The following is a 461,373-nucleotide window of genomic DNA, read 5'->3' as shown; positions in this document are numbered from 1 at the left end:
ATACCGCCCGCAGCATTGCCGAGAACCTCTTCGCTCCACACAACCGCAAGGCCGACGAGAACGAGCCGATCTACAAGAACGGTGAAGCGGTATTGATCCCGGAAGTGAAGCCCGCTGTCGATGCGTTCATCGAGGCTGGCTTTCACAACGCTTCGCGCAGCTTTGACGATGGCGGCATGCAATTGCCCAATCTGCTGTCACGGGCCTGCTTTGCTCACTTCCAGTCTGCCAACATCGGTACCTCCTCATATCCGATGCTGACGATGGGCGCCTCGCACCTGATCGAGGTGTTCGGCAGTGACGAGCAGAAACAGCGCTTCCTTCAGCCCATGCTCGAAGGCCGTTTCTTTGGCACCATGGCGCTGACCGAGCCGCACGCTGGCTCGTCGCTGTCAGACTTGCGCACCCGTGCCGAGCCGGCCGGTGACGGCACCTACCGCCTGAAGGGCAACAAGATTTTCATTTCCGGTGGGGACCATCCACTGTCGGAAAACATCGTGCACATGGTGCTGGCCAAGCTGCCTGATGCTCCGCCCGGCGTAAAAGGCATCAGCCTGTTCATCGTGCCCAAATTCCTGGTCAACGATGACGGCAGTGTCGGCAAGCGCAACGACGTGATCCTGGCCGGCCTGTTCCACAAGATGGGCTGGCGTGGCACCACATCCACGGCCCTGAACTTCGGCGACAACGGCGATTGTGTCGGCTATCTGGTAGGCGAGCCGCACAAGGGCCTGTCGTACATGTTCCAGATGATGAACGACGCGCGCATTGGTGTCGGCATGGGCGCGATCATGCTTGGCTACGCTGGCTACCTGTACTCGCTCAACTATGCGCGGGAACGGCCACAGGGGCGCCTGCCAGATGGCAAGAACCCGGCATCGGCTCAGGTGCCAATCATCCAGCACACCGACATCAAGCGCATGCTGCTGATGCAGAAAGCCTACGTCGAAGGCGCCTTCGATCTCGGCCTCTACGCCGCGCGCATCGTCGACGAAGAGCAAACCGCGGCAACAGAGGAAGAGCGCAAGAACGCCCACGAGCTGTTGGACCTGCTGACACCAATCGTCAAATCCTGGCCATCGGAGTTCTGCCTCAAGGCCAACGAGATGGCGATACAAATCCTTGGTGGCCACGGTTACACCCGCGAATATCCGGTCGAGCAGTACTACCGGGACAACCGGCTCAACCCGATCCACGAAGGCACACACGGAATTCAGTCCCTCGATCTGCTGGCACGCAAGCTGACACAAAACGGCGGCGCCGGGCTGCGTCAGTTGCTCGGCCTGATTCAGGGCACCTGCAAGCGCGCTGGCGAGCACAGCTCGCTTGATGCACTGCGCCAGCCGCTGGAGCGGCTGCTGGCACGCCTGAGCGAGGTGACTCAAGCCCTGCTTGGCGACCTGATGGCCGGCAAGATCAACCAGGCGCTGGCCAATTCGGCGCTGTATCTCAAGGTATTCGGTCACGCCGTGATCGGCTGGCGCTGGCTGGAACAGGCTATTCACGCTGAACAGGGCCTGGCGAAGGGCAACGAGGCAGACGTCGATTTCTATCGCGGCAAGCTACAAGCCGCCCGTTACTTCCTGACGTGGGAAGTGCCGAGCTGCCATCACGAACTGGATCTTCTGGCCAGCCGTGACGACACCTGCCTGACCATGCAGGAAGGCTGGTTCTGACCAGACGCCTGGCGCGTGCTGCATCAGCGCGTGCCGGGCGACTCCCCCTGTCCAGCCGCCTGGCTGTGACGCCCGCCCTCCCCCGAAGCGTCCGACGTACCGCCCGGCTTTTTTGACAGCACGTCAAAACAGCGGGTTAGAATCACTGGCATGCAGCCTGCATGTTTGTCAGCAGCACTGACCTTCGGAGATCGCGTTTGGATATCGGCAACATCAACCAGCTGTTCTTGGTCGGTGCCCTGTTGGTTGCGGCGAGCATCCTCATGAGCTCTTTGTCGACCCGACTCGGTGTGCCGATCCTGGTTATCTTTCTTGGCGTAGGCATGCTGGCCGGCGTCGACGGCATCGGCGGGATCGCTTTCGACGACTACTCGCTGGCCTTTCTGATCAGTAACCTGGCCCTTGCGATCATCTTGCTCGACGGTGGCATGCGCACCCGCGCCGCCACCTTTCGCGTCGCACTCTGGCCAGCTTTTTCGCTGGCGACTGCCGGGGTGGTTGTCACTTCAGGCCTGACGGGGCTGGCGGCGGCCTGGCTATTCGACCTGCCGCTGATGCAAGGGCTTTTGATCGGCGCCATCGTTGGCTCCACCGATGCGGCAGTGGTGTTCAACCTGCTCAATGGCAAGGGCCTGAACGAACGGGTCGGCTCGACGCTGGAAATCGAATCGGGCAGCAACGACCCCATGGCGATGTTTCTGACCGTCGCGCTGATCGACATGATCGCCTCTGGTCAAACCGGGTTTGGCTGGGGCTTCTTTGCCAGCCTCTTGCAACAATTCGGCATCGGCACCCTTCTCGGCCTGTCCGGCGGCTGGCTGCTGCTGCACCTGGTCAACCGCCTCTCGGTCGCGGACGGTCTCTATCCGCTGCTGGCTGTGGCTGGCGGCATCATGATTTATGCACTGTCCGGCGCGATCGGCGGCAGCGGCATCCTCGCCGTATATGTCTGCGGGTTGTTGCTGGGCAACCGTCCGATCCGCAACCGCCACGGCATCCTGCACATGTTCGACGGCCTCGCCTGGCTTAGCCAGATCGGCATGTTCCTCGTGCTCGGTTTGCTGCTCACACCCAGCCAGCTGCTGCCTATCGCGCTGCCGGCATTGGCTCTTTCTCTGTGGATGATCCTCTTCGCCCGCCCGCTGGCCGTGTTCATCGGGCTGGCACCGTTTCGAAGCTTTCACCTGCGCGAACGACTCTTCATCTCATGGATCGGCCTACGCGGTGCAGTACCTGTGATTCTTGCTGTATTCCCGTTGATGGCTGGCCTGGAAAACGCCCAGCTGTTCTTCAACGTGGCGTTTTTCATCGTGCTGGTTTCGCTGCTGTTCCAAGGCACGACGCTGACCTGGGCCGCGAAGAAAGCCAAGGTGGAGGTGCCGCCCTCGCCGCTGCCGATCTCCCGCGCCGGGCTGCAGATACACACCACCAGCCAATGGGAGATGTTTATCTATCGACTCACTGCCAAGAAATGGTGTGTCGGGGCCGCCCTTCGCGAATTGAAGATGCCTACCGGTACGCGCATCGCCGCGCTATTTCGCGGCAAGGCGCTGCTGCACCCCTCCGGCAGCACACGTTTGCAAGTGGACGACATTCTCTGCGTCATCGGCCACGAAGAGGATCTGCCGGCCCTGGGCAAGCTCTTCAGCGAGGCACCGCAGCGCGGCCGCGACATGCGCTTCTTTGGCGATTTCATCCTTGAAGCCGAAGCCCAAATGAGCGCCCTCGCTGCGCTGTACGGTCTCAAACTGGGCGAAGTCGATGGTGACCAGCAGATCGGCGACTTCATGGCCGAGCGCGTCGGCGGCAAGCCGGTCACTGGCGACCAGATCGAGTGGAATGGCCTGACCTGGACCATTGCGGCCATGGAGCATGGCGAAGTCCGCAAGGTCGGCCTGAAGTTTCCCGAGGGCGACAAGCCCGGTCCTTCGCTTCATTTCTGAGGCGCTGGCCAGCCGGTAACGCGGCAAGGTAAGCGTTCCGATCTATGGGCTCGCCTAGGCCTTGCCAAGCCCTTAGACTCCGCACTCTTTTGTTCACTCGATAACATCCATGGCATCTTTGCGCACCCTTTTGCTGGCGACCTTGCTCGCCTTCGTTCCCGCTTCTGGCTTCGCCCAATCCATCCCCGGGCTGACCGGCCCCAAGCCGGCCGCAGAGGAGGCGAAGGCCGCACAGCCGAGCGCCGATGAACGCGCTCAACGCCTTGCGGAACAGGCCGCCACCGCGCAGCAGCGGCTGACGGAACTAAAGGCCGAGCTTGCCGGCGCGCCCAAGGAAATCGCCGAGGCCCAGCGAGAACTGAGCAAACTCAAGGGCAGCGACAGCAGTGACCTGGTCGACAAACTGGCCAAACTGAAGATGCCCGCCCTCGAGCAACGCCTGGCAGCCCGCGTAGAAGAGTTGTCCACTTGGCAGACAGCGCTGACCGCAGCCAACAGCATGATCATCAGCGCGCAGACTCGACCTGAGCGCGCCCAGGCCGACATCAGCAAGTCGCAGATACGGATCGACGAGATCAATGCGCTGCTCAAGACCGGCCGCGAGAATGGCAAGCCGCTGAGCGAGGAACGCCGCGAACTGCTTGCTGCAGAAAAATCCGCGCTTAACGCCCAGATCGAACTACGCCGCAATGAGTTGGCGGGAAACAGCCTGCTGCAGGATCTGGGCATTGCCCGCCGCGACCTGCTTTCCGAGCGCATCGCCCGCGCCGAGCGCGAAACCATGGCGCTGCAGACGGCAATCAACAACAAGCGACGGGAAGAATCCGAACAGACAGTTGCCGAGTTCTCGCTAAAGGCCGAAAAGACTGGCTCCGACAAGCTGCTGCCGGTCGAAAGCGCCGAGAACAAGCGTTTGTCCGGCTACCTCTTGCGAGCCACCGAACGGCTCAACGACCTCACGCAGCAGAACCTGCAGACCCGTCAGCAACTCGACACGCTCAACCAGGCCGACCAGGCACTAGAGGAACAGATCGCTGTACTTGAGGGCAGCCCGCTGCTGTCAAAGATACTGTCTCAGCAGAAGCAGGCCCTGCCGCAACTTTCTCTGGACAGCAATCTGGCAGATGAGATTGCTGACATCCGGCTCTACCAGTTCGAGCTGAACCAACGCCGCGAAGCCGCCGGCAACGTTGAGGACTATGTCGAGCAGCAGCTGGCCAGCCAGCCTCCGAGTGAGGTGACGCCTGAGCTACGCAGCGCGCTGCTGGAGTTGGTTCGCACCCGCGGCGAGCTGCTTGATCGGCTCAACCACTCGCTGAACGCTCTGCTCAGCGAGTCGATCACGCTGCAATTGAACCAGCGTCAACTTCAGAGCAAGGCCGAGGTCCTGCGCAATACGCTGGACGAACAGATGTTCTGGATTCCCAGCAACCGGCCGCTGGATCTGGACTGGTTCAAGAACGTGCCCACGCTGCTCGACCGTCAGCTGCGGGCCATGCCCTGGGGCTCGGTGTTCGAGGCCTTAGGCGCGGGCCTACTGGAACGGCCGCTGTTCTTCGTTCCGCTGTTGCTGATGATCGGCTTACTGCTCTGGCGCCGTCAGGCGATCAACGCCAAGCTGGATTCGTTGAGCAGCGATATCGGGCACTTCCGCAACGACAGTCAACTGCACACCCCCCTGGCGCTGTTGCTGAACCTGCTGCTGGCGTTGCCGGGCGCATTGTTTCTTGCCTTGTGCGGCTATCTGCTGCAAATGGACGGCCGCGGGCAGAACGAAGCCCTCGGCGCCGCGTTCTATCAGATGGCACAGGCCTGGCTCGTGTTCTACAGCGCGTACCGAATGCTCTCACCCAATCGGGTCGCCGAAACGCACTTCGGCTGGTTCCGCCCGCAAGTCATCTTCCTACGCAACGAGATTCGGCGACTGGGGCTGGTGGTCATGGCCCTGGTAGCCGTGGTGGCGATTGCCGAACATCAGCCGGCTAACCTGGTAGACGATGTGATCGGCATCGTCGTCGTGCTGATCTGCTTCGCCCTGATGAGCTGGCGCCTGACCCGACTGTTGCTCAAAGGCCCGGCCAGCCAGAATGCCACGCCACTTCAGCGCTTCATTGGCTTGTTGTTCAGCATCTTGCCGCTGGCGCTGATCCTGGTGGTGGGTTTCGGCTATTACTACACGGCGCTGAAGCTGACGGGGCGCCTGATCGATACGCTTTACCTCCTGCTGGCCTGGATCGTCATCGAGGCGACGCTGATTCGCGGGTTGACCGTCGCCGCTCGCCGGCTTGCTTACCAGCGCGCCCTGACCAAGCGTGAGACCCAGCCCGACGAGCCCATGGACAGCAGCGAGGCGACGGGTGAAGACGGCCTCGACATCGAGCAGGTCAACCAGCAGTCTCTGCGCTTGACCCGTCTGGCGATGTTCGGCCTGTTCTTCGCTGTGCTTTATTGGGTCTGGGCGGACCTGATCAGCGTGGTTTCTTACCTCGATAACGTCGTGCTTTACGAGTTTGTCAGTGGCTCTGGCGACGCAGCCACGACAAATGCGATCACCCTCAATAACCTGCTTGGGGCGCTGCTGATCGTTGCCATAACGGTGGCCTTGGCGCGCAACCTGCCGGGCCTGCTGGAAGTGGTGGTGCTGTCGAAACTGCACCTGGCGCAGGGCAGCGCTTATGCCACCACGACGCTCCTGTCCTATGTGTTAGCCGGGATCGGCATCGTATCGACGCTATCGACCCTCGGCGTCAGCTGGGACAAGCTGCAGTGGCTGGTGGCCGCGCTCTCGGTGGGGCTTGGCTTCGGCATGCAGGAGATATTTGCGAACTTCATTTCGGGCCTGATCATCCTCTTCGAGCGCCCGGTGCGGATCGGCGACGTGGTGACCATCGGCAATCTTTCGGGCACCGTCAGCCGAATCCGGATTCGCGCAACGACCATCACCGACTTCGACCGCAAGGACATCATCGTCCCGAACAAGACCTTCATCACCAGTCAGCTGGTGAACTGGTCCCTGAGTGACACCATCACCCGGGTGACGATCAAAGTGGGCGTCGCCTATGGATCTGATCTGGACCTGGTGAAAAAGCTGCTCCACAAGGCCGCCAACGATAATCCGCGGGTACTGAAGGACCCGGAACCGCTCGTGTTTTTCCTGACCTTTGGCGAGAGCACCCTGGACCACGAGCTTCGGATCCACGTACGCGACCTCGCCGACCGCAATCCAGCCACCGATGAGATCAATCGGGCCATCGATCGTGAGTTCGCCAAGGCTGGTATCTCTATCGCCTTCCGCCAGGTCGATGTATTCCTGAAAAACTTTGACGGCAAACAACTGCACCTGGGCACCGCGCCACGGCTTGCTCAACCCGATAACCAGGGCACTACGCCGCCCGCCGACAGTCAGGCCTGAGGAACGTCGCCGCCTTCCCGAGCCTCCAAACATAAAGCGCGCCCGCACAGGGCGCCGAACCGCAAGGTGCCGGAGCCCACGTGAAGACGCTTACCGAGCTGCATTTCGACAACCGCTTCGCCCAGCTGGGCGACGTTTTTTCAACCCAAGTTACGCCTCAGCCGCTCGAACACCCGCGCCTGGTAGTGGCTAGCGAAGCCGCCATGGCCTTGCTCGACCTTGCTCCGGAAACTAAAGACGATCCGCTGTTCACTGAACTGTTCTCCGGTCACAAGCTCTGGAGCACGGCGGAACCACGGGCGATGGTCTATTCCGGCCATCAGTTCGGCAGCTACAACCCGCAGTTGGGCGATGGGCGTGGTTTGCTGCTGGGTGAAGTGGTCAACGAAGCCGGCCAACATTGGGATCTGCACCTCAAGGGCGCTGGCATGACGCCCTATTCCCGCATGGGTGACGGCCGTGCCGTGCTGCGCTCGTCGATCCGCGAGTTTCTAGCCAGCGAGCACCTGCATGCGCTGGGTATTCCCAGCTCCCGCGCCCTTTGCGTGACTGGCTCGGATACGCCGGTCTACCGTGAACGCCAGGAGCGCGGCGCGATGTTGATGCGCCTCGCGCCCAGTCACGTGCGCTTCGGCCATTTCGAGTTTTTCTACTACACCAAGCAGCACGATGAACTAAAGAAGCTGCTCGATCACGTCGTGGAGAACCACTTCATCGAATGCCTGGAACATCCGGAGCCTTACCACGCCTTCTTCCACGCGGTGCTGGAGCGCACCGCCGAGATGGTTGCGCGGTGGCAGGCATATGGCTTCTGCCACGGGGTGATGAACACTGACAACATGTCCATCCTCGGCATTACCTTCGACTTTGGACCTTACGCATTCCTCGACGACTTTGATGCACGCTTCATCTGCAACCACTCCGACCATGCCGGCCGGTACTCCTATGAAAATCAGGTGCCAATTGCACACTGGAACCTCGCCGCCCTGGCGCAGGCCCTGACGCCCTTCATAGGCATCGAGCAATTGCGCGCGACCATGGACCTGTTCCTGCCGATCTACGAAGCGGCGTGGCTCGATCTGATGCGCAAACGATTGGGCCTGCAGACTGCAGAGGAGAATGACAAGGAGCTGATCCAGCGCTTGTTGCAATTAATGCAGAGCAGCGCCATCGACTACACGCGCTTCTTCCGCGAACTCGGCGACAGCCCGGCGGAGCATGCCCTGGCTCGCCTGCGCGAGGATTTTGTGGACATCACAGCTTTCGATGACTGGGCCGCGACCTACCGTCAACGGACCGAGCGCGAAGGCACAGATCAGGAGGCGCGCCGGGTGGGCATGCACGCGGCCAACCCGAAATACATCCTGCGCAATTACCTGGCGCAGCAGGCGATCGAAGCCGCCGAAGCGGGCGACTACGGTCCGGTGCGTGAGCTGCATCAGGTGCTCAGCCGGCCTTTCGACGAGCAACCGGGCATGGAGCGCTATGCCGAGCGCCCGCCGGAGTGGGGCAAACACCTGGAAATCAGCTGCTCATCCTGAGCCCTTGCTCTGCGCAATATGCTGCGCAGCGTTGTGCTATGAGACCCGGCTAGCCCAGCTGCACGTCGCGTGAACGCTGGGCTCCAGCACAATTGTGCCAAAGCTTGCGCAGGGCTCGGCAGAAAGTTGCCCAGCTTATTGTGAGCCGCCCCCCACTCAAGCTGGAACAGCGGACAGCTAACTCGCTAACTTATTGATATGCGAGGAGTTTCTGTTACATGGCACGCGCCTTGAAGTCATTTCCGGGCCATTCCGGCATTCACAAGGCAAGGAGAGCGTTCATGCCAACACCCGCGTATCTGTCCCTCGAAGGCACCAAGCAAGGCCTGATCACTGCAGGCACTTTCACCGAGGACTCGGTCGGCAATATCTTCCAGGAAGGACATGAAGACCAGATCCTGGTGCAGGCTTTCCAGCACCAAGTCATCATTCCGCGCGACCCACAATCGGGTCAGCCTACCGGCCAGCGCGTCCACAAGCCGCTGATGATCACCAAGGTGTTCGACAAATCGTCGCCGCTGATCTTCAACGCCCTGACCTCCGGTGAGCGTCTGAACAAATGCCGTCTGGAGTGGTACCGCACGTCCTCCACCGGTACTCAGGAGCACTACTTCACCATCGAACTGGAAGACGCGGTAATCGTCGACGTGCAGTCGCGCATGCCCAACTGCCAGGACCCGAACATGTCTCACTTCACCCATCTGGAAGACGTGTACTTCACTTACCGGAAGATCGTCTGGACCCACGAAGTCTCCGGTACTTCCGGCTCCGACGACTGGCGCACTCCGATCTCGGCCTAAGCCGCGGGCGGGCCTTGCGGCCATAGGTAGCAAACATCGGCCAGGTTTACCTGGCCGATGCGTTTTCAACAGACGGATTCGGTAAACGACGTAATGCTTCACACGGCCATCTAGCGAAAAGCGCGAAAATAGCCACAGACATATGCGGAACTGGACGCTTCACCAGTCCGCACTACGGCCCGCATGAATCCATGTGATGCCGACTTGCGAACCGATAGCGGCTCGCTGCCATGGACTGGTTACAAAGGAACAGGGAATGTTCAATCCGGCCAACGACACGCACTTCAACCTCATTATTGACGGCGTCCAACAAGACCTGCAGGTACTCGAATTCACGGGCCGCGAGTCGATTTCGCAGCCCTATTCATTCGACATCGAACTGGTCAGCGAGCGCCCTGATCTGAACATTGAAAGCCTGTTGCATCAGCAGGCCTTTCTGGCGCTGTCGCCCAGCGGCAATGGCATTCACGGGTTGATCTATAGTGCAGCCCAGGGTAGCTCCGGCAAACGGCTGACGCGCTATCGCGTTACCTTGCGCCCACAGCTCGCCTACCTGGCTCACCGCACCAACCAACGCATTTTCCAGAAGCGCTCGGTACCGCAGATCATTGCCAAGGTGCTTGATGAGCACGGCATCCTCGCTGGTGATCGCCACCGTTTCGATCTTGGCCCGGTGATCTACCCCGAACGGGACTACTGCGTTCAATATGATGAAACGGATCTTCAGTTCATCCAGCGCCTATGTGAAGAAGAAGGCATTCACTACCACTTCCAGCACAGCGATGCCGGCCACATGCTGGTCTTCGGTGATGACCAGACCGTGTTTCCGGCGCTCGCCTCGGTTGCCTATCAGCAAGACAGCGGTCTGGTCGCCGATGAGCCGGTCATCAAGCGCTTTGGCGTGCGCGTCGAGACCCGCGCTGCGCGCGTCACCCGCCGCGATTACGATTTCGAAAAGCCCCGTCTGACCCTGGAGGCGGCGGTTGGAAGCAACAACCAGCCCGACCTCGAGGACTACGACTATCCCGGCCGCTTTGTCGACCGCGAGCGAGGCAAGCACCTGTCCCGGCGGGCACTGGAGCGCCATCGCCACGACTTCGAACTGGCCGAGGGCGAGAGCGACCAGCCGCTATTGGTCAGCGGTCATTTCCTACCGCTCGAAGCGCATCCCCGCAGCGACTGGAACCAGCTGTGGCTGCTCACCGAAGTCTTCCACGAAGGTAAGCAACCACAAGTATTGGAAGAATCGGTCACAGATTCTTCAGGTGCCCTGGAACTGACATCCCCTCCCCGTCATGGAGAGCGCTGGGGCGCATTGTTTAGCGGCGAGGCGCAGGGTTCACATGATTTCACCCAAGGCTACCGAAACCACTTCACCGCCACGCCTTGGACCGCCCCCTTCCGACCCACACTCAGCCACCCCAAACCACGCATCCTCGGCAGCCAGAGCGCGGTTGTCACCGGCCCGACCGGCGAGGAAATTCACTGCGACGAATATGGCCGGGTGAAGGTGCAGTTTTTCTGGGACCGCGAAGGCCAAGCCGATGAGCACACCAGCTGCTGGCTGCGTGTGAGCTCAAGCTGGGCCGGCGACCGCTACGGCGGCATCGCCATCCCACGCGTCGGCATGGAAGTGCTGGTCACCTTTCTCGAGGGCGACCCCGACCAGCCCCTCGTGACAGGCTGCTTGTATCACAAGGAAAACGCCGTCCCCTACGAGCTGCCCGCGAACAAGACCCGCAGCGTGTTTAAAACCCTGAGCAGCCCAGGCGGTGAAGGCTACAACGAACTGCGCATCGAAGACCGCAAAGGCGCCGAGCAGATATACGTTCACGCCCAGCGCGACTGGGACGAGAACATCGAGCACGACCAGATGATCCGCGTCGGCCACGAACGCCACGACACCGTCGAGGCCAACAGCTACAGCGAATTCAAGGCCGAAGAGCACCGCACCACCCACGCCGACCGTCGCAGCGAAATCAAAGCAGACGACCATCTGACCGTCGGCGGCAACCAGCATTTGAAAATCGGGACCGGCCAATTCATCGAAGCCGGTAACGAGATCCACCTCTCCAGCGGCTTGAAGGTAGTCCTTGAAGCCGGCAGCGAACTCACCTTCAAAGCCGCCGGCAGCTTCATCAAACTCGACGCCAGCGGCATCACCATGGTCGGGCCTTTGATAAAGATGAATTCGGGGGGAAGCCCGGGTAAAGGCTCAGGCGCGGCGCCTGTGCTGCCGGGGCAGCTTAAGCCGGCGGCTACGGACACGGCTGGCGGGCTGTTAATACAGGCACAGAAGCAGGCCTTGCAGCGCAAGCAACCTCTGTGCGCCATCTGCGAAGCAGCAAAGCAGGAGGCCGCTCATGTCGACTCATGATTTGCACCATTTGCCTTCGGAGTTACCCTGGGACACGCCAGCTTACTTACTGCTCGACGGCGTCAGCGTCGAAACGCTACCCAAACGGCTATACGAATGGGCCGAGTCGCCGGTTTTCGACGTGCTGTATCTGGAAACGCCTTGGGCTGAGTTGAGTGATGTGTCGCCCTGCCTGGTGCGCATTGACGGTCAGCACGACTCAGCATTGGCTGCTTTTGTGCAAAACAGTCAAGAAGAATGGGGCTACCTGTTATTCAGTAATGCCACCCGGGAGGCCCTGCTCAACCACCTACGCTGGCTGGTATGCGTCAGTCACCCATTGGGAGAAAAGATGCTGCTGCGCTTGGCCGACCCTGCGGTCATGCATGCGCTACTGAACCAAGCCAAACAAGATAACGATGCGACATTGTTTGGCCCAATCGAACAGATCGTAGCTGCGGACCGCATCGATAACGCCTGGCATGAGCATCAACGCCCCGGTCCGACAACCCCTAATCGACAGGATCGTCCCTATCGACTGTCCGACAAGCAAATGGACTGCCTTGGTGGCGTGGCCTTTCGCAGCACCCTCATCCGCCTGGACGCGCACATGCGCGACTATTTCCCCACTTACCAACCCACACTGAGCCCGTCCCAGCGTTGGCAACATTTGCAGGCGCTGGCAGAGCGTGCCTATGGCCTGGGCTTCAACAGCGAATATGACATCACGCTCTACGCCAACCTCTTCGGCCTGCTAGGCGCCGACGTGCTGGATATGCACTCGGACATCGCCGATCTAGTAAACCAACCTTCATCGCTTACACCCACCCAACGTATCGAACAGGCAGCGGATCTGGCATACGCTCGCGCCTCGTCAGCGAAAAGGACTTCCTGATGACTGCAAAGAACCCCAACCAAGCCGACAAGGCCAAGAGCGACGCCAAAAGCCCCGTCGGCGCTTGCCCGCTCATGAAGAACAAGGTGCAGCTACTGCCCCTGCGTTATGGTTTGGTCGAGCGGCTCGATCCGTCGGCAGAATTGCGTCTGCCCTATCGACTCAAATCGCGACCGCTGGGCATTCGGCTTATTCGCGATGGCTGGCTGTACGTGATCGATAACGAAACCGGCTACCTTCACGAATACCGCGTCGAAAAAGGTGTCGTGAGCAAATTTGTCTGGAAGGGCAAGGAAGCGGCTCAGGATCAACGGCAGGGAAAATTGGCGGAACACAGCTTGGTTTTCGCCCGAGGCAGTACGCTGCACGTGAGTTTTTCCGAAGTGCAATGGACGGCGTTTAAATGCTCACAGATGCTCAAGAGCCGCAAGGAACGCGAACATTTCATGCAGAGAGTGGATCTTTCCAAGGCAACCTGTGCTGAGGGCGGAGAACATCTGCTCACCAGCCAGCAAGCCGAAAGTTGGCTGGCCGAAGTTGCAGAGTCGCCGTCTGGCAGCACACCGCCTTCGGGGGCCGATCCGCAGGAAGGTCAAGACTACGCCTGGGAAAGCACTCCGCTGTATAACAAAACCACCATCGGCTTGGTCAAGAAACAACTGCTCCCCATCTACGAACATGACCAGCTCTACCTGGTGTTCAAAGACAGCCTGGGCGTCATGCAGGATCTTGCACAAGAACAGGACACCGTGGTCGGCTGGATCGAGAAATGGATCGAGCAGGGCCGCAACGATCTCAAGTACAGCATCGGCAGTTACATCGAAACCCTGATGGTGCTGAACGACGATACGGCCAAGCGTGCCGGCACCCGAGATGCCCTGTTCGAAAAAACCACGCCCGCGCAGCGGCAGACGATCTACGACTACCTCAATGCCCGCAATGACCTGAAAGGCATTCAGAGCAGCAGCCCGGCGACAGCTCATTACCCAGGGCGAGGGTTCGATCTCAAGACGCGCGCCGCCAGGGCGAGTGTCGCAGCGAAGAAGCACACCATGCAGAAGGCCTTGGGCGACGATCTGTATGACGAGCTGGGAGACGATATCGAAGCCCTAAAAGACCATTCAGACGCCGCGTTGGATGGCAAGGGCCTGGGTGCGCGAGGCATTCATGATCTGGTGCGCCACAAGGAGATGCGCCAATACCTCGAGCAGGAACGTGCTCACCTGAAACGTTGGAATGCACGCCTCGACCGCATCACCGAGGATCGCGTCACGCTGTTCACTGCGACCGAGTACCATCGAAGCGCCTGGTATTTCGACACCAAAGTGCCCGACCAGCAGATGGCCGCTCTGGTCATGGAGCAAAATTGCGTGCGCGACCTGTGCCGTACCGAAGAGAGCCTCAAGGCGGTCGGCGAATACTTTCACAAATACCCCTATTACATACTGCCTGCCTTCGCCAGCCGGCTGGATCTGAATTTCCTGACGGGCAAATCAGGGGACCTGATCAAATGGCTCGACGATGCACGTAACCTCAAAAGCGGACTCGGCGATGCCCAGGTTCGCCTGCAGGAGGTGGGTGCGCTGCTAGGCAACCACTGGACCAACAGCCTTAGCCTCAGTGCTTCTGCCCAAACGGTCAGCCAAGCCGTCAACGCTGCCTATTCCCCGGCTATCGCCTTGCGCCTGCAGGATTGGCTGGCAGGAGTGCAAAGCGAACTGAACAGCCCCGACCTGAAAGCCCACTTGGATAAGCTCGACACCTACAGCAACCGAGCACACCGTCTGGGTAGCCTGGCGGAGTTGAAGGCGCACGGAGCCAACCTAGTGGTAGCGACCGAACAGGATGTCAGTCTGTTCAAATCTCGCCTAACGACCCTGATTGAACTACTGGACAAAGAGAATCTGCTCAACACCCTGCGCGACCGTGCCAAGACCGACAGCAAGCGGCGCACGATCAGCGAGGCAGAACGACAAAATGTAAAAGCACAAAAGCAGCAGCTCAACCAGCAGCTGGCCGCAGTCCGCCAACAGCGTACCGCCATAATTAATCAATTGCAGAATAGCGTGACCGCCACTGGTGCCGTCCAGGCAGGCTTCGTTGGCGTCAAGCTGAAGATGGATGCGGCACAGCAAAACCTGCTCAACGAAGAAATCCGTCGCCTACGCCTTGGCCCGCGGGGCGGCTATGGTGAGAGGGGTGCCCATGCGGCGGCCGTGAAAAGCAGTGCGCTGCCGTTAGTGGCACTGTTTCTTCAAGTACGGAACTTCGGAGAAGCGTTGAATACATGGCAGAGTGCCGCTAATGATCCATCGTTGAAAGATTATATAGTCTTTGCTGGCGCATTATTTGCCCCAGTTTCTTCAGCTCTTTCAGTCTATCAAAACGCTCACATTGTCCTGGTGGATCAAGCTTTTAAATCCATCGTGGCCAGCTCAGCTGGAAAAGGAGGCATGCAATTCGCAGTGAAGCTGGGCAAGTTGGGGTTAGGTCTGGGGGTAGTGATTTCTCCATTGGCCCTGCTGGGCTCTGCGGGTACGTCCTGGAGCAACTGGAATAAATGGCTGGACGCCACCCGCACGGGCACGACTGGTGAGCGGGCTGGTGCCCTGATGGCCCTAGCTGGTGATACGAGCAGTACTGCGGTCAACGCGGCAATCACAGCCAAGGCGTTTGCCGAATTCGGCGGGCTGATGATGGAAGCCTCCCGCGCCGCGCCCGGCCAACGTGTTGCGGTCATGGGTGCCGCTTGGGCGACTCGAGGAGTGCGGTTCCTAAGCTTTTCAGCACGACTGACGCCTTGGGGCCTGGCAGCGACCGCCCTGCAATTCGGGGGCGAGGCGTTATACAACTACGGCAATCTGGATGATGAGCAACGCTGGATGCTGAACAGTTGCTGGGGGCTGGAAGATCAAGACTGGGACTGGCCAACCCATTCCCAACATCTTGCCGAAGCCACCTTACGCCCGGAGATCAGTGATAAAGGCACCATCGAGCGCGCGCTCGATGGTGCCTCGGTTCGGCGCTTGGTCATTAGCCTGCCCGGGGTCAGCCTAGCCAGTTTGCGCCACCAACCGCTGCGCCTAACCGCAGAGTGGGAGTACCAGCGGGGCTGGCCTGCCCAAGATGTCGGTGAGCAGGTGCGTAAAGCGTTGTGCAAGCTCGACGATACCCAACTGGCCCTGACATTAGACATCTCGCCAGACTGGGTCGGCCCACAATCGCAACTGCGGCTGCGTCTGGCAGTACAACCGCAGCTGGCCGACAAACCGCTCAAACACAAAGACGCCTATCTGTACTATGCCGTACCGCTGCGCCCTACCGCCTCACGCAAGCCGATCAAAGGCATGTCCGCGGCAGGCCCGACCCGTATAGCCCCCCAATGGCTCGATATTACCCCGGAGTACCTGAATGCCACAGGATAAATATGACCGCCTGCCCCATACGGGAGATTTCGAGCAGGAAGGTGGTACCGAAGTTTTCTATCTGTCGCCAAAGCCCGTCCCAACAGGTATGCCTGCCTTCAGTGGGCAGCAGTTGCATCAGGATGCCAATGAGGTTTTTCTGGATGTCGGAGCGGGACTGCCAAGTGTTGAGTTTGCCGCGCGATCATATATTGCGTCGATAATGGTTCTCATAATGCTTCACACCTTTGTGGCTGGCTTAGGCGCATGGCTTAGGAGAGATAAAGAACCATTCTGGCCGAGTTGGTTGCAGTATGAGCTTAATCCATTTATGTGGGGCTTTATTGGCCTAATCGCAGGGCTAGCCGCATTCAACATGTTCCGCATCATTCGGAATATCGGCGCCCGATCCCCCATTCGCTTCAACCGTCAACGCCGCGAAGTCGCCTTGGTTTACCGAGGTGAAGCGCCGGTCTATGTGCCATGGGAAGAAGTAATCGCCTGCGTGTCCGCCAGCCGCGTCATCACCCAGTACGCAGTAATGCCCAGCTTTGCTCTGATGCTCGGTCTGCGTAACGCCGAAACGGGCGACGTCTACTGGGTCACCATCCATGGAGGTAACCTTGGCTTGGTTGTTAGCGAGTGGGAGGCCATCCGGGTCTATATGGAACAAGGCCTTGCCGCCCTGCCAGCGCCGCCTTTGCTGTCCAGTGAGGAATTTCAGGAAGGCACCGTGGCCTACTTCCACATGTGTCGCCAGGTATACCGCAAGGAGCACTGGTGGATACGCTACGCTTTCGGTTTTTTGCTGATCCAGTTCTGCAGTGGCTGGACCTTACCCTGCCATATCGCCCAGTGGGTCAAGCGCCGCCCCAAGGCCCTCTTTCCCCAAGAGGTGCTGGATTGGTCGAAACCCCTACCACCCGAGCAACACGCCAAGCCCAGCCAGGCGTTGCTCGAAGAAAGCGCAGCAGTGCGCAAGGCCTACGCCAACGGCCGATCCATGCTCGATTACTACCAGGCCAAATTCAGCGAAGAGCCAGAGGCCCCCGCGATGCCAAGTAATCTCCCCCCAGAGCATCTACATGGCTGAGGATAGAATGGTTCGAGCACCTGCCCAAGGCGGGCTTTCCCAAAGCCGTGCGTGAATGGTCCATATTCCTGCCGCCCGACCAATGGGCCAAGCCCAGTGCCGAACTGCTAAGCCAAAGCGCTGCGATCGAAGCGGCGTTCGCCGCAGGCTTGAGCTTCCCCGAATATTTCAAGAGCGCTCTGGCTGCTTTCGAGAGCCCGGCAGATGCCGCGCCGGTAAAACCAGGGGCAAGGGCAAAAGGGCCCGCAGCGTACTGCTGCCGAGGCGAGGACAAAGCGTGAACAACCCACCTCGAACAAGCGCGACCTGAACAGCAACGCTGAGCCCCCTACCGACCCGCTGATATCACTGTCGGATTCAAGTTTTCCAAATGACTAAAACGCGGTGCAACCCGAGTTGGCCAACAAGCCACTCAAACATAAAGACGGCTATCTGTACTATGCCGTACCGCTGCACCCGACCGCCTCACGCAAGCCGATCAAAGGCACGCCCGGGGCGGGCCCAACCCGTATAGCCCCCCAGTGGCTCGATATCACCCCGGAGTACCTGTATGCCTCAGGATAAATATGACCGCCTGCCCCATACCGGGGATTTCGAGCGGGAAAGTGGCACTGAAGTTTTCTACCTGTCGCCCAAGCCCGTCCCAACAGGTATGCCAGCCTTCAGTGGGCAGCAGTTGCATCAGGATGCCAATGAGGTTTTTCTGGATATCGGAGCGGGACATGCCAGCGTTGAGTTTGCAGCGCGGGCCTACATCGGTTCAGTGATGTCACTTGTGATATTTTTTTTCGTAGTAGGTATCGGCTTAGGCGTTGATGATCATCTACGTACTGGCGCTCCTGTATTTGAGGTCTTCACGACGTTGGTGCTCCCCAATTGGTACATGTGGGGATTCATCGGGCTTATTGCCTCTTTAGCCGCGTTCAACATGTTACGCATCATCCGCAATATCGGCGCCCGGTCACCCATTCGCTTCAACCGTCAACGCCGCGAAGTCGCCCTGGTATACCGAGGTGAAGCGCCGGTCTATGTGCCATGGGAAGAAGTAATCGCCTGCGTGTCCGCCAGCCGCGTCATCACCCAGTACGCAGTAATGCCCAGCTTTGCTCTGATGCTCGGTCTGCGTAACGCCGAAACGGGCGACGTCTACTGGGTCACCATCCCTGGAGGTAACCTTGGCTTGGTTGTTAGCGAGTGGGAGGCCATCCGGGTCTATATGGAACAAGGCCTTGCCGCCCTGCCAGCGCCGCCTTTGCTGTCCAGTGAGGAATTTCAGGAAGGCACCGTGGCCTACTTCCACATGTGTCGCCAGGTATACCGCAAGGAGCACTGGTGGATACGCTACGCTTTCGGTTTTTTGCTGATCCAGTTCTGCAGTGGCTGGACCTTGCCCTGCCATATTGCCCAGTGGGTCAAACGCAGGCCCAAAGCCGTCTTCCCTCAAGAGGTACTGGACTGGTCGAAACCCCTACCACCCCAGCAACACGCCAAGCCTAGCCAGGCCTTGCTCGATGAAAGCGCAGCAGTGCGCAAGGCCTACGCCAACGGCCGATCCATGCTCGATTACTACCAGGCCAAATTCAGCGAAGAGCCAGAGGCCCCCGCGATGCCAAGTAATCTCCCCCCAGAGCATCTACATGGCTGAGGATAGAATGGTTCGAGCACCTGCCCAAGGCGGGCTTTCCCAAAGCCGTGCGTGAATGGTCCAAATTCCTGCCGCCCGACCAATGGGCCAAGCCCAGTGCCGAACTGCTAAGCCAAAGCGCTGCGATCGAAGCGGCGTTCGCCGCAGGCTTGAGCTTCCCCGAATATTTCAAGAGCGCTCTGGCTGCTTTCGAGAGCCCGGCAGATGCCGCGCCGGTAAAACCAGGGGCAAGGGCAAAAGGGCCCGCAGCGTACTGCTGCCGAGGCGAGGACAAAGCGTGAACAACCCACCTCGAACAAGCGCGACCTGAACAGCAACGCTGAGCCCCCTACCGACCCGCTGATATCACTGTCGGATTCAAGTTTTCCAAATGACTAAAACGCGGTGCAACCCGAGTTGGCAACGAGCCACTCAAACATAAAGACGGCTATCTGTACTATGCCGTACCGCTGCACCCGACCGCCTCACGCAAGCCGATCAAAGGCGCGCCCGGGGCGGGCCCAACCGTATAGCCCCTCAGTGGCTCGATATCACCCCGGAGTACCTGCATGCCTCAGGATAAGTATGACCGCCTGCCCCATACGGGGGATTTCGAGCGGGAAAGTGGCATCGAAGTTTTCTACCTGTCGCCCAAGCCCGTACCCACCGGCATGCCCGCCTTCAGTGGTCAGCAAATGCATCAGGATGCCAATGAGGTGTTTTTGGATGTTGGCGCGGGACAAGCCAATGTCGAGTTCGCTGTGCGCTCTTACATTGGTTCGATTATGGCATTGGCTGTTTTTTTTACCTCGTTCAATATTTTTTCTGCAATGACGTCTTTTTATTTTGGATGGCCCTTTTGGATATCTTTCCTAGAGAATAGTTTAAATCCGTATATGTGGGGCTTTATTGGCCTAATCGCCTCTCTAGCCGCATTCAACATGTTCCGAATTATCCGTAATATAAGCGCCCGCTCCCCCATTCGCTTCAACCGTCAACGCCGCGAAGTCGCCCTGGTATACCGAGGTGAAGCGCCGGTCTATGTGCCATGGGAAGAAGTAATCGCCTGCGTGTCCGCCAGCCGCGTCATCACCCAGTACGCAGTAATGCCCAGCTTTGCTCTGATGCTCGGTCTGCGTAACGCCGAAACGGGCGACGTCTACTGGGTCACCATCCCTGGAGGTAACCTTGGCTTGGTTGTTAGCGAGTGGGAGGCCATCCGGGTCTATATGGAACAAGGCCTTGCCGCCCTGCCAGCGCCGCCTTTGCTGTCCAGTGAGGAATTTCAGGAAGGCACCGTGGCCTACTTCCACATGTGTTGCCAGGTATACCGCAAGGAGCACTGGTGGATACGCTACGCTTTCGGTTTTTTGCTGATCCAGTTCTGCAGTGGCTGGACCTTGCCCTGCCATATTGCCCAGTGGGTCAAACGCAGGCCCAAAGCCGTCTTTCCTCAAGAAGTACTGGACTGGTCGAAACCCCTACCACCCGAGCAACACGCCAAGCCTAGCCAGGCCTTGCTCGATGAAAGCGCAGCCGTGCGCAAGGCCTACGCCAACGGCCGATCCATGCTCGATTACTACCAGGCCAAATTCAGCGAAGAGCCAGAGGCCCCAGCGACGACTACCGGGTAAGCGTCGGGGCTACGCGTATGGCCCCGATTCGCCAGTTCTTCCCGCAGGGATTGAGAAATTCTTGCCTCTCACTCCGGCACCTCCACACACACATGAATCGCATCATGCCGCCAATACTCCACGTCGCAATCGATCAACCGGTCATGCTGGTCGCGGTTGAGGCGCGTGATGCGCAGCGCCGGGCTGCCGGGGGCGGTGCGCAGGGTTGAGGCGGCTTCGGGGTGCAAAGCGGTGGGGACCATGTCGAAGCGGACGCGGCCGTAGTGAATGCCGTATTCGCTCGCGTATAACTCGGTCAGCGACTGGGTCAGGTCGTAGCTGAGGATTCCGGGAAAAAAGCTGGGGTTCAGATAGTGTTCGACGTAGAGCACCAGTCGGCCGTCGATGCGTCGCGCGCGGCGAATCTGGATGACGCCGGATAACGCGGGCAGCGCCAAGCGCGCGCAGATGTCCGCGGCAGCCGGCATCAGCCGGGCTGACAGGACCTCCGTCGCCGGGACCCGACCCTGCTCCTCGACCATGGCATGGAAGTGGCTACGCACGAGTGGGTTGTAGGCGATCCGAGGCGGTGAGACGAACCAGCCGCGGCGATCCTCGCGGTAGATCAGCCCCTGTGACTCCAGCTGGCCCAGCGCCTCTCGCAGCGTGATCCGAGTGGTATCGAAGAGTTCGCTGAGTTTTCGTTCAGACGGCAGTTGCCCGCTGGGCTGCAACAACCCATGGGCAATCTGCTCCTGCAAAGACCGTGAGATTGCCGTAACCGCTCGCGGTGCCTCGTCACGCATCACTTGTCCCCCAGACTGGACTAGTCCAGCACCCGAAAGGAGCCCTTGCTCCCATCAGTTGAGCCGCAAAACAGGCTTTTAAGGCTAAGCAATCTAAATGAACGGCACGTGACATCGTTGCGTAGGGCAATGTGCGCACAGGTTGTTTCGGTCCGTCAAAGCCTATCGGCGAAACCAATCGAAGCGGCGCCAGGCAAGGCGCCCAGCCTGAACGGGCCTTGCCATGCCTCTCTTGTAGCAGTGTCGCTCTTGGATAGCGACGGCGGAGCCAACGACATCAAAATGTCATTTGCCTGCCCTAGATTGGTTTCAGTCTTGCTGAACTAGACCAACTGACCTGCGTAAGGAGCTTCTGATGAGACGACTGCTGCTGGCTTCACTGCTGGGATCGGCAATCGCCGTGGCGACATCGGCGAACGCTGCTCAAACGGACCTGAAAAGCCTTGAAGAGGCGGCTCGCGCAGAAGGTGAGGTCAACAGTGTCGGGATGCCGGACAGCTGGGCCAACTGGAAGGACACCTGGCAGGATCTGGAGAAGAAATACGGCGTCAAACACATGGATACCGACATGAGTTCGGCCCAGGAAATTGCCAAGTTTGCCGCCGAGAAAGACAACGCAACGGCCGATATCGGTGACGTCGGCGCGGCATTTGGGCCGATCGCTGTACAGCAGGGCGTGACGCAACCCTATAAGCCGACCACCTGGGAGCAGATCCCGGTGTGGGCCAAGGACAAGGATGGTCATTGGATGCTGGCATACACCGGCTCGATTGCCTTCATCGTCAACAAGCAGCTGGTGGACAAGGCGCCGACCTCCTGGACCGAGCTCAAGGAGGGAAAGTACAAGGTCGCTATCGGTGACGTCAGCGCAGCCGCGCAGGCTGTAAACGGCGTGCTGGCAGCCGCCATCGCCAACGGGGGCGACGAAACGAACATCCAGCCGGGCCTGGATTATTTCGCCGAGATCGCCAAGCAGGGCCGCCTGTCCTTGTTGAACCCGACGATCCAGACGCTGGAGCGTGGCGAAGTGGAAGTCGGTGTTGTCTGGGACTTTAACGGCCTGTCCTACCGGGACCAGATCGACCCTAGCCGCTTCGAAGTGCTGATTCCTTCCGATGGTTCGGTAATTTCTGGGTATACGACCATCATCAACAAGTGGGCCAAACACCCCAACGCCGCCAAACTGGCGCGCGAGTACATCCTTTCCGACGCCGGCCAGATCAACCTCGCCAAGGGCAACGCAAGGCCGATTCGCGCCGAGCACCTGACTTTGCCGGCAGAGGTTCAGGCCAAGCTGCTGCCCAACGAGCAGTACGTCAAGGTCAAGCCCATCAAGAACGCCGAAGCCTGGGAAGCGACCTCCAAGGCACTGCCGCAGCAATGGCAGGAAAACGTGATCATCGAGATGGAGTGACGGCTGCGGTCTTGGATGACATATGCCTGAAGGAGCGAACTTGCCGTCGGAAACGCTGCAGGGCTATACGCGAGCAAGCTCGCTCCTACAAAAGCGATAGGTAGGGAAGGCAAGCATGGGCAAGGTCATTCTCGTGGTGCTCGACGGCCTGAGCTATGGAGTAGCCGAGCATGCGATGGGGCATCTTCAAGCGTACTGCATGGCCGGGCGCGCCGCGCTGTACCGGCTGCAATGTGAGCTGCCCGCGCTATCCCGCCCGCTCTACGAGTGCATCCTCACCGGCGTGCCACCCATTGACAGTGGCATCGTACATAACGATGTGGTGAGACTGTCCAACGAGCGCAGCGTTTTCCATTACGCCCGCGAGGCGGGACTCAGCACGGCAGCCGCGGCCTATCACTGGGTCAGCGAGCTTTACAACCGCGCACCCTTTCATGCCGCGCGCGACCGTCACAGCGAGACCCCCGAGCTGCCGATTCAGCACGGACACTTCTACTACGAAGATCATTACCCGGATTCGCATTTGTTCGCCGACGCGGAAAGCCTTCGACTGCGGCATAACCCGGACTTCCTGCTCGTCCATCCGATGAACATCGACGACGCCGGCCACAAGCACGGCCTGGATTCGTCCCAGTACCGCAACGCTGCACGCCGCGCCGACATCCTCCTCGCCGACTCCTTGCAACGCTGGCTGGACGAGGACTATCAGGTGCTGGTGACCGCAGACCACGGCATGAACAACGATCGCTCGCACAACGGCCTGCTCCCGGAGGAGCGTGAGGTGCCGCTGTTCGTGCTGGGCTCGGCATTCAGCTTTGACCCAGCCGCAAGGCCAAAACAGACCGAGCTGTGCGGCACGCTGTGCGGACTGCTCGGCGCGGCTCACGATAAACCGCTGTGCCGGGAGCTGTTGAAATGACCGCACCACTTGAGAACAACCTCAAGACCGGGGCCATCGGCGACCATGCCGCTCCGATCGCGGAGGGCCGCAGGCCAGCTCGCGGCAAACACCTGGCGCTGCTCTGCCTGTTGCCGTTCACGGTATTTTTCGTCGCCTTTCAGATTGCTCCGCTGTTGTGGGTTGCGCTCAACAGCCTGAACACGGCGGATGGGTGGGGTCTGGCCAACTTCCAGAAAATTTTCGGCTCGAAGTTTTATCTGCAAGCCATCAAGCACAGCCTGCAGATCGCCTTCTGGTCGAGCCTGTTCGGTATCGTCATTGCGATACTCGGCAGTTACTCGCTGCGTCAGGTCGATTCCAAGCTACGCGACTTCGTCATGGCGTTCTCCAACATGACCAGCAATTTCGCCGGCGTGCCGCTGGCTTTTGCCTTTGTCATCCTGCTTGGCTTCAACGGGGCACTGACCCTCCTGCTCAAGCAGGCCGGGTTGATCGATGACTTCAACCTGTACTCCAAAACCGGACTGATAGTCCTCTACACCTACTTCCAGATCCCGCTGGGCGTGCTGCTGCTCTACCCCGCCTTCGATGCGCTGCGCGAGGACTGGCGCGAGTCGGCTTCCCTGCTCGGCGCGGGAACCTGGAGCTATTGGCGCCATATCGGCCTGCCGGTACTGACCCCGGCACTGTTGGGCACCTTCGTCATCCTATTGGCCAATGCGCTGGGCGCCTACGCCACGGTTTACTACCTCACCACCGGTAACTTCAACGTGTTGCCGATCCGCATCGCGGCCATGATTTCCGGTGATATTTCTCTGGACGCAAACATGGCCAGCGCCCTTGCGATGGTTCTTGTGGGCCTGATGGCAGTGATTACCGTGGCGCATCAGCTGCTGCTCAAGAGGAGCTACCATGCGGACCGCTGAGTCCAGTCGCGATGCGCTGTACCATCGGATGGTGGTCTGGCTGCTGTTCCTCATCCTGCTGCTACCCCTGGCAGCGACCTTTCTTTATTCAATCTCAAGCAGCTGGTCGGCGACCATCCTGCCGGACGGCCTGACCTTCGACTGGTACCTTCAATTATGGAGTGAAGAACGCTTCCTGCGGGCTTTCGCCCAGTCCTTGCTGGTTTGCCTGGGTGCATTGGCCCTGGCTGCTGCGCTGATCCTGCCGATGCTGTTCGTGGTGCATTACCACTTCCCGAAACTCGACGGACTGATGAATATCCTGATTTTGCTGCCCTTCGCGGTGCCGCCGGTGGTGTCCTCGGTCGGGCTGCTGCAACTTTATGGCTCGGGGCCGCTGCCGATGGTTGGCACGCCGTGGATCCTCATCGGGGCCTACTTCACCATCGCCCTGCCGTTCATGTATCGCGCCATCAGCAACAACCTGCAGGCAATCAACCTGCGAGACCTGATGGACGCTGCTCATTTGCTCGGCGCCAGCACCTGGAAGGCCGCGTTTCTGGTGGTGCTGCCGAATCTGCGCAAGGGCCTGATGGTATCGCTGTTTCTGTCGTTTTCTTTCCTATTCGGCGAGTTCGTCTTTGCGAACCTGCTGGTCGGTACGCGCTACGAAACCCTGCAGGTGTATTTGAACAACATGAAAAACAGCAGTGGTCATTTCAATAGTGCGCTGGTGATTTCCTACTTCTTCTTTGTGCTGGTTTGTACCTGGGCGGCGACAAGGATGAACCGGAACAAAGGAAGCCATACGAGGTGAGGGTTCGCGAGCAAGCACGCTCCTACAAGGGCGCGCAGCCAGTCCCTGATCTGCAGGAGCGCGCTTGCTTGCGAATGTCCCCGCCTAACTCCGCTCACCGCAACCGCCAAGCCACAACACGTGTTTACCACCGAGGGCAACCATGAGCTTTCTCAGCATTCATAACTTACATAAAGCCTTTGGTGACACGCGTGTCTTCAGCGATATCGATTGCGAAATTGCCAAAGGCGAGCTGATTACCCTGCTCGGCCCGTCCGGCTGCGGCAAGTCGACGCTGCTGCGCTGCATCGCCGGGCTGACCGAGGTGGATGGCGGCCAGATTCTGCTCGACGGCGAGGACTTGGTGCCGCTGTCCCCGCAGAAGCGACAGATTGGCATGGTCTTCCAGAGCTACGCGCTGTTCCCCAACATGACCGTGGAACAGAACGTCGCCTTTGGCCTGCGGATGCAAAAGGTTGCACGGGACGAAAGCACCCGGCGCGTGACCGAGGCGCTGGAGATGGTCGAGCTTAACGACTTCTCCCGTCGCTACCCCAGCCAGCTATCCGGTGGCCAATGTCAGCGCGTGGCTCTGGCGCGTTCGCTGGTAACGCGGCCTCGCCTGCTGTTGCTCGACGAACCGCTGTCAGCATTGGACGCACGCATCCGCAAGCACCTGCGCGAACAAATCCGCACGATTCAGCAGGAGCTGGGGCTGACCACCATCTTCGTCACCCATGATCAGGAGGAAGCGCTGACGCTTTCTGATCGCATCATGCTGATGAACGCGGGTCGGATCGTCCAGAGTGCGGATGCCGAAACGCTGTACACCTCGCCCCTGAATGCATTCGCGGCAGGTTTCATTGGCAACTACAACCTGCTCGCTGCGGATGTCGCCGCTCGCCTGTTGCAGAGGCCGGTCAATGCGCAGGTCGCGATCCGGCCAGAAGCCATCGCACTGTTAAGCACAGCCGAAGGCAACGCCGGAACGACCCCAGGAATCAGCGCCGTGATCAAGAGCCACAGCCTGCTTGGCAACGTGATCCGCTACCGCGTCCAAGCGCGCGACGTTGAGCTATTGGTAGACGTGCTCAACCGTTCCCCCGCTGACCTCTATCCCCATGGCCGCGAAGTAAGCCTTACTATCGACGCTTCGGCAATTCACGAGGTGGCTTGATGGCATTGGCAATTTTCGACCTGGACGAAACCCTGATCGACGGCGACTGCGCCAGTCTATGGGCCCGTGAGATGGCCAAGATAGGCTGGGTGGATGGGGAATCCTTTTTGATTAAGGATGCGAAACTGATGGCCGAGTACGCCTTCGGCAAGCTGGCGATGGAAGACTATATGGCGTTCAGCCTCGCACCGCTGGTGGGTCGGACAGCCGAAGAGGTCGAGCACGTCGTTGGCCCCTTTGTCGAGGATGTGATCGAGCCATTGATCTACAGCGACGCCATGCGCTGCATCGCCGAACATCGCAAGGCCGGGGACCGCATCCTGGTGATTTCCGCTTCGGCTGAGTTTCTCGTCAAGGCCGTCGCCGAACGGCTCGGGATCGACGAGGTTCTGGCCATACAGCTGGAGGAGCAGCACGGCTTCTACAGCGGCAATACCCTCGGTGTACTGACCTACCGTGAAGGCAAGGTAGCGCGGCTACGCGACTGGGCCGGAGCGGTCGGCGAATCGTTGGAAGGCGCTTATTTCTACTCGGACTCGATCAATGATCTGCCGCTGCTCGAACACGTGGCGCACCCATACGTGGTGAATCCTGACCCGCTGCTGCGCGAGCAGGCCGATGCCAGGGGTTGGCCCCAGCTGAGCTGGACCTGAGTCTCGGCCGGGGCCGACTCAGGCCTCGGCATTCAGAGGCAGCAGCACGCGGAACAGCGCGCCCTTGCCCTCTTCGCTTTCCACATGAATCCGGCCGTTGTGCGCCTTGACGATCTGCTCGGCAATGAACAACCCAAGCCCGAGCCCGGCGCTGCTTTCGCTGCCTTCGGCCCGCTCGAACTGACAGAAGATTCGCTCCAGGCTCTTCTGGCTAATGCCGATACCGTGGTCGCGCACCTCGATGCAGGCAACCGCTGCGGCGACACTGACGTTTACCTGCACCGGCTTGCCGGCGCCGTAACGCATGGCGTTGGTCAATAGATTAGCCAGCACCTGCTCGATACGAAACTCGTCCCAAAGGCCGATCACCGGTTCGGGGTGCTCAAACAGCAATGCGCACCCACTCGCTTCCATCTGAGGCGCGAAATTCTCTACCACGTTGGCTACAAGCTTTCCCAGATCCACCTGCGTCGGCCGGATCGACAGTTTGCCTGTGCGGATACGCGAGACGTCGAGCATGTCATCAATCAAGCGAATCAGGCTTTGAACCTGCCGTTCATCTTTGTCGACCATCTGTCGCAGCTTGTCCTCACTGAACGCAGCGACGTTCTTTCGGCCAAGCTGCAGCTTGCGCAATTGCACCTCAAGGATGAGGGTGTTGAGTGGCGTTTTCAGCTCATGAGATACGATCGACATGAAGTCGTCGCGCATCCGCACCGCATTCTCCAGCTCGGCCTTGGTGCTGCGCAGCTCGTCTAGGAGCACTTCCTGTTCGCGGCGGCTGCGCTCGAGTTGTTCAAGCTGACGTGCCAGGCGCTTGCGATTGCGGTACAGGTCGACGAACACGCTGACCTTGCTGCGCACTGCGTGGGTATCCAGGGGCTTCTGCATGAAATCGACGGCGCCGCTTTCGTAGCCCTTGAACGCGTAGTTGAGCTCGCGCCCGGCGGCGCTGACAAAAACAATCGGGATCTGCTTGGTGCGTTCGGTACCACGCATAAGCTCGGCCAGCTGAAAACCGTCCATGCCAGGCATCTGAACGTCGAGTATGGCCAGCGCGAACTCATGGCGAAGCAGCAACTCGAGTGCCTGCTCAGCCGACTCAGCCTGGTATACCCGGATGCCTGGGCCTTTCAGCAGCGCATCCAGGGCCAGCAGGTTCTCCGGCAAGTCATCGACTATCAGCAGGTTTGCTTCATCGGTGTGGTCGAGCATGGGTCACTCCAGTTCACGCAACAGTCGATGGATATCGCGCAAGGGCAAAATATAATCCGGCGCGAAGCGCTGGAGTGCTGCAAGTGGCATGGTCGGGACCTCGGCTTCGCCCGGGTCCTGGACTATGGTGAGGCCGCCGGCCTGCTGGATCGCCTCAAGGCCGGCGGCACCGTCCTCGTTGGCACCGGTCAGCAGAATGCCGGCGACACGCTCGCCCCAAACGTCTGCCGCCGACTCGAAAAGCACGTCGATTGAGGGTCTGGAGAAATGCATCGCATCGTCCTGGCTAAGCGACAAGCTCAGGTCTGCCTCGACCAGAAGGTGGTAACCCGGCGCTGCGAAGTAGAGCGTGCCACCAAGAACGGGCTCCTTGTCGCCCGCCTCCTTCACCGCCAGCTCGGTCTTGCGCTGGAAAATCTCCACCAGCTGCGTCGGCCCGGTTGGCGGTACGTGCTGAACCATCAGCAGGGGCAAACGATACGCTTGGGGCAACCCGCTAACCAACGCGCTGAGCGCAGCCAACCCGCCAGCGGACGCACCGATTACCACGGCATCGACGGGGCGTTCAGGCGGTTTGGAAAAGGCATCAGCGGCAGAGAGTGTCATAGTTTGCGGAACACCCTTTCCGGCTTGTCGAACGCCTCGAACTGTTCGGCATAGCCGGAAAATTCAACGGTTTCCTTGCTGCCGAGACCGAGAAATCCCCGGTGGCAGAGCGAGTCGTAGAACAGGCCGAAAGCACGGTTCTGCAGCGGCTTGTTGAAGTAGATCAGCACGTTGCGGCACGAAATCAACTGCGTTTCGGCGAAGACGCTATCGGTCGCCAGACTGTGATCGGCAAAGGTTACGTTCTCCTTCAGGGACTTATCCATGATTGCCGACTCATAGCCCGCCGTATAGTAGTCGCTCAGGCTGTGCTTGCCGCCGGCACGTTGATAATTGCCGGTGTACTGGCGCATGTTGTCGATGTTGAAAATGCCCTGGCGAGCCCGCTCCAGCGACCTTGGATTGATGTCGGTGGCATACAGGATGGTGCGATCGAGCAAGCCTTCCTCTTTGAGCAGGATGGCCATTGAGTAGACCTCTTCGCCGGTGCTGCAACCGGCAACCCAGATCTTTAGCGACGGATAAGTGCGCAGCACCGGGATCACTTGCTCACGCAACGCCAGATAGTAGCTTGGGTCGCGGAACATCTCGCTCACCGGAATGGTGAGGAATTGCAGCAGCTCCATGAACGCCTGCGGATCGTACAGAATCCGGCGCTGCAGCTCCGAGATACTGTCACAGTCCATCTGCTTGAGCGCCAGCAACACGCGGCGCTTGAGTGAGGCACTGGAGTAGTCACGGAAATCATAGCTGTAGCGCAAGTAGATCGCCTCGATCAGCAGCTTCAGCTCGATGGCCTGATTGCGGTCCGGCATGTCACAGCAGCTCCACTTTTGGCAGCCAGACGCGGATCAAGGAGAACAGGCGGTCCAGATCGATGGGCTTGGCCAGGTAATCGTTGGCACCCGACCGCAGGCAGCGATCCTGATCGTCCTTCATCGCCTTGGCGGTCACCGCAATGATCGGCAGTTTGGCGAAGCGGGGGTCCTTGCGGATCTCCTGCATGGCGGTGAATCCGTCCATCTCCGGCATCATGATGTCCATCAGCACGAGATCGATGTCGCCAACGTTCTGCAACTGAGCGATGGCCTCGTGACCGTTACGGGCGATCTCGATCAATGCGCCCTTCTGCTCCAGTGCGCTGGTCAGGGCGAAAACATTACGCACGTCGTCGTCGACTACCAGAATCTTGCGGCCTTCGAACGCCTTCTCACGGCTGCGGACACTTTTGAGCATCTTCTGCCGCTCCGGCGGCATATCGGATTCAACCTTATGCAGGAACAGCGTGACCTCGTCGAGCAGACGCTCCGGCGATCGTGCGCCCTTGATGATGATTGAACGCGAATACTTCAGCAGCGCGCCCTCTTCGTCGCGGGTCAGGTTGCGCCCGGTATAGACAATGACGGGCGGGAAGGAGCAGATGTCTTCACGCGCCATGCGTTCGAGCAACTCGTGGCCGTCCATGTCCGGCAGCTTGAGATCGATGATCATGCAGTCGAACACGGTGGAACGCAGCAGCTCTAGGGCCTGTTCGCCGAACTCCACGGCGGTGATCTCAATGTCAACATCCTCGATCAACCGCGATACGCTTTCACGCTGACGGGCATCGTCTTCGACCAGCAGGATACGTTTGACCTTCTGCTCCAGCTTCGCCTCGAAGCGGCTGAATACGGCTTTGAGGTCTTCGCGGGTGGTAGGTTTGGTTGCGTAGCCGATTGCGCCCATTTGCAGCGCGGCTTCCTTGCGGTCTTCTACCGACACGATGTGTACGGGTATGTGTCGGGTGATGGGGTTTTCCTTGAGCCGTTCGAGTACGGTCAGACCGGAATGATCCGGCAGCCGCATATCCAGCAGGATCGCATCGGGACGGTACTGCACAGCTGTGTCGAATCCGTGATCTGCGTTTTGTGCAATTAGGCAGCTGTACCTCAGTTCGTGTGCCAGATCGCGCAGAATGCCTGCAAATTGCGGTTCGTCTTCGATCACTAGCACCGAACGATCGAACGGAAAACCATCCCGGTCGTCCGCCAGGCTCTGCTCGCTGTCTTCCAGCGTCCGCACCGGCATCGAGGCGATTGGTGTCAGCGATGCGGGCAACGACGGGATTTCGATTGGCTCCAGTTCAGGCAAGACCCCAGTTTCCTGAACGTCTACCGGGGCCCTGTAATTCTCCGGAACGATCAGCGTAAACAGACTGCCGGCCCCCGGTTCGCTGGTTACTTCAATGGTGCCGCCCAACAACTGAGCCAGCTCTCGGGAAATCGACAGGCCCAGCCCAGTCCCGCCATAGCGGCGGTTGGTGGTGCCGTCGGCCTGGCGGAAGGCCTCGAAGATGACTTCCTGCTGATCGGCTGGGATGCCGATGCCTGAATCCCGCACGGCGAAAGCGAGCTGCTCGCCATGACGGGTTACCCGAAGCTCCACCGAGCCCTTCTCGGTGAACTTGAATGCATTCGACAGCAGGTTCTTGAGAATCTGCTCCAGTCGCTGGCGGTCGGTATAAAGGCTCGGCGGCAGGTCGGCGGCAAGCTCGACGTTGAACTGCAGCGCTTTTTCCAACGCCTGCGCCAGAAACAGGCTTTTAAGCCCATCGACCATCCGTGTCAGGACGACCAGCTCGGGATGAACGTCGAGTTTGCCCGCCTCGACTTTCGAAATATCCAGAATGTCGTTGATCAGGTTGAGCAGGTCGTTGCCGGCGGAATAGATCGAGCGGGCGAACTGCACTTGGCCCTCATGCAAATTCCCGTCAGGGTTGTCCGCGAGCAGTTTGGCAAGAATCAGCGAGCTGTTCAGCGGCGTGCGCAGCTCGTGGGACATGTTGGCCAGAAACTCGGATTTGTAACGGCTGGCGCGTTGCAGTTCCTCGGCGCGCTCTTCCAGCATCAACTGCACTTCATGCAGGCGATTGTTCTTGCGGTCCATCTCGTCGCGCTGACGCGCGAGTTCTTCGGAGTGCTCTGCAAGCTGCTCGTTGGTCTGTTCGAGCTCGGCCTGCTGCTCTTCCATGTGCGCCTGCGACTCGCGCAGCGCGTTGGACTGTTCCTCGAGTTCCTCGTTGGCCGCGCGCAGCTCTTCCTGCTGCACCTGCAGTTCCTCGTTGAGCTGCTGAGTCTCCGCCAGCATGCGCTGCAGTCTCTGACGGTAGCGCGCGGCCTCGATGGCTGAGCCAATAGTCTCGCTGACCCGCCGCAGCAACTCGCTGTCCTCGTCCTGCAAGGCTCGCAGGAAGCCAACTTCCAATACGGCGTTGAGCATGCCGCTGTCTTCCACCGGGAAGATCAGTACGGAGCTAGCATCGGCGCTACCCAACGCAGAGCTGACAGTCAGATAACCCTGCGGCAGGTGGTCGAGCTGCATCACCCGGCGCTCCAACGCGACCTGGCCCACCAACCCCTCGCCAAACTCAAGCGTGCGGCCGGCATTCAACCGGTCCCGATCCCAGCCGAACTCAGCGACTCGCTGCAGCTTGCCGTCCTGCGTGACATAGAGTGCACCGACTACCACGCCGATGTATCGCGCGAGGAAGCCAAGCACGTTCTGGCCCAGCGTCGGCAACGCCTGCTCGCCGATCATCGATTCGCTGAGCTGGGTCTGGCCGGTCCGATACCAGGCCTGCTTTTCCAGTGCGGCGGCATGCGTCTGTTGCTGTTGGAGCGACTCGGAATAGCTATCGGACAAACTGATCAGATCGCGCCGCCCGAAATAGACCAGCAGCCCGCTGAAAATCAGGCTGAACAGCAGGAAACCGCCGATCAACGCGGTGGTGATCACTTCCGTTTTATCGGTACGTTCGGCTCTGATTTGCCTTTCGTAAGCGATGAATTCGTTGAGCAGCCGACGCTGCTCCTCCTTGAGTTCCAAGCCGTTCTTGCTGCGCACGTACTCCACGATCGGCTCGTTTCGGGCCCGGCGTTCGATCGCTTCTTCGGCAAAGGCGACCCAATTGTCATGCAGCCGAGCGATGCGTTCGACCCGATTCAGCTGTACCGGATCATGACCTGCATACTCTGCCATCTGCTCCAGCTGGCGGTCATAAACGGGGAGCGCACTGCGGTAAGGTTCAAGAAAGACATCCTCTCCGGCGATCAGGTAGCCACGCATCGAGGCTTCAAGATCACCCATCACTTTCAGCATGTCGTGAGCGTAAGCAACGCCTACGACGGAGCGCTCGACCCAGTGACTGACGTTGAGCAGAAAGTAGACGATGGCACTGAAGAAGAACGCACTGAGAAAACCAAAACCAAGGGGCACCGCCACGTTGCGGTTGAGGATGCGCTTGAAGTGGTTCTGATCGATGAATGTATCGCCCATCTGGTTTCCTTCCCGGGTGCGCCAATGGCAGGCACCCACAGCAGTACGCGGACCAATGCAGGGTATTAAGCCATGCACTGATCCCGACACGTTCAAGGTGAATCGCGTGAAATAGCCGCTCACGCAAGCAAGTCAGCCGGGGACTTTACACCGCCTCGCTTGCAAGCACAAAAAAGCCCGGCCGAATGGCCAGGCTTCTGGTTCGATATAACGCTGGTCAGCGGCGAGCGATCACCCAGACGGCGTGAATGATGCCTGGGATATAGCCCAGCAAGGTCAACAGTATGTTCAGCCAAAAGGCGCCACCCAGGCCGACTTGCAGGAAGACCCCCAGCGGCGGCAGCAATATCGCGATGATGATGCGGATCAAGTCCATCGTGGTTCCCCTTAGGTCTGGTTTTTGGCCAGTAGGCCTACTGTAAATCGACCGAATAGCCGGAAAGGGGTTCCTTTTGGCGGGAATCCGGACACTGGCCGGGCCATGTTGCCCGGCTGTATCAATGGCGCAACCGCAACCGAGACGGGCGCCATTGCAAGGATCCGTTAGCGACCGTTTGAGTCGCCAGGGGCACCTGAGAGGTGCGAACGAGAGAGAACGCGGCTGGCCTTGTAATGGGGGCCAGCTGGATGCGTCGATGCCGCCTGCCTTGTGAGCCGTGCGCAACGCCAAGCAATATCGCTTCGGCGGGCGGACTATCGCAAATGCACTCGGCCGCGGCCATACGCGGAAGGTCGAAGATGAGGTTCGACTCGCCGGAGCGCGAAGCTAAGAACGACCCGGTGTTTCGGGCCTGTTGCGCTTGCGCCTGATGTTGACCCATGACAGCACGGCCAGCGCCAGCATCAACCCTGTCATGTTGTAGTTGCCGATGGCCGCGTATCCCAAAGCCGCCAACGAACAAGCGATAAAACCGACCCACCGCACATAACCCATCATTGTTCGCACTGCGCCGCTTAAACGGTCCTCGTCCTGCCGCCCCATCAAACCGCCCCCGCCCGCATGCGCTCCAATTCCTTGGCATCATGGCTGCAGAACAACGTCACGTCATCCTTGTGCTCCAACGACAGGGTCCACAAGCGATGCTGATTGGACAGGCGGGCCGGTCGATCCACCTCCATCATTCGCTGGTACAAACGCAGCCCCGGCGTGCAGTGACGCTCGGTCTGACCAACCTCGTCTCGGTAGAAATAGGCGTCACCGGCGTGCAGCAACCAGCCGCTGTCGGTCTGCAACGCAACGCCAGCATGACCGTGTGTATGTCCCGTCAATGGAATGAGCAGGATTTCGGGCGGCAGGCCACGCAGCTCACGCACCGCCTGGAAGCCGAACCAGGTATCTCCGCCTGGCTCGTAGAACTGCCAGTTACGCACCTCGTCCCACTGTTGATGACGATAGCGACGGTGGCCGAGAAAACTGTGGGTGGAGCGCGCCGCGTCCATCTCACGCTGCAGAACATGAACCTGGGCGTTCGGAAAGTCTTCCAGCCCACCGGCATGGTCGAAATCCAGGTGCGTCAATACGATGTGTTGCACGTCGTCAGGGCTGAAGCCGAGGTGGCGCACCTGTTCCAGCGCGGTGAAGCGACGCTCGAACTTGATGTTGTTAAAGGCGATGAAAAAGCCGCTGAGGCGCTTGCGCGGTTCCAGTACGTCACAACTGCCAAAGCCGGTATCCACCAGCACCAGCCCGTGCGTGTCGGTCTCTATCAAAAGACAATGGCAGACCAGGCTCGCGGTAAGCCCGGCGCTGAAGCCGTCGAACAGCTTGCCACCTACTGGGCACATGCAGCCGCAGTTGAGATGATGGACGCGCATACAAACCTCCTCGGGACCGGGAATATCGCCAACGATCAGGCTACGTTGTCGCCCCGGAAATTCTGCCTCGTACCAGTGTGAGGCCCAGCAGCGTTGCAGAGTTCAGGCGCGCCGCCCCTTCACCGATGACATGAGCCATTATCGGCTCCGCAGGGAACCTCCGACAGGCTGAACTATCCTCCTAGAACTGTAGCAATCCCTCCCGGCCGAAAACGCGAGGTCACGTTCAATGTGCCGTTACGCCGTCCCACGCCTCCTCTGGCTGATGCTGTTGCTGGCCTTCGCAGGCGCCAGCCATGGAGCCGGCCCGATCATGGTGCTGCGTGTCGATGGGGTCATCGGTCCAGCCAGCGCCGACTATGTTATTCGGGGAATCCAGCGAGCCCAGGATGCCGAGGCCCAGCTGGTCGTGCTGGAACTCGACACACCCGGCGGGCTGGACATTTCGATGCGCGGCATCATTAAGGAGATGCTCGCAAGCCCGGTGCCGATTGCCGCCTATGTCACCCCTAGCGGTTCGCGGGCAGCCAGCGCTGGCACTTACATGCTCTACGCCAGTCACATCGCCGCCATGACGCCTGGCACTAACCTGGGCGCTGCCACACCGGTGCAGCTCGGCGGAACGGGAGGCGAACCGCTACCCGACGCCGAGAACGACGCCAAACAGAGCGGTGACCCGATGACACGCAAACAGGTCAACGACGCGGCAGCCTATATCCGCGGCTTGGCACAGCTACGCGAGCGCAATGCCGCATGGGCAGAGCAAGCCGTGCGCGAAGCGGTCAGCCTGTCGGCCAGTGAGGCGCTGGCAAGGAATGTGGTGGATTATCTAGCCACCGATCTGGATGACCTGTTGACCAAACTGGACGGCAAGACCATCCAGACCACTGCAGGCGCTCGAACCTTGCAGACTGCTGGCGTGGCCGCCGAACGCCACGATCCGGACTGGCGGGTGCGCTTGCTGGCAGTGATCACCAACCCCAGCGTGGCGCTGATCCTGATGATGATCGGTGTCTACGGCCTGATCTTCGAATTCTCCAACCCTGGCACAGGCGGCGGTGGCGTAATCGGGGGCATCTGCCTGGTACTGGCGTTGTTTTCGTTGCAGCTGTTACCGGTCAACTACGCCGGCATCGCACTGATCCTGCTGGGTCTCGGGTTCATGATCGCCGAGGCCTTCATTCCCAGCTTCGGTGTGCTCGGCCTGGGCGGCGTGGCGGCATTTGTCACCGGCTCGGTGATTCTGATCGATACGGACGTACCGGGTTTCGGCATTCCGCTGGCTCTGATCGGCACGCTCGCCGTCATCAGCGCATTGCTGATCTTCGTTATCGTCAGCATGGCGCTCAAAGCGCGGCGCCAACCGGTGGTCAGCGGCGATGCCGAGCTGATCGGTACGCTGGCCCGCGTCACTGGGATCAAGGCCAGCGAGCCTGCAACTGGCTGGGTGCAGCTGCACGGCGAGCACTGGCAAGTGGGGGCATCGGCGCCGCTGCGAGTAGGTCAACAGGTTCGCGTGGTGGCGAGACGCGGCTTGAAACTGGACGTGACGGCCATCGATGAGCAGTCAACCGAGAAGAGGTGAAGCATGGGTTTTGAAATGGGTTTTATCGTCGTAGCGGTGCTGGTGATTGCGCTACTGGCCTCTACGTTCCGCATCTTGCGCGAATACGAGCGCGGCGTCGTGTTCCAGCTAGGACGCTTCTGGAAGGTCAAGGGGCCAGGACTGATCATGATCATCCCCGGTATTCAACAGATGGTTCGGGTCGACCTGCGTACCTTGGTATTGGACGTACCGACCCAGGACGTGATCTCGCGCGACAACGTCTCGGTCAAGGTCAACGCGGTGGTGTATTACCGAGTACTGGACGCAGAAAAGGCGATTATCCAGGTCGAGGATTACCACTCGGCGACCAGCCAGCTGGCCCAGACCACCCTGCGCGCCGTGCTTGGCAAGCATGATCTGGACGACATGCTGGCCGAGCGTGAGCAGCTCAACAACGACATTCAGCAGGTACTGGACGCCCAGACCGATGCCTGGGGCATCAAGGTCGCCAATGTGGAAATCAAGCACGTGGACCTGGACGAATCGATGATCCGCGCCATTGCCCGTCAGGCCGAGGCGGAACGCGAGCGTCGGGCCAAGGTCATTCATGCTGAAGGCGAACTGCAGGCATCGGAAAAACTGATGCAGGCGGCCGAGATGCTCGGTCGCCAACCCGGCGCGATGCAACTGCGTTACATGCAGACGCTGAGCAACATCGCCGGCGACAAGAACTCGACCATCGTCTTCCCGCTGCCCATGGAGCTGCTACAAGGCCTGGGCAACCTCACCAAGAAACCTGAGTAGAGACCTCTATGCCCTTGCGCTCAGCCGTACCCCTTGTTCGCCTGCTGTCGGTCTGCCTGCTGATGCTGACCCTCGCAGCCTGCGCTGCTTTCTTCAAGCGCGACCCGCTGAACGTCCAGGTGGCCGGAATCCAGCCCCTGCCCGGCGAAGGGTTGGAGCTGCGCATGGCGGTGAAGCTGCGGGTGCAGAATCCCAACGACATGGCGCTGAACTACGACGGCGTGGCCCTCGAACTGGAGATCAACGGACGAAGCCTGGCAAGCGGTGTCAGCGACGCAAGCGGCACCATCCCGCGGTTTGGCGAAACCGTATTGAGTGTGCCAATGACCATCTCGGCATTCTCTGCCGCACGGCAAGCGCTGGGCCTGGCCGAGCATATCGGCATGGATGAAGTGCCGTACGTGCTGCGCGGGAAACTGGCGGCCGGCAGGGCGTTCGGCACGCAACGCTTCGTCGAGAAAGGCACCCTGGACATGTCCGGTGCGTTGCCCAGCCCTTATCGACGGCCGTGAAATTAGATAACGGGGCGCAGCCTGTCTCGCTCAGGAAGGACGGTTGACGGCCTGGCAATCATCAAAAGAATGAGCGTTCGGTAATCCTAGCCGGACGGGCAGTCGGGGGGACGGCGACTGGGCTCAAGCGACTGGCGGACAGTGATCGCCAGCAAGCTGGCTCCTACGAACAGCACGGTCTTGTTCAGCACCATTGGCAGTTCACTGGCCTTTCCGTAAGAGGGGAGCTGGCTCGCCAATGGCCCGGCCGGCTTCGCCGGCTCGGTTAGGTGTCTCGCCGCCCGCCCCGCAGCTAATACACATCAATCCGCCACAGCATCATGCAGTAGGAGCCAGCTTGCTGGCGATCTTCGAAACAACCGCTGCCATGAACGGTACCGTTACCGGCAACGTCCAGCCCGACAACGGTGTGCCTCATGCGTCGGGTCCTGCTGCATGAGCTTGCGCGTCACGCCATTGGTCCAGCCGAAACCATCCTGCAACGGGTACTCACCGCCGCCAGCGTGTTCAACGCATGGCCTGAGCACATATTTCTCCACCAGTTTGCTTTCGTTTTCGAACAGGTGCGACACGATGTTCAGCCAGCGTTGCTCGATTTGCAGGGCCAGCGCGTCGTGACCGTAGCGCTGCAGACCGCGAATGCCGATCCACTGCAGCGGCGCCCAGCCGTTCGGGCGATCCCACTGTTCGCCGCTGCCGCTGATCTCGGTGGTCGAGAGCCCGCCGGGCGCCAGCAGCCGTTCACGCACGATATCGGCCACGCGTGCCGCCTGCTCTTCACTCGCGACCTGCACGAACAGCGGCGTCAGCGTCGCCGCAGTCAGGTTGTCGCGCAGTGTCTGCTGCGTCCAGTCGTAGTCGAAGTACGCGCCGCGCTCATCGTTCCAGAGGTAGCGGTCAATCGCTGCACGGCGCGTCTCGGCACGCTGGCGGAAGTCCGCTGCACAGCCGTGGCGGCCTTTTATCTCGCTGAGCCGGGCGATCTGACGCTCTAGATAAAGAAGAAAGCAGTTCAGGTCCACCGGCACGATATGGGTGGTGCGAATGCTGGACAACCGACTGGGATCGCCCAACCAGCGCGAGCTGAAGTCCCAGCCCGATTCGGCACCCGCACGCAGATCGCGGTAGACCTCATGCGCCGGTCGGCTAGAGGACCGTGCCGTCTCGACATCCTCCAGATAGGACTCCTCGCGCGGTGTGTCGCGCTCATCCCAGTAGCGATTGAGCACACTTCCATCCGCCAGGCAAACGCAGCGGCGGTGTGCCTCGCCCGGCCGCAGCAGCGAGCCTCCCTCGGTCCAGAATGCATGCTCCTTGAGCAGCTGAGGCAGATAATCACTGGCGCGATGGACGCCGGTTTCCTCGAACAGGTCGGTCATCAGCGCGAACACCGGCGGCTGCGAACGGCTCAGGTAGTAGGAGCGGTTTCCGTTGGGCACATGACCATAGGTATCGATCAGATAGGCGAAATTATCCGCCATCGCCCGCAACAGCTCGCAGTGCCCGCTCTCGTCGAGACCAAGCATGGTGAAGTAGGAGTCCCAGTAATACATTTCAGTGAAGCGGCCGCCGGGCACCACGTACTGATGGGGGACGGGCAACAGCGAAGAGAACTCGGGGTGCTTTCGAGGTTGGCGGGTCAGCACCGGCCAGAGCCGGTCGATGTGCTCGGCCAGGCTGTCGTCGGGGTTGGCGACGAATTCCTTCGGTTGCATCTGGTACAGCTCGAAATGCTCCGAGACGAAGGCCTTGAGGTCGAAGCCGGGCTGGTCGCTTTCCGCCCTGTAGGCTTCAAGAATGCGTTCCGGATGCTGGCGAGGGGCGCAGTCGACGAAGGTCTTGCTGTCGGCAAACACTCGCTGAGTCTGTACGGCGACAAACAGTTCCTGATAACGATCAGCCGGGGTCAGGGTATCGGCGGCTGAAACCGCATGGGTGTCGTAGTCGAAAGGGCTAAGGTCGGTGTCGGTCATTGCTCGCTGTAATTCCATAGCAGTCCGCCGTCGATAGTCAGTGTAGTTCCGGTGATGTAGTCGGCATCGTCCGAGGCGAGAAACGCCACGGCACCCGCCACGTCACGCGGCTGGCCGAGACGCTTGGCGGGGATGTTTTGCAGCAGCCCGGCCAGCTTTTCCGGCTGATTCATCAACGACTGATTGATCGGTGTCTCAATCGCCCCGGGTGCAACGTTATTGACGGTGATTCCCAGCGGGGCCAGCTCGATGGCCAAATTGCGCATGAGCATTTTCATGCCACCCTTGCTGAGGCAGTAGCCGGTGAAGTTCGGGAAGGGCAAGTCTTCGTGGACCGAACTGTTGTTGATGATGCGACCGCCCCTGCCGGTGTCGCGCACATGGCGGGCAAAGGCCTGTGACAGGAAAAACGGCCCCTGCAGATTGACCTTGAGCACCAGGTTGTAATCCGCTTCGCTGGCCTCCAGAAACGGACTGTGCCGCTGCACGCCGGCGTTGTTGACCAGGATGTCGAGCCGCCCCATTTTGTCGATGGACTCTTCTACGAGACGCTGACACTCGGCAACCTGGCCGACATCTGCCGCGATAAAACAGGCACGACGGCCCTCGGCACGCACCTGGTCAAGCGTTGTACGGGCTTCGTCATCATCGTGCCGGCCGTTGATGATCAAGTCAGCGCCCTCCTGAGCCAGGCGCACGGCAATGCCGCGGCCGATGCCCTGAGAACTCCCGGTAACCAGCGCGACCTTGTTCTGCAGTTTCATCGAACACCTCGTGTGGCTGTCGGGCCGCAGTGGCGAACCCTGAATCGTCTGAATGTGAGACGGACGGCGACTGAGCGCGTTCAACCCGGGCTGTTTGCGGAATGCTTCAGGCGCAGTCCGACGGGGCCGCTACAAGGCAGACAAATCGGATCGTCCAGGCGCAGAATGTTCGGCTCTCCGCCGCCCCTTCAGGACACACATGGCTACCGCCGATCTGCGCAAAGGTTATTTACTGGGCCTTACGACCTTCTCCATTTGGGGCCTTTTTCCGCTCTACTTCAAAGCCATCGAACAGTACGCAGCGCTGGAGATCGTGACTCAGCGAGCCATCTGGTCGGCGCTGTTCGGCACGTTGGTGCTGATGCTGTGGCGGCATCCGGGCTGGTGGCAGGAGCTGCTCGCCCATCCACGGCGGATCGGCGTGTTGATGATTTCCAGCATCTTGATCGCCAGCAACTGGCTGATCTACGTCTGGGCCGTGAACAACAACCACATGCTCGAAGCGAGCCTGGGCTACTACATCAATCCGCTGGTCAATGTGCTGCTGGGGCTGATCGTGCTGCGTGAGCGCATGCGCCCGCTGCAGTGGCTAGCTGTCGCAATGGCGGCTATCGGCGTCACCCTGCAGCTGATCACCCTTGGCGATTTCCCATGGGTTTCGATCGCGCTGGCGCTTAGCTTTGGCAGCTACGGCCTGCTGCGCAAGCAGGCGCCTGTCGCAGCGCTGCCCGGCCTCGTGGTCGAGACATGGCTTCTGTTGCCGATCGCGCTGGGCTGGCTGTTGTTCTTCGGCACCGGGCCAAGCACCGAATGGTCATTCTGGACCGAACCGCAAGCCCTCTGGCTGGTGGCCGCCGGGCCGGTGACATTGCTGCCGCTGCTGTGTTTCAACGCCGCAGCGCGGCACCTGCCCTATTCGACCCTGGGTTTCCTGCAATACATCACGCCGACGCTGCTGCTGATCCTGGCCGTATGGGTGTTCAACGAACCCTTTCCGGCTGATCGCAAGCTGGCCTTCGTCTGCATCTGGGCCGGTCTTGCGGTGTACAGCTATGACGCCTGGCGGGTGATGCGCAAGGGCGCGGTGCGCTGAAGCCCGTCAGTCCGCAGGTTTGAGCTTCAGCTCGACCATCAGATCGTCGGCAAGCGTTTCCAGGTGCTGCTGCAACTCATCGAGTGACAGCTCGGTTGGCACCGCCAGTCGAGCCTCTGCATGAAAGAGCAACTCGTTGGTCATTGGCGCGGGCAGCACGTCCGTGTCGAGGCTTTCCAGATTCACCCCGCGTCGCGCCAGCAACTGGGTGATATCGCGAACGATGCCCGCGCGGTCATTGCCTACCAGCTGTAGCTGAACCATCTGCCAGCGACGTTCCGGCTCGGCACCGCTATGGGCAAAGAGCACACGGATACCCTCCTGCTCCAGCTGCTGCAGCGCCTCGATCAGCCCGGCATGCGCTTGAGCGGGAACCGCTACACGGAGAATCCCGGCAAACTGCCCGGCCATCCGCGACATGCGACTTTCCAGCCAGTTGCCACCGTGCTCAGCGATGCACTTGGCCACGCGCTCCACCAGCCCGGGCTGGTCTTCGGCAATGACGGTCAGGACGAGATGATCCATTGGTGACTCCTTGGTAGGGGATACGGCGACCAACGCGGGCCGGGATGTTGAAGCAATGGACCGCTGCCACAGCGTCCGGCTCCATAGGTATAGAACAAACTCATGCGCGCGCAGCTCAGAAGACCCTTTTTATAGCCCGCTGCCGACCGCTGCGACAGGCCCGCCAAGGCTCTCGTACAGGCGTCGAGAGGCGGACTGATTTTCCGAACGGCTTCATGTAGTATCCGTCGACCCGGACTACAAGAAGAACCTGTCCGACGGATTTCAAGAAGAACCAAGTGAGGCGAGTGATGACTGAGCGCGTTCAAGTCGGTGGCCTGCAGGTCGCCAAAGTCCTGTACGACTTCGTGAACAACGAAGCGATTCCTGGTACCGGCATCGATGCCGACGCCTTCTGGGCCGGCGCTTCCAGCGTCATTCATGACCTGGCGCCGAAGAACCGCGCGCTGCTGGCCAAGCGTGATGATCTCCAAGCACAGATTGATGCCTGGCATCAGGCCCGTGCCGGCCAAGCGCACGACGCAGCAGCCTACAAGGCCTTCCTGCAGGACATCGGTTACCTGCTGCCGGAAGCCGAAGATTTCCAGGCCACTACACAGAACGTCGATGTAGAAATCGCCAGCATGGCCGGCCCGCAGCTCGTTGTTCCGATCATGAATGCTCGCTTCGCCCTGAACGCAGCCAATGCCCGTTGGGGCTCGCTGTACGATGCGCTCTACGGCACCGACGCAATCTCCGAAGAAGACGGCGCCAGCAAAGGCCCGGGCTATAACGAGATTCGCGGCAACAAGGTCATCGCTTACGCGCGCGCTTTCCTGGATCAGGCCGCTCCCCTGGGAACCGGCTCCCACGCTGACGCCACAGGCTACCGTATCGAAGGCGGCAAGCTGGTCGTCTCGCTGAAAGACGGCGGCACCGCCGGCCTGCAGAACCCCGCTCAGCTGCGCGGTTTCCAAGGCGACGCCAGCACACCGATTGCCGTGCTGCTCAAGCACAACGGCATTCATTTCGAAATCCAGATCGACCCGTCGCACCCGATTGGCCAAACCGATGCCGCCGGCGTCAAAGACGTGCTGATGGAGTCGGCGCTGACCACCATCATGGACTGCGAAGACTCCATCGCCGCGGTCGATGCCGATGACAAGACAGTCGTTTATCGCAACTGGCTGGGCCTGATGAAGGGCGACCTGGTCGAAGAGTTGGATAAGGGCGGCAAGCGCATCACCCGCGCCATGAACCCGGACCGCGTCTACACCCAGGCCGATGGCAACGGTGACCTGACACTGCATGGCCGTTCGCTGCTGTTCATCCGTAACGTCGGCCACCTGATGACCAACGACGCCATCCTCGACCAGGACGGCAATGAAGTGCCCGAAGGCATCATGGACGGCCTGTTCACCAGCCTGGCCGCAATGCACAACCTCAAGGGCAACACCACCCGCGCCAACAGTCGAACCGGCTCGGTGTACATCGTCAAGCCGAAGATGCACGGCCCGGAAGAAGTGGCGTTCGCCACCGAGCTGTTCGGTCGCGTCGAGGACGTTCTCGGTCTGCCGCGCAACACCCTGAAGGTCGGGATCATGGACGAGGAGCGCCGCACCACGGTCAACCTCAAGGCCTGCATCAAGGAAGCGCGCGAGCGCGTGGTGTTCATCAACACCGGCTTCCTCGACCGCACCGGCGACGAAATCCACACGTCCATGGAAGCCGGCCCCGTAGTACGCAAGGCAGCCATGAAGTCCGAGAAATGGATCGGCGCTTACGAGAACAACAACGTCGACGTCGGCCTGGCCTGCGGCCTGCAGGGCAAGGCGCAGATCGGCAAGGGCATGTGGGCCATGCCTGACCTGATGGCCGCGATGCTCGAACAGAAGATCGGTCATCCCATGGCCGGTGCCAACACCGCCTGGGTTCCGTCGCCGACCGCGGCCACCCTTCACGCCATGCACTACCACAAGGTCGACGTGCAGGCGCGCCAGGCCGAGCTTGCCAAGCGTGAGAAGGCGTCCATCGACGACATCCTCACTATTCCGCTGGCGCAAGACACCAACTGGACCGAAGAAGAGAAGCGCAACGAGCTCGACAACAACTCGCAGGGCATCCTCGGTTACATGGTTCGCTGGGTTGAACAGGGCGTCGGCTGCTCCAAGGTCCCTGACATCAACGACATCGCGCTGATGGAAGACCGCGCCACCCTGCGCATCTCCAGCCAGCACGTGGCCAACTGGATGCGCCACGGCGTGGTAACCAAGGATCAAGTGATCGAGAGTCTCAAGCGCATGGCCCCGGTGGTCGACCGTCAGAATGAAGGCGATCCGCTGTACCGTCCGATGGCACCTGGCTTCGACAACAGCGTGGCATTCCAGGCCGCTCTGGAGCTGGTGCTCGAAGGTACGAAGCAGCCCAACGGCTACACCGAGCCGGTCCTGCATCGCCGCCGCCGCGAGTTCAAGGCCAAGAACGGCGTGTAACCCGTACGTCAGCTGCAATAAACCGCCCTAACCGGGCGGTTTTTTTTGCCTCGCTCCGTAGTGAAGGGGTCAAGTCAGGCTTGTTACAGCCGATAACGTGACCTGATAGCCATCTCTGGTCACAATATTTCAGACAGATGGCATTTCGCTATTATCCGCTCTCTCGTAGTATCCGCCGCCCTGCCGTGGAGTTGATGCATGTTCAACAATTTCTCGTTAACCGCGAAGCTGTCGCTGGTTCCTGCCGTCGCTCTGCTCGGGCTGATTCTTTATGTCGGCTATACCTCACTCCAGCTTTCTGCGACGGATTCGCGACTGGTCAGCATCGAAACTCAGAGCTATCCGACCCTGGAGAAGACTGACGCGGTGATATTCCAGTTTTCCCGTATACCTGGCCTATTGAACAACGCTGTGGCGGCCGGTGAATCGGGCATTCTTGACGAAGCGCGCGAAGTGCTCAGCGAAATCGATGCGCAGCAGCAGGCGCTCACTACACTTCTGGATGCCCAGCCACAGCGGCTTCAGGCACTCAACGACTGGCGCAAAGCAGTCAAGGCCTATGCCGACAATGCGCTCGATGCTTCAGCGAAGCTGATCGACGGCAGCGCCTCGTTCGATGACTTGCGGCCGAACCTGGACCGCATGGCCAGCGATCTCACCCAGGCTCAGAAACAGGCAACCGACTTCCGCACAGGTGCCTACCAGGATTTCCAGCAAACCCTGGCCGAAACCCGCGAAGCCAACGCGCACACCACTCGGCTAGGCATCATCCTTTCTCTCGTGCTGATCGTCGTGGTAGGCCTTGGCGCTTGGCTGGTGATTCGCAGCGTGATGGCAAACGTACGCGGCGTGATCGCCTCATTGCAGTCCATCGCTCGCGGCGATGGCGACCTCACCCAGCGAGTCAACGTGAAGTCGAACGATGAAATCGGCGCGATGATCGAGCTGTTCAACGGATTTTTGGATAAGTTGCAGCACACCATCCGCCAGATCATCGAGGCCGCCAGCCCGCTCGGCCAGGTATCCAAGGAGCTGTACAACCTGACTCAGGGTTCCGAAGAGAACGCCAAGTCTCAGCAGCACCATACCGACTCCATCACCCGCGACATCCTCACCATGACCGGCAGCATTCAGGAAGTGGCGCAGCGCTCGCAGCAGGCGTCAGACGAAGCCAACTCGGCCGCACGCCAGGCCACCACAGCGCGCGAGCACGTCGCCAGCCTGTCGAGCGGAATCAACGATCTGGGCAACAGCGTCATGAGTGCCGTGCAAGCGATGGAGCAGCTCGAGGAAGAAACACAGGAAGTCGGCTCGGTGCTCACCGTGATTCGGAGCATCGCCGAACAGACCAACCTGCTTGCACTCAACGCAGCCATCGAAGCCGCCCGCGCCGGCGAACAGGGCCGCGGCTTCGCCGTCGTGGCTGATGAGGTGCGCAACCTGGCCCAGAAAACAGCAGCCTCCACCGCAGAGATCCAACAGATCATCCAGCGCCTGCAAAGCAGCGCCAACACCGTGCTCAATGTCATGAACAGCAATGGCGAAAAGTCGCGCGCCAGCATCGAACGCTCGGTCGAGGCGACCCAGTTGCTCGAGACCATTGCCAGCACGGTCAACCAAATCGACGAACTCAATGCCGGCATTGCCCAGTTCACCCAGGAGCAGATCGGCTTGTCGAGTTCCATCCAACAAGAAACCCAAGTGTTGCAGCAGGACGCACAAGCAACCGCAAACGGCGCCGAAGCCACCGCCCGACTGGGCGAGCAACTGGTCAGCACGGGCGATCACCTGCGTGCGGCCACGGCCCAATTCCGCGTTTAAACAGCTTTAGGAGCATCTGATGACCGCAGTACGTGTTATCGGCCTGGCAGCCGTCTGCCTGGCAACCACTCAAGCCTTCGCCCTGGAACAGGGTGAGCACCGGTTCAACGGTTTCGGCACCGTCGGCTTCACCCATCTGGGTGGCGAAGACGAAGGCCGCAGCTATGGCGTGCAGGGCCAAACCAACGATTCCTGGCGCGGCGACCAGCTGTCCAAGTTCGGCGCACAGCTGAGCTACGGCGTTACCGACACCGTCGGCGTGACCGTGCAAGCCACCGCCAAGGCGCAGCAGGATGAGTGGAAAGCCAACCTGGAGTGGGCCTACCTGTCATGGCAGACCAACGACCAGCTGATGCTCCGTGCCGGCCGCCTGCGCAGCCCGGTCTACATGTACTCCGAAAGCCTTGACGTCGGCTACAGCTACCCTTGGCTGCGCTTGCCCGACGAGGTCTATAGCCAAGTTCAGGTAACCAACTACGAAGGCGTCGATGCGGTCTATACCGTTCCGCTCTCCTACGGTTCGGTCTCCGTCCAGGTCGCTGGCGGCCAGGCAAAGAATCGTGACTACTTCGCCTATGATCAGCAGTTCGATATCGACTACGGCAACCTGTTCGGCGCTAGCGTGAGCTTGGCGACCAACGATTTCGGTACGCTGCGCATCGGCTATGTCGAAGCGAACATCAAGACCGACATCAACGGCACAGTCACTGTCATGCCTGGCGTAACGGCCCCTTTGAGCCTGCTGACGCTTGATAAAGAGAAAGGCAAGTTCACCTCGATCGGCTACCAGTACGACAACGGCACCTGGGTCAGCAGCAACGAGTGGACATCGCGCATGATCGAGAACGATGGTATGGAATCCATCGATTCGTTCTACCTGATGGGTGGCCGTCGCTTTGGCGACTTCCTGCCGCACGTCACCTACGCACAGCTGGACGACAACGGTGGCCGTCAGAGCTCCTGGACGCTGGGTCTGAACTACCAAGCCGCCCCGACCGTCGTGGTCAAAGGCGAGTACAAGCGCGTCGACACCAAGAACGGCTACGACGGCGTGTTCACCCGGAACGCGCAAGAAGTGTTCAACAATGCCGTGTACGACCTCAGCGCCGGCACTCGTGGCACCCCCGCCCGCAACTACGACGGTGACATCGTTTCCGTCGGCGTCGATTTCGTATTTTGAGGAGCGTCAAGATGAAAGCACCCCTTCGCATCCTCGGCGGCGCTGCGCTGCTTGGCCTGGCTACTCTGGCTCAGGCCGAGGTCGCTGTGATCGTCAATCCTGCTGCTGCCAAAGCGCCGTCACAGTCTGAAGTGGCGAACATCTTCCTGGGCAAAGACAAGTCCATGAAGGGCGTCGACCAGGCCGGCTGGACGCCAGCCAAGGAGGCCTTCTATGCAGGCGTGACCAGCAAGAACGAGTCGCAACTCAAGTCTTACTGGTCAGGTTTGATCTTCACCGGCAAAGGCCAGCCCCTGGCGAGCGTCGCCGATGACGCCGCGATGGTCGCCAAGGTTGCAGCTGAGGCCGACGCCATTGGCTACGTCGACAGCGCGGCCGTCAACAGCTCGGTCAAGGTGCTGTTCACCCTGCCGTGACTTGTAGCCGCGACGAGAAAAACCGCCCATCCGGGCGGTTTTTTTATAGCTTCCGTTATCGGGCGCGAGCACACCGACACAGCCGACGCTTTGTCAGCCCGGCCGCGCCTGCCTGCGACTAGACTTACGTCCAATGTGCCCGACCGGACCCACAGCCCACCATTAGGCGCAAAAACTGGAAGCGAACCATGAGCAAAGCCGATGCTTTCGCCGAGGCAGGCAAGACCGCCGTGCTGCAGAACATCCACGGGACCATGGAGTTTCTGCGCAAATATCCGCCGTTCAACCAAATGGAGCCGGGACATCTGGCCTATCTGGTCGAGAACTGCCAGCTGCGCTTTTACAGCGAAGGCGATTGCATCATTTCACCCGATGACGGCGTGGTTGAGCACTTCTATATCATCAAGCAGGGCCGGGTACATGGTCAGCGTCCACACACCAGCAAGCGCGGTACCGACACCACATTCGAAGTGATCGTCGGCGAGTGTTTCCCGATGGCTGCACTGATGGGCGAGCGCGCCACACGCACCGGACATTTTGCCGCCGAAGACACCTTCTGCTACCTGTTGAACAAGCCGGCCTTCGTCAAACTGGTTTCCAAGTCCGCTTCGTTTCGAGACTTCGCCATGCGTGGCGTCAGTAGCTTGCTTGACCTGGTCAACCAGCAGGCACAGATGCGCGCGGTGGAAAGCCTCGGTGAGCAGTACTCGCTGGAAACGCGCATAGGTGATCTGGCACTGCATCACCCGGTATCCTGCCTGCCGTCGATGCCGCTGGCCGATGCCGTGGCGCTGATGCATGAAAACAACATTGGCAGCGTCGTGATTACCGACCTCGAATCGCATCCTCAAGGCATCTTCACATTGCGCGACCTTCGCCGCGTGATCGGCACGGGCACCACCGACCTGTCCGCCCCGATCGCCGAATTCATGACTCAGGACCCGTTTCATCTACCGCCGGATGCCACCGCGTTCGATGCTGCGATTGCCATGACCGAACGACATATCGCCCACGTCTGCGTCGTCGAGAAAGGGCTGCTACGAGGGGTGATTTCCGAGCGCGACCTGTTCTCGCTGCAGCGCGTAGATCTGGTCCATCTGGCGCAGGCGATCTCCCACGCCGACAGCGTCGCAACGCTGGTGATCATCCGCAGCCGCATTCAGCAGCTCGTCGACAATATGCTGGCCCACGGTGCGTCATCCACGCAGATCACCCACATCATCACGCTGCTCAACGACCACACGGTGAGTCGCGTGATCGAACTGACCATCGAAACGCTCGGAGATCCCGGTATCCCCTTCACCTGGCTGTGTTTTGGCAGCGAAGGACGCCGGGAGCAGACGCTGTATACCGATCAGGACAACGGCATCCTGTTCGACGCCGCCGACGCGGCCGAAGCGGCGCACATCCGTGGGCGCCTGCTTCCGCTGGCAGAACGCATCAATCAGGATCTCGACGCCTGTGGCTTCGCACTCTGCAAGGGCAGCATCATGGCCAGCAATCCGCAGCTGTGCCTGTCCCGGCAGGAATGGAGGCGACGCTTCAGCGCCTTCGTTCGGGAATCGACACCGGAAAACCTGCTCAGCAGCACCATCTACTTTGATCTACGCGCGATCTGGGGGCCAAGCGAAGGCTGTGAGCAGCTGCGCAACGCCCTACTCGAAGAGATCGGCGAGAGCCGACTGTTCCAGCGCATGATGGCCGAAAACGCACTGCGCCATCGCCCGCCAGTAGGGCGTTTCCGTGATTTTGTGGTGACCCGTAAGGGCGACGGCAAGGCGACACTGGATCTCAAGGTGCAAGGCCTGACGCCCTTTGTAGACGGGGCGCGCTTGCTTGCCCTGGGTCACGGCATCACTGCGTGCAACACGCTGGATCGGCTGCGCCTGCTAGTCGAGAAAGGCGTAATTGATGAAAAGGATGGCGCGGCCTACGAGGAGGCCTACCATTTCATTCAGCAGACTCGCATGGAACAGCACCAACAGCAGGCACGGGAAGGAAAGCCATACTCGAACCGGCTCGACCCCGACACCCTCAATCACTTGGACAGACGTATCCTGCGTGAATCTTTTCGCCAGGCACAGCGGCTACAAAGCAGTCTGGCGGTTCGCTATCAGCTATGAATATGCCTTGGTTCAAACATCGCGGCCCACCCCTGGAGCTGGAACAGCTGCAACGTCGCGATCAGCTTAGTGCACCGGCCGCGCTGGGCCTCTGCCCGTTGCAAACCCAGCGTATGGTGGTGCTCGATCTCGAAACGAGCGGCCTGGACATGCGTCGCGACATCGTCTTGTCCATAGGTGCAGTGGTGATCGATAAAGGCGGTATCCAGTTGGGTGATCAGTTCGAGTCGACCCTGTTACGCCCAGCTCAGAAGGTCAGCGAAAGTGTGTTGATCCATGGGATTGCACCAAGCGAACTCGAAGCTGGTGAAGACCCGGCCGAAGCGCTTCTGTGCCTGATGGAGTTCATCGGCGACAGCCCGATCCTGGCGTTCCATGCCGGTTTCGATCAGCGCATGCTGACCCGCGCATTGAAACAGACGCTCGGCTACAAGCTGCGCCATCCTTTCATCGATGTCGCAGAGCTTGCGCCCATGCTCTGCCCCGATAACCGTCCGAGGCAAAATGGCCTGGACGAGTGGTGCAGCCATTTTGGCCTGCAGGTCTTGCAGCGCCATCACGCCAGCGCGGATGCCCTGGCTACGGCCGAGCTGGCCCTGATCCTCTGCAGCAAGGCGCGTCGACAGGGCCTGGACAGCCTGGAAGCTGTAAGCCAGAGGCTGGCGAACTGGCGCAAGCGGCAACAGGCTCAGTTCATGTAGTCGCGCTTGCTTCGGGCAATCCAAACTTGGACTGACAGGCCATAACCAGGCCGCCCGGCCTCTCCTGGCCGGGCGTCGCGTCGAACGCAGCGCTGCGTGCCTGTCGTAGGGCGCAGCGGCGACAATGTCGAACTGATTCGCCCAGGCTCAGCGCGACTGGTCGAAGCAAATACGCTGAACTATCGGCGAATCGGCATCCAGTTCGGTCAAGGTCTCAACTTTGGCCTGCCCTTCATCGTTCAACCTGAACATGGCCTTCTCGGGACAGATCAGCTGATAACCTTGCCTGACGACTGTCGACGTCAGATGCTGTTTATCGAAGCGATACAGCACGAAGCGGGCGATGCGGCCCTGGTCCGTATCCTGAATCTGCGCGTTTGCCTGATCGAGCACCGTGTAGCTCAACGGCATGGGATACAGCATGGTCCAGGGGCGCCATAGCATTTCCCCCTCTTCGCTCGAAACGACAACAGTGCCTTCCGGCAGGCGTGCCTCTTTGGTTTCGAACCAGGTGTATTCGTAATGGATGGTGTAACTCAGCATTCCCACGCCAGCACAAACAGGAATGATCCATTTCGGCACTCTCTTACGCGTCAGTGAACGCAGCAGCAGCCCAATACCCGCACCTGCCACACCAGCGATGATTGCCGCGATTAGATGCCAGAACATATACAACTCCCCTAAAAAAATCGGGCTTCCATATGGAAGCCCGACTTCTATCTCAACCTTGTGTCAGAGCAAGTCTGACATGCGGCTGCATTATCAGTTAGTGATCAAGCGCAACGCCAGCACCCTTCGGGGTACGAACGCTCTCGACCAGATCCTGAATTTCCTGCGGCGGGGCCTCGGTAGCCATCGAAACGGCGTAGGCCACAGCGAAGTTGAGAATCGCACCTACGGCACCGAAGGCCTGCGGGGAGATACCCATCCACCACTGATCAGGCGTGTTCGGGATGCTTGCAGTGCCAGGGATGAAGAACCAGCCCAGGTACAGGAAGATGTACACGGCGGTGGAGATCACACCAACCAGCATCCCCGCTACAGCACCCTTGCTGTTCACACGCTTGGAGAAAATACCCATCATCAGCGCTGGGAACAGACTCGCGGCTGCTAGACCGAATGCCAGGGCTACAACCTGAGCCGCGAAGCCTGGAGGATTCAGGCCCAGCCATGTCGCCAGCAGAATAGCTGCGGTCATGGACAGACGTGCGGCCAGCATCTCGTTCTTCTCGCTGATCTTCGGATTGATCAACGTCTTGATCAGGTCATGACTGATAGCAGACGAGATCGCCAGCAGAAGACCCGCAGCAGTCGAAAGTGCAGCAGCGATAGCACCGGCAGCGATCAGACCGATGACCCAGCTCGGCAGGTTAGCAATTTCCGGATTGGCCAGAACAATGATGTCGTTGTTGACGGTCAGTTCGTTGCCATTCCAGCCACGCTCAGTAGCCGTCGGGGTGAAGGCCGCATTGGCGTCGTTGTACATCTGTACACGACCATCCGCGTTCTTGTCTTCCCACGCGATCAGGCCGGTCTGCTCCCAGGTCTGTACCCACTCCGGACGGTCTTCGTAGCGGATCGCTTCGGCAGCCGGGCCTTCCGGATAGATGGTTTGCACCAGGTTCAGACGCGCCATGGAGGCAACAGCCGGCGCGGTGAGGTACAGCAGGGCGATGAAGATCAGCGTCCAGCCAGCGGACCAACGGGCGTCAGCCACTTTCGGCACGGTGAAGAAGCGAATGATAACGTGCGGAAGGCCAGCGGTACCGATCATTAGCGACATGGTGAACAAGAACATGTTCAGCTTGTTGTCGACGTCAGCGGTATACGCAGCGAAGCCGAGATCGGTGACCACCTGGTTCAGCTTGTCGAGCAGCGGCATACCGGATTCGGTATGAGTGCTGAACATGCCGAACATCGGGATCGGATTGCCGGTCAGCTGCATGGAAATGAACACGGCCGGAATGGTGTAGGCGATGATCAGAACCACGTACTGCGCCACCTGGGTATAGGTGATGCCCTTCATGCCGCCGAATACTGCATAGGCAAACACGATGGCGGCAGCGATCCAGATACCGGCCGAGTTACTCACTTCCAGGAAGCGAGAGAACGCCACACCAGCACCGGCCATCTGACCGATTACGTAGGTCACGGAGATGAGGATGAGGCAGACGACAGCGACCAGACGAGCACCACGGCTGTAGAAGCGGTCACCGATGAAGTCCGGTACGGTGAACTTGCCGAACTTGCGCAGGTAGGGCGCTAGCAGCATTGCCAGCAGCACGTAGCCACCGGTCCAACCCATCAGGTAAACCGAAGTGGCATAACCGCCGGAGGCGATCAGACCTGCCATCGAAATGAAGGACGCTGCAGACATCCAGTCCGCTGCTGTTGCCATGCCGTTGGTTACGGGGTGGACACCGCCGCCGGCGACATAGAACTCTTTAGTTGATCCAGCGCGAGCCCAGACCGCGATCCCGATGTAGAGCAGGAACGAGGCGCCCACGAACAGCATGTTTATCCAATACTGGCTCATTATGGTTACTCCTCAACCCCGAATTCCTTATCCAATTTGTTCAGCCGCCACGCGTAGTGGAAGATGATCAAAATGAACGTGATGATGGAACCCTGTTGAGCGAACCAGAACCCAAGGTCTGTGCCCCCAACCGGGATACCGGAGAGCAAAGGGCGCAGCAGGATAGCGAAACCATATGAGACAAGAGCCCAAACCACCAGGCTCCAAGTTATGAGGCGAACATTCGCCTTCCAGTACGCAGCAGCATTTGTTTTGTCGCTGTCGGCCATGACGTTCTCCGTCTTATTTTTATTACGAGTAAAGGGAACCACATCGTGAATCTATCAAGGTTGAGTGCTGGAAAGAAAGCCCCGACTTTAGTCTGAGTAGGCCCCAGGACCCAGCCTGAACCCCATTGAAACAAGCGTTGGCCGAGCGCTCTCGCTGCGCTTCGTCCTATGCAATCGTGCACCACATACCTTGACCTGTCGGTCACGCCGCGCCGCACCACCCTTGCCCTTCATGGCAACCGAGATTAAATGGGTGGCAATAATGAAACCCGCCATCTTTTTATTGTTGTCGCTTTATTAAGGCTGCACTTCGGGCCATACGATACTTCATATTAGTTGAAGCAATATGACAGTTTTCAATGCGCTGCTATTTATATGGATGAGTAAAGATTTAAGTAGCAGGTGGCTCTATAAGTCGCTTTATTGATTGGGAGCGAGCGCCCACATTGATTGGGAGCGAGCGCCCACGAAACGCCGTTACATCCAGCCACCAAGCATCGGCCACCGTGCCGCCCCGCCCAGGAAGGGCTGCCGGGACGGCTGTGGTCGCGGAAACTTAACGGCGGGAGACGCCCGTTTAGCAGGCTGGACGTCCAGCCGTGTATTTCTGAGCGGGGTCGATGGCCGCGTCCAAATCCCGGATTGCTGTGGCGCCAATCAGCAAGGGATAGCGGAAGTGGCTACGGTCAGTGAGGTTGACCTCGGCTTCACGCAGCTGGTCGCCGATGCACAACTGCATCTCCACCACTGGCCGCTCGGCTACATCGGGGCCACGCTCGATATCCGTATCGTCGTCTGGGTCGACCGCTTCTTCTTTTCGAGTCTTGATCTCGGCGATGCGGGCCAGGCGGTGTTCGTAGAGCGTGTCGTCAGCGCCTTCAACAGCCAGACGGAATCTTACCCAGTCCTCACCGTCTCGTTCGAAGCGCTCGATATCACGTGCCGACAGCGAGGCGGTCATTGCACCGGTATCCATCTTGGCCTTGAGCGTCTTGCCGAGGTCTTCGATCTTGATGTGCTCATAGCGGCCGTACAAGGACGGTTCAGCGGCGATGGCGGGAAGGGTCAATGCACTCAATAGCAACAACAAACGGGACAAAACGGCCTCCGGACTCAGTATTGACATCAGTGGGACCGGTTGCAGTCGCGATCCGTTCCGCCTGTTGTGCGGGCCAAGGCCGACACGCGTTGATGCCGGCCGCCTGTTAAACTGCCCGTCACCTTCAACGCAGACCACTACCGTGCCCAGCTCAGCCTTCGCCACCCTGCCCCTCAGCCCCGCAACCCTGGCCAACCTTGATGCCCTTGGCTATGCCGAGATGACGCCGATCCAGGCACAAAGCCTGCCGGTCATGCTCAAGGGCATGGACCTCATCGCTCAGGCCAAGACCGGCAGCGGCAAAACTGCCGCTTTCGGTATTGCTCTGCTGGAGCCGATCAACCCGCGCTACTTTGGTTGTCAGGCGCTGGTGCTATGCCCGACCCGTGAACTGGCCGATCAGGTGGCCAAGGAGTTGCGCCGACTGGCACGCTCGGCAGACAACATCAAGATCCTGACGCTTTGCGGCGGCGTGTCCATAGGCCCGCAGATCGGGTCGTTGGAGCACGGCGCACACGTGATTGTAGGAACGCCCGGGCGCGTTCAGGAGCACCTGAAGAAGGGTTCACTGAAACTCGACGGACTCAACAAGCTCGTACTCGACGAAGCCGACCGGATGCTCGACATGGGCTTCTATGATGCGATTGCCGAAATCATCGAACAGACCCCGAGCAAGCGGCAAACCTTGCTGTTCTCGGCGACCTACCCGGCGGGTATCAAGCAGCTCGCATCGACGTTCATGCGCGACCCGCAGCAGATCAAGGTCGAAGCCCTGCATGACGACGCGCAGATCGAGCAGCGCTTCTACGAAATCGATCCCGAAGGCCGCATGCAGGCAGTCATCCGGGTGCTGGCAAGCTTCCGTCCGGAAACCTGCGTGGCCTTCTGCTTCACTAAACAGCAGTGCCAGGAACTGGTCGACACCCTCACCGCAAAAGGTATTTCTGCCATGGCGCTCAACGGCGACCTGGAGCAGCGCGACCGGGATCAGGTGTTGGCGATGTTCGCCAACCGCAGCTTGTCGGTACTGGTTGCGACTGACGTCGCCGCGCGCGGACTGGATATCGACGCGCTGGACATGGTGATCAACGTCGAACTGGCGCGCGATTCGGAAATACACATCCACCGTGTTGGACGTACCGGGCGAGCGGGCAAGAAAGGCATCGCCGTCAGCCTCGTCGCCCCCGCCGAAGGCCACCGTGCCCAAGCCATTGAAGATCGGCAGAAGGCGCCGCTCAACTGGCAGCCCCTCAGCGATCTGAAAATTCAGCCGGGCGGACCGCTGCAGCCGCCTATGGTGACGCTGTGCATTGGCGCTGGCCGGAAAGACAAGCTGCGGCCCGGCGACATCCTCGGCGCGTTGACCGGCGATGCGGGAATTCCCGGCAAGCAGGTTGGCAAGATCGCGATCTTTGACTTCCAGGCGTTCGTCGCCGTTGAGCGCGAAATAGCCAAACAGGCACTTAATCGCCTCAACTCCGGCAAGATCAAAGGTCGCTCGCTGAAAGTCCGCACCCTCTAATTGAGATAGCCGGACCGAAAGAAAAACGAGCCTGTCGCATCCTCGCGCACAGGCTCGTTGCAAGACGGATTGCCCGTCCCGTAGCTCATTGCCGGCTCGCTCGGCATATGGAGCGAGCACCGCGTGAGACGAGCCGAGCGAATCCTTCGCCCGACTCGCCTAGGAGCGATTACAGCGAACCGCGAGCCCAGGGACCCCAGATGGCAAACGTGATGCCGGGTGTCTGGATGTTGACGAAGAGGAAGTGGCCAGTCGGGTCGAAGCAGGCACCGCAGAATTCACGGCTGCGGTAATCACCGCCGGAGACATTCTTGCCAGCAGCAGCCGCCTGAACGTCATCGAACACCACATTGTTCTTAGCGAAGATGTACGCCTCGCCAGCGGTGGTCAGGCCGAGCAGGCGCTCGCCAAAGCCGTAGGTGTCCTGCACGCCACCGCCGTCTTCGCAAAGCAGCAAGCCGCCGCGCGGGCTGACGGTGATGTTGTCCGGGTTGTTGGCGATTTCGGCATCGGTGGACGCGAAGATGCAGGTCAGGCGGTCATTGGCCAGGTCGTGCATCCATACCGCACCATTGCCATAACCGGCACGCCCCTGGCTGTCGGTGCCAGCGCTGGTGTCAACGATGTAGAGCTTGCCTTCGCTGTACCAGATGCCTTCGCCGCGGCTCATGCTCAAGCCACCCGCTCGGCGAGCCTGGGCATACGGCCCGCTGCCCTCCGGCTGCGGATCGAGATCCGGATTTGCCACCTCTACCCATTCCAGCTCATAGCTGTCGCCCTGCTTCGGCGCATGCAGATCGACCAGCGCACGGTTACGCACCCGGGCTGCCTGCAAAATCCCGCCTACAGCCAATGAGCCGGGCTGCTGGCTGGCATCGGTGGGGATGTAACGATAGTAGCCAGCACGGTTGCGCGCGTCCTCCGTCAGGTAGACATAGCTGTTGGCGGGGTTCACCGCGACGGCTTCGTGGGAGAAGCGACCCATCTGCACGATAGGCTGGCCGGTAGTAAGCGCCGGATCGGCATTCACTTCAAAGACATAGCCATGAGCACGACCGCCGACGCTGCGGTAATCAGCGGTAGTTTCCTCACAGGTCAACCAGGTTCCCCAAGGCGTGACACCGCCGGCACAGTTGGTACGGGTGCCGCCGAGGCTCGGCACCGTGCGTACAGGCTGCGTGATGTCACGGGATACGTAGAGGTTGGTAGTTCCGCCGGCCGGACGCTGGCCGTTGGAGAGGATCACGTCATCGTAGATGCCGGTGGCGTCGATCAGCGGGCCGGTGCTGGCCTCATGGTTACGCACCAGGACAATTTCAGGGCCACGCTGGCCACGACGTACATCGATGACACCCATGCCGTCATGCGAGGTGGGCACAGGTTGGCCGTTTTCCATCAGATCGCCGGCCCAGGAAAAGCTCTTGTACTGGAAGCCGTCGGGCAATTGCAGCAACTCCAGACCGGTGCTCAGGTCCTTGGTCGGACGCAACGGGCCATAGCTGCTGCGAACCAGGCCGGCGCCGCGGCCTTGGGCATTGCGCGCAGCGAAGGCTTCCAGCGTACCCAGGAAAGGCGTGCTGGCGACGACGGCGGCGGTGATAGCGCCACCCTTGAGCAGGCTGCGGCGGCTGGCATCATGTTCACGGTTCATGCGGTGTCCTCTTTTATAGGAATGGGAGGTGCGCGATGAATAAGGCCTGACGAATACGGCTAAACGATGACCATGCGGTTTCGTTCCGGTTATGGGGGACGGATGGACGGTATAAGCTTTGCTTCGCTTGCCGTGACGTCTGGGCAGGCTTGACGTCCAACCCTTTCTTTCAGCCAGGTCCGACTCGTTTTATGCGCTCACCTTCGCTCAGCCATTCCCTGCGCCAGCTCTGGGCGCAGGACAAGTTCGGCTATAGCCTACGCGTGTTGATCGCACTGGCTGGCAGCATGGGGTTGAGCTGGTACCTCTCCCAGCCAGCAATGGCGATTCCATTGTTCCTTGGCGTGATTGCCAGCGCCCTGGCGGAAACCGATGACAGTTGGTTGGGGCGACTATCGGCGCTGCTGGTCACACTGCTGTGCTTCAGCATCGCTGCGGTTTCGGTTCAGCTGCTGTTTCCCTTTCCCCTGTTGTTCGCGCTCGGTATGGCTGCCGCGGCGTTCAGCCTGGTGATGCTCGGCGCGCTGGGTGAGCGCTACGCAACCATTGCCCAGGCAACGCTGATTCTTTCGATTTACAGCATGATCGCAGCCGACCAACGTGGTGGTGAAGCGCTACACCCCTGGCGCGACCCGATGCTGCTGTTGGCTGGCGCCACTTGGTACGGGCTGCTCTCGGTCGTTTGGAATGCGCTGTTCGCGCACCAGCCAGTACAGCAGGGTCTGGCCCGCCTGTATCGCGAGCTTGGGCAGTACTACAAGCTCAAAGCGGCCCTGTTCGAGCCGGTGCGCCAGCTGGATGTGGAGGAACGTCGGCTGCAACTGGCGCAGCAGAATGGGCGGGTGGTGAGCGCGCTGAACGCGGCCAAGGAAACCCTTTTGCATCGCCTGGGCAACGGTCGGCCCGGCGTCAAGATCAGCCACTACCTCAAGCTCTACTTCCTCGCTCAGGATCTGCACGAGCGCGTCAGTTCCTCACACTATCCTTACCAGGAGCTGGCTGAGGCGTTCTTTCACAGCGACGTGCTGTTTCGTTGCGGCAGGCTGCTGCGCCTGCAAGGCGTGGCATGTGCGGACCTGGCGGACGCCGTTCAGCTGCGGCAGCCGTTTCACTACAGCGAAGCCAATGCCCAGGCGCTGGCGGATCTGGAGGCGTCCCTCGAGCACCTGCGAATGCAAAGCAACCCGGCATGGCGCGGCCTGTTGCGCTCACTGCGTGCCCTGTCCGGCAACCTCTCGACCATGCAGCGCCAGCTGTCCACAGCAACCAATCCAGATGCGCTGGAAGGCGAGCAGGACAGCACCTTGCTGGACCGACAGCCGCAATCGCTGCGCGATGCCTTCAACCGTATCCGCTTGCAGCTGACGCCCACCTCGCTGCTGTTCCGTCACGCGCTACGCATGAGCCTGGCGCTGGTGTGTGGCTACGTCGTGCTCCACACCATTCATCCCGAACAGGGCTATTGGGTACTGCTGACCACCGTCTTTGTCTGTCAGCCCAACTACGGGGCAACGAGGATCAAGCTGGTCCAGCGGGTGACCGGCACCGCGATTGGGCTGGCCGTTGGCTGGGCGCTGTTCGACCTGTTCCCGAGCCAGCAGATACAGGCACTGTTCGCCGTGATCGCTGGCGTCGTGTTTTTCGCCAACCGAAGCAGCCGCTATACCCTGGCGACTGCGGCAATCACTCTGCTGGTACTGTTCTGCTTCAACCAGGTCGGTGACGGTTACGGGCTGTTCTGGCCGCGCTTGGTCGATACGCTACTGGGCAGCTTGATTGCGGCGGCGGCCGTTTTCTTCGTGTTGCCGGACTGGCAGGGCCGGCGCCTCAATCAGGTGGTCGCCAATACGCTCGCGCGCAGTGCCGATTACCTGCGGCAAATCATGGCGCAGTACGAAAGCGGCAAGCGCGATGACCTGGCGTATCGACTGGCGCGGCGCAATGCGCACAACGCCGACGCGGCGCTATCGACCACCCTGTCGAATATGCTGCTGGAGCCCGGGCATTTTCGTAAGGACGCCGAAACCGGTTTTCGCTTCCTGATCCTCTCGCACACGCTGCTCAATTATTTGTCAGGTCTGGGCGCCCACCGTGAAAGCCTGCCCGACGATGCGCGTGACGAGATGCTGGAAAGCGCCGCCCAGCAACTGGCGAGCAGCCTCGACGAGCTCGCCAGCGCGCTGCAGCAGAACCAACCGGTTGCCGTCTACAGCGAAGCTGAAGAGGTTCTGGCTCAACAATTGGAATACGCCTCGGAAGACACCGATGACAGCCATCGCCTGTTGCAGACCCAGCTTGGACTGATCTGCCGCCAGTTGGCACCACTGCGGAGTATGGCCGCGCACCTGATCAAACAGCATTCGCCGGCTCAGGGCTGAGGCAAGGCTGCCGGCGCCGCCAGCCCGTGCCGTAGGAATATCGCGGCATAGCTGCCGTCGTTCACCATCGCCGCGATTTCCCGGTTGAACGCAGCGATGATTGTCGCCTGCTGCGGGTAACCATTACGCACCAGCAGCGACAGGTCGAGCAGGTTGAACTCACCGGGAAGGAACGACAGCTTATCGCGCACATCCTCTAGCTCGCGCTTGAAGTGGAAGAGCGCGGTACGCTCGTCTTCCAGCGTCAGGTCGGCACGCCCTGCGGCGACCATCCTCGCCGCTTGCACGAAATTCATGGCGTACCCCTTGATCAAACGGGCATCACTTTCCAACCCCTTGCCGTAGAAGTAGCCGCGGCTCAATGCGATGCGCAATCCCACCAGGCTGTCGAGCCCGTCATACGGGGTGTAAGTGTCGCTACGATGAAGCCATCGCAAGCGATTGGTCAGAAACGGTCGGGAGGCGCGGGCGTAGCGGGTTCGGTTTGCAGCCGGCCATCCGTTGACCATGTCGTAGCTACCGGTTTTCAGGCCGAGCAATGCACGTTCCCAGGGCACTTCGATGTAGTGAACCACGTAACCGGCACGGCCCAGCGCGGTGCGTATGAGATCGACTGACAAACCATCTTCGAGCAGACGTTGATCCGTATAAGGCGGCCAGACATTGCCTGCCAGGCGCAACGCTTCAGCGGACAGCGATGTGCTCGTCAGCAGCAATGCAAGCCATATGAAACGCGTTAGTCCGATCACAGCCCCTCCCTGCCTGCCTCGCCGCTTCATGGCGAAGCGCTACTAGTCCTAGCAAAGCACAAACCAGCCCGAATAGCGCCAGCGTCTCGTCGGATGTCACAAACCCGTGCTGCAGCTGATTGGCCGCAGGAGTACCATCCCGCGTTTTGGCCTGAGGTGAGCGGTGGTGCAGACGGACGTTGTGGTGATTGGCGCAGGTGCCGCCGGGCTGATGTGCGCTTTCTCGGCCGCAGCGAGGGGCCGTCGAGTGCTTCTACTGGACCATGCCAACAAGGCCGGCAAGAAAATCCTCATGTCAGGCGGTGGCCGCTGTAACTTCACCAACCTCTACACAGAGCCGGCCAACTTCTTATCTGGCAACGCACATTTCTGCAAATCTGCGCTTGCCCGCTACACCCAGTGGGACTTCATTGAAATGGTCAGCCGGCACGGCGTGCCCTACCACGAAAAAAAGCTGGGCCAGTTGTTTTGCGATAACAAGGCGAGCGACATCCTGAGCATGTTGCTGGACGAGTGCGAGCAGGCCGGCGTGGAGCTGCGGCTCGAAACGGCCGTCCAGAGCATTGATAAAGCGGCGGACGGCTACCAGTTGCAGACCAATGCCGGACCGGTGACCTGCCACTCGCTGGTCATCGCAACGGGCGGCTTGTCGATTCCAACACTTGGGGCGAGCGGGTTCGGGTATCAGGTGGCGCGGCAATTCGGGCACACCGTGCTGCCAACCCGTGCAGGCCTGGTGCCCTTCACCATCACAGAGCCGCAACTGAAATCGATGTGTGAGGCCTTGTCGGGGACCTCAGTCGAGGATTGCCTGGTCAGCTGCAACGGTCAGAGCTTTCGTGAAAACATCCTGTTCACTCACCGTGGCCTGTCTGGCCCGGCGATCCTGCAGGTCTCCTCCTACTGGGAGCCGGGCGACGCGATCGAGATCAATCTGTTACCACATCTAGAGCTGAGCGAGTGGCTGGACGATCAGCGCCGCGAGCGCCCCAACACCGAACTGAAAACGCTCCTCGGCGAGCTCTTCACACGCAAGATGGCGGGGCTCCTGGCAGAACACTGGTTTGCCTCTAAACCGTTGAAGCAGTATTCGGCCAACGAGCTGGTCGAGATCGCCGAGCGACTGGCCTGTTGGCGACTGGTGCCGGCGGGCACCGAGGGCTATCGCACTGCCGAGGTCACCCTCGGCGGCGTGGATACCAACGAAGTCTCATCCAAAACAATGGAGTCGCAGAAGTCGCCGGGCCTGTATTTCGTCGGTGAAGTGCTGGATGTCACCGGCCACCTCGGCGGCTTCAATTTCCAATGGGCCTGGGCTTCGGGATATGCAGCTGCCCAGTACGTCTAGCTATTCGTTGGCCAGGTTGGATGGCGGCGAGAGCTCCCTAGGGCCGGCCGGGTCGGTTGCCGTGTTCTGAAACTCCTGCTGATTCCGCTCGTTGTTGCGCAGCGCAGAGGGCTCTTCGTCCGGCGAACAACCGATCAGGGTCAGTGCGAGTGGAAGTGCAGCAGTCATGACAATCAATCTGGATGTCATATCGATTCTCCTGCGTGCAGGTTACTGCGCCAAGTGGCGGACGCCTGCACGCGCTTCAGCTGATTCATTGAGTTTACTGAGCGGCACCTGACGCGCCACGTGTGGTGTTGGGTGCTGTACCCGCGCCAGACGCAGTTCCCAGGCCGCTGCCGTTGTCCGCTGGCGCTGTGTCCATGTTGCCTTCCGCACCGGTTGCCAGGGGTGCACCGGCTTCGGGTCCCGCACCCTCTCCATCGTTGGAAGGTGGCGCTCCCGTGAAGGGCGGTTCAGGCTTTTCGATTGCGGGTTCAGGCGTCGCCACTTCCCGATCCACATCATCCTGGCCGCAACCCACCAGGAGCAGGCCAAGGACAGGGGCACACAGATAGGCCAATCGCATCAATACCTCCAAGCGTCTATCCCGCGAGCAGCCTGCGGGAATGAGTCAATCCTTATGAAGTTGACCCTGCAGACAGCGTGGAGTGCCCCACCCATTGCCGCGGCTGCCCGACGGTTCCGAGTGGTTGCGTGCGGATTCGTTTGTGGGCTAGCCCGGAACGGCCAACTGCCAGAGGCCGTCGACAATATGGTCATGACGGAAGCGCTGTTGCAGCGCGAAGCCCGGCAGGGGGCGACTGAACAGATAACCCTGGGCGTACTATCAGCACTCGGCCTCGAGAAAGGCCAGATGCCGCTCGATAAACCTGGCGTGAGCGTCGTCCAGATCGGCTGCGGCACTGTTCAGCCTTGCGCCATCGCTGGAGTGCCATTGCAGAAACCGCATACGCGTACGGATAGCCTCAGGTCCAAGACCGATCCGCTTCAGCAATTCGTTGAGCTCGTCTTCCATCCGCCACCTATCTGGAGCCACGAAGCGTGGCTTCTTTCACTTACGGCCTGTGCATCGGGCGCGCAGTAGCACTAAGCCATCAAGCCTGACAGTAGCGTGGTGAGGGAATGTTGATGCAGATCAGCGGCGCACCGGGCGGTATCTAATGCTTTGGTCGACCCGGACAAACCGGGGCATTGCGCCCCGGCGTTTTTCGATCAGGCTGCCTGCTTGGCAGTGAATTCCTTTTTCAGACGGCTCTTGAGCTCTTCCATCTGCTGTCCCATCTCGTTCAGCTGATCGTCGCTAAACAGCTCGCGCGCAGCTGGGAACATGTCGGACTCTTCTTCCTCGATGTGGTGCTCAAGCAGTTCCTTGCAGACCTTCACGCGCCCGGAGAATTCGAGCGTCGATGGATCGGTCGCCTTGAGGTCGGGCAGGACCAGCGAATCGACCGCGCGATGCTCTTCCTTGGCCTCGTGGTACATGGTCTTTTCTTCTTTACCGCCGGCTTGCTTGAAAGCCGGATAGAGAATCTGTTCTTCCAGCTGGGTATGGATCGACACTTCCATTTCCAGCTTCTGCAGCAATTCAGTACGCGTCTTGACAGCACGCTCGGTGGTATCGGTGAGGCGCGTCAGGATGTCTTTGACTTTCTCGTGATCGTCGATCAAAAGGTCGATGGCGTTCATGAATGATTCCTCTATCAGGTTTGTGCTGCATTCGGGCTCTTCGGCCTGATCGTCAGCACGAAAGAGATACGTCTGGGAGCGGCAGGTCTGCGGGCAGTGCAGACCTGCCGTACGACTCAGGCGTACTCGTAGGTGGGCAGCCCGGTGCGGCTCTGGCTTTGCAGCCGCGCGATGGCGGGCGACATGCCTGCTTCCAGGGCCAGGTCGCGACGGATCGAGCTGATGACCCATTCCAACTGAATGTTCGTCTGGGTCTGCCCTTTCGACAGGGCCCGCTTGATGATGTCCCGATCATCGTTACGTAGCGTTAGCAGCAATCCGCCATCCGGACGGGGTGCAGTGATGACTTCAAACTCGGGAAACGCGGCAGTGAGAACTTTTTCAGCGGCGATCATTATTGTGTACTCCAGTTATGTTTCCAGCACGCATAGCTAGAGCAGCGTTCATGCCAACCGGGAGAACAGACAAAAGCCGCTAAAAACAGAGACTTGCGTCACATAATAGCGTTTTGACCGCGTGCAAAACGCATGACGGAGCCGACTGCGGCATGCATTCTGCTGTGATTAAGCTGCTGATTTCCTGCAGATGTGGCCGATTCAAGCCTTGCGCCAGACGCTTGCAAGCCAGGGCTGCTGCTCCCGAGGCAACCCGGCTGGACGGTAATAATGCTCCAGTTCGACAAAACCGACCGATTGCATCACCTGCCGCCAGGTCGGCCAGTCGTACCAGGTACCGTAGCGTGCTCCGCTCCAGCCCTCTTGGTTGTCCCCGCGCGGATTCGAACAAAACAGCACGCCACCCGGTCGGAGCGCAGCATGCAACCGGGACAGCACTTCTGCAATTTCACGGCTGGGCAGATGAAACAACACGGCATTGGCAAAGATGCCGTCGAACGACTCGCTCGGTAGATTCAACTCAAGAAAGTTCTGGTGCAGCACTTCACAGCCCGTTTCGGCACGTGCCATTTCCACGAACGGCTCTGCGCCGTCGAGGCCAACGGCAATGTGCCCGCGTGCGGTGAAAGCCTTCAGATCCCTGCCAGGGCCACAGCCGACATCGAGAATACGCAACGGCGCGTCGCCCCGGATGTGCCTCAGCAGCGCATCAATGTTCTGGCTGACGTCGTGGTCACGAGTGCCTTCGCGAAATGCTTCGGCGTTGCTCCGGTAGTCATCCAGGGTCAGTTCAGTAATGGCACGTTGGCTTTCGTCCGGCATGACGGGCTCCAATAATCAAGTGAGCCTGGCGGCCCGAATAGCGGTTGCTAATGAACAGCGTACGGTACAAAAGCGTACGAAAGCTCAACAACCAGTTGACGGGCACCCAGACATCGTCGAACTTGCAGAACGGTCCCATGCTCCAATGCTCGCTCACGTGATACCTGCCGCTGCGTCGCACTATTTTCATGAAACACATCGAGAATCGCTCAGATGAGCCAAGCACCTCTTAAAATCGTTCTACTCGTTGAGGACGAGCCGCACATTCTGACACTGCTGTCCGACTACCTCGCAGGCGAAGGCTATAAGGTGCTAGAGGCAGCGGATGCTGCACGGGCATTTGAGATCCTGGCAACCAAGCCGCAGCTCGATCTGCTGGTAACAGACTTTCGCCTACCGGGCGGGGTGTCGGGCGTAATGATCGCCGAGCCAGCGCTGAAACTGCGGCCAGACCTGAAAATCATCTTCATCAGCGGTTACCCGATCGAGATTTACGAATCCGGCAGCGAAATCGCCCGCTCAGCGCCCATCATCGCCAAACCCTTCTCGCTCGACACCTTGCGCAGTCAAATTCAGCAGCTATTGACCTGAGCATCGACTTGCTGGTGCCCACCACTGCCGTAGCATCTCCTACCGCAAGGTACTCGCAACGGAGTCGGCTTCGTATCCGCCGGCCGGTGCGATCCCGTTTGTTTCGGTAGTCGCCTGCACCACCGCTCACGCCGGCTCAGCACGAATAAAAAAGCCCGCAGAAGCGGGCTTTTCCAGTAGCGGGCGTGTCAGTTGACCTTTGGGTCGAGCTCGCCACGGGCATAACGCTCGAACATCGCTTCCAGGGAGATCGGCTTGATCTTGGATGCGTTGCCCGCGGTACCAAAGGCTTCATAGCGTGCGATGCAGATGTCACGCATCGCAGTCACGGTCTTCGCCAGATACTTGCGCGGGTCGAACTCTGCTGGGTTTTTCGCCATGAATTCGCGAATTGCACCAGTGGATGCCAGACGCAAATCGGTGTCAATGTTGACCTTACGTACACCGTACTTGATGCCCTCAACGATTTCCTCGACCGGCACGCCGTAGGTTTCCTTGATGTCACCACCGTACTCGTTGATGATTTTGAGCCATTCTTGCGGAACCGAGGAGGAACCGTGCATCACCAGATGAGTATCCGGAATGCGCTGGTGGATTTCCTTGATGCGCTGAATTGACAAGGTGTCGCCGGTTGGCGGCTTGGTGAACTTATAGGCACCGTGGCTGGTGCCGATGGCAATGGCCAGGGCGTCGACCTTGGTCTTGGCGACGAAGTCGGCGGCTTCTTCCGGATCGGTCAGCAGCTGACTGTGATCCAGGGTCCCTTCGGCGCCGACGCCATCTTCTTCTCCGGCCATGCCGGTTTCCAGCGAACCCAGGCAACCCAGCTCGCCTTCCACCGACACGCCACAGGCGTGGGCGAACGCGACCGTCTGCTGGGTGACGCGGACGTTGTACTCGTAATCGGAGGGCGTCTTGCCGTCTTCACGCAGCGAGCCATCCATCATGACCGAGCTGAAGCCCAGCTGGATCGAGCGCTGGCAGATGTCAGGGCTGGTGCCGTGGTCCTGGTGCATCACCACCGGGATGTGCGGAAACTCTTCCACCGCGGCGAGAATCAGGTGGCGCAGAAACGGCGCGCCAGCGTATTTGCGAGCACCGGCCGAAGCCTGGACAATCACCGGGGAGTCGGTCTTGTCGGCCGCTTCCATGATGGCTCGCATCTGCTCAAGGTTGTTTACGTTGAAAGCCGGCACGCCGTAGCCGAATTCGGCAGCGTGGTCGAGCATCTGGCGCATGCTGATGAGTGCCATGTTTTCCTTTCTCCCGGTTAGGGTCGATTAATCGTGTAAAGCCTGCCGCAAGGGCTGACGGTGTTCAAGCACCGCGCGGTATGGCGCGGCATTGTAGTGTCGGTCGGGGTAAAAGCCACCCGACCAGGTGAAATGGCTGCCTTTTTGCGATCTACAAGCCAGGCAGCCGCCACACCTCAAATCGAAATCAATGACGCGCTGCATCCATGTGCCAGTACCTGGTCATCGGCTAGACGATAAACCAGCGCACCGGTTCCCTTGTCATGGAAGGCCAAAACGCCATCGCTATAGAAAGCTCCACGGGTGGCGGGTTCCTTGCGCAGGGTATGTACCTGCTCGCTGTTGCCCACTTTCAAATCGACCGCTTGATGGCTCTCATCGGCATAGCGCCAAGCGATGTTCTGCGCACTCTGGCATTTCCAACGCACAAAGGGTGCGTCCGGGCCAGATTGCCAGTGACCGCAACCGCTCAGCAGTATCGCGGCAATCGGGATGAACAGACCTTTCATTGCGACTCCTAGCTTGGCTTGATGGGCTCAGGGACAGTCCCGAACGTCAGCCGCCGTGCCTGCAGTCGGGTCACCAGTGCTCTGCATCTCGATGCGTTGATCGTTCTGAGCGGTCGGGCTTTGTACAGGCGGCGGATCGAACACTTCGCAGACCGAATCCGGCGCGCCACCTGCACAACCGGCCAGGCCAAGACAGCAAACAGCTATTGCGGCGTAACGCATGGTGTGTCTCCATTCCTCGTCTGGACAGAACAGAGACAGCAACCGGTCGCAGGGGTTGCCTTGCGCCGTTACGCCTGTAACGACAAAACGCCATCAACCGCCTTAGTTCGCGCGCTGCTCCAGCACTTCTACGGCAGGCAGAACCTTGCCTTCAACAAATTCAAGGAAGGCACCGCCACCGGTGGAGATGTAGGAGATCTGCTCGCTGACGCCGTACTTGTCGATCGCTGCCAGCGTGTCACCACCGCCGGCGATGGAGAAAGCCGGGCTTTCAGCGATGGCCTGGGCCAGCACCTTGGTGCCGTTACCGAATTGATCGAATTCGAACACGCCAACCGGGCCGTTCCAGAGGATGGTTTTGGACGATTTCAGCAGCTCGGCAAACTGGGCCGCCGTCTGCGGGCCGATATCCAGAATCATGTCGTCTTCGGCAACCTCAGTAACCGCCTTGACCGTCGCTTCGGCGTCTTCGGCGAATGCCTTGGCGACCACCACATCAACTGGCAGCGGCACGTTGACCTTGGCGGCGATGGCTTTCGCGGTGTCGACCAGATCCGCTTCATACAGCGACTTGCCCACCGGATACCCGGCCGCAGCCAGGAAGGTATTGGCGATGCCGCCGCCGACGATCAGCTGGTCGCAGACCTGGCTCAGGCTGTTCAGCACGTCCAGCTTGGTCGAGACCTTTGAACCGGCGACGATGGCCGCCATTGGCTGAGCCGGACGCTTCAGTGCCTTGCCCAGCGCATCCAGCTCGGCCGCGAGTAGCGGACCGGCACAGGCGACCTTGGCAAACTTGGCAGCTCCGTGGGTGGAGCCCTGGGCGCGGTGCGCGGTGCCGAAGGCGTCCATGACGAACACGTCGCACAACGCCGCGTATTTTTGCGCCAGCTCATCGGTGTTCTTCTTTTCGCCCTTGTTGAAGCGCACATTCTCCAGCAGCACCAGCTCGCCGGGCTTCACCTCGACGCCGTCAAGGTAATCGTTGACCAGCGGCACATCGCGACCGAGCGCCTTGCTCAGGTAGTCGGCAACCGGCTTGAGGCTGTCTTCTTCGCTGTATACGCCTTCTTCCGGGCGACCCAGGTGAGAGCAGACCAGCACCGCAGCGCCCTTCTCCAGCGCCAGCTTGATGGTTGGCAGCGAGGCCAGGATGCGAGCGTCGCTTTTCACTGCGCCATCCTTGACCGGCACGTTGAGGTCCTCACGGATCAGCACACGCTTACCCTGGAGGTCGAGGTCGGTCATCTTCATAACGGTCATGTGATCTTCCTTAAGTTCAAGAACGGCGATGTGTTCAAGCGGTGCAGGATCAGCGGTGAGCGACCTGCAGGTAGTGATCAGCCACGTCGAGCATGCGGTTGGCGAACCCCCATTCGTTGTCGAACCACGCCAGCAGATTCACCAAGCGCGGCCCGGAGACACGCGTCAGGCTGCCATCGACGATCGCGGAATGCGGGTCGTGGTTGAAATCACAGCTGGCGTGGGGCAGCTCGGTGTATGCGAGCAGGCCTTTCAACGGTCCGGATTGCGCGGCTTCCCGCAAGATCCGGTTGATCGTCGACGCATCGGTATCGCGGGACGTCTGCAAGGTTATGTCCAGGCATGAAACGTTCACCGTCGGTACTCGCACGGCTTTGGCCTGAATCCGACCCGAGAGTTCCGGCAACAGGCGTTCGATGCCGCGCGCCAGGCCAGTGGATACCGGAATCACTGACTGGAAAGCCGAGCGAGTGCGGCGCAGATCATCGTGGTGATAAGCATCGATGACCGGCTGATCATTCATCGCCGAGTGAATCGTGGTGATCGAGACGTAGTCCAGGCCGATGGAGTCGTTGAGCAACTTGAGTAGCGGCACGCCGCAATTGGTTGTGCAGGAGGCGTTGGAAACCAGCTGTTCAGTGCCGGTCAGCTGCTCATGGTTGATGCCCATCACCACGGTCGCATCGACATCCGCAGCACCACTCATGGGCTGGGAAAACAGCACCCGCGGCACACCGGCGTCCAGAAAGCGCTGCCCACCGGTACGCGTGTTGTAGGCACCGGAACACTCCAGCACGAGATCCACGCCCAACCCGCGCCAGTCCACCGCTTCCGGCGTCGACTCACGCAACACCTTCACGCAATCACCATTCAGATGCAGGCAGTCGCCATCAACCGCCACCTCACCGGGGAAACGGCCGTGGGTAGAATCGAAGCGAGTGAGGTATTCGAGACTCGCCATATCGGCGAGGTCATTGAGGGCAACGATCTGGAAATCGAACGCTGCGTTGCGCTCGTAGAACGCACGCAACACGCAACGACCGATACGGCCATAGCCGTTTAGAACGACGCGATAGGGTCGATTGGACATAGAGCTTCCGCTGTTTCGTAATAGCGAGGAGGGACGCTTCGTCCCCGCTCGCGAAGCGCTTAAGGCGCATTCGCGAGCAAGCTCGCTGCTACTAATGGAGGACCAACCGCAGCAGCTGGAGTCAGTCTTCCAGCAGCTCTTCGGCGACCGCAAGCACGTTGTCGACGGTAAAGCCGAACGCCTCGAACAGCTGAGCAGCCGGAGCCGATTCGCCGTAGGTGGTCATGCCGATGATGCGGCCGTCGAGCCCGACGTACTTGTACCAGTAGTCCGCATGTGCCGCCTCGATGGCGATGCGCGCGCCGACCTCGACCGGCAACACGTGTTGCTTCCAGGCTGCGTCCTGAGCGTCAAAGACGCTGGTGCAGGGCATCGACACGACGCGCACCTTGCGGCCCTGCTCGGTCAGCTTGTCGTAGGCCTGAACGGCCAGGCCGACTTCAGAACCGGTGGCGATCAGGATCAGCTCCGGCTCACCCGCGCAACTCTTGAGGATATAACCACCTTTGGAAATGGCAGCCTCGGTTTCATTGTCACGGATGTGATACGGCAGGTTCTGGCGCGAGAAAATCAGCGCGCTCGGACCATCCTTGCGCTCGACGGCGTGCTTCCAGGCCACGGCGGATTCAACCGTGTCGGCAGGACGCCAGGTGTCCAGATTCGGTGTGGTGCGCAGGCTGGTCAGCTGTTCGATCGGCTGGTGGGTCGGGCCGTCTTCGCCAAGACCAATGGAGTCGTGCGTGAACACGTAGAGTACGCGCTGCTTCATAAGCGCCGACATGCGTACCGCGTTACGGGCGTATTCCATGAACATCAGGAAGGTTGCGCCGTAAGGAATCAAGCCGCCGTGCAGTGCAACACCGTTCATGATTGCACTCATGCCGAACTCGCGCACGCCGTAGTACATGTAGTTGCCTGAGGCATCTTCGGCTACCACCGGCTTGCAACCCTTCCACAGGGTCAGGTTGGAGCCGGCCAGGTCCGCCGAGCCACCTAGCAGCTCAGGCAGCAGCGGGCCGAAGGCGTTCAGGCAGTTCTGGCTGGCCTTGCGGCTGGCGATGGTTTCGCCCTTGGTGGCGACTTCGCGGATGAACTCGCTGGCCTTCTCGGCAAAGTCGGCCGGCAGCTCGCCCGCCATACGCCGCTTGAACTCGGAGGCCAGTGCCGGGAACTCGGCTTCATACGCAGCGAAACGCTTGTTCCACTCGTTTTCCGCGTCGGCGCCCTTCTGCTTGGCATCCCACTCGGCATAGATCTCGGCTGGAATCTCGAACGGGCCGTGCTTCCAGCCCAGCGCTTCGCGGGTCAGGGCGATTTCGGCGTCGCCCAGCGCAGCACCGTGCGACTCTTCCTTGCCCTGCTTGTTCGGCGAACCGAAGCCGATGACGGTCTTGCAGCAGATCAGGGTCGGGCGGTCACTTTTACGAGCAGTTTCAAGGGCGATCTGGATCTCGTCAGCGTCGTGACCGTTGACGTTGCGAATCACCTGCCAGCCATAGGACTCGAATCGACGCGGCGTGTCATCGGTAAACCAGCCGTGTACCTCGCCATCGATGGAAATGCCGTTGTCGTCGTAGAAACCGATCAGCTTGTTGAGCCCAAGCGTGCCGGCCAGCGAGCAGACTTCATGGGAGATGCCTTCCATCAGGCAGCCGTCACCCATGAACACATAGGTGTTGTGATCGACGATTTCATGACCAGGGCGGTTGAACTGCGCAGCCATGACCTTTTCCGCGATGGCAAAGCCCACAGCGTTGGCCAGCCCCTGGCCCAGCGGACCCGTGGTGGTTTCGACGCCTGCGGTGTAGCCGAACTCCGGATGCCCCGGGGTTTTGCTGTGCAGCTGGCGGAAGTTTTTCAGGTCGTCGATGGACAGGTCGTAGCCGGTCAGGTGCAGCAGTGAATAGATCAGCATCGAGCCGTGACCGTTAGACAGCACGAAACGGTCGCGGTCGGCCCATAGCGGGTTGGTTGGGCTGTGCTTCAGGTGGTCACGCCAGAGCACCTCAGCGATGTCCGCCATGCCCATTGGGGCACCCGGGTGGCCGCTGTTGGCTTTCTGCACAGCATCCATGCTGAGGGCGCGGATGGCATTGGCTCGCTCACGACGGCTGGGCATCGCTGAATCTCCTGCGGGGGTGTACTGAGAAAAAGGCCGACATTTTCCCCTACCATGGGTGGCGGGGCAATGACTGAATAGGGTGTCATCACTGTCAATTCGGCGCGTTGCGGGAACTCAGTCGAGCAGCGTGACGTCTGGGCTGCCGATATCTGGCAAATGCTGCAGGAGATAGTCCTTCATTCGCGTCAGCGTACCTGGTGTTTCACCGGTGTTTGGCCAGACCAGATAATAGCTGTCACCGGAGCGCACCGCCTGGTCGAACGGCAGGATCAATGACCCTTTCTGCAACTCCGAACCGACCAATGCCAGGTCACCGATCGAGATGCCGTGCCCCTGCGCTGCCGCTGAAATACCAAGTTCAAGGGTGTCGAACAGCTTGCCCTGCTGCCAGGCAACGTCGTCAACCAGACCGACCCGCTGCAACCAGCGACGCCAGTCCCGGCAGTCACGAGACGGGTGGATCAATTCGACGCTGGCGAGCCGCTCGGCCGTCCATGGCGAACCACCCTGAAAACCCGGCGCGCAAACCGGCACCAACCACTCGTCGAACAGCTTGACCCGGTTCCAGTCCGCAGGAAAACCACCGTGGCCGAGCAGAATTGCACAGTCGAAGGGCTCGTTGTGAAAGTCCACCACATCCAGATCCATCCAGGCGCTGGTCAACTGCACGCGATTTTGCGGGTCTTCCAGCTGGAAGCTTTCCAGCGCGCCTAGCAACCAGCGCATGGTCAAGGTCGAGGGCGCTTTCAGCCTGAGCGCGTTCTGCTGGCGATTGACGGCGACACAGGCGTTCTCAATGGTCCGAAACCCCACCTTCAGTTCTTGGGCCAACAGGCGCCCGGTATCGGTCAATGCCAGTCGCGAACCACGCCGCTCGAAAAGCTGGCAGCCCAGGTTTTCTTCAAGGGTCTTCACATGCCGGCTGACGGCACTCTGGGTAATGCACAGGCTCTCCGCCGCCTGGGTGAACGAGCCAAAGCGTGCGGCTACCTCAAAGGCACGCAGCGCGTAAAGCGGGGGCATGCGCAACGTCATGCCGGCAGCCCGCGGCATGAGTAAAACTCATTCGAGACGGTCTTTTTTTCCATTTTGCAACCCTCTAAGCCCCACCAATACTTCGCCGCAGCCGGCTGCCAGCATTTCGACGCACCGACTCAAGACAAGAGGCATCTGCCTTGTATGACGCTAGGGAAGGATGACATGCCCACTCGCGAGTTCGACCAACTTTTATCTGCCAGCATCCGCCATGGTGGGCTCAGCGCAACCCAGGTTGCGCAAATTCTAGACTTCAAGCTGTTCGGCAACTCCAAGGGCTTCCTCTTGCTGGAGGATACAAGCATTGGAGACATCCCACCGACGCCCTCGTCCCGCGCGGAGCTGCACAAACCCGACGACAGCAGCGAGCGCCTGATTCTGCAGGCCACGGCGCTACTGGGCGAGCCGATTGGCTATGTGCAGGAGTCGGGTGGCTGCATCGTCAACAACTTTTTCCCACAGCCGGCCCAATCGCGTGCCGCCACCTCGGACAGCTTCGACACCGAACTGGACCTGCATACCGAGAACGCATTCCATGCGATCCAGCCCGATTACCTGCTGCTGCTCTGCCTGCGCCAGGATCCTGCAGCCGAGGCCATTACCTACATCGCTTCAGCCGAGCGCATCCTCGAGCGGCTGCCCTACGAAGACCAGGGTTTTTTGCTGAACGAGCCGTACAACTTCCTCTCGGACTATGGCCACATCGAGAAGAACCAGCGCATCGACATCAACAAGCACCAGACCGTGTTCTACGGCGACCCAGACGCTCCCTTCATGCGCTTTGACCCGCAGTTCATGGTGGCCTATAGCGACCGGGCGCAGCGCACCCTGGACAAGCTGCGCGCCATTGCCTGGGAAGTGGTCGAGCCAGTAAGGCTGACCCGCGGCGATCTGCTGATCATCGATAACCGCCGCACCGCCCATGCCCGCAGCCCTTTCACCGCCCGTTTCGACGGCAGCGATCGCTGGATGCAGCGCACCTTTGCCAGCTGCAACCTGCGTTTCTTCACGGAAAAGCTGGGCAAGCAATCTCGCATATTCGAACTGGTCACCGAGCTATGAACGCCACCTACCTCGCATTCGCAGCGGCGGTCGCGCTATTGATCGCGTCTCCCGGACCGGTCGTTGCTCTGGTGATCGCCGACGCCCGGCGCAGCTGGCCGGCCTGGACCATCCTCGGCGGTGTGTTGTCTGCGCAACTGCTGATGATCGCCGCGCTGCTGCTGATCTATCTCGCCTTCGATCTGAAACCAGTCATTCTGGAATGGGGACAGGTCATCGGTGGGCTCTATCTCATCTGGCTCGGCGCTGATGGGCTCTGTGGAGGCGGCAATGACGGCACGCCCGATCTGCCGCGCTCACAATCACATTATTTCTGGCGAGCCATGGCAGTCGGGCTTTCCAATCCCAAGGACATCCTGTTCTTTCTCGCCTTTCTACCGGGCTTCATCCTGCCGGCCCAGCCCTTCGCGCCTCAGGCACTGGCATTGATCCTGATCTGGGCCCTTGTCGACGTTTCGATCCTGATCATTTACAGCTTGGTATCCCGACAACTGTCGAGTCAGGGACGCTTGCAAGGGGTGCTCGATCTGCTTCCTAACTTTTTCCTGCTCGCGCTGGGCCTGATCTCATGCGGGATGGGCATCACCAACCTGATGAAGTGAACCGCCCATCCAATATCAAAACTTTTTGATATAGCCATTGCTGGACGAAAAGCCTGCGACTAGACTGCTCGGCTTATGAGCCTTCGCATCGCCCCCATTGCGCTGAATCACAGCGACCAGCTCGCCGCCCTGTGTAAGGCCGGTGGCGATGCGTTGCGCCTCAACATTGTACGGGCGTTGGCCAGCGACTCCTTTGGCGTGCTCGAACTGGCGCAGATCTTCGCCACGGGACAATCCGGCATCAGCCACCACCTCAAGGTGCTGACCCAGGCAGGTCTGCTCGCAACCCGCCGCGAAGGCAATGCAATCTTCTACCGCCGCGCCCTGCCCCAGGGCGAGAGTCTGGGAGGAAGGCTGCATGCCGCATTGTTGGACGAAGTCGATCAGTTGACGTTGCCGGATGAGGTTCAAACGCGAATCGCCGCCGTGCATGGGCAGCGCAGCGCCGCCAGCGAGGATTTCTTCGCACGTATGGCCGGCAGCTTTCAGGCACGGCAGGACATGATTGCCAGCTTGCCACAGTACCGCGACAGCGTCGTCGCGCTGCTCGATGCGCAGAATTTCCCGGCCGCTGCGACGGCGCTCGAGGTTGGACCGGGTGATGGCAGCTTCCTGCCTGAACTGGCGCAACGCTTCGAGCGTGTCGTGGCAGTCGACAATAGCCCGGCGATGCTCGAATTAACGCGCGCTCGTTGCGAACAGCTCGCGCTGGATAACGTCGAAGTCAGGCTAGCCGATGCGCTGCAGGATGACTGCCCGACAGCAGACTGCGTCGTGCTGAACATGGTTTTGCATCATCTGGCGGCGCCAGGTGAAGCCCTCAAGCAACTGGCACGGCTGGTGAACGTGGGCGGCAGCCTGCTGGTCACTGAGCTGTGCAGCCACAACCAGAGCTGGGCCAGGGAGGCCTGTGGCGACCTCTGGCTGGGTTTCGAACAGGACGATCTGGCCCGTTGGGCCGATGCTGCGGGGCTCACGCCCGGCGAGAGCCTCTACATTGGCTTGAAGAACGGTTTTCAGATCCAGACCCGGTATTTTTCCCGTCTCGACGCTGACAGCCGACGCAACCACCGGTATTTAGGAACCGATTGATGAGCGAATATTCGATTTTCACCTCCGAGTCCGTGTCCGAAGGGCACCCGGACAAGATTGCCGACCAGATTTCCGATGCGGTGCTGGACGCCATCATCGCCGAGGACAAGCACGCTCGCGTAGCCTGTGAAACGCTGGTCAAAACCGGGGTCGCCATCGTCGCCGGGGAAGTGACCACCAGCGCCTGGGTCGACCTCGAGCAGCTGGTACGCGACGTCATCATCGACATCGGCTACAACAGTTCGGACGTCGGCTTCGATGGCGCGACCTGCGGTATCATCAACATCATCGGCAAGCAGTCTGTGGACATCGCTCAAGGCGTCGATCGCTCCAAGCCGGAGGATCAGGGCGCGGGCGATCAGGGCCTGATGTTCGGCTACGCCAGCAACGAAACCGATGTACTGATGCCCGCCCCGATCCGCTTCTCCCACGCACTGGTTGAACGCCAGGCCGAAGCGCGCAAGAACGGCCTGCTGCCATGGCTCCGCCCGGACGCCAAGAGCCAGGTCACCTGCCGTTACGAAGGCGGCAAGGTGGTCGGCATCGACGCCATCGTGCTCTCCACCCAGCACAACCCTGAGGTCAAGCATTCTGATCTCAAGGAAGCGGTGATGGAGCTAATCGTCAAGCACGTGATCCCCGCCGAGCTGCTGCACAAGGACACCCAGTTCCACATCAACCCGACCGGCCAGTTCATCATTGGCGGCCCGGTGGGCGACTGCGGCCTGACCGGGCGCAAGATCATCGTCGACACCTACGGCGGCATGGCCCGTCACGGCGGCGGCGCTTTCTCCGGCAAGGACCCGTCCAAGGTCGACCGTTCGGCCGCCTACGCCGGACGCTACGTGGCGAAGAACATCGTGGCCGCCGGGCTGGCCGAGCGTTGCGAAATCCAGGTCTCCTACGCCATCGGCGTCGCACAGCCGACCTCGATCTCGATCAACACCTTTGGCACCGGCAAGCTCAGCGACGACAAAATTGTCGCGCTGGTCCGCGAGCATTTCGATCTGCGTCCTTACGCGATCACCACCATGCTCGACCTGCTGCACCCGATGTACAAGGCCACCGCGGCGTATGGCCACTTTGGTCGCGACCCCTATGAGATGACGGTCGGTGACGACACCTTCACCGCCTTCACCTGGGAGAAGACCGACAAAGCCGACGCCTTGCGCGCCGCTGCCGGGTTGTCGTAAATACAGGCGCAAGCCGCATAAGCCCCGCCAGCCTGAGCTGTGCGGGGCTTTTTTCATGCCATTTGCCACATCATTCACCTGACCGACGAACGGCTTGTAGGGTTGCGCTTGAAAAGCCCTATGGCGTCCCTATTCCATACCTCGAATTTACGACTTGGAGTTTGCGAATCAGCACTCGCTTTATTCATCCCTGATCAAGGAGACCATTGATGAAGATTGCGCAGATAGCCCCTCTCTACGAAGCCGTCCCTCCCCAGCTATATGGCGGTACTGAGCGGGTAGTGGCACACCTTACCGATGCGCTGGTGGACCTCGGCCACGAGGTCACGTTATTTGCCGCGGCGGACGCGTCCACCTCCGCCAACCTGATACCTGCACGCAACCGGGCTCTACGCTTGGACCCGGCCCCCTTGAAGTCGGACCTTGCAAGCCACCTGCGCCTGATGGACGAGGTAAGAGCCTGCGCCCATGAGTTTGACGTCCTCCATTTTCATGTCGACCTGCTGCACTTCCCTTTCTTCGAAGACATCGCCGAGCGGACCCTGACCACACTGCACGGCCGCCTCGACCTTATTGACCTGCCGGACGTTTACCGGCGCTGGCATCGTTTCCCGTTGGTCTCGATCTCGCATCACCAACGCAGCCCTCTCGCATTTGCCAATTGGTACGGCACTATTCATCACGGCCTGAATGCTTCGAACTACCGCTTCAGCCCACAAGCCGATGGCGGCTATCTGGCATTCCTCGGCCGCATATCGCCTGAAAAGCGACCTGATCGTGCCATAGCCATAGCGCGCCGCGCTGGAGTGCCACTGAAGATCGCCGCAAAAGTCGATCAGGCCGACCGCAAATATTTTGAGCAGGAAATACGCCCACTGCTTGATCACCCGTTGGTTGAATTTATTGGGGAGATCGGTGACGCGGATAAATCCGAATTTCTAGGGCAGGCGCGCGCGCTGCTATTTCCAATCGACTGGCCTGAGCCCTTCGGCCTAGTCATGATCGAGGCTATGGGCTGCGGCACGCCTGTCGTTGCCTGGCGCTGCGGCTCCGTTCCGGAAGTGATAGAGCACGGCGTCAGCGGTTTCATCGTGGAAAGCGAGCTGGCTGCGGTGGATGCGATTGACCAATTGGATTCGATTGACCGCGCCAAAGTACGCGAAGTCTTCGAACAGCGCTTTTCTTCGCATTCCATGGCGCGTCGATATCAGGAGCTGTACTGGCAGCTACTAGGCGACACCGGCCCCGATCAACCCTTGATGAAATTGGCATGACGACCATGAATACCCCCCATGAGACCCAACAGCCGAGCAACACGCGCGCGCTTTACGTGCTCAAGGATGGCGACTGCTTTCTCGTAGCCGACGCGTCCGGCGACGTGTCAGGCAACGGTGATGGTCTGTTTCGCAATGACACCCGAATTATTTCCAAGTTATGTTTGCGGATGCGCGATGAGCCACTTGCGTTGCTTTCAGCCGCGGTCAGCCAGGACAATGTCTATTTCACGGCTCACCTGAGCAATCGACCGTTGCCAACCATGGATGAAGGCGGCACCCCCGAGGGGGTGATTCACGTCGAACGTAAACGTTTTATACATTCGGATCGCCTTTATGAGCGATTGAACCTGATCAACTACAGCGACCAGCCGGCGCGGCTGCCCTTGTCGCTGGGGTTTGCGGCAGATTTCTATGACATGTTCGAAGTTCGTGGGCAGACGCGGGCTCAACGAGGCGAGCGGTACGAGTCACAGCTGGACGAGCGCCATGTAGTGCTGCGCTATGCGGGCCTGGACAACCAGCTGCGCTGTAGCGCACTGAGCTTTTCAGCTGCCCCGGCGCGCCTCGATGACGGCTGTGCCGAATTCATCGTTGACCTCGCAGCCGGTGAGCAGTGGTCGCTGTATCTCGAAGTAGGCGCCGAAACCGCCGAGCCTGGCCAGGCTCGTTTCCGGACGGCCGCTGCTCAAGCTCGCAGGAGCATGCGCCAGCGTCGGCAGCGCGGGGCTCGAGTGCGCAGTTCCGGCCGCCTGTTTCAAAGTTGGCTAGACAAATCGCGGGCCGATCTGGCTCTGCTCATCACGGACCTGCCCACAGGCCCTTATCCTTATGCGGGCATTCCCTGGTTTTCTACGCCGTTCGGGCGCGATGCAATATTCACGGCGCTGCAAACGCTCTGGCTGGACCCTTCGCTTGCCCGCGGCGTACTGGCCTACCTAGCCACTCACCAAGCCAAGGCAACCTCAAGCTTCCGCGACTCGGAACCCGGGAAGATCATGCATGAAACCCGCAAGGGAGAAATGTCCGCGCTGAATGAATTGCCGTTCAGTCGCTATTACGGCGGAGTCGATACCACGCCCTTGTTCATTCTTCTCGCGGGAGCTTATGCCCGGCGCAGCGGCGATCGGAGCTTTATCGAGTCGATCTGGCCGTCGCTAGAATCAGCCACTGGCTGGATTGAACAGAACATCAGTACGCATTCTCAAGGCCTTCTCGGCTATGCCAGAGGCGAGGCCAGTGGATTGCTGAATCAAGGCTGGAAGGACAGCCACGACTCGGTATTTCATGCCGACGGACGCACCCCCGACGGGCCCATTGCCCTTGTTGAAGTACAGGGATATGCCTATCGCGCATTTATGAGCATGTCGGAAATGGCCGCCTGGCGCGGCAACGTCGAACAAGCCGCCCATTGGCGTGCCTGTGCAGAGCGTGTGCGCGCGGCCGTGGAGACTCACTTCTGGCAAGACGATATGCAGTTCTATGCGCTGGCGCTTGATGGCGCAGGCGAGTCTTGTCGTGTACGAACCTCCAACGCAGCGCACTTACTCTATTGTGGTCTGGCAGAACGCTCGCGCGGGCGTGCCCTGGGCAAGCAACTGCTAAGCCGAGCGTTTAACTCCGGGTGGGGTGTGCGGACATTGGCGTCCGAGGCGGCACGCTTCAACCCCATGTCGTATCACAATGGCTCGGTCTGGCCACACGATGTCGCTTTGTGCGCAGCGGGCTTGGCGCGTTACGGAGAACGTGAGGGGGTTGTACGTGTGCTCGAAGCTATGTTCGAGGCCACCGTCCACTTCGGCATGCGCCTGCCAGAACTCTTCTGTGGCTTCGAGCGCAGCCCAGGCGAGCCTCCCATTTCCTACCCCGTCGCATGCCTACCACAGGCCTGGGCCGCAGGGTCGGTGTTCATGCTGCTGCAGGCTTGCCTTGGTTTGGAAATCGATGCGCATCGACAGCGAATCATCATCAAAGAGCCGCGCCTGCCAGCCGGTATCGACAGCTTGCAGGTGCAACAGCTGGCTATAGGCGAGCAGCGAGTCGATCTGGCTTTCAAACGCCTAGACCGACGGGTAGTGGCACTCGTCGAAGCGCAGCATGGGCCAAAACCTGTCACCGTCGAAATCCACCTCTGAAGCAAGCCCCGTCACATGGCGGGGCTTAATGTAGCTCAGTTCTTCAACCGATACCCCGTCTTGAAGATCCACCCGACAAGCACCAGACACAGCGCCAGGAAGCCCAGCGTCATGGCCAGACTGATGCCGACGTTGACGTCGGAAACGCCGTAAAAGCTCCAGCGAAACCCGCTGATCAGGTAGACCACCGGGTTGAACAACGTGACGTTCTGCCAGAACGACGGCAGCATCTCGATGGAATAGAAGCTGCCGCCGAGAAAGGCTAAAGGCATGACGATCAGCGACGGGACGATCTGCAGTTTTTCCCAACCGTCAGCCCATATCCCGATGATGAAACCGAACAGACAGAAGGTCACAGCGGTAAGCACGAGGAACAGCGTCATCATCAGGGGATGTTGAATCTCGTAGTCGACGAACAATCGAGCCGTCAGCAGTATCACGACGCCGAGCACCAGTGATTTGGTTGCAGCGGCACCGACGTAACCGATGACGATCTCGAAATACGACACGGGTGCCGACAGCACCTCATAGATCGTCCCGGAATAGCGCGGCATGTAGATGCCGAACGATGCATTCGAAATGCTCTCGGTGAGCAGCGCCATCATGATCAGACCGGGAATGATGAACGCGCCATAGGGAATGCCGTGCATCGCCTCCATCCGCGAGCCGATGGCCGAGCCGAAGACGACGAAATACAACGAAGTGGAGATGACCGGCGTCGCGATGCTTTGCAGCAGGGTGCGCCAGGTGCGGGCCAGTTCGAACAGGTAGATGGCGCGGATTGCATAGAAGTTCATGTACGGCTGCCTTTTACCAAACTGACGAAAATTTCTTCCAGCGAACTCTGGCTCGACTGCAGGTCCTTGAAGTCGATGCCGTGTGCGGCAAGTCGTTTGAGCAGATCGGCGATCCCCGTGTCGTCGTGCTGGGCATCGAAGGTAAACACCAGCTGATTGCCCCCGTCGCCGAGCTCCAATGGATAATCTGCGAGTTCTGTCGGAATGGCCTGCAACGGGCGCTGCAGATGCAGTGTCAGTTGCTTCTTGCCGAGTTTGCGCATGAGCGCAGCCTTGTCTTCGACCAGGATGATTTCGCCCTTACTGATCACGCCGATGCGATCAGCCATCTCCTCGGCTTCCTCGATGTAGTGCGTGGTGAGGATGATGGTGACGCCACGCTCACGCAGGCGGCGAACCATCTCCCACATATCGCGGCGCAGCTCGACATCGACGCCTGCGGTGGGTTCGTCAAGGAAGAGGATGGTCGGCTCGTGAGACAGCGCTTTAGCGATCATCACACGGCGCTTCATGCCGCCGGACAGTTCAATGATTCGCGCGCTTTTCTTGTCCCAGAGCGAGAGGTCGCGCAACAGCTGCTCGAGGTAGGCGTCGTTGGGCGCCTTGCCGAACAGGCCGCGAGAAAAACGCACCGTTGCCCAGACGCTCTCGAAGCCTTCGTTGAACAGCTCCTGCGGCACCAGCCCGATCTTCGAGCGCGCAGCGCGGTAGTCACCGATGATGTCGTGACCATCGACCAGCACGCGACCACCGCCCGGATTGACGATGCCGCAAATAATACTGATCAATGTGGTCTTGCCCGCCCCGTTGGGCCCGAGCAGCGCGAAAATCTCACCTTTATTGATCTGCAGATCAATCTGCTTGAGCGCCGGATGTCCCGAAGCGTAGGTCTTGGTGAGGTGTTCAATGGAGATCACAGGTTGCACAGACGGGTCACTCCGCATGGGATGGCAGCCAATTGTAAAGAAAAAGCATGACGCTTAGCTTCCTCATGATTAGCGCTCGCCCGAGTTTCCCCTGGTCGCGTGGGCCTGAAGCAATCGGCACATGGCGCGCTGACCGGCGAGATCGCCAAGCAAAACAGGGCCGTGCCAGTTGGGTTTGTGGCCGTTTCCAGTGGCGTTGGTTCACTGCAACTGCCAGTGACCGATAGCAAGGGGCACATGGATCCTGGCGATTCGTAGCTGCCCACATGCGCTGAAGCACGGTCGCGCCTGTTGTCGACAGGCACAATGAATAACCCGATTGAGCAAGGAAGCTCCGATGAAAGCGCTATCTGCGTTAACGCTTTGTGTCCTATCTACGTTGACCTTTGCCGGCTGCCCCGACTGGCCTGACGGCCGCGCTGCCACGGAAATCGAAACGCTTGCCGCTCAGGTAGCGCGTTGGGATGACGCTTACCACCGAAGCGGTCAGTCGCTGGTCGATGACGAGGTCTACGACCAGACGCGGCAGCGTTTGGAACAATGGCAAGCCTGTTTTAGCGCCGCCACTCGCACGACATCCGATCCACTTGCCAGCAGTGGCGGCCCCGTGGCCCATCCCATCGTCCAGACCGGGCTCGCCAAACTCGGTTCTCTGGAGGACGTCAGAAGTTGGCTTGAGCCTAGGACGGACGTGTGGGTGCAGCCCAAGGTTGACGGCGTCGCGGTTACCCTGCTCTACCGTCACGGCGCATTGGTTCAGGCAGTCAGCCGCGGCAATGGCAGCCACGGTCAGGACTGGACCGCTACAGCACGGGAGCTGCCTGGCATCCCGTCTCGCCTGCCCGCAACAGATGAGATCATCCTGCAGGGCGAATTATTTTGGCGACTGGACAATCATATTCAGGCCGACGCTGGCAGCGTCGGCGCGCGCGCAAACGTGGCTGGTGCGATGGCACGGCAGACACTGGACGACGCCACCGCGAAACGAATCGGCCTGTTCATCTGGGATTGGCCAAACGGCCCGGCTGAGATGCAGGCTCGCCTCGACGGTCTCGGCGCGATGGGCTTTGAGCTGAGCGTCAAGCTGACCCAACGGTTACAGACCGCCGAACAGGCCCAGGACTGGCGCGACCACTGGTATCGTAATCCGCTGCCGTTCGCCAGTGACGGTGTAGTGCTGCGCCAGGGCAGGCGACCAGACGCCTCTCGCTGGCAAGCCCAGCCGCCACACTGGGCAATTGCCTGGAAATACCCGCTACGTACGGCTGTCGCTCATGTCCGCGATGTGCAGTTCAGCATCGGCCGCAGCGGCAAGATCACACCGGTGCTGGTTCTCGAGCCGGTTCAGCTCGATGACCGTCGCATCAGCCGCGTCAGTTTAGGATCACTGGAGCGCTGGGAAGCGGAAGACATTCGGCCCGGTGACCAGGTCGCGCTCGCGCTCGCCGGCCTGACCATTCCCCGCTTCGATGGAGTGATATGGCGCTCGCCGCTTCGCCAGCAAGTCGACGCACCTGATCCTCGGCGCTATCACACCTTAAGCTGTTGGCAGGCCAGCCCCGGCTGCGAGCAGCAATTCGTGGCACGCCTCGCCTGGCTCAGCGGGAAGAAGGGACTGGATCTGCCCCAGCTCGGCCCAGGAACATGGCGGGCATTGGTCGAGTCCGGCCGGATCGTCAGCCTGCTCGATTGGCTGCAATTCGACCAGCGTCGCTTGCAAGAGCTGCCAGGTATCGGCGAAGCCAGCGCCACGACATTGGCTGCAAGTTTCCAGCTAGCCCGCGAGCGCCCGTTCGCGCTGTGGCTGCAAGCGCTCGGTATGCCGCCAAGCAGTGGGGCTGCCCTCGCCGTTGATTGGGACGATCTCGCAGAGACCACCCTGGGGCAATGGCAAGCCAAGCCCGGAATCGGTGCAAAACGCGCCCGACAACTTCGAGCGTTCTTCGCCTCCCCAGAGGTAGCTCGGCTTGGTCAGCAATTGCGCGAAGCGGGGATAGCGGGGTTCTGACGGCACTTCGTCGTAAGGGTCCAGTCATACGACATCAAGAACAAGAAAGGAACACAGCGATGGCCGGCCGGCGAAACATTCTCGCTCTGACGTTGATGAGCCTTAGCGTTGCTCCGTTCGCAATTGGCGCTCCCGAGTCCGAGGCCGCATGCAGCAAAGCACGCGAACACATCAGCCAGCTGATCAAAGAGGCCCGCCTGAAGGGCGACAGCAGCCAACGCGCCGCGTTGGAGGCTCAGCTACAGAGTCTCACTGAGCGCTGCAGCGGTGTAGTTCCGCTGCAGGCCAATCATGATGAGATCGAGCAAGCTACTCGCTTGGCTACCGTGCGTGAAGCGCAGCTGCGCGAAGCACTGGGAACCGGTGACCCACAGGTGATAGAAATAAGCAAACGACGCCTGGATCAAGCGCGAAAGCAGCTGGACGCGGCCAAGCGCTAGGGTCAACACCGTCAGGCATCAATACGCACGAAATTCCTTGTGGCAGGCTTCGCACGCGTCCTCGACTTGCTGGAAAGCCGGCATGACGCTGTCAGTCGTTACGGGTTTTTGCGTGGTCGCGGCAACCAGCGCGGCCGTTCTGGCTTCAAGGTCGCGGGCCATCTTGTTGAACCGTTCCTGCTGCTGCCAGACATCATCGCGCGCATCGCTTTGCGCTTCCTTGACCTCCGGATAGTGCTGCCAAGGCTGGCGGGACAACTGATCCAGCTTCGACGCGCCCTCAGTGAAGCGTTCGGCGTCGAACTCCAGCCGACCACGTAGCATGCCGCCCAGATCTTCTTTGACGTCGAGCATCTCTTGGTAGATGGCCTTGCGCTTGCCGAGCGGAGAGTTCGGATCGATTCGATCACAGCCAACCAACAACGTCAGCAAGGCAATCAACGACACACTCAACGGCAACAGCTTCATGATTCGACCACTCGAAAATACAATGGTCGTCGATTATGGCGGCTGCCAACCGATTCACCAAACCTCACCCCACTACTGCGACCATTCACCGCCCCCGCTTTCGCAGTCGATTTTCGCCTGGGCGTGATCGGTGGCCTTGTAGTAGAAGGTAACGATGCGAGCCTGCTCGGGCACCGTCGTGGGTACCGGCGTGCTGGCCGCCTGGCTTCCGGTGGCACGCTCGTTGGCCAGCGTTTCGGGCGTCAGGGCTGCTACGCAGGTGCCGAAATGGCCGGCCGGACAGCTCTCCACTATTTTTCGACGGGAGTTCTTTACGGCTTCGTTATCCCGGCACACCCAGTCGATCTCGTTATCTTCCATGCCCTCGTAGCGGAAACACTTCTCCGTCACCACCGGTGGGGGCACCGAGCCGGACGTTTCAGCACTCACATAGCAGGAATTGGCGGTCGCCGGCAGACTGAGCAACGCGGCAGCGGCAAGTAGAACGGAACGAAGCAAGAGGCTCATAGTGGCGGCTCCTGAGGGACATACGCCCGGCGAAGTTCACCGAACATTAACGTTCGACCGCCCGGTCGCGGATGGAGTTCGCAATGGGTGGCGGCTCCTCGGAATCGCGCCTTAGTGCACGAATCGCCTGGCACCAATCACGTCATCACCGAGTCCACTCTGCACCCGCCCCGAAACGCTGACCTGAGGACCTCATGCTCGAACTATCGGCCATTTTCATCAGCCTCACAGCGCTGCTCGCCTATCTGAACTACCGCTTCATCGGCTTGCCGCCCACCATTGGCGTGATGGCCACTGCACTGGTTTTTTCCGTGATGCTGCACGGTCTGACGATGTTGGGCCTGCCGGTGTTGGAGGAGCAGATCGAGGCGTTAGTCGGGCAAATCGATTTCAATCACCTGTTAATGGACGGCATGCTCTCCTTTCTGCTGTTTGCAGGTGCGCTGCATATCAATTTGGCAGACCTGCGTGCTCGACGCTGGGCCATCGGCCTGCTGGCCACCGTCGGGGTGCTGTTCTCGACCGCCGTGATCGGATTCGGCAGTTGGTGGATTCTGGATCTTTTCGGGCTGCAGCCGCCGTTGATCTACTGCCTGTTGTTTGGCGCGTTGATCTCACCGACGGATCCGATCGCAGTGCTCGGTATCATGCGCTCAGCGGGCGCCCCACAGGCGCTGGAAACCACCATCGTCGGCGAATCGCTGTTCAACGACGGCGTCGCGGTCGTCGTGTTCACGGTGCTTCTGGGTGTGCTGGCGCGCGGGGAAGCACCCGGCGCCGGCGAGGCTATCTGGTTGTTTTTCGAAGAAGCCGGAGGCGGAATTCTGCTCGGTGCTCTCCTGGGAGCACTGACCTTTGCCCTGCTCAAGAGCATCGACCAATATCAGGTTGAAGTCTTGTTGACCCTGGCCCTGGTTCTCGGCGGCTATACCCTGGCCACGCACCTGCACGTGTCCGGCCCGATAGCCATGGTAGTGGCTGGACTGATCATTGGTAACCAGGGTCGCCGGCATGCCATGTCGGACCACACCCGAAAAAACCTCGATAATTTCTGGGAATTGCTCGACGAGATACTCAACGCGGTGCTCTTCGTGCTGATCGGCATGGAGCTGGTGCTGTTGCCATTCAACGCGCAATACCTGCTGATTGCGCTGTGCGTGACGCTGCTCATTCTCGGCACGCGCCTGGTGGCGGTCGGTCCGGCAGCCTTCCTGCTGCGTAAGTTGGGACGAGCGCTGCCCAACGGCACGGTGCGCATCCTGACCTGGGGCGGACTGCGCGGCGGAATCTCCGTCGCGCTGGTATTGGCGCTGCCTGCCAGTGAGGAGCGCAACCTCCTGCTGAACATCACCTATCTCATCGTGCTGTTCTCGATTCTGGTCCAGGGTTTGACAATAGGACGACTTGTCCGCCAGATCTGTACCCGCGCTAGTGCCAGCAGTCAATGACGAAGAGCGCACCGCCGAGCTTGGGATTGCGCGCGGTCGAAGCTATAATCGCCAGGCTTTACACCGCCGACACTGTTCGGCCGTGCCCGCCACCTGTCCGAGGGGCGCTGCAGCAGGGGAAAGCCTGTGTTCGATCTCGCAAGCCACGCGGCTCAATCTGTCGCGCCGTAGCAGATCTGAATCAGGTTGGACCTGTCAGGCTCGGGTAGGGCGTTAACCATACGCATCAACGGCGCCCATTCGCATAAAACGAATGGAGAACTCTTCAATGAGCGCTGTCATGACGCCTGCAGGTTTTAACGATTTCAAGGTCGCCGACATTTCCCTGGCCGACTGGGGTCGTCGCGAAATCATCATCGCTGAATCGGAAATGCCTGCTCTGATGGGTCTGCGCCACAAGTATGCTGGCGAGCAGCCGCTTAAAGGCGCGAAGATCCTTGGCTGCATCCACATGACTATCCAGACAGCCGTACTGATCGAGACGCTGACCGCGCTCGGCGCTGAAGTACGCTGGTCCAGTTGCAACATCTTCTCCACGCAGGATCAGGCCGCTGCAGCCATCGCGGCTGCCGGCATCCCAGTGTTCGCCTGGAAAGGCGAAACCGAGCAGGAGTACGAGTGGTGCATCGAGCAGACCATCCTCAAGGATGGCCAGCCGTGGGACGCCAATATGATCCTCGACGATGGTGGCGACCTGACCCAGATCCTGCATGACAAGTATCCGCAAGTGCTCGAGCGCGTGCACGGCGTGACCGAAGAGACCACCACTGGCGTGCATCGCCTGCAGGACATGCTGAAGAAAGGCACCCTGAAGATCCCGGCGATCAACGTCAACGACTCGGTCACCAAGAGCAAGAACGACAACAAGTACGGCTGCCGTCACAGCCTCAACGATGCCATCAAACGCGCCACCGACCACCTGCTGTCCGGCAAGCAGGCACTGGTTATCGGCTACGGCGACGTGGGCAAGGGTTCGGCGCAATCGCTGCGCCAGGAAGGCATGATCGTCAAGGTATCGGAAGTCGACCCCATCTGCGCCATGCAGGCCTGCATGGACGGCTTCGAACTGGTCTCTCCCTACAAAGACGGCCTCAACGACGGCACCGACGCGTGCATCGACACTGCGCTGCTGGGCAAGATCGACCTGATCGTCACCACCACCGGCAATGCCAACGTCTGCGACGCCGGCATGCTGAAGGGCCTCAAGAAGCGGGCTGTGGTGTGTAACATCGGGCACTTCGACAACGAGATCGACACCGCCTTCATGCGCAAGAACTGGGCATGGGAAGAGGTCAAACCACAGGTGCACAAGATCCACCGTACCGGGCCGGGCAGCTTCGATGCGCAGAACGATGACTATCTGATTCTGCTGGCCGAAGGCCGCCTGGTGAACCTGGGCAATGCCACCGGTCACCCGAGCCGGATCATGGACGGCTCGTTCGCCAACCAGGTGCTGGCGCAGATCCACCTGTTCAACGAGAAGTTCGCTGACCTGCCGGTCGCAGAAAAGACCAAGAACGTCACCGTGATGGTGCTGCCGAAGAAGCTCGACGAGGAAGTCGCTGCCGAAATGGTCAAGGGCTTCGGCGGTGTCATTACCCGCCTGACCCAGAGCCAGGCCGAGTACATCGGCGTGGAAGTCGAAGGGCCGTTCAAGCCGGATAGCTACCGCTACTAATCGAGGCCAGAACACATCAGCACTTCGGGCGAGTTATTCGTCCGGAGCGCGGTGTGGCTGATTGCCGAAAGGAATTGTCATGTCACAAACACGTAGCCATAGCTTCAGCTTCGAGTTTTTTCCAACCAAAACCGAGGCCGGGCATGAAAAGCTTCTGGCCACCGCCAGGCGCCTGGCCGAATACAAACCGGATTTCTTCTCCTGCACCTACGGTGCCGGCGGCTCGACGCGTGATCGCACGCTCAATACCGTGCTGCAGCTCGACGGCGAAGTGAAGGTGCCGACCGCACCGCACCTGTCCTGTGTGGGGGACAGCAAGCAGGAACTGCGCGAGCTGCTCAATCTTTACAAGGACGCCGGCATCAAGCGCATCGTCGCCCTGCGCGGTGACCTGCCGTCAGGCATGGGGATGGCCAGCGGTGAGCTGCGCTATGCCAATGAGCTGGTTGAATTCATTCGCACCGAAACCGGCGACCATTTCCACATCGAAATTGCTGCCTATCCGGAAATGCATCCGCAGGCGCGCAGCTTCGAGGATGACCTGGCCAACTTCGTGCGCAAGGCCAAGGCCGGCGCAGACAGCGCCATCACCCAGTACTTCTTCAACGCCGACTGCTACTTCTACTTCGTCGAGCGCGTGCGCAAGCTGGGTGTCCAGACGCCAATCGTGCCGGGCATCATGCCAATCACCAACTACAGCAAGCTGGCGCGCTTCTCCGACGCCTGCGGGGCGGAGATTCCTCGCTGGGTGCGTAAACAGCTGGAGGCCTACAGCGATGACATGGACAGCATCCAGGCGTTCGGCACGCAGGTAATCACCGAGATGTGCGAGAAGCTGCTCGCCGGCGGCGCGCCAGGCCTGCACTTCTATACCCTCAACCAGGCCGAACCCAGCCTGGCAATCTGGGACAACCTCAAACTAGCCCGCTGAACCTTATCCGGCTCCCTGAGAAAACAGGGAGCTGGCTAATGAACCTGCGAACTGCCACACTGTCCTACCAATGCGGTGTCAACAGGCTCTGTTATACTCCGCGCTTCCGCCAGGCTTACGCCCGGATGTCGTCATCGTCGAGATGCGGCAGGACCGGACGGGATCGCACGCCAGTCGCGATTCGAGCCAGGCATGACCATCCCAGGGCATCGCCCTATACACGACAGGATTACTCATGTCCTTTGCTTCCCTCGGTCTCTCCGAGGCTTTGGCCGGTGCCGTCGAGGCTGCCGGTTACACCCAGCCCACACCGGTGCAACAGCGGGCCATTCCCGCCGTGTTGCAAGGACGCGACCTGATGGTCGCTGCACAGACGGGAACCGGAAAGACCGGTGGCTTTGCCCTCCCCGTACTGGAAATTCTGTTCCCGGGCGGCCACCCCGACCGCGAAAACCGTCACGGTGCTCGCCAACCGCGCGTCCTGGTGCTGACGCCGACGCGCGAGCTAGCCGCCCAGGTTCACGATAGCTTCAAGCTGTACGCCCGCGACCTGCCACTGAAAAGTGCAGTGATTTTCGGCGGCGTCGGTATGAACCCACAGGTCCAGGCGATAGCCAAGGGCCTCGATGTACTGGTCGCCTGCCCTGGCCGTCTGCTGGATCTGGCCAACCAGAAAGCCGTCGATCTCTCCCACGTGGAAATCCTGGTTCTCGACGAAGCCGACCGCATGCTCGACATGGGTTTCATCCATGACGTCAAAAAGGTCCTGGCCAAGCTGCCGACCAAGCGCCAGAACCTACTGTTCTCGGCGACCTTTTCCAAAGACATTACCGATCTTGCGGGCAAGCTCCTGCATGAGCCGGAGCGCATCGAGGTCACGCCGCCAAACACTACGGTCGAGCGCATTGAGCAGCGCGTCTTCCGTCTTCCAGCCTCGCACAAGCGTGCCTTGTTGGCCCACCTGATTACACAGGGCGCATGGGAACAGGTGCTGGTCTTTACCCGCACCAAGCACGGCGCTAACCGCCTGGCCGAATACCTCGACAAGCATGGCTTGCCCGCTGTGGCGATTCACGGCAACAAGAGCCAGAACGCACGCACCAAAGCACTCGCAGACTTCAAGGCGAATGCCGTACGTATTCTTGTCGCGACCGACATCGCAGCGCGCGGCCTGGACATCGATCAGCTGCCACACGTGGTCAACTTCGAGCTGCCCAATGTCGAGGAAGACTACGTTCACCGTATCGGTCGTACAGGTCGGGCCGGTCGAAGTGGCGAAGCGATTTCGCTGGTAGCGCCGGACGAGGAGAAGCTGCTCAAGGGCATCGAACGCATGACCAAGCAGAAGATTCCAGACGGAGACTTGCTGGGCTTCGACGCCAGCACCATCGAAGCAGAAAAGCCGGAAGTTCGTGAGCCACGCCAACCGCGCCCGGCACGAAATGGTGAGCGTAAACCTCGTGGACAACGCGCCGCCAAGACCACCGAAGCGGCAGGCGGCGAGCCGAAGGCAGGTGATCGCAACCGTCGCGGTCGTAACAAGCCGCGCAATGGGCGTCCTGCACAGGGGGCGGCAGAGCAGACGGCCGCTGCACCGGTCAGTCGGCCTCCTCGCCTGCCAAGCGATCGCGATCCGGAAGTGTTCCTCGACGATGACTTAGACAACTTCGGTAACCGGGTCGATTACGTCAGCCCCTATCAGAACAAGCAGGGACGTGGTCGTCGTCCCGGCGCGCCGACGCAACCAGGCGGCCAACCAAGGGCCGCGGCTGGTCCACGCAATAGCGGCGGCGCGGCGGCAAATCAGGGCAAAGGCAAACGCCAGGGCCAGCCAGCTCGTGGTGGGCAGCCTCGCCGCAAGAACGAAGGTCGGCGGATCGACGGAGACCACGGCGGTGCTCGTCGGGATGTTGCTGAGAAGCCGAAGGAAAGGCAGCCAGTGATCATCCACAAGGAATCGAAGATCGACCGCTTGCCGACCATCGAACAGCTCGAACAGCTTCCCAGCCGACCGAAGGGTGAGAAACCGGCGTTGCTGACCCGAAATCGCTAATAGGCAATGTCTAGTCCTGAAATAGGTTTACACCTGTTTCGCCTAGATTTGCGTTATCTAGAACGCTCGATGCACTGCATCGGGCGTTTTGTATTTCAGGGCCATATGCGGTCGCTCTGTGTTGTAGATCCTGATGGCCTCGCTGACCATCGATCGGGCCTGTATCAGGTCATCGGGACTCGCTAACAGTAATTCGTTCTTCAGAACTCCGTTCACCCGCTCCGCAAGCGCGTTCTGATAGCAGTCGTATCCATCTGTCATCGAACACTGGACACCATGGCGCTTGTGCAGCGCCTGGTAGAGAGCCGAGCAATACTGTATTCCTCGGTCGGAGTGATGGACGAGTGCATGATTACCCTGCCGCTCTTTCAATGCCTGCCGGAACGCGACCGCGACTGATTCTGCTTGCAAGCCCTCATGGACGTGATAGCCGACGATTTTTCGTGAGTAGGCATCAGTGACCAAGCTCAGATACAGAGGGCCGTTTCGACCTGGCAGGTATGTGATATCCGCTACCCACACGTGGTTGGGCGCTTTCGCCTTGACCTGATCAGGCCCTGATTTGAGCAGGTTTGGGTGCCGATAAAAGCGATGAAAACTCTGGGTGGTCTTGTGATAGGCACGCTTGGGCTGGATCAATAACCGGCGCTCTGCCAGGATCTTGAACAGCCGATCACGCCCCACTTTCAAGCGATCATTGGCCTGGCTGCGCAGAAGATAATGCAGCTTGCGCGTACCGATCCGCGCTTGGCGCAGCCTTATGCGCTGAACATATTGCGCGACCTGTTCATCCTGTCTATGACGCTCATCAGCAACACGGTTGCGCTTGTAGAAGCCTGACGACTGATGGGTAGAAACTGGCAAGCCCTGACGATGGTCAGCCCTTGGATTTGTTCTTGCGAGAGGACTTGCCGGGTCGCTTTTTTACGATCGAGACGCCGTAATCCTTCTCCAGCACATCGACCACGGCTTCGAAAAACTGGGCCTTCTGACTCGTGAACTGAAGTTGTTGCTCCAGCTCCTTGATACGTTGCTCAGGCGTAAGGTCTTTGGGATCGGTCACGGCTTGGCTCCTGTCGGCTCGAATGGATGCCCCCTGGCTCCAATCCTGCCGACCATGCTTACGCAACCATACCAAAAAGGTGGATCGGCCCTGAATGCCGTAGCGCTGCTGAGCCTGTTTGTAGGTCAGCTCGCCTTTTTCGACCTGATCAACCACCGCCAATTTAAAGGTCAGCGAATAATCACGCTGTGTACGCTTAACACCTTGCTCCATCGAACTCTCCAAATTCGCAGGCAGAAGGTGCAAACCTTATTTAGGACGGGACACAACACAATAAAAAGCCGCCCGAGGGCGGCTTTTTATTGGCTCGGAGCCTAACCGAGCATGGAGCGGAGTATTAGCCCTCACTCGGCAACGGCTGAGCCTGCTCGTCCCACCCGCCGCCAAGCGCCTTGAACAGTTCCACCTCGCTGATCATCTGCGACAGTCGATCATTGATGAATTGCTGTTGCACTTCGAATAGCTGCCGCTGTGCATCCAGTAACGTCAGGTAGCTGTCGACGCCGGTGCGGTAACGCCGCTCGGCGAGGCGATAGTAGTTCTCGCTGGTCTCCAGCAGATCCCGCTGAGCCTGTACTTGCCTAACGTAGGTGGCCTGGGCAGCCAGCCCATCGGCTACTTCCCGGAAAGCGGTTTGTATGGCCGCTTCATATTGGGCCACCTGGATGTTACGGCTGATCTCGGCATAGTCGAGGTTCGCCCGCAGCTGCCCAGCATTGAAGATCGGCACGCTGATGCTTGGCGCGAAGCTCCAATAGCCGGAGCCACTGCCGAACAAACCGGAGAGTTCGCTGCTTGCCGTACCCACAGCGCCGGTGAGGCTGATACGCGGGAAAAACGCCGCCCTAGCCGCGCCAATGTTGGCATTGGCCGCAAGAAGCTGATACTCGGCCTGAATGATGTCGGGGCGCTTGTAGAGTAGATCGGACGGTAACCCCACCGGCACTGCTGCCAGCAAGTCACGCTCCAGCCGACCTTCGACCGGCAAGTCGATCGGAATATTCTGTCCGAGCAGCAGCGTCAGCGCGTTCCGGTCCTGAGCGACCTGTCGTGTGTAGCGCTCGATACCAACGCGGGCGGTGTCCACGGCGCTGCGCGCCTGGCTCAATTCCAAGGCGGTCGCGACGCCCACATCGAAGCTGAGCTGGGTCAGTGAAAGGCTTTCCTCATAAGCCTTGAGTGTCTCGCGACTGACCTGCAACAGGGCCTGGTCGGCCTGCAACGTCAGCCAGGCATTGGCCACACTGGCGATCAGACTGATCCGCGTGCTGCGCTGCGCCGCCTCCGTGGCGAAATACTGTTGCAGGGCCTGCTCACGAAGACTGCCCAATCGCCCAAAGAGGTCCAGTTCCCAAGAGACGCCGAGCGTAGCACTGTACTGACTGCTGATGGCGCCTTCCCCGGTCTGGTTCAGATCGCCAGGGGTCCGCGTACGATTGCCGCCGGCGTCAGCGCTTACCAACGGCAGCACATCAGCCCGCTGCACGCGATAGAGCGCCCGATAAGCATCGACATTCAGCGCCGCCACCCGCAGATCGCGGTTGTTTTCCAGGGCCACGCGTATCAACTCACGCAGCGCGGGGTCCCTGAAGAAGGTCTGCCAGTCCATTTCCATCGGCTGCCCTTTCGCCGCGCTGATCGAGCCTGTGTAAGCCTCACCCTGAGGCCAGCTGGAGGGCGTCGGCGCTTCCGGGCGCTGATAATCAGGCATTAACGAGCAACCGCTCAGCACCGCCAATAGTGCCAGGCTCAGTATTGACTTGTTCATTGCGCCTCTCCGTTTTGCTCGTAGCCGGTCTTCTTGCGCTTACCCAGCGAAGACACCACGACATAGAACAGCGGTACCCAGAAAATCGCCAATACCATGGCGCTGAGCATGCCGCCGATCACACCGGTACCGATTGCATGCTTACTGCCGGCGCCCGCCCCGCTGGAAATTGCCAGCGGAAGCACGCCAAGCATGAACGCCAAGGACGTCATGATGATAGGACGCAAACGAATACGACAGGCCTCGATCGCGGCTGCGGTCAGCGTCATGCCCTGTTCATGCAAGGTCTTGGCGAACTCGACGATCAAGATTGCGTTACGCGCCGACAAGCCTACGGTCGTCAGCAGCCCGACCTGAAAGAAGACGTCGTTCGACAAACCGCGGCCCATGGTGAATGCCAGCGCACCGACAATGCCCAGCGGCACGACGAGCATGACCGAGAGCGGAACCGACCAGCTCTCATACAGCGCCGCAAGTGCGAGAAATACCACCAGAAGCGATAGCGCATAAAGTGCTGGCGCCTGCGATCCGGACAACCGCTCCTCATAGGACTGGCCGGTCCATGAATAACCGATGCCCGCTGGCAACTGCTCGGCGATTCGCTCGACTGCGGCCATCGCCTCGCCGGAGCTATAACCCGGTGCGGCCGCACCCAGAATCTCCATCGCAGGTACACCATTGAAGCGAGTCAGCTTTGGCGGCCCATACGTCCATTCACCGGTGGCGAAGGCGGTAAACGGCACCATCTCCCCAGCCGCGTTGCGCACATACCACTTGCCAAGGTCTTCCGGGTTCATCCGCGAGGTGGGTTCGCCCTGCATGTAGACCCGCTTGACCCGACCCCGATCAATGAAGTCATTGACGTAGCTCGAGCCCCAGGCAATGGACAGTGAGTCGTTGATTGCCGCCAGGGACACCTGATGCGCCCGCGCTTTCTCGTCGTCGATGATCAAGCGATACTGCGGTTCGTCGCGCATCCCGTTGAAGCGAACACCGGTGAGCGTCGGGTCCTCGGACGCAAGCTGCATGAATTGATCTCGCGCCTTGGTCAGCGCCTCATGACCAAGCCCGGCCTGGTCCTGCAGGTACACGTCGAAACCGGTGGCGTTGCCCAACTCCATCACCGCTGGCGGCGCGAAGGCGAACACCATGGCGTCGCGAAGGCTGAAGAAATAGCCCTGGGCGCGCTCAGCCAGGTCAAAAACGCCCTGCCCAGGCTCAGTGCGCTCTTCCCATGGTTTGAGCATGATGAAGGCCATACCTGAACTCTGGCCGCGGCCTGCGAAGTTAAAACCGGTGATGGTGAATACCGAATTGACCGTCTCGCTTTCCTCGGTCAGCAGATAATCCCGCATCTGTTCAACAACCTCCTGGGTGCGACTCGCGGTCGAACCGGCAGGCGTCTGCACCTGGGCGAACAGCACACCCTGATCTTCCTCGGGAAGGAACGCGGTTGGGATACGGGTGAACATCCAGATCATGATCCCGACGATGAGCAAGTACATCAGCAGGTAGGGCGCCTTGTGCCGCAGCACGGCAGCAACGCCACGCTCGTAGCGCAGGGTGCCGCGTTCGAAGGTGCGGTTGAACCAGCCGAAGAAGCCACGCTTACCCTCGTGATCACCGCTATGCGGCTTGAGGATGGTCGCGCACAGCGCCGGCGTGAAAATCAGCGCGACCAGCACCGAAAGCACCATGGCCGAGACGATGGTGATGGAGAACTGACGGTAAATCACTCCGGTAGAGCCGCCAAAGAACGCCATCGGCAACAGTACGGCGGAAAGCACCACGCCGATTCCCACCAGTGCACTCTGGATCTGCCCCATCGACTTGCGAGTGGCCTCCCGCGCTGAGAGGCCCTCCTCGCGCATCACCCGCTCGACGTTTTCCACCACTACGATGGCATCGTCTACGAGCAGACCGATCGCCAGAATCATGGCGAACATGGTGAGCGTGTTGATGCTGTACCCGAACGTCAGCAGGACCGCGAAGGTGCCAAGGATGACCACCGGCACAGCCAGCGTCGGGATCAACGTGGCCCGCAGATTCTGCAGGAACAGGAACATCACCAGGAACACCAGCACGAAGGCTTCGATCAGCGTGTGGACTACACCTTCGATAGAGGCCGAGATGACCGGAGTCGTGTCGTAGGGATATACCACCTCGACGCCTGGCGGGAAAAACGGCTCCAGCTCAGAAATGGTTGCGCGCACCGCTTTTGCCGTATCGAGTGCGTTGCCGCCTGCGGCAAGACGTATCCCCAGGCCCGCGGCCGGCCGGCCGTTGTACTCGGCGCGAATCGCATAGCTTTCAGCCCCGAGCTCAACCCTGGCCACGTCGCGCAGGCGCACCTGTGACCCATCAGCATTGACCTTCAGTAAGATCTTTTCAAACTGCTCGGGCGTTTCCAGCCGGGTCTTGCCAATGATCGTGGCGTTGAGCTGCTGGGTTTCAACCGCCGGTAGGCCGCCGAGCTGTCCGGACGAGACCTGAACGTTTTGCTCCTGTATCGCTGACCGCACGTCTACAGCAGTGAGCTGGTACTGCTGCAACTTCGCCGGGTCGAGCCAGATACGCATCGCGTACTGAGCACCGAATACCTGGAAGTCTCCGACGCCCGGCGTACGCGAGATCGGATCCTGAACGTTGGCCACAATGTAGTTGGCCAGGTCATAGTTGGTCTGCTGACCATCCTTGGACACCAGTGCCACGACCATCAGGAAGTTACGTGCCGATTTCGACACGCGTATACCTTGCTGCTGGACCGCCTGCGGCAGCAGGGGCGTGGCCAACTGTAGCTTGTTCTGTACCTGTACCTGCGCGATGTCAGGGTTGGTGCCCTGTTCGAAGGTCACGTTGATCGTCATGCTGCCATCGGAGTTGCTTTCCGATGAGATGTAGCGCAGCCCATCGAGGCCATTGAGCTGCTGCTCGATGACCTGGACGACGGTGTCCTGGACAGTTCGCGCCGAAGCGCCCGGATAATTGACCGAGATCGATACGTTCGGTGGTGCAATGCTCGGATATTGATTGACCGGCAGGTTGAGGACTGCCAGCGCTCCGGCAAGCATCAGCACCAGGGCGATCACCCAGGCGAAGATCGGCCGGTCGATGAAAAACTTGGACATGTCTGTTTATTCCCCTTGGCCAGCTGCGGCTCCAGCCTGACCACCGTCCTGCCCGGGCTGCTTGACGTTACCGGCCGGCTGCGGATTGACCTCGACACCCGGGCGAATGAACTGCAGCCCTTCGGTGATTACGCGATCACCTGGCTGCAAGCCTTCACTGACCAGCCAGCGATTACCGACTGCGCGCTCGGTCTTGATCTGACGCAGCTCCACCTTGTTGTCGGCGCCCACCACCATCGCCGTCGGCTCGCCACGAGCGTCACGGGTAACGCCCTGTTGTGGCACTAGCAATGCTTGTTCTCGCACACCAGCCGGCAGCCGCGCGTGAACGAACATGCCGGGCAGCAATTCCTTCTCAGGATTTGGAAACTTGGCGCGTATGGTGACCGAGCCGGTGCCTTCGTCCACAGATACCTCGGACACCTCCAGCGTACCGTCATGCGCATACTCGGAGCCGTCCGGCAGGATCAGCCGGGCCTTGGCCGCGCTGTCCCCGGCCTGCTGCAGCCGGCCGCTTTCAAGATCGCGCCGCAGGGCAATCAGATCCTGCACCGGTTGTGTGACATCGACATAGATCGGATCAAGCTGCTGGATGGTGGCCAATTCTTGCGCCTGGCCATTACTGACCAGCGCCCCTTCGGTCACCGCAGAGCGGCCAATGCGGCCGGAAATGGGTGCGAGCACCTTGGTGTAGCGAAGATCAATCTTCGCCCGCTCGAGCTCGGCCTGGGCCTGTAGAGATGCAGCCCTGGCCTCGTCATGGGCTTGCTGGCTTACCGCCTGCTCCTTCACCAGCAGCCCATAGCGATCCGACAGTGACTTGGCCGAGGCAAGCCGCGCCTGCGCACTTTTCAACGTGGCCTCGTATACGGCCGAGTCGATCTGATAGAGCTGTTGACCCTTCTCAACTTCGCTGCCTTCGGTAAACAGGCGCTTCTGAATGATTCCGCTAACCTGCGGCCGGACCTCGGCAACACGGAAGGCCGTGGTTCGGCCCGGCAGTTCCGTAGTCAGTTCGAACGGCTCGGCCCCAAGCGTGACGATGCCGACCTGAGGAGCCGGCTGCCCCGCTGGCGCAGCCGCTTGCTCCTCCTGACAGCCGCTTATCAAACCGACGGCAACGAAGAGGGGAATCAGAACAGCACTGGCTGGCTTGATTGGCATCAGGAATAACCTCATTGAACAGACAGCCCCGGGGCAGAACAGCCGGGCAGACTCGAATGGCAGAATGCGGGGAATATACTTACATGCAGGAGTGTTTGTAAACAGCTGATCGCGTCTCGGACGGGCTATCGCGCCGATAGTAATTTCATGAAGAATGCTGCCCTTCCGATGTGCAAGATCGTCACTTGCTCCTAAAGCAGAACGCCGGCTTTGCGCCGGCGTCCTAGTGACTGCTTCCGGTTACTGGCGGATGCCTTCAACCGAGATGATCAAATCTACAGTCTGAGACGCTGGGCCAAGATCCATCTTGATATCGAAGTCCTTCAACTTAAGCGTTGTTGTACCCTCGAAGCCCGCACGGTAGCCGCCCCATGGGTCCTTACCCTCGCCGAGGAACTTGGCAGCGATGACGACCGGCTTGGTCACGCCGTTGAGTGTCAGGTCGCCCGTAATGTCCGCAGTACCGTCTCCGGTCGGCTTGACCGAAGTGGACTGGAATGTTGCAGTCGGATGCTTAGAGACGTTCAGGAAGTCTTCGCTGCGAAGATGCTTATCGCGCTCGGCATGGTTGGAGAAGACGCTGTCAGTCTGCAGCGTGACTTTTACGCTGCTCTCTTCGGGTTTCGCTGCATCGAAACTGAAGTTGCCGTCGAATTCCTTGAACGAACCCCACAGCCAGCTATAGCCGAGGTGGCTGATCTTGAAGTTAACGAAGGCGTGTTGGCCTTTTGTGTCGATGGCGTAGTCGGCAGCAAATGCCTGGCCAGCAAGCATCATCGAGCCCAAGGCGAGTGCAGCGAAGCTTTTTTTCAACATGGGATACTCCTTTTTAGGTTTGTCAGGCATCGGCGCGTCCGAACATCCGCTTGAGCGTCGGATCGCGATCGATGAAATGGTGTTTGAGAGCCGCCAGGGCATGCAGGCCGGAGAAAATCACCAGTCCCCAGGCGAAGTATTCGTGGATCAGGCCGGCTAGATCTTCCTGATTCGGAATCGATGTAATCAGCGCAGGCACTTCGAACCAGCCGAACACGCTGATGCTGCGGCCGTCTGCAGTCGAAATCAGGTAACCCGAAATCATCACTGCGAACAGGCCAAGATAGAGCGTACCGTGACCCGCCTTGGTCGCCAGTCGGGTTAACCGGCCGTGGGTGGCGAGTGGCGCTGGACCGCTGTTAAGGAAGCGCCATGTGACTCGTAGAATCATCAAGGCCAACAACAGCAGACCAATGCTTTTGTGGATGTCCGGCGCCGTGCGATACCAGCTGCTGTAATAGGTCAGCCCGACCATCCAATACCCCAGCGCGAACAGCCCGACCACAGCGACAGCCACCAGCCAATGCATCGTGATGCTGACGAGACCGTAGTTGCTGGAAGAATTGCGCCATTGCATTGCTGAAATCCCGAGCTGATGAACGCGCTTAGCCTAACGGCTAACAGATCGAAATGAATCGCATTTTTTCGTTTCAAAATATCGGCCAAGCAGATAGATCGGCGGCGCCTGAACGGGCCGCTAAGCAGTTTCTGCTAGGCTGCGCCAATGCCTAGCCCGAGGAGCAATGATGAGCCTGAACGACAGCTGGATGCAGCGTGACCTATCCGTACTCTGGCACCCATGCACCCAGATGAAAGACCACGAGCAACTTCCGCTGATCCCGATCCGGCGGGGCGAAGGTGTTTGGCTCGAGGATTTCGACGGGAAGCGCTATCTGGATGCCGTCAGCTCTTGGTGGGTCAATGTGTTCGGACATGCCAACCCGCGCATCAATCAACGTATCAAGGATCAGCTCGATCAGCTTGAACACGTCATGCTTGCTGGCTTCAGCCACCAGCCGGTTGTCGAGCTGTCGGAGCGACTGGTGAACATCACGCCTCCCGGACTGGACCGGGTGTTCTACACGGATAATGGATCGACCGGTATTGAAGTCGCGCTGAAGATGAGCTTCCACTACTGGCGCAATACCGGGCACCCACGCAAGCAACGCTTTGTCACCCTGACAAACAGCTACCACGGTGAAACAGTCGCAGCCATGTCGGTGGGCGATGTCGCATTGTTCACGGACACCTACAAGCCACTGTTGCTGGACACTTTCAAAGTACCCAGCCCAGATTGCTACCTGCGCCCGGACGGTGTGAGCTGGGAAGAACATTCGCGCACCATGTTCTCCCATATGGAGCAAACGCTTGCTGAGCATCATGAAGCCATTGCCGCTGTGATCGTTGAACCCCTGATTCAGGGCGCAGGTGGCATGCGCATGTACCACCCCATCTACCTGAAGCTGCTGCGTGAAGCCTGCGACCGGTACGATGTGCATCTGATTCACGACGAAATTGCCGTCGGCTTTGGCCGCACCGGCACCATGTTTGCCTGCGAGCAAGCCGGTATTACGCCGGACTTCCTCTGCCTGTCCAAAGCCCTTACCGGGGGCTACCTGCCGATGGCGGCTGTGTTGACCACGGAAAAGCTGTACCAGGCGTTCTATGACGACTACGCGACATTGCGCGCCTTCCTTCATTCGCATACCTATACCGGCAACCCTCTCGCCTGCGCAGCGGCGTTGGCCACGCTGGATATCTTTGAACAAGACAATGTCATCGAAGCCAACAAGCCGCTGTCTGAACGAATGAAAACAGCCACGGCTCATCTGAGCGACCATTCGAAGGTGGCCGAGGTGCGCCAGACCGGTATGGCGCTCGCTATTGAAATGGTCCAGGACCGAGCCAGCAAGACGCCCTATCCGTGGCAGGAGCGTCGAGGCTTGAAGGTCTATCAGCACGCCTTGCAGCGGGGTGCTCTGCTGCGCCCGCTAGGAAGCGTTGTGTACTTTCTGCCGCCGTACACCATCACCGAGGAACAAATCGATTTTCTCGCTGAGGTGGCAACCGAAGGCATCGACATTGCGACACGTGCAGACATCAGCGTTGCGGTCCCAGTAGGCGCGCCGGATGAGTTCCGTGATCCGGGCTAGCCGGACGCGGGCTACAGGCGCGCCCGGTAAACCATTAAACTGCCGCTTCTTTTATCGCTTGTAGCCCGCCCATGCGCCTATCCCGTTTTTTTGTCGATGCACCCTTGTCGCTGGGCCTCCAGCAGCTGCCGGAGGCGTCCGCTCATTACATCAGCCGAGTGCTGCGGTTGAATGTGGGTGCAGCGGTGCAGCTCTTCGATGGCAGCGGTACAGAATTTCGCGGCGAGCTGACCGAGGTGGGTAAGAAGCAGGTCGCAGTCACGTTGCGGGAGCAGATGGCGGGGCTACCCGAGTCAAACCTGCACATCCATCTCGGACAAGGTCTGTCACGAGGCGAACGAATGGACTGGGCTATACAGAAGGCGACCGAACTAGGCGTTGCAGAGATCACACCAGTTGTTAGCGAACGCTGTGAAGTACGCCTGAACGAGGAGCGAGCCGATAAGCGCCTGGCTCACTGGCGACAGATCGCCATTAGCGCTTGTGAGCAATGCGGTCGTTCGGTCATACCCACTATTCACCCTCCGACGCCCCTGAAGGACTGGGTGCAGCTGGAAGCGGAACTTAAATTGGTTTTGCATCCGGTAGCAGGGCCGCTATCAGCACATCAGCCACCCGCCACCGTAGCGTTTTTGATCGGCCCTGAAGGCGGCCTGACTGACAGCGAAGTCGAGCAGGCACGTGGCTCCGGTTTTCAGCCGGCTCGCCTTGGACCACGGGTGTTACGCACTGAGACCGCGCCTGTGGTAGCCCTTAGCATCGTCCAGCAGCTCTGGGGCGACTTCCCAGCTTGAAGTCGGGCGGCCTGGAACTTCAGACCCTAGGGTCTTGGGTCAACCCGTTAGATCAACCCGGCATCCGCCAGCTTCTGCTCCAGCGCGACGAGGTCGGGTATCCGTGCCTGCACGTCGCCAAGATTGACCGCATCCAGTTCAAGCGGCGCCAGCGATACATCCGAGCGAGCCAAGCTTGGATCAAGTTTGACCGAGCGCGGGATTCCCTGAACCAGCAACGCGATAAACTTCACATGGTCGCGCCCACCTAATGCGTTGAGTACCGCCACGCGCGCGCTCGACCCTGTTTCCGTCTGGCCATTGGATGCCGCCTCGAAAGACAACAGCGGCAATGTCAGATCTCTCCACGAGACCTGCCCAAGGAACCAGGGCGGAGTCCCTTGCGCAGCGTGAGGGGCCCGATACGGGATAAGTTCGGCTACCGCCACGTTCGGCAGAAGAAGCGTTCGGTCGGCCAGCGGAACCAGTAGACCGGTAAGACTGGCAGCGTCCTGAGAAATGGCTGGTTGGCTCATGGGGTATCCAGTTGCAAGGCCGCAGCGGGCGTGCTGGCCTGCTGCGCAAAATGACTGACTAGGGCTTGGGCTAGTTCTCGCGGATCTCCGCTCAGAGAACTGTATCCGCCGTCACGGAGACTGTCGGGCATACTCGAGCAGACACAGGAGTCGGCACGCTGAGTCCATAGCTTGCCCCCCTTACGAAGAACGTAAGCGGCTGCGGCACTACCATCGCTACCCATGCCGCTGAAAGCGATCACGCCACAACGACTGCCGAACTGCTGGGACAGATTGAGCATCATCTGGTCGATGGACGGGCTGTACGGCTCGGGCCAGCTACGTCCGGTCAGAAGCATTTCACCGTCGCTGCTGAAAGCCATTTCCTCACCGATAGGCGCCACCACTACTTCGCCACAGCGAATCGAGTCGTTCGCCCGGCTCGGATTGACATTCCATTGACTGTGTCGCCCCACTGCTTGTGAGAGCGCCGCCTCGAAGCTTGCTTCGATATGCTGGGCGTAGACGAAGCCGACCGGCAACCCAAGCGGCAGCGCATCGAGAAAGGCCTTCACCGCTTCCGGACCACCCAGCGATGCCGCAAGCAGCCAAACCTCTCGAGCAGGCTCGCCGGCAACCGAGTCCGCATCGGCTAACAGCGTGCGAGGCAGTTCCAGGCGAGTAGGGCGCTCTACCTCTTCTCGCAGCACTTCAAGACGTGGCCCAACGACTCGGGAAGGATCACCGACCAGCCGCTTCAGCTTGCCAAACATCCTCCGCTCCCAGCGCGGGTAGTGTTCGGAGTGCCGCTCCGGAGCATGGCCCTCGCCAAACAGCACCGGGCAGCTGTCACGCTCCAGCAAGGCATTGACGAGAGGCGAATCTTCCGTCTGCGCCAGATCCACAAGCCATAGATCGGCCTCCGCTGCCAGCAGATCCGACTCCTGGAGTCGAGTAGGATCGCTGTTGAGCACGACGTTGTAGCCGTTGGCAGTCAGTGCCTGCTGTAGCACATGGCGCTGCAGCGAGGTGTCCGCGATTACACCGATGCGGGCAGCGCCGACCTCACTCATGACGTTTAACCAACTGCTGAATCGTCTCGAGTAGCAGCGACTCCTGATACGGCTTGCCTAGATACTCGTTAACACCGATGGCCATAGCCCGATCCCTGTGCTTTTCGCCAGTTCGAGAAGTAATCATCACGATTGGCAGATCCTTCAGGTGCTCATCGTGACGCACAAGTGTCGCCACCTCGAAGCCGTCCATCCGCGGCATTTCGATGTCAAGCAGGATGATGTCCGGCTTACGTTCCTGCAACTGGGTAATCGCGTCGACGCCATCCTTGGCCGTCAGTACGTTCATGCCGTTTCGCTCCAGAAGGCGGCTGGTAACCTTACGCACGGTCACCGAGTCGTCCACCACCATGACTAATGTAGGTCGATCGACTTCGACCTCCGCCGGCTCGTCGCCGCCCAGCAAACGCAGTGGCTGCTGCTGGGTCAGCAGGTGCGCATGCAACACACGGATGGTTGCCAGAAGATCGAGAATGACCACCACTCGACCATCACCAAGGATAGTCGCACCGGAAATACCCGGAACGGTCGCAAATTGCGGACCAAGCCCCTTCACCACGATCTCGCGCGAGCCTGCAAGGCTATCGACTTGTACCGCCACACTGTGGTCATTCGAGCGGACCAGAATTACCGGCAGCGGCAAGCTCTGGCCGACGAGCTTGGGCCGTTGGCCGTTTTTAAGCAGCTCACCGAGATAGCGCAACTCGTAGGTCTGGCCTGCATACTCGAAACGTGACGCTCCCGGCTGGTAATAAGCTTCCAGCTCGTACGGCGACACACGCACGATGCCTTCGATCGTGTTCAGCGGAATCGCGTAGAGGTCCTCACCGGAGTACACCATCAGCGCCCGGTTGACCGACACGGTAAATGGCAGGCGGATCAGGAAGCAGGTTCCGCTGCCGTGAGTAGACTCGATGGACATTGTGCCACCGAGCTGCTTAACCTCGGAGTGCACCACGTCCATACCGACGCCTCGCCCAGATATCTGGGTTACCTTCTCAGCAGTCGAGAAGCCTGCCTCAAGGATGAACTGCAGGACTTCATAGTCCGACAGGTCGCTGCCGGGCTGCATGAGGCCTCGCTCGATGGCTTTACGTCGAACGGCTTCGAGATTGATTCCCGCGCCGTCATCGCTCAGAGTCAGAACGATGTCGCCACCCTCGCGACCCAAATCCAGGCGGATATTGCCCTGCTCAGGCTTGCCCGCGGCAACGCGTTTGGCACCCGTTTCGATCCCGTGATCCACGGCATTGCGCAACATGTGTTCCAGCGGGGCGACAATGCGTTCGAGTACGCTACGGTCCATTTCACCCGTTGCATTGCCAACATGGAACTCGACCTGCTTGCCGAGCTCACCAGCGACCTGGCGAACAATCCGACGCAAACGAGGCACCAGCCGATCAAAGGGAACCATGCGCGTACGCATGAGCCCTTCCTGAAGCTCAGTGTTGACGCGCGCCTGCTGTAGCAGCAGCGTTTCGGCGTCGCGATTACGCGCAGCCAGCGTTTCTTTCAGATCCAGCAAGTCGGAAGCTGACTCGAACAGCGCCCGTGACAGCTGCTGGAGTTGCGAGTGCCGGTCCATCTCCAGCGGGTCGAAATCGTCATATCCTGCACGCTCCGCCTCGGCCTGATAGCGGCTCAGAATCTGCGCCTGCGTCTCGGTATCCAGGCGGCGCAACTGATCGCGAACCCGCTCGATAGTGGCTTCCATTTCACCCAGTGTGAATCCGACGTCGCTGACCTGCTGTTCCACCCGGCCTCGAAAGATCGAGGTTTCGCCAGCAAGATTCACCAGCCCTTCCAATAGCTCAGCGGGCACCTTGACCAATTCCTGCGGCGCACGGCGTGATGCAGCATCCAGCGCAGCCTGCTCGGCGCGACGGATGAAGGGCAACACCTTGGCCGGAGTGGTATTGTTAGGCGCCTGGGTGCTGGCAGCCACGATGGGCGTTTCGAGCACAATCACGGATGAACCAGGACGCTCCTCCTCCGCCTGAAGGCCGGTAGCGGCGTCGGATTCACTCGTCAGCCGCGAGCGCATCGACTCTACTTCTTTGAGCAGGGCGTCGTATCCACTCTGCATATCCAGAAACAGGCTATCGGACGGAATACCGCCCGACAGTTGCGCCTCACTCAGGCGCTGCTCGAGATCATGCGCCATATCGCCCAGGCGGCTCTGACCCGCCAGCCGCGCGCCGCCCTTCAAGGTGTGCAGCACACGCATGATGTCGGTTATAGCCGCCGCGCTATCCCGCGAGGCTTCCCAGCGTTCAAGGCTGGCCTCCATCTCCTCCAGCAACTCGTCCGCTTCTTCGACAAAGATGTCGAGAATCTCGGCTTCCGCGGCGTCATGAACGGCGGAATCCTGCGCGGCCTTGAGGGCTACACTGCTGGGCATACTCAGCTGCTCTTCGGGATTCGCCCGAAAGCGCTGGATGGTTTCGATCAGATCTTGTCCACGCGGCACCGCACGGAGTGCCCGGACCGCATCAAGCATTTCCGCGAGCCGGTCGTGACAGGTTTGCAACAGTGCGAACAACGTCGGGCTTGCGCGATAATTACCGGCACAAAGCCCTTCGTATAGAAACTCGAGCTCATGGGCCAGATCGCCGATCTCACGGATATCAGCCATCCGCGCGCCACCTTTGAGCGTGTGCAGATCCCTTTGCAGCGCTTCGATTTCAAGACTGTTATCGACATCCTCAGCCCAACGTTGAAGCGATGCGGCAGCGCGCTCGATGATGTCGAAGCCTTCTTCCAAAAAGATCTCGACCAGCTCGGGATCGCGGCTATCCCAGCCACCCGCCTCCGCCTCTTCGGATAGAGGAGGCAGGGACGACCCCTGTGCTTCGGGGGGCTCGATCTCCGTTGTGATTCCATCGTCGCCATCGTCTGCCGGCTCAGCCAACGCTTCAGGCCCAACGGACAATTTATCAACCTGATCATTTTCGGACGGTGCCTGTGCCTCGGCATCCACCTCTACATCTAGCCCAGCCTCACGCGGGTCAAGTTCGGCATCAAGCTCAGGTTTCGACTCAGGAATCAGCTCCGTTGGAACTAGAATTTCAGAATCAGTAGGGGCAGGTTCTTGCTTCGGAGCGCTGTTGTCAGCCAGGAACTGCCCATCAGGAAAAAAATCCGTATTGTCGAAGCTTGGTGCAACACCTTGCCGATAGGCACGAATTCGCTCGATCAGCGGTACAGCGGCGTCCATTGGCTGGTGTGCCTGAAGCTGCTCCAGCTGAGTAGCAAGCTGATCATGACTACGCAAAAGGAGCGTGGCGAGGTCGGCGCTGTGCACGTAACGACCGTCAGAAAGCCCTTCATACAGCGTTTCGAGCTCATGCGCCAAATCACCGATCGGCCGTATTTCAGCCATGCGCGCACCGCCTTTGAGGGTGTGCAGATCGCGCAATAGAGCCGATAAGGCCAGTTGGTTAGCCGGATCGCTCAGCCAGCGTTCAAGTGCCCCGCCGGCGCTCTCCAACAGATCGACTGCCTCGTCGAGAAAAATCTCGACCATCTCCTCGTCCAGATCACCCATTTCCAATCGGGTATCGGCGGGCCACGCCTGGGCTTCCGCTTCGGCTTCGGCTTCGGCTGTATGCTGACCGGCATCAACAATCTCGGCCACCGGAGCGGCCACCAGCTGTTCCTCAGCTGAATCATCAGCCGGAAGCTCGACGGTGAGTGGATCTATCGCCTCAGCGAGCAAATGCTCAAGCCGAGCCACTAATTCTGGCTGACCGGTAACCTGTAAACCAGCTGCGACCTGATCCATCATGCCGACCAGCGCTTCGTGAGCCTGTTCAGCATCATCGAAGAAACGGCCGCTCACCGCCAGACGTCCATCCTGCACAACCGCGTAAAGATCGAGCAGCACCCGACACAGCGCGTCGATTTGTGGAAGGTCCGCCATTTGCGCGCCAAGACCGAGCGTAGTCAGTTCTTCAAGCAGCGCCGTAAGCTCCTGCCTTTCGGCAGGGTGTTCACGCCAACTCTGCAGAAGCTCTTCGGCATCCAGCAGAATGTTCATACCCTCAGAGAGGAACAACGCAATCATTCCGGGGTCGCGTGGCTCGCCCTGTTCGTTGTCCCCACGCTCACCGAGTGCCGCTAGCCGAGCCTGATGGATCGCGTGCACTTGGGAGATGAAGGCGTCAGCTCCGTCGATGGGCGCCAACGGCTCCCGCTCGAGATTCTCGAGTCCGCGCCGTAGCAGCTGTTCGGCCGAGTGAAGGAGCTCTGCTTCAGCCAGATCCATCTGGATAAGGTTGGCTTTGAATTCCTTGACCATTCTTTCAAGCGGTGTCGCGATTTCGGCCATCGGAATTATTCCGGCCATGTGCGCGCTACCCTTTAGGGTATGAAGCGCTCGCTGCAACGCATCGGTTACCGGCTGAGGCAGGCGCTGCGCGCAATCGGCAAGAAAGTCGACCAGTGACGCGAGATGCGCTTCGGCCTCGTTGCTGAATATCTCCAACAACTGGGGGTCCAGTGCATCCTCGACCACCGCTTCCGGTATTGGCTCTTTGGGAGTACCGCCGCCCTGTGGATCGGGTTGGGTTGGCTGACCCTTAGCCAACGCGTGCGCATCGGCGGCCAACCGGTCCACATCGTCGCGTTGACGTTGTGCCTTGGCAGCAAACTCCTCGACTAGAACAGGCATCAGACTTACTACATCCGACACCAGCTTCTTGACGGGCTCACCGACTTCAATGCTGCGGTCAAGCACGCGATTCAGCAGATTCTCGACAGACCAGGCAAGTTCGCCAATGATCAATGCACGAACCATCCGACCGCTGCCCTTTAGTGTGTGGAAGGCTCGCCGAACCTCCCCAAGAGCTTCTTTATCGGAGGCATCGGCGCACCAACGCGGCAAATATTCACCGATGGTTTCGAGCACCTCAGCAGCTTCCTCGATGAATACCTCAAGCAGGTCATCATCGACGGGCTCCTCGCCTTCAGGCGGAGGCAGCAGGCTGGGTGGAACATCCCGAGCCGGCGGGTTGATCGAGGCGACAGGTGCAGCCATGACCTCTTCCATGGTCATCGCCGGCTGATCGGGAACCTCCTGCGCAATCGGCTCCGGCAACAAGACTTCAGGCATATCGAGCTCAGCCATTTCGGCCTCACTCCATTCAACCTCGTAGTCCAGCGAATCGGTCTCAGCCTGCGCTTCAGCCTCGATCTGGAGATCCGTTACGTCCAGAGAATATTCTTGCGGCTCCGGCGCGCTTTTCTCGATTGCCTCTTCTGACCATCCAAGGCTCTCGACCTCGAATCCATATTCGTCGCTGTCTCCAACGGCAACGGCTTCCAATTCTTCTGTATTGGATAGCTGTTCGACCGAAACGACATCCGACTGGGTGAAATTGCTCTCGGTCGACTGTGCGGAAAGTGCATCGTCCGATGGATCGAGAGGCAGCACTTCGATCTCATCCATCGGATCAGATAGATCTTCGGTACCCTCAGGGCCAGTATTGGCTACATCAGCCGAAGGCTCCGTGCTGAGTGGATAGCCCAGCGCTTGCAGACTTTCTTCCGCGACATCAAGTATCAGATCACCCTGCGAGCTGCAGTCCTCACTCAGACGTTCGAGATAGTATTCAACACTGGTTATTGCATCGGCGAGCGTATCCAGACTCTGCCAGTCCGGGATCGCCTGTTTCGCGAGCAGTTGCTCCTGAATATACCGGTTGCAGGCATCCAGCAGAGCTGCAGCTCGAGCAAGCGGAACCATCACGAGACCGCCGCGCGACTGGGTCAGAAGTTCCGGTACACGCGCAAGGTGCTGATGATTCCATTGCGAAGCGATGAACTCGATGATCGCGTCCTTGGCCTGTTCAAGCCCTGTACGTGCTTCGCGGATCACCAGACGATGGATCTGAGCGACGTCGGTTGTGGGGAGGTGGCTTTCCTCACCTCGCTCTTCAGCAGTGGTGCCGCCAACCATACCGGCAAGTGTCGCTTCGACATAAAGCAGCGCACCCGCCACATCCATCAAGGCCGCGTCGTCAGGCTGTTGATGGCCGTTGGCCAAGGCTTCGACCTGGCTGATCTGATCAAGGATGATCCGCCGTGGCTGGCCGAACCCTAGCACTGCGAGCGTATCGGCAATCTGCTTGAGCGGAGTTTGCAGGGTACCAAGCTCCGCAAGGCCCATACGATCGCTACGCACGAAGAGATCCAGGCTGTCTTTGACTCTGACCAGCTCCTCGCACAGCGCAGCCACAACGGATCGCATGGCGCCGCGGTCCGGACCCGCCAGCTGAGCGCGCTCCTCGTCGACGAGTGCGCTGTCGGGCAAGGCGTCGTCCAGGCTGTACGCTGCTTTCAGGGCTTGGATACGCGGAGACTGGGTCGGCGCCTTGGCGATGTAAAAAAGAAGATTTTTGGTCAGCTCGTCAGGGGCGGCCTGGTTGATACCCTCCGCACCTTGGGCAACGAGTCGCTTCAGCTCCTTGTCGACCTGGCGTAACAGATTCCGAACCGTTGTGCCGTTGGCTACAGCACCACTGGCAAGTCCTTCTACCACGCCAGACGCAACCTGCCACAGCGCACCCAGAGGCGCATCTTTGCAGAGCATTTCCAGGCGCGCAAAGACTCGCGCCATGTAGTTCAGATTGGCGGAAAGATCCTGGTTGCGGATAACCCCGACCAGTGCGACCTGGAGCATCTGCCTCAGCTTTCGTAGCAGATTCGGCAAATCCTGGGTCTGTCGCTGCGCAAGAAACTCTTGCGAAAGCGCAGGTGCTCGGGCGGACATGTCTGGCGAAAACAAGCTGGTTTCCGACAGCAGCTTTTCGCCACGAGCCGCACGCAGATCGTTGAGCAGCGGAAGTACGACCATGGGAAGGTCGCGGCGTGCACTCTGGATACGATCCAGGTAAACCGGCATCTGCAGAATGGCTTGCATCAGCACTTCGAGCGCTTCGGTCTGGCTAGCGACACGCTCTTCAAGAAGGGAGCGTGCAAGCTGCTCCATTTCTTCGGCGAGCAGCGCAGCACCGTAAAATTCGACCATCTGCAAGGTACCGTGCACCTGATGCACGTACGTCAAACAGAAGCGCATCCGCGTCGAGTCTTGTGGGTTCTCGACGAAGGCTTCCAAAGCCTGTCGTGCCTGCTTCAGCGTTTCGGCAATCTCGCCTTTCACCCACTCCAGGGCGACATAATCGTGCCGATCACCCATAGCGACTCCGCTCATAAACATTTCCGGGTAAAGGCCAGAACCTGACTGTCAGCAACCGGAACGAGGTCCGGATGCTGCCAATCGACCACCTCGCCCACGCCAATCACTAACAATCCCCCCGGCGCTAAACGCTCGGCCAGACGATTAAGGATTTCGCGGCGTCGCCAGCGACGGAAGTAGATCAACAGGTTCTGACAAAAAATGACGTCCACATTGGACATTGGCGCGTTGGCCAGCTCCAGCACGTTAAGCCTGGCGAAGCAAACCCGCACTGCCAGGCTGGGTAACACTTGGAAACGTCCACCTCCCAGTGCTTGGAAGTACCGGTCCCGCAAGTTCGGGTCCAGCTGCTCGAGGCGACGATGGGCATACACCCCTTCTTGTGAACGGCTCAACGCGCTAAGGCTGATATCCGTTCCAATCACGCCGAATTGCGCCTCGCCACCGGCCTGACTCAGCGCCTCGGCTGCACAGATCGCCATCGAGTAGGTCTCTTCCCCGCTTGCACATCCAACACTCCAGAGCGACCAGGGCTGAGCTGCAGGCCGCGAAGCCGCACGGTGCTGCATGTATCTAGAAAGCGCGGCAAACGAGGGCAAGTGACGGAAGAACCGCGTCTCCTGTACGGTCAAACGGTCCATAAGCGTCGACCATTCAACCGCTCCACGAGGTCCGTCGGTGACCTGACGATAATAACTGGCGTAATCCAGGGCCCCGACTTCGCGCATCCGGCTGCTGAGATTTGCCTGAAGAAAGGTCCGCCGCTGCTCGGTTACCACCATGCCGGAACGCTCTTCGAGCAAGGCCTGCCAATCGCTGAATTCGGTCGGCGACATTTCAGCCAAGGGTCTCAATGACCAATCAATTCTTGGCTGCATGCCCTGCCCCTTGCTCGTGAACTTCCACTGCGGACGTTTCAGAACGCAGTTTTATTAACTCAGGCCTGATCCTGCGTTTCTGGCAGGGTAAAACCGGACACCGAATGACGCATCTCATTGGCCATCTTGGCCAAGTTACCAATGCTCTTCGCGGTAGCGGTGGTTCCCGACGAGGTCTGAGAGGTGATTTCCTGGATCACATTCATCGTGTTAGAGATATGGCCAGCAGACGAGGCTTGCTGACGGGCCGCGTTAGAAATGTTCTGAATGAGCGCTGCCAGGCTTTTGGATACCTTCTCAATCTCTTCCAGTGCGACCCCGGCGTCTTGGGCCAGGCGAGCACCTCGAACAACCTCCGAAGTGGTCTGTTCCATCGAGATAACCGCCTCGTTCGTATCGGTCTGAATCGTCTTTACGAGCGCTTCAATCTGCTTGGTTGCAGCCGAAGACCGTTCGGCAAGCCGCTGTACTTCGTCCGCAACCACCGCGAAACCTCGGCCCGCATCACCAGCCATGGAGGCCTGGATCGCCGCGTTCAAAGCAAGAATGTTGGTCTGGTCGGCGATGTCGTTGATCAGGCTTACGATATCACCAATTTCCTGTGACGATTCACCAAGACGCTTGATTCGCTTGGAAGTGTCCTGGATCTGCTCACGGATGTTATCCATGCCGGTGATGGTGTTATGCACCACCTCGTTACCCTTGTTCGCAATCGCTACAGAGCGTTCCGCTACCGCTGAGGACTCGGCAGCGTTTGCCGATACCTGGTCAATCGAGACCGCCATCTCATTGATTGCCGCAGAAGCACCGGCGATTTCTTGAGCTTGGTGCTCGGAAGCTTCGGCAAGGTGCATGGCGGTCGCCTGCGTTTCCTGTGCCGCGCCAGACACCTGAACGGCAGTCTGGTTGATCGTTTCAACCAGATCGCGTAGCTGGTCGATAGAGTAGTTGATCGAGTCAGCGATGGCGCCCGTGAAGTCTTCCGTCACCGTAGCCGCAACGGTGAGGTCACCATCAGCCAGGTCACCGATTTCATCGAGCAGGCGCAAAATTGCTGTCTGGTTGCGCTCGTTCTTCTCTGCAGTCTCGCTCAGGCGGCGGCGGGTTTCCTGGACCATCACGAGACCGATCAGAAGGATGGACGCCAGTGCGAGCGCACCAAGAACATAGCCAGCCAGCGCGTTTATGTAACGCGCATCGGCACGGTCCTGGAGCCCTTGTGTCAGCACCGATGTCTTGTCGAGCAGCGTTTGCGAAACGTCGAAAATGCTGTTTGACGATTCCCGAACCTGGAACAGCTCCGGCGAGGTTTCCAAGATCTCATCTACAGATCCTGAAACGAACTGGAACAGCTCGGAAATTGCCGCGAGACGATCAAGCGCTTCGACGTCGCTGACCTTGGTAATGCCCATGGCTTCGTTGCCTTCGAGCATAGCGTTGAGTACCCGGCCAAAGAGGCTAGCGTCACGACCGAACATGTCGGCTGCCTGCACCGAGTCCTGATCACCGGAAAGCACTTTGTTCACCGAACCCAGAATACGCTCGGCAAGCAGAGACTGGCGCTGGGCCACTGCGACCTGCGCAGCTGGGGCGCCGCTTTCAAGCAGAATGTCGACAACCTCCTCATACTCTACCTGGAGCTGAGGAATGGTTTCGGCGAGGGTGGCAGCAACCTGGTGCAACGACAGAACGGTCTGTTCGCTTGCAAGGATCGCGTCGGTGTTTTGCCGAAGCGTGTTCCAGTCCTGTTCCACTGCTGCAACCTCAGCCTGCAGCGACTTCGGGACTGCTGGCAGTCCGATACGTTCATCGCCAAGGGACAGGTAGGCCCAGCGCTGACTGAAATCGTTTCGTGCATCTTTGAGCGAGTCAAACGCCTGCGGAGTGCCGGCCGCAGCTTCAACGGCGTTCTTTGCGATCCGCTGAGACAGAACTCGCAGCTCACCCGCGTGTCCAATGTACTCACTGTCATAGTCGGCTTGGGTATTGATGTACGCAAAGTTGGCGAACAACGCCACCATCGAGACGATCAGAAGGATAAACAGGCCGGCGATCAACGTATTGCTACGAACCCCTGCCAGCAAAGCATTCACATTCATTTTTTTCATGTTACCGGCCCCCGCCTGGACCACCTGTACTTTTCCTTCCAAGAACCAAAAGGCCGGCATCAGCCGACCCCACCTAAATCAATACGCCACGTCCAGAAATGTCTGATGGGCGGCAAGCGCATGTGGACTGAAAACCAGCCAGGGCTGCTCGCGCTGAAAAACACCGTGAATGAACGGTTGAATCGAAGCCTCAACAGGAGGCAACTGTTCAGAAAACGCATCTACTGGGAAATGCTGCATGCCGAAAACTTCGTCGACGGTCAATCCGGCGAACACTTCATGGTGATCTACCACCAATACGCGCCTTTGTTTTCGGAGCGGCGACATCTCCAACCCCAGGTAACCGCAAAGGTCCATGACCGGCAACAGCCTGCCTCGAACGTTCGCAACGCCTTTAACCCAAGCCTTCACCCCAGGGAGCAAGGTATAACGTGGCTCATGGAGTATTTCGCCAACTTCGCCCATCGGAGCGACAAACAACCGCCCTCCCATACGAAAACCGATACCAGCCCATGTCTGAACGGCTTCCTGCTGCGAGGGCAGCCCGGCCGCCAACGCCCGACAACGGTGATCGATATCTAACAGTCGCTGAAAAGGCGTAGGCGTATCCGACATACTGCAGCTTCCTCTGTCCTAAAACCGATAGGGTCGATCAACCGGCTAGTACCGCGTTCAGAGTCTTCAGCAATGTCGCTTCGTCCACCGGCTTGGTCAGGTAATCCTTAGCCCCTTGACGCTTACCCCAGACCTTATCGGTTTCCTGATCCTTGGTCGTCACAATGATCACCGGAATGTGACTGGTTTCAGCATCTTTAGTCAGTTGACGGGTAGCCTGAAATCCATTCAAACCGGGCATGACGATATCCATCAATACGGCGTCGGGCTTCTCCTGGCGCGCAAGCGCTACGCCATCGGCACCATTTTCGGCCTTGAATACGACATGACCATGCTTCTCCAGCATGGCAGTCAGCTTGTACATCTCGGTAGGCGAGTCATCAACAATCAGAACGCGAGCCATGATTTCTCCGTAGGAAAGGCTTCAGCGGCACACAGGGCCGAACTTCAGGATACTTGCTCTACCGGCGCAAAATCAGGCACGTGAGCCTTGATAGCACCGAGCAACTCTTCTTTACTGAACGGCTTGGTGAGGTACTGATCCGACCCCACGATCCGCCCCTTGGCTTTGTCGAACAGGCCGTCCTTGGAGGACAGCATGATCACTGGGGTGGACTTGAACGAACTGTTGTTCTTTATCAGCGCGCAAGTCTGATACCCATCAAGCCTAGGCATCATGATATCGACGAAGATGATGCGCGGGTGACTATCTGCAATCTTGGCGAGCGCGTCGAAGCCATCCACCGCCGTGATCACGTCACAACCTACTTTTTTCAGCAGCGTTTCGGCGGTGCGACGAATCGTTTTCGAATCGTCGATCACCATGACCTTCAAGCCCTCGGAGTGCTGTTCCATTTCGCCCTACCATCGCCTCGGTGAGTCGTAGTTTATCGTTATGTCAGTGCGCCGGAGGCCCTGTCATCGATGGGCTGCACCCAATCGCCGGACCTTTTTAGCACACTCCTCAAATGCAAGCTATCTGCCGCCGGAGCAGCAGGATTTTCCTTGACCCAGCGCACAACCGCGGCCAATCTGCGTCGATATTTCAAGCCCCTTGGCAGGCCCTATTCTGCCTCCTGCAGGAGATCATCACATGACTGTTCGCGTCGGGATCATCATGGACCCAATCGCGCAGATTGCATTCAAGAAGGATAGCTCTCTGGCCATGCTACTTGCGGCCCAAGCCCGTGGCTGGACGATCTACTACATGGAGCAACGCGACCTTTATCAGCTAGGCGGTCAAGCTCGAGGACGCATGTGCCCGATCAGTGTCTTCAACGACCCCCAGCACTGGTATGAGATGGGGGAAGAGATCGACAGCCCACTCGCCGAACTTGATGTCATCCTGATGCGCAAGGACCCGCCCTTCGACAGCGAATATGTCTACGCCACCTATCTATTGGAGCTTGCCGAGCAGACCGGTACGCTGGTCGTAAATCGGCCGCAAAGCCTCCGCGATTGCAACGAGAAGTTTTTCGCCACCCAATTTCCGCAGTGCACGCCGCCAACGGTTGTCAGTCGACGGTCCGACATTTTGCGTGAGTTCGCCCGCGAGCAGCGTGACATCATTCTCAAACCGCTGGACGAGATGGGCGGCGCATCAATTTTCCGCCATCGCGAAGGCGACCCGAACCTTTCTGTGATTCTGGAAGTACTGACCGAGCATGGCAGCCGTCAAATCATGGCGCAGCGTTACATTCCGGCCATTACGGCAGGGGATAAACGAATCCTGATGATTGATGGAGAGCCAGTACCTTATTGCCTGGCACGAATCCCTGCAGCAGGTGAGACACGGGGCAACCTCGCCGCAGGGGGCCGCGGCGTCGCGCAACCGCTGTCCGAACGCGACAAAGAGATCGCTGCAATTGTCGGACCTGAGCTGCGCAAACGTGGACTGCTTTTCGTAGGGCTCGATGTGATTGGCGACTTCCTCACCGAAATCAACGTCACCAGCCCGACCTGTATCCGTGAGATCGATAATGCCTTCGACACTCGTATCGCTGAACGCCTGATGGACGTTATCGCTGCAAGATTGCAGAGCAGAGCCAACAATTGATGCACTGCGGTTGGCCCTGAGCCAACCGCCGTTATGCCCACTAGCTGCTGCCCCAGGAGCGACGCATCGCTGCGCCGACTCATCAAAGCTGCCGCCTGGTTCATAGACTTTTACAGCCGCGCTGGGCAGACTGCCCGCTCTTCGAGCCGACTGAAATGTGATGAACGCCGCTACACGCCAACCCTCTCCTGCCCGTCCCGACGTTCGCCCGGCGGATCGTCTCGGCTTCATGGTGCTTATAGCGGCCGCACTGCATGCGGCGCTGATCCTTGGCCTGGGGTTCTCTATCTCAGAGCCGAAACAGATCAGCAAGACGCTGGAAATCACCCTGTCTACGTTCAAAAGTGAAGAAAAGCCCAAGGAAGCCGACTTCCTGGCACAGGATAATCAACAGGGCAGCGGCACGCTGGAACACAAGGCGTCTCCAAAGACCACTGAACAGGCGCCGTTTCAGGACACACAGGTGCGCAAGGTCTCACCCGCAGCTTCGCCGCCCCCGAGCAACCAAAGCGAAGCGCCGAACACAGCCGTAGCAACCCGCGCACCGCAGCCAGACAAGACCCCCGCGAAGCCCCAGAAGAGCAAGCCCCAGCCGCAAAGCCAGCCAGCACCGGTTTATGACAGCTCCCAGCTAAGCGACGAAATCGCCAGCCTTGAGGCTGAGCTCGCCCAGCAAGTCGAGCAGTATGCCAAGCGACCTCGTGTCAGTCGGCAAAACAGCGCTGCGACCATGCGAGACATCAGCGCCTGGTATCGCGACGAGTGGCGCAAGAAAGTGGAGCGCATCGGCAATCTGAATTACCCAGACGAGGCGCGCCGGCAGCGAATTTATGGCAGCTTGCGCATGCTCGTGGTCATTGACCGAAACGGCACGGTACAGGAGCTCCGCGTACTCGAATCCTCGGGGCAACCCTTGCTCGACGAAGCAGCAATGCGGATCGTCAGGCTAGCAGCCCCTTTCGCACCTTTTTCAGGTGAACTGGCCCAGAAGTTCGATCAGGTCGAGATCATCAGAACCTGGCGCTTCGAGCGTGGCGACCGGCTGTCGAGCCGATAACGTATTGATCGGGCGTGCCAGACGCCCTATCCGGCGTGACGGCTTCCCGACCCCGGCCCTAACGCTTAAGCTAGCCACCATGAACGCCACCTCCCCTAGCTACCTTAAGCATCACTTTCTGATCGCCATGCCCCACATGGCGGATCCGAACTTCGCGCAATCGCTAATTTATCTGGTTGAACACAACCAGGACGGCGCCATGGGCCTTATCGTCAACCGCCCCAGCGGCTTGAACCTGGCCGACGTGCTCGAGCAGTTAAGACCAGATCAACCGACGGGCCCTGATACCCATCATCAGACAATTTTCTCAGGGGGCCCAGTACAGACCGACAGAGGTTTCGTGCTGCACCCAGCCGATGCCCAGTTTCAGGCCACGCTGAACCTGGGTCCGTTAGGTGTGACGACCTCACAGGATGTGCTCTTTGCGATTGCCGATGGCTACGGGCCAAGGCAGCACCTGATTGCGCTTGGCTATGCCGGCTGGGAGCCCGGCCAGCTAGAAAGCGAGCTGGCAGAGAACGCCTGGCTGAGCTGCCAGGCGCAGCTACACATCCTTTTTGATGTTCCGCACGATAAACGTCTGTCCGCAGCCGCCGCATCGCTGGGAGTCGACCTTCGGCTGCTCAGTAGCCAGGTCGGCCACGCATGAGCCTTCCGCGTCTGCTGCTGGGCTTCGACTACGGTACCAAACAGATCGGAGTCGCAGTTGGCCAGGCAATTACCGGGCAGGCTCGCGAACTCTGCGTGCTCAAGGCTCAGAATGGCGTACCCGACTGGTTGCGCATCGAGGCGCTGCTACGCGAGTGGCAGCCGGATGCGCTGGTCGTCGGCCTGCCCCTGAACATGGACGGCAGTCCCAGCGAGATGAGCGCTCGTGCGGAGAAGTTCGCCCGCCGCCTCAACGGTCGCTTCAACTTGCCAGTGCATACCCATGACGAACGCCTCACGACCTACGAAGCCAAAGGCGAACGGCTGCGTGGCGGTCAGAGCGGCGGTTACCGTGAACGCCCCGTTGATGCCCTGGCCGCAGCTCTTTTACTCGAAGGCTGGCTGAGTGCCCAGCAAACCGCATAAAGCGGACTCAGGAGAAATCATGACCCTGCCCAATCCCAATCAGCTGCTTCCCGAGATGGCTGCAGCGCTGAATGAGCATCTGAAGAGCCGGGGCATAAGCGAACCTCGCTTCATCGGCATTCGCACTGGCGGCGTCTGGGTCGCTCAGGCTTTGCTTGATCAACGGGACAGGAACGAAACCCTTGGAATTCTGGACGTCTCGTTCTACCGCGACGATTTCAGCCAGAACGGACTACATCCTCAAGTTCGCCCGTCGGAGCTACCATTCGAAATCGAAGGGCAGCATCTCGTACTGGTCGATGACGTGTTAATGAGTGGCCGCACCGTTCGTGCTGCATTGAACGAATTGTTCGACTATGGCCGGCCGGCAAGTGTCAGTCTGGTCTGCCTGCTTGACCTCAACGCCCGCGAGCTGCCAATCCGCCCAGACGTGGTCGGCGCGACACTCTCACTGGCGCCCGACCAACGCGTAAAGCTGCTAGGCCCTGCACCGCTAGCGCTTGAGTACCAGACCCTCGCTTCTGCCAATTGAGACCCTCGCGATGACGCCTACCGACGCCAAGCGCCCCCTCCAGCTGAACGATAACGGTCAGCTGCGCCATTTCCTCTCGCTGGATGGCTTGCCCCGCGCTCTGCTTACCGAGATTCTGGACACCGCCGACTCATTTCTGGAGGTCGGCGCAAGGGCAGTGAAGAAAGTGCCGTTACTGCGAGGCAAGACCGTTTGCAACGTGTTCTTCGAGAACTCCACACGCACCCGGACCACTTTCGAACTGGCAGCCAAGCGGCTTTCCGCGGACGTGATCACGTTGAACGTTTCGACATCGTCCACCAGCAAGGGCGAGACCCTGACCGATACCCTACGCAACCTCGAGGCCATGGCCGCAGACATGTTCGTGGTGCGCCACGCCGATTCAGGTGCGGCACACTTCATTGCTGAGCACGTCTGCCCCGACGTGGCCATCATTAACGGCGGCGACGGGCGCCACGCGCATCCAACGCAGGGTATGCTCGACATGCTAACCATCCGCCGTCACAAGGGCGACTTCGAGAAGCTCTCGGTGGCCATCGTTGGCGACATCCTGCACTCACGTGTTGCCCGCTCCAACATGCTCGCGCTGAAAGCACTCGGCTGCCCCGACATCCGCGTGATCGGGCCGAAGACGCTATTACCGGTCGGCCTCGATCAGTACGGCGTCACGGTCTACAACGACATGAACGAGGGCCTGCGCGACGTCGACGTCGTGATCATGCTGCGCCTGCAACGCGAACGTATGCAGGGCGGCTTGCTGCCCAGCGAGGGCGAATTCTATCGCCTGTACGGCCTGACAACGCAGCGGATGGCGCTGGCCAAACCTGACGCAATCGTCATGCACCCAGGCCCGATAAACCGCGGCGTCGAGATCGAATCAGCGGTAGCCGATGGTCACCAGTCGGTGATCCTCAACCAGGTCACGTACGGAATCGCCATTCGTATGGCGGTGCTTTCCATGGCCATGAGTGGACAGACCGCACAAAGGCAACTCGAACAGGAAAACGCAGCCGAGGAGCAGAACTGATGCCCACCCATATCCTTGGTGCGCGCTTGATTGACCCGGCCAGCGGGCGTGACGAAGTCACCGACATTTATTGCCAAGACGGCAGAATCATCGCGTTCGGCCAGGCTCCGGCGGGCTTTAGCGCTGCACGAACCATTGATGCACGTGGACTGGTCGCAGCACCCGGCCTTGTCGACCTGTCGGTGGCGCTCCGCGAACCCGGCTACAGCCGCAAAGGCAACATCGCCAGTGAAACGCTCGCGGCAACCGCTGGTGGCATCACCAGCCTTTGCTGTCCGCCTCAGACCAGGCCGGTGCTGGATACCGCCGCGGTTGCTGAACTGATCCTCGATCGTGCCCGCGAATCAGGCCATGCCAAAGTCTTCCCGATTGGCGCACTTACACGCGATCTGGCAGGCGAACAGTTATCGGAGCTGGTCGCACTACGTGACGCGGGCTGCGTCGCCTTCGGCAATGGCTTGGCCAACTTCACCAGCAACCGCAACCTCGGTCGAGCACTGGAGTATGCGGCGACCTTTGACCTCACCGTCGTCATCCACTCCCAGGACAGCGACCTGGCCGAAGGGGGGCTGGCCCACGAAGGCCCAGCAGCGGCGTTCCTCGGACTTGCCGGGATACCAGAAACGGCGGAAACCATCGCCCTTGCGCGCAACCTGTTGCTTGTGGAGCAAGCCGGCGTGCGGGCCCATTTCAGCCAGATCACCACGGCCCGCGGCGCGCAGATGATTGCTGAAGCACAAGGGCGCGGCCTGCCAGTCTCGGCGGACGTGGCGATGTATCAGCTCATTCTGACTGACGAAGCGCTCCATGGCTTTTCCAGCCTCTACCACGTGCAGCCTCCCTTACGTAGCGCAGCTGATCGCGAGGGCCTCCGCCAGGCGGTCCGGAGCGGGGTCATTTCGGCCATCTCCAGTCATCATCAACCGCATGAGGCCGATGCCAAGCAGGCGCCTTTCGGCGAGACCGAACCCGGCATCAGCAGCGCGGAAATCCTTCTACCGCTCGCTCTGACACTGGTAGAAGACGGGCTATTGGATTTACCAACCCTGCTCTGTCGCCTCACTACTGGACCGGCAGCCGCGTTACGGCTTTCGGTCGGCCATTTGACTGTCGGAGGTGCCGCCGATCTGGTGCTGTTCGATCCGAGCAGCACTACCTTGGTTGGCGAACAATGGCACTCGAAAGGTCGCAATTGCCCCTTTGTCGGTCATTGCCTGCCCGGAGCAGTTCGCTACACGCTGGTTGACGGAAGGGTCGCGTTTTCAGGCTAGACGTGCCCACGGCCGCTGCGCTGGGAGCCGAACGCCCCCACGGCGGCCTGACGCAACTCAGCCGATCAGCGTCGTTCCATATTCTGCATCGATACCTGACTGTTCAGCGTCCAGAAGTCATAGAGGACGCCAACGAAGAACAGCCCACCGGTGCAAAGATAGATCAAGCCAGTGATCCACTTGCCCTGATACATCCGATGCACGCCGAATATGCCCAGGAAGGTCAGCAGAATCCAGGCGACGGTGTAGTCGATCGGGCCTGGCTGGAAACGCAGGTCGGCTTCTCTATCCATGGAAGGAATCAGAAACAGGTCAATGATCCAGCCGACAAAGAACAAACCGAGCGTGAAAAACCAGATGGTGCCGGTGATAGGTTTGCCGTAGTAGAAACGGTGCGATCCAAGGAAACCGAAGATCCACAAAAGGTAGCCGATCACGGTGCTGTGGGTGTTTTGCCGCATCTGAGCCTCGCCTGAAGTTCGAACGTAGCGCCCAGCTTAACTGATAAAGGCAGCAGTCGATTCACCCGCCCAACGGGCACCGACGGCCCCGCCGCTCATGATACTGTATGCTTAAACAGTATTTCGGCGACCGACATGCAGCTCATCGAGAAACTCAGCGTCTTGGCCGACGCCGCAAAATATGACGTGTCCTGCGCCAGTAGCGGCGCCCCCAAACGCAGCTCGAAGGGAAAGAGCGGGCTTGGCGCCACCAATGGAATGGGTATCTGTCACAGCTTCACGCCGGACGGTCGCTGTGTGGCATTGCTGAAAATCCTCCTTACCAACTTTTGCCTCTACGACTGTCAGTACTGTGTCAATCGGCGCTCCAGCGATGTACCGCGCGCACGCTTCACTCCGGAAGAAGTGGTCAAGCTGACGCTGGATTTCTACCGGCGCAACTGCATCAGCGGCTTGTTCCTCAGCTCCGGGATCATCCGCTCGGCGGACTACACCATGGAGCAGCTCAATCGAGTGGCCAGGCTGTTACGCGAAGAACACGAGTTTCGCGGTTACATTCACCTGAAAACCATTCCGGACGCTGATCCGCAACTCATCGCGGAGGCCGGCCGCTATGCCGACAGGCTGAGCGTGAACATTGAGCTGCCGACCGAGTCCAGCCTGATCCGCCTTGCACCTGAAAAGCAGGTGGGAACCATCAAGCAGGCGATGCATGCTATCCATGCGGGCGAGACCGAGGCAAAAGCGGAAAAACGCGCACCACGCTTTGCACCGGCAGGCCAGAGTACTCAGATGATTGTCGGTGCCGACGCTACCGATGACAGCACCATTTTGCACACCGCCCAGACGTTGTATGGCGACTACAAATTGCGTCGCGTGTACTACTCAGCATTCAGCCCTATCCCGCACAGTCCCAAGACGGTGCCTTTCGAAGCACCGCCATTGCTGCGCGAACACCGCCTGTATCAAGCCGACTTCTTGATGCGTGGTTACGGCTTTCAAGCCAGCGAGCTGCTCTCGGAGCCGGGAAATCTAGCGCTGGACATCGACCCCAAACTGGCTTGGGCGCTCGCCAATCGTGAGCACTTTCCCGTCGATCTGAATCGAGCTGAGCCTACGCTGATCGCACGGATTCCTGGGATCGGCATCCTCAGCGCCAAACGCCTGGTCGCGCTACGCCGACAGAAACGCATCCGTTTCGAAGACCTGACTCGCCTTCGCTGCTCGCTTGAAAAAGCCAAACCCTTCGTCATCACTCACGACTATCGACCAAGCCTTGCCTATCGGGAATCGACAACCTTGCGCCAGCGCCTCAGCGAGGGCCCGGTACAGATGGGGCTGTGGTGATGCGTAAGGTGCGGTTTGATGGCAGCTTCGATAGCTGGCGCGATGCGGCGCGTGACCTGCTTCAACACGGCGTCGCGCCACATCAAGTCGAATGGCTCGGCAACGACGATGTAGGTGGCCTGTTCGATGAGCCGCATACAAGCGGACCAATCGATCCAGCACCGCCAGTACGCATCCCACGACAGCTGATCGACGAACTGCAGAACGCGGCCCGCTTTCGCACGGCTGATCGGTGGAGCTTGCTGTATCGCGTTCTTTGGCGGGTCGCAAAAGGTGACCAAACGGCCCGCCTGGTGGGCGATGTTGACGGAACTGACCTACACGCGCGCATCAAGGCCGTACGCCGTGAAACGCACCATATGCATGCCTTCCTACGTTTTAGCCCTACAGGCGGCAGCGAGGCGCCGGACTATGCCGCCTGGTTCGAGCCTGCGCATGACGTGCTATCCAGTGCAGCGCCTCACTTCGCCGAGCGGATGGGCTTGAATTCCTGGCTGATCGCGACGCCAAGCGACGCGGTGCTATGGGATGGAGCGGTCATGCACTACGCCAGGCCATGCCCGCCCGCCTGGCGGCAGCTGGCCAGAAACGCGCGGGACCCAGGGGCGGAACTTTGGAAAACCTATTACGAGAGCACCTTCAATCCGGCGAGACTCAACCGCAACGTAATGGAAAGCAACCTGCCGGTTCGATTCTGGAAGAACTTGCCTGAGGGCGCCCTGATTCCTCAACTAATGAGCCAGGCGCGGGCCGGAGCGCAACGTGACGGGCAGGCCGAACGCGTAGCCGAGCGGCCAGGCAAGCGTATATGCCGACCTGAGCAGCGCTGATCAGCGGAAGCTGCGTCCAGGGTCGTCGTCACTGACTTCCAGTGTCAGACCCTGCGACACGCTTTTGAGATGTTCACCATCGGTCTCCGAGCCCAGCTTGATCATCAACCGCAGGTCGTTGGATGAGTCAGCGTGTAGCAAGGCGTCTTCGTAGGTGATCTCGCCCTGTACGTAGAGGTTGTACAGCGCCTGATCGAACGTCTGCATGCCCAGATCGGTTGAACGTTTCATGAGGGACTTGAGCTCGTGGACCTCGCCCTTGCGAATCAGGTCGGCTGCCAGCGGCGTGTTGATCAGCACCTCGATGACCGCGCGCCGCCCCTTTCCGTCCGGCGTAGGAATCAACTGCTGGGCGACGATGGCCTTGAGGTTCAGCGACAGATCCATCCATACCTGTTGCTGCCGATCCGCCGGGAAGAAGTTGATGATCCGGTCCAAGGCCTGGTTGGCGTTGTTGGCGTGCAGCGTCGCCAGACAGAGATGGCCGGTTTCAGCGAACGCCACGGCATAGTCCATGGTTTCACGGGTCCGCACTTCGCCGATAAGAATCACGTCCGGCGCCTGGCGCAGCGTGTTTTTCAACGCCACGTCGAAGGAATCCGTATCGATCCCGACTTCGCGCTGGGTGACGATGCAACTCTGATGTTGATGGATGAACTCGATCGGATCCTCGATGGAAATGATATGACCGCTGGAGTTCTTGTTGCGGTAGCCGATCATCGCCGCCAGCGATGTGGACTTACCGGTACCGGTCGCACCCACAAACAACACCAGGCCCCGCTTGGTCATGGCCAGCTTTTTCAGCACGTCCGGCAGCTTGAGCTCTTCAATCGTCGGGATGTTCGTCTCGATACGGCGCAGCACCATGCCCGCAAGGTTGCGCTGGTAGAAAGCACTGACGCGGAAACGACCGATACCCCGGGCGCTGATGGCGAAGTTGCATTCATGATTCTCAGCGAACTCGCGGCGCTGCTGCTCGTTCATTACCGCATGCACCGTTTCGCGAGTCATCTCGGGCGACATCGGCGTTTTGTTGACGGGCAGGATCTTGCCGTTGACCTTCATTGAAGGCGGTACGCCGGCGGTAATGAACAGATCGGAGCCGCCCTTTTCGACCATCAGGCGCAACAGTTTTTCAAATTCCATCGTCGTTCTCGTAGGCTGGCGTAGCCGCGCTGTGTCAAAGCGAATGGACCCGGCATCGCGCCAGGTCCGGATAGGTTTAGAAGTTTTCCGGCTGCTTGGCTTTTTCCTTGGCGCTATCGCGTGTGATGAGCCCCTTGGCCAGCAAGCCTTTCAAGCAGGCATCGAGCGTCTGCATACCCAGCGACCCGCCGGTCTGGATGGACGAGTACATCTGCGCCACCTTGTCCTCACGGATCAAGTTTCGGATGGCGGGCGTGCCAATCATGATTTCATGCGCCGCCACTCGACCACCCCCGACCTTCTTCAGCAAGGTCTGAGAGATGACCGCCTGCAACGATTCGGACAACATCGAGCGTACCATCGACTTTTCTTCAGCCGGGAATACGTCCACTACCCGGTCGATCGTCTTGGCTGCCGATGTGGTGTGCAGGGTGCCGAACACCAGATGGCCAGTTTCCGCAGCGGTCAGAGCCAGACGGATGGTCTCCAGGTCCCGCATTTCGCCGACGAGAATGATGTCCGGGTCTTCACGCAGTGCCGAGCGCAGCGCTTCGGAGAAGCCGAGCGTGTCACGGTGCACTTCACGCTGGTTGACCAGGCACTTTTTCGACTCGTGAACGAATTCGATCGGATCTTCGATGGTGAGGATGTGGTGGTACTTGTTGTTGTTCAGGTAGTCGAGCATCGCCGCCAGGGTTGTCGACTTGCCCGAACCCGTCGGTCCGGTGACCAGCACCAGCCCGCGCGGCACATCGGTGATCTTGCGGAAGACTTCACCCATCCCGAGGTCTTCCATGGTCAGCACCTTGGACGGAATGGTCCGGAATACCGCACCGGCGCCGCGGTTCTGGTTGAACGCGTTGACCCGGAAGCGTGCCACGCCGGGCACTTCAAACGAGAAGTCGGTCTCGAGGAATTCTTCGAAATCCTTGCGCTGCTTGTCATTCATGATGTCGTAAATAAGCGCGTGCACCTGCTTGTGGTCCATCGCGGGCAGATTGATCCGGCGCACATCGCCATCAACGCGGATCATCGGCGGCAAGCCGGAAGACAGGTGCAAATCCGACGCACCCTGCTTGGCGCTAAAGGCCAGCAGCTCAGTGATATCCATGGGACTCCCCAATTACAAGCAAGCAGGTAGAATGCCGCGCAGACCCAACGGTGGCAGGCGCAGGTAATGTCCACGATAGCGACGAATATTGCAAAGGTCGGAACGCGCATCCGTGAGGCGGCGCAAGCTGTGGCCCGTGATCCCGACGAGGTGCAGCTGCTGGCGGTGAGCAAGACTCAACCAGCCGAGGCCATTCGGGAGGCCAGCGAAGCGGGCCTTCGTGATTTCGGCGAGAATTACCTGCAGGAAGCGCTGGAAAAACAGGCGGACCTTACCGACCTGCCGTTAACCTGGCATTTCATCGGCCCCATCCAGTCGAACAAGACCAAGCTGATCGCCGAGTCCTTCGACTGGGTGCACTCGGTGGATCGCCTGAAGATTGCCCAGCGTCTATCGGCTCAACGTCCAGAACAGCTCGGCCCGCTGAATGTCTGTCTGCAGGTCAACGTTAGCGGCGAAGCCAGTAAGTCGGGCTGTGAGCCGCACGATGTACGCGAACTGGCCCACGCGATCGCCGGGTTGCCCCGCCTTCGCCTGCGGGGCCTCATGGCGATTCCCGAACCATCGGATGATCCAGCCGAGCAGCGTGCCGCGTTCGCCCGCCTGCGCCAACTCCAAACAGAACTTCAGTTGAACCTGGACACTCTTTCCATGGGCATGAGCCAGGACCTGGAGGCGGCCATTGCCGAAGGGGCCACCTGGGTCCGCATAGGCACTGCAGTGTTCGGAGCCCGTAACTACCCACCGCAGGCAGCTACAGACGCCCAGCATGAATAAAAGGAATTCCAGATGAGCATTCCCCGTATCGCCTTCATCGGCGGCGGCAACATGGCCGCAAGCCTGATTGGCGGCTTACGCGCCCAGGGCATCCCAGCCGCCGCGATTTGTGCCAGTGATCCCGGCGCCGATAGACGCTCCGAGCTCGAAGCCACCCATGGCATCACCGCTTTTGCCGACAATGCCCAGGCCATTGCAGGCTCCGACGTGGTGGTGCTGGCAGTCAAGCCGCAGGTGATGCAGGCGGTCTGCCGTGATCTGGCTGCGCATCTGCAGGCAGATCAGTTGATCGTTTCGATCGCGGCTGGCATCAATTGCGACAGCTTGCAGGCCTGGCTCGGTGAACAAACGCCACGGTCGATTGTACGTTGCATGCCGAACACACCTTCCTTATTGCGTCAGGGTGTCAGCGGGCTGTTTGCCAACGACCAGGTGACCGACACACAAAAGCAACAGGCCGAGCAACTGCTGTCGGCGGTTGGGCTGGCGCTCTGGCTGGATCAGGAATCGTTGATCGATGCGGTGACGGCCGTTTCAGGCAGCGGCCCGGCGTACTTCTTCCTGATGATCGAAGCGATGACCGCAGCAGGTGAGAAGATGGGCTTGCCGCGTGATACGGCGGCACGGCTGACCATGCAAACCGCTTTGGGCGCGGCGCGGATGGCCTGCGAAAGCGATGTGGAAGCCGCGGAACTGCGGCGTCGCGTCACCTCGCCGAACGGAACCACCGAAGCGGCGATCAAAGCCTTTCACGCGGGTGGTTTCGAAAGCCTGGTTGAGCAAGCGATGGCTGCAGCCGCACAACGCTCGGCCGAACTCGCTGAACAATTGGGCAACTAAGGAGCCTTCATGTCGCAACTCTCGCAAGCCCTGATCCTGATCGTTCAAACGCTCGGCAGCCTGTACCTGCTGATCGTCTTGCTGCGTTTCATCCTGCAATTGGTTCGTGCGGACTTCTACAACCCGCTGAGCCAGTTCATCGTCCGCGCCACGCACCCTTTGCTCAAGCCATTGCGCCGCGTGATACCCAGTATCGGCGGGCTCGACCTGTCGTCGCTGGTACTGGCGATCATCGTTCAGTTGCTGTTGATGGCGGCAATTCTGATGATCGCTTTCGGCACCATCGGTAATCCGCTGCAGCTTTTGGTCTGGGCCATCATTGGCGTGACCGGGCTGTTCATCAATATCTTTTTCTACGCGCTCATCATCAGCGTGATCCTGTCGTGGGTCGCACCCGGCAGTCACAACCCAGGCGCCCAGTTGGTGAGCCAGATTTGCGAACCGGCGCTGGCACCCTTTCGCCGCCTGCTGCCAAGCATGGGGGGGCTGGATATTTCGCCAATCTTCGCCTTTCTCGCGATCAAACTGATCGACATGCTCGTGATCAACAACCTGGCAATGATGACGCACATGCCCAACATTCTGCGCTCGCTTATTTGAACCGAAACCGCCCATGGCCTCGTGCAGGCTTTGGGCGCTGGTTCACAAAGGTTCGATTGACCCGCACCGGGCGACTGGGATAATCGCCCCCTACGCCTTTCAGGAAGCACCATGATCATGGAACGACTCGACCGTCAGGTGGATGCCTACGTCTCCTGGAAACGCGACCTTATCCGCGAAATAACACGGTATCGCAGTTGGCTGGCGCATAACCGCCTCAATTCGGATGCGGTGGAAGCCAGGCTGAACCGCGCACTGAAACTGCTGCGCACCGATCACATCACGCTCGCATTTGTAGGCGAGTATTCTCGCGGCAAGACAGAGCTGATCAACAGCCTGTTCTTCTCCGAGTACGGCCAGCGCATCCTGCCGTCGCGTGCGGGCCGAACCACCATGTGCCCAACCGAACTGTACTTTGATCCGCGTGCGGAGCGTTCGTACATTCGCCTGCTGCCGATCGAGTCCCGCCTGGAAGACACCAGCATCGCCCAGCTCAAGCGCACACCAAGCGTCTGGACGAATATCGCGCTGGATCCTGATAACCCAGACGCCATGGTCAGCGCCTTTTGCCAAGTCGCTTCCACCAAGTCGATGCCGGTGGAACAGGCCATCCAGCTGGGCTTCCACCCCGACGCGCTGGAAGCGTCCGATGCTGACGGGGAGGTGATGGTGCCGGCCTGGCGACACGCCATGGTCAACTTCGACCATCCGCTGCTGCGCCAGGGTCTGCGCATTCTGGACACGCCAGGTCTCAATGCGCTCGGTAGCGAGCCAGAACTCACCCTGTCGATGTTGCCGAATGCGCAGGCTGTGATTTTCCTGCTGTCCGCCGATGCCGGTGTAACGGCTAGCGACATGGGCATCTGGCAACAGCACATTCGCCAACTCGATGACGGTGGTCATAACCGACTGTTCGCCGTGCTGAACAAGATCGACGTCTTGTGGGACGACGTGTCCGGTGAAGCTTTCGTCAATGAGGCGATCCAGCGAATGCAGACTGCCACGGCGCAACAGCTGGGCATCGCTGTCGAGGATGTGCTTCCACTCTCAGCCAAGCAGGCCTTACTGGCCAAAATCCGCGGCGATCAAGACCTGCTCCAGCGCAGCCAACTGGTTACGCTGGAGCACCTGCTCTGCGAGCGCATCCTCGCTCAGAAGGAGCGCTTGCTGGAGCAGCAGGTCGTGCGGCAGGTACTTGCGCTACTGCAAAACAGTCAGCAAATCCTGACCCAGCGACTGGGCAAGGTTCGCGAGCAAAGTGAGCTGCTCGACAGCCATCGCCAGGACAGCGGCCAGATGCTCATGGAACTGACCGCGCGCACACGCCACGACCATAACCAGCATCACAAGCGTTTGCTGCAATTGAAAACCAACCAGCGCCTGCTGCAACGCCAAGGCGAACTTCTGAGTTCCACAGTGCGGCCGGAACGCCTGGAGGAACACCTTGCTCGCCTGCGTCGCAGCCTGACCGGGAGCCTGACCACACTGGGCATCAACCTCAGCATCGTGCATTTCTTCCGCTCCGTGGAGCAGGATCTGGGTGCACTCGAACACGAAGCGGCACTGGCAAACAAAATGGTGTCGGCCATCTACCGGCGACACAATGACGAAAACCCGCTGCACGGCGTGGACGCTCCCCTGTTCCGGCTGGCGCGCTACCAGCAAGAACTCAGACGCCTGCAAAACAAGGCCGACCAGTTCCGCCTTCAGCTCAAGACCTTGCTCACCGAACAGCGCACCTTGACGCGACGTTTCTTCGCCACCCTTGTACAGGAGGTGGTCGCCCTGCATCAGCGATTGCGCCAGGAAGCCGAGCATTGGGCCAACGAAGCGCTGATGCCGCTGATGCAGCATTCGCTGGAACACAAGCAGCAGCTCGAAGCGCATATGCTGCGACTGAAGAGCTTGGCGCAGGACAGTCAGCAAAGCAGTCAGCGCGGCCGCCTACTGGCGCGTTACAGCCTGGAACTGGAACAACAGCTGGCCGAGGCCGGTGAAATGCTGCGACTACTGCGAAAACCCGCGCCGATTCGCCGCCAAGGCAAAGTTGTCAGCCTCAACAGTGCCAGCCTCTGCTGACATCAGCGTTGCGATTGAGGATGAATTGAACCGCGCTAACCTTTAGACTTTGCCGCCTCTTCCAGTACGAGCCAGGGTCGATGCCCACAGCTATTCCAGCCGATTCCGTTGGTCTGGTGAGTCCGAAGGTCGCGCATTTCGCCGAGCCGCTGGCACTCGCCTGCGGCCGCACGCTTAACGATTACCAGCTGATCTATGAAACCTACGGCGAACTGAATGCCTCGCGCAGCAATGCCGTACTCATCTGCCACGCGCTGTCAGGTCATCATCATGCGGCGGGCTTCCACGACAATGAGGACCGCAAGCCCGGCTGGTGGGACAGCTGCATCGGTCCGGGTAAGGCGATCGATACCAGACGCTTCTTCGTGGTCAGTCTGAACAACCTTGGTGGCTGCAATGGCTCGACCGGCCCCGGCAGCATCAATGCTATAACGGGCAAGCCTTACGGCGCGGACTTCCCTGTCGTCACCGTGGAGGACTGGGTCAACAGCCAGGCCCGCCTGGCCGACATGCTGGGTATTGAGCAGTGGGCGGCGGTTGTGGGCGGCAGCCTCGGCGGCATGCAGGCGATGCAGTGGACCATGAGCTACCCGGAGCGCGTTCGCCATTGTGTGGCGATTGCCTCGGCGCCCAAGCTCTCCGCCCAGAACATTGCGTTCAATGAGGTGGCACGCCAGGCAATACTCTCCGATCCAGAGTTTCACGGCGGGCATTTCCAGGAAAAAGGCGTGATTCCCAAGCGGGGTCTGATGCTGGCGCGCATGGTCGGGCACATCACCTACCTGTCCGACGACGCCATGGGCACCAAATTCGGCCGTGGGCTCAAGAGCGAAAAGCTGAACTACGATTTCAACAGCGTCGAATTTCAGGTCGAAAGTTATCTTCGCTATCAGGGCGAAGAGTTTTCCGGCCGCTTCGATGCCAATACCTATCTTCTGATGACCAAGGCACTGGATTATTTCGACCCGGCGGCGGCACATGGCGACGATCTCGCCAAGGCACTGTCGACGGCAAAGGCGGACTTCTGCGTCATTTCGTTCACCACCGACTGGCGCTTCTCCCCCGAGCGCTCGCATGAAATCGTCGACGCGCTGATGGCCGCGCGCAAGAACGTCTGTTACCTGGAAATCGACGCCCCTCAAGGCCATGACGCCTTCCTGATCCCGATCCCCCGATATCTACAGGCCTTTCGCGGTTACATGAACCGCATCGCCGTATAAGGAACTCCTATGCGCGCCGATCTGGAAATCATCCAAGACTGGATACCGGCAGGAAGCCGCGTGCTCGACCTGGGCTGCGGCGACGGCGACTTGCTGGCCTGGCTGCGAGACAACAAGCAGGTCAGCGGCTATGGCCTGGAGATCGATCCCGACAACATTGCCGCTTGCATCGAGAAAGGAGTCAACGTAATCGAGCAGGATCTCGACAAGGGCCTCGGTAATTTTGCCAGCAACAGCTTCGACATGGTGGTGATGACCCAGGCGCTACAGGCCGTCCACTACCCGGATGTGCTGCTTAAAGAAATGCTCCGGGTCGGCCGCGAATGCATCATCACCTTCCCCAACTTCGGCCACTGGCGATGCCGCTGGTATCTGGCCAGCAAGGGACGCATGCCGGTGTCGGAGTTCCTTCCCTACACGTGGTACAACACGCCGAACATCCACTTCTGCACGTTCGAAGACTTCGAGCGCCTCAGCCGCGAGCTGGGTGCCCGTGTGCTAGAACGACTGGCCGTGGATCGTCATCACAAGCACGGCGTAGCCAGCCGTTTGTGGCCCAACCTGATCGGCGAAATCGGCATCTACCGTGTCACCGGGCCAGCCCGCTGACTTCGACGCTAGAGGAAACATCATGAGATCGACATTGATATGCCTGCTTGCCCTGCTGTTTGCCCTGCCTGCCATGGCCGAGCGCAAACAGAGCGTGGGCGAATACGACGTTCATTACATTGCATTCAACTCAGGCTACCTACAGCCGGATATCGCAGCGGCAACCGGGCTCGTGCGCAGCAAGACACAAGGCGTGGTCAACATCTCGGTGCTCAAGTCTGGCAAGCCCACTGCGGCACAGGTGAGCGGCACCGTCAGGAACCTGCTCGGCCAGGACTATCCGCTTTCCTTCAAGCAACTCAGGGAAGGCGATGCGGCTATCTACTACCTTGCCCAGTTTCCCTTCGGATCTCGCGAAACGCTGCGCTTCAACGTTAACGTGCAGCCGGTCGGTGCTGCGGCGATTAACTTCGATTTCACTCAAGAATTCTTTCCGGACGAATGATGCCATTCAAAGAACTGGTGCTGGCCAGCCACAACGCCGGCAAGCTCAAGGAACTGCAAGCCATGCTGGGCGACGCCGTGCGGGTACGCTCGATCGGTGAGTTCAGCAACATCGAGCCCGAAGAAACCGGACTGTCCTTCGTCGAGAATGCCATTCTCAAGGCACGCAATGCAGCACGCATATCTGGCTTGCCTGCGCTGGCTGACGACTCAGGCCTAGCGGTCGACCACCTTGGCGGTGCGCCGGGCATCTACTCGGCGCGCTACGCGGACGGCCAGGGTGACGCGGCAAACAATGCCAAACTGCTCGACGCCCTGAAGGACGTGCCGGACGCCGAGCGTGGCGCTCAGTTCGTCTGCGCGCTGGCACTCCTGAGGCATGCCGACGATCCGCTGCCCATTCTCTGCGAAGGCCTCTGGCAAGGTCGCATTCTGCACAGCGCTCAAGGCGAGCATGGCTTCGGTTACGACCCGCTATTCTGGGTGCCGGAGCGTAACTGCTCCAGCGCCGAGCTGGCACCGCAGGAGAAAAACCAGCTCAGCCACCGTGCTCGCGCCATGGCCCTGCTAAAACAGCGGCTGGGGATCGCATGACCACAGCCTCCGACGGTGGCGCTTCGGAGTCGCCTGCGGTTTCGCGTCTGGAGCTGCCGCCCCTGGCGGCCTATGTACATATTCCCTGGTGCGTTCGCAAATGCCCGTACTGCGATTTCAACTCCCATGCTGCCGGCCCTACGCTGCCCGAAGATGCCTATGTCGAGGCGTTGCTGGCGGACCTGGATGCCGACCTTGAGCAGATCCAGAGCCGCAAACTAACGTCGATTTTTTTCGGCGGCGGCACGCCGAGCCTGTTCTCCGCTAAGGCGCTATCGCGAATCCTCGAAGGCATGCAACAGCGGGTCGGATTCGCTGACGGCATCGAGATCACCCTGGAAGCCAACCCGGGGACTTTCGAGCAAGCGAAATTCCGCGATTATCGCAGCCTGGGCATCAACCGCTTATCCATCGGCGTGCAGAGCTTCCAGGCCAAAAAACTTAAAGCGCTCGGTCGAATCCATGACGGCAACGAGGCGATCCGTGCCGCTGGCATGGCGCGCGCAGCGGGCTTCGATAACTTCAATCTGGACCTGATGCATGGTTTACCAGGGCAGAGCCTCGAGGATGCCTTGAGCGACCTACGAACGGCGATCGCTCAACAGCCAACGCATCTGTCGTGGTATCAGCTTACTGTCGAGCCTAACACCGAGTTCTGGAGCAAGCCGCCCCTTCTTCCTGAAGACGAAACCCTATGGGACATTCAGGAAGCCGGCCAGGCATTGCTGGCATCGCACGGCTACGCCCAATACGAAACGTCGGCCTACGCACAACCTGGCCGTCAGGCGCGTCACAACCTCAATTACTGGACGTTCGGCGACTTCCTCGGGCTGGGTGCCGGCGCACACGGCAAATGGACAAGCCCGAGCGGAGAGATTCGGCGGCACTGGAAAACTCGCCTGCCGAAGGACTACCTGGACCCCGCGAAGCGCTTCCGCGCCGGCGAGAAGCAACTCGAGCAGAGCGAGCTGCCCTTTGAATTCATGATGAACGTGCTGCGCCTCACCGACGGCGTGCCTTCGATGTTGTTCACTCAGCGCACCGGTCTCACAACAGACCTACTCGCAAGCGGTAGACGTGAGGCCGAAGCGCGAGGCTTGTTGGAGCCAGACCCGCAGCGGCTGGCCGCTACCCCTAAGGGGCAGCTGTTTCTCAACGACCTGCTACAACTTTTCCTGCCCTAAGGACCCCGCATGGATTTAGCACTGGAGCTCATCGCCACACTGTCGCGCTGGAGCCGTCACCATCTCTTCGACATCTCGCTGGCGATCATGGCGACCTTGTTTGTGCTCTTTGGCCCGACACTCAACAGCTGGGTGCAGAAAAATATTGGCGGGCTCAATTTCATCTTCCGTACGCTGGCGTTCGTGGTGTTCTGCGCTCTGGTCTACGGCCTCGGCATCATTTACCTCACGCCGTGGCTGGCCAAAGGACTGGCACAGTTCAACAACTACACCCTTGCGCCGGTGTTGCTGCTCGTGCTTTTCATCATCGGCGTAGTAGCCGACCGCAACTGAAGCGCCTCAATCGCCGAGGGTAGATCGATCGCCCGGGGCTCTGCCGGAACCCGTGACTGCCTGAAGACAAGCGCGCCGCTCGAGCTCGTTTCGTTCTGACACGAGGCCTGACAAAACTGAAGGGGACAGAACGAAAAAAGCCGCCATAATGGCGGCTTTTTTTCGTTAACAGTCAGTTAACGCCGCGACGAAGCGCCGCAGGGGAGAAGTCCCGAGGGCTGAGCCGGGCATCAAAGTCGTACATTGGCTCGTTGTTATCCAGCCCATCTACGAAGTAGTTGCCGTCTTTGAGGTGATACAGGGTTTCGACGGTGCTGTTGAACATCGGAACCTCGTAATAGCTGATTGGGTGGCTCTCCTGTAGGCCAATCAGCTCGCCTTTGCTGTTGAACAGGTCTACAGCCAGAATCGACCAGCTGTCTTCATCGATATAGAAGCGGCGCTTGGCATACGGATGGCTAAACCCTTTTCGCAATTCAGCGTCCACCACCCACACACGATGCAGCTCATAGCGCAGCAGGTCCGGATTCAGTGTGCGTGGGCCGACGATATCGTTGTAAGGAATCCCCTTCTGGTGTACCGCGTAACTGTTGTACGGCACCAGCATTTCGCGCTTCTCGATCAGGGTCCAATCATAGCGGTCCGGAGCGCCATTGAAGGAATCCACAACGTCCGCCGTTGCCAGACCGCTGGTATCGGGCTGCAGCGAATCGTAAGCGAGCGAAGGCAGACGTCGTACCCGCCGATCCGCCGGACTGTAGCGCCAGGCCTTGCGCACGGCCAGGACCTGATCAAGCGGATCCTGAACAGCCAAGGCGGTGCCTGAAAGCTTTGCCGGTGCAGTTACACGGTACTTGTAATACAGCGACGTATTGTCCAGATCAGCCTGGGTCACGCCCTCACGGTTGTAAACGTAATACACCTGGCGATCACGCTTGATATAGCTGGGCGAGCCGTTGATGACCACGGCCTGATTGGTCACAAACTGGGTTTGCTCGCCCTTGTAATGCAGCATGTGATTCCAGATGACTTCAATCCCGGTTTGCGGAATCGGAAACGGAATACCTGCTGATGCACCCTTGAGTCCGTTGCCGTTAGCAATCAGCTCAGCATTGACCGCGTTCAGACGCGTCTCATCATAGATGCGCTGAGGGTTGGCAGCGCTGCGGCGCGTTGGAAACACACGCAGGTGAAACCCCGGCTCTCGCTCGATCAGCGCTCGCATTCCCTCTGGCAACAACGCGGCGTATTGTCCGACATTGTTCTTGTCGACCCTGTACAAGACGGAGTCGCCCGCGTAAGGATCCGGATGGTGCATGCCCTTCTGGTAGCTGGCGGGCGGTTGCACCCCGCCGGTCCAGGCCGGAATGGTCCCGGCTGCATTGCCGGCACGCTCGGCGCCTAGCGGCGTGAGGTCCTGACCAAGGCGCATGGCCTGTGTCTCATCCACCCGGGCCTGAGCCTGACTGGCGCAGGCCGCCAGCAGGAGAATTCCGATTTTTCTGTACATCATTTTGCTCCTTGCCGCGACGTGGGCGCGGCAGATGACAGCCTGAACCTTAAAGGCAAGGCGCTCGTTGAGGCGTTGGAGATCGTGCCTTCCTGGCAATGTTCGTTATTGGATCGTCCCTGGGCCGCTTGGTCGCGGCTCTGGCGGGTATAGCGGTAACGCGTATTTCAAAGGGTCAGTCGACGCGCTCGAACTTGAGATCCCAAACCCCGTGGCCGAGGCGCTCACCGCGCCGCTCGAACTTGGTGATTGGTCGCTCTTCTGGACGATCCACGTACTGCCCGGTTACGGCCTGGTTGCGAAACCCAGGCGCGACGCTCATGACGTCGAGCATGTGCTCCGCGTAAGCCTCCCAGTCGGTTGCCATGTGCAACACTCCACCGACCTTGAGTTTTGTCCGGACCAGCTCGGCAAATGCGGGCTGGACGATGCGCCGCTTGTGGTGGCGACTTTTGTGCCAAGGATCGGGGAAAAACAGCAAGACCCGATCGAGGCTGGAATCGGCGACACATTCACGCAGCACTTCCAGCGCATCGCAACTGTAGACGCGCACGTTATTCAGATTTTGTGACACAAGTCCGTTTAGTAGCGCTCCCACTCCAGGCGAGTGCACTTCCACCCCGATGAAATCCTGGTCGGGCGCCGCAGCAGCCATTTCCAGGGTGGAATGGCCCATTCCGAACCCGATCTCGAAGGTTCTAGGCGCCTGCCGTCCAAATACCTGGTCGAAATCAAGCGGCCCGGCGTCCAGCTCCAGACCGAAGCGCGGCCACCCATGATCCAGGCCGCGCTGCTGTCCTTCGGTCATGCGGCCAGCACGCATCACAAAGCTTTTGATGGTGCGCATACGACGCTGGCCGTCGGCTGGAGAGGATGAGTCACTCATGAACAAACCTGCAATAAAGCGGCCGCGCCCACTGCGGCGCAGCCTTAGGGAAGAGAATTAGCGGATCAGGCCTTCAAGCGGCGACGAGGCACTGGCGTAGAGCTTTTTTGGCATACGTCCTGCCAGATAGGCCAAGCGGCCGGCATCAATGGCGTATTTCATTGCTTCGGCCATGAGCACCGGGTTCTGCGCATGGGCAATGGCGCTGTTCATCAGCACCGCCTCGCAACCAAGCTCCATGGCGATGGTTGCGTCCGATGCCGTGCCGACCCCGGCGTCAACCAACACCGGAACCTTGGCCTCTTCAAGAATGATGCGAAGGTTATAGGGGTTACAGATACCGAGCCCCGTTCCGATCAGACCTGCAAGCGGCATGACCGCGATGCATCCCGTCTCGGCCAGCTGACGAGCGATGATCGGATCGTCACTGGTGTAAACCATGACATCGAAGCCATCCTTGACCAGCACTTCTGCCGCCTTGAGGGTTTCGATCACGTTGGGGAACAGGGTTTTCTGGTCAGCCAGTACTTCCAGCTTGACCAGCTTGTGGCCATCGAGAAGCTCACGTGCCAGGCGGCAGGTGCGTACGGCCTCGCTCGCATCGTAACAACCGGCGGTATTGGGCAGAATCGTATAGCGATCCGGCGAGATAACGTCGAGCAAGTTGGGCTCGCCCGGGTTCTGGCCGATGTTGGTGCGGCGCACCGCAACGGTAACGATCTCCGCGCCGGAAGCCTCGATGGCGGCACGGGTCTCGTCGAGATCCTTGTACTTGCCGGTGCCTACCAGCAAGCGCGACTGATAGGTGCGGCCGGCAAGCGTAAATGGTTTGTCGTGCGGAACTGGGCTCATGCGACCATCCTGTACAGATGAAGTGAAGCGAGAAATACGCCGCTGCACGGGCGACGTCCGGAAAATAAACGTGGCGGGTTCTTCAGCCGCCGCCAATGGCATGTACGACTTCGACCTGATCGCCTTCAACCAGCGTCGTCGCGGCATGCTCGCTACGCGGAACGATATCGCGGTTGAGCTCGACCGCCAGCCGGCGCCCAGTCAGCTCCAAGCGCTGCAACAGATCGGCCACTGACTGACCGTCAGGGAGTTCGTAGCGCTCGCCGTTCAACTGAATGTGCATAGTGATCGCCACCATTGCAAAAGGGCCAGCATTCTAGCCCGATCGACTCGGTCCACCAAGGCAACCGCCGCCACCATTCATCTCGGCGGCAAACATACGTTCCGATCAGACGCGCATGTTCCAGGCGGCTGCCATGACGCAGATCCAGCCAGCCAGAAACGCCGTTCCACCGATGGGTGTGATGATTCCAAGCTTGCCGACACCGGCCAGGGTCAGGAGGTAGAGGCTGCCTGAGAACAGCAAGATGCCAAGCGTAAACAGACCTCCGGCGGCAGCCAACAGGCGACTTGGCGCGTGTAGCGCGAGCAGGGCGACGCCGAACAGAGCCAGCGTATGGATCAGCTGATACTGCACACCCGTCTGAAACACAGCCAGATAATCAGCACCTAGGCGGCTCTTCAAACCATGAGCGGCGAACGCGCCAAGCGCGACACCTGTAAGGCCGAAGAATCCGGCGAGTAAAAGAAATGAACGAATCATTCAGGAGGCTTCCGGTCAGGGAGTACATGCATCGTTATAATGCCCATTCCTCTTGAGTGCGACCACGCCCCCATGCTTCGAGCCCTGCTACGCCGTCTTACCAAACTGCTGCTATGGCTGACGGTGCTCTCCGTGCTGCTGGTTCTGGTACTGCGCTGGGTGCCGCCGCCCTTCACTGCGCTAATGGTCGAACGCAAGATCGAATCATGGACGAATGGCGAAAGCATCGATCTGCAACGCAGCTGGAGGCAATGGGACGAACTGCCTGACGACCTGAAGATGTCGGTCATAGCTGCCGAAGATCAGAAGTTTGCCGACCATTGGGGCTTCGATATCGCAGCGATTCGCGCCGCGTTCGAGCACAACGAACGCGGCGGCTCGTTAAGGGGCGCCAGTACCTTGAGCCAACAGGTGGCAAAGAATCTCTTTCTCTGGTCCGGTCGCAGCTGGCTACGCAAGGGGCTGGAGGTCTGGTTCACAGCCTGGATAGAACTGCTGTGGCCCAAGCAAAGAATTCTGGAGGTCTATCTCAACAGCGTCGAATGGGGAGAGGGGATATTCGGCGCCGAAGCGGCCGCACAACACCATTTCAATATCGATGCACCTTACCTGTCGGCCAGCCAGGCCAGCCAGCTCGCTGCAGTGCTACCAAACCCTCGCGAGTGGAACGCCGGACGACCCGGTCCGCATGTACGGAGTCGCTCCGCCTGGATTCGGCAGCAGGTACGACAGCTCGGCGGCAGCCACTACTTAAACAAACTGCGTGACAGCGGCCAATGAAGCATTCCTAGCGCTGGCGTTTCGTAAAGCTTGCCCCGCTTTGTGACGCAGACACTGACGACTTCTTCCAAACCCAGGAGGCGGATGCATTTTTCTGCGCCACCGAAGCGGGAAACATGTGCGCAATATTCGCTCGTATTGACCTGACGGACCGTTATGGCAGTACGCCATAACGGCGGGTAAGCTGCAAAGCGTAACGTTGCGAGACGCCTTAGCCTGCCCAGGCTAACTCACCGGTCCTGGTCACATAACGTGCAGCACCCTTACAAACCCCTGGCCACAAGAGCGCACGGCAGCGACAGCATGAGCGAACCTGCGATCGAAACGCGTGCCCCCGTCGGCACTGTGCGGCAACTATTGAGTTGGCGTAACAACATGGCCTGGCTCGTGCTGGGATTCACTTTGATTGTGCTGTTGATGGTTCTGCAACATCAAAGGGCTCAACAAGACCGCGTCGCCAGTCAGCAATTCGAGTTCCTCGTCGAGAAAGCCACGGAGGCCATCGGTAGGCGACTGATCAGCCACGAACAGATCCTGCTCGGTGCCGCAGGTCTGTTCGACGCCAATGACGAAGTCTCACGCCAACAATGGCACATCTACCATGAGCGCCTCGCGCTGGCGGAACGCTTCACTGGCATCCAGGGAATTGGGTTTGCCAAGGCCGTCAGGCCTGAGCAACGCGAAGCTCATATCCAGGCTGTCCGTGATGAAGGCTTCGATGCATACACCATCACCCCGCCTGGCGAGCGTCCACTGTATACACCCGTCGTCTACCTAGAGCCGTTTCGCGACCGCAATCTGGCGGCGTTCGGCTACGACATGTTTTCCGAACCAGTACGCCGCCAAGCATTGCTGGCGGCAGCCGAAAGCGGCCAGACACGCATCACCGGCAAAGTGGAGTTGCGCCAGGAGACCCACGGCCAGAAGCAGGCAGGCCTGTTGATGTACGTACCGCTGTACCGCGCCGGTGAGCCTACCGGCACGCCAGAGCAACGCCTTCAAGCACTCGAAGGCTTCGTTTACAGCCCGTTCCGAATGGACAACCTGATGCGCGGCATTCTTGGCGCATCAGACCCCGACCTGAAACTGAAAATCTACGCTGGCGCGGGCGAGAAAGCCGAACAACTGCTCTTTGCCAGCCGTGAAATCGAGCGCGATAAACCCGCTCGCTACAGCGAGGTCACTCAGCTAGACCTCTACGGACAAAGCTGGACCCTTCGCCTCGAAAGCCTGCCAGAGTTCGACGGTTTCTACCGCGCCAACGATCTCTTGGTGATCTCGCTCGGCGCCGGCTTGAGCCTTATGCTCTTTTTCCTCATCTCTTCGCTATCGCTCAGACGCTCTCGCGCCGAAGCGCTGGCGCAACAGATGACCGAGGATATCCGGGAAAACAAGCGCGCCCTGCAGCTTAGCGAGGAACGCCTCAGTCTGGCTTTGAAAGGAAGCAACGACGGCTTATGGGATCTCAACCTGGAAGCGGGGACCTTCTATGGCTCTCCACGCGCCTGGCACATGCTCGGTTACCGTCCGGGTGAGCTGTCGTCGGATTTGACGTTGTGGGAGAGGGCCCTGGTAAAAGAGGACCTTCCTCAGGCCAAGGCTCAACTGGCTCAGACCATGCTTTCGGCGGTCGATCAGTTCACCACTGAGCTTCGCTTCAGGCACAAGACGGGCAAGATAGTGCCCGTCCTGGTGCGCGGCTATATCCAACGCGACCGCAATGGCCAACCGCTGCGCATAAGCGGGACCAGCATGGACTTGACCGAGCACAAGCGCATCGAGCAGATGAAAGACGAGTTCGTCTCGACCGTCAGTCATGAGTTGCGCACCCCGCTTACGTCCATCAGCGGGGCGCTTGGTCTGATCACAGGGGGTGCCCTAGGCGAGGCCCCAGCAGCCATTCAGCAGATGCTCGAAATTGCCCATCGCAACAGTTTACGCCTGGGCTATCTGATCAATGACTTGCTGGACATGGAAAAGATTTCGGCCGGCAAAATGAGCTTCGACATGCGCGAGCACTCGCTCCGCCAGCTGTTGGATGAAGCCCTGGCCAGTAATCAGGCGTTCGCTGCTCATTTCGGCGTGAATTGCGTATTGCGCGACCCGGTCGACGTGAACGTTTGGGTTGATGGGCTGCGCTTGCAACAGGTACTGACCAATTTCCTATCGAACGCTATCAAATACACGCCCGATGGCGGCCAGGTCACGCTCCACTGCAGCCTATCGGACGCCAGCCACGTGCGCATCAGCGTGACTGATCAGGGGCCAGGCATTCCCGAGGGTTTCCGAGCCCGGGTTTTCGAAAAATTCGCCCAGGCGGACGCATCCGACAGCCGCCAGAAAGGTGGCACCGGTTTGGGGCTCGCCATTACCAAGGAGTTTATCGAGCGCATGGGAGGCCGAGTCGGCTTCGATACGGCAGAGGCCCAGGGCACAACGTTCTGGTTTGAGTTGCCGATACTCGAATCGACAACTTTTGTAGCGGATCAGGCTCAACCCCGGCTGCTGGTTGTCGAAGACGAACCGGACACAGGCCGACTGCTGCTGCTGATGCTACGCGACGCCGGTTATGCCGTAGACCGCGTACAGAGCCTGCATGCTGCACGCTCCAAGCTGTCCACAACCCGTTACGAGGCGATGACGCTTGATATGCATTTACCCGACGGTAACGGACGCGACCTTATCGACGAAGTGCGCCGCACCCCTGAGACCCGAGACATGCCGATAATCGTGATCTCCGCAGCCAGCCATTTCGAGCAAAGCACCGACGACACGGGTGTGACCTGGCTACACAAACCGGTTAGCGCGGCGCAACTGTTGATCGCTCTCGCTGATTCGCTCGAAGGTTCGGAGGATCGGCCCTGAGCGCAAACGCTGTTCCACGTTATCAAGGCCAATAAAAAAGGCGCTGCATTTGCAGCGCCTCGCGATTTGAGCTTCGAGGGTCAGGATCTATGCCTGAATGGATCCCTTGAGTTTGTTCATCGCATTCTTTTCTAGCTGACGAATCCGCTCAGCAGAAACACCGTACTTAGCGGCGAGATCATGCAGCGTAGCCTTGTTGTCATTGAGCCAGCGCTGCTGAAGGATGTCCCGGCTACGCTCATCCAGCGTATCCAGCGCCTCATGCAGGTTGGAATTTGAGTTATCGCTCCAGTCGGCATCTTCGAGCTGCCGCGCCGGGTCGTAGCGATGGTCCTCAAGATAATGCGCTGGAGACTGGTAGGCGCTGTCGTCATCGGCGTCCGCAGAAGGATCGAAAGCCATATCGTGTCCAGTCAGACGGCTTTCCATCTCACGCACCTCACGGGCCTCAACCCCGAGGCTGTCGGCAACACGCTCGACCTCATCGTTGTTCAGCCACGCCAGGCGCTTTTTCTGACCGCGCAGATTGAAGAACAGCTTGCGCTGTGCTTTGGTCGTGGCGACTTTGACGATGCGCCAATTGCGCAGGATGAACTCGTGAATCTCGGCCTTGATCCAGTGAACGGCAAAGGAGACCAGGCGCACACCCATTTCCGGGTTGAACCGCTTGACGGCCTTCATCAGGCCAACGTTTCCTTCCTGGATCAGGTCGGCCTGAGCCAGACCATAGCCGGAATAGCTGCGTGCGATGTGTACGACGAAACGTAGGTGGGCCAGCACCATCTGACGTGCGGCCTCGAGATCCTGCTGGTAGAACAGCCGGCCAGCCAACTCACGCTCCTGCTCGACCGTGAGCAGCGGAATGCTGTTAACCGTCTGCACATAAGCCTCGAGATTGCCTCCCGGGACCAGGGCTTGAACAGGTTGGAGATTAGATGTCATGCAGGTCCTCCAATAATGAAGCTGCAGCAGTTTAGCACTGCCGCATGAGACTGCAAGCGTATGGAAAAGTTTCCTTACAGCCAATAAAATCGTTATAAATCACCGGGTTATCTCGGGGCAAGTTCGCTAAGATGCCTCGCAACGGCAAGCCAGGCCCCGATGTATCCCAGCAACACCGCACCGACGACCAATGACAGCCCATCGTCAATCGGCACGCCTGCCAGACCGAAATCACTGCCATACAAGCCAGCCAACCCGATGACCGCCTCGTTAAGCCAGCCCAGGCCGTAGGCCAGCAATAGCCAGGCGATCAGTCCTGCACCCAGCCCGTACAGTGCACCCATGTAGAGAAAAGGACGCCGCACGTAGCCGTCGGTTCCGCCGACCAGCTTTACAACTTCGATTTCGGTACGGCGGTTCTCAATATGCAGCCGGATGGTATTACCGATCACCAACAACAGCGTCGCGATAAGCAACAGGCTGAGGCCGAAGACGAATCGATCGCCCAGCTTCAAGATCGCGGTCAGCCGCTCGACCCAGAGCAGGTCAAGCTGTGCCTGCTCGACCCCGGGCAGCTCCGCCAGGCGCTGACGCAGCGCTTCCAGATTGTCACGATCAATCTCACTGGGCGTTACCAGAATCACGCCGGGAAGTGGATTTTCTGGCAGCTCGCGCAAGGCTTCGCCAAGCCCTGACAACTGCTGAAACTCCTCCAGGGCCTGCTCACGGCTGATCCAGTTGGCTTCCGATACGTCCGGCATCGCCAGGATCTGCTCGCGAAGCCCCTGCCCTTGCGCCGCATCCACGTCCAATTGCATGAAAAGCGAAATCTGTGCCGCCCGCTGCCAGGAACCCCCAAGACGTTCAACGTTGTCGAGCAGCAGCGCGAGGCCCATGGGCAGGCTCAACGCAACCGCCATCACCAAACAGGTAAAAAAGCTGCCGATCGGCTGCTTGATCAGCCGGCCGACGCTGTCAGCGACGCTGGCTCGGTGGCTTTCCAACCAGGCATGAAACAGCGTCTTGAAGTCCGGCTCGTCGCTCTTGGGTGGCTCGGGCTTGTTGCGTACGCCGCCGGCGCGCTCGGCCGGGTTCGGGCTTTGTTCAGGCGTACTCATCGGGAGGCCTCCCCATCACCGATCAATCGACCTCGCTGCAGCGTGAGCATCCGATGACGCATGCGAGCGATCAGCGCGAGATCATGGCTGGCAATCAGAACGGTAGTGCCGAGGCGATTGATGTCTTCGAACACACCCATGATCTCGGCCGCCAGCCGCGGGTCGAGGTTGCCGGTCGGTTCGTCGGCAAGCAGGAGAGCCGGACGATGAACCACGGCGCGGGCGATTCCGACGCGCTGCTGCTGACCGGTGGACAGGTCGGAGGGGTACTGCAGCGCCTTGTCCTTGAGGCTAACCCGCTCCAGGGCGGTCATCACTCGCTGTCCGATCTCACGCTTGTTCAGACCGAGGATCTGCAGTGGCAAGGCAGCGTTGTCGAATACGGTGCGATCGAACAGTAGCTGATGGTTTTGAAATACGACACCGATCTGCCGACGGAGAAAGGGGATCTGGGCGTTGCTGATTCGGGACAGGTCCTGACCGGCCAGAAGCAGCTGGCCGCTGGTTGGACGCTCCATCGCCAGTAACAAGCGCAACAACGTACTCTTACCTGCGCCGGAGTGCCCGGTGACGAAGAGAAACTCACCGCGTTTGACCTGGAAGGAAAGTTCGTGCAGTCCGACGTGACCGTTGGAATAGCGCTTGCCCACCTGTTCGAAACGAATCATGAGGAGGCTCCGCCCGCCTCTTTCTCGGCAAACAACGCATTGACGAAGGCATCCGCCTCGAAGGTTCGCAGATCGTCAATGCCTTCGCCGACACCGATATAGCGGATCGGCGTACCGAATTGCTTGGCCAGGGCAAAAATCACACCGCCCTTGGCAGTACCGTCGAGCTTGGTCAGCGCAAGCCCCGTCAGCTCAACCGACTGATTAAACTGCTTGGTCTGGTTGATGGCGTTCTGACCGGTGCCAGCATCGAGCACCAGCAGCACCTCGTGCGGTGCTGTGTCGTCGAGCTTGCCCATCACCCGGCGGACCTTTTTCAGCTCTTCCATGAGGTTGTCTTTGGTATGAAGGCGCCCCGCCGTATCTGCGATGAGCACATCGATGCCCCGAGCCTTGGCCGCTTGCACCGCATCGAAGATCACCGAAGCGGAATCCGCGCCAGTGTGCTGAGCGATCACTGCGATATTGTTGCGTTCGCCCCACACCTGCAGCTGCTCGACCGCAGCCGCACGGAACGTATCGCCTGCGGCCAGCATGACCTTCTTGCCTTCGAGCTGCAGCTTCTTGGCCAACTTTCCGATCGTCGTAGTCTTACCGACACCGTTGACCCCAACCACCAAGATCACGAACGGCTGTTTGCTCGCGTCTATCAGCAGCGGCTGCTCGACAGGCTTGAGCAGGCTGGCCAGCTCTTCCTGCAGTGCCTTGTACAACGCACCGCTATCGGCCAGTTCCTTGCGCGAGACTCGGCGGGTCAGGTTCTGCATGATCGCAGTAGTGGCCTCGACGCCGACATCCGCGGTCAGCAAGCGGGTTTCCAGCTCATCGAGCAGGTCGTCATCGATGGCCTTTTTGCCCAGAAACAGACTGGCCATGCCTTCGCCGATGCTGGCGCTGGTCTTCGACAAGCCTTGTTTGAGTCGGGCGAAGAAGCCCAGCTTGACTGGAGGTTCCGTTATGGCGGGAGCAGGCGCAGGCTCGACGGCAATCTCGGCCAGTACAGGCGATTCGGGCACGTCCTCAGGATGAACGAGCTCAGGCGTAGGTTCAGGCTGTGCCTCGGGCTCGACCTGCAGCTCAGCGCCCGGCCTGACCTGCGGCGCGGCTTCGGGCTCCGCCTGGCCTGCCTCAGGCTCGGCGCGAGGGGAAGCTTCGGCCGTCTCTGCCTCACTGAGCGATGCACTATCAGTCTCGTCGGCGAACGGCTGGCTGTCTTCCAACGGTTCGGCTGGAGGCGGCTCGGCCGCTGGTGCTTGTGGCTTTTTGCGAAGCCATCCAAACAGGCCTTTTTTCTCGCCAGCCTCAGCCGGCACCTTCTTATCGTCGTTGGAACCAAACATGGAGAAGATTTTCTCAAGAGGGCGATACGCCAGCGGCCACGCCGCCAGCCAGACGGTCGCTATCCTAGCATTGAGCATCAGCCTTCGCTAAGCGTCGCCATCGCCCCGGCGTTGCCGCCGTCGACCTTGACCCGCTTATGCCTTTGCTCTGACACAGAGCCATCAGTACCATGCCCTGCGTGTGCCCACCAGCCTACGCCGTCGCGGGCGGGATTGATCACTGAACGAGCCTTTCTACTATGACTTCGATGTTACGCCGCGCCGCAGCCCTGCTCCTCGGCAGTCTATACCTACCGATGGTCATGGCTGCCGACCCCCAACCCACCCATGAGTTCTTTCTAGATAACGGTCTCAAGGTCATCGTGCGTGAAGACCATCGTGCACCGATCGTGGTCTCTCAGCTCTGGTACAAGGTCGGCTCCAGCTATGAGTCGCCAGAACAAACAGGACTGTCCCACGCGCTCGAACATATGATGTTCAAAGGCAGCCGCAAGCTCGGCCCGGGCGAGGCCTCTCGCATCCTGCGCGAGTTGGGCGCCGAGGAGAATGCGTTCACCAGCGATGACTACACGGCGTATTACCAGGTGCTGGCCCGTGACCGCCTGCCCGTAGCCTTCGAGCTGGAAGCCGATCGACTGGCGAGCCTGAAGCTGCCTCCTGAAGAGTTCGAGCGCGAAATCGAAGTGATCATGGAAGAGCGACGCCTGCGCACCGATGACAAGCCTAGCGCGCTCGCCTTCGAGCGTTTCAAGGCCATGGCCTACCCTGCCAGCGGCTACAGCATCCCGACCATTGGCTGGATGGCCGACCTCAAACGGATGACCGTCGAAGAGCTGCGTACGTGGTACGAGCGCTGGTATGCCCCCAACAACGCCACCCTGGTGGTGGTGGGTGACGTCACGGTAGACGAAGTACGCACCTTGGCCGAACGCTATTTTGGGCCAATCGAGAAGCGCGAGATACCGATCGCCAAGCGGCCTCTGGAACTGGACGAACCGGGCGAGCGCCGGCTGCGCCTGCATGTGCAAACCCAAGTACCCAGCCTGATCATGGCCTTCAACACACCGAGCCTGGCCACCAGCGAGAATCCAAGGGAGATTCATGCACTGCGGCTCATCAGCGCACTGCTCGATGGCGGCTACAGCGCGCGCCTGCCCAAGCAGCTCGAGCGCGGCGAGGAAGTGGTGACGAGCGCCTCGGCCTGGTACAACGCCTACGCCCGCGGCGACACGCTGTTCGTGATGAGTGCTGCGCCAAACATGCAGAAAGGCCGAACGCTTGAAGAAGTCGAGGCCGGACTCTGGGAGCAGCTGGAACAGCTCAAGCAAAGCGCGCCGTCGGCCGAGGAGCTGGAGCGGGTCCGCGCTCAGGTCATTGCCGGCCTGGTTTACGAGCGTGATTCCATCACCCAACAGGCCACCACAATCGGTCAACTGGAAACCGTTGGGCTCTCTTGGCGCCTGATGGACGAGGAGCTCAGCGCGCTGGAGGCGGTTACTCCAGAGGACATCCAGCAGGCCGCACGCACCTACTTCACTCGCTCGCGCCTGAGCGTCGCCCATGTTCTACCCGAGGAGTCCAGCAATGAGTGATCGCCACCTGTTGCGTCGCGGTCTGCTCGGCCTGGCACTGGCTTGCTGCCTCGGCCTGGCCGCCTGCAGCGAACAAGCGAGCGAGGCGGTCGCCTCGCTTCCGGTGCCTACCGAGGAAACCGTGGCCACACCGTCCGAGTCCGGGCAAGCCATCGCCAAAGAAGCCGAAGCGGCCAGCACGGAGCTGGAGTCCTTGGCCGAGCTCGGCGACAAACCACTGGCGCGCCGTGAACTGGACATCCAGAGCTGGCAGACCGAAGGCGGTGCCAAGGTGCTGTTCGTCGAGGCGCATCAGCTGCCCATGTTCGACCTGCGCCTGACTTTTGCGGCAGGAAGCAGCCATGACGACGGCGTGCCCGGCCTGGCAATGCTGACGAACGCCATGCTCAACGAGGGCGTCGAAGGCAAGGACGTGACCGCCATCGCGGAAGGTTTCGAAGACCTTGGCGCAAATTTCGGGAACGGCTCCTACCGTGACATGGCTGTCGCCAGCCTGCGCAGCCTGACCGCGCCGGACAAGCGTGAACAGGCATTGCAGCTGTTCAGCGAGGTCGTGGGCCAGCCGACTTTCCCGGAGGATTCGCTACAGCGAATCAAGAATCAGGTCCTGGCCGGCTTCGAATTCCAGAAGCAGAACCCGGGCAAGCTGGCCAGCCTCGAACTCTTTGACCAGTTGTATGGTGACCATCCTTATGCGCACCCGAGCGAAGGCACGCCTGAATCGATCCCCGGCATCAGCGCCGCGGAGCTACGCGCGTTCCACCAGAAGGGTTATACGGCTGGAAACGCGGTCATTGCCCTGGTTGGCGACCTAAGCCGCGAAGAAGCCGAAGCAATCGCCGCACAGGTCTCCGCTGCGCTGCCGCAGGGACCGGCGCTGCCGCCCCCACCGTCCCCCAGCGAGCCTACCGCAGGCGCCCACCATATCGAGTTCCCCTCGAACCAGACTCACCTGATGCTGGCGCAGCTGGGCATACCGCGTGGGCACCCGGATTACGCGGCGCTGTACCTGGGTAACCAGATCCTCGGCGGTGGTGGCTTCGGTACCCGCTTGATGGAGGAAATCCGTGAAAAACGCGGCCTGACCTACGGCGTCTATTCAGGATTCAGCCCGATGCAGGTCGCTGGCCCTTTCATGATCAACCTGCAAACGCGCGCCGAACTGGCTGACGGTACGCTGGAGCTGGTTCAGCGTCTGGTTGCCGACTTCCTGCAGACAGGGCCGACGTTCGCCGAACTTGAACGCAGCAAGCGAGAGGTTGCCGGCAGCTTTCCGCTGTCGACGGCCAGCAACAGCGACATTGTCGGCCAGCTGGGCAGCATCGGATTTTACAACCTGCCACTGACCTACCTCGAAGACTTCATGCAACAGGTGCAGGCGTTGTCGGTCGAAGACGTCAAGGCAGCGATGAACAAGCATCTCAGCCCGGACGACTTTGTGATCGTCACTGCGGGTCCGCAGGTCGAGCAGAAGCCGCTACCACCGCCCAGCGATAAGCCCCTCGAACAACCCAGCAGCGTTCCGGAGCATTGATGGCCAACCCACCCGTCCGCCCTTCCGCCCATGGGGGCCAAGGCCAGCTGCGTATCATCGGGGGTGAATGGCGAAGCCGACGCTTCGCTTTCCCTGACGCCGAGGGCCTGCGACCGACTCCTGATCGCGTGAGGGAAACGCTGTTCAACTGGCTCGCCCCCTACCTGTCCGGCGCACGGGTGCTCGACCCCTTCACCGGAAGCGGCGCGCTCTACCTGGAAGCCCTGTCGCGCGGCGCCAGCATGGCCCTAGCCCTGGACGTTAACGCCAACGCAATCGCCAGCCTGCGCAAGCATCTGGATACGCTCAAGTGCGGCCAGGGCCAGCTGCTGCAAAGCGACGCCCTGCGTTATCTGGAAACCCAGAGCCCGACGCCATTCGACCTCGTGTTTCTGGACCCGCCGTTCAACAAGAACCTGCTGCAACCAACCTGTGAGCTGCTCGAAAAACGGGGCTGGCTAGCCAAGCACGCCTGGGTTTATACCGAGAGCGAAGCCATACCCTCCAGCCTTGGCCTGCCTGGCAACTGGCGCCTGCACCGCGAAAAACAGGCGGGCAAAGTGAACTACGCGCTGTGGGAGCGCAGCAGCGAAGACTAACGCTCAGCTGCACTGAGGCGGGTTGCACCACGGCAATCGAACGGCCAGGCCTGCATTGCAAACGAACCAGGTTGACCATGTCCGCCAGCATTCCTGATATCAGCGCCGCACTTGAGATTGACCAACCCTTCGCTCCGGCGTGGTGGCTGCCCGGCGGCCACCTGCAGACACTATGGAACCCATTCTGCCGCCGTGCGCCGCTGCTCAAGCGCCGCCGTGAGCGGCTATGGCTTGCCGATGGCGATTTCATCGATCTGGACTGGCATGGCCCACATGAAGCGGATGCACCGCTTGTGCTGGTATTGCATGGCCTGACCGGCTCCTCGAGTTCGCTTTATGTACTCGGTCTGCAACGGCGGCTTGCGAGTCAGAACTGGGCAAGTGTCGCAATCAACTGGCGAGGATGCTCCGGCGAGCCGAACCTGCTCCCTCGCGCCTATCATTCCGGCGCCAGCGACGACCTGAGCGAAGTCATCAAGCACCTACAGGCCGCACGGCCCCTGGCCCCGCTTTTCGCCGTGGGTTACTCGCTGGGGGGCAACGTGCTGCTCAAATACCTAGGCGAAACCGGCCAGGCCGCGCCGTTGCAGAAAGCCGTGGCGGTTTCCGTGCCCTTTCGCCTGGACCAGTGCGCCGACCGTATCGGGTTGGGCTTTTCGCGGGTATACCAGGCGCACTTCATGCGCGAGATGGTGACCTACGTCAGGGATAAGCAGCGCCTCTTCGCGAGCAAAGGTGACGAGGAACATCTCTCGGCATTGCATCGCCTGGGCTCACTGAAGGGCATGCGCACCTTCTGGGACTTCGACGGCCGCTTCACCGCCCCGCTGCATGGCTACGCCAATGCGACCGACTACTACCGACGCGCATCGAGCCGCTACTTCCTGCCCGACATCCGCATCCCTACGCTGCTGATCCAGGCCGAGGATGACCCCTTCGTTTTCCGCCACAGCATTCCCGAGCCCGATGAACTATCGGCCACTACCATCTTGGAATTGCATGCCACCGGCGGACATGTCGGTTTCGTCGAAGGCACGCCGCTCAGGCCAAACTACTACCTGGAGCGGCGTGTGCCCGAGTGGTTGGGGCTTCGCAGCTGACGAGGGGCGTTCTAGCGGCCCAGCATGAAGGTTTCGTATTCCAGATCTTCAAGCGAACTGGACAGCCGGACCAGCCCTAGCAGCACGCAGGCGAGTACCGACAAGGTAAAGCCGTAACCGAAGAAGCTTGGCCCCATCAGCTGGCTGACAACGGTAAGGACGGCGTTAAGCAGTACAAAGATCAGGCACAACTCGAGCACGATGCTGCGCTTGTCCAGGTAGAAAAAGACGTTCAGCAACGCCATGAATACGACCTGAAGGCTGACCCCGATCAGATCGACATAAAACAGCGGCAGGTAGTACGCCGAGATCCCGAGCCATGCAAGCAGCTTAGGTGCGATCAGGAACAGCAGTACCACCGTGAGGCCCTGAACCTTGCAGATCTCCAACAGCCCCTGACGCACCGACAGAATCATCTGCTGCTTGAGCTGGCCAATATGCTGCAGTGTTTCGCCACCGCGAATGGCTGAATAGACACGGTCATACCACTCCGCGAAGTCGGTTTCGATGCGCACCAGAAACACCGCCATGCCTGGAATGATCGCGAGGTAGGCAAGGAAGATCGGCAGGTCATAGAGCATCGAGGCACGCAGCGGACCGATTACATGGTTGGACGTGCTGGGGTTGAACCAGAATACGATCTTGTCGATCCAGATCCCCAGGTTGTAACAGAGCCCGGTAAAAAGCAGGCTGACGAACACCTGCTTTCGCTTGAAGAAATCGAACGCGACCAGCTGCCGGGCCGGGTATTCGCGAAGGATGTCGAAAAGAAACATGAAGAACAGGCTGGCGTGCCCGATCAGCAAGCCCAGCAACAGCCCTTCAAGCTTCAGGAAACGCAACAGGTACGAGCACAGCACCATCAGCGCATAGCCCACCACCATGACCATCAGGATTCGGTTATAGGCCTTCATGCCGGACAGAAAGATGATGGTCAGCCACAGGTTACAAAGCACCACGAAGTTGGCGAGCATCAGCAGGCGATAAATAAACGGCTGATCGAACAGCAAGCTGAGCAGGAGGAAGCCCAGTACACCGGACGAGACGGTCGTGACCAGAAGGATTCCGACCAGGTTGGGCAAGATCACGTCTTGCTTGTTTTCGAACAATCGATCAGAAATGAAGCGAGTGAAAAATAGCTGCGCGCCACCCGTGAGGATCAGCGACGAAGCCATCAAGTAGGTCACGCTGACCAGGAACTGCCGAATCAGCGACTCCGGCATGACAACCCCCAGACTCATAATGCCGATGAGCATCACGCTGATGATCGACAGGACCCACGGCCCTGAGCTTATGAGCCCGGCATAAACGTATGCGCGAAGCGTAGCCGTATAGGAATCACGCGACAGGATCTTGCGCAGCTCGAAGCCAATCCCTGCCATGTCAAGTGTCTCCCATAGCATTGCGATAGAGCGTGCGGTAACGACCGAGCATGATCGCCTCGGTGTAATACAGATTGACCCGCTGTAGGCCGACTACCTGCGCTGCACGCCACCGCTCAGGATCTTTAAGCAGTTCGACGATGGCTCGGGATGTGGCCTGGGGATCGGCAATGGCCACCACCTCACCTGCGCCACCCAGCGGAGGGTCCTCGTCGGGCGCACCTTCGATCAGTTCACGGCACGAGCCGACATCGCTGGTCACAACTGGCGTACCTGCAGCCCAGGCTTCCAGAATCACCAGCGGCTGCGCCTCGCTGATCGAGGTAAGCACCATCAACCCAAGGTTGGGCAGCAGCTCGTGTATCTGACGGAAGCCGAGAAATTTCACCTTGCCTTCCAGCCCGAGGCTGATCACCAGGCTTCGGCACTCGGCTGCATAGGCGCGATCTTCCTCTTCAGGGCCGACGATCCAACCTTCAGCCTCCGGAATGGCGCTGACCACGCCGCGCATCGCCCTGATGAAGGTCTTTACATCCTTGATAGGCACCACTCGTCCAACCAACCCGACGACAGGCGCTATTCCAGAAGCTCGGCGCTGCAAAGCGCCGTCCCAGGCAGCCATGGCTATTCCGTTGGGGATCACCCGGGTGCGCGCCGGGTCGGCGCCATCCGCTATCTGACGCTGTCGGTTGCCGTCATACAGGGAAATGATCGGATTGGCGGCGCGATATGTCAGCAACCCGATGCGTTCGAAAAACCGGATCCAGAGCTTCCGGATGTAACTGAATTCGGCATCCAGTCCCGTGCGCAGCGCCTCGTCTGGACTTTCCGAAATCCAACTGGCCTGCGCCAGATCAATCTTGCGCTCTTTGGTGTAGATCCCATGTTCGCTGAGCACATACGCGCACTGCCAGCGCCGCTGCAGAATCGCGCCCAGCAACCCTGCGTAACCGGTCGAAACCGAGTGCAGGGCTCTTGCGCGCGGCAACCGCGCCGCTGCTTGAGCGAGCATGACAAGCGGCGCCTGCATCGTGCGTAGCGTCCAGAAATAATTGATGAACGATGGATCGCTGCAGTGCCGAGTGTAGCCGTCGGTGATGGCTTCCCAACTGGACCGGCTGTGCAAGACATCATCGAGACTCAACGTTCCCGAGGCCAGGGTTTCAAGGACGGCTTGACCCTGCTCGATACTGGGCTCTTCAGGATGGTGGAGAAACTGATGCAGTAATCGCATCGTGTCCACGCCCCCCTCTCGCTTGGCGGCCACCACCGCATCGCCTGGGCGCCAGGCACTCTCGAGAAAATGCTCCTCGATGTGCACCACATTCGCAGGGATCTTGTATTGCCGCTCCCCATAGGCTTCCCGCTGACCGCCGATGAAGAACACCGAGAATGTAAATTCTGGCAGACCCAAAATAAGTTGATTGACCCAGCTGGATACGCCACCGCGCACATAGGGCCAGGTCCCCTCGAGCAGTAGGCAAACATCAGCGATGGGCGTTTCTGGTAGCGTTTCGGTCACAGCCAGTACTTCGCAAGGGCAGCAAAAGGTGGGCGTTGTAGAACATCCTCTGACAGCCTGTTCAACTGTTGAGGTACCTCTTCGTAGCGACCCTCGAGGAAGGCGATCTCGGCGCGAAAGGGTGCCAGCATTTGCGCGCCGACTCCCACGGACTCCGCCTGATCAAAATAGGTCTTGGCCGCCTCCAGTCGCGACTGCTCAAGCGCAATCCGTCCGGCAAGGACATGTGCATAGGGATTACCCGCCAGGCTCAGCGTCTGTTCCGCATGTTCGCGGGCTTGCTCCAGCACGTGCTCGAGCACGCTGCCCTGCGCCAGCCCCAGATAGGCGAGTTCCCAGTACCAGCGTGCCAGCGAGTCGTGCAGAGCCCCTCGGTGGGCACCTTCAGCTGCGGATAGCTGTTGCAATGTGGTTTCTATGCGATGGTTGATCTCGCTTTCCTGTTTATCGAGCATCGAATACGCCAATAGCCTGACGTCATCCGCCGGGTCTCGTAATGCCAGTTTGAGGATGGGTATCGCTTCGCGAGCTGGCATCCGCCGTGTGGCGAACAGTGCTGTCAACCGTTTCTCGGCATCGGGGGCGTGCCGCAACACGTCCTGCAGCCCCCCATCGTTGAACATCAGCGCCTTGCCGCGCTCCTGCGGACGGAACGGCAAATCGGGAACACCCATCGAGTCCCAGCTCTGCTCCTGCTGCCGACGCGGCAGATACAACGCCGGAAACACAGCCAGGACCACGCCTAGCGCACCCAGGCCAGGTACAAAGAACGCCAGGCTGAATATGAAAACCGGGCTCCAGGGCAATGGATACTTGTATCGTCGCGGCAAGAGCAGCCAGATACCGGCACTGAGCATAGCGCTGCTCAGTGCGTGGGCGCCGATGTAGAGCACAGCTGCCTGAACGACAGTCAATTGCTCGTGGAAAGCTGCCCAGCTGCCAACCTCGAACAGCAGCGCACCGCTAAATAACCACTTGCTGATCATTCAGAGCACACTCGTTATAAAGGAAATGACGCAACGCCTCGCCGCCTTTGGCCGTAGCCAAATCGTAGGCAAATACCCGTACCTGAAGAGCTTCAAGCGTCTTGCCCTGGCCGAAACGCTCACTGAGCAGCGTATTGAGGCGTAACAGATAGCCCTGCGCGCCCTCACCAGACGTCAGAGGCAGTAATACCAGCACGCACGTATGACCCCGCTGATTGATCACCTTGTGCTGCAGATCCAACCCGCGCCGGCTGCCTTCGATCAGCTGTAGCATTTCCTGGCTATGCGAAGACTCCATTACCTCCAGGGCAAAGAGGCTGGCATCAAGGCCGTGATTCTGTGCATCGCTCAACGAACGCTTCAGGTTCTGGCTGAACGCCTGGCTGTCCGAATCCTCAAGTTGAAGGGTTTGCGGATCACTCAAGATAAGGTCGGCGATGTGGCCGGCAAGGATCGCCAGCAGCCCGAAAATACGGTCATTGAAGGAGAAGAAGGGCATCTGCTCAACGGCCAGTATGGCCAGAATGCGATCCTCGGTATCGATGAGCGGGACGCAGAGCTGATAAAGGGAGTGCTGACGATGCTCGCCACGCTCAAGCAGTTGCTCTCGGATGCTGACCAGTTCACCACGCTGTAGGCACATACGCACCAGCAGATCGCGCTCGTCCAATGGGCCGATCTCCCCGACCGCACTCAATGGCTCCGGTACAACTGAGCCGTCACTCACGCGATAAAGCCCTGCGGCTCGAAACGAGCCATACTGGGCGAGCAGGTTCAACACCGGCTCAGCCAACGCAGCGAGCGGATCATCGCCACGCGGCAAGCTGCGCAGCTGGTTACGCAAACCAACGAGTGAACTGCGCAGGCTCTGGTCGCTGCCTGCGACTCGCTGTTCGAGCCGATCATGCGAGATGCGCAGGATGTAATGAGCGCGGGTGAACTCGTCGAGCCGTAGCTGACGGTAATCGTTCGCCATATCCAGGCGTTCGAGCCGACGCTCCCATATGTCGCGAAATTCGCCAACCAGCATTCCGCTGATCAACACGCCAACGATGAACGACGCGGGCATTTCCGGGTACAGCCCATTGCCGTAACGGTGATAAGCAATCAGTGCGAGAATCAACAGAACCGCACTCACCAGACCACGCATGAAGCCGTAGCGCATACCCAGCAGCAGCGGCGCCATGACAGTCCATGGGAACGTTCCGTTGACCATCAGCGGGTCGTCAGGCGTCAGCCAATAGCCCAGCGCAATCGCCAAGCCGCTGAGAAACCAGGTCTCCAGCCAGGAAACAGGGCCACTTGCGCGTGGCGCCAGGGTGAAGTCCTTGTGTGCCGAGCTGAGCGCCATTATTCGAGACGCAACGCGCCGGCCAGCTCACGCAGCACTTTCTGCGCCGTGCCCGCGAGGCTCTCACGAGACCAGCCGGCGCGCGCGCCGCTCTTGCTCCAGATGATCCGCCCAGTAGCCGGCTCAATCACCTGCAGGCTGATGCCTACGGCTGGCTCGCCGTCCAGACCGCTTTTGTATTGCCACTCTTCCACGCTACCGCTGACGACATAGTCGAGTCGCTCGGACTGCGCCCAGCTAAGCGCTTGTGCAAGGCGTTCACGATCATCCAGCATGGGCAGGTCTGCTTGCGCCACGAGCGGATAGTGGCGCAGTGGCAATCCGCGTTCAGCCAGGACACTCACCAGAATCTGTTCAGCGCGTTCACCCGCCTGTGGCGCCTGCGAGTAGTTCACGATCGGCACGATACCCCAGGCGGCATCACGTGGTAGCGCCGAGGCACGCTGGTCGGTGAAGGTGGTGCAGCCACCGATGAAAAACGCCACGGCCAGCACAGCCAGCAAGCGAATGGATGACATGGTTGGGTCTCCCTGTAAGTCCAGCATCAACGCCCGAATCGGGCGCTATAAGTCAATCCAAGCGTTCCACCCGGCTCGCCCTCACCGTTGCGCGGTGCAGATTGATAACCAAGGGTGAAAGCCAGCTCATCGTCGCCGAACACTCGCATGCCGACGCCCGTATTAATCGCGTAATTGGTTTGCTGCTCGGTCCATTGCCAGCCCGCCTGCACATCAAGCAGCCAGCTGAATTGCGCCGTGCCGCGATTCAACGCACCCGGGAAACCACGACGCCAGGTGCTGCCGACATACAGTTGACCGAAACGCTCCTGCAGGAGATCGGCCGGATCGGCAGCGACTGAACGCAACTCGTCGTGTTCCGTCCGGTATGTCGCGTAGCTGAGTCCGCTGCGTAGCGTCCAGGTGGGTCCTTCGAAGAACACCGCATGGCTGAGCTCCAGATTCGCCTGCTGCCCGCTGCCTACCGCTTCGCCGTCCAGCAGGCTGAAGCGTTGATGAGCCAGCGACCAACTGAGCTGATCGCGCGCGCTGATCGCGTGACTTCCGTTGACGCCCAACCCGTCGCGTTGTCCGAGCGCTCGCAGCAGACCACTTTCTTCGGCCTGGCGCTGCCAGTCAGCACGAAGCTCCAGTGCATCCTTGCTGGTCAGTTGAAAACGCCTGGAAACACCGAAACCAAAGCGGTCACCTTCCTCGTTTTTACTGCTATCCACCGCAACACCGAACGAGCCAGTATCCAGTCTTCGGGTCAATTCCAGTTCGGCGGCTTGCTCTATGCCCGGCCGAGCGTCCAGCAGCCCGCTTCCTGAATAGTCCAGGCGTGAGAGCGAAAGACTCGCATGCCAGTCGTCATCCAGCTGCCGGGCAACGTGCACCGTCGGGCCCTGAAGCGTCAGTGAGCCGAAGTCCTGTCGACGTACACCCACCTGAATGCCCTGCGGGTGGCGCTCCTGCAGGGCCAAGGTCTGGCGACGCAGCTGCTGGCGAACCGAAAGCGGTTGCTCAGCCGACAGAGCGGCCAGACTCTCTGCCATCGCCTGGCTGGTCGAACCCAGACGTTGCAACGCCTCGACACGTTGCGCCGGGTCCAGCCCGCCCTTGGCAAGCAAACGTTCCAGGGTCTGTCGGTTGTTTAACCGCAGCGCTTCTTGCAGCTCGGCGTAGCGGCTGATCTTCAGCCCGTTGCGCCGGGCCCATGCCAGCCACTCACCCTTGAGCGAACTCTGGTTGAGTGCATCCAGCTGCTCGCTGAAGTGATCGAACCAGAGCTGCAACATGGGTCGAGAGCCGTCGCGCCACCGCTGGGCCAGCTCACTCCCCGCAGCGCTCGCGCCTGCAGCAGTCATCAACCTGAGATAGGTCTGGTACTGAGCCGGATCTGCGCCACGCATCGGCATCCCGATATTGCGTAACACGTGACGCCGCAACCGCAGCGCACGGTCCGAATACCCTGCGCTCTCGAGCGCGTCGGCATAGGCTGCCTGCACCAGGTGATCGTCCGGGTTGAGCTGCAAGTAAAGATCGAACCAGTGCAGCGCCTGCGCGCTGCGGTTGAGCAGCAAGTTGGCATTGGCGAAGGGCAACCACAGAGCACTTCTCTTGACCGCCAGGCTCTGCCATTGCCGGAGCAGCGGCCCCAGCGCTGCCTGCTGCCCCTGATCAATGTAATGCCAGAGCAATTGCGGGCGGAATTCGCCCGACTCCGGAAAACGCGCCAGCGCTTCTATATAGATTCGCTCAGCCTCTTTGCTGTCTCCAGCCTCTGAGGCTTGGAACGCTCGGGCGCTCCAAAGCGCGCTGATATCGTTGCTATCAGGCAGCTGACGACCCGCGCGAACCAACGCATCGAGACGAGCCATGTCACGGAGCTGCATGGCCATCTGCAATGCCCGGCTAAGGTTCGCCGGCGTTGGGGTACGCTCCCAGCTGGCAATCATCACATCCAACGCCCGGTTGGGCGCGCTGCGCTCGTATAGCGCTATCAGCCGTTCCTCGATCGTGCTGTCCGGTTTGACGCCCAACGCCTCAAGCCTGAGATAGCTTTCAAGCGCGTCCGCGTCCTGCTCCAACTCCCACGCAAGCTCGCCTCGCAGACGCCAATATTCCTCGTCGGTCACCGAGCCAGTATCAATGGAGTTGAGCCCTTGCCAGGCCACCTGAGGCTTGAACAACTGCCAGTTCAGTTCCGCCCACTCGACTCGCTGGGCAATGGTCAGCCCGAAACCCTGCTCGATGTCGGCCCATATTTCGGCCTGGGCGGCTGGCTGCTGGGTTTGCTCGAGGATCTGCTCCAGACGCATCCAGGCCAGCCGATGTGAAGGATGAATCTGGAGATAATCACGCAGCCACCGCTCGGCCTGCTCGGGCGTGCCTCGCTCGCTATGGCTATAGATAAGCGTGTCCAGCTCCACGTCCAACAATTGCCGACGCGCACCCGTCCCGGCAAGCAACAAGATCGTATTGTCGAAGTCATATAGCTGAGCGGCCAGGCGCCAGGCATGCTCGCGAACCGTCGGGGTATCCTTTACCTGAATCAGCTGCAACCACAAGTCCAGCGCTGCGGTAGTGTGGCCGGTCCATTCACCGAGCTGGGCCACTTGTGCGAGTTGTTCAGTATCCGTTGGGCTGATCGCCGCCAGACGCTGCCCGACGCTCCACGCCTGCTCGAGCTCACCCGCAGCGAGACGCAGTCGAAACTCGGCGTTCAGGGCTGATGGATCATCCGGTTGTAACCTGTGCCACTGCGTGATCGTATCGCTCGCCAAGTCATAGCGGCGGCTGCCGATTCCTGCCTTCACCGCTGCGCCGAAAAGCTCGCCATCGCCCGCGCTCATCAACGAAAGGTTTTGATGAACCAACTCTGCCGCCTTCTCGCTCTGGTCAGCCGACAGCAATGCCGAGAATGCCTGCTGCAGATATCGACGCCGGTCAGCAGTGGTTTGCGCATCCATGAGCTGTTCCGTAAAGATTTCAGCAGCCGCCAATGGCTCGCCAGCGCCCAGATGAGCCTGGGCCGCCTCGCTTAGCCAGCCCTCGCGCTTCGCAACATCCCGCTTTGCCAGGTCACGATAGGCTTGTGCCGCCAAAGCAGGGTCCGTGATGGACAGGGCATAGCGGGCATACCGAATGAGTTGTTCGGTCGAGATGCTGTCTCGGTCTACCGCACTCAATTGATCTTGCAGCGCTTGGCGTGCTTGCTGCGTCAGGCTTTCCTGCTCTGTTTGCGCTTCAAGCACAGCCAACTCGGCTAGGAAAAACCTGACGCTGCCCGATTCGTTTCCTGTCAGTTGATGGACATGCGAGCGGGCCCGCATTAGATCACCCAGCCCGACAAGCTGCTCGATCAGCTTGAGCCGCAGGCTCGTGTCGTCCGGATGCGCCTTGAGTAACAGCTCGGCATAGCTGATCGACACAGCATCAGGCTGCTTCTCGCTCGGCATGAACACGTCTTCGCCGTTATAGGTGAGCACCAGCAATGCACCCAACAGGACTACGATCAGAAGCAGCGCCCAGGGACTCAGCAATCGGGTCTTGTCAGTGGCAGTAGAGTTGCGCATCAACCACTCGAGTCACGGGAAGATCGAACTGCCAGAGGTCATTCTGACCGGTAGCCTGATAACGTTTGCCAGCTACATCGAGTGAGCAACTGCTCGCCGCCCGCACAGAGAAACGCAGCGGCATCTCACCGGCGAATGACACCCTGACCTTGTTCTCGCCGAGATAGTCCCAGCGGAGCAGCGGCAGATTCGCCTGTTCCAGCGCGGGGCGCGGGTCACGCGTATCACGCAGGGCTAACACCGCATTGGGATCGCTCAGGTGTACGTAACGCCCCTGGGGCAGATCGCGAACGCCCGCGACGCCTTGCGAACGAGCCAGGTCCGGCCAGCCCAAATTCGGGTCCAGCCGCAAGGTGCGCAACCCGTCCATTCCACGCAGCTGCCATCGACCATCAGCCGTACGCGCCAGACTCGCCTGATGCAACCCGTGCATGCGATTGATGTACTGGCTCATCCACAGCGAGATCGGCTGCTCGGCCTCCATCGACCGGTAGATGTCCTGCATGACGCGGATCGAAGCCTGCTTGGTGCCCGAATAGAAGTGGTAATAAAGATGCAGCCCTCGCAAGCGGCGCGGCGAATCCGTCAGAGCGAAAGTCTCCATCACGCCGCGGAAGCCGTAATACGGGCCGCGCCACAGGTTGGTGAAGACGTTTTCATTCATGATCGGCGCGTAATACTGGACACCGCCCGCCGTGGGCCTGATCAAAGGCGAAAGGCCCGTCAGCGACGGATAGGCCTTGGTGATCGCTGTGTTGCCACCATTGACGTTCGCCAACCCAGCGTCGTAAGCCAACTTGATCGTCGCCGCGTCCGGCAGCGCATCGCCCGACCAGAAGATCATCTTCACCGGCTTCTTGGCGCTGGTCAGCCGCTCGTTGATATAGGCCGTGGACCCCACCACTTCGCGGTTGAAGTCGATCTTTTCGTAGCCGGGAATGGCCATCATCATCCCGTATTCAGCCTTGAAACCCTCACGCTTCTGTACCCGCTCCGGCTGCCAGAAGAACGGATGGCTGAAACTGTGAGTGGCCACTTCAACCTTTGGATCGGCGAATATCTCGCGGGCGATTGGTTCAAGCTCCCTGGCCAGATGCGGATAGCGACCCTTGGGACCGATCTCACCTTCGATAACCGACACGGAGGTCAAGAACGCGTGAGGCTTGATGAACGCGTCGAGCACCTCACGGCCCGCATAGGGGGAGCCGGTGACCTCGGCACGTGAAAGGAAGCCGTCGCCGTCGATATGTACAGTCGCGATACGACGGCCATTCTCGGTAGTGGCATCCGGGCGTGGCAATGCAGGCAGCCGTAAGGCGCGCTGCACAAATGCGAAAGGATCGAGAATCCAGCGCTGGCTGTCCGGCCCCTCTTCGATGACGTAAGGGGTCAGCGCAATGCCGCCAGCCGGCCCGGTAGCGACCGGAACGTATTGTCTCTGCTCACTGTCGGTCAAGGTCAGTGCCGAAACCGCGCCGCCGCCTTGTACCAAGGTGAGCGGGACGAGCTCTCGCTTACGCACGACCAGAGGCGCCTCGAAGCGACCCAGCATTGCCTCGTCGTGGCTGGTGACGACTACTTCACCCTTGGCAGGAAGCTGAACCCGGCGCAGCCCCATCCGTTTCAAGAGCCTGTCGCTGCTGACCGGCAGCACTGCCATGATTGCCAGCGGAACGGATTCATCGATGCGCGCACCCAACCATTCGTTGAATGCTGCCGCGTCATCAGGCGGTCCACTGGTCATCCAGGTGACAACCCCAGCGTACAGCCCGGCCATCGGGCCATCAGGTAACTGGTCGGCTGCAAAATAGTCCACGCGATAGCCGAGATATTCCATCAAGCCACCCATGAACGTATGGCCTCGATTGGACGTCAGCCCGTTTTCGCGCGGGTCATACAGCACCGCCATCCGCCGGGGCTGCACTTCGACACCACTGATGCCGAGGTAATTGAGGGCAGGCATCGTTACGAACGGCACGAATCCTTCCTGCTGTAGCCGCAGCGCAAGCGCCCGCGCCTCGTCACGCCGAGTCGAAGGGAGGTAGTCGATGGCTATGAGGGGTACGCCTTGTAAGCGCAACGGGTCTAGATGAATGTCGAGCCAGTCCCGGTCGTCCTGGGGAACCGCTCGATAACGCCGAGCGTTGGCGTCCCACCCGGAGTGAATCGATTCGACTGCCACAGCTGCCGCAACACCTGGCAGCTCGGGAAGCACTTCGAATCCACGATTGAAAATAAGCTTGAGGTCTGGCTGCTGACGTTTGAGTTCAGCCAGAAAGTCCCGCAGGGCGACGCGCTGAGCCTCACGCTGGCCTTCAGGCAGTAACTGAAAGCTGTCCAGCGTATCGAGGAAAAGCCCAGCGTACCCCTGGCCCGCCAGCTCCTTGGCGCGCCGCAGCAGATGGCCTCGCCAGGCCTCGGAAGTGAGCAGCATGACCTGGCTGTTCCACGCCTGATTACGAACGCTACTCGCGCCTTGCTCCAGCCCAGCAAGCTTCGCGACGTCCCCGTCATATTCGCCGACCGAAAGATAGGCGAAGGGCTTACTGCCTTGCTGGCGAAGAAATTCGACATCCGCGGGTTTCAGATGCGCGGATTCAAGAACCACCCATTCGAACTGAGCGAGTTCTGCAAGCGGCGGATTAGCGGCGTACCAGATCGCCACACTGCTTGGAGACACCGTGGCATTCGCGGCGACATGCGAGCCCGGAAAGAAAACACTCAAGCAAAGCACGACTGCAGCCGATATACCGAAAAGGCGAGACGTAACTGCACGCGAAAAGCGTTGGCAGGCAAGCGTTTGAAGTATTCGCATCGTCTAATCGGAGGAGGACTGAGCAGACGACAATTTACACGCAGGCAAAATGCCATTACAAGCAATATGCCATCATCGCCGACAGAAGGTTGCCGCCAAGAGGTCGCAGTGTCATCAAACTGTCGCAGACAGGCTGCAGACCGTCATGGCGTCAAGCCGAACCCTGCAAGACCTATTGCGGGCAGGTCAATAGCGAAACCAACGGTACATCCAAACGACCGCACAGCTCGTCGTATTCCTGCCGCGCTTGTTCAGCAACGAAGCCATCCTCGAGCATCAGGATCTGATAGATGCCGCGCCGCAGCATCAATTCGCTAAGTCGATCAGGGCTGCTGCCAGCAGTGCAGAGAAACCGAACCCAGGACGTCGTCACAATCCAGGCGTTAAGCGCGACGGCCTCCACCTGAGACTGGGTCATATGCAGTAGCCCTGCGTCGACGAATCCCTGATAGATACCACGCGCCACCATGAGGTGACTTTCGACGAAGCCGCAATAGCGCTCAGCCAGGACCTCGTCCTCGCCTAGTAGCCGCTCGAGGTCACGATGCAGGAAGCGGTACTGCCACATGGCAGAGAGCAGCGACTCCAGATAGAAGGTCTTGTCTTCCATGGTCACCGTTCGCCCTTTCGGCAGCCGGAGGAAGCCATCTACCTGCGCCTCGTAGCGGTCAAACAGCTCAGCGATGATCATCTGCTTGTTGCGGAAGTGGTAGTAAAGATTCCCCGGTGAAATCGCCAGGTGGGCTGCAATGTGGTTAGTGGTCACACTGCGCTCACCCTGCGAATTGAACAGCTCCAGACTGGCTTGCAGGATGCGATCACGGGTTTTCGGTCTGGGCGGCATGCAAGCATTCATGATCGGCTGGGGTCAGGGGGCTAGGGTAACCCTTCATCATTCGTTAGGCACTTCGATTGACATAATAGAGTAATGACTCTAAATAGCTTCTACGCCCTTTCGGAGCATTGCCGTGCTTGCCGACATCGCCTACCTGAACCAGACGCACATCGTCGTCGAGCGCCTACCAGCAATCTTTGAACGCCAGCGCGTTGCGTTTTCCGCCAATCCTCGGCCCAGCGCAGAGGACCGACTGCAATGCCTCGAGGCCCTGCGCGACCTGCTGCATAATCAACAGCAGGCGCTGATCGACGCCATCTGCCAGGACTTCGGTCATCGCTCGACGGACGAAACCCGGTTGGCGGAAATCATGCCGAGCCTGCACGGCATCCGGCATGCTCAGCGCCATTTGCGGCGGTGGATGAAGCCTTCCCGGCGCTCAGTGGGGCTGGCCTTTCAGCCAGCCAGTGCGCGGGTGGTCTATCAGCCACTCGGGGTGGTCGGCATCATCGTGCCGTGGAATTATCCGCTCCACCTGGCCATCGGGCCGTTAATCGGAGCGCTCGCTGCGGGCAACCGGGTGATGCTGAAAATGAGCGAATCCACCCCCGCCACCGGTCAGTTGCTCAAATCGTTGTTGGCGCAAATATTTGCAGAGGATCAGGTTGCGGTAGTGCTTGGCGAGGCAGATGTGGGCATCGCCTTTTCCAGGCTGCCTTTCGATCACCTGCTGTTCACCGGCAGTACCAGCGTCGGTCGCCACGTCATGCGTGCCGCAGCGGAAAACCTCACCCCGGTGACCCTCGAGCTCGGCGGCAAGTCGCCTGCCATCGTCTCGAACGACGTACCGCTCGCCGACGCAGCCGAACGCATCGCCTTCGGCAAGACGCTGAATGCCGGCCAGACCTGCGTAGCTCCGGACTATGTGCTGGTACCGCGGCAGCGTCTCGATCAGTTCGTCGACGCGTATCGGATGGCGGTGCGGCGCTTTTATCCCCAACTTGCGGACAATCCGGATTACACCTCGATCATCAACCAGCGCCAGCACAGTCGGTTGTCGGGCTACGTGGAGGATGCCCAGGCCAAGGGCGCCCGGTTGCTGCCGCTGTTCGAGCAAGGTCAGGGGCGTCGCATGCCACACTGCGTGCTGCTCGATGTGAACGACAGCATGCAGGTCATGCAGGACGAAATCTTCGGCCCTCTTCTGCCAGTGGTGCCCTACGAAGGCCTCGACGAGGCAATCGCCTACGTCAACGCTCGCCCTCGCCCCTTGGCGCTTTACTACTTTGGTTACGACAAAGCCGAGCAGCGCAGAATCCTCCAGCAGACCCATTCCGGTGGCGTCTGCCTCAACGACACCTTGCTGCACGTGGCCCAGGATGACCTGCCGTTTGGCGGTGTCGGCCCGTCCGGCATGGGCCACTATCACGGCCACGAGGGCTTTCTCACGTTCAGCAAGGCCAAGGGCGTATTTGCCAAACAAAGGTTCAATGCGGCCCGGCTGATCTATCCGCCATACGGCAAGGCCCTGCAAAAGCTGGTCTACAAAATGTTCGTGCGCTGATGCCGGCTCTCTCGATGCCAACGACCAACCCTCATGCCTTATCCCGTCGAGGCCTGCTCAGGATCGGTGTGCTCGGTAGCGTGGCGCTAACGGGTGCCGGGCTGCTCGGAAGCATCGCGGGCTGCAGCGCCGAGCGCGCTGCACCCGGTCTGGCGTTCTTACGCGACAGCGACCTGCCCATGCTGCAACGCCTCACTGGGGTTCTGCTCGATGGCGCAGTCGCCCCGCACGATATGCCAAGCGCCGTGCAAGGCACACTCGCCAGCCTCGACCAGGGCCTCGCCCATCTTTCGCCCGCCGTGTCGAAACAGGTCCTGCAACTGTTCGACCTGCTTTCCCTTCCGGTCACCCGCGGCCCGTTGACCGGCATATGGAGCAGCTGGGAACAGGCGCAAGACAGCGAGATACACGCGTTTCTGCAGCGCTGGGAAAACAGTCCATTTGCCCTGCTGCGCCAGGGCCATGCCTCGCTACTGCAAATGGTTCTGATGGCGTGGTACGGCCGCGAAGAATCCTGGGAACACTGCGGTTATCCGGGACCTCCCGTTATCTAGCGTTTGGATAGCCGTCCTATTCAAGCTTCAGGAGCCGATATGCCGGTTACCGACCCTTTTGCCGAAGGCCTCGCCCGAGGCTGGACTGTTCACGATGGCTCGCGTCTCGAACAGGACGTCACCCTTGAAGCCGATATCGCCATCGTAGGCAGCGGCGCAGGGGGCGGCACCAGTGCGGAAATCCTCAGCGCTGCAGGGTTCAAGGTGTTGCTGATCGAAGAAGGCCCGCTGCGCAGCAGTCGCGACTTCACGATGCAGGAGCCGCCCGCATACGCCTCGCTGTATCAGGAGGCGATCGGCCGCACCAGCCAGGATGGTGCCATCACGATCCTCCAAGGCCGCGCTGTTGGCGGCTCGACGCTGGTGAACTGGACATCGAGCTTCCGCACGCCGACCGCCACGCTGGAGCATTGGGCTCGCGAGCACTCGGTCAAGGGCCTTTCCGAAGAATCCATGGCGCCCTGGTTCGAACGCATGGAGCAACGCCTGGGGATCGAGCCCTGGCCGCTTGCGCCCAACGCCAACAACCAGGTCATCCGCAACGGATGCGAGGCGCTCGGTTACAGCTGGGCTGTGATCCCACGCAACGTACGAGGCTGTTGGAACCTGGGCTATTGCGGCATGGGCTGCCCGAGCAATGCCAAGCAATCCATGCTGGTGACGACCATACCGACCACCCTGGAGGCCGGCGGCGAATTAGTCTACCTAGCCCGCGCCGAGCGCCTTTTGATAGACAAGGACCAGGTCACCTCGCTGGAGTGCAGCGCCATGGATGCCCGGTGCGTCGCGCCAACCGGTCGAAAAATAAGGGTGCGAGCACGCCACTACATCCTGGCCGGAGGTGGCATCAACACACCGGCGATTCTGCTTCGATCGGATACTCACGACCCATACCAGCGGCTCGGCAAGCGCACCTTTCTGCATCTGGTGAATTTTTCGGCAGCGCAGTTCGAGGCCGTCATCAACCCGTTTTACGGCGCACCGCAGTCGATCTATTCCGATCAGTTCCAGTGGGATGACGGCCCGAGCGGTCGTATGTCCTACAAGCTGGAGGTTCCGCCTATCCATCCAGCGCTGGCCGCCACCCTGCTTGGCCGCTTCGGGATGGATAACGCCATGCGCATGGAGCAGCTGCCGCATACCAACGCCATGATTGCGCTGATGCGCGACGGTTTTCACCCCGAAAGTGCCGAAGGTCAGGTGCGCCTGCGCGGCGACGGCACCCCCATGCTCGATTACCAGATGACGCCCTATACCTGGAACGGTATTCGTCGCGCCTATCACAGCATGGCTGAAATTCAGTTTGCTGCGGGGGCCAAAGCGGTCCTGCCGCTGCACAGCGATGCCACCTACACGACCCATCTGTCGCAGGCGCGCCAGCTCATCGACGCGCTGAATCTGACCCTATATCGCACCCGCCTCGGCAGTGCCCATGTCATGGGCGGTTGCGCCATGGGGGAAGATCCGCGACAGGCGGTCACCGATAGCCTTGGTCGCCATCATCATCTGGAGAACCTGTCGATCCACGACGGCTCGCTGTTTCCCACGAGCATAGGTGCCAATCCGCAACTGTCGATTTACGGGCTGGCTGCAAAGCTCTCGAGTCAACTGGCCGAACGGTTGAAAAAGGCGTGAACGGCTACGTTGTGTTGGCATCCGGTCGGCATCCGCATTGATGCTTTACGCTGCCAATACCGAGCCGCTACCATCCACCTCCCACGCAAGCGTCAGGACGCCGCGATGAATCGAGTGCTGTATCCGGGTACATTCGACCCGATCACCATGGGCCATACCGACCTGGTCGAGCGCGCTTCGCGCCTGTTCGACGAAGTCATCATTGCCGTCGCCGCCAGCCCGAACAAGAACCCCCTGTTTCCGCTGGAGCAACGCGTGGCATTGGCTCAGGAAGTGACAGCCCACCTGCCGAACGTGAAGGTCATGGGTTTCTCCAAGCTACTGGCCCACTTCGTCATTGAGCAGCAAGCCAACGTATTGCTGCGTGGTTTGCGTGCAGTCTCTGACTTCGAGTACGAGTTTCAGTTGGCGAACATGAACCGCCAACTGGTACCTGACGTGGAAAGCCTCTTTCTGACCCCCTCGGAGAAGTTCTCTTATATTTCTTCGACGCTGGTGCGCGAGATCGCCCGCTTGGGTGGCGACGTGACCAAGTTCGTACACCCTTCGGTCATGAAGGCCCTGACCGAGCGCTACGCCTCTCGCTAGTTGCCAGGCAACCGGGGGCGTATCCGCCGACCAAAGGTTGAGCGCTGCTGCGTGCACCGAACGAGCCGATGCGGCAGAATTGCCGCGTCGTTTTTACCTGTGCTGTGGCATTGCTGCAGCTGGAGCAAGCTGGATGTCCCTGATAATCACCGATGACTGCATCAACTGCGACGTTTGCGAGCCCGAGTGCCCGAACAACGCGATTTCTCAGGGTGAGGAAATCTACGTCATTGACCCCAACCTCTGCACCGAGTGCGTCGGTCATTACGACGAGCCGCAGTGCCAGCAAGTCTGCCCGGTGGATTGCATCCCGCTCGACGAGAACAACGTCGAAAGCAAGGATGAGCTGATGCAGAAGTACATGATCATCACCGGCAAGGCCTGATTCGTCTGTTGCGACCCCACCCGTGCGGTGGGGTCGGCAGCCCCTCTCGCTCGACATCTAAAACAATTTCGTTGCTGGCAGGCACTTTTCTGTCCGATTGCCGCTGCCTGCCATTTAAACGATCAAAAAACGAACCCCAGAAACAGCACGGCTCCGCACGCAGTGAAGCGGCGGAGCCGTATTCAGCAGGCCAGTGGCAGTTCCCACCGGCTAGTGCTGGGCCGCAGGATCAGTCCTGGCGGTTATAGCCAACGCGGGTGCAGCCCAGGCAACGGGCAAAGGCTGCAGCGCCAGGCTCGACCACCAGTGCATGCCCCGTCTCCTTGATGCCACCGCCCATCGCGCTGAACGGCAGGCTGACGACGAACAGGCCGGCACCGATGGCCGTGGCCGCGATCAGCAGCGGACGGGCGATCAGCAGATCGCCAACGATGGAAAAGGCTTTAGGGGCTTCTACGGTGTACATCGGATCGCCGCTGGCGTTCTGCTGTACCGATTGCGCCTGCGCAGGCATCGTCAGCAGACCTGTGGTCAGGGCCAAGACAACAGCAGTGGAGCGAAACAGATTCATGGTGTGGTCCTTCAGCTGGGCGAAACGAGGCAGATGATTAGGGTGAAGGTCACTATAGCAGTGGCCGTCGGTTATTGATCGTGAACACCGTCATGCCTGCGCAGTGCATCGCACATCGATTCGTCATCGTTGGCACCGTCCACAATAGACGCTGGCTCGCTGGCCGAGACGGATCTCCCGCAAGGTCGAGCCACAGGTTTTGCAAAAATCCCCGCCCCGACCGTAGACAAATAACTCTTGTTGAAAGTAACCCGGCTTGCCGTCACCACCGACGAAATCGCGCAGCGTGGTGCCACCGCGCTCGATGGCGTAGGCGAGGATGCGTTTGATCTCTAAAGCCAGCTTCATATAGCGCGCCCGAGACACAGCACCGGCGGCCCGCCGCGGATCGATCCCGGCGGCGAACAGCGCTTCGCTCGCATAGATATTGCCGACACCGACCACCACCGCGTTGTCCATGATGAAGGGCTTGATCGCCATGCTGCGTCCGCGCGACATCTGGTACAGCCGCTCGCCGTCGAAAGCATCACTCAGCGGCTCCGGGCCGAGGCTCGCAAGCAGCACGTGACTCAACGGGTCGTCGCTCCAGAGCAATGCGCCGAATCGACGCGGGTCGGTGTAGCGCAGCGCCATGCCGGAATCCAGCACGATGTCGACATGCTCGTGCTTACCAACTGCCAGATCCGCCGGAACCAGGCGCAGGCTGCCGGACATGCCCAGGTGCGCGATGAGGGTGCCGACTTCGGCTTTGATCAGGAGGTATTTGGCACGCCGCTCGACGCCCTCGATTCGCTGGCCGGACAGACGTACATCCAGATCGTCCGGGATCGGCCAGCGCAACCGTCGTTCACGCACGATGACCTGAATGACCCGTTGGCCGACAAGGTGCGGCGCGATACCGCGGCGGGTGGTTTCAACTTCTGGGAGTTCAGGCATCAGCGCAAATATCTAGTGGACCGGGAGACGACCTTAGCAGCTAACGTGCAGTCGGGTCAGCCAACACCCAGCTCGCGGATGATGTCGCGCTGGCATTCGAAATCGTATTCCGACAGGCCCACATACTCGAGCACCAGCTGCGCTACCGCATCCCACTCCTGGTCGTCAGGCTGGTCTCCCAACACGCGATGACAGGCGCAGATGTGCTCGGCCATCTTGAGAATCGCCAGAAGTGTTTTGATCTGCGGATCGCTCCACTCGTCGCTGAACAGCGCCACAGCGTTGTGGTGATTGGCGATGGCTTCGCATAGGTGCTGTGGCAGCTTCCATGAGCGCGCAACAAAATAGCCGACCACCGAATGGTTGGTGTTGAGCACCCTGTTCTCGACGTCAGTGATGCGCACATCAGGGCCTACGCTGGCGTAGGCCTCTTCCAGCACGGCCATGTAGCCGGGAAAACGAGTCAGCATCAGCGGGATGCCACAATTATGAAACAGCCCGAGGGTATAGGCCTCGTCTGGCGCTGGGTGACCGATGCGCTTGGCCAGCGTCAGGCAGGTGCTGGCCACGTCCTGCGCTGAATCCCAGAAGCGATTGAGCGTGACGATCGCCGCATCGGTGAGCTCGCCGCGGATCGACTGCGCATTGATCAGGTTGATCACCGAACGGCAGCCCAGCAGGTTGACCGCCTGTTGAATCGAGGCGATGCGGTTGGCGAGGCCGAAGAACGGCGAGTTGACCGTTTTCAACAGCGCGCCGGAAAGACCCGGATCCTGGCTGATCAGCCGCGCGATGGCGCGCAGGTCTGGGTCAGGCATGACCTGCTCCATCTGCAGATCCACCATGATCTGCGGCTGCGGGGGAACGCTGATCCCCTGCAGCACGCTGCGGATCTGCTCGTCGGTGAGTTCGATGGACATGTAAGCGGCCCGCCTCGTGACTAGCACAAGGCCACTAGATAGAAAGAGTGCGAACTTTGGCTGAGTTCATGGTCGGATTTCAAGTAGACCAACATGTAAACCGACGAGGAGGAAACGAAATGGCCGATTCCCTGAAAGGCAAACGCGTAGCGATCCTGGTAACCGACGGTTTCGAGCAGGTCGAGCTGACGGGCCCGAAAGAGGCGCTGGAAAAAGCCGGCGCGACCGCCGAGATCATTTCGTCATCAAACGGTGAGGTCACCGGCTGGAACCACACCACGCCGGCCACCAAGTTTCATGTCGACAAGACGTTCACAGCATTCACATGGAAGACTACGACGCCGTGTTGCTGCCAGGCGGCGTGGTGAATTCCGACACCATCCGCACCGACGAGATGGCCCAGGAGCTGGTGCGTGACGCGGCACGGTCAAACAAGACCATCGCCGTCATTTGCCATGGCGCCTGGCTGCTGGCCTCGGCTGATCTGGTCAAGGGCAAGAAGATGACAAGCTGGCCCTCGCTGACGGACGACCTGAAAAACGCCGGCGCTCAGTGGGTCGACGAGCAGGTCGTGGTCGACGGCCATCTGATCAGCAGCCGCAAGCCGGACGACATCCCTGCTTTCAGCGAAGCGCTGGTCAAAGCCCTCGCGGCCTGACGCCAGCTAGCAAGCCGAGGCATCGCGATACGCGGTCGACGTGACATGGCCGATGCCTCTTTTAAGCCGTCTGCTGGGACAACCGCTCCCAGCAGCGACGGCTGCCCTCCTATCCTGCCTACATCCAGCCAGCGCTTTTGTCAGCCCTCTGGCCTATAATCGCGCCCTTTTCCCGGAGCCCTCACGATGAGCCTGCCCAGCCTGCGACTCAAAGCCAACGCCGACCGCCGCCTGCGCGCCGGCCATCTGTGGGTCTATAGCAATGAGGTGGACACCGCAGCCACCCCGCTGAGCGGTTTCGCCGCTGGCGATCAGGCAATTCTCGAAGCAGCTGGCGGCAAGCCGCTGGGCATCGTCGGCGTCTCGCCGAACAACCTGATCTGCGCCCGCCTGCTGTCACGCGACCTCAAGCACAGCCTGGACAAGTCGCTTCTGGTTCATCGCATCCAAGTCGCCCTGTCGCTGCGCGATCGTCTGTTCGATCAGCCTTGCTATCGCCTGATCTACGGTGACTCGGATTTGCTGCCCGGGCTGGTAGTGGACCGCTTCCACGATCACCTCGTGGTTCAGCTGGCCTCGGCCACCATGGAGCGCAACAAGGACGCCGTTCTCGAAGCGCTGGTTCAAGTGCTCAAGCCGCGCGGCGTACTGTGGAAAAATGACTCCAGCGCTCGCGATGCCGAAGGGCTGGAGCGCTACGTCGACACCGCCTTTGGCGTGGTTCCGGAATGGGTCGGGCTGGAAGAGAACGGCGTGACGTTCGAAGCACCCGTGCTGCAAGGCCAGAAGACCGGCTGGTTCTACGATCACCGCATGAACCGCGCGCGGCTGGCGCCCTATGTCAAAGGCAAGCGCGTGCTCGATCTGTTCAGCTACATCGGTGGCTGGGGCGTACAGGCCGCGGCCTTCGGCGCCAGCGAAGTGTTCTGCGTCGATGCCTCAGCGTTCGCGCTGGATGGTGTCGAGCGCAACGCTGCGCTCAACGGCGTTGCCGAGAAGATGACCTGCGTCGAGGGTGATGCCTTCGAAGCGATGCGGGAGTTGAAAAACGCCGAGGAGCGCTTCGATGTGGTCATCACCGACCCGCCCGCCTTCATCAAGCGCAAGAAGGACATCAAGAACGGCGAAGCCGCGTACCGTCGTCTGAACGAAGCCGCCATGCGTTTGCTGACCAAGGACGGCATCCTGGTCAGCGCCAGCTGCTCCATGCACCTGGAGGAAGACAACCTGCAGAACATCCTGCTCGGCAGCGCCCGTCATCTGGATCGCAACATTCAGCTGCTGGAACGCGGTAGCCAGGGACCTGATCATCCGGTTCATCCCGCAATCCCGGAAACGCGCTATATCAAGAGCATCACGTGCCGCATCCTGCCTAACAGCTGACTACTACCACCGCGCGGACCAGGCTAATGCTCAGTCGCGCGGTGCCGCTATGCTGAGGCAATAGAACCGGGAACTGCCTCGCTCGGTTTCTAGCAGCAGATCGAAGCGGCCGCTACCCCAGCTTTGGCCTCCCATATCCTGTCAATGGCCAGAAGTCTGCGTTTTCTCCGAAACGATTCGATACGCCTGACGCTTCACCTATATACCGCTCGTCTAATCGCCCAAAAAAATGGCGCCAGACACCCGTCCATCCTTAAAGTTCCCGCCCTTAGCGCCGCTATTTGAACTATCTCCCCCTCTGTGGAAATAGCAGCGTGGCACACACACACCCTACCTCTTCAGCTGTGAGCTTTTTGCCGCCGGCATTGTCTGTTGCGACCGGGATTGGCTGCGTGCTTGTCGCTGGCAAAGCGGCACCGGCCGCTTGGCTCTTGTCCGGGCTTCTGGCCGTTACTGGCGTAGGACTATGCCTCTGGAGTCGCCGGATATCAGGGCGCAGTCTTTTGGCAGGTCGATCCGAGGGCGCAGGCACAATCCAGGCTGCTGAGCCCCCCATCGATCCGCTTTGCGCAAGCGTAACCCCGGTGTGGGCGAACCAGATTCAGGCGGCACGCAGCCACAGCGAGGACGCCATCAACGCCCTTTCAGAGCGCTTTTCCCTGCTGGCTGGACGTATACATGCCAGCGTAGGCGGTAGCAATGGTGACGGCGCGGCCGCTTCGCTGGTCGGCTTGCTCGAAAACAGCGAGCGCGACCTTGAAACGATCGTTGATGCCCTGCGCCAAGCTGTTGCCAGCAAAGAGTCGCTCCTGGCAGAAGTCACTCAACTGTCCGAGTTCACGGTACAGCTGCAGGCCATGGCCCAAGACGTCGCAAACATTGCCAAACAGACCAACCTGCTTGCACTAAACGCGGCTATCGAAGCAGCACGTGCAGGAGACGCAGGCCGCGGCTTCGCCGTCGTGGCGGACGAAGTCCGGAAACTGTCGACGCTCTCCGGTGAGACCGGTCACAAGATCGGCGAGACCGTCGAGACGGTGAACTCAGCCATCCAGAAAACACTGGGCGTATCACGCGAATACACCGAGAAGGATGCGGCCACGCTCGGGCATTCCAGTCAAGTCATTCGCCACGTAATCGATCAGTTCCAGCGCAGCGCTGCTGACATGGTTTTGCATAACGACCGTATGCGCCAGGAGAGCGAGGCGGTTGGAACAGAAATCGCCGACGTGCTCGTGTCGCTGCAATTCCAGGACCGCGTCAGCCAGATGCTTGGCCATGTTCACGCCGATATCGAAAAACTAGAAGGCGTCTTGGTTGCCAGGGCCGCTCAACGCGAACAGGGCCGGCCGGTTGCGACCGTCGACAGCCAGCGTTGGCTTAATGACCTGGCGAAGACCTACACCATGCCCGAACAGCACGATTACCACAGTGGCAAGCGCCCGACCGCTGCCCCTTCCTCCGACTCCGAAATCACATTCTTCTGAGGTTATTCATGAGCAAGACCGTCCTCATCGTCGACGACTCAGCGTCCATCCGCCAGGTCGTTGGCATCACCCTTAAAGGCGCTGGCTACACCGTGATAGAGGCCTGCGATGGCAAAGACGCGCTGAGCAAGCTTACGGGCCAGAAGGTTCATCTGATGATCAGCGACGTCAACATGCCGAACATGGATGGCATTGCCTTCGTAAAGGCCGTCAAGCAGATGCCCGCCTACAAATTCACCCCGGTCATCATGCTAACCACCGAGGCCGGCGAAGCGAAAAAGCAAGAAGGTCAAGCAGCCGGTGCCAAGGCGTGGGTTGTAAAACCATTCCAGCCGGCGCAAATGCTTAATGCTGTTTCCAAACTGATCCTGCCGTAAGGCGTCGAGGCGAATGATGAGCGAAGTAAACAAGCGGACCTGCGTGCCGCTGGAAGGCCCGCTGACCATCTATACCGCTGCAGATAGCAAAGCGGCGCTGCTTCCGCTCATCCAACCGGAACTTGAGCTGGAGTTCGATTTGACGCTGGTCGACGAAGTCGACTGCGCCGGGCTTCAGCTTTTGATCCTAGCCGGACGCGAGGCCAAGCGCCTCGGCGGCCAACTCATATTGACCCACCACAGCCCCGCCGTCATCGCTGCACTCGAACTGAGCGGGCTAGGCAGCGTACTGGGTAACCCTTCCGCTAACGGCCAGCTTGCCGGAGAAGCGTCATGATCAACCTGGACGAAATCCTTACGGTATTCATTGCCGAAAGCCGGGAACTGCTCCAGCAGATGGAGGAGGGCTTGCTGCTCATCGAGCAGGCACCGGATGATCAGGACACGATCAACGCGATTTTCCGCGCTGCCCATACCATCAAGGGATCGGCCGGTCTGTTTGGTCTGGATGTCATCGTTGACTTCACCCACGTCGCCGAAAGCGTGCTCGACAACGTACGGGCTGGAGACCTCACCTTTACGGGTCAGCTGTCTGCCCTGTTCCTTGAGGTTGGCGACCATCTGGGCCGATTGATCGAGCATCTGGAAGAGCACAAGAGCGTCAATGATCTCCCTCCGTCCGTACTCGAGGCGGGGCAGGCGCTCATCGCCCAGCTAAGCGTTTACCTCACACAGGGACCGGCCACCTCGGACGCCGTGTCGAGTGCTGCCGCTGGTCACCCGATTGCGTCGGAAGGCGTAGAGGCCAGCGCACCCCATTGGCACCTGTCCCTGCGTTTTGGTCCCGATACGCTGCGCAACGGCATGGACCCGCTGTCGATCTTTCGTTACTTGCAGACATTTGGCCGGATCGTTTCGGTGGTACCTGTGCTCGACCAGCTTCCAGCCGCTGACGAGATGGACCCGGAAACCTGCTACTTGGGTTTTGAGCTTGGATTCGCCACCGATGCTGACAAGGCCGCTATCGAAGGCGCATTCGAATTCGTCCGTGACGACAGCCAGATCCGCATGCTCGCTCCGTACAGCACGACAGACGAGTACCGAGCACTGATCAAGGAGCTACCGGAAGACGACAGCCTGCTGGGCGAAATGTTGGTCCAGTGCGGCACGCTCAAGACTGCCGAAGTCAATGCGATGCTGCGGACGCAGCAACCGCTCCCTGAGGAGGCCAATCCCGCTCCGATAGCTGCCGCCTCGACCGACGTCAGTTTTGAGCACGCCCCCACAGTTGCTGCGAAAGAGCAGCAGAAACAGATCAAGGATGCACGTCCGCAAGACGGCAACCTGATACGCGTCGACGCAGGAAAGCTCGATCAGCTGATCAATCTCATCGGTGAGTTGATCATTGCCGGTGCGGGCGCGCGTATGTCTGCCCAGCAGACCGGCAGCACCGAGATGGTCGAGGCGACCGAAGTGCTGTCGCGACTGGTCGAAGAGGTGCGTGATTCAGCCCTGACTTTGCGCATGGTGCAAATCGGCGCGACGTTCAATCGCTTCCAACGTGTCGTCAGAGACGTATCGAAGGAGCTGGGCAAAGACATTCAGCTGCACATCAGCGGCGGTGATACTGAACTCGACAAGACCGTTGTCGAGCGGATCGGTGACCCACTGACGCACCTGGTGCGTAACGCCATGGACCACGGCATCGAGTCTGCGGAAGTACGTCGTGCTAACGGCAAACCAGAGCAAGGCCGGGTGACGCTCAATGCCTACCACGAGGCGAGCAGCATCGTTATCGAAGTTTCCGACGATGGCGGTGGCCTGAACCCTGAAAAGATTCTGGCCAAGGCCAAACAGCGAGGTCTTGTCGCTGAAGGGCAGACGCTGCCGGAAATGGACATCCTGAATCTCATCTTCGAACCCGGGTTCTCCACCGCCGAGCAGGTCAGCAACCTCTCCGGGCGCGGCGTCGGCATGGATGTGGTCAAGCGAAACATCACGGCGCTGCGTGGAACGATCGAGCTTGAAAGCACTCTGGGCGCCGGCACCTGTATTCGCATCCGGTTACCGCTGACGCTTGCCATCATTGACGGCTTCCTCATTGGTGTAGACCAGGCAGGTTATGTCGTCCCGCTCGAAATGGTTGAGGAATGCATCGAGCTTGATAGCTGCGCCGCGGCGGACCGGGGATACCTCGACCTTCGCGGTGAAATGCTGCCTTTCATACGCTTGCGAGATCTTTTCGAGCACGAGGGCGCCCCGCCGCTACGCGAAAACGTCGTGGTAGTCAGGTACGCCGGAACTCGTGCGGGACTGGTCGTCGACCAGCTAATGGGGGAGTTCCAGACCGTCATCAAGCCCCTCGGCAAATTGTTCGAAGGCGCTCGAGGCATGGGCGGCTTCACCATTCTCGGCAGTGGTGCAGTTGCGCTAATCCTCGATATACCGGGCCTGCTCAATCAGTTGGCACAGCGTCGCCCCAACAACCTAGCACGCGAAGCAATGCCCGCCTGCTCACCGGAGCTTTGAGATGACCTATTCTTCAGCCGACAGCGGGCAGGCAAGCAATCTGCTATCCGAGCAGTACTTGACGTTCCAAATCAGCGGCGAAACCTACGCGGTCAACAGTCTGTGCGTTCGCGAAATCATTGAGTTTCCGCTGCTGACCCGCGTGCCAATGGTCGGTACTACCATTAAAGGCGTAATCAACCTGCGCGGATCGGTCGTGCCGGTAGTCGACCTCGCCGCACGCTTCGGCATCGGGCGCACGTCCGTCAGCAGGCGCACCTGCATCGTCATTCTTGATGTCCTGGACGAAGACGGTAGCCACGTATTAGGTGTTAGCGTCGATGCGGTCAGCGAGGTGCTCGAAATAGATCCTAGTGATATTTGCCAGGCTCCGGCCTTTGGTAGCCGTATCCGTACCGAATTCATACGCGGCATGACCAAGGTGGGCGAGCGTTTCGTCACTCTGCTCGCTATACCGCAGGTTCTTGCCACTGGCGAACTCGCCGCAAGCGGCTAATGCCGTTCTCTTTCTACTTCACACAGCCGGACGTTTGCCCGGTATCACTCACCTACCCGTGCTTTCCGGAGCAACCCGATATGACAGTCAGTAAGAAAATGGCGCTGCTGGTGATTTCCGCATTGATCGGAATCATCGTCCTTGCCGGCAGCGGCTACCAGCAAATGACCAGTGTTTTCGCTGCAGCCAACTATGGCAACGTCAACACTATTCCCAGCCTTAGCGCTATCAATGTGATCCGTAACCAGATCAACGAACGCATCATTCTTTCCTATAGCCATGTGCTGACGAGCGATGCTGCCGAAATGGCAGAAATTGAAAAAGGTCTCGCCATCCGAGAAAAGCTCATCAACGAAACTCTAGTGCACTACGCGACACTCGTATCGAACGAGCAAGACGCAAAGCTGCTGGATGCTGTAAAAGCCGCCCTAGCCAAAGTTGACCGAGGCGCAAACGAAGCGGTGGGTCTTTCACGAGAAAACCGCAACGAAGAAGCAAACCAGAAGATGGATGCTCTCGATGCAGACATAATCCAATTGACCGAGGCGTTGGACAAACACAGCGACTACAACGTCAAGATGGGTGAGGAAGCCGCCGATACCGCGCAGCATACTATGGGGCGGGCCAGCTTGATTGCTGTTCTTATCGCCATCGCAACCGTGGTCGTAGTCGCTCTGCTGGGGCTGTTCATCACACGCAGTCTGCTCCGCCAGCTCGGTGGCGAGCCTGCATACGCAGCAGAGGTAGTGACGCGCATTGCCTCTGGTGACTTAACGGTCGCCGTAGCAACCAAGGCTGGCGATGACACCAGCATGCTTGCGGCCATCAAGAGCATGAGCGAGAAACTGTCGCAGATCATCACCGAGGTCCGGAGCAACGCCGATGCGCTTTCCAGCGCTTCCGAAGAGATTTCCGCAACCGCTCAGAGCATGAGCCAGGCTGCATCCGAGCAGGCTGCTTCGGTTGAAGAAACCTCTGCCTCCATGGAGCAGATGTCCGCGTCGATCGCTCAAAACACCGAAAACGCAAAAGTCACCGACGGTATGGCCGGTAAAGCCTCCCGAGAGGCTAACGAAGGTGGCCAGGCGGTCAAGGAAACCGTGCGTGCCATGAAAACGATCGCCGAAAAAATCGGCATCGTCGACGACATCGCTTACCAGACCAATTTGCTTGCTCTTAACGCAGCAATCGAAGCGGCCCGCGCTGGCGAACACGGGAAAGGTTTCGCTGTAGTAGCCGCCGAAGTCCGCAAGCTGGCCGAGCGAAGCCAGGTGGCGGCACAGGAAATCGGTGAAGTCGCCAAGACCAGTGTTTCACTGGCCGAGCGTGCCGGCGGCCTGCTGGACGAGATTGTCCCTTCGATCGCCAAGACGTCCGATCTCGTCCAGGAAATCGCAGCAGCATCGGAAGAGCAAACGTCTGGCGTGGGTCAGATCAGCACAGCCATGAACCAGCTGAGCGAAATCACTCAGCAGTCTGCTTCTTCTTCTGAAGAGCTGGCGGCCACTGCTGAAGAGATGAGCAGCCAGGCCGAACAACTGCAGCAGCTGATGGATTATTTCAGTGTCGCGGGCGTTTCGAGCGCCGCACGCCATTCAGTTAAACCATCCAAGCGCGCAGACGTTCGTCATCAGGCCCTGGCCCGAGTTGAAAAGGATCTCACCGACGCCATGGGCAACGACGGCCTGCCTGCCGGCTTCGTACGCTTCGGGAGCTAAGCCATGCACAACCCCATCGACAGAGCCGGCCATGCGGCTATGGAATTACCGGGGCAGTACCTCACGTTCACGTTGGGAAGCGAGCTGTTTGCGGTGGGGACGCTGAGCGTCCGGGAGATCATCGAGTACGGGCAGTTGACGCCCGTACCCATGATGCCCCCGAGCATCCTTGGCGTTATCAACCTGCGCGGCTCGGTTGTTCCGGTCATCGATCTGCGCCTTCGCTTCGGCGAAAGCGCAACGCTGATCAACAGGCGCACCTGCATCGTCATTCTTGAAGTGGCACAGGGTGAGCTGACTCAAGTGGTAGGCATCGTGGTGGATGCGGTTAACGCCGTTCTTGAAATAGGTGTGCATGAGATCGAGCCTGCGCCCCGCTTCGGCATCCGTATACGCAGCGATTTCATCCTTGGGATGGGAAAAGTCGATGGTCGACTGGTGATTCTCCTGGACATAGGCCGCGTGCTTTCGGCCGAAGAAATTGAGCTGCTAGCGAGCGCCGAGCGCCCTGGCAACCTTGCAATTGCCTGACGCGAGTAGCCATGCAGTCCATCACCTTATCCGACAACGAGTTCCGGCAGTTTCAGGAGATGATCTTCCGAACGGCCGGAATTTCCATGTCCGATGGAAAGAAGCCTCTGGTTGCTGGCCGACTCAACAAGCGACTACGGCACTATCAATTGCCTACCTACTCGGCTTACCTCGCCCTGGTGGCGCAGGATCGCCAAGAGCAGCAGACGGCGATCGATCTGCTGACCACCAACGAAACGTACTTCTTCCGCGAACCCAAGCATTTCGACTTCTTGCGTGAGCAGCTGCAAGGAGAACTGGGCTCGGTCAGGTCACCAGCGCCTTTGCGCATCTGGTGTGGGGCCTGCTCCAGCGGTGCGGAGCCCTACACCATCGCCATGATTCTGGCCGAAACCATGGGCACCCGCCCCTGGGAGATCCTCGCCTCGGATATCAGCACACGGATCCTGGATCAGGCGCGTACGGCGGTTTACCCAATGGATGAGGCCGAAACCATCCCCAGGCACCTGCTTCACCAATACTGTTTGAAGGGTACCGGCATCCACGAAGGCACTTTCATGGTCGACCCAGCGTTGCGCAAACGCATGACGTTCAAACAGATAAACCTGAACAGCGCATTGCCTGATGTCGGGATGTTTGACGTGATCTTCCTGCGTAACGTGATGATCTATTTCAACGAGGGTACCAAGCGTCAGGTGGTGCAGCGCCTGCTTGCCAATCTTCATCCTGGCGGCTACTTCGTGATCAGCCACTCGGAAAGCCTGAACGGCATTAGCGAAGCGGTAAAGCCGATCCGCCCATCGGTATACCGTAAGCCGCATGCCTAAACCATCGGGCGTGATCGAGGTGTTTCTGCAACCCGGCGAGCTGTATTTTGGAGACCGCCATACGCGCATCCGGACCCTGCTCGGCTCCTGCGTGTCACTGGTGCTCTGGCACCCGGAGAAACAATTGGGCGGCATGTCGCATTTCATGTTGCCAACCCGGCAACGTGGTAGTGGACAGGAGCTTGATGGGCGCTACGGCGACGAGGCGATCGCCATGCTCCTGGACGAAATTCGGCTTGCCAAGACCCGCCCGCAGGACTACAGCGTGCGGTTATTCGGCGGCGGCAACATGTTCCCCGGTCTGGCCCGTGACAGCGACAGGCACATTGGTGAGCGGAACATACAAGCGGCCCGGCGCCTCATTCAGGACCACGGGATGCAACTCAAGGGCGAAGATGTCGGCGGCAATAGCCACCGAAACTTGATATACGACGTCTGGAGCGGTCGAGTCGCCATCAAGCGCTCCTTGCCCGGTCCAGCCTGTTCCAGAGTGTGAACGCATGAATCGCATTAAAGTCTTGGTCGTCGATGACTCTGCGGTGGTTAGGCAGGTGCTGAGCAGCACGCTTGAAATGGACCCCGCCATCGAGGTCATCGGTACCGCCGCAGACCCCGTTTTTGCCTCGGAAAAGATGAGCAAGCAGTGGCCTGACGTCATCGTTCTGGATGTGGAGATGCCGCGTATGGACGGCATCACCTTCCTGAAAATGCTGATGAGCGAGCGCCCTACTCCCGTCGTGATCTGCTCCACGCTGACCGAGCGCGGCGCGGCGACCACGATGCAAGCCCTTGCGGCAGGCGCGGTCAGCATCGTGACCAAGCCGCAGTCGAACCTGCGCCAATTTCTGTTGGAAAGTGCTGAAGATCTGATTGCAGCCATCAAGGGCGCAGCCCGAGCGAATCTCAAGCGTGTCGTTGTCCAAAAGCCAGAACCCAGACTGACGGCCGATGCCATCTTGCCCGCCGGCAACGCCATGACCCGCACCACCGACAACGTGGTGGCCATCGGCACCTCAACCGGTGGTACACAAGCGCTGGAGCAGGTATTGACGGCTCTGCCTAGGGTCTGCCCAGGCATGGTTATCGTCCAGCACATGCCCGAGCGCTTCACAGCCGCTTTCGCGGACCGCTTGAACAGCCTGTGTCAGATAGAAGTGAAAGAGGCCGCCAACGGTGATCGCGTTATTCCCGGACGCGCATTGATCGCTCCTGGCGGACGACACATGTTGGTCAAGCGCAACGGTGCGCAGTACGTGGTGGAAATCGTCGATGGCCCACCCGTCAGCCGGCATCGCCCTTCGGTAGACGTATTGTTTCGCTCGGTGGCCCGGGCAGCAGGTAGTAACGCGCTCGGTATCGTCATGACCGGCATGGGAGACGATGGCGCTCGGGGCCTGAAGGAAATGCGCGAAAACGGCGCACGCACCATCGGACAGAACGAGGCAAGCTGCGTCGTATACGGGATGCCCAAGGAAGCGATGAAGCTGGGCGCGGTTGAAAAGGAGATAGCGCTCCAGCTTATTCCGCACGCGATCATGGAGGTCGGTGGGCGCCGCTGACTAAAGCGCCTCCAGTCGTTAGTAAGCGATTACTGCCAGCGCTATCAGTGCGAAGGCCAAGGTGACTTCGACCAAAGCGCCAACGACGCCTCTCTGAACAAGGTGCCACAGCGCTACACGATCGCACCGTTCATTCAGAAGTGCTTGGAAGACAAGTACCTCACCGCGGTGCCTGCGAGAACATGGAAAATGCGAACGAAGCCCTCGCACCAAGACGCGTGCGGGGCTTCGTTGAACGCCTTACTCGATACCTTTGCGCTGCTCGGTCCACAGGACGCTGGTGCACAACTCGCAGAAGCGGCCGTAGAAGGTGCTGCGGGCGGTTTCATCCTCCATCAGCTGATAGCGGAACCAGGCTGTCGACGGTCCACGGTAGGCGCCACCGTCCCCGACAGGCTCGAAGTGGCTGACATAGCGTCGCTCGCCCCAGAACACCGGCACGTTCGCCCGAACGTAGACCGGCTGCGCATTCAGATAGGGAAAGGCGATGGTGTCGCCGCCGCCAGACATCAGGAACATCGGCCCCTTCTGATTCCGCTGCGAGGCCGGATCATGGCCTAGACCAATGGTGTACGGCTGAATGGGCGCTGTAGCACTGACGCGATCATCCTGCCCGGCCATGATCGAACCGCCGCCGCCCTGGGAGTGACCGGATGTACCGACCCGGCCAGTATTGAGCACCCCCACATAGGTGCCGAAGCTGCGGTTGCTCTCCTGCACCAGATAGTCGAGGCAGGCCAGCATGTCACGCCCGGTGCCGGCGTTGGAGGTCTCCGCCGCCGCCACGACGAAGCCATGGCTAGCCCAGTGCGACAACAGGCCCGAATAGGCGGTTGGCCCCGTCCCGGTCCCATTACCCCACAGCAATACTGGGTGTCGCACGCCGTTCTGCCCCAACGTAGCGGGCCGATAGATCCGGCAGTTCGGGCCTTCGCTACGGCTTGTCGTTGCGTACGGACCGGATCGTTCGAAGCTGGTCACGCCAGGGAACGGCGCGCCGGGGGTGTCGGGCAGTGGAGCAGCGATTGAAGACCCGCAAATCGCCAGGCCCAGCGCAGCGGCAACACCGCTGAGTTTGATGTCCAGCATGTGTATTTCCTCTTGTTGTTCTGATCATCTGTATGGACGTCGCGCCAGCTCGCGATGCGAGTCGAACGCACTGCACCTCCGATTTCCCGCCCGACCATCAGCAGTGCGGGTGGCCAGTCGGCCCGAATCAACCCTAGCCAGCCAAAATCATCGCGCCACTCGCCGCGCCCGCGTAGCGGACGAACGGCCGCACTTTGCCCCGACTGAATAATTCATTATTAACTTCGGTGTTGATGCGCCAGGCTCAACCTAGGATGAGCACCGGTAATCGCGCCGTTTGGCTCCCCGACTGGAACGCGCGTAGAATCGGCACATTCCTCGCCACTATCCCCCGGCGGGCCATGAGCCCAGGCCGTCCGAGCGATACCCCGCCTCGATCCGGCCCCACCGCACGCACGGTCACCTGCCGTTGCACGCGGTACAGGTGACGCTCACCATAAGCACTATTCGATCAGCTGATTAGCCGCAGGAACCGTCATGCCCGATTACCGCTCGAAAACCTCCACGCACGGCCGCAACATGGCCGGTGCCCGCGCGCTGTGGCGTGCCACCGGCATGAAGGACGAAGACTTCAAGAAGCCGATCATCGCCATCGCCAACTCCTTTACCCAGTTCGTGCCTGGTCATGTGCATCTGAAGGATCTGGGCCAGCTGGTCGCCCGTGAGATCGAAAAGCACGGTGGCGTCGCCAAGGAATTCAACACCATCGCGGTCGATGACGGCATCGCCATGGGCCACGACGGCATGCTCTATTCGCTGCCGTCACGCGAGATCATCGCCGACTCGGTCGAATACATGGTCAACGCGCATTGCGCCGACGCCATCGTCTGCATCTCCAACTGCGACAAGATCACCCCCGGCATGCTGATGGCTGCGCTGCGCCTGAACATCCCGGTGGTGTTCGTCTCTGGCGGCCCGATGGAAGCCGGCAAAACCAAACTCGCCAGCCACGGCCTGGACCTGGTCGACGCCATGGTCATCGCCGCCGATGAAAGCGCCAGCGATGAGAAGGTTGCCGAGTACGAGCGCAGCGCTTGCCCGACCTGCGGCAGCTGCTCCGGTATGTTCACCGCCAACTCCATGAACTGCCTGGCCGAAGCCTTAGGGCTAGCCCTGCCCGGAAACGGTTCGACCCTGGCTACCCACAGCGACCGCGAACAGCTGTTCCTGCGCGCCGGCCGTACGGTCGTCGAGCTGTGCCAGCGGTACTACGGCGAAGGCGACGAATCGGTTCTGCCGCGCAACATCGCCAGCCGCCGCGCGTTCGAGAACGCGATGACACTCGATATCGCCATGGGCGGCTCGACCAACACCATCCTCCATCTGCTGGCCGCGGCTCAGGAAGCCGAGGTCGACTTCGACCTGCGCGCCATCGACGCCTTGTCGCGCAAGGTGCCGCAGCTGTGCAAGGTCGCGCCGAACATCCAGAAGTACCACATGGAAGACGTGCACCGCGCCGGCGGCATCTTCTCCATCCTTGGCGAACTGGCCCGTGGCGGCCTGCTGCACACCGATGTGCCGACGGTGCACAGCCGGACCATGGCTGAAGCCATCGCCCAGTGGGACATCACCCAGACCCAGGACGAAGCGGTACACACCTTCTTCAAGGCGGGACCTGCCGGTATCCCGACGCAGACGGCATTCAGCCAGTCGACCCGTTGGGACACCCTGGACCTGGACCGCGCCGAAGGCTGCATCCGTAGTGTCGAGCACGCCTATTCCCAGGAAGGCGGCCTCGCCGTGCTGTACGGCAACATCGCCTTGGACGGCTGTGTGGTGAAAACTGCAGGCGTGGATGAATCCATTCATGTCTTCGAAGGCACGGCGAAAATCTTCGAAAGCCAGGACAGCGCCGTTAAGGGCATCCTCAACGACGAAGTGAAGGCCGGCGACATTGTCATCATTCGCTACGAAGGCCCGAAAGGCGGCCCGGGCATGCAGGAAATGCTCTACCCGACGTCGTACCTGAAGTCTAAAGGGCTGGGCAAGGCTTGCGCGCTGCTCACCGATGGTCGCTTCTCCGGCGGCACCTCGGGTCTGTCCATTGGCCATGCCTCCCCGGAAGCCGCAGCAGGCGGCGCCATTGGTCTGGTGCAGGACGGCGACAAGGTACTGATCGACATCCCCAACCGCAGCATCCAGCTGCAGGTCAGCGATGAAGAGCTGTCCCACCGCCGCATCGAGCAGGACAAGAAAGGCTGGAAACCCGCCGCACCCCGCGCGCGTAAAGTGACCACCGCACTCAAGGCCTACGCCCTGCTCGCCACCAGCGCAGACAAGGGCGCAGTGCGCAACAAGGCGATGCTGGACGGCTGATCGTTATCCACGCGCTAGCTGCTATTCACGACGAGCCCGGCCAAGTGCCGGGCTCGTCGTTTCGATCAGTGATGATCGAATCGACGTCAAGGAATGGCTGCGCGCATCAGGTGCGGCGGAGCGGGCTGCTGCGTTAACACGGCCATATGCAGCTCGAGGCCTGCAGTGGAGCGATGCATGGTCTTTGCCCTGGAGGTAGTTAGTCCGCCAGCGCTTCACGCAATTCGTCTTGCGCCTCCGCTAGCTTGCTTTGGCGTTTTTCGATTTTTTCGGCCGAGCCTTCGCGTAGCGCATCTCGTAAATCGGCTTCACGTTCGGCCACCTCATCGCGCGCGTCATCAATTGCCTTCTGCCTTTCAGCCTGCAACCCCGCATCGGTGCAGTGCGCCCGAACGTTCCTCAATGCAGTTTCCAGCCCGCGGATACGCCCATCGTTGCCCTGTTTGCGTGCCTGCTCCAGCTGACTGCCGATTGCGGCCTCCTTATCCGCGCAATGCTCGCGGGCTTGAGCGAGCCCTACCACGATCATCAAACAGGGGATGGCGATTGCGTATTTCATTTACGGAACTCCTCGTGGCTGTACGAACGCTAGCACCGGCGTAGGCCCTTGATATGCAGCGCCCAGAACATAGGCTGACTGTCCTGGATCAGAACGGCATGACACCTCGAAGATCCGTCGTAACGGTTCGATCGAGCTGCAACGCTATTGTCCGATCACTGGCTCAAGGATGATTCCGTCGACCTCCAGCGCCTGATAGCGCGGCGCTATAACCTTGAATGCACCGCTTCCCAGTTTTCCGGCAAGCGTTTCATCATCAAGCGCCTGCCCGCCCGTGGGCTGTAAACGGCCGATCCACCGCCAGCCGCTTTCGTCGTCACGACCTAGAACCGGGATAGATTTCGGCTGATGATCGCCCAACACCAGCACTTCCGGATGGCCGTCCCCGTCTAGATCGACAGCGACCAGACCACACCCGACGGTTCTGCAACGCTGAGCGCCGATCGCCCGGAATAGCGACCCGTCGGTATCCGCCAGCGGCTCGCCAATCCAGGGCATTGGCGGCACCGTCGCGATTTCCTGCTCGTTTTTCCAGGCCCAATAGTTATCCGATTGATCGAGCCGCTGAAGATCGGCGTGCAGACGTATACGCCGCGTCTCGTCCGCCCCCGGCTCGGTGAGTTGCGCACGCAGCGCCTGCAGATAGCGCCGCCCCGGCTCGCCCAGCTGAAAGCGCAGCGCGCCCATATCGGTTCGTTCGACTGACACCTCGTCATTCAGCAGACGCTGATACTGATTGGCTGCGCTCAGTTGCAGAGGGCTCAGCATCGGCACATGCATCAGCACCAACAGGCAGGCCGCGAACAACGCCAAAAGCGGGTTGCTCTGACGCAGACCACTCAGCCAGGCGGCATCACGCCGGAGCACCGCCCGCACCAGTGCCAGGCCATGCACCATCGCTATGAGCGCCAGGAGCGCAGCCAATACACGGTCCGGCGTCAGCCCGTACTGGTCGATTCGAAGCCACAGCGCATGCATTGCGAGGCCAGCCAGTAACGGCAGGCACAGCGAGCTGGCATCCGCCAACAGCCGCAAAAAACGAGGGTAATGGGACGTCTGCTGCCCGTCCTGCACAACCCCGTTGAGCAATGCGATATGCGCGAATACCAACGCCAGAAGAATCGGCGTCGCGTGGCGTGTCGCCCAGAGCGGAGCCAGGCCGGTAAACGGCAGGAAGACCACGAACAGGAGCAGGATCACCACGGTCAGCGGAAGCAGAAAACGACACATGGCTTGCAGCACATTGCGCAGCGCATCGATGACCTGGCCACGCTCCTGTCCAATGTGCAGTCCGGCGGCGATAACAGCAGCGCTGGCAATCCAGACAAAGCCGGACGAGTCGAAGAGCCGCTTGAACTCATCAACCCCAAGCATGTTGAACAGGCCCGCCCAGAGCCAGATCAGCAACCAGAAGACACCGAGCATCACGAACGCCATGAACAGCAGCAAGCCGTTGTTCCCAGCGTGTCGATACAACGCGCTGTAGTCGAAGCGCCAGTGATGCGCAGACTCCCGCGCCTGAATAAACGGGGTGAGAATGTAGGCCAGCGCCAGCTGACTCCATAGCAACAGCGTGCCGGTCATTTCGTCGAAGTGATACCAACGCGGCTGGTCGAACTGAACCGCAGGGAGCAGCAGCTTCCATCGCTCCGCCTCGCGTAACTGGCCCCAAAGCATCTGTAACTGCCAGCCTCCCACAACGATCAGCATGATCAGGGCCGAGCAGAACGCCCGCCAGACTGGCCCGTGCGGCCAGTGTTCGCCCGCCATCCACAGCGTTACACCCTGCAACAGGCCCAGTGCCAGATACGCCACGAGGGGTCTTCTTTCACTATCGGGATGCATGTCCATTCCTTCAGTTGGTGACCGCATAGGGTCAACAGGGCCGTTGATAAGTGATCCGCTTCGTGTGGCGCTGTATCTGGGCACCACTGCGAGCTGCGCAGCAAATTATGGGGCCGCGCAGTCCGCCGCAACGTGATGCCTGCTCGAGTGTGACCGAGTCGGATCAGCCAATCGAAAAGGCCAACAAAGGGACGTGCCGGCGGCGGTGGCCTTCATGCCCCGGTCTTGCGTGTCCGTTCGCTGATTACAGGCTGCCCCTAGGCGACAGGTTCGGCTGTGCGTCTTCGACGCGGACACGTAGAATCGCGCTCTTTTTTGCTGGAGCATGCGATGAGCGCGGTGAAGTCCTCCCCTGACGAGCTTCGTAACGATCTGGTCTACGGTCTCGACGACCAGCCCCGCCCATGGATCGCTTTTCTCGCAGCCCTGCAGCATCTGCTGGCGATCATCGTGCCGATCGTCACGCCGGGGTTGCTGATCTGCCAAGCCATCGGCGTATCGCCACGTGACACCAATATCATCGTGTCGATGTCGCTGGTGATCTCCGGCATCGCCACCTTCGTTCAATGCAAACGCTTCGGCCCGCTCGGTGCCGGGTTGTTGATCGTGCAGGGCACCAGTTTCAATTTCGTTGGGCCGCTGATTGCGGGCGGCGTGCTGATGGTGGGGCAAGGCACGCCGGTCGAAGGCGTCATGGCGGCGATCTTCGGCGTGGTGATTGCTGGTTCCTTTATCGAAATGGGCGTCTCGCGCGTACTGCCGTTCATCAAGCGGCTGATCACACCTTTGGTGACCGGCATCGTCGTACTGATGATCGGCCTGACGTTGATCAAGGTCGGGCTGATCAGCATGGGCGGTGGCTACGCGGCCATGGGTGACGGTACCTTCGCCAGCCGCGAGAACCTGATGCTGTCCGGCGTGGTGCTGGCCGCCATCGTGGTGCTTAACCGCCTGCCGGTACAGTGGATGCGCAGCTGCGCCATCATCATTGCGCTCGCCATCGGCTATGCGCTGTCCGCCTACCTGGGCCGCCTGGACTTCACGGGCATGCGCGAAGCCGAGCTGTTCGAGGTGCCGATGCCGCTGCACTTCGGCCTCGGCTTTTCCTGGAGCCTGTTCATTCCCATGGTGGTGATCTACCTGGTCACGTCACTCGAAGCCATCGGCGACATTACCGCCACCAGCAAGCTTTCGCGCCAGCCGGTGGAGGGCCCGCTGTGGATGCAGCGCATCAAGGGCGGCGTGCTGGTCAATGGCGCCAACTCGCTGCTGGCGGGCTTTTTCAATACCTTCCCCAGCTCCGTGTTCGCACAGAACAACGGCATCATCCAGCTCACCGGAATCGCCAGCCGCTACGTGGGCATGTGGATCGCGGTGATGCTGGTGATTCTCGGGCTGTTCCCGGCAGTTGCCGGCGTACTGCAGGCCGTGCCCGAGCCGGTGCTCGGCGGCGCTGCGCTGGTAATGTTCGGTGCGGTAGCAGCAGCCGGCATCAATATTCTTGCCGGCATTCAACTGGATCGCCGCGCGCTGCTGATCATCTCGGTCTCGCTGGCGCTGGGTCTGGGCTTTTCCCAGGTCCCGGAGTTCCTTGCCAACCTGCCGGTAGCGCTGCGCAACGTACTGGAATCCGGCGTGGCCACCGGGGGCATCTGTGCCTTGCTGATGAACTGGTTCCTGCCCGAGTCGCCGGCAAACGCAGAGCAGGATCCGCTCTGATCAGCCGCCACGTGCCTCCTCGGCGAGGCGCTGGCAGACCTCGTCGGCAATCGCCAGGGCGGCAGTCAGCCCTGGTGACTCGATGCCAAACAGATTCACCAGCCCCGCGATACCATGCTCGGCAGGCCCGTCGATGCGAAAGTCCGCAGCCGGCTCGCCGGGCCCGCTGATTTTCGGGCGAATGCCGGTATAGGCCGGTTGCAGCGCGCCATCGGGCAATGCCGGCCAGTACCGCCGGATCGCAGCATAGAAACGGTCAGCTCGACTTTCATCCAACGAATAATCGAGGCTGTCGACCCACTCGACATCAGGGCCGAAACGCGCCTGTCCGCCGAGGTCCAGCGTCAGGTGCACGCCCAGCCCGCCGGGCTCGGGAAGCGGATAGACCAGATGGTGAAATGGCGTAGCAGTGGCCAGGCTGAAATAACTGCCTTTGGCGAAATAGCGCGGCGGCACCCTTTCGGCAGGCAACCCCTTGGTGCGCGCCGCAATCGCCGGAGCAGCGTGGCCTGCGCAATTTATTAACGTTTTGGCAAGCAGGATCATCGGCTCAGCCCCACCGACGTCCAGCTTCAGGCCGTCAGCCTTCACCTCGACCGCCCCCACCGGCGCCAGCAACGCCAGCAGCGCACCCGCCGCTTCGGCATCGCCCTGCAACGCCAGCATCAACGCGTGACTGTCGACGATGCCGGTGCTGGGCGACAGCAGGCCGGCCAAGGCATTGAGCTGCGGCTCCAACGCCTTCAGCTCGGTGCCGTTGAGCCGCTGCAGGTCGTTTACGCCGTTGGCCAGGGCATGTACCTGTAACGCGTCGAGTCCCGTCACCTGCGATTCATCGGTGGCGACGATCAGCTTGCCGCAGCGCCGGTACGGGACGCCGTGGCTGTCACAGAACGCATAAAGCGCATCCCGCCCAGCGACACACAGCCGTGCCTTCAACGAACCTTGCGGATAGTAAATCCCGGCATGAATGACTTCGCTATTGCGCGAGCTGGTTCCCGTGCCGATGGCCGCCTCGGCTTCCAGTATCAGAACTTCGCGTCCAGCCTGGGCCAAGGTGCGCGCTACCGCGAGCCCCACCACGCCAGCACCGATCACGACGCAATCAACCTGCTCCATTCCCGTTCCCCTTCGATTAGGCGAGCGTCAGACTGCCGCAAGATCGAACCACGGCCAAGCTTCGCTTGCCCAACCTTCAGACACGGATTGAAAAAGGGAGCCAGCATGCGCATCGGCGTCATTTCCGACACTCACGGCTTGCTGCGCCCTGAAGCGCTCGCCGCGCTGCAGGGTTGCGAGCGCATTATCCACGCCGGTGACATTGGCAAACCCGAGGTGCTCGACAAGTTGCGCGAGCTGGCGCCGCTCGACGCGATCCGAGGCAACGTGGACAGCGCTGACTGGGCCTCGACCATTCCCGACCGGCTCGATCTGGAAATCGGCGGGCTGCGCATGCATATCACCCATGACGTCAAGACGATGAGCATCGACCCGATTGCCGAGAAGGTCGACGTGGTGATCACCGGGCATTCGCACCAGCCCAAGATCGAGCAGGCCAACGGCGTGCTCTACCTAAACCCGGGGAGCGCAGGCCGCCGCCGCTTCAAATTGCCCATCAGCCTGGCGCTGCTGGATATCGAGGACGGCCAGCCGCGCGCGCAGCTGGTGACGCTGGGTTGACCGCTCAGCTCACGCCCATGTAGCGATCACTGCGGTGGTTGATGGCCAGCACCAGATTCAGCGCCACGGCGCCTAGCACTGACAGCGCAAGCTTTTCTGGCGGCACGATGAATACGGCCGCCAGCACGATCAGCGCATCGACGCCCATCTGAAAGGTTCCGGCGCGCAAGCCGACGCGTTCCTGCAGAAACAGGGCAAGGATGTTCACCCCACCGAGGCTGGCCCGATGACGGAACAGCATCAGCAACCCGACCCCCATGGCGAAGCCGCCGAACAGCGCGGCGTAATAGATGTTCAGCTCGGCAAAGCGGATCCAGTTAGGGGTCAGCTCGGCGAGCAGCGACACCAGACCCACCGCTATGACGGTGCGCAGCGTGAAGTTCCAGCCCATGCGCCAGATAGCCAACAGGTAAAACGGGATGTTCAGGGTGAAGAAGACCAATCCGAATGGCCAACCGGCAACGTATTTGAGCAAAAAGGCCAAACCGACCGTGCCGCCGGTCAACAGCCCGGCGTGGCCGTAAAAGGCGATGCCCAGCGCCACCATGGCGGTGCCCAGTAGCAGCGCAAGTGCGTCCTCCCAGAGCGGATGACGGACGAATATGGCGGCAACGGTTTCCGCCTGCTCGGCGTCCGGCGTGTTGTGCTGCATGGAAAATTCTCGTAGCGAAGCGGAGCGATTGTGGAGCCGGGCGCCAGGTCAGGCGTTGGCGCCGGTCAAGATGACTGGAAAAGACCTCCGGTCAGCGTCGCTGCCAGGTCTCGAAACGATACGCCGGCGCTTCACCCTCGGCTGGGTGCGCCTCGCTGTCGACGCGAGCCCATTGGGCTTCGTCATAGGCCGGGAAAAATGCATCACCCTCGGGGCTCGCCTCGATGCGCGTGAGATAGAGCCGCTGCGCCTGGCCCAGCGCCTGGGCGTAGAGTTGCGCGCCGCCAATGAGCATCAACTCGTCGACGCCCTGCTCGCGTGCCCACTCCTCGGCACGAGTCATAGCCGATTCGAGATCGGTGAAGGTTTCGGCACCGTCGAGTTGCAGGCCTTGCTGACGACTGACCACTAGATTCAGGCGGCCCGGCAACGGGCGGCCCAGCGAATCCCAGGTCTTGCGACCCATGATGATCGGCTTGCCAAGAGTCTTGGCCTTGAAGTGCTTGAGGTCGGCCGGCAGATGCCAAGGCATCTTGTTGTCCAGCCCGATCACGCGGTTGTCCGCCAGGGCCGCAATCATTGCGAGGGGAAGGGAGGTCTGATTCATGGCGGCGAGGATAGCAGAGCGCCCGCCAGGCAGTCAGCGCCGTCAGATACATGTCAACATCATCAAACGGTCATGTTTGCTTTACCGAAGCGTCAAGCCGTCGTCACTGATAGGCTTCAGGCTAACCGCTCCCCTTCCATGGAGACGCCCGCAATGGCCCGCCACAGCCGCCTCACCCTTAGCCATTTGTTTGCCGCCTGCAGCCTGCTGCTGCCGATCGCTGCGTTTGCTGCCACACCCGATGCTTCGGTTGCTGCCAAGAACGGTCGCGACGAGCCCTACCCACTGGTTATCGCCCACCGCGGCGCGAGCGGCTACGTGCCGGAGCACACCCTTGCCTCCTACGCGCTGGCGATTCTGCAGGGTGCCGATTACGTCGAACCCGATCTGGTCATGACCCGAGACGGCCAGCTGGTAGCCCGTCACGACAACGAGTTGGGGCTGACCACGGATGTGTCGCAGCGCCCTGAGTTTGCCGACCGCAAGCGCACGCAGATGGTCGACGGTGTGAAGCTCACCGGCTGGTTCAGTGAAGACTTTACCCTGGCCGAGCTGAAGACGCTGCGCGCCATCGAACGCATCCCGACGATTCGTCCAGGCAACGCTCGGCTCGACGGCAGTCTGGAGATCCCGACGCTTCAGGAAATCATCGATCTGGTGAAAACCATGCAGCTGAGCGAGCGCCGCCGCATCGGGCTCTACCCGGAAACGAAGCACCCGACGCACTTCCAGAAGCTTGGCCTGGCGATGGAAAAGCCATTGGTGAGCATTCTTCATCGCAACGGTTACGCCGGTCGTAATGCGCCGGTCTACATCCAGTCGTTCGAGGTAGACAACCTGAAGACGCTTAGCGGCCTGACACAGCTGCGCCTGGTCCAGCTGTTTGGCGGCGGTCAGCCCTACGACCAGCAGGTACGTGGCACCGACTTGACCTACGCCCAGATGGCCACCGCCGACGGGCTCAAGGCGATCTCACGTTATGCGGCCGGCGTCGGCCCGGAGAAGAGCTACATCATCCCGCGTGACGCCAACGGCAATCTGGGCCAGCCCACCGACTTCGTGCCGAACGCACACGCGGCGGGCCTGAAGGTGCACCCGTACACCTTCCGCGCCGAGAACGTGTTCCTGCCGACCAACCTGCGCAAGGGTGACTCGCCAGCCCAGCGCGGCAATGTCGAGGCCGACATCCAGGCCTTCCTCGACGCAGGCATCGACGGGCTGTTCATCGATCAGCCGGACATCGCGGTTAAAGTCCGCGGACAGTAACGCCCAGCGGCATCTGCCTGGTCAGGATGGCCGGGCAGATGCCGCACCCGCGTTGCTATTCGACGTGATGGGCATTGACCGAGCCAGTCAGCCGATCACGCCCGCCTGGCGCAGCTGCGCCAGTTCCGCTTCGCTTTTGCCGAGCACACGGCCAAGCACGCTGTCGGTGTGCTGACCGTGCAGCGGCGGCGCTTTCGGCGCCACCGTCGGAGTGCGCGACAGCCGCAACGGGCTGCGCACCATCCGCACGTCTCCCGCCACGGGATGTTCCGCGCTGATCACCAAATCTCGGTAGCGGGCCGGTTCGGAGTCGAACGCCTGAGCCACATTCTTCAACTCGCCGACCGGAATGCCGCGGTCACGAAGCGCGGCGATCAGAGTCTCGCTGGTCCACTCATCGAACGCCCCCTGCAACAGCGCCAGCAATTCGCTGCGGTGTTCGGTGCGTCCCTTGTTCTGGGTGAAACGCGGGTCGCTGTAGAGCTCCGGTCGATCGAGCACGTCCTGACACAACCGGCGGTATTGCTCGTCATTACCAACCGCCAGCGCAATCCGGCCGTCGGCAGTGTTGAACAGCTGATAGGGGACGATGCTGGCGTGAGCATTGCCGAAGCGCTGCGGTACGTTGCCCGTGTTCAGGTAGCCGGAAGCGACATTGGCCAGGAAATGCAGCGCACTGTCAGACAATGCAATGTCCACCGCCTGGCCCAGGCCGGATTTCTCGCGCTCGTACAGGGCAGCGAGAATCCCCTGTACCGCGTTCATGCCCGTCACCAGATCGACGAATGCCACACCCAGGCGCATCGGCTCGCCTTCCTGCTCGCCAGTGATGGACATGAAGCCGCTCTCGGCCTGAATGATGAAGTCGTAGCCCGGCCGGTTTTCCAACGGGTTGTTGTGGCCATAACCGGTGATCGAGCAATGAATCAGTCGCGGATTGATGGCCGAGAGCACGCCATAATCCAGTCCCAGCCGCTTGAGGCTCGCCGGAAGAAAGTTCTCCACGATCACATCAGCCTGCGCTGCGAGCTCCAGTATCAGCTGGCGGCCCTGGGGAGAGCGCATGTCCACCGCCAGGCTCTGCTTGTTCCGATTGGCGCTGAGGTAATAGGTGGATATACCGGCGACAGCCGGAGGCATCCAGCTTCGAGTGTCGTCGCCACCCTCCAGGCTTTCGATTTTCCAGATCTCGGCACCGAGGTCCGCCAGAGCCATGGTCGACCATGGGCCGGCGAGGATGCGTGTCAGGTCCAGCACCTTGATGCCCTGCAAAACGCCCATCGGCGCCTCCTGTATTGCTGATGACATGAGACGAAGGTGACCCAAGCAGGTCCAAACCACAACGGGTGGTAGCCGAACGACTGTGCGATTACCGAACAGGATTTACATCCGCTAGGGATTCGTTCGCGGTCCGATCCTTTAAGGTGGTCATGCCTGAACTACCAGCCATGACCACCCACCTGCACTGGGTTTGCGTTGCTGGCGCAGCGTTCGCCAGTGAACGTGCACAATAACTACAAGACAGGAATGACACTGATGATCTCGACCTTCAAGCGCGCCCTGAGCGTGCTCGCCCTGGGCGTCACGCTTCCATTCGCATCGATCGCTCAGGCGGCCGAATGGCCCACCGACACCGTCCGCATGGTGGTGCCTTACGCCCCCGGCGGGACCACCGACATCCTGTCACGCAAGGTCGCCGACCTGCTGCAACAGCAGATCGGCACCGTAGTGGTCGAGAACCGACCCGGCGCCGGCTCGACCATGGCTACCGGGCAACTCGCACGCGGCGGACGCGGCGCGGATCACACGATCCTGATGGCCTCGCCCGGCCATACCATCGGCCCGGTCATCTACAAGAATCTGCCCTACGAGCCGGTGAAGGACTTCAAATTCATCCGTAACGTTATCGAAATTCCCAACGTCATGGTGGTGCCCGCCGACAGCCCCTACAACACGGTCGAGGAATTCATCGAAGCCGCCAAAACCAAAGAGATGACCTTCAGCTCTGCAGGTGTCGGCAGCTCGATTCACATGTCCGGCGAATTGTTCAAGACCATGACCGACACGCAGATGACGCACGTCCCCTTCCGAGGCAGCGGCGAGGCACTGCCGGCGCTACTCAGCGGTGACGTCGACGTATCGTTCGAGAACATGCCGACCGTGCTGCCCCACATCAAGTCGGGCAAGCTCAAGGCACTGGCCGTTACGTCTGCCGAACCCTCTCCCTACCTGCCGGACGTCAAGCCGCTGTCCAAGATCGGCGCCGACCTTGGTCTCGGCGACTTCGTCACGACTGCCTGGTTCGGCCTGATCGCCGACGACAAGATGTCCGACCAGGCCGTCGAGACGCTACAGACCGCGCTGGACAAGGTCACGCAGGACCAGAGCTTCAAGGATTTCGTTGCGCAGATAGGCGGTGAGCCAGCAACCGAAGAAGGCGATGCGTTCCGTGACTATGTCGAGCAGGACGTCCAGCGCTGGCAGCGCGTCGCTGGGCAAGCCGAGCTGCAATAAGCGGAGGACCGCCATGACCGCTGCCGCGTCCAATGGTCGCCCGCGCTGGGCCAATATCAACACCCTGCTCGGCGCGTTCTGGCTGGTGGCCGCGCTGGTGTTTCTGTTCTATCTGGTGCCGAATCACATCGACGAGGCGCCCATGGTGGACAACCCCATGCAGTCGCCACGCTGGCTACCCAGCGTGGCCGGTTGGTTGGTCGCTGTACTGTCGCTAGGCCTGATCATTGAGGGCTGCTTGCGCCCGCCGCCACCCGTGCAGAGCGAGGCAGGTAGGGAATCAGCGCAGCCTCGGCGCTGGCTGCTGATGCTCGCCGGGCTGGCCGCCTACTGGCTGCTGTTCGAACCCATCGGCGCCATTGCCGCCGGCATTCTCGGCACCCTGCTGCTGTTCGCCGCGCACCCGGTGCGCAAACCCTGGCTCTATCTGCTGGCGATCATTCTGCCGGGGCTGGTGAGCCTGCTATTCATTCACGTACTGAACGTCCCGCTGCCATCCGGCACGCTTTGGGAATGACCTGCCCCTTTAGCGAGTGACCGCATGGAACATCTTTCCGAAGTCCTGAGCCTGTTCCTGAGCGTCGATAACTTCATCGCGATCGGCGTTGGCGTGCTGATCGGCGTCGTGGTGGGCGCTATCCCCGGCCTGACCGCAACCATGGCCGTTGCTCTCGCTCTGCCCTTCACCTTTACCCTCGAACCGGTGACGGCCATCCTTCTGCTGGTGGGCATCTACAAGGGCGGCATGTACGGTGGTTCGATCACGGCCATCCTCATCCATACGCCCGGTTCACCCGCCGCAGCTTGCACACTGCTCGACGGATATCCGCTGACTCAACAGGGCAAGGCGAAGAAGGCGCTGCAAATGGCGCTCTACTCGTCATGCATCGCCGACGTGCTGTCCAATCTGGCGCTGATCCTGTTCGCCTCCTACCTGGCGAACATCGCACTGAACTTCGGCCCGCCGGAGTTCTTCTGGCTCATCTGCTTTTCGCTCACCATCATCGTCTCGATTGCCGGTGAGTCTGCGATCAAAGGTCTGATCGCAGCGGCCCTTGGAATCATCGTCGCCTCGATCGGCATGGATGTCGTCTACGGCAGCCAGCGCCTGACCTTCGACAACTACAACCTGATGGATCGGATCTCCTTCGTACCGCTGCTGATCGGCCTGTTCGCCGTCCCGGAGGTCATCGACTTCTACCTGAAGAAGGCAGCCCCGCACGTTCGAGCGACCTCCAGCGGCGTCGGACTCACGCTCAGGGAATTGAAAGCGAGCCTGAAAACCATCGTTCGCGGCTCCTTTATCGGCGTGATCATCGGCGCAGTGCCCGGCACCGGTGCAACCGCCGCCGCGTTCATTTCCTACAGCGAAGCCAAGCGCCGCTCGCCCAACCGCGAGAATTTCGGCAAGGGCGAACTGGAAGGCGTGGCCGCTTCGGAATCCGGCAACAACGGGGTCGCCGGCGCGACGCTGATTCCGCTGCTCTCGCTCGGTATTCCGGGTGACGTCATTACGGCGATCATTCTTGGCGCCTTCATGATCCACGGCCTGACGCCCGGCCCGGTGCTGTTCCAGGAGAACCTGACGCTGGTCTACGCACTGTTCTGCGGGATTATGCTGAGTTCGGCGGTGCTGCTGTTCGTCGGTCACGGGGTGATCAAGTACTTCTCGCTCGTCGCCGAGATCCCCAAGTCGATCCTGCTACCCATCGTGCTGATGTTCTGCGTCTACGGTTCGTTCGCCGTGAACAACAGCGTGTTCGATATCGGTCTGATGCTGCTGTTCGGGGTGGTCGGCTACATCTTCAACCGCACCGGCTTCGCCACCGCGCCCTTCCTGCTCGGCTTCATCCTCGGACCGATGTTCGAGGACAATCTGCGGCGCACGCTGTTGATCGGACGGGGCGATCCAATGATCTTCTTCCGCGGGCCCATCACCTGGATCTTCATCGCGCTCACCGCGCTGTCGCTGATATTTGCGATTCGCCGCTACTGGCAGGACCGGATAAAGGCGGGCTAGGCATAGCGCTTCGATTGCAGGGCGAGAAGGCGCCGTGAGGGTGTGTCGGGCTGAATAGCCTTGGAGGGAACAGGGGCGGCTAGGACGCCGCCCCTGTCAAGTCACTGCCGAGCGGCGACCGTCTTGAGATTCTCGTTGATCTTGAACATGACGATCAGCAGCTCGCACCAGAGACGGATACCGATCAAGCCGCCAATCAGAATAGCGAGCCCAGACCAGAGGTTCATGCCGAATACACCGAACATGGCAGCGACTCCACAGACGATCACACCGATCAGACCAACCCAGTAGAGCAGAGTGATGATCTTGGGTGTCAGCATGGAGTCGAAGAAAAAGATGTCTTTCATAACTAAGTCCTTTTTATGCAAGCAGGCTTTGCAAGCTGTGCTTTGCGAACCTGCCTATCCGTGGCAGTTGATGCGGCGAAGCCGCAGGTCGATCAGAGATCGGCGGCGGATCGTACATGACGCCTCGATCGCACGGCATGACTGATTTCACTCTTTCAACCAGCAACGGTTATCCTCGAGACCGAGCCCCCTTACGAGAAACCGCGTGCTCCAACCTTCCCTATCGCCGCCGACTCCCCTCGACCGTCTCTGGCTGACCGAAGCCGTGCGCCTACGCGAAGAACACGCAGGGCCACTGGACGATTCTGAAGCCAACCGCCAGGCACGCGCACAGGGTGGAGAACTGTCAGAGCTGATCGAGTCACGGGCGCTGTGGCTCGCACGCCGTGACGGTCTGGTTGAAGCCCTGCGGCACTGGCGCCAGGCTGCACGAATTGCCGGCTTTGCAATGGGTTTTCTGGCGCTGTTCATGGGCGCCGGACTGGCGCTTGCAGCGCTGGGTGACGGCGTACGACCGGTCAATGTGTTCTGGGCGCTGGGCAGCCTGCTCGGGTTGAATCTGCTGACGTTGCTCGGCTGGCTGGCGGGTTTCGTGCTGGCCGGCGACAGCGGCGGCGCCCTGGGTCGGCTGTGGCTCTGGCTCAGCGAAAAGCTCGCCCGCGATGCCCGAGCCGTGCAGTTGGCCCCCGCGCTACTGGCAGTACTGGAACAGCGGCGCCTTGGGCGCTGGTTGCTGGGGCTGGGCGTACATGGGGTCTGGTTGCTGGCGATGACCAGCGCCCTGCTGACCTTACTCGCGCTGCTCGCCACACGGCGCTACGGCTTCGCCTGGGAAACCACCATTCTCGGCGAGGCGACATTCATCAACCTGACCCAGGCGCTCGGCATGTTGCCATCGCTGCTGGGCTTCAACGTACCGGACATTGACCAGATCCGAGCAAGCGGCGCGCTCGACAGCAGCGCCGAGACCGCCCGCCAAAACTGGGCCGGCTGGCTGGTCGGCGTGGTGCTGATCTATGGCCTGTTGCCGCGCTTGCTGCTGGCACTGTTCTGCCTGTGGCGCTGGCGGCGCGGGCGTGCTCTGCTGCGTCTGGATTTGCAGTTGCCAGCCTACCGCCTGCTGCGCGAACGCCTGCAACCGCCCAGCGAACGCCTCGGTATCAGCGATTCGGCACCGCACCAGTTGCACGCACCGAGCGCCGGCGCACAACTGGACGGCAGCGAGGGCTCGGTCCTTGTCGGCATCGAGTTGGACCAGAGCCACCCTTGGCCGCCGAAGCTGCCCAGCAGCGTAGCCGACGCCGGCGTACTGGATGATCGTGAGCAACGCCGCCGGATACTCGAGCAGCTGACCCGTTTCCCGCCGCAACGCCTGGCCATCGCCTGCGATCCGCGTCGATCACCAGATAGAGGTACGCTGTCGCTGATTGGGGAGCTGAGCCGTTGCGCTGCCGCGAGCCGTGTCTGGCTGCTGCAGCCGCCCGTCGGCGAAGCGCTGGACAGTGACCGACTGCAGGATTGGCACCAGGCGCTTGATGGCCTTGGGTTGCCTCACTCTACCAGCGCACCCCTGCGCTGGTTGGAGACCGGCCATGAATGATGGTTTGGTCATCCATCTCGTAGGTACCAGCTTGCTGGCGATTAAAACCACCGCTTCGCAACGGGGATCATCAGCAAGACCTGCTCGTTCCTCTGGCTACCACAAACGCAGGTGCTGCTGGCAGGAACCCCTCCGCTGCGCCCTGCACTACACACGTGCCCAGACGGAGTCTCGGCCATGAGCGTACCCCTGAAGCTCGCACTGGTCGGCCACACCAATGTTGGCAAGACCTCCCTGCTACGCACCTTGACCCGTGACGTCAGTTTTGGCGAGGTCTCGCATCGGGCGAGCACAACCCGCCACGTCGAAGGCGCACGGCTGTCCGTGGACGGCGAACCGCTGCTGGAGCTCTACGACACGCCCGGCCTGGAAGACGCCATTGCCCTGCTCGACCATCTCGAACGGATCGAACGCCCCGGTGAGCGCCTCGACGGCCCGGCCCGCACCAAACGATTTCTCGACGGCAGCGAGGCGCGCCAGCGCTTCGAGCAGGAAGCCAAGGTGCTGCGTCAGTTGCTTGCCAGTGATGCCGGTCTTTACGTGATCGATGCGCGCGAACCGGTCCTGGCGAAGTATAAGGATGAGCTGGCGGTGCTGGCCGGATGCGGCAAACCGCTCTTGCCGGTGCTCAACTTCGTCGCGCAGCCTGGGCACCGAGACGAGCAGTGGCGCGAAGCGCTGGCGCGGCTGGGCCTGCATGCGCTGGTGCGTTTCGACAGCGTGGCACCGCCGATCGATGGCGAGCGCCGGCTCTATGAAAGCTTGGCACTGCTGCTGGAACAGTCGCGACCCAAGCTGCAGCGCCTGATCGATGATCACGAAGCCCAGGCCGCAGCGAGGCTGGCCGAAGGCAACCGGTTGATCGCCGAACTGTTGATCGATGTCGTCGCCTGTCGTCGTAGCGTTGCTGCACAGCCCGACCTGGAGCGCGGCGCCATCCGAGCGCTGCACGAGGCCGTGCGGTCCCGCGAACAACGCTGCGTGGACGCCATGCTGCGGCTCTATGGCTTCCGCCCGCAGGATGCTGCCGCGGCCGACCTGCCCCTGCTCGACGGCCGCTGGGGTGATGACCTGTTCAATCCCGAAACGCTTAAGCAGATGGGGGTGAAGATCGGGGGCGGGATGGCAGCTGGTGCAGCCGCTGGTGCAGGGGTCGACCTCATGGTTGGCGGCATCACGATGGGCGCGGCCGCTCTGCTCGGAGCGCTTGCTGGTGGAGGTGCGCAGACCGCCAGGCACTACGGCAACCGCCTGCTGGGCAAGCTCAAGGGCCAGCGTGAACTCACTGTCGACGATGCCGTGCTGCGTCTGCTTGCGCTGCGTCAGCGGCAGTTACTGATAGCCCTAGCCGCCCGTGGGCACGCCGCTATGGAGGCGATCCGGCTCGAGGCGCCGGACGATAAAGCCTGGCGCGGAGGCAAGCTGCCCGAAGCGCTGCATCGTTGCCGTGCCCATCCGCAATGGTCCTCGCTGAATCCTGGGGCACGGCTGGAGCAGGCCGAACGGCAGCAGCAACTCGCTGAGCTGGTCCAGAGTCTGCAGCGCAGCTGAGCCGGAGCGAAAATCGGTGTGCCAGCGCAACGAGCAGCCCTGGCGCGTCCGGTGGGCTGAAGGCCAACCTGGTTGAGCCACGTATGCTCGGTCGCTTCGCGCCGTAACGTCTGCCCGTAGGCGTGCCACCTCTGCTAATGCGCGGTCGCTTCTGGGCGGGCGGTCGGCACCCTGCTCGCGTCTGGCGCCACCGCACGACCGAAACACAACGTACCCATCGTCGCCACCAGGATCAGCAAACCGCCGGACCATTCCGTCAGCGTCAACCTTTCCCCGAGCCAGAACCCGGCGATAAGGGCGCCGAACAGCGGCTCGGACCCCATCAACAGAGAAACCCGTGTGGCGCTGGTGCGACCGAGCGCGAGGTTTTGCACATAGAGCGCGAACAAGGTAGCGAAGCCCACCAGGTAGAGGGCCGCAGCCCAGAATGCCGGACTTTGTGGCAACGCGGGCATGCCGCCGGGCAACGCCAAGCCCAGGATCAGGCAACCTGACGCCACCACACCACTCTGCACGGCCGTCAGCGACAATGCTGGAACCTGCAGATCGGCGGTCAGCCGTCGCGTAAGGCATACCAGCACTGCACGCAGTAGCGCCGCCCCTAGCATCAGCCCGTCGCCCAGATTGAGCGCGATGGCCATCCCTCCCGTCAGCAACCAGACGCCAACCAGCGACAAGGCACAGGCAGCGATAAGGGGAGCGCTCGGACGCTGGCGCAGCATGGCCCACTCCACGAAAGGCGTGAACACCACGCAGAGGCTGATGAGAAATGCGGCGTTGCTGGCCGTCGTGAGCATCACGCCCCAGGTCTCGCACAGAAAAACGCACAGCATCACCAGGCCCAGCGGCAAACCGGGTCGTATTGCCCGCCGACCGTCGCCCCGAAGCTGCGGCATAAGCAGGATGAAGGTCAGACCGAAGCGAATGGCCAGGAACCCCAGCACCGGATAGAACCAGAGGGCCTGCTTGGCAACCGTATAGCTGCTGCCCCAGATGATCGCCACCATCAGCAACATGGCGTCAGCCAGCCAAAGGTTGCGTCGCACCACGCCTTGCCAATTTCTCATGCTGAAGGACCCCGATCCGAATCCCCAGATTGTCCATTGATGTATCGCGGTCGATAATCCATCGATAAGACAAAGGACTTGTTCAGCATGGGAACAAATGAAAAGACCTCGCTGCTAGCCGGCATGGCAGTTTTTGCGCGGGTGGTCGAGGCCGGCAGCTTTTCTGCCGCGGCCCGTCAGCAGGGCACTACCGCTTCTGCGGTCAGCCGCCAGGTGGCGCGCCTGGAGAAAGAGCTGTCGCTAAGACTGATGGAGCGCACCACGCGCCAATTGCGGCTTAACGAAGCGGGTAGCGAGTTCTACCTCCACTGCCGCACGATGCTGGACGCCGCCGACCAGGCACTGGCCATTGGCGAACGGTTGATGAGCAGCCCGCGCGGGCTGGTCCGTCTGAGCGTGCCCAAGGCATACGGAAAGTTTGTAATCGGCCCGCTGATGCCCGGCTTCTTGAGTCGATACGCCGACGTAGACGTGCAGCTCCATATCAGCGACCAGAGTCCGGACCTGATCGAAGACGGCTTCGACCTGCTGGTGAAAGTAACCGATCAACCGCCCGAAGGCCTCGTCGGCAAACCACTCGGGCCGGTGCGTCAGCTATTGTGCGCCAGCCCGGCCTACCTGAACCAACAAGGCACACCGCAGCGTCCGCAGGATCTGCTTCGGCACAGTTGCGTCTATCTGGGTGAGCATAGCGGGGATAACCGCTGGCATTTCAGCGATGGTGAGCGGCAAGAGGTGGTGACGGTGCGTGGTCGCTATATCTGCAACCACAGCGAAGCGAGGCTGGAAGCGGCGTTGGCTAATGTTGGCATCACGGTGCTGCCGCATTTCACTGCAGCGCAGGCGTTGGCGGAAGGGCGATTATGCGAGGTGCTGCCACAATGGCGTTACACCGGTTCGTATCAAGGCGCGGCCTGGCTGTTGTGGCGGCAGAATCAGCACCTGCCACCTAAGCAGCGGGTGCTGATCGATTACCTCAGTGAAGTGCTGGCACAACGCTGAACAGGATCGCCAAGCCTCGTGTCGACGGATCAGTCGCGCTTGGCAACTTCCTCGGCCATACGCGTCAATCCCAAATGGCGGACATCAGTGCCGCGCACCAGGTAGATCACCATCTCGGCGATGTTGCGCGCGTGGTCGCCGATTCGCTCCAGCGAACGCAGCACCCAGATCACGCTCAGTACACGGGATATCGAGCGAGGGTCTTCCATCATGAAGGTGACCAGTTCGCGCAGCGCAGTCTTGTATTCACGGTCGACCGTCTTGTCGTACTGCGCCACCGACAGCGCCAGATCAGCGTCGAAGCGAGCGAAAGCGTCCAGCGCCTCCTGCACCATACGGCGGACCTGATCGCCAATATGGCGGACTTCGACGTAACCCCGCGGCGACTCGCCGTCTTCACACAGCTCGATGGCGCGGCGGGCGATCTTGGTCGCTTCGTCACCGATGCGCTCCAGATCGATCACCGATTTGGAAATGCTGATGAGCAGACGCAGGTCGGAGGCCGCAGGCTGGCGACGCGCGAGAATACGCACGCATTCTTCGTCGATGTCGCGCTCCATGTGGTTGATCTGGTCGTCGACGTCACGCACCTGCTGTGCCAGTCCGGAGTCGGCCTCGATCAGCGCGGTGACTGCATCGTTGACCTGCTTCTCCACCAGGCCGCCCATGGCCAGAAGATGGCTGCGCACCTCTTCCAGCTCGGCGTTGAACTGCTGGGAGATGTGTTGGGTATGGCTGTCTTTAGTGATCATGTCTTTCGCTCCGAGGAGGCTGCCGCTGGGCGGCTCTGGTGCGCAGCGCACCTGGAAAATTGTCGAGATAACGCTGAGGCCCTTGGGAAATCTTCACTGGTGCGGAGGGCGCGCGCTGACAGTACGAGTCGTACGGCAAGCGCGCCCGACAAAGCCAGGAGATTTCCCATGGCATCAACCGTAGCGGCCAGTGATGTAGTCCTCTGTCTGCTTTTTGTCGGGATTGGTGAACAGGGTGTCGGTATCGCCGTACTCGATCAGCTTACCCATGTACATGAAGGCGGTGTAATCGGACACCCGCGCGGCCTGCTGCATGTTGTGGGTCACGATAACGATGGTGTACTTGGCCTTCAGTTCGTAGATCAGCTCTTCGACTTTCAGCGAGGAAATGGGGTCGAGTGCCGAGCTGGGCTCGTCGAGTAGCAGTACTTCCGGCTGCACGGCAATGGTCCGGGCAATCACCAGACGCTGCTGCTGACCACCGGAGAGTCCAAGTGCGGACTCGTGCAGACGGTCCTTCACTTCGTCCCACAATGCCGCGCCCTTGAGCGCCCACTCGACGGTTTCGTCGAGTACGCGCTTCTGCTTGATGCCCTGGATGCGCAGGCCGTAGACCACGTTCTCATAGATGCTCTTGGGGAACGGGTTTGGCTTCTGAAACACCATGCCGACGCGACGGCGCAGGTCGGCAACGTCTTCGCCCTTGCGGTAGATGTTATTGCCGTCGAGGTTGATGGCGCCTTCAATGCGGCAGCCATCGACCAAATCGTTCATGCGGTTGAAGCAGCGCAGCAGCGTCGATTTACCGCAACCGGATGGCCCGATGAAGGCGGTTACGCGCTGACGCGGGATGTTCATGCTGACGTTGAAGAGCGCCTGCTTTTCGCCGTAGTAGAGGCTCAGGTCGGGCACTTCGATGGCCACGGCTTCGCTGGCCAGATTCAGCGCGCGCTTGTCGCGACCCAGCGCCGATATGTCGATGGAATGCGTCTTTGCTTGTGACATGAGATGTCTCCGTATCGCTGGAGGCTAGAAGCTCGGGCTGCGAATCGTGCAGCACGGGCCTCCAGCGTGTCTGTCGGCTGTTAGTGGTCGAGCGCTTTGTACTTTTCGCGCAGATGGTTACGAATCACGACTGCACTGAGGTTGAGAATCGCGATCACCAATACCAGCAGCAGCGCCGTTGCGTAAACCAACGGCCGCGCCGCTTCGACGTTGGGGCTCTGGAAGCCGACGTCATAGATATGGAAGCCCAGGTGCATGATCTTCTGATCGAGGTGCAGGTAAGGATAGTTGCCGTTGAGCGGCAGGCTCGGTGCCAGCTTGACCACCCCTACCAACATCAGAGGGGCGACCTCACCAGCGGCACGCGCGACCGCGAGGATCAGGCCGGTCATCATCGCCGGGCTGGCCATCGGCAGCACCACTTTCCACAAGGTCTCGGACTTGGTCGCACCCAACGCCAGCGAACCCTCCCGGAGAATCCGCGGAATCCGGGCCAGCCCTTCCTCGGTGGCAACGATCACCACGGGCAGCGTCAGAATCGCCAGCGTCAGCGACGCCCACATCAGTCCAGGCGTGCCGAACACCGGCGCCGGTGCCGCTTCGGGATAGAAGATCCGATCCAGCGAGCCTCCCAGCACATAAACGAAGAAACCCAGGCCGAACACGCCGTACACGATCGACGGGACGCCGGCAAGGTTGTTTACGGCGATGCGGATGACGCGGGTCAGAACGCCCTGCTTGGCATACTCTCGCAGGTAGACCGCAGCGATCACGCCGAACGGGGTAACGATCACGGCCATGATGATGGTCATCAGCACGGTACCGAAAATCGCCGGGAAGATCCCTCCTTCGGTATTCGCTTCACGTGGCTCGTCACTGACGAACTCCCAGACCTTGGCGAAGTAGAAACCGAGCTTTTCGAACGTCGACATGGCGTTAGGCTGGTAAGCACGCACGACTTTGCCGAGGCTAATCTCCTTTTCCTGGCCGTCCATGGTGCGCATGGTGATGCTGTCGCGATTGAAGCCTGTGTAAAGCGTGACCAGATCGCTTTCCAAGGCCTTGTATTCGCTGTCCCACTGCGCGCGCTCGGCATCCAGGTCGGCCTGGGCTGCCGCGTCGAGCTTACCTTCGAGTTCAAGCTTGCGGGTCTTCAACCGCAGACGCTCAAGGCCATAGTTGATACGGCCAATATCGACCTGCTCCAGCTTTGCAATCTGCTCGTGCAGCTGATTGATGCGGTCAATCCGCCGCTGCAGCTCATCCCAGGCAGCATCCCCTTCGGCAACCAACTGGCCTGCTTCCTTGACGTTCAGCAGCTCGCCATAAAAGTTGCCCCACTCACGGCGCTCCAGCGCGACCAGATCGACTGGCTTGCGCGGGTTGCTCAGCCACTCGCCGACGACCCAGGAGAAGTCCGCGCCATACACTTCGCGGTTGCCGACTTTGAGCAGCTCACGGGTCATGAACTCGCCGCCCTCGACATCCACTGGCAGGCCACTGGCTGCCAGACGTGCACGAGGTACTTCTTCGGCCTGCACCACCTCGCCAGCCATCACCCGCGGCTCCGCTCCGGGTATCTGATAGTCGGCAACGATCACATCGCTCGGCCAGAAGTGTTCCAGACCGCGCACGGCGATAACCGCCAACAGGCCAAGAGTCATGATCACGGCGATGGACACGGCGCCAGCGTTCATCCAGACCCAGGGGCTGCCGCTCTTGATCCAGGTTTTAAGCGAATCCTTTTTCACGGATCGATACCTTTGTCGAAATCCTGTCGCAGCCGTCACCGGCTGCGTCTCTGCGCGCCCTTGGGCGCACCTTGTATTACAGACTGGCGTACTTGCGTCGCAGGCGCTGGCGGATGAGCTCAGCCAGAGTATTCATCACGAAGGTGAACATCAGCAGCACCATCGCGGCGAGGAACAGCACGCGATAATGGGTACTGCCTACTTCTGATTCAGGCATTTCCACCGCTACGTTGGCTGCGAGGGTGCGCATGCCTTCGAAGATGTTGGCCTCCATGATCGGGGTGTTACCAGTGGCCATTAGCACGATCATGGTTTCGCCCACGGCGCGGCCCATGCCGATCATCAGCGCCGAGAAAATCCCCGGGCTGGCGGTCAGCAGCACCACGCGAGTCAGCGTCTGCCAGGGTGTCGCGCCCAATGCCAGCGAACCCAGGGTGAGGCTTTTCGGCACGCTGAATACGGCATCTTCGGCAATCGAATAAATCGTCGGGATCACTGCGAAGCCCATCGCTATACCAATCACCAGTGCGTTGCGCTGGTCGAAGGGAATGCCCAGGTCATTGGATAGCCACAGACGCATGTCGCCGCCGAAGAACCAGTTCTCCAAATGACCGCTGACCTCCAGCGACCCCCAGCCCACGAACAGGAGTACGGGGATCAGCAGCACGGCTTCCCAACCGTCCGGCACGCTCAGGCGGATTCTTTCGGGCAGCCGACTCCAGAACCAGCCGGCAAGCAGAATGCTGAAAGGCATCAACAGCAGCAGGCTGAAGATTCCCGGCAGGTGGTTCTCCAGATAGGGGGCAAGAAACAGTCCGGCGAAGAAACCGAGAATCACCGTTGGCAGGGCCTCCATGAGCTCGATAACCGGCTTGACCTTTCGACGCAGCGCCGGCGCCATGAAGTAGGCGGTATAAAAAGCCGCGCAGATCGCCAACGGAGCAGCCAGCAACATCGCATAGAACGCCGCCTTGAGGGTACCGAACGCCAGCGGAGACAGGCTCAGCTTGGGCTCGAAATCACCGGTTGCTGACGTGGACTGCCAGACATAATCGGGCTCGGGATAGCTTTCGTACCAGACCTTACCCCACAGGGCATCCCAGGAAATTTCCGGGTGTGGGTTATCGATCACGAAACGTTGCAACTGATCACCGGACTCCACCAATAGCCGCGTAGCCCGCGGTGACATCGCAGCAACTGCAGCGCCGTCAGCGATCTTCTCAGTCAGTAGTTCGCGATGAGCCGTGCTGTGGTAGATACCCAGGGTGCCGTCGTTATCGAGGGCGAGGAAGCCCTTGCGACGCTCTTCGGGAAGAATCTGGGTGATCGGTTGCCCTGCCAACTGAAAGTTGCGCACATTCTTCAGTTCGGACTGACCATCGCTGTCGCGCACCATGAACCATTGACCGATGCCGCCAGTCGAATCGCCCACCATCAGCGAAATGCCGCCAAGCAGCGGAGCCACGGTGGTGATTTCCCCTTTGCCTGGGAGCAACTTGTAGCGACCATTGAGTTGTTTGCGGCGCAGATCGAAGACATCGACACTGGCACGACCGCTAATAGCGAACATCCACATGTGCCGCGGATCGATTCGCAGCGCCTTGATCGGCTCGGAGAGTTGCGGCAGCTCCATCCGTTCCTGGTCCAGAGTCGTTTCGCCGGTCAGCATGTTCTCGGTAGCGGAAATCTGCAGCGCGTGCAAAACGCCCTCAGTGGAGCCAGCAACCATCAGCGTCTTGCCGTTCAAGCTGACCGCCGCCTGGGCAATGGGACGGCCCTGCGGGTCGAGCTGCAGCGGCTCCTGGCCGAACGGGTAATCCAGCTGCGGGGTGATGGTTTTTTTACCGTTCGGGTAGCTGACCTTGTAGTTGTGCTCGACTACAAGCGCCTGACCGTTATCCAAGCCGAGCACGATCCGGCGGTTGCCAGGAACGTCCTGACCAATCGAGACGATGCGGCTACCGGTCGGCAGTGGCAGCTCAAGGGTTTTCAGGGATTCGCCGGTGCGCACACTGAAGAAACGCACCACGCCATCGGCACCTAAGCGCATGGCGACTTGGTTCTGTTCTTCAATCGCCAGTAGCAACGGTTCGCCGGCATCGGCCAACCAAGCCGGCTGTTGTGCGTCGCGAGCTTCAAGCTCTGCACCCTGAAACATGGGCGCAACGACCTGGGCAAGATAGAAAAAGATCAGGCAGATCGCACCAAGCACTGCGAGGCCACCTATGGAGACATACCAACGCGCCAGGTTGTCTTTGAGCGCGCGGATACGGCGCTTGCGTTGCAGGGCTGGGGTGTTGAAATCCAACCGTTGCACATCGGAGTTCGCGGTCATGGTCTCAATATCGTTCATGCGAAGGTTCCTGGCCGCTCAGGCCGCTAGAACTGCTGCGCCATAGGCGCGAGTCGTTTCCACTGGCTACTGGAGGCCGGTCGGGCGCCTAATCTAATCAAGCTGTGTGACAGAAACATTACAGCGAGGTGACACGACGACGCCCGCCAGCGCGAGACGCGTGGCGGGCGTTGTACTCGGACCTGCGACGGTTGTCGCAGGCCCAGCCTCAGGACTTAGTCGTTCTGCAGACCCAGGTCGCTCAGGGTCTTGTCGACTACTTTCTTCGGCAGCGGGATGTAGCCATCCTTGACTACAACTTCCTGGCCTTGCTTGGACAGGACTAGCTTCAGGAACTCGGCATCGATCGGGCTCAGCGGCTTGTTCGGCGCTTTGTTCACGTAGATGTAGAAGAAACGAGCCAGCGGGAACTTGCCAGCCAGGGCGTTTTCTTCGTTAGCTTCGAAGGCTTCGCCACCCTTGGACAGAGGTACAGCGCGGACGCTGGAAGTCTTGTAACCGATGCCCGAGTAGCCGATCGAGTTCAGGGTGCTGGAGATGGACTGCACTACCGAAGCGGAGCCTGGCTGCTCGTTTACGTTAGGCTTGAAGTCACCCTTACACAGTGCTTCTTCCTTGAAGTAACCGTAAGTACCAGAAACCGAGTTACGACCGAACAGCTGAATCGGCTTGTTAGCCCACTCGCCAGTCAGACCAACATCGCCCCAGGTCTTGATGTCCTTGTCGCCGCCGCACAGGCGAGTGCTGGAGAAAATGGCGTCGACCTGTTCGATGTCCAGGCTCTTGATCGGGTTGTCCTTGTGGACGAACACGGCCAGGGCGTCGATAGCGACCGGTACTGCAGTCGGCTTGTAGCCGTACTTCTCTTCGAAGGCCTGAATTTCGTTGTCCTTCATCGGACGGCTCATCGGGCCGAGGTTGGCGGTGCCTTCGGTCAGCGCTGGCGGTGCAGTGGAGGAGCCGGCGGCCTGAATCTGGATATTGACGTTCGGGTAGGCGCGCTTGAAGTCTTCAGCCCACAGGGTCATCAGGTTGGCCAGGGAGTCGGAACCGACGCTGGACAGATTGCCGGATACGCCGGATGTCTTCTCATAGGTCGGCAGTGCTGGGTCAACCGCAGCAACTGCACTGGCAGTAGCGACACCAGCGGCAACGAATGTCAGGGCCGCCATCAAACGATTCAGTTTCATTCCATGCTCCTAGCAAGGGTGTTCAGTGTTTGGAACGGGGGCCATTGTCTGCAGGCCGTGTGAACACTCTATGAAGCCAATGTGACAATCCTGTTACGGCATTGAACTTTAGCCATGCTGGTCGCTGACAATACGTTCAGCCGCTATACTCGCCCCCGCCCGCACCGCTGCGGGCTTTTCGCGCCAAAACAACAAACGCGCCGCGAGCCCAACCGATGAAAGAATACGAACAGGAAGATCCCATACCGCAAGGCGACCTGGCCCTGCAGCTGACCGCACTGCCGCGTGAAACGAATGGTTTCGGTGATATCTATGGTGGCTGGCTGGTGTCGCAGATGGATCTGGCCGGCACCGCCATGGCCAGCCGTGTCGCCGCGGGCCGTGTCGCCACGGTGTCCATCGACCGCATGGCGTTCATGGTCCCAGTAGCCGTGGGCGCACAGCTGTCGTTCTACACCCAGACGCTGGACGTCGGCCGTAGCTCGATTCGCATGCTGGTCGAAGTATGGAGCGACGACCCGTTGTCCAGTGAATGGCGCAAGGTCACCGAAGCAGTGTTTGTCTTTGTCGCCATCGATGGTAGCGGCCGCACCCGTCCGCTTACGCCGCGCCGCTAAGCGGCGGCCGCTGGCTAGCGCGCTATGTAGCGATTCTTTCCGGTCTGCTTGGCTTGGTATAACGCCGCGTCTGCGGCCTGATACAACTGTTCGGCAGTCTGGCCTGGCAGCATTATCGCGATGCCGATACTGGTTGTGGCGAACGCCCCCTGAGCGGATGCGGGATGAGGTATGGCGCGGTCGGCAAGGTCAGATAGCAGTTGCGTAGCAATGGCTTGTGCCGAACTCGCATCGCAGTCGAGCAGCAGCAAGGCAAACTCTTCCCCTCCAACCCGTGCCGCCAAATCCATCGGCCTGCGCGAAAAGCGCCGTAGCAATTCGCCGAACTCCCGGATCAGCGCATCGCCGGCGGGGTGGCCTAGGTTGTCGTTGTACGCTTTGAAGTCATCCAGATCGAGCAGAAGCAGCGCCAATGGCTGCCTGTCCCGGCGTGCCTGAAGCAGTGTCCGCCTCAAAGCCGTATCGAAGCTGCGGCGATTGGCCAAGCCAGTGAGCGAGTCATGCTCCGCGACCCAGCCCAGTAGCTGACGCACCAGAAACTGTTCACGCTGGGAGTATTCGTGGATGTATCTGCTGATCGCCCCGATTGCCAGAAGCAGCAGGTAATAGCTCACCGATATCCAGTGCACCTGCATTTCGCTGGATGAAAGTAAGAGCGAGGCCATGAGGACATCGAACAGTACTATCGAGACCCCGCTAAGCAGGGCGCGCCAGAACGTGATGCCTAGAAAAAAGAACGAGCAGACGATCAGCAGCCCCGCGCCGTAACGGAACGCAAGTTCGGGCTGCGAAATCTCATAATGGATGTCGATACGCGACGCAACGATGCCGACCAGCACCAGCAGCAACGGGAACAGCCGGTTGGCCACCAGTCGGACTCGCCGGTGAAAAATCGTCATGATCAGTATCGCAACGCCTGGGGCCGTCTCCACCAGACGTAACACCGTAAGCACACGTAGCCACTGTGGGTCGGAATGGGCGTACAGCTGGCGTTCGGCATAGTGATAGCCGGCAATTGCAAACAATAGAAGACAGGCACCTACGACCTGCGCGAAGCGTGCCTGACGCCCCAGATGGCGTCGAAACTCACGCTCCAGGTCCGGTGCGAACAGCAAGCCGCGAAAGCCTGCCAGCAACTGTCGGCCATGCGGCGTATCGCGAAAATCTTCGGCTGATTGCAGTTCTAGGCGTTGCATGGGCGGTGCTCGTGTACAGGCGCGCCCAATGATATCACTTGGACATCATACGGATTTTATTCCCGATGAACGCGCTACGTTCTAATCGAAAGCAATCAGACGAGCACATCTCTTGCCGATGGCCCCAAGAGGCTCCACTATCAACTCACCTACACCATTGGATGTATCCGCGTGACTGCCCTTCTGCTCGCCCTCTGGCCTCTGTTTGCCCTGATCGTTGCCGGCTACTTCCTGCGCTTGCGCGACTTTCCAAACGAAGCCTTCTGGCCCGGCGCTGAGCGAATCAACTATTTCGTTCTGTTCCCCGCCCTGCTTTTCAGCAGCCTCGCGACCGCGCCGCTGAATAACCCGGCCCTGCCTCGCCTCGCTGCCGCAGTACTATTGGCGCTTGGGCTGGCATGGATCGCGCTGCTGATCACCAAGCGCATGCGCGGCTGGTCTGCCGGGCGCTTCGGCGCTTTTGCCCAGGGGGCCCTGCGCTTCAACACCTACCTCGGTTTGGCGGCGGTTGGAAGCCTGTTCGGCAAGGAGGGCCTGGCCATGGCTGCCCTGATGTTGGCGTTGATGGTGCCGACCGTTAACGTGATGTCGGTATGGGCGCTGACCGCAGAGCGTGGGGTCAGCGCGCGTGGCCTGCTGCTGCCTATCGCAAAAAACCCTTTGATCGTCGCCTGCGTTACCGGCGCGTTGTTGAACCTTTCCGGGCTGGACCTCCCTGGCGGTACGGACCGCTTGCTCGGGCTGTTGGCTGCCGCCAGCCTGCCACTGGGTCTGCTGTGTGTCGGAGCGGCGCTAAAGCCCAAAGAACTCGGTGGCGAAATTCCCGCGCTGGGCTGGAACAGCGCCGTACGGCTGCTGGCGGTACCGCTGCTCGCCTATGCCGTGGCCCGCCTGCTGCATTTGCCTGCCATGGAAACGACCATCATCGTGCTGTTCTTTGCGCTGCCCACCGCACCCACAGCCTATGTCCTGACTCGCCAACTTGGCGGAGACAGCCATCTCATGGCGGGTATCATCACGCTGCAGACATTGCTCGCCGCGGCCAGCCTGCCGTTGATACTGACGTTACTTAACGGCTAACCGCGTCCTGGCTGCCGTGAGGGTGCGTCTTCTATGGGACCTGCGTCCGACAGCAACGCGCCCTTCTGCCTGCAATCCGCAGATCAGCGGGCCGGCCATCGCATCAATGCGTGGCGGCGGGTGCGCTGCCGGCCCATGCGCCGTCTACCAATCGCTGGTAGTCACCACTGGCACGCAACGCCGCGAGCCCCGAATCGAACTGTCGAATCAACACTTCTGCACCCGGACGAGCGCGCGGCACAATGAGATGCATGGACTCAGGACCCAGAAACGAGTCCGATATATGAAAGCTCATCGGCGGCGCATCGGTCGCGTCTAGGACGAAGCGCCCCAGCTTTAGATCTGCCAGAAAGAAATCATCGCGTCCAAGCAACAACAGTTGCGCACATTCGTTGAGCCCTGGTGGAGAATGCCGAGACAGTACGCCCTGCTCAACCAGCGCCTGAACGCCGTCCGGTAGCCGCCAGCCCAGCGGATAGCAAAGCCGACGCCCATGGCTACTCGACAACTCCTCGAGCTCGACGGCATCACCTGCACGACTGAACAGGTGTTGTTCCGAGAGATACACCGGAGCGGAATACAGAAAATCGCGTTCGCGTTCGTCCGCTCGGACATAGGGAAAGGTGGCGTCGTACTCGCCGCGCAAGGTCATCAGATAGCCACGATTCCATGGTTGCCAGTCAAGCGAGGACGCCAGTTCGCTGTGGCTGAATGCTGCCTGCACAACCCGGGACAACATGCCACCACCTTCCAGTGACTGGCCCGTGAGCGGCTCATGATCATCGCCAGTTACCAGGCGCACCTCGGCGGCATGGGCAGCAAGACTGAGCGCCAGGCTCAGCAGCAAGCAGCCACTCCACTGTCTCTTCATCGTCAGGCTCCGTTGTCGTACAACCGCACCGGCGAAAACTACCCGATACACCACCCTGAGTCAGCCAGGTACTAAGCGCAACGTGACGGCTATAACAGGCTCAACTGCTCGGGCGGCTGAGCTGACGCCGGGGCGACGGTCTGTCCAACGTCGGCCTGTGCCAATCGCTCGGCCAGCCCTGCGGCACGCTCGGCACGGGTATTGACCGCCTCGGCGAGCCGCGCCGGCAGGGCCCAGATTTCAACCTTGCGCTTGGCCCGGGTGATGCCGGTATAGAGCAGCGAACGCGTCAGCAGCGGACTGGGCTGTTCCGGTAGTGCCAGCAGCACTTCGGCGAATTCCGAGCCCTGGCTCTTGTGCACCGTCATGGCAAAGGCGCTGTCATGGCTCGGTAGTCGCGCCGGTGCGAAGCCGCGATACCCCTCGTCCGCCTCGAAGAACACGCGCAGCCCATGCTCGGTTTTCAAGCACAGGCCAATGTCACCATTGAACAGGCCCAGCGCATAGTCGTTCTGCCGGACCATCACCGCGCGGCCGGGATACCAGCGCTCGCGCGCCGGGACGCCGAGGCGGCGCTTGAAGCGGGCCTCCAGCGCCTCGTTGATGCCAGCTACGCCGAAGGCGCCATCGCGTTGAGCAGTCAGTGCGCGAAAGCCGTTGAACGCCTCAAATGCGGCGGTCGGGTCGCCGTCCCGTGAGGCCTGCCAGTATGGCGCGTAGCCTTGTTCGAGACGTTCAATCAGTGCCGTTGAGCTGGGTGTAGCGTTCCAGGCGAGATCCGTGCGGTTTTCTGCCAGCAGCGCCGAAGTGCCCTTGGCATCTCCACCGTTGATCCGGCGAGCCAGCTCGCCGATACCGCTGTCTCCGGCGAAACGGTGGCTGTAGGTCAACAACACGACCGCATCGCCCAGTCGTGAGCGCGGCGATTCGGCGGGTACCGGCTGGCCGGTGATCCTCTCGAGATCGGCGGCCGCCTCGGAATCGAAGCCTCGGCCTTCGCAGAGTTCGGCGAACACCGCGCCGGCTTCAACCGCCGCCAGCTGATCCTTGTCGCCAAGCAGGATCAAGCGCGCCTTGGGCGGCAGTGCGGCAACGAGCTTGGCCATCAGCGCCAGATCGACCATTGACGCTTCGTCGACGACCAGTGCATCCAGCGCCAGCGGATTCGCCGCGTTGTGACGCACCTTAGGGCTGTCACCACGACTACCAAGCAAGCGATGCAGGGTACGGGCCTCGTCGGGAAGGGCTGCCTTCACCTCATCACTGACCGGGAGCTCGGCCTTGGCGTTGCGGATCGCCTCGGCCATGCGCGCCGCTGCCTTGCCGGTGGGTGCGGCAAGACCGATTGCCAAACGCTCTCCGCCCGGCTGCTCCAGCAACGCCGCCAACAGCCGCACCACCGTTGTGGTCTTGCCGGTGCCCGGACCGCCAGAGATCACCGCCAGGCGCCGCCGTACCGCCTGCGCGGCGGCCAGGCGCTGCCAGTCGGGGCTCTGCTCGTTGAAAGCGAACAGCCGCCCGAGGCTGTCCGCTAGCCGATGTTCATCCACCTCCGGCGCATCCGCAGCCCGCGCCAGCAGCTGCTCGGCCAGTTGTTGCTCATAGGCCTGGTAACGAGCGAGATAAAGCCGGTTGCCTGCCAGGATCAATGGTGCGTAATCGCCCGGCGCGCCGATCAAGCGCGAGGCGTCCAGCTGTGCGCGCCAGGTTGCGAGCGGCGGCAGGCTAAGCTCGACCTCGGGCCAGGGGCGCCTGCCCGCCAGGCGCTCGAGCGGCAGGCAGACGTCGCCGGACGCCAGGGCCTCGCAGCAGAGCGCGGCGGCGAGCAGGACTGTGTCAGGCGTGTCCGGTTCCAGGCGCTGCAGGCTGGCAACGAAGGCCCGCTCCAGTGCGCCGAACGGCAGGTCTGAACGCAATACCATCACAGGTGCCTCCGCACACGCGGGGCCATGCAACAGCTCAGCACGAACCGGGCAATGATCCGTCTCAACCAATCAAGGCCATCGCTGGAGCGGTGGGCTGAAGCCCGCCCGATAACGCCCCAGATCGCCAGCAAGCTGGCTTCTACCAAAGCGAGCAAACGCCCTTCGCGTGGGTGGGCTGCTGCGAATAAAAGAAGGCGCGTCATTTTCCGTCCTCGAACAACCGATCCAGTGCATCGAGCAGCGCGTCGTCGGGGCGAGCGAAATACACGCCGGCCTCAGGCATGCCGCGCAGGAACAGGTAGAAAGCGCCGCCCAGCCGATCGTCAGTGAAATCCACCAGGCGCTGGCGCAGGAAGCGGCGCAGCGCCACGAGATAGATCAGGTATTGCAGGTAGTAATGTTCGCCGGCCAACGCCTGTAGCAGCCGCTCCCCCCCGTAGTAGCTGGCATCCGGCCCGAGCCAGTTGGACTTGTAGTCGGCGATATACCAGCGGCCGTCGTGCTCGAACGTCAGGTCGATGAATCCCTTGAGAAAACCCTTGAGGCTGTCGAACTCCAATCGCGCCGCCGCCTCGCGCAAGGGCGCAGCCAAACCGTTGGCCGGGTTGGCCAGTAGTGCACGCAGCCGGGTCACGTCCAGCTCTCGGACGGGGAAGGTAAAGCCCAGTTCGGGCAGGCGTCTTGCCGGCTGCAGCGCAGAAAGCCTGAGCCCTTCGCCATCCATATCCGTTTCCAGCACTTGTTGCAGATGCGCCGTGGCGATGTCCTTCCATTCCAACGGTAACCCGTAGGCCTGGAGCGCCGGCTCGACCAGCTCGGATAACTCACCTTTGCCGCGCGCCCAGTCTTCAAGGATTGCATGCAGGCAAGTGCCGGCCCGCGCGCCCCTAGGGAAGGCAAAGAACCCGCTGCCCGGCTCGCCAGCGCTTGGAATCACCAGGGCGTCTCGATCGGGTGCCTCCATGTGCAGGCCGGATGCCAGACCAGTAAAGCTGCCGATACGCCATGCGCTATGCAGACTGCGATTGAGTTGTGACAAATGAGTGGGCGGTGCGGCGCGGCCGGCTCCCTGAGTACTGGCTTCACGCTGCTCCAGCGGCAAGCAGGCCATGCGGCCCCCGCTTTCCTCAACCAGACGCTCGATGGCCTGGCGCAGGCTGCCGCCGTTGAGGTCAGCCAGATGATTGCCCAGCTCGGCCAGCGGGTAAGCGCCCGCGAGTTCACGCCCATGCAGCAGCCAGGCCAGGGCGCTAGTGTGCAGGCCCTCATCGGCCAGGCTGCCGTCTTTCTTGGGTTTGCACAGGTTGACCGGGCCCCAATGCAACCAGAGCCGGTCGCGGGCGCGGGTCAGAGCAACATAGGCCAGACGCAGCTGCTCGGCGAACACTTCCCAGCGGGCGCGTTCGAGGTTGTCTTCCAGCGCGTCACTGCCCAAATCCAGCAGCGACTGGCCGCTGGCATCGTGGCAACGGGCACTGTCGCGATTCTTGCCGAGCAGCTTGCCGTCCCATAGAAAGGGGCAGAACACCAACGGGTATTCGAGCCCCTTGCTGGTGTGGATGGTGACGATTTGCACCCGCTCGGCATCGCTTTCCAGGCGCAGCAGGGCTTCCTCGCCTGCGCCTTCGCTGCCGCGCTGGGCATTGAACCAAGCGAGCAGTGGCTCCAACCCTGGACGCAGCAGGCTCTCGGCCTGTAGCAGTTCGCCAAGGTGCAGCAGGTTGGTCAGCCTGCGCTCACCGTCGACCCGCGCCAGCAGCCGCTCGGCCACGGCCTGCTCATCGAGCCAGGCACGAAACACACGCATGAAGCCCTGTTGCTGCCAGAGCTGATGGTAGCGCTCAGCGGCTTCGCGCTCGGCATCCCACTGCTGCTGATCGTCCTGACAGCGCGCAAGATCGGCGGCGCTACGGCCTAGTAAACGTGTGGCCAACGCGTAGCGCAGCAGCCCTTCGCGGCCGGGTTCGGCGTAGGCCGCCAGCACCGCAGCGAGCTCGCCAGCCTCTTCGCTACGCCAGACGCTGTCGCGCCCGCGCCGCACGCTCGGAACGCCACGCGCAGACAACTCATCGGCAATCATCCCCGCCTGGCGGTGGTTCGCCACGAGTACAGCGATGTCGCCGCCCTTGAGCGGCGTGAAGGCGCCGTCCTTTTCGAAACCAGCACGCCCTTCATCTGCAGCCGACAAGTGCAAAGCGATGCGCCGTGCGGTGTCGCTGGCGGCCAGTTGCGCGGCCTCGCCCTTGCCCAGCGGATCGTCGCCCAGCCAGACCAACGACAGCGGCGCCGCTCCCTCCTCTTCGGCCAGACGCAGCTTGGCGCGCTTCTTATCAGCCGCGCCTACCGGTGGGTATTGCAAATCGTCTTGCGCAAAGGGCTGCGGATGATCGAACAGCTGGTTAAGCGCAGCGATCAGCTCGGGGGTGGACCGGTAGTTGATCGGCAGGTTGTACGGCCGGTCGGCCTGATTACGCGCGGTGATGTAAGTGGCCAGATCAGCGCCGCGGAACGCATAGATCGCCTGCTTGGGATCGCCGACGAAACACAGCGAGGCCTCGCCTCCCTTGGCGTAGATTCGGTCGAAGATGGCGTACTGGATTGGGTCCGTGTCTTGAAATTCATCGATCAGCGCCAATGGATAGGCCGCACGCAGCGAAGCGGCCAGACCGTCACCGGCCGGCCCTTGCAGCGCCTGATCCAGACGGTTGAGCAGGTCATCAAAAGCCAAGAGGCGCTGCGCCGCCTTGCGTTCAGGCAGTTCGCGATTGAGCCGCTCAAGCAGCGCAACCTGCAACGCGATCAGCCGCTGCTTGCCCGCCGGCAGCGCGTCGGCGACCCGGTCGGACAGTTCGTCCAACGCATGGGCCAGCTCGCACACCGGCGCTTCATGGCCCTTCTTGCACGCCTTGGTCAGGGCGCGGACACCAAACTTGGCAGCGCCGTCGGGCAGATCGAACATCACCGCCGGGTCGGCGAAATAGGCATCCAGTTCCGCCTGCCATGGCGCAAACTTGATGATCTTGTGCGTGCTTTGGCTGAGCCCGCCATGGGCCAGCAGCTCGGCGACCCAGGCGGGACCTGCTTGCGTCCATAGATCGGCGGCGCGTTGCCAGGCGGCCTCGACCGGCCGTAGATCAGCCGCGACAGGAGCGCCTTGTGGCTCCACCCGCAGGTAGGGTTTGCCCAGATGACTGCGAAGCCGCTGGCGCAACCACAGCGGGGTGATCCGGCTCTTGGCCAGGAAGCGCGCCCAGGCCGGGTCGGCCTCGGCCAGCTCGCTGCGCCAGGCGTCGGCCAGCAACGCGTCGATAATCTCACGGTCATCAGCCGTCAGTTCGCTGTCGAAATCCCCGCCGGCTTCAAAGGCAGCATCCTGCAACGCACGCTGACAAAAGCCGTGGATGGTGAAGATGGCCGCCTCGTCGAAGCCGTGTACGGCCAGCAGCAGACGCCGACGCGAGGTTTCGTCCGGGAAGCGTGCGTGCAGACGGTTGAGGAAGTCGTCATCGCTCGGCGTGCCGTCATAGACCGCCAATAGATCTGCCAGGCGCGCACGGATGCGCTCGCGCAGCTCGGCGGTGGCGGCGGTGGTGTAGGTCACGACAAGGATCTGCCCCACCGACAGTTGTCGTTCCAGCAGCAGGCGAGCGTAGAGCGCAGTCAGCGTCCAGGTCTTGCCGGTCCCGGCACTGGCCTCAATCAGCGAGCGGCCATCGAAGGGCGAGTCAAGCAGCTCGAGTTTCATGCTTCCTCCTCGTCTTGCGCCAAGGCATCGAGCGCTGGGCCGATCAATTCCTCCGCCAGCGTTTCGAAACGTTCGTCCAGCGGGTCGCGGTCTCGAAAGGCCAGCGCGTTCCAGGGATCCTCGGCTTCGGCGGCAATGGGGCTGAACTCCCCACCGAGCCAGGCTTCACGGGCGCGCTTGCGGCCGCAGTCGAGTGGTTCGCTGCCGCGGGCCGGCTTGCGATACCCCTTGGCGAAGGCGTGACTGCTACGAGGCAACAACGGCAGCGGTTCGCGGATCGCACAGCGATAGGCCGCAAGCCAAGGCTCCAGCAGCTCGGCTGCGTTCGCCAAAGGTCCCAGCTGCCAGTCACCAGCGGGTGAGAGCATCAGGCTGTTACGTTCGATACCCGGCGTGGCGGATAGATTGAGCAGCAGATGGCGCAGCCAGAACGGTGGCAGGTCCCACTCGCCCAGCCGACCGAGTTTCCAGCCGAACAGGCCGGCTGGGGTCACGCCATCGATCCAGCCATGCACGCGCACGCCGGCCAGGGTGATGTCCACCGGCAGCGGCTCGGGCACCGCCTCCGGGCGCAGCTCGAACAGGCGCGGCGCAAAGGCACGCACTGGCCCGCGCAGCTTGCCCCACAGCGCCTGGCCCAGTTCGCCCGTGGGCAGCCAGCCGGCAGCACACGCCATGCGGCGCTCATCCTCATCGCTCCAGCCGTGCTCCATGGCCTGCAGAGAAAGGCGCCGCAGGCCGTTCCAGGCCGGCATCTCCAGGTCGAACGGCTCATCGCTGGCGAGCGCCTCCTGGTCGTCGGCCAGGCGCAAACCGAGGCGCTGCTCCAACAGGAAACGCGCCGGATGGCGAAAGCACTGCAGTAGCTGTGAAGGCTCGATAGTCAACCAGGCTTCGTCCGGCTCGGCGAGCAGGCTGGCGAAGGGTTGCGGCTGGATTTGTGGCGGTTCAGCCAAGCGCTGAGCCGCACGAAACCAGGGCAGCGAATAACCGGCGCAAACCGCATCACCAAAGTTGCGTGGCGAGAAAGGTTGCAACGGATGGGCGACGAGGATCTTCTCGCTGGCCTTGACTGGTTTAAGCTGCTTGGCATCGGCGCTGGCGGGTTCGCGAGCATGCTCGGTTTTACGGACGGCTGTCATGTCGACCGCTTCGAGCACTTCACTGAGCAGCACCGACGGCGGCAGCACAGCGTTATCCCGAGGGTCGCGGCCGACATAGGACAGGTACAGCGCTTCGCGGGCCGAGAGTAGGGTTTCCAGTAGCAGGTAGCGGTCATCCAGCCGCCGCGCGCGGTCCCCCCGCCGCGGGTGACGGCCGATCAGGTCGAAGCCCGACGGCGGAGTGCGCCTCGGAAAGGCACCATCATCCAGGCCGAGCAAACAGACCACGCGAAACGGCAGGCTGCGCATCGGAACCATGGTGCAGAAGGTTACCGCCCCGGTGAGAAAGCCCGAGGCACCACCGCCCTGCTGCAGCGCAGCGCTGAGCTGCTGGTGCACCAGTTCGAGGTCGATGGGTCGAGCGAGATCGGCGGCCTGTGCCTGGTCGCGCAGGGAGGCGCAGGCCTGGGACAGGAGCAGCAAGGTGTCGCCGGCTTCGCGCTCGTCGAACAGGGTGTCGATCAGGATTTGCAGGTCATCTGCCCACTCAGCCAGCGGACGCGGACGCGCCAGTTGATCAGCCTGCACACCAAGCCGCTCGACGAACTCGACCAGTCGTCCCAGAAGCTGTCCGCGCGCGCCCTCAAGCGCATCCAACGGCCAATGGTCGCCCAGCAGCGGCGCGTCATCTCCTGCCAGTTGCGGCGGCGCGGCAAAGCCCAGCATCAGCCGATCCAGCCCCTGCCGCCAGGTGAAGGCCGATTCGTCAGGCAGACCCAGGCGAACGCGCTGGCTACCATCACGCCCCCAGCGAACGCCGGCCTCGCGCAGCCAGTCGCGTAGCAGCGGCAGGTCTTCGCTTTCGATACCGGCGCGACGCGCGATGGCCGGCTGCTCCAGCCAGGCGAGGATTTCCTCAGCGGCGAAGCGGCTCTGGGCCAGCATGAGCAGCTCGAGAAAGGCTTCGATCAGCGGGACTTCGGCACGCAGGCTGCGGTCGGCAAGGCTGTAGGGAATGCGCGGGCTGCCCTCACGCGGCGCGAAGACTGCTTCGATAAACGGCGCATAACGCTCGATGTCCGGCGTCAGCACCACCACCTGATCCGGGCTGAGCGCAGGGTCGGCGGCGAAGCGGGCCAGCAGCTGGTCATGCAGGATCTCGACCTCACGCAGCGGCGAATGGGCGATGTGGACTTCCAGCGAGCGGTCGTCCTCGGCGAGGATGATGCGCTCCTCGGGCAGCCGGGTGCGCAGCCGCAGGATGTCGTTCTGCAGCGCGTGCAGCAGGCTGTCATCGCGCAGGTCTTCATCTTCGGAATACAGACCGATTTCCTGGCTTCCCTCGCTGGCGGCCAGGCTGAACAGCGAGTCGAAGAAATCGCGACCCTGTTTGCCCAGACTGGCGAGCAGCGGATGGCCGACGTCCAGATACCAATCGTCTGCGCCGCTCTCGGGCTGGCGCGCCAGTTCGCGGATATCCCGAATCTCGCCCCAGGCCTCGCGGCTCGGGTTGAGTGCACAGACAACCACGTCGATATGCCGCGCCAGGCCATCGAGCACGCGCAGGTGGTGCGGCGGCAGACTACTGATGCCGAACACCAGCAGCCGCTCGGGCAGGCCGGGCAACGGATCGTCGCTGTAGAGCCGTTGCAGCAGGTCTCCGAGCAGCCTTGCTCGGTGAGGATGTCCATCTTTGGTCAGCTCGCGCCAGAGCAGCGCTTGCCAGCCTTCGTCGGGACCGAGGTCGAGGGTTTCGCCACGCTCCCAGGCCGCCAGCCAGTCGTCGCGATAGAGCAGGTACTGGTCGAAGACATCGGCGATCTTCGCCGCCAGCGACAGCCGCCGCCGCTCGTCACCGCCGTCCAGGTACTGCAACAGGCGCGGCGCCAGATCCAGATTGGCTGGCTCGCACAGCCAGCCATAGAGGCGCCAGGTCAGTGTCGTCGGGGAGAACGCCGATTGCTCTGGCAGGCTGCCTAGTACCGTGCGGCTCAGGTCCCAGACGAATTTGGCCGGCAGCTGAATCTCGAGCTGCATGGCAATGCCCTGCTTGCGCGCCAGCTCCAGCGTCAGCCAGCGGCCCATGCCCTGGCTCGGCACAACCACCAACGCAGGGGCGAATGGATCGGCGAGCGGCTGGGCGAGCAGGCGCGTGGCCAGCTCGCCAAGGGTTTCGAGATCAGGAGCATGATAGAGGCTGAGCATAGCGGCAACTTTGACTGAATCAGCGCCCAAGGGTAGCAAGAACCTGGGGCGCAGCGGCGCTGCAAAAGGTCCAGACGACGCGCTGCGGCGTTTTTGTTCGCACACATGACCTGAGGCGCACGGAGGCACAGCCGTTCGATGACAATTGCGTGAACGGCAAGCGACCAGCAGTGGTCAACTTTTCATAACCCCCTAGCTTCTCTCTGCCGCCTTGGCGCAGACAGCTGGCCGTCGATTATCCAAGAAGCCGGAGGCTGCCAATGCTGACGCTGTTGCATCTGCTGTCCTCCATCGCGTTGCTGGTCTGGGGCACGCACATCGTGCGAACCGGAATCATGCGGGTGTATGGCTCGCACCTGCGCAGACTGCTCGGCCACAGCATGGCCAACGCGCCCGTGGCGTTCACGGCCGGAATTGGCGTCACCGCACTGGTGCAGAGCAGCAATGCCACGGCCCTGCTGGCCATTTCGTTCGTGGCCCAGGGATTGATGGCGCTCCCTACCGCACTGGCAATCATGCTGGGTGCGGACGTCGGCACCGCACTCATGGCCCGCGTGCTGACGCTGGACCTGTCGTGGCTATCTCCGCTGTTCACCCTAGTCGGGGTATGCCTGTTCCTTTCGCGCAAACAGACCCGCGCCGGCCAGCTTGGCCGCGTGCTGATTGGCCTGGGCCTGATCATCCTGGCGCTGCAGTTGATCGTTGCCGCCGCCGAGCCCATCACCGAAGCGCGCGGTATGCGGGTACTGTTTTCCTCGCTGGCTGGCGACACCTTGCTGGCTGTGGTTGTGGGTGCGCTGTTTGCGTTGCTGTCCTACTCCAGCCTGGCCGCTGTGCTGCTCACCGCAACGCTGGCAAGCGCCGGGTTGATCGGCTTGCCCGTGGCCCTCGGCGTGGTTATCGGCGCAAACGTTGGCAGCGGTGTACTGGCCTGGCTAAACGCGAGGCCACAACCGGTATCGGCCCGCCGAGTAGCGCTGGGCAACCTGCTCTACAAGCTTGCCGGGTTACTGACCCTGCCCTTTCTGCCGATGCTTGTGGCGTGGATGAGCACGCTTGGCTACACCGCCCAAACCCAAGTCATCGCCTTCCACCTCGCCTACAACTCGCTGCGCTGTCTGCTATTGCTGCCGACCGTGGGCTGGATGGCCCGTCTGTGCGAACGCCTGCTGCCGGATCGCGTAACTGACACCGGCGTCGCGCAGCCGCGCCATCTCGACCCCGCCGCGCTGGATACGCCAACCCTCGCCCTGGCCAATGCCACACGCGAGACGCTGCGCATCGGCGACCTGGTAGAAATCATGCTGGCTCGGCTGCTCGAGGTGCTCCGCGAGGACAATTCGGAACCGGGCGAGGCGATACGCCGTCTGGATGACGATGTCGACGCGCTCTACAGCGGGGTCAAACTCTACCTGGCACGCATGCCGCGAGACGATCTCGCAGAGCAGGAAAGCCGACGCTGGGCCGAGATTATCGAACTGGCAATCAACCTGGAGCAGGCCGGGGACATCATCGAACACATGCTTGGCAAGGTTCAGAACCTCAAGACCTCGAAACGCCGCTCTTTTTCGGATAGTGGCCTGGACGAGCTGAGCGAGCTGCATGCGCTGCTCAGCGCCAATCTGAGCCTGGGCCTGTCAGTGTTCCTCTCCGGAGACTCTCAGAGTGCTCGCCAGCTGCTGCAGCAGAAACGCCAGTTCCGCAAGCGTGAACGCGAGTTGGCGCACGCCCATGTGCACCGCCTGCATCAACAAGTAGTGGAAAGCATCGAAACCAGTGCTGCCCACCTGGAACTGATCGCTGACATGAAACGCCTGAACTCGTTGTTCTGCAGCGCGGCCTATGCCGCACTGGAGGGCACCAACAGCAGTGGAAAGGCGCGCTCGACAGGTGAAAGCCAAGCGGTACATGGCACCCGAATCAAGCAGGAGCTGACACAGGGCAAACCAGCCTGACCCTCGAGGACCTTCGCCCATCCATAAAAAAACCCGGCCGATGCGAGGCATGGCCGGGTTTTGACGTTAGCGTCGCGACAGGTCAGCGCCGCTGGCGACGCCGCTGCATCCACACCACCAGCCCGAACAGCAGCAGGGCGGGCAGCCACATCCATTCCTTGGACCAGCGGTCTGTCGGCGCACGCACCGCCAGGATTTCCTGATCGAACTGCAGGCCCAGCTCGGCGGCGGGGCTGCCGAAGGTCACGCTGTCGATCAGCACTTTGCCGTCCTCCTCATAGGTCATCAGGCCCAGCTTCTCCAGCTTCTCCTCAGCGGTTTCGCCGTTCGGGATCGCTATCAGCAGGCTGAACTCGCGCACGTCACCCACGGCATCCTCACCGCGAATGCGCAGGCGCAGCTGGCTATCTTCCTCCACCGCTCCCAACGCCTGGACCAACTGCGTCGGTGGGATGTCACGGTAGGGGTCATGCAGCATGTCCATCCAGAAGCCTGGACGGAACAGCGTGAAGGCGATCAACAACAGCAGGACGTTTTCATACCACCGGCTGCGCACCAGGAAGTAGCCCTGCGTGCCGGCTGCGAATATCAGCATGGCCAGCGTCGCAATGACGAAAATCACCATTCCGTGCCAGAACGACACGTCGATCAGCAACAGATCGGTGTTGAAGATGAACAGGAACGGCAGCGCCGCGGTCCGCAGACTGTAGTAGAACGCCACGACGCCCGTCTTGATCGGGTCGCCCTTGGACACGGCGGCAGCCGCGAACGAGGCAAGTCCCACTGGCGGCGTGACGTCAGCCATGATGCCGAAGTAGAAGACGAACAGGTGCACTGCGATCAGCGGCACGATCAGCCCGTTCTGTGCGCCCAGCGCCACGATCACCGGCGCCAGCAGGCTGGAGACCACGATGTAATTGGCCGTGGTAGGCAGGCCCATGCCAAGAATCAGGCTGAGCAGCGCCGTAAGCAGCAGCATCAGCATCAGGTTGCCCATGGACAGCAGTTCGACCAGGTCCGCCAGCACCAGGCCGACACCCGTTTGCGAGACCGCACCAACGATGATCCCGGCGGCCGCTGTTGCGATGCCAATGCCGATCATGTTGCGCGCGCCGGTAATGAGGCCTTCGCGAAGATCGATCACACCATCCATGAAGGTGCCGTGCTGATGGCTGCCGTCCTTGCGCAGCATTGAGAGCAGCGGCCGCTGGGTCAGTAGAATTACAACGAGAATCACCGAACCCCAGAAGGCGGACAGCCCCGGAGACAGGCGCTCGACCATCAGACACCAGACCAGCACCACCACCGGCAGCAGGAAATGCAGGCCGGAGAGCAGTACCGGGCGCGTTTCAGGAAGCTGCTCCAGCGGAGCGTCAGGGTCTTCGGCGGGCAGCGGAGGCGTGCTTGCGGCGACCTTGAGCAGGGCCACGTAGACCACCGCAAGCAGCGCACCGACGACCCAGATCGCGGCTTCGCCAAGCGCCGGCTTGAGCCAGCCGAGCCCGTAATAAACCGCCAGCGACAAACCGGAAATCAGCGCTGCACCAAAGGCGAAGCCAATCAGCCGTTGCATCCAGGGCTTGGCCACGTTCGCCCTTGGCAATGCCGTCAGGCCAAGTTTGAGCGACTCCAGATGGACGATGTAAACCAGCGCGATATAAGAAATCAGCGCCGGCAGAAAGGCATGCTTGATCACCTCGACATAGGGGATTCCGACGTACTCCACCATCAGAAACGCGGCGGCGCCCATTACGGGCGGCATGATCTGGCCGTTTACCGATGAGGCGACTTCAACCGCACCAGCCTTCTCGGCAGAAAACCCTGTGCGCTTCATCATTGGGATGGTGAAGGTACCGGTGGTCACCACGTTGGCGATGGACGAACCGGAAATCAAACCGGTCATGCCCGACGCCACGACCGCAGCCTTGGCCGGGCCACCACGGAAATGCCCGAGCATGCTGAAAGCCAGCTGAATGAAATAGTGACCCGCGCCGGCGCGCTCGAGCAGCGCGCCAAATAGGACGAAGAGGAAAACGAAACTGGTGGAGACTCCCAGCGCGATACCGAACACACCCTCGGTGGTGATCCACTGGTGGTTCGCCAGCGCGGTAAAGCTCACCCCGCGATGTGCCAACAGGCCAGGCATGTAGGGGCCGGCGAGGCTGTAACCTAGAAATATAACGGCGATCACGGCGAGAGCCGGGCCGAGCGCGCGGCGGGTGGCTTCCAGCAGCAGCGGGATACCGATGCAGGCCGTGACCAGGTCCATAGTGGTGAGGTTGCCGGGTCGTTGGGCAAGCTGTTCATAGGCGATGAACAGGTAACCTGCACTAGCGGCCGCAATCAATCCGAGCGCGATATCGATCAGCGGAACCCGATCGCGAGGCGAGCGCTTGAAGGCGGGGTAGACCAGAAAAGCCAACATCAAGGCAAACGCCAGGTGAATCGAGCGCGCCTCGGTATTGTTGAACACGCCGAAGCGAAGCATGAAGGGCAACGGTGAAGCAATCCACAGCTGAAACAGCGACCAAGCCAACGCCAGGCCTGCGATCAGCTTGGCCATCGAGCCGGCAGGCGTACGCGCTCCGACATCCTTGGCAATCAGCTCTTCAGTGGAAAGATGGTTGTCTTGCATGAAATGTGGCCTGTTTTTTCAGGGAGCGGAAACTGCGAAAACCCGCGGCACGAAGCACGCGGGTTTTCAGGCGGACGTCATGGACGGGTGACCGTCACAACGATGCAGCGAGCCGTATAGGCTGTTACATCCAGCCTCGTTCCTTGTAGTAACGCACAGCACCTTCATGCAGCGGCGCAGACAGACCCACCTTGATCATGTCCTCCGGCTTCAAGTCCTTGAACGCTGGGTGCAGACGCTGGAAGCGCTCGATGTTCTCGAACACCGACTTGACCAGCTTGTAGACCACTTCATCATCAACCTTGGACGTAGTGGACAGTACGGCCTTACCGCCGATGGACTGAGTAGCGCTGTCGTTGCCCTTGTACATGCCACCCGGGATTTCAGCCTTGGTGTAGTAGCTCTTCTCGGACAGCAGCTTGTCGATTTCCGGGCCGGTGATCGGAACCAGGACGGCATCGACCGTGGTGGTGGCTTCCTGGATCGCACCGTTCGGGTGACCAACGAAATAGGTCATGGCATCGATGTTGTTGTCGCCCAGGGCACTGGCCTGCTCGGCCGGCTTGAGTTCAGCGGCAAGGGCGAAGGCCGACTTGTCCCAGCCCTTCTGGCTCATGATCTCTTCGAGGGTGTCACGCTGACCGGAACCGGGGTTGCCGATGTTGACGCGCTTGCCTTTCAGATCGTCCAGGCTCTTGATGTTGGCGTCGCGGCGCGCCAGCACTGTGAAGACTTCGCTCTGCAGCGAGAACACGGCACGGATGTCTTCCATCGCGCCTTCGTTCTTGAACGGTTCGAGGCCTTTCATCGCCTTGTACTGGTGATCCGACTGCATGATGCCGAAATTGAATTCACCGGTGCGCAGACCGTTAACGTTTGCTACACCACCCCCGCTGGCCGGCGCGTTGCACTTGAGGTCCTCGGCATTACGGTTAACGAAGCGGCAGATCGACTGACCCGCAACGTAGTAAACACCTGTCTGGCCGCCGGTACCGATGGTCACGAATTGCTCCTGTGCCTGAGCCATACCGCTCAAACCAGTTCCCGCCAAGGCGGCGGAAAATATCCATGCCAAGGATTTGCCTTTCATGGATTCACTCCTTATTGGTTGTTTTGGAATTGTCCTGCAGGCCTCGTGAGCCAAGCGGGAAGTCTTGAGTCTAGCAGGCGACTGCGTTGAGAACAGCCGCAGCTTGCACGAACGCAATCACCGAGCCGGTTATTTGCACGAATGTGTTTGACCGAACCCCGCCTCAAGGGTTGCGGAAAACAGGCCGATACCGAGTATCCGAACGCCGTCTTGCAGGGCCCACCTGAACGGATTTCTCAGCAGGCTCAGCCGCAAACCCAGGCATGACGGCGCAGCTGACCCCGGAACGCCAGCGGTCTGATAGTCCGCTGAAGCACTGCGATGCAAGCTATGATGCCATATAGCCATAATCGTTATTTACGCCTAACTTCACCGCCCAGCTGCTCGACTCGCTGCATGGGCAACCAGAGACCCGACCCTGATGCATGCTTGCCGGTTCCTGTTGTGCCTCACCACGGTCCTTGCCTGGCTCATGTCGAGCCAGGCGTTTGCCGTTACGCCAAGCGTGGTCAGCAAAAACGGTGCAGAGCTTCAGGTCGGTGCGCTCGAGTGGGTAGCAGGCAATCGAGACGCAGATTTCCCGACCGCTCATGCCACACCCTGGTCGTGGCAACCTTTGGCAAAGCCCAACCTTGAAAAACAGCGGAACGGTGTGTGGCTGCGCTTTAGCATCGACAGCAAGTCGACTGGCTCAGGCCCCTGGTACTTGAGTGTGAAATGGCCCGTTCTAGACGAGGTGCGGGTGCGCCTGTTCTACCCCGACGCGGGCGAGTGGGGGCCGCTGATGCGGGCCGGAGACAACATACCCAAGCACGATCAACCTCTGGCAGACCATAACCTGGTGTTTCCGTTGGAGCTGCGCGGCCATGTACACGCCGTGGTGTACATGCAAGTGCGAGCCCAGGAACCGATGGCGCTGCCAATGAGCATCTACGATGAAGCAGCGTTCGCAGCCGAGAAGATCACCGACGTCGCGATGATCAGCCTGTTCTTTGGCGGCATGTTGGTGATCCTGCTCTATAACAGCAGTCTGTTCGTGTTCACTCGGGACACGGCTTATCTGTTTTATGTCGCCTATTTGCTCAGTGCGCTGTTTTACGTCCTTACGATGACCGGCTTCGGCCAGCTATTCCTGTGGCCGGACACGCCTCCTTTCGCGCGCCGCTTCTACGGATTGTCAGCAGCGCTGTGTTTCTTTACGCCACTGTTGTTTGCCAGTCGTTTTCTCAGGGTCCGCAGCTACGGAGGATGGCCCTGGCTCGTCACCTGGGTGCTGATGGGCTACTGGGGCGTGGTGATTCTGGTCACCTTGTTCGCCCCCTCGCTTGGCCGTTACCTGATGGCCGAGCCGATCGCCCTGGTTCATTGCATTCTGACCATGGCTGCCGTTATCAATCTGTGGATTCGTGGCAACGGCTCGGCACGGTTGTTCACCATTGCCTGGTCGACCCTGCTCTTGGCGACCATTGTTCACCTGCTCGCGCTGGAAGGCGTGCTGCCATTGAACCCGCTGACGCTGCATGGCCAGCTGATCGGCATGTTTGCTGAATTCGTGCTGCTTTCGATGGCGCTGGCCCAGCGCATCAATCAAGAGCGTGACCGTCGTGTCCTGGCCCAGCAGAGTGCGCTGCAGGCGTCTGAGGCGCTTGCGCATGAGCGCGAGCAGCGCCTGCAGGCCCAACAACAGGCCCTGGACGCGCAAATGCGCACAAACGAGGCATTGGAAGCGCGTGTATACGAGCGCACCCGTGCGCTGGAAGAGGCCAAGCGCGGCCTGGAGCGGGTCAACGAGCAGCTGACCCGCATGAGTGTCACCGATGCGCTGACCCAGCTGTCGAACCGGGGACATTTCGACGTGATGATCGAGGAGGAGGTCCGCCGCTCACTCCGCACCGAGACGCCGCTATCCGTACTGCTCCTGGACATCGACCATTTCAAGCGGGTCAACGATACCTACGGCCATCAGTTCGGCGACGACTGCCTGCGGCTGGCCGCTGACACGCTCAAGCGATACGGCCAGCGTGCCGGCGATGTGGTTGCACGTTATGGCGGCGAAGAATTCGTCATGGCGTTGCCAGGTATGAACAGTAGCGAAGCCAGCAAGCAGGCCGAACGAATCCGGGCAGCAGTGGCGGCGCTGAGGCCTGCTCATGGCGGGGGACACCTGGAAATGACCATCAGCATCGGCGTAGCGACACTGCAGCCGCCCGCGAACTGCACCCCGACGCAACTGCTGGCGTCCGCTGACGCGGCGCTTTATCGGGCTAAACACAACGGTCGTAATCAGGTCGCAGTTGCCGAGCCGGACGAGGCCGCCGAGCTTTCAGTCAGTTGAATCGGGAGCCGGTGGCGGGAAGCGCACCTTGACCAGCAGCCCGCCCAGCGCACCCTGATCAAGCTCGATAGTGGCCCGGTGGGCACGAATGATCTCGCCGACGATGGCAAGGCCAAGCCCCGCTCCCTGGCCTTGCTGATGGACACGATAGAAGCGGGAGAAAACCCTGTCGCGCTCCGACGCAGGTATCCCCGGCCCGTCGTCTTCGACCTCCAGCACACCTTCTTCCGTCACCCGCAGCACCACGTTGCCGTCGTTCGGCGTATGCGCCAGGGCGTTGTCCAGCAGGTTGCTGAGCAGCTCTGTCAGCAGCGTCGGCTCGCCGTCGATCCAAACTGGCTGTTCGGCTTCCAGTGCCAGCGCAACGCCTCGCTTATGCGCCAGCGCAGCCATGGCCAGCCCCAGCTCCCGCGCCAGTTGACTGAGGTCGAGGCGCTGGGCTCCGCCTTCAGCAATCGATTGCGCGCCGGTCTCGATACGCGCCAATGAAAGCAGCTGATTGGCCAGATGAATCACCCGGTCGGCATGTGCGCCGGCTTCTTCCAACGTTTCCCGCCAGCGCTGCGGTTGCTGTTCACGCTGGCCAAGTTCGATACGCGCCTTGAGCGCCGCCAGGGGGGTACGCAACTCATGCGCGGCGTCGGCAATGAATTGCGCTTGTCGCTCGAACTGCCCTCGCAGCCGCTCGGTGAAATGGTTGAGCGATACCACCAGAGGCTTCAGTTCACGCTGAACGGCCACCAGCGGCAGCGGCCGAAGATCGTCCGGCTGGCGCTGTTCGACGGCCTCGCTGAGTTTGCCCAAAGGACGCAGCGCCGCACTGACTGCCAGCCACACCAGCACCAGTGCAGCGATACCGAGCGAGCCGACGCGCCACAGCGTGTCCATCAACAGACTGCGGGCCATGCGCTCACGGGCGCCCAGCGTTTCGGCGACACGAATTTCTGCGATGCCGTTGAGCTCCGGCTCGCTCACCGGTTGCAGCAAGCTCACCAGCCGCACACCTTCGCCTCGGAACATGCCGTCATAGAAGCGAGCCAGCGCGGGGTAGTCGTCGGTGCGACTGATCTCGGCGCCCGGTGCCGGCAGGTGCTCGTAGCCACTGACCAGCCGGCCTTCGGTATCCAGCACCTGATAGTAGATCCGCCCGGCACTGTCGTAGGCAAAGGTATCGAGCGCCACGTAGGGCACATTGGCCCTCAGCTGCCCGTCGTTGGCGACCAGACCATCGGCGATCGCACGGGCGGAGGCCAGCAAGGTTCGGTCGTAAGCAGCGTCTGCGGCAGCGCGCCCATTCCAGTACGCGCTCCATCCACTGAACAGCATCAGCAGCGTCAACAGCATCGCCAGCCTGAGCAACAAACCACCACGCAAGCTGCCGGCGCGCGGTTGTATCGCGTCAGGCATCCGTTGCCTCCAGCAAATAGCCCAAACCTCGGAACGTCACGATGCGCACCGTGCTGCCTTCGAGTTTCTTGCGCAGCCGGTGGATATAGATTTCGATCGCATCGGCGCTCGCATCTTCGTCAAGGCCGAACACCTGCGCCGCCAGCTGATCCTTGCTCATGACCCGGCCAAGCCGAGTGATCAGCGCCTCCAGAACAGCCTGCTCGCGTGAGGTCAGGCTGAGCGGCTGCGCCTGCAGGGTGAAGCGCCTCGCGTCCAGGTCATAAACCAATGGACCACAGCTCTGCTGACGCTCACCGGCGGCGACGCTGCGCCGCAACAGCGCCTTGACCCGCGCCTCGAGCTCGGAAAGCTCAAAGGGTTTGGCCAGGTAATCATCGGCGCCCAGATTGAGTCCGTGTACCCGATCAGCGACCTCGCTGCGAGCGGTCAGCATCAACACCGGCAGGGTCTTGCCGCGCTCGCGCAGGCGCGACATGACTTGAAAGCCATCGAGCCTGGGCAGCCCGACATCGAGGATCGCCAGGGCATAGTCCTCGGTCGACAGGGCCAGATCGGCAGCCACGCCATCGTTGAGCAGGTCGACCGTCCATCCAGCTGTGCGCAGCGCCTGCGCCACGCTTTCAGCGAGCTGGGGATGGTCCTCGACCAGAAGTATCCGCATTGCCTGTCCTCTGCCACACACGGAGCGGTCCGCCAGTGTAGCGATAAGGCACGCCGGACGCTGCTTTCACCCTTGAAAGCGTGATGAAAGCTTCGCCGCCTAGGATCGGGATCAAGTGGCTCGATCCACTTGGCGCGGCACTACGCCGCCACAACAAAAACAATAGTGGAGATTCAGGATGCTGACTGCCGTCAGAGTTAACCCCGCACCCGCTCGTCTTGCCCTTGCCGTCGCGGCTGCCTCCCTGGCACCCCTGGCCCAGGCGGCTTTTATCGAAGACAGCAGCGCGACCCTGCAAACCCAGAATATCTACCTCAATCGCGATTTTCGCGAAGGCACCGGCCAGTCCAAGCGCGAAGAATGGACACAGGGCTTTCTGCTCGACATTGAATCAGGCTTCACCGAAGGCACCGTCGGATTTGGCCTCGATGCGCTGGGCATGCTTGGCGTCAAGCTAGATTCCGGCGGTGGCCGCACCAACACCGATCTACTCCCGGTGCGCGACGACGGCAGCACGCCGGACGAGTTCAGCCGCCTCGGCCTGACAGCCAAGGCCAAATTTTCTGAAACCGAACTGCGCTACGGCAGCCACATCCCAGAGATGCCGGTGGTCACGGCCAGCGATAGCAGAACACTGCCCCAAGTGTTCGAAGGCACAATGCTGGTTTCCCAGGATGTCACCGGCCTGACCCTGACCGGTGGCCGCCTGGACAAGGTCATCGACCGAGCTTCGACCAATTCTCAGGAGTTGCAGATCAACAACAAGAATGGTCGTTTCGACAGCGCTGCCGAAGCCGATCACCTGACGTTTGCCGGCGCTCGCTATGATTTCACCGAACAGCTCATCGGGACCTACTACGCCGCCGAACTTGACGACATCTACCGCCAGCACTTTTTCAATCTCCAGGCCGTACAGCCGCTGGGCGAGAACTCCGCACTGACTGCTGACGTGCGACTGATGATCAGTGACGACACCGGCGCGGCCAATGCCGGCAAGATCGACAACCAGGCCTGGAACGGCATGGTGGGTTACAGCCTCGGCGGCCACAAGATCAGCCTCGCCTATCAGCAGATGAATGGCGACACCGGTTACGCGTACGTCGATGGCAGCAACCCTTACCTCGTCAACTTCGTCCAGATCAACGACTTTGCGAACGCCGACGAGCGCTCCTGGCAGGCCCGTTATGACTATAACTTCGCCTCCATCGGCATCCCTGGCCTGACGTTCCTGACTCGCTATGTCTCCGGCGACAACGCCGAGTACAACGGTGGCAGTAACGGCAGCGAATGGGAGCGCGACATCGAGCTCAAGTACGTCGTGCAAACCGGCCCGCTGAAGAACGTTGCCGTGCGCATACGCAACGCCATGTTCCGTTCCGACTTCGCTCGTGACGCCGACGAAAACCGCCTGATCGTCAGCTACAGCCTGCCGATCTGGTAAAGCCGTCCACAATAAGAATCAAAGGAGACACCCATGAAGACTGCAATCCGTCGTATCGCCCTGCTCTCGTCCTGCCTGGTCTTGTCCAGCCAGTTGTTCGCCGAACCCAAGCGACCTGAGTGCATCGCCCCGGCCAAGCCCGGCGGCGGCTTCGACCTGACCTGCAAACTGGCCCAGAGCGGGCTGAAAGACCAGGGCCTGCTCGAATCACCCATGCGCGTCACCTACATGCCGGGCGGCGTTGGGGCGGTGGCGTACAACGCCGTGATCGCCCAGCGTGCCGACGATCCGTCGACCATTACGGCGTTTTCCAGCGGCTCGTTGCTGAACCTGGCGCAGGGCAAGTTTGGCCGCTATGACGAGAACGACGTGCGCTGGCTCGCCGGCATCGGCACTGACTACGGTGCGATTTCGGTACGCGCCGATGCGCCTTACGAAGACCTTGACGACCTGATCGCGGCGGTCAAGAAGGACCCCAGCAGTGTTGTGTTCGGCGCCGGCGCCACTATTGGTGGTCAGGACTGGATGCAGACCGCATTGATTGCCCGTGCCGCTGGCGTGGATCCGAAGAAGCTGCGCTACGTCGCGTTCGAAGGCGGTGGTGAAACCCTCACGGCCATGCTCGGTGGCCATGTCCAGGTGACCAGCAGCGGTCTGGGCGAGGTCGCTCCGCAGCTCGAAGCCGGCAAGATTCGCGTGCTCGCAGTGCTGTCCGATGAGCGCCTACCCGGCAAGCTGTCAGACATTCCGACCGCAAAGGAACAGGGCTACGACATTAGCTGGCCGGTGATCCGCGGCTTCTATATGGGCCCGAAAGTGAGCGATGAAGACTTCAATTGGTGGAAGACCCAGTTCGACACGCTGCTCGCCGACGAAGATTTCGCCAAGCTGCGCGAACAACGTGATCTGTTCCCGCTGTCGATGACCGGCGATGAGCTCGAGACCTTCGTCGACAAGCAGGTCGCCGATTACAAGGAACTCGCTGCCGAGTTCGGTCTGGTCAAGTAACACCCTGCTGCCCACGGCTACCGGTCTCGACGGACCGGTAGCTGGGTTCGCTCCTCCCGAGGTATTCCACCATGTACGTTCGTGTCTTTGCCGCGGCCTGGCTGCTCGCCTGCGCCGGCCTCGCGTTGCTCGCCTGGGGTTTCGAGGCGCCCTTTGCCTACGACCCGGTCGGCCCGCGCGCCTACCCGTTATTGCTGCTGTTCCTGATGGCTTGCGGCGCGCTCTGGCTGCTCTGCAAACCTCACGGCGACCCGACGCCACCATTCGATTGGGCGATGGCACGGCGAGCCCTGTATTGCGTCGTTGTATTGCTGGCGTACGCATTGCTGTTCGAGAAGCTCGGTTTCGTCATCACCACAGCGCTGGCTACTTTCGCCCTGGGCCTCTTGTTCAACGGACGCTTGGTGCCGTGCGTAATCAGCGGTGTGCTCATGGGCGTGCTGCTCTTTGGTCTGTTCGACCTGTTGCTTGATGTGCCGTTGCCGCGCGGTGTGCTGCGCTTGCTGGAGAGCTGAAAATGGAAACTTTGAATTTCTTGATGCAAGGCTTCGATGTCGCCACGCGACCGACGAACCTGCTCGTGGCGCTGTTCGGTGCCTTTGTTGGCACTGTCGTCGGTCTGCTGCCTGGGCTGGGCCCGATCAACGGTGTAGCCCTGCTTCTGCCTCTCGCCTTTGCGCTTGGCCTGCCGCCGGAAACCGCTCTGATCCTGTTGGCCGCGGTGTATCTGGGCTGTGAGTACGGCGGACGCATTTCAGCGATCCTGCTCAACGTTCCGGGTGACGCTGCTGCCGTAATGACTACGTTGGACGGCTATCCGCTGGCACGCCAGGGCAAGGCGGGCATCGCCCTGTCGCTGTCGGCAGTCAGTTCGTTCATCGGCAGCATCATCGCCACCTGTGGCGTGGTCCTGTTCGCCCCGCTGCTGGCCAAATGGGCCGTGGCGTTCGGCCCGGCCGAATACTTCGTACTGATGATCTTCGCCATCGCCTGCCTGGGCGGCATGGTCGGCGACAAGCCGGTCAAGACCCTGATGGCAGCATTGATCGGCCTGGGTCTGGCGACGGTTGGCGTGGACTCGACCACCGGCGTGTACCGTTTCACCTTTGGCAGCGTGAGCCTGTCGGACGGTATCCAGTTCGTCATCGTGGTGATCGGCTTCTTCAGCGTCAGCGAAGTCCTGCTGATGCTGGAAAAGACCCACAGCGGGCAGAAGGCGGTCAAGGCCAGCGGACGTCTGTTGTTCAACTTCAAAGAGTTTTGCCTGACCTTCTGGACCATGATCCGCAGCGCCTGCGCAGGCTTCGTCATCGGCACCCTGCCCGGCGCCGGAGCGACCATCGCCAGCGCCATGACCTACATGAGCGAAAAGCGCATGGCGGGTGACAGTGGCAAGTTCGGTGACGGCGACCTGCGCGGCCTGGCCGCACCGGAAGCCGCCAATAACGCCTCCGCTTGCGGTTCGCTGATCCCGATGCTGACACTCGGTGTGCCCGGGTCAGGCACCACGGCGGTGATGATCGGCGCGCTGACGCTGTACAACATCACCCCCGGCCCGCTGCTGTTCGAGCAGCAGCCTGACGTGGTATGGGGTCTGATCGCCTCGCTGTTCATCGGTAACGTCATCCTGCTGGTAATGAACATTCCGCTGGTCGGTCTGTTCTCCAAGATGCTCAGCGTGCCTAACTGGATCCTGGTGCCGGCGATCACTGCGATCAGCGTGGTCGGTGTGTACTCGGTACACAGCACCACCTTCGATCTGGTGCTGATGGTGGGCCTCGGTGTGTTCGGCTACCTGCTGCGCAAGCTGGAATTCCCATTGTCGGCGCTGATCCTGGGCTTCGTGCTTGGCGAGATGATGGAAGACAACCTGCGCCGTGCGCTGTCAATCTCGGCGGGCGACCTGGGGATTCTCTGGGGCAGCCCGATTACGCTGGTGCTCTGGGCAATGGCTGTGCTGATGCTGGCAATGCCGGGCCTGCGCTGGTGGCTTCAGCGTCGCCGCGCCGCGCTGAACGAGGCGCAAGCCTGATATGCCGCGCCAGCTGCCGGGATGGTGGGCGACGCCTCTGGTCGGCGCCCTCGGCGGCTGGCTGGCAAGCCTGGCGAACTGGCCACTACCCTGGATGGTCGGTTCGCTGCTGGCGGTCATTGCGGTTCGCTGCAGTGGCTGGCTGGTAAAGGAAGTCCCTCATGGTCGACAGGCTGGGCAATGGTTGATCGCCAGCGCCATTGGCCTGCATTTCACCAGCGAGGTCATGCAGCAGGTGCTTGAGCACTTCAGCGTGATCCTCGCTGGGGCATTGTGCACCCTGCTGCTGAGTCTGATCGGCATCGTCATTCTCCTGCGCAGTGGCACGGACCGCGCCACCGCGTTCTTTTCCAGCATGCCAGGCGGCGCCAGCGAAATGGTTAATCTGGCCGGACGTCACAACGCGCAGCCCGCCATGGTCGCGGCAGCGCACAGCATGCGTCTGCTGCTAGTGGTGCTGATTATCCCCGCCCTGTTCACCTGGAGCCTGCCACCGGTCGACGCCCCGCCTCCGGCGCCGGTCAGTTGGCCTTGGCTGGCCGTGCTCTTGCCTGCGGGCGGTCTGCTGGCGCTGGTATGGAAAAGGCTCGGCCAACCCAACCCCTGGATGCTCGGCCCGCTGACGATCTGCGCAGTCGCCAGTGCCGCTTTCGACCTGCATCTGGGCATACCCGAGGGTGTGGGTCAGTTCGGCCAATGGCTGATCGGCTGCTCGCTGGGCTGTCATTTCGATCGGCCATTCTTTCGCAGCGCACCACGGTTCATGTTGCGCATTCTGCTGTTCACGCTTTTGGCTATGCTCGCCGCTGCGGGCCTCGCCGAGGTACTGGGTTGGGCCGCCACCCTGGACCAGACGTCGCTGATGCTGGGCATGATGCCAGGCGGTATCACCGAGCTGTGCCTGACGGCCGAAGCGCTTCAGCTATCGGTGGCCCTGGTCACTGCGCTGCAGGTGTTGCGATTGTTTCTCGTGATGTTCCTCGCCGAACCGTTATTCCGGTTATGGCAACGAGCCACGCTTTAACCCGCCGATTGGCGGGTTCTTTTTGATCGCCTACTCATTGCTGCGCATTTTGGGCGAAACCGTCCGAATGCACCCTTCAGCCGAAGAACCAGTAGCAGACCAGAATCGCCGCGGTGATCCCAGCGAAGTCTGCCGCCAAGGCGCAGCCCACCGCATGCCGAGCCCGCTGGATGCCCACCGCACCGAAATACACGGCCAACACGTAGAAGGTGGTTTCAGTGCTGCCTTGCACGGTCGCAGCAACCAGCGCGGGGAAACTGTCCACGCCCTGGCTCTGCATCGTCTCGATCAGCATGGCGCGCGCGGCACTGCCGGAGAACGGCTTGATCAGCGCGGTGGGTAGCGCATCGACGAAACGGTTGTCCCAGCCCAGCGCGTCCACCAGCCAGCGAATACCGTCGAGTCCAAAATCCAGTGCGCCGGATGCTCTGAACACACCAATCGCGCACAGCATGGCGATCAGGTAGGGCAGCAGGCTTTTGGCAACATCGAAGCCTTCCTGTGCACCTTCGACAAAGCTCTCGTAGACGGGCACCTTGCGTAGCGCACCGACAACAAGGAACGCGATGATCAAACCGAACAACGTCAGATTGCCCAACAGCGATGACAACGATGACAGGGCCGTTGCCGAAAGCCCCGCCAGTAATGCCATGAAGCCACCCAACAGCAACGCGCCTGGCACTAGGTAAGCTAGTACGACTGGATCCCAGAGCCGCAGGCGCTGAACCAGCGCAACCGCCAAGAGACCCGCCAGTGACGATGCGGTGGTCGCCAGCAGGGTCGGCAGGAACACCAAGGTTGGGTCTTCAGCGCCCTGCTGGACGCGATACATGAAGATGGTCACAGGCAACAGCGTCAACCCAGACGTGTTGAGTACCAGAAACAGAATCTGCGCGTTGCTGGCAATAGCAGGCGTGGGATTAAGCTCCTGCAAGGCACGCATCGCTCGCAGGCCAATAGGCGTGGCAGCGTTGTCCAGGCCGAGTCCATTGGCAGCGAAATTGAGGGTGATCAATCCCAGTGCAGGATGCCCGGCTGGCACTTCGGGCATCAATCGACGGAACAGCGGCCCCAGCAACCGGGCCAGCAGCTCGATCAGGCCGGCCTTTTCGGCGATGCGCAGAAAACCGAGCCACAGCGTCAACGTTCCGAACAGGACGATCATAATTTCCACGGCCAGTTTAGCCATGGCGAACAGGCTTTCTACCAGCGCGGCAAATACAGCCGGATCGCCGCCTAGCAACCAGCGGCTCAGTGCCGCAACTGCTGCAATCAGAAAGAAGCCCAGCCAGAGGCCGTTGAGCATGTGATTCTCCCTCGGATAACTGCGCGCGATGATAGCGGTGCGGCGGGCCAACAGCTATGAACCGAGCCGATGTGATCGAGAGAAGTGGAAGAAATCGGATGGGAGAACAGGCACATCAGGGCCTTCGAGCGATCGCCGTCAAGCGGTCAACATAGCCCGGCTGAGTCTGAGGAGAAGAGCGTGCGGTGGGTATCGCAAGCCGAAGGTGGACATCCACCTCCGGTTGCTTCGTAGCCGAACCCGGTCCGTTACGGAGGCACTCCCTGTACCCCTAGGTCGCTCCAGCCAACAGAGCGTCCCGACCCCTTGGTTCCCCCTGTGCAGGGGCTGATAGGTGAGAGGATCACCTCAGTATCGAGCACTCCGCTGGTTGCGAAGGCCAGAATGACTGGCATCCCGCCGCCGTTGCCTCCTGGTGTTGCGCCGCCCTTAAGGGCGGCATGTACCTCAAACCCGCGGACCGCGGCCTCGGCCGAAAATCAGCGAAGCAACGAATAGCACCAGGAACACGACAAACAGGATCTTGGCGATGCCCGTCGCAGTACCCGCGATACCACCGAAGCCCAATACCGCGGCGATGATAGCGATGATCAGAAACGTAATAGCCCAACTCAGCATGGCGTAACTCCTCTTCGGTTCAGGACATCTTCAGCGACGATCTAAACGATCAGCTCGCCGAGCTCCAACTAGAAAACCCAACGTTGTTCAGAACGCACCTGGACATAATCAATCGTCTGCGGGGCAGGCCCGGTTTGCACGATTCCTACAGGTTGAGCGTCATACATGTGGATTCGTTCCGCTGACGTGTTCTGTGTCTGGCTGAGCGGTTCTGAAACCGGCGTTTCGGCACCAAAGATCAGCGCTACCACAGCTGCAGTAAGGAAACCTTTTCCAACCAGTAGGAAGCGTGCTTGACGATTCATCCTCAACTCCTTCTAAGCATGCGGGGCATGTCTGTCTTAGCGGTTATATTGCAGGCCTCGTGCCATCCATTGATATTTCGATAAATCCTTTAAATTCAATTAGTTATCTCTCAAAAACATCAAGGCGCCAATTTATATTGCACGATGCCCTAGGCGAGAGTCGGGCGATTTGCACGACGGGCTAATCCTGCCGCTTCTCACCGCTGTGATTGAGGTTGTGAATGCGCTCATGGCAAGCCCGAATTTTCGGCAATTCGATCGCCAGTAACGCCTTTACGTCGGGCTCGGCTGTCGTAAGTGCATCTTCGAATGCCGCAAGAATGCGCTCCTCTGTCTGGTCGAGCTGGTCGATGTAGACCGCATCGCTATGGCTTAGCCGTGCCTTGGTATCAGCATAAGCCTCGCGCAATTTGCCAGCCGTGGTGCCGCCTTTTGCAGGCTCCTCTTGATTGGCAGCGACCTTTACCGAGAGGGCCTGAATGATGTGGGTCTTGGCCTGAGCCATGTCTCGGAACAGGTGCTGCAACTCGACGTCTTTCACTTCGTCGATCGCATGCTGGTAGAAATGCTGACCGTCACGGGTGATCTCGATGAGCTCATTGAGTTGAGTCATGTTCTGCTTCATATGTCCTCCGAATGCAGATGCAATGCGATCCGACACCGCTGTCGACGCGCCTTGTAAGCACCCAGCCGCAAGCCCCGTGCCAGGGCCATCACATGGCATTTTGTATTTATAATCAGTCACTTAACTCTGCGTTTCGCTTGCAAATTGCTTGCAGTGTGCAGGAAAGGCTTATTCGAACCGTGCAACTTGCAACGCTTTGCGTAGACTAAAGCTGGCGCTTGAGCAGCCTCGCCTCGGTGCAACGTCGTTTTTTACTGTCGACGACTCGCCAAACATTCACACGCTTTTGCCTGACTGGAGCATTCATGGACCAAACGACCGACGCCGGTGGCCGTATTCTTCTGGTAGACGACGAGGCAGCGATCCTGCGCACGTTCCGCTACTGCCTGGAAGACCGCGGGTATACGGTGGTCACCGCAGCAAGCGCCTCGCAGGCCGAAGCGATCCTGCAGCGTCAGGTGTTCGACCTGTGCTTCCTCGACCTGCGACTCGGCGAAGACAATGGGCTTGATGTACTCCAGCAAATGCGCGTCCTTGCGCCCTGGATGCGTGTGGTGATCGTCACGGCGCATTCGGCCGTCGATACCGCCGTGGATGCGATGCAGGCCGGAGCTGCCGATTATCTGGTCAAGCCTTGCAGCCCCGAGCAGCTGCGGCTGTCCGCTGCCAAGCAGCTCGAAGTCCGGCAGATGGCCGCACGACTCGAAGCGCTTGAGGGAGAAGTGCAGAAACGCAGCGATGCGTTGGGCTCATACAGCCCGGCGATGATGGGTGTGCTGGAAACGGCCCGTCAGGTAGCCGATACCGATGCAAACATCCTCATCCTCGGCGAGTCCGGTACCGGCAAGGGTGAACTCGCGCGGGCTATTCACAACTGGAGCCGTCGGGCGAAAAAGGCGTTTATCACCATCAACTGCCCGTCCCTGTCCGCCGACCTGATGGAAAGCGAGCTCTTCGGCCATAACCGGGGTGCTTTTACAGGCGCCACCGAAAGCACCTTGGGACGAGTCAATCAGGCTGATGGCGGCACCCTCTTCCTTGACGAGATCGGCGATTTTCCATTGGCGTTGCAGCCAAAATTGCTTCGTTTCATTCAGGATAAGGAATATGAGCGCGTGGGGGACCCTGTCACCCGACGTGCCGATGTTCGCATCTTGGCGGCGACCAACCTGAACCTGGAAGAGATGGTGCGCGAGGGCAAATTTCGGGAAGACTTGCTGTATCGCCTGAACGTAATCACCCTCAACCTGCCGCCCATGCGGGAACGCCCAGAAGATGTCGTCACGCTCGCCGAACGCTTCCTGGCGTTTTTCGTTAAAAGTTATGGCCGCCCCGCCCGCGGGTTCAGCGACAACGCCATCTCGGCTCTCAAAACCTATCGCTGGCCAGGCAACGTCCGTGAGTTACGCAACGTGGTGGAACGCGCCAGCATCATCTGTCCACAGGACATGATCGAAGTCAGCCACCTGGGCCTGGCCGATCAAGCTGTGAGTAATGCTCCGCGAATCGGCGAGCCGCTTAGCCTCGAAGCTCTGGAAAAAGCGCATATTTCAGGCGTACTGAGCACCAGCGACACCCTCGAACAAGCCGCCCGGATCCTTGGCATCGACGCTTCGACGCTTTATCGAAAACGCAAGCAGTACGGCCTATGAAAATCCAGATGAAGCTGAGAACCCGGCTCTTTCTGGGTTTCTCGGCATTGATGACCGTGGCCTTGCTCGGGCTGTTGCTCGCACTCGTCAGCGTGGTGCAGATGGCGCAGAGCCAGGAAAGGCTGATCCGAGATAACTTCGGCGTTATCGAGGTCAATCAACAATTGCGAAGGGCTATAGGGAATCAGCTGCTGTTACTTGTACGCGAAGAGCGCGACATGGACGCCCTTGCCCAATCCCGAGAGGTGTTTCTGGACGCACTGGCGCGCGGCATGGCCGAAGCCAACGACGAACAGGACCGTAAAGCCTATGAGGCCATTGGCGATTCTTACACCCGTTTTGCCGTGCAGCTTGAGACGCCATCGAACCTGAACGCAACACTGCTGGAAGACAACCCCCTCAGTCAGTCCTTCAACCGTGTTCGCGAGTTGATGGTCGACATGCAACAGGCCGCCTACACTCAGATTCGAGACACCGAAATCCGCAGCCGCCAACGTGCACAGCTGCTTGCCGGCCTGCTCGGCTTGACTGGTATGGCGGTCCTGTTGATCGGCTTTGTCACCGCACATAGCTTTGCGCGCCGCTTCGGCGATCCCATTGAGCAGCTCTCCAGCGTGGCTGATCAGATCGGTCGCGGCGACTTCAAGATAGACCTGCCGACATCGCCGATCGCCGAACTGTCTTCGCTGATCCGCCGCTTCGGCCTGATGGCCCAGGCCCTTCATCAGTTCAAGCAAACCAACGTTGAAGCACTGGTGAACGGCCAACAGCGGTTGCAGGCGCTGCTCGATAGCATTGATGACGGCTTGCTGATTATCGACCGCCAGGGCCGTCTGGAACATGCCAATCCCGTCGCGCAGCGTCAGCTGGCATGGGAAAGCGAACATATCGGATCGACACTCAGCCAGGCGCTGGGCTATCCGGAGCTGGACGAAGCGGCGAGACTCGTACTCGATGATCAGCCCTTGTCAGGCCCGCCGGAAGATCTGGTCATCGAAGCCGACGGCGAACGCCGCCTGTTGTCATGGCGCATGAGCCCAGTGAATCATAACGACGGCCGCATCAGCGGCGCGGTGATGGTGCTGCATGACGTGACCGATCAGCGCACCTTCGAACGCGTTCGCAACGAGTTCGTACTGCGTGCCTCGCATGAGCTTCGCACCCCAGTGACGGGTATGCAGATGGCCTTCAGCCTGCTTCGTGAGCGAACCCATTACCCGGACAACAGCCGCGAGGCCGACCTGTTCAGTACTGTCCATGAAGAGATGCAGCGCCTGGTTACGCTGATCAATGACTTGCTGAATTTTTCGCGCTACCAGAGCGGTCAGCAGAAGCTCGAGCGTGTACCGTGCGACCCGGCCGTGCTTCTGGAGCAGGCACGGCAGCGTTTCCAGGCAAGTGCCGCGCAGAACGACATCGAAATCAAGCTGGAGCTGCAGACGCCGCTGCCCAGCCTGTTGCTCGACATGCAACAGATGGAGCGGACGCTCGACAATTTACTCAGCAATGCACTGCGTCATACGCCGGACGGCGGCGAGATCCGCCTGCTGGCTCGGCACCACGGCGAGCGCGTCATCCTGAGCGTCGAGGACAACGGAGAAGGAATTCCCTATAGCCAACAGGCGCGGATCTTCGAACCATTCGTGCAGATTGGTCGCCGTCGGGGCGGTGCTGGACTGGGCCTTGCCTTATGCAAGGAAATCGCTCAGCTGCATGGTGGTCGTATCGGCGTGCATTCGCGGATCGGTCACGGCACCATCTTCTACATCGCCCTGCCCATCTGAGCCTGGCAGGGCTGTAGACCTAAAGGACCGACCATGCCCAGCCTCAATCCCAGCCAGGAGCAACTGAAACGTTTCGCCGAGCAGATGCCAGCCGGCGAGCCGATCCTCATGCTCAACCTGCTTCGCTTCAATGATCAGGCCGCCTACCCTGCTGAGAGTGGGCAGCAACCCTGCTCTGGCAGAGAGGCCTATGCGCGCTATAGCAGGACTGCGATACAGAAAGTACGCGCCGCTGGCGGCGACGTGGAAATCATGGCCAACGCCCGTGTTGCGTTAATCGCGCCGGAGCAGGAGCACTGGGACGAAGTGCTGCTGGTACGCTACCCCTCCCCCGAAGCTTTTCTGGCCATGCTGGCGGACCCCGACTATCTAGCCGCTACGATTCACCGCACCGCGGCACTCGCTGACTCGAGGTTGATTGGCTGCAACCCCCGCAGCTGAACCAGGCCTCAGCCTGCTGCATTCAGCACCGCCAGCAGCGCTGCGGTTTCGGCGTCCGGCTCACCATCGAAGCGCGTGGGACGGTACTTCATCTGGAATGCTGCAATCACATTGCGTGTTTCCAGGTCGAGGTAGCCGTGCTCAGGCACCTTGTAACCCTGCTCGGCCAATTGCGCCTGGAACCAGGCCACATCTGGCAATGCCGTCGCGAAGATACTGCGCTGAAGCGCTACGGCCTCGGCATCCGGCCAGGGCAGCAAGCCAGCGTCTGCCAAGCGCTTCCAGGGAAACAGCGGACCCGGATCGACCTTGCGCTGCGGCGCAATGTCGCTGTGCCCGATAATGGCGCCGGGCTTGAGGCCGTGACGCTGCATGATGTCCTTCAGTAGCACAATCAGGGCATCGATCTGCTCGTCGGAGTAGGGATACCAGAGGCGCCCATCGGGCCCATCGATATAGCCGCGGTTCACCAACTCGATGCCGATGGAGCTGGAATTAAGCCAAGTACGACCGTTCCATTGGCTGTCGCCGGCATGCCAGGCGCGACGACTCTCGTCGACCAGACGGTAGATGGTCGCAGGGCGCTCGCCGATCAAGTAATGGCTGCTGACGCCGTCCCCCTTGAGTATCTCCAGTGACCGCTGCAAGTCACTGGAGGTGTAGTGGATGACGATGAACTGCGCGCGGCTGTCCTGGCCAAGTGAGGTATAGCGGGTATCGATACGTGGCCCGCTGGCACAACCGGCAAGCAGCAGGCCAAACGCGGCAATGATCAAGGCTTTCATAAGGAACCTCTGGTCGACAGCGACATGACGCAGACTCGGGCTCAGATCGGGCCGTGCGAAGACCCGCAAAGGGCGCCGTAAGAATGGCGCCGGACGAATGAGGAATTATACAGAGCCGCCCCAGCGGCTCCCAGCGCGACCGGTCAGTTCGCTTCGATACGGTTGCGACCGGCATCCTTGGCCCGATACAACGCCTGATCGGCGCGCTCGAATACCTGATCGGCTCGATCAGTTGCGGCGAAGCTTGCCAGTCCGCCTGACAGCGTTACCTGAATCCGTTCGCCCTTGAAATGGAACGGACAGTTTTCGATCCCTGAGCGCAGGCTATCGAGTAGCTGAACGCCCGCAACGATAGGCGTCTCTGGCAGCAGCAGGGCAAATTCTTCGCCTCCGAAGCGGGCGATGAAGTCAGTCTTGCGCAAACGCTTTCGCAGTTCACTGGCGATGATCTTCAGCACCCGATCGCCAGCCAGATGACCATAGCTATCATTGATGCGCTTGAAGTGATCGACATCAAGGACGGCTAGTAGTAACTGGCCACCGTAGCGTTGCTGTCGCGCCACTTCAACCTCCAGCCTGTCATCCCAGGCAGCTCGGTTGGGCAGAGCGGTAAGCGGATCCTGCAGCGCTTTCTGCCGCTGCTCCTCAAGGTGCTCACGCATCCCGGTCGCAGCCTGTTCCAAACTCGCCACACGCTCGACAAGCGTGCCGAGGCGCTCGCTCAACGCCTGCTCATGCTCGCTGCGCTGGCGCTGATACGCATCGACGGTTTCGAGCAGCCCATCCAGCCGCACCTGAACTGCCTGCTTCAGGCTCGGCAGATCCTTCGCGCCGAGCATGCTGTCCTGCAGACCGCCTACCTGTTGGCGCAACTCTTCATCCAGCGCCTGAGCCGTTTCCTTGCTCTGCACGTGCCCTTCGCGGGCCGCGCCAAGGCTGTCCTGCATGGTCGCCAGCCGCTCATTGAGCGAATTCAGGTAACTCTCGAACTCCTGCTGCCCCTGAGCGGCGACCGCGAGCATCAGCTGAGCCAGATCATCCAGTACCGGCACCAGCTCGTACCAGTTCAGTCCCAGCTGAATCCGCTCGCGCATCGACTGCGCTTGAACCTGCTGCTGCTGTTCGGGTAGACGCAGATCGTCGAGCAGGCTGAGCAAAGTCGACTCGACACGCTCGGCAATCGCGCTGTAGGCCTGTTCCGGCGATGGCGGCAGCCGGTAGGCTTCCACCGCTTGGTGTGTGATCGCGTCTGCGATTGTCTTCGGGAATACCTCGGCCTCAGCCTGTGTTGTCGAAACTTCAACAGCAGAACCGGACGATTCAGACGTCGCCTCGCCCGGAGCTGGGTCGGCTGGCTGATTTGCCTGATCTAACGATTCCGGTCGATCGACCGACTTCTTCATCTGCAGTGGCTCGTCGATACTCGAGACAGGTGAGCGCGACTCGCCGTCAGGGTTCGGCACCGCATCGGCCAGCCGCTCGCGCTGACCGAACAGGCGGCCCAGAAAGCCAACAGCGTTGGGTGTGTTGGTCGCTTGGGCTGCTAAGGCCTGGCCCTGATATTCGCTAAGCTCGCTCAAGAGGCCGGGGAGCTCGCGCGACTGGGCAGCACGCTCACCCAACTGACGGGAGAACTTTTTGATCGGCTGGCGAACTTCGCTGGGCAGCGGTAGTTCGAGCAGCTGCGAAACAAGCCGGCCAAGCGCGTCAGTCAGCTGCTTGAGACGCTCCTGCTTGCTGCGTTCAGTGTCGAGCACTGCGCGCTCAAGCCGAGGGACCAACGCACCCAGACGATCATCCTGGACATCATCGCGCAGAACGTCACGCAGCTCACGCATGCAGCGCTCGACGGCCGGGTCGGCGCCATCCACGGCAAAGCTGCTGCGCACCAGGCTGCGACGGAGCAAGTCCAGACGCGTATTCCATCGCCCTTCGAGCTGTTCCTGTTGCTCCAGCTGCTGCAGGTACTTTTCTTTCCAGCGTTGTGCGTCGTCGCTCATCAGTTCCTATCCGTCGGTACCGGCAATGCATCGGCGCGATGCAGCGCGTCGGGCAATCGAATCTCTACAGCGACTGGCAGATGGTCCGAAGTCCCCGGAGCCAGTACCTCGACGCGCTCAAGCGTCAGGCTGGGGCTCAACAGGATATGGTCCAGGCAACGCTGTGGGCGCCAGCTGGGAAAGGTCGCCTCGATTTGTGGCGCCTGCAAGCCCAAATCCCGCAGCGGTGAATGTTCCAGCAGGTCACGGGCGTGGGTGTTCATATCGCCCATCAGAATGTGATGGCGGTAGCCGCCGATCAGATCGCGGATGTAGGCCAACTGGCGCGTTCGTGCACCGCCCCCCAAGGCTAGGTGCATCACTACCACGACGAGAGCGTCTTCGCCTTCACCGAAGCGGAGCAGAATGGCACCACGCCCCGAAGGCCCCGGCAAAGGATGGTCTTCCAACCCCTGCGGCTCCACCCTGCTCAGCACGCCATTGCTGTGCTGGGCAAAGCGCCCAAGGTTGCGATTGAGCTGCTGGTACCAATAAGGAAAAGCGCCGAGTTGGGCGAGATGCTCGACCTGATTGATGTAACCCGAGCGCATACTGCCGCCGTCTGCCTCTTGCAGCGCCACCAGATCGTAGTTACCGAGCAACTCGCCGATACGCTGAAGATTCCGCGCCCGCCCTGGATGCGGCAGGAAATGCTGCCAGCTGCGGGTCAGATAATGGTGGTAACGCTCGGTGTTGATGCCGACCTGGATATTGAAGCTCAACAGGCGCAAACGGCCGTTACAGGGCAGGCCGCTGGCATCCAGACAGAGTGGATTGACCCGTGCCTGACCGGGTCCGGCCAGGCGTGGTGAAGTCCAGCGGCGTAACATGGGCTGATTACCGGGCTGCGCGTTCTTTTTCGATGAGGAAGTCGGCAACCTCCAGCGTCCGCTCAGGGCCACCGGCAGAGCCGATATCGAAGCGGTATTTGCCGTTGACGATCATGACAGGCACGCCAGTGATCTGATAAGCCATCGCCAGCTTTTTCGCCTGCTCGGCACGGCTCTTCACGCCGAACGAGTTGTAGGACTTGAGGAAAGCTTGCTTGTCGACGCCCTGTCCTTCCAGAAAATCAGCCATCTTTTCCGGCGTGTCGAGCTTGTTGCCGTCACGGTGGTAAGCGTTGAACACGGCATCATGAACCTTCTGCTCGACGCCCATCGACTCCAGCGCAAGGAACATCTGGCCGTGCGCGTTCCACACGCCTCCAAACATGGCCGGAATGCGCTTGAAGTCCACGTCCTCTGGAAGTTGCTGGATCCAGGGGTTGATCACCGGCTCGAACTGATAGCAGTGCGGGCAGCCATACCAGAACAGCTCGACCACTTCGATCTTGCCGGGCTCAGCGACTGGTACCGGGTTCTTCAGCTCGACATATTCCTTGCCCGCCTGGAACTCGGCCGCTTGGACTGAAAGACCAAACAGACTGGCTGTGACGAGTACGGCACTGAGAATGAGTTTACGCATGGTGACTCCCTTGTAATGAACGGCTAACCGATAGCGCCACAGGCTGCAGCAATTCATTCTTGCTCGCCAGCGCTTTCCGCCGCTTTTCAATATCTTGACAATCATTATAGCGAGAGCAAAAACAAAAAAAGGGCGTTCAGGCCGATGTCCTGAACGCCCTCTTGCAGGCCGATCGGTTCGCGATCAGTGCAGACCCTGGATGTAGCTCGACAGGGCCTGGATTTCCTTGTTGCTCAGCTTCGACGCAATGGTGCGCATGATCGCCGTATCGCCATCATTGTCGCGGTCGCCTTCGCGGAAATCGGTCAGCTGCTTGGCCGTATAGGCGGCATGTTGACCGCCCAAACGCGGGAAGCGCGCCAGGTTGTTACCCACGCCGTCCGGTGCGTGGCAACCGGAGCAAGCCGGCATGCCCAATTCAAGTTTGCCACCACGGAACAGCTGCTCTCCCAGCTCAACCAAAGCCGGGTCGGCAGAACCAATGGTCATTTTCTGGCTGGCGAAGTACGCCGCGATGTCCTGCAGATCCTGTTCGCTGTAGGGATCCAATATGCCAGTCATTTCCAAAACCTTGCGGCCGACACCGGGCTCAGCGGTAGGACTGCTGCCGACCTTGATGTCTTGCAACTGCTTGAACAGGTAGTTCGCGCCCTGACCGGCAAGCTTCGGGAAGTTCGGTGCAGCACTGTTGCCGTCAGCGCCGTGGCAGGCACCACAAACGGCAACCTTCTCTTTTCCTGCTTCTGCATTTCCAGCCGCGTGGGCGATACCGGTGATGCCAAGGGTCAACAGCAGACTCACGAGTACTTTGTTCATCAGCTCATCCAACTACGGCTAAGGGTTTAAAGAAATCTTATTCGGCAGTCCGACCGCTCACGGCCATGGCGACGCTCGTTATGAAAGGGTGAATTTCGACCTGGCGCAAGAGCCACGCGCTTGCAACGAAAAACCCCAGCGGACCGGCTGCCCGGCCTCGTTTTTAGACCAAAGCGCACACAAAATCTGCGGCATTATATACTGGCGCCTCTGAAACGGAAATGAACCATTGCCGCACCCCTGCGCACTTACCTGGAAAGCCCATGCCCTCGAAAAACCCGATCCTTGGCCTCTGCCAGCAAGCCACCTTCATGACCAGCGCCGCCAAGGTCGATCAATGCCCGGCCGATGAGGGCCTGGAGGTTGCTTTTGCCGGTCGATCGAACGCGGGCAAATCCAGTGCGCTGAATACGCTGACCCATGCCAGCCTCGCTCGCACCTCGAAGACACCCGGACGCACCCAACTGCTGAATTTCTTTAGCCTTGATGAGCACCATCGCTTGGTGGACCTTCCGGGTTACGGCTATGCCAAGGTCCCGATTCCGCTGAAACAGCATTGGCAACGGCATCTGGAGGCCTACCTGAGCAGCCGCAAAAGCCTCGCCGGCGTGTTCCTGATGATGGACATCCGCCACCCGCTGACCGAATTTGACCGAATGATGCTCGACTGGTCCAACGCTAGCGAGATGCCGCTGCATATCCTGCTGACCAAGTCTGACAAGCTTGCCTTTGGCGCCGCGAAAAACGCGTTGCTGGCGATACAGCGTGACATCCGCAAGGGCTGGGGAGACGGAGTTAGCGTACAGCTGTTCTCAGCACCGAAGCGGCAGGGCGTCGAAGAAGCGCAGCTGGTCTTGGCGCAGCTGCTGGGGATGATTGGCGAAGAGAGCGATGAGTCGCTCGACGAGCCTTCGCAAGAGGGCTGATACCTTTGCAATGGCGTTACCGCCCGCTCTAACCCAACGGTCAGAGCGGGCGGAGCGTGATCAGTCGCGATAATCGTCGACCGGCACGCAAGCACAGAACAGATTACGGTCGCCGAACACGTTGTCGACCCTGTTCACGGCAGGCCAGTACTTATGCGCCTGAGTATGGGCGCTCGGCGTTACCCCCTCGGCGATGCTATAGGGACGATCCCACAGGTTGGTCACGTCAGCCAGCGTATGCGGAGCGCGTACCAGCGGGTTGTCTTCAGCAGGCCATCCACCGCTTTCCACCTTGTCGATCTCGGCACGAATGCTCAGCATCGCTTCGACGAATCGATCCAGCTCGGCTTTTGACTCGCTCTCGGTAGGCTCGATCATCAGCGTACCGGGAACAGGGAACGACATGGTCGGCGCATGGAATCCATAGTCGATCAGGCGCTTGGCGACATCTTCTTCAGTGATACCGGTCTGCGCCTTCAGTGGCCGCAGGTCGATGATGCATTCGTGCGCCACCCGGCCGTTGCGGCCGCTATAGAGTACCGGGAAGGCCTCGTCGAGACGCATCGCCAAGTAGTTGGCGCTTAGAATCGCAACCTCGGTCGCCTCACGCAGCTGGGGGCCCATCATGGCGATGTACATCCAGCTGATCGGCAGAATGCTTGCGCTTCCCCATGGGGCTGCACTGACGGCACCGTTCTCCGGGTTGGGTCCTTGCAACTCGATCACCGGATGGTTGGCAACGAACGGCTGCAGGTGCGCCTTGATACCGATCGGCCCCATGCCCGGGCCGCCACCGCCATGCGGAATACAGAACGTCTTGTGCAGGTTCATGTGCGATACGTCGGCACCGATATCGGCTGGCCGCGCCAGACCGACCTGGGCGTTGAGGTTGGCGCCGTCCATGTATACCTGGCCACCCTGGGCATGGATCGCTTCGCAAATCTCGCGAATCCCTTCTTCGTACACGCCATGCGTCGAGGGATAAGTGATCATCAGGCAGGACAGCTTGTCGCCTGCTTCGGCGGCCTTGCGCTTGAGATCTTCAAGGTCGACGTTGCCGGCCTTGTCGCACTCGACGATCACCACGCGCATGCTGACCATCTGGGCCGACGCCGGGTTGGTGCCGTGCGCTGATGACGGGATCAGACAGATGTCACGCTGCCCCTCGCCACGGCTCTCGTGGTATTTGCGAATGGCCACCAAACCGGCGTACTCGCCCTGAGCGCCGGAGTTTGGCTGCATCGAGATAGCGTCGAAACCAGTGATCGCACAGAGCCAAGCTTCCAGCTCGTCGATCATAAGCTTGTAGCCCTGAGCCTGCTCTTGCGGTGCGAAAGGATGCAGATTGGCGAACTCCGGCCAGGTGATCGGGATCATTTCGCTGGTCGCGTTCAGTTTCATGGTGCAGGAGCCCAGCGGGATCATCGCCTGGTTCAAGGCGAGATCCTTGTTTTCCAGCTGCTTGAGATAACGCAGCATCTCGGTTTCGCTGTGGTGGGTATTGAACACCGGGTGAGTCAGGTAATCGCTGCTGCGTTGCAGCGAAGCAGGGATGCCGCTCGGGACATCGGCAGCATCCAGCGCTGTAACCTCCAGGCCATGATCCGCTCCGAGGAAGACCGACAGCAGCTGCTCCACGGTCTGCTCGCTGCAGGTCTCGTCGAGGCTGACACCGAGTTTGCCGCGACCGAGGATCCGCAAGTTGATACGCGCCGCCCGGGCACTTTCGAGGATGGCCGTCTGTGCTCCGCCCACCTCGAGCGTCAACGTGTCGAAGAAATACTGATTAGCACGCTTGATGCCTTTCGTTTCCAGCGCACTGGCCAGGATGGACGTCAGTCGATGGGTGCGCTGAGCGATGCGCTTGAGCCCTTCCGGACCATGGTAGACGGCATAGCAGCTGGCGATATTGGCCAGAAGTACCTGAGCAGTGCAGATGTTGGAATTGGCCTTCTCGCGACGGATATGTTGTTCGCGCGTCTGCAGTGCCATGCGCAGCGCCGTGTTGCCGCGTGCATCTTTGGATACGCCAATGATGCGACCGGGCATGGCGCGCTTGAAGGCATCACGAGTGGCGAAATAGGCCGCATGCGGACCGCCATAGCCCATCGGCACGCCGAATCGCTGGGTTGAACCAAGCACCACATCTGCGCCGAGTTCGCCGGGGGGTGTCAGCAACAGCAAACTGAGCAGGTCGGCCGCAACGCAGGCCAGTGCCTGCTTGGCGTGAAGCGCCTCGATTGCCGGGCGCAGATCGCGAATTTCACCATGGGTGTCGGGGTACTGAAGCAATGCACCGAATACGTCGTGCGCAGCGATATCCTCAAGCGCGCCGACCACCAGGTCGAAACCAAAGGCTTCGGCACGCGTCTGGACCACCGAAAGCGTTTGCGGATGGCAATTTTCATCGACAAAGAAGCAATTGCTCTTGCTCTTGGCCATCCGGCGCGCCAGGGTCATGGCTTCCGCTGCCGCAGTGGCTTCGTCCAGCAGCGAAGCGTTTGCCAGGTCCAGCCCCGTGAGGTCGATGGTCAGTTGCTGAAAGTTCAGCAGTGCCTCCAAGCGACCTTGGGCAATCTCAGGCTGATACGGCGTGTAAGCGGTATACCAGCCTGGATTTTCCAAGACGTTGCGCAGAATCACCGGGGGCGTGATGGTGCCGTGGTAGCCCATGCCGATCAGGCTGGTCCAGAGCTGGTTCTGTTGCGCGTAGCCCCGCAACCGCGCCAGCGCACCCTGCTCGTCGAGCGCGGCCGGCAGCGCCAGTTCTCCTTGCAGACGAATCGCCGGCGGCACGGTCTGCTTGACCAATTCTTCACGGCTGGACAAGCCAAGCGCATCGAGCATGGCCTGCTGTTCAGCCGCATCAGGGCCAAGGTGGCGACGCAGAAAGGCGTCAGGTTGCTGAAGCTGGGAAAGGCGCGGCACTTGGGACATCACTGCTTCTCTCGAAAAAAGGAAAGCCCCGATATGCGGGCTGCCACGAAAATCGACTTCGATCGGTTTCCATACGCCAGCGCGACGGGGCTTCTGAATTAAACGCTTAGGCTTCGGTGTCGCAGGAGGCCTTGTAACCTTCCGCATCGAGCAGTTTCTCCAGTTCCGAGGCATCGCTCGGCTGAAGTCGGAAGAACCAGCTGCCATAGGGTTCGCTGTTCACGGCTTCCGGCGAATCGGTGAGCTGGTCGTTGATCGCGACTACCTCGCCGGAAATTGGCGCGTAGATATCCGAAGCGGCCTTCACCGACTCCACCACACCCGCCTGTTGCCCCGCCGTCAGCTGCTGGCCGATCTCCGGCAGCTCCACATACACGACGTCGCCCAACGCTCCCTGGGCATGGTCGGAGATACCGACGCTTACACTACCGTCGGCTTCGAGACGGGCCCACTCGTGGCTCGCGGCGTAACGCAGATCGCTGGGGATGTCGCTCATTCGTAGGTCCTCAAAAAGCTCTGTTATGGGCGCTAAACAAGCTTGGCAGCCCGTAGCAAGATTACAGTTGGCCGAATTTACACCAGTACTTTGCCGTGACGCACGAAAGTCGGCTGTACCACGCGCACGGGATACCACTTGCCGCGGATTTCCACTTCGGCGCGGTCCGCCGCACCGGCCGGAACACGCGCAAGCGCGATGGCTTTGCCAAGGGTAGGCGAAAAGCTGCCGCTGGTGATTTCGCCTTCGCCCATGCCATTGACGCGCACGATTTGATGGGCCCGCAGCACGCCGCGTTCTTCAAGGACCAGCCCGACCAGTTTCGGCAGGTCGCTTCGCCCTTTTTGAGCTTCAAGCGCGGCGCGGCCGATGAAGTCACGGTCAGCCGGCTCCCACGCCACGGTCCAGCCCATATTGGCCTGCAGCGGCGAGACATCGTCCGTCATGTCCTGGCCATAGAGGTTCAGGCCCGCCTCCAGGCGCAAGGTGTCACGGGCGCCCAGCCCGATCGGCGGGATGCCGGCACCAACCAGCTCGCTGAGGAAATCTGGCGCCTGCTCGGCCGGCAGGATGATTTCCAAACCATCCTCGCCGGTATAGCCCGTGCGACCAATGAACCAGTCTCCTACTGCGCGGCCGTTGAATGGCTTGAGCTCCTGGATCAACGCCGCGCGTGACTGACTGACCAGCTCTGCGGTACGCACCCGCGCATGTGGCCCCTGGATTGCCAGCATCGCCAGTTCGGGGCGCTCGGTTACCTCTACAGCAAAGCCCTCAGCCTGCGCCTGCATCCAGGCCAGATCCTTGTCGCGGGTGCTGGCATTGACGACGAGGCGATATCCCTCTTCGGCGAGATAAACGATCAGGTCGTCCACCACGCCTCCACGCTCGTTCAGCATCGCCGTGTAGAGTGCTTTTCCGACCTGCCCGAGACGGTCTACGTCATTGGCCAGCAGGCGCTGAAGATAGCCCTTGGCATCCACCCCATGGACGTCCACTACCGTCATGTGGGAGACGTCGAACACCCCGCAATCGCGGCGCACCTGATGATGTTCTTCTACCTGGGAGCCGTAATGCAGCGGCATGTCCCAGCCGCCGAAATCGACCATCTTGGCGCCAAGTGCGAGGTGCTGATCATAGAGGGGAGTACGCTGACCCATGGGTTTCTCCTTCCGGGCAGGTCGCCGAAGCGGCGTGGGTAGAGCTTATTAGAGCCTGGCACTAGGCCCGACGTTTTTGATGGCGCGCATTGTAGCCTCAAGGGTGTGACAGGTCACTGTAAGGCGATGAGCGCTTAGCCGACTCGCCTAGCCGAGCGGCGGATAAGAAGAATGACGGGCAACAGCCCGACCAGCACCAGCGTCAATGCGGGCAATGCTGCACGCGCCCACTCACCCTCACTGGTCATTTCGAAGATTCTGACCGATAGCGTGTCCCAACCGAACGGCCTGAGTAAGAGCGTCGCCGGCATCTCTTTCAGTACATCGACAAACACCAGCAATGCGGCGCTCAGTGTTCCGGGTATGAGCAGCGGCAGGTACACCCGGAAGAACAGGGCCGGCCCGCCGACCCCAAGGCTGCGCGACGCCTGCGGCAGTGACGGCCGGATACGCGCCAGCGCGCTTTCGAGCGGGCCAAACGCCACGGCCATGAAGCGAATCAAATAAGCCAGCAGCAAGGCTCCGAGGCTGCCCAGCAGAATTGGTTTGCCAGCGCCTCCGAGCCAACCTGACAAAGGCACGACCAGCTGGCGGTCGAGATAGCTGAACGCAAGCATGATCGATACGGCTAACACCGACCCGGGCAGCGCGTAGCCCAGATTCGCCAGCCCAACAGCCATTTTGATCGGGCGCATCGGCGCTTGCCGCCGCGCGAAGGCCAGCAGCAACGCCACGGTGACGGTAATGAACGCCGCCAGCCCACCTAGATAAAGCGTGTGCAGGATCAGTCCGATGTACCGCTCGTCCAGATCGAAGCGGCCTCGCTGCCAGAGCCAGACCAGCAATTGCAGCACCGGAATGACGAACGCGCAGAGAAACACCAGGCTGCACCAGCAGGTCGCTGCGGCAGCCTTGAAGCCCCGGAGGCGATAGAGCATCGCCGAGCGCGCCCGATCGTTCGCAGGGCGGGCCGCCCCGCGCGCGCGGCGCTCGCCGTAAAGCACCAGCATCACCGCCAACAGCAACAAGCTCGCCAGCTGAGTAGCGCTGGTGAGACTGAAGAACCCATACCAGGTCTTGTATATGGCAGTCGTAAAGGTGTCGAAATTGAACACTGCAACTGCACCAAAATCGGCGAGTGTTTCCATCAATGCCAGAGCCAGCCCGGCCCCGATTGCCGGCCGTGCCATCGGTAACGCGACGGTCCAGAACGCCTTCCAGGGCGACTTGCCTAGAACACGCGCCGCTTCCATCAGCCCTTTGCCTTGAGCAATGAAGGCTGAGCGGGCCAGGAGGTAAACATATGGATAGAAGACCAGTACCAGCACGGTAATGACCCCGCCCGTGGAGCGAACCCGTGGAAACCGCACCCCACTGCCGAACCACTCGCGGGCGAGGGTTTGCACCGGGCCCGCAAAATCCAGAAGCCCGATGAACACGAATGCCAGGACATAGGCAGGAATAGCAAAGGGCAGCATCAGCGCCCAGTCCAGCCAGCGCCGACCCGGGAATTCACACAGCGACGTCAGCCAGGCCAGGCTCACCCCGAGAACAGTCACACCAACCGAAACGCCGAGCACCAGCGTCAGCGTATTGCTCAACAGGCGCGGCATCTGAGTCTGCCAGAGGTGCGACCAGATGCCCGTATCGATGTCACCCCAACTGAGCAACAAGACGCTCAGCGGCAGCAGCACCAGCGCGGCGATTGCAAATGTGATGGGGTACCAGCGGCGCTCGACAGGGTGGGACACGCAAGCCTCAGACTAATAAGACAACGCCCCCGGTAGGACGGGGGCGTCGATTATAACCGCAGCTACCAGCCGAGCGCTGGCTGAATACAGGACTCCCAATGGAGCACATCCAGCCAGCCGCTCTATATGCGCGGCGAGCGCATGCTTATCGCCAGCCGGCGCGGTCCATAAGCATGATGGCTTCAGCCTGACGCTTACCGGCCACCTCAACCGGGATGGTGTCCGCCTTGAAATCACCCCAGGCGGAGACTTCAGCCGAAGATTTCACCTCGGGATTGGCCGGAAACTCCTTGTTGATATCCGCAAAGATGCTCTGTGCTTCAGGCGTGGTCATCCACTCCACGAGCTTACGAGCGGCGTCCGGGTGCGGGGCATGCTTTGTCAGACCGATACCCGACAGGTTGACGTGGACACCGCGACCATCCTGATTCGGCCAGAAAAGTTTGGCTTTGAGATCCGGATCATCTGCATGGAGGCGCCCGTAGTAATAAGTGTTGACGATACCCACATCGCATAGTCCGGCATCGATTGCCTGGATCAGCGCGGTGTCATCGGCGAACACATCGGTAGCTAGGTTGTTGACCCAACCCTTGATGATTTCTTCGGTCTTCTCTGCGCCGTGGGTTTCGATCAAGGTAGCGGTAAGCGACTGGTTGTAGACTTTTTTGCTGGTGCGCAGGCAGAGCCGGCCTTCCCAGTTTTCGTCAGCCAGGGCTTCGTAGGTGCTCAGCTCACCTTTCTCGACGCGCTCAGGTGAATAGACGATGGTCCGCGCGCGCAACGACAAACCGGTCCAGCTATCGGTAGAAGAGCGGTACTGCGAAGGGATATTGTCCTTTACTACCTCCGAGTTCATCGGCTGCAGGATGCCCATCTGCTCGGCCTGCCAAAGGTTGCCACCGTCTACCGTGAGCAGCAGATCTGCCGGCGTGTTTTCGCCTTCGGCCTTGATGCGCGCCATCAGAGGCGCTTCCTTGTCGGTAATGAACTTGATCTTGACGCCTGTCTTGGCCGTGTAGGCGTCAAACACCGGCTTGATCAGCTCATCAATTCGCGAAGAGTAGACCACTACTTCATCGGCAGCCTGCACGACGCCCGACAGCGCAGTGAGCGCCAGAGCGGCGATTAAACCTTTGCTAGCCCGCATGGTTCAGCCTCTTATCAACTATCGAAAGACGCTAAATAATAGTGAATGTCATTTACTTTCTCAACGCGACAGTTCGGCGCTCATGAGTAAGACACGCTGATGGCAGGTCAGACACGCGCCAAGTGCGGTAGGTCACCGCTCAAACCCAGTGCCTGCCGTACGAATAACGCCTTGGCTTCAGGCAGCGCCTGGACGCCTTTGAGTCCCGCGTTACGCAGCCAGCGCAGCGGAAGGATATCCGCCTGGAATAGGCGCTCGAACCCCTCCATGGCGGCCATCATGGTGAGGTTATGTGCCATCCGGCGCCGCTCGAAACGGCTCAACACACGCAAATCGCCCAGCGAAGCCCCTCGCGCCAGTGCCGCCAGCAAGACTTCTGCAAGCACGGCCGCGTCGAGCAAGCCGAGATTCACGCCCTGCCCTGCCAGTGGGTGGATGGTATGGGCCGCATCGCCAATCAAAGCCAGGCCGGGCTGGACATAGCGTTTGGCATGGCGCTGGCGCAACGGGATGCACACCCGCGGATCGGCCTCCAAAATGTCACCCAGGCGATATTCGAAGGCACGCCCAAGCGCATGGCAGAACGCGTTTTGGTCCAGCGACATCAAACGCGAAGCCTCGGCCTCGGTAACAGACCAGACGATCGAGCACCAGTGCAAGTCGCCGTCCCGTAGTAACGGCAGGAACGCCAGCGGCCCTTCGTCAGTGAAGCGTTGCCATGCGGCCTGCTGATTCGGCTCGGCACAGCGCACACTGGTGACTATGGCGTGGTGCATATAATCCCATTCGCGCGTTTCACAACCCGCTAGCTGGCGGACCGTCGAGTTGGCCCCGTCCGCAGCGACAACCAGACCGGCACTCAGCTGTTGCCCGTCAGCCAACGTCAATGTCCAGCCGCCCGCGCTCTGCTCCAGCCGCTCCAGACGTGTATCGCCCTTGAGCTCTACCGAACCCCGAGCCTTCAACGCCTCCAATAGCGCATCCTGCACAACCCGGTTCTCCACGATATGACCCAGCACATCGGCATGCACCGAGGCAGCGGAGAAATCGATATGACCCGTGCCTGAACCGTCCCAGACGTGCATATCCAGGTAAGGACTGGCGCGGCGACTGACGATCCCTGGCCAGGCGCCGACACGCTCGAGAATGCGCTGACTGGCGGCAGACAATGCACTGACGCGCGGCTCGAAGGCGCCACCAGCGTTGAACGGCGGGACCTCCAGTGGGCCGGCGTCGATCAGTTTGATGGTGAGGCCGGCATCCTGCAGGGCCAGGGCAAGGGTGCTACCGACCATTCCGGCGCCAACGATGATGAGGTCCGCTTGCATTACTGATCTCCTATTCGCCAGCCCGGATCGCTGCTAGCGCTGCTTGCCTGCGTTGTTCCGCTTACGCCTGTGACGGCTACTACCGCTCACGCACGCCCATCCCCATCGCCTGCCGTGCGAACCAGGCCTTCGCGGGGGGTAACAGATCCAGTCCCAGCAGGCCGATATTTCGTCCAGCGACAAGGTGGCCTGAAGGGTCACTGAACAACTGGGTCAGCTGGTCTGAAAAGCCCACTGTAAGGCGTTGGTCTGAGCGTTGTTGTCGGTGATAAGCCAGAAGCGCGGCGAGGTCGCCCGGTTGCGCTGAACTTTTCAACAGCGCGACTGCGAGCGCCTCGGTGTCGCGCAAGGAAAGGTTGTAGCCCTGCCCCGCAATAGGGTGCAGGCTATGCGCCGCATTGCCCAGCACGACCAGACCAGAGCGAACCTGCTCTTCCGCCTCGATGAGCACAAGCGGATACAGGTGACGCGCACCGACCTGCTGGAAACCGCCGAGCCGATAGCCGAACGCCTGCTGCAGCTCTTCGAGGAATTCCGCTTCGGGTATCGCAGCAAGACGGGCTGCGTCCCGCTCAGGGCGGGTCCAGACAAGAGCGCAGCGGTTTTCAGGCAGCGGCAACAGCGCCATAGGCCCTTCATCGGTGAAACGCTCGAACGCCCGCCCGTTGTGAGGCGTACCGGGCGTGACATTGGCGATCAATGCCGTCTGCGCGTAGGGTAGTTGCTTGACGTTGATACCGAGCTGCTCGCGCAACCCCGAGCGTCCACCATCAGCCAGAACAGCGAGATCACAATCGATCGTCTCATTGTCAGTCAACGTCAATCGATAGCCGCCCGGGACGGCTCGCATGCGTTCGACTTCGGCGGGGCAGTGGCGAACCACCACGCTGTCATCGAGTGCCTTCCAGAGGCAATGGCCGATCCAGGCGTTCTCGACGACGTATCCCAGCGCCGGCACCTGCTGGGAGGCGGCATCGAGTCGAGTGACACCTGCACGGCCGCGGTCGGACACGTGAATATCGGTGATCGGCTCTGCACGTTCGGCGATCTGCTCCCAGACCCGCAGCCGTTGATAGATGAGTCGAGTTCCGTAAGACAGTGCAGTCGAGCGCGCATCATAGCTAGGCTGGTAATCGTTGCCCGGCTCGAACGGCTCAATCAGTTCGATCGTCCAGCCGCGCTCTTTGGCGCCGCTTTGCAGTGCCAACGCCAAACTGGCGCCAACAAGCCCGCCCCCAACGATCGCCAGGGTAGCCATCTAAGCGACCTCGGCGGAAACCGCCATCAACGCCTCGATCTCGACAACTGTCTTAGGCACGCCGCCGGTGAGAATCTCACAACCATCGCGGGTCACCACCACATCATCCTCGATGCGGACGCCAATGCCGCGCCATTTTTTCGCAACATCCTGGTTGTCGGCGGCGATATAGATCCCCGGCTCGACGGTCATCGCCATACCTGGCTCCAGCACGCGCCATTCACCGCCTACCTTGTAATCGCCGACATCATGCACGTCCATGCCCAACCAGTGGCCAGCGCGATGCATGTAGAAGGGCTTGTAGGCTTCGGTTGCAATCAAGTGCTCGAGTTCGCCAGTGAGCAGCCCAAGCTCTATCAGCCCTGCGGTAATGACACGTACTGTCGCCTCGTGCGCCTCGTTCCAGTGTTTGCCGGGCGCGATATGCTTGAAGGCTTCTTCATTGGCAGCCAGCACCAACTCGTAGATCGCTTTCTGCTCGGGCGAGAAACGGCCATTGACCGGAAAGGTTCGAGTGATGTCGCTGGCGTAGCAGTCAATCTCACAGCCTGCATCGATCAATACCAGATCGCCATCTTTAAGCAGCGCGTCGTTTTCGCGATAGTGCAGGATGCAGGCATTCTTTCCCGCCGCGACGATTGAACCGTAGGCAGGCATCTTCGCCCCGCCCTTGCGGAACTCATAATCAAGTTCGGCTTCAAGGCTGTATTCGTGGAGCCCTGCACGACTGGCCTGCATGGCACGAACATGGGCGCGCGCAGAGATCTCCGCCGCGTATTTCATTACCTTCACTTCGTTTGTCGACTTGTAGAGGCGCAAGTCGTGTAGCAGATGATCAAGAGCGACGAACTCGTTCGGCGGCTGTGCGCCCTGGCGAGCCTTGGAGCGAATCGTGTTGATCCACTCCATCAAGCGATGATCGAACTCCTGATTGCTGCCGATCGCATAGTAGACCCGGGAGCGCCCCTCGATCAGTCCTGGCAGGATGTCGTCGATATCGCCGATAGGAAAGGCATCGTCAGCCCCGTATTCGCTTACCGCCCCCTCCTGCCCGGCGCGCAGCCCGTCCCACAGCTCCCGTGCCGGATCGCGCTCGCGACAGAACAATACGTACTCGCCGTGCTCACGACCGGGAATGAGAGCAATCACCGCCTCCGGCTCAGGAAACCCGGACAGGTATTGAAAATCGCTGTCCTGCCTGTAGATATGCTCGACGTCCCGATTACGGATGTACATCGGCGCGGCCGGCAGGATCGCGATGCTGTTGGGCTCCATTTCGGCCATAAGCGCCTTGCGACGACGGGCATATTCCGATTTGGGGATGCGGGTCATAAGCAGACAGTCCTCAGTGCAGGGAGGGCTTGGGGGTCGGCGCTACCGGCTTGGCGCACTCGGTGAAGAGCAGCAAGGGGGCGACGCGCAGGTACTCCGCCACCTCCATATAGTCCGTCTCGCCATCTTCGGATTCTTCCAGCGAATCCTGAACCTGAGCGATGGCTGCCATATCCTGAAGAACCTCCATGGCCTCGGCACTCAAGGCGCGGTCACCTGCAATCAGACCGAAGCCTGTCAGGAAGCTCTGACACCATTGGCCCAGGGCCAGGGCGCGTTCAGTCAACGGCGCGTCGTCCGACGGCAGCAACAGCACGATCGTCATGTCATCGCCGCCGAGTTCGCCCTTGACCATTTCCTGCAGACCTATGAGCGCTTGGCGCACCGGCTCGTCAGGCTCAGCGCCGAGCAGCTCGGCCGCATCGGTCAGCCAGGATTCAACATCGAAGCCTGCACCGGCGCAGCTGCGCCCGAGCAACAGACCGTGCAGCTCAGCAGGTGTGACGGGTTGGGCACTGCTGGCCAACAAAGTGGCGAAAGCAGCGTAAGGCGAGTTCTGAATGGGCATTGGCAGCTAGGCGCGCAGAGGCGCTAATGTCTAGAATGAAGGCCTCGTATCCTAGCATCGGCACACGAGCCAAGACCATCGAAGCCGGCCACCCCAAGCTCGCACCATAACCGGGAACCCCATGGAAGACGCCGACCTGCAATCGCTGACCACCAAGCTGGAGCAACTGATCCAGCGCATCGAGCAGCTCAAAGCGCAGAACTACCTGCTGCGCCAGAGCGAGCAGGCATGGCGCGAGGAGCGCGCTCATCTGATCGAAAAGAACGAAATGGCACGCGTGAAGGTCGAATCAATGATTTCGCGTCTGAAAGCTCTGGAGCAGGACTCATGACCCAGCCGAACACCGTTACAGTGCACATCATGGATAAGGAATATTGTATTTCCTGCCCGCCCGAAGAGCGCAGCAACCTGGAAGGCGCCGCTCATTACCTCGACCGCAAGATGCGTGAGATCCGCAGCAGCGGAAAAGTCATCGGCGCTGACCGCGTCGCGGTCATGGCGGCTCTCAACATCACTCATGAGCTATTGCACAAGCACGACCGTCTCGATGCTGAAGCCAATAGCGCTCGCGAACATGTCCGCGCGCTGCTGGAACGAGTCGACAGCGCGCTTGCCGTCGATCAAAACCCAACCGGCAACTGATGAACGGCAAACAGATTGCGTTATAATCCCGCCCACTCCCTGGCATGTTCGCCAGTCGGCGATGACCCTCTCCCGATAAGCAACACCATGGAGGCTACACGTAGTGCCGGTGTGCATGTCCGCCTGACGGAAAGCCTTAAGGTACTCTGTAGTCGCCACCTTGAACTCTCGGGTTCAAGGGCCTACGCTGGCAGCGGCATGCTGGGGAGCCTGATTTCATGATCGTAGCCGAAGGCGTGTCTCGCCAGGCACTACGTCGCAAGCTGCGCCAGGCGCGGCGTCAACTTTCTCCAGCCCAGCAGCGACTGGCAGCGAAGAAACTTTATCGACAGCTGTCTCAACATCCGCTGTTTCGTCGCGCACGTGACATTGCGTTGTATCTCCCCAACGACGGCGAGATTGACCCGCGCCCCTTACTGGTAGCTGCGCAACGTCGCGGCAAGTCCACCTACCTGCCCGTGCTCAATGCCTGGCCTCGCACGCGCATGGCTTTCCAGCGGCTCCTGCCTGACGAATCGCTGAGACTGAATCGTTTCGGCATAGCCGAGCCGACCTTCAAGCCGGCACGGCAGCGAAAGGTCTGGACACTCGATCTAGTGTTGATGCCCCTTGTTGGATTCGATGAACATGGCGGGCGACTCGGCATGGGCGGAGGCTTCTACGATCGCAGCCTGGCATACCGTAGCAGGCGCAAAAAACGTCACAAGCCGACGCTTTTGGGCCTAGCCCACGAATGCCAAAAGGTAGACAAACTTCCGCTGCAGCCGTGGGATGTTAACTTGCAGGCTGCCGTGACGGACGAGGGATGGTACGAGGCATAAAGGGGGCATGGCGTGCGGCCATACCCGGCCGCATCCATGCGGCGCACTCGATCAGCGCTGAAGCTGCTGAGAGTGACTGATCGGAACCATTGAGGCAGGGTCCCCTGATTGCTCCCATAGGCCCTGCGTATACCCGGTGGTCACCACACCGAGGCCAAAAATCAGCACCAATATCCAAAGAATATCCGGCTTGCGTTTCATATTTCTCGCCTCCCCCTGCCAGGCGAACAGTTTCCTTCGAGTCCCTATCGTTTTTAGTTGTTGAGACTCGACAATGCCAACCTCAAGCGCGGCATTCTCCGCTATGAACCGATGCTGCGCAAACAGCGCCACGACCGATTGTCGGGGAGTTTTGGCTTGAGAATCCAAGATCTAGAATAAAGCGAGCAAAGACCATGCCGTATTGGCTGATGAAGTCCGAACCCGACGAGTTTTCAATCCGCAACCTACAGGAACTAGGCGCTGGTCGTTGGGACGGCGTGCGCAATTATCAAGCGCGCAACTTCCTGCGGTCGATGGCCGAAGGGGACCTGTTCTTCTTTTATCATTCGAGCTGCGCCACACCCGGCATCGCCGGCATCGGCAAGATCACCCGCGGTTCCTATCCGGATCCCACCGCACTGGACCCGACAAGCCCGTATTACGACGCTAAGGCGAGTCTGTCTAACAATCCCTGGAGCGCTGTAGACGTAGGTTTCGTCGAACGCTTTCCGGTAACGGTGACACTGACTCGATTGAAGGCGCAGCCGGCGCTTTCACAGATGCCTCTGGTCAAGAAAGGCAGCCGGCTCTCGGTAATGCCGATTACCGAAGCGGAGTGGCAGGCCGTCCTTTCGGTGCGCTGATACAGCGCATGTTCTTTCGAGCCCGCAACTACTGGATGATCAGGTTGTTGAACAGCAGGTCTTCTACCAACGGCTTGCCCTCCTCCTGCGTCAGCACCGCCTGTACCTGCTTGAGCGCTTCCTGACGCAGCGCTTCCTTGGCTTCGACAGAGCCGAGGCTGGCATCTGTCTGCTGGGAAAACAGTATGACCAGCTGATTTCGAATCAGCGGCTCATGATGCTTGACCTTAGCCTCCGCCTCGCTACCGGTCACGCGCAGCGCAATATCGGCCTTGTAGTACTTGAGCTTATTGTCAGCGCCATAGTTTCCAACCAAAGCGGGCACCAGACCGTAGTAGATGGTCTTGGGAGCAGCGCCTTCTTCTGGCTCGGAAGAACTGGCCAAAGCGGGCAGAGCCAGGGCAAGGGCCATGCAGAAAAGAGTAATGATGCGTTTCACAGCGTTGCTCCAAGGACTATAGGCGTCAGCATACTCAGTGAAGCGCACGGACCCAAGCCCGGCCTTATGTATCGCCATCAGAACCGACCATGCTCGTTGCGTCGACCGGGCAGCCTTCTAGACTGAACGAACACAACAGGCCATTGCCGCCTCCTGTCCAGATCAGACAATAAAGGAAACTCGATGAAAGCTGTCCTGTGCAAAGCCTTCGGCCCGGCCGAGAACCTCGTCGTAGAAGAGTGCGACAGCCCTCAAATCAAGAAGGGCGACGTGCTGCTTGATGTGCACGCAGCGGGCGTCAATTTCCCCGACACGTTGATTATCGAGGGCAAGTATCAGTTCAAGCCCCCGTTCCCGTTCTCACCGGGTGGCGAGGCGGCCGGTGTCGTCGCTGCCGTCGGCGAAAAGATCACGCACCTGAAGGTTGGGGACCGCGTCATGGGTCTGACCGGCTGGGGCAGCTTCGCCGAGCAAGTCGCAGTGCCTGGGCACAATGTATTGCCGATCCCCCCGGAGATGGATTTCGAAACCGCTGCAGCCTTTAGCATGACGTACGGCACTTCGATGCACGCGCTGAAGCAGCGCGCCAATCTGCAGCCGGGCGAAACCCTGCTGGTCCTCGGCGCTTCCGGCGGCGTCGGTCTTGCTGCAGTCGAAATCGGTAAAGCAATGGGCGCGAAGGTTATCGCCGCAGCTTCGACTGCCGAGAAGCTTGAAGTGGCAAAGAATGCGGGCGCCGACGAACTTATCAATTACAGCGAAACCAGCCTCAAGGAGCGTTTGAAGGAACTCACCGCGGGGCAGGGTGTTGACGTCATCTACGATCCAGTCGGGGGCGGGCTGTTCGAAGAAGCGTTTCGCAGTATTGCCTGGAATGGCCGGATGCTGGTGGTGGGTTTCGCTGCAGGAGATATCCCTTCGCTGCCAGCTAACCTGCCGCTACTCAAAGGCGCCTCGCTTGTGGGGGTTTTCTGGGGCTCCTTTGCGCAACGCCAGCCTCACGACAACGCTGCCAACTTTAAGCAGCTGTTCGCCTGGTATAACGAAGGCAAGCTGAAGCCGCTGGTGTCACAGACCTTTGCACTCGATCAGGCAGCTGACGCCATCAACACGCTAGGGCAGCGCAAGGCAGTCGGCAAGCTGGTTGTAACGGTTCGCTAAGAACGCGACCGCTGGCTGCACAGCGCTCTGTGCAGCCAGCGGGTCAACCGCCGAATCAATGGGCGGTAGCGGGAGCCTCGCCGGCCTGCTGCATACGGGCCATCTCCTGTGCATACAGGGCGTCGAAGTTCACAGGCGCCAACATCAGCGCAGGGAAGGAACCTCGTGTCACCAGGCTGTCCAGCGCCTCGCGAGCGTATGGGAACAGGATATTAGGGCAGAACGCCCCAAGCGTATGGCTCATGGCCTGTGCTTCGAGCCCCTTGATCAGGAAGATGCCGGCTTGCTGCACTTCGGCGATAAAGGCAACTTCTTCGCCTGTCTTTACCGTGACCGATAGCGTCAGTACCACCTCATGGAAATCACCTTCTAGCGACTTCTGCTTGGTGTTGAGATCCAGCGCGACGCTTGGGTTCCACTCCTGACGGAAGATCTCGGGACTCTTCGGCGCTTCAAAAGAAAGGTCACGGACATAGATCCGCTGCAGGGAAAACTGTGCACCCTGCTCTTCCTGACCCGCGGCGGCACCGTTGTTTGCTTGTTCAGTCATGTGAAGCCTTCTTGTTGTCCGTGTCGTGTTTTAAGTTGCTCCGCCAGTACCGGGACGGCTACCGACAGGCCGTTATATCGAGTCACGCCTGAAGCATTGCATCCAGTCGACCTGCTCGCTCAAGGGCGTGCAATTCATCGCAACCACCGACGTGGTCGTCGCCAATCCAGATCTGCGGGACCGACGTCCGACCTGCCTTGGCTGCCATTTCGGAGCGCAATGCAGGCTTGCCATCGACGGGAATCTCCTCGTAGCTGACGCCCTTGCGATCAAGCAGGCCCTTTGCGCGAATGCAGAACGGGCACCAGGCAGTAGTGTAGATGACGACTTTAGGCATAGTTATTTGACCACTGGCAGGTTTTCGCCGCGCCAGCTGGAAATTCCTCCGGACAGCTTGGCGGCAGTAAAGCCCGCCTTTTTCAGCTCACGGCAGGCCGTTCCGGCGTGCTGACCCATGGCATCGACGACAACGATCGTCTTGCCCTTGTGCCTTTCCAGCTCGCCTAGTCGGCTGACCAGCTTGTCGTAGGGAATGTTCAATGAATCGACGATGTGACCGGCGTCGAACTCCTTCTTCGCACGCACGTCCAACACCACGCCTTCGTCGCGGTTGACCAGTCCGGTCAGCTCGCGGTTGCTCAGGCTCTTGCCGCCCTTGCTTGCCTCGGTGACGGCGAGAAGAACCAGCAGCACCAGAAAGATGCTGACCAGCACATAGTGGTTAGAGACAAATTCAATCAGGTTAGCGACCATCAAAAGGGTACCCGGGGGATAAAATGCGGGCCAGTATACACAGCCCCCCCACCAGGCTGAACCCTGCGAATCGTGACGCCCAACCGGCCAACAATTAGACTGGCCGCCATTTTTTTCGCGACCCGTGCAAGGAGCCAGACACATGCCCGCCGCCCCCAAACCCCTGGTACTGATTATCCTCGACGGCTTTGGACATAGTGAAAGCCCGGAATTCAATGCCATTCATGCTGCGAACAAGCCCGTTTATGACCGCCTGCTCGCAAGCCAGCCGCATGGACTGATTTCCGGCAGCGGCATGGATGTCGGCCTGCCGGACGGCCAGATGGGCAACTCTGAAGTCGGCCACATGAACCTGGGCGCGGGTCGGGTTGTTTACCAGGACTTCACACGAGTCACCAAGTCGATCCGCGATGGCGATTTCTTCGAGAATCCCGCCATCTGCACTGCGGTCGACAAAGCAGTGGGCAACGGCAAAGCGGTGCATATTCTCGGCCTGCTGTCCGATGGGGGCGTACACAGTCACCAAGACCATCTGGTGGCGATGGCCGAGCTTGCAGCCAAACGCGGCGCGGAGAAAATCTATCTCCATGCGTTTCTAGATGGCCGCGATACGCCGCCCAAAAGCGCACAGCATTCCATCGAACTGATGCAAGCGACCTTTACCCGTCTGGGCAAGGGTCGCGTTGCGAGTCTGATCGGCCGCTATTTCGCCATGGATCGTGATAACCGCTGGGACCGCGTCGAGCAGGCGTACAGCCTGATCGTCGACGGCAAAGCCGACTACCACGCCGATTACGCCGTTGACGGTTTGATTGCAGCCTATGAGCGCGGCGAGAGCGACGAATTCGTCAAAGCCACCACCATTGGCGAGCCGGTGCGTGTAGAAGATGGCGATGCCGTGGTCTTTATGAATTTCCGCGCCGACCGCGCTCGTGAACTGACCCGCTGCTTCGTAGAACCTGGCTTCAGCGAATTTCAGCGCGCCCGCGCGCCGCAACTTGCCGGTTTCGTGATGCTCACCCAGTACGCGGCGAGCATTCCTGCACCGAGCGCCTTCGCTCCAGAAGCGCTTACCAACGTGCTGGGCGAGTATCTGGCCAACAATGGCAAGACCCAGTTGCGCATTGCCGAAACGGAAAAGTACGCCCACGTTACGTTCTTCTTCTCTGGTGGCCGCGAAGAGCCCTTCGCCGGCGAAGAGCGCATCCTGATCCCCTCGCCGCAAGTCGCGACCTATGACATGCAACCGGAAATGAGCGCGCCCGAGGTAACTGACCGCATCGTCGACGCCATCGAGAACCAGCGTTACGACGTCATCATCGTCAACTACGCCAACGGCGACATGGTGGGCCACACCGGCGTGTTCGATGCAGCAGTCAAGGCGGTGGAATGCCTGGACAAGTGCGTCGGACGCATCGTCGAAGCGCTGGACAAGGTGGGCGGCGAGGCACTGATCACCGCGGACCACGGCAACGTCGAGCAGATGGAAGACGTCATGACCGGGCAGGCGCACACCGCACACACTTGCGAGCCGGTGCCATTCATCTATTACGGCAAGCGCAACCTGACCATTCGCGCGGGTGGCGTGCTTGCCGACGTAGCGCCGACCATACTGACGCTGCTGGGCATGCCGGTTCCCGCGGAAATGACCGGACGTTCGATCGTAGAGTTGGATTGAAGCGATCGAGCTGCAAAGCGCAACGCTTACACCGGTACGCCTGCAAAGGGGTACCGGTTATCGCTACTACCATATGCGGCAGCTTGCCGATGCTTTTTTAGGCATACTACGGCAGTCGTAGAACTCTCGGTTGCCCCTCTCATGCCCCGTATATTTCTCGCCCTTGCATTGTTCTGTCTGCTTGGCCCGGCCGTGGCGGACGAACGCGCCGATGCTCGTAAGCAGATTGAAGCAGCCCGCAAGGACGTGGCAGAGCTTCAGAAACTGCTCAAGCAGATCGAACAGGAAAAATCGACGGTTCAGCAGCAGCTGAAAACCACAGAAAGCGAGATGGGCGAACTGGAGAAGCAGGTCGACTCATTGCAGCAGGAAATCGATCGCAGCGAGGCCGAACTGGATCGGCTCAATGATGAAAAAACGACCCTGGAAGGTGCGCGCCTCGAACAGCAGCGACTGATCGGCATCCAGGCCCGCGCGGCCTATCAGAGCGGCCGCCAGGAGTACCTCAAGCTGCTGCTCAACCAGCAGAATCCGGAAAAATTCAGCCGCACCCTTACCTACTACGATTACCTGAGTAAGGCTCGCTTCGAGCAGCTTGAAAGCTTCAACGAAACGCTGCGTCAACTCGCCAGTGTCGAGGCCGGGATCGAGAAGCAGCAGGCAACCCTGGCCGAACAGCAAGACGGTTTGCAGGAACGGCGCGCGCAACTGGCAGAAGTCCGCAAGGAGCGTCAACTGGCCCTGGCCAAACTTGATCAGGACATCTCCAGTCGCGACCAGAAACTCAAGGCACGTAAACAGGAGCAAGCGCAGCTGGAACGCGTGCTGAGAACCATTGAGGAAACCCTGGCGCGTCAGGAGCGAGAAGCGGAACAGCAGCGCCAGCGAGCACTCGCTGCGGCACGACAAGAGCAGGCACGCCAGCAGCAGGCTGGACGCAGTTCGCCGACCGCCCCCTCAGGGCCCGCGGTCTCATCTGCCGGCGGTAATTTCGGAGGGCCGTTTGCCAAGGCCAAGGGCAAGCTGCCCTGGCCGGTGGATGGAAATTTGGTCGCGCGTTACGGCACTCCACGCGGTGGTGATGCTCGAACCAAGTGGGATGGCGTGCTGATCGGTGCCAGCGTTGGCAGCCAGGTTCATGCTGTTCATGGCGGTCGCGTGGTGTTTGCTGACTGGTTGCGTGGCGCCGGTCTACTCGTCATCCTCGACCACGGCAATGGCTATCTTAGTCTCTACGGACACAACCAGAGCCTTCTGCGTGACGCAGGAGATATCGTCAAGGCTGGCGACCCGATCGCCACCGTAGGAACCAGTGGCGGACAGGAAACTGCCGCACTGTATTTCGCCATTCGCCAACAGGGTCGCCCAAGCGACCCTGCGCAATGGTGTCGTGCGCAGGGATGAGCCGAACCGGCTGTTAGCGCACCCCTCACAACTGGAGTCAGACATGCTGCACCTGTGCCGTTTCGCCCAACCCTCCACGCTCGCCCTTGCCGTCATGCTGGGGTTTCACAGCGGTGTCTGGGCCCAGCAACCGCCGGTAGAAGCGGCAGCGGAGACCATCGAAGTGCAGGCACCGGGCCAGAAGGCACCGTTGCCACTTGAAGAGCTGCGTACGTTCGTCGAAGTGCTGGATCGGATCAAGGCAGCCTATGTCGAGCCAGTCGACGACAAGACCCTGCTGGAAAACGCGATCAAGGGCATGCTCAGCAATCTCGACCCGCACTCCGCATACCTCGAACCCGAAGCGTTTGCCGATCTGCAGGAGAGTACCAGCGGTGAGTTCGGCGGCCTCGGTATCGAGGTTGGCATCGAGGATGGGTTCATCAAGGTCGTCTCCCCCATCGACGACACGCCCGCGTCCAAAGCCGGCATCGAGGCCGGTGACCTGATCGTCAAGATCGACGGCAAGCCGACCAAGGGCATGTCGATGATGGATGCGGTCGGCATGATGCGTGGCAAGCCCGGCAGCGAGATATCCCTGTCTTTGGTGCGGGAAGGGGGTAAGCCGTTCTCCGTCAAGCTGGCGCGCGCGGTGATCAAGGTCAACAGCGTCAAGAGCCAACTGCTGGAGTCCGGCTACGGCTACCTGCGAGTAACCCAGTTCCAGATCAACACCGGCGAGGAAGTCGGCAAGGCGCTGGCTCGGCTGCGCAAGGAAAACGGCGATCCGCTCAAGGGTCTGGTGTTGGATCTACGTAACAACCCGGGCGGCGTATTGCAAGCTGCGGTCGAGGTTTCCGACCATTTCCTCAAGGATGGTCTGATCGTCTACACCGAAGGCCGAATCGCCAATTCCGAGCTGCGCTTCAATGCCAGCCAGGCTGACGCAAGTGAAGGCGTTCCGCTGGTCGTGCTGATCAATGGCGGTAGCGCCTCGGCATCTGAAATCGTCGCTGGCGCCCTTCAGGATCATAAGCGCGGTGTCGTAATGGGCACCGACAGTTTCGGCAAAGGCTCGGTGCAAACGGTGTTGCCGCTGAATAATGACCGAGCCCTGAAGCTCACTACGGCGCTCTATTACACGCCCAACGGCCGCTCCATTCAGGCTCAGGGCATAGAGCCCGATATCGAAGTCACCCGCGCCAAACTGACCCGCGAGAAGGTTGCCGAAGGCGTTCGTGAAGCGGATCTGGCCGGTCATTTGGGCAACGGCAACGGTGGTCCGGACCGGCCAACTGGCAGCGCCGCCGGCAGCGGCTCGCCACGTCCGCAAGACGACGACTATCAGCTTGGCCAAGCGCTGAACCTGCTTAAGGGGCTGAACCTCACGCGCGGTCAATAACAGGTGCGCCGACTTGCCCTTTGGCTGTTGGCCGCCCTGTTACCTCAACTCGATGTTGCGGCGCCACCAGACGTTTCTAATGGGGACGCAATATCGACTTGGATTATTGGCGAAGAAAGATCCGATAGCTTATCGGCAATGCCCAAGTTGGCGTTGGTGATCGACGACCTGGGCGCAAACCCGGCTAGAGACGACCGCGTGCTTGGTCTGCCTGGCCCCGTCGCCGTTGCGATTCTTCCGGACACGCGCCACGCCACGAGCCTGGCCGAGCGGGCATTCGACGCCGGTAAGACCGTGATGCTGCACTTGCCAATGGCGCCGGCCACCGGGCCTTATGCCTGGCATCCAGGGCTCAGCCAGGAGCAACTCCACCAACGCTTGATACAGGCGCTGGCTAAAGTCCCGCATGCCGAAGGTGTGAACAATCACATGGGCAGCCAGATGACAGACCATCGGCAGTCCATGCTGGCATTGATGACCGAATTGCAGGCCCGCCATCTGTTCTTCCTCGATAGCCGCACCAGCCCTCGCACGGTTGCGGCAGCGACTGCGCAACAGATTCAGCTGGCCAGTCTTTCCCGGGACATTTTTCTCGACGACGACCCCTCCCCCGCCGCTGTCGCCGCGCAGTTTCAAGCAGCCATCGAGCTGGCCCGAAGACAAGGTTCAGTTGTCATCATTGGCCACCCGCATACAAGCACCTTGGCGCTTCTCGAGCGGGAACTTCCGCGCCTGCGGGCTCAAGGTATCGACTGGGTCGACATCGGACAGATGATTGCTACACGAGGCAACCGGGCAATGGCGGCGCATGGCCCTCTCGGTATATATCGCTGACCCAATGACTCAGAGATAGCGGCGCAGAATAGCGTCTATGGAACCGTCGCCCTTCATGTCATTGAGTGCCTGTTGCAGCCGGCTCACCACTTCGTCGGGCGTATCCTTGTTCAGCGCCAGGAACAACTGCGCATCGTTGAAACGAAGCACCGTCGTCAGGCCGCTAACGCCTTCCTGCTTCGCCAGATAGGGACCTACCGGATCAGTGGTGGCCCACATATCGATCTGCCCCTTCAGCAGCTTGCCGACGTTTTCCTGGTCACGCAGGGAATTGAGCGGCTCGAACCCCTTGCTCTCGAGGTGCTGGCTGACGGCGTCATCTTTATATGCGCCGATCCGATATGGCTTCGCCTGCTCGAGCGAACTCAGCCGCAGCGAACTGCCAGCCGGGGCCAGCAATACCCACCCCGTACTCGCCAGCGGGCCGACCCACTTGAATAGCGGCTCGCGCTCGGGCGTGTAAGTTGTCGAGAAAAGCCCCTGGTTCGGATGATCAAGAACCTGGTTATAGATTCGCTCCCAGGGAAAGCGCAGCGTCAGCTCATAGTTGATCCCGGCACGCTTGAATATCTCGCGAACGATGTCTGCGTTGATGCCGCTGATGTTGCGGTCCGCCGCATAGTTCTTGCCGTCTGCCGCCATGTTGAAGGGCGGGAAATTCTCGGTCAGCAGAACCATCTTATAATCGTCCGGCAATGCGCCCCTGGCCGATGCGGCCAAAAAAGTCAGCAGCACGGCCGCCAGAACTCGTTTCATCGATCACCCCCTGTCAACAAGCATAAGGGCAGCTAACCGCCCCGACCCAAGGTGCCTAGCAGATGGCACTTTAATACTTGTAGCAAGTTATGAACCAGACGCACTGCATCCTAGGGTTATTGAGACACACCGCACAGAAAAAACATGTCGTCTAGCCATTGCGCAGCTATCGAGATGCACGGCTGTCACGTTGCGGCCGAAAACGAGGGCTGATAGAAGAGGTATAAACGATAAAACGCATCAGTACGGGGCGTTTTCAAGGTTGTACTAGGGAATCGACAACCTGCTAACGCATAACAATGCCGCAGCTCGCCATATACGCCTTCGCTTCGGGGACGGTGTATTCGCCGAAATGAAAGATGCTGGCAGCCAGCACGGCATCGGCTTTGCCTTCCAGGATGCCATCGGCCAGGTGCTGCAGATTGCCAACACCGCCAGAGGCGATCACCGGAATGTGCACGGCCTCGCTGATGGCGCGGGTTACACCAAGGTCGTAGCCGCTCTTGACGCCGTCCTGATCCATGCTGGTCAAGAGGATTTCGCCTGCGCCTAGCGCTTCCATCTTTTGCGCCCAGAGCACTGCATCCAGCCCGGTGGGCTTGCGTCCGCCATGGGTAAAGATTTCCCAACGTGGCGTCTCGCCCGGTTTGGATACGCGCTTGGCGTCGATGGCTACAACAATGCACTGCGAGCCAAACCGCTCGGCAGCCTCACCGACAAACTCGGGCGTGAACACCGCAGCAGTATTGATCGAGACCTTGTCGGCACCTGCGTTGAGCAGATTGCGGATGTCCTGCACCGAGCGCACACCACCGCCGACAGTCAGCGGGATGAACACTTGGCTCGCCATGCGTTCGACCGTATGCAGTGTGGTATCACGGTTATCGACGCTGGCAGTGATATCGAGAAAGGTAATTTCGTCGGCGCCCTGCTCGTCATAGCGGCGGGCGATCTCTACCGGGTCGCCGGCGTCGCGGATGTTCTCGAACTGGACGCCCTTGACCACGCGGCCATTGTCCACGTCGAGGCAGGGAATGATGCGTTTGGCCAGGGCCATGGTTGATCTCTCTCGTTGGGTGTACAACCGCGCAGCGTTGTCCACCGGTTCACGCCGAATGCACGGTGGACAACCAAAGCGTTGTCCACCCTACGGCTTATTCGTCCTTGTACTTCAGGTCGCACAGCGCCTGCGCCTCGGCGACATCGAGCGTACCCTCGTAGATTGCACGACCGGTAATGGCGCCGACGATGCCACGGGTATTGGTATCGAGCAGCTTCTGGATGTCGCCGATATTGTGAATCCCGCCAGAGGCGATCACCGGGATGCGGCTGGCGTTGGCCAGCGCGACGGTGGCCTCGACGTTGCAGCCCTGCATCATGCCGTCCTTGGCGATGTCCGTGTAGACGATCGCCGAGACGCCATCAGCCTCGAAGCGGCGTGCCAGATCCACGGCTTGCACGCTGGAAACTTCTGCCCAACCATCGGTAGCGACGAAGCCATCCTTTGCATCCAGCCCGACGATCACCTTGCCCGGAAATGCCCGACAGGCCTGACCGACGAACTCCGGCTGCTTGACCGCCTTGGTACCGATGATCACGTAGCTGACGCCAGCGCGGACATAATGCTCGATAGTTTCCAGCGAGCGGATGCCGCCTCCGATCTGGATCGGCAGGTCAGGGTAACGCTTGGCGATCGCTGTAACGACTTCACCATTGACCGGCTGGCCTTCGAAGGCGCCGTTGAGATCGACCAGATGCAGGCGACGGCAACCGGCCTCGACCCATTTGGCGGCCATGGCTACCGGGTCGTCGGAAAAGACGGTGGCGTCATCCATCAATCCCTGACGCAGACGCACGCATGCGCCATCCTTGAGATCGATTGCGGGAATAATCAGCATGGCTTGAACCTGTTCAAATCGGGTGTCAGTTAAGGTCAGCTCTTCTCGAGCGCCCACAAGTCGCTCTCGATGCTCTTGAACCTTTCTTTCAGGTGTGTCTGCACGTCGAAGATCGCCTTGTTGTAGTACAGCGGAGCAATTTCACGGGCGAACAGATCGAGCACTTCCTGCGCCTCGAACGATCCCAGCTCCAGTTCGAAACGGTCTTCCAGAAAGCGCTTGATGATTTGCTGCGCGGCCTGCTCCTGGGCGGAATCCAGCGTCAGGACAGGAGCCTTGAGCGTGGCTTTGCTCATTACCAGCGGCCGTCCCAGGCGGCAAAGTTCTGCAGCAGCTGCAACCCGTGGGTATGACTCTTCTCGGGATGGAACTGCACGGCGAAGCGAGAGCCATCAGCCAGTGCGGCGGCAAAATCCCGACCGTAGTGGCCGCGACCGACGACCTGCCGCGGATTGCCGGCCTCGACGCAGTAGCTGTGGACGAAATAGAACCGACCATCAGCGGGAATGTTATGCCAAAGCGGATGGCTGACGGCCTGCTCCACATGGTTCCAGCCCATGTGAGGCACTTTCAGGCGTGCGCCATCTTCCTCAAGATCCTTGCCGAAGAAGCGAACCTGGCCAGGGAACAAGCCGATGCAATCGACACCGCCGTTCTCTTCGCTGCGCTCCATCAACGCTTGCATACCGACACAGACTCCCAGGAACGGTCGATCGACGCTGACTTCACGCACCAGCTCATCGAAACCCAGGCGACGGATCTCGGCCATGCAATCGCGAATCGCACCCACACCGGGGAACACCACGCGATCAGCCTCGCGAATCACCTGCGCATCGCTGGTGATCAGCACACGGCCCGCACCAACGTGTTCGAGCGCCTTGGCGACCGAATGCAGGTTGCCCATGCCGTAGTCGATGACTGCAACGGTCTGCATTACAGGCAACCCTTGGTCGATGGCATCTGACCGGCCATGCGCTCGTCCAGCGTAACCGCCATGCGCAGCGCGCGGCCGAAGGCCTTGAACACGGTTTCGATTTGATGATGGGTGTTGTGTCCACGCAGGTTGTCGATATGCAGAGTGACCAAGGCGTGATTGACGAAGCCCTGAAAGAATTCCTGGAACAGATCGACATCGAAGCCGCCAACAGTGGCGCGGGTATAGGGAACGTGCATCTGCAGTCCGGGGCGACCGGAGAAATCGATCACCACGCGCGACAGCGCTTCATCCAGAGGCACGTAGGAATGCCCGTAACGGGTCATGCCTTTTTTGTCACCAACGGCCTTGGCAAAAGCCTGGCCCAGGGTGATACCGACGTCTTCGACAGTATGGTGATCGTCGATATGCAGATCACCCTGGCACTCGATATCCAGATCGATCAAGCCGTGACGGGCGATCTGGTCGAGCATGTGCTCGAGAAAAGGCACGCCGATGGCGAAGCGGCTGTTGCCAGTGCCGTCCAGATTAATGGTGGCCTTGACCTGGGTTTCCAGGGTGTTGCGCTCTACGCAAGCCGTACGTTCGGACATCCACAGCTCCGCTGATCGATGGGCGAAAAAGAGGCGCATTATAGGCCCAAACCCACCAGCGGGGATATGCGGCCGGCGACCTGACCGCTCGTTTAGCCGACCGCGCGGGTAGCGCATGGAAAGAATGACGCCCGACAGGGCAACATCCACTCGAGCATCGCACTGTCGTGCGCCGGTAAGCTGGCACGGTTATGCTTCCAGCACCCCACCAGCGCGCCAGGTCATCATGCCCGTATCAGTTGAAACCCTAACCGAGCCCAGCCAGCAGGACCGTATCGACCTGGCGAAAATCTTTGCCGACGCTCCCACATGGCTTTTCGCGCCGCACGCGGACGCTGCCGCTCTGATCGAGGCAGGGCTGGCCGATCACTGCCTGATCGCCGGCCGCTTCAATGATCGCCTGCTTGGCGCCGCCGTGCTGCACCGCGGTGCGCAGTACTGGCGTCTTTCGCACCTATGCGTACGTAAAGTCACGCGCGGGCGTGGGGTAGGCAGGCGAATCCTGGACGAGAGCCAGCGCCTGGCCAGCGAAGCCGGAATGGAGCTTCATCTAGCGGCGCCCCATGACCATCTCGAGGCCCAGGCTCTGGCGGCACGCGTCCATCTGCCGCTTGAATCTATCTAGCCATTTTCGCGCCTGCGTTGGTGCAGCCCCAAGCAGGAACCGAAACGCAGCTAGCCACTCCAACGCCAGCCACGGCGCGTGACGCTATACTCGCTGCTTTTGCAATTGCCAAACACAAAGGACCTGTCCATGAAAGCGCTCGGAAAGATCCTGGGCCTGGTAATCCTCGGGTTGCTGCTCCTCATCGTTGGACTGGGCTTCGCCCTGACGCACCTGTTCGATCCCAATGACTACAAGGACGAGATCCGCGCGCTTGCTCGCGAAAAAGCCGGGCTCGAGCTGAACATCGGTGGCGACATCGGGTGGAGTCTGTTTCCCTGGCTTGGCCTTGAACTGCACGACACCACACTGGCCAGCGTGCGTACCCCCGATCAACCCTTCGCCGACCTGCGCATGCTTGGTCTCTCGGTCCGGGTGCTGCCGTTGCTGAGCCGCGAAGTACAAATGAGCGACATCACGCTCAACGGCCTGAACTTGACGCTCGCACGCGATGAAAACGGGCGTACCAATTGGGAAGATGTAGGGCGGCCAGCCGCTAGCGAAACGCAGCCAGGCGGGCCGCAGCCCACTGAACCGGCTGCGACGGCTGCGCAACAGGAACCCGATAACGTCAGACGCCCGCTTCAACTTGATATCGATAGCCTGACCATCAGCGATGCGCGGGTGGCCTATCACGACGCTCAAAGTGGCCAACAGTTCAGCGCTGAAGGTATAGATCTCACCACAGGCGCCATTCGCGAAGCCGCCTCGATCCCAGTCAAGCTGAACGCCTTTTTTGGCAGCAACAAGCCGGTGATGCGGGCCCGCACCGAACTGCAAGGGGCGCTGCGTTTCGATACCCAGCTGCAACGCTATCAGCTCGAAGACCTTCGCCTCAGTGGTGAAGCTTCCGGAGAACCGCTGCAAGGCAAGACGCTGACATTCAGCGCACAGGGGCAACTACTGGCCGACTTTGCCGCGGACATCGCCGAGTGGACGAGTCTCAAATTTACCGCCAACCAGATGCGCGGCCTTGGTGAAGTGAAGGTTCGCGACCTGCAGGATCAGCCGAAGATTACCGGCACCCTGTCTATAGCCGAGTTCAACCTGCGGGAGTTTCTCGAAAGTATCGGGCAGCAACTACCAGCGATGGCTGACAACACCGCCCTGAGCAAGGCCGAACTGGTCACCCGCCTGGCTGGTACGTCGAACAGCCTGACCCTCGAAGAACTCGATCTCAAACTGGACGGCAGCACCTTTACCGGCCAGATCGGCCTCAGCGATTTCGCCAAACAAGCTCTGCACGCGGACCTCAAAGGCGACAGGCTGAATCTCGACCGCTACCTGCCACCGCCTGGCACGGAAGACTCCGCCAGCGCCGCGCGGGAGAACGAGGTGCAGGCGACCAGAACTGCCGTGCTGGGTGCCGGCACCACCCCGCTACCAGACAAGCCAACCCAGCACGCCTGGAGCAGCGATTCCATTCTCCCAATCCAAGCACTACGCGCCCTGAATACGCGCCTGAATGTGAACATCAACAGCCTCACCGCAATGAAGCTGCCAGTCGACAATTTCACCCTCAAAGCGCGGTCCGCAGGCGGCCTTCTTACGCTGGAGCAATTGCGCGGCGGCCTCTATAACGGACGCATGGACGCCTCTGCCAGCCTCGATGTAAGGCCTCAGATACCGCTGCTGACTGCCCGGACCCACCTGGCTCACGTGCCGATCGAAAGCTTGCTGAAAAGCCAGGACGAGCAGATTGTCATCAAGGGCCTGCTCAACCTCGACGCCGATCTGCGCACTCAGGGCGACAGCCAGCAGGCCTGGATCGACAACCTCAACGGCAAGATCGGCTTTATTATCGACAACGGCATTCTGGTTGACGCCAATCTTGAACAACAACTCTGCCGAGCCATTGCCACGCTCAACCGCAAGCCTCTAGGCAGCGAGCCGCGCGGCAAGGACACCCCGTTCCGTGAACTTAAAGGCAATCTCACGCTGCGCAATGGTGTGGCCACCAATCCAGACATGAAGGCCAGCATCCCCGGCTTGACGGTGAACGGCAATGGCGACGTCGACCTGCGGGTATTGGGCATGGATTACAACGTCGGCATCGTCATCGAAGGCGACAAGGGTGAGATGCCCGACCCGGCTTGCTCGGTGAATGAGCGTTACGTCGGCATCGAGTGGCCGCTGCGCTGCCGCGGGCCGCTGGAACTGGGCGCCAAAGCCTGCCGCTTCGACAATGACCGCCTCGGCAAGATCGCCGCCCGCCTCGCTGGTGAGAAGCTCAACGAGACCATCGAAGAGAAGCTGGGCGACAAGGTCAGCCCCGAACTGAAAGATGCGCTGAAGGGCTTGTTCAACCGATGATTGCCCAAGCGTTCAGCGACCAGCGGTTCGCAGAGGCTGTGCTTGAGTGGTACGACCGGCACGGCCGCAAGGACCTTCCATGGCAGCAGCGCATCACGCCATACCGGGTCTGGGTGTCGGAAATCATGCTTCAGCAGACACAAGTCAGCACCGTGCTGGGTTATTTCGACCGATTCATGGATGCGCTGCCCACGGTCGAGGCGCTGGCCGGCGCAGACGAGGATGAAGTCCTGCACCTCTGGACCGGGCTCGGCTACTACAGCCGCGCGCGCAATCTGCACAAGACCGCCAAACTCATCGTCACCACGCACGGCGGCGAGTTTCCACGCGATGTGAAACAATTGGCCGAACTACCCGGCATCGGACGATCCACCGCCGGCGCCATTGCCAGTCTCAGCATGGGCCTGCGGGCACCGATCCTGGACGGCAACGTCAAGCGCGTCCTGGCACGCTATGTCGCTCAGCAGGGCTACCCTGGCGAACCGAAGGTCGCCACGCAGTTATGGGAGGTGGCTGAGCGCCTCACCCCGCAGCAGCGCGTCAACCACTACACCCAGGCGATGATGGATCTCGGCGCTACGCTCTGCACGCGCAGCAAACCCAGCTGCCTGCTCTGCCCGCTGAAGGATGGCTGTCGCGCCCATCTGCTGGGCCGAGAAACCGAGTTTCCCGTACCCAAGCCCCGCAAGGCATTGCCGCAGAAGTGCACCCTGATGCCGTTGTTGGCCAATCCCGACGGCGCCATCCTGCTGTACCGTCGCCCTTCGACGGGGCTGTGGGGCGGGCTCTGGAGCCTGCCGGAACTGGACGATCTTTCGGCGCTCGACCCGCTCGCCGAACGCCACGCTCTGCAGCTCCAGGAGCGCCGCGAACTACCAGGACTGACCCATACCTTCAGCCATTTCCAGCTGGCTATCGAGCCCTGGCTGATCCGGGTACAGACCGAAGTCGGTGCCGTGGCCGAGACCGACTGGCTCTGGTATAACCTCGCCACCCCGCCGCGACTGGGGCTTGCTGCCCCGGTGAAGACGCTGCTAAAGCGCGCCGCCGCCGAATTGAACGCAGGAGAGATGTCATGACCCGCACCGTGAACTGCCGCAAGTACAAAGAAGAATTGCCTGGCCTGGATCGCCCGCCGTATCCAGGCGCCAAAGGCGAAGACATCTACAACAACGTCTCGAAAAAGGCCTGGGATGATTGGCAGAAGCATCAGACCATGCTGATCAACGAGCGCCGACTGAACATGATGAATGCTGACGACCGTAAATTCTTGCAAACAGAAATGGACAAGTTCCTTTCCGGCGAAGAGTACGCCCAGGCCGAAGGCTACGTGCCGCCGAGCGAGTGATGCATCCGCATGCCTTGGCGCAGCGAGAACACGCGTCGAGGTGAGCAGCTGTGGCTGGACCGTAAACCGCTGGCACCTGTCGCTAAATGCCCGTTCTACCTAAATATTTTCAATCCTGCGCTTGACAGGCAAAAGCCAAATCCGTCTAATAGCGCCCCGTTGCCCAGGTAGCTCAGTCGGTAGAGCAGGGGATTGAAAATCCCCGTGTCGGCGGTTCGATTCCGTCCCTGGGCACCATTGATACCGAACAAAAAGGCTCACCATCTGGTGGGCCTTTTTGCTTTCCGGGCTACCGCCTACGCCGAGTGGGGCCATTCTTGATCCGATCCCGGCTGCAGTAAGCACCGATAATGCACCCGGCCTCTAAGCTTAGCGCGCATTCATGCCGGCTCGACGGGCCGCGCTTGTTCATCAAAGCCACCTCGAATAGACTCGGCCGCATGCAACGCCATGTCCGTCTTTTCATTTTCCTGCTACTGAGCCTGGTGCTTCCCATAAACGGAATGGCGCAGATGCTGCTGCCTGTCGGTCAGGGCGGGATGATGAGCCATGAGTCGCAAGCCGAAGCATCCAGCCTTATGCATGCCGGGATGGGCATGCAGGGTGACGAATGTTTCGATCACGAGCAGCCCGGCAAAGGCGTGGTCTGCAAATCCGGCCAGGAATGCAAGACCAACAGCTTGCTACAGCTATCGCTCGGCAAGCCACTAACGCTGCCGCTCAGCCAACCTGTACTTATTCATCGCGACGACACTGCCCCTGCCCTGATACCGGACGCCGTCTGGCACCCACCCCGCGCCTGATTCCCGTTCTTCCCTGACCCGCTTCGTGCGCTAGCCCGTGCGAAGTGGCATCGCGTGCCTTTCGGCTCGCCTGGACGACACTGGAATCCAAAACATGAAACCCCTACGCCCTCAGGCGCGCCATTCCATGGTCGCGCTGGCGATCACGCTGGCCGTGCCTAACGTAGCCAGCGCGCTGACTCTGGACGAGACGCTGCGTCTCGCCGAACAACAGGCGCCGGCCTTGCAGGCTCAGGCAGCCAATACCGAGGCCGCCCGTCAGGCAGCCATCCCCGCCGGCGAGCTGCCGGACCCCAGGCTTAGCCTGGGTATACGCAACCTGCCAATCGAAGGCGATCCGGCCTGGCGCATGGATGCCGAAGGCATGACCATGCAAACCGTCGGCTTGATGCAAGACGTGCCTAACCGCGCAAAGCGTCGGGCCAGAACTGAGGCGGCAGATGCGGGTATCGAACTGGCTCTAACCCAAGAGCAGCTATCGCGCCTGGAAGTGCGCCGCCAAGCGGCCGAAGCCTGGATCGCTGCTCGCTCGGTCGATGAAAAGCTCGATCTGTTCAAAACGCTCTATGACGAGAACCGCCTGTTTGGACGAGCCGTGCAGGCGCGCATTGCTGGCGGTGCCGGCGGCGCGGCCGATAGTGTGCTGCCTAAACAAGAAGCCGCGTTGCTTGCCGAGCAGGAAGACCAGTTGCAACGCAACCGTCAGGTTGCTCGCGCCGCCCTGCGCCGCTGGATTGGCGAAGCCGCCGAGCAGCCGCTGACCGGTCAGCTGCCGTCCTGGTCCGACGAGGCCGCCTACTACCAGAACCACCTCCAGCATCACCCTTCGCTCACGGCTTACGGACCGCTGGCCCGCCAAGCCGAGGCGCGATTGCAAGAGGCCGTAGCCGACAGGCGACCGGATTGGGCCTGGGGCGTCGAGTACGGGCGGCGGGAAGCCTATGGCGACATGGTCAGCTTCAATGTCAGCTTTGATCTGCCGGTCTTCGCCAGCTCACGCCAGACCCCGCGCATCGCTGCCCAAAGGGCGCGCCTAAGCCAGGTCGAGGCCGAGCGAGAGGCTGCCTTGCGCATGCACAACGAAGCGCTGGCTGCCGACCTTGCCGAGCTGGAGCGACTGCAACGCACCCTGACGCGCCTCGATTCGACGCTGGTCCCGCTGGCAGAGGAAAAGGTCCGGCTGGCGATGGCGGACTACCGAGGCGGTCGCGGCAGCCTGACGACTGTTGTCGAGGCCCGCGAGGCGCTGCTGGACACCCGCCTTCGCCGCATCGACGTGGCCCGCGACCGCGCGCTTGCCAACGCCCGCCTGCATTTTGCCTTTGGAGCCGAATAATGAATTTCCGACTCAAGCGCCTGGCCTTGCTGTTCAGCCTTCCGGTGTTGCTTAGCGCCACCGAAATCATCGGCCTGGGCGCCCTCTCCGCCCACGCCGCCCAGCCAGATACTGAAGGCCGTGCGGTGCTCTACTGGTACGACCCCATGTACCCGCAGCAAAGGTTCGACAAGCCCGGCAAGTCGCCCTTCATGGATATGGATCTGGTACCGCGTTATGCCGACGAAGGCGGCGATTCGGCCAGCGTCAGCATCGACCCAGGCATCGCCCAGAATCTCGGCATGCGCCTGGCCACCGCCCGCAGAGAAGCCTTCGACGACTCGGTAGAGGCCGTCGGCGCGCTGGCTTTCAACGGCCGCGACGTGGCGCTGGTGCAGGCGCGCAGCGGCGGTTTCGTCGAGCGGGTCTACGACCGAGCCCCGGAAGATGTAATCGAGAAAGGTGCGCCGCTCGCCGATCTGCTGGTGCCCGAGTGGGGCGCTGTCCAGGCCGAATACCTCGCGCTGCGCGACCTTGGCGAGCCGGAACTGCTGGCTGCCGCCCGCCAACGCCTGCGTCTGGCTGGCATCCCGGCCGAGCTGATCACCCGCCTGGAGAAAACAGGCCAGTCGCAGATTACCTGGACCGTCACCAGCCCCATCGGCGGCGTGCTGCAAACGCTGGAGGTGCGCGAGGGCATGACCCTGCCCGCCGGCGCCACCCTCGCTCGGGTCAATGGGCTGGACAAGGTCTGGCTGGAGGTCGCGGTGCCGGAAGCTCAGGCTGCCGGTCTCGGCCCGAACCAACCGGTCGCGGCGAGACTGCCGGCGTTCCCCGGCGAATCTCTGGAGGGACATATTCAGGCGGTACTTCCCCAGGCGGATCTCGCCAGCCGCACCGTGCGCGTGCGGGTCGAACTCTCTAATCCTGATCTGCGCCTGCGTCCGGGCATGACGGCTGAGGTCAGTCTGGCGCGAGACAGCCAGCCGGCGCTGGTGATCCCCACTGAAGCGGTTATTCGCACCGGCAAGCGCAGTCTGGTGATGTTGGCCGAGGACAACGGTCGCTACCGACCCGTGGAGATCCGCACCGGTCGCGAAACCGGGGAGGTGACCGAAGTACTGGCGGGCCTGGAAGAAGGCCAGCAGGTGGTCGCCTCCGGCCAGTTCCTGCTCGATTCCGAAGCCAGCCTGCGCGGCATCGCCGTCCGGGAACCAGGCGAGCCGTCCCTGCCTCAGGGCCCGGCCTTGCATGAAGCCGAAGGGACCATCGTCGAGATCGACGGCGACATGGTCGGGCTGTCTCATGGTCCATTCAAGACCCTCGGCATGCCTGGAATGACCATGCCCTTTCCTGTATCGGACGTGGCGATGCTGGACGGTTTCGAGGCGGGTGATCGGGTGCGCGTAGGCGTCTCCCAGACCGACGAGGGGCTGTTCATCGAACGCATGGAAAAGCTCAATAAGGGCGCCGGTCACGGGGAGCATCAGCCATGATCGCTGCCGTCATCCGCTGGTCGGTGGCCAACCGCTTCCTGGTCATTCTGGCGACCCTGTTCGCGGTGGCCTGGGGCGTCTGGTCGGTCAAGAACAGTCCCATCGACGCCCTGCCGGACCTGTCCGACGTGCAGGTGATCATCCGCACGCCCTACGCTGGCCAGGCACCGCAGATCGTCGAGAACCAGGTCACCTACCCGCTGGCCACCACCATGCTCTCAGTGCCGGGCGCGAAGACCGTGCGCGGCTATTCGTTCTTCGGCGATAGCTACGTCTACGTGCTGTTCGAGGACGGCACAGACCTCTACTGGGCGCGCTCGCGAGTGTTGGAATACCTGAGCCAGGTACAGAGCCGCCTGCCCGCAGGGGCCACGCCGGCGCTCGGCCCGGACGCCACGGGCGTCGGCTGGATCTACCAGTACGCGCTGGTCGACCGCACCGGCCAGCACGACCTGGCCCAGCTGCGCTCGTTGCAGGACTGGTTCCTGCGCTACGAGCTGAAAACCCTGCCCAACGTCGCCGAAGTGGCGCCCATTGGCGGCATGGTCAAGCAGTACCAGGTGGTGCTGGATCCGGTTCGCATGGCCAGCCGCGGGATAACCCAGCAGCAGGTGGCGCAGGCCATCGACGCCGCCAACCGGGAAACCGGGGGCAGCGTGCTGGAGCTGGCCGAGGCCGAGTTCATGGTGCGTGCCTCGGGCTACCTGCAATCACTCAAGGACTTCAGGCAAATCCCGTTGAAGCTGGAGGCCAACGGCACCCCAGTGACCTTGGGCGACATCGCCACCATCCAGCTCGGCCCGGAAATGCGCCGGGGCATTGCCGAGCTGGACGGCGAGGGCGAGGTGGTCGGCGGTGTAGTGATCCTGCGCAGCGGCAAGAATGCTCGCGAGACCATCGCCGCGGTGCAGACACGCCTGGACGAGCTGAAGAAGAGCCTGCCCGAGGGCGTGGAGATCGTCACTACCTACGACCGCAGCCAGCTAATCGACCGGGCGGTGAAGAACCTGAGCTTCAAGCTGTTGGAAGAGTTCATCGTGGTGGCGCTGGTCTGCGCGGTGTTCCTCTGGCACCTGCGCTCGTCGCTGGTAGCTATCGTCTCGCTGCCGGTCGGCATCCTGGTCGCCTTCATCATCATGCAGAAGCAGGGAGTGAACGCGAACATCATGTCCCTCGGCGGGATCGCCATCGCCATCGGTGCCATGGTCGATGCTGCGGTGGTAATGATCGAGAACGCCCACAAGCACATCGAGCACTGGCGCGAGAAGCATCCGGAGCAGGAGCTCAAGGGCGCTGCGCACTGGAAGGTGATCACCGAGGCGGCGGTGGAGGTCGGCCCGGCGCTGTTCTTCAGCCTGTTGATCATTACCCTATCGTTCATCCCGGTGTTCACCCTTGAGGCTCAGGAAGGCCGGCTGTTCGGCCCGCTGGCCTTCACCAAGACCTACGCCATGGCCGCCGCCGCGGCGCTGTCGGTGACCCTGGTGCCGGTGCTGATGGGCTTCTGGATTCGCGGCAAGATCCCCGACGAGGCGAAGAACCCACTCAATCGCGGGCTGATCCGGATCTACCGCCCCGCGTTGGACGCGGTATTGAAGTGGCCGAAAACGACGCTGGTGGTCGCGCTGGCGATCTTCCTTACCGGGTTCTATCCGGTGAGCAAGCTGGGGGGCGAATTCCTGCCGCCGCTGGATGAGGGTGACCTGCTGTACATGCCCACCGCCCTGCCTGGCCTCTCGGCGCAACAGGCCAGTGCGCTGCTGCAGCGCACCGACAGGCTGATCAAATCGGTGCCGGAAGTCGAACGTGTCTTCGGCAAGGCCGGTCGCGCCGACAGCGCCACCGACCCGGCGCCAATGGTGATGTTCGAGACCACCATCCAGTTCAAGCCCAAGGATCAGTGGCGCGAGGGCATGACCCAGGAAAAGCTGATCGAGGAACTGGACCGCGCGGTGCAGGTGCCGGGCCTGGCCAATCTCTGGATCCCGCCGATCCGCAACCGCATCGACATGCTCGCCACAGGCATCAAGAGCCCCATCGGGGTGAAGGTTGCCGGCAGCGACTTGGCGCAGATCGACAAGGCCACCGCCGAAGTCGAGCGCATCGCCAAGGAGATTCCTGGCGTCAGCTCGGCGCTGGCTGAACGCATGACCGGTGGACGCTACATCGACGTGGACATCAACCGCGCGGCAGCGGCCCGCTATGGATTGAATATCGCTGAAGTGCAGGCCGTCGTCTCCGGCGCCATCGGCGGGGCCAAGGTGGGCGAGACGGTGGAGGGCCTGGCCCGCTACCCGATCAATCTGCGCTACGGCCGTGAATGGCGCGACTCGATCAGCGATCTGCGCGGGCTGCCGATCTATACGCCGCAGGGTAGCCAGATCACCCTCGGCACCGTGGCAGAGGTCCGCGTGGCTGACGGTCCGCCGATGCTGAGAAGCGAGAACGCCCGACTCTCCGGCTGGGTATACATCGACGTACGTGGGCGTGATATCGCCTCGGTGGTCGGCGACCTGCGCCGAGCCATCGATATCGGGCTCGAGCTGCCGGCGGGAATGAGCCTCGCCTACTCCGGTCAGTTCGAGTTCATGGAGCGGGCCAACCAGCGCTTGAAACTGGTGGTACCGGCCACGCTGGCGATCATCTTCGTGCTGCTCTACCTGACCTTCGGCCGCTTCTCCGAGGCCGCGCTGATCATGGCTACCCTGCCTTTCGCCCTAACCGGCGGGGTCTGGTTCCTCTGGCTGCTCGGCTACAACCTCTCGGTCGCCACCGGGGTGGGCTTCATCGCACTCGCCGGCGTGGCCGCCGAGTTCGGCGTAATCATGCTGCTGTACTTGAAGAATGCCTGGCAGGACAAGCGGATCGCTGGACACTTCGGCGAGCTGGCTCTGCGCGACGCCATCCAGTACGGCGCGGTTCAGCGCGTGCGCCCGAAGGCCATGACGGTTGCAGTGATCATCGCCGGCCTGCTGCCCATCCTCTGGGGCAGCGGCACCGGCAGCGAGATCATGAGCCGCATCGCCGCCCCCATGGTTGGCGGCATGATTACCGCACCGCTGTTGTCCCTGTTCGTCCTGCCAGCTGCGTATCTATCGATGCGCCGCCGTCAGTCCCTGGCCGTCGAGGCCGCCCCCACCTCTGTAACCACCGAAACGGGAGTCACTCCATGAAAAACCTTATCAGCACCTTCGCCATCCTCGCCCTGGTTCCGGCCGCCTATGCTGCGGACATGAAGCAGATGGAAGGCATGCATATGGACCATAAAGGCATGAAGGACATGCCAAAGCATCAACATCAGGCGGCACAGACCGCCAGTGCCACTGGCACGGTAAAGAGCGTCAATGCCGAAAAAGGCACCATCACCATTTCTCATGGCCCGGTCACGGAGCTGAATTGGCCGGCCATGGTTATGGGGTTCGCAGCCACTCCGGAGCAGATTGCCCAGATCGATGCAGGTGACGATATCGCGTTCACATTCGTTTCCAAGGACAACAAATACCGGATCGAGTCAATCGAAAAGCGTTGAAAGGACCGGCACGAGAAACTAGCAAAGCACCCTGAGGTGGTTAGGTCATTACCGAAGCCAGCCCTTCGGCCAGGGCGATCGCTCTCCGGTCCACTCCACGCGATGCATTGGCTGGAGAAAAATTAGGGAGCCCGAAATTCCGAACGGCAACGCGCCGTTCGGAACGCCCTTTCGCTAGCTGACGATGAATTTCGCATCCTCCCGATCACTGGCCTTCACCGCAGCCATCACAACATCTCTGGAAAAAGGACGGTACAGCGATGGCGTGGCTAGCTTTTCGGTCGGGGATCGTCCTGCTACGCTCGCGAACCCTAAGCGCCTGGAGTCACTATGTTTCGCTATTTGCTTGCCGCACTGCTTTGCGCCGCCTTGCCTGCGACCGCAGCTGAGACAATCGTTTGCAGGGTCGTAGGGATCAGTGACGGCGATACGTTTACCTGCCTGACCACTGACAAGCAGCAGGTAAAGGTTCGGATGGGCGAAATCGATACACCCGAAAAAGCTCAGCCATACGGCACCCGTGCGCGCCAGGCCCTGTCTGACCTGATCTTCGGCAAAGACGTAACGCTGAACGTCCAAGACCGTGACCGCTACGGCCGGACCGTTGCCAGGGTGACGGTTGGCACTGTGGACGTGAATGCTGAGATGGTCCGTTCCGGCGCAGCCTGGGTGTACCGCGACTATCTCAAGGATCGCACCCTGCTTGATCTGGAGGTCACAGCAAAACACTTCAAGCGCGGTCTATGGTCGCTTCCTCAATCGGAGCAGCAAGCACCCTGGGACTGGAGGAAGGAGCGCCGGAAAGGCGGCTCCACTCAGCAGGCCGCGGCACTTGCCGCTGCTCCTGTTCAGCCTGCCGGAGCCTTCAACTGCAATGTGATCAAATCCTGCAAGATGATGAGCGGGTGCGCTGAGGCTCGCTTCCAACTTCGCCAGTGCGGCAACCCGCGGATCGATGGAGACGGCGACGGCGTTCCATGTGAAGCGATCTGTCGATAATCGCCACGTTGTTGCCGCTTGAGCGTCGCTAGTCAGCACCCCGCTAGTATCGCTTCAACGAGCCGGGACGGTTCACGGCTCGCTGTCGGAAGGCGGCAACCGGGTCGCGGGTGAGACATGGCTCCGGTTCGTCAGCCAACCTGCCTGTTACTCTCACCGCCCCCGATTCGCATGGATGCCGTCATGCTGCGCACGCTTGCCACCTTCTTGCTTGTAACCGCCTTGCCTGCTTCTGCAGCGTCGTTTGACTGTAAAGTGACCGGCATTGCAGACGGTGACGCCTTCAGCTGTGTTGATAACAACGGTGAGCGCATCAGGGCAAGGATGGCGGAGATCGCCGCGCCCGCGCTCAAACAGCCTTACGGGAGCCAGGCGCGACAAGCGCTAGCCGGCCACATTTTCGGCAAAACCGTGACCCTTACAGTTCAAGGCCGGGATAACCTGGGCAGAGCCCTCGTTCGGGTCAGGGTCGGTGACAGCGATATCAATTCTGAGCTGGTCAGGACTGGGTACGCATGGGCAAACCGGACCCGCCTGGAAGACCGCACGCTTCTGGATCTGGAAGCGGTTGCGCGCGAACTTGGACGAGGCCTCTGGTCATTACCCAAAGCCGATCAGCAGGCTCCGTGGGAATGGCGCCGGCAAAACGGCCGCTAGCTCGCACCCGGTGAGCAACGTGGCGATGCAGTCAGTATCAGCATAAACGCACTGCTGCTGAGCAGACATTCAACCTGGCCTCGTAACGGGTGAGCCTTCGCGATTGCGATTCCAGTGAGCATTCTTGCGTAAATAGCCGTCTACCCTTGTGATAGCAGTTTCGCTCGAGAGCCAATTGCGCGCCCTCTTCATACATACCAGAGGCCAGCTCGACACATGGAAGCAGACAAGAAGCTACCCAAGGCCGTCATCCTGTTCCCCGTTTTCATACCGGCGGTAATCGTCACACTGCTGCTGGTCGCAGGTACGATCAGCAAACCAGACCTCGCAGGCGAAGTGTTCAGCTCGACGCTGGCGTTCATCACGACCAACTTCGGTTGGTTCTACATGCTGTCGGTGGCGTTCTTTCTGGTGTTCATCGTCGGCATCGCGATGACGCGCTGGGGCAACATAAAACTGGGGCCCGACCACGCCGAGCCGCAGTACAGCTTCCCGGCCTGGTTCGCGATGTTGTTCTCCGCTGGTTACGGTATCGCCCTGCTGTTCTTCGGGGTCGCCGAACCGGTGTTGCACTACGCCTCGCCACCCGCTGGCGCGCCGGAGACAGTCGATTCGGCCAAGCAGGCGATGCAGATCGCCTTCTTTCACTGGGGCTTCCATATCTGGGCAATCTATGGATTGACCGGGCTGGTTCTGGCGTACTTTTCCTTCCGCCATGGCTTGCCGCTTTCCATGCGTTCAGCGCTTTACCCGATCATTGGTGAGCGCATCTATGGGCCGATCGGGCATGTGGTGGATGTCTTCGCAATCCTTGGCACGCTGTTCGGCATCGCCACGACGCTTGGCCTGTCTGTTACCCAGATCAATGCTGGGCTCAACTATCTCTGGCCCTCCATGCCCATCAGCATCACCGTTCAGATCGTCGCCATCGCCATCATCACCGGCTTGGCAATCTGCTCCGTTGTTGCGGGTCTGGACAAAGGCGTGAAGAACCTCTCGCTGCTCAACATGATTCTGGCGATCGGCTTGATGCTCTTCGTATTCCTGGTGGGCCCGAGCATCTTCATCCTTGAGGCCTTCCTGCAGAACACCGGCAGTTACCTCAACAACATCATCGAGCGGACCTTCAACCTGCAGGCTTATTCGCGCAGCGACTGGATCGGTAACTGGACGCTGTTCATCTTTGGCTGGACCATCGCCTGGTCGCCCTTCGTTGGCCTGTTTATCGCCAAGATCAGTCGTGGCCGAACCATCCGCCAGTTCGTCTTCGGCGTGATGTTCGTGCCGACCATTTTTACCTTTCTCTGGTTCTCGGTGTTCGGCGATACAGCGCTGCACCTGATCATGGTCGAGGGCTACACCTCGCTGATCTCCGACGTGCAAGCAGATAACGCCATTGCTCTGTTCAAGCTGTTCGAACTCTTACCGATGACGTCCATCGCCTCGTTCATCGCGGTGCTGTTAATCATCACCTTCTTCGTTACCTCGTCGGACTCCGGGTCGCTGGTGATTGACTCCCTGGCTGCGGGCGGCGCAAGTCGCACCCCGGTCTGGCAGCGAGTGTTCTGGGCTTCAATAGAAGGGGTGGTTGCGGCAACGCTGCTTCTGGCTGGCGGCCTCAGCGCGCTGCAAACGATGACCATTGCCAGCGCCCTGCCCTTCGCGATCATCATGATGATCGCGGCGCTGGGAATGTGGCGTGCACTCGTCATTGAGGGCCATCACGAAACCAGTCTGCAAAGCCAGATGCAGGGCAGCCGGCTCGCCAGCAACGCGGGGCCTGGTCTGTGGAAGAAGCGGCTGGCTGGCATGGTCAACTTCCCGGATCGGGAGCAGGTCGAGGGCTTCATGGGCAGCACGGTGCTGAAAGCCATGCGCCGCGTTCAGCGTGAACTCAGCGGCCAGGAATGGACTGCCGAGGTCCATACGGATGAAGCTCATTCCAGGCTTTACCTTGAGGTCATCAGGGAAGATCAGGTGGACTTCATCTACGAAATCCGTGCGGTCGGCTATGCCATGCCGGCGTTCGCCCTTTCGGAAGGTCCCGAAACCGACGAGCAGTATTACCGCGCTGAGGTGTTCCTGCGCCGCGGCGGTCAGCATTACGACATCTATGGCTATGACCAGGCGGACATCATCAGTGACATACTCGACCAGTTCGAGAAATACCTCCACTTCCTACACATCTCGCCGGGCAGTCTGCCTTGGAAAATGGCGGAACACGACGAAATGTTGGCTGATGATACCGAGGCACCGAAGGCAGACCCATCGGCCTGATCGCTGTGCGGACCGAGCGCGGGCCGGGCTTTCTTACGAGGGGATACAGTTTGCTTTGCGGCCGGGACTGCATTTTTCATCTATATAAGTAGAGGCACGACGCGTGCACAGAGATTATGACTATACGGTCACTTCTCTCAGCGCCGCGTCGCGCTTGGCGCATGTCCCCACGCATGCTAGGTTTGCGCCTCGCCAGGACGGCGAGCAGTTGGCCGGAGCGCAATTTACATAGAAACGGACCTGGCAATGACCCGGTCCGAGAAGAGGAAGCTCTATGGCCGAGGCCATACCTGCATTGGAAATCCGCAATCTGCACAAGTGCTACGGCGATCTGGAAGTTCTAAAAGGCATCTCGCTGACAGCCCGAGACGGGGACGTTATATCGATTCTCGGCTCGTCCGGCTCCGGGAAATCCACTTTCCTACGCTGCATCAATCTTCTGGAGAACCCCAACGAGGGTGAGATTCTCGTTGCTGGCGAGCAGCTGCGCCTCAAGCGCGCCAAAGATGGCGACCTGGTTGCAGCCGATGCCAAGCAGATCAACCAGCTGCGCAGCAAACTCGGTTTCGTGTTTCAGAACTTCAACCTCTGGCCGCACATGAGCGTGCTCGACAATATCATCGAAGCGCCGCGCCGCGTGCTGGGTCAGACCAAGGCCGAAGCCACTGAAACTGCCGAGGCATTGCTGGCCAAGGTGGGAATCGCTGACAAGCGTCACGTTTACCCCAACCAGCTTTCCGGCGGGCAGCAGCAACGGGCCGCAATCGCACGCACCCTAGCGATGCAGCCTCAGGTCATCCTGTTCGACGAGCCGACGTCGGCGCTCGACCCGGAAATGGTACAAGAAGTGCTAGCAGTGATCCGGTCGCTAGCCGACGAGGGTCGAACCATGCTGCTCGTCACGCATGAAATGAACTTCGCCAAGCAGGTTTCCAGTGAGGTGGTTTTCCTCCATCAGGGCCTGGTCGAAGAGCAAGGAACGCCGGAGCAGGTGTTCGACAACCCCCAATCGGCACGCTGTAAACAGTTCATGTCCAGCCATCGCTAATGGAGCAACACCATGAAAAGCTATAAGAAGATTCTGCTGACTGCCGCCGCCACGCTGATGCTTGGCGCCAATGCCGTTGCCGCCGAAAAGCTGCGAATCGGCACTGAAGGTGCCTACCCTCCCTTCAACCTGATCGACGCCAGCGGCCAAGTCGTAGGCTTCGACCTCGACATCGCTCACGCTCTTTGCGCCAAGATGGAAGTCGAATGCGAAGTGGTGACGTCGGACTGGGACGGGATCATTCCTGCTCTGAACGCCGGCAAGTTCGATTTCATCGCGGCCTCGATGTCAGTCACTGATGAGCGCAAGCAAGCCGTAGATTTCACGGACCATTACTACACCAACAAGCTGCAGTTCGTGGCACCTAAGTCGGTTGATTTCAAGACTGACGAAAGCTACCTGGAAGGCAAGACCATCGGCGCTCAACGCGCCACCATCGCCGGCACCTGGCTCGAAGACAACATGGACGACGTCGTCGACATCAAGCTCTATGACACTCAGGAAAATGCCTACCTCGATCTGGCTTCAGGCCGTGTCGATGGCATCCTGGCCGACTCCTTCGTTCAGTGGGAATGGCTCAAGAGCGATGCTGGCAAGAACTTCGAATTCAAGGGCGAGCCGGTGTTCGACAATGACAAGATCGCCATTGCCGTTCGCCAGGACAATGACGAGCTGCGTGAGAAGCTGAACAAGGCGCTGGCTGAAATCCGCGCCGATGGTACTTACGAAAAGATCAACGCCAAGTACTTCCCTTTCAACATTTACTGATCCGTCTGAATCGAAGCCCGGCCGCCAATCTGGTAGGTCGGGCTTTGGTGTTTGAGCCCATATGATTCCCGACCTACATGGATTCGGTCCGGCGCTGATCGCCGGCACCTGGATGACCATTCAGCTGGCCCTTGCTTCGCTGGCCCTTGGCCTGGTGCTCGGCCTGCTTGGCGCACTCGCCAAAACCTCGCCATACGCGGCCCTGCGCTGGGTTGGTGGCACCTATTCGACCATCGTGCGTGGCGTTCCCGAACTCCTATGGGTCCTGCTGATCTATTTCGGCACCATTGGCCTGGTACGCGGTATCGGTGAGATTTTCGGCATCGAGAATCTCGCTCTAAGCCCGTTCACCGCCGGTACGATCGCACTGGGTCTGTGCTTCGGGGCCTATGCAACCGAAGTGTTTCGTGGCGCTCTGCTCGCCATCCCCAAAGGCCATCGCGAAGCAGGTCTGGCTCTGGGGCTGGGAAAGCGGCGCATTTTCCTGCGTTTGATCCTGCCGCAAATGTGGCGCCTGGCCCTGCCTGGCCTCGGCAACCTGTTCATGATCCTGATGAAGGACACTGCGCTGGTATCGGTGATTGGTCTCGAGGAGATCATGCGCAGCTCGCAGATTGCAGTGACCGCCAGTAAAGAGCCGTTCACCTTCTTTGTTGTCGCCGCACTGATCTATCTGGGGCTGACGGTCATTGCCATGACGGGCATGTATTTTCTCGAAAAACGCGCCGGTCGCGGCTTTGTCAGGAGCGCGGCATGAGCTGGGAATTGTTCATCAAGTGGTTGCCCAGTTTCCTCGAGGGCGCCTGGCTCACCCTGCAACTGGTCGGCGTTTCGGTCGTTGCCGGACTGATCCTTGCGCTGCCGTTGGGCATCGCACGGTCATCGCGCATTTTGGCGGTGCGCGCATTGCCCTATGGCTACATATTCTTCTTCCGCGGCACCCCCCTTCTGGTGCAATTGTTCCTCGTTTACTACGGCATGGCGCAGTTCCAAGCCGTTCGCGAGAGCTGGTTATGGCCGTTTCTGCGTGAGCCCTACTGGTGCGCCATCATCACCATGACCCTGCACACCGCAGCCTATATCGCAGAGATCCTGCGTGGGGCGATCCAGAACGTGCCGGCTGGGGAAGTAGAAGCCGCCCGCGCGTTGGGCATGTCACGCTACCAGTCATTGCGCCACATCATTCTGCCGCGCGCCGCCCGTATCGGCCTGCCGGCTTACAGCAACGAAGTGATCCTGATGCTCAAGGCCAGCGCCCTGGCGAGTACCATCACGCTGCTGGAGCTGACGGGCATGGCACGCAAGATCGCCGCGCGCACCTACCAGCACGAAGAGATGTTCCTCACTGCCGGCCTGATCTATCTGGTCATCGCCTTCGTGTTGATGCAGGGCTTCAAGCTGCTGGAGCGCTGGCTAAGGGTGGATGCCTGCCAGGGGCGTTGACACGAGCCGCACCGAATCCGCAGCAGCATGGCGCTGCGGATCTCTTCAGGGACAGAAATCCGCTGGCAAGCCACAGACTGGTATCGTTCCTCCTGGCAGGCCGCGCGGAATCCCTGTCGGCTCCCAGGGTCTGAGATCACCCACCCGCCAACGAGACAAGTTCATGCCCGTCGACATTCAGCGCATCGAAAAGGATCAACTCATCTGCTGGCGCCTTCGCCATGGAGACGACGAAGTGATCGTTGCCGAACAAGGCGCGCAAGTACTCAGCTACCGGCAGGGCAACGCGACACCGATCATCTGGCTCAGCGAAGACGCTGCGTTTCAACGCGGGCAGGCGGTACGCGGCGGCGTCCCCGTCTGCTGGCCCTGGTTCGGCGACCTGGCGCGCAATCCGGACTCGGTTCAGGCCGCCTATCAGGGCAGCCAACCAGCGCCGGCCCATGGCCTGGTACGCAATATCGACTGGACAATGGAGCGCAGCGACGGCAGTGCAGACAGCGCTGTCTTGGTATTTAGCTGTAATACTGGGCGTGATCTGCCCGGTTGGCCGCACGCGGTCGACCTGACCCTGAAGATCGGCCTGGACGACAAAGGCTTGCATCTCTCCCTGACCAGCCACAATCGGGGCGGCGCAGCGGTCGCGCTAACCCAGGCTCTGCACACCTATTTTGCGATCAGCGACATTCATCAGGCGGTAGTCGAAGGCCTGGACGGGCATCCTTATATCGAAACCCTGGAAGGCTGGCAGCTCCGCCAGCAGCAGGGCGACCTTGTGTTCGAAGGCGAGACCGACCGCATCTACCTGGAGCTTCCTCCAAGCCTCAGCCTGCGCGATCCGGGGCTCAACCGGCGCATCACCCTAAAGACAAGCGGCTCACGCTCGGCCGTGCTGTGGAACCCCTGGATCGCCAAGGCGCAGCGATTGTCACAGTTTCCGGATGATGCCTGGCAACGCATGCTCTGCATCGAGACGGCCAATGTGATGGCCGATGTCGTAGAGCTCGCGCCGGGAGCGAGCCACACGCTAGCCGTGTCGATCGCTACCGAGCCGATGTAGGAATAGCGAAACTGCAACTGTCAGTGGCGCCGCAACGCAAACAAAGCATGACGGGCGTTTGAACCTATACTGCAAGCAACGCCGCCGCACACGGAACCAGCGGTGGCACGGCCTGTAGCCAGTTGCAACGCATCGGAGATCAACCGCCATGGAAGCCAAGCAACCCAACTTATTGCTCCTGTCTCATTACAGCGAACCCCGTATCAGTCTCAGGCTGATGCGCTGTGAACACTGATTTCGACCTGCTACTCGCCGGCGCCGGCCACAGCCACCTGGGCGTGCTACGTATATGGGCCAGCCGAGAACGCCCGATGGGCAGGATAGGGCTGGTATCCGCAGATCCCTACGCCTGGTACTCCGGCATGATGCCGGGGCTCTTGGCCGAGCATTATCAGCCCCGCCAGTGCCGCGTGCCGCTACCCAAGCTGTGCGCCGCTGCAGAGGTCGAGTTCATCCAAGGCACCATCGTCGCATTGCAGCCGGAAACGCCCGAGTTGCTACTCGCCACTGGCGTCACGCTGCGCAGCACATGGCTATCGCTCAACCTGGGCTCGCTACCGTGGTTACCTGATCAGACCGGCGACGGCATGGAGCTGCTGTCGGTCAAGCCGTTTGCTGACTTCATACGCCGCTGGCAGCAATGGGAAGAGACGCCTGAGCCCGTTGCGGTTCTGGGCGGAGGAGCAGCTGGGGTGGAATTGGCACTGGCCATGGCAGGTCGGGTTCCCAAGGTTTCTCTGTTCACCGCCGAAACATTGCTGGCAGGCCATCCTTCACGCCTTCGACGACTGGCACTGGAACATCTTCGAAGACTCGGGGTGACCATCCATGAACACACCCCTATTCAGGCCGTTCACGGTAACCAACTCGTCGGCGGTGGTGGCCAGGCGCACTGGCGCGGTCGCCGGCTAGTGGTCGCTACAGGGCCAAGCCCACTGGAATGGTTGCGCGAGTCTGGCCTGCGACTCGGCCGCGACGGTTTCATCGACGTCTCGCCCGCCTTGCAGAGCCGATCGCATCCGCATGTGTTTGCCAGCGGAGACTGCGCAAGCCTGGCCGGAGCCGTGCGCAACGGCGTGCATGCGGTGCGTGAAGCGGCAATTCTGGCAACGAATCTGGGCCAGGCTTCGGTGGGTCAGCCATTGCGGCACTACCACCCTCAGCCGCATAGCCTAGCCCTGATCGCCGACGGTCAGCAGGGCGCCCTGCTGAGCTGGGCTGGTGTTGCGGCGGACGGGCGGCTACTGGGGCGATGGAAGGATCGAATCGACCGGCGTTTCGTCCGCCGTCACGGCGCCGAAGGCTGAGGCTTAGCCGAGCAGCTGGTGCAGCCGCCGTTCCAGCAGATCAGGGAAGCGCTTGAACCAGATCATGTTGCGCGGTGAAGGGTGCGGAAGCGGGTGCAGCCGAAACCTGCGGGTACTGTCCCGTTCGCCTTTGAGTTCGATGTCGCAGTGAGCCGAGAAGCGGTCGTCGCGTTTCCAGTACGCCTCGAGGTGCTGACGGACCTCTTGGGGCTGCGCCAGACCAAACCAGAGAAACGCCTCACGTCCGAGCGTAATGATGTCTCGGCCTTGCCAGTTATCGATCAGCAGCTGGCGCATCAACGGATGGAAGCGACGCTTCACCGCCATCGACCAGGCTCGATTGCCAAGCGGCTTGTACGGCACGGTGTTGATCCAGAAAAAGCCTTCACCAACCGAGCGGCTGGCCTCGAGGTTCGGCATTTCTGCACCATGAAGATGCCGGTAAAGCCCGCGGCGCACCAGCTGTCCACCGCTGCCAACGAACGGCTCGCCATAGCGAACCTCCTCGCGCCCGGGATCACGCCCGAAGAACGCGACGGGCGCATCCGCGGGCCCCAAACCGATGATCGGCTCCAAGGGGTCTTTATCGAACGCCTCGTAGACCGCCTCATCGATCCCTTCGATGTGCGCCGCCAGTTCGCGAAAGGCCTGGCGCAGTGACGGCTCGAGGGGTAGCGGGTTGGACATCGCCTAGAGGTCGTCTTCGTCCACGAGCTTTACCTCAGAGGCAGCGATGGCATAGGCAGCATCGGCCAGATCATTGCTGATCGGCTCGATCTCCAATGTACCGTCCACCCAGAGCGGGGCGTAGATATCGTCCAGCATGATGCCGGCTGGATAGCGGACCATGACGATCTGGTTAGGGGGTGGCGGCGGAACGTGGATGCAAGCGCCTGGATAGGGCACCAGGAAGAATTCGGTGCTACGGCCCTGGCTGTCGATTTCTAGCGGGACCGGATAACCACCCAGGCGTATTTCTCTGCCGCCTAGCGCCGGAACGGTCTTGGCCGAGTACATGACCTCAGGCAGGCCTGTAGCCTGTTTCAGTCCCCCATTGTCACTGAAGCCATCAGTTTCAGGCGAGTCGTGTTCGATCTCCGGCATCTCTTCCAGAGCCTGACGGTCTTCTGGAGGCATAAGCTCGAGCCAGTCGAGCTCCGCGGGGGCAGCGTAGGCAAAACATGGAAAACAAATAAGCAGGCAAAGGATTATCTGGCGCATGTGAACCAAGCGGTATAGAACGGGGCCGCAGGGCGCGGCCCCGGGCGGATCAGTGTTTACGGCCTGTAACCATGCCGTAGATGACCAGCAGAATGATCGCACCGACAACCGCACCGATAAAGCCCGCACCTTCTCCAGCCTCATAAAGGCCGAGGGCCTGGCCGCCATAAGTGGCCAGCAGCGAACCGCCGATACCGAGCAGGATGGTCATGATCCAGCCCATGCTGTCGTTGCCGGGTTTCAGGAAGCGTGCGATGAGGCCTACGATCAGGCCAATGATGATGGTTCCGATGATGCCCATGGGCAATCTCCTCAGGTCCGAAAATATACGTTACGTAATCTCGGACCTGAGGCGGGCCGGGCAGTTCGCCGCGGGAGGCCCCAAGCCAGACGGCCGGGCGTTCAATCGCGCGTGATCAGCGACTCGACAGCTGTGATCTGCCGGTCAAGCGTGGAACGGTCTGGGCAGCGCAGCGTCGCATGGCCCACCTTGCGTCCAACCTTGAAGGCCTTGCCGTAGTGATGGAGGTGGCAATCCTCGACTGCGATGACCCTTTCCACGGCTGGCACTTCACCGATGAAATTAAGCATCGCGCTCTCGCCGACCTTGGCCGTCGAGCCGAGCGGCAGACCGCTCACCGCGCGCAGGTGATTTTCGAACTGGCTGCACTCGGCGCCTTCGATGGTCCAATGCCCGGAGTTATGCACGCGCGGCGCAATCTCGTTGGCCTTGAGACCACCGTCAACTTCGAAGAACTCGAAAGCAAGAACGCCGACATAATCGAGCGTGTTCAGCACGCGCCCAACGTAGTCTTCGGCCAGTGCCTGCAGCGGATGGTTGCTGCTAGCGACTGACAGCCGCAGGATGCCTTCTTCGTGCGTATTGTGGACCAGCGGATAGAAGCAGGTCTCGCCATCACGTCCGCGCACAGCGATCAGCGACACCTCACCGGTGAACGGCACGAAGCCCTCCAGGATGCATGGCACACTGCCCAGCTCGGCAAACGCGTTGGCCACGTCGGCCGACTTGCGCAACACCTTCTGGCCCTTGCCGTCATAACCCAGCGTTCGGGTCTTGAGTACCGCAGGCAAGCCGATAGCGGCCGCGGCGGCATCGAGATCTGCCTGGGACTGGATATCCGCAAATTCCGGCGTCGGGATGCCAAGGTCCCTGAACATGGACTTTTCGAACCAGCGATCACGGGCGATACGCAGCGCCTCAGCACTTGGATATACCGGAACGAACTGCGACAGGAACGCCACCGTTTCGGCCGGCACGCTCTCGAACTCGAACGTCACCAGGTCGACTTCATCGGCCAACTGGCGCAGATGGTCCTGGTCTCCGTAGTCGGCACGCAGATGCTCGCCAAGAGCCGCCGCACAGGCGTCCGGCGCCGGGTCAAGAAAGGCGAAGTTCATGCCCAGCGGAGTTCCTGCCAGGGCGAGCATGCGGCCCAATTGGCCGCCACCGATCACGCCAATTTTCATTACGCGTCCCTCGGGTCCGGATTGTCGAGCACGGTCTGAGTCTGCTCGTCGCGGAATTTCTTCAGCGCGGCATGATATTCGGGGAATTCGTGCCCCAGGATGCTGGCCGACAGCAGTGCGGCATTGACCGCGCCCGCCTTTCCGATTGCCAGCGTGGCGACGGGTACACCAGCCGGCATCTGAACGATCGACAGAAGCGAGTCCACTCCTGAGAGCATCGAGGACTGCACCGGCACCCCAAGCACCGGCAGATGGGTCTTGGCCGCGCACATGCCCGGCAGATGAGCAGCGCCGCCAGCGCCTGCGATGATCACGCGCAGACCACGTTCTTCAGCCTGCTCGGCGTACTGGAACAGCAGATCGGGTGTGCGGTGCGCTGACACCACGGTGACTTCGTGCGGAATGCCGAGCTTTTCGAGCATGTCTGCGGTGTGGCTCAAGGTGGACCAATCGGACTTGGATCCCATGATCACGCCTACCAGTGCGGTCATCGTCGTGCCTCTCTTCGGCGCCTAGGCGCATCAGGAACAACGGCCGCGCTGAAAACAGCGCGGCCGTGCAGGTACATGGTCGGAACCGGTCCGACCGAAGGCCGCGCAGTATATCGCAAGCCCAGACCAGCCGGCACCCGCACCGCACGTCTGGCAAAGACGGGAATGCCCGCTAGAGTTGCCCGAGGTCAATGAATGCTTGGAGTAAATGCACAAACTGCCAGTTCCGATGCACAGGAGCCGCCCATGACCCAGACCATGAAAGCCGCCGTCGCACATGCCTACGGCGAATCGCTACGTATCGAGGAAGTGAACGTTCCATTGCCCGGCCCCGGACAGATTCTGGTGAAGATCGAGGCATGCGGCGTCTGCCATACCGACCTGCACGCCGTCGAGGGCGACTGGCCTGTACGTCCATCGCTGCCATTCATCCCCGGTCATGAAGGCGTCGGCTACGTCGCTGCACTTGGCCGTGGCGTCAGCCGAATCAAGGAAGGCGACCGGGTCGGCGTGCCCTGGTTATATAGCGCCTGCGGCTGCTGCGAGCACTGCCTGACCGGCTGGGAAACGCTGTGCGCTGACCAGCAGAACACGGGCTACTCGGTCAACGGTGGCTACGCCGAGTACGTCTTGGCCGATCCCAACTATGTCGGCATTCTTCCAAAACAGGTCGCCTTCGACGAGATTGCACCGATTCTTTGCGCTGGCGTCACGGTGTACAAGGGACTGAAAGTAACCAATGCACGACCGGGCCAGTGGGTGGCTATCTCAGGCATTGGCGGGTTGGGCCACGTAGCCGTGCAATACGCCAGAGCCATGGGCCTGCACGTGGCAGCCGTGGATGTCGACGACACCAAGCTGGAGCTGGCACGCACACTCGGCGCTACTCTAACGGTCAACGCGCGCCATGAAGATCCGGCTGAGGTCATCCAGCGCGACATCGGTGGTGCCCACGGCGTGCTGGTAACTGCGGTATCAAACAGCGCCTTTGGTCAGGCGATTGGCATGGCACGGCGGCACGGCACTGTGGCGTTGGTTGGCCTGCCGCCAGGCGACTTCCCGACGCCGATTTTTGACGTGGTGTTGAAGGCCATCAGCATCACCGGCTCCATCGTGGGCACCCGCGCGGACCTGCAGGAAGCACTGGACTTCGCCGCAGAAGGCCTGGTCAAGGCGACCATCCACAGCGGCAAGCTGGACGAGATCAACCAGATCTTCGATCAGATGCGCGCCGGCACTATCGAAGGGCGGATCGTGCTGAACATCTAGCGGATCACCGGGCTCGCCTGGTTTTCAGCAGAGCCAGGCCTGCCTCACTCGGTCGCAACGCCTTCAACGCCTTGTCCCGCACCGGATTCCAGCTTGCGCCAGAGCAGCCGCACCGGTGCCTTGCGCACCAGTGCACAGCGGTACAGGCGTATCTCCAGCGGGATTCGCCAATGCTCGCCGCCACACACCACCAGCTCGCCCCGCTCAAGTTCGGCGGTCACGCTGAGCCGCGGCACCCAGGCCAGGCCGAGCCGCTGCATCGCCATGCTTTTCAGGCTGTCTGCCATGGCCGTTTCGTAAACCGTCGAGGCGCGCAGCCCCCGTTGGCGCAGCAACAGATTCACCGAACGCCCCAGCGAGGCGCCAGCGCTGTAGGCCAGCAGCGGGACGGTCTGACCGCTGTCCGGATCGAACAGTGGCTCACCCGCAGCATCAACGCCACACACGGGTACGATTTCGGTACGCCCCAGCGCGATTGACGGAAACAGCTCGGGGTCCATCTGCAGCGCAGCGTCCGGATCGTAATAGGCGAGGATGAGATCGCAAGCGCCTTCACGCAGCGAATGCACCGCCTCGCCGACATTGGTCGCGACCAGTCGACTGTTCACCGGCACACCATCCTGGCGCAGCCGTGCCAACCACTCGGGAAAGAAGCCCAGCGCCAGCGAATGCGCGGCGGCAATCTGCAACACCTCGCCGCGCTGGCCTTCGAGATTGTGCAGGTACTGAACGACCTCCCCCATCTGGTCAATCATGTTGCGAGCGGTGACCAGGAACAGCTGCCCCGCCTCGGTGAGCTCGACCGGGGTTTTGGCGCGATTCACCAACGTCAGCCCAAGGCAGTTTTCCAGACTCCGAATGCGCCGGCTGAAGGCTGGCTGGGTGACGAAGCGTCGTTCGGCAGCTTGGGAGAAACTCCGAGTCGCAGCCAGGGCAACCAGATCCTCCAGCCACTTGGTTTCGATGTTCATACCGGTTCCTGACACCTTGAGGGGCCGATCATAGCTAGCCATAACGCTCGCCAGCGAAGCGGCGTCACACCTTCTGCTATGCCGATTGTGCATGACTCAGCGTTTAACGGCATTGGCCGCAAAGGTAGCTCAAGCCCTATGGTAGCGGCCTTCGCGGCAGATGCCGCTTTTCTCTCGGATGAGAACCCTCATGTCCTCCGCTGCATCCTTCCGCCTGGAAAAAGACCTGCTTGGCTCCCTCGAAGTACCTGCTGACGCTTATTACGGCATCCAAACGCTGCGCGCCGTGCGCAACTTTCACCTTTCTGGCGTGCCGCTATCGCACTTTCCGAAGCTGGTCGTGGCGCTGGCGATGGTCAAGCAGGCAGCAGCGGACGCCAATCGCGAGCTGGGGCATCTGAGCGACGCCAAGCACATGGCGATCAGCCAGGCTTGCGCTCATCTGGTCCGAGGCGAGCACCACGATCAGTTCGTGGTGGACATGATTCAGGGCGGCGCCGGCACGTCGACCAACATGAATGCCAACGAAGTCATCGCCAACCTGGCGCTGGAGTACATGGGGCACGCAAAAGGTGAATATCGACACCTGCACCCGAACAATGACGTGAACATGGCGCAATCGACCAACGACGCCTACCCCACCGCGATCCGCCTGGGCCTGCTGCTGGGCCATGACACCCTGCTGGCCAGCCTCGACAGCCTGGTACAAGCCTTTGCCGGCAAGTCAGCCGAATTCGCACACATCCTCAAGATGGGCCGCACCCAACTGCAGGACGCCGTGCCCATGACCCTCGGCCAGGAGTTCCGAGCGTTCGCGACTACCCTCGGTGAAGATCTGGAGCATCTGCGACTGATCGCGCCGCAGCTGCTTGTGGAGGTCAACCTCGGCGGCACGGCCATCGGCACCGGCATCAATGCCGATCCCAACTACCAGGCCCTGGCCGTGCAGCGCCTGGCCACCATCAGCGGCCAGCCCCTCAAGCCTGCTGCGGACCTGATCGAAGCCACTTCCGACATGGGTGCCTTCGTCACTTTTTCCAGCATGCTCAAGCGTCTGGCGGTGAAGCTGTCGAAGATTTGCAACGACCTGCGCCTGCTGTCCAGCGGACCGCGTACCGGCATCAACGAGATCAATCTACCGCCGCGCCAGCCGGGCAGCTCGATCATGCCTGGCAAGGTCAACCCGGTAATCCCCGAGGCAGTCAACCAAGTGGCCTTTGAAGTCATCGGCAACGATCTGTCGCTGACCATGGCGGCCGAAGCCGGGCAACTGCAGCTCAACGTGATGGAACCTCTGATTGCCTACAAGCTGTTCGACTCGATCCGCCTGCTACAGCGCGCCATGGACATGCTGCGTGAGCACTGCATTGTTGGCATTACCGCCAACGAAGACCATTGCCGCCAGCTGATGGAAAACTCCATCGGCCTGATCACCGCGCTGAACCCCTACATCGGCTACGAAAACGCCACCCGTATCGCCGGCCAGGCGCTGCTCAGCGGACGCGGTGTGCTGGAGCTGGTGCGTGAAGAAAAGCTGCTGGACGACGCCACGCTCGATGACATCCTGCGGCCGGAAAACATGATCGCGCCGCGTCTGGTGCCGCTGAAAGCCTGACCAAGCCGTCCCGATGCCTGTGCTCTTTCGCGGCACAGGCACTTGGACGGTGTCTAATGCTGTCAGTGTTGGAACTTCCCACTGAGGACAGCCAAACCGTGATGTGCCACAAATCACGTTTTTCCACCCTTGCGTAAAATCCGCCGATTCCACGGAGGTCCCATGCGCAAACTACTCGCCGTCACCCTTTTGTTCAGCACGTTTATGGGCGCGCCGCTCGCACATGCGGAGCTCCCGCAAGGCTACGAAGTGGTCCTGCAAACCGAAAACTTCCCGCCTTTCAACATGGCCGATGGCGGCAAGAACTTCGCCCGCGAAGACCACATTCAAGGCGTCAGCGCGACGATTGTCCGTGAAATGTTCAAGCGTGCCGACATTGCCTATTCCATGACGCTGCGCTTCCCCTGGGACCGTATCTACCAGGCGACACTGGATATGCCCAACCACGGTCTCTTCTCCACTTCCATGACCGACGAGCGCCGCCCGCTGTTCAAATGGGTCGGCCCAATCGCCCAATACGAAAGCGTGCTGCTTTCGCCGCCCGGCTCGAACCTTAAGCTGAGCAGCCTAGAGCAGGCAAAGGCATACAAGATTGGGGCCTATCAAAGCAGCGCTGTCAGCCAACGCCTGGAAGCGCAGGGCCTGGCGCCTGTCAACGCGCTCCGCGATCAGGAAAACCTCCAGAAATTACTAAGCGGCCGGATCGACCTCTGGGCGACCTCCGATCCCGTGTGGCGCTACTACGCGAAACAGGAAGGTGTAGGCGGCCTGAATACTGTGCTGGTGTTCAATTCCGCCCCGCTGTACCTGGCTTTGAACAAAGACGTCCCGGACGAAGTCGTCACCCGCCTGCAGAAGGCGCTGGACGAGATGAAAAGCGAAGGCTACGGCACCTGCGCCAAACATCCAGAACTCTGCTGACCTGATCAACCGCCAACGGTGCGCAATGCGCCGTTGGTCACTGCCGTTACCCTGGGGCGGCCTGATCGACCGGAACGCCGTTTGGCGCTACTCGATCTCAAATAACCCATCCCGCAGCGACACAGAAGCCAGGCGCTCACGTATTTCAGGGTCGATCCGTGGATCATCCAGGTCATAGAGCATGACCTGCCGATAGGCGTTGACCCGGTTGATCTCAGTGCCAAGATATTCCCAAACCACACGGGTACAGGCCGGGGTACGACGGTCTCCACTTGAGACGCCTGTCTTCAAGCCGTTGAGGCGGCTGATCCGGCTTTTGAAACTGGGAATGAGGATGGTCTGGCTCATCTCGTTTCCGGTCAGCGACTCGTAATCAATCAGAAACAGACGATCCTGAAGATAGAACGCAGCGCCAAGGTAACGACAACGCACCACCCAGTCCTCGGCCCTTGGATTGTCGGCGCGTGACTGTTCCTGGCGTTCTTGGCGCTCGAAGACGAAGCTGCCGCGATCTTCGCGCAGCTGCACCAGCGACAGCAGAATTTGCCCAGGCACGGACATGCAGTTGGCGTATTCGAAGTAATAGCCGCAATAGCGCGAAAGGTTATTGGCGTTCTCGCGCATCGGCTGAAACAGTTCCAGCAGTGGATCGCTGGCAGCGACGCGCTCTTGATCATGGCCGCGCATGCCAATGAGCTGGGTGAACTGATCCCTGGGCAGACTCAGTTCATAGGCTTCAACGCCAAAGAAGTCGCAGATCCGCTTGAGGTTGTGCGTGGTCGGTCGACTTTGACCGTTGAGGTATTTATTGAACTGCGCCCGGTTCATGGACAGCTTGCGACAGACCTCGGCTTTCGATCGATAGTGGCTGCAGAGCAGCTTGAGGTTGGCGCGGAAGTGATCGTGCATGGAGATGTCCAGTGATGCGAGCGGCGCGATTCTAGCATCAACTTGCGCCAGCTAGCCGCGATCCGCGTAATTGCATGACCGCCGGGTCTGGCCAACCATTCCCCTTTCGATGATTCAACATTTGTCACAACAACAAGAGAGACACTTTCCTCATGCTCGATCTTCTTAACGATCTCATCTGGAGCAAGCTGCTCATCGTGATGCTGATAGGCCTTGGTCTGTTCTTCACCATCGCCTCGCGGTTCGTCCAGTTTCGCTACTTCGGCAGCATGTTTCAGATCTTCGGCGAAGCCTTCAAACGCCAGCCGGGACAGCTCAGTTCATTCCAGGCGCTGATGCTCAGCGTTGCCGGCCGCGTCGGCGCGGGCAACATCGCCGGTGTTTCGGTTGCCATCATGCTCGGCGGGCCCGGTGCGGTCTTCTGGATGTGGGTCGTGGCGCTCGTCGGCATGGCTACCAGCTACTTCGAATGCTCCCTGGCGCAGCTGTACAAACGCCGTGAAGCTGATGGCGGCTATCGCGGCGGCCCGGCGTTCTATATTCAGCATGGTCTCGGCCAGCGTTGGCTGGGTATCGTGGTTTCGCTGTTGTTGCTGGTGACCTTTGGCTTCGGCTTCAACGCCGTGCAGTCCTATACGGTCGCCAGTTCGATGAACGATACCTTCGGCGTGCCGACCTATATCAGCGGTATCGTGCTGATGGTAGTGATTGGCCTGATCATCTTTGGCGGAATCAAGCGCATCGCCAAGTTCGCCGACGTGCTGGTGCCGATCATGGCGTTCTCCTACATCGCCATGGCCCTCTTTGTCATCGGCAGTAACGCGGGCGACATTCCTCAGGCCTTCGGCACCATCTTCCGCAGCGCTTTCGGTCTCGAGCCGGCATTCGCAGGCGGCATCGGTGCGGCGATCATCATGGGCGTCAAGCGCGGCCTGTTTTCCAACGAGGCGGGCCTGGGCAGTGCGCCCAACGTGGCGGCGGTCGCGGAGGTCAAGCACCCAGTGGCGCAGGGCATCGTGCAGTCGCTGAGCGTGTTCATCGATACCATTATCCTGTGCAGTTGCACCGCGTTGATCATCATATTGTCGGGCGTCTTCGAGCCCGGAAGCGAGATGGGCGGCGTAGTCCTGACGCAAACCGCCGTAGCTGCCGTCGTCGGTGAATGGGGACGGGTCTTCATCAGCGTGGCGCTGCTGCTGTTCGTGTTTACCACCCTGATCTACAACTACTATCTCGGCGAGAACGCGCTGGGCTTCTTTACCGGTGAGCGCTGGCCGGTCATGGTGTACCGCGTGATGGTGATTGGGCTGGTCATGTGGGGCTCGGTTCAGGATCTGGGTACGGTGTTCGGTTTTGCCGACGTCACCATGGGTCTGCTGGCGATCTGTAACCTGATCGCCCTGGCGCTGCTGTTCAAGGTAGGCCTGCGCCTGATGCGCGACTACGATAGCCAGCGTGAGGCCGGCGTCGCATCGCCAATGCTTGATCCAAAGAAGTTCGCCGATCTGGACCTGGACCCAAGCGTCTGGCCAGCAGCCGTAGGCGCTGAAACGCCGGCCAGCCACGCGACCGCAACCAGCCGGGCACGTCAGCCTTGAGTTGATCCGCGTCGTTTGAACAGGGGCCGCTGGCCCCTGTTTTCATATAGGAGACCCCTATGCCGGCTTCCAGAAATACCCTGGTGCTGTACACCGGCGGCACCATCGGCATGCAGCAGAGTGCAGAGGGCCTCATGCCTGCCTCTGGCTTCGCCAGCCGCTTACGCGAACAGCAGAACAAACATCCAGAGCTGACGGTGCCGGACTGGCAGTTCCGCGAGCTGCTGCCCCCCATCGACAGCGCCAATATGAATCAGAGCCACTGGTTGGCAATGGTCGAAGCCATTCGGGCCGGGGTCGAGCAGGACGACTGCGACGCGGTACTGATCCTCCATGGCACTGACACTCTTGCCTATAGCGCTGCTGCCCTTTGCTTCCTGCTGCTGGGGCTCGACGTGCCTGTGGTAATGACGGGCGCCATGTTGCCGGCCGGCGCACCCGGCAGCGATGCCTGGGACAACCTGTTCGGTGCGATGCAGGCCCTGCATACCGGCGTCGAGCCAGGTGTTCATCTCTACTTCGCAGGCAAACTGATGCACGGCGCCCGCGTCAGCAAGCTCGGTACCGCCAGCCTCGATGCGTTCGGTGTCCTGCCACGGCTGCGTCAGGGGCAGCGGGCAGTCACTGTTCCTGCAGCTCTGGACTACCGCCAATCTCGCCAGCAGGTGAAACTCGCGGTACTTCCGCTTTATCCAGGCATCCAGGCAGCCCAGGTGAACGCCTTACTGTCGAGCGGGGTACAGGGCGTGCTGTTCGAGTGCTATGGCAGCGGGACCGGACCTGCCGATGATGGCGAACTGCTGAAAGCCATACAGCATGCCCATGAGCGCGGCGTCGTACTGGCTGCAATCAGCCAATGCCCGCAGGGTCACGTCGAGTTCGGCATCTATGCCGCCGGTAGCAAGCTGGAAGCAAGCGGGCTGATGTCAGGCGGCGGCATGACGCGGGAGGCTGCGCTGGGCAAGCTGTTCGCCTTGCTCGGCGCCGGACTGTCGCAGACCGAGGTCGAGCATTGGTTTGCGCTGGATCTCTGCGGGGAACGTGCCGACTGATCTGCAGCTCAGTTCGAATTGGGATTGCCTTGCTGAAGGCCGTGCTGGTTTGTGGCCAGCTCCACCAGAGCGGTGCGCCATGCCACACCCCGCGGCAAGGCGAAAAAGGACGGGTTGAGATAGCTTTCTCGCGCTTCGTAGGTCAACGCGTCCCCACTGATCGTCAACACCTCGCCGCCGGCACCTTCGAGCACGCCTTGAGCGGCCGCGGTATCCCATTGCGAGGTCGGCGCGAGACGCGGGTAACAATCGGCAGCACCTTCGGCCAGCAGGCACAGCTTCAACGAACTGCCCACGTTGGCCAGCTCCAGATTGCCGAAGCGCTGCCGCAAACCGTCCAGCAGGCGTTCCTGAGCCGGACTCGAGTGGCGTCGGCTTGCAACCACCGTGAATCCCCGCGCTGACTGATGCCGCACCCTCAAAGGCTGCGCTGCACCGTCGGCTTCGGCACGCCAGGCACCGAAGCCGGCCCCGCCGTAATAGCAGCGGCGGTTGGCCGGGACCCCAACCACACCGAACAACACCTGTCCCTGTTCGATCAACGCGACATTGACGGTGAACTCTTCGCTTCCGGCAATGAATTCCTTGGTGCCATCCAGCGGATCGACCAGCCACCAGCGCGTCCAGCCGGCGCGCTCGGCAAGACCCAGCGCGCAGTCCTCCTCGGACAAGACCGGGATGGCAGCATCCAGCGCTCGGAGTCCACCGGCCAGCAGGTGATGAGCCGCCATGTCAGCGGCAGTCACGGGCGAGGCATCAGCCTTTTCATGCACCTGCACATCGTTGCGCCAGTGCGGCAGGATGGCCTCGCCCGCAGCGCGAACGAGATCAATGACAGGCGCCAGATAAGGATGACTCATTGATCGAATTCTCCCCGCTGAGTGAGCAGATCGCGCGCCAGATAGAGCGCCGCGAGAGCGCGCCCTTCGCTGAACTGAGGATTCCGGATCAGGCTGGACAGTTCACGCAGATCAATGCGATCGACACGCATTGGCTCCGGCTCGTCCCCCGGCAGCTGCTCGGGGTAGAGGTCGCGCGCCAACACCACCTGGATCTTCTGGCTCATGTAACCCGGCGACAGAGACAGCTCGGTGAGCAGCTCCAGACTGCGCGCACCAAAGCCGGCCTCCTCCTTCAATTCACGGTTGGCCGCGTCAAGCACATCTTCACCCGGCTCGATCAGTCCCTTGGGCAGCGACAGTTCGTAGGTATCAGTACCGCCGCAATACTCTTCGACCAGCAGCGCCCGGCCGTCGGCTTCCAGCGCGACGATCATCACCGCGCCGTAGCCGGTCCCCTTGCCGACCAGCCGTTCGTAGGTTCGCTCCACGCCGTTGGAAAACCGCAGCTGCAGCTCCTCGACTCGGAACAGGCGGCTGCTGGCGACGATCTCACGGGCAAGTACGGTAGGTTTCTGGCGCATGGGGATATCCTTGAAACGCGAAAACCAATCATAACCCGGCTTTCCGTGATCGCCGTGAACGCTTTGCATCGAGCCGACCGCTGTCGCACCATTGTCCCAACCGCCGAACAAGAGCCCGCCATGATCGCTTCGCTGCCCTGGTCCGAGATCGACACCGTCCTGCTGGACATGGATGGCACCTTGCTGGATCTACATTTCGATAACCACTTCTGGCTCGACTTCATGCCCCAGCGCTACGCCGAACGGCACGGCATCAGTCGCGCCATGGCCGAGCTTGAATTAGCCCCGCTGTTCAACGAACACGAAGGCAAGCTGACCTGGTATTGCCTGGATTTCTGGACTCGCGAGCTGAATCTGCCGATTCGAGAAATGAAGCGCGAAATCGCTCACCTGATCGCCCTGCGACCGGCTGCGGACGAATTCCTCGCCGCCCTGCGCGATGCAGGCAAGCGCGTGGTGCTGATCACCAATGCCCATCGCGATTCCCTATCGCTGAAGCTCGAACGGATCGAGCTGGCCCCCTGGTTTGATCGTCTGATCAGCTCTCATGACTATGGCTTTCCTAAAGAGCAGGCCCAGTTCTGGGACGCGCTGAGAGCGGACCTGAATTTCGATCCGGCAACCGCGCTGTTCATCGACGACAGTCTGCCTGTCCTGCGTAGTGCGCAGGCTTACGGCGTCGCCCACCTGCTGGCCATCAGCGAACCGGACAGCCGCCGAGGCAAAAAGAACACTGAAGAATTCGCAGCAGTCGACGATTACCTTGAACTGATTCGAAGCCTGCAAGGCTTCTCCTTCTAAGCTGGGCCTGCCGAAATGCTTAACTCATTCCCACACGTGTCCACCTTGCTGCAAAGAACGTTCTAAAAGCGTGACCGCTGTAGCCGCTACCCTGCGTAGAGGTACAAAATGAACGCCGCTAAAGCGCATGCTGGGCCTTATCTCAGGGCGCGCCACATAGGGATGAACTATGGCTGTAGACCCAGTATTCTGGCCTTCTGAACGCAGCGAAATGGGCCGAAGGATCGGCCTGCACGAGTGGAGCGCAACCGCGCTGGGCCCCATCGAGCGCTGGCCCACAACGTTGCGGGTCCTGCTCGACACCCTCCTTGAGGCTCCACTGCCGATGTGCATCCTGTGGGGCGAGGCCGGTCTGCAGCTCTATAACGACGCCCATGCCGCCGCCATCGGCGATTACCATCCGGACGCGTTAGGCGCTCCGGTCGCGACAACCTGGGGCGACAACTGGCCGGGGCTGCATCAGGCGAGCCCTCTTGCCGAACGCAACCATACCTGCACGCTGCGCAACCACCACCCCACCGACAATGGCTTATCGGCGAGGAGCCAGATTGGCTTCGATATAGCTGTCAGCCCCATCCGTGAAGGCGAACTGATCGTCGGACAACTGCTATGCCTTCGGCCAAGCGAAGAAGAAGCACTACGCCGCCGAAACGCCGAGATCAAGATGATCACCGATGCGTTGCCAGTGCTTATCGGCTACGTCGATCGAGACGAGCGCTTTCGTTTCAACAACAAACATTACGAGACCTGGTTCGGCTTAAGCCCCGAGGCGCTTTACGGCAAAAGCGTCCGAGAAGTTCTCGGTGAAAAGGGTTATGCGCTGCGCAAAGCACACGTGAAGGCTGCGCTAGCAGGTCAGGAGCTGAGCTTCGAAGCTTACAGCGCTCACCGCGATGGCAAACCTCGCCAAACCCAGGTGCACTACCTGCCGCGTCGCGACGACAACAACGAAGTGGAAGGCTTTTTTGTTCTGGCTCAGGATGTCACCGAACGCTGGCAGGCAGAGCAGGCGCTGCGCGAACTGAACGAGACCCTGGAGAGCCGCATTCAGGAGCGCACCACGGCGCTGGCTGAAGTCTATGAGCGCTTGCTGACGGAGATGAACAGCCGCGAACAGGCTCAGGAAGCGCTGCGCCAGGCGCAGAAGATGGAAGCGGTGGGCCAGCTCACCGGCGGTATCGCTCACGACTTTAACAACATGCTCACCGGTATCATCGGCGGGCTCGATCTGATCCAGCGTTACAACCAGTCGGGCCGCCACCATGAAACCCAGCGCTTCATTGACGCCGCGGTCACCTCGGCCAACCGCGCCGCCGCACTGACCCATCGCCTACTGGCATTTGCCCGACGGCAGCCGCTCAACCTCAAGCGCGTCGACCTCAACGAGCTCGTAGAGTCGATGCGCGATCTGATTGTCCGGACGCTGGGCAGCCATATTCTGGTCGACGCGCTGTTGCAGCCGGACCTGTGGCCGGCCAACAGTGACGAGAACCAGCTGGAAAGTGCCTTGCTCAATTTGGTGATCAACGCCCGCGATGCGATGCCCAACGGTGGCAGTCTGTACATGGCGACCGCGAACGTGACCCTACAACAAGGCGAAATCGGCGAGCTGACGGCAGGTCGCTACGTCACGCTCAGTGTGATCGACAGCGGGTGCGGTATGACACCCAAGGTGCTTGCTGCTGCGTTCGAGCCCTTTTTCACCACCAAGCCCATCGGGCAAGGCACCGGCCTCGGGCTGTCGATGATCTACGGATTCGCGCGACAGGCCGGCGGTCATGTTCAATTGCGCAGCGAACCGGGAAACGGCACCGAAGTCACCCTGTATCTGCCTGCCCACCGTTCGCTGAACCCACAGGCTCCAAGTTCGCAGCTCAGCCTCCATGCAGACCGGCCGGAGCAATCCCTTCATGGCGAAGCCGTGTTGGTGGTCGAAGATGATCCCGCGGTGCGGCTGCTGGTTCTGGATGTATTGACGATGCTCGGCTATCGCACGCTGGAAGCAGCTGAAGCCAACACGGCAATGAAGATCCTACAGAGCGGAGAGCCCATTGATTTGCTGCTCTCAGACGTGGGCCTGCCGGGGATGAACGGCCGGCAACTGGCAGACATCGCGCGAGAACACCGCCCGGGTTTACGGGTGCTGTTCATGACGGGCTATGCGGAGCAGGCAATCAGCACCGACTTTCTCGATGCAGGCATGGACATGATCAGCAAGCCGTTCGCCATAGACGACCTGGCGATGCGCGTACGCGACATGCTGGCTGGCAAGCAGTCTGGCTGAAGCTATCGTAGTGACAGTGCCCGTCGCGAGAAGATTGAAAATCCAGCCGCAGCCGCGCACAGTCGTCCCGTCCGCATGATTCGCCGAGCTTGCCAATGACCGCGTCACGCCTCCCCCATGATCCCCCCGCTACCGACGCACCCATCGACGCCAGTGGTCGCTATCAGTTCCAGGCGATCGACGAAGCACGGCCTGAACCGGTGGAACTGGCCGAAGAGTGCGCGCTGGCGATTGCCTATAACGGGCTCAGCCAGGCAGTGATGATGGTCACCCCGGCGGACCTCGAAGATTACGTCGTCGGCTTCAGCCTTGGTGCCGGGATCGTTGAAAGCACGGCGGATATCTACGACATTCGCGTGAGTGGGAGCGGCACTGGGCGTCACGCCGAGGTCGACATTGCCAGTCGCGCCTTCTGGAAGCTCAAGGAGCAGCGCCGCCAGTTGCCGGGCAATGCCAGCTGCGGATTGTGCGGTGTCGAGGCGCTGGAACAGGCGCTGCCACAGCTGCCCGCGCTGCCCGTCACCCCCTTGCCGCCGCCGCACTGGCTGGATGATCTGCGCCAGCGTATCGCTGAGTTTCAACCTCTCGCGAAACGCTGCGGCGCCGTACATGCGGCGTTGTTCATCAATGCACAGGGAGAGATCATCCTGGGCCGCGAGGATATCGGCCGGCACAACGCGCTGGACAAGCTCATCGGCGCGCTGAGCCGGGCCGGGCAGGACGCCGCAGGCGGGGTTGCGGTGGTCACCAGTCGCTGCAGCCTGGAACTGATCCACAAGGTCCAGCGCGCCGGTATTCCTACCCTGGTGAGCTTCTCCTCACCGACCGGCCTGGCCGCGCAGTGGGCCCAGCGGCATAACCTCAACCTGATCCATATTCCTCATCGCAGCCCACCTCGCGTATTCAGCCCGCCCGCTGATACAACCGACATCACTAAACCAGACGAGGCCCAAGGATGAGCCTGCAACAAGAACGCCCTCGCTACCGTCCCTATTCCGGCGCTGCCGCAGGCTGGGGCGCGCTGCGCAGCGTGGCCAGTTCCTGGCTGGACAGCAAACAACCGATCAAGAACATCCGTGCTCTGCTGAAAACCAACCAGAACGGTGGGTTCGACTGCCCCGGCTGCGCCTGGGGCGATTCGCCTGAGGACGGTACGGTAAAGTTCTGCGAAAACGGCGCCAAAGCGGTCAACTGGGAGGCCACCAAACGACGTGTCGACGCGGCCTTCTTTGCCCGTTACAGCGTCAGCCAGTTACGCGAACAGAGCGATTACTGGCTGGAGTACCAGGGTCGCCTGACCGAACCCATGCGCTACGACAGGGCAAGCGACCGCTACCTGCCCATCGGCTGGGATGAAGCCTTCGCCTTGATTGCCGGCCATCTGAACGCATTGGAAGAACCTGATCAGGCGGAGTTCTATACGTCGGGCCGCACCAGCAACGAAGCCGCGTTCCTGTACCAGCTGTTCGTCCGAGCTTACGGCAGTAACAATTTCCCCGATTGCTCGAACATGTGCCACGAGGCCAGCGGTGTTGCCCTTGGCGAAAGTATCGGCGTGGGCAAGGGCAGCGTGACCTTCGAGGATTTCGCCAAGGCTGACGCCATTTTCGTACTTGGCCAGAACCCCGGCACCAATCACCCACGTATGCTTGAACCGCTGCGCGACGCGGTGGCACGCGGCGCACAGGTGGTGTGTTTCAACCCCCTGAAAGAACGTGGGCTGGAGCGCTTCCAACACCCACAGCATGCCTTGGAGATGCTCGCTAACGGCTCGGCGCCGCTAAATACCGCCTTCTTTCGCCCTGCTCTGGGCGGCGATATGGCCGCCATGCGCGGTATTGCCAAGTTACTGCTGTTCTGGGAGCGCGAAGCCCAGGCCAACGGCGAGCCGGCCGTGTTCGATCGGGCGTTCATCGAACAGCACACCAGCGGTATCGACAGCTACCTGACGACCCTGGACGCAACCCGATGGGAAACCATCGAACGGCAATCGGGCCTGGGCCTGGCCGAGCTCGAACAGGCGGCGCGGATTTTCCGCGATGCCGAGCGGGTGATCATCTGCTGGGCAATGGGCATCACCCAGCACCGCCACTCGGTCGCGACGATCCAGGAAATCACCAACCTGCAGCTCTTGCGTGGCAACCTTGGCAAGCCGGGTGCAGGCCTCTGTCCGGTCCGTGGACACAGCAACGTGCAGGGCGACCGCACCATGGGCATCAACGAGCGGCCCCCCGCTGCGCTGCTCGATGCACTGGAACGGCGCTTCGACTTCAAGGTGCCGCGCCAACCCGGGCACAACGTGGTAGAGGCCATCGGAGCCATGCTCGAAGGCCGCTCGAAAGTGTTTATCGGCCTTGGCGGCAACTTCGCCCAGGCCACGCCGGATAGCCACCGGACGCATCAGGCGCTACAGAATTGCGAGTTGACTGTACAGATCAGCACCAAGCTCAATCGCAGCCATCTGACCGTCGGACGGGAAGCGCTCATCCTGCCGTGCCTCGGCCGTACCGACATCGATCATCAGGCGAGCGGCTCCCAGGCCGTCACGGTGGAAGACTCGTTCTGCATGATTCACGCCTCTTACGGTCAGCTGGAACCCCTCTCGCCGCTGATGCGCTCTGAGCCTGCGATCGTTGCGGGTATCGCCCAGGCAACGCTCGGCGATGAACTGTTGGACTGGCAAGCGCTGGTCGCCGACTACGCGCGCATCCGCCAATTGATCAGCGATACCATCCCCGGCTTTTCCGACTTCGAAGCGCGCATTCAACATCCCGGCGGCTTTCACCTGGACAACCCCGCCGCGAACCGTCGATGGAAGACCGCCAGTGGCTGCGCCAATTTCATCGCCAACCCGCTACCAACCAGCCTGTTCGGCGAAGCGTTGCGAGACAGTGACCAACAACCGGATCTGGTGCTGCAGACCCTGCGCTCGCATGATCAGTACAACACCACTATCTACGGCCTGGACGATCGCTATCGCGGCGTTAGAGGCCAGCGTCGCGTCGTATTTGCCAATATCGAAGACATCCGCCGGCTGGGCTTCGAATCAGGACAAAAGGTCGACATCGAGTCGCTGTGGAATGACGGCATCACGCGCCGGGTGGAAGGCTTTACTCTGCTGCCGTTCGACGTCCCGCCAGGGCAAGCCGCCGCTTATTACCCGGAAACCAATCCGCTGGTTCCCCTCGCAAGCGTCGGGATCGGTAGCCATACGCCAACATCCAAGTCGGTTGCGATTCGGCTGCACGCGGCGAGCGCCACATCGGTCATTGCCTGAACGGCATATCTACCCTACCAAAACGGCGCCCGAATCCGCCTGCTCAAGCGAGGTGAGACCGCTTCGCTTGATGCGAGTTCAACTTTCAAAACAAAGACTTATGGAAAGCGAAGCGAATCACACCTTTCATCGGTGAACGCTTGCGAAAGACAGCCTCCGGACGTGAGGATCGCGTCGCCATTCACTGAGAGGTTTCACAATGAAGTATTCCTCGATTCTGTTGTTGTCCGCGGGCCTGTTGAGCGGCGCCGCGTTCGCCGGTAGCAACACCGAAGCCGCCGTCGGCGGAGCACTGGGCGGTGCGCTCGGCTCGGTTGTCGGTGAGCATCTCGGCGGTTCGACGGGCGCCACGATCGGCGCAGGTGTCGGTGGTGCCGCGGGCGGTATGGTGGGTGCAGACAAGCACAGCCGCACTGAAGCGGCCATTGGTGGCGGGCTCGGCGCAGCGGGCGGCAACGTCATTGGCCAGCGCGTCGGTGGCAGCACCGGCGGCCTGATTGGTGCAGCCGTGGGTGGTGGCGCCGGCGGTGCGATCGGCAACGCCTACGGCGACGATGATGATCGCAGCGACCGCCGCTACCGTGATGACCGACGCTACTACGGGCATCCCGGCAAAGCCAAGGGTCACTGGAAGCACAAGCATAAGCATCACGACTAAAGCCAGCCGATCCGTAGCGCCGAGCTGTTCAGCCATCCACTCACCACTGTGAAACGGATCAGCGGGTTCGGCCTATCGAATCACCCCGAACGCCGCCAGAACCGACTTACTCTGGGACGCTGACCAGCGCCTCCAGCGCCCGCCGCAAACCACTCGGTATCGGCGTTGGCCGGTTACTGGCGCGGTCCACGAACACATGCACGAAGCGCCCCGCCGCACAGGCCTGCGCTTCGCCTGCCTTGAAGATTGCCAGCTCGTACTGCACCGAACTGTTACCAAGCTTGCCGACCCGCAGGCCGACTTCCAGCGCATCGGGAAAGGCAATGGAGGCGAAGTAATCGCACGAAGAGCTGACCACGAAGCCCACCACTTCGCCTTCATGAATATCCAGCCCGCCACGCTCGATCAGGTAGGTGTTCACCGCGCTGTCGAAATAGCTGTAATAGACCACGTTGTTCACGTGTCCGTAGATGTCGTTGTCATGCCAGCGGGTGGTGATGGACTGGAAGTGACGGTAGTCGGCGCGCAGGTGCTGCGGTTGTTCGGCCATCTGGAAATCCTTGTTCAGCAAACCGGTACACCGCAGGTGAGGCGGCGTACCAATGGAGCTAGTAAGCGGCGCGGTAGATGGCCAAGGCGTCAGCCTCGGTAACTTCGCGCGGGTTGTTGACCAGCAGGCGTTGCTGCAGCATCGCTTCCTTCGCCAGCTGCGGCAGCATGTCTTCCGGCACACCCGCGTCGCGCAAGCGGGTCGGCAAGCCGACGCGGGCGCTCATCTGCTCGAACTCCTGGATCAGCTGCTCGGCATAGGTCGAAGGATCATCGGTACGCAGCCGATCGCCGAGGATGATCGGCGCCAGCTCGCCGTAGTGAGTGGTGGCGGCGCTGACGTTGAAGCGCAGCACTTGCGGCAGGACCAGTGCGTTCGACAGCCCATGCGGGATATGAAAGTTGCCACCCAAGGGATACGCCAGCGCATGCACCGCTGCCACTGGCGCATTGGCAAACGCCTGACCGGCCAGACAGGCGCCGAGCAGCATGGCCTGGCGCGCCTCGCGATTGCCGCCGTTGTGCACGGCTTCGTCCAGATTGGCAGCCAGCAGGCGCAGCGCCTCACGAGCCAGAAGGTCGGACATCGGGTTTTTCTTCAGCGCGCTGGTGTAGGCCTCGATGGCGTGCACCATGGCGTCGATACCAGTGGCGGCAGTGACCGCAGGAGGCAGGCCAAGTGTCAGATCGGCATCGAGCAGTGCCAGGTCCGGCAGCAGCATCGGCGAGACCACACCCATCTTGGTCGTCTCGCCCGTGGTGATGATGGCGATCTGCGTGACCTCGGAGCCGGTACCAGCAGTGGTTGGCACCTGAATTAGCGGAAGACGCTTGCCCTTCGCATTGCCAACACCATAGATGTCCTTGAGCGTCTGGGTGTTGTTCGGGTGCGCCAGCAGGGCGACGAGCTTGGCGACGTCCATCGAACTGCCGCCGCCAAAACCGATCACCAGGTCCGCTCCAGCTGCCTTGGCCTGCTCGACCGCAGCCTGCACGATGCTCTCTGGCGGGTCGGCGACCACCTGATCGTAGACGGTGACCGCTAGCCCTTCCGTCTCGAAGCCTGGCAACACTTCGTTGAGCAAGCCGAAGCGGGTTATACCCGGATCGGTTACGACCAGAACGGAACGCGCCTCGCGCTCTTTGCAAAGACTGGCCAACCGCCGCGACGAGCCGGGCTCGCAGATCAACTGAGCAGTTGTGGCAAAGCTGAACGGATGCATGGTGATTCCTCTTGTTAGATAGCTCATCTGCGGCCGAGGCGACAGCGGTTTGGCCTTTTCAACCGGCTTTTCGTGAGCAAGCGCGCTCTTACAGGCCGGGTACGCGATCGGTCCTGCAGGAGCCAGCTGGCAGGCCAACAGCGGCTACCAAGCCCGCCATCACGATGGAGCGCTTACCGAGCGCTCGCCTTCTGCAATCAAAACGCGAAATCTGTTTCAGGCAGCGCCATCAAGCACTCGGCTCCACCCTGAATCGCTTCGCGGTGTGCACTCGCCCGTGGCAGTACGCGACGCAGATAAAAATCCGCACTGGCTAGTTTGGCCTGGTAGAACGCTTCGTCGCCCGCGCCTTGTTCCAGCGCATCCTGGGCACGCCCCGCAGCCTGCAACCAAAGCCCGGCTAACAACACATAGGCCGAGTACTGCAGGAAGTCCACCGATACCGCACCGATTTCCTGCGGATCGCGCCCGGTTGCGGCAATGATCTCGGCGCTCAGCTCGCGCCATTCGCCGATGCGTGCCTGCACCTTGCTCGCGATTTCATGCAACGCCGGGCGATCGATCTGCCGGTCGCAAATCTCGCTGAACTCCGCCTGCAGTGCCGACAGCTCCGCGCCGCCATCGCCCAGCAGCTTGCGGCGGATGTAATCGAGCGCCTGAATGCCGTTGGTGCCTTCATAAAGCTGGGTGATACGGCTGTCGCGCATCAGCTGTTCCATGCCCCATTCGCGGATGTAGCCGTGGCCACCGTAAACCTGCACGCCGAGACTCGCGACCTCCTGCCCCATATCGGTAAAGAAGGCTTTAACGATCGGGATCAACAGCGCAGCGCGCTTGCTCGCCGCCTTGCGGTAGCTCGGCTCCGGATGGCCGTGCTCAAGATCCAGCTGCCGGGCGCAATAGGCCGCTAGCATGCGGCTGCCCTCGACCAGCGTCTTCTGCGTCAGCAGCATCCGCCGCACATCCGGGTGGACGATGATCGGGTCGGCGGCCTTATCCGGGTGCTGCACGCCTGCCAGTCCGCGTGATTGCAGCCGCTCGCGGGCATAGGCCAACGAGCCCTGATACGCCTGCTCGGCGATGCCCAGGCCCTGCAGCCCGACCTGAAAGCGCGCGTCGTTCATCATGGTGAACATGCAGGCCAGGCCCTGATTGGGCTCGCCGACGATCCAGCCGGTGGCGCCGTCGAAGTTCATCACGCAGGTGGCTGCGCCCTTGATGCCCATCTTGTGCTCGATGGCACCGCAGGACAGCGCGTTGCGCTCGCCCGGTGTGCCGTCGGCATTGGCGATGAACTTCGGCACCAGCAGCAGGCTGATGCCCTTCACCCCGGCCGGCGCATCCGGCAGGCGCGCCAGCACCAGGTGCACGATGTTCTCGCTCATGTCGTGCTCGCCGCCGGAGATGAAGATCTTGCTGCCACTGACCGTGTAGCTGCCGTCCGCCTGGGGCTCGGCCCTGGTGCGCAGCAGGGCGAGGTCTGTGCCGGCCTGCGGCTCGGTCAGGCACATGGTGCCGCTCCAGCGGCCGCTGACCAGTTTCTCCAAATAGGCATTTCTCAGTTCATCGCTGCCGTGCTTGTACAGCGCCAGCACCGCGCCTTCGGTCAGACCTGAATAGATGCGAAAGGACAGCGATGCCGCCATCAGCATTTCATGGAAGTTGCACGCCACCAGCTGCGGAAAACCCTGCCCGCCATATTCGGTCGGCCCGGTCATGCTCGCCCAGCCGTTGTCGACGTACTGCTTGTAGGCCTCGACAAAGCCCTGCGGCGTGCGCACTTCGCCGTTCTCCAGGGTCACGCCTTCTTCATCGCTGTTGCGATTGAGTGGCGCGATCTCGCCGCCGGCGTAACGCGCAGCTTCTTCCAACACGCCGTCGATCAGCTCGCGGTCCAGACCGTTGCCGAGCAATTCGCAATGGCCGGTGGCGTCGAACAGCTCGTGCAGCACAAAGCGCATATCGCGCAGGGGGGCCTTGTACTCCATGCTCAGGCCTCCTTCTTGTATTCGGCGAAGCGGCCGCCGAGCGTGGCCAGACTATCGATCAGCTCGGCCGGTTGCCAGTGCGCGCCGTGCTGCTCGGCCATTGCGTTGAGGCGATCCCGAATCGCCGGCAGGCCCTGGCGATCAGCCCAGGTCATAGGCCCGCCAACTTCGGCCGGGAAGCCATAGCCGTACAGGTAAACGGTATCGATATCGGCGCTGGACTCGGCCATGCCTTCCTCAAGAATCTTCGCGCCCTCGTTGACCAATGCCAGCAGGCAGCGCTCGAGGATTTCCTCATTGCCGATCTCGCGACGATCGAAGCCGAGCCGCTCGGACTCGCGCTGCACCAGCGCATCCACTTCTGGATCGTGCTCGGCCTGGCGGCTGCCCTCGGCATAGCGGTAGTAGCCCATGCGCGATTTCTGGCCGAAGCGGCCCAGCTCGCAGAGACGGTTGTCGATTTGCACCTCGGGCTCGTCCTGCCCTTTGCCAGCCAACTCACGAGCGCGCCACTCCAGGTCGATGCCGACCACGTCGTACATGCGGAACGGGCCCATGGCGAAGCCGAAACCCTGCAGCGCGGCATCCACCTGATGCGGATAAGCGCCTTCAAGCAGCATCATGCGCGCCTCGCGCACGTAGGTGGCGAGCATGCGGTTGCCAATGAAACCTGGGCAGTTGCCGGCGATTACGCTGACCTTGCCCATGCGCTTGCCCAATTCAGTGGACGCATCGAGCACCGCCTTGGAAGTTTTCGCACCGCGCACGATCTCCAGCAACTTCATGATGTGAGCCGGGCTGAAGAAGTGCAGGCCGACAACCTGCTCCGGTCGCCCGGTAACGGCAGCGATGGCATCTATATCCAGCGCAGAGGTGTTGCTGGCAAGGATGCCGGTCGGCTTCACGATGCCGTCCAGCTCACGGAAGATGGTCTGTTTGAGTTCGAGGTTTTCGTAAACCGCCTCGATCACCAAATCCACATCGGCCAGCGCCTGGTAATCGGCTGCCTTATTGATGCAGGCCCGTCGGGCCGCCGCTTGAGCTTCGTCGATACGGCCCTGACGGACGTTATGCGCGTAGGTATCCGCGACAACGCCCAACGCCTGCTCAAGCATCTCGGGATTGTTGTCCAGCCAGCGCACCTGCACGCCGGCATTGGCCAGGCTCATGACAATACCGCGGCCCATTGTGCCCGCACCGATCACGGCAGCGGTCTGGATATCGAAGCGGGTTTGGCTCATTGCAGCTGTCCTCGTCGCAAGGCGGAAAAATCAGAAGACCTACCTTAGATGAAGACGCTACTATTTTTGAAATTTAGTCTTGTGATGTTTCAGATTCATCGAATGAATATCTACCACTTCGACCTCAACCTTCTTCGCGTACTAGACGCTCTGCTACGCGAACGCAACGTATCACGCGCCGCCGAGCGGCTCTCGCTCAGCCAGCCGGCGGTCAGTAATGCGCTGAGCCGCCTGCGCGAACTGCTCGATGATCCGCTGCTGGTTCGCGTCGGCCGTGGCATGCAGCCGACGCCTCGCGCGCTGGGCCTGGAAGCACCCATTCGTGATGCGTTGCAGCAGATCGAACATACGCTGAACGCTGGCGATTTATTCGACCCCGCCACCAGCCGACAGCGCTTCGTCATCGCCGTGACCGATTACGTCGAGCTGATCTGCATGCCAGCGCTTATGGCGCATTTGGCCAAGGTGGCGCCGGGTGTTCAGCTGGCGATTCAACACCTGACCCCGAACTTACCGGCCGAAGCATTGGATGACGGCGAGCTGGATCTGGTGCTGGGCCGCTTCGTCGATGTCCCGACGCGTTTTCACACGCGTCACTGGGCCAGCGAGACGCTGCAGGTCGCGGTGCGCCAAGGCCATCCACTGGTTGGCGGAACGCTGGACCTCGAGGGGTTTCTGCGCCTGCGTCACCTCTGGGTCCACGGAGGCCAGACGCGCGGCATGGTCGACCAATGGCTGGAAGAACACGGCCTCAGCCGCGAGGTCGTCTACACCACCCCAAACTATCTTCAGGCTGCACATATCGTGGCGCGCAGTGATCTTGCGGCAGTACTGCCGACGCAGCTGGCACGCTATTTCGCGGAGCTGCTGCCACTTCAGCTGTTCGACCTGCCCTTCGACCTCGGCAGTTTCCGGCTGGATATCGTCAGCGTTGCCCAACGCGAGCGGGACGCAGCCTTGCAATGGTTGATCGAGCAGATCCTTGCACTCGGCGGCGATAAGGCATCAGCCCTGTCGCCTGAGCGCACCGCGTAGCGGCACGTGGTTACTCATCAGTGACAGCCGCTCCGCCCTTTTCAACAGGCAACAAAAAACCCGCCGAAGCGGGTTTTTCCTGACCATTCCGAATCCGTCCGGCTGCCTTCCTGGCGATGGTCGATCTTCCTTGATCCTGAGCGCGTCCTGCGCTTCAGAGATGGGTATAGATTAGCCATGGCATCGACAAGGCTGAAGAGCCAATGGCTGGGATCTTTGTAAGCATTTGGCTATAGCGGGAACAAACCCGTCGTTTCGCTGTATGGATGAAACGCTGGCGCGTCGCCCATCCACTCCTACAAAAACAGAAAGGCCGACCGGCCCCGAGCGAGGGCCGGTCGTAAGCGAGTTACTGCTTAAGGAAAGTCAGCAGGTCCTGATTCAAACGGTCCTTGTGGGTGTCCGCCAGACCGTGCGGCGCGCCTGGGTAAACGATGAGTTGCGCGTCCTTGACGAGGGCAGCCGACGCACGCGCAGAGGTGTCGATCGGAACGATCTGATCATCGTCGCCGTGAATCACTAACGTGGGTACATCGAACTTTCTCAGGTCCTCTCGGAAATCAGTGGCAGAAAAGGCTGCTATCGAGTCGTAGGTATTCTTGTGCCCAGCTTGCATGCCCTGGACCCAGAACGATTGAATCAAGCCCTGTGAAGGGGTGGCACCTGGCCGGTTGTAGCCAAAGAATGGCCCGGAAGCGATGTCCAGATACAGCTGCGAGCGGTTGTCCAACGAGGCCTGACGAAGCCCGTCGAATACGTCCAGCGGCACACCATTGGGATTGCTTTCGGTTTTGAGCATCAGCGGCGGAACCGAGGCAACCAAGACGGCCTTCTTTACCCGACTCGTGCCGTGGCGACCGATATAGCGCGCCACCTCGCCGCCGCCGGTTGAAAAACCAACCAAGGTTGCATCTTTCAGGTCCAGGGCTTCCAGAACCGCCGCCAGATCGTCGGCGTAGTGGTCCATGTCGTTACCTTCCCACGGCTGGCTCGAGCGGCCATGGCCACGGCGGTCATGGGCGACGACTCGATAGCCTTTTGAGGCCAGGAATATCATCTGCGATTCCCAACTGTCTGAACTCAACGGCCAGCCGTGGCTGAACGTAACCACCTGGCCGTCACGCGGACCCCAGTCCTTGTAATAGAGGCTGACGCCATCTTTCGTGGTGATATAGCTCTCGGAGCGCTCGGCCCCATGGACCGCAGCGGTGCTGCTACCGGCTGCTAGGGATGATTCTGCTGATACTGCGGCTGCAAGCGTAAGGGCAGCGAGAGTCAGTGCGCGGTTCAGTGTGCTCATGGTCAGGTCCTCGGTAAGTAGTAGGGTCAGCGGCTAACGTTGCGTGTCAGCCGATGAACCTATCTTGCCCATCGAGGCGATCCGTACGGACTCAAATCGTCTTTAAAAAGATGCAGATCGTCCAAATCAGCACGGTTTGGCCAATCAATAGCGTCGCGCTGATACACCTGCGGTTTCAGATAAAAACGTGAAGAAGGGGCGTGAAGGGCGGAAAGTGAGGCCGGTACCAGGCACCCACTGGCCTGCACGTGCAAACGCTTGGGTACAAAAGCAAAAACCCGCCGAAGCGGGTTTTTTCTGACCTTTCCGAATCCTTTCGAGTGCCGTCCTGGCGATGGTCGATCATCCTGATCCTGAGCGCTTCCTGCGCTTCAGAGTGGGTGTAGATTAATCACCTCCATTCTGCACATGAAGCGGAGATCGCCGTCGACCTTTGTAAGCATTTCGCTATAGCTGCGCAGCAGCTGCATTAGTAACACCCAGGCAGCTTGCTCGTTCCGCCTCGAATACCGTCCATTATTCGCCAAGTTCATGTAACGACGCCTATCTACGTCATGCGGATGAGCCGTAAGTGATTTCGTCAATCTCTATCGGCCTCTGCTCTACGCGCATGCAATAACCTTATTTAACGTAAGTATTAGTCGTCGGTCAGGTTTTTTTGCTTGCGGGCTATGCCTTTTCGAAGTCACGACTTGTGATAGCGACTTGGATGCCAGTAGCCCGACAAGAGCGGCACCGCAGGCCCCCGCCAGCCGCGCTTACGCAGTTGCGTGGCAATCAGTGCGTTCATGATCTTGTGACCCATCAGCAGCACGCTTCCATGGGTTTGCGCAAGATCGACCAGCTTGTCGGCGGCTGCGCTTGCACGCTGCCTCGATTCGCTCACCGGCTCGGTGTGATTCGCAAAACCGAAAAACCAGGCCGTGCGAAAGGTAACTCGCCAGATGCGCGAGGGCATCAACGGATACGCCCAGTCGGGATACGGCAGGTGTGCCTCGGCAAACAACGGATCGGGAGCATGCTCGCAAGCACAATTCAGATGCCCACGCGACTCCACGCAACGCATCAGTGAGCTGCACACCACCGCACCGGAAGAACCAGCCAATCGGCGTAGCGATTCCGGTCGTTCGCTGGCGACCACGCTCGCTGCGTTGTAGCGCTCCACCCAGTCCTTCATGCCGGCCGGCGTACTCCACGACGCGGCGCCATGATCGGGGCGACCATGACGCACCAGGATGATCTGCATGAATGATTTCCGGACGGACGGGACGATGGTTTGAAACGCAGCGGGCCGGCGGGTTCCAGTCGACGTGAAAGATTGTGCGGCGCGAATCAAGAGGAGGCCCCGGTCGGCAACCGGGGCCGAACTGTCACCTGTCGAGATCGTCCTGCTTCTGAAGAAACTCCTCTTCGAGCATCGCATCCTTCACCGCCTGCGGTTGCTCATCGAGCAATGGATCATTGAGTTCGCCACCCGAGAGCACCTTGGTATCCAACTTGCCCATCAGATGCTCCAGAGCGTGACGCATCTTCTCAGCGGCACCGTCGACGGCCAGTTGCAAGGACTCGGCCTTGTGCGTCACCGATACGGCCTGATGCCCCTTGGGACGCGCTTCGATCTGGCAGCGCTTGTCATCGGCGCCGGCCTTTTGCGCGTTCTCATCGCTGACATGCACCTCGATGCGCGTGATGAAATCGTCGAAGCGCTCCAGCCGCTCCTCGACAGTCGAACCGACCCACTCATGCAGCTCGACGCTACCGGGGATATGGTGGCTGTTGACTTGAACATGCATACGACTACTCCTGATTGATGACGTACCTACTAAGGTTCGAGGCGCCTGTTGCGCCGAGGTTCACCGGCTTCGTCTGGAGCGATTGTCACGACAGTCGGGCTTGCCTCGGCTGACGCAGGTCACTGAACCCGCGTATCGGACGGGTCTGGCGGGTTGGATTGCTCTGCTAGGGCCCTTCACTGGAACGCTTTCGATCTGCTCGAGCCCCGAGGAACCAACCCAACACGCCCCAGATTGCCGCACAGAAAGCACCCACCAGCGCAACCAGCCAGGCCCCCTGGCCGAGGCTGTCAAGCAGGGTCTTGGCCCAGCCACTGATGGCGTCACCGCCGCGATAGACCACGGTGTCGATGAAGTTCTTCGCCTTGTATTTGCTCTCGGCGTCCAGCGGCGCGAAGATCATTTCGCGACCCGGACGGACGAACGCGTATTCGCCGATGCGCCGCACGATCATCACAGCCGCCAGCACGGCGAAGGTGGGCGCCAACGCCAGACCGACAAAGCCCAGACAGACCAGCGCCGGGACTGCAGCAAGCAGCACGCGTACGCCAAGCCGCTGAGCAACTCGACCTGTGATGAACAACTGTGACACCAGCGCACCGGCCTGCACCACGAAATCGATTGCGCCGAATACGCGAACCTGTTCGGTGCGATCCGGAAAGAGTTCAGCGACCAGACGCGCCTGTTCGAAATAGAGAAAAGTGCTCGCGGTGGTCAGCAGCAGTACGAACGCGGCAACTCCCAGCAGGTAACCCGAACCCAGCACACGCGTTAGCCCGCTGAATGGATTGCCAGCAACCGGGCGGCGAGGGCTTTCGGTCCGCTCGGCGCCGGGCCGGCCGGCTCCCAGCACCTCCCGCCAGACCATCAGATAATGTTTGAGTACAACGGCAGCGAGGAGCAGCAAAGCGGCCAGCAGCATCAACCCGAACTGCCCGAAAACGCCTACCAGTAGCGCACTGAGTGCCGGTCCCACCAGCCCACCGACGCTGGCACCGGCGGCGATGAAGGCGAACAGGCGACGCGCCTGACTGGAATCGAACACATCGGCCATCAGGCTCCAGGCCACAGAGACCACAAACAGGTTGTAGACCGAAATCCATACGTAGAACACGCGGGCCAGCCAGGTACTGTCCTGCATGTAGAAAAACAGCGCGGCGAACAGCAGCAGGTTGAGACAGAAGAAGCCGTACACCCAGTTGATGTAGTGGACCCGCGCGACGCGCGAATTGAGCCAGGCGAACAGCGGAACGGCGAGCAGCATCGCAAAGAACGTGGCGGTGAACAGCCACTGCAGGTTGTCGACGCCGCCCTGTATGCCCATCGACTCACGTATCGGCCGCAGCATGAAGTAGCCGGCGAACAGACAGAAGAACAGACCGAATCCGACCAGGGCCGCACGAACCTCCCCGGGACGGGCATTGATCAAAGCAGCGGCTCGTGACGCAAACGGACCAGCCATCCGGCCTCCTGCTATGCCAGGTGCACGCCGCTCAACGAAAGGCTTCGACGATCAGTTCCCGTTGACGTGCGTCCGGCAAGCGGCCTTGCCCAGCCAGGATGTTGTCAGCCATATAGCGGGGGTTAGAGGTCGCGGGAATCACCGTAGTGACAGCCGGCTCGGCCAGGATGAACTTGAGCAGCAGCTGCGCCCAGGAAGTGGCATCGAGCTCTGGTGCCCAAGCAGGCAGAGGCTTGCCCTTGACCCGGTCCAACAGGTTGCCACGCGTGAAGGGTCGGTTGATCAGCGTGGCGATTCCATTGTCGGCGCAATAAGGCAAAAGCCGTTTTTCCGCATTGCGCTCACTGACGGAATAGTTGAACTGCACGAAGTCGACCGGCTCCTGCTTCAGCACCTCCAGGAGCCGGTCGTGGGCCGACTCGACATAGTGCGTCACGCCAACGTACCGGATACGGCCCTGGTCCTTGAGCTCTCGCAGCAAGGCGAGCTGGACACTTGTGTCCTGCAGGTTATGAACCTGTATCAGATCGATGGTGTCGGTCTGCAGCGCCTCGAAGCTCATTTCGATCTGCGCCAGACCGCGCTCACGTCCGGTGGCGGAAACCTTGGTTGCGAGGAAGACCTGATCTCTCGCGTCACGCCGTTGCACCAGCTCGCCTACTACCCGATCGGCATTGCCGTAGCTTGGCGCGGTGTCGATCACCTTGGCGCCGCCCTCAACGAACACTCGCAGCACATCCAGCAGGGCTTGCATGTCGGGGTCGTCCATAGGGATGTCATGTGTTCGCGAGGTGCCCAGCCCGACCACCGGAAGCATCTCGCTCGTTGAAGGAATCCGGCGCATCCTAAGCGGTTCGATGCCTCTCGCCAGAGGTGGCAGCAGTAGCCCCAACGCGGCGAGGGTCGCTAAAAGTGCGGAACGATAAATCAGCTTGCGGCGCGTCTGCATGGCGGATCTCCGGGTCGATCGGGCGGCGTCGACGCTTGAGTATGGTCGACACGGATGAGACCACCGCTCGATACCGGGGCGAGAGCTTTTCCGTTTGTTACAGCGACCGATGGAAATCGTCCTGGTAACGGCCACAGCGGCCATTCGATAGGGCTACCGAGCCGATAGTGGCATTACGCCTCTATTTCGATTCTAATTCGCACCGCCCATGGTCTGCGCCGGATTTCTCCATCCAGCCCGCCCCTTACCGAGACAATGATGCACCCGAAACCTACCCAGCCTGCCGCTCAGCCGAGCGGAGCTGCACCGAAGGCACGTCGGAGCCGGAAACAGCGACTGATCAACCTGATCTATGCCCTGGGCCTGATTCTGGTGTTCTTGCTCAGCCTGTTGCTTTTGCCGGACGATGTGGGGCTGGGCAAGCTGCTCTGGAGCGCGTTCGACGCCGGCACACCGACCGGCGCCTGAATGCAGCGCTTTCCCTCAAACGCGGAAGCGGCCAACCAACGCCGCCAGGTTCTGCGACAGCGCAGAAAGCTGCTGGCTGGCCTGCATGCTCCTGGCCGAGTTGTCTGCCGCATCGTTGGACAGTTCCCGGATGTCACTGATGTTGCGCGCGATCTCTTCAGTGACGCTGCTCTGCTCCTCACACGCCGTGGCAATCTGCGCGGCCATGTCGTTGATGCGTTGAACCGAATGCGTCGTGTCGGCCAGCACCTGATCAACCCCGGCGGCGCGCTCCACACTGTCGCGTGCCTTGCTACTGCCGGCATGCATCGCTTGCACCGCTTTGGAAACGCCTGTCTGCAAGCGCTCGATGCGCAGCTGGATGTCCTTGGTCGAATCCTGCGTGCGTGCGGCCAATGCACGAACTTCATCAGCCACCACCGCAAAGCCCCGGCCCTGTTCACCAGCCCGGGCTGCTTCGATGGCGGCGTTGAGCGCAAGCAGGTTGGTTTGCTCGGCGATGCCGCGAATCACTTCGAGTACCGCGCCGATGCTTTTGGTTTCTTCAGCCAGCGTCTCAATGGTCTGGGAGGTGCTTTCGACCTCCTGAGCCAGCTGACGAATCGATTCGATGGTGCCGCTGACCACCGCCGCGCCCTGAAGTGACTGGCTTTCGGCGTCGCGCGCCGCATCCGAAGCGTTTTGCGCATTGAGCGCAACCTCGTGGACCGCCGCGCTCATCTCGGTAGCGGCAGTACTGACCTGATCCACCGCGGCGTGCTCGCTGCTGATCAGCTGATCATTGGTCGCGGCCATCCCGGCCATGCTGCGCGCAGCAGCATCGACCTCGGTAGTCACCCGGCCAACTTCGGCAATCAGCGGCTGCAAGGTGTCGAGGAACCGGTTGAAGGCATTACCTAGCTGGCCCAACTCGTCGGCCGAGCGCACATCCAGCCGAGCGCGCAAATCACCGTCGCCTTCGGCAATCTGCTGAACACGTTCGAGCAGTCGGCGCATCGGTCGCAGCACGACCAAGGGCAAGCCCACCACCAGCAGCACGCAGCCGGCCAGACCAATCATCAGCACGATGACCTGCTGTCCTGCGGTCTCCTCACCTTCAGCGATGGCGGCCTCGCCTTCACGGTTTGCCGCATCAGCTTCGAGATCGCCCAGCTTGTCGATGGCATCACGCATGGTCCCGAAGCGCGTCTCGCTCTCGCCGAAGCTCAAGGCACTGGCTCCCTGCGGGTCGATATCGATCTGCTCGATCACCCGCCGCGAAACCTGCGCCCACTCCTGGAAGCCACGGTTGAATTGTTCGACCAGCGCCAGCGCATCCGCACCCGGCTGCATGGCAGCGTATTCCTGCACGCGGTCGTAGGCCTGCTTGAGGTTTTCGGCGTGGCTGGCCTTCAGCGCTTGGACGTGGTCACCCGCGTCATTGTCAAGCAGGCTTCGCTCGGCAACGAAGGCTTGGTAGAGGTCCCGGTCGGCACTGAGCAGCAAGACGATGGCAGGCAATTGCCGGGTCGCCATGCGTTGGCTCGATTCGGCGACCTGGTCGACGCCGCGCATGCCAACCAGCCCCATCAGCACCAACAGCAGGGCTAGCGCGATTATCGGAAGGGTGATTTTCCAGCGGAATCCGAGATCAGTAAAAAAGCGAGACATAGCGTCATTCCTGGCAGATCGTCGTTGTTATCGACAGCAAGGTCCGCGGCGTGATGTCGTTGATCGGAATCTGACCAAACGACCTTTCCTTATGAATCGACAGCTCCTTCAGGCACATCGAACCAGACTCGCTGGCGACTGGATAGTCGAGTGGCATTCTGCCGCCTATCCGGCATGCATGGATGAGCACCATAGTCGAATAAAGAAATTGCTGGACCTGCAGATAGCAGCGCCGCGTGGGCAGACCGTCCCGGTGTCGCTCTCGGGTGTTCAAGCCTTGGCAAGCAACACCGGCTAAACGGCCTGGCCGCAACCGCACCCTAACTTGTCAGGCGGGCACGAACCTCGGCGTAGCGATAGGCTTCCAGCGACGCGTAACCCGGTATCTGCCGCGCCTTCAGCTTGGTAAACACCGGGACGCTGATGCCGCAGAGAAAGCGTGTCAGGCATTCGGCGCTGGGCGCGGTGCCCTTGAGCTGTCTGTAACGCTCACTGAAGTCGGCGCAGCGGGCATCGACATCAATCTCGCTGAGCGGCAGCAGTGCCGGCGGCTCCGGTAGTTGCGCGACCTGACCGTGGCAAACCGAACAATGCTCACAGTGCTGTGGTGCGTGCAGATCGCCGAAATAGGCAGCCAGCCGCTGACTCAGACATTCAGTGCACTCGAACAACGCCAGCATGTTGTCGATGCGAGTGATTTCGCTAGCTTCGTGCTGCTTGAAATAGGCATGCAGGTCGCTACTCAAAGCCTCGGCATCGAAGCTCGGATCGAGCAACGCATAGACTTCAGTCATCTGCTTGCTTTCCAGCTCGATCCAGCCTTTCTCCTGAAAATACTCGAGCGCGCTGACCACCCGTGCCCGATCGGCGCCGTACTGCTGATAGAGCGTCTCGAAATCCAGCGTGCACCAGGTTCTCGCCCGGGCCGAGCTATTCACGATGGCCTCGACGAACTGCCGTCGCTCGCCTTCGAATTTCGCTACCAACGCCTCGGGCTCCAGCAGATATTTGAAGCGATATTCGGCGAAATAAGCAAAGCGCGGCGCGATAATGCCCCGCAGCTCCAGCTGCACCAGCAAGGTCTTCAGCGGCAACTGGCGGATGTTGCTCAGGTCCGAGAGCTGGTTGAGCATCAACTCCCATTGCCCGCCCGCCCCGGCCTGCAACAGCTCGTCCAGCACGCAGCGGATGCCCTCTTGCTCTGGCGTGTCGCCATAGACGAAGTTCTGCAACACGCTGAGGCTGTCGCGATTGGCCAGCACCAGACAATCGGAAGGCTGCCCGTCGCGCCCGGCCCGGCCGATTTCCTGGCTGTAGTTCTCCACAGACTTGGGCAGGTCGAAGTGCACCACGTTACGGATGTCCGACTTGTCGATGCCCATGCCAAAGGCAATGGTGGCAACGATGCAGTTCAACTCGCCGATCATGAAGCGGCGCTGAATCGACTCGCGCAACTCGTGACCCATTCCTGCGTGGTAGGCGCTGGCCGGGAAGCCTCGCTGCCCCAGGTGCTCGGCCACCTGCTCGGCGGTTTTCTGTTGAGTGACATAGACGATGGTGGGCTGAGCACTCTTGCCGTCCAGCCACTCCACGAGCCGGCGTTGCTTGGCGAAGCCGCTGACCGGCTCCACCAGTAGGTTGAGGTTGGGTCGGTAGAAACCCGTGGTCACCACATCGTCAGCGGCAATCGCGAACTTGCGCTCCATGTCGGCGATTACCGGTGGGGTGGCCGTGGCGGTCAGCAGCAGCACCTGGGGGATGTTGAATTGTCGCTGGTAGTCGGGAAGCTTGAGGTAATCCGGGCGGAAGTTGTGCCCCCACTCGGAGATGCAGTGTGCCTCGTCCACGACGAGCAGCGAGATGGGCACCTGGCTGATAAAGCTGCGGAAGCGCTCGTTCTTCAACCGTTCCACGGAAATCATCAGGACCTTCAACTCGCCCGACTTCGCTCGCGCCATGGTCTCACTGGCCTGCTCGCGGCTCTGCGCCGAATCGATGCTGCCCGCAGCAATACCGTGCCGATGCAGAAAGGCCAGCTGGTCCTGCATCAATGCCAGCAAGGGCGAGACCACCAATGTCAGGTGCGGCAACAGTATCGCTGGCAGCTGGTAGCACAGAGACTTCCCCGACCCGGTAGGGAAGATCGCCGCTGCAGAGCGCCCTGCCACCACGGCGCGAATGGCCTGCTCCTGACCGGGACGGAAGCCGTCGTAGCCGAATGTCTGCGAAAGCGTCTGTTCAATCATGCTGAGTCACTCCTTTGACTGGAGGCCGGAGGGTAGCAAAAGGAGGGAGAGGGTACTGCAAAGCTGGCATGTGCCAGTGGTCAGCCGTCTGGAAGAGCCGAGCAGGCATAGCTGGCGCCACCGAGATCATCTAACAAGCGAAACGGCAACGCATTTCAAGTAATGAGCGGGATTGGGATCGGCAATTATCGTTAGCAGGCTATCTACTTCTAGGATTGCGCAGCTCCTGAGAACAAGCATAAGCGTTGCCGGATCAGGTGATTCGAAACGCGAACAGGACACCTCTATGATCCACAACAGGATGACCTGCCATGCGCGCCACCTTCATTGCCACAGCCCTGCTCTTTTCATCCCTCGCTCAGGCCCAGAACACTGAGGTCGAGACCTATGTCTATGGCACTCGACTTGATATCGCTTCGGTCGTCTCGGTCAAGATAAGCCCAACGCCTTACTGCGAGGTCACCGACGCAGTGATGACCTATCGGGATTCCACCGGTAAGGAGCGTAAGCTGGCCTACAGAACCCTGTCCGACAGCTGCAAGAATCAGAACTGAAGCAATACCAGCGATACCAGACGACACCGATCAGCCCTGTGCTGATCGGCGCGCGGCCTGACAGCGAGCGCGTTGCGCGCCCTGTCAGCAGCAATCAGAAACGATCGCGGATAATGACTTCATCGAATGGCAGCTTGCCGATCCGCGGTTTCGGCTCGACAGCGCGCTTGCCGACCGCGACCATCAAGGCGATGACGTGGTTGTCGGGCAGGTTGATCAGCTTGGCGACCGCGTCGAAGTCGAAGCCATCCATCGGGCACGAATCCAGGCCCTTTCCACGCGCAGCAAGCATCAGCGTCTGGGCCATCAGTCCACAGCTGCGCATCGCTTCGTCACGCTGTACTTGGGGTTTGCCACGGTAGTAGTTGTCGATGGCCCCCACCATGTAGTCCTGCACTTCGGCCGGCGCTCCTTCCCAGGCGCGGCGGGCGTTCTGTTCCCAGCTATCGACCTGTGCACAAACCACTACCAGCATGGACGCATCGGTCATCTGTGCCTGGTCCCAGCCTACCTCGCGGATCTGTGCTCGCAGTTCCGGGTCGCTCACTTCGACGAAGCGAACATGTTGCAGGTTGAACGCTGAAGGCGCGAGCAGAGCCAGCTTCAACAATTCATCCTTCTCTTCGCGGCTAAGCTGAAAGCTGGCGTCATAGGCTTTGACGGCGCGGCGGGACTGGATGGCTTCTTCGATCTGCATGGTGGGGCTCCGATAGGGTGTAAACGTGGCCGCTATGCTAGCGCAGGCATCCATCGAATCCACCCGTCTTGGCTGATCGAACCAATCGGATCGCTCGATTAGTACCCGCACCGCGAGCTCAAGGTGTGGGCAGGCGATACGGCCTGCGAGCCCCATCCCATCTCCCCTCGGATCAGTGTGTCTAGTCCTGAAATAGGTTTACACCTGTTTCGCCTAGATTTGCGTTATCTAGAACGCTCGATGCACTGCATCGGGCGTTTTGTATTTCAGGGCCATATGCGGTCGCTCTGTGTTGTAGATCCTGATGGCCTCGCTGACCATCGATCTGGCCTGTATCAGGTCATCGGGACTCGCTAACAGTAATTCGTTCTTCAGAACTCCATTCACCCGCTCCGCAAGCGCGTTCTGATAGCAGTCGTATCCATCTGTCATCGAACACTGGACACCATGGCGCTTGTGCAGCGCCTGGTAGAGAGCCGAGCAATACTGTATTCCTCGGCCGGAGTGATGGACGAGTGCATGATTACCCTGCCGCTCTTTCAATGCCTGCCGGAACGCGACCGCGACTGATTCTGCTTGCAAGCCCTCATGGACGTGATAGCCGACGATTTTTCGTGAGTAGGCATCAGTGACCAAGCTCAGATACAGAGGGCCGTTTCGACCTGGCAGGTATGTGATATCCGCTACCCACACGTGGTTGGGCGCTTTCGCCTTGACCTGATCAGGCCCTGATTTGAGCAGGTTTGGGTGCCGATAAAAGCGATGAAAACTCTGGGTGGTCTTGTGATAGGCACGCTTGGGCTGGATCAATAACCGGCGCTCTGCCAGGATCCTGAACAGCCGATCACGCCCCACTTTCAAGCGGTCATTGGCCTGGCTGCGCAGAAGATAATGCAGCTTGCGCGTACCGATCCGCGCTTGGCGCAGCCTTATGCGCTGAACATATTGCGCGACCTGTTCATCCTGTCTATGACGCTCATCAGCAACACGGTTGCGCTTGTAGTAAGCCTGACGACTGATGGATAGAAACTGGCAAGCCCTGACGATGGTCAGCCCTTGGATTTGTTCTTGCGAGAGGACTTGCCGGGTCGCTTTTTTACGATCGAAACGCCGTAATCCTTCTCCAGCACATCGACCACGGCTTCGAAAAACTGGGCCTTCTGACTCATGAACTGCAGTTGTTGCTCCAGCTCCTTGATACGTTGCTCAGGCGTAAGGTCTTTGGGATCGGTCACGGCTTGGCTCCTGTCGGCTCGAATGGATGCCCCCTGGCTCCAATCCTGCCGACCATGCTTACGCAACCATACCAAAACGGTGGATCGGCCCTGAATGCCGTAGCGTTGCTGAGCCTGTTTGTAGGTCAGCTCGCCTTTTTCGACCTGATCAACCACCGCCAATTTAAAGGTCAGCGAATAATCACGCTGTGTACGCTTAACACCTTGCTCCATCGAACTCTCCAAATTCGCAGGCAGAAGGTGTAAACCTTATTTAGGACGGGACAGTGCACACAAAAAAGCCGCCCGAAGGCGGCTTTTTTTCAAGGCTTGGCGCCGCTTAGAGCTGCGGGCCGGCCGCCTTGATGGCGTCGGAAACGTCGAACTTTTTGAAGTTCTCGATGAACTTGTTCGCCAGCTCCTTCGCTGCTTCATCATAAGCGTTGGCATCAGCCCAGGTATTGCGCGGGTTTAGCAGCTGGGTGTCGACACCCGCAACAGCCTTCGGCACGTCGAGGTTGATGATCGGCAAATGTTCGGTTTCGGCACCAACCAATGCGCCGCTCTGGATCGCCGCGATCACGGCCCGCGTGGTCGGGATGTTGAAGCGCTTGCCGACGCCGTAGCCGCCACCGGTCCAGCCGGTGTTCACCAGATAGACCTTGGAGCCGAACGCCTGGATACGCTTGATCAGCAGCTCGGCATAAACGCCGGCCGGACGCGGAAAGAACGGCGCGCCGAAGCAGGTGGAGAAGGTCGACTTGATGCCACTGCCGGAACCCATTTCCGTGGAACCCACCAGCGCGGTGTAGCCGGACAGGAAGTGGTAAGCGGCCTGCTCTTCATTGAGGATCGATACCGGAGGCAGAACGCCGGTCAGGTCGCAGGTCAGGAAGATCACCGCGTTTGGCTCGCCGCCAAGGTTCTTCTCGGAACGTTTCTCGACGTATTCCAGCGGGTAGGCCGCACGGCTGTTCTGGGTCAGGCTGTCGTCGGTGTAGTCAGGGGCGCGCTCGTCATTCAGCACGACGTTCTCAAGCACGGTGCCAAACTGGATGGCTTTCCAGATGACCGGCTCGTTCTTCTCGGACAGGTCGATGCACTTGGCGTAGCAGCCACCTTCGATGTTGAACACCACGCCGGTGCCCCAGCCGTGCTCATCATCGCCGATCAGGTAGCGCGACTCGTCAGCCGACAGAGTGGTCTTGCCGGTGCCGGACAGGCCGAAGAACAGCGTGACGTCACCCTCTTCACCGATGTTGGCGGCGCAATGCATCGGCAGCACATCGGCTTCCGGCAACAGGTAGTTCTGTACAGAGAACATGGCCTTCTTCATTTCGCCGGCGTAACGCATGCCAGCGATGAGCACCTTCTTCTGAGCGAAGTTGATGATCACGCAACCATCGGAATTGGTGCCGTCACGCTCGGGGGCGCATTCGAAGTTGGCGATGTTCAGCACTTGCCATTCATCTTTACCGGCCGGGTTGTACTGCTCAGGATTGATGAACAACTGACGACCGAAGAGGTTCTGCCAGGCGGTGGCCGTGGTCATCTTGACAGGCAGGTATTGACCCTCTGAGGACCCTACATGAACGTGGGAAACGAAATGGCCCTGAGCCTTGTTGAAGGTCTCGACGCGATCCCACAGGGCGTCGAACTTATCAGCGGGGAACGGACGGTTGATCGCGCCCCAGGCAATGGAATCCTTGGTGCTGGGCTCTTCAACGATATAGCGATCCGCTGGCGAACGACCGGTACGGTGGCCAGTTTTCACGACGAGCGCGCCATTGGCGGCCAATTCACCCTCACCGCGTTTGATGGCTTCTTCAACCAGTTGGGCGGTGCTGATATCGATGTACACGGCGTTAGTGGCTTGCGTCATGAGTATCCCGTCGGCCCTGGGCCGATTCCTCCATGCTGTTGTAGCCCACGGTACAGTGAACTACACCGAAAAAAAGTGCGCGCGATTATGACAGAAATGACGCTGCGCTGGGTATGAGGGCATGATGGCGAAAAGGTTCCTATCGGCCGGAACCCTTTAATGTCGGGTGCCAGAAGGCCCTTCCGTTCCAGCGCCAGCGAATAGCTGAGCGATATCGGCCGCGTCGAAGCGGTAGCTGTGATTACAGAACTGACAATCGATGGTGATCGCCCCGCCCTGCTCCTGCAAGAGCTGCTCGGCGTCGTCCTGCCCCAGGCTCATGACCGCGCTGGCCGAACGCTCGCGTGAGCAGCTGCAGCGGAACACGATCGGCCGTGGCTCGAATAGCCGAACCTGCTCCTGGTGATAGAGACGATGCAGGATGGTCTCGGAGTTCAGGCCCAGCAACTCCTCGGTTGAAAGAGTATCGGCCAGGGTCCGCAGGTGCTCCCAGCTGGCTTCGCGCTCTTCTCCGTCTCGGATGCGATCGGCCGGCAGCTGCTGCAACAGCATCCCGCAGGCGCGGCGGCCATCAGCAGCAAGCCAGAAGCGCGTCGGCAATTGCTCGGACGAAGCGAAATAGCTCGACAGACTTTCCGCCAGGGTCACACCGTCCAGGCCAACGATGCCCTGATAACGCTGGCCGTTGGCTGGGTCGATGGTCATCGCCAGCACGCCTTCGGGCATCAGCTCCGACAGCGTTGCACCCGGTGTCAGCTGGTCTTCGTGGTAACGGGCAATACCGCGCACCTCGCGATCGCTGGAACACTCGACCATCAGCAGCGGCACCGGGCCGGCCGAGCGAGCCTGAAGCACCATCAGACCTTCGAATTTAAGCGTGCCGACCAACAGGGCGGCCGCCGCAAGCAGTTCGCCGAGCAGCTGGGCAACCTGTTCAGGATATGCGTGCTTGGCTAACACCTCGGCGTAGCTGCGCTCAAGCCCGACCCATTCGCCGCGCACGTCGGTATCATCGAAGAGGAAACGCTGGGTGTTATCGGATTCGAGCATGGGCATGACCAGAGCAGGTGGGCGTTCGGGGCCGTCAGCGCACAGCGGGACGTTGCACGTCTCGTCTATCAGGCGACGCCTAGGAGAAGGGACCGCATTCTAGGGCGAAAGTGGCGACCATCCAACCAGCGGCACTCAACTGGCGTCCGAATGGAAGCGCTGCAAGGCGCGGCGTTGTTTCTTGCTCGGCCGGCCGTCGGTCTCGACACCCAGGGTTCCGGCCTTGCGCATCGCCGCGGCGTGCTCACGGCGGGCCAGGCTTTCGGCGGTCTCTTCGTATAACAGCTGCGCTTCAGGTGCGCCCTTGCGCACTGCCGACAGCGCGCGAATTACCACGGTGCGCTCATCGAAGCCGGCGCGTATTACCAGTTGCTCTCCGAGCTTGGGTTCCTTGCTTGGCTTGCAGCGCTCGCCCTTGCAGTGCACCTTGCCGCCTTCGATGGCCGCTTTCGCCAGGGCACGCGTCTTGAAAAAGCGCGCCGCCCACAGCCATTTGTCCAGACGGACTTTACCGTCGTCTTTCTCATTCATGGTTCAACTCTGCCTAGCGTCTCGTTGTCATAGGTTGATGTGGGGATATGCGGTTGTCATGCTGCCTGTCTAGAATGCGCGGAAATTTGCTGGATACGCCTTTGAACAATCCCGACCTCCAGACAATCATCGGTTTGCGCGAATGGATCGCCCTGCCCGAGCTCGGCGTGGTCGGCCTGCGCGCGAAGATCGATACCGGCGCGAGCACCTCTGCCTTACATGCGACCGACATCAGCGAATTCAAGCGCAATGGCGAACGCTGGGTCCGTTTTACGGCACACCTGGGGACGCTGGTGCAACGCCGCCATCGCTGCGAAGCACCGGTAGTCGCACGCAAGCTCATCAAGAGTTCCAATGGCCAGGCGCAAACGCGTTATGTGGTGCGCACGTTGCTGGCGTTGGGCGATCACCTGTGGCCCGTCGAATTCACTCTTACCTGCCGCAAGACCATGCGCTATCGCCTTCTACTGGGGTCAAAAGCCCTCATGGACGGCAAATGGCTGGTCGACCCTGCACGCACCTACGTGCAGGAAAAACCCCAGACCCTTACCTCTCCCGGTGCCCAATGAAAATCGCCGTGCTGTCGCGCAACCCGCGTTTGTATTCGACCCGCCGCCTGGTGGAGGCCGGCCAGCAACGTGGCCATGAGGTCGTCGTGATCGACACCTTGCGCGCGTACATGAACATCGCCAGTCATAAACCCCAGATTCATTATCGCGGTCGTCCTCTGGAAGGCTTCGATGCGGTGATCCCTCGCATTGGCGCCTCGGTGACTTTCTACGGCTGCGCCGTGCTGCGTCAGTTCGAGATGCAGGGCGTGTTTCCACTCAACGAATCGGTGGCCATCGCGCGCTCCCGTGACAAGCTGCGCTCATTGCAACTGCTGGCCCGACGAGGCATCGGCCTGCCGGTGACCGGCTTCGCTCACTCACCCGATGACATCGCCGACCTGATCCAGATGGTTGGCGGCGCGCCCCTGGTGATCAAGGTGCTCGAAGGCACCCAGGGTATCGGCGTGGTTATGTGCGAAACCGCCACGGCCGCCGAGTCGGTGATCGAGGCCTTCATGGGGCTGAAGCAGGACATCATGGTCCAGGAATACATCAAGGAAGCCGGCGGTGCGGACATCCGCTGCTTCGTCGTTGGCGACAAGGTGATCGCCGCGATGAAACGTCAGGCCAAGCCCGGCGAATTCCGCTCCAACCTGCACCGCGGCGGCACCGCCAGCCTGATCAAGATCACCCCGGAAGAGCGCATGACGGCCATCCGCGCCGCCAAGGTGATGGGCCTGAGCGTGGCTGGCGTGGACATCCTGCGCTCCAATCACGGCCCGCTGGTGATGGAAGTGAACTCCTCTCCAGGACTGGCCGGCATCGAAGACACCACTGGCAAGGATGTCGCCGGGCTGATCATCCAGTATCTGGAAAAGAACGCCGGCCCTCATCTGACCCGCACCAGAGGCAAGGGCTGAACAGCTAGCCAGTCGGCTCGGCAGTTCCGCATGACTAGCCCTTGGGCTTGCTCTGCTGCACCGCATCACGCGGCAAGAGCAGGCCCAGCGGCAGGCTGACTCGCGCCTCGAGGCCGCCACCTTCGCGGTTACGCAACTCAACGACCCCGCCATGTTGCGAGGCGATCCGCTTGACGATCGCCAATCCCAGCCCCGCGCCCTGGCCGCCACGCGCTTTATCGCCGCGAATGAACGGATTGAAGATTTCGCCTAGCTCGTTGGGATCGATCCCCGTGCCTCGGTCGAGCACGCTGAGTACCACATAAGGCGCGTTGCTGTCGCCCGACACATGCGCGGCGACTTCCACACCATGCCCCCCGTAGCGCAACGCATTTTCGATCAGATTGACCAGCAGCCGCTTGATCGACACCCGCCGCAGCGCCAATTGCGGCATAGGCTCAACGCACAGCCGCACGGATTCACCGTATTGGTTGTAAGGCGCCACGACCTCGCGCACCAGCTCGCCCAGATCGATGTTTTCAACCAGTTCATCGCTGCCATCACGAACGAAGGCGAGGAATTGGTCGAGAATGGCGTTCATATCCTCGATATCGCGAACCATGTCCTCGGTGAGCTCGGCATCGCTGGACATCAGTTCGAGCGAAAGGCGCAGGCGCGTCAGGGGCGTGCGCAAGTCGTGGGAGACGCCAGCCAGCATCAGCTCTCGCTCTCGTCCAGCCTGCTCCACGTCTTCGGCCATCTGGTTGAATGCACGATAGACCTCTGTCATCTCGCTCGGCGTGTCGCTGATCGGCAGCCGAACGCTGCGCCCCTTGCCGATCTGCCGTGCCGCATAAACCAGGCGTTTGAGTGGCAGATTGAGCTGGCTGACGAAAATCCACGCCGCCGCGGTAGACAACAACCCGATCCCGAGGAACCAGCCCAGCACGCTCCAGATCCGTTGGCCACGCAAGGGATAGGCGTACAGCGGCACCTGCAGCCAATCCGGCCCCAAGCTTGGCGCCCGAACCCAGATCGCCGTGTCAGGTTGGATACGAACCCGCACGTCGGTCTCGACACCGAGCTCGGCCTGCATCTGCCGCTGGAAGATCTCCGTATAGGGCCAGTGGTATTCGCTGGGTGGCACCTCCTCCGTGGTGACCCGCTGCAAGCCTGCCGCCTGCGCGATGCGCTCCCGGTTTTCGGCGTCGGCGGCCCAGTACGCACGCAACGTCAACGCCGCGCCATGACTGTACTGGCGGTCGACCATGACGTCCTCGTTCATCATCAGGTACACCAGCATCAGTACCTTGGAGAACAGCACGACGATCAGCACCATCCATAGCGTGCGGGCGAAGAAGCTTTGCGGGAACCAGAGCGGGGCTTTCATAGAGGAGCCACGGCGCGAACGCCGGTTATCGAGCAACCCGAGCGAGCAGGCTGATTAACGGAAACGACGGACACAACGGTGTCCGCCGCCTGAGAATGATGCGCGCCGCTTACTTGTTGCCGTCTGGCACGAACACGTACCCCACGCCCCAGACCGTCTGGATGTAGCGCGGCTTGGATGGGTCCGGTTCGATCAGGCGGCGCAGGCGGGAAATCTGCACGTCGATGGAACGTTCGAGCGCATCCCATTCACGCCCCCGCGCAAGATTCATGAGCTTGTCGCGGGTCAGCGGCTCGCGGGCGTGTTGGACCAGCGCCTTGAGCACGGCGAACTCACCGGTGGTGAGCATATGTACCTGATCGCCCTTTTTCAGCTCGCGGGTGCCCAAGAAGAGCTCATAGTCGCCAAAGGTCACGGTCTCGTCTTCGCTACCCGGCGCACCCGGGACCTGCGGCGCCTGCCGACGCAAGACCGCACGAATCCGCGCCAGCAGCTCGCGCGGGTTGAACGGCTTGGCCAGGTAATCGTCCGCGCCCTGCTCCAGGCCGTGGATACGGCTGGCCTCGTCGCCCTTGGCGGTCAGCATGATGATCGGAATCTGGTTGCCGCCCTCGCGCAGACGGGCACACGCAGAAAGCCCGTCCTCACCCGGCATCATCAGGTCCAGCACAACCAGATGGAACAGCTCGCGGCTGAGCAGACGATCCATCTGTTCGGCGCTTTCCACAGTTCGCACGCGATAACCCTGCTCATCGAGAAACCGCTCGAGCAAGCGCCGCAACCGGGCATCGTCATCGACAATCAGGATTTTTTCGCCTTCGTTGGCGGGCGCAGTGCTGCTCATGGGAACTCCCGGAAAAATCGTTAACGCATTATGCGCACACTGATGACAGCGCAACTGAACCCATTGTTAGCAGATTTTTCGTGCTCGGGTAGTTATCGCGAATGTCGTACGGCGCCTGACGCTTGCCGCTGGCAGTCCGCCGCTGTTTTAATCCCGCCCCTTCGCGCAGGTTCCCCTGCATGCTTTGGACAAACCCAGGTAGCTTCATGGACAGCATCAATTCCCGCCTCGCCGCTGAACTGGGCGTTCGCCCGCAACAGGTTGCCGCCACGGTGGCGCTGCTCGACGAAGGCTCCACCGTGCCCTTCATCGCCCGTTACCGCAAGGAAGTCACCGGCAGCCTGGACGATACCCAGCTGCGTTTGCTTGAAGAGCGCCTGCGCTACCTGCGCGAGCTGGACGACCGCCGCGCCTCGATCCTGGCCAGCATCGAAGAGCAGGGCAAGCTGACGCCCGAACTGAAACGCGAGATCGATCTCGCCGACACCAAAACCCGCCTGGAAGATCTCTACCTCCCCTACAAGCAGAAGCGCCGTACAAAGGGCCAGATCGCCCTGGAAGCCGGCCTTGGCGAACTGGCTGACGCGATTTTCGATGATCCCGAGCTCAACCCCGAAACCGAAGCCGCACGTTTCATCGATTCGGAAAAAGGCTTCGCCGATGTAAAAGCCGTGCTCGAAGGCGCCAAATACATTCTCATGGAGCGCTTCGCGGAGGACGCCAACCTGTTGGCCAAGCTGCGCGACTTCCTGACCCACAACGCTACCCTCAGCGCGCGCGTAGTACTCGGCAAGGAGAACGACGGCGCCAAGTTCAGCGACTACTTCGAGCATGACGAGCCGCTCAAGAGCGTCCCGTCGCATCGTGCCCTGGCAATCTTCCGCGGGCGCAACGAAGGCGTGCTGAGCGTGAGCCTGAAGGTAGGCGACGAAGCGCCAGGCACCATGCATCCGGGCGAAGTGATGATTGGCGAGCGTTTCGGGATCGCCAATCGCGGACGCCCGGCTGACAAATGGCTAAGCGAAGTGGTGCGCTGGACCTGGAAGGTCAAGCTCTACACCCATTTGGAAACCGACCTGCTCGGCGAATTGCGAGACAAAGCCGAGGACGACGCCATCGGCGTGTTCGCACGCAACATGCATGATCTACTGCTGGCCGCGCCAGCCGGCCCTCGGGCCACCCTCGGGCTCGACCCAGGCTTGCGCACCGGCTGCAAGGTGGCGGTGGTCGATGCCACCGGCAAGCTGCTGGACACGGCTACCGTCTATCCGCACGCACCGCGTAATGACTGGGACGGCACCCTGGCCGTGCTGGCCAAACTCTGCGCCAAGCATGCGGTAGATCTGATCGCCATCGGCAACGGGACAGCAAGCCGTGAAACCGACAAGCTTGCCGCCGACCTGATCAAGCAGGTGCCAGGCCTTAAGCTGACCAAAGTGATGGTCAGTGAGGCGGGCGCTTCGGTGTATTCGGCTTCGGAACTGGCCGCAAAGGAGTTCCCGGATCTGGACGTTTCTATCCGCGGCGCGGTGTCCATCGCCCGTCGCCTGCAGGACCCGCTGGCCGAGCTGGTGAAGATCGAGCCCAAGGCCATCGGCGTTGGCCAGTACCAGCACGACGTGTCCCAGCTCAAGCTGGCGCGCTCGCTGGATGCGGTGGTCGAGGATTGCGTAAACGCCGTCGGTGTCGACGTGAACACCGCCTCGGTGGCCCTGCTGGCGAGGATTTCCGGCCTGAACACCACCCTGGCGCAGAACATCGTCGCCTACCGTGATGCCAACGGTGCGTTCAAGACGCGCAGTGAACTCAAGAAGGTGCCCCGCCTCGGTGACAAAACCTTCGAGCAGGCCGCAGGCTTCTTACGTGTCATGAATGGCGACAACCCGCTCGACGCCTCTGCTGTGCATCCTGAGACCTATCCGCTGGTCACGCGCATTGCCACCGACACCGGTCGCGATATTCGCTCGCTGATCGGCGACTCGGCATTTCTCAAGCGTCTGGACCCGAAGCAGTTCACCGATGAAACCTTCGGTTTGGTAACTGTCAGCGACATTCTTCAGGAACTGGAAAAGCCCGGCCGCGACCCGCGCCCCGAATTTAAGACCGCCGAGTTCCAGGAAGGCGTGGAGAAGCTCAGCGACCTGCAACCCGGCATGGTGCTTGAAGGCGTGGTAACCAACGTGACCAACTTCGGCGCCTTCGTCGATATCGGCGTGCACCAAGACGGCCTCGTGCATATCTCCGCGCTATCGGAGAAATTCGTCAAAGATCCTTACGAAGTGGTCAAGGCCGGCGACATCGTCAAGGTGAAGGTCATGGAAGTCGACATCCCCCGCCAGCGCGTCGGCCTGTCCATGCGCATGAGCGACACCCCTGGGGACAAGGCCGACAACATGCGTGGCGGCGGCAACAACCGTGGTGGACAGGCACGTGGCGAGCGTAAGCCGAGCAAGCCGGAGGCCAAGCCGGCACCGGCGAACAATGCCATGGCCGCGCTGTTCGCGAACGCCAAAACCCTGAGGAAATAGCGGTGCGCGAAGTCGAAGCAGTGGGAAGCAGCAGCGCCTTCGGGCGCCTGTTGGGCCTGGAGATCTTGAAAGCCGAGAAGGGTGAAGCCTCGTTGCGGCTGGAGATGCACGACGGCTTGCGCAATCTACACGGCAAATTGCACGGCGGTGCCCTGTTCTCGCTGATCGACACGGCCATGGGCCAGGCCAGCCATAGCCTCAACGGCGGCGAACCGAACAGCGTCACGCTTGAGTGCAAGGTCAACTACATCCGCCCGGTAACCGAAGGCGGACTGACCTGCCGAGCCTGGGTGGTGCATGGAGGTCGGCGTACCCAGGTCATCGAAGCCGAAGTGCACCAGGGCGAGAAGCTGGTGGCCAAGGCCCAGGCGACCTTTTCGGTCATCTGAGTCATCGAGCCGCAGCCCCAGGTCGGCTGGAAACGCTCTGCAGCGGTGTGCGGTCCAACGCTGACGGCCTCTTGTAGAGCGTGCAATCCACCCCCATATTGTGCCGACTGACGCGTGAAGGAATTCCCAATTGAGCGATCTTCTCTCCCACCGCCTGGCGCTGCTGGCCGAGCACCACAACCTGTCGCTGCTCTCGCAATGCCTGCATGGGATCGAGCGTGAATGCCTGCGTGTCGATCACGATGGCCAGCTGGCGCTAACGCCGCACCCGCGCGCGCTGGGTTCAGCACTCACCCATCCGAAGATCACCACGGACTATTCCGAAGCGCTATTGGAATTCATCACCGGCACCGAAACCGACCCGGCCAAGACACTGGCCGAGCTCGACGCCATCCACCGCTATACCTATAGCAAGCTGGACAGCGAGTTTCTCTGGAGCCCGTCGATGCCAGGCCACCTGCCGGACGAGGCGCAGATCCCAATCGCCGAGTATGGCAGTTCGAACATTGGCCGATTGAAATACGTCTATCGCCAGGGTCTGGCGCTGCGTTACGGCAAGACGATGCAATGCATTGCCGGAATCCATTACAACTTCTCGCTGCCCGAGGCGCTGTGGGCCACGCTGCAGGCCGACGAGGGAGACCCGCGCTCGGCGCAGGACTACCAGTCCTGGCGCTACATTGCGTTGATTCGCAACTTCCGCCGCTACAGCTGGCTGCTGATGTACCTGTTCGGCGCCTCGCCGGCACTGGACATGAGCTTCATGCGTGGCCGCTCGCATCAGCTCGAGCAACTCGACGAGGACACCCTGTATCTGCCCTATGCCACCAGCCTGCGCATGAGCGATGTTGGCTATCAGAGCAATGCCCAGGCCGGCCTCACGCCGTGTTATGACGACCTGCCGAGTTACACCACCAGCCTGCACAAGGCGGTGTCTACACCCTACCCCGACTACGAGGCTATGGGCGTCAAGGATGCAGACGGCAACTGGCAGCAACTGAACACCAATGTCCTGCAAATTGAAAACGAGTACTACTCGAACATCCGCCCCAAGCGAGTGACCGGCACCGGCGAACGCCCGTTGCATGCACTGCGCGCGCGCGGTATTCAGTACATTGAAGTTCGCTGCCTGGACATCAACCCCTTCCTGCCGCTGGGCATAGACGTCACCGAAACGCGTTTCCTCGACGCCTTCCTGCTGTTCTGCACGTTGCAGGAGAGCCCATGCCTGGTCGAGGGCGAATGCCGAGCCAGCAGCGACAACTTTCTCAAGGTCGTCAAGGAAGGACGCAAGCCCGGGCTGGCGCTACGCCGCTGCGGTGAGGATGTCGGCCTGCAACAGTGGGCGAGCGAGCTGATCGACCAGATAGGTCAGGTTGCCGACCTGCTGGACCGCAGCCATGGTGGCGATGAGCACGCCCGCGCCATTGCCGAGCAGCAGGCCAAGGTAGCCGACAGCAGCCTGACGCCTTCGGCCCGCGTTCTTGAAGAACTGCAGCGCAACGGCGAAAGCTTCAGCCAGTTCGCGCTGCGCCAGACCCGCCGACACGCCCAAGACTTCCGTAGCCGTACGCTTTCCGATGCCGACATGGCCTGGTTCGACGAAGCGGCAAGCAGTTCGCTGGCGCAACAAGCAGAGATGGAAGCGGCGGACAATCAGGACTTCGACAGCTTCGTCGCAGACTATCAACGCAGCCTCACAAGTCTCAGCGCGCCATAAGCGCGACAGATCGCGCAGCGCACCGCTCCAGGCCGCGAGCCAGAGCGGTACGCTGGCGACGCTGCGACCGGATATGAATTTTCCCTCCTTCTCAGGGTTCCAATGCTTGTCTTCAGCGCGCCAATACTGCGCGCCGGAGCCTCAAGAACAAGAAGAAGAGAGGTGCACGCATGTCCCTGCTTGATCTGTTGGTATCCGCCCGGAAGGGTAGCCTGACCACCGCCATCACCATTGCCCTGCTGATAGGTCTGATTCTGCAAATTGACGGGCTGCTTCAGGAACCCGCGATTCACCTGTCAGGCGATGCTATCGACGTCCGTTCAACGGGCCCTTACGCGACGCCGGATTGAATCGAGGCGGTGCTACACCGCCTCCCAATCACAAGGCTTTTTCGAATATCTTCGAATTGCGCTGAAAATTGTATAGCGAGGCCCGCGCAGCCGGTAGGCGCTCGACCCCGCTAGGCTCGAAGCCGCGTTCCCGGAACCAGTGCGCCGTGCGGGTGGTGAGCACGAACAGGGTTTTCAGACCCAACGCCCTAGCACGCGCCTCGATACGTTCGAGCAACTCGTCACCTCGGCCACCGTGGCGGTACTCCGGGTTCACCGCCAGGCAGGCCAGCTCACCGGAATCGGAATCGGCGATCGGGTAAAGCGCTGCGCAGGCGATGATCAGACCGTCCCGCTCGACGATGCTGAACTGCTCCACTTCCCGCTCCAGCACTTCGCGGGAGCGGCGCACCAGGATGCCCTGCTCTTCCAATGGCGTAATCAGATCGATCAGCCCGCCGACGTCCTCGATGGTCGCCTCGCGCAGTTGCTCGAACTGCTCCTGTGTCACCAGGGTGCCGTCGCCGCCATCGCGGGTAAACAGCTCGTTGAGTAGCGAACCGTCCTCGGCATAGCTGATCACGTGGCTGCGGCGCACGCCGCCCTTGCAGGCCTGGGCCGCAGCATCAAGCAGCTCGGCCTGGTAGGTTCCGGCGAGGCGTTCCACATATGCCGGGATTTGCGGCGGGCGCAGCTCGCGCACCAGCTTGCCGCTTTCATCGCGTAGCCCGCGCTCGGACCCATAGAGCACCAGCTTGTCAGCCTCCAGATCGATGGCGGCGCGGGTGGCGATGTCTTCGCAAGCGATGTTGAAAATCTCACCGGTCGGGGAATAACCCAGTGGGGACAACAGCACGATAGTGCGCTCGTCCAGCAACCGGCCGATGCCCTTGCGGTCTACGCGGCGCACTTCACCGGTGTGCTGGTAATCAACACCATCGTGAACGCCGATGGGCCGTGCCGTGATGAAGTTGCCGCTGGCCACACGCAGCCGCGCGCCCTGCATCGGCGAGGCCGCCATGTCCATCGAGAGCCGGGCTTCCAGGGCGATGCGCATATGGCCGACGGCATCTATCACACAGTCCAAGGTGGCCGTGTCGGTGATGCGCAGGTCACGGTGGAAACGGGGCTGGATTCCCCGCTCGGCCAGCCGCGCCTCGATCTGCGGTCGCGAGCCGAACGCCAGCACCAAGCGCACACCCAGGCTGTGCAGCAGCACGAGGTCATGGACGATATTGGCGAAGTTGGGGTGTTCGAGCCCATCGCCAGGCAGCATGACGACAAAGGTCCGGTCACGATGCGAATTGATATAGGGCGATGAGTCGCGAAGCCAGGTGACGTAGTTGTGCATTGCAAAAGCCTTCAGTAACAGCTTGTCCAGGTCAGGAAGTCGGTTCGAGTAGGGGTGCAGGAGCAGGTACACGCTGCGATCAGATCGCCAGGCCTGCTCCTACCCTCGACCTGATTGCAGGCAATAGTGTTCGATCATCCCGCGCAACAGCCTCACAGTGGGTTCGATCCGATCCAGATCCAGATACTCGTCCGGCTGGTGCGCACAGGCGATATCGCCTGGGCCGAGCACCAGCGTCTCGCAGCCAAGCTGCTGAAGATAAGGCGCTTCGGTAGCAAAGGCTACCGCCTCAGCGGCGTGCCCAGTGAGCCGCTCGGCCAGCTTCACCAGCTCAGCCTCAGCGGGTTGATCGAAGGCCGGGACGCTGGGGAACAACGGCGCCAGGTCGATCTTGACCTGATGTCTGTCAGCCACTGGTCGCAGCCGCCCCGCGATTGCGTCGCGCAGCTGCTCGGGCTCCATCCCCGGCAACGGCCGCAGATCGTACTCGAGCGAACACTGGCCGCAAATACGGTTGGGGTTGTCGCCGCCATGAATACAGCCGAGGTTCAGGGTTGGCTGCGGCACGTCGAACAGCGGGTTGTCATAGTGCTCCTCCCATTCGCGGCGCAGGTTCATCAGCTCGCCCATGACGTCATGCATCGCCTCCAGTGCGCTGTGACCGTAGGCCGGGTTGGAGGAGTGCCCGCTCTGCCCATGAATTTCGATGCCTTCCATCATGATGCCCTTGTGCAAACGCACGGGGCGCAGCCCTGTCGGCTCGCCGATCACCGCCGCCCGGCCCAGTGGCCGCCCGGCATCTGCCAGTGCACGGGCGCCGGACATGGAGCTTTCTTCGTCACAGGTGGCGAGAATCAGCAGCGGCTGGCGGAACGGTTGCTCGAGCAAGGGCAGGACCGCCTCGATGATCAGCGCGAAGAAACCTTTCATGTCGCAGCTGCCAAGGCCGTACCATCGACCGTCCGCCTCGCGCAGCCGCAGCGGCTCGGCCGTCCAGAGCTCAGCGTCGAAGGGGACGGTATCGCTGTGCCCGGCCAAGACCAGTCCTCCAGGCCCGCTGCCGTAGGTGGCGAGCAGGTTGAACTTGCCGGGCGTGATCTCCTGCACTTCGCAGGCGAAGCCAAGATCGCCCAACCAGCCGGCCAGCAGGTCGATCACAGGGCGATTGGTCTGATCCCAATGCGCCTGGGTGCAACTCACCGACGGGGCTGCAATCAGCGCGGCGAACTGGTCTTTGAGCGAGGGAATGGGCACGGGCGACCTCCTGAAAGACAGTTGAGAAGGCCCCAGTGAAACATGAAACGCGCCGCCGCAGCTTTACCGATGAGGTAAAAACTGCGGTGACGGATCGGATCAGACGAAAATCGCCTGCAGAATGGTGAAGAAGATGATCGAGAGAATCGCGCCGGCCGGCAGGGTAATCAGCCAGGACATGAAGATCGAACCCACCACGCCGAGGTTCAGTGCGCCGATGCCACGCGCGATGCCGATGCCGAGTACAGCGCCGACCAACGTATGGGTGGTCGACACCGGCAGGCCGATGGCGGAAGCGCCAACCACCGTGGTCGCGGTTGCCAGTTCTGCGGCGAAGCCACGGCTGGGGGTCAGCTCGGTGATCTCCTTACCAATGGTGGCGATGACCTTGTAGCCGTAGGTCGCCAGTCCGATAACGATGCCGACGGCGCCCAGCAGCAACACCCAGCCCGGCACGGCCGATTTGGCTGCGATCTCGGCCGCACCGCCGGACTGGATCACGCCGACCACGGCCGCCAGCGGACCAACGGCGTTGGCGACATCGTTGGCACCGTGGGCGAACGCCATTGCGCAGGCTGTGAAGATCATCAGCACCGCAAAGACTTTTTCGACGCTGGCGTAGTGGAAAGTCCGGTCGGCCTCTTCGTCGACTTTGATGCGCGATAACAGCGCAACACCAACCAACGCCACCAGAACGCCAATGGCAAAGGCCAACAGGATGCCCTGGCTGCTGGTCAGCGACAGGCCAACGTGCTTCAACCCTTTGGTAACGGTCATCAAGGCGACCATGAAACCCGTCAGGAACATGTACAGCGGCACGAACCGTTTCGCGTTGAGGAACGGCTCGTCGGTATTGATGATCAGCTTTTGCACGCTGATGAACAGGCCGAAGGCGACGATGCCCGAGAGCATGGGCGTGACCACCCAGCTGGCTACGATCGGCCCGATCGCATCCCAATGCACAGCGTCGACGGATACGCCCACCGCAGCAAAGCCGATCACCGCACCGATGATCGAATGGGTGGTGGATACAGGCCAGCCCCTCGTGGTGGCGACCAGCAGCCAGGTGCCCGCCGCCAGCAGCGCGGACATCATGCCCAGCACCATCAGGTCAGGCGAAATGAGTTCGGCATCGACAATGCCATTCTTGATGGTCTCGGTGACTTCGCCGCCGGCAAGGTAGGCGCCGCAGAACTCGAAGATCATGGCCACGATAATGGCCTGCTTGATGGTCAGCGCACGCGAGCCGACCGAAGTGCCCATGGCGTTTGCCACGTCGTTGGCACCCACGCCCCAGGCCATGAAGAAACCGAAGGCGCACGCAAGGATCAGGAGTACGAAGCCGTATTCCGCGATAAAAGACATAAAGATTTACCTGTTGAACCCAGAAAGGATGCTGGCGCCTAGCGCGCCAGCAGTTGTTCCAGACGGTTGCCGACACGCTCGGCACGGTCAGCTACGTCACCGATCCATTCGATGATCTTGTAGAGGAACATCACGTCAACTGGAGGCAATTCCTTTTCCAGCTTGAACAGTGCACGGCGCACCGTGATCTGCATGCGGTCGGTTTCACGCTCGATTTCCTCGAGCTCTTCGACCATTTTTTCAACCAGTGTGGCTTCGCGGCCGGCGAAACCGGTTTCAAGCAGCGAATCCAGTTCCTTGAGTGCCTTCAGTGCCTGGCAGCTGGCGTCGACACTCCGCTGCACGAAGGCCATCATTTCCGGCTGCAGGGCCTGCGGAATGGTCATGCAACGACCCAGCATCAGCCCGGCGATGTCCTTGGCGCGGTTCGCGATTTTGTCCTGTACACTCAGCAGTTCCAGCAGATCCGAGCGCGGAACCGGCAGAAACAGGCTTTTGGGCAGGTGCTGACGGACGCTCTTCTTGAGCTTGTCGGCCTCGTTTTCCAGTCGGGCCATCTCTTTCTGGATCTGCTCGACCCGTTCCCAGTCTTCTGCCGTGATCGCCTGGAACAGCGGTACCAGGTTGGCGGCACATTCGTGGGATTTCGCCATGTGCTGCTGCATCGGACCAATTGGCGAGCGGCCGAACAGGCTGACGAAAGGATTGATTGGCATAGGGAACACCCCGGCTTCAGAAGGCGGCAAGTATACGGACGGCCCCCAGAGACCGCTACCGCACGTCATCAAGCTGAAATATTTTTACTATAGGCACTCTCCCGGCACTATGCAGAAAGAAACCGAAATCAAACTGCGCGTCAGTCCTGAAACCCTGATAGCCCTGCGCGAGCACCCACTGCTCAAGAAGCGCAGCAAGAGCGGCTGGCAGCGACACGAATTGTTCAACCAGTACTACGACACGCCGGAACGCGAGCTGGCGCAAGCCAAAGTCGCACTGCGCCTGCGCCGCGACGGCGATCAGTTCATCCAGACGCTCAAGAGCCGCGGCCGAAGCGTGGCTGGGCTGTCCGAACGCAACGAGTGGGAGTGGACGCTGGACAAGGCCAAGCTCGACCTGAAAAAACTCGCTGATGACTGCTGGCCGGCGAGCCTCGCCGAGCTGGACAAGAAAACCTTGAAGCCGATCTTTACGACCAATTTCGTTCGGGAGAAGGCTGAGATCGCCTGGGGCCGCGGCAAGGCCAAGGTAGTGCTCGAGGCGGCACTGGATCTGGGCAGTGTCGTGGCCGGCAAGCAGAGCGAGGAAATCTGCGAGCTGGAGCTGGAGCTGCGTCAGGGCGACCCCGAAGCACTGTTGGAGCTGGCCACCGAGCTGGCTGGTGATCTCGCGCTGATGCCCTGCGACATCAGCAAGGCTGAGCGCGGCTACCGCCTCCATGACGCCGAGAGCTATTCCTTGAGCCTGCCAGCACCGCAGCTTGAAGCGACCATGCCGTTGGACGAGGCCTTCCCTGCGCTGGCCTGGCAGCTGCTGGGCAACAGCCAGCGACTGGCCGAGCAGTACCGCTTCAATGGGCACTGGAAGCTGCTTGGCGATTGGTTGCAGCACTTGACCGAACTGCGCGCCCTGCTTGGCAGCGTCGGTCAGGCGGCACCGCGCGCCACCAGCCGCGAGCTGCGCGAGCGACTCGATGCACTGATTCACGACTGGCGTCCACGGGTCGAGGCCGGCCGCAATGACGAAAGCGTTCGCCAGGCAGCGCCCGAGCAGTTCGCTGCAGAATTGGCCAAGCCACGCTGGGGTCAGTTCTCGCTGAAAGCTTCAGTCTGGCTGCTGCAACGCGGCTGGACGGCCAACCGTAACAATCGCGGCAACCGTCAGGGTGCAGCCGAGCTGGGTAACTGGCTGCCACGCCTGCTGAGCGAGGAAGCCGACGCACTCCAGCTGTTGCGTTACCAGCAAAAGCCTGAAGACCTTGCCGAGCAGCGGCCGCGCATGGAGCGGATGCTCGTCTGGCTGCATCTGGCACGCGGCACGCTGGACCTGCCGGAAGCCGATCGACTTTACGGAGAACTGGCCAAGCTCTACGAACTGGCCGGACAGCCGCTGAACGACGAACTGCTCGAAGCGCGGGTTGAGCAGGCCCGCTTGGTCTGGACGCTCAAGCCCTGGAAGCAGCTGCTCAAGTAGGCTGCAGCCAACGTAGGTGGGTCGCGCCATACCGATCCACCTGCAACGTCTCGGTGAACGTAAGAAGACATCTAGCCTACGAGCTCCGCTCGAAGCGCTGGCAGCCCGCCACCCATCAGCAGCACACCAACAGTGCCGCAAAGTTGAAACCTGCAGCAGACAGGGTGCACTTTTATGGGCAAGCTTGACCTTTGTCGCTGCCAAGACCGAAGTGCCCCATGTCTGTGTTGAACTCGCCCGCCCAGGATCGCTTTCTCGACCTCAATGACCTGCTGCGTGATTTGGTCGCCCAGGGACGGCTGTCGCAGGAAACGGCCGAGCAATGCATGACCCTGCGACGCAGTTCAACCAGCAGCCAGCAACACCCGCTGGAGTTCCTTGGCGCACAGCAGCTGGACGACCTGGCGCGGCCTGGCAAGAAGCTGGATCTCGAAACCCTCACCGTCTGGCTCGCTGAACAGGCCGGGCAGCCCTACCTGCGCATCGACCCGTTGAAGATCAATGTCGCGGCGGTTACACCCTTGATGTCCTATGCGTTTGCCCAGCGGCACAAGATTCTCGCCGTGGCGGCCGACAGTTCAGCGGTGACCATCGCCAGCAGCCAGCCCTTCGTGAAGAGCTGGGAAGCCAACCTCACTCATGTGCTTCAACGACCGATCAAGCGAGTGGTGGCCAACCCCGTCGACTTGCAGCGCTTCACCGTCGAGTTCTACCGCCTGGCCAAGTCTGTCAGCGGCGCCACCGCAACCGATCAAAAAGTCAGCGGCACGGGTAATTTCGAACAATTGCTCAATCTTGGCGCCAGTGATCAGGAGCCGGATGCCAACGATTCGCACATCATCAACATCGTCGACTGGCTGTTTCAGTACGCCTTCGACCAGCGTGCCAGCGACATCCACATCGAGCCTCGCCGCGAGCAGGGCAGCGTGCGCTTCCGCATCGATGGCGTGCTGCACAACGTCTACCAGTTCCCGCCGCAGGTGGCGATGGCGGTGGTCAGCCGGCTGAAAACCCTGGGGCGAATGAACGTTGCCGAAAAGCGCAAGCCGCAGGACGGCCGGGTCAAGACCAAGACACCGGATGGCGGCGAGGTGGAGCTGCGCCTGTCGACCTTGCCGACCGCATTCGGCGAGAAGATGGTAATGCGAATCTTCGATCCGGAAGTGCTGCTCAAGGGGTTCGATCAGTTGGGCTTCTCCGCCGAAGACCTGCGTCGTTGGCAGAGCATGACCGGCCAGCCCAACGGCATCATCCTGGTCACTGGCCCCACCGGCTCTGGCAAGACCACCACGCTGTACACCACGCTCAAACAGCTGGCTACGCCGGAAGTGAACGTCTGCACCATCGAAGACCCGATCGAGATGATCGAGGGCGCCTTCAACCAGATGCAGGTGCAACACAACATCGACCTGACCTTCGCCAGCGGCGTGCGTGCCCTGATGCGTCAGGATCCGGACATCATCATGGTCGGCGAGATTCGCGATTTGGAAACGGCGGAAATGGCCATCCAGGCGGCGCTCACCGGGCATCTCGTGCTCTCGACCTTGCATACCAACGATGCGCCATCCGCCATCACCCGATTACTGGAGCTGGGCGTACCGCATTATCTGCTAAGGGCCACGCTGCTGGGCGTCATGGCACAGCGCCTGGTGCGTACCTTGTGCCCGCATTGCAAGGCGCCGGTACAGCTGGATACAGATGACTGGCAGGCGCTGACCAAGCCCTGGAACGCGCCGCTGCCAAACAATGCGCATCGGGCGGTTGGCTGCATCGAATGTCGCGATACCGGCTACCGTGGCCGTGCAGGCGTCTACGAGATCATGTTGCTGAACGACGCAATCAAGCCATTCATCACAGCCGACACCGACCTCATCGCCCTGCGCCGCCAGGCCTTCAAAGACGGCATGCACAGCTTGCGCCTCTCCGGCGCGCAGAAAATTGCCGCAGGACTCACGACCCTGGAGGAAGTGCTCAGGGTCACGCCTCAAAGCGAGCAGAAATAGCCTGGATCAGACGCCCAGGTGAGGGCGTCGATTTTTACGTCATCGCGATCTTGCCGCCCGTCGTGAGCGCTGCCGGACGGGTGGCTCTGGCAGATTGCCCGTAGACCGAGGTCTACTTGCTCCAGGTCCAGACCCCGGTATCTTGCGCAGCGACTACAGTTGCAGGAAAGCAATTGTGATGCGCTGCATTTTGACAGAGCCCGGACGTGATTCCAGGACTCGCGACGACACTTGCCGCCATGGACAGCCGAGCAGAATTTGAACATCGATAAAGAAGACCCGACCTGGACCGAAGCGGACCGACTGGCTGCACTCGCTCGGTATCGCATTCTGGACACGCCGCCCGAAGCGGCGTTCGACGATCTGGCACTTCTCGCCGCGGAGCTTTGCGCTGCCAAGAGTGCAGCCATCGTGTTCATCGATAGGGACCGGCAGTGGGTCAAGGCCTCGGTCAATATCGATGAAAAGAGTCGACCGCGCGACGAAGCGCTTTGCGCCCGTGCGATTACCCACGCTGAATCCCTGGTAATCGAGAACCTGGCAGACGAGCCGTTGACGCGCGGCAAGACCGGCTTCTATGCCGCCGCGGTACTACGTACTGCCGATGGCCTGCCGCTGGGTACGCTGTGCGTTCTGGACAGCCAACCTCGGCAGCTGTCGGAACGGCAACGCACCCATCTGCAAGCCCTCGGTCGTCAGGTCATGGCGCTGCTGGAGCTGCGTCGCAGCAGAGAAGCCAACGAGCGCAATCGGCAGATTATCGATAGCGCGGTCGACTACGCCATCCTCACCACTGACACAAATGGGTTGATTACCACCTGGAGCCAGGGTGCCGAACGCATCCTTGGCTGGGGGTCAGATGAAGTCATCGGCGCTCATTCATCGCTGTTGTTCGTCGAAGAGGACCAGGTACGCGGCATACCCGAGAAGGAAATGGCCACCGCGGCGCAGGATGGGTCAGTAATCAACGAGCGCTGGCAGATGCGCAAGGGCGAAGGTCGGTTCTGGGCCAGCGGCGTGCAGATGCCGCTCAAGGATGATCGGGGGCAGCATCTGGGGTTCGTGCACATCTTGCGCGACCTGACCGAACGCCTGCATGAGCAGGCAGCCATTCGCGAAGCCGAAGAACGTTACCGTGCGCTTGTCGACCTTAGCCCGCAGGTCATCTGGCAGTGCGATGCCGACGGGCAGTTGATCTTCTGCAACCGTTACTGGTGCGACTTCACTGGCCTGAGCCCCGAAGCTTCGGCGGGCATGGGCTGGCTATCGGCGATAGCACCGGATCACCGCGACACTGTATTGAAGCAATGGAGAGGCGCTCTCAAATCCGGCGCGGCTGGCAGTTTCGAAGTGCCGCTGTTGGCAGCCGACGGCAGTCCACGCTGGTTCCAGGGCAGCGGCGCCCCCGTCTACGATTGCGATTGCCGCCTGCTGCACTGGGTATTGGTTGCGCAGGACATTCATGAGCGACGCCTGGCCGAAATCAAGCGGCTCGAAAGCGAGGCGTTCACCCGCAGCTTGCTGGACGCAGCCAGCGAAGGCTTCTACTCCATCGACACCAAGGGATCGGTCACCCTGTGCAACGAGGCATTCGTCAAACTGCTCGGGTTCACAAGCAAGGCAGAGGTGCTGGGTCGGCAGATGCATCCGTTGATCCACCACAGCCACCCGGACGGCTCGCCCTATGCGATCGAGGAGTGCCCAATCCAGCGAGCAGCGAGTACTGGTGAGTCAGCACACATCAAGTATGAGCTGTTCTATCGCATCGATGGGAGCAGTCTACCAGTTGAATACCGGGTGGCCCCGCTGTACCGGGACCAGGTGTTGCAAGGCGCGATTTGCACCTTTACGGATATCAGCGAACGAACCCGCGGGGAGGCGCAGCAGTCCTACTTGCTGGAACTCAGCGACCGCCTGCAGGACAGCGGTAGTCGCATCGAGTTGGCCGATATGATGGCCGATCGGCTTGCCCAACTGATGGGTGCCGAATGCATCTATCAAGGCCACGTAGACGAGCGCGATGGCCTGATCATCGATCAGCGCTGGCCGCAGGCCCCAGACAAGCTCAGGTCGGCCTCCTATCCCCTTGGAGGCTGTGCCGGGACGTTGCGCCTGCGTCTGTCGCAAGGCCTCGTTGTGCCATTCGCAGATCTGCTCGATGAAGCCGATTGTGATGGCCACTGCGGCGGACTGCATGAGCACCTTGGCTATCGCAGCCTGTTGCTGGCACCCCTGCTGGAGCAATCCGCCGATTGCGCCTTTCTGCTGTTCGGCAGCCGGCAGCCTCGCCCCTGGAGCCAGTCGGACATTTCGCTGGTGCGCGAAGTGGCCGAACGCATCCGCGCCGCAGCCGACCGGGCCCGTGCGCGCGAAGCCCTACTGGAAGCCGAGCAGCGCGTCAGCCTGGCCAACGAAATCGCGGCCATTGGCGTTTGGGAGTACGATTTTGAAGGCAACTGCCTGCGCTGGGATGCGCAGATCAAAGCGCTTGCGGGTATCGCGCCGAATGAGCCGGAGCTTACGGTAGAACAATTCCTCGCGCGGGTTCACGCCGACGACCGGAACACGCTGCTGCAGGCCTTTCGCAATGCACTCGATGGTGTCAGCGGCGGCGAGCTTAACCTGGAGTACAGAGTGTATGACGAGCGCAACGACTCCTTCCGCTGGCAGACCAACCGCGGCCGTCGGCTGGTAGACGGCGAGGGGAAAATACGGCTGCTCGGCACCGCCCGCGACATTACTGTTGAGCGCAACGCTGCCCTGAAGCTGTTGCGCATGAACGCCTTGCTTGAAGAACAAATACAGGAACGCCAACTGACCGAACAGCGCCAGTCGGTGCTGATGGAGCTGGGTGATCTGCTACGTGGACAGCCGGACAGCATCACCATTGTCACCGCCGCCGTGAGGGCTTTGGGCACGACGCTGCACGTTACCCGCGCTGCCTTTTTGTCGATCGACCCGGGCGGGCAGTACGCCACCGTCGAGCGCTACTGGAGCGACGGCGCCCTCGGTGACTACAACGAACGCATGTGCTTTGCCGACTACGGCGACTTCATCTATGACCTGCAAAACGATGAGCTGGTGGTGGTCGATGACGTGCTCCATGACCCGCGTACCGCCGCGCAGGCGGCGAGCCTGCGTCTGCGGCGGATTCAAAGCCTCGTATGCGTACCGCTGCAGGAACAGGGCGTTCTCAGCGCAGCATTGATTCTTCTGCAGGATCGGCCGCGGCAATGGGCTGAGGAGGACATTTCCTTTATCCGGGAAGTTGCTGACCGTGCCTGGACAGCCGACGAGCGAATGCGCGCCGAAAGCGCGTTGCGCGCCAGCGAAGAGCAGTTTCGCACGCTGGCCGACAACATGAGTCAGTTTGCCTGGATGGCCGATCCGGCAGGTCACATCTATTGGTACAACAAGCGCTGGTACGACTACACCGGAACCACGCTGGAAGCCATGCGAGCCCTAGGCTGGCGATCAGTTCACCACCCCGATCATCACGAGCGTGTGAGCGCGTCAATGAAGCGTGCGGTCGCGATCGGTTCGATCTGGGAAGAGACGTTTCCGCTGCGTGGCAAAGACGGCAAGTACCGCTGGTTCCTCGCCCGCGCTATCCCGATTCGCGATGACTTCGGACAGGTCACGCACTGGTTCGGTACCAATACCGACATCACTGCCCAGGTCGCCGCCGAAGAAGCCCTACGCGAACTAAACGACAATCTGGAGCGACGGGTAGCCGAGCGCACCCGCGAACTGGCCGAGATCAACCATCTGCTGCATGTGGAGATGGGCGAGCGTGAACGTGCCGAAGAGACCCTGCGCCATGCGCAAAAAATGGAAGCTATCGGGCAATTGACAGGTGGCATTGCCCACGATTTCAACAACATGTTGACCGGAGTACTGGGCGCACTCGATTTTATTCAACGACGCGTCGAAAGCGGTCGAGTGAACGATCTTGGACGCTATGTCGATGCCGCGGCAAGCTCGGCCAACCGAGCCGCTGCGCTGACTCATCGTTTGCTGGCCTTTGCCCGGCGCCAGTCGCTGGACCCGCAACCGGTGGACGTGAACGCGCTGGTCGAGTCGATGGAAGACATGTTGCGCCGCACCATGGCCGAACACATCGAATTCGACACCCGTCTCCAGAAAGATCCATGGCTGGCCTATACCGACGCCCACCAGCTCGAGAACGCCCTGCTCAATCTGGTGATCAACGCTCGCGACGCCATGAGCGGAGGCGGCAGGCTGGTCATTCAGACCGGCTCCGTGCAGATCAACACCTCCCAACCTGACGGTCCAGAACCCGGCGAATACGTCACGCTCAGCGTGGCCGATAACGGTTCGGGCATGCCGCCCGAGGTCGTGGCCAAAGCATTCGATCCGTTCTTCACCACCAAACCCATCGGCCAGGGCACCGGCCTTGGCCTGTCGATGGTTTATGGCTTCGTCAAGCAGACCGGTGGGCACGTGCGCATCGACAGCACACCGGGACAGGGCACACTGATCACCCTGTTCCTCCCGCGAAACCAAACTCAGCTGGATAAGCCCGAAGGGCAGCCCCGCACGTCCCCGGATATCAGCGGCGCCCAGGCCAACGAAACCATACTGGTGGTAGAAGACGAAGCCGCTGTACGCATGCTCGTCGTCGAGGTACTGCAGGAGCTCGGGTACAACGTCCTCGAGGCGGTGGATGGCAACACCGCTTTGCCATTCCTGAAAAGCGATCAGCGCATCGACCTGCTGCTCAGCGACATAGGCCTGCCCGGCATCAATGGCCGCCAGCTAGCCGAAATGGCACGCCAGCATCGACCGGAGTTGCACGTTCTGTTCATCACCGGGTACGCACCGAATGCCGAAGTAAGGGGTGACTTTCTCGGCCCGGACATGGACATGCTGGCCAAACCCTTCAGCATCGACATGCTCGCGTCGAAGGTTCGTCAATTGATTGAGCGCAGCGGTTAGCCTGCGAGGAACTCTGCGGACCGCTGCACACTCCTTATTGGAGGATAAAGCAGAGGTATACATCATGCGCAGAACAGTCCTGGCGGCTATCGCCTTGAGTTGCATTCCGTTCGGCACGGCAATGGCGGATAAGGGGTTCGTCCGCCAAATTCTGTCTTCGGGCGCGACCACCGCGTCCACGTACATGACGTTCCGAGACGACAAAATGGTCGCAGCAGCCCGCGAGGACGCCAGCAGCTTCGTGGCGAGCGAGGGTGAAATCCGGGGGCCCTACCTAGAAGCGATGCTCATGAAACTTCGTAGCGAGCAGCCGCAGCTGCACGCAAGCGACATGCAGCTGGCCAATGCCATTCTTGCAGCCGAGCAACACTAGGTGATGCCGGTCAGCCGGCCGGCGTTGTCGCTTCAAACCAAAACGTATCGTTAATCGCTCACTCGCATCAGCACTCGGAGGGCCCCATGAAAAAAACCGCATCCGCCGTCTGGCAAGGTGATTTGAAAAGTGGCAAGGGCACCATCAGCACAGAAAGTGGCGTGTTGAAAGATAACCCCTACGGCTTCAACACCCGATTCGAAGGTGCACCCGGCACCAATCCAGAAGAGCTCATCGGCGCTGCGCACGCCGGTTGTTTTTCGATGGCGTTGTCGATGATGCTCGGTCAGGCCGGGCTTACACCTGAGCGCATCGACACCACCGCGGAAGTCACGCTGGACAAGGATGACAAAGGCTTCTCCATCACGGCCATTGCCCTGACGCTGAAAGCCAAGGTGCCAGGTACCGATAACGAGCAGTTCCAGCAAATCGCCAACCAGGCGAAGGAAGGCTGCCCGGTATCACGGGTGCTCAATGCGAAAATCAGCCTGAACGCGACGCTGGAAAGCTGATAGGTCAGGTTGAAACGAAAACGCCGCCCAATGGGCGGCGTTTTCGTCTTGGCAGTGCGTGATCGTCAGCTGCGGATGTTGTAGATGTCTTTCTCGTTCAGCTCGGCGTACTCGTAGAGACGCTTGAGGTAGGCGCGCTGCTGCTCCCAGACCTTGCTGGCAACCGGATCGGCAGCCGCCGAGGCGTCAACCACCTCAGCCGCCACTTCCCTCAGGCGTGCCAGCACTTCATCAGGCAGACGACGTACTTCTACGCCCTGCTCGCGCAGCTGCTCCATGGCTTCCATGTTTTTCGCGTTGTAGTCGTCGAGCATGTCGCCATTGACTGCACGGGCCGCGGCACGAACGATGGCCTTGAGGTCGTCCGGAAGGGTTTCCCAGGCCTTGAGGTTTACGTCCAGCTCGAACGTGACGTTCGGCTCCTGCCAACCGGGTGTGTAGTAGTACTTGGCTGCCTTGTGCAGGCCCAGTGCCAGATCGTTGTAGGGGCCAATCCACTCGGTGGCGTCGATCGCGCCGGTCTGCAGCGCAGTGAAGATTTCGCCCGCAGGCATGTTGACCACAGTACCGCCCATCTTGGTCAGCACTTCGCCGCCGAGCCCAGGGGTACGCATTTTCAGCCCCTTGAAATCCTCGACCGAGTTCATCTCCTTGTTGAACCAGCCGGCGGTCTGCACGCCCGTCGCGCCACACGCCATGGGCAGTACGCCGTGGGGTTTGTACACCTCTTCCCACAGCTCCATGCCGCCACCGCGATGCAGCCAGGCATTCATTTCCTGAGCGTTGGGGCCGAATGGCAGGGCGCAGAAGAACTGAGCAGCCGGCACCTTGCCCTTCCAGTAGTAAGGCGCGCCATGGCCCATTTCAGCGGTACCGCGGGAAACGGCATCGAAGACCTCAAGTGCCGGCACCAGCTCACCTGCCGCGTAAACCTTTACTGTAAGGCGGCCGTTGCTCATTTCATTGACCAGCTTGGCGAAGTTTTCTGCGCCAACGCCTACGCCCGGGAAGTTCTTCGGCCAAGAGGTGACCATCTTCCAGTTGAATGTCTCGGCGCTTGCGGTGCCTTCGGATTTGTTGCCGGTTTCGGCTTCTTTGTTGCAACCCGCCAGTGCGGTTGCAGCCAGGCCGACGCCAGCGGCGGCCAAGATTTGACGACGTTTCATGGAGTTACTCCTTGTTGTTGTAATGCTGAATTTCGGCGCACCGAAATCAGGTAGCTCTAGCTATCATATGGCTATCTCTCACTCAAGCGCCGTGACTACGTACAGCCACTACGTACATCCACTGAGTACGTAGTACTGCGGGTTGCGACTCCCTCGCACAGCCGCCTAGAATCGCCGGCCGCCTGGCCATAACAATAAAGGATCTGCCATGTCGAAACATGCTCCTCCACTGCTCGGTCTCGCCAGAGTGATCGACGCCGTGAACGCCCGCTTTGGACAGGCTTGCGCCTGGCTTACCCTGTTCCTGGTCGTAGGTACTGCCGTCGTCGTCGTGCTGCGTTACGGATTCGGCATCGGCGCTACGGCCTTGCAAGAAGCCGTCCTCTACGCACACGCGCTGATCTTCATGGGCGCTGCTGCCTGGGTTCTACAGCGCAACGGCCACGTTCGCGTCGACATCTTCTACCAGCGCTTCAACCCCCGCTACCAGGCCTTGGTCGAACTGCTCGGCACCCTGCTGTTTCTGCTGCCTGTTTGCCTGTTTCTCGGCTGGGCGAGCTGGGATTACGTCGCCAACTCCTGGGCGACGCTGGAAGCGTCGAGCGAGTCGGGCGGTCTGAAATTCGTCTACCTGCAAAAGACCATCATCCTCGTCCTGGTCGTCGGCCTTGTCCTGCAAGGGGTTTCCGAGATCATCAAGGCCGCTTACGCCATTGCCGGTCGCCTGCCCGAGTCGGAGGTGAAGCATGGCTGAATTGATGGCGATACTGCTGTTCATCAGCATCTGCGCGGCTTTGATGGCCGGCTACCCGGTTGCGTTTACGCTCGGCGGCGTCTCGCTGCTGTTCGCCGGGCTGGGCGTCGTCACCGGCACGTTCGATGGCGGCTACCTCAGCGCGCTGCCGAATCGCCTGTTCGGCATCATGAACAATCAGACGATGCTGGCGGTCCCGTTATTCGTGTTCATGGGGGTGATGCTGGAAAAGAGCCGCGTCGCCGAAGACCTGCTCGAATCCATGTCGCGGCTGTTCGGTACCCTGCGCGGCGGGCTGGCCATCTCGGTCTGCGTCGTTGGCGCACTGCTGGCTGCAAGCACAGGGATCGTGGGCGCCACCGTTGTGACGATGGGCCTGCTGGCACTGCCAACCATGCTCCGCCGCGGCTACGACCCGGCCATCTCCACCGGCACCCTTGCTGCCACCGGCACCCTGGGCCAGATCATTCCGCCGTCGATCGTACTGGTGTTGCTAGGCGATGTGATGTCCAGTGCCTACCAGCAGGCGCAGCTGAAGATGGGCATCTTCTCGCCGAAGACCGTCTCGGTAGGCGATCTGTTCGTTGGCGCGCTGCTGCCGGGCCTGCTGCTGGTCGGCCTGTACATTCTCTACATCATCGCCGTAGCCGTTTTCCAGCCGAAGAAACTGCCGGCACTGCCACAGGAAGAGCTCGGGCCAATCGAGTGGGGCAACCTGATCAACGCCCTGGTCCCGCCACTGCTGCTGATCAGCGCCGTGCTCGGTTCGATCCTCGCCGGCTACGCCACCCCGACCGAGGCGGCGGCGCTAGGGGCACTGGGTGCAATGATCCTAGCCTTCTACAAGGGGAAACTGAACTTCGGCCAGCTCCGCGACGTGGCCTACGGCACCACCGAAATCAGTGCCATGGTGTTCCTGATCCTGATCGGCGCATCGCTGTTTTCGCTGGTGTTCCGTGGTTTCGGTGGTGAAGTGCTGATCGAGGATGTCTTCGCCCAACTGCCAGGCGGCGTACTTGGCGCCTTCTTTGTGGTCATGCTGGTCATCTTTCTGCTGGGCTTCATCCTCGACTTTATCGAGATCACCTTTGTGGTGGTGCCGATCGTCGGTCCGGTACTGCTGGCGATGGGCCTGGATCCGGTGTGGCTGGGCGTGATGATCGCGCTGAACTTGCAGACCTCGTTCCTCACGCCACCCTTCGGCTTCGCACTGTTCTATTTGCGCGGCGTGACGCCCAAGTCCGTGCCCACCAACACGATCTATAAGGGGGTCGTGCCGTTCATCCTGATCCAACTGCTTCTACTCGTGGTTGCCTACCAGTTCCCAGGCCTGATCACCTGGCTTCCGGAACAAATCTACGGCAAGTGATTCACGCAGGCGCCCGTTTCGACGGGCGCCTGGCTTTTCGGCAGCGGGATTCAGCGCGATCATAAGTGCGAAGCCGCCATCGCCGAGCCCCCATGCCATCCGAATCAACCAGCTGCGCACACCTGACCGAACGCTTTTTGCGGCTCGACAGCTTTCTGCTGCAGCATCAGGCGCTGTGGCGCCCCCGCCCCTTCACTCACCTGCGTCTTCCCTGGGAAACCGATCATCCGGAGCTGGCGCACTGGCTGCGTACCCGTTCGCTGGATGAGGCTGAAGCAGCACACAACCATCCCGAGCGACTTCCTGCACCCGCTCCGTTCACGCAACTCGCCGCGGAGTCAATTGAGCTGAGCCACGTGGAAAAGCTTCCACACACCCCACCACAAGGTGCTGAGCCTCGGCAATCTGTCGACGTGCCAGGACGTAAATGGCTGCAGATACAGGCGTTCGATGCGGCGCTGGCGTTCAGCGCCCCTCCTCACCGATGGCTCGACTGGTGCTCAGGCAAAGGCCATCTAGGGCGTCAGCTGGCCAGACGCGGAGGCGAGCTGACCTGCCTCGAATGGGATCAGACCTTGGTTTCAGCCGGCGCCCACCTGAGCCAGAAGCTGGGCATCGATGCGGAACACAGTCATCAGGACGTAATGACTGACGATGTGGCGGCCCAGCTCAACCGGGAGACCACCCCGGTCGCGTTGCATGCCTGCGGCGATCTGCATGTCCGATTGATCACGCTGAGCATTGCGCAGCGCTGCCACCAGTTGGCGATAGCCCCCTGCTGCTACAACCGGATCCAGGCCGATCGATACAACCCATTGTCATCGCTTGGCCAACAATCAGCCCTATCGCTTTCTCGCGATGACCTCGGCCTGCCACTCAGCGAAACCGTCACCGCAGGGGTCCGCGAGCGTCGCCAGCGCGACCAGTCGATGGCCTGGCGCCTGGGCTTCGACCTGCTTCAGAGGGACTTGCCCGGCACGGATGCGTACTTGCCGACACCTTCACTTCCCAGCAGCTGGCTGAAAAAAAGCTTCGAGCGTTACTGCCGGGACCTGGCAGCGCTGAAACAATTGCCCGAACCGCCAAGCAGGGACTGGCGCCTGCTCGAACAACGCGGCTGGCAACGCCTGGCCGAAGTGCGGAATCTGGAGCTCGTGCGCGGCCTGTTCCGGCGCCCGCTGGAGCTCTGGCTGCTGCTCGATCGCGCGCTGGCACTGGCCGAAAACGGCTATTCCGTCCGCCTTGGCACCTTCTGCCCAAGCGAGCTGACTCCAAGAAACCTTATGCTGCTGGCCGAGCTCAACCCACGTTTTGCGCGCACATGAAGAAACTCATGCAAACAACTGGCAACAAACAGTTTACTCGTCGCGCGCAATGGCTATAATGGCGCCCATCTTTTAGCCGGTATAGCTCAGCTGGTAGAGCAACTGACTTGTAATCAGTAGGTCCCGAGTTCGACTCTTGGTGCCGGCACCATACACAGAAAGGCCCACAGCAATGTGGGCCTTTTTTGTTTCTGGCGAAGCGGTTTCAGGCTTTGCGCACGAACCAGCGGGCAACTGACGTTTCGCCGTGATCAAGGTTTCACATCTCGTAGCGCCTCACAACGGACGACCGGCGCGCCAGGGTCGGAACCCAGGGCGTAGCGCGACGTCACTGCTATATGGAAACGTTCGATGCCTCCCCTTATCCGCCTGCTCCGTGGCACCTGACTGGCACCGCCTGTGTGTCGGCTTGGCGTGTGCCAACGCGTGAGCTACCGCCAGCCCCGAGTGGACTGGCTTATGCGGCGATTGGGGAAACCGCGCTGGTGATGACGATCTGGGCGGCTTACGAGCCAGGCGGCACGCTGATCTACAACGAGTTGGCCGTCGCCGCCATGGTCCGTGGTACCGGTGTATTTGCGCCGGTGGGCAGCGTGACACACATCTGGGTGGACGATGACCGCTCGGTTGCTGGCGGACGGGCGCTGTGGGCCATTCCCAAACAGCTAGGCGATTTCGAAATCGAGCCGCACACAGATAAGCGAGGCTTCGCGGCACGGCTGACGGCAGACAGTCGCCCTGTGGCCTCGGTGAACTTCGAGCCGAACATGAGCCTGCCGGGGCAGCCGAGCGCCAGTGGTTTCGTGGTGCAGAACAGCGATTGCGGTTTGCAGCGCACCCGTTGTCGAGGGCGTGGGCGCTTGGTGACAGGCCGAGCCTCCTGGGATTTCGACGCCAGTGGTCCGCTTGGGTTTCTGCAGGGCCGCACGCCGCTGTTCAGCTTCCGGATACGAGACCTGCAAGCCTCATTCGGGATCTAGCCGCGGGGCTTGCCATGCCCCAGCCATGACACCCATTCAGCCCGATGTCGCGTTGGCGATAGAAGGTCTTGCGTTGGTTCTGCGGCTGGGCCTGCTAGGCACCGTAGCCTGGATCGTTCAGTTGACCGAGCCGGTAATCGAGCTCTTCGGAAACGCTTTTTCCTGGAAGGACATGATTCTGATTGCTGGCGGACTGTTCCTTTTGTGGAAGGCCACGAAGGAGATTCACCACAGCATGGACCCAACCCCTGGCGGCGACATGTTCGAGGGCAAGCCGCTCGAGAACGCGGCCACGATGGGTTTCAGTGCAGCCATCGCGCAGATACTGCTGCTTGATCTGGTTTTTTCCATCGATAGCATCATTACCGCAGTAGGAATGACAGAGCACGTCGCGATCATGGTGATCGCTGTCGTCGTCGCAGTAACCGTGATGCTTGTTGCCGCTAGTCCGTTGGCCAAGTTCATCAACGACAACCCTACGGTTGTGATGCTTGCCCTGGGCTTTCTGATCATGATCGGCATGACGCTCATTGCCGAAGGCTTCGGCGCGCATGTACCGAAGGGCTACGTGTATGCAGCGATGGCGTTCTCGGCCGGTATTGAAGTGCTGAACATGCTGTCCCGTCGCGCCAAGCGAAAGCAGCTCGAGTCAGCCAGGTAGCACCCTCTGCCTATGCCCGGCTTTGCCGGGTATACAGAGCTGCATGAGCCAGACCACCGGTTCAGGTCTGCGCTCGGATTGCTCCCGATGATGACCGCCTACGCAGAGCAGTGAGTCGCCGGATAACGTTGCGGTGACATCGTCCAGTGGCAGAAACAAGTGGCAGAAACAAAAGAGCCCCGCATCAAACGATGCGGGGCTTTTCTGTTCTGGCTGAGTCCTGTCCCTTCAGCCGCTCCGAGCAGCGATCCCTTACGTCAGTCCTGACGACTCGCGAGGTCCTTCGCGGCAGCCTTGCACCAGCCCAAGGCGGAGGACTGGTCGCCGTGCTAGGCGATCCATGGCACATCGAAATGGGTCAGGGAACGGCTAGCAGCGGCAGCAGGGTTAAGAGCGGGCGTGATGGCAAAAGTTCAACTTTTGAGATGAAAAAGCCATCAGATTAATCACGACGCGACGATGGAATGCCGCCAGTAGGTATTCAAGCTCAGGTATAGCTGGCGGCAGCTGGACTTCTCCACCCGACACCGCAGCCTCATCTAGAACCAGTCTGCCAGCCCCAGCAACAGCAGGTCTAAAGGCGTTTCGCCAGCTCTACAATCGGGCCGCGCCGGGATACGTTTCCATTTGTTTGCCGTCGGAACATGACGATCTAAAAGAGGTCTGCTGTGCGTCGTCACTCCAGCGCAACTGAAGGCAATGCTTGCCACCACGAAGCTAGCCTTGAGGAGCCGAGCCACTAGATGAGCGCAATCACCACCGTTTTCAACAAACTCAAACTGTACCTGTTCAATGCTTCATGGATGATGGCGGAGCGGTTGCTGAACATCGGCGTGGGCTTTCTCATGGCGATTGTGCTGGCACGCTATTTGGGGCCGGAACAGTTCGGGATCCTCGCTTACGCCATTTCCATGACTGCGATCTTCGCCTCGGCCGGTCATATGGGGCTGGCAGGCCTGGTGGTGCGCGAGGTGGTCAAGCAGCCGGACAAGGTTCCGGAGACGCTGGGCACCACCTTCATGCTCAAGCTGACCGGAATGACCATCGGCTTCATCCTGGTCTTCGTTTACGCAGTGCTGTTCGAGCAGGTTGGCGGCACTGAGTTCTGGATGCTACTGATCGTCGCCTCGGCCATTTTCTTCCAGACATTCGACGTGGTGGAATATTGGTTCCAGTCGCAGGTTCAGGCCCGTTACCCGGCAATTGCCAAGTCCAGCGCCATCCTGCTTTCGGCAGGCCTCAAGCTATTGATGGTGTTCAGCGGCGCTGGCGTAATCGCCTTCGCCTTTGCTCACACTGCGCAATTCGCGCTGGCCGCGGTCATTCTCGCATTGCTCTATAAAGGCACCACTACCGTCTCGCTGACGACCTGGAAGGCCAGCTTCGCCAAGGCCAAGGAGCTCCTCAGCCAGGGGTGGATTCTCTATGTCGGCTCGATCTTCGCGGTGGTGTACATGAAGATCGACCAGGTGATGCTCAAGTGGATGGTGGGTGCCGAGGAGGTCGGGGTCTACGCCGTTGCAGCGCAACTTTCCGAGGCTTGGTACTTTCTGCCGATCGCCATCGTCGCATCGTTTTTCCCGAAACTGATCAAGCTGCACGCCGCCGACCCGGTACTGTTCAACAAGCGTTTCCAGCAGCTCTTCGATGTCCTGTTCATCCTTGCCATTGCCGTGGCGGTGCTGGTGTCGCTCGTCGCTGAGCCTGTGATCGCCCTGCTGTTTGGCGACGAGTACCAGAACTCCGCCTCGATCCTCACCATCCACATTTGGGCCGGCGTGTTCATCTTCATGCGAGCGGCGTTCAGCCGCTGGATACTGATCGAGGGCGTCCTGATGTTTTCGCTCATTACTCAGGGCCTCGGCGCGTTGGCCAATATCGGCATCAACCTGCTGCTAATTCCCCGTTACGGCGGTGAAGGCGCTGCCATGGCCACGCTCATCTCTTACGCCATTGCTTCGTACGCCGCCCTGCTGGTGCACAAGAAGACCCGTCCGGTGTTTTACATGATGACCAAATCGATGTTCAGCCCCGTCCGTTACGCATTTAACGCTGTAGGAGCCACCCGATGAGCCTCATGTCGCTCGCCAGAGCCTTGCCTGACCCCGTCAAGAACGCGATCAAGGCCACCCGGGACAACACTGGCCTTGCCCTGGTCCGCCTGTTTTCCGCCAGCGGCTTCCTGTCCTCCGTGTATTACTGCCTGATCAGCCGCGAATTCGATCGTGAACACCGTGCGGTGCTGCTTGGGCGTCTGCATTTCGCCAAGCGGATGCGCGGCAAGGGCGAGAACGATGCCTTTCTGCGCCGCAACGTGCACCGCCTGGAAAAGGGCCTGATCATGCGACCTCGGCGCAGCACCTTCGCAGAGGATTACATCGGGCCTACGGTGCGCTGCTATGCCGATGCAGCCCAGGCGGGGGTGATCAATGGCCAGCAGCGCTGGGCCAACGATGTGCTTACCGATTATTTCTCCGCGGTGAGTAGCACGCCGCGCATCGACGCGGCCAAGCGCGACTTCAGCAGCACGCTGAATCCCGACGATACCAACCGGTGCGTGCCCTACCCCCACAGCCAGCTACCGGAATGCCCGGTGAGCTATGACGAGCTCATGGTGTTATTTCGCCGTCGCCGCTCGGTGCGCTGGTATCAGGACAAGCCGGTCAGCAATGACCTGATCGAGCGCGCCGTGCGGGCTGCTGCGCTGGCACCCTCGGCCTGCAACCGCCAACCCTTTCGCTTCTATGTCAGTAACGGCAAGGCCAAGGCCGCCGAGGTGGCCAAGTGCGCCGGTGGCACGGCAGGCTTCCATGACAACCTACCCTGTGTGATTGCCGTGGTCGGTGACCTTGGTTGCTACCCCGAGGCGCGTGATCGCCATGTGGTCTATATCGACGGCTCGCTGGCAGCGATGCAGTTGATGCTTGCGCTGGAAAGCCTGGGTCTGTCGAGCTGCTCGATCAACTGGCCAGACGTGGAAGAAAGAGAACGCCAGCTGGCGAAAATATTAGGCCTGGCCTACCAGGAGCGCACTGTGATGCTGCTCGCGGTGGGCTATGCCGACCCAACGGGAGGGATTCCTTATTCGGACAAGAAGACCGAGAAAGACCTAATCGTATACAACTGAGGTAAGTATGATCATCGAGATCAGAAAGGCCGGCTTCGTCAACAAAGGCGCTGAGCTGATGCTGCACGCGGCGCTGCAAAAACTGAAGGCCCGGTATCCAGACGCGACCTTCGTCATGGCACCGACTCCGAAGAAAGCTGAACAGCCGTTCCGCAAGCTGGTTCAGCTGGGCTTCTATCCCAAGGCCTGGTTGTGGCGCTATGGCATTCAGTGGGGCACGCTGGCCAACTTCGCGCCGCGTCCGCTGCGTGAGATGTACGGCGTGGTGCTGGATAAGGAAGTCGACGTGGTCATCGACGCGGCGGGCTTCGCCTACAGTGATCAATGGGGTGAAAAACCCTGTGCCGAGCTGGCGCAGTCAACCAAGCGCTGGAAGAAGAACGGCACCCGCGTGATCCTTCTGCCGCAGGCGCTGGGGCCGTTCAAGTCGGAGAAAAACCGGACGGCGATGAAGACGGTGGTCGAGAACGCCGACCTGATATTCCCACGCGAACGCGTCTCCTACGAGCATCTGACCGAACTGGTGGGAGAGCAGGCCAAGATCAAGCAATTCCCAGACTTCACCAACCTCATTACCGGCGTGCTTCCACAGGGCTTCGATACCGAGCAGAACCGTTTCTGCATCGTTCCCAACTGCCGGATGCTCGACAAGACCGATCAGCAAACGCGCGATGCCTACCTGCCCTTCCTGATCAGCTGCACGCGCTACCTGTTGGAAAAGGGTGCAAAGCCGTTCGTGCTGGTACATGAGGGTAAGGACGATCAGCGCCTGGCTGACGAACTGTCGCTGGCGGTAGGCGGCATTCCGATCGTCAAGGAAAGTGGCGCACTGGAAATCAAAGGCATCCTCGGCGCCTGCAGCGGCACCCTCGGCAGCCGCTTCCATGGGCTGGTCAGCGCGCTGTCCCAGGGCGTGCCAGCCCTGGCCACCGGTTGGAGCCACAAGTACCAGATGCTATTCGAAGACTACGGCTTCCCTGAAGGGCTGGTGCAAGTCACTACCAACGAGACGGAAATCCAGCGCAAGATCGATCTGGTGACCGACGACGCGGTTCGGATACAGGCGTTGATCCAGGCTCGTACCGCTCAGCTCAAGCAGCAGTCTGAGCAGATGTGGCAACAGGTCTTCGCCGTGATCGATCAGTGTGAGCGCGCGCGCCAGACGCAACACCATACCGCTGGTGCGGCCTGACCCATCGCTGTGACGGCGCAGTCTAGTGCTTTTTGCTGGCGAAACGCTGGCGAATCAGGCGGTACAGGTAGTAGAGCACCATCAGCACCACAATCGCAGTGGAGACCGGATTCAGATACTCCGAGACCTTTTGGTACTGCGATTCGAGCAGATAGCCCGCCAGGGCCAGCAACGCCGTCCAGATCAGCGAACCCAGTGTCGAGTAGATCAGGAATTTGGTCATCGACATGCCGGCAATACCTGCCGGAACCGAGATCAGCGTGCGCACCGCGGGTATCAGGCGGCCGAAGAACACCGCACCCTTGCCGTGCCGGTCGAACCACTCGCTGGCCTTGTCGACGTCTTCCGGCGACAGGGTCAGCCAGTGGCCCCAACGTTCGGCGAAGTGTTTCATGCGCTTCTGGCCGAGTTTCGCACCGGCGTAGTACCAGGGCAGCGCACCCACTACCGAGCCGGCAGTGCCGACCAGGATCACCGCGATGAAGTTGAGGTCACCCCGCGCTGCGACGAAGCCGGCCAGCGGCATGATCAGCTCTGACGGGATTGGCGGGAATATGTTCTCCAGCAACATCAGCAGGAAGACCCCGACGTAGCCGAACGCCGAAACGATTTCCACGATCTTGTCGAACATCGGTTACCTCTACTGTCTGGATGGAGAATTCTGCGCCGATGGCTCGGCGCGGGTTGGTCCTGGCCTGCTTAGCGCTGGCGCGGGTTTATCGAGCGGCGGCGCAGCCGCTGCGGGCAGCGACGCATAGTAATCGGCCAGCGCCTGCATCTGTTCGGGCGTAAGACGCTGCGCAGCGCTGTGCATGATATGGGCGTACTCCGTGCCGCCTCGCTTACCGGCCGTGAACAGCTCCAGCTGCAATTTCAAATAGCGGGCGTACTGCCCGGCAATGTTCGGGTACATCGGATTGCGCGGGCCGGCCTTCGGCCCATGGCAATGGATGCAGGACGGTATGCCGCGCTCGGGTATGCCGCGTTCGGCCAGCGACAGGCCCTGGGCAAGAATGTCCGGCGTCGGCTCCGGAGCCTCCGTTCGGTTGACTGGTGGAAGCTCGGCGTAGTGCTCTGCCAGTGCTTCGAGCACATCCGGCTCCAGGCCCCCGGCGATCGGCTGCATGACGCCGCTATGCCGTTCACCACTGGCGTAGGCCTGCAGCGCGCCGAGCAGATAGGCCTCGCTCTGCCCCGCCAACCGCGGGATCGCGCCTTCGCCTCGGCCCCCGCCATCTTCGGCGTGACAGCGATCGCAGTTGGCCAACACCGGACCGAGCGGGTCCTGCAGCGGACGCAGATGATCGGGCGTGACGGGTTTGGAGGGTTCACCGCTGCGCCCGCCCAGCGCAAGCTCTCGATAGCGCTCGGGCGACATGCTCGGCATCGCCTGGAGAAATGCCACCATGGCCCAGACCTCATCGTCTCTTCTCTGTGCAGGCCAGGCCGGCATCGCGGTGAACTTCACGCCATTCTTCACGATCCAGAACAGCTCCTGCGGCTCCCAGCGTCCGATCCGTGGTGGCAGGTAAGGCGGCTCTGGCGTCATCTGCTGCACGATCAAAGACCGCTGCTCTCCTGGCCCGCCATGACAGGCCAGACAGCCGGTGTGATAGTGTCCGGCCCCCTTGATCAGCAGCGCAGGGTCGTCCAGTGGCGGCACCTCGATGCCCATCGACTGTGTAGCGACTGCGCGCCGCATGGCGTAATGCAACAACCAGCCGGTCACCTTCCAATGGCCTGAGCTGGCACTGATCGAGACCAGCCCCAGCGAGACGAGCACGAACGCGCCTGTGCCTGCGAGCGCAGCCAGCAACGCAATAGCCGCCACGACACGCTTCCAGGAGCCACCGGTCAGCCAGCACAGCCAGCCCCGAACGCTGCGCTCATCTGACTGAGAAAGCATTTCGCTTGTCCTGTAAGAGCCCGAAAAGCAAATACAACCCGCCGATAAGGTAGGCGCTGCCGCCAAAGGCCAGCATGATCACGCCCCCCATTTGCTGGTCCTCCAGCGGGCTCATGCCGGACAGCGCCGAGCCGGTGTGCTCGAACAGCGGTCGGCTCGACATCGCCAGCAGCACGCCAAGCAGCGTCATGTGCATCGAGGTCAGTAGCAGACCGGCAATGCCGGCCAGGGCGCGTCGATGCCGCACGCCGCCAAACGCCGCAAGCCACACCAGCAGGCCAACGAACAGGTAGCTGCCCTGCTCCAGCAGCTCGGCCGATTGCGACGTACGGGCCGCATGGTGCAGCGCCGGCATGTGCCAGGCCCAGACCACGAACAGCTCGATCACCGATGCCAGAATCGGCGAGAACAGAAACGGGATGCGCGTGGAAAAATCGAAACGGCCGCCGGCAAGGCCGATCGCCAGCAGGGGCGCCGCAACCGCTACCACCATCACGTGCATCAGCATATGGCCAACGAACAGCCGATCTGCCGTGTCGGGCAGTGGTCCAAGCCAGACCGCCGCCAGGGTGGCCAGGCCGAGCATCAGCGACAACGGACGCCAGATCATGCGCAGCTCCCGATAAACACCACACACAGCGCCACGAAGATCGTCGCAACAAAACTCAGGCCACTCAGTAGCAGCGTCGAGAAGCCAAGGAAACGATGGCGATCGGCCGGCGTGTCGAAATCATGCGGTGCCGTTGCGTTGCCGAAGGAATGTTTGCGCCAACCGCGCCAGCCGGTCAGAGCGATGCCGATCAGCGCAATCAGCGTCAGCACACCGATAGCAATACGGATGTCGCCTAACGCGCCGCCGCGGCCCGCCACTTTCGCGCACCACACGGATGCCGCCAGGTAGGACAGCAGGAAGTGCGCCGCCCAGATGGTCGGGCTGAAAGTGATCAACCAGAGCGAGTCACGCTCCTGGGGCGGCGCTTCGGGCGCCTGCTGATCGGCCATGCGCTGCTGCTCGCTCACAGGTTCATTCATATCACCTCCGGGAAGCCGGCAATGACTGCCACGGTCACGCCAACGGTGATAAGCATGAAATGCCAATACAGCGCCACGTTGCGGATATCGATGTCATACACCGCTGTCATCCGTCCGGCAGCGCGGCGCGCCAGACAGTAGAGCTGCATGATCAGGCCGATGGACAGGTGTATCAGGCACCAGAGCACCAGCACCCAGACCGTGGCGGGATAAACGTTGCTGGTGGGATCGAGGCCACTGAAATGCGGCCCGGCCCACATCGCATACGCACCCGCCAGGGTGCAGATCGCCGCGAGCCCCAGCGAACCGTAGAAGGCTGCAGCATGATCGCGGGCATTGCAGCGCCGCGCCAGCAGCGTCAGCGCCCAAGACGCGGCAATCGACCCCAGCCCCACTGCCGGCCAGAAGACACCCGGACCGGCCGCATCGGCAGGCGGAAAGTCGTCATGCACGGTCCAGAAGAAGAAGTAGCCGAACACCAGGCTGCCAAAGGCACTCATGTCGCCGATCATGGTGATGAACGTCGCCCACCAGCCCACCGACTTGGCGCCCGACGCATAGAGCGGCACCGTCACGTCCAGGCCGATATCCTTTTTCGGCTTCTCCGGGATCACCGCCGTGCCGGTCCACAGCCAGATGAGGATCGTGATGAGGGCGAGCCCACCGCTGATCAGCGCCGCGACGTACCAGCTGTAGGTCGCGAAGATGAACAGCCCCCCCGTGAAAATCGCCGCCCACATGCTTAGGAAGGTCGGGCCCGGCACGCGCAAGCACTGGATCGGCTCGGCATCGATGATGCTGCTGATCAAGGTTTCACGCTTGCCCTCCTCGGCGTCGGGCAAATAGAAGCGGCCAGCATCGACGTCACGCATCAGGTTGGGCTGGTCCCAAAGCGGGTAGCGGCTCTTGATGATCGGAATCGAACGGGCACCCCAGGGCATCCCGGGCATTTCAGCCAGCCATTCGAGCGTCCCGGCGTTCCAGGGGTTGCGCTTGCTGTACGGCTGCTTGCCCTTGGGTCGCAAGACGTCCCAGACCAGCACCGCGACGCCAGCGGCAAGGATGAAGGCGCCCACCGTGGAGACCATGTTGAGCACATCGAAGCCCATGTCTGGCGCATAGGTATAAACCCGTCGCGGCATGCCGAGCAGGCCAGTGAAGTGCATGGGCAGGAACGCAATGTTGAAGCCGATGAACATCAGCCAGAAAGCGATGCGGCCGAGGCGGTCGGAGAGTGTTTTGCTGCGCGCCAACGGGAAGAAGTAATAAAGCCCGGCGATGACTGGGAACAGCATGCCGCCGATCAGCACGTAATGCAGATGAGCGACGACGAAATAGGTGTCGTGTGCCTGAAAGTCGAACGGCGCCAGCGCCACCATCACCCCGGTCAGCCCGCCAAGGACGAAGATCGCCAGCGCGCCGGCGACAAACAGCATCGGCACCGATTTGACGAAGCGCCCGGCAAGCGCCGTCGCCAGGAAGCAGAAGATCTGCACCCCGGTGGGAATCGCTACTGCCTCGGATGCGGCCGAAAAGAACGCCAGCGAGATGTCGGGCATCCCGGTGGTGAACATATGGTGGACCCACAAGCCGAAGCTGATGAAGCCGGTGCCCACCGCGGCCAGCACGATGAAGCTATAGCCGACGATGGGTCGCCCGGCGGCGGTGGGTACGATGGTTGCGACCAGCGCCACGGCGGGCAGGAAGATGATGTAGACCTCGGGGTGGCCAAAGATCCAGAACAGATGCTGCCAGAGCAGCGGGTCGCCGCCACGGCTGGCATCGAAGAATGGCCAGTCGAACGCGCGCTCCAGTTCGAACAGCAGGTCGCCGGCAATCAGCGGTGGGAAGGCGAAGAGAATCATCCCCGCAACCACCAGGATGTACCAGGAATACAGCGGGATCAGGTTGATGCGCATACCCGGCGGCCGTGTTTTCAGCACACCGACGATCAGCTCCACCGCCGCCGCGATCGACGACACCTCGATGAACGACAGCCCGAGCAACCAGATATCCGCGCCGAGGCCGTCCTGATAGGTGGTGGTGAGTGGCGGATACATGAACCAGCCACCCTGCGGCGCGACGCCAAAGAAGATCGAGCCGCAAACGAACACGCCACCGATGATGAAGCACCAGAAGCCATAGGCTGATAGCCGCGGAAATGGCAGATCCCGGGCGCCCAGCATCTGTGGCAGGATCAATATGGAAAAGGCTTCGAAAATTGGCACGCCGAAAAGAAACATCATCACCGAGCCGTGCAAGGTGAAGACCTGATTGTAGGTCTCGGCAGACAGCAGATCGTTGTTCGGCACCGCCAGCTGAGCGCGGATCAGCATGGCAAGCACGCCGGCGAAGAGGAAGAACAGGAACGACACGCCGGTATACCAGAGCCCCACTTCGGTGTTGTTCACTGCGGACCAGTAACGCCAGCCGGTGGGTGTCTTCCAGGCTGCAGCCAGGCGTTCGGCCTGCCCTTTGGCGCGCGCCTCCTCCTGCGGGTCGCTGTGCTGGCTCGGCTCGCTCATTTCAATCCGCTCAGGTAGTGCGCCATGGCGGTCAGCTGCTCTTCGGGCAGCATGCCGAAGGCGGGCATTTTCACGTCTGGCTTGATCGCGCTGCTGTGGCCAATCCAGCGCCGAAAGGCTTCGACATCGGCTGGCAGCGTGCCGGCTGCCAGGGTCAGACGGCTGCCGACGTGGGTCAGGTCCGGTCCGACCGTGCCGTCAGCCGCGGTTCCGCGTACCTGATGACAGGCACCGCAGCCATTGGCGAGAAAGGCTTGCTGACCGGCTTGCTGCAACTCGGTAGCCGGTTGCTGAGCGGGCTCGGCCTGTTCGGCGAGCCACTGATCAAAGTCGCTTCGCGGCATTACCACCACGGCGAAATTCATCAGCGCGTGTGAAGTGCCACAATATTCGGCGCAGGCGCCGCGAAAGGTGCCGGTCTCGGTTGGTTCCAGCACCAGCTTGTTAACCCGACCAGGAATCATATCGACCTTGCCGCCCAGCGAAGGAATCCAGAACGAATGGATGACGTCCGGGCTGGTCAGGCTGAAGACTACCCGCTCGCCAACCGGCAAACGTATTTCGTTGGCCAGCTCGACCGTATCACCCGCCTCGGTCCTGTAGCGCACCCGCCACCACCACTGCTCGCCTGACACATCGACCCGCAGGGAGACCCCCTCGGACGAACTCAGCTGGGGCATCAGCATCAAGCCGTAGATCAGCAAACCGGTCAGCACGACTACAGGAAAGAGGATACCGCCCCCCAGGATCAGCCAGCGCGCGCTGCGAATTCCATGTTCCTCGGGGTGCGCCTGGGTGACATACAGGGCGATCCCCATCACCGCCAGCCAGATCAGCAGCGCACCACCTGCCATCCACCAGAACAGCGTGGCGATGCTCTGTGCACCGACACCGGCCGGGTTCAGCGCGGACTGCTGACCATCGCAGCCGGCCAGGATCGCCAACGTCAGAAACAGGCAGCCACCGCGTAGCCTGAAGCACGTTTCGGTGGGGTCATCTGTCAGGGTGGGCCGCATAGTCCGCCTCGCTGAGGGTCACGTTTTGTGACACTCGCACGACGCAAAAAGTTGGATAGCGGTTCGAATTCGCAGCCAGCAGGACCCTCTCACCGCTGCGCTGGTCCTACAGGAAGAACGACCCGTAGAAGGAGAGGATATGGATACCGACAGACCCCATCGACGCTACCTGCTGACCCTTGTCGGCTTGTTTCTACTGATCTGGGGCGTACTGGCAATCAACCCGCTCAACCGCCATGACTGGCTGCTGGAGAACCTGCTGGTGGTGGGGCTAGCCCTGGCGTTGCTGCTGGGTCACAAGCACTACCTGCCCTCTCGCGGCGCCGCGACACTGATCTTTTTCTACCTCTGCATCCACCAGCTTGGCGCTCACTACACCTACGCCAATGTCCCCTATAACGAGTGGTGGCAAGCCTTGACGGGTGAGAGCCTGAACCAGCAGATGGGTTGGGAACGCAATCAGTACGACCGCCTGGCTCACCTCAGCTATGGCTTGCTACTGGCCTTTCCCATTCGCGAAGTGCTGATTCGCCTGGGCCTGCGTCCGGGGTTCTGGAGCCTGATCCTGCCGATCGACATCGTACTGTCGACCTCTGCGATCTATGAGCTGATCGAATGGTTAGGCTCGGAAATGCTCGGCGGTGGGCTGGGGCGCACCTTTCTGGCTACTCAGAACGATCGCTGGGACCCGCAGAAGGACATGGCGCTGGCGGCCGGTGGCGCGGTGATCGCCATGATAATCACGGCGATTGTTGCCAGAGGGCGACATGGGCACAGCGATGCCGCTGGCACCGAACGCTAGCAGCTCAGGGCCTGGCCGGGTCGCTCAAAGGCTCGGCCGGATCAGTCGCCTCGGGAGCGGTGCTCACGCCGATACGCCGCAGATACCACTGATAGGCAATGTATGAGCAAACCCAACCCAGCAACACGCCCAGCGAATTGGCCAACATGTCGCCGAACGAGGCCTGCCGATTGGGCAGCAGGCTCTGTCCCACTTCGACCACCATGCCCGCGCTCAGGCTGAGGGCTATCGCCCAGAACACATGCCACTGTGGAAACGCCAGGCGCAGCGAGAACATTAGGGCAGCAAAGCCGAGCAAATGGTGCAACTTGTCCTGCTGGTCGAAGACCTGAGGGACCGGCTCAGGCCGCAGCCCGCTAAAGACGATGATCCCCAAAACAACAATGAACGGCAGGACGCGCAAGTAATTCATAGGCAATCGGAAGCTCTCGCTGGGTCGGAACAGTAAAAGGTGGCAGGACCCGAACGGCGGGCATGATGAAGACGTCAGCAAAGGCAGCGTAAGATACGCCCCTGGACGCAGCGCGTACCGAGCATGGTCGTCGGCGTGCACGCTATGGAGGGCCAAAGCCATCGATAGTTCGTGTGGCCCTGTAACAAATTGCACGGTCACCGACCAGCTGCTCTTAGCGCAACAGACCGCAGCCTAAACGTAACCTCAGGATTGCGGTCCGAACTGTTAGGATCAAGGCCAATACTGCAGGCATACGGCGCTCGTCGCGCTCCGCTACCAGCACAACGGGATAACACTTTTGACGCACCCCACTTCGCTGCCAGGCAGTCTGCAGCGGCAATCGAGACAGGACGCTGGTGCCGCCACGCTCACGGTAGGGGGCGACTGGACGTTGCAGCACTACGCGACGCTGCGCCGAGAAATCGAGCGAACCCGTCGCAAGGTGACGGACGCCGATCGAATCGAACTCGGCTCCCTCGGCGAGTTGGACACCGCCGGCGCTGGATTGCTGGTGGAGTTGATCGGCCCAGTGCGCGTGGCCCGTTTGAGCGAATGGGCGCCGCACCTACCGCCGGAACGCCAGGCCCTGCTGAAAACCGTCGCCGCTGCGCTGGACAAGCCGGAAGCTGAACAGCCCGTCGCCACCAACGGCCTTGCCGATGTCATGGCGCATATTGGCCGTACGGTTTCTGGCGTCTGGAATCAGCAGCGTACCCTGCTCGGCTTCATTGGGCTGACCATGCAGACGCTGTTCACTGTGCTGCCCAACCCGCGGCGCTGGCGTGTGACCGCACTGGTCGCACACATCGAGCAGACCGGGCTGAACGCCATTCCCATCGTTGCCCTGCTAACGTTCCTGGTCGGCGCGGTCGTCGCCTTTCTCGGCGCCACGGTGCTCGCCGACTTCGGTGCAACCATCTACACGGTCAATCTCGTCGCATTTTCCTTCCTGCGTGAATTTGGTGTATTGCTCGCCGCGATCCTGCTCGCCGGGCGTACGGCCAGCGCCTTTGCGGCGCAGATCGGGGCGATGAAGGCCAACGAAGAGATCGACGCCATCCGCACCCTGGGCCTCAGCCCGATCGAACTGCTGGTGCTGCCAAGGGTGTTGGCGATGCTGATCACGCTGCCAATCCTGACCTTTATCGGCATCCTCAGCGGCATCCTGGGCGGGCTGGTGGTCTGCTCGCTGGCGCTGGATATCTCGCCGACCATGTTCTTCACCATCTTGCAGCGCGACATCCCCATCAATCACTTTCTCGTGGGCATCGGCAAAGCGCCGGTGTTTGCCTTTCTGATCGCGGTGATTGGCTGCCTCGAAGGCTTCAAGGCCAGCGGTAGTGCCCAGTCGGTCGGCGAGCACACGACTTCCAGCGTCGTGCAATCGATCTTCATGGTGATCCTGCTCGATGCAATCGCCGCGCTGTTTTTCATGGAGATGGGCTGGTGAATGACGAACCCGTGATCCAGGTCCGTGGGCTGGTCAACCGCTTCGGCAAGCAGGCGGTTCACGTCAACCTGGACCTCGATATTCAGCGTGGCGAAATCCTCGGCGTGGTCGGTGGGTCAGGTACTGGCAAATCGGTGTTGCTGCGCAGCATCGTCGGCCTGCGCCAGCCCAACGCCGGCAGCGTCAAGGTATTCGGCGAGAACCTGCTGAAACTCCCAACCCAGCGCCGTTCGGAAATCGAGCGACGCTTTGGTGTGCTGTTCCAGCAGGGCGCTTTGTTCACGTCGCTGAACCTGCAGGAGAACGTCGCGTTGCCTCTGATCGAACACATCGGGCTCAAGCGCGCCGACGCCGAGCACCTGGCGCGACAGAAGCTGGCACTGGCCGGCCTTCCGCCTGAAGCGTCCTGCAAGTACCCCGACGAGTTGTCCGGCGGCATGATCAAGCGCGCCGCCCTGGCCCGCGCGTTGGCGCTCGACCCGGAGGTGCTGTTCCTCGACGAACCCACTGCGGGTCTTGACCCCATCGGCGCAGCGGCTTTCGATCAGCTGATCCTTACCCTGCGCGATGCGCTGGGTTTCAGCGTGTTTCTGGTCACCCATGACCTCGACACGCTGTACACCATTTGCGACCGCGTCGCCGTACTGGCGCAAAAGCGCGTGCTGGTGGTCGACACGCTGGAGGCAGTTGCCGCCACCGACGACGAGTGGATTCGCGAATACTTTCATGGCCCGCGTGGCCGGGCCGCGCACGATGCCGCGCTAAAGCTGGAGACTCCCTGAGATGGAAACCCGTGCCCACCATGTATTGATCGGATTGTTCACCGTGGTCGCGGTTGGCTGCGCCCTGCTCTTCGCTTTGTGGCTGGGCAAATCCAGCATGGACCGGGAATACAGCTACTACGACATCGGTTTCAGCCAGGCGGTGAGCGGCCTGTCCAGCGGCAGCTCGGTTGAGTACAGCGGCATCAAGGTCGGCGATGTCACCGAACTCTGGCTGGAGCCGGACGATCCGCGCAAGGTCCGTGCGCGCATCCGTGTCTACGGCGGCACACCGATCAAGACAAACACTCAGGCGCGTCTGGCACTCGCCAACATCACCGGCAGCATGGTCATCCAGTTGCACGGCGGTACTCCGGAAGCGCCACGGCTGGAAGGTGACCGGCAAGACCCGCCATTGATCATCGCTGACCCGTCCTCGCTCAGTGCTCTGCTGGAAAACGGCGAAGATCTGATGAGCAACATCAACAACCTGCTGCTCAGTGCCAACCAGGTCTTCTCCGAGGAAAACACCACACGTTTGAGCCGCACGCTGGAACATCTCGAACAAGCGACCAGCGTGCTGTCGGAACAACGCGGCGATCTGGCGCAAACGCTCCAGCAGTTCAACCAGCTGAGCCAGCAGGCCAACACTGTCATGAGCGAGCTGTCGAGTCTTGCTCGCAATGCCAATGGCCTGCTGGACGATCAAGGCCGTAGCGTTCTGACCAGCGCGGCGCAGTCGATGAATACGCTGGACCAGGCCACGGCTCGACTGGACAAGCTGCTCGAAGAGAACGAAGGCGCACTCAACAACGGCATGCAGGGCTTCAACGAACTGGGCCCGGCGATCAACGAACTGCGTAGCACGCTCGGTGCGCTGCGCCGGGTCACCCAGCGTCTGGAAGACAACCCCAGCGGCTTCCTGCTAGGCCGCGACAAAGTGCAGGAGTTCAACCCATGAGCCTTCGTCAATCCGTGTCCCGCCTTGCCCTGCTCGCGCTGCTATCGGCAGCTTCGGCATGTTCGGTTCTGCCGGAATCGGAAACGCTGCGAATCTTCCTGTTGCCAACCACACCAACGCAGCAGCAGGCCAGCGAGCCGACGACCCAGCAAGCACTGCGCATCAACACGCCGCAGGCCAGCCGAATCCTTGCCAGCCAGCGCATCGCCGTAGTGCCGCAGGGCAACGAGATCAGCGCCTACGGAGGCGCTCGCTGGAGCGACACCGCACCGGTGTTGCTGCGTGACCGACTGATCGAAGCCTTCCAACGGGACGGCCGCCTGCCATCGGTGAGCAACGAAGACGTTAACCTGTATTCGGATCTCAGCCTGCACAGCGATCTGCGCGCGTTCCAGAGCGTCTATATTGATGGAAAGCCCGTGGTGATCATCAAGCTCGATGCGCGGCTGGTGAATCGCAACGACCAGCACACCCTGGCCAATCGGCGCTTCGAGATTCGCCAGCCGAGCACCGACCCAAGCGTGGAAAACGTGGTCGAGGCGTTTGGCCTGGCCGCCGACCGACTCAGCGCTGAGATCGTCGAGTGGACGTTGAGCCACGCTCAACAGCAAAAGTAAGGGGCTGCCCATAGGGTGCCGCAGCTGCCATCGGGTATATACCCAGTCGCCCTATTCGAGTTCGGACTTTAGAGAGCTGGCATGCCGTCCGGTGACAAGCCAGACGCTCCGACCCGCATTGAGTCAACGGGTTTTCGTTCCTGGTGGCGGACCTTGGTCCACCGATGGCTGCAGTTCGACATCGAGCACCAATGCGCTGGGGTCATGCTCGGCCCCGGCAGTCGCGCTGACCAGACGCAGCTGATGATCGAAACTGGATTGGATCAGCGAGACGCGCGATACCATTCGGCGGCTGGCGATGCGCACAGCCGGATCTTCACTGGCCATCATTTCGAATGAAAAGGTCGTTAGCGCTTCGCTCAACTGCGACAGGCTACGTGCGGTCAGGGTCAACAACTCGGCGAGTTGCTCGTTGCAAGTGTGCATTCCATTGCCACCTAACAATTGATATCAACAAGATATTACTGCATTTGTCACCCGCCCCGTCATCGCCGCCTTGATCGATTCATGAGGTCCAGGCAGCAATACAGATATAATGTTGCGGTTGTTACCTTGCGATTACCGCTAACCACGGATAGCAGTAGCTGCCTGCGCCCGGCAACGCTCTGTCAGCCGGTGCCGATACACAACGCATCCGGTTCGCCTGCGCAGCTCACGACAGCGAGCGGAATTTTTGTATTTTTGGCGGGTCTATCCTGCCGACATGCCAAGAGCCTGTAGCTCTACTAGCGCGCCAAGGAAGCCTATCATCATGCGCATTCTCGTTACCGGCGGAGCCGGATTCATCGGCTCAGCTCTGATCCGCCATCTTATCCACGACACCGATCACAGCGTCCTGAACCTGGACAAGCTGACCTACGCCGGCAACCTCGAGTCGCTGACCGAAGTAGAAGGCAGCGATCGCTACCAGTTTCTCCAGGCCGATATCGTCGACCGCGAACGCGTCAGCGAAGCGCTCCTGGAGTTCCAGCCAGACGCCATCATGCATCTGGCCGCTGAATCTCACGTTGACCGTTCCATCGACGGTCCCGCCGAATTCATCCAGACCAACATCGTCGGCACCTATCAGTTGCTCGAAGCGACACGCGCCTACTGGCAGACCCTGCCCGCCGAGCGCCGTGAAGCCTTCCGCTTCCACCACATCTCCACTGATGAGGTCTATGGCGACCTGCACGGTGTCGATGATCTGTTCACCGAAACCACGCCCTACGCCCCCAGCTCGCCCTATTCGGCAAGCAAGGCGTCATCCGATCACCTGGTTCGCGCCTGGCAGCGCACTTACGGTCTGCCCGTACTGATCACCAACTGCTCGAACAACTACGGGCCGTATCACTTCCCAGAGAAGCTGATCCCGCTGGTGATTCTCAATGCGTTGGATGGCAAAGCGCTACCGGTGTACGGCAACGGGACCCAGGTGCGTGACTGGCTGTTCGTGGAAGATCATGCCCGCGCGCTGTTCAAGGTGGTCAGCGAAGGCAAGGTCGGCGAGACCTACAACATCGGCGGTCACAACGAGCAGAAAAACATCGACGTGGTGCGCGGCATTTGCGCCCTGCTCGAAGAGCTGGCACCGCAGAAGCCCGAAGGCCTCGAGCACTTCGAGGACCTGATCACCTTCGTCAAGGACCGCCCCGGTCATGACCTGCGCTATGCCATCGATGCCAGTAAGATCGAGCGCGAACTCGGCTGGGCCCCGCAGGAAACCTTCGAGACCGGCCTGCGCAAAACCGTGCAGTGGTACCTGAACAACCTCGAATGGTGCCGTCGCGTTCAGGACGGCAGCTATCAACGTGAGCGCCTTGGCGCGCTGGAGAACGCATGAAAGGAATCATCCTTGCCGGAGGCTCCGGTACTCGCCTGCACCCCATCACCCTGGGCGTATCCAAGCAGCTGCTGCCGATCTACGACAAGCCAATGGCCTATTACCCGATTTCGGTACTGATGCTTGCCGGGATTCGTGACATCCTGCTGATCTCCACTCCGCAAGACCTGCCGCAGTACCGCAACCTGCTGGGTGACGGCAGCCAGTTCGGGATCAGCATCAGTTACGCCGAACAGCCATCGCCGGACGGTCTGGCTCAAGCTTTCCTGATTGGTGAAGAATTCATCGGCGACGACTCGGTGTGCCTGATCCTGGGCGACAACATCTTCCATGGGCAGCACTTCACCGAGAAGCTGCAGCGTGCCTCCACGCAAAAGAAAGGCGCCACGGTATTCGGCTATTGGGTCAAGGACCCGGAGCGATTCGGCGTGATCGACTTCGATGAAAATGGTAAAGCCCTATCGATCGAAGAGAAGCCAACGAAGCCCAAATCCAGCTACGCCGTCACTGGCCTCTATTTCTACGACAACGACGTCGTCGAGATCGCCAAATCAATCAAGCCCTCGCCACGCGGCGAGCTGGAAATCACGGACGTCAACAATGCCTACCTCAAGCGCGGCGACCTCAACGTCGAGCGTTTCGGTCGCGGCTTCGCCTGGCTGGACACTGGTACTCACGACAGCTTGCTGGAAGCCTCGCAGTACGTGCAGACCATCGAACACCGTCAAGGCTTGAAGGTCGCGTGCCTGGAAGAGATTGCCTACCAGCACAAGTGGATAGACCGCGAGCAATTGCTGCGCCGTGCCGATGCCCTGGGCAAGACCGGCTACGGTCAGTACCTGTTCAAGCTGGCGGGTGAAGACGCATGAACGTCATCGAAACCGGCATTCCCGATGTGTTGATCATCGAGCCGAAGGTCTTCGGTGACGAGCGCGGCTTCTTTTACGAAAGTTTCAACGCCGCAGCCTTCGAGGCCGCCACGGGCCTCAAGCGAACCTTCGTCCAAGATAACCATTCCAAGTCCCAGCGCGGTGTATTGCGCGGTTTGCACTACCAGATCCAGCAGCCTCAGGGAAAGCTGGTGCGGGTCGTGGCCGGGGAAGTGTTCGACGTGGCGGTGGACCTGCGCCGCAGCTCACCAAGCTTCGGTCGCTGGGTCGGCACCCGTCTGAGTGCCGAAAATCAGCGCCAGCTGTGGATACCGGAAGGCTTCGCTCACGGTTTTGTAGTGCTCAGCGAGAGCGCCGAGTTCCTCTACAAGACCACCGACTACTATGCGCCAGCCCATGAGCGCTCGTTGCTCTGGAATGACCCGCAGATCGGCATCGACTGGCCCTTCACCGAGCCGCCTCAACTGTCGCAGAAAGACATCGACGGCAAAGTGCTCAGCGAAGCGGAGCACTTTGCATGAAAATCCTCATCACCGGCAGCACCGGGCAGCTGTCTCTCGAGCTGCAACGGGCGCTAGCCGGTGAAGGGAAAGTTCTGGCGCTGGGACACAAACTGCTGGACCTGGCCGAGCCTGTGCAGATTCGCCAGCAGGTTCGCCTGTTGCGCCCGGATCTGATCATCAACGCTGCCGCCTATACCGCGGTCGACCTCGCCCAGGGCGACCGCGAGCGAGCCTTCGCAGTTAACGCGATCGGCCCTGGTGTGCTCGCCGAGGAAGCTGCGTCCTTGGGCATACCGCTGATTCACTATTCCACCGACTACGTCTTCGACGGTCGCAAGCCTGAGCCCTACAGTGAAGATGATTCCCCCGCACCCTTGAGCGTATACGGCGCGAGCAAGCTGGCCGGGGAGCGGGCGGTTCAAGCGGCAGGTGGCGAGCATCTGATCCTGCGCACCAGCTGGGTCTACTCCTCGCATGGGCATAATTTTCTCTTGACGATGCAGCGCCTGCTGCAGGAGCGCGACTCACTGGCGGTGGTTGATAATGAAATCGGCGCGCCAACCTGGGCTGGAACAATCGCGGCGGTTACCGCAGAAATGGTTCACAAGCGGCGCATGGGTGCGGGTGGTCCTGCCGGGCTCTATCACCTGACCGCTAGCGGAGCGACATCCTGGTACGGCTTCGCCTGCAGGATTGCGGACCACTTGCAACGTCAGGGTCGGCTGCGCGCCAAGATTGAACCCATTGTGTCTGCCAACTACCCAACCGCCGCTGAGCGTCCACTCAATTCCCGCCTCTGCTGCGCACGCCTGGAGCGTGAGTGGCAGTTATCGCTGCCCGCTTGGGATGCCGCACTGAAAGAATGCCTTGGCGACTCATCCCATACCTCAAATATTCAGGATGCTGCTGCAGCGTTCAATTAAAGGCTTCGACGCCCAGCGCCGCTCGCTCGGATAGGGCGCACGGGTGATGGCCGTACGTGCATAATGGCGCTGAATCACAGGCGCTACCGAATGACGTTACCCAAATCTCCTCGCCGCCCTCGCTGGCGCAATCTGGCTCTGGTTGCGTTATTGCTGGCACCGCTGCTGTGGCCGCTGCAACAGCTGGCCGAGCGGTACTACACCAACGAGCTGATCGAACAGAACCGCCAGACGCTCGACCTGTACGTAGCCAACCTGCTCGGCGCATTGCGCCGCTACGAGGTGCTGCCACGCATACTGGGAGATCTACCGACGCTGCGCATGGCGTTGCGCCAGCCTGAGAACCCAGCTACCAAGGATCAGGCCAACCGTCTTCTGGATCAGTTGCGCAAGGAAACCGGTGCTGACGTTATCTACCTGATGGCACCAGACGGCAACACGTTGGCAGCATCGAATTGGAATGACAGCGACAGTTTCGTCAATCGCAATTTTGCCTTCCGTCCCTACTTCACGGAAGCGATGGCCGGCCAGCTAGGCCGCTTCTTCGGCCTTGGCACCACCTCTGGCAAGCGCGGCTACTATTTCGGGGCAGCGGTTCGCGACGGTGAAGAAATTCTCGGCGTTCTCGTGGTCAAGGTGGATCTGGATCACACCGAGACACTCTGGGGCAATACGCCCGAGCAATTGATGGTGACCGACAGCTTCGGCGTGGTGATCCTTACCTCGAAGCCGGAATGGCGCTTCCGTGCCAGCCGTGCGCTACAGATCGACGAGCGCGAGCAGATCGCGTCCGAACGCACCTACCCTACCCTGAAGCCGCGCGACCTGACGCTGGACATCAATACCTGGCTGATTCAGAGCCGGGAACTGAAAGAGACCGGCTGGACGGTCCGCATCCTCGCACCGATCAGCCTGGTCAAGCGACCGGTGCAGACCGTGGTCGCGATCGGCGCAGCGACGCTGGCAGCCCTGCTGCTATTGCTTGGCCTGCTGATGCAACGACGCCGTCATTACCTTGAGCGGATCGCGCTGGATGCCGAGGCGCGCCAACAGCTTGAACACCGGGTGCAGCAGCGAACGCAAGACCTGGAAGCCCTGAACAGCCGGCTCAAGGAAGAGGTGTTGGAGCGCGAACAGGCCCAGCAGGAGCTGGTCCGAGCCCAGGATGAGCTGCTTCAGGCCGGCAAGCTTTCTGCGCTCGGCACCATGTCCGCAAGCATCAGCCATGAACTCAATCAGCCCCTTGGGGCGATTCGAAGCTATGCTGACAACGCTGGCGTCCTGCTTGACCAGCAACGAAACGATGAAGCACGCGACAACCTCAAGCTGATCAGCGAACTGACTGCTCGCATGGCTTCGATCATCGCTCACCTTCGTGCGTTCGCCCGGCGTGACCGGCATGCACCGGAGCGGGTCGCGCTTCAGCCAGCGCTAGACGATGCGTTGTCCTTGCTGGCGAAGCGGCGTCAGGCCATGGGCGTCGAGCTGATTCGAGACCTGCCCGAGGCCACGCTATGGGTCCAGGCCGGTGAGACGCGGCTGCGGCAGATCATCTCCAACTTGTTGAGCAATGCCTTGGATGCCCTGGTCGAGCGCCCTCCGGTGCGGCGCATCTGGCTGCGCGCCGAGCGACAGGGCGACGGCGTGCTGCTGACCTTGCGTGATAACGGGCCGGGCTTTTCTGACGAGGCCATGCGACGTGCCCGCGAACCCTTCTTCACCACCAAGACCAGCGCCCAAGGCCTAGGCCTGGGCCTGGCCATCTGCGATACCCTGGCGCGCGCACTCGACGGGGAACTGATCCTGGCCAACCACCCGGAGGGGGGCGCACAGATCAGCCTTTATCTGCATTATGCCGACCCCGGCGTCGCCTTCCCGAGCGAGGACTAGCATGACCCACCCGATCGACCCGCAGACTCAGGTCATCTTGGTCGATGACGACCCTCACCTGCGCAAGGCATTGAGCCAGACGCTCGATCTCGCCGGGCTCAAGGTGCTCGGTCTCAGTGACGCACGCGGGCTGGCCACCCTGCTGCCACCGGACTGGCCTGGCGTGGTGGTCAGCGACATCCGTATGCCAGGCATCGACGGCCTGGAGCTGCAACGACAATTGCACATGATCGACAGCGAGCTCCCGGTTTTGCTAATCACTGGCCATGGAGATATCCAGCTGGCAGTCCAGGCCATGCGGGCTGGCGCCTACGACTTTCTCGAAAAGCCTTTTCCCAGCGAAGCGCTGCTCGACAGCGTTCGACGCGCGCTCTCCCTTCGGCAGCTGGTGCTGGACAACCGCAGCTTGCGGTTGGCGTTGGCCGACCGCCAACAACTGTCGACACGCCTGCTTGGACAATCGCCCTCGATGCAACGCCTTCGCGAGCAGATCGGCGCACTCGCCGGTACCCAGGCCGACGTGCTGATCCTCGGTGAAACCGGTTCCGGAAAAGAGGTGGTTGCCCGCGCGCTGCACGATCATTCCAGCCGCCGCAACGGTCCCTTCGTTGCGATCAACGCCGGGGCGCTGGCTGAATCGGTGGTCGAAAGCGAGCTATTCGGCCACGAAGCCGGAGCCTTTACCGGCGCGCAAAAGCGCCGCATCGGCAAGTTCGAGTTCGCTAATGGCGGCACCCTGTTTCTCGACGAAATCGAGAGCATGAGCCTCGACGTCCAAGTCAAACTGCTACGCATGCTGCAGGAACGCGTAGTCGAGCGACTCGGTGGCAATCAGTCGATTCCGCTGGATATCCGTGTGATCGCCGCGACCAAGGAAGACTTGCGCCTAGCCGCCGATCAGGGACGCTTCCGTGCTGATCTCTATTACCGTCTCAACGTCGCGCCCTTGCGCATCCCACCGCTACGTGAGCGTAGCGAAGACGTGCTGTTCCTGTTCCGGCACTTCTCTGAGACGGCCGCCAGCCGTCACGGATTGCCAATTCGCGAGGTGCGGCCGGAACAACGCGCACAACTGCTGCGCCATGCTTGGCCCGGCAATGTGCGGGAGCTGCAGAATACTGCCGAGCGCTTTGCGCTGGGTCTGGAGTTAGGCCTCGATGACCCGGCTCATCGAGTTGCAGGCAGCGCCGCTGCACCGGGCAAGGAGCTTGGCGAACAGGTCGATGCCTTCGAGCGAGCCCTCATCGCGGCTGAGCTGGCGCGGCCCCACAGTTCGCTGCGCAGCGTCGCCGAAGCCCTCGGCCTTCCCCGCAAGACCCTCCACGATAAACTGCGCAAGCATGGCCTGGTGTTCCACGACGCTGGCGGAACCCCGCCGGATGACGGCGAATAGCTGGCGGTTTTCCGCCATCGCGGCATTGCAATCGGAAAGTTCGCCTTATCGTCGCCTGCGGACATGCTGCCGAAACAATTATGTGGCTGGATTAAGCCGCCCTTGTCCACGGCTCGTGGATAGAGGTGAAACCTGCGGACTAGAGCGGCGCTAGCTGAGAAATATTCGTCAGTATTTTGCCATCATGCGAGTACACTCCGGCCTCACGGGTTGCAGTTTGCAAGCACCTGGCACAGCATTTGCTCCCGCTAACTCCATGAACCGGCAAATTCGGGCCAATGTAGGCGAAACGATGTACCTACACTTGTTCTTGCTGGTTACAGCCGAGCTTTCCGCATTGATGTAGAGGCTCATTTCACAACAAGAGGAAACACAACAATGTTCAAGCTGACTGCCACGGCGCTCGCCTGTGCTCTGTCCCTTGGTATCGCAAACCTGGCTCAGGCTGCGGATCCGATCCTGATCAAGTTCTCCCACGTAGTTGCCGAGAACACCCCTAAAGGTCAGGGTGCGGTCATGTTCAAGAAGCTCGTTGAAGAGCGTCTGCCTGGTAAAGTGGAAGTGCAGGTCTACCCGAACTCTTCGCTGTTCGGCGACGGCAAGGAAATGGAAGCTCTGCTGCTCGGCGACGTACAGCTGATCGCTCCGTCGCTGGCCAAGTTCGAACATTACTCCAAGGGCGTTCAGGTGTTCGACCTGCCGTTCCTGTTCGACAACATCCAGGCGGTTGACCGCTTCCAGCAGAGCGATGCCGGCCAGAAGCTGCTGAGCTCGATGGAAGACAAGAACATCACCGGCCTGGCCTACTGGCACAACGGCATGAAGCAGCTGTCCGCCAACAAGGAACTGCGTGAGCCGAAAGACGCCCGCGGCCTGAAGTTCCGCGTACAGGCTTCCGCTGTGCTGGACGAGCAGTTCAAGGCTCTGCGCGCCAACCCGCGCAAGATGAGCTTCGCCGAGGTCTACCAAGGCCTGCAGACTGGCGTCGTCAACGGTGCGGAGAACCCTTACTCCAACATCTACTCGCAGAAGATGCATGAAGTGCAGAAGCACATCACCGAGTCCGACCATGGTCTGCTCGACTACATGCTGATCACCAACACCAAGTTCTGGCAAGGTCTGCCTGAAGATGTGCGTTCCGAGCTGAACGACATCATCGCCGAGGTCACCGTTGAGGTGAACAAGCAGGCCGATGACCTGAACCAGAAAGCCAAGCAGGACATCCTGGCTGCCGGTACCACCGACATCCTCGTTCTGACTCCGGAAGAGCGTGCCAAGTGGCGCGAAGCCATGAAGCCCGTCTGGAGCAAGTTCGAGAATGAAATCGGTGCCGACCTGATCAAGGCCGCCGAAGAAGCCAACAAGGCCCAGTGATCCATGCCGGAGGGCAGCCACAAGCTGCCCTCCGCATTTCTGCTGAAGCGATACCAGCCGCATCGAAAGATCATTGAAAAGACGACCGAGCCAGGCGACACCTACGGCCCGGTGATCACAGGCCAGACGCGTCTGGAACACGAGTCTTTTCATTGCTTTGTCACCGGTTACTCGACCGGTCCATGGCGCACGCTCTGTACGCCCACTGAAACAATGCTATCCATCAGGAGATGTCATCCATGAACGCCATCAGGCGCGTCTGGGACCACTTCGAAGAAGCGTTTATCGCCTTTCTTCTGGCCGCCATGACATTGGTGACCTTCGTTTACGTGGTCCTGAATAACCTCTACACTGTTTTCTACAGCCTCGGCGATCGCTTCGAGGGTGCCAGCGATCTGTTCTTCGCCATGGGTGACTTCACCATCGGCCTGGCGCAAGAGATGACCTGGAGCACAGCACTGACCAAGGCGCTGTTCGCCTGGCTGATCTTCTCCGGCCTGGCTTATGGTGTGCGCACCGCCGGCCATATCGGCATCGACGCACTGGTCAAGCTGGCGCCGCGCCACGTCCAGCGCTACATCGGCTTCGTTGCCTGCCTGTTCTGCCTCGGCTATGCGGCGCTGCTGGCCTATGCCAGCTTCAATTGGATCTCGGCCCTGTTCACCGCGGACATCGGCGCTGAAGATCTCGGTCATTTCGGTATCAAACAATGGCACATCGGCATGATCGTGCCGATCGGTTTCGCGATGGTATTCATCCGTTTCGCCGAAATCTTTGTGCGCATTTTGCGTAACGAGCAAACCGGCCTTGGTTTGGCAGACGAAGCCGCAGAGGCCGCGAAACTGGGCGCAGAGGAGCCGAAGTAAATGACTATCCTGTTCCTCTTTGTCGCGCTCTTCGCGCTGATGTTCATCGGCGTGCCGGTGGCCGTCTCCCTCGGTCTGGCCGGTTCGCTGACCATTCTGCTGTTCAGCCCGGATTCGGTCACCTCACTGGCGATCAAGCTGTTCGAGACGTCCGAGCACTACACGCTGCTGGCCATTCCGTTCTTCCTGCTGGCCGGCGCGTTCATGACCACCGGCGGTGTCGCCAAGCGCCTCATCGACTTCGCCAACGCCAGCGTCGGCCACATCCGTGGCGGCTTGGCCATTGCCGCCGTACTGGCATGCATGCTGTTCGCCGCGCTGTCAGGCTCCTCTCCCGCAACGGTTGCTGCCGTCGGATCGATCGCCATTGCTGGCATGGTCCGCTCCGGTTATCCCCAGGCATTCGGCGCAGGCATCGTCTGCAACGCCGGTACGTTGGGCATCCTGATCCCACCGTCGATCGTGATGGTCGTATACGCTGCGGCTACCGAGACCTCCGTGGGCAAGCTGTTCATGGCCGGTGTCGTTCCGGGCTTGATGCTGGGTCTGGGGCTGATGGTTGCGATCTACATCATCGCCGTGAAGAAAAACCTTCCAGCGCTGCCGCGCGCAACCTTCCGCGAGTGGCTGTCGGCTGCACGTAAGGCCGTCTGGGGCTTGCTGCTGATGGTAATCATCCTCGGCGGCATCTACTCGGGCATGTTCACCCCGACCGAAGCCGCTGCGGTAGCCGCGGTCTACTCCGCTTTCATCGCACTGTTCGTCTACAAGGACATCACGATCCGTGATTGCCCCAAAGTGCTGCTGGAATCGGGCAAGCTGTCGATCATGCTGATGTTCATCATCGCCAACGCCATGCTCTTCGCGCACGTGCTGACGACTGAACAGATACCACAGCAGATCACCGCCATGGTGCTCGAGGCCGGTCTGCAACCCTGGATGTTCCTGCTGGTGGTGAACATCGTCCTGCTGATCGCCGGTGCCTTCATGGAGCCGTCCGCCATCATCCTGATCCTGGCGCCGATTCTGTTCCCGATTGCGGTGCAGCTGGGCATCGACCCGATCCACCTGGGCATCATCATGGTTGTGAACATGGAGATCGGCCTGATCACGCCACCCGTGGGGCTGAACCTTTTCGTCGCCTCGGCAGTAACCGGGATGCCGGTGACTCAGGTGATCCGTGCCGTGATGCCGTGGCTCGCACTGCTGCTGAGCTTCCTGATGATCATCACCTACGTGCCGTCGATCTCGCTGGCGCTGCCAAATCTGCTTGGCATGTGACGCTCATTGATCATTGCTTCTTGAGCCCGGCTTGCGCCGGGCTTTTTTTTGCCTGCGTTACAACGCAAGCACATCTGCGGGGCGTCGGCGAAACCAGCCCGTCAGCGAGAGGCGGTCGGTATGGGTGACCAATACTTCATGAGGGAAGTCACCCGACAGGAAAACAAGCAGATCTCCCGCCACTGGCGGGATGTCGCGGTGCGAACCGTCAGCGAAATGCATGCGCAGCTCACCCCCATCCGCTGGCTGCCAGTTCGGATTGAGATACACCACAGCGGTGACGCAACGGCTGTCGTCATCCCTGAAGCGATCCAGATGCGTCTTGTAGAAGGCTCCTGGCGGGTATAACGCAAAATGGCATTCGAACTCCTCCAGACCGAGAAACAGCGTCTGGTTCATCCGCTGCCGAAGCCCATCCATCAGCTCAAGATAGCGGTCACAGAGTGGCGACTGGCCCGGTTCCAACCATTGGATCTGGTCGCCACGGATGCCTTCGCGAATCGTCAACGCGTCACCCCGCCCGATACCAGCCGGGGCCAAGGCACCTTGTGCCTCACGCTTGCGGCACTCCGCTGCCAGACTGAGGGTCAGATCATCTGACAGGAACGAACGACGTAGCGACCAGCCATGCTCGGCGAGGTCGTCAATGATGGTATCGAACTGCAAGGAAGAGACTCCGGAAGGATTGTTTTAGAGTCTAGCAGCAGCGCTTTCGCGCCTCGACAGCAGCCGTCAGGGCGCTGAAAATAAACTGCCCGCCAACAGGAGCTTCCATGCGCGCCCTAATTGCTTGTGTACTACTCGCCGTCAGCCTGAATACCCTCGCCGATACTTACGACGAGCTTTACGAAACCGCCGGCTGGACCGAACAGCGCGCCAATTTCAGTGATGCATTGACCGCGGCCCAGCAGCGTTACAAGAACACGCTGCCACCGGCCGTCTTCCAGGCGCTGGTGACCAACAGCAATCGCCGTTTTGCAGTCGATGCGATCGACCAGCGGGCCAAGCAAGCGTTGCGGGTAAACCTCCAGGATCCGGGACCCGCGCTGGAGTTCTTTCAATCCCCACTGGGCCACAAGGTGGTGGCGGCAGAGACCCTCGCCGGTCGACGTGAGCAGCTGGCCCGGTACGAGAATGGCATTCCGCGCATCGAGGCCGGTAGCAATCGGCAGCTTCTCATTCGCCACCTGGCCCAGGCACTTCCCGCTGCCGAAGCCGGCGCGGAAGTCAGCCTGGCGCTGGCCGGCGTCGCGGCTGAAAGCCTTAGCCAGATGATTCCCGGCCTGCTGGGCGGTGGACAGGCCCAGGGGCTGCTGGATAGCCAACGTGAACGCCTGCAGCAACAGGTCGAGAGCGATCTGGACAACACCTTGCTATACATCTATCGCGACCTTTCCGATGCCGAGCTGGAGGAGTTCGTCGAGTTCGCCCAGTCTCCGGCTGGACAGAAGTATTACCAGGCTGCGCTCGAAACCTTGCGGGCCGGCCTCGCGGTAGGCGCAGACGCTACACAGGCGCAATCGGGCGCCTGAATGGGCGCTTCGACCGATCCCCTGCTAACGCAGACGCTCGCTAAGAAAGGCGAAATATTCGCGACGCAGCATCTCGCGCTCATTGACCAGATGATGGCGTGCCTCGGGCATGCGCAACACATCGGGACGGTCGAACTTCTCCTCCAGAATCGGCAGGTTGTGCCGCCAGTCCACCGTCAGATCAGCCTCGCCCTGGATGATGATCGGACTGTGTGCGCTCGCTGCTGCGCCTTCGATGCGCGGTATCCAGCGTGACAAGGCACCCACCCACGCCGTCGGCAAAACGTCGGGTTGCAGCGGGTCCCGTGACTGGACGAACGTCAGAAATTCCATGTCTCCAGAGTTCTGCGTGAATCGGCGCGGTATCTGAGTCACGAAGTGGCGCATCACCTCATAGGTCAAGCGAGACCAGCGCCAGCCATGCGGCCTTACGAGGGGCGCGAGCAGAATGCCGCGGCCAAGATTCGGATGCGTCGTTGCATTCAACAGGTAATCAAGCACAATCGCCGCGCCGGTGCTCTGTCCCAGCAGGTGCCAAGGCTGCGGTAAGTTCAGCGCTGCTGCCTCCATTAACAAGCCCTGCAGCACCGCCTGATATTCATCGAATTCGTTGATGCTGGCCCGCGGCCCACTGGACAGGCCGTGCCCCGGCAAATCGCAGGCGAGCACTGCATAGCCCTGCTTCAATGCCCAATCCACGACATGCCGATACAGGCCCATGTGGTCGTAATAGCCATGCAGCACCAGTAGCGTTGCCACGGGTTGCGCGGGATACCAAGCCTGCGCCACTACTTCATAGCCATGCACGGTGAAGCGACCCAGGTGCCGGCGAAACTCGCCATGGTGCGGCAGGTCCAGCCCGTAGTAAGCCTGGTAAAAGTGTGCGTCAGGGGTAAGGGGTGCAGTATCGCTGATGGGGCTCAGCTGGGCGCGAAGGGCGTCGGGATCAATTGGCGAGGGCATGACCGGTATTCGTGTTCAGAATGGGTGGGATATTCAGCTCTGCGCCGCTACATGGCAAGCTGACGCCTCCACCGAAGAGCCCTGCCATGTCCATACGCCGTAAATACTTTATCGCCGGCCTCCTCGCCTTGCTCTGGGGCGGCGCGATGCTGGCGGCCTTCTGGTGGTTCGAGGCGCGATATCTTCGTACCTTCGAAGGCGAACGGGCCGAGCAGTTTTCGGGGGATGCGCTGCAGCTTCCCACCGAGCTACAAGGCCCTGGCCCTGTGCGTTTCGTGCATTTCTGGGACCCGAGCTGCCCCTGCAACGTGGGCAACCAGCAACATCTGGAACAATTGCTGGCGCGCTTCGCTGATCAGCAAGTGGCGTTCTATGTCGTGCAGAAGCCTGGGACAGAGGGCCGTTTGCCGCCACAGCTCGCGGCATTGAAACCGCTGCCGGAGCTCAGCGGAGCCTCCCAGCTGCCGGCAAGCCCAGCGGTCGGGATCTGGGATGCCAAAGGCGAACTGGCCTACCTCGGGCCCTACAGCGAAGGCGCTGTCTGCCGGTCCGACAACAGTTTTGTCGAGCCGATTCTCGATGCGCTATTGGCAGGCCGACAAGTCCGTGCGACGCACTCGCTCGCGGTGGCTTGTTTTTGTGATTGGCAGGACGCTGCGGCCCGTTAACGGCGCGCCTCAGGGAGGCGCGCTTGCGACTCAGCTATGCGCCGATGGGGGCGCCATGACCTTACCGATGTCAGCCGCCTGATGCCAACTGTTGCCACTGCTGTCATCCATAGCCTGACGCATGGCGCGAGTGCGGCGTTTTTCAGCGCGACGGCTGACATACCAGGCGATGAAGGTCGCGAGAGAAACCACCAGCAGGATCAGGCTGGCCACCGCGTTGATCTCCGGCTTCACACCCAGGCGCACCGCCGAGAAAATTTCCATCGGCAGCGTTGTCGCCCCTGGGCCGGAGACAAAGCTGGCCAGCACCAGATCGTCCAGCGACAGTGCGAAGGACAGCATGCCGCCGGCAGCCAGAGACGGCGCGATCATCGGCATGGTGATCAGAAAGAACACCTTCCACGGCCGAGCACCGAGATCCATCGCCGCTTCCTCAATGGACTGGTCCAGCTCGCGCAGACGTGCCATGACGACCACCGCAACATAGGCCGAGCAGAACGTGGTGTGGGCAATCCAGATGGTTACGATGCCGCGCTGGGCGGGCCAGCCGACCAGCTGCGCCATGGCCACGAACAGGAGCAGCAAGGACAGACCGGTAATCACCTCGGGCATGACCAGCGGGGCGGTGACCAGGCCGCCGAAGACGGTACGGCCTCGGAAGTTCGGAATCCGCGTCAGCACGAATGCTGCCATGGTGCCCAGTGCAACCGCTGCAATCGCAGTGTAGAAGGCAATCTCCAGCGAGCGCATCACTGCACCCATGAGCTGACTGTTGTCCAGTAACCCTGCGTACCACTTCAGTGACCAGCCGCCCCATACCGTCACCAGCCGAGAGGCGTTGAAGGAGTAGATGACCAGCAGCACCATGGGCAGGTAGATGAACAGCAACCCGAGGACCAGGATCAGGTTGGAGAAGCTGTAGCGCTTCATAGCTTGCCCTCCAGTTCCTTGGCTTGGTTGCGGTTGAAGAGAATGATCGGTATCAGCAGAATCGCCAGCATCACCACCGCCAACGCGGAGGCCACCGGCCAGTCGCGGTTATTGAAGAACTCTTGCCACAGCACCTTGCCAATCATCAGCGTCTCCGGCCCGCCGAGCAGCTCGGGAATCACGAATTCGCCGACCACGGGGATGAATACCAGCATGCAGCCGGCGATGATGCCGTTCTTCGACAGCGGCACCGTAATCTTCCAGAAGCTGGTGAGGTTGCGCGCGCCCAGGTCGGATGCAGCCTCCAGAAGGCTGAAGTCGTGCTTCACCAGATTGGCGTAGAGCGGCAGGATCATGAACGGCAGGTAGGAATACACCACGCCAATGTAAACGGCGAGATCGGTGTTGAGGATACGCAGCGGTTCATCGATCAACCCCAGCCCCTGCAACAGGCCGTTAAGGATGCCATTGCTGCTGAGAATGCCCATCCAGGCGTAGACGCGGATCAGGATCGCCGTCCAGGTCGGCATCATGATCAGCAGCAGCAAGACGGTTTGAAGGTCCTTGCGCGCTCGGGCAATCGCATAGGCCATGGGATAGCCGATCAGCAGGCAGATCAGCGTGCTGAAGAAGGCAATGCGCAGCGAGCCAGCGTAAGCCGCCCAGTACAGATCGTCTTCGCTGAGGAAAATGTAGTTGCCGAAGTTGATGAGGATCTGCAACTGCTGCTCGGCATAGGCGAACACCTCCGAATACGGCGGAATAGCCACAGCCGCTTCGGCGAAGCTGATTTTCAGCACGATTACGAAGGGCAGGAGGAAGAACAACGCCAGCCATACGAAGGGCACACCAATGACGAGTCGGCGGCCGGTGTTAAGACGCGAGCGGCTCATGCCTGGAGCACCACGCCGCTGTCGTCCAGCCAGTAGACGAACACTTCTTCCTCCCAAGTCGGCAGTTTGACGTGCCGTTCGGTGTTGGCCATGAAAGCCTGCAGGATGCCGCCGGATGGCATCTGGATGTAATAGACCGAATGCCCGCCAAGGTAGGCGATGTCATAGACCACGCCCTTGGCCCAGTTGTAACCGGGGCGTTGCAGCTCAGGCAACTCAGTACCGATCAGCAGCTTTTCGGGACGTATTGCATAGGTGATCTGCTTGTCCTGGGCACGAGTACTGATGCCATGACCGACATAGATCGGATTCTCCAGGCCGGGAGACGCAATCACCGCATGATCTTCCACGTCTTCGATCAGCTCGCCGTCGAACAGATTGACGTTGCCGATGAATTCGCACACCAGACGGCTTGCTGGCGTCTCGTAGATGTCCATCGGGCTGCCAACTTGGGCGATCCAGCCAAGGTGCATGATGGCGATGCGCTCGGCCATGGTCATGGCCTCTTCCTGGTCGTGGGTCACCATCACGCAGGTCACCCCGACCCGCTCGATGATCTGCACCAGTTCCAGCTGCATCTGCGAGCGCAGTTTCTTGTCCAGCGCGCCCATCGGTTCATCCAGCAGGAGCAGCTTCGGCCGCTTGGCCAGCGAGCGCGCCAAGGCAACACGCTGTCTCTGGCCACCAGAGAGCTGGTGCGGCTTGCGCTTGGCGTATTGGCTCATCTGCACCAGGTTGAGCATCTCATCGACTCGTGTCTTGATCTCGTCCTTCGGCAGGCCATCCTGCTTCAGGCCGAAGGCAATGTTCTGCTCGACGCTCATGTGCGGAAACAGGGCGTAGGACTGGAACATCATGTTGATTGGCCGTTCGTACGGCGGCATCTCGGTGATGTCCTGGCCGTCGAGGAAAATCCGCCCCTCGGTAGGCTGCTCGAAGCCCGCCAGCATACGCAGTAAAGTGGACTTGCCCGAGCCGGAACCTCCAAGCAAGGCGAAGATTTCACCTTGATGAATGCTCAGCGAGACATCATCGACCGCCACCGTTTCGTCGAACTTCTTGGTGACGCGGTCGATCTTCAGCAGCACCTGCTTGCTCTGGCTCTCACCGGTGAGGGCTTTTTTGTAGGCGCTGGAGGCAACGGCCATGCGCGAACTCCCGATTGGAAATAGTTGGACCCCGGACAGCACCGGGAAACGTCATGGAGCAGGGCAAGACGGATGGCGAGTAGCGATTCCGTCTTGCCCTGGTGTGGCTATTGACCGGACTTGACCTTGGTCCAGGTGCGGGTCATCAAACGGTTGATCTTCTGCGGCAGCTCGGCCGATACGTACAGGCGATCCAGCACCGCTTGCGGCGGATAAACCGACGGATCGTTACGCACCTCCTGATCCATCAATTCACCGGCCTTGAGGTTGGGGTTGGCATAGCCGACATAGTCGCTGACCGACGCGATCACTAGTGGATCTAGCAGATAATTGATGAAGGCATGGGCTTCGTCGACGTTCTGCGCGTCGGCCGGGATGGCCAGCATGTCGAACCAGAGATTGCCGCCCTCTTTGGGAATCGCATAGGCGATATCGATGCCCTTACCGGCTTCGTCGGCTCGCGCCGCAGCCTGGAAGATGTCCCCGGAGAACCCTGCGGCGATGCAGATATTGCCGTTAGCCAGATCGGAGATGTACTTGGATGAGTGGAAATAGCGAACATAGGGGCGTATTTCCAGCAGCTTCGCCTCAGCCTTGGCGTAGTCGTCCGGATCGGTGCTGTTGGGGTCAAGCCCAAGGTAGTTGAGCATCGCCGGAATCATTTCGTCCGCCGAGTCGAGAAAGGCAATGCCGCAGCCGGCCAGCTTCTTGGCGTTTTCCGGCTCGAACAGCACCGCCCAGGAATCGACTTTCTCGATGCCCAGCGCAGCCGTCACCTTCTCAACGTTGTAACCGATGCCATTGGTGCCCCAGAGATAGGGGGCAGCGTAGGCATTACCCGGATCGTTTTTTTCCAGCTGCTTGAGCAGCGCCGGATCCAGGTGTTCCCAGTTGGGCAGTTTGCTTTTGTCCAGCTTCTGGAAAGCGCCAGCGCGGATCTGTTTTCCAAGGAAATGGTTGGACGGGACCACTACGTCATAGCCGGTACGGCCAGCGAGCAGCTTGCCCTCAAGGGTTTCGTTCGAGTCGAAGACGTCGTAGACGGGCTTGATGCCAGTCTTTTCTTCAAATTCTGCCAGCGTCGTTTCGCCGATGTAATCAGACCAGTTGTAGATATGTACCGTGGCAGCCTGAGCGGATGCAGCACCGCTGACCGCAGCGGCTATAAGAAGCGACTTCAATGTCGAACGCATGAGAGTGTCCTCTTGGTACTGGCCGCGCGATCAATGGACGAAAGGCGGGCTATTTATTGGAAAAACCTCTGAAAATCAACTGGCACGGCGCAACAGGCAAGGCTGTCACACCACAAAGAGGGCACCGTAGCCGGATCGGAGCCAGATTTTGTCGGGACTAAGCCCCTCAGGGGGTCGGTAAATGCCTCGCACAGACACGTGAACGGGCCTGTGCGAGACGGGTGAATCAACGGCCGGATTTGATCTTGGTCCAGCTGCGGGTCATGGTGCGCTGGGTCTTGGGATCGAGGTCCGGGAAGGTGTAGAGCTTCTGCAGTACGGCCTGGCTCGGGTAGACGCCCGGGTCGGTACGAATCGCTTCATCCACCAGCGGGGTGGCCGCAGCGTTGCCGTTGGGGAACTGCACATAGTTGGTGATGGAGGCCATCACCTCTGGCTTCATCAGGTAATTGAGGAAGACATGGGCGCTGTCGACATTTTTCGCATCGGCCGGGATCGCCAGCATGTCGAAGAAGGTCCCTGCGCCTTCCTTGGGAATGTTGTACTTCACCGTCACCTGGTTGCCCGCTTCTTCGGCGCGTGCTTTGGCCTGGTAGATGTCGCCGGAGTAGCCGATGGCGACGCAGACGTTGCCGTTGGCCAGGTCCGAGATGTACTTCGAGGAGTGAAAGTAGGCCAGGTTCGGGCGTATCTGCATGAACAGCTCTTCGGCCTTCTTCAACTCGTCAGACTTGGTGGTGTCTGGCTTGTAGCCGAGGTAATGCAGTGCCGCGGGAAGAATTTCGGTCGGTGAATCGAGGAACGAGACGCCGCAGGATTTCAGCTTTTCCATGTTCTCCGGCTTGAATACCAGATCCCAGGAATCGACCGGTGCGTCTTCGCCCAGCGCGGCCTTGACCTTCTCCGGGTTGTAGCCGATGCCGATGGTTCCCCACATGTACGGCACTGCGTACTGGTTGTCCGGGTCGCTCGGCTGCAGCGCCTTCAGCAGGTCCTTGTCGAGGTTTTCCCAGTTCGGCAGCTTGCTCTTGTCGAGCTTCTGGAACACGCCCGCCTTGATCTGTTTGGCCAGGAACGGGTTGGAAGGCACGACTACGTCGTAGCCGGAGCTACCTGCGAGCAGCTTGGCTTCCAGCACCTCGTTGCTGTCAAACACGTCATAGACGACCTTGATGCCGGTTTCCTTGGTGAAGTTCTCCAGGGTGTCTTCGGCGATGTAGTCGGACCAGTTATAGACGTGCAAAACTTTGTCTTCGGCCTGCGCAGCGCCGGCGACCGCGCCAGCCAGCGTCAGTGCAAGTAGGGTCTTGGCAAAGGGTTTCATCCGTGCAGCTCCTGTTGTAGTCATGTGTTGGGCTGTGGACAGGTCACGCTGGGTGGCGATCGACGCTCATCCCGTTGTGCCTGGTGCAGCTAATGGCTGTGCCGGCGTCGACACATTCTCGGTAAGTCAGGCCAAAGCACGCGCGCAGTCTGGCAAGGTCAACGGCTGTTTTTCAACAGCCCATACGCGCTTCGCTTGCATACTTTTCATATCGCTTCCGACGTCGGCAGCATTCTGCTAACGCCGGTCAGCCCCGCGCATCCTTGAGGGTGGCATTCAGACAGTGGCGAACTTTCACGATCAGCTCGTCGATCTGCTCTTCGTTGATCACCAAAGGCGGCGATATAATCATGGTGTCTCCCACCGCGCGCATCACCAGGCCGTTACGGAAGCAGTGCTCACGACAGAGCATCCCCACGCCAGGATCAGCGAAGCGCTCGCGGGTTTTCTTGTTCTTCACAAGTTCCAGCGCGCCGAGCATGCCGACGCCACGGGCCTCACCAACCAGCGGGTGCTCGACCAACTCACGCCAGCGAGACTGCAAATAGGGTGCCGTCTTCGTCTTCACCCGCTCGACGATCTTCTCCTCACGCAGGATGCGAATGTTCTCCAGCGCTACGGCCGCCGCCACTGGATGCCCGGAATAGGTAAAGCCATGATAGAACTCGCCGCCCTCGTTGAGCGTATGCACTATTTCGTCGCGCACGACCACGCCGCCCATGGGCAAATAGCCTGAGGTAAGCCCTTTCGCGATGGGCATCAGGTCGGGCGCATTGCCGTAGTGATTGCTGCCGAACCATTCACCGGTGCGGCCGAATCCGCAGATCACCTCATCGGCGATAAAGAGAATGTCGTAGCGGGCGAGAATTTCGCGAATCTTCGGCCAGTAGCTGTCCGGGGGAATGATCACACCGCCGGCGCCCTGAATCGGCTCGGCAATGAACGCGGCGACCCGGTCTTCCCCGACCTCCAGGATTTTCTGCTCCAGTTGTTCGGCCACCCGAGCGCCGAACGCTTCCGGGTCCAGGTCACCGCCTTCACCAAACCAGTAGGGCTGGTCGATGTGCTCGATCCCGGGAATTGGCCCATCGCTCTGTTCATGCATGGCTTTCATACCGCCGAGGCTTGCGCCGGCGATGGTCGAGCCGTGGTAGCCATTCCAGCGGCCGATGACCACTTTTTTCCCAGGTTGCCCCTTGGTTGCCCAGTAGTGGCGCACCATGCGCAGCACCGTGTCGTTGGCTTCCGAGCCGGAGCCGGTGAAGAACACGTGATTCATGCCTTCCGGCGCGATCTCGGCGATGGCCTTGGCCAGTGCCAGAGCCGGCGGGTGGGCCGTCTGGAAAAAGAGATTGTAGTAAGGCAGCTCACGCATCTGCCGGGTGGCTGCTTCGACCAGCTCTTCGCGACCGTAGCCGAGATTGACGCACCAGAGCCCCGCCATGGCATCGAGAATCTTGTGACCTTCACTGTCCCAGAGGTACACGCCCTCACCACGGGTGATGATGCGCGTGCCTTTGGCGTTGAGCGCCTTGAAGTCGGTGAAAGGCGGTAGGTGGTGGTCGCGGCTCAGGGCTTGCCATTGCAGGGTTTGCGAATCGCTCATCAATCACCTCTTGGTTGTAATCGCTGCTTGACTGGGTGGATGACCGAAAGCGCCCTCCACCCCGGCTTTGCTTACACCGACAGCATCAGGAACTCCCGCTCCCATGAACTGATGACCCGGTGATAGTTCTCCTGCTCGGCACGCTTGACCGCGATGTAGCCGGTGATGAACTTCGGGCTCAGATACTTCTCCAGCGGCCGGCAGTTCTCCATTCGCTCCAGCGCGGCTTCCAGCGTCAATGGCAGCCTCAGGTTACGGCGCTCATAGCCGCGGCCTTTGACCGGCTGACTCGGCGGCAGCTCCTCGACCATCCCGATGTAGCCGCACAGCAGGCTGGCGGCGATGGCCAGATAGGGATTGGCGTCCGCGCCGGGCAGGCGGTTTTCGACACGACGGTTCTGGGGATCGGAATCCGGTACTCGCAGGCCGACGGTGCGGTTCTCCTCGCCCCATTCAACGTTGACCGGCGCCGAGGTATCCGGCAGGAAGCGGCGGAACGAATTGACGTTCGGTGCGAACAGCGGCAACAGCTCGGGGATGTATTTCTGCAGGCCCCCGACGTGGTTAAGGAACAGCTGGCTCATGGTGCCGTCGCTGTTGGAAAAGATGTTGCGCCCGGTTTCGAGGTCCACCACGCTCTGGTGCAGGTGCATCGCACTGCCCGGCTCGCCCGTCATGGGCTTGGCCATAAAGGTGGCGGCGACGTTGTGCTTGAGCGCCGCCTCACGCATGGTGCGCTTGAACACCAGAATCTGATCGGCCAGATGCAGCGCCTCGCCATGACGGAAGTTGATTTCCATCTGGGCGGTGCCTTCTTCATGAATCAGCGTGTCCAGATCCAGCCCCTGGGCTTCGCACCAGTCGTACATGTCTTCGAACAGCGGGTCGAACTCGTTCGCCGCATCGATGGAGAACGACTGCCGGCCCGTCTCCTGCCGGCCTGAGCGCCCGATCGGTGGCTGGAACGGCAGGTCCGGGTCTTCGCAGCGCTTGGTCAGGTAGAACTCCATTTCCGGCGCGACGATGGGCTGCCAGCCCTTGTCGGCGTACATCTTCAACACGCGCTTGAGGATGTTGCGGGGGGAGATCTCGATGGGGTTGCCCATCTTGTCGTAGGTGTCGTGGATCACCTGCGCGGTGGGCTCGATGGCCCATGGCACCAGGAACACGGCGTCCGGATCGGGGCGGCAGAACATGTCGATGTCCGCCGGGTCGAGCAGTTCGTAATAGATGTCGTCTTCGACATAGTCGCCGGTCACGGTCTGCAGCAAGACGCTTTCCGGCAGCCGCATGCCCTTCTCGTCGAGAAACTTGTTAGTGGGTGAAATCTTGCCGCGGGCGATGCCGGTCAGGTCGCTGATCAGGCATTCGACCTCGGTAATCTTGCGTTCTTTCAGCCAGCCGGTGAGCTGGTCGAGCTTGCTGGACATATCAACCTCAGAGATTAATGAAACGAGCGCCGTGCCGGCCCGCGCTCAGCGCCGTCCCGCGCGTTCCTGGCAAGCGCGGGCAAAGCCCTCGAACAACGCCAGGTAATAAGGATGTTCATGCACCTTCCATTCCGGGTGCCACTGCACGCCGAGTGCGAAGCTTCGCGCACCTTCGACGGAAAACGCTTCGATCAGACCATCGGGTGCAAGCCCCTCTATGCGCAGGCCCTCTCCAAGCCGCTCGACGCCCTGACCATGCACCGAGTTGACCTCTATGTGCGCAGGCAACCCGAGACGCTCCAGCAATCCACCGGGCTGGACGTGCAATGGATGACTCAGACCGTATTGAACCTCGACGGGATCCTCGGCGCGCTCACGGTGATCAGCATAAGGCCCGACCTCGTGGACTTTTTGGTGCAGGCTGCCGCCGAAGGCCACATTCATTTCCTGAAACCCTCGACAAACACCGAATACCGGTACGCCTGCCTCAACAGCCGAGCGAATGAGCGGCAGCGTCAGACGATCCCGCGATGGGTCGTGAAGTGTACCTTCGACGCTGGCCGGGCCCCTGTAGTGATGAGGTTCGACATTCGATGGCGAGCCGGTAAAGAGCAGGCCGTCTACGCTATCTAGCAGGGCGGCCGGATCGATCAGGTCGCCGAGCGCCGGGATGACCAACGGCAGGCCGGCTACGGCCGCCGCCCGCAGGTACTTGTCGCCCGCAATATGGAAACTGTGGTGGCCAATCTGCCTGGTACAGGCCGAAACGCCGATCAATGGCACGCGAGGCATGGGATACTCGTCTTTCCGGATGGGGCTCATCGGAGAGTAGTCTTGTTCATTTTTATAGACAATAGCCGAGCACTTCCGCTTCGGAAAGCGCCGTTGAAAAAGAGCGATACTTATCGTAATCGCCCCAAAACCGCCCATTGCGGGCCTTGATGGGGCATCACGGGGCGCTATTGACAGTGACAAGGCTTTTCGATTGACTCCAAGACAAGCTATTTGATGATTGAAATTTTTAACAATTAAGGTGCTTCATCATGCTTCCGCCGCCGCGTGCCGTTCAGCTCAACGAAGCGAACGCATTTCTCAAGGAACACCCGGAGGTCCAGTACGTCGACCTGTTGATTGCAGACATGAACGGTGTCGTTCGTGGCAAGCGCATCGAACGAGCCAGCCTGCACAAGGTGTATGAAAAAGGCATCAATCTGCCAGCCTCGCTGTTCGCCCTCGACATCAATGGCATCACCGTAGAGAGCACTGGCCTGGGCATGGACATCGGCGACTCCGACCGGACCTGCTTTCCGATTCCCAACACCCTGAGCAACGAACCCTGGCAAAAACGCCCCACCGCTCAGCTGTTGATGACCATGCACGAACGCGACGGCTCGCCCTTCTTCGCAGACCCGCGTGAAGTGCTGCGCCAGGTTGTCAGCAAGTTCGATGAACTGGGCCTGACCATCTGCGCTGCGTTCGAACTGGAGTTCTACCTCATCGATCAGGAAAACGTGAATGGTCGCCCGCAGCCGCCGCGCTCACCGATTTCAGGCAAGCGCCCACACTCGACGCAGGTCTACCTGATCGACGACCTGGACGAGTATGTCGATTGCCTGCAGGACATTCTCGAAGGGGCCAAGGAACAAGGCATTCCCGCCGACGCCATCGTCAAGGAAAGTGCCCCGGCGCAGTTCGAAGTCAACCTTCACCATGTCGCCGATCCGATCAAGGCATGTGACTATGCCGTCCTGCTCAAACGATTGATCAAAAACATTGCCTACGACCATGAAATGGACAGCACATTCATGGCCAAGCCTTACCCGGGCCAGGCGGGCAATGGCTTGCACGTGCACATTTCGTTGCTGGACAAGAACGGCAACAACATTTTCGCCACCGACAACCCGCTAGAAAGCGAAACCCTGCGGCACGCCATCGGCGGTATTCAGCAGACCATGGCGGCGTCGATGGCCTTTCTCTGCCCCAACGTGAACTCCTATCGTCGCTTCGGCGCGCAGTTCTACGTGCCCAATGCCCCCTGCTGGGGCTTGGATAACCGCACCGTCGCGCTGCGGGTGCCGACCGACAGTCCCGACTCCGTGCGCATCGAGCACCGCGTAGCCGGTGCCGACGCCAACCCGTATCTGCTGCTGGCGGGCGTGCTGGCTGGTATTCATCACGGACTGACCAACAAGATCGCACCGGACGAGCCCATTGAGGGCAATTCGTACGAACAGGTCGAGCAGAGCCTGCCCACCAACCTTCGCGATGCGCTGCGCGAGCTGGACGATAGTGAAATCATGGCGCGCTACATCGACTCCACCTACATCGACATCTTCGTTGCATGTAAGGAGAGCGAGCTGGCTGAGTTCGAACACTCGATCTCGGATCTGGAATACAACTGGTATCTGCACACCGTCTGACACGCGGCTCCCTGCGCCAGGCGTGGAGGCTACCAGCGCGAGCGGGCATGGCGGGTCCTACCGAGCCGGACCGAGAAACTGCGTCATGCCTCAGGGATGGGACGAGCGCCGCACATCGATGCCGGGTAGTTGCCCAATGGCGTAACCCAGCGCACTGAGATTGTACGGCTTGGTTACCACCGGCACCTGGTCGAAGCGCTCGGGTATCGCCGTTCGGGCGCCGTAGCCCGTGGCGAACAGGAAGGGATGCCCGTCGGCTTCGAGCTCAGCCGCAATCCCCAGGCTTGTTTCGCCGGCCAGATTGACATCCAGCACGACCAGATCGAAGGGATCGAGCCTCAGCGCGCGACGCGCGTCGCCCAGCGAGCCGGCAATCTCGACCTGCACGCCGGCCTCCTCGAGCATGGCCTGGGCATCCAGAGCGATCATCATGCTGTCCTCCACCAGCAGCAGCTTCAGGCCGCCGATAGTGCCGCTAGTGCTTCCGGTGACGGCATCGGGCCGCTGGAGCGGCTCGGGGCCGTGCGATACGTGTTCCTGCGGGACTCGGAACCAGGCGAAAAGGCCCTCATGGCGGTATTCCACACGCGCCTCGCCCTGCAGCTCGAATGGAATCGTACGTTCGGTGACGATACTGCCGAAGCCACGGCGGGCGGGCGGTCTCACTGCTGGGCCGCCGCTCTCGTTCCATTCGATGATCAACCCGGCACCCTCGATCAGCCGCCAACTCACCGTCAATAGGCCCTTCGGCACACTCAAGGCGCCATACTTGGCCGCGTTGGTCATCAGTTCGTGAAAGACCAGCGCAAGGGTCTGATAGCTACGGACGTCAAGCAGCACCGGGCCACCGCTGAGCTGAATGCGCCCGTCCATATCGTCACGAGCATTCCACACCCGAGCCTCGGACTCGAGCAGCGAACGCAGGTGGGTCGAGCCGCTGGTTGGGGCATTGATCTGGTCGTGCGCAGCCGCAAGCGCCTGGATTCGTCGCTCCACTTCAGTTGTAAACGAGTCCACAGAAACCGCCTGCTGCGCGCTTTGACGGGTCGTGGCGAGCACAAGGCTCAGCACATTCTTGACGCGATGGTTGAGCTCGGCGATCAGCAAAGACTGGCTGTCCTGTGCGATCTGCCGCTCGGAGGCGATCAACTCGGAGCGCCGCAGCACGATCTCCAGCAGCGCCACGCGGAGGGTCTCGGCGACCCTGATTTCGGTGGCGGTCCAGGGCAGGGCCTGGCCGCGTACCGTCTCGCGCCAGGCTGCAAAACTGCCCCGGGGATGAAGTTGGCCTGTTGCCGGATCTCGCTGCGTGGCCTTCTCGGGATTGCCCCCCCAGGTAACGGTCTGGATCAGCTCCCGGCGGAAGAACAGCAGGTAGTCCTTCGCTATCCGTGAGATGGGTATCGCCAGCACGCCACTGGCGAGCTCGGTGAAACCCGCCGCTGGGGCGAAGTGCTCGCTGAGCGACGCAGTGGCATAGATCTGATCAACCGGCTTGCGTTCAAGATAGGTGATCAGCTCTGAGATCGCTTCCTCAGGTGGGAGCACGCCTTGCCCGCTGAGCTGGCCATTGGACCAGACCGCCAATCCATCGCAGGCGATCATGCTGTTGAGCATATCCGCGTAACGGCTCAAGTCCTCAAACACCGTGTCACGCGGCGACATGGCGGCCATGAGCTGGTCGTGTGCATGCTGGGCATCGGATATGCGCTGCTGTTCCTGCTGCTGCTCACGCACATCGATCTGCAGCGAAAGCATCTGCCCGAACATCTCGGCAGCCGAACACAGGGCACCGCTCAGGTAGTGCGGCTCCTTGTGATGGCAGGCAATCAGTCCCCAGAGCTCATCGCCCCGCATCAGGCTGACGGTCAAGGTACCGCGTACATCCATGTTGCGCAGGTATTGGATGTGCACAGGGGAAACGCTGCGCAGGGCGGCCAGACTCAGATCGAGCGGCAGCCCGTCCGGCGCACGCCCGGGCAACACCGGTACCGGGACATAGTCGACGTCCGGTATCAGCCGCAACGGCTGGCGTCTATAGAGCGCACGAGCCTGGGCCGGGATATCAGTTGCCGGATAGCGCAGCCCCAAATACGAGTCGGTACCGGGCCGCACCGCCTCAGCGACCACCTCGCCCGACTCATCCGGCAAAAAGCGGTAGATCATCACGCGGTCATAACCGGTGACCGCACGCATCTGCTGTGCCGCCAGGGTTAACAGCCGTGTCACGGTCGATGCCCGGCGCAGGCGGCCAGCCAGGCCTCGTAGCAGCGTGACGCCGTTGTGCCCCGATCCCATCACACTGGGTGCTGCCTCGATCACCGCCAATCCGGCAATCATGTGGACCGTCAGGTCGTAGCGTTTCGGCCCTACGTCGAGCGCGAGGCAGTCCAACCGTTCAGCGGTGCCCGAAAGCATGGCAGTCTGTAGCTGGTTGCGGACCGAATGAACGGTTTCGATCGGTAGGACATGATCAAGCGGGCGGCCCAACAGCGATTGCGGCTCGATGCCGGCTAAGAACGTATCGACGTTTGCCGAAACGTGAGCAATGGACCAATCCGGCAAGGTACAACCCAGCAGCAGGCCGTGTGGCTGGATGGTTCCCGGAATGTGGATGGGCTCCTGAGCACAATCCACGGCAACGGACAGATGCGACTCGGTCGTCAATGCAAAACGTCTCCTGCAGCTTTTGGATGACGGGCCCCAACGCAGCCCTGTTCTAAAACTGTGACCTGCATTGGAGCCGATTCGCTCACTCGACGTACGGCGGCACGTCGGTCAATGGGGCTCGGCTGATGCGCGAGGTCCGAACAGGCGGAACGGTCCGACCAATACAGAAGAACCGGAACTGAGGATTGCGTCCGGCGGCGTCATGGCTTCCAATGCCATTCATGATCAAGCCTGACGACTCCAAGCCCGCATCAGGGCGCCGACCACGCCCCAGCAGCCAGGCGCGTATCGCGCTGATTCTCGCCGCAGCCCGTGAGCAGCTGGCCGAACAGGGTGTGGCGGGGCTGTCCATCTACAACGTGGCAGAGCACGCCGCGATGCCGCCCTCGTCGGTCTATCACTTTTTTCCCAGCGTGCCGGCGCTGCTGAATGCGCTCACAGCCGATGTGCATGCGGCGTTTCGCGCAAGCCTGGCCGAGCCGGTCGACCATCAACGCCTGGGTAGCTGGCGTGACCTGTCCCGACTGATCGAGCAGCGCATGTTGGCGATCTACCAGCGCGACGCTGCAGCCCGGCAGCTGATTCTCGCGCAGCATGGCCTGAGCGAGGTCATGCAGGCCGACCACCAGCATGACATCGAACTCGGTGGGTTGATGCAGGTCCTCTTTGAAAGACATTTCGAACTGCCGGCGCTGCCCAGGGATGTCGATGTGTTCGCCCTGGCGCTGGAGCTGGGAGACCGGGTTTATGCACGGTCCGTGCATCTGTGCGGCAGTATCACACCGCGCATGGCTGAGGAAGGCATGCGCGTGTTTGATGCCTATCTGGCGCTGTATCTGCCGCCCTATCTGCCAAAGCGCAGCTCTCCAGACAGATAAATATCGGCCTTTGGCCAGATGAACGGCTGCAAATAGGATAGGAACCGCTTTCAATCCAGATAAATATCGCCTAAATTTCGCAGCGTCCGCCAGCGACCCTCTATAAGCCAGCATCCGCGAGGTATTCCATGTCCCGTATCGTCACCGTTGCCGCCACCCAGATGGCCTGTTCCTGGGATCGCGACGCGAATATCGCCAACGCCGAGAAGCTGGTCCGCGAGGCTGCAGCCAAGGGCGCTCAGGTCATCCTGATTCAAGAGCTGTTCGAGACTCCGTATTTCTGCCAGAAACCGAACCCAGAGTATTTGCAGCTGGCCACTTCGGTCGAAGACAACCCAGCCGTTCAACACTTCCAAAAGGTCGCGGCCGAGCTGCAAGTGGTCCTGCCGGTGAGCTTCTTCGAGCTGTCCGGGCGTGCGCGCTTCAACTCAATTGCCATCATCGACGCCGACGGCAAGGTGTTGGGTGTGTACCGCAAGAGCCATATTCCGGACGGCCCCGGCTACCACGAGAAGTATTACTTCAACCCCGGCGACACTGGTTTCAAGGTTTGGAACACCCGTTACGCCAAGATCGGCGTGGCCATCTGCTGGGACCAGTGGTTCCCCGAAACAGCGCGCAGCATGGCGCTGATGGGTGCCGAGCTGCTGTTCTACCCGACTGCCATCGGCAGCGAGCCGCATGATTCGAGCATCACCTCTCGCGATCATTGGCAGCGTGTACAGCAAGGCCATGCAGGCGCCAACCTGATGCCGCTGATTGCCAGCAACCGGATAGGCCGCGAAGAGCAGGACGGCTATGACATCACCTTTTACGGCTCCTCGTTCATTGCCGATCAGTTTGGGGCCAAGGTCGAGGAGTTGGACGAAACCAGCGAGGGCGTGCTGGTTCACCAGTTCGACCTGGACAAGCTTGAGCACATCCGCAGCGCCTGGGGTGTGTTCCGTGATCGCCGTCCGAACCTGTATAGCCCGATCAAAACGCTGGACGGTTCGCTGGAATCCTGAGCCTGGCCTTTGATCGGTAGAGGCTTCAGCCGCACGCTTCGTTGCGGCTGAATGCCGTTCACCGTGGTCAGATATACGCCTCTATGAACGGCCGCTCGCATCCGGCCAAGAATCACTGCCGTCCTCCAGGTAAACCTGATGACCACTCTGACCACGACACCTCGTGCCGACGATTTCCACATGCCTGCCGAATGGGCCCCCCACAGCCAGACCTGGATGGTCTGGCCGCAGCGTCCGGACAACTGGCGCGACCAGGCCACGCCGGCCCAGGCGGCATTCACGTCCGTCGCCAAAGCCATTGCCCAGTTCGAGCCCGTGACTGTCTGCGCGACCGCCGAACATTTCCTCGCCGCCCGTGCACAGCTGGACGACCCGCGTATCCGCGTGGTGGAGATGAGCACCGATGACGCCTGGGTGCGCGACACCGGCCCGACCTTCCTGATCGATGGCAAAGGCGGGCTACGCGGCGTCGACTGGACCTTCAACGCCTGGGGCGGCCTCGATGGAGGGCTGTACAAGGAATGGCAGCGCGACGATGAGGTGGCACAGAAGATTCTCGAAATCGAGCGCTGTGACCGTTACCGCACCGAAGGTTTCGTGCTCGAAGGGGGCTCGATTCACGTCGACGGCGAAGGCACGCTGATCACAACCGAGGAATGCCTGCTCAACCGCAATCGTAATCCACACCTGACCCGCGAAGAGATCGAGCGGGTACTGGCCGACTACCTGGCCATCGACAAGGTGATTTGGCTGCCGCACGGCCTGTTCAACGATGAAACCGACGGGCACGTCGACAATTTCTGCTGTTTCGTGCGCCCTGGCGAAGTGCTGCTCGCCTGGACTGACGACCGCGACGATCCCAATTACGAACGCTGCCAGGCCGCGATGCAGGTACTCGAGACGGCAACCGACGCCTGGGACCGTCAGTTGATCGTACACAAAATGCCCATCCCGGGACCGTTGCATGCCAGCGAAGAAGAATGCGCTGGCGTGGTCCCGCTGGTTGGCAGCCAGCCGCGCGATCCCTCGATTCGCCTGGCTGGCAGCTATGTAAACTTCCTGATCGTCAACGGCGGGATTATCGCGCCCTCCTTTGACGACCCGCTGGACGCCGAAGCCGAAGCGATCCTGGCCAGGCTGTTCCCGCAGCATCAGGTGGTCATGGTGCCCGGCCGCGAGATCCTGTTGGGCGGCGGCAACATCCATTGCATCACCCAACAACAACCGATCGCGACGTTGACCCACAAAGGTTAAGCCCGGGCGATACAAAAAAAAACCGCTGCGAGCCTGGCTGCGCAGCGGTTTTTTTGCCTCGACGGGCCTCAGCCGACGATCACCTGATTCTTGCCCAGACGCTTGGCGGTATACATGGCGGCGTCGGCACGGGCAAACATCGAGCTGAGGTCCGGGTCACTGGCTCGAAGGTAGGTCACGCCCAGGCTGATGGTGACGCCGAAGCGCTGCCCGTCAGGGCTGGTAAAGACGAGTCGCTGTATCTCCCGCTGCAAACGCTCGGCAATCTGCTCGGCAAGGTCTGGCTGGCAGCCGGGCAGCAGCAAGGCGAACTCCTCCCCGCCGATCCGCCCAAACAGATCACCTCGGCGCAGCACCGATGAACCGCACTGGGCCACTCGTTGCAGTACCTGGTCGCCCATCTGATGCCCATGGGTATCGTTGATCCGCTTGAAATCGTCGATGTCCAATAGCTGAAACGCCATTGGAGTGGCGTACTGCCGGGCAAGGTCGAACTCACGCTGGGCGCATTCGAAGAAGTACCGCCGGTTGCTGCTCTGGGTCAGGACGTCAATCGTGGCCAGGCGCTGCAATTCACCTTCGAGCTGCTTCTTTTCGGTGATGTCTTCGGCGATCCCGACGATGATCGGACCATGCGTGCTGTTCGCACTGCGCGCGATGAAGCATTTATCGCTGAGCCAGCGCAGCTGTCCATCGGTGCGAATAATGCGGTACTCGCGTTCCTCGACCGCCCCCTTTTCAAGCACATCGAGCATGCTCTGCTGGGCATACTCGAGATCGTCCGGGTAGATACTGTTGCGCCATTCGCCGAAATCGGACAGCAACAAGGCGGCCGAGCGGCCAAAGATCTGCTCATAGGCAGGACTGACATAGATCACCTGCTGAGCCTGCCAGTCGAACGCCCAGAGCACGGCATTGACCGCGCCCATCAGCGTGCTGAACAGATGTTCGCGCTCGCTCAAACGTTCGACTTCGGCACGGGCGTGCATCAATGCCAGAAGGGTTTGCGCCTCGGTCGGCGGCAGGATCCCGACACCCGTTTCACTTCGCTGCTTCACCTGATTCATACCTGCTTCCAAACATGGCGTCAGGCACCGGCGGAGACCCGCTAAGTAACTGTCGCAACAACACACGATTGCATTTCAGAGAGTGGCGAACAGGCAAAGTTCCGACTGGCGCCCTGCCGGGCAGGCACGCCGATCGGTGGTCAGGCGTGGGCGACGGCCGGTCTCAGCGAGTAGGTTCTGAGGTGCTCGGCGAACTCGCGCAAGGACTGGATTCCGCTTGCCTCGGCGTCCTGTACCCACTGCTTGATCGCCACAAGCATTTCGTGACCGTTGGCGCTGGTGCGGGTCCATATCTGCTGCAACGCCAGCCGCTGCTCATAAATCACGCGCAGCGACTGGCTTTGTTCCAGAATCACCTCGACGTGCGCCTGCTGGTCTTGTTGCAACAGGCTCGGCTCACGCGACAGCAACCGCTTGGCGCGGCGCAGGTGGTGACGGACCGAAGCGTCGGCGCGCTGCAGTTCCAGCTGCACCAACGGCTTGATCACCAGCTTGCGGTACTGCGCCATGATCTGAAAACGGTTGTTGAGAATTGCCATCGCACTGTCCATGTCCAGCTGATGCTTGGGCGTGACGCGATGGGCGATGGGCGCCGTGCGGTTCACCTTGGCCAGGCCGAGCAGGCTGAATAACTTGATCCAGGCCCACCCCATATCAAATTCCCACTTACGCACCGACAGCTTCGCCGAATTCGGATAGGTGTGGTGGTTGTTGTGCAGCTCTTCACCACCGATGAGGATGCCCCAGGGCACGAGATTGGTGGCGGCATCGCGGCATTCGAAATTACGGTAGCCCACCGCATGCCCCAGACCATTGACCACACCGGCGGCCCATAGCGGTATCCAGATCATTTGCACCGCCCAGACGGTCAGGCCAATCACGCCGAACAATGCCAGATCGAGGCCGAGCATCAGCACGATGCCAAGGTTGGGAAAACGGGAATACAGGTTGCGCTCGATCCAGTCATCCGGGCAGTTCTTGCCGTAGATGCGCAGGGTTTCTTCGTTCTTGGCCTCTTCCATGTACAGCTCGGCGCCGCGGCGAAGCACAGTGCCCAGTCCTTTCTGCACCGGGCTGTGGGGGTCATCAGGGGTATCGCACTTGGCGTGGTGCTTGCGATGGATGGCTGTCCATTCGCGTGTGTTCATGGCTGTGGTCAACCACAGCCAGAACCGGAAGAAATGCTTGAGTCCCGCATTCAGCTCCAGCGAGCGATGAGCGGAATAGCGGTGAAGGTATACGGTGACCGCAACGATGGTCACATGAGTCAGAAGCAGCGTGGCTCCAACCACCTGCCAAGCGGAAAAGCCGAGTAAACCGGTGTACCACATAAGTGTCGCTGCCTCGCGCTGTAGAGTCGCCGATCCGCAAACGCGAACCGAGCGTCATTATCCACCCTGCCTGCCTGCACAAGCCGCCGCCTGTCGTTCGCAGCTTTTTTTTCGTTTCATAGTCTGACAGAAATGGCCGGCGCGGCCGATAGACAACAAGCAGGCCCCTCGCTTTCGCTATAGCATAAGGCCATCAACTTTTCTTCGTCCTGTCTTGCGCATACCTTCTGGACCGCGTGAGGCGGCGCCGTTCGCTGCCCGGAACAGAGCCATGACCACCCTCTCCAGCCCCACCAGCCCTCGATGGATAGTCGGCCTCGGCAGCCTGCTCTTGGCCTTGCTGTTCGGCGGTCTTGCCATCAATGACTTCAAGGCTCGCGATACGCTCTGGACGTTGCAGATGGCACAGCAGGGCGAGCTTCAGGCCTTGGCGCTGCGCAGCGCCCAGCAGGGACTGGCGGAACAGGCACGATTGATAGCCCGTACGCTTAGCGCCAATCCGGATACCCTTCGTCTCATGCGCCAGGCGGACCGGGCCGTCCGAGCCGGTGCTCAGTGGCACGGTCCGCGGCTGGCTAACGTACGCCAGCAGCTGATCCACTCGCTGACACCTACCTGGAACGTCATGCGGTCGCACGGGGCCCTGCAGCTGCAGCTTTATTGGGGTGCTGCTGGAATTGCGCTACTGCGCATGCAGGATATAAACGCCTATGGTGATGCCATGGCCGACCGCAGGCCGCTGCTGTACAAAGCGCTCTCCCAAGGTCAGGCGGTATCGGGCCTGGACATCGGTCCACACAGCGCAGGCAACCGAGCAATCGTACCAATACGCGCCAGCAGCAGCCTGGAAAGCGAGGTAATCGGTGCCTTGGAGGTGGGATTTGGAATTCTTCCGGCCCTCACCGAACTGGGCGACCAGCTGAATGCTGGCCTGGGCCTGCTGGTCAATCGCGCCGAACTGGAGGAGATGCTTTGGTCGCGCCCGGTCGGCATCCAGCTCACAGGACTCCAGAATTGGTTGCTGGAAACCTATTCGGCTCCGCAGATCCTGCAATGGGCTCAGCAACAGTCATTGCCTTCACCTGAAGCCGGACAGGCGCTGCGCATGTTGGAAGCCAACGGACGCAGCTTTTTGCTCAACCAGATCCCACTGGAGGACGTCAGGGCGGAACAAAACCCCGGACGGCTACCCGTGGCCGTAGCCCTCGTCTGGCGAGATATCACGTTGGCGCTCAGTGAGCATCAACAGGCCGAACGCCTGCTGGTACTGAAATGGGGCCTGGCATGGATCATCACCGAAGCACTGCTTCTGATGCTGGCTTTTGTGCTTCACCGCCGCGGCATCGTTCAGCGAATTCACAACATTCGCTCGGCGCAACAAGACCGCAACCGCAGACGTCTGCTCGAACGTGGCCAGAAGATTGCCAGCCTGCTCCCCGGCATGGTGTTCCAGCTCAGGCGCGCGCATGACGGTAGCTACAATTTCCTTTACGCCAGCGAAGGGGCGCGGGAGCTCTATGGGATCAGCCCGGACCAGCTGGTCGCCGACGCGCGCGTTGCCTTTGCCGCTATATATGACCCGGACCGCCCCAACCTGAGAGCCGCGATTGAACGCTCGACAGCAACGCTGGGCAGCGGCGCCACCCGTTACCGTATCAATAATTCTGAAAAGGGGCTGATCTGGGCCGAGGTTCGGGCGACAGCCGAACGGCTGCGCGATGGCACCGTCCTCTGGCATGGATTCATCGCCGACATCACGCCGCTGATGAACACGGCCATTGCGCTGAGCGAAAGCGAAAGCCGCTTCCGCAGCATGGTCAGCAACCTGCCGGGTGTGGTCTATCGACGAGGTGCGGATAACGACCGGACGATCCGTTACCTGAGCGACGGCATCGAACGCCTGACCGGCTTCCCTGCTAGTGATTTCGTTGCGCCGGGGACCCGGCAATACGCCAGCCTGATCCACCCGGACGACCGATTGCGGCAGCAAAACAGCAGCGCTGACCAATCCGAACTCACCTACCGGTTGATCAATGCCCGCGGAGAGACGCTCTGGGTTCAGGAGAACAGCCGTGCCCTACGCGATGCCGACGGCCGGCTGCAGTGGTATGACGGCTTCATCTGGGACGTCACCGCCCGCGCACTGGCTGAACGCGAAGCCAACGAGCGCGAGCGCTACGTAAGGTTGCTGATCGCCAATGTCGTGGATGCCATCATCATCATCAACCAACGCGGCCTTATCGAGACCTTCAATCATGCAGCCGAGCGGACATTCGGCTACTCCGAAGCGGAAGTGCTCGGGCAAAACCTGTCAATGCTGATGCCCGAGCCTCACCGCGCCGCACATGATGGCTATCTTCACCGCTATCAACGAACCGGAGAAGGCAGCAGTCTGGGGCAGACCCGCGAGCTACAGGCGATCCGCCGCAATGGCGAACTCTTCACCATCGAACTGCGTGTCTCGGAAATCAGCCACCGTGGCGAACGAAAATTCATCGGACTGGTGCGCGACATCACTGAACGCAAGCGCGTCGAACGAATGAAAAGCGAGTTCGTGTCCGTCGTCAGTCATGAGCTGCGAACCCCGCTGACCTCCATTTCGGGCGCGTTGGGGTTGGTCATGGGCGGCGCCGTTGGCGAGGTGCCGCAAGCCATGGGGCAGATGCTCGGAATTGCGCAGCAGAACAGCCAGCGCTTGGCATTGCTCATTGGCGATCTGCTCGACATGGAGAAGCTCATCGCCGGACAGATGAGTTTCACATTGCGTGCTCAGCCGCTGGAGCCGCTGCTGGAGGACGCGTTGCGCTCCAACCAGGCCTATGCCGAACAGCTCGGGGTCCGTATCGAGCTGGGTGCGAAGGCTACGGCCACCGTGAGCGTAGACGAGCATCGGTTGCAGCAGGTCCTGGCCAACCTGCTCTCGAACGCGGCGAAGTTCTCGCCAGCGGGGGCGGTCGTCACCTTGAGCAGCCATCTGAACGGTGATCAGGTCCGCGTCAGTGTTCAGGATGTTGGGCCTGGCATTCCGCAAAGCTTCCGGCAGCAGATATTCCAGAAGTTTTCCCAGGCCGACTCGTCCGATACGCGGCAAAAAGGCGGTACCGGCCTGGGTCTGGCGATCAGCAAGGAACTGATCGAGCATATGAATGGGCAGATCGGCTTTGATTCGGAGCCGGGACATGGCGCTTGCTTCTGGTTCGAACTGCCAGTGCAGGACGCCTAGTAGCGGTCTATTTTTCACTGTGCCGCGTCAGTCATCGAACAAACTGGCACACTGTCGACTCGAGCGCGCCAAGCCCACTACGTTGGAGGATCGCATGAGCGAGCTGAAACGCATTCTGCATGTCGAGGACGACCCTTCCATCCAGGCCGTTGTCAAAGTATCGCTGGAGGCGATCGGTGGCTATCAGGTGCAGACCTGCTCGTCCGGCAGCCAGGCGCTCGAAGAGGTGGAAGCCTTCGCCCCGCAGTTCGTCCTCCTTGACGTGATGATGCCCGGAATGGGCGGACCTGAGACGCTAACCAAGCTCAGCGAACGAATCGACCTGTCCAAGGTTCCAGTGGTCTTCATGACCGCCAAGGTTCAACCCAGCGAGATCGAGCACCTGCGCCAGCTCGGAGCGCGTGAGGTGATCGTCAAACCGTTCGACCCGATGCGCCTGGCCGGTCAGATTCAGGCAATCTGGGATGCTGGCGGCTCGTAGGCTGCTGAGCCCATAACGAGTGAAGAGCAAGGAAATGCAGTCACCGAAATCAGTATCGGCCGCCACCCCGCCGCGCGAGCTTTCCCGGCTCGCCGCATTGCTGCGCTATGAAATCCTCGACACGCCTGATGAAACCGATTTCGACGACTTTACCCAGCTGGCCGCCTACATCTGCGAAACCCCTATCGCCCTGATCTCGCTGGTCGATGATCGTCGCCAATGGTTCAAGAGCCGTCTGGGACTGGAGGTCAGTGAGACCCCGCGCGAATTATCGTTCTGCACCTATACCATCGAAGGCCAGGGCATTTTCGAAGTCAACGACGCTCAGCTGGATAAGCGCTTCAATGGCAACCCGTTGGTTACCGGCGACCCGCACATCCGCTTCTATGCAGGCGCACCGCTGACGTCTCCAGATGGCTATAACCTCGGAACCCTGTGCGTCATCGACCGTCAGCCGCGCCAGCTCAGCGAAGCGCAACGCGGCGCACTGGTACGCCTGAGCCGACAGATCATGCGCTTGTTCGAGGAGCGTCTGCAGGCCCATCGCTACGCCGACCAGGCAGCAATGCAGCAGGCACTGCTCAACAGCGCTGCGAGCGCAATGCTTGTTACCACAGCCGACGGAAGGGTTACAGGCGTCAACCCCACGGCCGAGCGTCTGTTTGGCTACCCCGAGAGGATGTTGGTCGGTGAGCGGCTTACCGATGCGCTGTTTCCCCAGGACGCCCTGCTTCGCCGCGCATCGATTCTCAGCAATGAACTGGAAGAACCCATTGAGCCGGGTTTCGCCGTGCTTACCGCGCCGCTGCTGGACGGCCGCCGGGAGATGCGCGAGTGGCGTTTGCTGCATCGCAACGGCGACGCTGTGCCGGTGTTATTGAACGTTTCGACGATTCACGATGAAAACGAACAGCTACACGGCTACATCGTCAGCGCCTATGACCTGGCCCATCAAGAGCGCCTCCAGCTGCGCCTGCAGCAGATCGCCGCTCAGGTTCCAGGGATGCTGTTCCAGTTCTGCTGGCGACCGAACGGCCAGAGCTCGTTTCCCTACCTCAGCGAGGGCGTCGAAGACATCTATGGGCTAAGCGCGTCCGACATGGAGCCAACCATTGCGCCCATCTACGAGCGAATTCACGCCGCTGACCGGGTACAGGTGCTGACGAGCATCCGCCATGCGGCTTCGACGCTCACGCCCTGGCAGTTGGAGCACCGCATAGAGCATCCGCGTAAAGGGCTGATCTGGGTGGAAGCACGCGCAACGCCAATGCGCCAACCTGACGGTTCGGTGCTCTGGCATGGCCTGGTGACTGACGTTACCGAGCGCAAGGCCGAACAGCTCGAGCTGGACAAGCAGCAGGAAATCAATCGACGCCTGCTCGAAGCCTTGTCCGAAGCGGTCGTTGCGTGCGATGCCGATTGCAATCTGACGCTGTTCAACAATGCCGCACGCAATTGGCACGGGCTCGATGCTCATCAGATCTCGCCGGAACGATGGGCTGAGTACTACCGGCTGTTCCATGCCGATGGCGTCACGCCCATGCGTATGGAGGAAGTGCCACTGATGCGTGCCCTTCGTGGCGAGCAGATCCGTAATCTGGAGATGTCCATCGTGAGGAACGGCACACCGCGCTATGTGCTGGCCAACGCGGACCCTATGTATGCCTCCAACGGTCAGCAGAACGGTGCGGTGGTCGTTCTGCGCGACATTACCGAGCGCAAGCAGATCGAGGTGCTGCAGCGCGGCTTTGTCTCGACGGTCAGCCATGAGCTGCGTACCCCACTGACGTCTATCACCGCCTCGCTGGGTCTGATTTGCGGGAAAGTCATGGGTGAGATACCCGAACATCTGCAAGAGCTACTGGACATTGCCCATCAGAACAGCAAGCGTTTGAGCACCTTGATTGATGACTTGCTGGATATCGACAAGCTCTATGCCGGCAAGATGCGCTTCGATTTGCAGACCCAGCCGCTGCAACCGTTGCTCGAGCAGGCCTTGCGTAGCAACCAGGGCTATGCCGAAAGCTATTCGGTGAACATCCAGCTGAACGCGTGTCCAGACGTATCGGTCAATGTCGACGCAGTGCGCTTGGAGCAAGTGATGAGCAACCTGCTTTCTAACGCAGCGAAATATTCCCCCCCCGATGAAACCGTCCAGGTCCACGCCGAAATGGTCAGTCTCAATAAGGTTCGCGTCAGCGTATGCGACAAGGGACCGGGCATCACCGAGGCATTTCGTGAGCGGATTTTCGACAAGTTCGCCCAGGCCGATACGTCGGACACTCGGAAACAAGGCGGTACGGGGCTGGGCCTGGCCATCAGCAAAGAGCTGATCGAACGCATGGAGGGTGAAATTGGTTTCGACTCGATACCCGGCGCCGGGGCCTGCTTCTGGTTCGAGCTGCCCTGCAGCGCACACTCGCAGGCCACATCGTGAGGCCGCTGCAGCGCATTCTGCATGTGGAGGACGTGCCCTCGATTCAGGTAGTGACCCGCATCGCGCTGGAGAAGCTTGGCGGGTTTGAAGTACTCAGTTGCGCGTCTGGCCAGGCGGCCCTGGAGCAGGCACCGCGGTTTCGGCCAGATATGATCCTGCTTGATGTTACGCTGCCCCACATGGGCGGCATCGAGCTGCTGCGGCAACTCGCACCGCTGATCGACCTGCAGCAGACCCCAGTGGTGCTGCTAACCGGACAGTCGCACGAGCCGGCAGATCCTGACGAACTGCTGCGCCTGGGCGTTCGCAAGCAGCTGCAAAAACCCTTCGACCCCTTGCAACTGGCGACAAAACTGAACGAAATATGGAATGCCGAGCATGAATGAAAGCGCCAATGAGGCGCTGCAAAGCCAACTGCGAGTGCTCAACGAGAAATTCGCTGAACGTCTTGGCGAAGAGTTGGAAGCGCTCGATCAACTCGCTGTTCAACTGCTTCATGGCCGCGAGCACGAGCAGCACAGGCAAGTGATGCTTGAAGTCCATGAGCGCCTGCACCGGTTGGCCGGTACAGCTGGCACCTTTGGCTTCGGCTCGCTGGGCGAGCAGTCACGACTGCTTGAGCAACGAACCAAGCATTGGCTGGACGCGACCAAACCAAGCAGACATACACTGTCGGCATTGGTCCGAGCCATTCGGCAACTGGCCGCAAGCGAGCACGCCAACGATCCCGACATGAGTAGCGAGACGCAGCAGGCCTCTCAAGGCTCGATGCCGGCGGGCTGTCGTATCTATCTGCTCGAAAGAGATACAGAGACTGGCCAGGCGATGTGCCAGACGCTCGGCAACTTCGGCTATGAGGTGCTGCTGTTCCCAAAGATGTCGCTGTTACAGATCGCTGTTCAAGAGCAATCACCCGACGCCTTGATCGTTAGCCAGCACGAGGGTGAGCTTGAAGCAATCAACGCACTGCAGCAGAGCCTGGAGGCCCCTCTGCCTCTGCTGGTAATTGGGGACGGTGTCGACTTTGCCAGCCAGTTGGCTGCGGTGCGCGCAGGCGCGAAGGGCTATTTCACCCGGCCGCTGGATGTAACGGAGCTCGAAAACAACCTGGAACGCGTCCTCAGTCTGCAGCTGAGCGAGCCGTACCGGGTACTGATTGTCGATGATGACGAGGACCTGTCCGCCCGTTACAGCCTGGTACTGCGCAACTCGCAGATGCTGGTGCAGACGCTGAGTGACCCAAGCCAACTGCTGGATGTCATGCACGATTTCGATCCGGAAATGGTTCTGCTCGACATGAACATGCCGGAGTTCACCGGCATCGAACTGGCGCAAATGATTCGCCTGAATGATGACTGGCTGCGCATACCTATCGTCTATCTCTCCGCTGAAACCGACATCAAGCGTCAAATGGCTGCCATGCTCAAGGCCGGCGACGATTTCATTACCAAACCCATCAGCGACAGCGCCTTGACCGCCGCGGTGTTTTCACGCGTGCAGCGGGCACGCTCGCTGAGCGTGGCGCTTGCGCGCGACAGCCTGACAGGCCTGCTCAAGCACGCCGACATCAAGGAGCAGGTTGCCCTCGAGGCCGAGCGCGCACAACGCAGCGGCAAGCCGACCAGCGTGGTGATGCTTGATCTCGACCACTTCAAACAGGTCAATGACCAGTACGGACATGCAGCGGGCGATAACGTAATCCGCTCGCTGGCCAATCTCATGCGTCAACGCTTGCGCCGCATCGACAGCATCGGGCGCTACGGCGGCGAGGAGTTTGTGGCGGTATTGCCGGACTGTTCAGCTGAACAGGCCAAGCGGATCTTCGACGAAATCCGCCAGCGCTTCGCGGCGCTGAAGTTTCACGCAGGAGCCTCGACCTTCAACGTCACGCTCAGCGCCGGCATCAGCGCAACAGACACTCAATTCAGCGCCGGCATGCTGTTGGAGTGCGCCGATAAAGCGCTGTACGCCGCCAAGCACAACGGTCGGGATCAGGTTCAGGTCGCTCGTCCCGAGTAACGGCGTTGTCGGCCTGGGAGCGAGCGAACCGCTACGCTATTCTCGACTCCAACTACACTGCATAAGAAATTCAGCGAACATCGCTGGATTAGGGTGCAGTCGAACCTAGCGAAAGCCGGTCTCATCGCTGCCCGTGACTATCAACCGGCGGAAGGAGTTCCGGTTTTGCCTGCAAAACCCGCGATAAGCTGGCATTCGCTCGCGTTCCTGTTTGCCTTCCTTGTGCTTGTTGCACTCGGCTGGCAGGGCAAGCGCACCCAGGAAGCCGTGCTAGCAAGCAATCATTCGGTCCGCCACAGCCACGAGATCATCACGGCAACCCAGGCGATGCTGTCGTCGTTACAAGACATCGAGACCGGTTCGCGCGGCTATGTCTTGACTGGACAGCCTGAGTATTTGGCGCCTTATGAACATGGCCTGACAAAGCTCGAGGAGCACCGTCGAGCGTTACAGCGACTACTCCTCGATCATGGGTTTCCCGACAAGCGCTGGTTCGAGCAACTCGATAGAAACATCGCCGAACGCCTTGTCATTTCGGCGGGCAACATTCAGGCCCGTCGCGATAACGGTCTGCTTCCGGCGGTCGAGCGCCTGAAGCAGGCTGGCGGCAAGCAGGTCATGGACAATCTGCGCGCATTGCTGGACGCAGTCGAGCGGCGCGAGCGCGAGCACCTATCCACAGCGAACCGCGCCGTGGTCGCAACCATCGAAGGCAGCCGGCAGTTCGCGGTGATCGGCAGTCTGTTGGTGGCGGCGCTGTTTCTCGCGGCGATGTGGGCGATTAGCCGGAACTTGCGCATTCGCCAGGCGCTCACAGCCAAGGCACAGGCAGGCGAGGCGCGTCTCGACGCCTTGTTGCAAGCCATCCCGGACAATCTCTACGCCATAGACAAGCAACGCCACATCACAACCCTTTCCCAGTCCAACGACAGTCGTGCCCCAGCACCGGATGCCATCGAACCCCTGTTGATCAGTCTGCTACAGGCTGACAATTCGCTACAGCTGCACCAGAGCACATGGTGCGAAGTGGGGGGCAGGCGGACCTTCGAGGTCCGTCTGGTTCCTACCGGCCTCGGCGATAATCTCGCCATTGCCCGCGACATCACTGAGCTACAACGCAGCCGCGACACGCTGGAAGATCAGAAAGTCTTCCTGCGGCGGGTCGTGGATACCGATGAAAACCTGATCTTCGTGCGCGACGAGCAAGGCCGGTTCCTGTTGTGCAACAGTGCGTTCACGGCGCTGCTCGATACGCGCCCGGAGGCCATCGAAGGCCACCGCGCCGAGGACATCGCTGGCGCAGAGCTACTGTTGCCGCTGTTGCAAGGCGAAGCCGAGCTGCTCTGTGGCAGTGGCGAATTGCGCATCACCGAAGTCGGTCTTAAAGACATGCACGGCCAGGAGCGCTGGCTACAAGTGGTCAAGCGCCCCATGACCATGTCCAACGGCGCCTGCCATGTCGTGACCGTTGCGGTAGATATGTCTCTCAGACGGCGCATGGAACAGATGAAGACTGAATTTATTTCCACCGTCAGCCACGAACTTCGCACTCCGCTAACCGCCATCCGTGGCGCGCTGGGCATGCTGGTCGGGGGTGTCGCCGGGGAAATCGACGATGGTGCCCGATCCCTGCTTGATATCGCGCATAAGAACAGCGAGCGTCTGGTGCGCCTGATCAACGATATTTTGGATATCGAGAAGCTCGAAGCGGGACGCCTGCCTTTCCATTTCGCCCGCTGCGATGTGCAGGCGCTTATTGAACAGGCATTGGCCGACCTCAAACCATACGGCAACGACTATGGCGTCAGTCTCGTTCTCGTCATTCCAGACGGTCCGATCCAGAGCGAAGCGAATCTCGACCCGGACCGCTTCGCTCAGGTAATGGCCAACCTGCTCTCCAACGCGATCAAGCATTCTCCGGCAGGTGGTGTTGTCAGTGTCGATCTGCGTCGTCACGGCGCCAGCCTGGAGATCGGTGTTCAAGATACGGGCCAGGGCATTCCCGAAAGCTTCCGCTCACGCATCTTTGAGCGTTTCGCCCAGGCCGATTCATCCGACGCGCGCAAGCGTGGCGGCACAGGCTTGGGCCTTGCCATCACTCGCTCGCTGGTTCAGCAGATGCACGGACGGATCGGTTTCGACTCCAAAGAAGGCCAGGGAACGCGGTTTTGGCTTCGCCTCCCCGTGGCGCCAGCGCCGTCCCAGCCCGCCAAGCCGCCACTCGCTGCTCAAGCGCTGCCGCTCGCCGGTGCGAATCGCCCAACGGAACGCATCCTGGTCCTGGAACCCGATGCGACCGCCGCGGAACAGCTTGCAACCGCACTGCAGCAACAGGGCTACGCCACGCTGACAGCCGAAACCGCTGCTCAAGCCCGCGAGTTGCTGGCCGAGTTCAGCATTCAGGCGCTCACCTTGAGCCCAGCCCTAAGCGACGAAGACAGCATCGCGTTTCTGCAGAACTTGCGTAGCCAGAATGCCTACCGACATCTGCCGGTATTGATTGTCAGCCTCCAGCCCCAACGTCGAGACAATGACGACGGGGCCTTGCGCGGTGGCGCGGTCGGCGTGATTGACTGGTTGCACAAGCCGATCGATCCGTCGAGGGTCATGGACGTGGTGGGTGCATGTCTCAACCCCAACGGCGCTCGGCCGCGAATCCTCCATGTTGAAGACGATGAGGATCTGCGCGCGCTGCTGGCGCGACTGGTTGAGCCATTGGAGATTGATATCCTGGGCGCGCCTACTCTGGCCGAGGCGCGTCACCTAATCGACGAGCAACGCTTTGATCTGGCGATCATCGACTTGATGCTGCCCGACGGTGAGGGAAGCGAGCTGTTCGATCAACTGGCTCAGAGCGTGCCGCCACCGCCCGTGATTATCTTCTCCGCGCTGGATTCGCCGGTGCAAGACAGCCGCCTGGCCTTGCGCCAGTTGGTCAAGTCGCGCCATAACGGCGACGAACTCGCCGAGCTGATCCAACAGCTACTGCAACAATGGCCGCCCGGCCCAACCGAAGTTTCCAAAGAGGTCAACGCATGAGCGATTCCGCTAACCCGCGCATTTTGATGGTTGAGGACGAAGAGGACATCGCATTCTTAATTCGCTTCATGCTCGAGCGGCACGGATTTGTCGTGGACCACGCAGCTGACGGCCGCCAGGCGATCGGAAAGATCGCCACCTCAAGCCCACCCGACCTGACCCTGATGGACATTATGTTGCCGTATCACGACGGGCTGGAGCTGATCGAGAGGCTCCGCGCGCAAGCCGGCTGGGAAAGCGTGCCGGTGCTGATGCTTACCGCCAAGGCACGCGAAGTGGACATTGTCCGGGCGCTGGAGCTGGGTGCCGACGATTATGTGACCAAGCCTTTCCAACCGGAGGAACTGCTGGCGCGTATTCGTCGCCTGTTGAGGCGTCCACGATGAGGCGGTTGGTACTCACATTGGCTCTACCTGCTGGACTGCTGACTTCACAGGCACTGGCGGACATCGCGGCCGCCCAGCGCCAAATCGACGCTCAACAGCTCGGCGCCGCCGCTTCGACACTGGAAGCGCAACTGGAGCGCCAACCTGACGACAGCGAGGCGCTGTTCCTGCTGGCACGCGTGCGCGCCTGGCAAGGCGAACCAGAGCGATCGCTGCCACTTTATGACCAGCTGCTGCAGCGCGAGCCAGACAATGCGGACTACCTGCTCGGGCAGGGCCAGGCACTGCTCTGGGCGGGCCGTCCACAAGCTGCGCTGACCTCTCTGGAGCGCGCCGCAAAGATCGCGCCGGACTATGCGGACGTGCAGCAGGTCATACAGCAGGCACGCGCGGCGCTCACCTCCCCGGTCACCACCACGGCGCCAGCAGCGAGCGCCGCTCCAGCAATACGGCGGCATGAGCTCGAGCTGTCGGCCCGCCAGGACTGGTTGGACAACGGCTTCGATAATTGGCGCAGCCAGCGGCTGGACTACACGTCCACGCAACCAGAAGGCCTCGGCTGGTACGGCGCGTTACTGCGCGAGCAACGGTTCGGTGAGTGGGACCAGGGCGTCGAGGCCGGCGCTGTCATCGCACTGGATGAAAACTGGACCCTCCAGCCCGAGGTCGGCTTTCAGCCGTCTCCGTATTTTCTACCCGAATGGCACGCCGACCTGCGCCTGCAACGCCGACTGCCTTCGGGCTTCCTGGGCGCCGCCAGCATTCGTCGCACCGAATACGAAACCACCCGAGTCGATCGGCTGGCACTCAATGCCGAGCGCTACTGGGGCTCCTGGCGCGCCGGCTACACACTTAACATTACCGATGTCGCCAATGCCGGCACGCCCATCGGGCATGATCTGGCGCTGGATTATTTCTACGGTGGCCTGAACTATGCAGGCTTGCGCCTGACGGCAGGCGAGGAAGAGGCGGTCGAGGAGCAGCAGTTGATTACCAGTGATGTGCGGGCTATCAGCCTGCAGGGCCGCCACTGGCTGGATAGTCGCTGGGCCCTGACCTGGGAAGTCGGCCACCATCGCCAGGGCGACTATTACACGCGGCGCTGGCTGCAGCTCGGCCTGCGTCATGCCTTCTGAATCCTGTCCCGCCTGGCTGTGCGAGTTACCGCGCAACGCCTGGTTGGCCATCTGGCCAGAAGACGGCATGCTGCAGCTTGCGCTTTACTGCGCCCTGGGCCTAGGCGCGCTGACCTTGCTGGTGATGTTGCAGGTCCTGCTGCTCGGTGAAGTCGCGCGCCGCCGGTCAGCACGGCGGCAAGCCTTCAACGACCAGTGGCGTCCCTTCTTCGCCCTGTGCAGCCTCGGTGACGAGCTGCCCGAACCGGTTCCTGCCCTACCACGAAGCCGGCAGTTGTGGTTTCTCCTGCAGTGGAATCGTACCCAACTACAGCTTCGCGGCGCCGCCAGGGAGCGGATGAATCGAGCACTCGGGACGCTGGGTATGGACCGTCATGCGCTGACGCTGCTGCGCGGACGGGTCCGTGGCAAGCTGATCGGGCTGACCTGCCTGCGCCATCTGGCGGATTCTGCCCACTGGAGCGCTGTGCAACCGCTGTTGATGAACGGCAACATGATCGTTTCGCTTACAGCAGCACAGACCTTGATCGCCATGGACGCGGGGCGCGCGATGCAGTTGATTCTTCCAGCAGCCGTGACTCGCCCCGACTGGGCCTTGCCTCGCCTGGCTAATCTCTGCCAGCAGGCTGGCGAACAAGCAGTGACCCTGCCCCTGCTTATTGCGCTGACCAGTTCAGACGACCCTCGCCGCGAGCGGCTGATTCCCTTGCTGATCCACGGTGATCCTCGCCACGCCGCGCCCTGGGCACGCGCTCGGCTTGAGGAAGACGCTCCGCCAGAGCAATTGCAGGTGGCTCTCCGCTGCCTCTGCGAATTGGGCGACCCGCGCGACCGGGCACGGCTGCTACGTGCGACGCTACACAGCCATGCCGATGTGCGTCTGGCAGCACTACAAGCCCTGCACAAACAGGCGCGTAGCGATGACAGCCCAGTATTCATGCCGCTGCTTGGTGACGCCAGCTGGTGGGTCCGCCAAGCTGCGGCGGACAGCTTGGTTACCCTACCGGGGGCAACGCCCGGGCAGCTTCAGCAGCTGCTCGCGCAGGTGGAAGATCGTTACGGACAGGACGCGCTACGTCGAGCCATCGCGGAGGTTCGGCAGTGACGATCGATTGGCTCTGGTGGCTGCAGCTGGGCTTCATCCTCTATTTCCTGCTGCTCAACGGCATGTACCTGCTGCTCAACGCTCTGTCGATGATCAGCCTGATGAGCTATATCCGCCAGCGCGCCGAAACGGGTGAAATCGCGCCTTATCTGGGCGTGGAGCCGCCCGTTTCTGTGTTGATGCCGGCATTCAACGAAGAAGCGACCATTCGCACCTCAGTGCGCTCGATGCTTCAGTTGCAATACCCGGAATTCGAAGTCGTGGTCATCAACGACGGCTCGAAGGACAACACGCTCGCCGTGCTGATCGAGGAGTTCGAGCTTGTGCCTCATCCCGAGCCGCTGCGCCAGGCTGTTGCCCATCAGCCGGTACAAGCGATCTACCGCTCGCGGCGCTATGCCAACCTGCGGGTGATCGACAAGGCCAACGGTGGCAAGGCTGACGCACTGAATGCCGGCATCAACGCGGCCCGCCATGGGCTGTTCTGCGGCGTCGATGCCGACTCCATTCTCCAGCGCGACAGCCTGCTTCGAGTCGTCCAGCCGTTTCTCGAAGACGAACGCACCATTGCCGCCGGGGGCACCGTGCGCATCGCCAACGGCTCGGAGGTCCGCGGCGGTTTCCTGATCCGCGCCGGTTTACCAAGCAACTGGCTGGCGCGCTTCCAGATCGTTGAATACCTGCGGGCGTTTCTTTTCGGTCGGCTCGGATGGTCGCCGATGAACGCTGTGCTGATCATCTCCGGCGCCTTCGGCCTGTTTGATCGTGAGCGGGTCATGGACGTCGGCGGCTATCGCACCGACACGGTCGGCGAAGACATGGAGCTGGTGGTACGCCTGCACCGGTATCACCGGGATAAGCGCATCCCTTACCGCATCCGCTACCTGCCCGACCCGATCTGCTGGACCGAATGCCCGGAAGACCTCGGCACCCTAGGCCGCCAGCGCAGCCGCTGGCAGCGCGGACTGGCGGAAAGCCTGGGCCGTCACGCACGCCTTGCATTCAATTTGCGCGGAGGCGCGCCGGGCTGGCTGGCCTGGCCGTTCATGGCGCTTTTCGAGTGGCTGGGTCCGCTGATCGAACTGGTCGGCTATGGCTTCATGATCGGTGGATTCGTGTTCGGTGTTGTCTCCTACACCGCGCTGACGGCTTTTCTGCTAGTGGCTATTGGCATGGGCATCCTGCTTTCGGTCAATGGGCTGTTGCTGGAAACCATGTCGTTCCGCGTCTATGAGCGCCGCCGGGATGTGCTGCGGCTATTCCTAATGGCGGTATTAGAGAACTTTGGCTATCGCCAGCTGAATACACTCTGGCGCTGCCGAGGCCTCTGGCAGTGGTTTTCCCGCCGTAAACACCAGTGGGGCGTCATGCGTCGCAGTGGGCAGTGGGGGCAAGGCTAGGGAAGCTGGCAGGCCCCAGCCGCTGGGTGGTGGGTGAGAACCGCCAGCCCGGCGGACAGGTGGGTGTCAAAAGCGACATCCACCCTGCCCCTGTCGTTGGATCAGAGCTTGATCCAGGTGGCCTTCAGTTCGGTGTACTTGTCGAAGGCATGCAGTGACTTGTCGCGTCCATTGCCGGATTGCTTGAAACCACCGAAAGGCGCGGTCATGTCGCCGCCGTCGTATTGGTTGACCCAGACGCTACCCGCGCGCAGCGCCTTGGCCGTCAGGTGTGCCTTGGACAGATCAGCCGTCCACACTGCCGCGGCAAGGCCGTACTGGGTGTCATTGGCGATGCTTACCGCCTCGGCTGCGCTATCGAAGGTGATCACCGACAGCACCGGCCCGAAAATCTCCTCCCGAGCGATCTTCATCGCATTGCTGACCCCGTCGAAGATGGTCGGCTCGACATAGAGCCCCCCGGTATCCTGCAGGGTTCGCTGCCCGCCGATCAGCACCTTGGCGCCGTCGTTGCGACCCGCCTCGATGTAGCCAAGCACGGTATCGAGCTGCTGTGTATCGACCAGCGCGCCAACATTGGTGGCCGGGTCCAGTGGATTACCGGGCTTCCAGCCCTTCAACGCCTCGACCACCATCGGCAGGAAGCGCTCCTTTACCGAGCTTTCGACCAACAGCCGCGAGCCAGCGGTGCAGACCTCGCCCTGGTTGAAGGCGATGGCGCTCGCCGCAGACTTCGCCGCTGCCTCAAGGTCCGGTGCGTCAGCGAAGACGATGTTGGGGCTCTTGCCGCCGGCCTCCAGCCAGACGCGCTTCATGTTCGACTCGCCGGCATAGATCATCAATTGCTTGGCAACCCGAGTGGAGCCCGTAAAGACCAAGGTATCGACATCCATGTGCAGCGCCAGCGCCTTGCCCACGGTGTGGCCATAGCCGGGCAACACATTGAATACGCCAGCCGGAATGCCCGCCTCGATGGCCAGCTGCGCGACTCGGATGGCGGTAAGCGGCGACTTCTCGGAGGGCTTGAGCACCACTGAATTGCCCGTGGCCAACGCAGGCCCGAGCTTCCAGCAGGCCATCATCAAAGGGAAATTCCACGGCACGATGGCCGCCACGACACCCACGGGCTCGCGTGTCACCAGGCCCAGCTGATCATGGGGCGTAGCGGCTACTTCGTCGTAGATCTTGTCGATCGCCTCGCCCGACCAGCGCAGCGCGTTGGCCGAACCCGGGATGTCGATATTGAGCGAATCGCTGATTGGCTTGCCCATGTCCAGGGTTTCCAGCAACGCGAGTTCTTCGGCGTTGGCCTGGATCAGGTTGGCGAAGCGGATCATCGTGGCCTTTCGCTTGGCCGGTGCCATGCGCGACCAGACGCCAGCTTCAAAGGCCATGCGCGCACTGATCACCGCCCGATTGGCGTCGGCCTCGTCACAACTGGCCACTTGCGCCAGCACGCGACCGTCGACCGGGCTGATGCAATCGAAGCTGGCGCCGGCGCTGGGCGTGGTGTATTCGCCCTGGATGAAGGCCCGACCTTCGATGCGCAGGTCGCGGGCACGCTGTTGCCAATCGGCGAGTGTCAGGGTGGTCATGGGGCGTCCTCGGTGTCTGTCGAATAATCAGAAAGGCACCCTAAACCAGCGGCACCGGAGCTATCAATATTTTTTACGGAGACGCCTGTTTGCGCCTTGTTTTGTTCGTTTTATTAAACATAGACTCGCCGAAACCGCTGTGGGCTCGGAACTGCCCTGCTACAGCATAGCCGTCACAACCTGTCGCCCTGCCGGAGCAAGTCATGGCCCACGATCTGCACCTCGCCACGTCCGCCGACCATTTCTGGATGCCCTTCACCGCCAACCGTCAGTTCAAGGGCAATCCGCGCCTGCTGGAACGCGCAGAAGGCATGTACTACACCGACACCGCGGGCCGTCAGGTGATCGATGGCACCGCCGGGCTCTGGTGTTGCAATGCGGGTCATGGTCGCAGCGAGATCACCGACGCGGTAAGCAGACAGATCGCCCAACTGGACTTCGCTCCGACGTTCCAGATGGGTCATCCGCTGCCCTTCGAGCTTGCTGAGCGGCTCGCCGAGGTCAGCCCGGCCGGGTTGAACAGGGTGTTTTTCACCAACTCGGGTTCAGAGTCGGCGGATACCGCACTGAAAATTGCGCTGGCTTACCAACGCGCCATTGGCCAGGGCAGCCGCACCCGTCTGATCGGTCGCGAGCTGGCCTATCACGGCGTCGGCTTTGGCGGCATTTCGGTCGGCGGCATGGCCAACAACCGCAAGGCGTTCGGCGCGCTCCTGCCAGGCGTCGATCATCTGCCTCACACGCTCGATTTGCAGCGAAACGCGTTCAATCGCGGCTTACCCGAGCATGGCATCGAAAAGGCCGATGAGCTGGAGCGGCTGGTCACCCTGCACGGTGCGGAGAACATCGCCGCGGTGATCATTGAACCCATGTCCGGCTCCGCCGGGGTAATCCTGCCACCGCTGGGTTACCTGCAGCGATTGCGCGAAATCACCTCGAAGCACGGCATTCTGCTGATCTTCGATGAAGTAATCACCGGCTTCGGCCGGGTGGGCGAAGCGTTTGCCGCGCAGCGCTGGGGCGTCACGCCGGACATCCTGACCTGTGCCAAGGGGCTGACCAACGGTGCCATTCCGATGGGTGCAGTGTTCGTCGACGAGAAGATTCACGACGCCTTCATGCACGGGCCGGAAAACGCCATTGAATTTTTCCACGGCTATACCTATTCCGGCCACCCAGTGGCCTGCGCCGCCGCCCTCGCCGCGCTGGATATCTACCAGCGTGAGAACCTGTTCCAGAAAGCCATCGAGATCGAAGGCTACTGGCAGGACGCCCTGTTCAGCCTCCAGGGGCTGCCCAACGTGACGGACATCCGCACTGTCGGCCTGGTCGCCGGCATTCAGTTCGCGGCGCACGCTGATGGCGTCGGCAAGCGAGGCTACGAAGTGTTTCGTCAATGCTTCGAGGACGGACTCCTGGCGCGAGCCAGTGGTGACACCATCGCCCTTTCGCCTTCGCTTATCGTCGAGCGGGAGCACATCGATACGATGATCGAGCGCCTCGCCGATGCGATTCGCAAGACGGCCTGACGGTGACCATCACCTAGGGTTTCGTTCTGCAGACAGTGGACGTCGACCTGCGATCCGGCCGGCCGAAATCCGGGTCGCCCGCAAGCGGGCTGCGCAGCGAGTGCATGACCGCGAACGCTTTACCCTATCCCGCCGCCTAAGAAGCGGGACCGTAGAAACGAAAAAACCCGCCGATTGGCGGGTTTTTCTTCAAGGGCCGATCAATTACTTGATCTTGGCTTCCTTGTAGATCACGTGCTTACGCACGACAGGATCGTACTTCTTGATTTCGATCTTGTCGGGAGTAGTGCGCTTGTTCTTGTCGGTGGTGTAGAAGTGGCCGGTACCGGCGCTGGACACCAAACGGATCAGGTCACGCATGATAGTTCTCCTTAAACCTTTTCGCCGCGAGCGCGGAGTTCAGCCAGAACGGCGTCGATGCCGCGCTTGTCGATAACGCGCATGCCCTTGGCAGTCAGGCGCAGACGTACGAAGCGGTTCTCGGACTCGACCCAGAAGCGGTGATGCTGCAGGTTCGGCAGAAAACGACGACGGGTTTTGTTGTTCGCGTGGGAAATGTTGTTCCCGGTTACCGGACCCTTACCGGTAACTTGACAGACTCTCGACATGCCTCAGCCCTCTAAAACCACATGCCCAACCCGGCATGGGTTGGCCGCTTGAATTCACTAGTCATTTGGCGCTCAGCGCCACGTTTCATTGGGGTCTTACCGGCTACGCGACAAGCGAGGAAACCGGGCCCCTAGAAAAGAGCGCTGCTTTATATCAGAAAGCCCCTCTATCAACAAGCTCGGCGTGACTTTCCCCGGCATGCCCAGATCGCTGTCAAACCGTCGCACGCCAACGCTGGCGAGCCCTCTGTGGATCTACCGTTCGTCACCTTCATTCTCGGAACAGTGACAGGAGCCGACATCTACCGTCGCAGCGCCTCGAAACCAGGCGCCGCACCGGTACTGCGAACGCCACCCAGCGAGGCGAAAGGATCGAACTTGATGATGGCTCGCAAAAATAGCGAACCAAGATTTTACTCTGCGGAACTGCAAGCGCTGTTTTCAGCTATTATGCAGTCACTGTGACGCTCAATTGCGAGCCGTTCAGCCTGAAATGCCCTGCTGCTGATCAATTGGGCGATCTGCTATCGTTCGCCCCCGCCGCCCCCCAACCAGACAGACCGACACCACCATGAGCGACGTTGAAGACACCGAGAGCCCCAAGGATCGTAAATTCGTCGAGGCGCTCTCGCGCGGGCTGGATGTGTTGCGCGCCTTCACCCACGGCTCGGTGGTAATGGGCAACCAGGACATTGCACGCATCACAGGGCTGCCCAAGCCCACCGTGTCGCGCATGACCTACACCCTGACCAAGCTCGGCTACCTCAGCTACTCGCCGCAGCTAGAAAAGTACCAGCTCGACTCCGGCGTGTTGGCGCTCGGCTATGCCTACGTGTCCAATCTGCGCGTGCGGCAGTTGGCCAAGCCGTACATGGACGAGTTCTCCCGTCGCACCAATACCTCAGTGGGCCTCACCTGCCGTGACCGGTTGTCGATGATCTATATCGAGAACTGCCGCCCAGCGGAGGTTTCGACGCTGCGCATGGACGCAGGTATCCGCCTGCCGCTGGCCACCACTGCGGCAGGCCGTGCCTTCCTCGCAGCGACGCCGGACAAGGAACGCGAGCATTTGATGGCAGCGTTGCAAACCAAGTACGGCGATGACTGGGCGACCATGAAGCAGTCATTGGATGGCTCCTTCGCCGAGTTCCGCCAGCACGGCTTCTGTCTTTCGCTCGGCGACTGGGACCGCAACGTGATGGCCGCGGGGGTACCGCTGCGCCTGGCCGACGGCAGCATCATGGCGCTGACCTGCGGTGCACCATCGTTTCAGCTCAGCGAAGAAACCCTTCGCGGTTCGCTGGCTCATCAGCTGGAGATGCTCGCCCGCGATATCGAGAGCCTCGGCGTTTGATCATTCGTTAAGCGAACGCCCATCAAGCGGAAGCCCGTGGGCCGCGCAAACCATTGAATCTCATCGACTCGGCTGGATGCCTGTCCATCTGCGGTCACTGCGCCCTGACGCTAGCCCAGGCGATGTCGGCGAGCAGTTCACGGCAGTCCGCCAACGCGGTGCGTGAGCGTCCGGCCACCCAGTTACGCGCCATGTCATGACAGGGCCCGATCACTACAGCCAGGAAACAGTCGCCGGGCAATCGTCGAAAGGCGCCGCTGTCGCGGTGCCGACGCAAGATCGTACTCACTCGCTCGCCATGGGCCTGATTGACCTCGCGCAGGCGTTGGCCCATCTCACCGGCTTCGACCCGCCCGCGGTTGTGCAGAACAAAGCGTGCCCAGTCCGGGTTTTCCGCAACCCAATCGATATAGCTGGTCACGAACAGCCTCACGCACGCCTCCGCATCCAGCGTCTCGATCAACCCGGCCTCCAGCCGCGCGGCGTACTCGCCGATACCCTCCAGATAAAGCGCAGCGATGATCCGCTCGCGGTTACCGAAATGATGGTAAAGGCTGCCGATGCTGGCTCCGGAACGGTCCCGGATCATCTCAATGGTGGTCGCTTCCACTCCAAACTCTGTAAAGCAGGCGAGCGCGGCCTGTAGGATTTCCTGCTTGCGACTACTAAGCGCCATCCAGCCTCCAAAGCCAACTAGAACAATTTTCTAGAATATTCTTCTACTGCTCGTATACTGCACTGATCGAGGCAATTCAAAAAGTGCGGAGAACTACAAGATGGCGACGATACAGGCCGAAGAGCGCTCGATCGATAACGGCAATGGCCACCTCCTGTCCAGCTACTGGTACCGGCCAAGCGATGCGCCACGCGGCGCCGTGTTGATTGCCCCGGCGATGGGCGTCAAACAACGCTTCTACGCCGCTTTCGCCCGTTGGCTTGCCGACAGCGGCTACCTCGTCGTCACCTTTGATTATCTGGGCATGGGTCGCTCCCGGCAGATGCCGCTGCGCCAGCTCAAGGTCGACATCCTCGACTGGGCCCGACACGACTGCAGCGCCATGCTTGCGGCAGTCGCCGAGGCTGCAGACGGCCTGCCCCTGTTCTGGATCGGCCACAGCGTCGGTGCGCAAATCCTGCCCCTGGTGCAAGGTCATGAACGGCTGACCCGCATCGTGACCATCGCCGCAGGCAGTGGTTATTGGCGTGAGAACAGTCCGCAGATCAAGCACAAGGCCTGGTTGCTCTGGCACGGCCTGGCACCGACGCTCACCGCCATCGCTGGCTACTTCCCGGGCGGCCGTATCGGTGCGGTTGGCGATCTGCCAGCGGGCGTGATTCGACAGTGGCGACGTTGGTGCCTGCATCCTGACTATCTGGTGGGCGTTGAAGGCGAACCCATGCGCCAGGCTTTCGCCGCGGTGCAGACGCCGCTGACCTCGCTGTCCTTCACCGATGACGAAATGATGTCGGCACGCAACACCGAATCGCTGCATGGCTTCTATACCGCCGCGCCGAAGACCATGCGCCGCATTGCTCCGAGCGAAGTGGGTGCGCATCGTATCGGCCATTTCGGATTCTTCCGGCAATCCTTCGCGCCGACGCTCTGGTCGGAATACCTGCTGCCGGAGCTGGAGCTGGAGCTGGAGCAGGAGCAGGAGCAGGAGCACCAGGGTCAGGCTGCTGCGGCCACGGCGACATAACCGCTTTCGCCTACCCGCGCACCTAGAGAGGCGCGATCCGCCTCGGATCACAAGCAATCGTAGGGTGGATCACGCTCCACCGATCCACCGATCCACCGCAGCACGGTGCCGATCCATCCGCGTGGATGTAAAAGGCGTCATCCACCCTACCGAGCTGGTGCCTGCCGATAGGAGCAGGCTGCAGACGCGCCTCGCCGCCCTGCACGGTCCCTTCGCGAGCAAGCTCGCTCCCACAAAGGCGCTAGAGCGCTGCCGACCGCAAGCGTGACCCTGGCCCTGGTCCGGGCCACTGCGCAAAAAACCCGCTCCTGAGAGCGGGTATTGCTGCCACGTGATCTCAGGCGATCACGCCACCTGCATCAGCTTCGCATAGGCCTTCAGGTGATGGTCATCGTCGCCGAACTGGTGGGCAATCATCACCAGGCGCTTGGCGTGGTGAGCGAGGTTGTATTCCCAGGTCATGCCGATGCCGCCGTGCAGCTGGATCGCCTCTTCAGCCACCTTGCGCGCGGCACGTGCGCAGATGTATTTGGCGGCGGCGATGATGCGGCGGCGGTCGTCGTTGTCTTCGCCGTCAGCAAAGGTCGCGGCGAGGATCGCCATGCTGGTCGCCTGCTCCAGCTCGGTCTGCATGTCCACCATGCGGTGCTGCAAGACCTGGAATTTGCCGATCGGCACGCCGAACTGTTTGCGCGTCTTCAGGTAGTCGAGGGTCAGCTTGCAGGCTTCGTCCATGCTACCCAGCGCGTCGGCGCATTGTGCGGCGATAGCGCGGCCCTGCTGGTAGCGCAGCGCCGGGAGCGCGTTGCCGAGTTCGCCGAGCAGCGCATCGGCGCCGACCTGCACGTTGTCGAGGAACAGCTCGCAGCCCTTGCGACCGTCGATGGTCGGGTAGACCCGCCGGCTGACGCCCTGAGCATTCGGATCGACCAGGAAAAGGCTGATACCGGCTTCGTCACGGCTGTCACCTGAGCTGCGGGCTGACACGATGATCTGCCCGGCGCTGTGCCCGCCGATGACCACGGCCTTACGTCCGGAAAGGCGATAGCCACCCTCTGCCGACTCGGCGCGGGTCTGCACGTCGTTGAGGTTGTAGTGGCTCTGCGGCTCCTCGAAGGCCACCGCCAGCTGCAGCGAACCGGCTGCGACCTGGGGCAGCAGATTTTCTTTCTGCGCATCACCGCCCAGCTGGCTGAGCAGCCCGCCGGCAAAGATCACCGATTGCAGATAGGGCTCCAGCGTCAGCCCGCGGCCCAGTTCGGTCATCACCAGCATGGTCTCCACGCCACCGCCGCCAAAGCCGCCGATCTCTTCGGCGAACGGCACGGCGGTCAGGCCCAGTTCGCCCAGCTGGCCCCAGAACTCGGCAGAAAAGCCCAGCTCCGACTCGCTGAATTTCTCGCGCTGCTCGAACGGGTAGGCGTCGCGCACCAGACGCGCCGCGGTGTCTTGCAGCATTTGCTGCTCTTCAGTCAGTTTGAAGTCCATTGCGGTGCCCCCTTACAGCTCGAGAATCATCTTCGAGACGATGTTCTTCTGGATTTCATTGGAGCCGCCGAAGATCGACAGCTTGCGCATGTTGAAATAGTCGCCAGCCAGCGCCGCGCTGTAGTCGGCGTGCAAGAGATCGCCGTCATAGTCCAGCTGCAGCTCTTCTTCGAGGAACGGCAGCGCGTAAGGGCCGATGACCTTGCGTAGCAGGCTGGTGATGGCCTGGCGAATCTCGGTGCCCTTGACCTTGAGGATCGAGGACTCCGCACCCGGCACGCCGCCTTCCTTTGCCGCCGCGAGAATGCGCAGGGTGCTCATCTCGATGGCCATCAGCTGCATCTCGACTTCCGCGACCTGGGCTCGGAACAGCGGGTCTTCGAGCATCGGCTTGCCGTCGCAGACTTCCTTCATGGCGATGCGCTTGAGGTGCGCCAAAGCTGCTTTCGAAGCGCCGATGCCGGCCAGACCGGTGCGCTCGTGGGTCAGCAGGTACTTGGCGCAGGTCCAGCCCTGGTTTTCCTCGCCGACAAGGTTTTCCACCGGCACGCGGACGTTGTCGAAGAAGACTTCGTTGACCTCGTGATCGCCGTCCAGGGTGATGATCGGCCGCACGCTGATGCCCGGCGTGCTCATGTCGATCAGCAGGAAGCTGATGCCGCGCTGTTGCTGGGCTTCCGGATCGGTGCGCACCAGGCAGAAGATCATGTTGGCGTGCTGGCCGAGGGTGGTCCAGGTCTTCTGACCATTGACCACGTAGTGGTCGCCGTCACGCACGGCACGAGTCTTGAGGCTGGCGAGGTCGGAACCGGCACCGGGTTCAGAGTAACCCTGGCACCACCAGTCCTCGCCGGACAGGATGCGCGGCAGGTAATGGTCCTTCTGCTGCTGGGTGCCGAACTTGATGATCACCGGCGCGACCATGTTGACGCCGAACGGTACGGTACGCGGCGCACCGAAGGCGGCGCATTCTTCGTCGAAGATATGCTTTTCCACCGGGCCCCAGGTGGTGCCACCAAGCTCGACCGGCCAGCCCGGCGCGTACCAGCCGCGCTTGACCAAAATCTGCTGCCAGCGCTCATGATCCTGTTTGGACATGTGCTTGCCGAGCTTGACCTTGGCAGCGATGTCCGCCGGCAGCTCGTCTCTCAGGAAGGCGCGCACTTCATCGCGAAAGGCGAGCTCTTCGGCCGTGTAGTTGACGTTCATGGATGAGTCCTCGATATCCGATCGACAGAGTGCAGGCGGGCGGTGCTTATTGCCCGGCCTGCCATTCGATGAAGGTGCGGCCTTCGGCGGCCAGTTTTTCCAGCAGCGGCGCCGGCTTCCACCAGTCGCCGCAACGTGCGTGCAGCGCCTTGACCCGGGCCAATACCTTGTCCAGGCCGACGCTGTCGGCGTAGAACATCGGCCCGCCGCGGAAGGCCGGGAAGCCATAGCCGTTGAGATAGATGACGTCGATGTCACTCGAGCGCTGGGCGATGCCCTCTTCAAGGATCTTCGCACCCTCGTTGACCAAGGCGTAGATCGTCCGCTCGATGATGTATTGCTCGTCCAGCGCCCGACGCTCGATGCCTTTTTCTCGCGACGCAGCTTCCAGCATAGGCGTGAGTTCAGGGTTCTCCAGCGGCGTCCGGTTGCCCGGCTCGTAGCGGTAGTAGCCAGCGCCGGTCTTCTGCCCCAGCATGCCGGCGGCGCAAAGCTTGTCGGAGACGGTGGGAAAATCCAGGTGCGCCGGCAGCGTCGCGCGCTGGCGCTTGCGGATCGCCTGGCCAATGTCGAGGCCAGACAGGTCCCGCATGGCGAACGGCCCCATAGCCATGCCGAAGTTGCGCAGCGCCCCGTCGACCTGCTGCGGCGTGGCACCTTCTTCCAGCAGGAATTCCGCCTCGCGGCCGTACTGGAAGACCATGCGGTTGCCGACAAAGCCGTCGCAAACGCCGACCACCACCGAGACCTTCTTCAATTGCTTGCCGATGGCCATGGCCGTGGCGAGTACCTCATCGCTGGTCTTCTCGCCGCGAACGACTTCCAGCAGGCGCATAACATTGGCCGGACTGAAGAAATGCAGCCCGACCACGTCTTCGGGACGCTTGGTGAAGGCAGCGATGGTGTTCAAATCGAGTGACGAGGTGTTGGAAGCGAGGATGGCACCGGGTTTGCAGACCGCATCCAGCTGTTCGAAAACCTGCTGCTTGACGCCCATTTCCTCGAATACCGCTTCGACGACCAGATCGACATCCGCGAGCGCACTGTAGTCGGTGACGCCGGTGACCAGTGCGAGGCGCCTCTCCATCGCGTCTTCGGTCAGGCTGCCGCGCTTGACGCTCGCCGCATAGGTGTCACGCGCGCGCTGGAGCCCGCGTTGCAGCGCTTCGTCGTTGATTTCCAGCAGCTTCACCGGCACACCCGCATTGGCAAAGCTCAGAGCGATACCGACCCCCATGGTGCCGCCACCGATCACCGCAGCGGTCTTGATCGGCCGCGGTTTCACCTCGGATGGCAGATCGTTGATCTTGCCCGCCTGACGCTCGGCGAAGAACGAATGAACCAACGCGCCGCGTTGCGGTGAGTTCAGGCATTCGGCAAACAGCTCACGCTCACGCTTGAGGCCTTCGGCCAGCGGCAGCTTGGTCGCCGCCTCGACCGCCGCGATGCAGCGCAGTGGCGAGAACAACCCAGGCATGCGCTTGGCGACTTCAGCATGCTTGGCGCGGATCAGGGCCTCGTTGTCGGCACCCTCAAGACCCTGGGTCTGCTCGCCAGTGCGGCGCGGTGCGCGGCCTTCATCAGCCATACGACGGCCGTAGGCGAGGCCGGCGTCGACCAGATCGCCCTCAAAGAGCTCGTCGATGATGTTGTGCTCCACGGCTTCGGCGGCACTGATCGGCGTGCCGCTGACAATCATGTCCAGCGCCTTCTCGACCCCGGCCAGACGCGGTAGCCGCTGGGTGCCGCCTGCACCGGGCAGCAGGCCCAATTTCACTTCCGGCAGGCCGACCTTGGCGTCCTTGCGCGCGATGCGGTAATGGCAGCCCAGCGCGACTTCAAGCCCGCCGCCGAGGGCGGTGCCGTGGATCACTGCAACGCTCGGCTTGCTGCAGCCTTCGATGGCCTCGATCACCTCAGGCAAGCTCGGTGCCTGCGGCGGCTTACCGAACTCCTTGATGTCCGCGCCGGCAATAAAGGTATTGCCTTCGCAGACCAACGCCACTGCACGGACCTGCTGGTCCGCTTCGGCGCGCTGAAAGGCCTTCAGCAGACCCTCACGCACCGCCTGGCCGAGGGCGTTGACCGGTGGATTGTTGACCGTGATTAGAGCGATCTCGCCCTGAATTTCGAGCCTTACGGCGTCCGACATGGCAGGCCTCCGCTTGTGAAATGATGATTAGAGTTGTTATTTCACGGAATCATGTTTCGCACAGCAGAATAGTCGAGTCATTTCCGCATGTCGAGAGACTGGCAATAATCGTTGAACCTCGCAAGCGCCATAAGCCGATCAGCGTTCCCGGCATAACCGAAACCCGGTTGACTGGCTCGCCGAACGGTCTCCGTCCTGATCAAACAGCGGGCACAAAAAAGGAGCCGGCCCCATGAGAAGCCGACTCCTTATAGATAGCCCAGCGCGTCAGAGCCCGAGGCAGAGATACTTGATCTCGAGGTAATCCTCTATCCCGTATTTCGAACCCTCACGACCCAGACCGGACGACTTCACACCGCCAAACGGCGCCACCTCAGTGGAGATCATTCCAGTGTTGATGCCGATCATCCCAGACTCGATGGCCTCGGCAACGCGGAACACGCGGCCCAGATCGCGGGCGTAGAAATAGGCGGCCAGACCGAACTCGGTGTCGTTCGCCAGGGCGATACCTTCGGCCTCGTCTTCGAAACGGAACAGGGGCGCCAGTGGACCGAACGTCTCCTCTTTGGCCACCTTGGCACTATGCGGCACGTTGACCATCAGCGTCGGCTCGAAATAGCTGCCCCCCATCTGATGCGCCTTACCGCCAGTCAAAACCTGCGCGCCATTGGCAACCGCATCCTCGATGTGCTCGCGCACTTTGGCCGCCGCGCGATCGTCGATCAGCGGGCCGATGTCGGTGCCCTCGTCCAGCCCATTGCCAACCTTCAGTTTCTCGACCGCCGCCTGGAATTTCTTCGCGAACTCGTCGTAAACGCCGTTCTGGACATAGATGCGGTTGACACAAACACAGGTCTGGCCGGCGTTGCGGTACTTGGACTGCATGGCGCCTTTAACGGCCTCATCGAGGTCGGCATCGTCGAACACCAGGAACGGCGCATTGCCGCCCAATTCCAGCGATACCTTCTTGATGCCCGGCGCGCACTGCTCCATCAACTTCGCGCCGACTTCGGTGGAACCGGTAAAGCTGAGCTTGCGCACCGTCGGGTTCGCCGTCAGTTCGTCACCGATGTCGCCCGCCGAGCCCGTGATGACGCTGAACACGCCCTTTGGGATGCCGGCGCGCTCGGCCAGCTCGGCCAACGCCAGTGCTGAAAACGGCGTCTGGCTTGCAGGCTTGAGCACCATGGTGCACCCCGCCGCCAGCGCCGGACCGGCCTTGCGAGTGATCATCGCCGCCGGGAAGTTCCACGGTGTGATGGCCGCCGTGACGCCAATCGGCTGCTTGATGACGATGATGCGCTTGTCTTTCTGATGGCCCGGAATGGTGTCGCCATAGACGCGCTTGGCTTCTTCGGCGAACCACTCGATAAAGGAAGCGGCATAAGCGATCTCGCCCTTGGATTCGGCCAGGGGCTTGCCCTGCTCCAGCGTCATCAGCCGGCCAAGATCGTCCTGGTTTTCCATCATCAGCTCGAACCAGCGACGCAGCTTCTGCGAACGCTCCTTAGCTGTCAGGTCACGCCAGGCCGGCAGTGCGCGCTCGGCCGCTTCAATGGCGCGGCGGGTTTCGGCAGCACCCATCTTCGGCACGGTCCCCAGAATCTCGTTGCTGGCCGGGTTGTTGACCTTGATGGTCTGGCCGCTGTCCGCGTCCTGCCAGGCTCCGTCGATATAAGCCTGCTGGCGGAACAGCTGGGGGTCTTTGAGTTGCATGGCAGTCTCCTGGAGAGCCGGCGCGGCGCCGGAAAATGAACCAAGGCCGTGGGGCCGTACGGGGCAGTTGGCAATGGAACCGCCCGACCTAGGTCAGAGCGAGGCTTGGCCTCGGGGTTCCAGCCGGGTAGCAGAGCGTTTGAAATCTCGAACGAATCCTAGGCTCAGTCAGGGACAGCGAGCAACACTCTGTGCAGAAAAATTAACGCACCATAACAAAGGCTGATGGGGCTTCGACCCGTCATTGATCAATTGCGCCGTGCGCCAAGGAGCTGCCGAAGCGCCATGGACGACTGCAGACGACATGCGTATGATTGCGCCCGCAACGCACTCGTAGCTCAGCTGGATAGAGTACTGCCCTCCGAAGGCAGGGGTCGTGGGTTCGAATCCCGCCGAGTGCGCCATCTTCAAAGTGAAAAGCCCCGGATGAAAATCCGGGGCTTTTTCGTTTCAGGCCGGTCGCTACTGAGCAGAGTCCTCCAACACCGATCACCGGGGAAGGTCCCGATGGTTGTGCCTTGATCACGTTCGTTTCGCTGAAGGTGACGGCTCTATCAGTGCTCGTGCTTCTCGCTGACGAAACTCAGTGAGGAAAACATGCCGCGCACGCGGGCGTCCGGGTCGTCGCTCGGGACCGTGGTGGAGGCTGCAATGACGTTGAGGCCATGGTTGCGCACGGTGACCTTCGCTTTGCCCTGGGCGTCGGTTTTCGTCGCGACTTCTCCGGGTGCATTTACGAAGTCGGCGATGAGCTCGACGTTGGACGCCGGTTTGCCATCCACCAGGACCTGGACTTCCAATTCCTCGCCAGTTTCAACCGACAACGGATCCTGTTGGGGCACGATCACGAGCTTCAGCTCGCCCAGCGCGGGCAATTTCGCCCCCTCCTCCAGTACGGCCAGCGTGTACTTGTAATAGCGCCCGGAATCCAGCGCGCCAGGGACCTTGGTTTCGCCGACGTTAAGCCACTTCTTGTCCGGCGACTGGGTCCAGTAACCGTTGTCCAGCGCCACGCTCAGCACCGCTGGCGATTGAAGCGGCTTGAGCCGCGCATGGTCTTCCAGACGTTCGACGGTGACCGGGATACGACCGCCCTGCTGATTGCTCGCCCAGGCGCCAGTGATTTTCTTGGGGTCGTAGGCGTTGTCTTCAGCACCGTCGCCGTAAATGACTTCGATGTTGCCGCGCCGCTCCTCGGTCCAGATGCCGTGAGCCGAAACCTGTCCGGTCAACATGGCAGCCAAGAGCGCAGCGGCGATTTTTACGTGTTGCTTGTTCATTGTTCTTCCTTACGGGTGGGGCTGGTGACAACCGGCTCGGGTGAGCGAGCCGGATCGGCATTATAGGTTTAGCGACAGGCTCAGGCTGAGGTTGCGCGGATCGCCCGGCATCACCCAGACGTTGCTGTAGGAACGTTCGTAGTAGGTGCGATCGAAAGCGTTGTTGAGGTTTACGCCCAGGGTCAGGTTTTGCGTGGCTTTGTAGCGCGCCAGAAGGTCAACTGTGGTGTAACCCGGCAGTTCGAAACCGCTGTCCGCGACGTTGCCGGAGCGATCACCGACGTAATTGACCCCACCACCGAGCTCCAGGCCACGCAGCCCGCCGTCGAGAAACTCGTAGACGCCCAGCAGGCTGCCGCTGTGCTTGGGCACATTGAGCAGGCGGCTGCCGCGCACCAGGGTGTTGTCTTCCGTCACTTCAGCATCGACATAAGCGTAGGCGCCGATCACGCGAAGCTCGTCGGTCAGCTGGCCTGTCAGCTGCAGATCGACACCGCGGCTGCGCACTTCACCCGCGGCGATCTGATAGCTGGAATCAATCGGATCGCCTGTGAGCACGTTTTCCTTGGTCAGGTGGAAGGCAGCGATGGTCATCCCCAGGCGGCCGTCGAGCAGATCAAGCTTGAAGCCCGCTTCGTATCCAACGCCCTCCTCGGGATCGAACGAGGTGCCGGTCCCCGGCCGTGGCGCACCCGTATTGGGTTTGAATGACTGCGAGGCGTTGGCGAATACCCCGACTTCCGGTGTGAACTGATAGAGCGCGCCAATGCGCGGCGTGATCTTTTCGTGGGTCTGCTCGACACGTGTGCCGGCAACTTCATTGTCCAGCCGATGTTCGTAGTGGTCGTAACGTGCGCCGACGACACCGAAGAGCTTTTCGCTGAAGCGCATCTGATCCTGCAGGTTCAGCGAGCGGGAATGCACCAGCTCGTGGCGATCCGTGCTGCGCCCTCCAGGGCCAACGCTGAAAGGTAGCCGTGGCTGCCCATAGACCGGCTCGTAGATGTCTATCGCTGATAACGGAGGGGTGCGCAGCACCGCTTCGTTCTTGGCATAGCGCTCGTACTCGGTACCGATCAGCAAGTTGTGCTCGATGTCGCCGGTGTACACCAGACCGCGCAGTTCCAGCTGGGTGATACTGTCCTGCCAATCGTAATCGCGGTAGCGGTACTCGCGGTTCAGGGTGCGCGCATCAGCTTTGAAAAAACTCGCTTCGGTGGCGCCGCCGCTCAGTCGGCCTTGCTTGTAGTGACTGGCGAGCCGGACGGTCCAGCTCGTATTCAGATCATGCTCAAGCTCGGCTTGCAGGCTTTCATTGTTGTTGTCGATCTCGCCGTCACCGGACTCCCCGAAAAAGTCGGAACGCGAAACGCTGCCAAGGTGATCGTTCGGCGCAACCACACCGCGGTCGAATACCTGGCTGCTGCGGATGACCTCAGCCTGCACCAGCAGGCGCGTCTCAGGCGTCAGTTCCCAACTGAACGCAGGGGCGAAGAACTGCCGCTCGCTGGAGCGGTAATCACGGAAACTCTTGTTGTCTTCCACCGCCAGATTCATGCGATAGAGCATCTTGCCTTCGTCGTCCAGAGGTGTATTGACGTCCAGGCTGCTTCGGTAACGATCCCAGCGGCCGGCGCTCAGGTCCAACCGGACAAACTGGTCGTCTAGCGGGCGTTTGCTGACGATGTTGATAGTGCCGCCTGGATCACCGCGGCCATAGAGGCTAGACGCTGGGCCTTTGAGGACATCGATACGCTCGACATTGGAAGGGTCCTGCGGATTCATGTAGCCGCGGTTGACGCTGAAGCCATCCTTGTAGAACTCCGAGGTGGTCAGCCCGCGGATGCTGTATTCGTACATGGTCAGGCCGCCGAAGTCGTTCTGCCGCGCCACGCCGCCCGCATAGTCCAGGGCCTTTTCAATGCGCGGACTGTCCAGGTCCTCGAGCACCGTAGCAGGAATGACGCTCACCGCCTGCGGCACCTCTTCGAGTGGCGTGTCCGTCTTGGTGGCGCTGGCTGAACGCCGGGTCTGGTAACCCTTGGCCTCGGCCTGTTCCCGATCGGCCGTCACCACCACTTCCTCAAGCACTGCGCGGTCTGACTCTTGAGCCAGCGCCGACATGCTGCCCAAACCCGCCGCGGCGGCAACGCCCAATAACCGTGCTACAACCCTGCTGCTGCTCATGACCGCTTCCATTTAGATGTTATAGCGTAACATTTGATCGGATGCTGTCTGCCGCTGTCAAGGGAGCGCCTTGTGGAAAGCTACCGTCGGCTAGGGCAGCATGCGGCGATAACGATCCATAACCGGGAGCGCAGCGATGATCGACTTCGACAATAAGGGTTTCTTCAAACTAAAGCAGAACGACGAGTACGCCGAGCGGGTCAGGTCGCTGCTACTGGATGATGAGCAGGTAATCGATGCCTACAAGTCCATGCGTGACGGCGTCGTGTTCACCAACAAGCGGATCATTGCCGTCAATGTCCAGGGCATTACTGGCAGCAAAAAGGATTTCACGTCCCTGCCCTACAAGAACATCGTCGCTTATTCGGTTGAGACGTCGGGGACGTTCGATCTGGATTCCGAGCTGGAGGTTTATTTCTCTTCGCTTGGAAAGGTCAAGTTCGAGTTCACTGGCAAGACCTCGATCGTCGAAATATCGAAGCGCATATCCCAACACGTGCTCTGAACTGCCGGCAGCGGCTGGGTAAACCGTGCAGGTCTACAGCGCTTCGCAGTGGCAACGTTCGACTCGTTGCACTTTGGCCGTGCGACGACCAGCCGATACTCGCTCTAGCTCGCTAGCATAGAGGTGGGAGAGAGGCTTGCGTCTGTCTGCAGACAGGGACGACGGTCGTTACCGTTCGTTCCCAACACCAGAAGCCACTTCTTCAGCCGTCCGAGACGCTACCTCGGCACGACGGTAAGTTGATTCGGATGGTTTGGGTTCTTCAGCACGGATACCCAACGCGACCAACAGCGTCTCGCTTATTTCCATGAATGAATAGCCATCGGCCCAGATTTCAGTTTTGCCGTTCAGTCTGTTATCCATTGCTTTCCATATCCCTGGCTGGCGCGCCACTCAGCCATACGTTCGAATTGTTGTGCTACGCCTGTAGGCGATACGCAACTTGAGCATCCAACGTGCCAGCTCTGAAATGATTTTTTATGCTTTATTTTCAACAACTTAGAGGCGAATGAAAAACTGGGCTGCGTTGCAACTTGCACGATCGGGCATTATGCACCATGCGATGTGCATGTTAGCGTCGCTGCGCTTCTTCTACCGCCGCCAATCGCACGGTCCCGAAGCAGCTGTTTGCACAAGGGTTTAACTGCAAACGACCCTAACGGCGCAATTACCAAACGAACCGCGTCTGGAACGACTCCTGCCCCTGTCCCAGCAGCCCAAATTGACGGAGCAAGCCGCCCAACTCCGACGCCTTGGCAGCCGTTCCGCTGAGTTCGGTCGTGCGTGCGGTGAGATCTGCCTTGAGATCGAAACGATGCTGACCCGGTTGCTCGAGCCGCGCGTGCAAGCGCGGTGATTCGGCGCAATCGAGGCTGATCTCGCCATGCCCAAGCGGCATGGCCCAAGGCGATAGAAGATCGAGCTGTGGCGCTACCAGGCTTCCGACACTGGACTCGCACGCCTGGCCGCGCCCACTGATGTCGATCCGACCTTCCCATTGCCCTTCAAGCCTCACCGGCTGCTCGGGCGTCGCGGTACTGCCGCCATCCTGAAGCGACGCCTGCCACTTCCAGGGCCAGCCTCGTAGCGCGACGAGCCAGTGACGTTGCAACGCGCCTACCTGCACGTCCGCCCCGGGGCCGGCCAGCTTCAGCTGCCAGCTTACCGGGCCGAGCGGCCCGATCTGCTGCGCCTGACCGTTCCACAAGGTGCCGCTGATTGATTGCGGTTGCCAGTCATCGGGCCAATCGACCCAACGGGCCCAGAAGGCTGCAGGCGAGCCCAACAACACAATGATGATGAGGACGATCAGCGCCCAGACAACAAGCCAGCGATTCACTTTGGAGCGCCTTTGCCGTACGCCCGGAACTCGAGTTCGAAGACCAGGCCCTCGGCGTCTTTTCCGATATGCCAGCGCTGGGCATGCCAGCCTCGTGTCATGGCCCGATCGATGAATGAACCAAGCGCATCGGCACGCCCCATACGGCCGCTCAACCGCCAGGCGGCGCCGTCCGGGGTCACTTCGGTCAGCACAAGGCCGGTGGCGCTGGCAAGACTTCCCCAGTCATCAGCGACTAACGGTTGGGCCACAGGCAGTGCTCGGGCCTGGCCCGCCAGGCTCCGCCAACCCTGCGACTCCTGCCACGCTTTGATCAGCGGACGACCCGCGACGTAGACCGCCATCATCACCACCAGCACCCAGCCAGCCGCTAACAATCGCTGCCGGGGAGGCGGCAGCGCCTGCCAGTGTGCACGCATCTGTTCAACCATCACGTACCGCCTCCTTCGAGGTCTATCCGGGCGATCAAGGTACTACCGTCCCGTGTCAGAGTCGCCGTGCCGCTGACCTCAGCTGCGAGTGCATCCCAGCGCGCCACGTTTTCCAATGCCTCGCCGTGACCGTTGAGTTTGATCTCCCAATGCCGGCCATCGAAGCCAAGGGATTCCAGTGTCCATTCGGAATGCTCAGCCAACCAGCTATCAACTGCGTTGCCCAGCGCCGCCGTCTGTTGCAGGCGAAAAAGCCGCTGCTGCTCGTCACGCTGGAGGCTTCGCAACCGGCTCTCGGCTTGCTGCAAGGTGCTCGCTCCCAGCTGCTCGCTCAAGATCGTTCGTACCTGCACGCCCTCTTGCCAGCCCTGTGCGGCTGCGAGCACGGCCCAACCAAGCGAGAGGGCCACACAGACGCCGGCCAGTCGGAACGTGCCGCGCCAGCGACCTGCCGGGCGTGATGCGCGCCTGGCCCGCACCAGGCTGGGTAAGCCCTCGAACATCACGTCCGAGCCCGGCTCTACGCGGCGCCCTGTGGGCAGCAAATCGCCCAGAATCCCAGCCGCCAGCTCGTCCGGTACCGCCAGCCAGTTCTGCTCGCCCTGCTCGTCAGCCTGGATAACGCAGGTGAATCCCGAAGCCGACCATCGGAGCGCATCGCCTGACTTAGCCTCGGGGACGAGCTGGAACTCACTCCAGTACCGCTCGATATGCAAACCCAACGCACCGGCGTCATGCTGCCATCGAGCCAACCGGGCAGGATCCAACGCCACGAGTCGCAAAGTCTTGTTTCGCCGGCCAACGCAACCGACCAGCACCGTCTCGGGCGGTTGCAGCAGGCGGTCCTCCAGCAGCATAGGCCACTCGTTCGGCCGCACCCCTGGCGGGGCGACTGTCTCGAAGTAGCTGACAGCATCCACCGGAACAATCAGTGCGCAACGCAGCATCTGAAGGGCGGCCGGCGGTGGCCAGTCGCCCTCCGCCACCAGGGTGCCGGCCTGCCAGTGCTGCCAACGCCATGGCTGAGCGTCACGTGGGCGCACCAGCAACCAGCTGGCCGCTGCCGGGCGCAACCGGAGGCGCAGACGTTCAATCATGGCCGCAAGTCCGGCAAGGCGAAGGTGCAAACATAGGGCTCTCCCCGATACTCGAATTCTATCCGTACGCCACGGTTCGGCTGGGCGGCGGTCTGCGATGGGTAAGCCAGCCAGCGCTGCCCCTGGCGGTAACTGAAGCGGACCTGCTCGACCGGCTCGATCGTCTCGCGCTTGACCCACCGCGGCACGCCCGCTGCATACAGGTCGTCGCTGGCGTAAAGCACCAATCGCTGGGCGTCGGCTTCGTAGCGCAGGCGTTGTCGCTGCAAGCGGGTAGCACCCTCAGCAGGCGGCCACGCGGCCAGCGCTGTCCACTGCAGCTGCAGCTGATCGGGTCGCCAGTCGAGCCACGCCAGGGGTAATGGCAGGCGCTGCTCATAAAGCTGGCGCAGGCTGATGCCATCGAAGCGCGACTCCAGCGCAAGGCAGAACGACAGAACCTCAGGCCGGTCAGCCGCCTGCAGTCGCTCACGAACCTGCAGCCATCCGTTAACCTGCGCCGCGATCAGCAGGCCGAGCACGACGGTCAGCGCCATCGCTACCATCAGCTCTATCAATGTGAGGCCCCGCTCGCGACGGCTCATGGGCGCCGCAGGAACACGCTGAAATGCCCCAGCGACCGCTCTTCGTCGTCGAACAGGCTCAACTCGCCGCGGCGCAGATCCGCGACGCCGGTGTAGCTCAGGTTCATACGCCATTGACAGTTTCGCGCACCCTGACGCAGCTGCCCGCGTACCTGGTCGATTCGCGGCCAATAGCTTTCCACCTCGAAGCGCGCGATGAGTTCGCGGGCGCACAGGGCTGCGAACTGCCGATCGCGAACGGCCAGATGCCCATCGATCCGTTGATGCAGAACCGAGGTCACCATGACAGCCATGGTCGCCGCGATCATGAGCGCCACCACCACTTCCAGCAGGGTGAAACCCCGGCTCCGCCTCATCGCTCGACATGCAGCGAACCATCGCTGCTCCAACGCCAGCGCTCGTGACCGTCCGGCCATTCCCAATCGACCGTCATCGCCCGTGCCACACCCGTAGGCGTGAACACGACCCAAGGCTCGCCGGCCTTGCCATGTCGCGGTTGCACCTGTTCAGGCCAGGACTTGTCCAGCGGCGTTGCCAACCAACGCAGCGAACCGTCCTGCAACTTGCTTTCGAATCGAGCGGGACCACCGCTGCTCCAACCCAGACCAATGAGCTGCCCTGTGTCGCGGGCACGCAGCTCGAGGGCTGAAGCGCGCTCGGCCAGCCGTTGCAGTGCGTCGGCTGCCAGCGTCTCGCCTCGGGCCAGCCAAGCCACGCTCATGGCGGTGACCAAACCGGCGATGAGCAACACCAGCATCAACTCCAGCAGCGTGAAACCGCCCGCTCTGCTCATCAGAGGTTCCAGTTACCGATGTCCGCGTCGGTGCCCTCTCCGCCTTCCATGCCATCGGCACCCAGCGAATACACATCGAACCGCCCATGCTGACCTGGGGAGCGGTACTGATAGGCCGCGCCCCATGGGTCTTTCGGCATGCGTCGAATGTAGCCATCGGTCCGCCAGGCACGCGGAAGCGGCTCGGTGGTCGGCTTCTCGATCAGGGCGGCGAGGCCTTGCTCAGTGGTCGGATAGCGCAGGTTCTCCAGGCGATACAAGTCCAGCGCCTGCTCCAACGTGGCCAGATCGGCACGCACCTTTTGCTGCATGGCCTGGTCCTGGTTGCCCAACACGTTGGGCGCGACGATTGCCACCAGCAGGCCGATGATAAAGATCACCACCATGATCTCCATGAGGGTGAAGCCCCGTTGCCGGGCCGGATTAGAGTGAGCACGCATGGATCGGTCTCCTAGAAGTTGAGGCCTTGGTTGAGTTGCATGATGGGCAGCAGAACGGCAAGCACGATGAACAGCACGATGGCGCCCATGGTGAGGATCATGGCCGGCTCGAACAGCGCCAGCGCCATGTCGACCTGTCGGGCGAAGGCTCTTTCCTGGTTGTCGGCGACCCGTTCGAGCATGTCCGGCAAGGTGCCACTGGCCTCGCCGCTGGCCACCATGTTGATGAGCATGGGCGGGAAGTGGCCGCTGCTACCCAGCGAGCGGTGCAGGCTGATGCCGGTCTCGACCTGATCACGGGCCCGCTCCAGAGCCGCGCGGATCACGCCGTTGCCAACCGTCGCCGTACCGACCTGCAGCGATTCGAGCAAGGGCACCCCGCTGCCGCACAGAATCGCCAGGCTGCGCGACAGCCGGGCGCTTTCGAGGACCGCGAACAATGTGCCCAAACGGGGCAGACGCAGCAGAAGCCGGTCGCGGCGATAACGCCAGGACGCCTGGCGAAGCAGTATCGAGGCGATGCCACCGAGCAGCAGGATCGTGCCGAGCAACCAGGGCCCGGCGACGACGAGCGCATCACTGAACCCAATGAGCACCTGGGTGATCGCCGGCAGGCTGCGGCCGGCATGGTCGAACTGTTCGGTCAGGCGTGGCACCACAAAGGTCATCAGGCCGACCACGACGATGACGGATACGCACATAAGCACGCCGGGATAGATAAGCGCGGTTCGGGCCTTGTGCCGTTGCCGCTGGACCTGTTCCAGATAGTCGGCGAGCCGTTCCAGCACCGCGGCCAATCGACCGGAGTGTTCGCCCGCTTCCACCAGCGCGCAGTAGAGGGTATCGAACGGCGCACCGTGGCGCCGCAGGCTGTCAGCCAAGCCGTGCCCTTCGGCGACCGTACCGCCTACGCTCGCGAGCACGCGTTTCGATGAAGGGTCCAGTTGTCGCTCGAGGGTCGATAGCGCCTCGGTCAGCGGGATCGCAGCCCCCAGCAGTGTTGCGAGTTGCCGGGTCAGCTCGCACAGTTGAGCGTGGCTCAACCGCTGACCAGCGCTACGCCTGGCTGTCGCCGCGTGGGGCTTGAGCTCTCGGGCGAACAGGCCCTGTTCACGAAGCAGCTGACGCGCATGGCGCTCGGTGTCCGCCTGGATCAGGTCCCGTCGGCTACGGCCCTGTTGATCGAGTGCAAGGTAGCGAAAGCTCGGCATGCGGACCTCAGCGCTGCACAGCGCGCAGAACGTCAGCCAGGCTTGTCCGCCCGAACCGCAGCTGCTCGATGGCTGCCTGCGCCAGGCTCTGCCGCCGCCCGGCGAGGTAGGCTTCCATCTCCACCTCACTTGCCCCGTCATAAAGAAGCGCGATCAGCCCGGCATCCAGCTCGATAAATTCATACAGCCCGAGGCGCCCGCGATAGCCGGTATGCCCGCAGGCTTCACAACCGACCGGGTCATGCAGATGCGCCAGCTCGTCGAGGCCCGCCATCAGCTCTCGCTCGGCGGTCAGGATCGGCCGCGCTTGAGCACAGTCACACAGCCGCCGGACCAGGCGCTGTGCGAGCACACCCTTGAGGCTCGACGCGATCAGAAACGCCTCGATGCCCATATCGCGCAGCCGTGTGACAGCCCCTACGGCGCTGTTGGTATGGAGCGTGGACAACACGAGGTGACCGGTCAGGCTCGCCTGTACTGCGATCTGCGCCGTCTCGACGTCACGGATCTCGCCGACCATGATCACGTCCGGGTCCTGGCGCAGGATGGCGCGCAGCCCATTGGCAAAGGTCATCCCGGCACGCGGGTTGATGGCCGTCTGGCCGATGCCGGTGATGGCGTATTCCACCGGGTCCTCGACGGTCAGGATGTTGCGCGTACCGTCATTAAGGCGGTTGAGGCTGGCATAGAGCGTGGTGGTCTTGCCCGAGCCGGTCGGCCCGGTGCTGAGGATGATGCCGTTGGGTTGCTGCAAACAACGATGCAGCCTTGCCTCGACGTCCTGCGGCATGCCGAGGTTGGTTAGCTCCAGCAGGCTGGCCTGTTTGTCGAGCACGCGCATCACCACGCGCTCGCCATGGATGCCGGGCAGTGTCGACACCCGAATGTCCACGTCTCGTGCGCCCATTCGCAGGCTGATGCGACCGTCCTGGGGCTGGCGCTTCTCGGCGATGTCCAGCCGCGCCATGACCTTGATGCGCGACACCAGCATGGCCGACAGCGCACGCGGCGGGGCCAGCACTTCGCGAAGCTGGCCGTCCACACGCAGGCGCACCACCAGGCTCTGCTCGAACGTCTCGATATGAATGTCCGATGCGCTGAGTCGCAGCGCTTCGGCGAGCAGGCCATTGATCAGGCGGATCACTGGCGCTTCGTTTTCGCTTTCCAGCAGATCTTCAATGCGCGGAAGCTCGCTCATCAGACCGGCCAGATCGACCTGATCGGCGATGCCATCCATCAGGGTCGCGGTGGCCGGCTCGCCGGACTGGTACAACCGCTCCAGTTCATGCTCGAAATCGGACGCACCGAGAC

Annotated in this window: 399 protein-coding genes, 3 tRNA genes, 1 other RNA gene, 2 pseudogenes and 1 riboswitch (2 of these 406 running past the window's edge); of the genes and pseudogenes, 208 read left to right on the top strand and 197 right to left on the bottom strand. The window is 60.8% G+C overall.

Translation table 11 applies throughout. The annotated features are described in order from the left end of the window. From JQR87_RS02320 to JQR87_RS02265, 12 genes are all read left to right on the top strand, one after another. On the top strand, positions 1-1,676 hold the 3' portion of the coding sequence (locus JQR87_RS02320) for an acyl-CoA dehydrogenase (RefSeq protein WP_407292976.1). The gene continues 127 nt to the left of window position 1, outside the view; only the last 1,676 of its 1,803 coding nucleotides appear in the window; its start codon lies beyond the left edge, outside the window; the stop codon is at positions 1,674-1,676. A 197-nt stretch (positions 1,677-1,873) separates the two neighbouring features. After that, positions 1,874-3,619: a potassium/proton antiporter gene (locus JQR87_RS02315; protein WP_407292979.1), complete on the top strand. Its 1,746-nt coding sequence runs from the start codon at positions 1,874-1,876 to the stop codon at positions 3,617-3,619. 109 nt (positions 3,620-3,728) lie between these two features. Continuing rightward, positions 3,729-7,031, top strand: a complete 3,303-nt coding sequence (gene mscK / locus JQR87_RS02310) for a mechanosensitive channel MscK (protein ID WP_407292981.1) — start codon at positions 3,729-3,731, stop codon at positions 7,029-7,031. Between the two features lie 80 nt (positions 7,032-7,111). Then, positions 7,112-8,572 carry a protein adenylyltransferase SelO gene (gene selO / locus JQR87_RS02305; protein ID WP_407292984.1) on the top strand — a complete coding sequence of 487 codons (1,461 nt, stop codon included), beginning with the start codon at positions 7,112-7,114 and terminating at the stop codon, positions 8,570-8,572. Between the two features lie 281 nt (positions 8,573-8,853). Beyond that, complete coding sequence (locus tag JQR87_RS02300; protein ID WP_019339876.1) at positions 8,854-9,372, top strand: Hcp family type VI secretion system effector; 519 nt, start codon at positions 8,854-8,856, stop codon at positions 9,370-9,372. A gap of 256 nt (positions 9,373-9,628) precedes the next feature. After that, the gene (gene tssI, locus JQR87_RS02295) at positions 9,629-11,749 is read left to right on the top strand and encodes a type VI secretion system tip protein TssI/VgrG (protein ID WP_407292987.1); all 2,121 of its coding nucleotides are present in this window, start codon (positions 9,629-9,631) and stop codon (positions 11,747-11,749) included. Continuing rightward, positions 11,736-12,623: a DUF4123 domain-containing protein gene (locus tag JQR87_RS02290; RefSeq protein ID WP_407292989.1), complete on the top strand. Its 888-nt coding sequence runs from the start codon at positions 11,736-11,738 to the stop codon at positions 12,621-12,623. The genes tssI and JQR87_RS02290 overlap by 14 nt, the downstream gene beginning before the upstream one ends. Then, positions 12,623-16,048 (top strand): toxin VasX, encoded by a 3,426-nt coding sequence (locus JQR87_RS02285; RefSeq protein ID WP_407292991.1) that lies wholly within the window; start codon positions 12,623-12,625, stop codon positions 16,046-16,048. Before JQR87_RS02290 ends, JQR87_RS02285 begins: the two co-directional genes overlap by 1 nt. Further along, on the top strand, positions 16,035-17,120 hold the full coding sequence (locus JQR87_RS02280; RefSeq protein WP_407292993.1) for a hypothetical protein: 1,086 nt from the start codon (positions 16,035-16,037) through the stop codon (positions 17,118-17,120). The genes JQR87_RS02285 and JQR87_RS02280 overlap by 14 nt, the downstream gene beginning before the upstream one ends. Before the next feature lie 384 nt (positions 17,121-17,504). Then, positions 17,505-17,684, top strand: coding sequence for a hypothetical protein (locus tag JQR87_RS02275; protein ID WP_407292995.1), 180 nt, complete (start codon positions 17,505-17,507; stop codon positions 17,682-17,684). Next, positions 17,671-18,765, top strand: a complete 1,095-nt coding sequence (locus tag JQR87_RS02270) for a DUF6708 domain-containing protein (protein WP_407292997.1) — start codon at positions 17,671-17,673, stop codon at positions 18,763-18,765. Before JQR87_RS02275 ends, JQR87_RS02270 begins: the two co-directional genes overlap by 14 nt. A gap of 548 nt (positions 18,766-19,313) precedes the next feature. Beyond that, on the top strand, positions 19,314-20,378 hold the full coding sequence (locus JQR87_RS02265) for a DUF6708 domain-containing protein (RefSeq protein WP_407292999.1): 1,065 nt from the start codon (positions 19,314-19,316) through the stop codon (positions 20,376-20,378). A 68-nt stretch (positions 20,379-20,446) separates the two neighbouring features. Here the strand turns inward: JQR87_RS02265 and JQR87_RS02260 are convergent, their stop codons facing one another. Beyond that, positions 20,447-21,163: a UTRA domain-containing protein gene (locus JQR87_RS02260; RefSeq protein ID WP_407293002.1), complete on the bottom strand. Its 717-nt coding sequence runs from the start codon at positions 21,161-21,163 to the stop codon at positions 20,447-20,449. 355 nt (positions 21,164-21,518) lie between these two features. Here JQR87_RS02260 and JQR87_RS02255 point away from each other — a divergent pair, with 355 nt between their 5' ends. The 6 genes from JQR87_RS02255 (at position 21,519) to JQR87_RS02230 (ending at position 27,009) form a co-directional block, all read left to right on the top strand. Next, positions 21,519-22,577, top strand: coding sequence for an ABC transporter substrate-binding protein (locus JQR87_RS02255; protein ID WP_407293003.1), 1,059 nt, complete (start codon positions 21,519-21,521; stop codon positions 22,575-22,577). A 115-nt stretch (positions 22,578-22,692) separates the two neighbouring features. Then, positions 22,693-23,496, top strand: coding sequence for an alkaline phosphatase family protein (locus JQR87_RS02250; RefSeq protein WP_407293007.1), 804 nt, complete (start codon positions 22,693-22,695; stop codon positions 23,494-23,496). Further along, positions 23,493-24,404 (top strand): ABC transporter permease, encoded by a 912-nt coding sequence (locus JQR87_RS02245; protein ID WP_407293009.1) that lies wholly within the window; start codon positions 23,493-23,495, stop codon positions 24,402-24,404. The genes JQR87_RS02250 and JQR87_RS02245 overlap by 4 nt, the downstream gene beginning before the upstream one ends. After that, on the top strand, positions 24,391-25,200 hold the full coding sequence (locus tag JQR87_RS02240; protein WP_407293011.1) for an ABC transporter permease: 810 nt from the start codon (positions 24,391-24,393) through the stop codon (positions 25,198-25,200). The genes JQR87_RS02245 and JQR87_RS02240 overlap by 14 nt, the downstream gene beginning before the upstream one ends. Before the next feature lie 142 nt (positions 25,201-25,342). Next, positions 25,343-26,356: an ABC transporter ATP-binding protein gene (locus JQR87_RS02235; RefSeq protein WP_407293012.1), complete on the top strand. Its 1,014-nt coding sequence runs from the start codon at positions 25,343-25,345 to the stop codon at positions 26,354-26,356. Continuing rightward, positions 26,356-27,009, top strand: a complete 654-nt coding sequence (locus JQR87_RS02230) for an HAD family hydrolase (protein WP_407293015.1) — start codon at positions 26,356-26,358, stop codon at positions 27,007-27,009. The genes JQR87_RS02235 and JQR87_RS02230 overlap by 1 nt, the downstream gene beginning before the upstream one ends. Before the next feature lie 18 nt (positions 27,010-27,027). On the opposite strand, the gene JQR87_RS02225 is transcribed toward JQR87_RS02230, so the two are convergent. From JQR87_RS02225 to JQR87_RS02195, 7 genes are all read right to left on the bottom strand, one after another. Beyond that, complete coding sequence (locus tag JQR87_RS02225; protein WP_407293017.1) at positions 27,028-28,224, bottom strand: hybrid sensor histidine kinase/response regulator; 1,197 nt, start codon at positions 28,222-28,224, stop codon at positions 27,028-27,030. A gap of 3 nt (positions 28,225-28,227) precedes the next feature. Beyond that, a complete protein-coding gene (locus JQR87_RS02220; RefSeq protein WP_407293019.1) occupies positions 28,228-28,830 on the bottom strand; it encodes a chemotaxis protein CheB in 603 nt (200 codons plus the stop codon). Then, positions 28,827-29,645 carry a CheR family methyltransferase gene (locus JQR87_RS02215; RefSeq protein WP_407293021.1) on the bottom strand — a complete coding sequence of 273 codons (819 nt, stop codon included), beginning with the start codon at positions 29,643-29,645 and terminating at the stop codon, positions 28,827-28,829. The genes JQR87_RS02220 and JQR87_RS02215 overlap by 4 nt, the downstream gene beginning before the upstream one ends. Before the next feature lies 1 nt (position 29,646). Next, on the bottom strand, positions 29,647-33,144 hold the full coding sequence (locus JQR87_RS02210; protein WP_407293023.1) for a response regulator: 3,498 nt from the start codon (positions 33,142-33,144) through the stop codon (positions 29,647-29,649). Between the two features lie 217 nt (positions 33,145-33,361). Continuing rightward, the gene (locus JQR87_RS02205; protein WP_122163549.1) at positions 33,362-33,520 is read right to left on the bottom strand and encodes a YqaE/Pmp3 family membrane protein; all 159 of its coding nucleotides are present in this window, start codon (positions 33,518-33,520) and stop codon (positions 33,362-33,364) included. A gap of 390 nt (positions 33,521-33,910) precedes the next feature. Continuing rightward, positions 33,911-34,126 carry a hypothetical protein gene (locus JQR87_RS02200; RefSeq protein ID WP_407293026.1) on the bottom strand — a complete coding sequence of 72 codons (216 nt, stop codon included), beginning with the start codon at positions 34,124-34,126 and terminating at the stop codon, positions 33,911-33,913. Then, entirely contained in the window at positions 34,126-34,959 is an 834-nt protein-coding gene (locus JQR87_RS02195; RefSeq protein WP_407293028.1) for an MBL fold metallo-hydrolase, read from the bottom strand. The genes JQR87_RS02200 and JQR87_RS02195 overlap by 1 nt, the downstream gene beginning before the upstream one ends. Positions 34,960-35,188: 229 nt before the next feature. Between JQR87_RS02195 and JQR87_RS02190 the strand changes: the two genes are divergently transcribed. Genes JQR87_RS02190 through JQR87_RS02180 form a run of 3 tightly spaced genes read left to right on the top strand, consistent with a single transcriptional unit; the run spans position 35,189 to position 37,821 of the window. Beyond that, positions 35,189-36,544: an NfeD family protein gene (locus JQR87_RS02190; protein ID WP_407293029.1), complete on the top strand. Its 1,356-nt coding sequence runs from the start codon at positions 35,189-35,191 to the stop codon at positions 36,542-36,544. A gap of 3 nt (positions 36,545-36,547) precedes the next feature. Further along, entirely contained in the window at positions 36,548-37,309 is a 762-nt protein-coding gene (locus JQR87_RS02185) for a slipin family protein (RefSeq protein WP_407293031.1), read from the top strand. 8 nt (positions 37,310-37,317) lie between these two features. Continuing rightward, on the top strand, positions 37,318-37,821 hold the full coding sequence (locus JQR87_RS02180) for an LEA type 2 family protein (RefSeq protein WP_407293034.1): 504 nt from the start codon (positions 37,318-37,320) through the stop codon (positions 37,819-37,821). 380 nt (positions 37,822-38,201) lie between these two features. Here the strand turns inward: JQR87_RS02180 and treF are convergent, their stop codons facing one another. Next, positions 38,202-39,794 carry an alpha,alpha-trehalase TreF gene (gene treF, locus JQR87_RS02175; protein ID WP_407293037.1) on the bottom strand — a complete coding sequence of 531 codons (1,593 nt, stop codon included), beginning with the start codon at positions 39,792-39,794 and terminating at the stop codon, positions 38,202-38,204. Beyond that, positions 39,791-40,558 (bottom strand): SDR family NAD(P)-dependent oxidoreductase, encoded by a 768-nt coding sequence (locus tag JQR87_RS02170; RefSeq protein WP_407293039.1) that lies wholly within the window; start codon positions 40,556-40,558, stop codon positions 39,791-39,793. The genes treF and JQR87_RS02170 overlap by 4 nt, the downstream gene beginning before the upstream one ends. Before the next feature lie 199 nt (positions 40,559-40,757). On the opposite strand from JQR87_RS02170, the gene rarD reads away from it, so the two are divergent. Then, a complete protein-coding gene (gene rarD / locus JQR87_RS02165) occupies positions 40,758-41,651 on the top strand; it encodes an EamA family transporter RarD (RefSeq protein WP_407293041.1) in 894 nt (297 codons plus the stop codon). A 6-nt stretch (positions 41,652-41,657) separates the two neighbouring features. On the opposite strand, the gene JQR87_RS02160 is transcribed toward rarD, so the two are convergent. After that, complete coding sequence (locus JQR87_RS02160; protein WP_407293043.1) at positions 41,658-42,176, bottom strand: glycine cleavage system protein R; 519 nt, start codon at positions 42,174-42,176, stop codon at positions 41,658-41,660. A 290-nt stretch (positions 42,177-42,466) separates the two neighbouring features. On the opposite strand from JQR87_RS02160, the gene JQR87_RS02155 reads away from it, so the two are divergent. From JQR87_RS02155 to JQR87_RS02130, 6 genes are all read left to right on the top strand, one after another. Further along, positions 42,467-44,647, top strand: a complete 2,181-nt coding sequence (locus JQR87_RS02155) for a malate synthase G (protein ID WP_407293045.1) — start codon at positions 42,467-42,469, stop codon at positions 44,645-44,647. Between the two features lie 198 nt (positions 44,648-44,845). After that, complete coding sequence (locus tag JQR87_RS02150) at positions 44,846-46,468, top strand: methyl-accepting chemotaxis protein (RefSeq protein WP_407293047.1); 1,623 nt, start codon at positions 44,846-44,848, stop codon at positions 46,466-46,468. A gap of 19 nt (positions 46,469-46,487) precedes the next feature. Further along, complete coding sequence (locus tag JQR87_RS02145) at positions 46,488-47,648, top strand: hypothetical protein (protein ID WP_407293048.1); 1,161 nt, start codon at positions 46,488-46,490, stop codon at positions 47,646-47,648. A gap of 11 nt (positions 47,649-47,659) precedes the next feature. Further along, the gene (locus JQR87_RS02140) at positions 47,660-48,064 is read left to right on the top strand and encodes a phosphate ABC transporter substrate-binding protein (RefSeq protein WP_407293049.1); all 405 of its coding nucleotides are present in this window, start codon (positions 47,660-47,662) and stop codon (positions 48,062-48,064) included. A gap of 188 nt (positions 48,065-48,252) precedes the next feature. Then, positions 48,253-50,187, top strand: a complete 1,935-nt coding sequence (locus tag JQR87_RS02135) for a putative nucleotidyltransferase substrate binding domain-containing protein (RefSeq protein WP_407293051.1) — start codon at positions 48,253-48,255, stop codon at positions 50,185-50,187. Next, positions 50,184-50,888, top strand: coding sequence for a 3'-5' exonuclease (locus tag JQR87_RS02130; protein ID WP_407293054.1), 705 nt, complete (start codon positions 50,184-50,186; stop codon positions 50,886-50,888). The genes JQR87_RS02135 and JQR87_RS02130 overlap by 4 nt, the downstream gene beginning before the upstream one ends. Before the next feature lie 147 nt (positions 50,889-51,035). Here the strand turns inward: JQR87_RS02130 and JQR87_RS02125 are convergent, their stop codons facing one another. The 4 genes from JQR87_RS02125 to JQR87_RS02110 form a co-directional block, all read right to left on the bottom strand. After that, entirely contained in the window at positions 51,036-51,557 is a 522-nt protein-coding gene (locus JQR87_RS02125; protein ID WP_407293055.1) for a hypothetical protein, read from the bottom strand. A gap of 97 nt (positions 51,558-51,654) precedes the next feature. Continuing rightward, positions 51,655-53,424, bottom strand: a complete 1,770-nt coding sequence (locus tag JQR87_RS02120; protein WP_407293058.1) for a sodium:solute symporter family protein — start codon at positions 53,422-53,424, stop codon at positions 51,655-51,657. Between the two features lie 5 nt (positions 53,425-53,429). Further along, positions 53,430-53,693 (bottom strand): DUF4212 domain-containing protein, encoded by a 264-nt coding sequence (locus tag JQR87_RS02115; RefSeq protein WP_021205973.1) that lies wholly within the window; start codon positions 53,691-53,693, stop codon positions 53,430-53,432. 577 nt (positions 53,694-54,270) lie between these two features. Further along, a complete protein-coding gene (locus JQR87_RS02110) occupies positions 54,271-54,792 on the bottom strand; it encodes an ATP-dependent zinc protease family protein (RefSeq protein WP_407293060.1) in 522 nt (173 codons plus the stop codon). Positions 54,793-54,934: 142 nt separating this feature from the next. Between JQR87_RS02110 and dbpA the strand changes: the two genes are divergently transcribed. Then, positions 54,935-56,314: an ATP-dependent RNA helicase DbpA gene (dbpA, locus tag JQR87_RS02105; protein WP_407293062.1), complete on the top strand. Its 1,380-nt coding sequence runs from the start codon at positions 54,935-54,937 to the stop codon at positions 56,312-56,314. A gap of 169 nt (positions 56,315-56,483) precedes the next feature. Here the strand turns inward: dbpA and JQR87_RS02100 are convergent, their stop codons facing one another. Further along, entirely contained in the window at positions 56,484-57,965 is a 1,482-nt protein-coding gene (locus tag JQR87_RS02100; RefSeq protein ID WP_407293064.1) for a PhoX family protein, read from the bottom strand. A gap of 191 nt (positions 57,966-58,156) precedes the next feature. On the opposite strand from JQR87_RS02100, the gene yccS reads away from it, so the two are divergent. Next, entirely contained in the window at positions 58,157-60,343 is a 2,187-nt protein-coding gene (gene yccS, locus JQR87_RS02095; protein ID WP_407293067.1) for a YccS family putative transporter, read from the top strand. Here the strand turns inward: yccS and JQR87_RS02090 are convergent. Continuing rightward, entirely contained in the window at positions 60,334-61,092 is a 759-nt protein-coding gene (locus JQR87_RS02090; protein ID WP_407293069.1) for a substrate-binding periplasmic protein, read from the bottom strand. The two genes, yccS and JQR87_RS02090, sit on opposite strands and share 10 nt — an antisense overlap. Positions 61,093-61,255: 163 nt before the next feature. Here JQR87_RS02090 and JQR87_RS02085 point away from each other — a divergent pair, with 163 nt between their 5' ends. After that, entirely contained in the window at positions 61,256-62,440 is a 1,185-nt protein-coding gene (locus tag JQR87_RS02085) for an NAD(P)/FAD-dependent oxidoreductase (protein ID WP_407293071.1), read from the top strand. Here the strand turns inward: JQR87_RS02085 and JQR87_RS02080 are convergent, their stop codons facing one another. The 6 genes from JQR87_RS02080 to JQR87_RS02055 form a co-directional block, all read right to left on the bottom strand. Beyond that, entirely contained in the window at positions 62,441-62,629 is a 189-nt protein-coding gene (locus tag JQR87_RS02080) for a hypothetical protein (RefSeq protein ID WP_407293073.1), read from the bottom strand. Positions 62,630-62,702: 73 nt separating this feature from the next. Beyond that, positions 62,703-63,008: a hypothetical protein gene (locus tag JQR87_RS02075; RefSeq protein ID WP_407293075.1), complete on the bottom strand. Its 306-nt coding sequence runs from the start codon at positions 63,006-63,008 to the stop codon at positions 62,703-62,705. A gap of 261 nt (positions 63,009-63,269) precedes the next feature. Next, complete coding sequence (locus JQR87_RS02070; RefSeq protein ID WP_407293076.1) at positions 63,270-63,458, bottom strand: hypothetical protein; 189 nt, start codon at positions 63,456-63,458, stop codon at positions 63,270-63,272. A gap of 197 nt (positions 63,459-63,655) precedes the next feature. Next, a complete protein-coding gene (locus tag JQR87_RS02065; protein ID WP_407293078.1) occupies positions 63,656-64,129 on the bottom strand; it encodes a hemerythrin domain-containing protein in 474 nt (157 codons plus the stop codon). A 116-nt stretch (positions 64,130-64,245) separates the two neighbouring features. After that, on the bottom strand, positions 64,246-64,524 hold the full coding sequence (locus JQR87_RS02060; protein ID WP_407293080.1) for a DUF3509 domain-containing protein: 279 nt from the start codon (positions 64,522-64,524) through the stop codon (positions 64,246-64,248). Between the two features lie 201 nt (positions 64,525-64,725). Further along, positions 64,726-65,346 carry a class I SAM-dependent methyltransferase gene (locus JQR87_RS02055; RefSeq protein ID WP_407293082.1) on the bottom strand — a complete coding sequence of 207 codons (621 nt, stop codon included), beginning with the start codon at positions 65,344-65,346 and terminating at the stop codon, positions 64,726-64,728. 213 nt (positions 65,347-65,559) lie between these two features. Here JQR87_RS02055 and JQR87_RS02050 point away from each other — a divergent pair, with 213 nt between their 5' ends. Continuing rightward, on the top strand, positions 65,560-65,937 hold the full coding sequence (locus JQR87_RS02050) for a response regulator (RefSeq protein ID WP_407293085.1): 378 nt from the start codon (positions 65,560-65,562) through the stop codon (positions 65,935-65,937). A gap of 188 nt (positions 65,938-66,125) precedes the next feature. On the opposite strand, the gene fba is transcribed toward JQR87_RS02050, so the two are convergent. The 7 genes from fba to JQR87_RS02015 all read right to left on the bottom strand — a co-directional run bounded on the left by fba (position 66,126) and on the right by JQR87_RS02015 (position 73,431). After that, positions 66,126-67,190 carry a class II fructose-bisphosphate aldolase gene (gene fba, locus JQR87_RS02045; protein ID WP_407293088.1) on the bottom strand — a complete coding sequence of 355 codons (1,065 nt, stop codon included), beginning with the start codon at positions 67,188-67,190 and terminating at the stop codon, positions 66,126-66,128. A gap of 176 nt (positions 67,191-67,366) precedes the next feature. Continuing rightward, a complete protein-coding gene (locus tag JQR87_RS02040) occupies positions 67,367-67,699 on the bottom strand; it encodes an MliC family protein (RefSeq protein ID WP_407293090.1) in 333 nt (110 codons plus the stop codon). A 27-nt stretch (positions 67,700-67,726) separates the two neighbouring features. Continuing rightward, positions 67,727-67,921: a hypothetical protein gene (locus JQR87_RS02035; protein ID WP_407293092.1), complete on the bottom strand. Its 195-nt coding sequence runs from the start codon at positions 67,919-67,921 to the stop codon at positions 67,727-67,729. A gap of 102 nt (positions 67,922-68,023) precedes the next feature. Continuing rightward, entirely contained in the window at positions 68,024-69,184 is a 1,161-nt protein-coding gene (locus tag JQR87_RS02030) for a phosphoglycerate kinase (protein WP_407293094.1), read from the bottom strand. Between the two features lie 49 nt (positions 69,185-69,233). Then, positions 69,234-70,274: an erythrose-4-phosphate dehydrogenase gene (gene epd, locus JQR87_RS02025; RefSeq protein WP_407293097.1), complete on the bottom strand. Its 1,041-nt coding sequence runs from the start codon at positions 70,272-70,274 to the stop codon at positions 69,234-69,236. A gap of 121 nt (positions 70,275-70,395) precedes the next feature. After that, positions 70,396-72,393, bottom strand: coding sequence for a transketolase (gene tkt / locus JQR87_RS02020; protein WP_407293098.1), 1,998 nt, complete (start codon positions 72,391-72,393; stop codon positions 70,396-70,398). Positions 72,394-72,510: 117 nt separating this feature from the next. Beyond that, the gene (locus JQR87_RS02015; RefSeq protein ID WP_407297851.1) at positions 72,511-73,431 is read right to left on the bottom strand and encodes a LysR substrate-binding domain-containing protein; all 921 of its coding nucleotides are present in this window, start codon (positions 73,429-73,431) and stop codon (positions 72,511-72,513) included. Positions 73,432-73,596: 165 nt separating this feature from the next. On the opposite strand from JQR87_RS02015, the gene JQR87_RS02010 reads away from it, so the two are divergent. The 6 genes from JQR87_RS02010 to JQR87_RS01985 all read left to right on the top strand — a co-directional run bounded on the left by JQR87_RS02010 (position 73,597) and on the right by JQR87_RS01985 (position 80,789). Beyond that, entirely contained in the window at positions 73,597-74,493 is an 897-nt protein-coding gene (locus tag JQR87_RS02010) for a TauD/TfdA family dioxygenase (protein WP_407293100.1), read from the top strand. Further along, positions 74,490-75,095 (top strand): LysE family translocator, encoded by a 606-nt coding sequence (locus tag JQR87_RS02005; protein WP_407293103.1) that lies wholly within the window; start codon positions 74,490-74,492, stop codon positions 75,093-75,095. Before JQR87_RS02010 ends, JQR87_RS02005 begins: the two co-directional genes overlap by 4 nt. Positions 75,096-75,170: 75 nt before the next feature. After that, positions 75,171-76,187: an ArsR/SmtB family transcription factor gene (locus JQR87_RS02000; protein ID WP_407293104.1), complete on the top strand. Its 1,017-nt coding sequence runs from the start codon at positions 75,171-75,173 to the stop codon at positions 76,185-76,187. Next, on the top strand, positions 76,187-77,380 hold the full coding sequence (gene metK, locus JQR87_RS01995; RefSeq protein WP_407293106.1) for a methionine adenosyltransferase: 1,194 nt from the start codon (positions 76,187-76,189) through the stop codon (positions 77,378-77,380). The genes JQR87_RS02000 and metK overlap by 1 nt, the downstream gene beginning before the upstream one ends. 209 nt (positions 77,381-77,589) lie before the next feature. Then, a complete protein-coding gene (locus JQR87_RS01990; RefSeq protein ID WP_407293108.1) occupies positions 77,590-78,654 on the top strand; it encodes a glycosyltransferase family 4 protein in 1,065 nt (354 codons plus the stop codon). Next, complete coding sequence (locus tag JQR87_RS01985) at positions 78,651-80,789, top strand: amylo-alpha-1,6-glucosidase (RefSeq protein ID WP_407293110.1); 2,139 nt, start codon at positions 78,651-78,653, stop codon at positions 80,787-80,789. The genes JQR87_RS01990 and JQR87_RS01985 overlap by 4 nt, the downstream gene beginning before the upstream one ends. A 35-nt stretch (positions 80,790-80,824) precedes the next feature. Here the strand turns inward: JQR87_RS01985 and JQR87_RS01980 are convergent, their stop codons facing one another. Further along, complete coding sequence (locus JQR87_RS01980) at positions 80,825-81,586, bottom strand: ABC transporter permease (protein ID WP_407293112.1); 762 nt, start codon at positions 81,584-81,586, stop codon at positions 80,825-80,827. After that, on the bottom strand, positions 81,583-82,512 hold the full coding sequence (locus JQR87_RS01975; RefSeq protein WP_407293115.1) for an ABC transporter ATP-binding protein: 930 nt from the start codon (positions 82,510-82,512) through the stop codon (positions 81,583-81,585). Before JQR87_RS01975 ends, JQR87_RS01980 begins: the two co-directional genes overlap by 4 nt. 337 nt (positions 82,513-82,849) lie before the next feature. On the opposite strand from JQR87_RS01975, the gene ligB reads away from it, so the two are divergent. Further along, positions 82,850-84,520 carry an NAD-dependent DNA ligase LigB gene (gene ligB, locus JQR87_RS01970; RefSeq protein ID WP_407293118.1) on the top strand — a complete coding sequence of 557 codons (1,671 nt, stop codon included), beginning with the start codon at positions 82,850-82,852 and terminating at the stop codon, positions 84,518-84,520. 59 nt (positions 84,521-84,579) lie between these two features. Next, the gene (locus JQR87_RS01965; protein WP_407293120.1) at positions 84,580-84,960 is read left to right on the top strand and encodes a DUF1090 family protein; all 381 of its coding nucleotides are present in this window, start codon (positions 84,580-84,582) and stop codon (positions 84,958-84,960) included. A gap of 18 nt (positions 84,961-84,978) precedes the next feature. Here JQR87_RS01965 and JQR87_RS01960 read toward each other — a convergent pair whose 3' ends face one another. Further along, positions 84,979-85,428: a c-type cytochrome gene (locus JQR87_RS01960; RefSeq protein ID WP_407293122.1), complete on the bottom strand. Its 450-nt coding sequence runs from the start codon at positions 85,426-85,428 to the stop codon at positions 84,979-84,981. 72 nt (positions 85,429-85,500) lie between these two features. Then, entirely contained in the window at positions 85,501-85,935 is a 435-nt protein-coding gene (locus JQR87_RS01955; RefSeq protein WP_407293125.1) for a hypothetical protein, read from the bottom strand. 194 nt (positions 85,936-86,129) lie between these two features. Between JQR87_RS01955 and JQR87_RS01950 the strand changes: the two genes are divergently transcribed. The 4 genes from JQR87_RS01950 (at position 86,130) to JQR87_RS01935 (ending at position 92,045) form a co-directional block, all read left to right on the top strand. Next, positions 86,130-87,383, top strand: coding sequence for a cation:proton antiporter (locus JQR87_RS01950; RefSeq protein ID WP_407293128.1), 1,254 nt, complete (start codon positions 86,130-86,132; stop codon positions 87,381-87,383). A gap of 93 nt (positions 87,384-87,476) precedes the next feature. Beyond that, a riboswitch (S-adenosyl-L-homocysteine riboswitch) is annotated at positions 87,477-87,628 on the top strand. Between the two features lie 23 nt (positions 87,629-87,651). After that, positions 87,652-89,061, top strand: a complete 1,410-nt coding sequence (gene ahcY, locus JQR87_RS01945) for an adenosylhomocysteinase (RefSeq protein WP_407293131.1) — start codon at positions 87,652-87,654, stop codon at positions 89,059-89,061. Positions 89,062-89,140: 79 nt separating this feature from the next. Further along, positions 89,141-89,992, top strand: a complete 852-nt coding sequence (gene metF / locus JQR87_RS01940) for a methylenetetrahydrofolate reductase [NAD(P)H] (RefSeq protein ID WP_407293133.1) — start codon at positions 89,141-89,143, stop codon at positions 89,990-89,992. Positions 89,993-90,227: 235 nt separating this feature from the next. Then, positions 90,228-92,045 carry a DEAD/DEAH box helicase gene (locus tag JQR87_RS01935; protein WP_407293135.1) on the top strand — a complete coding sequence of 606 codons (1,818 nt, stop codon included), beginning with the start codon at positions 90,228-90,230 and terminating at the stop codon, positions 92,043-92,045. Between the two features lie 57 nt (positions 92,046-92,102). Here the strand turns inward: JQR87_RS01935 and JQR87_RS01930 are convergent. The 6 genes and pseudogenes from JQR87_RS01930 to JQR87_RS01905 all read right to left on the bottom strand — a co-directional run bounded on the left by JQR87_RS01930 (position 92,103) and on the right by JQR87_RS01905 (position 100,561). Beyond that, positions 92,103-93,321 (bottom strand): annotated as a pseudogene (locus JQR87_RS01930) (IS3 family transposase). A 124-nt stretch (positions 93,322-93,445) separates the two neighbouring features. Further along, the gene (gene adeC, locus JQR87_RS01925; protein ID WP_407293138.1) at positions 93,446-94,876 is read right to left on the bottom strand and encodes an AdeC/AdeK/OprM family multidrug efflux complex outer membrane factor; all 1,431 of its coding nucleotides are present in this window, start codon (positions 94,874-94,876) and stop codon (positions 93,446-93,448) included. Next, positions 94,873-98,004 carry an efflux RND transporter permease subunit gene (locus JQR87_RS01920; protein WP_407293141.1) on the bottom strand — a complete coding sequence of 1,044 codons (3,132 nt, stop codon included), beginning with the start codon at positions 98,002-98,004 and terminating at the stop codon, positions 94,873-94,875. The genes adeC and JQR87_RS01920 overlap by 4 nt, the downstream gene beginning before the upstream one ends. 6 nt (positions 98,005-98,010) lie before the next feature. Continuing rightward, positions 98,011-99,168 carry an efflux RND transporter periplasmic adaptor subunit gene (locus JQR87_RS01915; protein ID WP_407293143.1) on the bottom strand — a complete coding sequence of 386 codons (1,158 nt, stop codon included), beginning with the start codon at positions 99,166-99,168 and terminating at the stop codon, positions 98,011-98,013. Between the two features lie 240 nt (positions 99,169-99,408). After that, positions 99,409-99,984, bottom strand: a complete 576-nt coding sequence (locus JQR87_RS01910; protein WP_407293146.1) for a YceI family protein — start codon at positions 99,982-99,984, stop codon at positions 99,409-99,411. Between the two features lie 22 nt (positions 99,985-100,006). After that, a complete protein-coding gene (locus JQR87_RS01905; RefSeq protein ID WP_407293149.1) occupies positions 100,007-100,561 on the bottom strand; it encodes a cytochrome b in 555 nt (184 codons plus the stop codon). Between the two features lie 169 nt (positions 100,562-100,730). Here JQR87_RS01905 and JQR87_RS01900 point away from each other — a divergent pair, with 169 nt between their 5' ends. Together JQR87_RS01900 and JQR87_RS01895 are read left to right on the top strand one after the other, a co-directional pair. Beyond that, positions 100,731-102,137 (top strand): adenosylmethionine--8-amino-7-oxononanoate transaminase, encoded by a 1,407-nt coding sequence (locus tag JQR87_RS01900; RefSeq protein WP_407293152.1) that lies wholly within the window; start codon positions 100,731-100,733, stop codon positions 102,135-102,137. 71 nt (positions 102,138-102,208) lie between these two features. Beyond that, positions 102,209-102,931, top strand: a complete 723-nt coding sequence (locus JQR87_RS01895) for a 16S rRNA (uracil(1498)-N(3))-methyltransferase (RefSeq protein ID WP_407293155.1) — start codon at positions 102,209-102,211, stop codon at positions 102,929-102,931. A 47-nt stretch (positions 102,932-102,978) separates the two neighbouring features. Here the strand turns inward: JQR87_RS01895 and JQR87_RS01890 are convergent, their stop codons facing one another. From JQR87_RS01890 to pilG, 8 genes are all read right to left on the bottom strand, one after another. Further along, complete coding sequence (locus JQR87_RS01890; protein WP_407293158.1) at positions 102,979-103,446, bottom strand: chemotaxis protein CheW; 468 nt, start codon at positions 103,444-103,446, stop codon at positions 102,979-102,981. After that, positions 103,443-104,498, bottom strand: a complete 1,056-nt coding sequence (locus JQR87_RS01885) for a chemotaxis protein CheB (RefSeq protein ID WP_407293161.1) — start codon at positions 104,496-104,498, stop codon at positions 103,443-103,445. The genes JQR87_RS01890 and JQR87_RS01885 overlap by 4 nt, the downstream gene beginning before the upstream one ends. Beyond that, positions 104,491-111,696 carry an Hpt domain-containing protein gene (locus tag JQR87_RS01880; RefSeq protein WP_434157905.1) on the bottom strand — a complete coding sequence of 2,402 codons (7,206 nt, stop codon included), beginning with the start codon at positions 111,694-111,696 and terminating at the stop codon, positions 104,491-104,493. The genes JQR87_RS01885 and JQR87_RS01880 overlap by 8 nt, the downstream gene beginning before the upstream one ends. Positions 111,697-111,707: 11 nt before the next feature. After that, the gene (locus JQR87_RS01875) at positions 111,708-112,574 is read right to left on the bottom strand and encodes a protein-glutamate O-methyltransferase (protein WP_407293167.1); all 867 of its coding nucleotides are present in this window, start codon (positions 112,572-112,574) and stop codon (positions 111,708-111,710) included. Between the two features lie 59 nt (positions 112,575-112,633). Then, the gene (locus JQR87_RS01870; RefSeq protein WP_407293170.1) at positions 112,634-114,682 is read right to left on the bottom strand and encodes a methyl-accepting chemotaxis protein; all 2,049 of its coding nucleotides are present in this window, start codon (positions 114,680-114,682) and stop codon (positions 112,634-112,636) included. 78 nt (positions 114,683-114,760) lie between these two features. Then, positions 114,761-115,297, bottom strand: a complete 537-nt coding sequence (locus JQR87_RS01865) for a chemotaxis protein CheW (protein ID WP_407293173.1) — start codon at positions 115,295-115,297, stop codon at positions 114,761-114,763. A 37-nt stretch (positions 115,298-115,334) separates the two neighbouring features. Next, positions 115,335-115,700: a twitching motility response regulator PilH gene (pilH, locus tag JQR87_RS01860; protein ID WP_407293174.1), complete on the bottom strand. Its 366-nt coding sequence runs from the start codon at positions 115,698-115,700 to the stop codon at positions 115,335-115,337. Positions 115,701-115,744: 44 nt separating this feature from the next. Beyond that, positions 115,745-116,152: a twitching motility response regulator PilG gene (pilG, locus tag JQR87_RS01855; protein ID WP_019339789.1), complete on the bottom strand. Its 408-nt coding sequence runs from the start codon at positions 116,150-116,152 to the stop codon at positions 115,745-115,747. 238 nt (positions 116,153-116,390) lie between these two features. Here pilG and gshB point away from each other — a divergent pair, with 238 nt between their 5' ends. The 7 genes from gshB (at position 116,391) to JQR87_RS01820 (ending at position 122,314) form a co-directional block, all read left to right on the top strand. Next, on the top strand, positions 116,391-117,353 hold the full coding sequence (gene gshB, locus JQR87_RS01850; RefSeq protein WP_407293177.1) for a glutathione synthase: 963 nt from the start codon (positions 116,391-116,393) through the stop codon (positions 117,351-117,353). A gap of 160 nt (positions 117,354-117,513) precedes the next feature. After that, positions 117,514-118,410 (top strand): energy transducer TonB, encoded by an 897-nt coding sequence (locus JQR87_RS01845; protein WP_407293179.1) that lies wholly within the window; start codon positions 117,514-117,516, stop codon positions 118,408-118,410. 79 nt (positions 118,411-118,489) lie between these two features. Next, a complete protein-coding gene (locus tag JQR87_RS01840; protein WP_407293182.1) occupies positions 118,490-119,059 on the top strand; it encodes a YqgE/AlgH family protein in 570 nt (189 codons plus the stop codon). Beyond that, positions 119,056-119,484: a Holliday junction resolvase RuvX gene (gene ruvX, locus JQR87_RS01835; protein WP_407293185.1), complete on the top strand. Its 429-nt coding sequence runs from the start codon at positions 119,056-119,058 to the stop codon at positions 119,482-119,484. The genes JQR87_RS01840 and ruvX overlap by 4 nt, the downstream gene beginning before the upstream one ends. A 19-nt stretch (positions 119,485-119,503) precedes the next feature. Then, a complete protein-coding gene (pyrR, locus tag JQR87_RS01830; protein ID WP_407293187.1) occupies positions 119,504-120,016 on the top strand; it encodes a bifunctional pyr operon transcriptional regulator/uracil phosphoribosyltransferase PyrR in 513 nt (170 codons plus the stop codon). 10 nt (positions 120,017-120,026) lie between these two features. After that, a complete protein-coding gene (locus tag JQR87_RS01825) occupies positions 120,027-121,043 on the top strand; it encodes an aspartate carbamoyltransferase catalytic subunit (protein WP_407293190.1) in 1,017 nt (338 codons plus the stop codon). Beyond that, positions 121,043-122,314, top strand: coding sequence for a dihydroorotase (locus JQR87_RS01820; protein WP_407293193.1), 1,272 nt, complete (start codon positions 121,043-121,045; stop codon positions 122,312-122,314). The genes JQR87_RS01825 and JQR87_RS01820 overlap by 1 nt, the downstream gene beginning before the upstream one ends. A 65-nt stretch (positions 122,315-122,379) precedes the next feature. On the opposite strand, the gene JQR87_RS01815 is transcribed toward JQR87_RS01820, so the two are convergent. After that, complete coding sequence (locus JQR87_RS01815) at positions 122,380-122,775, bottom strand: NINE protein (RefSeq protein WP_407293195.1); 396 nt, start codon at positions 122,773-122,775, stop codon at positions 122,380-122,382. Positions 122,776-122,910: 135 nt separating this feature from the next. On the opposite strand from JQR87_RS01815, the gene JQR87_RS01810 reads away from it, so the two are divergent. Continuing rightward, positions 122,911-124,122, top strand: a complete 1,212-nt coding sequence (locus JQR87_RS01810) for a putative DNA modification/repair radical SAM protein (RefSeq protein ID WP_407293197.1) — start codon at positions 122,911-122,913, stop codon at positions 124,120-124,122. Then, entirely contained in the window at positions 124,122-124,952 is an 831-nt protein-coding gene (locus tag JQR87_RS01805) for a TIGR03915 family putative DNA repair protein (RefSeq protein WP_407293199.1), read from the top strand. Before JQR87_RS01810 ends, JQR87_RS01805 begins: the two co-directional genes overlap by 1 nt. On the opposite strand, the gene JQR87_RS01800 is transcribed toward JQR87_RS01805, so the two are convergent. Together JQR87_RS01800 and JQR87_RS01795 are read right to left on the bottom strand one after the other, a co-directional pair. Beyond that, positions 124,953-126,098, bottom strand: coding sequence for a PilT/PilU family type 4a pilus ATPase (locus tag JQR87_RS01800; protein ID WP_407293200.1), 1,146 nt, complete (start codon positions 126,096-126,098; stop codon positions 124,953-124,955). Between the two features lie 76 nt (positions 126,099-126,174). Continuing rightward, a complete protein-coding gene (locus tag JQR87_RS01795) occupies positions 126,175-127,209 on the bottom strand; it encodes a type IV pilus twitching motility protein PilT (RefSeq protein ID WP_407293201.1) in 1,035 nt (344 codons plus the stop codon). 66 nt (positions 127,210-127,275) lie between these two features. Between JQR87_RS01795 and JQR87_RS01790 the strand changes: the two genes are divergently transcribed. From JQR87_RS01790 to JQR87_RS01745, 10 genes are all read left to right on the top strand, one after another. After that, positions 127,276-127,986: a YggS family pyridoxal phosphate-dependent enzyme gene (locus tag JQR87_RS01790; protein WP_407293202.1), complete on the top strand. Its 711-nt coding sequence runs from the start codon at positions 127,276-127,278 to the stop codon at positions 127,984-127,986. 12 nt (positions 127,987-127,998) lie between these two features. Next, positions 127,999-128,826, top strand: a complete 828-nt coding sequence (gene proC, locus JQR87_RS01785; protein WP_407293204.1) for a pyrroline-5-carboxylate reductase — start codon at positions 127,999-128,001, stop codon at positions 128,824-128,826. Positions 128,827-128,835: 9 nt separating this feature from the next. Continuing rightward, the gene (locus JQR87_RS01780) at positions 128,836-129,426 is read left to right on the top strand and encodes a YggT family protein (RefSeq protein WP_407293206.1); all 591 of its coding nucleotides are present in this window, start codon (positions 128,836-128,838) and stop codon (positions 129,424-129,426) included. 111 nt (positions 129,427-129,537) lie between these two features. Next, positions 129,538-131,505, top strand: coding sequence for a dynamin family protein (locus tag JQR87_RS01775; protein WP_407293208.1), 1,968 nt, complete (start codon positions 129,538-129,540; stop codon positions 131,503-131,505). 80 nt (positions 131,506-131,585) lie between these two features. Then, positions 131,586-132,725, top strand: a complete 1,140-nt coding sequence (gene metX, locus JQR87_RS01770) for a homoserine O-succinyltransferase MetX (RefSeq protein ID WP_407293211.1) — start codon at positions 131,586-131,588, stop codon at positions 132,723-132,725. Positions 132,726-132,734: 9 nt separating this feature from the next. Continuing rightward, positions 132,735-133,334, top strand: a complete 600-nt coding sequence (metW, locus tag JQR87_RS01765) for a methionine biosynthesis protein MetW (RefSeq protein ID WP_407293212.1) — start codon at positions 132,735-132,737, stop codon at positions 133,332-133,334. A 22-nt stretch (positions 133,335-133,356) separates the two neighbouring features. Further along, a complete protein-coding gene (locus JQR87_RS01760) occupies positions 133,357-133,779 on the top strand; it encodes a DUF4426 domain-containing protein (protein ID WP_407293214.1) in 423 nt (140 codons plus the stop codon). After that, positions 133,776-134,372: an RdgB/HAM1 family non-canonical purine NTP pyrophosphatase gene (gene rdgB, locus JQR87_RS01755; RefSeq protein ID WP_407293217.1), complete on the top strand. Its 597-nt coding sequence runs from the start codon at positions 133,776-133,778 to the stop codon at positions 134,370-134,372. Before JQR87_RS01760 ends, rdgB begins: the two co-directional genes overlap by 4 nt. After that, a complete protein-coding gene (hemW, locus tag JQR87_RS01750) occupies positions 134,369-135,556 on the top strand; it encodes a radical SAM family heme chaperone HemW (RefSeq protein ID WP_407293219.1) in 1,188 nt (395 codons plus the stop codon). Before rdgB ends, hemW begins: the two co-directional genes overlap by 4 nt. Positions 135,557-135,565: 9 nt before the next feature. Further along, positions 135,566-135,889, top strand: a complete 324-nt coding sequence (locus tag JQR87_RS01745) for a DUF3392 domain-containing protein (RefSeq protein ID WP_407293221.1) — start codon at positions 135,566-135,568, stop codon at positions 135,887-135,889. 172 nt (positions 135,890-136,061) lie between these two features. Here the strand turns inward: JQR87_RS01745 and JQR87_RS01740 are convergent, their stop codons facing one another. The 5 genes from JQR87_RS01740 to JQR87_RS01720 all read right to left on the bottom strand — a co-directional run bounded on the left by JQR87_RS01740 (position 136,062) and on the right by JQR87_RS01720 (position 139,900). Continuing rightward, complete coding sequence (locus tag JQR87_RS01740) at positions 136,062-137,399, bottom strand: DUF1329 domain-containing protein (RefSeq protein ID WP_407293223.1); 1,338 nt, start codon at positions 137,397-137,399, stop codon at positions 136,062-136,064. 175 nt (positions 137,400-137,574) lie between these two features. After that, complete coding sequence (gene trmB / locus JQR87_RS01735) at positions 137,575-138,246, bottom strand: tRNA (guanosine(46)-N7)-methyltransferase TrmB (RefSeq protein ID WP_407297855.1); 672 nt, start codon at positions 138,244-138,246, stop codon at positions 137,575-137,577. A 96-nt stretch (positions 138,247-138,342) separates the two neighbouring features. Continuing rightward, positions 138,343-139,137 (bottom strand): thiazole synthase, encoded by a 795-nt coding sequence (locus JQR87_RS01730; protein WP_407293224.1) that lies wholly within the window; start codon positions 139,135-139,137, stop codon positions 138,343-138,345. Positions 139,138-139,219: 82 nt separating this feature from the next. Continuing rightward, positions 139,220-139,420 carry a sulfur carrier protein ThiS gene (gene thiS / locus JQR87_RS01725; RefSeq protein ID WP_407293226.1) on the bottom strand — a complete coding sequence of 67 codons (201 nt, stop codon included), beginning with the start codon at positions 139,418-139,420 and terminating at the stop codon, positions 139,220-139,222. A 105-nt stretch (positions 139,421-139,525) separates the two neighbouring features. Continuing rightward, positions 139,526-139,900, bottom strand: coding sequence for a DUF423 domain-containing protein (locus JQR87_RS01720; RefSeq protein ID WP_407293228.1), 375 nt, complete (start codon positions 139,898-139,900; stop codon positions 139,526-139,528). A gap of 72 nt (positions 139,901-139,972) precedes the next feature. On the opposite strand from JQR87_RS01720, the gene mtgA reads away from it, so the two are divergent. Further along, a complete protein-coding gene (gene mtgA / locus JQR87_RS01715; protein WP_407297857.1) occupies positions 139,973-140,680 on the top strand; it encodes a monofunctional biosynthetic peptidoglycan transglycosylase in 708 nt (235 codons plus the stop codon). Between the two features lie 303 nt (positions 140,681-140,983). Continuing rightward, the gene (locus JQR87_RS01710) at positions 140,984-143,545 is read left to right on the top strand and encodes a hybrid sensor histidine kinase/response regulator (RefSeq protein ID WP_407293230.1); all 2,562 of its coding nucleotides are present in this window, start codon (positions 140,984-140,986) and stop codon (positions 143,543-143,545) included. Positions 143,546-143,632: 87 nt separating this feature from the next. Here the strand turns inward: JQR87_RS01710 and rpoH are convergent, their stop codons facing one another. The 4 genes from rpoH to ftsY form a co-directional block, all read right to left on the bottom strand. Beyond that, positions 143,633-144,487: an RNA polymerase sigma factor RpoH gene (gene rpoH / locus JQR87_RS01705; protein ID WP_407293233.1), complete on the bottom strand. Its 855-nt coding sequence runs from the start codon at positions 144,485-144,487 to the stop codon at positions 143,633-143,635. Positions 144,488-144,594: 107 nt separating this feature from the next. Beyond that, on the bottom strand, positions 144,595-145,605 hold the full coding sequence (gene ftsX / locus JQR87_RS01700) for a permease-like cell division protein FtsX (protein ID WP_407293236.1): 1,011 nt from the start codon (positions 145,603-145,605) through the stop codon (positions 144,595-144,597). Further along, on the bottom strand, positions 145,602-146,273 hold the full coding sequence (gene ftsE / locus JQR87_RS01695) for a cell division ATP-binding protein FtsE (protein ID WP_407293238.1): 672 nt from the start codon (positions 146,271-146,273) through the stop codon (positions 145,602-145,604). Before ftsE ends, ftsX begins: the two co-directional genes overlap by 4 nt. Then, positions 146,270-147,613 carry a signal recognition particle-docking protein FtsY gene (gene ftsY / locus JQR87_RS01690; RefSeq protein ID WP_407297859.1) on the bottom strand — a complete coding sequence of 448 codons (1,344 nt, stop codon included), beginning with the start codon at positions 147,611-147,613 and terminating at the stop codon, positions 146,270-146,272. The genes ftsE and ftsY overlap by 4 nt, the downstream gene beginning before the upstream one ends. 239 nt (positions 147,614-147,852) lie before the next feature. Here ftsY and JQR87_RS01685 point away from each other — a divergent pair, with 239 nt between their 5' ends. From JQR87_RS01685 to JQR87_RS01670, 4 genes are all read left to right on the top strand, one after another. Beyond that, entirely contained in the window at positions 147,853-149,205 is a 1,353-nt protein-coding gene (locus JQR87_RS01685; RefSeq protein ID WP_407293240.1) for a M16 family metallopeptidase, read from the top strand. Continuing rightward, positions 149,198-150,739 carry a M16 family metallopeptidase gene (locus JQR87_RS01680; protein ID WP_407293242.1) on the top strand — a complete coding sequence of 514 codons (1,542 nt, stop codon included), beginning with the start codon at positions 149,198-149,200 and terminating at the stop codon, positions 150,737-150,739. Before JQR87_RS01685 ends, JQR87_RS01680 begins: the two co-directional genes overlap by 8 nt. Beyond that, positions 150,739-151,338 carry a 16S rRNA (guanine(966)-N(2))-methyltransferase RsmD gene (rsmD, locus tag JQR87_RS01675; RefSeq protein WP_407293244.1) on the top strand — a complete coding sequence of 200 codons (600 nt, stop codon included), beginning with the start codon at positions 150,739-150,741 and terminating at the stop codon, positions 151,336-151,338. Before JQR87_RS01680 ends, rsmD begins: the two co-directional genes overlap by 1 nt. Positions 151,339-151,415: 77 nt before the next feature. Further along, on the top strand, positions 151,416-152,438 hold the full coding sequence (locus JQR87_RS01670; protein ID WP_407293247.1) for a hydrolase: 1,023 nt from the start codon (positions 151,416-151,418) through the stop codon (positions 152,436-152,438). Between the two features lie 11 nt (positions 152,439-152,449). Here JQR87_RS01670 and pelG read toward each other — a convergent pair whose 3' ends face one another. The 8 genes from pelG to JQR87_RS01630 all read right to left on the bottom strand — a co-directional run bounded on the left by pelG (position 152,450) and on the right by JQR87_RS01630 (position 165,413). Then, a complete protein-coding gene (gene pelG / locus JQR87_RS01665; RefSeq protein WP_407293249.1) occupies positions 152,450-153,820 on the bottom strand; it encodes an exopolysaccharide Pel transporter PelG in 1,371 nt (456 codons plus the stop codon). Position 153,821: 1 nt separating this feature from the next. Beyond that, the gene (gene pelF / locus JQR87_RS01660; RefSeq protein ID WP_407293252.1) at positions 153,822-155,342 is read right to left on the bottom strand and encodes a GT4 family glycosyltransferase PelF; all 1,521 of its coding nucleotides are present in this window, start codon (positions 155,340-155,342) and stop codon (positions 153,822-153,824) included. Next, complete coding sequence (locus tag JQR87_RS01655) at positions 155,339-156,328, bottom strand: tetratricopeptide repeat protein (protein WP_407293254.1); 990 nt, start codon at positions 156,326-156,328, stop codon at positions 155,339-155,341. The genes pelF and JQR87_RS01655 overlap by 4 nt, the downstream gene beginning before the upstream one ends. Then, positions 156,306-157,679, bottom strand: coding sequence for a PelD GGDEF domain-containing protein (locus JQR87_RS01650; protein ID WP_407293256.1), 1,374 nt, complete (start codon positions 157,677-157,679; stop codon positions 156,306-156,308). Before JQR87_RS01650 ends, JQR87_RS01655 begins: the two co-directional genes overlap by 23 nt. Continuing rightward, complete coding sequence (locus tag JQR87_RS01645; protein ID WP_407293257.1) at positions 157,679-158,197, bottom strand: penicillin-binding protein activator LpoB; 519 nt, start codon at positions 158,195-158,197, stop codon at positions 157,679-157,681. The genes JQR87_RS01650 and JQR87_RS01645 overlap by 1 nt, the downstream gene beginning before the upstream one ends. Before the next feature lie 26 nt (positions 158,198-158,223). Then, positions 158,224-161,754, bottom strand: a complete 3,531-nt coding sequence (locus JQR87_RS01640; protein ID WP_407293260.1) for a tetratricopeptide repeat protein — start codon at positions 161,752-161,754, stop codon at positions 158,224-158,226. Beyond that, a complete protein-coding gene (locus JQR87_RS01635; protein WP_407293262.1) occupies positions 161,732-164,569 on the bottom strand; it encodes an endo alpha-1,4 polygalactosaminidase in 2,838 nt (945 codons plus the stop codon). The genes JQR87_RS01640 and JQR87_RS01635 overlap by 23 nt, the downstream gene beginning before the upstream one ends. Positions 164,570-164,741: 172 nt before the next feature. Next, positions 164,742-165,413 carry a TetR/AcrR family transcriptional regulator gene (locus tag JQR87_RS01630; protein WP_407293263.1) on the bottom strand — a complete coding sequence of 224 codons (672 nt, stop codon included), beginning with the start codon at positions 165,411-165,413 and terminating at the stop codon, positions 164,742-164,744. Between the two features lie 124 nt (positions 165,414-165,537). Between JQR87_RS01630 and JQR87_RS01625 the strand changes: the two genes are divergently transcribed. The 5 genes from JQR87_RS01625 to JQR87_RS01605 all read left to right on the top strand — a co-directional run bounded on the left by JQR87_RS01625 (position 165,538) and on the right by JQR87_RS01605 (position 170,130). Continuing rightward, complete coding sequence (locus JQR87_RS01625) at positions 165,538-166,968, top strand: coniferyl aldehyde dehydrogenase (RefSeq protein ID WP_407293265.1); 1,431 nt, start codon at positions 165,538-165,540, stop codon at positions 166,966-166,968. Positions 166,969-166,982: 14 nt separating this feature from the next. Then, positions 166,983-167,522, top strand: a complete 540-nt coding sequence (locus JQR87_RS01620; RefSeq protein WP_407293268.1) for a twin-arginine translocation pathway signal protein — start codon at positions 166,983-166,985, stop codon at positions 167,520-167,522. A 39-nt stretch (positions 167,523-167,561) separates the two neighbouring features. Further along, a complete protein-coding gene (locus JQR87_RS01615) occupies positions 167,562-169,157 on the top strand; it encodes a GMC family oxidoreductase (RefSeq protein ID WP_407293269.1) in 1,596 nt (531 codons plus the stop codon). A gap of 105 nt (positions 169,158-169,262) precedes the next feature. Further along, complete coding sequence (coaD, locus tag JQR87_RS01610; RefSeq protein WP_407293271.1) at positions 169,263-169,745, top strand: pantetheine-phosphate adenylyltransferase; 483 nt, start codon at positions 169,263-169,265, stop codon at positions 169,743-169,745. 133 nt (positions 169,746-169,878) lie between these two features. Then, on the top strand, positions 169,879-170,130 hold the full coding sequence (locus tag JQR87_RS01605) for a YfhL family 4Fe-4S dicluster ferredoxin (RefSeq protein ID WP_407293273.1): 252 nt from the start codon (positions 169,879-169,881) through the stop codon (positions 170,128-170,130). 229 nt (positions 170,131-170,359) lie between these two features. On the opposite strand, the gene JQR87_RS01600 is transcribed toward JQR87_RS01605, so the two are convergent. From JQR87_RS01600 to JQR87_RS01590, 3 genes are all read right to left on the bottom strand, one after another. Beyond that, the gene (locus JQR87_RS01600; RefSeq protein ID WP_407293274.1) at positions 170,360-170,701 is read right to left on the bottom strand and encodes a multidrug transporter; all 342 of its coding nucleotides are present in this window, start codon (positions 170,699-170,701) and stop codon (positions 170,360-170,362) included. Between the two features lie 123 nt (positions 170,702-170,824). After that, a complete protein-coding gene (gene mutM, locus JQR87_RS01595; protein WP_407293275.1) occupies positions 170,825-171,637 on the bottom strand; it encodes a bifunctional DNA-formamidopyrimidine glycosylase/DNA-(apurinic or apyrimidinic site) lyase in 813 nt (270 codons plus the stop codon). 56 nt (positions 171,638-171,693) lie between these two features. After that, on the bottom strand, positions 171,694-172,557 hold the full coding sequence (locus JQR87_RS01590; RefSeq protein WP_407293277.1) for an HDOD domain-containing protein: 864 nt from the start codon (positions 172,555-172,557) through the stop codon (positions 171,694-171,696). A gap of 119 nt (positions 172,558-172,676) precedes the next feature. On the opposite strand from JQR87_RS01590, the pseudogene JQR87_RS01585 reads away from it, so the two are divergent. The 12 genes and pseudogenes from JQR87_RS01585 to JQR87_RS01530 all read left to right on the top strand — a co-directional run bounded on the left by JQR87_RS01585 (position 172,677) and on the right by JQR87_RS01530 (position 184,122). Further along, positions 172,677-173,215, top strand: a pseudogene (locus JQR87_RS01585) (type 1 glutamine amidotransferase domain-containing protein). A 186-nt stretch (positions 173,216-173,401) separates the two neighbouring features. Then, on the top strand, positions 173,402-174,598 hold the full coding sequence (locus JQR87_RS01580; RefSeq protein ID WP_407293280.1) for a class I SAM-dependent rRNA methyltransferase: 1,197 nt from the start codon (positions 173,402-173,404) through the stop codon (positions 174,596-174,598). Between the two features lie 503 nt (positions 174,599-175,101). Continuing rightward, positions 175,102-176,085, top strand: coding sequence for a methyl-accepting chemotaxis protein (locus JQR87_RS01575; RefSeq protein WP_407293283.1), 984 nt, complete (start codon positions 175,102-175,104; stop codon positions 176,083-176,085). A gap of 8 nt (positions 176,086-176,093) precedes the next feature. Beyond that, positions 176,094-176,462: a response regulator gene (locus JQR87_RS01570; protein ID WP_178079806.1), complete on the top strand. Its 369-nt coding sequence runs from the start codon at positions 176,094-176,096 to the stop codon at positions 176,460-176,462. A gap of 16 nt (positions 176,463-176,478) precedes the next feature. Continuing rightward, positions 176,479-176,799, top strand: a complete 321-nt coding sequence (locus JQR87_RS01565; RefSeq protein WP_407293285.1) for an STAS domain-containing protein — start codon at positions 176,479-176,481, stop codon at positions 176,797-176,799. Next, positions 176,799-178,991, top strand: coding sequence for a chemotaxis protein CheA (locus JQR87_RS01560; protein WP_407297860.1), 2,193 nt, complete (start codon positions 176,799-176,801; stop codon positions 178,989-178,991). The genes JQR87_RS01565 and JQR87_RS01560 overlap by 1 nt, the downstream gene beginning before the upstream one ends. Before the next feature lies 1 nt (position 178,992). Then, entirely contained in the window at positions 178,993-179,487 is a 495-nt protein-coding gene (locus JQR87_RS01555) for a chemotaxis protein CheW (RefSeq protein WP_407293287.1), read from the top strand. A gap of 80 nt (positions 179,488-179,567) precedes the next feature. Then, positions 179,568-181,205, top strand: coding sequence for a methyl-accepting chemotaxis protein (locus JQR87_RS01550; protein WP_407293289.1), 1,638 nt, complete (start codon positions 179,568-179,570; stop codon positions 181,203-181,205). Positions 181,206-181,208: 3 nt separating this feature from the next. Continuing rightward, complete coding sequence (locus JQR87_RS01545) at positions 181,209-181,736, top strand: chemotaxis protein CheW (protein WP_407293291.1); 528 nt, start codon at positions 181,209-181,211, stop codon at positions 181,734-181,736. A gap of 11 nt (positions 181,737-181,747) precedes the next feature. Next, positions 181,748-182,563: a CheR family methyltransferase gene (locus tag JQR87_RS01540; RefSeq protein ID WP_407293292.1), complete on the top strand. Its 816-nt coding sequence runs from the start codon at positions 181,748-181,750 to the stop codon at positions 182,561-182,563. Next, entirely contained in the window at positions 182,556-183,059 is a 504-nt protein-coding gene (locus JQR87_RS01535) for a chemotaxis protein CheD (RefSeq protein WP_407293294.1), read from the top strand. Before JQR87_RS01540 ends, JQR87_RS01535 begins: the two co-directional genes overlap by 8 nt. A 4-nt stretch (positions 183,060-183,063) precedes the next feature. Beyond that, the gene (locus JQR87_RS01530) at positions 183,064-184,122 is read left to right on the top strand and encodes a protein-glutamate methylesterase/protein-glutamine glutaminase (RefSeq protein WP_407293297.1); all 1,059 of its coding nucleotides are present in this window, start codon (positions 183,064-183,066) and stop codon (positions 184,120-184,122) included. A gap of 240 nt (positions 184,123-184,362) precedes the next feature. On the opposite strand, the gene JQR87_RS01525 is transcribed toward JQR87_RS01530, so the two are convergent. After that, positions 184,363-185,211 carry a poly(ethylene terephthalate) hydrolase family protein gene (locus JQR87_RS01525; RefSeq protein ID WP_407293298.1) on the bottom strand — a complete coding sequence of 283 codons (849 nt, stop codon included), beginning with the start codon at positions 185,209-185,211 and terminating at the stop codon, positions 184,363-184,365. A gap of 477 nt (positions 185,212-185,688) precedes the next feature. Between JQR87_RS01525 and ilvD the strand changes: the two genes are divergently transcribed. Beyond that, positions 185,689-187,527, top strand: coding sequence for a dihydroxy-acid dehydratase (gene ilvD, locus JQR87_RS01520; protein ID WP_407293300.1), 1,839 nt, complete (start codon positions 185,689-185,691; stop codon positions 187,525-187,527). A 199-nt stretch (positions 187,528-187,726) separates the two neighbouring features. On the opposite strand, the gene JQR87_RS01515 is transcribed toward ilvD, so the two are convergent. Next, positions 187,727-188,086, bottom strand: coding sequence for a DUF1090 domain-containing protein (locus JQR87_RS01515; RefSeq protein ID WP_407293302.1), 360 nt, complete (start codon positions 188,084-188,086; stop codon positions 187,727-187,729). Between the two features lie 144 nt (positions 188,087-188,230). Next, positions 188,231-189,931, bottom strand: coding sequence for a DUF4153 domain-containing protein (locus JQR87_RS01510; RefSeq protein ID WP_407293304.1), 1,701 nt, complete (start codon positions 189,929-189,931; stop codon positions 188,231-188,233). A gap of 330 nt (positions 189,932-190,261) precedes the next feature. Between JQR87_RS01510 and JQR87_RS01505 the strand changes: the two genes are divergently transcribed. After that, entirely contained in the window at positions 190,262-191,650 is a 1,389-nt protein-coding gene (locus JQR87_RS01505; RefSeq protein WP_407293306.1) for a uracil-xanthine permease family protein, read from the top strand. On the opposite strand, the gene JQR87_RS01500 is transcribed toward JQR87_RS01505, so the two are convergent. After that, the gene (locus tag JQR87_RS01500) at positions 191,651-192,769 is read right to left on the bottom strand and encodes an NAD(P)/FAD-dependent oxidoreductase (protein ID WP_407293309.1); all 1,119 of its coding nucleotides are present in this window, start codon (positions 192,767-192,769) and stop codon (positions 191,651-191,653) included. It lies immediately after the preceding gene. Between the two features lie 105 nt (positions 192,770-192,874). On the opposite strand from JQR87_RS01500, the gene JQR87_RS01495 reads away from it, so the two are divergent. Beyond that, the gene (locus JQR87_RS01495) at positions 192,875-193,330 is read left to right on the top strand and encodes a metallophosphoesterase family protein (RefSeq protein ID WP_407293311.1); all 456 of its coding nucleotides are present in this window, start codon (positions 192,875-192,877) and stop codon (positions 193,328-193,330) included. Positions 193,331-193,334: 4 nt separating this feature from the next. Here JQR87_RS01495 and JQR87_RS01490 read toward each other — a convergent pair whose 3' ends face one another. Then, positions 193,335-193,982, bottom strand: coding sequence for a YitT family protein (locus tag JQR87_RS01490; RefSeq protein WP_407293313.1), 648 nt, complete (start codon positions 193,980-193,982; stop codon positions 193,335-193,337). A 91-nt stretch (positions 193,983-194,073) separates the two neighbouring features. Next, positions 194,074-194,589 (bottom strand): dihydrofolate reductase, encoded by a 516-nt coding sequence (locus JQR87_RS01485; protein ID WP_407293315.1) that lies wholly within the window; start codon positions 194,587-194,589, stop codon positions 194,074-194,076. A 153-nt stretch (positions 194,590-194,742) separates the two neighbouring features. Here JQR87_RS01485 and JQR87_RS01480 point away from each other — a divergent pair, with 153 nt between their 5' ends. Next, positions 194,743-195,855 carry a glycerophosphodiester phosphodiesterase gene (locus tag JQR87_RS01480; protein ID WP_407293317.1) on the top strand — a complete coding sequence of 371 codons (1,113 nt, stop codon included), beginning with the start codon at positions 194,743-194,745 and terminating at the stop codon, positions 195,853-195,855. A gap of 87 nt (positions 195,856-195,942) precedes the next feature. Here the strand turns inward: JQR87_RS01480 and JQR87_RS01475 are convergent, their stop codons facing one another. Next, positions 195,943-197,136, bottom strand: coding sequence for a CaiB/BaiF CoA transferase family protein (locus JQR87_RS01475; RefSeq protein WP_407293319.1), 1,194 nt, complete (start codon positions 197,134-197,136; stop codon positions 195,943-195,945). Positions 197,137-197,391: 255 nt separating this feature from the next. On the opposite strand from JQR87_RS01475, the gene JQR87_RS01470 reads away from it, so the two are divergent. From JQR87_RS01470 to JQR87_RS01460, 3 genes are read left to right on the top strand one after another with little or no spacing between them, the layout of a single operon-like run. Then, positions 197,392-198,369, top strand: a complete 978-nt coding sequence (locus JQR87_RS01470; RefSeq protein WP_434157860.1) for a Bug family tripartite tricarboxylate transporter substrate binding protein — start codon at positions 197,392-197,394, stop codon at positions 198,367-198,369. Between the two features lie 13 nt (positions 198,370-198,382). After that, complete coding sequence (locus JQR87_RS01465) at positions 198,383-198,886, top strand: tripartite tricarboxylate transporter TctB family protein (RefSeq protein WP_407293324.1); 504 nt, start codon at positions 198,383-198,385, stop codon at positions 198,884-198,886. A gap of 24 nt (positions 198,887-198,910) precedes the next feature. Next, the gene (locus tag JQR87_RS01460; protein ID WP_407293326.1) at positions 198,911-200,389 is read left to right on the top strand and encodes a tripartite tricarboxylate transporter permease; all 1,479 of its coding nucleotides are present in this window, start codon (positions 198,911-198,913) and stop codon (positions 200,387-200,389) included. 101 nt (positions 200,390-200,490) lie between these two features. Here JQR87_RS01460 and JQR87_RS01455 read toward each other — a convergent pair whose 3' ends face one another. Beyond that, positions 200,491-200,736 (bottom strand): DUF4282 domain-containing protein, encoded by a 246-nt coding sequence (locus JQR87_RS01455; protein WP_407293328.1) that lies wholly within the window; start codon positions 200,734-200,736, stop codon positions 200,491-200,493. A gap of 205 nt (positions 200,737-200,941) precedes the next feature. Here JQR87_RS01455 and JQR87_RS01450 point away from each other — a divergent pair, with 205 nt between their 5' ends. Both JQR87_RS01450 and JQR87_RS01445 read left to right on the top strand, forming a co-directional pair. Beyond that, entirely contained in the window at positions 200,942-202,336 is a 1,395-nt protein-coding gene (locus JQR87_RS01450) for a DUF2868 domain-containing protein (protein ID WP_407293330.1), read from the top strand. Positions 202,337-202,513: 177 nt separating this feature from the next. Continuing rightward, positions 202,514-203,887, top strand: a complete 1,374-nt coding sequence (locus JQR87_RS01445) for a GTPase/DUF3482 domain-containing protein (RefSeq protein WP_407293332.1) — start codon at positions 202,514-202,516, stop codon at positions 203,885-203,887. A gap of 134 nt (positions 203,888-204,021) precedes the next feature. Here the strand turns inward: JQR87_RS01445 and JQR87_RS01440 are convergent, their stop codons facing one another. Continuing rightward, on the bottom strand, positions 204,022-204,954 hold the full coding sequence (locus tag JQR87_RS01440; RefSeq protein ID WP_407293334.1) for a DMT family transporter: 933 nt from the start codon (positions 204,952-204,954) through the stop codon (positions 204,022-204,024). A gap of 87 nt (positions 204,955-205,041) precedes the next feature. On the opposite strand from JQR87_RS01440, the gene JQR87_RS01435 reads away from it, so the two are divergent. Next, positions 205,042-205,956, top strand: coding sequence for a LysR family transcriptional regulator (locus JQR87_RS01435; RefSeq protein WP_407293337.1), 915 nt, complete (start codon positions 205,042-205,044; stop codon positions 205,954-205,956). 29 nt (positions 205,957-205,985) lie between these two features. Here JQR87_RS01435 and phoU read toward each other — a convergent pair whose 3' ends face one another. From phoU to JQR87_RS01410, 5 genes are all read right to left on the bottom strand, one after another. Further along, the gene (gene phoU, locus JQR87_RS01430) at positions 205,986-206,708 is read right to left on the bottom strand and encodes a phosphate signaling complex protein PhoU (RefSeq protein ID WP_407293340.1); all 723 of its coding nucleotides are present in this window, start codon (positions 206,706-206,708) and stop codon (positions 205,986-205,988) included. A 174-nt stretch (positions 206,709-206,882) separates the two neighbouring features. Beyond that, positions 206,883-207,713: a phosphate ABC transporter ATP-binding protein PstB gene (gene pstB / locus JQR87_RS01425; RefSeq protein ID WP_407293342.1), complete on the bottom strand. Its 831-nt coding sequence runs from the start codon at positions 207,711-207,713 to the stop codon at positions 206,883-206,885. Between the two features lie 80 nt (positions 207,714-207,793). Beyond that, positions 207,794-209,464: a phosphate ABC transporter permease PstA gene (pstA, locus tag JQR87_RS01420; RefSeq protein WP_407293345.1), complete on the bottom strand. Its 1,671-nt coding sequence runs from the start codon at positions 209,462-209,464 to the stop codon at positions 207,794-207,796. A gap of 76 nt (positions 209,465-209,540) precedes the next feature. Continuing rightward, positions 209,541-211,817 carry an ABC transporter permease subunit gene (locus JQR87_RS01415; protein WP_407293347.1) on the bottom strand — a complete coding sequence of 759 codons (2,277 nt, stop codon included), beginning with the start codon at positions 211,815-211,817 and terminating at the stop codon, positions 209,541-209,543. Between the two features lie 215 nt (positions 211,818-212,032). After that, positions 212,033-213,007 (bottom strand): PstS family phosphate ABC transporter substrate-binding protein, encoded by a 975-nt coding sequence (locus JQR87_RS01410; RefSeq protein WP_407293349.1) that lies wholly within the window; start codon positions 213,005-213,007, stop codon positions 212,033-212,035. A gap of 215 nt (positions 213,008-213,222) precedes the next feature. Here JQR87_RS01410 and JQR87_RS01405 point away from each other — a divergent pair, with 215 nt between their 5' ends. Next, a complete protein-coding gene (locus tag JQR87_RS01405; RefSeq protein WP_407293351.1) occupies positions 213,223-213,624 on the top strand; it encodes an acyl-CoA thioesterase in 402 nt (133 codons plus the stop codon). Positions 213,625-213,638: 14 nt separating this feature from the next. On the opposite strand, the gene JQR87_RS01400 is transcribed toward JQR87_RS01405, so the two are convergent. Beyond that, positions 213,639-214,820 carry a GGDEF domain-containing protein gene (locus tag JQR87_RS01400; RefSeq protein ID WP_407293353.1) on the bottom strand — a complete coding sequence of 394 codons (1,182 nt, stop codon included), beginning with the start codon at positions 214,818-214,820 and terminating at the stop codon, positions 213,639-213,641. Between the two features lie 171 nt (positions 214,821-214,991). Between JQR87_RS01400 and JQR87_RS01395 the strand changes: the two genes are divergently transcribed. Beyond that, positions 214,992-215,900: an AEC family transporter gene (locus tag JQR87_RS01395; RefSeq protein ID WP_407293355.1), complete on the top strand. Its 909-nt coding sequence runs from the start codon at positions 214,992-214,994 to the stop codon at positions 215,898-215,900. A 103-nt stretch (positions 215,901-216,003) separates the two neighbouring features. On the opposite strand, the gene JQR87_RS01390 is transcribed toward JQR87_RS01395, so the two are convergent. The 4 genes from JQR87_RS01390 to recC all read right to left on the bottom strand — a co-directional run bounded on the left by JQR87_RS01390 (position 216,004) and on the right by recC (position 225,749). Further along, a complete protein-coding gene (locus JQR87_RS01390; RefSeq protein WP_407293358.1) occupies positions 216,004-216,771 on the bottom strand; it encodes a substrate-binding periplasmic protein in 768 nt (255 codons plus the stop codon). An 89-nt stretch (positions 216,772-216,860) separates the two neighbouring features. Next, positions 216,861-218,693 (bottom strand): exodeoxyribonuclease V subunit alpha, encoded by a 1,833-nt coding sequence (gene recD, locus JQR87_RS01385; protein ID WP_407297862.1) that lies wholly within the window; start codon positions 218,691-218,693, stop codon positions 216,861-216,863. Between the two features lie 202 nt (positions 218,694-218,895). Then, the gene (recB, locus tag JQR87_RS01380; protein ID WP_407293360.1) at positions 218,896-222,441 is read right to left on the bottom strand and encodes an exodeoxyribonuclease V subunit beta; all 3,546 of its coding nucleotides are present in this window, start codon (positions 222,439-222,441) and stop codon (positions 218,896-218,898) included. Then, positions 222,438-225,749 (bottom strand): exodeoxyribonuclease V subunit gamma, encoded by a 3,312-nt coding sequence (gene recC / locus JQR87_RS01375; RefSeq protein ID WP_407293363.1) that lies wholly within the window; start codon positions 225,747-225,749, stop codon positions 222,438-222,440. Before recC ends, recB begins: the two co-directional genes overlap by 4 nt. A gap of 260 nt (positions 225,750-226,009) precedes the next feature. Here recC and JQR87_RS01370 point away from each other — a divergent pair, with 260 nt between their 5' ends. After that, complete coding sequence (locus tag JQR87_RS01370; protein ID WP_407293366.1) at positions 226,010-227,704, top strand: Na/Pi cotransporter family protein; 1,695 nt, start codon at positions 226,010-226,012, stop codon at positions 227,702-227,704. Between the two features lie 82 nt (positions 227,705-227,786). On the opposite strand, the gene JQR87_RS01365 is transcribed toward JQR87_RS01370, so the two are convergent. Both JQR87_RS01365 and JQR87_RS01360 read right to left on the bottom strand, forming a co-directional pair. Then, positions 227,787-230,339: a TRAP transporter permease gene (locus JQR87_RS01365; protein WP_407293369.1), complete on the bottom strand. Its 2,553-nt coding sequence runs from the start codon at positions 230,337-230,339 to the stop codon at positions 227,787-227,789. Between the two features lie 124 nt (positions 230,340-230,463). Further along, positions 230,464-231,429, bottom strand: coding sequence for a TAXI family TRAP transporter solute-binding subunit (locus JQR87_RS01360; protein ID WP_407293371.1), 966 nt, complete (start codon positions 231,427-231,429; stop codon positions 230,464-230,466). 421 nt (positions 231,430-231,850) lie between these two features. On the opposite strand from JQR87_RS01360, the gene JQR87_RS01355 reads away from it, so the two are divergent. Next, positions 231,851-233,764 carry a sensor domain-containing diguanylate cyclase gene (locus JQR87_RS01355; protein WP_407293373.1) on the top strand — a complete coding sequence of 638 codons (1,914 nt, stop codon included), beginning with the start codon at positions 231,851-231,853 and terminating at the stop codon, positions 233,762-233,764. Here the strand turns inward: JQR87_RS01355 and JQR87_RS01350 are convergent. Both JQR87_RS01350 and JQR87_RS01345 read right to left on the bottom strand, forming a co-directional pair. Then, positions 233,753-235,171, bottom strand: a complete 1,419-nt coding sequence (locus tag JQR87_RS01350) for a sensor histidine kinase (protein WP_407293375.1) — start codon at positions 235,169-235,171, stop codon at positions 233,753-233,755. The two genes, JQR87_RS01355 and JQR87_RS01350, sit on opposite strands and share 12 nt — an antisense overlap. After that, the gene (locus tag JQR87_RS01345; RefSeq protein ID WP_407293377.1) at positions 235,164-235,835 is read right to left on the bottom strand and encodes a response regulator; all 672 of its coding nucleotides are present in this window, start codon (positions 235,833-235,835) and stop codon (positions 235,164-235,166) included. Before JQR87_RS01345 ends, JQR87_RS01350 begins: the two co-directional genes overlap by 8 nt. Positions 235,836-236,013: 178 nt before the next feature. Between JQR87_RS01345 and JQR87_RS01340 the strand changes: the two genes are divergently transcribed. The 5 genes from JQR87_RS01340 (at position 236,014) to JQR87_RS01320 (ending at position 241,340) form a co-directional block, all read left to right on the top strand. After that, positions 236,014-237,276 (top strand): OprD family porin, encoded by a 1,263-nt coding sequence (locus JQR87_RS01340; RefSeq protein WP_407293379.1) that lies wholly within the window; start codon positions 236,014-236,016, stop codon positions 237,274-237,276. Between the two features lie 33 nt (positions 237,277-237,309). Continuing rightward, a complete protein-coding gene (locus JQR87_RS01335) occupies positions 237,310-238,284 on the top strand; it encodes a Bug family tripartite tricarboxylate transporter substrate binding protein (protein WP_407293380.1) in 975 nt (324 codons plus the stop codon). A 71-nt stretch (positions 238,285-238,355) separates the two neighbouring features. Beyond that, complete coding sequence (locus JQR87_RS01330) at positions 238,356-238,799, top strand: tripartite tricarboxylate transporter TctB family protein (protein ID WP_407293382.1); 444 nt, start codon at positions 238,356-238,358, stop codon at positions 238,797-238,799. A 2-nt stretch (positions 238,800-238,801) separates the two neighbouring features. Beyond that, positions 238,802-240,316: a tripartite tricarboxylate transporter permease gene (locus tag JQR87_RS01325; protein WP_407293384.1), complete on the top strand. Its 1,515-nt coding sequence runs from the start codon at positions 238,802-238,804 to the stop codon at positions 240,314-240,316. A 1-nt stretch (position 240,317) separates the two neighbouring features. Further along, positions 240,318-241,340 carry an AbrB family transcriptional regulator gene (locus tag JQR87_RS01320; protein WP_407293386.1) on the top strand — a complete coding sequence of 341 codons (1,023 nt, stop codon included), beginning with the start codon at positions 240,318-240,320 and terminating at the stop codon, positions 241,338-241,340. A gap of 76 nt (positions 241,341-241,416) precedes the next feature. Here the strand turns inward: JQR87_RS01320 and JQR87_RS01315 are convergent, their stop codons facing one another. From JQR87_RS01315 to JQR87_RS01300, 4 genes are all read right to left on the bottom strand, one after another. Next, positions 241,417-242,646, bottom strand: coding sequence for a nucleoside recognition domain-containing protein (locus JQR87_RS01315; protein ID WP_407293388.1), 1,230 nt, complete (start codon positions 242,644-242,646; stop codon positions 241,417-241,419). A 447-nt stretch (positions 242,647-243,093) separates the two neighbouring features. Then, the gene (locus JQR87_RS01310; RefSeq protein ID WP_003282841.1) at positions 243,094-243,264 is read right to left on the bottom strand and encodes a DUF1328 domain-containing protein; all 171 of its coding nucleotides are present in this window, start codon (positions 243,262-243,264) and stop codon (positions 243,094-243,096) included. A gap of 68 nt (positions 243,265-243,332) precedes the next feature. Then, positions 243,333-243,569 (bottom strand): hypothetical protein, encoded by a 237-nt coding sequence (locus tag JQR87_RS01305; RefSeq protein WP_407293393.1) that lies wholly within the window; start codon positions 243,567-243,569, stop codon positions 243,333-243,335. 181 nt (positions 243,570-243,750) lie between these two features. Further along, the gene (locus JQR87_RS01300; RefSeq protein ID WP_407293395.1) at positions 243,751-244,194 is read right to left on the bottom strand and encodes a ferritin-like domain-containing protein; all 444 of its coding nucleotides are present in this window, start codon (positions 244,192-244,194) and stop codon (positions 243,751-243,753) included. Positions 244,195-244,499: 305 nt separating this feature from the next. Here JQR87_RS01300 and algB point away from each other — a divergent pair, with 305 nt between their 5' ends. The 3 genes from algB to JQR87_RS01285 are packed head-to-tail and all read left to right on the top strand — an operon-like array spanning position 244,500 to position 248,071. Beyond that, on the top strand, positions 244,500-245,846 hold the full coding sequence (gene algB / locus JQR87_RS01295) for a sigma-54-dependent response regulator transcription factor AlgB (RefSeq protein WP_407293397.1): 1,347 nt from the start codon (positions 244,500-244,502) through the stop codon (positions 245,844-245,846). Beyond that, entirely contained in the window at positions 245,843-247,630 is a 1,788-nt protein-coding gene (locus JQR87_RS01290; RefSeq protein ID WP_407293400.1) for a KinB sensor domain-containing domain, read from the top strand. Before algB ends, JQR87_RS01290 begins: the two co-directional genes overlap by 4 nt. Before the next feature lie 33 nt (positions 247,631-247,663). Beyond that, positions 247,664-248,071 carry a DUF1330 domain-containing protein gene (locus JQR87_RS01285; RefSeq protein ID WP_407293402.1) on the top strand — a complete coding sequence of 136 codons (408 nt, stop codon included), beginning with the start codon at positions 247,664-247,666 and terminating at the stop codon, positions 248,069-248,071. Between the two features lie 8 nt (positions 248,072-248,079). Here JQR87_RS01285 and JQR87_RS01280 read toward each other — a convergent pair whose 3' ends face one another. The 5 genes from JQR87_RS01280 to JQR87_RS01260 form a co-directional block, all read right to left on the bottom strand. After that, positions 248,080-248,856, bottom strand: coding sequence for an N-acetylmuramoyl-L-alanine amidase (locus JQR87_RS01280; RefSeq protein WP_407293404.1), 777 nt, complete (start codon positions 248,854-248,856; stop codon positions 248,080-248,082). A gap of 143 nt (positions 248,857-248,999) precedes the next feature. Then, the gene (locus tag JQR87_RS01275) at positions 249,000-250,856 is read right to left on the bottom strand and encodes a GGDEF domain-containing protein (RefSeq protein ID WP_407293406.1); all 1,857 of its coding nucleotides are present in this window, start codon (positions 250,854-250,856) and stop codon (positions 249,000-249,002) included. Beyond that, positions 250,856-251,725: an endonuclease/exonuclease/phosphatase family protein gene (locus JQR87_RS01270; protein ID WP_407293407.1), complete on the bottom strand. Its 870-nt coding sequence runs from the start codon at positions 251,723-251,725 to the stop codon at positions 250,856-250,858. Before JQR87_RS01270 ends, JQR87_RS01275 begins: the two co-directional genes overlap by 1 nt. Before the next feature lie 7 nt (positions 251,726-251,732). After that, positions 251,733-252,362 (bottom strand): thiol:disulfide interchange protein DsbA/DsbL, encoded by a 630-nt coding sequence (locus JQR87_RS01265; protein ID WP_407293409.1) that lies wholly within the window; start codon positions 252,360-252,362, stop codon positions 251,733-251,735. Positions 252,363-252,545: 183 nt separating this feature from the next. Next, the gene (locus JQR87_RS01260) at positions 252,546-253,178 is read right to left on the bottom strand and encodes a c-type cytochrome (protein ID WP_407293411.1); all 633 of its coding nucleotides are present in this window, start codon (positions 253,176-253,178) and stop codon (positions 252,546-252,548) included. A 263-nt stretch (positions 253,179-253,441) separates the two neighbouring features. Here JQR87_RS01260 and yihA point away from each other — a divergent pair, with 263 nt between their 5' ends. After that, complete coding sequence (gene yihA, locus JQR87_RS01255; RefSeq protein WP_407293413.1) at positions 253,442-254,104, top strand: ribosome biogenesis GTP-binding protein YihA/YsxC; 663 nt, start codon at positions 253,442-253,444, stop codon at positions 254,102-254,104. A 60-nt stretch (positions 254,105-254,164) separates the two neighbouring features. On the opposite strand, the gene gcvP is transcribed toward yihA, so the two are convergent. The 9 genes from gcvP to JQR87_RS01210 all read right to left on the bottom strand — a co-directional run bounded on the left by gcvP (position 254,165) and on the right by JQR87_RS01210 (position 266,081). After that, positions 254,165-257,041: an aminomethyl-transferring glycine dehydrogenase gene (gcvP, locus tag JQR87_RS01250; RefSeq protein ID WP_407293414.1), complete on the bottom strand. Its 2,877-nt coding sequence runs from the start codon at positions 257,039-257,041 to the stop codon at positions 254,165-254,167. Between the two features lie 106 nt (positions 257,042-257,147). Next, positions 257,148-257,537 (bottom strand): glycine cleavage system protein GcvH, encoded by a 390-nt coding sequence (gcvH, locus tag JQR87_RS01245; protein WP_407293416.1) that lies wholly within the window; start codon positions 257,535-257,537, stop codon positions 257,148-257,150. 77 nt (positions 257,538-257,614) lie between these two features. Continuing rightward, the gene (gene gcvT / locus JQR87_RS01240; protein ID WP_407293418.1) at positions 257,615-258,697 is read right to left on the bottom strand and encodes a glycine cleavage system aminomethyltransferase GcvT; all 1,083 of its coding nucleotides are present in this window, start codon (positions 258,695-258,697) and stop codon (positions 257,615-257,617) included. Between the two features lie 134 nt (positions 258,698-258,831). Next, the gene (locus JQR87_RS01235; protein ID WP_407293420.1) at positions 258,832-260,448 is read right to left on the bottom strand and encodes an ABC transporter permease; all 1,617 of its coding nucleotides are present in this window, start codon (positions 260,446-260,448) and stop codon (positions 258,832-258,834) included. A 145-nt stretch (positions 260,449-260,593) separates the two neighbouring features. Further along, positions 260,594-261,595 carry an extracellular solute-binding protein gene (locus tag JQR87_RS01230; RefSeq protein WP_407293422.1) on the bottom strand — a complete coding sequence of 334 codons (1,002 nt, stop codon included), beginning with the start codon at positions 261,593-261,595 and terminating at the stop codon, positions 260,594-260,596. Positions 261,596-261,702: 107 nt separating this feature from the next. After that, on the bottom strand, positions 261,703-262,923 hold the full coding sequence (locus JQR87_RS01225) for a 2-octaprenyl-3-methyl-6-methoxy-1,4-benzoquinol hydroxylase (RefSeq protein ID WP_407293424.1): 1,221 nt from the start codon (positions 262,921-262,923) through the stop codon (positions 261,703-261,705). 79 nt (positions 262,924-263,002) lie between these two features. Next, positions 263,003-264,181 carry a 2-octaprenyl-6-methoxyphenyl hydroxylase gene (ubiH, locus tag JQR87_RS01220; protein WP_407293426.1) on the bottom strand — a complete coding sequence of 393 codons (1,179 nt, stop codon included), beginning with the start codon at positions 264,179-264,181 and terminating at the stop codon, positions 263,003-263,005. After that, a complete protein-coding gene (gene pepP / locus JQR87_RS01215) occupies positions 264,182-265,513 on the bottom strand; it encodes a Xaa-Pro aminopeptidase (protein ID WP_407293428.1) in 1,332 nt (443 codons plus the stop codon). It abuts the gene before it with no gap. Positions 265,514-265,526: 13 nt separating this feature from the next. Next, on the bottom strand, positions 265,527-266,081 hold the full coding sequence (locus JQR87_RS01210) for a YecA family protein (protein WP_407293430.1): 555 nt from the start codon (positions 266,079-266,081) through the stop codon (positions 265,527-265,529). A 121-nt stretch (positions 266,082-266,202) separates the two neighbouring features. On the opposite strand from JQR87_RS01210, the gene JQR87_RS01205 reads away from it, so the two are divergent. From JQR87_RS01205 to JQR87_RS01190, 4 genes are all read left to right on the top strand, one after another. Continuing rightward, on the top strand, positions 266,203-266,412 hold the full coding sequence (locus JQR87_RS01205) for a TIGR02449 family protein (protein ID WP_407293432.1): 210 nt from the start codon (positions 266,203-266,205) through the stop codon (positions 266,410-266,412). Next, complete coding sequence (locus tag JQR87_RS01200) at positions 266,409-266,723, top strand: cell division protein ZapA (protein ID WP_407293434.1); 315 nt, start codon at positions 266,409-266,411, stop codon at positions 266,721-266,723. Before JQR87_RS01205 ends, JQR87_RS01200 begins: the two co-directional genes overlap by 4 nt. Positions 266,724-266,756: 33 nt before the next feature. Then, a non-coding RNA gene (ssrS, locus tag JQR87_RS01195) (6S RNA) lies at positions 266,757-266,935 on the top strand. Positions 266,936-266,941: 6 nt separating this feature from the next. Continuing rightward, on the top strand, positions 266,942-267,544 hold the full coding sequence (locus JQR87_RS01190; RefSeq protein WP_407293436.1) for a 5-formyltetrahydrofolate cyclo-ligase: 603 nt from the start codon (positions 266,942-266,944) through the stop codon (positions 267,542-267,544). A 51-nt stretch (positions 267,545-267,595) separates the two neighbouring features. Here JQR87_RS01190 and JQR87_RS01185 read toward each other — a convergent pair whose 3' ends face one another. Continuing rightward, positions 267,596-267,745 (bottom strand): hypothetical protein, encoded by a 150-nt coding sequence (locus JQR87_RS01185; protein WP_407293438.1) that lies wholly within the window; start codon positions 267,743-267,745, stop codon positions 267,596-267,598. Positions 267,746-267,939: 194 nt separating this feature from the next. On the opposite strand from JQR87_RS01185, the gene JQR87_RS01180 reads away from it, so the two are divergent. Then, entirely contained in the window at positions 267,940-268,389 is a 450-nt protein-coding gene (locus tag JQR87_RS01180) for an EVE domain-containing protein (RefSeq protein WP_407293439.1), read from the top strand. A gap of 28 nt (positions 268,390-268,417) precedes the next feature. Here the strand turns inward: JQR87_RS01180 and JQR87_RS01175 are convergent, their stop codons facing one another. Next, complete coding sequence (locus tag JQR87_RS01175) at positions 268,418-268,828, bottom strand: flagellar basal body-associated protein FliL (protein WP_407293441.1); 411 nt, start codon at positions 268,826-268,828, stop codon at positions 268,418-268,420. 183 nt (positions 268,829-269,011) lie between these two features. Between JQR87_RS01175 and JQR87_RS01170 the strand changes: the two genes are divergently transcribed. Beyond that, positions 269,012-269,989 carry an NADPH:quinone oxidoreductase family protein gene (locus tag JQR87_RS01170; RefSeq protein ID WP_407293442.1) on the top strand — a complete coding sequence of 326 codons (978 nt, stop codon included), beginning with the start codon at positions 269,012-269,014 and terminating at the stop codon, positions 269,987-269,989. 55 nt (positions 269,990-270,044) lie between these two features. On the opposite strand, the gene secB is transcribed toward JQR87_RS01170, so the two are convergent. The 3 genes from secB to JQR87_RS01155 all read right to left on the bottom strand — a co-directional run bounded on the left by secB (position 270,045) and on the right by JQR87_RS01155 (position 271,292). After that, a complete protein-coding gene (gene secB / locus JQR87_RS01165; protein ID WP_407293445.1) occupies positions 270,045-270,539 on the bottom strand; it encodes a protein-export chaperone SecB in 495 nt (164 codons plus the stop codon). Positions 270,540-270,621: 82 nt separating this feature from the next. Further along, a complete protein-coding gene (gene grxC, locus JQR87_RS01160; protein WP_407293447.1) occupies positions 270,622-270,876 on the bottom strand; it encodes a glutaredoxin 3 in 255 nt (84 codons plus the stop codon). Positions 270,877-270,878: 2 nt separating this feature from the next. Beyond that, a complete protein-coding gene (locus tag JQR87_RS01155) occupies positions 270,879-271,292 on the bottom strand; it encodes a rhodanese-like domain-containing protein (protein ID WP_407293449.1) in 414 nt (137 codons plus the stop codon). A gap of 142 nt (positions 271,293-271,434) precedes the next feature. Here JQR87_RS01155 and gpmI point away from each other — a divergent pair, with 142 nt between their 5' ends. From gpmI to JQR87_RS01135, 4 genes are all read left to right on the top strand, one after another. Next, complete coding sequence (gene gpmI, locus JQR87_RS01150; RefSeq protein ID WP_407293450.1) at positions 271,435-272,970, top strand: 2,3-bisphosphoglycerate-independent phosphoglycerate mutase; 1,536 nt, start codon at positions 271,435-271,437, stop codon at positions 272,968-272,970. A 141-nt stretch (positions 272,971-273,111) separates the two neighbouring features. Continuing rightward, positions 273,112-274,374 carry a murein hydrolase activator EnvC family protein gene (locus tag JQR87_RS01145; protein ID WP_407293452.1) on the top strand — a complete coding sequence of 421 codons (1,263 nt, stop codon included), beginning with the start codon at positions 273,112-273,114 and terminating at the stop codon, positions 274,372-274,374. Between the two features lie 43 nt (positions 274,375-274,417). Beyond that, positions 274,418-275,755, top strand: a complete 1,338-nt coding sequence (locus JQR87_RS01140; RefSeq protein WP_407293455.1) for a S41 family peptidase — start codon at positions 274,418-274,420, stop codon at positions 275,753-275,755. Between the two features lie 90 nt (positions 275,756-275,845). Continuing rightward, complete coding sequence (locus JQR87_RS01135; RefSeq protein ID WP_407297864.1) at positions 275,846-276,589, top strand: divergent polysaccharide deacetylase family protein; 744 nt, start codon at positions 275,846-275,848, stop codon at positions 276,587-276,589. A 9-nt stretch (positions 276,590-276,598) separates the two neighbouring features. Here the strand turns inward: JQR87_RS01135 and JQR87_RS01130 are convergent, their stop codons facing one another. The 6 genes from JQR87_RS01130 to hisB all read right to left on the bottom strand — a co-directional run bounded on the left by JQR87_RS01130 (position 276,599) and on the right by hisB (position 280,770). Further along, entirely contained in the window at positions 276,599-277,345 is a 747-nt protein-coding gene (locus JQR87_RS01130) for a substrate-binding periplasmic protein (protein WP_407293456.1), read from the bottom strand. A 286-nt stretch (positions 277,346-277,631) separates the two neighbouring features. Then, a complete protein-coding gene (gene hisF, locus JQR87_RS01125) occupies positions 277,632-278,402 on the bottom strand; it encodes an imidazole glycerol phosphate synthase subunit HisF (RefSeq protein WP_407293458.1) in 771 nt (256 codons plus the stop codon). Between the two features lie 97 nt (positions 278,403-278,499). Further along, positions 278,500-279,243 carry a 1-(5-phosphoribosyl)-5-[(5-phosphoribosylamino)methylideneamino]imidazole-4-carboxamide isomerase gene (hisA, locus tag JQR87_RS01120; RefSeq protein WP_407293460.1) on the bottom strand — a complete coding sequence of 248 codons (744 nt, stop codon included), beginning with the start codon at positions 279,241-279,243 and terminating at the stop codon, positions 278,500-278,502. 35 nt (positions 279,244-279,278) lie between these two features. Next, positions 279,279-279,539, bottom strand: coding sequence for a DUF2164 domain-containing protein (locus JQR87_RS01115; RefSeq protein ID WP_407293463.1), 261 nt, complete (start codon positions 279,537-279,539; stop codon positions 279,279-279,281). Further along, positions 279,539-280,177, bottom strand: coding sequence for an imidazole glycerol phosphate synthase subunit HisH (gene hisH, locus JQR87_RS01110; protein ID WP_407293466.1), 639 nt, complete (start codon positions 280,175-280,177; stop codon positions 279,539-279,541). The genes JQR87_RS01115 and hisH overlap by 1 nt, the downstream gene beginning before the upstream one ends. Next, a complete protein-coding gene (gene hisB / locus JQR87_RS01105) occupies positions 280,177-280,770 on the bottom strand; it encodes an imidazoleglycerol-phosphate dehydratase HisB (protein WP_407293469.1) in 594 nt (197 codons plus the stop codon). The genes hisH and hisB overlap by 1 nt, the downstream gene beginning before the upstream one ends. Positions 280,771-280,996: 226 nt before the next feature. Here hisB and panM point away from each other — a divergent pair, with 226 nt between their 5' ends. The 19 genes from panM to JQR87_RS01010 all read left to right on the top strand — a co-directional run bounded on the left by panM (position 280,997) and on the right by JQR87_RS01010 (position 301,797). Further along, positions 280,997-281,395 carry an aspartate 1-decarboxylase autocleavage activator PanM gene (gene panM, locus JQR87_RS01100; protein WP_407293472.1) on the top strand — a complete coding sequence of 133 codons (399 nt, stop codon included), beginning with the start codon at positions 280,997-280,999 and terminating at the stop codon, positions 281,393-281,395. A 129-nt stretch (positions 281,396-281,524) separates the two neighbouring features. Next, positions 281,525-283,747 (top strand): AsmA family protein, encoded by a 2,223-nt coding sequence (locus tag JQR87_RS01095; RefSeq protein WP_407293474.1) that lies wholly within the window; start codon positions 281,525-281,527, stop codon positions 283,745-283,747. Then, positions 283,744-284,826, top strand: a complete 1,083-nt coding sequence (gene mutY, locus JQR87_RS01090; RefSeq protein WP_407293476.1) for an A/G-specific adenine glycosylase — start codon at positions 283,744-283,746, stop codon at positions 284,824-284,826. Before JQR87_RS01095 ends, mutY begins: the two co-directional genes overlap by 4 nt. Continuing rightward, positions 284,823-285,095: an oxidative damage protection protein gene (locus tag JQR87_RS01085; protein WP_407293479.1), complete on the top strand. Its 273-nt coding sequence runs from the start codon at positions 284,823-284,825 to the stop codon at positions 285,093-285,095. Before mutY ends, JQR87_RS01085 begins: the two co-directional genes overlap by 4 nt. Positions 285,096-285,256: 161 nt before the next feature. Further along, positions 285,257-285,332, top strand: a tRNA-Phe gene (locus JQR87_RS01080). Positions 285,333-285,535: 203 nt separating this feature from the next. Further along, positions 285,536-285,898: a hypothetical protein gene (locus tag JQR87_RS01075; protein WP_407293481.1), complete on the top strand. Its 363-nt coding sequence runs from the start codon at positions 285,536-285,538 to the stop codon at positions 285,896-285,898. Between the two features lie 94 nt (positions 285,899-285,992). Continuing rightward, the gene (locus JQR87_RS01070; RefSeq protein ID WP_407293483.1) at positions 285,993-287,234 is read left to right on the top strand and encodes a TolC family protein; all 1,242 of its coding nucleotides are present in this window, start codon (positions 285,993-285,995) and stop codon (positions 287,232-287,234) included. Next, the gene (locus JQR87_RS01065) at positions 287,234-288,709 is read left to right on the top strand and encodes an efflux RND transporter periplasmic adaptor subunit (protein WP_407293486.1); all 1,476 of its coding nucleotides are present in this window, start codon (positions 287,234-287,236) and stop codon (positions 288,707-288,709) included. The genes JQR87_RS01070 and JQR87_RS01065 overlap by 1 nt, the downstream gene beginning before the upstream one ends. After that, a complete protein-coding gene (locus tag JQR87_RS01060; protein WP_407293488.1) occupies positions 288,706-291,882 on the top strand; it encodes an efflux RND transporter permease subunit in 3,177 nt (1,058 codons plus the stop codon). Before JQR87_RS01065 ends, JQR87_RS01060 begins: the two co-directional genes overlap by 4 nt. Next, the gene (locus JQR87_RS01055) at positions 291,879-292,238 is read left to right on the top strand and encodes a copper-binding protein (protein WP_407293490.1); all 360 of its coding nucleotides are present in this window, start codon (positions 291,879-291,881) and stop codon (positions 292,236-292,238) included. The genes JQR87_RS01060 and JQR87_RS01055 overlap by 4 nt, the downstream gene beginning before the upstream one ends. 330 nt (positions 292,239-292,568) lie before the next feature. Continuing rightward, positions 292,569-293,237, top strand: coding sequence for a thermonuclease family protein (locus tag JQR87_RS01050; RefSeq protein ID WP_407293493.1), 669 nt, complete (start codon positions 292,569-292,571; stop codon positions 293,235-293,237). A gap of 183 nt (positions 293,238-293,420) precedes the next feature. Beyond that, on the top strand, positions 293,421-293,894 hold the full coding sequence (locus JQR87_RS01045; protein ID WP_407293495.1) for a thermonuclease family protein: 474 nt from the start codon (positions 293,421-293,423) through the stop codon (positions 293,892-293,894). A gap of 216 nt (positions 293,895-294,110) precedes the next feature. Then, positions 294,111-296,171, top strand: a complete 2,061-nt coding sequence (locus JQR87_RS01040) for a BCCT family transporter (RefSeq protein ID WP_407293496.1) — start codon at positions 294,111-294,113, stop codon at positions 296,169-296,171. A gap of 274 nt (positions 296,172-296,445) precedes the next feature. Continuing rightward, positions 296,446-297,219, top strand: coding sequence for an ABC transporter ATP-binding protein (locus tag JQR87_RS01035; protein WP_407293497.1), 774 nt, complete (start codon positions 296,446-296,448; stop codon positions 297,217-297,219). Positions 297,220-297,231: 12 nt separating this feature from the next. Beyond that, a complete protein-coding gene (locus tag JQR87_RS01030) occupies positions 297,232-297,987 on the top strand; it encodes an ABC transporter substrate-binding protein (protein ID WP_407293499.1) in 756 nt (251 codons plus the stop codon). A gap of 61 nt (positions 297,988-298,048) precedes the next feature. After that, on the top strand, positions 298,049-298,744 hold the full coding sequence (locus JQR87_RS01025; protein ID WP_407293501.1) for an ABC transporter permease: 696 nt from the start codon (positions 298,049-298,051) through the stop codon (positions 298,742-298,744). Continuing rightward, a complete protein-coding gene (locus JQR87_RS01020; protein ID WP_407293503.1) occupies positions 298,741-299,430 on the top strand; it encodes an ABC transporter permease in 690 nt (229 codons plus the stop codon). The genes JQR87_RS01025 and JQR87_RS01020 overlap by 4 nt, the downstream gene beginning before the upstream one ends. 163 nt (positions 299,431-299,593) lie before the next feature. Next, positions 299,594-300,490 carry a D-hexose-6-phosphate mutarotase gene (locus JQR87_RS01015; protein WP_407293505.1) on the top strand — a complete coding sequence of 299 codons (897 nt, stop codon included), beginning with the start codon at positions 299,594-299,596 and terminating at the stop codon, positions 300,488-300,490. A gap of 224 nt (positions 300,491-300,714) precedes the next feature. Continuing rightward, positions 300,715-301,797, top strand: a complete 1,083-nt coding sequence (locus JQR87_RS01010) for an FAD-dependent oxidoreductase (RefSeq protein WP_407293507.1) — start codon at positions 300,715-300,717, stop codon at positions 301,795-301,797. Between the two features lie 3 nt (positions 301,798-301,800). Here JQR87_RS01010 and JQR87_RS01005 read toward each other — a convergent pair whose 3' ends face one another. The 5 genes from JQR87_RS01005 to purE all read right to left on the bottom strand — a co-directional run bounded on the left by JQR87_RS01005 (position 301,801) and on the right by purE (position 304,997). After that, positions 301,801-302,484: a uracil-DNA glycosylase family protein gene (locus JQR87_RS01005; protein WP_407293508.1), complete on the bottom strand. Its 684-nt coding sequence runs from the start codon at positions 302,482-302,484 to the stop codon at positions 301,801-301,803. Between the two features lie 3 nt (positions 302,485-302,487). Then, the gene (locus JQR87_RS01000; protein WP_407293510.1) at positions 302,488-303,018 is read right to left on the bottom strand and encodes a DUF3299 domain-containing protein; all 531 of its coding nucleotides are present in this window, start codon (positions 303,016-303,018) and stop codon (positions 302,488-302,490) included. Positions 303,019-303,067: 49 nt separating this feature from the next. Further along, positions 303,068-303,319: a GlsB/YeaQ/YmgE family stress response membrane protein gene (locus JQR87_RS00995; protein WP_021206181.1), complete on the bottom strand. Its 252-nt coding sequence runs from the start codon at positions 303,317-303,319 to the stop codon at positions 303,068-303,070. A 101-nt stretch (positions 303,320-303,420) separates the two neighbouring features. Further along, entirely contained in the window at positions 303,421-304,506 is a 1,086-nt protein-coding gene (locus JQR87_RS00990) for a 5-(carboxyamino)imidazole ribonucleotide synthase (RefSeq protein ID WP_407293512.1), read from the bottom strand. After that, positions 304,506-304,997 (bottom strand): 5-(carboxyamino)imidazole ribonucleotide mutase, encoded by a 492-nt coding sequence (gene purE, locus JQR87_RS00985; protein WP_407293514.1) that lies wholly within the window; start codon positions 304,995-304,997, stop codon positions 304,506-304,508. Before purE ends, JQR87_RS00990 begins: the two co-directional genes overlap by 1 nt. A gap of 246 nt (positions 304,998-305,243) precedes the next feature. On the opposite strand from purE, the gene adhP reads away from it, so the two are divergent. Beyond that, a complete protein-coding gene (adhP, locus tag JQR87_RS00980; RefSeq protein ID WP_407293516.1) occupies positions 305,244-306,266 on the top strand; it encodes an alcohol dehydrogenase AdhP in 1,023 nt (340 codons plus the stop codon). A 44-nt stretch (positions 306,267-306,310) separates the two neighbouring features. Here the strand turns inward: adhP and JQR87_RS00975 are convergent, their stop codons facing one another. After that, on the bottom strand, positions 306,311-307,237 hold the full coding sequence (locus JQR87_RS00975; RefSeq protein ID WP_407293518.1) for a LysR substrate-binding domain-containing protein: 927 nt from the start codon (positions 307,235-307,237) through the stop codon (positions 306,311-306,313). Positions 307,238-307,427: 190 nt separating this feature from the next. On the opposite strand from JQR87_RS00975, the gene aspA reads away from it, so the two are divergent. Together aspA and JQR87_RS00965 are read left to right on the top strand one after the other, a co-directional pair. Then, positions 307,428-308,852 (top strand): aspartate ammonia-lyase, encoded by a 1,425-nt coding sequence (aspA, locus tag JQR87_RS00970; protein WP_407293520.1) that lies wholly within the window; start codon positions 307,428-307,430, stop codon positions 308,850-308,852. Positions 308,853-309,014: 162 nt separating this feature from the next. After that, a complete protein-coding gene (locus JQR87_RS00965; RefSeq protein ID WP_407293522.1) occupies positions 309,015-309,773 on the top strand; it encodes a substrate-binding periplasmic protein in 759 nt (252 codons plus the stop codon). 87 nt (positions 309,774-309,860) lie between these two features. Here JQR87_RS00965 and JQR87_RS00960 read toward each other — a convergent pair whose 3' ends face one another. Beyond that, positions 309,861-310,682, bottom strand: coding sequence for a helix-turn-helix domain-containing protein (locus JQR87_RS00960; RefSeq protein ID WP_407293524.1), 822 nt, complete (start codon positions 310,680-310,682; stop codon positions 309,861-309,863). Between the two features lie 152 nt (positions 310,683-310,834). Here JQR87_RS00960 and JQR87_RS00955 point away from each other — a divergent pair, with 152 nt between their 5' ends. Both JQR87_RS00955 and JQR87_RS00950 read left to right on the top strand, forming a co-directional pair. Beyond that, positions 310,835-312,280, top strand: coding sequence for an alanine/glycine:cation symporter family protein (locus JQR87_RS00955; protein ID WP_407293526.1), 1,446 nt, complete (start codon positions 310,835-310,837; stop codon positions 312,278-312,280). Positions 312,281-312,339: 59 nt separating this feature from the next. Next, positions 312,340-313,332 carry an asparaginase gene (locus JQR87_RS00950; protein ID WP_407293528.1) on the top strand — a complete coding sequence of 331 codons (993 nt, stop codon included), beginning with the start codon at positions 312,340-312,342 and terminating at the stop codon, positions 313,330-313,332. Positions 313,333-313,340: 8 nt separating this feature from the next. Here JQR87_RS00950 and cysQ read toward each other — a convergent pair whose 3' ends face one another. Together cysQ and nudE are read right to left on the bottom strand one after the other, a co-directional pair. Continuing rightward, entirely contained in the window at positions 313,341-314,192 is an 852-nt protein-coding gene (gene cysQ, locus JQR87_RS00945; protein WP_407293530.1) for a 3'(2'),5'-bisphosphate nucleotidase CysQ, read from the bottom strand. Then, on the bottom strand, positions 314,189-314,755 hold the full coding sequence (gene nudE, locus JQR87_RS00940; protein WP_407293533.1) for an ADP compounds hydrolase NudE: 567 nt from the start codon (positions 314,753-314,755) through the stop codon (positions 314,189-314,191). The genes cysQ and nudE overlap by 4 nt, the downstream gene beginning before the upstream one ends. A gap of 120 nt (positions 314,756-314,875) precedes the next feature. Here nudE and yrfG point away from each other — a divergent pair, with 120 nt between their 5' ends. The 5 genes from yrfG to JQR87_RS00915 all read left to right on the top strand — a co-directional run bounded on the left by yrfG (position 314,876) and on the right by JQR87_RS00915 (position 321,775). After that, positions 314,876-315,556, top strand: coding sequence for a GMP/IMP nucleotidase (gene yrfG / locus JQR87_RS00935; RefSeq protein WP_407293536.1), 681 nt, complete (start codon positions 314,876-314,878; stop codon positions 315,554-315,556). Positions 315,557-315,725: 169 nt separating this feature from the next. Next, on the top strand, positions 315,726-317,840 hold the full coding sequence (locus tag JQR87_RS00930) for a PAS domain-containing protein (protein WP_407293539.1): 2,115 nt from the start codon (positions 315,726-315,728) through the stop codon (positions 317,838-317,840). A gap of 95 nt (positions 317,841-317,935) precedes the next feature. Further along, positions 317,936-318,799, top strand: coding sequence for a formate dehydrogenase accessory sulfurtransferase FdhD (gene fdhD, locus JQR87_RS00925; protein WP_407293542.1), 864 nt, complete (start codon positions 317,936-317,938; stop codon positions 318,797-318,799). After that, a complete protein-coding gene (locus JQR87_RS00920; RefSeq protein ID WP_407293545.1) occupies positions 318,796-321,117 on the top strand; it encodes an FdhF/YdeP family oxidoreductase in 2,322 nt (773 codons plus the stop codon). Before fdhD ends, JQR87_RS00920 begins: the two co-directional genes overlap by 4 nt. A 199-nt stretch (positions 321,118-321,316) precedes the next feature. Then, the gene (locus tag JQR87_RS00915) at positions 321,317-321,775 is read left to right on the top strand and encodes a hypothetical protein (RefSeq protein ID WP_407293546.1); all 459 of its coding nucleotides are present in this window, start codon (positions 321,317-321,319) and stop codon (positions 321,773-321,775) included. 106 nt (positions 321,776-321,881) lie between these two features. On the opposite strand, the gene JQR87_RS00910 is transcribed toward JQR87_RS00915, so the two are convergent. The 4 genes from JQR87_RS00910 to JQR87_RS00895 all read right to left on the bottom strand — a co-directional run bounded on the left by JQR87_RS00910 (position 321,882) and on the right by JQR87_RS00895 (position 326,776). Continuing rightward, entirely contained in the window at positions 321,882-322,325 is a 444-nt protein-coding gene (locus tag JQR87_RS00910; protein ID WP_407293549.1) for an acyl-CoA thioesterase, read from the bottom strand. A gap of 58 nt (positions 322,326-322,383) precedes the next feature. Beyond that, positions 322,384-323,547, bottom strand: coding sequence for an iron-containing alcohol dehydrogenase (locus tag JQR87_RS00905; protein WP_407293552.1), 1,164 nt, complete (start codon positions 323,545-323,547; stop codon positions 322,384-322,386). 197 nt (positions 323,548-323,744) lie between these two features. After that, positions 323,745-325,535: an acyl-CoA dehydrogenase C-terminal domain-containing protein gene (locus JQR87_RS00900; protein WP_407293554.1), complete on the bottom strand. Its 1,791-nt coding sequence runs from the start codon at positions 325,533-325,535 to the stop codon at positions 323,745-323,747. Between the two features lie 2 nt (positions 325,536-325,537). Beyond that, positions 325,538-326,776 carry a 3-hydroxyacyl-CoA dehydrogenase gene (locus tag JQR87_RS00895; protein WP_407293555.1) on the bottom strand — a complete coding sequence of 413 codons (1,239 nt, stop codon included), beginning with the start codon at positions 326,774-326,776 and terminating at the stop codon, positions 325,538-325,540. A 102-nt stretch (positions 326,777-326,878) separates the two neighbouring features. Here JQR87_RS00895 and JQR87_RS00890 point away from each other — a divergent pair, with 102 nt between their 5' ends. Then, the gene (locus JQR87_RS00890; RefSeq protein WP_407293557.1) at positions 326,879-327,811 is read left to right on the top strand and encodes a LysR family transcriptional regulator; all 933 of its coding nucleotides are present in this window, start codon (positions 326,879-326,881) and stop codon (positions 327,809-327,811) included. Positions 327,812-328,160: 349 nt separating this feature from the next. Here the strand turns inward: JQR87_RS00890 and JQR87_RS00885 are convergent, their stop codons facing one another. From JQR87_RS00885 to JQR87_RS00865, 5 genes are all read right to left on the bottom strand, one after another. After that, positions 328,161-329,111 (bottom strand): alpha/beta fold hydrolase, encoded by a 951-nt coding sequence (locus JQR87_RS00885; protein WP_407293559.1) that lies wholly within the window; start codon positions 329,109-329,111, stop codon positions 328,161-328,163. Between the two features lie 685 nt (positions 329,112-329,796). After that, positions 329,797-330,357, bottom strand: coding sequence for a fructose-2,6-bisphosphatase (locus tag JQR87_RS00880; RefSeq protein ID WP_407293560.1), 561 nt, complete (start codon positions 330,355-330,357; stop codon positions 329,797-329,799). Between the two features lie 124 nt (positions 330,358-330,481). Further along, entirely contained in the window at positions 330,482-330,904 is a 423-nt protein-coding gene (locus tag JQR87_RS00875; RefSeq protein WP_407293563.1) for an HPF/RaiA family ribosome-associated protein, read from the bottom strand. A gap of 166 nt (positions 330,905-331,070) precedes the next feature. Next, the gene (locus JQR87_RS00870; RefSeq protein ID WP_407293564.1) at positions 331,071-332,366 is read right to left on the bottom strand and encodes an NTP/NDP exchange transporter; all 1,296 of its coding nucleotides are present in this window, start codon (positions 332,364-332,366) and stop codon (positions 331,071-331,073) included. A gap of 31 nt (positions 332,367-332,397) precedes the next feature. After that, a complete protein-coding gene (locus tag JQR87_RS00865; RefSeq protein WP_407293565.1) occupies positions 332,398-333,315 on the bottom strand; it encodes an aldo/keto reductase in 918 nt (305 codons plus the stop codon). Positions 333,316-333,573: 258 nt separating this feature from the next. Here JQR87_RS00865 and JQR87_RS00860 point away from each other — a divergent pair, with 258 nt between their 5' ends. Continuing rightward, positions 333,574-333,783: a hypothetical protein gene (locus tag JQR87_RS00860; RefSeq protein ID WP_407293566.1), complete on the top strand. Its 210-nt coding sequence runs from the start codon at positions 333,574-333,576 to the stop codon at positions 333,781-333,783. A gap of 15 nt (positions 333,784-333,798) precedes the next feature. On the opposite strand, the gene JQR87_RS00855 is transcribed toward JQR87_RS00860, so the two are convergent. From JQR87_RS00855 to JQR87_RS00845, 3 genes are all read right to left on the bottom strand, one after another. Beyond that, the gene (locus JQR87_RS00855; RefSeq protein ID WP_407293569.1) at positions 333,799-335,433 is read right to left on the bottom strand and encodes a methyl-accepting chemotaxis protein; all 1,635 of its coding nucleotides are present in this window, start codon (positions 335,431-335,433) and stop codon (positions 333,799-333,801) included. A gap of 4 nt (positions 335,434-335,437) precedes the next feature. Further along, positions 335,438-335,590: a hypothetical protein gene (locus tag JQR87_RS00850; RefSeq protein WP_407293571.1), complete on the bottom strand. Its 153-nt coding sequence runs from the start codon at positions 335,588-335,590 to the stop codon at positions 335,438-335,440. A 163-nt stretch (positions 335,591-335,753) separates the two neighbouring features. Next, positions 335,754-337,679, bottom strand: coding sequence for a RecQ family ATP-dependent DNA helicase (locus JQR87_RS00845; RefSeq protein WP_407293574.1), 1,926 nt, complete (start codon positions 337,677-337,679; stop codon positions 335,754-335,756). Between the two features lie 311 nt (positions 337,680-337,990). On the opposite strand from JQR87_RS00845, the gene JQR87_RS00840 reads away from it, so the two are divergent. Then, positions 337,991-338,233 (top strand): DUF2790 domain-containing protein, encoded by a 243-nt coding sequence (locus JQR87_RS00840; protein ID WP_407293577.1) that lies wholly within the window; start codon positions 337,991-337,993, stop codon positions 338,231-338,233. Between the two features lie 94 nt (positions 338,234-338,327). Here the strand turns inward: JQR87_RS00840 and JQR87_RS00835 are convergent, their stop codons facing one another. The 5 genes from JQR87_RS00835 to JQR87_RS00815 form a co-directional block, all read right to left on the bottom strand. Continuing rightward, positions 338,328-338,930, bottom strand: a complete 603-nt coding sequence (locus JQR87_RS00835; RefSeq protein ID WP_407293580.1) for a nitroreductase family protein — start codon at positions 338,928-338,930, stop codon at positions 338,328-338,330. Positions 338,931-339,158: 228 nt separating this feature from the next. Continuing rightward, a protein-coding gene (locus tag JQR87_RS00830) for an IS3 family transposase (protein WP_407293582.1) occupies positions 339,159-340,378 on the bottom strand; the annotation gives its coding sequence in 2 pieces (ribosomal slippage) (positions 339,159-340,030 and positions 340,030-340,378; 1,221 coding nt in all). Positions 340,379-340,484: 106 nt separating this feature from the next. Continuing rightward, complete coding sequence (locus tag JQR87_RS00825; RefSeq protein WP_407293584.1) at positions 340,485-342,026, bottom strand: phosphoenolpyruvate carboxykinase; 1,542 nt, start codon at positions 342,024-342,026, stop codon at positions 340,485-340,487. A 156-nt stretch (positions 342,027-342,182) separates the two neighbouring features. Beyond that, positions 342,183-343,076, bottom strand: a complete 894-nt coding sequence (gene hslO / locus JQR87_RS00820) for an Hsp33 family molecular chaperone HslO (protein ID WP_407293586.1) — start codon at positions 343,074-343,076, stop codon at positions 342,183-342,185. Between the two features lie 135 nt (positions 343,077-343,211). After that, on the bottom strand, positions 343,212-343,607 hold the full coding sequence (locus JQR87_RS00815; protein WP_407293588.1) for an RNA-binding S4 domain-containing protein: 396 nt from the start codon (positions 343,605-343,607) through the stop codon (positions 343,212-343,214). 101 nt (positions 343,608-343,708) lie between these two features. On the opposite strand from JQR87_RS00815, the gene JQR87_RS00810 reads away from it, so the two are divergent. Both JQR87_RS00810 and rimK read left to right on the top strand, forming a co-directional pair. Then, positions 343,709-344,176, top strand: a complete 468-nt coding sequence (locus JQR87_RS00810) for an ATP-dependent zinc protease family protein (RefSeq protein WP_434157855.1) — start codon at positions 343,709-343,711, stop codon at positions 344,174-344,176. Continuing rightward, a complete protein-coding gene (gene rimK, locus JQR87_RS00805) occupies positions 344,173-345,078 on the top strand; it encodes a 30S ribosomal protein S6--L-glutamate ligase (protein ID WP_407293592.1) in 906 nt (301 codons plus the stop codon). Before JQR87_RS00810 ends, rimK begins: the two co-directional genes overlap by 4 nt. Positions 345,079-345,112: 34 nt before the next feature. On the opposite strand, the gene JQR87_RS00800 is transcribed toward rimK, so the two are convergent. After that, positions 345,113-346,447, bottom strand: coding sequence for an ATP-binding protein (locus JQR87_RS00800; RefSeq protein WP_407293594.1), 1,335 nt, complete (start codon positions 346,445-346,447; stop codon positions 345,113-345,115). Positions 346,448-346,556: 109 nt separating this feature from the next. Beyond that, positions 346,557-347,291: an osmolarity response regulator transcription factor OmpR gene (ompR, locus tag JQR87_RS00795; protein ID WP_407293596.1), complete on the bottom strand. Its 735-nt coding sequence runs from the start codon at positions 347,289-347,291 to the stop codon at positions 346,557-346,559. A gap of 206 nt (positions 347,292-347,497) precedes the next feature. Here ompR and JQR87_RS00790 point away from each other — a divergent pair, with 206 nt between their 5' ends. From JQR87_RS00790 to JQR87_RS00775, 4 genes are all read left to right on the top strand, one after another. Further along, positions 347,498-349,819: a Tex family protein gene (locus tag JQR87_RS00790; RefSeq protein ID WP_407293599.1), complete on the top strand. Its 2,322-nt coding sequence runs from the start codon at positions 347,498-347,500 to the stop codon at positions 349,817-349,819. 2 nt (positions 349,820-349,821) lie between these two features. Continuing rightward, entirely contained in the window at positions 349,822-350,208 is a 387-nt protein-coding gene (locus tag JQR87_RS00785) for a PaaI family thioesterase (protein WP_407293601.1), read from the top strand. A 130-nt stretch (positions 350,209-350,338) separates the two neighbouring features. Next, complete coding sequence (gene gshA, locus JQR87_RS00780; RefSeq protein WP_407293604.1) at positions 350,339-351,928, top strand: glutamate--cysteine ligase; 1,590 nt, start codon at positions 350,339-350,341, stop codon at positions 351,926-351,928. Between the two features lie 170 nt (positions 351,929-352,098). Continuing rightward, complete coding sequence (locus tag JQR87_RS00775) at positions 352,099-352,278, top strand: hypothetical protein (protein WP_407293605.1); 180 nt, start codon at positions 352,099-352,101, stop codon at positions 352,276-352,278. A gap of 28 nt (positions 352,279-352,306) precedes the next feature. On the opposite strand, the gene argA is transcribed toward JQR87_RS00775, so the two are convergent. The 4 genes from argA to JQR87_RS00755 all read right to left on the bottom strand — a co-directional run bounded on the left by argA (position 352,307) and on the right by JQR87_RS00755 (position 356,943). After that, positions 352,307-353,608 (bottom strand): amino-acid N-acetyltransferase, encoded by a 1,302-nt coding sequence (argA, locus tag JQR87_RS00770; protein ID WP_407293607.1) that lies wholly within the window; start codon positions 353,606-353,608, stop codon positions 352,307-352,309. A 99-nt stretch (positions 353,609-353,707) separates the two neighbouring features. Next, complete coding sequence (gene argE, locus JQR87_RS00765) at positions 353,708-354,862, bottom strand: acetylornithine deacetylase (protein WP_407293610.1); 1,155 nt, start codon at positions 354,860-354,862, stop codon at positions 353,708-353,710. Positions 354,863-354,961: 99 nt separating this feature from the next. Further along, positions 354,962-356,227 (bottom strand): inorganic phosphate transporter, encoded by a 1,266-nt coding sequence (locus tag JQR87_RS00760; RefSeq protein WP_407293611.1) that lies wholly within the window; start codon positions 356,225-356,227, stop codon positions 354,962-354,964. 38 nt (positions 356,228-356,265) lie between these two features. After that, on the bottom strand, positions 356,266-356,943 hold the full coding sequence (locus JQR87_RS00755; RefSeq protein WP_407293613.1) for a TIGR00153 family protein: 678 nt from the start codon (positions 356,941-356,943) through the stop codon (positions 356,266-356,268). Positions 356,944-357,052: 109 nt separating this feature from the next. On the opposite strand from JQR87_RS00755, the gene JQR87_RS00750 reads away from it, so the two are divergent. From JQR87_RS00750 to JQR87_RS00730, 5 genes are all read left to right on the top strand, one after another. Further along, positions 357,053-358,417 (top strand): inorganic triphosphatase, encoded by a 1,365-nt coding sequence (locus tag JQR87_RS00750; protein WP_407293615.1) that lies wholly within the window; start codon positions 357,053-357,055, stop codon positions 358,415-358,417. 218 nt (positions 358,418-358,635) lie between these two features. Next, complete coding sequence (locus JQR87_RS00745; RefSeq protein WP_407293617.1) at positions 358,636-360,420, top strand: GspE/PulE family protein; 1,785 nt, start codon at positions 358,636-358,638, stop codon at positions 360,418-360,420. Positions 360,421-360,678: 258 nt separating this feature from the next. Next, positions 360,679-365,379 (top strand): PAS domain S-box protein, encoded by a 4,701-nt coding sequence (locus JQR87_RS00740; protein WP_407293619.1) that lies wholly within the window; start codon positions 360,679-360,681, stop codon positions 365,377-365,379. 64 nt (positions 365,380-365,443) lie between these two features. Next, entirely contained in the window at positions 365,444-365,752 is a 309-nt protein-coding gene (locus JQR87_RS00735; protein ID WP_407293620.1) for a DUF2388 domain-containing protein, read from the top strand. Positions 365,753-365,838: 86 nt separating this feature from the next. After that, positions 365,839-366,264, top strand: a complete 426-nt coding sequence (locus JQR87_RS00730; protein WP_407293622.1) for an OsmC family protein — start codon at positions 365,839-365,841, stop codon at positions 366,262-366,264. Positions 366,265-366,329: 65 nt separating this feature from the next. On the opposite strand, the gene JQR87_RS00725 is transcribed toward JQR87_RS00730, so the two are convergent. Then, on the bottom strand, positions 366,330-367,430 hold the full coding sequence (locus tag JQR87_RS00725; protein WP_407293624.1) for a TRAP transporter substrate-binding protein: 1,101 nt from the start codon (positions 367,428-367,430) through the stop codon (positions 366,330-366,332). Between the two features lie 208 nt (positions 367,431-367,638). Between JQR87_RS00725 and JQR87_RS00720 the strand changes: the two genes are divergently transcribed. The 9 genes from JQR87_RS00720 to JQR87_RS00680 all read left to right on the top strand — a co-directional run bounded on the left by JQR87_RS00720 (position 367,639) and on the right by JQR87_RS00680 (position 376,838). Next, positions 367,639-368,184, top strand: a complete 546-nt coding sequence (locus JQR87_RS00720; protein ID WP_407293627.1) for a TRAP transporter small permease subunit — start codon at positions 367,639-367,641, stop codon at positions 368,182-368,184. Continuing rightward, positions 368,177-369,553: a TRAP transporter large permease gene (locus JQR87_RS00715; protein WP_407293629.1), complete on the top strand. Its 1,377-nt coding sequence runs from the start codon at positions 368,177-368,179 to the stop codon at positions 369,551-369,553. Before JQR87_RS00720 ends, JQR87_RS00715 begins: the two co-directional genes overlap by 8 nt. Before the next feature lie 92 nt (positions 369,554-369,645). Continuing rightward, positions 369,646-370,878 (top strand): methyltransferase, encoded by a 1,233-nt coding sequence (locus JQR87_RS00710; RefSeq protein ID WP_407293631.1) that lies wholly within the window; start codon positions 369,646-369,648, stop codon positions 370,876-370,878. Between the two features lie 75 nt (positions 370,879-370,953). Continuing rightward, a tRNA-Thr gene (locus tag JQR87_RS00705) sits at positions 370,954-371,029 on the top strand. 187 nt (positions 371,030-371,216) lie between these two features. Further along, on the top strand, positions 371,217-371,858 hold the full coding sequence (locus tag JQR87_RS00700; RefSeq protein WP_407293633.1) for an acetoacetate decarboxylase family protein: 642 nt from the start codon (positions 371,217-371,219) through the stop codon (positions 371,856-371,858). A gap of 25 nt (positions 371,859-371,883) precedes the next feature. Continuing rightward, on the top strand, positions 371,884-372,519 hold the full coding sequence (locus JQR87_RS00695) for a TerC family protein (protein ID WP_407293635.1): 636 nt from the start codon (positions 371,884-371,886) through the stop codon (positions 372,517-372,519). A 743-nt stretch (positions 372,520-373,262) separates the two neighbouring features. After that, entirely contained in the window at positions 373,263-374,591 is a 1,329-nt protein-coding gene (locus tag JQR87_RS00690; protein WP_407293637.1) for a flippase, read from the top strand. Beyond that, complete coding sequence (locus JQR87_RS00685) at positions 374,588-375,646, top strand: nitroreductase family protein (RefSeq protein ID WP_407293640.1); 1,059 nt, start codon at positions 374,588-374,590, stop codon at positions 375,644-375,646. Before JQR87_RS00690 ends, JQR87_RS00685 begins: the two co-directional genes overlap by 4 nt. Positions 375,647-375,653: 7 nt before the next feature. Next, positions 375,654-376,838, top strand: a complete 1,185-nt coding sequence (locus tag JQR87_RS00680) for a polysaccharide pyruvyl transferase family protein (protein ID WP_407293642.1) — start codon at positions 375,654-375,656, stop codon at positions 376,836-376,838. 22 nt (positions 376,839-376,860) lie between these two features. Here the strand turns inward: JQR87_RS00680 and JQR87_RS00675 are convergent, their stop codons facing one another. The 6 genes from JQR87_RS00675 to coxB are packed head-to-tail and all read right to left on the bottom strand — an operon-like array spanning position 376,861 to position 383,317. Next, positions 376,861-377,469 carry a DedA family protein gene (locus tag JQR87_RS00675; protein ID WP_407293644.1) on the bottom strand — a complete coding sequence of 203 codons (609 nt, stop codon included), beginning with the start codon at positions 377,467-377,469 and terminating at the stop codon, positions 376,861-376,863. Between the two features lie 9 nt (positions 377,470-377,478). After that, positions 377,479-378,744, bottom strand: coding sequence for a c-type cytochrome (locus JQR87_RS00670; protein WP_407293646.1), 1,266 nt, complete (start codon positions 378,742-378,744; stop codon positions 377,479-377,481). Then, on the bottom strand, positions 378,725-379,354 hold the full coding sequence (locus JQR87_RS00665) for a cytochrome c oxidase assembly protein (protein ID WP_407293647.1): 630 nt from the start codon (positions 379,352-379,354) through the stop codon (positions 378,725-378,727). The genes JQR87_RS00670 and JQR87_RS00665 overlap by 20 nt, the downstream gene beginning before the upstream one ends. Next, positions 379,351-379,764, bottom strand: coding sequence for a hypothetical protein (locus JQR87_RS00660; RefSeq protein ID WP_434157853.1), 414 nt, complete (start codon positions 379,762-379,764; stop codon positions 379,351-379,353). Before JQR87_RS00660 ends, JQR87_RS00665 begins: the two co-directional genes overlap by 4 nt. A gap of 8 nt (positions 379,765-379,772) precedes the next feature. Next, positions 379,773-382,301: a cytochrome c oxidase subunit I gene (gene ctaD / locus JQR87_RS00655; protein WP_407293650.1), complete on the bottom strand. Its 2,529-nt coding sequence runs from the start codon at positions 382,299-382,301 to the stop codon at positions 379,773-379,775. After that, entirely contained in the window at positions 382,298-383,317 is a 1,020-nt protein-coding gene (coxB, locus tag JQR87_RS00650; RefSeq protein ID WP_407293652.1) for a cytochrome c oxidase subunit II, read from the bottom strand. Before coxB ends, ctaD begins: the two co-directional genes overlap by 4 nt. A 139-nt stretch (positions 383,318-383,456) precedes the next feature. Between coxB and JQR87_RS00645 the strand changes: the two genes are divergently transcribed. Then, complete coding sequence (locus JQR87_RS00645; RefSeq protein WP_407293654.1) at positions 383,457-384,119, top strand: DUF2238 domain-containing protein; 663 nt, start codon at positions 383,457-383,459, stop codon at positions 384,117-384,119. A gap of 4 nt (positions 384,120-384,123) precedes the next feature. On the opposite strand, the gene JQR87_RS00640 is transcribed toward JQR87_RS00645, so the two are convergent. Beyond that, the gene (locus JQR87_RS00640) at positions 384,124-384,531 is read right to left on the bottom strand and encodes a VanZ family protein (protein ID WP_407293656.1); all 408 of its coding nucleotides are present in this window, start codon (positions 384,529-384,531) and stop codon (positions 384,124-384,126) included. 370 nt (positions 384,532-384,901) lie between these two features. Between JQR87_RS00640 and JQR87_RS00635 the strand changes: the two genes are divergently transcribed. Genes JQR87_RS00635 through JQR87_RS00620 form a run of 4 tightly spaced genes read left to right on the top strand, consistent with a single transcriptional unit; the run spans position 384,902 to position 388,362 of the window. Then, positions 384,902-386,023 (top strand): ABC transporter permease, encoded by a 1,122-nt coding sequence (locus JQR87_RS00635; protein WP_407297866.1) that lies wholly within the window; start codon positions 384,902-384,904, stop codon positions 386,021-386,023. Beyond that, positions 386,020-386,805, top strand: a complete 786-nt coding sequence (locus JQR87_RS00630) for an ABC transporter ATP-binding protein (protein WP_407293658.1) — start codon at positions 386,020-386,022, stop codon at positions 386,803-386,805. Before JQR87_RS00635 ends, JQR87_RS00630 begins: the two co-directional genes overlap by 4 nt. Before the next feature lies 1 nt (position 386,806). Then, positions 386,807-387,745 (top strand): MlaD family protein, encoded by a 939-nt coding sequence (locus JQR87_RS00625; protein ID WP_407293660.1) that lies wholly within the window; start codon positions 386,807-386,809, stop codon positions 387,743-387,745. Further along, positions 387,742-388,362, top strand: coding sequence for an ABC-type transport auxiliary lipoprotein family protein (locus tag JQR87_RS00620; RefSeq protein ID WP_407293662.1), 621 nt, complete (start codon positions 387,742-387,744; stop codon positions 388,360-388,362). Before JQR87_RS00625 ends, JQR87_RS00620 begins: the two co-directional genes overlap by 4 nt. A 123-nt stretch (positions 388,363-388,485) precedes the next feature. Here the strand turns inward: JQR87_RS00620 and JQR87_RS00615 are convergent, their stop codons facing one another. Continuing rightward, positions 388,486-388,788, bottom strand: coding sequence for a hypothetical protein (locus JQR87_RS00615; protein WP_407293664.1), 303 nt, complete (start codon positions 388,786-388,788; stop codon positions 388,486-388,488). Between the two features lie 325 nt (positions 388,789-389,113). Between JQR87_RS00615 and rfbB the strand changes: the two genes are divergently transcribed. From rfbB to dctM, 9 genes are all read left to right on the top strand, one after another. Next, entirely contained in the window at positions 389,114-390,184 is a 1,071-nt protein-coding gene (rfbB, locus tag JQR87_RS00610) for a dTDP-glucose 4,6-dehydratase (protein WP_407293666.1), read from the top strand. Beyond that, positions 390,181-391,053 carry a glucose-1-phosphate thymidylyltransferase RfbA gene (rfbA, locus tag JQR87_RS00605; protein ID WP_407293668.1) on the top strand — a complete coding sequence of 291 codons (873 nt, stop codon included), beginning with the start codon at positions 390,181-390,183 and terminating at the stop codon, positions 391,051-391,053. Before rfbB ends, rfbA begins: the two co-directional genes overlap by 4 nt. Then, on the top strand, positions 391,050-391,595 hold the full coding sequence (rfbC, locus tag JQR87_RS00600; RefSeq protein WP_407293670.1) for a dTDP-4-dehydrorhamnose 3,5-epimerase: 546 nt from the start codon (positions 391,050-391,052) through the stop codon (positions 391,593-391,595). Before rfbA ends, rfbC begins: the two co-directional genes overlap by 4 nt. Next, positions 391,592-392,500, top strand: coding sequence for a dTDP-4-dehydrorhamnose reductase (gene rfbD, locus JQR87_RS00595; RefSeq protein ID WP_407293672.1), 909 nt, complete (start codon positions 391,592-391,594; stop codon positions 392,498-392,500). The genes rfbC and rfbD overlap by 4 nt, the downstream gene beginning before the upstream one ends. Positions 392,501-392,590: 90 nt before the next feature. Further along, a complete protein-coding gene (locus JQR87_RS00590; protein ID WP_407293674.1) occupies positions 392,591-394,390 on the top strand; it encodes a sensor histidine kinase in 1,800 nt (599 codons plus the stop codon). Between the two features lies 1 nt (position 394,391). Further along, the gene (locus tag JQR87_RS00585; protein ID WP_407293676.1) at positions 394,392-395,783 is read left to right on the top strand and encodes a sigma-54-dependent transcriptional regulator; all 1,392 of its coding nucleotides are present in this window, start codon (positions 394,392-394,394) and stop codon (positions 395,781-395,783) included. A gap of 378 nt (positions 395,784-396,161) precedes the next feature. Beyond that, a complete protein-coding gene (gene dctP, locus JQR87_RS00580) occupies positions 396,162-397,157 on the top strand; it encodes a C4-dicarboxylate TRAP substrate-binding protein DctP (protein WP_407293678.1) in 996 nt (331 codons plus the stop codon). A 239-nt stretch (positions 397,158-397,396) separates the two neighbouring features. Beyond that, a complete protein-coding gene (locus JQR87_RS00575; RefSeq protein WP_407293680.1) occupies positions 397,397-398,023 on the top strand; it encodes a TRAP transporter small permease in 627 nt (208 codons plus the stop codon). Then, positions 398,024-399,304, top strand: a complete 1,281-nt coding sequence (gene dctM, locus JQR87_RS00570; RefSeq protein WP_407293682.1) for a C4-dicarboxylate TRAP transporter large permease protein DctM — start codon at positions 398,024-398,026, stop codon at positions 399,302-399,304. A gap of 57 nt (positions 399,305-399,361) precedes the next feature. Here the strand turns inward: dctM and JQR87_RS00565 are convergent, their stop codons facing one another. After that, positions 399,362-399,970 (bottom strand): 2OG-Fe(II) oxygenase, encoded by a 609-nt coding sequence (locus JQR87_RS00565; protein ID WP_407293684.1) that lies wholly within the window; start codon positions 399,968-399,970, stop codon positions 399,362-399,364. Positions 399,971-400,077: 107 nt separating this feature from the next. On the opposite strand from JQR87_RS00565, the gene JQR87_RS00560 reads away from it, so the two are divergent. After that, on the top strand, positions 400,078-400,836 hold the full coding sequence (locus JQR87_RS00560; RefSeq protein ID WP_407293687.1) for a DUF2059 domain-containing protein: 759 nt from the start codon (positions 400,078-400,080) through the stop codon (positions 400,834-400,836). A gap of 24 nt (positions 400,837-400,860) precedes the next feature. Here the strand turns inward: JQR87_RS00560 and JQR87_RS00555 are convergent, their stop codons facing one another. Then, the gene (locus JQR87_RS00555) at positions 400,861-401,799 is read right to left on the bottom strand and encodes an alpha/beta hydrolase (protein WP_407293689.1); all 939 of its coding nucleotides are present in this window, start codon (positions 401,797-401,799) and stop codon (positions 400,861-400,863) included. Between the two features lie 86 nt (positions 401,800-401,885). Here JQR87_RS00555 and JQR87_RS00550 point away from each other — a divergent pair, with 86 nt between their 5' ends. Then, a complete protein-coding gene (locus JQR87_RS00550; protein WP_407293692.1) occupies positions 401,886-402,467 on the top strand; it encodes a DUF6436 domain-containing protein in 582 nt (193 codons plus the stop codon). 30 nt (positions 402,468-402,497) lie between these two features. On the opposite strand, the gene JQR87_RS00545 is transcribed toward JQR87_RS00550, so the two are convergent. The 8 genes from JQR87_RS00545 to JQR87_RS00510 form a co-directional block, all read right to left on the bottom strand. Then, positions 402,498-403,397, bottom strand: a complete 900-nt coding sequence (locus tag JQR87_RS00545) for an ABC transporter permease subunit (RefSeq protein WP_407293695.1) — start codon at positions 403,395-403,397, stop codon at positions 402,498-402,500. Continuing rightward, on the bottom strand, positions 403,394-404,290 hold the full coding sequence (locus tag JQR87_RS00540; protein ID WP_407293697.1) for an ABC transporter permease subunit: 897 nt from the start codon (positions 404,288-404,290) through the stop codon (positions 403,394-403,396). The genes JQR87_RS00545 and JQR87_RS00540 overlap by 4 nt, the downstream gene beginning before the upstream one ends. Beyond that, positions 404,287-405,438 carry a polyamine ABC transporter ATP-binding protein gene (potA, locus tag JQR87_RS00535; RefSeq protein WP_407293699.1) on the bottom strand — a complete coding sequence of 384 codons (1,152 nt, stop codon included), beginning with the start codon at positions 405,436-405,438 and terminating at the stop codon, positions 404,287-404,289. The genes JQR87_RS00540 and potA overlap by 4 nt, the downstream gene beginning before the upstream one ends. 107 nt (positions 405,439-405,545) lie before the next feature. Further along, positions 405,546-406,631, bottom strand: coding sequence for a polyamine ABC transporter substrate-binding protein (locus tag JQR87_RS00530; protein WP_407293701.1), 1,086 nt, complete (start codon positions 406,629-406,631; stop codon positions 405,546-405,548). 226 nt (positions 406,632-406,857) lie between these two features. Further along, entirely contained in the window at positions 406,858-407,955 is a 1,098-nt protein-coding gene (locus JQR87_RS00525) for a polyamine ABC transporter substrate-binding protein (RefSeq protein WP_407293703.1), read from the bottom strand. A gap of 247 nt (positions 407,956-408,202) precedes the next feature. Next, positions 408,203-409,561, bottom strand: coding sequence for an aspartate aminotransferase family protein (locus tag JQR87_RS00520; RefSeq protein WP_407293705.1), 1,359 nt, complete (start codon positions 409,559-409,561; stop codon positions 408,203-408,205). 71 nt (positions 409,562-409,632) lie between these two features. Further along, on the bottom strand, positions 409,633-410,991 hold the full coding sequence (locus JQR87_RS00515) for a glutamine synthetase family protein (protein ID WP_407293707.1): 1,359 nt from the start codon (positions 410,989-410,991) through the stop codon (positions 409,633-409,635). A 45-nt stretch (positions 410,992-411,036) separates the two neighbouring features. Continuing rightward, entirely contained in the window at positions 411,037-411,783 is a 747-nt protein-coding gene (locus JQR87_RS00510; RefSeq protein WP_407293709.1) for a gamma-glutamyl-gamma-aminobutyrate hydrolase family protein, read from the bottom strand. 251 nt (positions 411,784-412,034) lie between these two features. Here JQR87_RS00510 and JQR87_RS00505 point away from each other — a divergent pair, with 251 nt between their 5' ends. Further along, positions 412,035-413,411, top strand: a complete 1,377-nt coding sequence (locus tag JQR87_RS00505) for a glutamine synthetase family protein (RefSeq protein ID WP_407293711.1) — start codon at positions 412,035-412,037, stop codon at positions 413,409-413,411. Positions 413,412-413,501: 90 nt separating this feature from the next. On the opposite strand, the gene JQR87_RS00500 is transcribed toward JQR87_RS00505, so the two are convergent. Next, positions 413,502-416,078, bottom strand: coding sequence for an HWE histidine kinase domain-containing protein (locus JQR87_RS00500; RefSeq protein ID WP_407293713.1), 2,577 nt, complete (start codon positions 416,076-416,078; stop codon positions 413,502-413,504). Positions 416,079-416,302: 224 nt separating this feature from the next. Between JQR87_RS00500 and JQR87_RS00495 the strand changes: the two genes are divergently transcribed. From JQR87_RS00495 to aguA, 3 genes are all read left to right on the top strand, one after another. Beyond that, positions 416,303-416,959 (top strand): TetR/AcrR family transcriptional regulator, encoded by a 657-nt coding sequence (locus JQR87_RS00495; protein ID WP_407293716.1) that lies wholly within the window; start codon positions 416,303-416,305, stop codon positions 416,957-416,959. 128 nt (positions 416,960-417,087) lie between these two features. Further along, a complete protein-coding gene (gene aguB / locus JQR87_RS00490) occupies positions 417,088-417,966 on the top strand; it encodes an N-carbamoylputrescine amidase (RefSeq protein ID WP_407293719.1) in 879 nt (292 codons plus the stop codon). 138 nt (positions 417,967-418,104) lie between these two features. After that, positions 418,105-419,220 (top strand): agmatine deiminase, encoded by a 1,116-nt coding sequence (gene aguA, locus JQR87_RS00485; protein WP_407293721.1) that lies wholly within the window; start codon positions 418,105-418,107, stop codon positions 419,218-419,220. 68 nt (positions 419,221-419,288) lie between these two features. Here aguA and JQR87_RS00480 read toward each other — a convergent pair whose 3' ends face one another. Continuing rightward, a complete protein-coding gene (locus JQR87_RS00480; RefSeq protein ID WP_407293724.1) occupies positions 419,289-420,287 on the bottom strand; it encodes a GGDEF domain-containing protein in 999 nt (332 codons plus the stop codon). 140 nt (positions 420,288-420,427) lie between these two features. After that, positions 420,428-421,618 (bottom strand): delta-9 fatty acid desaturase DesA, encoded by a 1,191-nt coding sequence (desA, locus tag JQR87_RS00475; protein ID WP_407293726.1) that lies wholly within the window; start codon positions 421,616-421,618, stop codon positions 420,428-420,430. A gap of 271 nt (positions 421,619-421,889) precedes the next feature. Between desA and JQR87_RS00470 the strand changes: the two genes are divergently transcribed. The 10 genes from JQR87_RS00470 to JQR87_RS00425 all read left to right on the top strand — a co-directional run bounded on the left by JQR87_RS00470 (position 421,890) and on the right by JQR87_RS00425 (position 436,844). Then, the gene (locus JQR87_RS00470) at positions 421,890-424,841 is read left to right on the top strand and encodes a PAS domain S-box protein (RefSeq protein ID WP_407293728.1); all 2,952 of its coding nucleotides are present in this window, start codon (positions 421,890-421,892) and stop codon (positions 424,839-424,841) included. Between the two features lie 94 nt (positions 424,842-424,935). Next, positions 424,936-425,322 (top strand): response regulator, encoded by a 387-nt coding sequence (locus tag JQR87_RS00465; RefSeq protein WP_407293731.1) that lies wholly within the window; start codon positions 424,936-424,938, stop codon positions 425,320-425,322. 34 nt (positions 425,323-425,356) lie between these two features. Then, positions 425,357-427,759 carry a PAS domain S-box protein gene (locus JQR87_RS00460; RefSeq protein ID WP_407293733.1) on the top strand — a complete coding sequence of 801 codons (2,403 nt, stop codon included), beginning with the start codon at positions 425,357-425,359 and terminating at the stop codon, positions 427,757-427,759. Then, positions 427,756-428,145: a response regulator gene (locus tag JQR87_RS00455; RefSeq protein WP_407293736.1), complete on the top strand. Its 390-nt coding sequence runs from the start codon at positions 427,756-427,758 to the stop codon at positions 428,143-428,145. The genes JQR87_RS00460 and JQR87_RS00455 overlap by 4 nt, the downstream gene beginning before the upstream one ends. Then, complete coding sequence (locus JQR87_RS00450; RefSeq protein ID WP_407293738.1) at positions 428,138-429,778, top strand: diguanylate cyclase; 1,641 nt, start codon at positions 428,138-428,140, stop codon at positions 429,776-429,778. The genes JQR87_RS00455 and JQR87_RS00450 overlap by 8 nt, the downstream gene beginning before the upstream one ends. A gap of 165 nt (positions 429,779-429,943) precedes the next feature. Then, positions 429,944-432,817, top strand: coding sequence for a CHASE3 domain-containing protein (locus JQR87_RS00445; RefSeq protein WP_407293741.1), 2,874 nt, complete (start codon positions 429,944-429,946; stop codon positions 432,815-432,817). Next, a complete protein-coding gene (locus JQR87_RS00440; RefSeq protein ID WP_407293743.1) occupies positions 432,814-433,203 on the top strand; it encodes a response regulator transcription factor in 390 nt (129 codons plus the stop codon). The genes JQR87_RS00445 and JQR87_RS00440 overlap by 4 nt, the downstream gene beginning before the upstream one ends. Further along, the gene (locus tag JQR87_RS00435; RefSeq protein WP_407293745.1) at positions 433,200-434,339 is read left to right on the top strand and encodes a YaiO family outer membrane beta-barrel protein; all 1,140 of its coding nucleotides are present in this window, start codon (positions 433,200-433,202) and stop codon (positions 434,337-434,339) included. Before JQR87_RS00440 ends, JQR87_RS00435 begins: the two co-directional genes overlap by 4 nt. Beyond that, positions 434,329-435,444 carry a HEAT repeat domain-containing protein gene (locus tag JQR87_RS00430; protein ID WP_407293747.1) on the top strand — a complete coding sequence of 372 codons (1,116 nt, stop codon included), beginning with the start codon at positions 434,329-434,331 and terminating at the stop codon, positions 435,442-435,444. The genes JQR87_RS00435 and JQR87_RS00430 overlap by 11 nt, the downstream gene beginning before the upstream one ends. Beyond that, on the top strand, positions 435,441-436,844 hold the full coding sequence (locus tag JQR87_RS00425) for a glycosyltransferase family 2 protein (RefSeq protein WP_407293749.1): 1,404 nt from the start codon (positions 435,441-435,443) through the stop codon (positions 436,842-436,844). The genes JQR87_RS00430 and JQR87_RS00425 overlap by 4 nt, the downstream gene beginning before the upstream one ends. Positions 436,845-436,945: 101 nt before the next feature. Here JQR87_RS00425 and JQR87_RS00420 read toward each other — a convergent pair whose 3' ends face one another. Then, positions 436,946-438,439: an aldehyde dehydrogenase gene (locus JQR87_RS00420; protein WP_407293752.1), complete on the bottom strand. Its 1,494-nt coding sequence runs from the start codon at positions 438,437-438,439 to the stop codon at positions 436,946-436,948. A gap of 203 nt (positions 438,440-438,642) precedes the next feature. Here JQR87_RS00420 and JQR87_RS00415 point away from each other — a divergent pair, with 203 nt between their 5' ends. Continuing rightward, entirely contained in the window at positions 438,643-439,968 is a 1,326-nt protein-coding gene (locus tag JQR87_RS00415; RefSeq protein WP_407293754.1) for an aspartate aminotransferase family protein, read from the top strand. Positions 439,969-440,172: 204 nt separating this feature from the next. Here JQR87_RS00415 and rpmG read toward each other — a convergent pair whose 3' ends face one another. Together rpmG and rpmB are read right to left on the bottom strand one after the other, a co-directional pair. Then, positions 440,173-440,328, bottom strand: coding sequence for a 50S ribosomal protein L33 (gene rpmG, locus JQR87_RS00410; protein ID WP_014854577.1), 156 nt, complete (start codon positions 440,326-440,328; stop codon positions 440,173-440,175). A gap of 11 nt (positions 440,329-440,339) precedes the next feature. Next, on the bottom strand, positions 440,340-440,576 hold the full coding sequence (gene rpmB, locus JQR87_RS00405; protein WP_019339373.1) for a 50S ribosomal protein L28: 237 nt from the start codon (positions 440,574-440,576) through the stop codon (positions 440,340-440,342). 571 nt (positions 440,577-441,147) lie between these two features. On the opposite strand from rpmB, the gene JQR87_RS00400 reads away from it, so the two are divergent. Further along, positions 441,148-441,930: an IclR family transcriptional regulator gene (locus JQR87_RS00400; protein ID WP_407293758.1), complete on the top strand. Its 783-nt coding sequence runs from the start codon at positions 441,148-441,150 to the stop codon at positions 441,928-441,930. Between the two features lie 94 nt (positions 441,931-442,024). On the opposite strand, the gene JQR87_RS00395 is transcribed toward JQR87_RS00400, so the two are convergent. Then, positions 442,025-442,606 (bottom strand): TetR/AcrR family transcriptional regulator, encoded by a 582-nt coding sequence (locus JQR87_RS00395; protein ID WP_407293760.1) that lies wholly within the window; start codon positions 442,604-442,606, stop codon positions 442,025-442,027. Positions 442,607-442,706: 100 nt separating this feature from the next. On the opposite strand from JQR87_RS00395, the gene JQR87_RS00390 reads away from it, so the two are divergent. After that, positions 442,707-443,630, top strand: a complete 924-nt coding sequence (locus tag JQR87_RS00390) for an alpha/beta hydrolase family protein (RefSeq protein ID WP_407293762.1) — start codon at positions 442,707-442,709, stop codon at positions 443,628-443,630. 345 nt (positions 443,631-443,975) lie between these two features. Here JQR87_RS00390 and JQR87_RS00385 read toward each other — a convergent pair whose 3' ends face one another. From JQR87_RS00385 to gabD, 4 genes are all read right to left on the bottom strand, one after another. Beyond that, the gene (locus tag JQR87_RS00385; protein ID WP_407293764.1) at positions 443,976-445,118 is read right to left on the bottom strand and encodes an acyl-CoA dehydrogenase family protein; all 1,143 of its coding nucleotides are present in this window, start codon (positions 445,116-445,118) and stop codon (positions 443,976-443,978) included. A 12-nt stretch (positions 445,119-445,130) separates the two neighbouring features. Next, positions 445,131-446,327 (bottom strand): acyl-CoA dehydrogenase family protein, encoded by a 1,197-nt coding sequence (locus tag JQR87_RS00380; protein ID WP_407293766.1) that lies wholly within the window; start codon positions 446,325-446,327, stop codon positions 445,131-445,133. Positions 446,328-446,373: 46 nt separating this feature from the next. Continuing rightward, the gene (locus JQR87_RS00375; RefSeq protein WP_407293769.1) at positions 446,374-448,479 is read right to left on the bottom strand and encodes a 3-hydroxyacyl-CoA dehydrogenase NAD-binding domain-containing protein; all 2,106 of its coding nucleotides are present in this window, start codon (positions 448,477-448,479) and stop codon (positions 446,374-446,376) included. 267 nt (positions 448,480-448,746) lie between these two features. Continuing rightward, positions 448,747-450,195, bottom strand: a complete 1,449-nt coding sequence (gabD, locus tag JQR87_RS00370) for an NADP-dependent succinate-semialdehyde dehydrogenase (protein WP_407293771.1) — start codon at positions 450,193-450,195, stop codon at positions 448,747-448,749. A gap of 327 nt (positions 450,196-450,522) precedes the next feature. On the opposite strand from gabD, the gene JQR87_RS00365 reads away from it, so the two are divergent. Then, a tRNA-Arg gene (locus JQR87_RS00365) sits at positions 450,523-450,599 on the top strand. A 150-nt stretch (positions 450,600-450,749) separates the two neighbouring features. Here the strand turns inward: JQR87_RS00365 and JQR87_RS00360 are convergent. Continuing rightward, positions 450,750-451,475 carry a DUF4198 domain-containing protein gene (locus tag JQR87_RS00360; RefSeq protein ID WP_407293774.1) on the bottom strand — a complete coding sequence of 242 codons (726 nt, stop codon included), beginning with the start codon at positions 451,473-451,475 and terminating at the stop codon, positions 450,750-450,752. Positions 451,476-451,535: 60 nt separating this feature from the next. Then, positions 451,536-453,662 (bottom strand): TonB-dependent siderophore receptor, encoded by a 2,127-nt coding sequence (locus JQR87_RS00355; protein ID WP_407293776.1) that lies wholly within the window; start codon positions 453,660-453,662, stop codon positions 451,536-451,538. 136 nt (positions 453,663-453,798) lie between these two features. Here JQR87_RS00355 and JQR87_RS00350 point away from each other — a divergent pair, with 136 nt between their 5' ends. After that, a complete protein-coding gene (locus tag JQR87_RS00350; protein ID WP_407293778.1) occupies positions 453,799-454,167 on the top strand; it encodes a PH domain-containing protein in 369 nt (122 codons plus the stop codon). A 168-nt stretch (positions 454,168-454,335) separates the two neighbouring features. On the opposite strand, the gene JQR87_RS00345 is transcribed toward JQR87_RS00350, so the two are convergent. From JQR87_RS00345 to JQR87_RS00300, 10 genes are all read right to left on the bottom strand, one after another. After that, complete coding sequence (locus JQR87_RS00345; protein ID WP_407293781.1) at positions 454,336-454,530, bottom strand: hypothetical protein; 195 nt, start codon at positions 454,528-454,530, stop codon at positions 454,336-454,338. Positions 454,531-454,834: 304 nt separating this feature from the next. Next, entirely contained in the window at positions 454,835-455,506 is a 672-nt protein-coding gene (gspN, locus tag JQR87_RS00340) for a type II secretion system protein N (RefSeq protein ID WP_407293783.1), read from the bottom strand. After that, positions 455,503-455,937: a type II secretion system protein GspM gene (gspM, locus tag JQR87_RS00335; RefSeq protein ID WP_407297868.1), complete on the bottom strand. Its 435-nt coding sequence runs from the start codon at positions 455,935-455,937 to the stop codon at positions 455,503-455,505. The genes gspN and gspM overlap by 4 nt, the downstream gene beginning before the upstream one ends. Further along, positions 455,937-457,034: a hypothetical protein gene (locus tag JQR87_RS00330; RefSeq protein ID WP_407293785.1), complete on the bottom strand. Its 1,098-nt coding sequence runs from the start codon at positions 457,032-457,034 to the stop codon at positions 455,937-455,939. The genes gspM and JQR87_RS00330 overlap by 1 nt, the downstream gene beginning before the upstream one ends. Continuing rightward, positions 457,031-457,618, bottom strand: a complete 588-nt coding sequence (locus tag JQR87_RS00325) for a PulJ/GspJ family protein (protein ID WP_407293787.1) — start codon at positions 457,616-457,618, stop codon at positions 457,031-457,033. Before JQR87_RS00325 ends, JQR87_RS00330 begins: the two co-directional genes overlap by 4 nt. Continuing rightward, positions 457,615-457,974 (bottom strand): type II secretion system protein, encoded by a 360-nt coding sequence (locus JQR87_RS00320; RefSeq protein ID WP_407293789.1) that lies wholly within the window; start codon positions 457,972-457,974, stop codon positions 457,615-457,617. The genes JQR87_RS00325 and JQR87_RS00320 overlap by 4 nt, the downstream gene beginning before the upstream one ends. Next, positions 457,971-458,411: a prepilin-type N-terminal cleavage/methylation domain-containing protein gene (locus JQR87_RS00315; protein WP_407293791.1), complete on the bottom strand. Its 441-nt coding sequence runs from the start codon at positions 458,409-458,411 to the stop codon at positions 457,971-457,973. The genes JQR87_RS00320 and JQR87_RS00315 overlap by 4 nt, the downstream gene beginning before the upstream one ends. Further along, entirely contained in the window at positions 458,411-458,851 is a 441-nt protein-coding gene (gspG, locus tag JQR87_RS00310; protein ID WP_407293793.1) for a type II secretion system major pseudopilin GspG, read from the bottom strand. Before gspG ends, JQR87_RS00315 begins: the two co-directional genes overlap by 1 nt. 11 nt (positions 458,852-458,862) lie before the next feature. Then, positions 458,863-460,062 (bottom strand): type II secretion system inner membrane protein GspF, encoded by a 1,200-nt coding sequence (gene gspF, locus JQR87_RS00305; RefSeq protein WP_407293795.1) that lies wholly within the window; start codon positions 460,060-460,062, stop codon positions 458,863-458,865. A 7-nt stretch (positions 460,063-460,069) separates the two neighbouring features. After that, positions 460,070-461,373: the 3' portion of a GspE/PulE family protein gene (locus JQR87_RS00300; protein ID WP_407293797.1), read on the bottom strand. 157 nt of this gene lie beyond the right edge of the window; only the last 1,304 of its 1,461 coding nucleotides appear in the window; its start codon lies off the right edge, out of view; the stop codon is at positions 460,070-460,072.

This window comes from Stutzerimonas stutzeri (assembly GCF_051028275.1).
Taxonomy (GTDB): Bacteria; Pseudomonadota; Gammaproteobacteria; order Pseudomonadales; family Pseudomonadaceae; genus Stutzerimonas; species Stutzerimonas stutzeri_AS.
This window is presented reverse-complemented; position numbering and strand designations above follow the sequence as displayed.

Coding starts and splice junctions, on each gene's coding strand:
- JQR87_RS00395 (WP_407293760.1), bottom strand. CDS start 442,606: ATGGCGCTTAGTAGTCGCAAGCAGGAAATCCTACAGGCCGCGCTCGCC.
- ompR (WP_407293596.1), bottom strand. CDS start 347,291: ATGAGCAGCACTGCGCCCGCCAACGAAGGCGAAAAAATCCTGATTGTC.
- JQR87_RS01810 (WP_407293197.1), top strand. CDS start 122,911: ATGCAGCTCATCGAGAAACTCAGCGTCTTGGCCGACGCCGCAAAATAT.
- JQR87_RS01720 (WP_407293228.1), bottom strand. CDS start 139,900: ATGATTCGTTCATTTCTTTTACTCGCCGGATTCTTCGGCCTTACAGGT.
- JQR87_RS01365 (WP_407293369.1), bottom strand. CDS start 230,339: ATGCAAGACAACCATCTTTCCACTGAAGAGCTGATTGCCAAGGATGTC.
- phoU (WP_407293340.1), bottom strand. CDS start 206,708: ATGATCACTAAAGACAGCCATACCCAACACATCTCCCAGCAGTTCAAC.
- JQR87_RS01955 (WP_407293125.1), bottom strand. CDS start 85,935: ATGAGCCTCTTGCTTCGTTCCGTTCTACTTGCCGCTGCCGCGTTGCTC.
- JQR87_RS00990 (WP_407293512.1), bottom strand. CDS start 304,506: ATGAAAATTGGCGTGATCGGTGGCGGCCAATTGGGCCGCATGCTCGCC.
- JQR87_RS01460 (WP_407293326.1), top strand. CDS start 198,911: ATGGAACATCTTTCCGAAGTCCTGAGCCTGTTCCTGAGCGTCGATAAC.
- JQR87_RS01570 (WP_178079806.1), top strand. CDS start 176,094: ATGAGCAAGACCGTCCTCATCGTCGACGACTCAGCGTCCATCCGCCAG.
- JQR87_RS01300 (WP_407293395.1), bottom strand. CDS start 244,194: ATGAAGCAGAACATGACTCAACTCAATGAGCTCATCGAGATCACCCGT.
- JQR87_RS02205 (WP_122163549.1), bottom strand. CDS start 33,520: ATGGACTTGATCCGCATCATCATCGCGATATTGCTGCCGCCGCTGGGG.
- JQR87_RS01280 (WP_407293404.1), bottom strand. CDS start 248,856: ATGAAAGCCTTGATCATTGCCGCGTTTGGCCTGCTGCTTGCCGGTTGT.
- JQR87_RS01005 (WP_407293508.1), bottom strand. CDS start 302,484: ATGTCCAACCCGCTACCCCTCGAGCCGTCACTGCGCCAGGCCTTTCGC.
- coaD (WP_407293271.1), top strand. CDS start 169,263: ATGAATCGAGTGCTGTATCCGGGTACATTCGACCCGATCACCATGGGC.
- JQR87_RS00670 (WP_407293646.1), bottom strand. CDS start 378,744: ATGCTTTCTCAGTCAGATGAGCGCAGCGTTCGGGGCTGGCTGTGCTGG.
- JQR87_RS00320 (WP_407293789.1), bottom strand. CDS start 457,974: ATGAGGCGGAGCCGGGGTTTCACCCTGCTGGAAGTGGTGGTGGCGCTC.
- JQR87_RS00930 (WP_407293539.1), top strand. CDS start 315,726: ATGGCTGTAGACCCAGTATTCTGGCCTTCTGAACGCAGCGAAATGGGC.
- JQR87_RS00465 (WP_407293731.1), top strand. CDS start 424,936: ATGAGCGAGCTGAAACGCATTCTGCATGTCGAGGACGACCCTTCCATC.
- JQR87_RS00450 (WP_407293738.1), top strand. CDS start 428,138: ATGAATGAAAGCGCCAATGAGGCGCTGCAAAGCCAACTGCGAGTGCTC.
- JQR87_RS00330 (WP_407293785.1), bottom strand. CDS start 457,034: ATGATTGAACGTCTGCGCCTCCGGTTGCGCCCGGCAGCGGCCAGCTGG.
- argA (WP_407293607.1), bottom strand. CDS start 353,608: ATGCACAACTACGTCACCTGGCTTCGCGACTCATCGCCCTATATCAAT.
- JQR87_RS01050 (WP_407293493.1), top strand. CDS start 292,569: ATGTTTCGCTATTTGCTTGCCGCACTGCTTTGCGCCGCCTTGCCTGCG.
- JQR87_RS01060 (WP_407293488.1), top strand. CDS start 288,706: ATGATCGCTGCCGTCATCCGCTGGTCGGTGGCCAACCGCTTCCTGGTC.
- JQR87_RS01000 (WP_407293510.1), bottom strand. CDS start 303,018: ATGCGCCAGATAATCCTTTGCCTGCTTATTTGTTTTCCATGTTTTGCC.
- JQR87_RS01895 (WP_407293155.1), top strand. CDS start 102,209: ATGCGCCTATCCCGTTTTTTTGTCGATGCACCCTTGTCGCTGGGCCTC.
- recC (WP_407293363.1), bottom strand. CDS start 225,749: ATGCTCAGCCTCTATCATGCTCCTGATCTCGAAACCCTTGGCGAGCTG.
- JQR87_RS00480 (WP_407293724.1), bottom strand. CDS start 420,287: ATGAATCAGGTGAAGCAGCGAAGTGAAACGGGTGTCGGGATCCTGCCG.
- JQR87_RS02055 (WP_407293082.1), bottom strand. CDS start 65,346: ATGCCGGACGAAAGCCAACGTGCCATTACTGAACTGACCCTGGATGAC.
- JQR87_RS02170 (WP_407293039.1), bottom strand. CDS start 40,558: ATGAAACTGCAGAACAAGGTCGCGCTGGTTACCGGGAGTTCTCAGGGC.
- JQR87_RS00350 (WP_407293778.1), top strand. CDS start 453,799: ATGATCGACTTCGACAATAAGGGTTTCTTCAAACTAAAGCAGAACGAC.
- JQR87_RS01270 (WP_407293407.1), bottom strand. CDS start 251,725: ATGTTACGCCGCTGGACTTCACCACGCCTGGCCGGACCCGGTCAGGCA.
- JQR87_RS01685 (WP_407293240.1), top strand. CDS start 147,853: ATGACTTCGATGTTACGCCGCGCCGCAGCCCTGCTCCTCGGCAGTCTA.
- JQR87_RS02220 (WP_407293019.1), bottom strand. CDS start 28,830: ATGACACTCTCTGCCGCTGATGCCTTTTCCAAACCGCCTGAACGCCCC.
- JQR87_RS02195 (WP_407293028.1), bottom strand. CDS start 34,959: ATGCGCGTCCATCATCTCAACTGCGGCTGCATGTGCCCAGTAGGTGGC.
- yrfG (WP_407293536.1), top strand. CDS start 314,876: ATGATCGCTTCGCTGCCCTGGTCCGAGATCGACACCGTCCTGCTGGAC.
- JQR87_RS01145 (WP_407293452.1), top strand. CDS start 273,112: ATGCCCCGTATATTTCTCGCCCTTGCATTGTTCTGTCTGCTTGGCCCG.
- rpmB (WP_019339373.1), bottom strand. CDS start 440,576: ATGTCGAGAGTCTGTCAAGTTACCGGTAAGGGTCCGGTAACCGGGAAC.
- JQR87_RS01615 (WP_407293269.1), top strand. CDS start 167,562: ATGCCGGTTACCGACCCTTTTGCCGAAGGCCTCGCCCGAGGCTGGACT.
- JQR87_RS00645 (WP_407293654.1), top strand. CDS start 383,457: ATGGATACCGACAGACCCCATCGACGCTACCTGCTGACCCTTGTCGGC.
- JQR87_RS01730 (WP_407293224.1), bottom strand. CDS start 139,137: ATGAGCCCAGTTCCGCACGACAAACCATTTACGCTTGCCGGCCGCACC.
- JQR87_RS01285 (WP_407293402.1), top strand. CDS start 247,664: ATGCCCAGCCTCAATCCCAGCCAGGAGCAACTGAAACGTTTCGCCGAG.
- JQR87_RS01525 (WP_407293298.1), bottom strand. CDS start 185,211: ATGCTGGACATCAAACTCAGCGGTGTTGCCGCTGCGCTGGGCCTGGCG.
- JQR87_RS02130 (WP_407293054.1), top strand. CDS start 50,184: ATGAATATGCCTTGGTTCAAACATCGCGGCCCACCCCTGGAGCTGGAA.
- JQR87_RS01880 (WP_434157905.1), bottom strand. CDS start 111,696: ATGGGTGATCGGCACGATTATGTCGCCCTGGAGTGGGTGAAAGGCGAG.
- rfbB (WP_407293666.1), top strand. CDS start 389,114: ATGCGCATTCTCGTTACCGGCGGAGCCGGATTCATCGGCTCAGCTCTG.
- JQR87_RS01550 (WP_407293289.1), top strand. CDS start 179,568: ATGACAGTCAGTAAGAAAATGGCGCTGCTGGTGATTTCCGCATTGATC.
- JQR87_RS01225 (WP_407293424.1), bottom strand. CDS start 262,923: ATGCAAGCGGACCTCATCATCGTTGGCGCCGGAATGGTCGGTAGCACC.
- JQR87_RS01155 (WP_407293449.1), bottom strand. CDS start 271,292: ATGGTCGCTAACCTGATTGAATTTGTCTCTAACCACTATGTGCTGGTC.
- JQR87_RS01900 (WP_407293152.1), top strand. CDS start 100,731: ATGAGCCTGAACGACAGCTGGATGCAGCGTGACCTATCCGTACTCTGG.
- JQR87_RS01045 (WP_407293495.1), top strand. CDS start 293,421: ATGCTGCGCACGCTTGCCACCTTCTTGCTTGTAACCGCCTTGCCTGCT.
- JQR87_RS01565 (WP_407293285.1), top strand. CDS start 176,479: ATGAGCGAAGTAAACAAGCGGACCTGCGTGCCGCTGGAAGGCCCGCTG.
- JQR87_RS01915 (WP_407293143.1), bottom strand. CDS start 99,168: ATGCCAATCAAGCCAGCCAGTGCTGTTCTGATTCCCCTCTTCGTTGCC.
- JQR87_RS01475 (WP_407293319.1), bottom strand. CDS start 197,136: ATGGGCGTTTTGCAGGGCATCAAGGTGCTGGACCTGACACGCATCCTC.
- pyrR (WP_407293187.1), top strand. CDS start 119,504: ATGACCCTGCCCAATCCCAATCAGCTGCTTCCCGAGATGGCTGCAGCG.
- JQR87_RS00540 (WP_407293697.1), bottom strand. CDS start 404,290: ATGAGCCGCTCGCGTCTTAACACCGGCCGCCGACTCGTCATTGGTGTG.
- JQR87_RS01405 (WP_407293351.1), top strand. CDS start 213,223: ATGAAAGAATACGAACAGGAAGATCCCATACCGCAAGGCGACCTGGCC.
- purE (WP_407293514.1), bottom strand. CDS start 304,997: ATGACCGCACTGGTAGGCGTGATCATGGGATCCAAGTCCGATTGGTCC.
- ligB (WP_407293118.1), top strand. CDS start 82,850: ATGAAAGCGCTATCTGCGTTAACGCTTTGTGTCCTATCTACGTTGACC.
- JQR87_RS02120 (WP_407293058.1), bottom strand. CDS start 53,424: ATGAGCCAGTATTGGATAAACATGCTGTTCGTGGGCGCCTCGTTCCTG.
- JQR87_RS00955 (WP_407293526.1), top strand. CDS start 310,835: ATGCTCGATCTTCTTAACGATCTCATCTGGAGCAAGCTGCTCATCGTG.
- JQR87_RS01875 (WP_407293167.1), bottom strand. CDS start 112,574: ATGCAGCCAAGAATTGATTGGTCATTGAGACCCTTGGCTGAAATGTCG.
- JQR87_RS02235 (WP_407293012.1), top strand. CDS start 25,343: ATGAGCTTTCTCAGCATTCATAACTTACATAAAGCCTTTGGTGACACG.
- JQR87_RS01315 (WP_407293388.1), bottom strand. CDS start 242,646: ATGCTCAACGGCCTCTGGCTGGGCTTCTTTCTGATTGCAGCAGTTGCG.
- ahcY (WP_407293131.1), top strand. CDS start 87,652: ATGAGCGCTGTCATGACGCCTGCAGGTTTTAACGATTTCAAGGTCGCC.
- JQR87_RS01635 (WP_407293262.1), bottom strand. CDS start 164,569: ATGCGAATACTTCAAACGCTTGCCTGCCAACGCTTTTCGCGTGCAGTT.
- JQR87_RS00400 (WP_407293758.1), top strand. CDS start 441,148: ATGAGCGACGTTGAAGACACCGAGAGCCCCAAGGATCGTAAATTCGTC.
- JQR87_RS01800 (WP_407293200.1), bottom strand. CDS start 126,098: ATGGAATTTGAAAAACTGTTGCGCCTGATGGTCGAAAAGGGCGGCTCC.
- JQR87_RS01200 (WP_407293434.1), top strand. CDS start 266,409: ATGACCCAGCCGAACACCGTTACAGTGCACATCATGGATAAGGAATAT.
- JQR87_RS00815 (WP_407293588.1), bottom strand. CDS start 343,607: ATGAATGAGAAAGACGACGGTAAAGTCCGTCTGGACAAATGGCTGTGG.
- JQR87_RS01545 (WP_407293291.1), top strand. CDS start 181,209: ATGCACAACCCCATCGACAGAGCCGGCCATGCGGCTATGGAATTACCG.
- JQR87_RS00775 (WP_407293605.1), top strand. CDS start 352,099: ATGTCCCTGCTTGATCTGTTGGTATCCGCCCGGAAGGGTAGCCTGACC.
- rpmG (WP_014854577.1), bottom strand. CDS start 440,328: ATGCGTGACCTGATCCGTTTGGTGTCCAGCGCCGGTACCGGCCACTTC.
- JQR87_RS00505 (WP_407293711.1), top strand. CDS start 412,035: ATGCTTCCGCCGCCGCGTGCCGTTCAGCTCAACGAAGCGAACGCATTT.
- JQR87_RS00720 (WP_407293627.1), top strand. CDS start 367,639: ATGTCGAAACATGCTCCTCCACTGCTCGGTCTCGCCAGAGTGATCGAC.
- JQR87_RS00640 (WP_407293656.1), bottom strand. CDS start 384,531: ATGAATTACTTGCGCGTCCTGCCGTTCATTGTTGTTTTGGGGATCATC.
- JQR87_RS00750 (WP_407293615.1), top strand. CDS start 357,053: ATGCAGAAAGAAACCGAAATCAAACTGCGCGTCAGTCCTGAAACCCTG.
- ftsX (WP_407293236.1), bottom strand. CDS start 145,605: ATGAGTACGCCTGAACAAAGCCCGAACCCGGCCGAGCGCGCCGGCGGC.
- JQR87_RS01330 (WP_407293382.1), top strand. CDS start 238,356: ATGTACGTTCGTGTCTTTGCCGCGGCCTGGCTGCTCGCCTGCGCCGGC.
- JQR87_RS00550 (WP_407293692.1), top strand. CDS start 401,886: ATGTCCATACGCCGTAAATACTTTATCGCCGGCCTCCTCGCCTTGCTC.
- JQR87_RS01140 (WP_407293455.1), top strand. CDS start 274,418: ATGCTGCACCTGTGCCGTTTCGCCCAACCCTCCACGCTCGCCCTTGCC.
- JQR87_RS02230 (WP_407293015.1), top strand. CDS start 26,356: ATGGCATTGGCAATTTTCGACCTGGACGAAACCCTGATCGACGGCGAC.
- JQR87_RS01085 (WP_407293479.1), top strand. CDS start 284,823: ATGACCCGCACCGTGAACTGCCGCAAGTACAAAGAAGAATTGCCTGGC.
- gspG (WP_407293793.1), bottom strand. CDS start 458,851: ATGCGTGCTCACTCTAATCCGGCCCGGCAACGGGGCTTCACCCTCATG.
- metX (WP_407293211.1), top strand. CDS start 131,586: ATGCCCACAGCTATTCCAGCCGATTCCGTTGGTCTGGTGAGTCCGAAG.
- JQR87_RS01905 (WP_407293149.1), bottom strand. CDS start 100,561: ATGCAATGGCGCAATTCTTCCAGCAACTACGGTCTCGTCAGCATCACG.
- JQR87_RS01590 (WP_407293277.1), bottom strand. CDS start 172,557: ATGTCCATCGAACTCACCGACGAGCAGATCCGCAGCGTGCTGCAGGGG.
- recB (WP_407293360.1), bottom strand. CDS start 222,441: ATGAAACTCGAGCTGCTTGACTCGCCCTTCGATGGCCGCTCGCTGATT.
- ilvD (WP_407293300.1), top strand. CDS start 185,689: ATGCCCGATTACCGCTCGAAAACCTCCACGCACGGCCGCAACATGGCC.
- JQR87_RS00715 (WP_407293629.1), top strand. CDS start 368,177: ATGGCTGAATTGATGGCGATACTGCTGTTCATCAGCATCTGCGCGGCT.
- JQR87_RS00315 (WP_407293791.1), bottom strand. CDS start 458,411: ATGAGCAGAGCGGGCGGTTTCACGCTGCTGGAGTTGATGCTGGTGTTG.
- JQR87_RS01070 (WP_407293483.1), top strand. CDS start 285,993: ATGAAACCCCTACGCCCTCAGGCGCGCCATTCCATGGTCGCGCTGGCG.
- JQR87_RS02125 (WP_407293055.1), bottom strand. CDS start 51,557: ATGTTCTGGCATCTAATCGCGGCAATCATCGCTGGTGTGGCAGGTGCG.
- JQR87_RS00325 (WP_407293787.1), bottom strand. CDS start 457,618: ATGAGCCGTCGCGAGCGGGGCCTCACATTGATAGAGCTGATGGTAGCG.
- gcvT (WP_407293418.1), bottom strand. CDS start 258,697: ATGGGTCAGCGTACTCCCCTCTATGATCAGCACCTCGCACTTGGCGCC.
- JQR87_RS00825 (WP_407293584.1), bottom strand. CDS start 342,026: ATGACGCAAGCCACTAACGCCGTGTACATCGATATCAGCACCGCCCAA.
- JQR87_RS00895 (WP_407293555.1), bottom strand. CDS start 326,776: ATGAGCCAAACCCGCTTCGATATCCAGACCGCTGCCGTGATCGGTGCG.
- grxC (WP_407293447.1), bottom strand. CDS start 270,876: ATGCCTAAAGTCGTCATCTACACTACTGCCTGGTGCCCGTTCTGCATT.
- JQR87_RS01670 (WP_407293247.1), top strand. CDS start 151,416: ATGTCCGCCAGCATTCCTGATATCAGCGCCGCACTTGAGATTGACCAA.
- JQR87_RS01455 (WP_407293328.1), bottom strand. CDS start 200,736: ATGAAAGACATCTTTTTCTTCGACTCCATGCTGACACCCAAGATCATC.
- JQR87_RS01065 (WP_407293486.1), top strand. CDS start 287,234: ATGAATTTCCGACTCAAGCGCCTGGCCTTGCTGTTCAGCCTTCCGGTG.
- JQR87_RS01845 (WP_407293179.1), top strand. CDS start 117,514: ATGAACGCCGCTACACGCCAACCCTCTCCTGCCCGTCCCGACGTTCGC.
- JQR87_RS00890 (WP_407293557.1), top strand. CDS start 326,879: ATGAATATCTACCACTTCGACCTCAACCTTCTTCGCGTACTAGACGCT.
- pilG (WP_019339789.1), bottom strand. CDS start 116,152: ATGGAACAGCACTCCGAGGGCTTGAAGGTCATGGTGATCGACGATTCG.
- JQR87_RS01320 (WP_407293386.1), top strand. CDS start 240,318: ATGCCGCGCCAGCTGCCGGGATGGTGGGCGACGCCTCTGGTCGGCGCC.
- potA (WP_407293699.1), bottom strand. CDS start 405,438: ATGGCCGTTGCCTCCAGCGCCTACAAAAAAGCCCTCACCGGTGAGAGC.
- JQR87_RS01820 (WP_407293193.1), top strand. CDS start 121,043: ATGCCCACCCATATCCTTGGTGCGCGCTTGATTGACCCGGCCAGCGGG.
- JQR87_RS00845 (WP_407293574.1), bottom strand. CDS start 337,679: ATGATTGAACAGACGCTTTCGCAGACATTCGGCTACGACGGCTTCCGT.
- JQR87_RS01340 (WP_407293379.1), top strand. CDS start 236,014: ATGCTGACTGCCGTCAGAGTTAACCCCGCACCCGCTCGTCTTGCCCTT.
- JQR87_RS01870 (WP_407293170.1), bottom strand. CDS start 114,682: ATGAAAAAAATGAATGTGAATGCTTTGCTGGCAGGGGTTCGTAGCAAT.
- JQR87_RS00865 (WP_407293565.1), bottom strand. CDS start 333,315: ATGCAGACGCGCCGCAAGCTGATTTATCGTTCCGCACTTTTAGCGACC.
- JQR87_RS01965 (WP_407293120.1), top strand. CDS start 84,580: ATGGCCGGCCGGCGAAACATTCTCGCTCTGACGTTGATGAGCCTTAGC.
- JQR87_RS01230 (WP_407293422.1), bottom strand. CDS start 261,595: ATGCGGGCTAGCAAAGGTTTAATCGCCGCTCTGGCGCTCACTGCGCTG.
- JQR87_RS01745 (WP_407293221.1), top strand. CDS start 135,566: ATGGATTTAGCACTGGAGCTCATCGCCACACTGTCGCGCTGGAGCCGT.
- JQR87_RS02135 (WP_407293051.1), top strand. CDS start 48,253: ATGAGCAAAGCCGATGCTTTCGCCGAGGCAGGCAAGACCGCCGTGCTG.
- hemW (WP_407293219.1), top strand. CDS start 134,369: ATGACCACAGCCTCCGACGGTGGCGCTTCGGAGTCGCCTGCGGTTTCG.
- rdgB (WP_407293217.1), top strand. CDS start 133,776: ATGATGCCATTCAAAGAACTGGTGCTGGCCAGCCACAACGCCGGCAAG.
- JQR87_RS00975 (WP_407293518.1), bottom strand. CDS start 307,237: ATGAACATCGAAACCAAGTGGCTGGAGGATCTGGTTGCCCTGGCTGCG.
- pepP (WP_407293428.1), bottom strand. CDS start 265,513: ATGACCCGCATCCCCAAATCGGAATATGCCCGTCGTCGCAAGGCGCTT.
- JQR87_RS01710 (WP_407293230.1), top strand. CDS start 140,984: ATGAGCGAACCTGCGATCGAAACGCGTGCCCCCGTCGGCACTGTGCGG.
- tssI (WP_407292987.1), top strand. CDS start 9,629: ATGTTCAATCCGGCCAACGACACGCACTTCAACCTCATTATTGACGGC.
- hisA (WP_407293460.1), bottom strand. CDS start 279,243: ATGCTGATTATTCCCGCAATCGATCTCAAGGATGGCGCATGCGTGCGT.
- JQR87_RS01020 (WP_407293503.1), top strand. CDS start 298,741: ATGAGCTGGGAATTGTTCATCAAGTGGTTGCCCAGTTTCCTCGAGGGC.
- JQR87_RS02145 (WP_407293048.1), top strand. CDS start 46,488: ATGACCGCAGTACGTGTTATCGGCCTGGCAGCCGTCTGCCTGGCAACC.
- JQR87_RS01435 (WP_407293337.1), top strand. CDS start 205,042: ATGGGAACAAATGAAAAGACCTCGCTGCTAGCCGGCATGGCAGTTTTT.
- JQR87_RS01555 (WP_407293287.1), top strand. CDS start 178,993: ATGACCTATTCTTCAGCCGACAGCGGGCAGGCAAGCAATCTGCTATCC.
- JQR87_RS02190 (WP_407293029.1), top strand. CDS start 35,189: ATGTGCCGTTACGCCGTCCCACGCCTCCTCTGGCTGATGCTGTTGCTG.
- JQR87_RS00755 (WP_407293613.1), bottom strand. CDS start 356,943: ATGCCAATCAATCCTTTCGTCAGCCTGTTCGGCCGCTCGCCAATTGGT.
- JQR87_RS01275 (WP_407293406.1), bottom strand. CDS start 250,856: ATGAGCGACGACGCACAACGCTGGAAAGAAAAGTACCTGCAGCAGCTG.
- JQR87_RS01390 (WP_407293358.1), bottom strand. CDS start 216,771: ATGAAGAGACAGTGGAGTGGCTGCTTGCTGCTGAGCCTGGCGCTCAGT.
- JQR87_RS01445 (WP_407293332.1), top strand. CDS start 202,514: ATGAGCGTACCCCTGAAGCTCGCACTGGTCGGCCACACCAATGTTGGC.
- JQR87_RS00995 (WP_021206181.1), bottom strand. CDS start 303,319: ATGGGCATCATCGGAACCATCATCATTGGCCTGATCGTAGGCCTCATC.
- JQR87_RS01535 (WP_407293294.1), top strand. CDS start 182,556: ATGCCTAAACCATCGGGCGTGATCGAGGTGTTTCTGCAACCCGGCGAG.
- JQR87_RS02040 (WP_407293090.1), bottom strand. CDS start 67,699: ATGAAAGGTCTGTTCATCCCGATTGCCGCGATACTGCTGAGCGGTTGC.
- JQR87_RS00440 (WP_407293743.1), top strand. CDS start 432,814: ATGAGCGATTCCGCTAACCCGCGCATTTTGATGGTTGAGGACGAAGAG.
- JQR87_RS00745 (WP_407293617.1), top strand. CDS start 358,636: ATGTCTGTGTTGAACTCGCCCGCCCAGGATCGCTTTCTCGACCTCAAT.
- JQR87_RS00375 (WP_407293769.1), bottom strand. CDS start 448,479: ATGTCGGACGCCGTAAGGCTCGAAATTCAGGGCGAGATCGCTCTAATC.
- JQR87_RS01400 (WP_407293353.1), bottom strand. CDS start 214,820: ATGCAACGCCTAGAACTGCAATCAGCCGAAGATTTTCGCGATACGCCG.
- pilH (WP_407293174.1), bottom strand. CDS start 115,700: ATGGCTCGCGTTCTGATTGTTGATGACTCGCCTACCGAGATGTACAAG.
- JQR87_RS00615 (WP_407293664.1), bottom strand. CDS start 388,788: ATGCACACTTGCAACGAGCAACTCGCCGAGTTGTTGACCCTGACCGCA.
- JQR87_RS02005 (WP_407293103.1), top strand. CDS start 74,490: ATGAACGCCACCTACCTCGCATTCGCAGCGGCGGTCGCGCTATTGATC.
- metK (WP_407293106.1), top strand. CDS start 76,187: ATGAGCGAATATTCGATTTTCACCTCCGAGTCCGTGTCCGAAGGGCAC.
- JQR87_RS00360 (WP_407293774.1), bottom strand. CDS start 451,475: ATGAACAAGCAACACGTAAAAATCGCCGCTGCGCTCTTGGCTGCCATG.
- JQR87_RS01465 (WP_407293324.1), top strand. CDS start 198,383: ATGACCGCTGCCGCGTCCAATGGTCGCCCGCGCTGGGCCAATATCAAC.
- JQR87_RS01095 (WP_407293474.1), top strand. CDS start 281,525: ATGAAAGCGCTCGGAAAGATCCTGGGCCTGGTAATCCTCGGGTTGCTG.
- JQR87_RS00905 (WP_407293552.1), bottom strand. CDS start 323,547: ATGCATCCGTTCAGCTTTGCCACAACTGCTCAGTTGATCTGCGAGCCC.
- JQR87_RS00685 (WP_407293640.1), top strand. CDS start 374,588: ATGAGCCTCATGTCGCTCGCCAGAGCCTTGCCTGACCCCGTCAAGAAC.
- JQR87_RS01530 (WP_407293297.1), top strand. CDS start 183,064: ATGAATCGCATTAAAGTCTTGGTCGTCGATGACTCTGCGGTGGTTAGG.
- JQR87_RS02100 (WP_407293064.1), bottom strand. CDS start 57,965: ATGAACCGTGAACATGATGCCAGCCGCCGCAGCCTGCTCAAGGGTGGC.
- metF (WP_407293133.1), top strand. CDS start 89,141: ATGTCACAAACACGTAGCCATAGCTTCAGCTTCGAGTTTTTTCCAACC.
- JQR87_RS02140 (WP_407293049.1), top strand. CDS start 47,660: ATGAAAGCACCCCTTCGCATCCTCGGCGGCGCTGCGCTGCTTGGCCTG.
- rfbD (WP_407293672.1), top strand. CDS start 391,592: ATGAAAATCCTCATCACCGGCAGCACCGGGCAGCTGTCTCTCGAGCTG.
- adeC (WP_407293138.1), bottom strand. CDS start 94,876: ATGAACAAGTCAATACTGAGCCTGGCACTATTGGCGGTGCTGAGCGGT.
- JQR87_RS02080 (WP_407293073.1), bottom strand. CDS start 62,629: ATGACATCCAGATTGATTGTCATGACTGCTGCACTTCCACTCGCACTG.
- JQR87_RS01040 (WP_407293496.1), top strand. CDS start 294,111: ATGGAAGCAGACAAGAAGCTACCCAAGGCCGTCATCCTGTTCCCCGTT.
- JQR87_RS00510 (WP_407293709.1), bottom strand. CDS start 411,783: ATGCCTCGCGTGCCATTGATCGGCGTTTCGGCCTGTACCAGGCAGATT.
- JQR87_RS00590 (WP_407293674.1), top strand. CDS start 392,591: ATGACGTTACCCAAATCTCCTCGCCGCCCTCGCTGGCGCAATCTGGCT.
- JQR87_RS02200 (WP_407293026.1), bottom strand. CDS start 34,126: ATGGGGCGGCAGGACGAGGACCGTTTAAGCGGCGCAGTGCGAACAATG.
- JQR87_RS00725 (WP_407293624.1), bottom strand. CDS start 367,430: ATGAAACGTCGTCAAATCTTGGCCGCCGCTGGCGTCGGCCTGGCTGCA.
- JQR87_RS02280 (WP_407292993.1), top strand. CDS start 16,035: ATGCCACAGGATAAATATGACCGCCTGCCCCATACGGGAGATTTCGAG.
- gcvH (WP_407293416.1), bottom strand. CDS start 257,537: ATGAGCGACATCCCCAGCGATCTGCGTTACGCCGCGAGCCACGAGTGG.
- rfbA (WP_407293668.1), top strand. CDS start 390,181: ATGAAAGGAATCATCCTTGCCGGAGGCTCCGGTACTCGCCTGCACCCC.
- JQR87_RS00470 (WP_407293728.1), top strand. CDS start 421,890: ATGACCACCCTCTCCAGCCCCACCAGCCCTCGATGGATAGTCGGCCTC.
- JQR87_RS01115 (WP_407293463.1), bottom strand. CDS start 279,539: ATGAGCAAAGCCACGCTCAAGGCTCCTGTCCTGACGCTGGATTCCGCC.
- JQR87_RS00680 (WP_407293642.1), top strand. CDS start 375,654: ATGATCATCGAGATCAGAAAGGCCGGCTTCGTCAACAAAGGCGCTGAG.
- JQR87_RS00790 (WP_407293599.1), top strand. CDS start 347,498: ATGGACAGCATCAATTCCCGCCTCGCCGCTGAACTGGGCGTTCGCCCG.
- yihA (WP_407293413.1), top strand. CDS start 253,442: ATGCCCTCGAAAAACCCGATCCTTGGCCTCTGCCAGCAAGCCACCTTC.
- JQR87_RS01415 (WP_407293347.1), bottom strand. CDS start 211,817: ATGAACGATATTGAGACCATGACCGCGAACTCCGATGTGCAACGGTTG.
- JQR87_RS00965 (WP_407293522.1), top strand. CDS start 309,015: ATGCGCAAACTACTCGCCGTCACCCTTTTGTTCAGCACGTTTATGGGC.
- JQR87_RS01680 (WP_407293242.1), top strand. CDS start 149,198: ATGAGTGATCGCCACCTGTTGCGTCGCGGTCTGCTCGGCCTGGCACTG.
- JQR87_RS02150 (WP_407293047.1), top strand. CDS start 44,846: ATGTTCAACAATTTCTCGTTAACCGCGAAGCTGTCGCTGGTTCCTGCC.
- JQR87_RS00850 (WP_407293571.1), bottom strand. CDS start 335,590: ATGCCACTCGACTATCCAGTCGCCAGCGAGTCTGGTTCGATGTGCCTG.
- JQR87_RS00950 (WP_407293528.1), top strand. CDS start 312,340: ATGCCGGCTTCCAGAAATACCCTGGTGCTGTACACCGGCGGCACCATC.
- JQR87_RS01645 (WP_407293257.1), bottom strand. CDS start 158,197: ATGTCATCCATTCGCTTGCTGGCTGTGCTGGCCGTGGCGTTTTTCATC.
- gshB (WP_407293177.1), top strand. CDS start 116,391: ATGACTGTTCGCGTCGGGATCATCATGGACCCAATCGCGCAGATTGCA.
- JQR87_RS02240 (WP_407293011.1), top strand. CDS start 24,391: ATGCGGACCGCTGAGTCCAGTCGCGATGCGCTGTACCATCGGATGGTG.
- JQR87_RS00730 (WP_407293622.1), top strand. CDS start 365,839: ATGAAAAAAACCGCATCCGCCGTCTGGCAAGGTGATTTGAAAAGTGGC.
- aguA (WP_407293721.1), top strand. CDS start 418,105: ATGACCACTCTGACCACGACACCTCGTGCCGACGATTTCCACATGCCT.
- JQR87_RS00760 (WP_407293611.1), bottom strand. CDS start 356,227: ATGTCTTTTATCGCGGAATACGGCTTCGTACTCCTGATCCTTGCGTGC.
- JQR87_RS01760 (WP_407293214.1), top strand. CDS start 133,357: ATGAGATCGACATTGATATGCCTGCTTGCCCTGCTGTTTGCCCTGCCT.
- JQR87_RS01640 (WP_407293260.1), bottom strand. CDS start 161,754: ATGCGCAACTCTACTGCCACTGACAAGACCCGATTGCTGAGTCCCTGG.
- JQR87_RS01740 (WP_407293223.1), bottom strand. CDS start 137,399: ATGTACAGAAAAATCGGAATTCTCCTGCTGGCGGCCTGCGCCAGTCAG.
- JQR87_RS01075 (WP_407293481.1), top strand. CDS start 285,536: ATGCAACGCCATGTCCGTCTTTTCATTTTCCTGCTACTGAGCCTGGTG.
- secB (WP_407293445.1), bottom strand. CDS start 270,539: ATGACTGAACAAGCAAACAACGGTGCCGCCGCGGGTCAGGAAGAGCAG.
- hisF (WP_407293458.1), bottom strand. CDS start 278,402: ATGGCCCTGGCCAAACGCATCATTCCCTGCCTCGACGTGGACAATGGC.
- JQR87_RS01030 (WP_407293499.1), top strand. CDS start 297,232: ATGAAAAGCTATAAGAAGATTCTGCTGACTGCCGCCGCCACGCTGATG.
- JQR87_RS00530 (WP_407293701.1), bottom strand. CDS start 406,631: ATGCGTTCGACATTGAAGTCGCTTCTTATAGCCGCTGCGGTCAGCGGT.
- ftsE (WP_407293238.1), bottom strand. CDS start 146,273: ATGATTCGTTTCGAACAGGTGGGCAAGCGCTATTCCAACGGTCACGTC.
- JQR87_RS01190 (WP_407293436.1), top strand. CDS start 266,942: ATGATCGTAGCCGAAGGCGTGTCTCGCCAGGCACTACGTCGCAAGCTG.
- JQR87_RS01920 (WP_407293141.1), bottom strand. CDS start 98,004: ATGTCCAAGTTTTTCATCGACCGGCCGATCTTCGCCTGGGTGATCGCC.
- JQR87_RS02265 (WP_407292999.1), top strand. CDS start 19,314: ATGCCTCAGGATAAGTATGACCGCCTGCCCCATACGGGGGATTTCGAG.
- JQR87_RS00390 (WP_407293762.1), top strand. CDS start 442,707: ATGGCGACGATACAGGCCGAAGAGCGCTCGATCGATAACGGCAATGGC.
- JQR87_RS00690 (WP_407293637.1), top strand. CDS start 373,263: ATGAGCGCAATCACCACCGTTTTCAACAAACTCAAACTGTACCTGTTC.
- JQR87_RS01180 (WP_407293439.1), top strand. CDS start 267,940: ATGCCGTATTGGCTGATGAAGTCCGAACCCGACGAGTTTTCAATCCGC.
- JQR87_RS01310 (WP_003282841.1), bottom strand. CDS start 243,264: ATGCTGAGTTGGGCTATTACGTTTCTGATCATCGCTATCATCGCCGCG.
- JQR87_RS02010 (WP_407293100.1), top strand. CDS start 73,597: ATGCCCACTCGCGAGTTCGACCAACTTTTATCTGCCAGCATCCGCCAT.
- JQR87_RS01495 (WP_407293311.1), top strand. CDS start 192,875: ATGCGCATCGGCGTCATTTCCGACACTCACGGCTTGCTGCGCCCTGAA.
- JQR87_RS01170 (WP_407293442.1), top strand. CDS start 269,012: ATGAAAGCTGTCCTGTGCAAAGCCTTCGGCCCGGCCGAGAACCTCGTC.
- JQR87_RS01655 (WP_407293254.1), bottom strand. CDS start 156,328: ATGATCAGCAAGTGGTTATTTAGCGGTGCGCTGCTGTTCGAGGTTGGC.
- mtgA (WP_407297857.1), top strand. CDS start 139,973: ATGCTTCGAGCCCTGCTACGCCGTCTTACCAAACTGCTGCTATGGCTG.
- JQR87_RS00495 (WP_407293716.1), top strand. CDS start 416,303: ATGATCAAGCCTGACGACTCCAAGCCCGCATCAGGGCGCCGACCACGC.
- gspF (WP_407293795.1), bottom strand. CDS start 460,062: ATGCCGAGCTTTCGCTACCTTGCACTCGATCAACAGGGCCGTAGCCGA.
- JQR87_RS00555 (WP_407293689.1), bottom strand. CDS start 401,799: ATGCCCTCGCCAATTGATCCCGACGCCCTTCGCGCCCAGCTGAGCCCC.
- JQR87_RS01775 (WP_407293208.1), top strand. CDS start 129,538: ATGATCATGGAACGACTCGACCGTCAGGTGGATGCCTACGTCTCCTGG.
- ftsY (WP_407297859.1), bottom strand. CDS start 147,613: ATGTTTGGTTCCAACGACGATAAGAAGGTGCCGGCTGAGGCTGGCGAG.
- JQR87_RS02225 (WP_407293017.1), bottom strand. CDS start 28,224: ATGCTCGACCACACCGATGAAGCAAACCTGCTGATAGTCGATGACTTG.
- JQR87_RS00515 (WP_407293707.1), bottom strand. CDS start 410,991: ATGTCCAGCAAGCTCGACCAGCTCACCGGCTGGCTGAAAGAACGCAAG.
- JQR87_RS00800 (WP_407293594.1), bottom strand. CDS start 346,447: ATGAAAGCCCCGCTCTGGTTCCCGCAAAGCTTCTTCGCCCGCACGCTA.
- fdhD (WP_407293542.1), top strand. CDS start 317,936: ATGACCGCGTCACGCCTCCCCCATGATCCCCCCGCTACCGACGCACCC.
- trmB (WP_407297855.1), bottom strand. CDS start 138,246: ATGCGCACCATCAAAAGCTTTGTGATGCGTGCTGGCCGCATGACCGAA.
- hisB (WP_407293469.1), bottom strand. CDS start 280,770: ATGTCCGAACGTACGGCTTGCGTAGAGCGCAACACCCTGGAAACCCAG.
- JQR87_RS00870 (WP_407293564.1), bottom strand. CDS start 332,366: ATGGCTGGTCCGTTTGCGTCACGAGCCGCTGCTTTGATCAATGCCCGT.
- JQR87_RS02185 (WP_407293031.1), top strand. CDS start 36,548: ATGGGTTTTGAAATGGGTTTTATCGTCGTAGCGGTGCTGGTGATTGCG.
- JQR87_RS01650 (WP_407293256.1), bottom strand. CDS start 157,679: ATGGCGCTCAGCTCGGCACACAAGGACTTCACCCTGGCGCCACGCGCA.
- JQR87_RS02060 (WP_407293080.1), bottom strand. CDS start 64,524: ATGATCGCCGCTGAAAAAGTTCTCACTGCCGCGTTTCCCGAGTTTGAA.
- treF (WP_407293037.1), bottom strand. CDS start 39,794: ATGACCGACACCGACCTTAGCCCTTTCGACTACGACACCCATGCGGTT.
- JQR87_RS01185 (WP_407293438.1), bottom strand. CDS start 267,745: ATGAAACGCAAGCCGGATATTCTTTGGATATTGGTGCTGATTTTTGGC.
- rarD (WP_407293041.1), top strand. CDS start 40,758: ATGGCTACCGCCGATCTGCGCAAAGGTTATTTACTGGGCCTTACGACC.
- JQR87_RS00920 (WP_407293545.1), top strand. CDS start 318,796: ATGAGCCTGCAACAAGAACGCCCTCGCTACCGTCCCTATTCCGGCGCT.
- JQR87_RS01205 (WP_407293432.1), top strand. CDS start 266,203: ATGGAAGACGCCGACCTGCAATCGCTGACCACCAAGCTGGAGCAACTG.
- gspM (WP_407297868.1), bottom strand. CDS start 455,937: ATGGTTGAACAGATGCGTGCACACTGGCAGGCGCTGCCGCCTCCCCGG.
- JQR87_RS00860 (WP_407293566.1), top strand. CDS start 333,574: ATGCACCCGAAACCTACCCAGCCTGCCGCTCAGCCGAGCGGAGCTGCA.
- hisH (WP_407293466.1), bottom strand. CDS start 280,177: ATGCAGACCGTTGCAGTCATCGACTACGGCATGGGCAACCTGCATTCG.
- JQR87_RS00910 (WP_407293549.1), bottom strand. CDS start 322,325: ATGGCCGAACAACCGCAGCACCTGCGCGCCGACTACCGTCACTTCCAG.
- JQR87_RS00695 (WP_407293635.1), top strand. CDS start 371,884: ATGACACCCATTCAGCCCGATGTCGCGTTGGCGATAGAAGGTCTTGCG.
- JQR87_RS01355 (WP_407293373.1), top strand. CDS start 231,851: ATGCATGCTTGCCGGTTCCTGTTGTGCCTCACCACGGTCCTTGCCTGG.
- JQR87_RS01440 (WP_407293334.1), bottom strand. CDS start 204,954: ATGAGAAATTGGCAAGGCGTGGTGCGACGCAACCTTTGGCTGGCTGAC.
- rsmD (WP_407293244.1), top strand. CDS start 150,739: ATGGCCAACCCACCCGTCCGCCCTTCCGCCCATGGGGGCCAAGGCCAG.
- JQR87_RS01990 (WP_407293108.1), top strand. CDS start 77,590: ATGAAGATTGCGCAGATAGCCCCTCTCTACGAAGCCGTCCCTCCCCAG.
- JQR87_RS02115 (WP_021205973.1), bottom strand. CDS start 53,693: ATGGCCGACAGCGACAAAACAAATGCTGCTGCGTACTGGAAGGCGAAT.
- JQR87_RS00430 (WP_407293747.1), top strand. CDS start 434,329: ATGCCTTCTGAATCCTGTCCCGCCTGGCTGTGCGAGTTACCGCGCAAC.
- JQR87_RS01780 (WP_407293206.1), top strand. CDS start 128,836: ATGTCGCAACTCTCGCAAGCCCTGATCCTGATCGTTCAAACGCTCGGC.
- rpoH (WP_407293233.1), bottom strand. CDS start 144,487: ATGACATCTAATCTCCAACCTGTTCAAGCCCTGGTCCCGGGAGGCAAT.
- JQR87_RS01305 (WP_407293393.1), bottom strand. CDS start 243,569: ATGAATCGTCAAGCACGCTTCCTACTGGTTGGAAAAGGTTTCCTTACT.
- JQR87_RS01335 (WP_407293380.1), top strand. CDS start 237,310: ATGAAGACTGCAATCCGTCGTATCGCCCTGCTCTCGTCCTGCCTGGTC.
- ubiH (WP_407293426.1), bottom strand. CDS start 264,181: ATGGCTACCCTGGCGATCGTTGGGGGCGGGCTTGTTGGCGCCAGTTTG.
- JQR87_RS00855 (WP_407293569.1), bottom strand. CDS start 335,433: ATGTCTCGCTTTTTTACTGATCTCGGATTCCGCTGGAAAATCACCCTT.
- JQR87_RS01960 (WP_407293122.1), bottom strand. CDS start 85,428: ATGAAGCTGTTGCCGTTGAGTGTGTCGTTGATTGCCTTGCTGACGTTG.
- panM (WP_407293472.1), top strand. CDS start 280,997: ATGCCCGTATCAGTTGAAACCCTAACCGAGCCCAGCCAGCAGGACCGT.
- JQR87_RS00460 (WP_407293733.1), top strand. CDS start 425,357: ATGCAGTCACCGAAATCAGTATCGGCCGCCACCCCGCCGCGCGAGCTT.
- JQR87_RS00625 (WP_407293660.1), top strand. CDS start 386,807: ATGGAAACCCGTGCCCACCATGTATTGATCGGATTGTTCACCGTGGTC.
- JQR87_RS01805 (WP_407293199.1), top strand. CDS start 124,122: ATGCGTAAGGTGCGGTTTGATGGCAGCTTCGATAGCTGGCGCGATGCG.
- JQR87_RS02245 (WP_407293009.1), top strand. CDS start 23,493: ATGACCGCACCACTTGAGAACAACCTCAAGACCGGGGCCATCGGCGAC.
- nudE (WP_407293533.1), bottom strand. CDS start 314,755: ATGCGCCAGAAACCTACCGTACTTGCCCGTGAGATCGTCGCCAGCAGC.
- JQR87_RS01795 (WP_407293201.1), bottom strand. CDS start 127,209: ATGGATATCACTGAGCTGCTGGCCTTTAGCGCCAAGCAGGGTGCGTCG.
- JQR87_RS01815 (WP_407293195.1), bottom strand. CDS start 122,775: ATGCGGCAAAACACCCACAGCACCGTGATCGGCTACCTTTTGTGGATC.
- JQR87_RS00525 (WP_407293703.1), bottom strand. CDS start 407,955: ATGAAACCCTTTGCCAAGACCCTACTTGCACTGACGCTGGCTGGCGCG.
- mscK (WP_407292981.1), top strand. CDS start 3,729: ATGGCATCTTTGCGCACCCTTTTGCTGGCGACCTTGCTCGCCTTCGTT.
- fba (WP_407293088.1), bottom strand. CDS start 67,190: ATGGCACTCATCAGCATGCGCCAGATGCTCGACCACGCTGCCGAATTC.
- JQR87_RS01540 (WP_407293292.1), top strand. CDS start 181,748: ATGCAGTCCATCACCTTATCCGACAACGAGTTCCGGCAGTTTCAGGAG.
- tkt (WP_407293098.1), bottom strand. CDS start 72,393: ATGCCCAGCCGTCGTGAGCGAGCCAATGCCATCCGCGCCCTCAGCATG.
- JQR87_RS01580 (WP_407293280.1), top strand. CDS start 173,402: ATGAGCCTGCCCAGCCTGCGACTCAAAGCCAACGCCGACCGCCGCCTG.
- JQR87_RS01605 (WP_407293273.1), top strand. CDS start 169,879: ATGTCCCTGATAATCACCGATGACTGCATCAACTGCGACGTTTGCGAG.
- ctaD (WP_407293650.1), bottom strand. CDS start 382,301: ATGAGCGAGCCGAGCCAGCACAGCGACCCGCAGGAGGAGGCGCGCGCC.
- JQR87_RS02155 (WP_407293045.1), top strand. CDS start 42,467: ATGACTGAGCGCGTTCAAGTCGGTGGCCTGCAGGTCGCCAAAGTCCTG.
- rfbC (WP_407293670.1), top strand. CDS start 391,050: ATGAACGTCATCGAAACCGGCATTCCCGATGTGTTGATCATCGAGCCG.
- JQR87_RS00835 (WP_407293580.1), bottom strand. CDS start 338,930: ATGCAGATCGAAGAAGCCATCCAGTCCCGCCGCGCCGTCAAAGCCTAT.
- JQR87_RS02070 (WP_407293076.1), bottom strand. CDS start 63,458: ATGGAAGACGAGCTCAACGAATTGCTGAAGCGGATCGGTCTTGGACCT.
- JQR87_RS01130 (WP_407293456.1), bottom strand. CDS start 277,345: ATGAAACGAGTTCTGGCGGCCGTGCTGCTGACTTTTTTGGCCGCATCG.
- JQR87_RS00880 (WP_407293560.1), bottom strand. CDS start 330,357: ATGCAGATCATCCTGGTGCGTCATGGTCGCCCCGATCATGGCGCCGCG.
- JQR87_RS01360 (WP_407293371.1), bottom strand. CDS start 231,429: ATGAAAGGCAAATCCTTGGCATGGATATTTTCCGCCGCCTTGGCGGGA.
- JQR87_RS01865 (WP_407293173.1), bottom strand. CDS start 115,297: ATGTCGGATACGCCTACGCCTTTTCAGCGACTGTTAGATATCGATCAC.
- JQR87_RS01500 (WP_407293309.1), bottom strand. CDS start 192,769: ATGGAGCAGGTTGATTGCGTCGTGATCGGTGCTGGCGTGGTGGGGCTC.
- recD (WP_407297862.1), bottom strand. CDS start 218,693: ATGGTATTGCGTTCAGACCTGCCGTTCGGCGCACTGGAGCGGGCCTTC.
- gabD (WP_407293771.1), bottom strand. CDS start 450,195: ATGCAACTCAAAGACCCCCAGCTGTTCCGCCAGCAGGCTTATATCGAC.
- gpmI (WP_407293450.1), top strand. CDS start 271,435: ATGCCCGCCGCCCCCAAACCCCTGGTACTGATTATCCTCGACGGCTTT.
- JQR87_RS00380 (WP_407293766.1), bottom strand. CDS start 446,327: ATGAACGTCAACTACACGGCCGAAGAGCTCGCCTTTCGCGATGAAGTG.
- JQR87_RS00875 (WP_407293563.1), bottom strand. CDS start 330,904: ATGCATGTTCAAGTCAACAGCCACCATATCCCCGGTAGCGTCGAGCTG.
- dctM (WP_407293682.1), top strand. CDS start 398,024: ATGACTATCCTGTTCCTCTTTGTCGCGCTCTTCGCGCTGATGTTCATC.
- JQR87_RS00710 (WP_407293631.1), top strand. CDS start 369,646: ATGCCATCCGAATCAACCAGCTGCGCACACCTGACCGAACGCTTTTTG.
- JQR87_RS02000 (WP_407293104.1), top strand. CDS start 75,171: ATGAGCCTTCGCATCGCCCCCATTGCGCTGAATCACAGCGACCAGCTC.
- JQR87_RS01950 (WP_407293128.1), top strand. CDS start 86,130: ATGCTCGAACTATCGGCCATTTTCATCAGCCTCACAGCGCTGCTCGCC.
- JQR87_RS01980 (WP_407293112.1), bottom strand. CDS start 81,586: ATGAACTTCTATGCAATCCGCGCCATCTACCTGTTCGAACTGGCCCGC.
- JQR87_RS01370 (WP_407293366.1), top strand. CDS start 226,010: ATGCTGACGCTGTTGCATCTGCTGTCCTCCATCGCGTTGCTGGTCTGG.
- JQR87_RS00520 (WP_407293705.1), bottom strand. CDS start 409,561: ATGAGCGATTCGCAAACCCTGCAATGGCAAGCCCTGAGCCGCGACCAC.
- JQR87_RS00385 (WP_407293764.1), bottom strand. CDS start 445,118: ATGGACTTCAAACTGACTGAAGAGCAGCAAATGCTGCAAGACACCGCG.
- JQR87_RS00885 (WP_407293559.1), bottom strand. CDS start 329,111: ATGAGCACACTGAACCGCGCACTGACTCTCGCTGCCCTTACGCTTGCA.
- JQR87_RS01345 (WP_407293377.1), bottom strand. CDS start 235,835: ATGCGGATACTTCTGGTCGAGGACCATCCCCAGCTCGCTGAAAGCGTG.
- JQR87_RS01350 (WP_407293375.1), bottom strand. CDS start 235,171: ATGCCTGACGCGATACAACCGCGCGCCGGCAGCTTGCGTGGTGGTTTG.
- JQR87_RS01790 (WP_407293202.1), top strand. CDS start 127,276: ATGTCCACGATAGCGACGAATATTGCAAAGGTCGGAACGCGCATCCGT.
- JQR87_RS01505 (WP_407293306.1), top strand. CDS start 190,262: ATGAGCGCGGTGAAGTCCTCCCCTGACGAGCTTCGTAACGATCTGGTC.
- thiS (WP_407293226.1), bottom strand. CDS start 139,420: ATGCACATTCAGTTGAACGGCGAGCGCTACGAACTCCCTGACGGTCAG.
- JQR87_RS02050 (WP_407293085.1), top strand. CDS start 65,560: ATGAGCCAAGCACCTCTTAAAATCGTTCTACTCGTTGAGGACGAGCCG.
- JQR87_RS00435 (WP_407293745.1), top strand. CDS start 433,200: ATGAGGCGGTTGGTACTCACATTGGCTCTACCTGCTGGACTGCTGACT.
- JQR87_RS01480 (WP_407293317.1), top strand. CDS start 194,743: ATGGCCCGCCACAGCCGCCTCACCCTTAGCCATTTGTTTGCCGCCTGC.
- JQR87_RS00960 (WP_407293524.1), bottom strand. CDS start 310,682: ATGCACGATCACTTCCGCGCCAACCTCAAGCTGCTCTGCAGCCACTAT.
- JQR87_RS01620 (WP_407293268.1), top strand. CDS start 166,983: ATGCCAACGACCAACCCTCATGCCTTATCCCGTCGAGGCCTGCTCAGG.
- mutM (WP_407293275.1), bottom strand. CDS start 171,637: ATGCCTGAACTCCCAGAAGTTGAAACCACCCGCCGCGGTATCGCGCCG.
- JQR87_RS01210 (WP_407293430.1), bottom strand. CDS start 266,081: ATGCCCATTCAGAACTCGCCTTACGCTGCTTTCGCCACTTTGTTGGCC.
- JQR87_RS02255 (WP_407293003.1), top strand. CDS start 21,519: ATGAGACGACTGCTGCTGGCTTCACTGCTGGGATCGGCAATCGCCGTG.
- epd (WP_407293097.1), bottom strand. CDS start 70,274: ATGTCCAATCGACCCTATCGCGTCGTTCTAAACGGCTATGGCCGTATC.
- pstB (WP_407293342.1), bottom strand. CDS start 207,713: ATGTCACAAGCAAAGACGCATTCCATCGACATATCGGCGCTGGGTCGC.
- cysQ (WP_407293530.1), bottom strand. CDS start 314,192: ATGAGTCATCCTTATCTGGCGCCTGTCATTGATCTCGTTCGCGCTGCG.
- hslO (WP_407293586.1), bottom strand. CDS start 343,076: ATGCTCGAATCCGATAACACCCAGCGTTTCCTCTTCGATGATACCGAC.
- JQR87_RS01265 (WP_407293409.1), bottom strand. CDS start 252,362: ATGCGTAAACTCATTCTCAGTGCCGTACTCGTCACAGCCAGTCTGTTT.
- gcvP (WP_407293414.1), bottom strand. CDS start 257,041: ATGTCCCAAGTGCCGCGCCTTTCCCAGCTTCAGCAACCTGACGCCTTT.
- JQR87_RS00735 (WP_407293620.1), top strand. CDS start 365,444: ATGCGCAGAACAGTCCTGGCGGCTATCGCCTTGAGTTGCATTCCGTTC.
- JQR87_RS01490 (WP_407293313.1), bottom strand. CDS start 193,982: ATGCAGCACAACACGCCGGACGCCGAGCAGGCGGAAACCGTTGCCGCC.
- JQR87_RS01890 (WP_407293158.1), bottom strand. CDS start 103,446: ATGAGCCAACCAGCCATTTCTCAGGACGCTGCCAGTCTTACCGGTCTA.
- JQR87_RS01600 (WP_407293274.1), bottom strand. CDS start 170,701: ATGAATCTGTTTCGCTCCACTGCTGTTGTCTTGGCCCTGACCACAGGT.
- desA (WP_407293726.1), bottom strand. CDS start 421,618: ATGTGGTACACCGGTTTACTCGGCTTTTCCGCTTGGCAGGTGGTTGGA.
- rimK (WP_407293592.1), top strand. CDS start 344,173: ATGAAAATCGCCGTGCTGTCGCGCAACCCGCGTTTGTATTCGACCCGC.
- JQR87_RS02300 (WP_019339876.1), top strand. CDS start 8,854: ATGCCAACACCCGCGTATCTGTCCCTCGAAGGCACCAAGCAAGGCCTG.
- JQR87_RS00840 (WP_407293577.1), top strand. CDS start 337,991: ATGCGCGCCACCTTCATTGCCACAGCCCTGCTCTTTTCATCCCTCGCT.
- JQR87_RS01410 (WP_407293349.1), bottom strand. CDS start 213,007: ATGAAACTGAATCGTTTGATGGCGGCCCTGACATTCGTTGCCGCTGGT.
- mutY (WP_407293476.1), top strand. CDS start 283,744: ATGATTGCCCAAGCGTTCAGCGACCAGCGGTTCGCAGAGGCTGTGCTT.
- JQR87_RS00915 (WP_407293546.1), top strand. CDS start 321,317: ATGAAGTATTCCTCGATTCTGTTGTTGTCCGCGGGCCTGTTGAGCGGC.
- JQR87_RS00700 (WP_407293633.1), top strand. CDS start 371,217: ATGGAAACGTTCGATGCCTCCCCTTATCCGCCTGCTCCGTGGCACCTG.
- JQR87_RS01035 (WP_407293497.1), top strand. CDS start 296,446: ATGGCCGAGGCCATACCTGCATTGGAAATCCGCAATCTGCACAAGTGC.
- pelG (WP_407293249.1), bottom strand. CDS start 153,820: ATGGCAGGGATTGGCTTCGAGCTGCGCAAGATCCTGTCGCGTGATTCC.
- JQR87_RS00665 (WP_407293647.1), bottom strand. CDS start 379,354: ATGATCTGGCGTCCGTTGTCGCTGATGCTCGGCCTGGCCACCCTGGCG.
- JQR87_RS02290 (WP_407292989.1), top strand. CDS start 11,736: ATGTCGACTCATGATTTGCACCATTTGCCTTCGGAGTTACCCTGGGAC.
- JQR87_RS00345 (WP_407293781.1), bottom strand. CDS start 454,530: ATGGATAACAGACTGAACGGCAAAACTGAAATCTGGGCCGATGGCTAT.
- JQR87_RS02270 (WP_407292997.1), top strand. CDS start 17,671: ATGCCTCAGGATAAATATGACCGCCTGCCCCATACCGGGGATTTCGAG.
- JQR87_RS00585 (WP_407293676.1), top strand. CDS start 394,392: ATGACCCACCCGATCGACCCGCAGACTCAGGTCATCTTGGTCGATGAC.
- JQR87_RS01510 (WP_407293304.1), bottom strand. CDS start 189,931: ATGCATCCCGATAGTGAAAGAAGACCCCTCGTGGCGTATCTGGCACTG.
- JQR87_RS01985 (WP_407293110.1), top strand. CDS start 78,651: ATGACGACCATGAATACCCCCCATGAGACCCAACAGCCGAGCAACACG.
- yccS (WP_407293067.1), top strand. CDS start 58,157: ATGCGCTCACCTTCGCTCAGCCATTCCCTGCGCCAGCTCTGGGCGCAG.
- JQR87_RS02075 (WP_407293075.1), bottom strand. CDS start 63,008: ATGCGATTGGCCTATCTGTGTGCCCCTGTCCTTGGCCTGCTCCTGGTG.
- algB (WP_407293397.1), top strand. CDS start 244,500: ATGGACCAAACGACCGACGCCGGTGGCCGTATTCTTCTGGTAGACGAC.
- JQR87_RS01260 (WP_407293411.1), bottom strand. CDS start 253,178: ATGAACAAAGTACTCGTGAGTCTGCTGTTGACCCTTGGCATCACCGGT.
- JQR87_RS00675 (WP_407293644.1), bottom strand. CDS start 377,469: ATGTTCGACAAGATCGTGGAAATCGTTTCGGCGTTCGGCTACGTCGGG.
- JQR87_RS01325 (WP_407293384.1), top strand. CDS start 238,802: ATGGAAACTTTGAATTTCTTGATGCAAGGCTTCGATGTCGCCACGCGA.
- proC (WP_407293204.1), top strand. CDS start 127,999: ATGAGCATTCCCCGTATCGCCTTCATCGGCGGCGGCAACATGGCCGCA.
- dctP (WP_407293678.1), top strand. CDS start 396,162: ATGTTCAAGCTGACTGCCACGGCGCTCGCCTGTGCTCTGTCCCTTGGT.
- JQR87_RS02250 (WP_407293007.1), top strand. CDS start 22,693: ATGGGCAAGGTCATTCTCGTGGTGCTCGACGGCCTGAGCTATGGAGTA.
- JQR87_RS00420 (WP_407293752.1), bottom strand. CDS start 438,439: ATGACCACCCTGACACTCGCCGATTGGCAACAGCGTGCCCGCGACCTG.
- aspA (WP_407293520.1), top strand. CDS start 307,428: ATGTCCTCCGCTGCATCCTTCCGCCTGGAAAAAGACCTGCTTGGCTCC.
- JQR87_RS01015 (WP_407293505.1), top strand. CDS start 299,594: ATGCCCGTCGACATTCAGCGCATCGAAAAGGATCAACTCATCTGCTGG.
- JQR87_RS01025 (WP_407293501.1), top strand. CDS start 298,049: ATGATTCCCGACCTACATGGATTCGGTCCGGCGCTGATCGCCGGCACC.
- ruvX (WP_407293185.1), top strand. CDS start 119,056: ATGAGCCTTCCGCGTCTGCTGCTGGGCTTCGACTACGGTACCAAACAG.
- JQR87_RS01935 (WP_407293135.1), top strand. CDS start 90,228: ATGTCCTTTGCTTCCCTCGGTCTCTCCGAGGCTTTGGCCGGTGCCGTC.
- coxB (WP_407293652.1), bottom strand. CDS start 383,317: ATGCGGCCCACCCTGACAGATGACCCCACCGAAACGTGCTTCAGGCTA.
- JQR87_RS01290 (WP_407293400.1), top strand. CDS start 245,843: ATGAAAATCCAGATGAAGCTGAGAACCCGGCTCTTTCTGGGTTTCTCG.
- JQR87_RS01885 (WP_407293161.1), bottom strand. CDS start 104,498: ATGAGTGAGGTCGGCGCTGCCCGCATCGGTGTAATCGCGGACACCTCG.
- JQR87_RS02015 (WP_407297851.1), bottom strand. CDS start 73,431: ATGACGTTGCGCATGCCCCCGCTTTACGCGCTGCGTGCCTTTGAGGTA.
- JQR87_RS00575 (WP_407293680.1), top strand. CDS start 397,397: ATGAACGCCATCAGGCGCGTCTGGGACCACTTCGAAGAAGCGTTTATC.
- aguB (WP_407293719.1), top strand. CDS start 417,088: ATGTCCCGTATCGTCACCGTTGCCGCCACCCAGATGGCCTGTTCCTGG.
- JQR87_RS02065 (WP_407293078.1), bottom strand. CDS start 64,129: ATGAACGCCATCGACCTTTTGATCGACGATCACGAGAAAGTCAAAGAC.
- adhP (WP_407293516.1), top strand. CDS start 305,244: ATGACCCAGACCATGAAAGCCGCCGTCGCACATGCCTACGGCGAATCG.
- JQR87_RS02215 (WP_407293021.1), bottom strand. CDS start 29,645: ATGCCGGACCGCAATCAGGCCATCGAGCTGAAGCTGCTGATCGAGGCG.
- JQR87_RS01485 (WP_407293315.1), bottom strand. CDS start 194,589: ATGAATCAGACCTCCCTTCCCCTCGCAATGATTGCGGCCCTGGCGGAC.
- metW (WP_407293212.1), top strand. CDS start 132,735: ATGCGCGCCGATCTGGAAATCATCCAAGACTGGATACCGGCAGGAAGC.
- JQR87_RS00415 (WP_407293754.1), top strand. CDS start 438,643: ATGGCCCACGATCTGCACCTCGCCACGTCCGCCGACCATTTCTGGATG.
- JQR87_RS00545 (WP_407293695.1), bottom strand. CDS start 403,397: ATGAAGCGCTACAGCTTCTCCAACCTGATCCTGGTCCTCGGGTTGCTG.
- JQR87_RS02285 (WP_407292991.1), top strand. CDS start 12,623: ATGACTGCAAAGAACCCCAACCAAGCCGACAAGGCCAAGAGCGACGCC.
- JQR87_RS02035 (WP_407293092.1), bottom strand. CDS start 67,921: ATGCGTTACGCCGCAATAGCTGTTTGCTGTCTTGGCCTGGCCGGTTGT.
- JQR87_RS00620 (WP_407293662.1), top strand. CDS start 387,742: ATGAGCCTTCGTCAATCCGTGTCCCGCCTTGCCCTGCTCGCGCTGCTA.
- JQR87_RS01515 (WP_407293302.1), bottom strand. CDS start 188,086: ATGAAATACGCAATCGCCATCCCCTGTTTGATGATCGTGGTAGGGCTC.
- JQR87_RS00900 (WP_407293554.1), bottom strand. CDS start 325,535: ATGGAGTACAAGGCCCCCCTGCGCGATATGCGCTTTGTGCTGCACGAG.
- JQR87_RS02180 (WP_407293034.1), top strand. CDS start 37,318: ATGCCCTTGCGCTCAGCCGTACCCCTTGTTCGCCTGCTGTCGGTCTGC.
- JQR87_RS02030 (WP_407293094.1), bottom strand. CDS start 69,184: ATGACCGTTATGAAGATGACCGACCTCGACCTCCAGGGTAAGCGTGTG.
- JQR87_RS01910 (WP_407293146.1), bottom strand. CDS start 99,984: ATGTTGAAAAAAAGCTTCGCTGCACTCGCCTTGGGCTCGATGATGCTT.
- JQR87_RS01470 (WP_434157860.1), top strand. CDS start 197,392: ATGATCTCGACCTTCAAGCGCGCCCTGAGCGTGCTCGCCCTGGGCGTC.
- JQR87_RS01630 (WP_407293263.1), bottom strand. CDS start 165,413: ATGCCGCCCAGACCGAAAACCCGTGATCGCATCCTGCAAGCCAGTCTG.
- JQR87_RS02260 (WP_407293002.1), bottom strand. CDS start 21,163: ATGCGTGACGAGGCACCGCGAGCGGTTACGGCAATCTCACGGTCTTTG.
- JQR87_RS01840 (WP_407293182.1), top strand. CDS start 118,490: ATGAACGCCACCTCCCCTAGCTACCTTAAGCATCACTTTCTGATCGCC.
- JQR87_RS02210 (WP_407293023.1), bottom strand. CDS start 33,144: ATGGGCGATACATTCATCGATCAGAACCACTTCAAGCGCATCCTCAAC.
- JQR87_RS01055 (WP_407293490.1), top strand. CDS start 291,879: ATGAAAAACCTTATCAGCACCTTCGCCATCCTCGCCCTGGTTCCGGCC.
- JQR87_RS02160 (WP_407293043.1), bottom strand. CDS start 42,176: ATGGATCATCTCGTCCTGACCGTCATTGCCGAAGACCAGCCCGGGCTG.
- JQR87_RS01825 (WP_407293190.1), top strand. CDS start 120,027: ATGACGCCTACCGACGCCAAGCGCCCCCTCCAGCTGAACGATAACGGT.
- JQR87_RS00355 (WP_407293776.1), bottom strand. CDS start 453,662: ATGAGCAGCAGCAGGGTTGTAGCACGGTTATTGGGCGTTGCCGCCGCG.
- JQR87_RS00560 (WP_407293687.1), top strand. CDS start 400,078: ATGCGCGCCCTAATTGCTTGTGTACTACTCGCCGTCAGCCTGAATACC.